Origin of the sequence: Companilactobacillus ginsenosidimutans (genome assembly GCF_001050475.1) — a bacterium.
GTDB lineage: Bacteria > Bacillota > Bacilli > Lactobacillales > Lactobacillaceae > Companilactobacillus > Companilactobacillus ginsenosidimutans.
This window is the reverse complement of record NZ_CP012034.1, coordinates 1,957,360-2,418,732: the sequence shown is the minus strand read 5'-3', so window position 1 is coordinate 2,418,732 and position 461,373 is coordinate 1,957,360. Positions and strand designations below refer to the sequence as shown.

Genomic DNA, 461,373 nt, shown 5'->3' with positions numbered 1-461,373 from the left:
CAGTAAGGAATAAACCACCATCACTGGGTTCCAACACACAATTAATTTGTAAATCACCGTAATTTATCAAGATAGTCTGACGCTGAGGCTTGTCGAACCATTTGTTTACTCGTTGAGCTTTTTTTTAATATTAACCACGTCTAACACGATCTCAACATGAGTCGATTCTTGAGTGCATCTTCAAATCATAAATTTCACTGTTAATACGCCCAAAATTCAATTAAGGGTATGTATTACCCAAAAAATAAATAAACTTTATCAACTAGATAATACACAGAAATCAGAGGGAATCATGAATTTCTTTTCGAGATGGTCAATGATTCTCGTGGGCCATTTCAATACTTTTTTTTTATTGATTTATATCAGATTCAATGTAACACTCGACAAATTTCTGTGAGACAATTAGGAATACACAAATTTGAAAGGTGAGGTCCCATGTTCATAAACAACCTTACGAAACAAGATTGCGATGATATATTCAAATTAATAAGATCAAAAAAGATACTGTCTGGATTAACACATAGAATTCAGGTACTGCAGATCATCTGGTTTCTAGACCTAATGTTTGTAGCATACATTGATATACATAAAATTCTAAAGAATAATGAAAAGTGGGGACAATTTATACTACATGAAATACTCATCTCAGTTATGTTTACCTTTGGAATTTTCTTAATGTTATATTCTTTGCAAAAGAGATTTGTAAAACATCACTCAAATGGAATGAGTGTAATATTCATCGAAGAACCATCAATACTATTGGAACAAATTTTTTCAAAACCTAACTCAACTGATGAAAAGCTATCACAATTCATTTCTTCAATACAAGAACAAATAAAGAACAAATCAAAATACTATTGGTTAAAAAATCCCAAACAGCCAAAGTTCCGATTTATAATTGACTCAAGCAAATACTTTATTATAGTGGGACCATCATCTAATCAAGAACGTTTTTTTTATGAAAAATACCGCATATTAGTAGTTGAAAAAAACGAACATAACACCGGAATTGCCGCGACTGCAATGGAATTAAAGAAACTAATCGGACATGATACAATAATTATAAAAAATGGATAAACTTTCCCTACTGTATATAAATATTATAGATTTCATATATTTCCCGAAAACAATGTATTATTAAACAATCAAATATTAGTACTGAGTTCAGATGAATATTATGACCTAAACCGGCCCTGCGACAAATCGAATTGTAAAATATTTGGCTTCGTCTTTATGTCAATGCGTATTGATGAGACTAATTAGATCATTATCCACATCAGAAATGGTGTGGATTTTTTTCACATTAGTCTTATCCCCATGAAGAAATACTTTGGCCCCCTCTATCTTCTCTAAAGATATAAAACAAATAATAAAAACATATGGGATAATGGGGCCCACAACACTTTGCCAGTATAAATATGTACATGATACTTTTGGATCAGATGGATTAATTCACTTCATAACTTGAAGAGTATGTGTATGATCATAACAACTAATAAAAACAAAAATTGGTCGGAAAGACACCGGGAGAATACCGGAATCTTTTCGACCATCCAGTGCATAAAATTAGCTCCAGTAAGGATTGGTTTAATTTTGAAAACTTATCCCACAAACTTAAGAGTCGAATCACAATAGTGACAATACCTTCAGTCTGGGTTCTTATTAAAATTTACTACTTCTAAATCTTCGCTTTTTCAAGCAAACCCTAGTGTAGTGATTGCTGATGAAATAAAGGTAATCATTGCATCTGCAAATTCCAATACCATACCAGCAAGTCCAGCCAACTCAACTCCAGGAGCAGCTATGATTACTACAGCAACCACTACCAATCCCCCAGCTACTGGCGTCCCATATTTGCCTAAAAAGCTATCATTTAATTCTTGAACAACTTCTTCCAGTAATCCGGGAATTTCCTTGGGTTTAATCGTTGCTTGAAGTGTCAACGAAAATGCATCATCAATCGGCCCCTTCATTAATTCAAAAACAGTGAATGTTAATTCTACAGCATACTCAAAGTTCGATTTTAATGTTGACGAAATTTCAAGTGCCCCATTTTTAATTTTCGAAATAAACTTAACCTTATCAATCTGGTCAAAAACCAGTTTACCAAACGACTCGGATGTTCCGTAATGCCCTGAAAACCAACTACTTAGTGCCGATAATGAAATTTTCCCATTCTTTATAGATATTACACCGTGATTGCCACTGTTCAAATTGATCTGTTTAGTCGCCAAAAACTCCATTGAAAGCCAGCCGTAATCTGCAAGGTGTATTTTCTTTTCCCAACTAAACTTAATATCACCCAATAATTCTTTAACTGCATTGTTAGTTGGTATTGAAATATGTTGAAATTTCCTCACACCGTCATCCCTTCCTGACGATGCTACTTGGTCTATTGGCAAATCACCAATAGAGTATTCAATAAACTGATCAAACGACCACTTATCTGGCATTCTAAATCCAAGATTACCCGAGTATCCGGTGGACATATCAGAAACAAAACATGATTTTGCATATCCTGCCTTCAATACTTGACTGCACACATTTCTAGTCCCGTATATTCCAACCTTAAAATCATACAAATTATTACTAACTGATCTAATATATGGAATTACAGTCCCTTGAATATTTCCTCCTTCAACATCAACATCGACAGCAAAATAAATAGTAGAACCAGTTGGGAAGCCTAACTTTAATGCAGCACTTCTGGCTAGTCTAGCATCTTTAACTCCTTGTTTTGAAGTAAAGTAATCTTGATCCCAGCCACCATCTTGATAAATTGGAAAGATACTAAGTCCTGCCTTATTAATCAAGCTTATTTCTGAATTTGTTAAATGTTTATCTCTCCGTTGTGGTCCAACACCAACAGTTCCTGTCAAATATCTTCCGACAACGTAAAATCCATATTTCTTAAGAAGTTCAATTTGCCTTGAATTCAATTGTGTTGATGTATCGCATGCAATGGAATCTCTATTTGTATTACCGTTACTGGTCAACAACCCCTTTATTACTGTCAGGTCGGCAATATCATTATATGGTGGTAGTTTCATAAACTTACGGAAAGAAATAACTCCACTTGTTACAGAAGCAGAAAACACACCATCAAATGGACCACCGTACTCTTCATTTACTAATAAACCATATTGCAATATTCTAACCGCTGGGCCAGAATCACCACTACGCAAGGTTGGGGTTTTATTGATGGTCCCAGGACCGTAGAACCCATTCGCCGTTGAAGGATCCATTCCCTCAACCGCTTGAAGAGCATATATTAATGCTGTATTTGTATCTCTTTGATAAATACCATCACAAGGTAAAATACCAAAATACTGATTATATGATCCATTTAAATATTGTTGCATAGAACGGATTTTCGATGAACCTCCTGGAACGAGTACAAAAGCACTCATATCAAATAATGCCTTCATCAAATCACCAGTCATAACTCCATTACTAGTAACACCAGCATTCTTCTGCAGAGACTTAATCGCTCTGCATGTGTCTTCAGAAAATTGACCATCAAAGGCGTATGGATTAATACCCTTACACCAAAACGCACCTTGTATTAATTTCACAATATTATTATGATAACCAACTACTAAACTACTTAGGATGGTGGAAACAGCGGCTTCAGTTGTTTTCCCATACCCGGAAGATACTGGTGAGATTCCCAATTCATGTTGCAAACCCTCTCTCAGAGAATAAATGGTACTCCATCCTGTTTTGCCATTTTCAGGGCACTTAGTATACCCTGATACATTAGAATATTTACTATTGACCCATTTTTGAGTTTTAAGAACCCATTCATCCATGATAATGCCTCCGATGTATTTTCAATAAACATAGTCGTCCGAATCAAACAATTCCAGCAATATAACAAGTTATTTGATGATATTAAATATAAAATGATTATTAAACCGATATAGATAAAGTGTTTCAATTCCATTAGTAAAACATCATCCTGTTCAGGCAGATAAAAAAATATCAATTGCTAATTAGTTGAAAGAAAAAAATTACCGAGATATATTTACTTATACTCAACATCTCAGATTCTATGATCTGATTCAGACAATTGATTAGGTTTCATACCCTAGTTAATATATACAGGTTCAATTGAAGAACAGTTAATAATATTGCAACACAGAATTGATTAACTAAATAGTAAATCATTGACTTTGCAACGATTAGTTATTTCATATTAGAAATTGACTTTTATTGAAATGAAAAACCCCCTTGAATTTAATTTACAAATTCAAGGAGGGTATGTCATCATCAGCCCACTCATTTATACATGGTAGAGTCTGAAAATCTTTGTTATTATGCTAGATATCTCATCTCTGATTTACCATGGCTTCTAATTATAAATAAAAACTTATAATATCTGCTTTTGGGAACAATATCAAATTGTAATTTTTGTTTCATAAGTCCTAGGGTTTAACAACATATGCATCGCTAATACGAATAAATTCATTACCTGAAACTTGCCACATATTGATGTCTGGTCTCCAATATGATGCCCATTCACTACCGTATGCTAATCCACGTTGTGTTTTATGTAGTCCATTGTCCCAGCGATAAACTTGAGCATAAGGATGAGCAGAAATTTTAATACCAGTAAGTAGTCTCCTATCTTGAGCAAAATCACCGGTTAAGAATCCATTATTAATTACATTCAGCATCTGACCATTATCATCAGTCAATCCATAATCAATATGGACCGTACTAGAATCTTCGTCATTTGCTGTATTGCCACCACTTATTTGCTGTGTTTGGACCGAGTTTGAACTAATTTGTGCCGCATTGGCGTTATTTGTGCCGAAATACAATGCGCCCAAGAGCACAGCTGAGGCTAAAGAAATATTAATCAGTACATTTTTTTTCATTAATTTAATCTCCTTTTTTTGATAAATCCATTTTCTCAATAAGAAGTATATTTTTTGTCTATTTATTGTAAAAAATATGTCAACTTTTTGTTAATAATTTTACATAGTAAATGCCTGCTTCAATGTCAAATTTAAATTTGGAGAACAATAGTCCGACAAAAAATTTCAGTATTCTTGTATTTACTTTGAGAACTAGTAATTTTATAGAAATTGTCATTTTTATGCACGGCGTCAAGCGTCATAAAAACCAACGACATTCATATCACGCTCACTTTCACAAAAAAAGTGAGCAAATAAATCTTCGACGTGAGATTTATTTGCTCAATATGCCTAGCCTGTTATGTGCTTTTATCAAATATTTTCAAATACGATAAATTAGATGATATTTCATGTGTGTATAATTTTTCAATTTCATCAGTTCGCTGCAATACTCCATTTATTGTGCTAATGGATTCCTTGCTAAGATAAAATTTCCCTGGGACTTGATAAATATGAAATCCAAACATATTAAAAATTGATTTTATCGATACTTGTTCGTTAATTACATAACATTTACCTAAAATCAAAAAGGCGGACAAAATTGTCCGTCTTTTTTTATGATCCAACGAAATATTGTAGGAACATCCCTGCAATACTGAAATAAATTAGTACACTAGTCAAATCACTAAGCGTTGAAATAAAGGGCCCACTGGCAACGGCAGGATCAAATCCCAGCCGCGACATCAGCATTGGAATAAAACTTCCGGCAACGTTTGCGACCGTTATGGCTGCACACATTGCTAATCCAATTACCAATCCCAATACAAAGTTGTGTTTCCAAAATCCAACTAATAAAAAGATTGAAACTCCGGTAACAACTCCAGTAAATAATCCTGTTAACAATTCTTTACCGAGTAACTTAAAGAAGTCACTACGATCAATTTCATCGATTGCTAACCGTCTGACTGCAACAGCCAAACTTTGAGTACCAGCATTACCTGCAGTACCAGTAATAGTAGAAATAAATACCGCCAGAATACTAGCTTGAGCAAGTAATCCTTCATATCTGTTAACTAATGTTGCTGTAATCATACTTAATAATAATAGCGTAATAAGCCAAGGCAAACGCTTTGATGCTGCCTTGAATGGGTTGTCATTAATGCTCTCATCAACGTCAACACCAGCCAAACCAGAATAGTCTTGTTGAGCTTCGTCATCAATAACTTCAATAACATCATCAACCGTGACAATTCCGACTAGTTTATTCGAATGATCAACAACCGGACAAGCTAGAAACTCATAGCTTCTGAACACTTGAGCAACTTCAGCCTGTTCATCGTCAACATTTACAGTAATCAAATCAGTGTTCATAACCGTTTTCAAAACTGTCTGAGACTTTTGCATAATTAAATCACGCAAAGACATGACACCAACTAAATCTTTATTCTCATCCAAAATGTATAAATAATAAATAGTTTCAGCAGTTTCAGCAAATTGACGCAAATTTTTAATTGCCTGGCCTGCAGTAATTTCTTGATCAAATTGAACAAAGTCAGTGGTCATAATACCACCGGCGGTTTCGGTGTCGTAATGTAGCAAGCCACGCAAATTATTAGCATCGCTTGTTGGCATTTCACTCAAGAATTGATCCACATGGGTTTTGTCCATATGTTCCAAAACATCGGCAGCGTTATCATCATACATATAATTCAACATTTTTGAAGCGTACTTTACGTCCATCTCATCTAAAAATTCAGGAATTTCAGGTAATTCGTCTTCAATTGTGTCAAACATATCACCCATTTCATTGGGTCGTAAAATATCATAAAGCTTTAATCTTTCATCCTTCTTTAAGGAGAGATAAAAAGTACTTTGATCGTAAAAATGCATATCCAAATAAGTCTTTCTAAATTTGAAAGTATCCCCATTATCTAAATATGTTTTGAGTTCATCGAACTTCTCAGAATGTTTTCTTTCTGTTTCGTCCATTTGACTCACCCCCTTAATTTTTGACAAAGGTCTGTCATATCTTGTGGCAGTGAAGCAGTTAAATCCAATGTTTCGTTAGTAACTGGATGAACAATTTTTAATTCCGTACAGTGTAATGCTTGACGGTTGATTAATGGTTCAGCATGTTTCGTGTACATAAAATCACCAATAATTGGATGTCCGATAGCTTTCATATGTACTCTAATTTGATGAGTTCGACCCGTCAATAATTTCAGCTTAATCATGCTTGCATCAGAAAAAGTCTCTACTGTGCGGTACAAAGTTTGCGACTGTTTACCTTTTTCATAATCAATCACACGCTTATAAAATTCGTCTGGATCGATTCCAATGGGCAAGTCAACTTTGCCCTCAGATGGTGACACCTGACCATAAACTATTGCTAAATAATATTTTTGAAAATGGTCGCCGTGAAGAATTTGGTCAAGCATTGAATGCGCATATGAATTCTTTGCAAAGACCATCAATCCCGATGTATCACGGTCTAATCGTGTTACTAAATGGATCGTGCCATTTTCACCTTTTTGTTGTAAATAATATTTAACGATATTTGCCATCGTTTTACTCGTGCGAGCTTTTGCTGGCAAGCTAGCAATCCCAGGTGGTTTATTAATAACTAAAAAGTATTTATCCTCAAAAACAACGTCAAGTTGACCTTCCATAGGTTTGATCAAATCAGAAGGTGTTTCCTCACCCATCACAATTAACATTTGGTCGCCAGTTTTCAGCTTGAAATCAAAGTGACGTAATTTATGATTTACGAAAATCATGCCATCATTATTTTTCAAATTGCTCAACTGACTGTTAGAAAACTTTTTCTGAACTAGAAACTTACGCAGAATCTTCTTATCAGATTCCTGGACAGTGAACTTCAGATAGCGTTTAGTCGTCATTTTGACCTAAGAACGCTGTTTCTACACGAGTCCAGAAATGACGATGACGATATTGAGCAAATTGGGCACGTTGCTTGCTCAATTGGATTTTAATACATTCAATATCCTTCAACTCAACGACTTTTCCATCAAAATTGATGACATAATCTTCAGCATCTTGTGGATACAAATGGACTACCTGATTATTTGGAATAATCAATGGAGACGAAATTGTTCTGTAGACCCGGTTGTTAATTGAGGCAATTTCAACCATTTGGAAAACACTAACTTTCGGATGAATCAAGGCACCACCAATAGCCTTAGAATAGGCTGTTGATCCAGTTGGAGTTGAGAAGCAAAGTCCATCTCCACGAAAACTTTCGAAATATTCACTGTCGATATCAACTTGTGTCTTCAAAGTTAAAGCAGACAAACGGCGAACGATTGCTTCATTGATTGCGATTGCTTTCGTAACATCACCATTCTTAGATTCAATTGTGACTTCAATTAATGGATAACTGGTTGCTGGAATATCTTCTTGATGTTGGATGATTCGACTGATCAATTCATCAATTTCATCATCTGTCCAATCTGAATAAAACCCTAAATGTCCAGTATGCAGAGCGACAAACTTCACCTTATCCAATTGTTCGGCATATGAATGGAAAGTACTCAATAATGTTCCATCTCCACCCACACTAATAACTAGTGCAGGATTCATTTGATCCAAAACAAAATCATGTTTTATCAATTCTCGGCGTATTTTGTCGGCTGCATCAACAGACTGTTGTTTACTATTATTGTTTACCCAGAACTTCATTTTTTATGCGACCTCGTAGTATTATTGATATTTCGTTTGTTATCGGTGAAATATTGCTGTGCATCTTGTATTTCTTCTCTGATCTTAGACATTTCCTCATCAAGTAAGAATGACGCCTCAGCTGCACGTTTCAATCTTTCATTAATTTCTTCAGGGAAATCACCTTTATACTTATAGTTTAACGAATGTTCAATGGTTGACCAAAAATTCATTGCTAAAGTTCGAATCTGAATTTCAGCTAAAATATTTTTTTGACCATCAGCCAACTGAATTGGATATTCAACGACGACGTGGTATGAACGATATCCACTCGATTTACTATTGGCAATATAGTCACGTTCCTCAATAACACGCATATCTTCTCTTTGATGTAATAGCTTGGCAACATCATAAATATCTTCCACAAATTGGCATTGAATTCTGATACCAGCAATATCCTGCATATCTTGTTCCAATAAATCTTCGGAGATATAACGACGTTTCATCTTCTCTTTTATACTATCAACAGTCTTAACACGGCCTGTCACAAACTCAATTGGAGAATGAACATTCTTCTCCAAAAATTCTTTTCTGGCATTACGTATTTTAAGTTTTAATTCATCAACTGCTTGAGTATACGGAATTAAAAATTCATTCCACTTAATTTCTGACATTTTGACCCCTCTTTACTATTTAAATATAGACTAATGCTCATTAATATTCATCTAAAATTATTTTTGTATTCCCAAAGCTGTTTATTTTACCTTTTTTCTCATAGCTGTTAGAATGATTTTGCTAAAGAGATGGAGGGAATAGTAATGTGGGAAGTATTTTTATATATTAATCCCTTATGTTCGTACTGCTTAAAAGTTGAAAGGTCGATAATTGACTTCACTAGAAAGAATAATATAGATACCCAATACCACTTCGTGACAACATACAACATGGCGACTATCACTGATTACATGTTGATGAAGGGATTCAATCCCAACAATATTGAAAAAAGAAATGAAGTTACAGAAAATATTTATGAAGCCGCTTGCTTGTATAAGGCAGCTGCCTGCCAAGGCAACAAAAAAGCACGTAGCTTCTTAATGAATATTCAAAATGAGGTTAACATTGAGGAAAAGCCTTTCTGTGAAGACACAATCAAGACTGCAGTCGAAAATAGTGGACTAGATTTCAAAGCTATAATTACTGAGAAAAATAGCGAAGGCGTCAAACGTGCAGTCAAAAAAGATCAAGAACTAACTTGTGAAATGAACATTGAAAAAGCACCAACTGTTGTAATTTTTGATGACGATGATCCTAGAAAACCAGGTTTAATGATCAACAAATTTGGCGGGGATACATCTGAGGACATCATCAGTGAAAACCTCACAGAAATGCTTGAAAAAACTATGCCTCACAAAGCTGCTAACGGCAGTGAAAATAGAATAATTAGAATGGATAATTTCAGAAGATAGTTCGTGAGAACTAGCTTCTTTTTTTGTCCAAAAGTGGCTGCAACAAACGTTTTGGAACCGCCCCACATTCAATTAACCAATGATGAGTACGATAAATAGGCTTCAACATCGCAATCTTTTTCCCCATCAAATAATCTTCAACCTTAATTTCATTCTTCTGAAAAAATTGTAATTTAAAAATATTGGTTTTACCATTGTTAATTTTTCGTATCCGATCAATCTGATATTCAGTAATATCAGTCAGCTTATTAGAATTTAACTGCGGTCTGAATTGAAATAAATATTGTAAATTAGCATAGTTAAAATGCTTTCGTCTAAAACAAATCTTATTGAATGGACCCATAAATCGAATTTCATAAAATAATGTAATCTTCTCAGATTCAGTATCGAGCATAATAATATGAAATCCCCAATTAACATTATAGGAGATAAATTTTAAATGTTGTTTGGAAATACTGTCATCCAAGTAATCTCCACCAAGGATCCAATAATTATCAATACCAGCCCGAAAATAACTAGTCACCCGACCAGCAAGTTTCCGAGCATCAATCTTTGCACATTGGAATTCCACCGCAATTTTGTCAGCAACCAGAATATCTGGTCGCTGACTTATTTTATTCAAATAGACTTCCGTCTTCACGTCGCTATATCCCAGTTTGGAAATTGCTTCAATCAATAAAGCTTTACCCTTTTTATGAATTTCTCGTTCATTAACATCATTATCTCGTTGATTCTCATGTCGGAAAAATGGTGTCGCGGTTGTTGATACTAATTTCACTGGTAGTGTGCATTTAGGACAAAAGTATTCTTCCTGGTTGTCACACTCAATTGCATTGATTAGTTGGCTTTTTTCGTTCAAAGCTGCATACATATCTCATCACCTCAAAATATATTACGCAAGCATTTGTGGATTTTTCTTGATTTGCTACTAAATATTTTGTTGTGGTGGTTCACTGCCACCTTCCGGTTGGGATTATACAACGCTGGAATGAACTTGCGTTGTCAAGTTGACATTTAAACAATTAAAATATTATAAACTACTTTGCAATGGCTTTATTCCAGCATTCTTCTGGAGTAAGGCCATTTTTTGTTGGCAATCTATCAATGTTATTGAAATAATCAATTCCATCTTGTACTAGCTTAATCAGTGCTTCTAAAGTTGCTGGTCTTGGATGACTATCCATCCAGATTCCCTTAAAATTACTCCACCAGCTCTCCATTGGTGAATTATCATATGGGGTGCCTGGTCTTGAAAAACTTCTTATTACTTTGTGTTCATCCAACAATTTATTAAAGCTAACGGCTGTGAATGCAGGTCCACGATCAGTATGTACCATTGGATGAACGTCGCCCATTTCCTCAAAAGTTTCTTTGAACATCGCAATTTCAGCTTCTGCAGTCTCTGATGGACTTATAAAAGATCCAATTATTTTACGACTGCACAAATCTAGTATTCCACTGAGTTTTACTTTGTGTGTTTCTTTGATTCCAAATTCCAATTGGGTTGAATCAGATAGCCAAACCATGTTTGGTTTTTCCACTTCAAAATTCTGGTTTAATACATTGTCTTTTTCATGCTGATCATTGTCATCTTTACGACTTCGCTTTTTTGCTTTTGATTTACAACTAATACCTTCACTTCTCATTACACGCCTAACTTGGTAGTACGTGACCTCAAAATCTAGAAGGTGTTCCTTTGTAATATGAGAAAGAATCTTTCCCGCACCAATTCTTTGAAAATGATCTTTATATGTCTTAAGAACAACTTCAGTCAATAAATCATTTTTGTGTTCCCAATCTGTCTTCCTATGATGTAAGAACTTATTTAACGCTTGTCTAGAAACACCTATATGGTCTAATAGAATAGATTTCCATCCATGATTACCTTCGCTGACCTCCATTATTGCCTGGTAAGACAGCTTTCGTTGTGAATTCACCCCCTGTGCTGAAGTTCGTTTAATTTTTTTTCAAACGCCGCAATGGCTTCTTGTTCATTCAATTTTGCTTTGAGTTCACGGTTTTCAAGTTTCAATTTCTCTAGTTCACTAATCTCTTCTGCTTTATGATGAATCCTATGGCCACGCTCATCTACGAGAGCTTTATAGCCATCACCTTGGACTTTCATAACCCAAAGCCGAGCTTGTTGATAAGAAACATCAAATCGTTCAGATGCTTCTGAATAGGAATGATGTTTATTAAGAATGAATTCTACAACTTCAATTCTTTCATCTATCGTTGTTTTTCTTGGCACAGCAGTGACCTTCTTCCTGACAGGCGTAGCCTTAAGAGTCTTGCCATTATTATACTGTATCAACCACATTCTGAGTTGTTTAGATGATTTCACTCCGAATTTTTCACATACTTGCTTTAGATTACCTTCACCATTCGCATATGCACGAACAGAGTTGATCTTTGTTTCAGCACTATAAAACGTACGTGATTTACTATTCCTTAGTCCTTCATAACCATTCTCTTTGTAGTAATTATTCCAGTCCCTAAACGTTTCGGGACTGATTCCTTTGGTTTTCGCAAATGTCTGTCGAGGTAAATCAGATTTTTCAAATTCCTTGATAAGGTTATATTTTTCTTTTTGAGTATATTTCCACATATTAATACCTCCGAAGTGATCAAAATTATTACATTTCAAATGTCAACCACATCGTAAGTATCTCAGAACGCACTGGACCCATTTCAAGCCTTTCGAAGTTCACGAAAGTCTTGAAACTGGGTCTTTGAGTAAGTCGGGACAATTCCCCGACTAACACAAATTTCAGTGCTGAGCATTGTATAATCCCGCCCTTCAGGTTAGCTTGAATCATCACTTGATATTTAGTGGGCATCCGGAAAATTCACATGCTTGCGTTCTATTTTGATGACTTGATCTATTTATTTCGCAATCTTGGTTCCTGAACACAGCATTACTCTGAAAAAAAAATTGCTAAAATCATATTAATCAATTCTGATTTGCCAAGTTCGTTAAAACTATCATTATTTCATCAACCATTTTATTTGCTGGAACACGGCAATCTGTTGCAATCCAGTTGAATAAGACATTAAGCATTCCACCAAATGAACTCCAACTGTTTTTTCTAATGGAGATTGCCAATTTCTCCAAATTGTTGGATTGGATGATACTTCATCCCGTAAGTTTCGTTACAACAATGCTTGATATCGATAATCTGCAGAAAAAAAGGAATGAAATCAAAACACAATTTCATCCCAAAACACAAATTTTAAATTTAACTCGAAATGACGATTTTGAACTAGATATTTTGAACTGCAGCACAGAATCAAATCATTGTTCAAACCAGCCCGCAGGTCAGGTTCTTGGGGGCCCAAGCCGTGGCGTTTTCCTTTGCTTGCCAAGGGGCAAGCTTAGGAAAAAACCGAGTTTTGAGATTTTCCCGAACTTGGAAAAGCTCAAAATCGTGTTCACAGCGACCACGGCCCCCAAGAACCTGACCGGAGGGCGGCAGTGAACATCAAAGCTTTGAACTCCAGCATGCACATTTCAAAATCCTAGTTCATTGTCATTCCGCCTGTTACATTCAATGCTTGTCCCGTCATGTAATCTGATAAATGACTAGACAAGAACAATACTACATTAGCCACATCCTGGGGTGTACCAGTCCGTCCCAAAGGAACTTGACTGTTATCTTCTTTTTCAATATCGTCCGGATTCAATCCGCGAATCTTGGCACCATCACGTCGTTCACGATGCTTCATTGCTGTCTCGATAATTCCAGGACAGACGGCATTTACATTGATTTGCTTGCTGGCTAATTCAATTGCAAGTGTCTTAGTCAGTCCAAGAACCGCGTGTTTCGATGCTGAATAGGCTGCCATAGCTCTGTAGCCATTCTTTCCAGCTTGTGATGCCATGAAAATTACTTTAGCAGGTTGTTCCTTTGTCAACATCAGATTGACGATGTTCTTAGCAATCAAATATGTGCCTTTCGTATTTACAGCAATAGTTTTATCAAAGTCGCTAGTTTTACTATTGACCAGATAATCCATTGTTGAAATGCCTGCTACATGTGCTAAAACATTTGGCACCAATCCTGCTTTTTCCAATTCAGCAACAACGTTTTGGACGCTTGATTCATCGGCGACATTGACGTGTATTTGATATGAATTGTCACTTACTTTTATTAAATCATTATTATCAAAAGCTAAATCGGCACCGACTACAATTGATCCTTCATTTAAAAAAGTTTTTGCAACAGCTTCGCCAATTCCTTGGCATGCGCCTGTGACAAAGACTACTTTTCCTGTTAATTCTGGAAATGTCATATCTTACACCCCTTTTCTAATCAGTTGTGATTAGATTACGTGACGTTCGAATGGATCGTCACTGATTCCTTCTTCAAGAATCTTCTTTGACCATTCTTTGGCTGAGAACAATGAGTGATCACGATAGTTACCACAACTGTACTTGTCTGTTCCTTGAACATCTTTCCATTCAATCTTGTTTGCGATGTCATCAAGGGCACCTTTCAATGCTTCAGCAACTTCTGTTGTTGAGTGTGTTCCCCATGTAATCAAGTGGAAACCTGTACGACAACCGAATGGTGAACAATCGATAACGCCTGATAATCTATCTCTCAATAAACCGGCAAGTAAATGCTCGATTGTGTGTAGTCCTGCGGTAGGAATAGCATTTTCATTTGGTTGTACTAGACGTAAATCATAGTTTGAAATAACGTCACCTTTTTCACCATTTTCTTCTGTGATCAAACGAACGTATGGTGCTTTAACCTTTGTGTGATCCAATGTAAAACTTTCAACTTTTGCCATAATTAAATATCTCCCTTGTTTTGTATATATCTATCTTAGCCTAATTATCAAAATATGATAATGGTTTATTAACTTCAATTTTTGTTCCGTAATACTTTTTCTTGATATATTTCTGAATATCTTTGTTGTGATATAACTTAACTAATTTTTTATAAGTCTTGTTATCCTTGTTCTTATCGGCTGTTGCCAAGATATTCACATTGTCTCTGGTGCTTTGGTCCAATTTCTCATGATAAATTGAATCTGTTAAAACATGTAATCCACCATCAAGAGCAACTGTATTGGAAATTAAAACGACGTCAACATCGTTTAAAACACGAGGTCCAGTAGTATCGTCAATTTCTTTAAATTTTAAATGCTTAGGATTACTAGCAATATCTTTGACGTTACCTAAGGCTCCAAAGTTTTTCTTCAGTTTGATTAGTCCTGCTGATTGGAGCAGTTCCAATCCTCTTGAAGTATTAGCTGGATTATTTGCTATTGCAATCGTTGAACCATCTTTGATGTCACTAACCTTTTTAAACTTCTTTGAATAAATACCCAATGGTTCAAGATATGTTGTTCCTAAGGCAGCTAATTTACCTTTGGGATTTTCACGATTATACGCCTTGTAGTAAGCCCATGATTGAAATGCATTTACATCAACTTGCCCTTGCGTGGTTGCTTGATTTAATTGAGTACCATCGGTAATTTCTTTAACCTTGATATTCAGTCCCGCATCTTTTGCTTGTTTGCTTTTGGCAATGTGTTCCCAAATTTCAAGATCTGAACCTTGTGATCCAACGGTTACGGTATTCTTTGCTTGGCTATTTCCACAACCAGCTAAAACTAATAACAATACACTGGCTAAAATACCAACTAATATTCCTTTAAATTTTCTCATCGTAATCCTCCCAATTTTTTTAAGACCTGTGATTATAATTATGTTGGCCTTAAATAACTATTATGTTCGTGAATTATTAATATTTTTCTCATAATAGATCCTCCCAAAGCATAAAAAAAATCGTCCCTACAAAACAGACTTTCTCTGTTTGTAGGGACGATTACCGTGGTACCACCCTAATTTATATCTTGCTCACACAAAATACCTCAACGACACTTACATGTCCGGGATGATATCGCATCCTTGCGTATCTTCGGCTTTCACCTAGATAAGACTCCGAGCTCATGTTCGGATTGATGTTCGTTCCGTCCTCTCACTATCTGACGGTCGCTTAAAACTAGTTATCAGCCCTACTCTTCTCTTCTACGTCTAATGAAATTAAATTTGCTTTAATTGATTAGTGATTAAACTACTCCTGTATTTTCACTTTGTCAATGAAAGCACAAAAAAAGTTCACAACTTTTTTAGTCGTGGACTTTTAGTCTTTGAAATAATATCTTGTCAATTCGAGAGCAGTCTTGCTCATAAGCTCTTTTCCGTACTCGGATAATACAGCTGCTGTAACTTTTGTTCTAAAACTATATTCACTCAATAGTGCGAGAACATCGTTATAAGTCATATCGTGCATTTCATCTGTGAATAATACTAGTTGCAAATAATAAGCACCTTTGTATTCCCACAAATTGGAAATTCCACTTTCAAGACGGAGAATCTTAGCCAATTGAATATAATCTTCAAAATTCTTAAACTCAACAATTACAGTTTTAGTTGGTGTGTCGGGGTCGTTCAAGTATGGTGCTGTATCAGCATCGTATTCTTCGTGACCAAGGTCGTTAATACCTAGTGGTGCTAATGCTTCAGCATCTGCTTGTCCACCATCTAATGGCAATGAACCTTCGACATCTTCTTCATCATTTGACTTGCTAATCAATAACTCAAGACCAGCCTTATTAGGCATGATTTGGAATGTTACTGGTTCGTTATTTGAAAAGGTATGATTCTTGTCTACCTCATCTAAAATACTGTAGAAAAATGATTCGATCTGCTTCTTATTTCCAAGCAAGTCTAGTACGGTTACACCACGTTCCTGCAAATCTTGCGTACTAAGAATGACTCTGATCGTATTTTCATTAATATGATCCATTTCCATCATAGTCACCTCAATTCTTGTATCTACATTTTAACAGTCTTAAGAATGTTGTAAAGCAAAGAAGACCGATAAAACAAAATGAAGAGTCTAATTATTAAATTAGACCCTCCATTAATAATCACAGGATTTTAAAGTCCTGCCATAAGTTGTGCTTTTTGAAGCTCCATAGTTCTAACACTTCTTGGTAAGAATCTTCTGATTTCATCTTCGTTGAATCCAACTTGAAGACGCTTGTCATCCATAATAATAGGACGTTTCAAAAGACCAGGATTTTCTTGAACCAAAGTCAAAAGTTGGTAGATCGTTAAATCTTCCAAATTTGTCTTTAAGTGTTGAAAAGCTTTTGAACGTGTAGAAATAATTTCTTCCGTTCCATCCTCTGTCATTTGCAATACTTGTTTGATTTCTTCTTTGTTTAAAGGTTCAGAATAAATATTTCTTTCTTTATAGGGAATGTCGTGCTTTTCTAGCCATGCTTTAGCTTTACGGCAAGAAGTGCAACTTGGAGATGTGTAAATTGTTACCATAAGTAATCTCTCCTTTTTCGCTAAAATGTGCCAAGGTAATTCCTTAACACAATATATTGTAGCTCATTGAATTTATAAAATCTACACTATTTAGAATAAAAATAGCGAATATTCGTTCTCTTGGACATTAATTGTGAAACACTAATTCTGTAATGACACACTTTAACGATATTGTTCACAATCTTTCATAACTAAATATTAATTTTATAGATAAGAAATAATTAATGACAGACAAACCACTATATTACCAGGTCTTGTGCCAACTATATTTCTATTTCTAAGCCGGTAAAAGCATTAATTGTAGGAATACTTCCCGCATAATGCTGTGACTCTTTTAACATAGTTTGAGCATCAATCTTTTGTGGTAAGTGACTGATCATTAATCGTTTTACATCAGCAGATTTAGCTAACTCTCCGGACTGTTTAGTTGTCATATGCCAGATTCTTCCGGCTTTATCTTCTGGGAAATTAGTATCGGTTATTAATAAATCACTATCTTTTGCAAAATCTACTAAACCGTCAAAGTATGCAGTATCTGATGTGTAAACTATGGACTTGGAGCCTTTGGTAATCTTCATAGCATATGCAGGTACTGGGTGAATGGTTCTTAAGAATTCAAATTGTAGTGATTCGATTGAAATAGGTTCATAATCACTGTATGCAATACCTTGGCTCACCCCGTCCATAGTTAATTGGGCGAAGTTGACGAAATCCTGGGTATGACCATATATCGGCAATAAATCGTGTTTACGATTTGTTGGATCTAGCTGCCAATTATATTGCAAGACACCTAAATCTGCTGTATGGTCGTGGTGATAGTGAGAAAGCACTACTGCATCCAACTGCAATGGATCAATGTAGTTTGATAACTCATTGAGTACTCCACTTCCACAGTCGATCAGGATATTCTTACCATCATCTTGCAGTAAGTATCCGGAAGTCCCATGTCCTTTATAGGGATAACCACCATAGTATCCAAGCACTGTAATTAACATATATATCCTCCAAAATTTTTTAGAAAGGATTTCAATAATTATGAACATATCATTAAAGTTAGGCACAGATAATTTTTTAAAAAATCAGCTAACTTCTGCTGATACTTTATTAAAACCCTTATTTGATAGTAACGGAGACCATCTTTTAATAAAAGAATTAACCTCAACTGGCGATTATAAAGGCATAAAAGGTGAATTGGATTTATCAAAAGAGTTCTACTTATTAGTTTACATTAAATTGAACAACGAGCAAATGTCTCTGTTTGAAGACAAGGTTTATAACAAATATCCAGAATTGGTTGAAAAAGACAATGACCCAGCAATCTTCCGCAATCACGAAGACTTCCACGAGTTTCTACTCATCAACTCATTTAAGCGAGAAGACGATTTGGACCGATGGAAAAAATTAATCTATCGTGTCCTCAAAGATGGAATTCAAAAGAGCTCTGCTGAACCATTGGGCTTCTTCACAAAATCATATCAATTAGAAGAACTTTGAATCTTTTGGCGCACTCCACGCCACGACATGATAAAAGTCAAAAAGCCGGTCAATCCATATAAAACAATATAGGCCGTACCTATTAGTAAGAACGGAATAAAAGCTGACTGATTTACGGATAAATTCAATACGCCCACGACCACAAATGATTGTATGAGTGTGAAGATAATCGAGATACCGAATAAAAAGCTGGTTTCTCGCCTAACGATTTGTTTCAATTCATCGTTAGTCACACCAATTTTTTTCAAAGTTTGTAATTGACGCCACTCATAATCATCACGCAACATAACTTTTAGCGTGAGCAGACTGCCTAGTGCAATTAATAATGCAATACTAAAAATAGCAACTATGAATAAGAAAAAGCCTGTTGCCTGCGTTACCAAATGTTTGGTGCTTGCTTGCCGAGCATGTGTGTCCTGAACATAATCATTTGATTGAATATCTTCTCGACCCCAACTGGTAATCTTAGTTAAAGAAGATTTGTCCAAAGACGATCCTACGTTGACTCGAATAACGTAGTGATTGTCTTTTTTTGTGAGTTTTTTCATGAATTTTGATGACAACTTGTCGGAACCTTTGACATCCCAACCATAAAACGTTTCATGAACTTCACCCTTAACATTCTGATAATAGCTATCAGGTACAATCATCAAAAAGCCTGAGAACATTTGCGTTCCATATGGGAAAAACGATCCAACTGAACGTCGTTGAATTTCAGGGGCATCTTTTATCTTGATAGCATGCGTGGTACTACGGTAGTTCGGCGATAACGATGTCAGATTATAGCGGATTTCCAAAAATTCATTTGAGGTAATTGTTGGATTTCGTGAAATAACCTTATTGGGCATATCTGAATACTCCGAATATGGCATTAAAGCAACCAGTCTAGGAATATATTTTTGTTGCGAATAATCCCAAATTTCTGAGACGGTCCATTTAACATTCGAATGATATTTTGCTCTGACATGAGTATGTTTTTTATCTAATTCTTTTTGAATCTGAGGCGCTTTATTTGAAGTCGATGCTAGTTCAAAAGGATATGTTCCTTGGTAGTTTTGATAAATCATTTGATATCCAGCATAACAAAACACCAGCAGAGCCACTGCCATCGCGGAGAGTTCGGTTACAAACCAGATAATAGAAGTGTTTTTAATTAAGCGGCCTCGTAAATACTTAAAGGAAAAGAGATTGGTCCCGTTGTAAGAAAATAGTTTTAGTTTATCTAAAATTTGCAAGCATAATGGCAAAAATCCCTTAAAAATAAAATAGGTTCCAAACAAATAGAGGAACATAACAATAACTGCCATAACTATTGAATTATCAATACTTTGAGTATCCTGGACTGATGAAAATATTTGAACGGTCAGTATAATTCCAATGATAAAGAATATTAACCCAATGACTCCTAACAGAGATTTTGTGAACCAACTTAGTTGAAAACGTTTCTTCTTAACATTGACGCGAGTAATCCAAAATGATCTAAAACCATTTATCACACTTAGGATTAAGGATGAATACAATCCAACGTATACCATCCTGATGAAAGTTGGTAACGAAATAAAAAACACAAAGTCAATCCGCAGTCGCATTAAGTAGACCAATAACATCCCCATAAATTTTTGCAAAATGACGGCAACAACCATACCAATTATCCAGGCTAAAATTTGAATAATGAATGTTTTACAAAATCCTATAATGGCGATGGCAAACCTTGACATCCCTAATTTCCGATAAGTTTTAAACTCCTGCCTTTGCTGGTCAATAAAGAATCCACCAACATAGGCCATGTAAACAAATGTAAAGAATTCAAAAATGAAAACCATAAAATTGAGAACGGTCCCAAACATATCATTCCAGTTCTTTGAGACTTGTAGTGACGGATCATTTACTAGTGTTGCTAGTAAGGTCAAAACTGCCACGGCGAAACTCGAGGATAGAATATAAATTAGATAGCTATCACGTAAATTGTATAGGGTTCGTCTAATTATTTTCAGGTACATTGAAATAACTACCACCCCCTATTGTCCGTTGCATATTAATAATTTGTTCGAAGAAATCATTTCTATTTCCAGAATTAACAATTTCCGAAAATACTGAGCCATCTTTGATGAAAACCACTCTACTGCAATAGCTGGCTGTAAAGGCATCATGGGTAGCCATCAAAATTGTAGTATTTTCTTTTTGATTAATAATTTGCATATAGTTAAGCAAAATTGTGGCAGATTTAGAATCCAAACTTCCAGTCGGCTCGTCAGCGAACAAGATTTCCGGATTATTTATCAATGCTCTAGCTGCAGAAATGATTTGTCGTTGTCCCAGTGACAAGTCATCAATCTGGCGCTCACTTAAATTAGTAATGTTCAATAATTGATTGAGATGTTGAAATCTTTGTTCGATTAGTTTTCGAGATGCATGATTCAAGACCAAAGGTAGAATGATATTCTCCTTGACGTTCAAGGAATCGAGCAATTCAAAACTTTGATAAATAAAGCCCATTTTGCTACGACGATATTTTGCCAAATAACGATCATGCTTTTGAGTCATATCGATACCATCGATAATAATTTGTCCATGATCAGGTCGATCATTGGTTGATATCGCATTAAGAAGTGTGGTTTTACCAGAACCAGAGGGTCCCATGATACCTAAAAATTCGCCAGACTCCACTTCCAGATTAAAATCTTTCAATGCGTGAACAGCGTTTGCCTTTTTTCCAAAATCTTTTGCGATATTCTTTACAATTATTTGCAACACAATTTCTCCATTAATCAATTAATTATTGTTATCATTGAAGTAGTGTATACATTTTATCACGAGGTGCGTATAAACATGGCTAAAATAATGATTATTGAAGATGACCCTTCAATTTCTAAACTTATAAACGAAAATCTTGGCAAGTGGCAAATGGATTCATATGTCGTCAGTGATTTTGAAAATATTATTGACCAATTTAACGACTATGATCCTGACTTGGTATTACTGGATATAAACTTGCCAGTGAGAGACGGGTATTTTTGGAATCAAGAAATCCGTAAAATTTCAAAGACTCCAATTATTATCATTTCCTCTCGAAATTCAAACATGGATCAAATTATGGCAATGAATATGGGCGCGGATGATTTTGTCGAAAAACCATTTTCCATTGATATTTTAATAGCTAAAATAAATGCCCTGCTCAGACGGACTTATGATTTCACTAAATCAACGGCTGACATTATTGAACACAATGGTCTAAAGCTTAACTTATCAGACAGTACGGTCGAAATTGGTGAGAATAAAATTGACCTATCTAAAAACGAATATAAGCTTTTGCAACGTCTATTAAAGGATCAGGGTAAGATTGTCTCACGTGAACAACTTTTGAATTTCATGTGGGATGACGAACGTTTCGTAGATGACAATACTCTGACAGTTAATATTAATCGATTGCGAACAAAGTTTGACCAAAATGGTTTGAAAAACTACATCGTTACTAAAGTTGGTCAAGGATACATTATTCCTTAGGAGGCAAATATGACTTTTTTAAAATTTTTGCGTGACCATATTTTGCTGATGCTTTCAATTATTGCGGGTGTGACGCTGGTTGAATTGGTACTGTTTCTTGATCCTGCAGTTCGATTTAACAATGGAACACTAATTTACAGTTGGTTTCTAGCGGTTTTGATTACTTTTCTATGTATCATTTTCTCGTACATTCGCAAGAAATCTTGGTATAGCAAATTGGATAATTATCAAGAGGACCTATCCAAAGAATTGAGTGGTGCGAAAACTAACGAGCAGCGTTTTATTCAGGAAAAAATTAATAATATTGTGCTTGATTATCGTAAGGAATTAACTGAGTTATACCAAAACCAGACTGACCAGCGTGAATATACTGAATCCTGGGTTCACGACATTAAGGTTCCACTTGCTGCATTGAAACTAGCTCAGGATGATGAGTTGGACCGTGATTTGTTGAGTGAAGAAACTGATCAAATAGATTATTTAGTCGATCAAGCTCTGTATTATGCCCGTCTGAATAATTTTTCAAATGATTATTTGATTCAGGAACAAGATTTATCTGATATCGTTAAATCATCGATTCGTAATAACAAGCGTGGATTCATTAATAAGCGGATTGGCATTAATTTAGATATTACTGATGAAAAAGTTTTGACGGATGAAAAATGGTTGAGTTTCATTCTTAATCAAATTATCGCTAACAGTCTGAAATACACTGACCAAGGCGGGAAAATTGAGATTTTCACTACCTCAAAGAAAAACGATGTTTTCTTACATATCAAAGATAATGGTGTCGGAATTCAACCTCAGGATGTAAGTCGGATTTTCAACAAGGGATTCACTGGTGTAAACGGCCGTTCCAATGGAAGTAAAGCCACTGGTATCGGACTTTACCTGGTCAAAAAAATGATTGATAAACTTGGACATCAAATTTCTGTGAAATCTAAAGTTGGTGAAGGGACGGAAACTATCATTACCTTCATTGATCTGCCTTACTATCAGGAATAGCATTTGAACTCAAAAGGGTTCTCTGAAAATTCAGAGAACCCTTTTATTTACTTAGTTTTGCTTTCAATCATTTCTTCAAACACATCATTTATATCTTCATGGATAACTAAAGATTTATCCTCTATCTTCGGATGTGTCATCGCATCTTGTGGATTAATATTCACGTAAAATGCTTTTTCCAAATTAGCTGTTAAATTCCAAAGGGGTTATATTAATGAAAAAGTCCGCAAAATTAAGTGATAGTGTCCACACTTTAGTTTTAATCACACTTGACCCTTTTAAGAATTTAAGTAGTGAGCGACTGCTACATTTAGATACCGATATAAAACCAGAATGTGGCCCAGGAGTTAATATCCAATTGTCGTTGAAAGATTATTACGGTGAGATACAAAAGAATCTGGAAAATGAATTAAAATCTATAACACTAAAAGATATTATCGATAGCTATGAAAAAAGAATTGAAGATCCTAAATCAGATTATTTAGAATTGATCAAAGAAAAATAGACTCACCAAAATTTAATTTTGATGAGTCTATTTTTTTTGAGTTTTATAAATTTTTACCAGTTAATGTCATAGCATTTAATGCAACGATAACCGTCGACAATGACATCACGATTGCCCCAACTGCAGGGCTCAAAACGAATCCGATCCCTGAAAGAACTCCGGCTGCTAATGGGAGGGCAATAATATTATAGCCAGCTCCCCACCATAAGTTCTCAACTGTCTTTCTATAAGTCTTTCTAGATAATTCAAGGAATTTGATGATATCACTCGGATCACTGTTGTATAAAACAACATCCGCAGAATCAATTGCAACATCAGTACCAGCGCCAATTGCAACTCCAATAGTTGCACTAGCTAGACTAGGTGCATCGTTGATACCATCACCAACCATCATTACGTGATGACCTTCTTTTTCTAATTGTTCAATAATGCTGTGTTTGTCCTCAGGAAGCAACTCAGCCCTATGCTCTGTAATTCCCAACTGTCTTGAAAATGACTCTGCAGAAGCTTCATTATCACCTGTCAGCATGATAGGTGTGATATTTCTCTTCTTCAAATCACTGATAAATTTGGCAGAATTTGCTTTGACTTTATCACCTAAGGCAACAAAACCGATAACTTGATTATTTTCAACCAAGAAACTAACAGTATTACCCTTATCTAGATAATTTTGAACATCTTTAACATCATATTTCAAAGATTTCACGTTTAAATACTTCATATTTACCAGTAGGTATTCTTGGCCATTAGAGTCACCTTTCATTCCGTATCCTTTTAATGCTTGAACATTTGAAAATTCGGCAGGATCAACTTTTTGCTCTTGTGCCTTTTGCATAACACCACTAGCAATAGGATGACTAGATCCATTTTCCAAACCAGCAATAAGTTTCAATACTTCGTTGGTGTTCAAATTACTGTCCAATGATTCTAAACCATTCACTGTGAACTTACCTTCAGTTAAAGTACCTGTCTTGTCCATAGCAACATAGTCAATCTTGCGGCTGCTTTCAACAGCTTGATTATCACGAATAATTAATCCATTTGTGGCAGCAATTGAAGTACTACGTGCCATTACTAATGGAATTGCTAACCCCAGTGCGTGAGGACAGGCAATGACTAATACTGTAACCAATATGCTTAAAGCATTACTCATTGAGCCAACAATTGCCCAATAAATGAATGCAACTATACCGACTGATAAAGCCGCGTAAAACAGCCAGCCTGAAACTCTATCTGCCAACTTTTGTGTCTTAGATTTGCTCAATTGAGCATCTGAAACTAATTTACTGATTTGAGATAAGTATCCCTCTTCAGAAGACTTTTCGACTTTTACTTGGATTGTTCCTTCACCGTTAATGGATCCACCAACGACCTTACTGTCAATTTCCTTCTTAACAGCTTTTGATTCACCGGTTATCAAGGATTCGTTGATATAACTGGAGCCAGAAACAACCATTCCATCTAGCGGAACAGACTCGCCAGCACGAACCTCAACAATATCGCCAGCTTTAACGCTTGTAATATCGCTATCTTTAAAACCATTTCCTGATTGTAGGTGAACTGTATCGGCAACCAATGCAGAAATTTTATCTAATGCATTTCCAGCACTCATTGTTGATTGCATTTCAATCCAGTGACCTAAAAGCATGATGACGATTAATGATGCTAGCTCCCAGAAGAAATCCATTACTGGGGTCTTTGTTTTAACGATGTCATTCATTACGAATGCATACAAACTGTAAATATATGCAACACTGATACCCATTGTAATTAACATCATCATTGCTGGTCGCTTGTCTTTTAATTCATAGAGTGCACCAGTAAAGAATGGTTTTCCACCATAGAAAAATAGGAATGATGACAGGATTAGTACGATCCAATCTGAACCTGGAAACTGGAATTGAAATGGTAAATGTAATCCCATGAATGGTGAAAGTATAAATACTGGAATTGCAAAAATTAACGAGAGCCAAAACCTACGTTTTAAATCACCCATATCCATGTGCATCATTGTACTTCCAACAGACATGTTCATGCCTTCCATGTCATCTGATGAATCCATTTTCATATCTTTCATATTCATATCTTTCATAATTATGCCTCCTTACCTAAGCAATCGCATTCGACCTTATCAGGTGCCGTCTCAGCTTTCTTATTCAGTAGATTTATCATATCTGTAATATCACTTTTAGAAATATCAGAATTATTAATTAAGTCTTCTATCGCTTGACCTTTTTTCATACAACAAAGGCTATTGAACATATGATTTACATTTTCATGAATTGCCTCTGATTCTTCGATCAACGGTTTATAGACGTATGGTCTTGATGATTCGTCTGCTTTTAGAAAGTTTTTCTTCTGGAGCCTGATGATTAGTGTCTTTACTGTTGCTTCTTTCCAGTCAGTTTTTCTTTTTAGATACATGATTGCATCTTTGCTGGTTCCTTGACCTAGAGTCCAGAATATTCTCATTACTGTCCATTCTGCATCGGACATGGTTTCTATTTTTGTAGTGGTTGTCATTATTTTGTCCTTTCTTTTGAAATGGTATATGTGTGTATTGTTTCGTTTACATTTGTAACTTGTTTACGAGGATAGTTTACAACTGTAAACTTGGTTTGTAAAGAGAAACCTCACTAAAAAATATTAGTGAGGTTTTTGATTAACTGATTCCTAGTGTGTTTGAGTTTAAACGACTTTTTGAACATGATTAATTTTTCTTTGTTCACTTTTATCTAGCGGAAACGCTAAAAAAAGCACTAAACACTACACATAAGGCGCCCAAAGCTGCGGGGGTGTTACGCACCCCTCTCCGCTATGGGCGTCTTATGTTCCGTGTTTAAGTGCGTGCTTTTTTTGGCTCTTGTTTTGAAACGCCAAAAACAAAACTGACCCACACATATAAGCTGTCCAGAGCTGCGGGGGTGTTTCGCACCCCTCTCCGCTATGGCCATCTTATATGCATGGGTCAAGATCGTTTTGTTTTTGGCTCTTTTTTATCTAATTGGGCAAGCTCCGCCGGCACAATCTGTTTGATCGACTAAATCTAAATCTTTCTTATCGTGGTTGTCATTTTCTTTGGCGAATTCTTCTGCGACGTCGCCGTGGATTTCTGATAACTTCTTTAGATATGTTTCTTTGCTGATTGGTTCTTTTGGTGCTTGTTCGAAGGCATCTCCACTGTATGGTAGTAGTGATGTTGATTTTATTGTGTGTCTGTATTGACGCATCAATGAGGCTATTTGGTCTCCTTCTTTTGGTTGGAAGGTTACGGTACAACTTACTGCGTTATCTGACCAGTATGTTTGTAGAAAGGCTTGTGTTGCGAATTGTTCTGCGATTGAGACGTTTCCAGCTGAGGCAAAGTTTTCTGATTCGGCGTTTGCTGCTTGGACTGGGAATTCTACACACATTGTGTGCTTTGTGTAGACGTCTGGTTCAATTTTGTATCCACATGCCTTTAATGCTGGTAATAGTGGGTCTGAATCTTGGAATCTGATTCTTTGGATTAAGTAACCTGAATAGTGGAAATGCATTCCTTCTGATACTCCAGCTAATTTAGCAACTGTTCCTGATGGTTTTACGGTTGTGTGTTTAACTGATGTATTGCAATCTAGTGTGTCTGAGTATTCTGCATCGGCATCTACAACTGATTGATACATGCTGTTAACTTTGTTGACGATTTCTGGATCGTAAATTGGCTTCTTGTATGTTTCACCAGTTTCTGAGTCAGTAGCATCTTCAAAGCCTGTAACTACACGGTGACCAAAGTTTGAGAGAATCCAATCTTGAATTCCTGACATTGATACACCAATTCTTCTGTTTTTAGCAATAGCATTACGTGAAACTTCCCAGTCATAACTACTGAATGTAACACGTTTTGTATATCTTGCTGCTAAGGCAAAAGCTTGTTCGAGGTTCCAACCTTGTTCTGTGGCTACTTGTGGGAAAATCTCAAATAAGTTACATGGTTCACCATTACTCAATGAAATTTCACCACATGGATTTGTTCCTTCAACCTCTGGGTCTGCATCGTCGTTATAACCATCTATGATACGACCATAGTTCTGAGATAGGTCAAGGTTGACGATTCCTGGTTCACCATTGTGTTGAATTGAATCTGCGATTGGATCGTATTCATTGAACATTGAATCAACGGCAACACTGTTATTTGATGCCCAACGGTGGTGATATAGTTTTTCTTTATCTTGTTTCATAGTGATGAAGTCTTGATCTTCAGCTCCACCTAAAGCCAATTCAGCTGAACGGCGAACATTTCCGGCAACGACTGTTTTACCAATCATGTTACCCATATCTGTACAGTCAACTGAAGTTAATTTTTTACCAATTTTATCGTTTAATAGTGCGTTAATATCATGAAGCATTTCGATTAGTGGAGCTGGACCTGAGGCGGTACCACCAAAACCTTTGATTTTTTCACCTGAAGCACGAATGTCAGTAATATCTAAAACAACTTGGTGTAAGTGTTCAGGATTTGTATTACCGAAGTGTGCATCGATCATTGTGGCATTACCAACTACCCAGCCTTCACGGGTATCTGGGAGTTTGTATGAGCGTGTTGAATCGATGTCGTTGTTTGCTAACCATTCGTCACGGTCAACAGCACCAGCCTTAATTGATTCGTCGTAAGAAGCGCTTTCTTTACCAATCAAAATAACTAGGTCAGTTTTAACATCAACGGCAGGGATTTGTTCAATGTTTGAAGGAACAACAGAAAATCCAACGCCGCCACCCTTCATTAATTGATCAAACATAAACGAATAAGGCATAGAAACAGCCTTTGTGTCAGCATCTAAATATTCAGGCACAATGTGACTATCACCATATTTTTGTGGTCTAACAGCGATAAACCAACAGTTGTTTAGTGCATCACCATTTCTCTTTTCATAAGCAGTACCAGAAATCCAGAGATTTCTACCGGATGGTGTAGCTGCCAATCCATAAACTAATTTAAACAGACTCTTAGCTTCTTGAACTAATTCATTATAATCACCAACGCTGACAGTCTTATTTTGTAAACGAGGGTCTAAATTGATATTTCCTTCAATAACACGTTTAACAGTTTCATCCCAGTTTTCAGTACGTCCTAATTCTGGAATCCAACGAGCATATGTTCTCTTATAAGTTACCCATCCGAGTTCTCCCCAGTGTGGTTTAATATCTTCTTTGACTTGGTCAATAAACTCTTGACTAAGTTCAATTTTTGTTTTAATACTGTCCATCAAGTTCACCTCATACATAAATTGTTAACACCACATATAGTAGTCTTTTAACTTCTGATTAACAACATATAGTATTAAAAATAATTTTATGAAATGACTGTGAAACAAAATTTATCACTTGACCCACTCCGCTAGCCGTCTATGTGTAACGGTGTCAATGACCAATTTTTTGCAGCGCAAAATAATGACAAAAAAATATAATTGTCAATATCTTGTCTTGCAATTTCCCTGCATAAATGATTTATAAATACATGATATAGACACCATATATAGTGTTCAAACCACATCTTTTATTTGGCAAGAAATGGCTCATTTAAGACGTTATTTCAATCCACTATTAACTAGCAATTTTTATAATGAATCAGCTTAAATCGAACGATATTAACAAATACGTCAGTTTATATTGGAGAGAACAAAAAAAGACTGTTGGATAAATTCCCAACAGTCTAATTAATTTAATTATTTGTTCATGTATTCTTCAACTAACTTCTTATTATCTTCGTTAGTAATTGATTCATTAACTGCGCGGTCAGCTAAATCTTTAAGATCAGCTGTGCTCAATTTCTTCATCAAACTTCTAACACGGAGAACTGAAGTTGCACTCATTGAGTATTCATCAAGACCCATGGCAAGTAGTAGTGGCACCATAATGTTGTCACCAGCTGCTTCACCACACATGCCGGCCCACTTGCCCTCTTTGTGTGCTGATTCAATAACATGTTTAACCAATCTAAGAATAGATGGGTTATATGGTTGATATAGGTATGAAACATGTTCATTACCACGATCAGCAGCCATTGTGTATTGAATTAAGTCATTTGTTCCGATACTAAAGAAGTCAACTTCTTTAGCAAATTGATCAGCAAGGATAGCTGCAGCTGGAACTTCCATCATCATACCTAATTGAATATCATCAGATACTTTAACGTTGTCAGCTACTAACTTAGCTTTTTCTTCTTCGAATACCTTTTTGGCATCACGGAATTCTTGAAGAGTACCAATCATTGGGAACATGATACGTAAGTTACCAAATGCTGAAGCACGTAGTAAAGCACGTAATTGTGTTCTGAAGATATCTTGTTTATCCAATGAAATACGGATAGCACGATATCCCAAGAATGGGTTCATTTCGTCAGGAAGTGGAAGGTATGGCAAATGCTTGTCACCACCGATATCCATAGTACGGACAACGACTGGTTTACCTTTCATTCCTTCAAGAACCTTCTTGTAGGCCTCAAATTGATCGTCTTCTGTTGGCAATTCTTCAGACTGCATGTACAAGAATTCTGTACGATACAAGCCAATACCTTCAGCACCGTTATCAATAACACCTTGTAAATCATCAGGTGTACCAATATTTGCGGCTACGTCAAAATGTTTGCCATCGGCTGTAACAGTTGCTTCATCTTTGAGTTTTTCCCATTCTGCTTTTTCAGCAGCAAAGTCAGAAGCAAGCTTGTTGTAATGTTTGATATCTTCATCAGAAGGATCTAGAATAGCGGCACCATTCAATCCATCAAGGATGATTTTATCTCCATCTTTAGCATCTTTAGTGATTGAATCAGTACCAACAACAGCAGGCAATTCCAAAGAACGTGCCATAATTGCTGAGTGAGCTGTACGACCACCAATATCAGTTACGAAACCTTTAACATATTTTTTGTTAAGTTGTGCAGTATCACTTGGAGTTAAATCGTGAGCTACAATAATAACTTCATGATCAATTAATGAAGGATTTGGTAATTCCACACCAAGCAAGTGTGCCATAACACGTTTTGTAACATCACGTACATCGGCAGCTCTTTCTTGCATGTAGGCATTATCAGTCATACCTTCAAAAATTTGGATAAAGTTATTTGATACATCGTTCAATGCTTGTTCAGCATTAACTTTTTGATCTTTAACTTGTTGTTCAACGGCTCCTGTGAACTCTGGATCAGCTAGAATCATCTTATGAGCATCAAAAACTTGAGCTTCATCATCACCCAATGATACTTTGGCAATATCACGGATTTTGGTGAGCTCATCGTCTGATTTAGCAATAGCGTCTTTCAAGCGACTGATCTCGGCATCAGCGTCTGAAATACTCTTCTTGTCGAAAGATAAATCTGGTTGAACTAAAAGGTAAGCTTCCGCAGTGGCAATTCCATCACTGGCTGCGATTCCCTTGATAGTTTGAACCATTATTCAGCAAGTCCTTCCTTTGTCATTGTGTCTGAAATAGCTGAGATAGCGTCGGCAGCGTCGTCACCGTCAGCAGTGATTTTAACATCTGAACCTTGGCCAACACCAAGTGACATAACACCCATGATTGACTTAAGATTTACTGATTTACCATTGAATTCGATATTGATATCTGAACTGAATTTACTTGCAGTTTGTACCAACATTGTTGCTGGACGTGCGTGGATACCTGTTTCTGCGATAATGTGAAAGTCTTTGTTTTCCATAGTTATAACCTCTTCATATTCTTTAAATTCTGTAGATACTCTACAATCTTCATAATTTAATTTACCATTATATAACAACCTTCACAAGTGTTTTGTGCAATTTTGAACGTGTCTATCCCTTATTATCATTAGTCATACAACGCTTACAGTCATCTAAGTCAAATAAGACTTTTTATCTAACGTTTTTATATATTAATAGGAGAAGAAAAAAATTGTGATTTTCCAAGACTTAGCACTTGCATAGGTGGAGTGCTAATTGTATACTACAATCGTATTCTGAAAATAGAGAGGTGGGGATGCAGAATGCTTTGTCAGAATTGTCAAAAAAATGAAGCGACAATCCACTTATATACAAGCGTCAATGGACAGAGGACTGAAGTTAATCTCTGCCAAGACTGCTATCAGAAACTAAGAAATCAAGCTAGTGAGGGTATGAATAATATGGCAGAAAATCCATACGGTTTTTCAAGTTTTGAAGACTTATTCAACGCCATGAACGGCGGTGCTCAACAACCAAATAATGGTTTTGAACAACAACAAGGTCCCCAAACACAAGCCGGAGCTGGCGGTGGCAACAATCGTGGTCGCCGTGGTGGTAACGGAGTGCTTGACCAATACGGAGTAGATTTAACTGCTCAAGCTAAGAACGGTCAAATTGACCCAGTAATTGGTCGTGATAAAGAAATCAACCGTGTTATCGAAATTTTAAATAGAAGAACTAAAAACAATCCAGTATTAATTGGTGAAGCCGGTGTTGGTAAAACAGCTGTAGTTGAAGGCTTAGCACAAAAGATCGTCGATGGAGACGTTCCTGAAAAACTAAAGAATAAACGCGTCGTTCGTTTGGACGTTGTTTCATTAGTTCAAGGTACTGGTGTTAGAGGTCAATTTGAGCAAAGGATGCAACAATTGATCAAAGAATTGCAAGATAGCCAAGACATTATCTTATTCATCGATGAGATTCATGAAATCGTCGGTGCTGGTAATGCTGAAGGTGGAATGGATGCAGGTAATGTTTTGAAGCCTGCCCTAGCCCGTGGTGATATGCAATTAGTTGGTGCTACTACCTTAAATGAATATCGTACAATTGAAAAGGATTCCGCTCTTGAACGTCGTCTACAACCAGTTCAAGTTAACGAGCCTTCAGTTGACGAGACAATCCAAATTCTAAAAGGTATCCAACCTAAATACGAAGGTTACCATCATGTAAAATATTCAGCTGAAGCCATTAAAGGTGCCGCTGAACTATCTGCAAGATACATTCAAGACAGATTTTTACCTGATAAGGCTATTGATTTGATTGATGAAGCTGGTTCAAAGAAGAACCTTCAAATCAACCACATTGATATGTCGGAAATTGACAATAAGATTTCTGATGCTGAAGTTCAAAAACAAGCAGCATTGAGAAATGAAGACTATGAAAAAGCCGCTTATTATCGTGACCAAGTAACTAAGTATCAAGAAATGAAAGACAATGCAAGTAAAGAACCTGAAAGTAATTCAACAGTTACCGAAAAAGATATTGAAAAAATTGTCGAAGAAAAAACTAACATTCCAGTTGGTGAATTGAAGTCTAACGAACAAGCTCAATTGCGTAATCTTGAACCTGATTTGAAGTCACATTTGATTGGTCAAGATAAGGCTGTTGGCGAAGTTGCTAGAGCAATTCGTCGTAACAGAGTTGGTTTCAATAAATCTGGTCGTCCAATTGGTTCCTTCCTATTTGTAGGGCCTACTGGAGTTGGTAAAACTGAATTAGCTAAACAACTAGCTAAAGAGTTGTTTGGTACTGAAGATTCAATGATCAGATTCGATATGTCTGAGTACATGGAGAAATACTCAGTGTCTAAGTTAATCGGTTCACCTCCAGGGTATGTTGGCTACGAAGAAGCTGGTCAGTTAACTGAACAAGTTCGTCGTAACCCATACAGTTTGATCTTGTTGGATGAAGTTGAGAAAGCTCACCCTGATGTAATGCACATGTTCTTACAAATTCTTGATGATGGTCGTTTGACTGATTCTCAAGGTAGAACTGTTAGTTTCAAGGATACAATCATCATCATGACTTCAAACGCTGCCCAAGGTGCAGAAGCTGAAGCAAACGTTGGTTTTGGTGCTGAAAGTGCCGGTAAGACACATTCCATCATTGATCAACTTTCTGATTACTTTAAACCAGAATTCTTGAACAGATTCGATGGCATCGTTGAGTTCAACGCCTTAACTAAGGAAAACCTTGTTAAGATTGTTGACTTGATGCTTGAAGATACTAACAAGATGATTGCTGACCAAGGTCTCTCAATCCACGTTACAAAGGATGCTAAAGAGAAACTCGTTGATTTAGGCTACAATCCTAAGATGGGTGCTCGTCCACTCAGAAGAGTTATTGAAGAGCAAATCGAAGACAAAGTCGCCGATTACTACTTGAATAATCCTAAAGATAATCAATTAGATGCTAAAGTTGTTAAAGGTGAAATCGTGATTACCAAATCCGAATCAGCACCTGCTACAACAAAAGCTGATACAACTAAATAATTAAATCAAGCCGAAAGAAATTAAAATTTTCTTTCGGCTTTTTTATGTTTCCTTAATGTTCATTACGTTCCCTTAGAAACTTCCTATATATAGCATCACATATGATAAACTAACCCTAATCTAACCACTATAGAAGGGATTATTATGGGAAAACATAGCATACATTGGCCCGGTTCTCATAATAGGAAAAAATCTATGGAAAACAATTTGTTGAAAGACAATGTTAAAAAAATTTCACGTGACGATATTGAAATTGAAGTTCACTATATCGATTCAAATGGTAATAAATTGGCTGATTCAACCACGTTGACAGGTCACTACTTAGACAGCCTAAAGATGCCTTGGAAAACCATTCCAGGATACGTTCTATCCTCGATTCAAAATTTCCAACAAACATTCATTCCAAATTCAGATGGAATTTATCTAATTTACTTTACACAAATGGCTGCTCCAGTAATTGTTTATCATCGAAACACTAAAGGTGAATTGATTTCTGATCCTCAATACTTAACTGGTGACTTGAATAAGAGTTATCAAGCTGAGCCACTACCTGAAGCCAGAAATTTCCTAGTAGATTATCCTAATGACGTAACCGGTCGCTTTTCAGATAAAGTTCAAGAATATGAATTCATTTACGATACTATGCAAATGGATGACTTTGAAATTGAAAAAAATCTGTTCATTCAAACTAAAAACAACGTCCCTGTATATGAGCAACCTGCAGGCAAACAGCCATTAAGTCAGCCGCTCCCATACGACACCACTTGGCGTGTCTTCAAAGCGGTAAAGGAAAATTATAATGAAACTGTTTGGTACAACCTAGGTGGCGATATTTGGGTTTCAGCGAATGAAGATATCAAGTCATTTACCATCAAGCAATTTTCTGAAGAAAAGAAGTTACTTGATAATCCACTAGGCGCTGCTGTAACAAATATCAGTTTCACCTACTCTGTTATTAATAGTATGGATATTAATCGTCAGGTTAGAATTTTGTTCTACGATTACCAAGATATTACTACTTGGGAAACTCCTTACGGAACTATTATTAATACTCGTTATCAAGGTGGCAAATCGGTTTATGTTAAAAAGCTTTTGCAGCTTGATAATAATAGTGTTTGGGCACAGTTAGATAATGGAAATTATATAGAGAGTAAGTATTTGAATCTATAGGTTTTGTGGGCGAAAAAAAACGTAGTATGGTGTGGTGTTGGATTGCCGATTCCGGAAGAAAATCGATTTTATGGCCTGGAACGCTGCCGACGCCATTTGAAGGCTTTTCACAGTACGAAAAGTCTCCAAACTGGGTCTTTTACTAACCGTACTTCGTACGCTAAGTAAAATTTGGCGGCTGAGGCCAAATCGATTTTCTTCCTCCATCTACATGGAGCTTCGTTTCTTTTCTTATTTGTGATAATAAAGATAGTCCTGTAAACATTATGTTTAATGCAGTCATAAATCTATAAAAATGAGTAACTTCTGGTTGCTCATTTTTTGTTCTCAGCTTACATAATCAGGAACCAGGAAGTCAATTTATAGACACAATAATTTGTTATCATTGTAGAATTGTAAATATGCATATCTTTATTAAATCTAATAACAGACTATTTTTTGTTCAACATTGATCACTTTCACGATTGTTGAGTTAATTTCTAAATTACGTATTATCTAAATAATGTAACTTTTATTGCCATATATTCATGGTATAGTTTACATATACAAAATACGGAGGAAATTCACGACAAATAAAAAGCGAGTGTTATTTTTCTTAATTGCGTTAGTGACTTTAACCATGGGGCTCCCTACAAACACTGTTCAAGCTAGTAAATCTCAAACCATTATAATCTCTTTATCTGATACTAGTGATTCTACTTCCCTGCCAATTTACAAAAAGAAAAATTCTAAGATGATCAAGACATCTCATCGCTTAAGTATGTTCAAAAACCGCGATAAAAACTCCAGCGTTCAAAAACGAAAAGCTTCAAAAGTAAAGATTAAGGGGCATCATTACTGGAAGATTGGGAAAAACAAATACGTTAAAGACAGTAAAAGAGTTAATGTTGTAAATCCAAAAACAAATCCCAATTATTAATTCCACATTACGACTAACTAATTGAATGAAATTCGTGCTAAAGCAAAAAAAATAAGAGTCCTCTGGACTCTTATTTTTTTTCATATTCATCTATTAATTTCTGTATTGATTCATTGTCTTCAGCTTTTCCGACTGAGATTCTTAGCCAGCCTGGTCTTAATCCGGTTCTGATTAAGTAGCCGTTGTGTAGTAAGTAATCTGCTAGTTTATCTGAATTTGGATATTCGAAGAAGATGAAGTTTGCTTGGCTTTGATAGTGTTTTATGTTTTTTTCGTCAAAGTATGCTTCAAACTTCGAGCGTTCTTTGGCATTCTTATTTACTACTTCATTTACGAAGTCTGTATCCTTGAAGGCTGCTGTTGCAGCTTCTTGGGCTACTGAATTAACGTTGTATGGTAGGCGTACTTTTTGGACTTGTTCTGCAATTTCTTTAGAGAACACCGCGTAGCCTACTCGGAAATTGGCTAGTCCGTATGCTTTCGAGAATGTTCGCATGACTACTATGTTTGAGTATTTCTTCGTCAAATCCATAGCCGTTGCGTTTGGCTCTGTTACAAAGTCAATGTAAGCCTCGTCTACTAATACCAACGTGTCCTTTGGCACTTGAGAAACGAATTTTTCGATGTCAGCTACTGTTTCAAAAGTTCCGGTTGGGTTGTTGGGATTGCAGATCCAAACTAACTTTGTTTTCTGAGTAATTGCTTTTAACATACCGTCGAAATCGATTCCGCCATTTTCTAAGACTGGAACTTTGTTAATTTTAGCTTCCTCAATTTCAGCGTGTAAGGCGTATTCAGAAAAAGTTGGTGTTGAAACTAACTCTTCATCACCCGGTTCAAGGAATACTCGCGATAACATTACGATAACTTCATCCAGACCAACTCCAAAAACGATTTGTTTGGGATCGAGTTTAAACTTCGCTGAAATGAGTTGTCTTAGTTCAGTTGCATCCCCATCTGGATACAAATTGCTCTGTGTATATGCCCAATTTACGACGGCCTTTTTAACATCAGGCGAAGTTCCGTAGGCATTTTCATTGGCTGATAGGCGGACTAATTTTTTCAAACCAAGTTCGCTTTTCAATTCTTCAAGCGGTTTCTCAGGAATATAGGGTTGGAGTTCTTCGATTACTTTTTTCATACATCCTCCTACAAATCCTTTATTTCAGGACGATCCTTGTATTCACTCATCAAGCCTTCACGTTTTGCCAATTCTTCTTTAATTTGGTCAAATGTAACACCTTGATTAGCCCACAAAACACATAGGTGGTATAACAAATCAGCTGATTCATAAACTAATTCACCATCACCACGAGGCTTGTCGGGATTCTTGGCAGCGACAACGACCTCAGTCGATTCCTCACCGACCTTTTTCAAAATTTTATCCAGACCTTTAGTGAATAAGTAGTCTGTATACGAACCCTTTTTGGGATTATTTTTACGATCCAAAATCATTGCGTATAATTCATCTAAATTTTGCATAATTAATTACTCCTTATTCGTTTCTACTTCAACTGGTTGAAAGAAACAACTTCTGTGCCCAGTGTGGCAGGCTGGGCCATGTGGATTCACGGTAATGAGCAAGGTATCTTCATCACAGTCTAAAGTCATGCTGACGACGTCTTGGAAATTGCCGCTTGTTTCACCTTTATGCCAAAGTTCTTTTCGTGAACGTGACCAGAACCATGTCTGTCCACTATCTAATGTTTTTTGATAACTTTCTTGATTCATCCAGGCAACCATCAAAATATCCTTCGATGCTGCATCTTGGATGACGGTCGTTAAAAGGCCTTTTGAAAAATCAGGTTCGATCATCTAACAACCACTCCTTCTTGTTTCAAATATTTTTTCACATCACTAATAGTTAATTCGCCGAAGTGAAAGACTGATGCGGCAAGAGCTCCATCAACGTTAGCTTTTTGGAAAACCTCGTTAAAATCAGCCAAGTCACCAGCACCACCAGAAGCAATTATTGGGACGTTAACTGCTGCATCCAATTTTTGATATAAATCGATATTGAATCCATCTTTAGTTCCATCTTTATCCATACTTGTGACCAACAACTCGCCAGCTCCTTTAGCGACGACTTCTTTTGCCCAAGAGATTGCCTCAAGCTCGGTCTTTTGTTTGCCACCATGTGTATAAACAAAATATTGATTAGATTCTGGATCAAACTTCACATCAATTGCAACGACGATACATTGGTTACCAAATTTTTGTGCTCCCTCAGTAATCAAATCAGGATTTACAACAGCCGCCGAGTTAATGGCAACTTTGTCAGCGCCAGCTCGTAGCAAGTTTTGAATATCTTCAACAGATGACACTCCACCGCCAATAGTCAAAGGCATGAATATTTGTTTAGAAACTTCTTCTACCACGTCAATCATTGTTTTGCGTTTTTCATTTGTTGCAGTGATGTCGAGAAAAACTAATTCGTCGGCACCTTGTTTTTGGTATTCGGCAGCTATTTGTACCGGGTCACCTACGTCAGTTAAATTGACAAAATTGACACCTTTTTTTACTCGTCCATCATCAACATCGAGACAGGGAATAATTCTTTTAGCTAGCATTGTTCTCCACCTCCGCAATATCTTCTAAGGTAATAGTTTTTTCATATAAAGCCTTACCAATAATCACATCCGTAATGCTTAATGCTTTCAAATTGTGGAGATCTTTCAAATTTCTAATTCCACCACTGGCTACTAAATTTGCTTCAGGTAATTTTTGACTAAGGTGCATCAATAAGTCCAAATTAGGACCTTCCATAGTACCGTCACGTGCAACATCAGTCACGATAAATGATTTTCCACCGAAATCCATCATGGTTTGAATTAAATCTTCCATTAATACATCAGATTGTTCTAGCCAACCATTAACAGCAACCTTTCCATTAGAGCCGTCAACTCCAATGACAATGCGGTCACCACCATACTTTTTCAAGAGGTCTTTTACAAAATCTGGATTTTCCAACGCTGCTGATCCGATAATAATTCGGTCAACACCCAGGTCTAAATACATTCTGGCAATTTTGTCATCACGAATTCCACCGCCTAATTCGAGAAAACCAGAAAAGTTTTTGCGAATGTCAGAAATAATGGTGTAGTTTTCAGGACGACCAGTTTTTGCGCCATCTAAATCTACCAAATGTAATTGTTTAACACCCTTGGCATAGATATCTTTTGCCTGTGCGACGGGATCATTATTAATCAAAGTGACCTTGTTATAGTCGCCTTGATACAATCTAACGCTTTGTCCATTGTGCAAATCAATTGCGGGAAAAATCATTTGTCTTCACCATCTCTTGAAATTTTTGTAATAATTGTAAGCCTACTTCTCCACTCTTTTCAGGGTGAAATTGCATTCCGACGACATTTTCATTTTGAACGATACTTGGAATTTGAACCCCATAATCAACGCTTGCGACAATATAATGGGGATCGCAATTTGCATAATATGAATGAACAAAATAAGTATAGTTACCTTCTGCGAGTGCAAATGGACTATCTTTTTGTTGAACTTCATTTTCGTTCCAGCCCATTTGAGGAACTTTCAAATCGCCATTCTCAGGAATCTGTTCAACTTTGCCAGGAATTAGTCCAAGACCAGGATTCAAACCATATTCAGAACTTGTTTCAAAGAGTAATTGCATCCCCAAACAAATTCCTAACATCGGCGTACCTTTGTCGGCAACTTCTTTGACAACCTGAACCAAACCACGTTTATCCAGTTCGTTCATAGCTGCCTTAAAGGCACCGACTCCGGGTAAAATCACTGCATCTGCAGCCAATATTTCGGCAGAATTTGATGTAAGTTTATTTTCAATATTCAAATAGTTTAAAGCTTTTTTCAAATTAAGTGTGTTACCAGTATCGTAATCAACGATTGCAAACATTAGATCACACCTTTCGTCGAGTTAACTCCTATAATATCAGGATTAATTGTTACAGCATCGCGCATCGCACGGCCAAATGCTTTGAATAAACTTTCTACTTTGTGGTGAGTATTTCTTCCATAAAGAATGCGAGCGTGGAGATTCATTTCAGCAGCAAATGCTACAGCCTGGAAGAAATCCTCAACCGTTTCAGTATCAAGACCACCAAGCCTTGGGTTTACCAAGTCAGCATCAAATACTAAATATGAACGACCACTCAAGTCGACACTTACTTGACCTAAAGTTTCATCCATTGGAACAAATTCGGTGCCATAACGTTCGATTCCAGATTTGTCACCAAGAGCCTTTTTGAAGCATTCACCTAAGACAATTCCAGTATCTTCAGTTGTGTGGTGCGGATCAACATCCAAATCACCGTGAGCTTCAACAATTAGACCGAACCGTCCGTGTTTAGCAAATAAGTTCAACATGTGATTCAAAAAACCGATTCCAGTATCAATTTTAATCCCAGATTGCTCATCCAAATTCAAACTAATTTTAATTTGTGTTTCCTTAGTATTTCTCTCAATAGTAGCTTGTCTCATCGTTATTCTCCCTAGTCGTAGTATGTGTCAAAGCGTGATTCAATTGCTCTGGCGTGGCCTTCCAAACCTTCAACACGTGCCAAAGTTGTGATCTGCTTAGCTTCTCTTTCTAATGCTGGTTTCGTGTATTGAATGAATGAAGTTCTCTTCACGAAGTCATATACACCAAGTGGTGATGAAAATCTTGCAGTTCCGCCAGTTGGCAAAATGTGATTTGGTCCAGCAACGTAATCACCAAGTGGTTCTGAGGCATACTTACCCAAGAACACTGATCCAGCATTTCTAATTTGATTTAAGTATTGTGTTGGATCTTCAAGTTGGATTTCCAAGTGCTCTGGGGCAACGGTGTTCATCAAAGTAAACATATCATCAATTTTTTCAACAACCGCAATAAATCCTTTGTTGTTAACTGATGCAGAGGCAATTTCTTCACGTGGCAGAACTTTTAATTGTGAATCAACGTTTTCACTCACAGCCTTTGCGAGTTTCAAACTATCGGTAACTAGTATAGGACGTGCCAACTTGTCGTGCTCAGCTTGTGACAACAAATCTGCAGCAACTTGTCTGGGATTAGCTGAATCATCAGCGATAATACCAATTTCTGAAGGTCCAGCAACCATATCAATCGCAACTTGTCCGAAAACTTGTTTCTTAGCAGTAGCAACGAAAATATTTCCAGGTCCAACAATTTTATCAACACGAGGAATTGATTCTGTTCCATATGCCAATGCGGCTATAGCTTGGGCACCACCAACTTGATAAATTGCGTCAACGCCAGCAATTTTAGCGGCGGCAAGAACAGCAGGATTGATTCCATCTTTTTGTGGAGGAGTTACGATGACGACTTCATCAACACCGGCAATCTTAGCAGGCATTGCACTCATCATAATTGTTGAAGGATAAGCAGCTGTACCACCCGGTACATATAGTCCAACTCTTTGAAGTGGAACTAACTTTTGACCTCTCAAGACACCTTTCTGTTCACTATCCATGAATCCATCTTCAAGTTCCTTTTTGTGGAAACTAGTGATGTTCTTCTTGGCTAGGAACAATGCGTCCTTAACATCTTTATCCAAATTATCATAAGCATCGTCAATGACCGATTGATCTAATTTGAAATTATCGATATCAACATTATCAAATTTCTTCTCGTAATCTTTTAAAGCTGAGTCACCATTTTCAACGACGTTATTAATAATTTCACTAACAGTTGCGACAACCTTAGGGTCATTCAACTGACGTGTCTTCATCTGTACCATTTTCTCTAATTCTGCTAAATTCTCCTGAACAATTTTCATCCTACTTCTTCCTCTTTTCTCTCATTTACGACCTTTTTAATTCTATCTACGAAATCAAAGATTGCCTCTGGATGTTGTTTCAAAGACATTCGATTGACTACTAATCGAGTTGAAACTTTATCTAGATAATCGAATATCTTCAAGTGATTTTCGCGGATGGTAGTCCCTGTTTCAGTGATGTCAACAATTGCATCAGCTAGACCAGTTAAGGGGGCTAATTCAACTGAACCCTCAATTTTGATAATCTCAACATCTTGACCTAAATTGTCGAAATATCGTTTGGTAATTAGTGGATATTTCGTACCAATAATTTTTCGTTTAGGAGCGTCTGGATCGAATTCTTTGGTTGAAGCTAGAACAAATTGACATTTCCCAATATCTAGATTTAATAATTCATACTGAGAACTTTGATTCTCAGTTAAAATATCGCTTCCGACAATTCCAATATCTGCGGCGCCTCTTTCGAGAAATGTCGTTACATCTGGTCCCTTGGCCAAGATGAATTCATACGGTTGAGTCTCAGAATCAAAAATCAATCGTCTTTCCTTATTTCTAATCTGATCACAATTAATTCCAGCTGCTTCCATTAAAGGAATAACTTGTTTTTCAACTCGTCCCTTTGTTAAAGCAATTTTTATTCTATCTTCACTCAATGAATTCACCTTCTGTCATATCAATTATTGTTGCATTCAATTTCTTAGCTTCTACCTCTGCATCTTCCCTAGTTTCGGATAATGAAAGAATTGCATCAGTTGTTTTGTTTAAAACCTTTTCTGCTTCTTGCCACTGCTCTGGTTTAAAGTAAATTAACTTCTTATTGACTTCTTTTGAGTCACTTACAACTAAATCAGTAATTAGGTCAATATCAATTCCCATTCCGACAGCTGATTCACTGACGTCTTGGAAGTTAGATAACAATTTGTCATAACGACCACCACTGAACAAATATCCTGAACCTGCTTTGGAGAATCCTTTGAAAGTTAATCCTGTGTAATACTTTTGAGGTGCACGACTACTCAAGTCGAGTGATAACGCTTGTTCCGGCATTGTTTGCTTGATCCAGTCGATTACGTTTTTCAATTCAGCAACTCTATTTTGAATACTTTCTGGTAAATTGAAGTCCTTCAGTTGTTCAAAAATTACATCTGGCTTGCCGAATAATCTTGGCCATTTCAGTAAGAATTGATATTCATCGGTAGTGCTGAATCTTTGAATTAGTTGCTCGTATTTAGGAACTTGTTTGTCATACAAAGCAGCAGCAATTTCATCTTGCAAATCTTCATCATCAGTTAAAGTCGATAATACAGCTTTGGTAAAATCAGCAATTCCTAATTCTATTTCAACTGGTTCGTCTAATAATTTTTGACTCAACTGATTGATAAGTACCAAACATTCGAACTCTGCTTTGATTGAGGAATATCCAACCAGTTCGATTCCAGCTTGTGTCAGCTCATTGTATGAACCTGATAAGCGACGGCTAATTCTGAAAATATCTCCGATGTACCAAAATTTTTGTGGTAGCGCTATATTGGTTGAGCTTAAAAATCTGGCAATTGGTAAAGTCATATCCGGTCGAAGAACAATTGTGTCCCCTTCTTGGTCTAATAAACGATACATTTGATAATTCCCTAATTTATAAGGTTCAAACACAGCTTGTTTTTCTAATAATGGCGTTGAAACTTTTGAAAAGCCACGATCAGAAAATGAATCTGCAATCACTGAAATTATATGTTGTTTTTCACTAGCTCGCCGACCAAATTCGTCGCGTGTTCCTAATGGTAATAAGTTATTTTTCATTTCAACGTCCTCCTAAATTCTCTTACTAATCTAAAGATGATAAGTGCATGGAACCGTAAGCGCCAGATTGATATAGCTGATACAAATTCGTATGAGGCGCTTGCGCAACAATCTTGGTGTTGGCTACGCCAACGACCAACCAGGGACGAAAAAAAATCCCCTTAGCAAATAAATTGCTAAGAGGACGAATTATCGTGGTTCCACCTCACCTTTGTTTGATCCTTGCGGTATCAAACCTCATGTTGGCTGTGTCAACTGGGATAACGAACCATTTCGTCAAAGCCTACTGAGTTCAACTTTGAAGTTATTCATAGGTGTGTTTTCGAAAACAGTTTCCATTTCGTTTTCAGCATCCGAAATTCTCTTTGGGATTGACTAATTTCTACTTTCCTATTCATGACCTTTATTAAATTTAGATTAGTAACTTTTTAATTAATTTTTAATTTAGGAATATCATAGGCTGGATAATGTCTTCTGTCAATAGTTAGTTATAGTATTAATCAAATGAATACCATGACCGACTGACTCTATGTCATGTGCATCGGAACCGTAAACGATTGGGATACCAATAGATTCAGCTTGTTTCAATATTTGTTTACCTGGATAAAAATCATTGCAATATGGTTTGTACAAACCAGCTAAATTTAAATCTAATTGACGATGTTGAGCTTTAACATCGAACAGGATATTTTGTGCTAAGCTCATGTTTTCATCGTTCAAATCCTCAGTTAAATGAAAATGATCTTGATATTTTCTAACCAAGCTCATGTGACCAATTCTGATTGGACGATACTTCCCTAAATCCGCTTTAACAGATTTCTGAACGGAAAAATAGTATTCACGGAAAACGTGTTGTGGCGTATCAAGAAAATCTTTGAAACCTTGTTCGAAGTCTTCGAATCCATTATCAATACACCAGAACTTTCCGTCTGTTCCCTTCATAAAATGAACGGACAAGATGCTTTCTTGTGTTTGAGGACCATATTCATCGAGGAAACGCTTCGTAAAATCTTCAAATCCTTGTAAATAGTCGACTTCAAAACCTATCGAAATTTCTATATCTGACTTATATTTTTCCTGAAGTGACTTCATTTGTTTCATGTATGCTGGCATGTCTGACATTTCCATCGATGCTTCGTCGATTCCACTAGAGGACCCCTCGTAACTTTGCTTGAAATCAGGTGGCAGTGGCGCATGTTCGGTGATGCAATACTTTTTCATTCCTAATCCGATTGCTCGCTGAATCATTTTTTCTACTGGCTCTCGACTTCCATGTGGGCAAAATTCTGTGTGTGTATGTCCATCCATCAACATAAAATCACTCCTTTTTTATATTATGACTTATTAATTTATATTCTAAGCATTTGGATTCAGAAAATACATGCCATAGAAAAATACTCCACCAAAAATGATTAATAATGGGACTGCTAGAGGACATAACATCAAAATTGACATGATTAAATTTCGAATAATAATTTGATATCATCCTTTCCACGGAATATTTTTATGAAAATAATCTTACGGATAAAATTGTTGTCCTTATGTATACTGCTAAATCCTCATATTACTTATTGCAAATACGATAGGAATTGTTACCAAGCTTAAGACTGTAGACAAACTCATTAGTGCAATTGCTGGAGCTGGATTTTCTTTGGCTTGGAGAGTGAACAAGACGATCAAACCTGCCACCGGACATGCTGCCATAACAACTGTGGTATAAAAGGCTATTCCAGTAATCCCCATTAATTTGAGTACGAAGATTGCAATCACTGGATAAATTAAATTTCTCAATATTAAGCTGATCCACAAATGTCTCTCTAACATGGATTTATCAAATTTAATACTTGCTAGACTGTTTCCAATAACAATCATCGATAATGGTGTGTTGATCGAGCCGACATATTTAACTACTTGGTCAACAGTGGAAGGTAAGCTTAAAGAAAAAATGAATAGGATTAATCCTATAATTATTGCGATAACATTCGGATTCAAAAATATTTGTTTGAATTTAGAACCCTCTTCTCCTTTGGCTTCGTTAAACAAACTGATTCCGTGTGTCCAATTAAAGACGTTCCAGACTGCTAACGAGACAACACCATAAAATACCCCAGTTGGTCCAAATAATGCACTAATCAAAGGAATTCCCATGAATCCGGCGTTCGAGTAAACACTGCCATAAGTTGAAACTCTTTTTAAATTGGAATTTTTGACTCTAGCGAAGGCAAATTTGGAGATAACTATTTCAATCACATAGGCGATAGCAACTGCAACTGCTGCCAATACAAATAGTTTGATTCTACTTTGTGAGTAATTTTGCTCAAAAGCATTAATAATCAAGCACGGTCCAATTACTTTTATCAAGATATTCGTCAAATCATTTGAGGTTTGCACGCTCATTAATTTGGTCTTGCCAATAATAACTCCGACTAACATTAATCCGAACATTAAAAAGATTTGATTAGTCAGTTGTCCGATATCCATGAGCTCATCCCCTAAATAGTAGTTCTCATAATTATTAGGTTCATCCATTGATTCGTCAACGATTTTCGTCAAAAAAAGACGCATAAGTAATATTTAAATTACCATGCGTCATTATTATTTTATTTATTATACTGTAGGCCTGAAACGACTAATAACATATCCAACAACTAACCCAATCAATGCAGGAACGACCCACCCTAATCCAAGGCTTGCTAATGGAAGTACATCATTAAAATGCATCAATGTTGTAAACCATCCCTGACCCTTAAATACGAAACTTAATGCTTCTAATCCAGCTAAAATTGCAGGTATCAAAGTGAACAAAGTTGTAACTCCGAAAATCCATTTTGATGATCCAATAAATGGTGTCAATATAGCCAAGATAATCAGCGTTATTGCTAATGGATAAATGAACATCAAAGCTGGAGTTGAATATTGAATAAGGTTCGTCAATCCCACATTTGCGAAAATACATGGCAAAATACTAGCAATAGCGATTAATACTTGATATGAAATTTTAGGAAACATTTCATGCATAGCCTCTCCAAATGCTGTAATTAAACCAATTGAAGTTTTCAAACAAGCAACAATAACAATCAAAGCTAACAAGACATTTCCAAAACTACCGAAGTAATAATTGAAAATTTGTGCCAGCGTAATTCCTCCATTGGCAGCCAACTTCAAGTGACCCAAACTCATTGCACCAAGCAAAGCTAACAATGTATAGATGATTCCCATCAAAACAACGCTGATAGCCCCTGCTTTAATCGTATCAGTCGCAATCGCCTTAGGATCAGTGATCCCCAACATCTTGATACCGTCGATAACAACCACGCCAAATGCTAATGAAGCCAAAGCATCCATCGTATTATAACCTTCAGTAAATCCAGCCAAAACTGGACTGTGAACGTATTGCCCTTGAGGCTGCGCAGTAAGAGATCCCATCGGATGAATAAGTGCCACCGCAATCAAAATTCCCAATAAAATAAGAAAAATTGGTGTGAGCCACTTTCCAACATAAGTCATGATCTTGCTAGGCTTACGTGCAAACCACCATGATGCGGCGAAAAATAAGATAGAAAAAATTGCCAGAACTAGCGCTTGCTGCCCATTTGAAACAAATGGCACTATTCCCATTTGGAACGAAGTCGTCGCCAACCTAGGTGTTGCAAACAATGGACCAATAATTAAATAAAGTAAAACCGTAAATATATAAGCATACGAACGATTAACTTTTTTTGCCAAATCAAAGACACTGGCACTTTCAGTGATACCAAGTCCAGCAACACCTAGAAGTGGTAATCCAATACCAGTAATTAACAATCCAATTACAGCAAGCCAGACGTTACTACCTGCTTGTTGGCCAAGAAATACTGGAAAGATTAGGTTTCCGGCACCGAAGAATAGTCCGAAAAGCATTGAGCCGATGAACATTAAATTACGTAATGATAGTCGTTTTTGCATTGAGTTCCCCTTAAAAATCTGTCCTAAAAATAATACCAATTATGTTTGCTTTACACAAAGGTTTTGTGAGGAGTTGGGTGGGAAATGCCGACGGAGGGGGAAAATCGATTTTACGGGCTGGAACGCTGCCGGGATCGTTTGAAGCCATTTCATAGTTCGAAATGTCTCCAAATCGACCCTTTCACTAAGCTGACTTCGTCAGCAAAGTGAAATCTGGCGGCTGAGCCCAAATTGATTTTCCCCCTCCGTCTAGATATCAATAAACTTCAGTTTGCTTTGTTTCATTATGCTGTCAATATTTTATAATGCTGGTTTTCAATTTAAACTCATCCTTTAAGAGTTCTCAAAAAATTAAAAATCATTATATTCCACAACAACAGTCGAAGAATATTTCTCAGCTCTGGAGACGGCATTTTTACCAGATACTAACTCTGTCTTGAGGTGCCAAATACATAGGATCGCCAGGTTTAACATCATAAGTACTATAAAAATCGTCTTGATTTTGAACTGCTACGTTAACTCGAACAGGAGCAGGGGCATGACTATCAAGCATCAACATTTCTTCAGTGAATTTATCAACAGACATTCGTGAAGATCTTGCCCAGTTTTCGAAGAACTCTTTAGCATTGTACGATGGATCTTGTTTTGCCAATTCCAACGCAACACTTAATCCACCATTATCAGCAACATTTTCACTAAGAGTATTCTTCCCATTAACAGTTCCCCAGTCCATCTTAATTCCGTTGTACTCATCATCCATTTTCATACTTAAATCATTGAATTTCTCTTTATCTGCTTCTGTCCACCAATTACTTCTAATTCCATTGGAATCAAATTGTGCTCCGGTTGGGTCAAAGGCATGTGAAATCTCGTGTCCAATTACTATTCCAATTCCACCATAGTTTTGACTGACGGTTTGGCTCTCTGAAAAGAAGGGAGCTGTTAGCATGGCACCATCCACGGCAATACTGTTTGAGCTTGGATCATAGAAGGCATTACGTTCAAAACTGGCGCGTTGAATTCCTGCACGTTCAGATTTTTCTTTTAAACTTAGTAAAGTGACATCTTGACGATACTTGTTAATAGCTTTATTAATATCGTAAATACTTTCATTAGGACTGAAATTTAAACTCGTGTAATCGGTTAATGCAGGTATTCCTTCTTGATAGCCAACGTTAATAATCATTTTCTCTAACTTATTAACTGCTGCTTTTTTTGTCTGAGGGCTTAACCAAGTATTATTATTCAAACGCTGAATATACGCATCCCTGATTTTTTCAGTCATCGTTAAAACATCATTTTTAACTTTTGAACCGACTTGGATTTTTCCATAAAGCGTACTCATATCATCTAAAAAATATTGTTGAGTTGCCATAAAGGATTTTCCTACATTAGTTGTTGTATCAACTGAACCAAGTGTTGAAATTATAAAAGTTTGAGAGTTATCGTCGAATTCTTTAGTTGCGTTAACACCTTGTTGACTAAACAATTCCCGATTGTTAAAAACTTGTAGCAGCATCATCCAGTCTTTTAATGATTCAAAATTACCTAGGGAGAAAATATTATTGTAGGTGTTCAAAGCTTGTGGATTTGTCAATTGAATTTGTTTTAATCCAGGAAACATTGTTTCGACATATTGCTTTAGTTGAAGATTGGATTGTTTATTATAAAATTCATTCACATCCATTGTGCTATACATGCTAGTTGTATAGGGATTAAAGCTAGATAAGTCTTCGGGTGAACTTCCGTTATCACGTTGTTTATCGACCAATCCTGAGGTCAATGAATTTTCGAAAGTAATAGCATTCATGATTATTGGCATAGATTGGTTTTTGTCAATCCCTAACAACCCAAATAAATTCACCATCGAATCAATGAACCCTTTGGCTGCACCTTGATTAAAATCGGCGGCATTGGTTGTAGCAGGTATATTGTTGGAAGATTGACTAAATACATAATTAGTTTTTCGACTATCCTGTAAATCTGGGGTGGCACTAATTGAGAATGGTAATTTAATGCTGTTTTGATCAAAATAAGCTGGTTTCGAATTCAAGTCAGAGTAATATTTTAAATCCTGAATACTTTTAAGATCGCTTTTCAGAGACCCCACATTCAATTGGTCCGAGTTCAACATAGCTAAATAACGATTATAATAATCACCCATTTGTTGAATTTGTGGAACATCGGTGACAATTTAGCCACTGGCAACTTCGGTGACATCCTTTTGAGCATCTTCATAGGCAATGTCTTGATCTGTTTTGGTAGCCGAAGGATCAGTGATCGATGAATCCTCTGTTGATTTCTTATTATCATCTAGCCACTTACTATTGACTGAATAATAAAAATTTGATTGTGGAGTTGCCGTTTTAGGATCAGTAGCCCATTGACCACCAGCACGATCAGAATTATTTAAATTATCCTCATCAACTTCAGTTGGCATAGAATTAGTAATATTCAACTCTTCAGAAGTGGTTTCGTTGTTATCATTTTTTAAACCAGTAATTTCGCTAGTATCGGAACTGTTATTTAATTGATCTGCATCAGCATTTTGCGGAGCCATCCCCAAACCCAACAAGATAGTCAATGCAACAGTGCAAACTAGTACACCACTCTTTTTCATAGTACGTCCCCCAAAATATAAATATCTTTATTTTTCATTATACCCTTGGGAACATTTACTTTCGCATAATTTCCATGAAATCTGATTTATTTTTTGGAAATGCATCTATTTCAATGTTTTGACATGTGTGTGTCCAATACCTATTCTGAGTTTTGATGTACCCTGTCGAACTAATCGTCAGTGATAGTGGAAGAAAATTTTAGATGCACAAAAATTAGAGTGATACATACCCACAGATTCATCTATTTACTAATGCAAACCAGTCGGAAGAGCTGAGAAATATTCGAAGGCAGTGAAAGTGGCGTTAGGGCGGCGAACTATGCCACCCTTACACCACCGGGCGAGTTTGAAGACTTTCGCGAACTTCGAAAGGCTCCAAACCGAGGTCTGAGACCGCACTTAGGCTCAGACCGTCCCGCACAGCCGAAGAATATTTTTCAGCTCTGCAGACGGCATATAAAAAAATCTCTTCAAAATATCACATGAACAGTTTCGTTCACACAACATTCCGAAGAGATTTTATTATAGTTTTGAAGTTAATGTTACATCAGGATACTTGCTAGCAAACCAGTTTTCTGCGAAACGGTTTTCGAACAAGAACAATGGATTGTCGTCCAAATCCTTAACCAGCATATTTCTTGATGACGACATACTTGGATCAAGTTGATCTGGATCAATCCAACGTGCAGTTCTTGAACCAATTGGATTCATGACAACATCACAGTTATATTCGTTCTTCATTCTGAATTGGAATACTTCAAATTGTAGTTGTCCAACAGCACCTAAGATATAGTCGTTTGTTGTATATGTTCTATACAATTGAACAGCACCTTCTTGGACTAGTTGTTGCATTCCTTTATGGAATGATTTTTGTTTCATAACGTTCTTAGCTTGAACTTCCATGAACATTTCTGGAGTAAATTGTGGTAAGTCCTCGAATTGAACTGCCTTTTTACCTGTATAAATTGTGTCACCAATTTCGAAGTTACCTGTATCGTATAATCCTACGATATCTCCAGCAACAGCAGTCTTTACTTGTTCTCTTTGATCAGACATGAATTCTGTCGCATTATTCAAACGCATTGTTTTACCAGTACGATTTAAAGTAACATCCATACCCTTTTCGAATTCACCTGAACAAATTCTGACGAAAGCAATTCTGTCACGGTGATTTGGGTTCATATTTGCCTGAATTTTAAATACAAAGGCTGAAAATTCTGTGTCATCTGGATTAACGATTTCATCACTGTCTTTTTGTTTGTGTGGTGATGGAGCTGGTGCCATATCTAAGAATGTATCCAAGAATACTTGCACACCAAAGTTTGTCAAAGCTGAACCGAAAAATACTGGAGTTTGATTACCTTGCATGATTTTATCTAAATCAAACTTGTTTCCGGCTTCTTTGATCAAATCTACTTCGCCAAGAGCTTGTTCATAAACACCCTCTTCTTCAAGTGGGTTACGTTCTTTCAACTTGCCGTCTTCACCAAGGTCAAGATAACGATCATCACCATCTTTACGGTACAACTCAACACGATTGTTACGAATATCGTACAATCCCTTGAGTTCCTTACCCATACCAATTGGCCAGTTCATTGCACATCCCTCGATGTTCAATAATTCTTCAAGTTCAGCAATCAAATCTAGTGGGTCACGACCATCACGGTCAAGTTTATTCATAAATGTAAAAATAGGAATACCACGTTGTTTAACAACTTTGAATAATTTCTTAGTTTGTGGCTCGATACCTTTGGCAGAGTCGATAACCATGACAGCAGCATCAACAGCCATCAAAGTACGATAAGTATCTTCTGAGAAATCCTCATGTCCTGGTGTATCCAAAATGTTGACATCTTTATCGTGATAATGGAATTGCATAACAGAACTTGTAACTGAGATACCACGTTTCTTTTCAATTTCCATCCAGTCAGATGTGGCAAATTGACCAGATTTTTTTGCTTTAACTGTACCGGCAGAACGAATTACACCACCAAAATAAAGCATTTGTTCAGTAATTGTAGTTTTACCAGCATCAGGGTGAGAGATGATAGCAAATGTTCTTCTTTTGCTTACTTCACTCTCTAATTGTTTTTGATCCATATTTTCTCCTTAACTCATAAAAAAAGAAATACACTAGTATTTCTTTTCAAACATATTAGTCGTAACGACTTTAACTTTGTCTTTAGGAATTGAAACGATAACGGTTTTAAGCCTTGAACCATCAACCTTACCGGAAGTTAATTTCACACCGTCATCTAATGTAATGCTCTTAGGAATATTGGCATCAGGAATCTCACCAACATTCATAATTAAATATCCAGCAATAGTATCGGCGTCATCTTGCTCTTCGTCAATATCTTCATCAAAAAGATCATTGAAATCTTCGATAGAAAATGTACCGACAACTGAATATTCATTTGTAGATAATCGACGATAATTGGTAGTTGTTTGATCATATTCATCATCAATTTCACCAACAATTTCTTCGAGAATATCTTCAATAGTTGCAAGTCCAACCACACCACCATACTCATCCATGATCATGGCAATTTGTGTTTGAGTAGTTTGCATCTTAAGTAGCAACGAATCAATACTTGTTGTTTCAGGAACAAATAATGGTTCAGTCATAATACTTTTCAAATTGATATTATCAAATCCTGATACACGGGCTTTTTTGAATAAAGCTTTGATATGCACAATACCAATGATCGTATCCTTGTCGCCACCATAAACAGGAACACGTGAAAATGGTTGGGACAAAATGGCATCAATATTTTCATCCAGGGAATCATTAATATCGATCATGAATGCATCGGTTCTTGGAACCATGATTTCACGGACATTTTTATCGCTGAATTTGATGATACCTTGTAACATTTGATACTCGTCAGAATTAATAGTTCCACTTTGACGAGACTTTTGAATCGTCGAGAGCATCTCATTTCGAGTAACCTTGTCTTCTTTTTGACTAAAATCTAGTGGAGTAACTTTCATTAATCCATTGATGGAAACTGTCAAAATCCAAACAAACGGTGCCAAGATTTTACTTACGACATTAACGAGTGGCTCGGTAAAAGACACCACTTGATAAGGTCTGTGCAGAGCAATTTGTTTTGGAAATAATTCACCAAATACTAAAGTGAAGTAAGATAAAATAACTGTGATAATCACGATTGAAAGTTCATAACTTCCTGGGAACTTACCAATCACGCCTTCTAATCTTGTACTTAAACTTGTGGCCGCACTAGCAGATGAAAGGAATCCTGCAAGTGTGATAGCTACTTGAATGGTAGATAAAAAATTAGTTGGATGTTCAATTGCATGTAGAATTCTTTCTGCTTTTCGACTCCCGTCCTTAACTTTATCCTCAACGGTAGATTTATTTACAGAAACAATAGCCATTTCACTGGCCGCAAAAAATGCATTCAGGAGCGTTAAAACAACAATTAAGACTATCTGTCCAATTAACGCCGCACCTGTAGGATCATCGCTCATTAATTTTTTCACTCTCTTTCATATTAAAAATAGATGTTACCAATTATAGCAGGTGTCAAACAATTCAACAATATATGAAGCATTAATGATAAAATAAACTTAATACTATATAGGGAGTCATCAAAATTGTCGAATAAAAAAATCGTCGTAATATACTTATTTTTCTTCTTTATACCTTACGTAGTAAGTCTATTAATTGCGGGAATTGCTTATAACGCACTGGTACTCCACGCGCTAACATGGAGAGTAATCGTTGGTGGTATCGTCGGTTCTTTAGGTATCTTTGCAATCAAAGTAATTGCCCAAAGGCCAATATTAATCATGTATCGAAGCTCAACCAAAAAAGGTTTAAAAAAGTTCATCAACTTCTTTATACTTGAGCGAGATAAATTAATTATTGGATTAAACTTAGTAATCGACTTTTTCTTGTGCATTGGTAGTATTTTCTTAGTCGCAAAAATTTTACCAATCGAACATATTTTAGGAAATTCAATCGGATGGTTAGTCTTAATTATGATGGTCTCTCTTACTCTTGCTTCATATCTAGAGTTTGACTCACTCTCAATTTATACTGAGAAAAAGAAAAATTAAATATTAAATGCTTGACTTAAAGAATTTCTAATAATATTCTGTAATCAAAGAAAACAGGAGGCGAATTAGACATGAAGAATCTTAAAAACGTAAAAATGAACGCATGTTGCTGTGTAATGATGAAAAATCATTATACTTTTTCTGCATGCCTAATTCCACTCAATTGATGTACTAGTATTAGATACTATTCAAGGGAGCTGACAATTAGTCAGCTCCCTTTTTTATTTTAGAAAGGAGTCAACTGTGAACGCTGTAAAAATTGGAATTTTAAACTTGATGTATAACAAAGTTGAAACAGACGAAAACTTTTATAAATCACTAACCCACGAACATCGAAATGTTGAATTTACCTACTATTATTCAGCAACTCGCTATGTCGATAGAAAACTCGACCCTGCAGTAACAAACACCATGAAGCCACTGGATCTTGATGACTTGGATAACTTGGACGGATTTATTATTTCTGGAAGTCCTGTTGAACAAATCGATTTTAACGATATAACTTATAAAGATGAGATTGACGAACTATTAGATAAATTAAACGAAATGAGTATTCCCCAGCTGTACGTATGCTGGGGTGCGATGGCGGCCTTACATCATCTGCACGGCATCGACAAACAAATATTGCCACACAAAACATTTGGTATTTTCCAAAATAATATTTTGAAATCATCAAACCTTTTGGACAATATTTCTAATAACTTCCCTGCACCACATGCGCGTTACGCAGAAATGAATCAGCAACAAATTAACGATAACTCGCAGCTGACCATTAACGCTATTAGTGATAAGGGATTGTTGTTTCTGGCATCGTCTAAGACAAAGCCTCAATCATTTCTTTTCTCACACCTTGAATATCAAAAAAATGATTTAAGAAAAGAATATGAGCGTGAGTTTGCTGCACATCCCGAACGCCACCCATTACAGCCAGTGAATTATTACTCTCCTATTAATAACCAACCGATGTTCGCTTGGGAGGAAGTTCAGGCTAAGTTCTTTGGAAATTGGGTCCGTAATGTCATTAACGCTAAGGTTCAGGTGTGTAGCTGACCGGAGTGATATTGGTAACAAAGATTTTTTTAAAGTATTACAATAAATTTGTTTACGAGGAAATTTGGAGGAATAGATATGTCAAAAATTGCTAACAATATTACAGAATTAATTGGTAACACACCAATTGTTAAATTAAATAGAGTTGTACCAGAGGGTGCTGCCAACGTCTTTGTAAAATTAGAATTCTTCAATCCTGGAAGCTCAATCAAGGATAGAATTGCCCTTTCAATGATTGAAGCCGCAGAAAAAGCTGGCAAGTTAAAGCCTGGAGATACTATTGTTGAACCAACATCAGGAAATACTGGTATTGGATTGTCCCTAGTAGCTGCAGCAAAGGGCTATCACTTAATTATCATGATGCCCGACACAATGAGTGTTGAACGTCGTAAAATCATGCAAGGTTACGGAACAGAATTAGTTCTTACACCTGGTTCTGAAGGCATGGGTGGAGCTATTAAACGCGCCAAAGAACTTTCCGATGAAAAAGGATACTTCCTACCAATGCAATTCAGTAATCCAGCTAATCCTGACGTACATGAAAGAACTACTGGTAAAGAAATCATTGAAGCATTCGATGGTCAAACAGTTGATGCCTTTGTTGCTGGTGTTGGTACTGGTGGTACTTTATCTGGTGTTAGTCACGCTTTAACAAAGAAATATCCTGATGTAAAAATTTATGCACTTGAAGCTGCTGAATCACCACTTCTTAAGGAAGGTAAAACTGGTAAGCACAAAATTCAAGGCATTTCAGCTGGTATGATTCCTGATACATTAGATCAAGATTCATATTCAGATATTATTGAAGTTACATCTGATCAAGCTATCCAAATGGCTCAAGAAGTAAGTCGTAAAGAAGGATTTTTACCAGGAATCTCTGCCGGTGCTAATATCTTCGGAGCTATCGAAATTGCTAAAAAACTTGGTGAAGGTAAGAACGTTGTAACAGTCTCACCTGACAACGGTGAAAGATACTTATCTACAGATTTATTTAAATTTTAGAAATATAAATCAAATCTTTTCTCAAAACGCCTAAATTATGAGAAAATAAGACATTAATCTATTGGGGAGATAGTCATATGAAAAAGAGAGTCGCACTGCTGCTTACAATGGTTGCAGCCTTCGTATTAATTCTAACTGGTTGCTCAAACAGTTCAAACGAAACAAAAACTAAAGGTACATTAACAATCGGTTTGGAAGGAACTTATGCTCCATATTCATACCGTGAAAATGGCAAACTAACTGGTTATGAAGTTGAGTTTGGTAAAGCATTAGCAAAAGAAATGGGCTTGAAAGCTAAGTTTGTTCCTACCAAATGGGATTCACTAATTGCTGGATTAAATTCAAAAACATTCGACGTTGTAATCAATAACGTTGGTGAAACAAAGGATCGTCAAAAGCACTATATTTTTGCCAAACCATATGTTGCATCTAAATCAGTTTTAATTACTAAAGATGGCGACTCTAAAGTCAAGTCAGTTGACGATTTAAAGGGCGTCAAGATGGCTGAAGGTACTGGTACCGACAACTATAACAAGGCTAAGAAGTTCGGTGCTAACATCGTGCCTTCTCCAGACTTTGCTACTACCATGTCAATGATCAAACAAGGCCGTGTTCAAGCTACCATCAACTCACATGAAGCATTCCTAACATGGGCGAAAGACAACAAGGATAGTGGTTTAAAGGCCAAAGTTATCCCTACAAACAAAATTCCTAACACTAAGATTGCTCCTATCTTCAACAAAGACAGTACAAAACTTCGTGATAAGGTCAATAAAGCTGAAGACAAGCTTAGAAAAGATGGCACATTAAAGCGTCTATCAATTAAGTACTTCGGTGAAGACATTAGTAAATAACATTTCCATTTTTCGAGAGGGGCGGATTTTATGTGGCATATAATTATTACATCATTGCCTGAAATGATCGTAGCAATGGTGCAATACACCATTCCGTTAGCGATTTTAGCGTTTATATTTGGATTGATACTTGCAGTCCTTACAGCATTAATTAAATTTATTAAACCTAGTGAGAACAAGGCTATCAAGTATCCTTGGATGTTGCTCAAAGCTATTGCCAATTTTTATGTTTGGCTGTTCCGTTCAACTCCATTACTAGTTCAGTTGTTCATCATCTTCTTTGGATTACCAAATATTGGTGTTCAACTAGATCCATTTATCGCTGCAGTTATCGGATTTTCTTTAAACACCGGTGCATATGCCTCAGAAACAATTCGTTCAGCTTTGCTCTCTGTTCCAGATGATCAATGGGATGCAGCGTTTACTCTTGGTTTTTCAACAAGACAAACCTTGATGAAAATCGTTTTACCACAAGCTGTTAGGATTGCTCTACCTCCACTTTCTAACTCATTTATTGGATTAGTTAAGGATACATCTTTAGCCAGTTCAATTACGATTTTGGAAATGTTCCAGGTTAGTCAACAAATCACAGCTAAAAACTTCCAACCATTACTAATGTACTCATTAGCAGCCGCATTATATGCTGTTGTATGTTCATTATTAACTTGGCTACAACATTACCTCGAGCACAGAACATCTCGTTATGTTAAAGGAAGTGAAGCTTAATGATTTCATTGAAAAATATTGTAAAAAAATATGATGGTCAAACAGTGCTTCATGATATTTCAGTCGACTTCCCTGATGGGAAAACAACTGTCATCCTTGGACCTTCTGGTTCTGGTAAATCAACACTTCTCAGATCAATTGACTTGTTAGTTCGACCTGAGTCTGGAACTATTAGCTTCCCAGAATTGACTTATGACTATTCAAAACCACTATCAAAGAAAGATAGCTTTAGCCTTCGTCGAAAAACCAGCATGGTTTTTCAAAACTGGAATCTATTCCCAAATCTTACAGTGACAAAAAATATCACAGAAGCTCCAATAAATGTATTGAAAAAGTCCCCTGCTGACGCCGATGAAAGAGCAGCTAAATTACTCAAACAAGTTGGTTTGGACGGCTATGGAGATCGTTATCCTAGCCAACTATCAGGTGGACAGCAACAAAGAATTTCAATCTGTCGTGCCCTAGCTATGGACCCCGAATACATTTTGTTGGATGAACCAACAAGTGCCTTAGATCCAGAGCTAGAAACACAGGTACTGAGAATTCTTGAAGATCTATGTAAAGCCGGACAATCAATGGTCATAGTTACCCACAACATGGATTTCGCTAGATTAGTTTCAGACAAGATTGTCTTCATTGAAGATGGTAAAAAAGTGTTCGATGGTGAAACCCACGAATTCTTCGATAATCCAACTCCACGTATAAAAGATTTCTTGGCGGGAATTTCGATTGATCCAAATAAAATTGATGAATAAAATAAAAGCCACTCAGTTCAGTTTAAATGCTGAATTGAGTGGCTTTTTTCATCTCGTTAATTAATTGTTTCCAATACATTGGTCATAATATTTGGAATATACTTAAGTATTAAATGAAGCTGATCAACTATAAGTATTGGAGGATTAAATTTTGGAAAAACTAGACGAATATATTGAAAAAAGAGACATAAGAGAACCGGGATTCAAAAAATTGGTTCAAGAAGAAAATGAAAAACTACAGTCAACTTTTAAAAAATCTGATAATGGCAAAAATTAATTCACTATAAATGATAAGATATCAATAATCACAAAAAAGGGGAAATCAATGAAAGTTAATAAAAAAGAGATTATCCGCTACAGCATTCTGATTGCGATATTTTTAATCCTACTTGTTTATCCTGGTCAGGTATTAAACTTATTTAAAGGCATTGGTGCTGTTGCTTTCCCATTAATAATTGGTGCCGCTATGGCATACTGTATCAACATACTCAGTAGTACAATGGAAAAATGGTTTTGGCCTAAAGCTGATAAAACAATACTAGTCAAACTACGTCGACCTACAGCTTTAATTTTGTCATTAATAATAATTATCGCTATTATCGCTTGGGTCATGCGACTTGTAATTCCTCAATTCATTACTGCTATCAGTGGATTTTTCACTAGCTTGCCAGATGTCGTTGATAACATAAACAAATGGCTTGATAATTCTAACAATGCCAATGCAATAATGTCTCAATTAGAAACCACAAAAATTGATTGGACGTCCATTCAAAGCAAATTGATGAAGCTACTTTCGACAGGCCTTTCTGGAGTATTCTCATCTTCACTTTCAATTTTTGGTAGTATCTCCAAAGGTGTATTTAATTTTATTTTGGCGCTAACTTTTGCAATCTATTTGGTAAGTGGCAAAGAACGAATCGCAAATCGCTTAAGTAGAGTTTTTGATGCTTTCTTACCTGCTAAATTTATGGAAAAATCTCGCTACGTTCTACAAGTGGCGGACAAATCATTTTCTAGTTTTATTAAAGGTCAAGTAACTGAAGCCTTTATCTTGGGAACACTTTGTGCCATCGGAATGTTGATTTTCCGCTTTCCAAACGCATTATCAATTGGAGCATTAGTTGGAATGACAGCTTTAATTCCAATGATTGGAGCTTGGATCGGTGGCGGAGTCGGATTTGTACTAATTGCTGTTACATCCCCTCTTCAAGGTGTACTATTCGTAATATTTATTATCGTGCTCCAACAATTAGAAGGTAATTTAATTTACCCATATGTGGTCGGCAGTTCAATTGGTCTGCCTGGAATCTTGGTACTTGTCGCAATCACCGTTGGTGGTGGACTTGCGGGAATAGTTGGAATGCTTGTTGGCGTTCCAATCGTTGCCACCATTTATCAATTAATCCGAACAGCTACATTAAAAAAAGAAGATTTATCTAAAAATAAAATTCCCGAAATATAAAAAGACTGCTGAAAATTTCAGCAGTCTTTTTTAGGATTAAGCAATCCATTAATGGTGAGATAATTCGTTATATCTCTTCATCCAGAGATCAATATAGGCTTGAGAAAATGGACCTTTTCCCTTGTCTATCCAATCAATTAAAACATCAACATTATAATGTAGAATCTTGTCTATCTCTGGCGGGTAATTCCACATCTTACTATGTGCGGCATACTCGTCAACATCTAGCAAACGCTTTTCTCCGTCAGGAAATACCTTTACGTCTAAATCATAATCTATATATTTGATGGCCTCTTTATCTAAAACAAACGGAGTTGCTAAATTACAATAATAAGAAACTCCTGTATCACGAATCATGGCAATAATATTGAACCAATAATGTTTATGGAAATAAACTATTGCGGGCTCTCTAGTCACCCAACGGCGACCGTCTGATTCTGTTACTAAAGTATTATCATTACAACCTATTATTTCGTTCTCGCTCGTCTTTAACACCATTGTTTCACGCCAAGTACGATGTAACTGACCATCATGCTTATAACTCTGGATTGCTACGTAATCCCCTTCTCTGGGTATTTGCATAACGTAACCAGCTTTCAAAATCTTGTTCAAAAAAATTATAACAGAGCTGTGAAACGAATAAAAGAACAATCATCCTAATCGTCATCTTGAAGAGCTTGTTTAATTGCATCATAGGAAAATCCTTTTCCCATTAAATAAGTAATTAGCTTAGATGTGTTAGCGTATCTGTGCGAAACTTTATCAATCATTTTACGAAGATTTTCTTGTTCCTCATCTTCGTCCTTTTCTAAGTCCAAGCTGTCGATAGCCTGACTAACAATATCGCCACTAAATCCTTTAGAATAGAGGCTTTGTCGTAGTTTAATTAGCTGTTGTTTGAAAGAAGCATGATTGGTCTTCCGCATTTGTTTCTCGGCAAACTCAGTTGCATTATCTAGCAAGATATCTTGATCAATCTCAGAAATCTTTTGCTTAATGATGTCATCAGGAACACCCTTTTTGAACATCTTTTGTTCAATTGTCCTTGGTCCATTAGCTGAAAGTCGCAGTTGTGTATTGATAAAACTTTGGGCATAAGCTTCATCATTCAAATAATGAAGCTTCCTCAACTTGTCCATCACATCCATAATAATCGGAGTGTTGTACTCCTTTTTATACAGATAATCTTTCATCTCTTTTTCTGTCCGCAGTTCATAACTCAAGTAATTAACTGCATCCCCATAGGCTTTATTAGTATTCTCTCGATTTTTTATCAGAGTGACTTGGGCATCGTCCAACTCAGTTCCCTTCATCAATCGAAATTCAATCAACGTCGATTCACCAACTGGAAATGCATATTCATCATCCAGAAAGACATTGTATCTACCCTTACGTTTTTGGGCTTGTATTTTTGTAACTTTACTCAAATGTATTACCTCACATGTTATACTTCTAGTAGTTTAGCGCTTATTTCAAAAAAGGAAAAATTATGGAAAACAATATAACTGAAGAATTAAAAGTGGGAGATCGTTTTCCCCTAACAATCAAACGAATCGGTATCAACGGAGAAGGAATCGGCTTTTTCAAGCACGTAATTGTCTTCGTCCCTGGTGCCGTACCTGAAGATGTCATCGTCTGCGAAATCACCGACATACATCCTAGATTTATCAACGGTAAGATTCATAAAATCAGAACTCATAGTCCACATCGTAACGAAGATGTCACCCCATTAGCAAGTGAAGTCGGTGGACTTGAGTTTGCTCACATTAAATATGAAGACCAGCTTGAATATAAAGCTGATATTCTCAGAGAATCACTAAACAAGTATAAGCCTCATGCTTATGAACACTACACAATTAAGCCTACAATCGCCTCACCACAACAAGAAAAATATCGTAATAAGGCACAATTCCCAATTCAAGAAATCGATGGAGAAATTCGTTGTGGGCTGTACAAGGCAGGAACACAAGAATTAGTTGACCTCCCAGAAATGCCAACGCAAATGGACCTAACTATGTCCGCAATCCGTAAGATTGTCGATATCATCAAAGAACTAGGTTTACCTGTTTACAATCCTAAGGAAAAATCAGGTATCATCAGCATGATCGTCGTGCGTCAATCTGTTGAATTCAACAAGCTTCAAGTAACTTTCATCACACGCTCGAAAAAGTTTTTGAAGGAACGTCAATTTGTCGAAGCAATCACGAAAGCAATTCCGGAAGTAAGTTCAATTTCTCAAAATATCAATCCAGTTGATCAAGGTGCTGTCTGGGGCGACGAAACAAAGCTTATCTGGGGTGATGAGTATCTTCAAGAAGATATTAACGGATCAATCTTCAATTTATCACCACGTGCCTTCTTACAATTAAATTCTCTTCAAACTGATAAGTTGTATGATCTAGCGACTGAAGCTTTGCATCCCTCACCAGATGATATTTTATTGGATGCTTACTGTGGCGTTGGTACAATCGGTATCACTATGGCTGACAAAGTTAAACAAATTTACGGAATTGAAATCATTCCTGAAGCTATTGCAGATGCTGAAAAGAACGCTGAACTAAATCATGTTGAAAACGCTGAATACTTTGTCGGTTCCGTTGATCAAGTTTATCCCGAATTACTCGAACGTGATATCCACCCAACAGCTCTAATTGTCGATCCACCTCGCGTTGGTCTCGATAACAATTTGATTGAAACTATTATGGACAATCGTCCAGAAAAATTAGTTTACATTTCATGTAATCCATCGACTTTAGCAAAAGACTTAACTCAGCTCACAAAGAAATATCGTGTTGATTACCTCCAACCACTCGATATGTTCCCTCAAACACCTCATGTTGAAACAATCGTAAAATTCTCAAGAAGATAAAGATTGACGTTACATAAAATTCTTGATAAACTATTATTACTAAATTTTACATCCGAGGAGCCTTCGAACTGAAGACAAAAAGAACAATTCTTAAATTAAAAGTAGATCCTGCTTAGGAGAACTTTGGTAAGCGTTCGAAAGAATGCTAAATCCGATTTCTTGGTCCGAAATTTGTCACTATGATTAAATTCCGCATTTTCCATCAAACCGCGTTTACCAAAGTTCTCTTTTTTTATTTTTTTCAAAAATACTATTTAAAAAGGATATGAAAATGGAATCTACCGACTATCACACTGACCTCTCTGAAATACAGAGGGAACATAATACTACAGACTTTGAACAAGGACTATCAACCGGTGACGCACAAAAGCGTCTTCAAGAAAATGGTCCAAATAAAATTGAATCTCATCAAACTCCCAAATGGAAAATCTTTCTAAGACAATTTAATAATATGGTTATCTATGTCTTGATGGGTGCTGTCGTTCTAACTGTCTTGATGGGTGAATATTCCGACGCCATCATCATTGGTATCGTAATCATTATCAACACTCTAATTGGATATTTCCAAGAAACCAGTGCTTCAAACGCTGTTGAAAAAATTAAACAGATGTTATCCACCGATGCAACAGTTTATCGTGATGGAAAAAGAACTGAAGTCCCTGCTGAACAAATCGTACTTGGCGACTCAGTCTTCCTTGAAGCTGGTGATAATGTACCTGCCGACTTGAGAATTGTCGTATCGGATAACCTAAGTATTCAAGAATCATCACTTACTGGTGAAGCTGAATCAGTTGAAAAAACTGAAGAAGGTATCGAAGGAGACGTGGCGCTTGCCGACAGAACCAATATGGCTTTCGCCTCTACTGCTGTAACTAAAGGTAGTGGTATTGGAATTGTTGTCGCCACTGCTGAAAATACTGAAATCGGTAAAATCTCGACTGCCGTTAACGAAGTAAAACAACGTAAAACACCATTGATGCAAGTTATCGATCACCTTGGTACCGGAGTTTCTTACTTCATCTTAATCGCCGCTGTAATAATCTTTGCAATCGGATTCTGGTTTGATATTTATTCACTACCAGTGTTAGCAATGGCTGTTATCTCAGTTGTTGTTGGTACAATTCCCGAAGGATTACCTGCAACCACTTCAGTTATCTTGGCTAAAGGTGTTAGTGATATGGCGAAAAACCAAAATACTATCATTAAAACTTTGCCATCCGTTGAAACACTTGGATCAGTTGACGTTATCGCCACTGACAAAACTGGTACATTGACTAAAAACGAAATGACTGTGACCGATTTAATTTTCTCTGACAAGAATTATCAAGTTAGTGGAACTGGATATGACCCTGTTGGTAAAATCACTCAAGATGGTAACCCTGTCACAAATGATGAACAGTTAAAAATGTTTTTAGAAGCTGGATATTACGCTAATGATACTGTCCTCTTACACGAAGATGGTAAGTGGGAAATAAATGGTGAACCAACTGATGGTGCCTTTATTTCCTTATATCACAAGGTATTCCCATTCGGTTCTAAAGATCGATACGAAGAAGTTGATATTTTACCATTCGACTCAGACTATCGTTATATTGGACAATTGGTTAAAGACGATAATAATACGCAGACATTGTTCGTCAAAGGTTCACCTGATAAACTTTTTACCATGTTTAAGAAAAATGACCCTAGTTTTGATATTGCTCAATGGACAAAAACTGTTGAGGATTATTCAGCTCAAGGTAAACGTGTTATCGCCGTTGGTTATCGTGATGTGTCCTCTGAAGAAACTGATGCAACACACGAATTAATCAATGCTGGATTAAACTTTCTCGGATTAGCAGCTATCATTGACCCACCACGTGAAGAAGTTATTCAATCACTGAAAGAAATTCGTTCAGCTGGTGTTGATGTAAAAATGATCACTGGTGACTCAGCTGCTACTGCTAAAGCTATCGGTGAAAAACTTGGTCTAGCTGATGAAATTCATGCTATTACCGGTCCCGAATGGGATAATCTTTCTGAAGATGAACAAGTAATTGCTGCTGACAAAAATCAAGTTTTCGCACGTACAACACCTGGAAATAAGATTGAAATCATCAATGCTCTTCAAAAAAACAATAAAGTTACTGCCATGACAGGTGACGGTGTTAATGATGCGCCCGCCTTGAAACGTGCTGATATTGGTGTCGCCATGGGTATTAAAGGTACCGACGTTGCCAAAGACTCAGCCGATATGATATTGACTGACGATAACTTTGCGACGATTTCCAAGGCTATTAAAGAAGGACGTCGTATTTTCGATAATATCAAGAAGAGTATTTTATATCTCTTGCCAATTTCCTTTGCTGAAGGTTTAATTATCGCCTTTGCCATCTTGGCTCAAGATGAAATTCCGCTTCACCCTACTCAACTGCTTTGGATCAACATGGTTTCTGCCATCACTATCCAATTTGCGTTGATTTTCGAGCCAGCTGAAAAAGGGATTATGAAACGGAAACCTCGTAAAACAGATGGTAAATTGATGAATCGGCACGACGTAATTCAAGTAGTTTACATATCTGTCCTGATGGCCGCCATTGGTATGTTTATTGATGAATGGTTCACTCGTATGGGTGCAACCTCTGCAATGACTAGCACTACTATGATCAACGTTTTAATTGTTGGTAAAATTTTCTACCTATTCAACATTAGAACTAACAATTTAGCTATCAAAGAAATGTTCGTTAACAAAAAAGCTTATATCTTTATCGCTTTAATGTTGGTGCTTCAAGTTATTCTTACTTATGTTCCATTTATGCAATCAGTCTTCCACACTACTGCTATTGGTGGATTTGAATGGCTTCTTGCAGTTATTGGTGGGATTATCGTGCTTGTTGTTGCTGAGATTGACAAGCTTATACGTATCGCTGTTTCTAAGAAAAACGCCCAGAATAATTAGTATTCTGAGCGTTTTTTTGGTTTTGCTAAAAATGCAGGGATAGCGGAAGGATGCCGCTTCTGGGGGCGAGAAATTCGGCTGCTGTGGGACCGCCCAGAGCCGAGGTCTCTGGGCTCGGTTTTGAACTTCGCACGGTTCGCGAATTTCAAAACTCGTCCTGTGTAATTAAGGCTTACGCCTTAATTACACTTTCACTGCTGCCGGTATTTCTCGCTCCCAGAAGCTGATGTTTGTCAAAAAAAATCATCCACCAGTATATTCATACGTCGTTTTACAACTGATTTGTTAGTGCTTATTTTTATTTATTTCACTATTCCTAGATCAATCATTGATCGGTCTGTTGCTTTTATTACTTTTTTTCAAAATTCAACGATGAACTCACTAATTAAAAAGTCGTAACCTCCGAATTTGGGAGTTACGAATTTTTGATTATTTAGATAATTCTTGCCAATCTTGTTCCCATAAGATTCCCATGGTTTTTTCACCAGTATGAACACTTATTGCGGGCCCTAACTGACTTCTGCTTACTCTGATTTCTGGAAAGGCTTCATGTATTTCATTTGCCCAATTTTCTGACATTGATTCATTATTGGCATCGATGACAGTGGCATGGATTTTGAAATCAACGCTGTCGGAATATTTTCTTAGTTCAACGAATATAGCTTTTAGGGCACGCTTCATTGTTCTTGCTTTGTCGATGGCTATAATTTTACCCTCTTTATCAAACGTCAATAATGGCTTGATGTTGAGTAGGTTTCCGATGACTGCTGAACGATTGCTTAGTCGGCCAGTTCGCATCAGATGCTTTAAGTCATCTACCGCAAAGTAAACATCTCTCGTGGATCTCATTTTTTCCATCTGGGGAACGATTTCTTCTGGTGTCTTGCCTTCTAGAATCATGGCTCCTGCTAGCATTGCTAAATCTGCTTCGCCAGCACTGGCACATAATGAGTCAAATGGATAAACGGTTGCCTTGTCGTATGATTTACAAAACATACGTAAATTATCCATAAATGAAGTTATACCACTAGATAAATGAATAGAAATAATGTTGTCATATCCTTCTGAAACTAATCGATCATATGCTTCTTCGATTTGACCCATAGACACTTGAGCTGTTGTGGGCAGCTCTTCTTCGTTCTTTAAATAGTCGTAAAAAGTATCTAATCCAAGCTCCTCGGTCTCTTTATACTCTTTACCACCTAGAATTACAGTGACTGGTAAAACAGTAATATGAAACTTTTCAATTTGCTCCGGTGTTAAGTACGCGGCTGTATCAGTCACAACTGCCGTTCGCATAGACATTTCCTCTATTCTTTAAAATAATGGTTAGTGTCTAAATAATACCATAATACAAAGATTTCTTTGGTTTGATTAAGTATTAAGGATTTTATAGTATTGTGAACAAATTTCTTGTGAGTACTATTAGAAAGCGTTATCATAAGTTTAAGTAAATGTTTAGTAAATGGGGAAAATACTAATGATGAATGATATTGAAAAATTTGTTGAATATATAATTGATTCAAATACTAACTTTCAAGATATCGACCGTATTTATTTGATTAATCGAATTAAGGGGCTTGTTGGTGACGATACCACTTCGGATTCGCATACTGTTGATCCTTTGAAGATCCGGGACGCACTTGTTTTAGATGCAGTAAATAATGGAAGAATTCCTGATACTCCTGGTGATCGAGAGCGGACTGGTGATCGAATTATGGATTTTGCCACGCCTATCCCCTCTGCTGTAAATGAATTTTTCTGGAACTTATATTCGAATGATCCAGAAATGGCGACGAATTATTTTTACACACTTTGTTGTAAAAATGACTATGTAAAGACTTCAGCCATTAAGAAAAATATTTCATATACTTCTCCAACTAACTTTGGTGACATTGAAATAACTATCAATTTATCTAAACCTGAAAAGGATCCAAAGGCAATTGCAGCAGCAAAAGATAATGTTTCAAATAACTATCCTAAATGCCAATTGTGTATGGAAAATGAAGGATACCAGGGGCGTCCTGGATATCCTTCAAGAGCCAACCATCGTATTATTCGTTTCCAATTAGGTGGTGAAACCTGGGGATTTCAATATTCTCCTTATGCATATTTCAAAGAACACGCAATTTTCTTATCTGAAAAGCATGAGCCAATGGTTATCAACCAGCATACTTTTGCAAATCTATTAGATATCGTTAAGCTGTTTCCTCAATATTTTGTCGGAAGTAATGCCGACCTACCAATTGTTGGTGGTTCAATGTTATCGCATGAACATTATCAAGGCGGCCGTCACACTTTCCCAATGATGAACGCTCCAATTGAAAAAGTTATCGATGTTGGTGATTCTGGTGTAACGGCTGGTATCGTTAAATGGCCACTTTCAACTATCAGACTACAATCTAAGAACACCGATAAGCTGATTACTGCAGCCACCAAAATTCATGATACATGGAAAGACTATTCAAATGAAAATGTGGATGTCCGCGCATATACCAATAATGTTAGGCATCATACTACTACCCCAATCGCATATAAAAAAGATGATATGTACGTATTAGATATTGTTCTACGTGACAATCAAACTTCGCAGCAATATCCGGACGGAATTTTCCATCCACATCAAGATGTTCAACATATTAAGCAGGAAAACATTGGCTTGATTGAAGTTATGGGGCGCGCAATTTTGCCACCTAGACTTAAGCCTGAATTGCATGAAGTTGAAAAATATTTACTAGATGAACCAAACAATATTGCCAAATATCACCAAGTTTGGGCAGATGAAATAAAACAAAATAACAACATTAAAAAAGATAATGTTGAAGAAATTGTCGATAACCAAGTCGCCAAAGTTTTTGCTCGTGTGCTTGAAGATGCTGGTGTTTTCAAATGGAATGAAGCTGGCCAGGCTGCATTTACAAAATTTACTGATTTGCTCAAGGAGGATTAATTCATGGCCGCAACTTTAAAAGACATAGCTGAAAAAGCCGGGGTCTCAACGGCCACTGTTTCGCGTGTTTTAAATCGTGACAGCACTTTATCTGTCACAAAATATACTCGAGATAAGATTTTTCTAATTGCTAATCAACTAGGATATAAAAAAATCAGTCGTAAAAATACGCCAAGTTTTCAAAAAAGACTGGCCTTAGTTCAGTGGTACTCAGAATCTAAAGAACAAGATGATTTATATTATATGATGATTCGTGAAGGCATCGAAGAACGTAGCCAACAACGTCATTTCGATGTGGTTCGAGTGTTTAACAACGATATTGATAGCATTAGAAACTACATTAACGGAATTGTTGCTGTTGGAAAATTTAGTGACGACCAGGTTGCGGCTTTGTCGAAACTAACAAACAAATTGGTCTTCGTCGACGATGATCAGTTTGAAGCTGGGTTCGACAGTGTAATTACTGACTTCGCTTTAGGTGTTCGTCGCGTGGTCAATTTCTTCTTTGACCAAAAAATTCGTGACATTGGTCTAATTTACGGTGAAGAAAAAACCACTGACAAATTGCGTAGTATTGATGATCCCCGCTATCTAGCTTTTAAAGATATCATGAAACGCAATAATTCATTTAATGAAGCTAATTGTTTTAAGGGGCAATTCACGAAGCAATCAGGTTATACTCAAATGAAACATGCCATCGAAGAGCTGGGTGCTAATTTACCTCACGCATTTTTCATTTCAAATGACCCAATGGCAACTGGTGCTTTGCAGGCTCTGCAAGAAGCAAATATTAAAGTACCTGACCGAGTAAGTATTTTTAGTTTTAACAATTCAACTCTTACTAACTTTGTTAATCCTGAGCTCAGTTCAGTTGCCGTTTCTACTCGCATGATGGGTGGTACTGCAGTCGATCTATTAATTGATCAGTTGGAAAACAAGGATCATGTTACTGGTCGAATTGAACTTGATACTAAGCTAGTTACACGGAAAAGTACTTTGAAAAATAACGTTAATTTGGAATTGGATTAAAATAAGACCTCATGGCGGTTGTGCCTTGGGGTCTTGTTTTTTGTTTTAGAGTTTTTGTGTGTTCTGGATGATTGTTTCGCAAATATTTTTGGACGGTTACGCGTTTCTTTAGTTTGGCGGAAACGCTAAAAATTACACTAAACACTGCACATAAGGCGCCCAGAGCTGCGGGGGTGTTACGCACCCCTCTCCGCTATGGGCGTCTTATGCTCCGTGTTTAAGGGCGTGTGATTTTTGGCTCTACTTTATTACTTTTACTTGTCCCATCATTCCCTCATCTTCATGTTCAAGGTTATGGCAGTGATACATGTATATGCCTGTTTTTTCGAATTTGAAGGTTATTTGGTACTTGTCTCCGGGATTTAGGGTGATTGTGTCTAGATAGCCTCTCTGGGCTATTGGTGGCTTTTTGCCGTTTATGGTTAGGATTCGAAATTGGACTCCGTGTAGATGGAATGGATGGATCATGTTCATCATTTGTTTTTTGTTTTCTATTGTCCAGACTTGTTGTTCACCTTGTTTTGTGTGAATGTCTATTCTGCTTGGATCAAATTTCTTGCCGTTGATGTTGACCATGTTGCCCATTCCACTGAGAACTAATTTCTCTTTGTTTACTTTCCCTGTGGGAGCTTTTACCGCTGACATTTTTTTCAAAACTTTTGGTAGATGTTTGATGTTACCTGTTCGTTCGCCTAGTTTCATGGTTAAAACGTTCATTCCACCGGCTATTAATTTGAGATTCGTTCCATCTTTTAAATCTGATGTGTTCACTACTATTTCAGCACGTTCACCTGGTGAAAGTTGCAGCTTCTTGATGGCTACTGGCTTGGTTAACAAGCTTCCGTCACCGGCAATTTTGTACATGGTTCTGTTTCCGGACAATCTGAAGTTGTAGTTTCTGGCATTTGAACCATCTAATAATCTTAATCTGACAAAATTTGTGCTGACATTAATATATGGATTTAGAGTTCCATTGATCAACAAATTTTTGCCTAAAGTGCCGTCAGCGTTATAGTCCTTTTTGTAATTGAATTGATTGTTGGAATCAAATGTACGATCTTGGACGATTAATGGAAAGTCGTCTACTCCGTAAGTCTTTGGAATTGATAACTTACTGCTTTGTTTGTCGGTGACATACAATAATCCTGCCAAGCCTTCATATACTTGCTTGGCGGTTTCACCATTTGGGTGTGGATGGAACCAAAGCGTTGCTGCTGGTTGTTGAACCTTGAATTTAATGTTCTTAGTGTCGCCTGGCTTTACTGGCTCGTGCGGACCTCCGTCGGCTTTTCCTGAGATTATTGCTCCATGCCAATGGAAAGTGGTGTTCTCATTTAAATCATTCACTTCTTTAATATGAACAGTTTGTCCGCGACTGATTTGAATCACTGGACCTAGGAAACTTCCGTTGTATCCTAAAGTCTTTGTTGCGGGACCATTGTTAAAATTGGATTCACCTTGTTGTGCAGTTATCGTGTAATAAACATCAGTTTTAGTCTGTTTATCTGGTTTTAATATTGGTGGCAAATTTAATTTTTGTTTTGAAATAGTAGGTTCTTTCAATAATACGTTAGGTTCAGATGACATCATGCTTTTCGAATTAGATTTGTTACTTGAGTTATCTCCCATCATGCCGCCATGCATACCCATCCCGGAGGCGTTAGCAACGTGTGGAATGAATACTAACACAAGAGAAAATAAAATTATTGTTCCTATATTAATAATCCATTTTTTATGCATAACAATATCCCCACTATTATTATTTTTCTACATTGTATCGTACTTAGGTTGATTCTTATTGAGATATGCATGATAAAATATAGCTATCTAATATAAGGGAGTATTAAACTATGAAAATATATTTTGCCAATGGATTATTCTCAGAAGCTGATCGTATGTACAATGCCTATATTGTCGACAAAATTCGTAAGATGGATTCGAAGATTGAAGTCTACTTGCCACAAGAAAACGGTGATATCAATGACAAGACAAAATTCGCTGATTCAATCAAAATTGCTGAAGAAGATAACAAAGAACTACTCAGTTCTGATTTAGTTGTGGCAGTTTTAGATGGTGAAATCATCGATATTGGTGTTGCATCTGAAATTGGCTTGGCTTTTGGAAAAGAGATTCCGGTTGTTGGACTTTATACTGACCTTAGACAACACGGCGCATCAAACCCTGAAAAGCTTGATGCTGTTGGCGTTATCGGTGAGAACCCATTCCAATATGTAAATACTTATACTATTGGTTTAATTAAGTTAAATGGAACTGTTGTTAACAACATTGATGCTCTTTTAGACCAAATTAAGCATTATTTATAAAATATTATTGAATAAATTGATTGGTTAACTTTTCATTAAGATTACATATCATTTACAGTTGGATTATATCCAACTTTTTTTTGTATATACGTTATATGATGTTTCTCGTTAGATAATTTCAATTATTTTTAAATATAAAAACAAATCGGATTTACTTAGGGAGAAAACTTATATATGAAAGTTAAACAAATCGTAACTACATTGATTACAGCCTCATCACTTGCATTCGTCGGAATTACTGCTTCAACTGCAGTACAAAACGCTCCAGTACAAGCTGCTGCTACATCAACTGTTGATTTAAATTTAACTATTTACGTTAACAACGCCTCTGGCGCTACAATTTTTGCAACACCTAACGCTGACGGTAAAGTTGGCGCTACATCAAACTCATTACAAAATGGTACCGCATGGAAAACTACTAAGGCTATCAAAGTTGGTAACACAACTTATTACCAAGTTGGTAATGGCCAATGGATCAGTAGCAACGACATCTCATTTGATGCCCCTATTACAAGTTTGAACAAAACTATGTACGTTAGTGCTAACGGTGGTTCAGTTAACTTGTATGACTCACCTAAATCACAAAACTACGTTGGTCATGTAAATGATGGCGAAGGTTATGTGGTTTATGCCCAAACACAAGATAATACTGGTGCTACATGGTACAACTTGGGACAAAATTCATGGGTACGTGCTGACTTCATGTCAGACGAAAAACCTGCTGAAAAGATCTCAATGAGTGCTACTGCATATGATCCAGCTGTTTTAGGTTCAAACATGGGTTATTCAGGTGTTGCTGCTAACCTTTCTAAGTATCCTAAGGGTACTCAACTAAAAATCACTTTAGGTGATGGTACTGTGCTTAACAGAACTGTTAATGATACAGGTACATTCGCATACAGTAATCCTAACCAATTAGATATTGCTATGCCTAACTCACAAGCTCTTCAATTTGGACGTCAAAGTATTTCTGTTCAAGTTGTTGGGTAGATTATATATTGCAAATTAGATGAATGAATACCAAACATTCAGGGAACAGACCTCGTTTAAGACGAGATCTGTTTTTTTAGTTGTTCTTTGCGTCTTTGACGCTTAGAACAACTTATGGGGTCGACCTGGGTGATCGTTTAGTTGTTCTTTGCGTCTTTGACGCTTAGAACAACTTATGGGGTCGCCTCGGGCGACCGTATTCCTTGGCACTGGGTTTCTAACTAAAAAAACTATCATCAGGAGATGGTAGTTTTAGTTGATGATTAAATTTTTATGGAAGTTGCTTTAGGATGTTTAGGTTTAAAATCTTAAGTTCAAAACCTTAAGTTCAAGGGCTCTCTACTCTCTAGTTGATTATCTATGCCATAGGTTGTTCCTTTAATAGGATATGCCTCTCTTTTTGGGGTTCTAGGTGGCATAGCCACCAAGAACCCTTACAATCGACCCATAACTGTGCCTTGGTGGCGGAGCCACTTAGGCACAGTAAAAAACAGCTCCGTCATCTCGACGGGGCTGTCACAAATTCTAAGTGGCAAGATGAAATTACTCTGTAGTTTCATCTAGTGAATCATACTACCGAAAACAAATCTTACTACTTGAAGTATTTGTATTTCTGAAATAAATGGATCCTAACAAATCATGTATTGAGTTTAGGCGACTTTAAAATGGTTATTTTAAAAGTCGATTGTATTTTAACGTTTTATGCTAGTTCCAATATTGCCTTACTGCTGTAGCTCTCTACGATTAACTTGAAATAAGTCTGTCAGTGACGAGGCTTATGACATTTAATTGTGGTCTACATTCTTGGCAATTCATCTTTACCACGTCTTTAATTTACCATTTGTTGAAAGCGATTGCAATAGATAGTTAAGAGAAGGTTAAATCTATTATAGTTTTTGAAATTAGCATATATATCTACATGGGGTTGTTGACAGGATGTTCTTAGGATAATCACCCCAATGAAAATCAGGCTGTTACCCAATCATATCGTTTAAGAAACTTATCTGATTTATTTTGTGGCACAGAATTTTCAGAGGTTTTCTTGGCAAGATGCAACTTAAAATTCACATCTAGGTTTAACAATAACTGACTAGAAATCCCCATCACAGTTTCAATTCTCAAAGCTAGTACCTCATTAATGAATCGTTTGCGATTGAGAATATCTGATATGTTTTTTTTACTAACCCCTAATCGATCAGCTAGATCAGTTTGTGTAATCCGATAAAATTCCATCGTTTCCTTAATGAGGTCAGCAGCCGAGCTGGTATGGTACTGACGAATCTTATTATCTCGATGTAACATGATAGTCAACTCCTTAGTGATAGTCTTCAATCTGTATAATCTGAATGCTCACTACCAAAACTTTTAATTAGTAACTGAGGATCATTTAAAATTTTTGTGAGCTTTCGTCCTCTGCTACGTATTCTACTCTTTTCTTTGTCTCAAAAAGTGATTATACTGTTTCGGTATAGATGGAGAAAACATTTTTCTTTCATTATCTAACGCTTATTTAGCTAAAAAAACTATCATCCTTAGGACGATAGTTTTGATTGAGTATTTTATTTGTACGGAAGTTACTTTAGGCGTCTTAAGATCTTTAAGTTCAAGAGCGTTCGCTTCTCTCTGGTTGATTATCTATGCCTTAGGTTGTTCCTTTAATAGGATATGCCACTCTTTTTGGGTGTCTAAGTGGCATAGCCACTAAGACACCTTACAATCATCCCATAACTTGCCCTTGGTGGCGAAGCCACTTAGGGCAAGTAAAAGACGACTCTACCATCTCGGCAGGGTCGTCACATTTGAAGTGGCAAGATGAAATCACACTGTAGTTTCATCAAGTTGAATCATACTACTGAAAACAAATCTTACTACTCTAAAAATGTTTCTGTTTCTGTATCGTGTTTCTTTTGTTGCTATCAAAATGGGTCCTAGCAAATCATGTATTGAGCTTGCGCGACTAATCTAAATTTAAGTCGATCTTATGTTAACGTTTTGTTGCTAGTTCCAATCGTGCCATTGTACCGTAATACTCTAACTTTAGTTTGATCTAAAATCCTACCATCTCCAAACGAAAAGTAAAACTTTAAAACTTCATAACTGTCATTAAGGTCTACAGCTTTGGCAATTCATCTTTACCACGTCTTTAATATACCATTCGTTGTAAGCGTTTGCAACCAATTATTGTTTAGTTTTGTACAATCTCTCGTTTTCTTTGATCTCACTGAGATAGAACTCCCCTGTAACTACTGATGGATCAACACTTTCTCCATCTCTAACTGATTGAGAAAAAATACTTTCATATTCCGAAATACTTATTTTTTTACGATTATTTAACAAAGATTGAACATTTTTCACATGAATATATTGTTTGAAATTTTCGCAAACTTTAGCACTGTATAATTCGCCCACAGCACCTGATCCATAACTGAATAGTAACAATTCATCGCCGGGTGTTACTGCCGAGTTAATCAAATATGACAACAATCCTAAATATAATGAACCCGTATATAGATTTCCGACTTCTCGTCCATATTGAATACTATATTTGTATTCTGCTTGAAGTTGAGCATATTTTTCGTCAGAGATTTTGCCCTCCAACGTACGCATAGCTTTGGTACCCATCTTCGTGTATGGAATGTGATACAACATCGCTTTGAAATCGTCGGCAGTCACATCAAATTCTTTTTGGTATCTTTTCCAAAGTGTTTCGAAAAATTCAATGTAGATTTGATTTGAGAATTTTCCGCGTGCAAAAGCTGTTTTAGAAAAAGTTGGGCGCCAGAAATCTCCGACATTTCTACTCATATAGGCAGATTTATTTTCTAACTTCAGAATTTGTGGGGTTGAACTAATTAACATAGCTACGGAACCTGCACCTTGCGTAACTTCCCCAGGTGTGTTGATACCATATCTGGCGATGTCACTGGCTACTACTAAGGCTTTTTTACCGGGGTTTGTGGATACAAAATTGTAAGCCATCTGTAACCCAGCTGTTGCACCATAACATGCTTCTTTGATTTCAAAAGCACGTACATTTTCTGGTAAATCTAATAAATCCATCAAAAATAAAGCACTGGCTTTTGATTCGTCGACACTACTTTCAGTTCCGACGATTACTAGACCAATGTCTTTTTTATTGCTGTCGTCTAAAATTTGATCTGCAGATTCGGCTGCCATTGTGACTGCATCTTCATAAATTGCTGGTACAGCCTGTTTATCTTGTCCAATACCAATTGTAAACTTGTCAGGTTCTTGTCCACGAGCTTTTGCTAGTTCAACGATATCGATGTAACTATTAGGTGTATAAAAACCGATTCTTTCAATTCCAATATCCATATTAATTATTCCTCAATTTTTTCAGAAGTTCGGTAGCATTTTCGAGTGTATACTCTTTTGATTCATTTAACTGTTTAGAAATGATACTAATTTCTTCGCCTTTTGCTCCAGCAGAAACAGCCAATGACTTACTTTGTAAACTCATGTGACCAGCTTGAATCCCTGTTGTAACTAAAGCTCTCAAAGCGGAAAGATTATTGGCTAATCCAACTGATCCAATGACAGCCTGAAGTTCTTGGCTACTATTAATATTCATTATCGCTAAACTAATTTGTGCCATTGGCAAAGCTTTAATCGCACCACCAACAGTCCCAATTTCAACTGGCATTTCTAAAGTTCCGACTAACTTGTTGTCAACGGTATTCCAATCGCTAAATGGCTTATATTCTCGTCTGTCAGCAAAATAACTATGAGCAGCAGCCTCTTCAGCTCTGAAATCATTTCCAGTGGCAATCAGAACCGCATCGACACCATTCATAATTCCCTTGTTATGTGTCACTGCACGCATCTTCGACAGTTGTGCAAACTTTGTAAGTTTAACAATCCTTGAAGCGACATCAGCACCAGACATATCCTTAGTCTTTAAATCGTCAAAATTGATTTCAGCCTTAACTTTTACAACTTGATGTTCACCATCATTAGATAAAATGGCGCACAAAATATCTTTACCAGTTAATTCTGAAATCTTCGGAGAAATGGCTTCAAGCATCGAATTAACAATATTTGCACCCATCGCATCCCCAGTAGCAACACCTAAATCAATTTCAACGTTGTCGCCAATAATAGAACTTGATAGTTCATAAATACCGCCACCATGACGTTTCAAACTTGGTCTAGCAGAAATAGCTAAATCCTTGATCAACTTGCTGTTCTCAGTCAAAATATCGAGTTCATCCGACCCGGCATTTTCCAAAACAATTTGACCATACATAATGTGTTGACTCGTCTCGACTGTAAACCCGCCATTACGTTTCACACGTTGAGCACCATTTGATGCCGCAGCAATCACAGATGGCTCCTCGATTGACATTGGAACCGAATATTCTTTGCCATTAACTAAAAAGTCAGTTGCAAAGCCATAAGGCAATCCAAATATGCCAATCTGATTTTCACTCAAACTATTCGCCAAGTCTAAACTCAACGGGTCGCCAGCACGCAAAAAATCAGCTTGCTCAGCATTCAAATTTCCGTGTTCAACTAAATAATCGATTCGTTGATCGTTATTCATCTCGTATAATTTCATGATAATTCGAGTCCTAACGCCATCCCCATTCCTCCACCAATGCAGAGTGAAGCAATACCGGATTTCTTATTTTCTTTTTGCAAAATGTTTATTAGTGAAACTATAAGACGTGCGCCTGTTGCACCTAATGGATGACCGATTGCAATGGCTCCACCAAACACATTCAACTTATCATCAGGTATCTTCAAGTCACGAGCCACTGCTACTGACTGGGCGGCAAAAGCTTCATTGATTTCGAAATAATCAATTTGGTCTTGAGTGATATTGTACTTATCATAATATTTGTTGATGGCATAATATGGAGCATAACCCATGATACTTGGATCAATACCAGCTTCGACGTAGCCTTTCAATTCGGCAATATACGACAAGCCTAATTTTTCAGCAGTCTTCTTACGCATTAAAATCATCGCTGCTGCACCGTCATTTAGAGGTGAGGAATTGCCGGCGGTAACTGTTCCGTTTTCTTCAAAAGCTGGTTTGAGATTTGACATTGTTTCGAGTGTTGATTCGCCACGAATTGATTGGTCGGTGACAACTTGCTTACCATCAACTTCAATTGGCAAGATCTCATCGGCAATTTTGTCAGTCGCTGCGAAGGCTTTCTTCTGAGACTGCAAAGAAAACTCGTCTTGCATTTGGCGAGTTACGTTGTATCGTTTGGCAACATTTTCGGCGGTGATTCCCATTGGATAATTTCCAAAGGCATCAACTAATCCGTCTCGAAATAATGTATCACCTTGTTCATCGGAAACTTCTAACTTGCCGACACGTTTTGAGTAAAAAGGTGCGTTTGACATGCTTTCAACACCACCACAAACGATGATATCGGCATCTTCTAGCAGTAAGGCATTTGTTGCGTCGTGCACAGCTTTCATACCTGAACCACATACTTGATTGACTGTCATGGCGGTTGACTTTGCACTACCACCAACGTTTATACCAATTTGTCTGGCGACATTTTGTCCCATTCCGGATTGATAAACGTTTCCAAAAATGAATTGATCGACATCTTCTGGATTGATTTTGTTATTAGTCAATAACTGCTTTACTAGTTCTGTGCCGAGTTCGACTGATGAGACATTTGCGAACTGACCGCGGAATTTGCCAATAGCAGTTCTCTTGGCATCTATAATAACGACTGAATCCATAAATTCATTACCCTCTTTAATTTGGTAGAATAACCTTAAGTTTAAATAATAATTTATATGACAAATAAATACAACGATGGTGTTTCAATGAGAACGATTGATTTGATTTTATTGCTAAACGACTTTAAGAAAAATAGTCGTGTGATGGTTGAAGAAAAGGACAAACGACTGGCTGTTGTGGACATCGATGTCCATGATGAGGCAGTTTATTTGAAGACCTCTGAAAAATTACGCGGACTACAAAATTGGGAATTTTTATTATTGCTTAACAAAAAGGAATATTATACCTTCCCCGTTTTTTACGAAGGCACAAAAAAACATCAACAACTCTTTGGTTTTAGAGTCGCTGATGATTGTCTGTTACTAGGTTAAATATTATTTAGTAGTTTTCTTATCGTCAGCTTGTAACTTCTTTGCTAAATCAATAATGTAAGATTTCAATTCATCCTTAACTTCTGGGTGAGTCAATCCATATTCAATGTTTGTTTTAACATATCCAAATTTATTACCAACATCAAAACGAGCACCTTTGAATTCATGGGCAAAAACCCTTTGTGTTTTGTTCATGCGATCGATGGCGTCAGTAAGTTGAATTTCTTTACCTGCACCAGGCTTTTGAGTGTCCAATAAGTCAAAAATCTCAGGTGTCAGTAAGTAACGTCCAATAATTGCCAAGTTACTTGGAGCATCTTCAACCTTAGGCTTTTCAACAAATCGTTTAACGTTGTATAGTCCAGGACGTTGTTGACCTTCTGGATCAATTACACCATATTTTGAAACTTCTTTCTTAGGAACTTGCATTACTGCAAGCGTTGAAGCGTGTGTTTCTTCAAAATCTTCGATTAATTGTTTTGTCAGAGGAACCTTATCTGACATTAAATCGTCACCTAGCATAACAACAAATGGTTCGTCAGCAATAAATGAACGTGCTTGGGCAATTGCATCACCTAAGCCATTTGGATGTGACTGACGGCTGTAATACAAGTTAACACCCAAATCAGTAGTATCTTGAACAACCTTCAATAATTCCATTTTGTTTTTCGATGCCAAATTTTGTTCCAATTCTGGCACTGAGTCAAAATGATCTTCAATTGAACGTTTGTTTTTACCAGTAATGATCAGAATATCTTCGATACCTGATGCTTTTGCTTCTTCGACAATGAATTGAATTGTTGGTTTATCAACAATTGGTAACATTTCCTTTGCAAGAGCCTTTGTAGCTGGTAAAAATCTTGTTCCCAAACCTGCTGCAGGGATTATAGCTTTTCTTACTTTCATCGTTATTCTTCTTCCTTTTCACGTGACTTTAAATAATTGGTTAGCTTACTTGTTTTTTTATGTAGGAAAGGTCCTTTACTGGACTCAGCGAAACCTACGTTAACCGCATTCCCAAATATAAAAATTGTTACCGTCATGTTCATCCATAATAGGAAAATAATAATTGCCCCAATGGTTCCATAGTTATTCCAGGCCGTCCCGAAATAATCCAAATAATATGTAAACAATTGTGACAATAGCAAGATTCCTATTGAAGAAATGACTGTACCAAGTAATACATAATGAATTTTCAAACGTACATTAGGTAAAAAATAGAATAAAGTGAAGACGACCAACATCATTATAGCAATTGCAATAGGCCATTTCCACCGTGAGAACTCGTTTAAAAAGCCCGGATCTAACCCAATCGTTGGCAATAACCACCTCATAATTGCTTGACCGAAGGTAAATATGCCCACTACGGCGACTCCGGCGACTAACATAACAAATGTGATCACAAACGCTAGACTTCTTCGAATTATAAAATTAAAGAAAGTCGTATTAGCATACAAACTATCGACATCAAAGCCATAGGCTTGATTCATGGTCATTTGCGTTATATTAATACCTCGAGAAATTGCCCAGACCGCCAAAATAATACCAATTGAAAGTACACCTTTATTTGAGTCAGACAATACTTTGACAATAGTTGGCATCATATAATTATGTAAATCCTTTGGCAAAATGAATTCGATGTATTCAACCACAGTCGGCTTATTCAAATGTAGTAACGGTATCAAATTTCCAATAATAATGACCGTCGGAAATAAGGCCAACAAAATATAGTAGGTAATCGCCTTAGATGCCAGCGAAACATTCGAGTCACCCAGTGCACTTCCTATATTCTTGACCAATCCCATAAATTTTTGCCATTTAGAAATATCTTGTTTGAATAGTGGCGTCTCTTTATGTGTTTGTTCTTTCATATTAATAAACCGTTATTTCAAAAGATATTTAGCATCATATTCTGGGTCTTGTGAAGTCAAAATCTTGGGACCATCTTTAGTAATTGCAATAGTGTGCTCATATTGAGCTGACTTAGTACCATCAGCTGAAACAAAGTACTCCCAACCATCTTCCTTTACAAACTTGTCATTAATTTCCCAAGTTCCTAAATTTACCATTGGTTCAATTGTAATAGTCATACCTTCACGCAACCTTAAACCAGTTCCAGCTTCTCCATAATGTGGAACATTTGGCAATTCGTGCATTGTAGGCTGGATACCGTGACCAATCAAATCACGGACATCCCCCATGTGATTCTCAGTTTCAACATATTCTTGAATTGCATGTCCAATATCACCAATTCTGTTACCAATAACAGCTTGATCGATACCGAGATATAAAGCTTTGTGAGTAACATCCATTAAACGCTGATCCTCATCAGAAAGTTCACCAACAGCATAAGTCCAGCAAGAATCACTTTCATAGCCATCAAGATTAACCGTCATATCAACCTTAACAACGTCACCTTTTCTCAAAATCAAATTTTTACGAGGAATACCATGTGCAACTTCATCGTTAACACAAACGCAAGTAGCAAACTTGTAACCTTCAAAACCCTTTTCCGATGGAGTCCCACCATGATCAGTAATATATTTATCCGCAAATTCTTCAATTTCCCAAGATGAGATTCCAGGTTTGATAATCTTCCTTAAACCGATATGAGTGTTAGCCAAAAGTTCGCCAGATTTTCTCATACCCTCAATTTCACGTGGTGATTTTAATGTAATCATATAAAAATAGACCTCTCAAACAAAAAGTTAACATAAGTATAACATTCAAAATTCAAGAGAGAGTGGAGGAAGCCGTTAAAATGCTGAGCATAGCCTAGAGGAGCGATTGATGCGGTTTGTGCATCCATCGATGCTCGTAGCTAAGCGGAGGCATTTGGCTTCCGGAACTCGTTTCGGCTACAAAAATAGACCGGTTATCAACCGAATCGGTAGTAAAGCAATTTCCCCGGAGCAATCAGCGGAGGTGAAATTACTATCCATCGAACTAAAAACCTACATTCAGATGTAGAAAATATCAAAACAGGGAAAGCCTAAAAATGGTTTTCCCTGTTCATAAACTGTTTAAACAATTTTTACCCTTTTCATAATTTCATCCAAATCCACTGCCACTAAACTAACTATTTTATCCGGATTACTCCTTTGTACGTCACTTAAACTCGTTGGCTCTGGCAATTTGCTAGCATCGTAAAGTGATAGTCCCAATGCTTCTGACGCTCTTAATAAGGCCTGGGCTGTTCCAGTACCATAAGTTAATGCACTCGGCACATCTGGAAATTCAACGCTGTATACCCCTGGATCATTTTCGGCGTCGTCTAGAATTGCTGGATAAGATACTTGTCTGCTCATTTTCTATTCCCCCCCTACTTAGTTTCTTCTCATTCAGTTTACCTTTGTTAATTCAGAATAGATTTAACACGGCTAAAATCGGTCAAATGTTGTCATATTTCAACCTTCCCAAGTAACTCCATCACCTATTTATTACCAATTTAAATGGTGGTACTTCGTTATTTTTGCTATAATATCCCAAGACTTTCAAAATGAGGCGACTATTAATATGACTAAAGTAAAAATCGTTTATGCCAGTATTACCGGTAATGATGAAGACATTGCCTATGTATTGACTGAAAAATTTGAACAACTTAAAGCTGATGTTGAGATGAGTGAAGTTTCTCAGACTGATCCTTCTGATTTCGAGGATGCTGATATTTGTGTTATTGCCAGCTATACTTATGATCAAGGAATCGTACCTGATGAGGCTCTTGATTTTTATGACGACATGCAGGACTTAGATTTAACTGGAAAAGTTTATGGCACTTGTGGCTCTGGTGATACTTTCTATGAGGATTTTTGTAGCGCAGTAGATGAATTTTCTAAAGTATTTGAGGAAGTTGGTGCTACCAAAGGTGCAGAACCTGTTAAAATTGAGTTGGAACCTGAGCAAGATGATATCGATAAACTAGATAAATTTGCTGAAGCACTATACAAAACTGCCAAGGAAATGGACATGTAAAAACATGGACGCAATTAAAAAGCATCGGGATTTTTTGATGTACTGCATTTTTGGATTTCTTGCATCACTGCTGAATATTGCAATCTTCAATATCGGTCACAACAATCTCCATATGCAGCTATGGGTCGCCAATACACTGGCATGGTTCATATCGAACACCTTCTCGTTTTTTGTAACGAAAGTGTACGTCTTTAGAACCGACATGAAAGATTATTCTAAATTATTACACGAGGGAACTTATTTTCTCGTGTCACGCATTTTGTCACTGATCATCGATGACTTATTCATGATTGTGGCGGTATTAATTTTACCTTGGAATAATTTGATAATTAAAGCTATTGACCAAGTTATAGTAGGACTATTCAACTATTTTTCATCGAAATGGATTTTCGACTACAACAATCGTCATTTACTTCAGAAACTTAAAGAAATTAGAGAAAAAAGAAAAGAGATTGAAAAATTATAATTTTTCAATCTCTTTTTGTTTATTCAAATTCATCTGGAGCGGTCTTAGTTTGACCGAAGTAATAACTAATTGAATCAAGAATTCTATCTGATGCTTTACCATCACCATATGGATTTTTCGCATTAGCCATACGGTCATATTCAGCTTTATCCTCAATTAAACGACTCATCTCGCGTTGAACGACTTCAGCGTCTGTTCCGACCAACTTCAAAGTACCAGCATCAACACCCTCTGGTCTTTCAGTTGTGTCACGAAGTACAAGCACAGGTTTTCCAAGTGAAGGAGCTTCTTCTTGAACACCACCGGAGTCAGTCATAATGAAGTAACTCTTTGATGCCAAGTTGTGGAAATCAACAACATCAAGTGGCTCAATCAAGTGAACACGATCAACATCACCCAAAATATCTTGAGCAGTTTGTTGAACAACTGGATTCAAATGAACAGGGTAAATTAGTTCAATGTCATCGTGCTTCTCAACAACATTTCTCATTGCTGTGAAAACTTGACGCATAGGTTCACCCTGATTTTCACGGCGGTGCATTGTAATAAGAATCATCTTCTTATCTGGATCGATAATGTCCAAAATCTTGTGATGATAATTCTTACTTACAGTACTTTGCAAAGCATCAATCGCAGTATTACCAGTGACAAAGATACCCTTTTGATGATGATTTTCCTTAATCAAGTTTGCCTTACTTTTATCAGTTGGGGCAAAATATAAATCTGCTAAATCGTCAGTCATTTGACGGTTCATTTCTTCTGGCCATGGAGAATATTTATTCCATGTTCTCAAACCAGCTTCAACGTGACCAATTGTTGTTTGGTGGTAAAATGCCGAAAGACTAGCACTGAATGTAGTAGTAGTGTCACCATGAACCAAAATGATATCTGGCCCTTCTTTTTCAATGATATCGTCTAACATCTTCAAAACTAAACCAGTGATACCACTTAATGTTTGACGTTCCTTCATAATGTTCATATCGTAATCAGGCTTGATTTTAAAAATCTCAAGAACTGAGTCCAACATTTCACGATGTTGTGCTGTAACCACAGTTACAGTTTCAAATCGATCTGAGTTTTGTTTCAATTTCAAAACTAATGGTGCCATTTTAATAGCTTCGGGACGAGTCCCAAAGACTGTCATAACTTTAATTTTTTTCAAAAATATCACCTCAACTAGTTAAAGAAATTATATCAGAAAAGTAATACCATAAGCTAATATATGTAATATAGAATTTAAGTTTACTTTAATCAAACTTTAGTATGATAAGTTTATATAAATATTTAGGTGAGGATAAAATATGATTAATATATTTTGGCTGATTATTGTTGGATTATTATTGGCACTTACAGCCTTTTTTTTAGTAATGGCAATCTACAATACAGTAATCAAAGCTGAGGGTACGAAATATTGGTGGTACATTTTTGGTTTTCTGATAATATTGGTTGCGTTTTCATTTTGGCCATATTACAACTTTTAATCACAAAGTGGTACGGCCCTATGTGTGAACTAATGCGAACTAGGCTTTTTATTGGAACGTTTTTCACTAATTAATGCATTTCAACGGCTAAATACTTTTAGAAATCATATATTAATTGTGGAGATTTTGCGTTAAACTAATAGATGTATTCTAAAGATGAATTTATTGGAGGACTTTCAATGGCTTTAACAAATGGAAACGAAATATTCAAACAAGCACGTGCTGGAAAATATGCTGTTGGTGCATTTAACATCAACGACTTGGAATGGACACGCTCAATTCTTGAAGCAGCCCAAGAAACAAACACACCTGTACTAGTTCAAACATCAATGGGTGCTGCTAAATATATGGGTGGCTACGAACTTTGCCTACACCTTGTACAAGACACAATCAAATCAATGGGAATTACAGTTCCTGTTGTTATGCACTTGGATCACGGTAACTACGAAGCTGCTAAAGAATGTATCGAAGTTGGTTACAACTCAGTTATGTTTGATGGTCACGACTTACCTTTCGACGAAAACCTTGCAAAGACAAAGGAAATCGTTAAATTAGCTCACGCTAAAGGTATTTCTGTTGAAGCAGAAGTTGGTTCAATCGGTGGTACTGAAGATGGTATCGTTGGTTTAGGTGAATTAGCTGATGTTGAAGAAGCTAAGACACTTAACGCAACTGGTGTTGATTACCTTGCTGTTGGTATTGGTAACATTCATGGTGTTTACCCTGACAACTGGAAAGGCTTAAGCTTCGACCGTCTTGAAGAATTAGCTTCAGTTATTGATACACCACTTGTACTTCACGGTGGTTCAGGTATTCCTAAGGAACAAATCATCAAAGCTGTTTCAATGGGTATCTCAAAAGTTAACGTTAATACTGAATTACAATTATCATTTGCAAAAGCAACACGTGAATACATCGAAGCTAAGAAAGATCTTGACATCGATGAAAAGGGTTATGACCCACGTAAATTGCTTGCACCTGGTGCAAAAGCTATTACAGAAACAACAAAGGAACGTATCGCTTGGTTCGGTACACCTTCAATCAAATAATTGATAATCAATCAATTTTAAAAGACAGTCCCTCAGGGCTGTCTTTTTTTGTTTGTCTTCAAATATACAAAACAAAAAACACATAAGTTTTCCATGCAGTGGTTGTGGTATGCACCCCACTAAGGACATCTTATGTGTTTTTTCAATTTCATTTTGTTTATTGTTATACTTTTTATGTTCCCTCCCGGAATTAACAACATCGGTGCATCGGCATTCCCGGCAAATAAGTGTGCAAAAAGTGTGCAGATTTTCAAAATAATACTCACATCTAAATCATAGATGTAAGTTATAAATTAGTAATATTCATTTAGCAGTTCTTGCCAAAGATCAGAAAAGTCCGAAATTGCAATTGTTAAATCATTAAGTTCATGCGTATTTGCATCATACGAACGACCTATCTTAAACTTAAATTCATTATCCAACAAAAACGTAATTATATTCCATAATTTGTATTCTTCACCTGAAAAAGTGTAAATATATCTATCTTCACAATTGGAAATTCGGTAGCCAGTTACCTTTGGTAAGTATGTATGTTCATCGATATAATTTTTAAATTTTATTAAAGTGTTTTCTCTATCTGACATTTTAAATTCCTTCTAAAAATGGCATAAATTATATTATAATTATGATACCATAACAAAGTATAGTGGGAAAATATAATGAAAAACAATATAAAAACTGTAATGCTGTTTTTGGCGATCCTGTTTGGGGGAATTCAATTTTTTAACTCTTCTCAGGCAAACGCAAGTGTAATTAATAATAATTCTTCGGACCAGACTGTGAGCGTAAATACAAGTAAATCTTCAATAGGAAAAAATCAATATTTTGATTTAACAGCTTTTCCAAATGTTACTAACGACTCGGAAAATGTTACTAATTCTTTAGCAATACAACCGTTAACTCAATCCGCAGAGGCATTAAACTGTAACTTAACCGTACAAGCAATAGAAAGTTCAAAAAGTTCGATTACATTAAGATGGACAATACGATCGGATTGGCCAACAATCGAGGTAACCGGTATGGCTGCGGTAGGTAGTAACAACCGCATATTATCTGGAATGTCGGCCATAGGAGTTGCAACGGGATATATTGACGATATTCCCGCTAAACGAGGCATAAATCAAATTCAAGTTGCAACCACGACTACACCAATCGGTGCTCAAGGAAGATTCTCGCCCGCAAATAATAGAATCTCAGCAAATAAAACTATTTACTAAAAATATAAATAATAACTAAAAATAATGGCTGTTCGTCAAATTAAGTTGATGGCAGTTTCATAGATCACTTAGACCATTATTGGTCTAGGTGATTTTTTTTGTTTAAGCGTTAGCGGGAATCCAAACCATTTGTAGTTTTATGCGAGTAATAAAGTTACCCAGGTTCTTGTATCCATAAGCTGAGTTCTTAATCTTTTTGATTCGTCCTATCATTCCTTCTACAACGCCGTTCGAATAACTATACTTAAGCACGTTCAATACTGGACCTCTATGTTTCTTAAATGTCTTGAATGTTGTGTCCATGGGATTATCTAGCTTCTTATATGAGTCTATAACTTTGTTAAGTTCCATTGCATTGCCTGTTTTAATGGCCTTCAGAGCAGACTGGTAAGTCTCGTATGTTTTCTTGAATGATTCGTCTAAGTCTAGACACATCGTAATTAAATTCAGTTCTGTTTCGTTATATCCAACACTTCTTTGGTAAACAACTTCCTTCTGTTCTATCTTTTCCCATGGTTTTAGGAATAGTTTCCATGCTCGTTTCATGAACCTGTAGGTTCGACTTAGTTTGGGCTGTGTTTTCATCACTTGAATACGCTTTGCATTCAATGATCGACTTATCATCTGAACGATATGGGATCTGTCCGCGACTATCTTTGCCTTTGGGAACAACTTAGGAACTAAGTTGATATGCCCAGCATTCAAATCAAGTGTAACGGTTCTAACACGTCTCCTGACTTTAAGAGGAAAACGTTCAAAGTATTTTTGAATTTGATATGATGTCCTCTTTTCAAGTATTTCACCGAGTCGTTTTGTATCGCTGTCACACCAAATAAAACTCATCTTATTTGTGGATTTGAACTTATCAAAGGCGATGTGTCTTGGTAAAAACTCTGTACTATGATCAAAGTGCTTTTCAGCTTCGATATCAATAACTCTCTGTACAGTTCTGTCAGAGACATTGAATCTACGAGCAATGTCTTTCAAAGAACTGTTGTGTGCAGCCTCTGTAAGTATCATCTGCCTAACTGGCTGTGATATCTGGCAGTATTCCCAAACAAAATCTGTTTGAGCAACAAAAATTGAATGACATGATTTACACAAATATTTTTGTCTCTTTAAGTGGATATAAGTTGGTCGAAGAGTAAGAAATGGTGCCACTATCAGGTTATTGATAAAACCGTTCTTAACAATTAATCCGGTATGGCCACAGTTAATCCAACGCGTTACATCGTAAGTTAGGGTGGCAAAATATATAAGCTTTTGATATTGTTAACGAATCTGATTTCACAGTCCCTATAAAACGATATATTTTCATCTTTAAATTCTAAAGCCAATTGTGTAGACTTATCTGAAGAGGGCATTATTCTAATCCTTTCGATTGTGGAATCTGTGGTGGGTGAAACAAAAAGAGATAGAATAATGTTCTTTTTGTTTCTCGTTATAAATATAAATGGTATACAAAAATAGAGCTGAAGGCAAAGTGCCTACCAACTCTAAATATCGTAAAACCATTAATATAACTGAAGCGTTCACATATGACTATCAGTGCTATGATTGTAAGTAAATATTGAAATTGAAGGTAGAGATTATGAGTAAACTTATTGGAATTACTGCGGATGTTTATTTAGGCACTACCTCAGTGATCAATCAAAAACGAGCCGACTTTGTACCTCATCCATTGGTCGAAGCAGTCTTAGCTGCCGGTGGAATTCCTGTTGGATTGCCCTATTTACCAGCAGATAAAATTGACACATTATTCGACCGCTTGGATGGAATAATTTTCACAGGTGGGCCTGACGTCGATCCCACATTCATGGGAGAAGAACCAATCCCTCAGTTAGCAATTACGGATAGACCTCGTGATATCTTCGAAATCGGTCTAGTTAAGATGGCCGCTGAAAAACATTTCCCAATTTTAGGAATTTGCCGTGGAACTCATGTGATTAATGTGGCGCTGGGTGGAACAATCTATCAAGATTTGAATGTTCAATATGGTGAGCCAAACTTGTTGAAGCATCATCAAGACGCACCGGGAAATCTGCCAACTCACCACGTATCGATTGCCCCTTCTGCTCTTCAAAATACTCTTGGAAATAGCGCGTACGTTAATTCACGCCATCATCAAGCTGTTAAGAAACCTGCAAATGGATTGAAAATTGTGGCGACTGCACCTGATGGTGTAATCGAAGGTATAGAAAACTCCGACGCCAGTATTCAAGCAGTCCAGTGGCACCCTGAGAATATGTGGCAGGACGATGCTAAAGAACTGAATTTATTTAAGGATTATATTAAACGTATCCAATAAAAAATGATGAGAATAATCTCATCATTTTTTTTATTAGTGTAAAATAGATTTATTAATTTTAGGAGCTGAATGTATTGAACAAAATCAAAGTTTCAAATAGCTTAAATTCTAACGTTTATAAGGACGGATTAGAAATCCGAACAACTGTATTCGTTGGTGAGCAAAACGTGCCTCAGGAGCTTGAAATTGCCGATGAAGATAATCGCACGTACACAACACTATATGTAAACGAACAACCTGCAGCAACAGCTCGATATTTTCCAACTGCGGATAACGGATTACATATTCAACGTGTGGCAGTCCTAAAAGAATTTCGTCACAAAGGACTGGCCTCAGAACTGCTCGATAAAATTGCGATTGACGCTAAGATTCAAAAGTTTGATTATCTTGTATTAGGTGCTCAAGATCAAGCAAATGGTTTTTATCAATCACTTGGTTACAAAGTTATTGGCGACCAATATGAAGAAGCTGGAATTTTACATCATGACATGCGCAAAGACTTATAATTAGTCTTTACCCTTTTTATATGTGAATCTAAACGCCCAATTAATTATCAGAAAAATAATTAATGGTGTTAGACTGTATAGCCACACAATTGGGCTGTCCATTCTTCCTTGCGATGCAAACCAACCAATCAAAAACACAACACTACAAAAACATACGAGATTAGCCATTCTGCGTGCTCTTCGTTGATCATTCTTCAAAGCTTTTTGTTGTGGTTGTTCTGATTTTGGTTCTTTCTCATTCATTTTTATTCACCTCATCAGTGTTTATTACCGTTAATTGTAACACCGTTATAAAAGAATAAAAATGACTTTTATAAATTTATTCATGTTAAAAATATAGACCTCACAATAGCATTCTGTGAGGTCTATATTAGTTTTAATTAGTTTTTCCAATTCGTAAATGATGTTTTAACGATGGCACGATTAGCTTATCTGACCATCCAATGATAATTCCTTGAATGAACATCGCCAGGATAGTACCTATTCCAACTGACAAAATATTTCCAGTAATGGCAAAACAGATAATCATAATTACAACTGGTGGCGTGTAACTGAACAATTGCCCCCAACCGGCTGATCCGTGAAGATATTTGAATCTCAATAAATATGCTAATTCATCATTGGGATGTTGGATTAAATTACAACGCTGATATATCGACGTTCCTGCTGAAACTCCAATCAAGCCTAAAATATCTATAATCAGTCTGACTACTATATTCATTTGATCAAACCCTAAAGGCTTATACGCCCAAGTGAAAAAACCAACCAAATAACTAAATGGCAATGAGAATAACAAGTTGGAAATAAAAATATGTGCATCAAATTTTCTCAATAATATCTGATTGGTAATTGAAACTAATACAGCGTACACAAATAACGTCGTTCCATATGGCACATGGATCAAACTAGAAATATTGACTCCAGAAGCCATCCAGACGGCACTTCCCATATTACTCGAAATCATTAGTGCATTTGCGGCGGCATCCAGTACAATGGCAAAACTTAAATAACCTAACCTCTTTTTAAAATGTTCCCCAACTTTTGGCAAAACTATCCCTCACTTCAATACTATGTTGATTATCATACTAGAATTACCAACAAAAAAACCGCACATGGCGGCTTTTTATAAATATTTTATTTTAATTGAAATACTGTAACTTGGCTTTGATCAACATAGTACGCATTTTCGTTACCATATTGAAGAAGAACTGTGCCGTCACTCATTGTTACACGTACTTTAGAATTCCTGATGATTCCATCTGGGTTAATCAACATCAATGGACTGATACCTTCAAGTGTTTGGAATCCGATTGGTTTCGAAATTTCGTAGTAGAAATTACCAGTCTCAATTTGAACAGCATGTGGCAATTGATACTGTGTAGTTGTATCGGTTGTTGCTGCTTGGGCAATTGGAGCTGTGAAACCTAATGTTGAAAACAAGCCTAATCCAACAATACTGCTAGTTAAGATCATCCTTAGCGTTTTTTTCATAAAATCACCTCAACTAGATTATATTATAGATTAATCAATAAATCAGTAGTTACAGATTAATATTTGTAAGCGGTAACTTTCCCGTTGATATACGTTGCTAAGTAAACTTCGGATAGCTTTAAATGATTCTCAGCAAGTTTGTGCTCAACCCATTCTTGGTCTTTTTCTAAAATATCCAGTTCATCTTGATTAACCTTTCCATCAAGCACGATTGGATATTTAATATTAGCTTCATTTCTCATAACTATTGTTAACTGTCCATTTTGCTCGAACACAGCACGCTTAACATCCCTAATATCAGTAACTCCAGATTGACGGAGTTTAAATGACAAATCACTGGCAGATAACCCACTCTTTAAAGCAAGATCGACATTGATATGTCCATTGGTGACGATCTGTTTAGGTGATCCATCGATTATTCTTTTGAAAAAATTATTGTGGTTAGTCAAAAATTTAGCTACGAAAACAATCAATGTCCAAATTAGTAATACCATCGAAAATTGTAGGAGTGATATTTGTTGATTATAGATCATACCACCAACAATTCCACCTAATACATAGTTTTGGACAGCATCCATAGCGTTTGTAGGAGCCAAATTACCCTTACCCAGTAAGTTTATCTGGATAACCATGAAAAAGAAGCCTATGACTAATTTTAGAGCCAAATCAGCGTATGATAGTTCCACTATTTCCCCTCTACTTTTGTAAATTTACGGTCTTAGTATTTAAAATATTAGCATTCGTCAAAGTATAACTATTTTGATTATTATCGAAACTCACGCGATAATAATATTTACCGTTCTTAATCAACATCCCCTCAGCAGGAGTCGATGTATTTGAATAAAGCTTTTTCACCGAAACATTTTTAACCTTAGCAACTGAGCGCATAAGTGTTAAAGTTTGATTGGTTTTGTTACTAATGTCCAATTGTTTTTCATAGTTGTTATAATTAATACCGATAAATAGTGCCGCACCCATGACAAAAATTATGAACAAATCACGATATTTGTTATCAGCTCGATTTCGGATATAACGATATCCAGTGAATAATAGTGCCGCCACTAATATTATCGTCACAGTTATAAAAACCACATTGGGAGTCGAATTTTGTTGTACCAAGTAATCATAAGAATAAAAAGTCATCTGCACCCTCCTGTATATAAGTATTATTTTAAACCAAATTCACCTTTTCTATAAAGGATTAAAAATTTGATTTTAGATGGATGCATCTGATATGTTATTCAAGCTAAATTTTGAGGAAATGAGGGAAACTATATGCCATCACCAATTGAAATGGATGAACAATATTATAATCACATCGTCAGAAACTTAAATCAACGTGGTGTGAAAATGGAAGACATCGCAGAGATAGTCATGTTTTTGGAAAAAGAATACGTCCATGGCCTGGATCAAACATTGGCCATCTACGCTATCAAGAAAGTACTTCACAAACGAGAAGCTCAAAATGCAATCATGACCGGAATCGAATTAGATATTTTAGCTGAGAAAGGTCTCCTTTCCTCGCCAATGCAACGAATCATGAAAACCGATGAATCAACTTATGGTGTCGACGAAAATCTCGCCATCACCTTGTCGAGCTTATACGGATCAGTTTCTGTTACTAACTATGGTTACGTTGATAAACTAAAACACGGAATTTTAGGTAAACTAAATGATAAGTCTACTGGGAAAATAAATGTTTTCCTTGATGACTTAGTTGGTGCAATTGCCGCCGCAGCTTGTGGGTGGTTAGCACATAATGAAACTAAGGTAGCAGATTACTTCGCTACTGGTGAATTGGATTAAAACAAATTAAAAGTCGATGACTCTCAAAGTGAGATGTCATCGACTTTTTTTATGGACCTTCAGTTATGGTCCATTCTAGCTGAGCAGAATATGTACCCGTTGACATTTTATTATCATGCAATAGTAATTTTAATCCCTGCCCTTTCTTCCATTTGAGAGAACTGAGGGGGATATTTGCTTCTGAATGTTCAACTTCCAAATCCCCATCAGTTTCCTGACTTTTAATTTCACCATTATCCCCGAAAAACTTTAATTCCGTATTAAGACTAGTGCTTCCCTTGTGAAATGGTGTTTTTTCCTTAACCATCAGTCTTGTATATGAACGTTTAATCCTTGAGTCAGATATTGAAACTCCCTCAAATATATCCCCACTGTGTTCGCACTCAAGAAGCTGATTTTTCGAATCCGATATAGCACGACCAAAATTAAAGTCTTTGGGACTTATGTTAATCGAATTAGTAATCTCATTATCTTGATTTTTAGAAAAATTAATCATTAATTCTTTTTCGAAAGATCGATCTCGATAAAATTGTACAAACGGCTTAAATTTAGCCAGTGATTTATATATTGGAATGAACTCTAACTCAAAATTTAAATAATGATTTTCTCCAAATTTAATATCGTCTAAACGAACATATGAATATTTTTGATCAACAATATTTCCACTTTTAGGTTTTACTTTTTCCCCATTAATCCTCAATATCACATTTTTGCTCAGCAATGGAATTTTAAAATATAACATTCCTCCGTCTGTGTTTCCTTTTAAAATCGTTCCATTAATTGATAATTTATCTCCTTCTGAAACGTTATTTACTGTTTGTTGTTCGAATTGTCCAGATATTTCCCCTTGCTGAAGATCTCTAATAAACACTTCTAAAGGATTGCGTTGTACAACATGTACTTTTGCTTTATTTGTTGTTATTTGTAGTGCAGGAGTATCTGAATTTGGTTTCGAAAATGTCATTATTGCATAATACTCCGTCCCATCGTCAGAAAGTTGGATATCCGATTGAGAAAAATCAAGATTATCATCATTAGAAATCGGAATTTCCTTTCCATCCTTACTATTTGGAAGTATTTTATACCATTTTATTGAATCAGGTGGATTTTCCGGATTCCAATGGATTCTGAAAGTTACAGGCTGGAACTGTTTTACGGTTTGATCGTCCAACCCACCTCCAACAAAAATATCGTTTTTGCCAATGATTGTATCTCCCGAGTTATTAATATATCTTACTGTGACGGTAGCACGGCCAGTTTGCCCATCATTGTTTGCAGTTATCTCCCCAGTTGACGCATTAATTGTTGCAAGCCTTTCTTTGTCAATCTCCCACGAGACCAGATTTGCCACTGCTCCACTTGGTTGTAACTCAGCAACAGCATGACTAACAGAATGAACATTAGGCTGATTATACAAATAATTACTATCAAATTTTACTTCAGCAGAAGTTGCACTAATTGGCACTGAAGAAGTTCTGACCTTAACAACATTAGTATAAAAAGAAACACTTCGATCTACAATGAACATTACATGATAGTAATTAGTAAGCTCCAGCTGATAATACATTATCCCTGTTGATTTTGGTGTGACTGAAAGGTTAATATCATTCTGACCCATCATAGGTTTCCAATTATATTTATCTTTTGACTCGTACCATTGATACGTAGTTTTTGTATGTCCAGCTCTATCCAAGAAAGTTAAATCAAATTTTGGTTTAATATCCACACTATTATTCAAAAAAGTATTCATGTCATGTGGTTGAGTACTAAATCCAGATAACTGAGAGTATGGTATATACTCAGATGGTTTCTGATAATATGGGTTTGCAGTGGATTCCGGTTGAGAAATTACATCAGCCTTGACCGGTAAAGCTTGTTTTACCAAAACAACGCCAAAAATGACTAGATTCGATATGAGTAATGTAATGAATAATTTATTAACGATAATCATTTTTCCATCCCCTCATAGAAAATATATTGATATCAGTATCAACATATTACATCACACTCTTTTCTAATTGAACTAATATATATAAACTTATACATAGTGGATTGCATATCACATTGTTCATTAATATGTATTAACATCGAACTAATACGGATTCATTTGTACAATAAGGATTCTTACTTCAATATTTTTTCTGATATGTTCACATATTTGATTTACCTATTAAAATTTAAATTCATAAAAATAAATTTCAACAAAAAAATACCTTCACTGACTTTTCAGTCAATGAAGGTATTTTGCATTTCTATGGTGCTGAAGTAATCGTCCAATCGAGTGTAGTTGTATAATTACCAACTTGAATTGCAGCGTTTGATAATTGTAATTTTAATGTTTGAGAATTATTTGGACCAATGGAAGGAACTGATACATCATCTTGTGTGCTTGAAATTTGTTGATCAGCTGTATTCAATTGTGTCATTTCGCCGTTGTTATCAAAGCTCAATATTGCGGCTAAATCATGACTACCATTATTGAATGGAGCATTTTGTCTTAACGTAATAACTTGCGCATTCTTATCACGTCTATTGTCTGTCACGTTAAGTAAGTAGTTACCGTCAATTGTTCCGTTAACTTGGTCACCAACATCGCCGTACGTCAGAGTTCCAAAATTAACATTATTTGCGTCAGCATGAAGTAATCCATCAATGAAATCAAGAGTTAATCCTTCACCATTGTACGTATCCAATGCATTGCCACTAGAGTCTTTTCCAGATAATTGAGCAGTGGTTGTAAATTGCTTATTTGTTGCAGTGTTTGATGTGAAATCTAGTTCAAATGTATGTTGTTTTTGTGATGTAAAATCGATATTTTTAGCAGTAATTGCTGCATTTCCATTTCCATCAGGAACCGGCATACCATAGTTATATTCTTTACCGTCAATGTACAAAGTGGTATTGGAAATATCACCTGGCATAGTTAGTGAAAATGTACCATTAGCTAGATTGGAATCAGCATTCTCATCATTTATTGTTCCGGAAATTTTAGCTTGATCTCCTGCCATAACGTTGGTTAATTCATGGTCTGTGTTTCCGTCGTTATTCGTAAGATTTTCCATCTTGCTTGAAATTATGACTTTCGGAGTTCTATCAACGTTCACATTTAAATTAGCTTTATTTGTTGTAATAGTATTTAAGTGACCATCAACCGTTGCTTTAATCACCGCGTAATATTTCGTACCTGAATCAGCGACTGTTGTTGCAGGAGTTGTATATGAGCTACTTGTTCCGCTTGAGATAACAGTATCCTTGTTATTTGTGTCCACTTTATGCCAAACAATTGAATCTGGAGTGGCACCGAAATTACCTTTGATGTTAAACGTTGCAGTCTTACCTTGATCAACAGTTTGATCATTTAATCCACCACCGATTTCAACATTAGTGGAAGCAGTAACTGGATCAGCTTTGTAATTTATCATAGTACCTGTAACTTTAACAGTACCAGATAAGCCTTTAGTATTTGCTGTGATTTCACCGGTCGTTGGGTCAATTGTTGCTAAATTATTGTTATCAATTGACCATTGCAATGTACCTGTTGAATTTGCAGGAGTTGGTGTTGCGTGAGCATGGGTCGTCGCAGAAGTTGACTGATTATTATATAGATAATTATCATCAGTAGTTACATTTAATGCTGTTGCGTTAATTGGATCGGGCAGTGTTTGAACTGCAACAACATTAGAATAATAATATGAGTGTAAAAAGACAGGCGGAATCAAATAGTACTCAAATGATTGTTGGTAATATACAGTTCCAGTCTGGGTTGGGGTTACTGTTAAATTTGCAGTCTTTCCATTTGTAACTGGTGTCCAAGTAACACCATTATTTGTAGATTGATACCACTGAAAATGGTCATTGCCTAAAACATTGAGGATATCCAAAACTGAATGAGCTGTCGCTGTGGTTAACGTTTTAGGGTTATCAACATAAGTATACTGATCCGTCGGTTGCAAACTGAATCCAGTATTCATATAAATACCAAATAATCCAATTGGTGTTGCACTCGGACTACCCTTACCTGGAACCTTAGTTGCAGCATCCGCAACGTTTTGAGATGTAGGTGCATCATCATGTTTACCTGAAATACCGAACACTAATAGAACTGTCAATAGTGCTGCTAGTATGTATTTTAGTTTTTTATTATTCATCACAACACACCCCTCCCTTTAATACTTTATTTTACCACATGACACTGATTTGTTAATATTTGTAAAATTAAATTTTAATGTATTAAGTCAATTTTTGCAATAAATAATCATTTTTGTATCAAAAAAAACGTTGGATACTGTTCCAACGGCTTTTATTTGCTTATGCTGGTGCGTCTTTCACTGTCCATAGCAATGTTGTTTTGTAGTCTGTGTACTTGATACTTCCGTGATAGATAAACAATCTCAATCCGACATTATAATCATTTATTAGTGATCCCACTGTATCACCTTGGTTAGATTTGTGGATTATTGCTGCTTGATCACTCATTAGCTGATAAGTTCCGTCAGGATTGTAATATCTCAATTCTGATGCCAATTCGCCTTCATCGGATGTGAATGGATTGTCCTGAGACAAAAGAATTTGTTTTGGATCTTTATTTCGGCGGTTATCTGTAACACTTAGTATATCGGCACTATCCTGTCCATCAATTGTACCTTTCACTGGTGTTCCAACGTTGGAATATTTCAGAGTTCCGTAGTCCACGTCATGTGCGTCCAGTTGTAAATCATCGTCCGTAAAATTGATAGTCAATGTGTTTCCTTGATATATATTTGGTAAATCATCTCCCGCAGCGTTAGCGCCAACTACGGTCGGAGCTGTAGTTAAAACTAGGTTGTCGTTATCTTCAGCTGGAACTGTGATTTCAAATGTGTGTGAATTATTTTTTTGCATATCGATTTCAATGAAAGTTAAATAATTCATATTTGAATCATCTGGGTCACGCGTGGTTGTATATTGATCAGTTTCCTCACCATCAAGCTTGGCACTCGTTGGATTCATATTTGCTGGCAACTTAATTTTTAGCCCTGCGTGAGTCATCTCAGTATTAACATTTTCATCGGAAAAGCTTCCCTTGATTACTAATTCATCACCGGAAATCACACTGAATACCTCTGTATCATCTGCATTGTGGTTGTCATAACTATTGTTGTAGACGTTACTTTTGATAATAACTTTCGGTATCACATTTGGGATAACCTTTAAATTAGCTTGATTTGTGGTAATTGTATTGGTTTGTGGTGAACCATTTTGATCATTTTCAGTTACCTTGATGACTGCGTAAAACTTAGTTCCGTCATCTGTGTAGACTGTTTCGGGAGTTGTGTAGCTGAGACCAGATGCTCCAGAAATTACCGAATCCTTACCATTGACAACTTTGTGCCATGTAACTGAATCCGGTGCTTTGTCAAACGTACCTCGCACTTCAAAGTCTGCCGTCTTACCTTCATCAACTTCTTGATCATCTAATCCACCACCGATATCAACAGTTGTTGTTCCTTGAATTTTTCCACCATCACTATTGGTTAATGTACCAACGACTGTCAGTTTTCCCGAGACTCCGTTGGTGTTGGCGGTGATGAGTCCAGTCGTGCTGTCAATTGTTGCTAAATCAGTATTATCTATTGACCAACTGAGTTTAGCTGTGGAATCAAAAGGATCAGGCACTGCATGCGCATATGTTTCACTGGCATTTTCTTGGTTATTAAATAAGTAATTATCTTCAGTTGAAACCGTCACATCAATGGCATCCTTAGGTTCTGGGAAGGTTGTGACGAAAGCTAATTTGGAATAATAACCACTTCTTCCGCCCCAGAGTAATCTTCCACGGGTATATGATTGTTGGAAATATTCTGTTCCAACTTCGGTCGGATCAACCGTCACATTTTTGTTAGTCATACTCGATGGTTGGTCCCACGTTGAACCATCAGTTGAGTGGTACCACTGATATTTATATGAGTACACGGAAGAAATTGCATCCAACAACGTAATGTGAGTATCAGTTGATAATGTAATTGGTTGACCGATATAAGTATATTGATTAACTGGTTGTAGTGTAAATCCTGAAGTCCAGTACACAAACAAGAATTTTATAGGATCTGAACTGGGTTTATTTGGCGGTGTGATAGTTGTATCATCCGCCTGGACAATATCAGGAGAATTGCTGTTGGAAAGATTTGTAGAACTAGAAATACTAACGAACGTTAAAAAAGATAATAATGCTATGAAAAATAGTTTTGTCTTCTTCAGCTTCATAATATTTCCTCCTAATATATTTTGTATAATATGACGAGAATATCACTCGTATAACATTATTTTATTATATATCTCATAAGTTATCAATAATTATAAGCATTCAAAAACGCCTACAAATCAACGTTTGTAGGCGTTTTCAAAAATTTCATATTAATTATAATTATTGATCTATAAGCTGTTTATTTTAATTTAGAAACGGCTTCTTCAATTGTCTTACCGTTTGCGCTTGAATTGATATTATTCTTGTCGATTACGGTAAACAATTGAGTATCAGTATTTAGTAATACACGATATTTCATATCATTTACCTCCTTTATATTTGTAACTTGATTGATATTCTAATCGGTTTTGATAAATAGTCAATCAAATTGTCTTATGAAGAATAATTACTGTCAGTAATTTAAAAATATTAGGCGTTAAACTTGATTATTTTGTCGTAAATATGAATAGATTGGTAACGTGTGGATAAAATTACTTATTATAATTTTCTTCTTGATCTAGTTTTTTGTTGATTTGCTTTTGGCGTAGATTGATTGGAATGAATATTGCTGCCATGATAATGGCTGATAGAATTGCTGAGCTAATAAACATTATTACTAAAGTTGCTACAAAATATCCAATTCCAACGTTTTGATAGTACCTACCATAATTATAAAAATTTGTTACACCACCCACAATTGTGATGATTCCAGCAACGGAAAATAATGAGATTACTATACTTATTTTGGATATATGACCAATACTGTTACCAGATGCTATGTATCTAAAAATCATATATATTGGAATTGCACCTAAAATGTATAATTCCGTTGAATAATTTTGAAAAGAAACATGTGATATGTCTGATTTATAAATGATATCTAATATAAGAAATGGCACTAAGATATTGATAATCTCTTTTGATATCTTTCCCTGAAATTTTTGTAAACGTTCATCTACAATTTTTTTAGCCATGGTTTTCTCCCCAGAATATGTCATTTAATGTTTTGTCTAGTGTCTTACAAATTGCTATACATAGGTTTAGTGATGGATTGTAGTTTCCTGATTCTATTAAACCTATGGTTTGGCGAGTTACTCCAACTTTTTCTGCCAGTTGTGCTTGATTTAGGTCTTTTTCTATTCGGGCTATTTTTAGCTTTTTGTTTTTCATTGAAGCAATCCTTTCTCGAGACTAATGTAATATATATGTGTCTTTAAGCTTATTAAAGTTGGCATTTTGTTTGTGTCAAGTTGCAAATGGTTTTTTTAGACAAAAAAAGAACTCTTCCGAAGAAGAGCTCTTTTTTGAATTTAAGTGAATAATCAAGCCTAGTAAACACGCTCCACTTGATTATAGTGGAAACGCGCAAAAAACACTGAAACCTGCACATAAGTCGCCCAGAGCTGCGGGGGTGTTACACAATGCTTTCAAGTTTTTGAGGTTTACTATTTTGCAGATTGTTGGAGTTTAAAAGAATTTTTGAACATGATGGGGTCTTGGTAGTTCACTTTTGCGTAGCGGAAACGCTAAAAACAAAACTGACCCACACATATAAGCTGCCCAGAGCTGCGGGGGTGTTACGCACCCCTCTCCGCTATGGTCATCTTATATGCATGGGTCAAGTTCGTTTTGTTTTTGGCTCTTTGTTTTCATGATCCCTCCCGGAATCGAACCGGGGACCTACTGCTTAGGAGGCAGTTGCTCTATCCTGCTGAGCCAAGGGACCGTTTTTGGTGGCTCTTTTTATCGTGCCACCAATGAATTTTATTGTAAAGGTTTTTTGGGCTTGTGTTTTCCTTTGTTCTTTTGATCGCGTAGTCGTTTCTTTTGTTTTGGCTTTGGTTTGCTTTGTGCTGCCACTGCTTTTTTTCTCTTTTGATATGTGTTCTTGTCTGAGAATGTTCCGTCGTGATTTAGGAATACTTTTTTGATTTCCAAATCGTTGAAATCTTGTAAGTTACGGAAGTCATGGCTATTTCCGAAGGTTACTACGTCACCAGATTTACCCATTCGTCCAGTTCTACCTGCACGATGTAAGTATTCGCTATTGTTTCTTGGAATCATGTAGTTGACTATTGTCGAAATATCATCGATATCCATACCACGAGCAGCTACATCAGTCGTTAACATCAAAGTAACTTTTCCGCTACTAAATAATTGCAAAGCTTGTTTTCTTTGTTGTGATGACATCTTACTGTCGAGCACCACGAAATTAGTTTTCGCGTGTTCCAAATCAGATGAAACTTTGTGCAAAGAACGAGAATTGTTGAAAAATACGATTCCCAAGAACTTCTTGTTGTGCGCCATCTCACGAATCAGAATGTTCTTCATCCCGTCGCTACCAGTGTTAATGAAATAGTGTTTGATTCCGGCAGTATACGAGCGGTCATAACGTTGGTCAATCATCATGAAATCTTGACCAAACCATTTTTTCATATCCTTGAAAATTTCGTTGCCAGTTGCTGAGAAGAATGTTAATTGAACGTCTGCAGGCATAAGGTCAATTGTTTCTCGTACTGGTTCAAGTTTAGTGTCATTTAACATTTCATCTGCTTCATCAACAATTACAGTCTGGATGTTGCCTAATTTAATCTTCTTTGAATCAGTTAGTTCCTTTAAACGTCCTAAAGTAGCAACTAAAATCTCAGGTTTTTCCTTCAACTTTTTCAATTGGCGAGTGGGGTTTGCCCCACCGGTAACAGCTTGAACAGAACAACCAACTAATTTAGCTAGTGGTTGAATAACTGTTCTTACTTGAATCGCTAATTCCTGTGAAGGCTCAAGAATCAAGACTTGTAGGCCGTCACCTGGAACCAAGGTTTCAATCATTGGCATAGTGAATGCTAATGTTTTACCTGATCCAGTTGGTGCCATGGCAATTAAATCCTCACCTTCCTTAAATGGAAGATAGACGGATTCTTGAATCTTTGTCAGGTTTTCAAAACCTTTTTCTTCAAAATACTTTTTATAAAGTGTTGGTATGTCCAATTTATTTATCCTTATCTGCTTCAAACACAATTCCGGCTGAAGCGCGCGCGTGTTCTAGAATGCGATTAACAATTCTAGCATATCTTGTCAGTTCAGCATACTTTGTTTGATTGTTTTCGTTGATAATTCTAGCAAATTCGACCGCTTCTGAATCCATTGGGTTGTCACTCTTAGTGGTAGGAATTGGTGAAAGACGCTTGTCCTCGTCACTTTGTTGAAGCTTAGTAATGTCACCAGCGCTATTCATCAACAAAGTTTTCTTACCAAAATAAATTTCAGATGGCATAAATGAATTCTTAGTCTTGCCGACGATAATGTTAACATCGAAATCATCGTATTTCAGAGTCAAACTACCACTGCCATCAACTCCTGATGATAAAATTTCTGCATCATATTCAACATGATTAGGTTCACCGAATAGGACAACAGCATCATAGACACAGTAAACCCCTAAATCGTAAAGCGCCCCGCCAGAAAAATCAGGTGAGAAAACGTTGGGATTTTGTGCGTCCAAATAAGCATCATACTTACTTGAGTATTTCATATACGACAGCGTAGCACCACTCAATGCAGCCTTATTTTGTTCCAAATACCACTGAACCTTCTTGAAAATAGGTTCATGAATTTGTCTTGCCGCCTCAAAGAAGAATACGCCCTTTTGTTTAGCAACCTCTTGTAAAGTGGCCAGTTGATAAACATTAGATGTAACAGGCTTCTCAGAAATAACTTGCTTACCGTGCTCAATTGCCATCTTCGATTGAGCGTAGTGCAAACTGTTTGGTGATGCAATGTAGACAACATCAAAATCATCATTGCTGAAAAATTCTTCTAGATCTGTACTAGTTTGAATGTCGTCAGCCTTGAATTTATCAGCAAAATTACGAGCTTTCTCCTCAGTTCTCGAATAAACTCGTGTCAGCTTAAATGATTTAGTTTCCTCAGCAGCTTCAACAAATTGTTGAGTAATCCAATTGGTTCCTATGATTCCTAATTTCAACATAAAAATCACCTCATAGTTTAATTTTACTGATTACAAACTCCAATTACCACAAAAAACATTACTCTCTGAATAAAATTTGTTATATACTTTTAGGAACACATTTTTTTAGGGGATTTATATATATGAAAGAAGAATCAGAGAAATTCAGTCTGAAAAGAGACTTAGGCCTCTTTCCTGCACTATCAACTGTCATAGGATTAGTAATTGGTGGTGGAGTTTTCTTCAAAATTTCGAGCGTAACTGCAGCAACTGGATCAGCCAGTCTTACTGTTTTGGTATGGTTACTAGCTGGATTCATCACAATCAACGCCGGATTAACAATTGCCGAGCTTGCAGCAGCCTTGCCCGTTGCAGGTGGAATCTATAAATATATCGAGTACATTTATGGAAAAGTTCCAGCCTTCCTATTGGCGTGGGCTCAGTCGGTTATCTATTATCCTGCTGCAATTTCAGCCCTCTCGATAGTCTTCGCAACCCAAGTAATCAACCTTTGGGGACTAGCTACCACTCTTCAAATTCCCATAGCCATTGGAATTGCCGTCTTTTTATTTGTTGCCAATTTATTCGGGGCAAAAGTCGGAGGTGGAATTCAATCCGTTGCGTTCATCGCCAAACTGATTCCAATTGTAGTAATCATCGCTGTCGGACTATTCACCCCATCAACAAATGCAGTTTCACTTTTTCCAGTCACATCTGGAAGTCATCCTGATTTCTGGACATCCCTCGGAGCCGGATTCGTTGCAACCATGTTTGCCTTTGATGGCTGGATGAACGTCGGAAATATGGCTGGTGAAATGAAGCATCCAGAAAAAGATTTGGCTCGTTCAATAATCTGGGGACTGCTCGCAATTACCCTAATCTACGTCCTAATCAGTTTCGTATTTGTCAAAGAACTTCCATTCAACACAATTCCTGGAAATCAAAACGCCGCATCACAAGCAGCCATCAAGATTTTCGGTAATATCGGTGGAAAAATTGTTACCATCGGAATCCTCGTATCAGTTTTTGGATCAATCAATGGTTACACAATGACCGGAACACGTGTCAGCTACGTACTTGGAGCTGATGATAATATCGTTTTTGCCAAATTCTTCGCTAAACTTACTAAAAATACTCGTGTTCCCTTAAACGCCGGAATCGTTCAAACAGTCATCGCAATTATCATGATATTCCTCGGAACATTCGATTATCTCACCGACATGTTAGTCTTCGTCATGTGGATCTTCTCAGTCATGATGTTCGTCGGTGTCTTCATCTTACGTAAAACTCAACCTGAATTACCACGTCCGTACAAAATTAATTTCTACCCAATTCCACCAATCATTGCCATTATCGGTGGTGGATATATTGTAGTCTCAACATTAATTCGTCAACCAGGTCTAGCGTTCATGGGAATCATCATCACCCTTATCGGACTACCTATATACTGGATTCATGAACATTATAAAAATTTAAATGAGTAGCTTATATGGCTACTCATTTTTGTTTAGCCTATAATCAAAGTGAAATTCTATGTACAAAACATTGGGGGTGTCGCCTTTGGAACAGTTATACAAGAATTCATTTGATAAAAGGTTAGTCCAATTAGCCTTACGAATTCAGAAAGTATTCATTTACCGTGTAATTCAACGAACGGTTTTGACAATTTTTCCATTCGTCTTAATCGGAAGTTTCGCCCAAACGTTTAGAGTATTATTTTTAAGTAACGATGGATTCTTAGGACGATTAATGCCAGATATCAACGATAATTTATTTGATCAAATTGACGATATATTCTCGGCAATCTCCAATCTGACTATTGGCTGGGTCTCTGTCATCGCAGTCTTTGCGGCTGCTAAATATACCGCTAAACATTATCACCGTGACGACCAACTGGCTGGAATCTCAGGAAGCTTGGCATTATTGATTATTTCCTACGTCTATTCCAAACGTAGTCCACTATCATTCCACAGTTCCGTATTAGGAGTTAGAGGTCTACTTTTTGCTATATTCCTCGGGATTTTCGTCGGCTATATTTTCAAGCTAACTAGTAAAGAAGCTAAAAACTCCAAATTCAAGACTATGTCGACCAGTGTACTGAATCGAACTTTCATTTCAATTAAATCAATCTTTCTCGTAATCGTACTTGCAGTAATCGTCAGTGATGTCGTCAACATCACCTTTTACTCAAATTTACCAGAATCAGTTTTAGCATCGATTAGTAGCACCAACCCCAGTACGAAGGCAATAACCCAAATATTGCACACCTTTGGATTCGGCGCTTACACAATTATAATGTCATTTTTAGGATGGTCAGGTCCCTATTCCGCCATCGAATCTAGTTATTCAGATCCCTCATCGATTGCTAATTTAAATTATGCATTAAATAACCATACAGCTTGGGGTGCACCCGATTTATTCAACGCCAACACACTTTATCACGCCTTCGCAACTTTTGGTGGTACCGGCGCAACCTTAGCTTTACTAATCGCAATTCTTTGGACATCCAAGGATAATGACATGTTGACAGTTTCACGATGGTCACTAATCCCTAGCATCTTTAACATTAATGCTGGAATGATGTCAGGAATTCCAATTTTATTCAACATCGTCTTCCTAATCCCATTCATGCTCGCACCACTCGTCAACATGATCATCGCAGCAATCGCATTACAACTTCGCCTAATGCCACCGTCAGTCTACTCAATTCCAGCCGGAACACCAGGTCCACTAATCGCCTTTCTCGGCACAAACGGAAGCTGGCAAGCATTACTATTCTCATTAATAACCCTCACAGTCTCAGTCTTCATCTACCTACCCTTCGTCCGAATCGCCCAACACGTCAAGACAATCGACAACTTGGCCAATGATGAAAGGGGGACAAACTAATGCTCAAAAAAACTCTTACCACAAAAAAAGGATTACACGCGTTAACTTTTTTATTTGTCGCATTAATCCTTCTAGCAATTCCTTCATATTTCTGGACTAAAAAGGATGTCTCCACCTTAGCCGGGCGATACAATTCCCCACTTTCACCAATTATCATGATTCCTGGATCAAGTGCTAGTGCCGACAGATTCGATGGACTGGTTGGTAAAATCAATAAAAAATATGATGAACATCACAGTGTTCTTGAATTGACTGTCCACACTAATGACACCATTACCTACAAGGGTTCCATTAGAAATGGCGACACACGTCCATTCATAGTCGTCGGTTTCGAAAACAATCAAGATGGATACGACAACATCAAGAAACAAGCTCGTTGGTTTGATATTGCCTTTGAAGCTTTAAAGAAACGCTACAAGTTCAATAATTTCGACGCGTTCGGTCATTCAAATGGTGGACTAATTTGGACTTACTATCTCGAAAATTATTTTGACGACAATTCGATTCATCTCCACAAGATGTTAACTGTTGGTACTCCTTATAATTTCGAAGAAGTTAATAGTTCTAAACGTACTGAAATGCTCAACAACTTCATTAAAAACCGTGACAAACTACCTTCCAATCTGACATACTATTCAGTTGCAGGTACAAAAGTTTATACTGATGACGGAATTGTCCCAATTGGTAGTGTCGATGCCGGAAAATATATTTTCGAAGGCGTCGCTAAACACTACACCCTAATCACTCTAACTGGTGATAATGCTCAACATTCAGATATGTTGGACAACCAACAATTCATCTCATTATTTCATCAGTACATTATTAACGACGGTGTTAATCCACCAAATAGTGCTCATAAACCAAGTAAACAAACAACAAGATAGGAGATTTTTATGACAAAAGAATACAAATTTGATGCCACAATTAAAGCATCTGATATCGGTTCAGGCGGTGCTTATGTAATTTTCCCCCTAGATATTCGCGAGGTTTTCAACAAAGGACGTGTTAAAGTCCACGCCACTTTTGACAAAACACCTTATGACGGTAGCATCGTGAATATGGGTCTGAAAAATGAAGATGGCTCAATTTGCTACATTCTTGGAATCAGACAAGATATTCGCGAAAAAATCGGCAAAGATATTGGTGATACAGTTTCTGTAACCGTCCGTGAACAAAACTTTAAAACTCCATTCAAACTTAAAAAAGAAGACTAAATAAAAAGTGCATCCCTGAGATTTTTCCCGAGATGCACTTTTTGTTTGCCAAAAATAACGAGTAATATATTTATGCCCTTGCGGCTGAATATCTCATCGTTTATGATTAGTAAAACGCATTCAAAGAAAGAAGGACTACCATGAAAGCTATTATTACAGTTATTGGCCATGATCAAATCGGTATTGTTGCAAAGGTTTCAAACAAATTAGCAGATTTAAAAGTTAATATTATCGATGTCTCACAAACTTTAATGCACGGCAACTTCACCATGATGATGATGGTTGAGTGGCAAGAAACAGTTAAATTTGAAAACGTAAAATCAGAATTGGAATCTTTAGGTCAGTCAGCTGGATTAGACATCCACATCCAAAGAGAAGAAATTTTTGATGCTATTCAAAAACTTTAGGGGGCAACTATGGAAACTAATTCTATTTTAGAAACTATACAAATGATCTCTGAAGAAAAGCTAGATATCCGTACAATTACAATGGGTATCTCACTGCTCGACTGTATTGACAGTGATGGAAAAAAGGCTCGTCAAAAGATTTATGATAAATTGACAACTAAGGCTAAGGATTTAGTTAAAGTTGCTGATCAAATTGAATCTGAATATGGCATTCCTATCGTCAACAAGCGTATTTCTGTTACACCTATTTCCATCGTTGCAGCTGCTTCAGACGATAAGGATTACGTCGCTTATGCTAAAACTATGGATAAAGCTGCTTCAGAACTAGGCGTCGACTTAATTGGTGGATTTACCGCTCTAGTTCAAAAGGGCTCACAAACTGGGGACGATGTACTCATCAACTCCATTCCACAAGCTTTAAGTGAAACAACACGTGTCTGTGGATCCGTTAATGTAGGTTCGACGAAATCTGGAATCAATCTAGATGCTGTTCAAAAAATGGGTCACGTTATCAAAGATTTGGCCGCTATCGACCCTGTTAACTGTATGAGTTTGGTAGTCTTCGCTAATGCTGTGGAAGATAATCCATTCATGGCTGGTGCCTTTCACGGAGTCGGCGAAGCTGATTGTGTTATTAACGTCGGAATTAGTGGACCTGGTGTTGTTAAACGTGCTTTGGAGCAAGTTAAAGGTCAACCTATCGACATTGTTTCCGAAACAATCAAAAAGACCGCATTCAAAGTTACTAGAATGGGCCAATTTGTCGGAAATATCGCTTCTAAGGCACTTAACGTTCCGTTTGGTATAGTTGACTTGTCATTAGCGCCAACACCTAATGAGGGCGATTCTGTTGCCGAAATTCTTGAAGAAATCGGTTTGGACAGTGTCGGTGCACCCGGAACAACTGCTGCTTTAGCATTATTGAACGATGCAGTTAAAAAAGGTGGAGTTATGGCTTGCGAACACGTTGGTGGTTTATCAGGTGCTTTCATCCCCGTATCCGAAGATGCTGAAATGATCCGTGCTGTCGAAGGTGGAAATCTTAACATTGAAAAACTCGAAGCTATGACAGCTGTATGTTCAGTTGGACTAGACATGATCGCAATCCCTGGCGATACAACCGCTGAAACTATCAGTGGAATGATTGCCGACGAATCAGCTATTGGTGTCATCAACAATAAGACAACTGCAGTAAGAATCATCCCAGCAACTGGTAAAAAAGTCGGTGATACAGTTGAATTTGGAGGAATCTTCGGTCACGCTCCGGTAATGCCAGTGAATACAAATTCACCTGCCGACTTTATTCACCGTGGTGGTCACATCCCTTCACCAATTCACTCATTTAAAAACTAGATTTATTGACAAATATATGCCACTAATATAATCTCAAATTAACTAGGATACAGGCTAAATTAGCCTGTATCTTTTATTTTCCTGAGGGGGAAAATTTATGAACATTTATATCTCATCAGTGGCAGTGTTTATCACCGTCGCAATCGCAAATTTAGTTGCCAAATTTATTAAAGTTATCCCAAAAACCTATATTAATTTGTTGTTGGGAATCATCATTGCCTGCATACCAGTTGCGAACTCATTGATCGTCCAATTCGATTCCGAGACTTTCATGGTATTTATAATCGCCCCACTACTTTTCTTGGATGGTCAAAAGACTAGAAGTATTATGGTCAGAAGACAATTCAAGGACATTCTTGGAACGGCAATATTGTTAGCATTGATTTCAGCAGTAGTAAGTTTGTTCACCGTAACTTCGATGTTTTCTTTAACGTTGCCACTTGCCTTAATACTAATCTCGATTAGCACTCCAACTGATGCCACTGCGTTGGACACCGTCCGTGAAGGCAGAAAATTACCAAAGAGAACTGAAATCGTTTTGAAAATGGAATCTCTTTTTAACGATGCTTCAGGTATCATCTTGCTACAAGCGGCGGTCCTATGGTACAAAACAGGACATCTTTCATACGCCCAGAACATTAGAGCATTCCTGATCTCAGCAGTTGGTGGCGTTGCATTAGGCATGGCCGTCGCATTCATCATCATGGTACTTCGTCAAAAAATCATGCGGAGCCGATGGAATGTCAATTATTCCAACATAGTAATTTACTTCGCCACTCCTATTTTGATTTACTTAATGGCTGAAAAGCTTGAACTATCGGGGATTATTGCCGTAGTCACTGCAGGTTTAGTCTTCAACGGTGAAGTCAGTCGGACACGTTTTTCAACTCCACGTTTTCAAAGTTTCTTCAACACCGCTACTGATTTCATTGGTGACTTGTTGAATAGCTCAGTATTTGTAATATTAGGACTATCGATTTCACGAATTGTTGTCGAACACAAACATGATTTAGCAGCTGATTTATCTTGGCTCTACATCGGTATTATTTTGTACGTATTAAGTTTGGCAATTCGATATTTATATGCAAAACTTATTGCCCAGAACTCTCAAATGGAGTCTATCACCTTTACACTCGGAGGCGTCCATGGTGCAGTTACGCTGGCATTGGCTTTCTCCTTGGTGGGTCAAGGCTTCACAGGTCACATATTTGACCTGATTCTGCTAGTTGAGACTGTTGTAATTATCCTGAGCATGGTGGTGCCAACAATTGCCTTCAAATTCTTCCTTGATCCTGAGCTCGATGAGGATGATATTCGTATGAAGTCGCGAAAAATTCGTGAGGAAATGGTTCGAGTTGGAATTGCCTATGTGGAAAGCTTACAAATCTCTCCTGCTGTTAAGGAAAGTGTGATTTTCGACTTGAACGACCAAATTCAGCAAACTACAATTAAGGATTTTCTTTCTCAATGGTGGGGAATCAATAATAAACGTTATATTTTCACCGGATTCCAAGCCGTTGAAGAGCGTCAAATTTTAATGAGTGCTTTTGAAGAAGAACGGAATTTCCTTTACGACCAGCTTGATGGTGTTGCTTTGGAAGATTCCAAACACATTTATGAAGTTTACAGTGAGGTATTGGTTTCTGAATCAATGGCCGTTAGCGATAATGATTAGCAAAAAGGACAATCACCTAAATTGGCGATTGTCCTTTTAATTTACTAAACTTGCAACAACAGACTGCAACCTCCGCTTAGCTACGGAACACAAACGATTGACAGTGTCATTCATTCGCGCTCCTAGGCTATGCTCGGTGGCAGAACACCTTTTGTTCCACTCTGATTTACTTTAAATTAAGCTGTGTGACTGACTCAATGTGATTTGTCATTGGGAACATGTCAACTGGTGTTGTATCTGTAATATCGTATTTATCGCTTAGTGCTTTCAGGTCACGTGTTAATGTGGCTGGATTACAACTGATGTAGACGATACGTCTTGGTTTGATGTTATTAATACTATCGATCAATGATGCTGCCAATCCTTTACGAGGAGGATCGACCATCAACACATCAACTTTGCGTTTATCTTTTGCCCAATCATTCAAGACAAATTCAGTTTTACCAACGATGAAGTCTGTGTTTTTAATGCCATTGATCTCAGCGTTTTGTTGAGCATCTTTAACTGCATCCTCAATAACTTCAATACCAGTAACTTTTTTAGCTTTATCTGCCAATGAAAGTCCAATTGTTCCAATACCTGAATAAGCATCAACAACGGTCTCGTTACCCTTCAAATCAGCCTTATCGATTGCTAATTGATACAATCTTTGAGTTTGAGTTGGGTTAACTTGGTAGAACGAACGTGGTGAAATCCTGTATGTATGTCCAAGAAGTGTATCATCGATATACTTTGAACCACCTAGTAACATCATTTGTTTACCCAAGATAACATTAGTCTGTTTTTCATTAATGTTTAAGAAAACTGATTTAACGTCAGGATTTGCCAAAATTTCTCTAGTGATGTCTTTGTAATGAGAAATGTCACGGACACGAGATACCAAGACAATCATGATTTCACCGGTGTAATAAGCACGTCTAACCATGATAGTTCTGATTTGGCCCTTATGATTTTCTTCATCATAGCCCTTAACTTTGTACTTACATAAAATATCACGTACACGCAAAATCTCAGCATCAATCTTAGGATCTTGAATCAAGAAATCTTCCATCGGAATCAACTCGTGTGAGTGACGACGATAAAATCCGGTTGTAAGTTTGCCGTCAATTTGGCGAACCGGAACTTGAGCCTTGTTTCGATAGTGGAATGGATCTTCCATACCGAGTGTTTCGTTAACTTTTACATCCAAATGAGCTTTTGAAAAACCAGTAGCAATTTGGTTTTGTTTGAAAAGTAATTGTTGTGAATAAGCCAAGTGACTTAATGGTGCGATACCTGTTCTAACATAAACATTATCGATGTCTTCAACACGGTAAGGTGATTTCTTGATGATGTCTAGAGCTTTGGCGAAACCATAACTCTTTCCAACTTTAGTAACCACAGCGTTGACAGTTTCATCTGGCAAAGCGTTATCAACGAAAAGTGTGAAGTCATCAACCTTTGCAACACCCTTTCCTTCATATGAAAGGTCGCTGATTGTTAATTCTAACTTATCATTTTTTTTGATATTAGGTTTGTCCATAAATTCTCCTCTAACATAGAAAAAACAGTCCATCGGACTGTTAATCTAGTTTCTTTTCTTCTTCTATTATTTTTTCACCGACGTCTTTTTCTTCTTGAGTACTATCAAGTGACTTGAGTGGAATAGAATCGACATTCGCATACATTCTAACATGATTATGCAAATTCTTGAACACCATCGGTGCATCCCCACCGTATTCACCATCTAAATTAATCATGATACGGTTGTCATCATTAGCTTTAACAGTAATTTCTTTTGTCTTAGTATAAATGATTTTAGGATTGTCCACATGACGTCCACCGTTTAACACTAAGGTAATTAAATGAACTAAATCTCGTAAGTTAGTTTCCTTAACGATAATCAACGAGAATGTTCCATCACCAATTACTGAGTTTGGAGCAATTTGTTCCATTCCACCAATTGAGTTGGTTAAACCAATTAGGAACATGGTAGCTTTACCGTCAAAAACGCCATCATCATATTCAATATGCATGTCGATTGGGCTAATCCGAGGCAACATTTCAGCACCCTTAACTAGATAAGCAAGGTATCCCAAAATAGACTTGTATGCTGAAGGAACTTCATAAGTAAGTTCAGTCATTGAGCCACCACCGGCAATATTAATAAAATAATTATCTCCGGCTTGACCAATATCCACATCAAGCTTTTGTTTTTTCAAAACGACTTTAGCAGCTTCAACCACATCATCACGTGGAATCTTTAATGCACGAGCATAATCATTTGTTGTTCCTGCAGGAATGATGGCCATTTCTGGACGCTTGTCCAAATCTGCAATACCATTAACAACTTCGTTAATAGTTCCATCACCACCGGCAGCAACGACTAAGTCAAATCCCTCTTGAGCTACTCGTCTTGCCTCTTTTAGTGCTGATCTTTTTTTAGCAGTGGTTCTATAGGCACTTGCCTCATAACCAGCTTGCTCCAGCACATTTAAAATGTCACCCACATTATTTGGCAATGATTCATGACCAGATGTGGGATTGTAAATCAATCTAGCACGCATACGTACACCTCATTAACGGCTATTTAGTTCTTGCATCAATATTTTATTAACAACTTTAGGGTTAGCTTGTCCATGTGTTTGCTTCATAATTTGTCCAATTAAGAAACCGACAGCACGATCTTTACCATTCTTAAAGTCATCAATTGATTGTTGGTTATTATCCAAAATTTCTACGATCATTGGAGTCAATACAGCTGGATCAGACTCTTGAACGAGTCCCTTCTCTTTAACCCAGCCTTCAGGCTCTGTACCGTTACTAATAGTTTCTTGGAAAACTTTTTTGGCAATCTTAGATGAGATTGTTCCATCAGAAATCAAGTTGATCATCTTAGCCAAATGCTCAGGTGTCAAACTTGTTTCTAACAAGCCAACTTTCTTTTCATTCAAGTAAGCATTAACTTCACCCATCAACCAGTTGGAAACTAATTTTGGATTAGCGTCATACTTAACAGTTTCATCAAAGAAGTCAGACATTTCCTTTGTATCTGTCAAAACACCAGCATCATATTCAGGAATTCCTAATTCATTAATATATCTAGCACGACGTTTTTCAGCAGGTTCAGGTAATGAATCTTGAATCTCTTTAATCCATGAAGGATCAATATTGAATGCAGGTAGATCTGGTTCTGGGAAATAACGGTAGTCATCAGCACCGGATTTAACACGCATTAAGAAAGTTTCGCCAGTCTTTTCATCAAAACGACGAGTTTCTTGACCAATTGTTCCACCATTCTTCAAAATAGCAGCTTGACGTTTTTCTTCATAAGCAAGACCAAGTTTAACATAGTTAAACGAGTTCAAGTTCTTCAATTCGACTTTTGTACCTAACTTATCAGATCCAACTGGTGTGATTGAAATATTTGTATCAACACGCATTGAACCTTCTTCCATCTTAACGTCAGATGCACCAGTAAATTGGACAATTTGACGTAATTTTTCTAGGTATGCATATGCTTCTTCTGGAGAATGCATATCAGCCTTAGAAACAATTTCAATAAGTGGTGTACCTTGACGGTTTAAATCAACGAATGAGTTTCCGCCAACGTGAGTATTCTTACCGGCATCTTCTTCAACGTGAAGTTCTTCAACACCGATTTTCTTCTTCTTGCCACCGACTTCAACTTCAATCCAACCATCATGTCCAAGTGGACGTTCGTGTTGTGTAAGTTGGTAAGCCTTTGGGTTATCTGGGTAGAAGTAGTTTTTACGATCAAAGTGTGTGTGTTGTTCAATGCTTGCGTTCAATGCAAGAGCAACCATAACACCAAGACGATATCCACCTTTATTTACTGATGGAAGTACACCAGGAAAACCAAAGTCGATAACATTAGTATTACTGTTAGGTTCAGCACCATATGCTACTGGTGAAGGACTAAACATTTTTGATTTAGTCTTTAATTCAACGTGGACTTCTAGACCGATAGTAGTTTCAAAATTCATTAGTCTTCCCCCTTCAATGCTGTTGGAATTTGTTCATAAAATTTATTTTCTTCTTGTAATGCATATGCGGCATTAAAGATTGATTGTTCATCAAATTTATTTGCCATCAATTGCAAACCAACTGGCATGCCGTCAGCAAGTCCAGCAGGAACTGAAGCTGCAGGTAATCCAGCAAGGTTAGCAGGAATAGTCAAAATATCATTCATGTACATAGCAACCGGATCATCAATTTTTTCATTGATTCCAAAGGCTGTTGTTGTAGTTACAGGTCCTGCAATCAAGTTATATTTGCTTAAGACATCAGACAATTCATTGATAAAGATTGTTCTAACTTCAGCTGCCTTCTTGAAGTAGGCATCATATGCACCAGCTGATAAAGCAAATGTTCCAAGCATGATACGACGTTTAACTTCATCACCGAATCCTTCGGAACGTGAGTTAACGAATAATTCTTTGATGTTCTTAACATCTTTGGCACGGAATCCATAACGAACACCATCATATCTTTGTAAGTTTGATGATGCTTCTGAAGATGCAATTACATAGTAAACTTCAACCGCATGCTTCAAAGTTGGTAAACTAACTTGTTCAACAGTTGCACCCAACTTTTTATATACATCTAATGCAGCATCGATTTGTTCAAGAACTTTAGGATCAGTACCTTCATCCCAGAATTCCTTTGGAACAGCAATTTTTACTCCGTGCATATCTTTGTTCAAGTTAGCACGATAATCAGGAACTTCTTTTTCAGATGAAGTTGAATCATGAACATCATGTCCAGAAATTGTTGAAAGAACCTCAGCAGAATCTTCAACACGTTTTGACATAACACCAACTTGGTCAAGACTTGATGCGAAAGCAATAACTCCCCAACGAGAAACACGACCATAAGTAGGTTTGATTCCGAAAATCCCATTAAATGATGCAGGTTGACGGATTGAACCACCAGTATCTGTACCTAAAGCAGCAATGGCGTCACCTGAAGCAACTGCAGCTGCAGATCCACCTGAAGAACCACCAGGAACTTTAGTGTAATCCCAAGCATTGTGAGAAGTTCCATAGTATGAAGTTTCTGTTGATGACCCCATGGCAAATTCATCCAAGTTTGTTTTACCAACATTAATAGCACCAGCAGCATTAAGCTTTTCAGTAACTGTGGCATTGTATACAGGCATGAAGTTAGACAAAATTTTACTTGAAGCAGTGGTCAAAAGACCTTCTGTCAAAATATTATCTTTAATAGCGATTGGAATTCCTGACAAGTTACCTTTAATACCGTCAGCGTCAACTTTAGCAGCGTCTTTAACTGCATCATCATTAACAGTTACATATGCATTTAAGTTAGTTTCTTTATCATGAATCTTTTGCAAAGTATCCTTAGTTAACTCTTCGGCAGTAATGTCCTTGTTAACTAGTTTTGTGTGCAATGAATCGATTGTTTCGTTGAAGTAATCCACTATTCATCGTCCTCCTTGTCAACAATTGTTGGAACTTTAATCAAGTTATCCTGAACTTCGGGAACATTTTCTAGCATTTGCTCTCTAGTTTGAGTATGTACACCCTCATCAGCACGGAAAACAGTACTTGTGTCACCCATGTGATAAGTTGGTTCAATTCCATCAGTGTCAACTGTTGAAAGGTTACTTGCCATACTTACAATTTTATCTAATTGATCAACGAAGCTATCAACTTCATCATCTTTAAACTTTAGATTTGCTAGTTCAGCAACGTGTAAAATCTCGTCTTTTGAAATCATTTGTTTCTCCTTTGTTTAGTCTGCATTGTATACGTGAGAATTAAATTTACCGTTAGTACGTGTAATCACAGATTGTTGATTATCAACTGTTTGAATAGAAATATCAAGATCAGCACCTGATGGCAAGTACTTACCAGCACTATCTTGGACAAATTGCGTAAAACTCGAAACTTGAGCAAGACCATCAAATTGAGTATTGATTGTGACATCTAAGGACTTCAAACTCTTTCCATCATAATGTGCTTGAGCTGTTACACCAGACAAATTAGGGAAATAATCTTGGATATGTGATTTAAAGTTTGAAAAGGCATCATTGTCACTACTACTAATTGGTTTTTCATTGTTAACTGTTGGTAGCATTTGACTCTTGTAATCCAATGACTTCCAATTACCAAGTGCTCCACTCTTACTTACTGAATAAGCAAAGTAGTTACCACCAATCAAAGTATCTTGGGTTGCGACTGAGTACAAGCCAACTGTAATTGGCATGTCTTTACCAACCTTCTTGTCTTGACGCAATCTCTTAACTACTTGTGCAGCAACCTTTTCGCCTTGCGCCTTTTGTTCAGCTCTAGAAATCTTAGTTTGGAAAGTTGGACCGTATTGCTTCTTTTGATAGTAGTCAACTTCGTTCATGGCAATACCAATTGACATCCCTGCCAACTTGTATTTACCATCTTGCTTTTGAAGATAATCTTCTTCAAGCATTTGTTGGAAATACATTGGAGCACGTTTGTTTTCATCAGTCGAACCATTTGAAGCCGGATTCAATCCAGTTGGGTTCTTCTTGGATTTACGATCAAGCCACTTATTAACTACACTTGCAGAAAGAACTTGTCCTTCTTGGAAAACATAGTTGTTCGTTGCATATTGATCTTGTGACAATTTCATAAGGCCACTCTCAAAACTACGAGTGTTGAATTGATTTGAATTGTCCGCAGCAGTCAAACCACTGATTGGACTAGTTTTGTATTTCCCATTACTCATTAAAACATCATAAGTTCCGGAATCACTTGAATTAGTCGTCTGGATAGAAGTCTTTCCACTATCACTTCCACCAGAAGATAAACTAGAGTTTTGTAAATTCCCACACGCAGATAGCAAAACCATAGATGCCATCAGCAAAGCAGTGGTTTTTATGAATTTTTTCAAAAGTTCTCTCCTTTATTCCTCTGTATCATTCAGAAAATCTGACAAGGTGTTTTCATCAATTATTTCAGTACCTAACTGTTGAGCCTTTGTCAGTTTACTACCAGCTTTTTCACCGGCAATTAAAATATCAGTCTTTTTAGTTACAGAGCCAGTTACTTTTGACCCCATATCTTCCAAGAGACTAGTTAATTCTGAACGTTTGTATTTCGTCAGAGTACCAGTTATAACAATTATTTTATCAGTAAAGTGTTCATTTGTTTCATTATTATTGGAACTACCAATAAATTTCGTGTTAACTCCTACTGATTTTAATTCATTAATTAACTTTTGAACATCATTATTATCAAAATAAGTAATAATACTATCGGCAATTATTTCTCCCATTGTGTTCACTTCAAGAATTTCTTCTTTCGAAGCAGACATCAAACTGTCTAAGTCACCAAAATTTTCACTGAGGATTCTGGCAGCCTTAGCACCGACGTGTCTAATTCCGAGACCAAATAATAATCTCTCAACTGAATTAGCTTTTGAGTTATCAATTGCTGTTAATAGATTATTAATCGATTTGTCTTTGAAACCATCTAATTCAGAAAGATCATCAGCTGTTAACTTGAATAAATCAGCAACATCTTCGATCAATTTTTTCGTATACAATTGCTCGATAATCTTTGGTCCTAAGCCATCGATATTCATCGCATTTCTTGAGGCAAAATGAGTTAGTTGTTCTTTAACTTGAGCGGGACACTTGGGATTGATACAACGAAGTGCCACTTCGTCTTCAAGTCTAATAAGTTCTGAATCACAATATGGACAGTGGGTTGGAATTTCAGCTGGTACAGAATCAGCAGGACGTTTCTTCAAAACTACTTGAGAAACTTCAGGAATAATATCCCCTGCTTTGTGCAGCAAAACAGTATCTCCAACTCGAATATCTTTTGATTTAATCATATCAATGTTATGTAGTGTAGCACGAGCTACTGTTGTTCCAGCTAAACTTACTGGATCCATCACAGCAGTTGGAGTTAAAACTCCTGTTCTACCAATTGTCCATTCAATATCACGAACAATAGTTTCAGCTTGTTCAGGTGGGAACTTATAGGCGATTTCCCAACGAGGAACTTTAACGGTATTTCCTAAACTTCTTTGAGTTGCTAAATCATTAACTTTCAAAACAACTCCATCAATTCCATAATCTAGTCCATCACGCAATTCTCCGTAATGTTCAATGTAATCTTTTACACCAGCAAGTCCGGTTGTAACTTTAGCAGTTGGATTAACGTGGAATCCAAGTTCTTCCATTGTTTGCAGAGCCTCATGCTGGGTCTCAACATTCAAATCATCAAAAGTAACGATAGTGTACATGAATGTATCAAGCTTTCTGTGGGCAGTAACTTCTGGATTCAACTGACGCAAACTTCCGGCGGCAGCGTTTCTTGGATTTGCAAATACTTGTTCACCATTAGCTTCACGCTCGTTGTTCAAACGTAAAAATTCATGTTTATCCATGAAGCATTCGCCACGGACCTCAAAGCTTAACGGACGTGGTAATTTTTGTGGAATAGATTCGATGGTTTTAAGGTTCTCAGTTACGTTTTCACCGATTGTTCCATTTCCACGTGTTGATCCTTGAACTAAAATTCCATTTTCATATACTAACGAAATGGCTAGGCCGTCAATTTTTAATTCGACGTTGTAATCAACTTCTTCACCGACATTTTTCTCGATTCGATTACTCCAATCGGCTAATTCATCTTCGGAAAAGACATCCCCCATTGAGAGCATGGGAATTTCATGTGTTACTTTATTGAATTCAGGATTGACTGAATCACCAACTAATTGTGATGGTGAATCTGCAGTTACAAGGTCTGGAAATTGCTGTTCCAAATCCAGCAATCGATTATATTGCTTGTCATACTCACTATCTTCAACTAATGGCGCATCTTTGGTGTAATAGGCATCACGGTATTCATTTAGCGTTTCACGCAATTGTGCAAGCTCATCGTTGGCAGCTTGTTTTGTAATGTTTTCATCAGCCATAATTGCTCTCCTTAATCAGTAACTTTTTTAATTGGTGCAAATTCTGCTAATAATCGTTTAATTCCTTCATTGTCAAAAGCAACATCAAGTTCAGCATTCTTACCATTACCAGTTACTTTAACAACTGTACCTTGACCCCACTTCTTATGGTCAACCTTGTCACCAATAGTCCAACTAACATTCTCTGCACCCTGTGCGCCAGCTGCAGCATGAGCTGTTGAGACTTTGTAACTTGAATGAAGTGCTGATTCACGGCGACGACGCGCAAATGGAAATTCACCATCATCTTTTTTCTTGAATGGCATTGCTCCAGCATTTGCGTTAACTAGATTCAAGTTTTCATCACCAATTTCATCAACGAAACGTGACATTTGATTGCTCTGAACTCGACCGTACAACATACGACTGTAAGCATTGGTTACGAACAATCTCTTTTCGGCACGTGTGATACCAACGTAAGCTAATCGACGTTCCTCTTCCATGTCTTCTTCTTTCATCATTGAACGTGATGATGGGAAAATCCCTTCTTCCAGTCCAACTAAGAATACAACTGGGAATTCCAAACCTTTGGCAGCATGTAATGTCATCAAGGTAACTTCTTTTTGATTTTCTTCCAAATCATCTTGATCACTAGTTAGTGACAAATCAGTCAAGAAGGCAGAAAGTCTTGTTTGGTCGATAGTTTCATCTGGCTCATAAGTTTGATCAAACTGTGTTGTAACAGTTTGAAGTTCTTGGATATTCTCAATTCTAGTTTCAGATTCAAGATTATTTTGCTTGTGTAGATCATCCAAGTAACCTGAATCATCTAACAAACTAGTCATCAAATCATTCATTGATGACGTCTCGCTTTGTTTTGCCAGAGCAGTAATTTTTTGGGCAAAATCACCGATGGTCTTGTTTTGCTTGCCACCGATTGGCGATAGGTCGACATTTTGTGCTGCTTCAAGTAATGACCAATCGTGTTCGTTAGCGAATGTTTGTAGTTTTTCAATTGTTCCAGGACCAATTCCACGTTTTGGTGAATTGATCACTCGTTGAAAACTCATTGAATCATCTGGATTGGCTATCAATCGAAGATAAGCCAAGATATCTTTGATTTCCTTACGATCGTAGAACTTATGCCCTCCAACAATCTTGTATGGAATGTTTGACTGCATAAGTTTCTCTTCGAATACACGAGATTGTGCGTTAGTACGATACAAAATCGCATAATCACCGTAGTTGAATCCTTTAAGTAAAAGATTCTTAATTTGTTCGATAACAAAAAGTGCTTCATCAGACTCATTTTGCGCACGATACAAATCGATGTCTTCACCCTTTTTATTGTCAGTCCACAATTCCTTGGGCTTTCTGTTGCCATTGTGGTTGATTACCTTATTGGCTGCATTCAGAATTGTTTGAGTCGAACGATAATTTTGTTCCAGCTTAATTGAAGTAGCTTCGGGATAATCATCTTCGAAGTCCATAATGTTCTTGATATTGGCGCCACGCCAACCGTAAATACTCTGGTCGGCATCCCCAACAACGCAGACATTACGATATTTTGCGCCGAGATGTTTAACCAACTTGTATTGAGCTTCATTGGTATCCTGGTATTCATCGACGTGAATATAAGTAAATTTATCTTGATATTTTTCCAAAACGTCTGGATTTTTATCAAACAAAATATTGGTCTTCATGATCAAGTCATCAAAATCCATGGATTGATTTCGTTCCATTTCTTTATCGTAATGGTCATAGGCCATAGCAACTGTTTGTTCAAAAGGTGATTTAGCGGTCTTTGCGTATTCACGTGGACCAATCAAATCATTCTTAGCATTGCTAATTTCTCCTAGGATTGCCTTTGGATCATAACGTTTGGGATCCAAATTCATTCTAACAACGATTTGCTTCATCAAAGTACGAGTTTCAGCAGGATCTGCAATTGTAAATGATTTTGAATAACCAATCTTATCAATGTCACTTCGCAAAATTCGTACACAAAGGGAGTGGAATGTTGAGACCCAAACATCCGCACCGTCTTCTTGCAATAAATTACCAATACGTTCTTTCATTTCTTTTGCAGCTTTATTGGTAAATGTGATTGCCAAAATATGCCAAGGCATAATATTTTTTTCTTTAATTAAATAAGCGACACGATGTGTCAAAACTCGTGTTTTACCACTTCCGGCACCGGCCATTATTAGTAGTGGGCCTTCGGTTGCCTTTACTGCTTCTTGTTGTTCTGGATTTAATCCTTTTAATAAGCTTTCTTCAGACATCAATTACTCTCCAAATCATTGTTAAATCAACATTTTCATAAAAAACATTCGTCTTATATTGTAGCAAATTTTTGGGGTTATTCATACTGGTACGAACGTTTGTTTACTGGCTTAAACTGCAATGGGTGGTGGAGTACTGCCGATTCCGGAATGAAATCGATTTTTTGGGCTGGAACATGGCTGGGACACTTGGAGCCTTTTCACAGTTCGAAAAGTCTTCAAGCTGCCCCTTTTACTAAGTCGAGTAGTTCGCTCGACTAAGTAAAATTTAGCCATTTAGCCCAAAATCGATTTCATTCCTCCATCTGGTGCTTCACTTCGCTTGCAGTTTGTCACTAACTTCGTTGTACCGGCGGGAATACCCCAAATATTTGGAATATAAACATTGGTTACTTTATTTCCATTTCATGGTTATCGTTGCTTCATTAGTTGTGAAATTCTCAAAAAAATATATACTCAAAAACTTCACTTAAAAAACAAAAATATGGTCGAAAACTGTTTTTCTCTTGGTTTTCGACCATATCTCTTTTTGCTGAATTCACAGCGTTTATTTAATTTATTCTAGACCTACTCGTCTGAAGATGTCGTCGACGTGTTTGATGTGCCAGTGATAGTCGAAGGCATCGTCTAGTTGTTCTTTTGTTAGGTTGTCTGTTACTCGGTTGTCGGCTTCTAGTAGTGTTCTGAAGTCTTTTCCTTCGTCCCAAACTTTGGCTGTTAATGGTTGTACTATGTCGTAGGCTGCTTCTCTACTTAGTCCTGATTCTACTAGTTTTAGTAGAACTCTTTGTGAGTAGATTAGGCCGTGTGTTATGTTCATGTTTTCTTTCATCTTGTCTGGGAATACTGTTAGATCTTTTGTGATCTTTGTAAATCTTGTCAAGATGTAGTCTAGTAGTTCTGTTGTATCTGGAATTATGATTCTTTCTGCGGAACTGTGTGAGATATCACGTTCATGCCATAATGGAATATCTTCCATGGCTGTTAGTGCGTGTCCTCTGATTACTCTTGCTAATCCAGTTACGTTTTCTGAACCGATTGGATTTCTTTTATGTGGCATTGCTGATGAACCTTTTTGTCCGGCTGCGAAATATTCCTCGGCTTCACGAACTTCGGTTCTTTGCATATGTCTTACTTCAAGGGCAAATCTTTCTACTGAGGTAGCGATGATTGCCATTGTTGTGATGTATTCAGCGTGTAGATCTCTTGGAAGTACTTGTGTTGATACTTCTTGAGCTCTGATGCCTAATTTGTCACAAACGAATGCTTCTACTTCTGGTGGTACGTTGGCAAAACTACCTACAGCACCACTAATTTTTCCTGCTTCAACGCCTTTTGCGGCATGATCAAAGCGTTCGATGTCTCGTTTGATTTCTGAATACCAGTTTGCTAGGACCAAACCAAATGTTGTTGGTTCAGCGTGAACACCGTGAGTACGACCTATCATTACTGTATCTTTGTACTCTAGGGCCTTGTTCTTTACTACTTCAAGGAAAGTGTCTAAATCTTCGCGGATAATATCATTGGCTTGCTTCATTAAGTAGCCATATGCTGTATCAACAACGTCTGTTGATGTTAAACCAAAATGAACCCATTTCTTTTCGTCGCCTAGTGACTTTGAAACGTCACGTGTAAAGGCAACTACATCATGCTTAGTATCTTTTTCAATCTCAGCTATCTCAGAAACGTCAAATTTTGCGTTCTTAGCAATTTTTTCAACGTCTTCAGCTGGAATCTCACCAAGCTTACTCCAGGCTTCAACGGAAGCTATTTCAACTTCTAGCCATGCTTGAAATTTGTTTTGATCAGTCCAAATGGGCTTCATCTTTTGGGTCACATATCTGTCAATCATATATTTACTCTACTCTCCAAATTTTAGTTGATTGAATATCTTGCTTGAGACTTTCGACGCTATCTCCGACTAAAGAGATATAGCCAACATCTCGTGCAGGTTCATTCTTCGCTTTGAAACCAGTGTAGTAGTTAAATTTCCATTGTGCTTTTTCTTGTAACAGATCCAAACTTTGTGGCAGTATTCCTTCAACAATTTTCAGGATAGCAGTATCAACTAATGGATAAATTTCGGGGATTGGCCAATCACAAATCGCTCTAATATGGAGTTCAAATTGTGAAATACCTGTCGCTTCTTGATATACATTAGCTGCATAATTGATACCCGGAAAAATGCTTTTAACATAGAGGACATCGGTCTGGGACAATATAAATCCTATACCAAAAATTCCCACATAGTCAATATTTTGAGCCACCTGTAAAGCAACTCTTTGCATTTCAGCTTCAATTGCTGGGTCATTTTTCCTTGAAATGTAGGCACTCATCAAATGAGTCCCGTCATACACCTCATGAATCATTGGGAAAGTATGAATTTTTCCATTCTTACTTTTGCTGACCATTATCGAATATTCAGCTTTTGTATCAATCCATGCTTCAAGAATATAAGTCCCATTCTTAAGCAAATCTTGAACATGTTTTACGTCATCTTCGTTGTACATAATGTGACGCTTCAACAAGTCTTGATTTTTCTGAATTGGTTTAATCATGCATGGAAAACCAATCTCCTGGACAGCTTTTTTTATATCATCAACAGTCACAATTGAGAAAAATGGTGGCACGTTGATATTCAATTCATTCAAAAATGTTCGTTCAATATATCTATCTTGAGATATAGCAAGCAAATTAGAGCCTTGGGCTACGTTAAATTTTTCGCCAAGGCTCTCTAAAAGGTGGCTGTCAAAGTTATCATCCATGTATAACAGAAGGTCACTTCTATGCCCCAATTCGTTTAAATTATCAAGATTTTCCAATTCACCGACAAGAAAATTATCGGCTGCTTGAGTAGCAATGTCGTCTTGCTTGTCAGTTAAGAGAATGGTACGAAAGCCCATTCTTTTAGCTTCTAATTCACAAAGATATGTCTCACTACCACTACCGATAATCCCTAAAGTCTTACCGGGTGCAATAAAAGTCATAAATCCACCTTCCTAATGCTTACTCGTTCTCTGGTTCAAAGACAACTTGGCCGTTTTCAAACGCCTTGATACGTGCTAAAGAATATACCGGAATTCCGGCTTTATCAATCAATTGTCTTCCCTTTTGGAAGGACTTTTCAATCACGATACCGATACCAGCTAAACTTGCATCGGCTGCTTTAATAATATCATTCAACCCGTTGACAGCCTGACCATTTGCCAAGAAATCATCGATGATTAAAACATTATCGTCTGAAGAAAGATATTTTTTAGAAATACTAATGTGGTTGGATGTCTTCTTAGTAAATGAGTAAACCTCAGATGTGAAAAGATCATCTTGAAGTGTAACTGACTTGTGCTTTCTAGCAAAGACAACCGGCACATTAAACTGCAAACCAGTCATAACAGCAGGTGCAATACCTGAAGATTCAACTGTCAAAATTTTTGTAACACCAGCATCTTTGAAATGCTTGTAAAATTCTTCACCCATTTTTTCCATTAAAACAGGATCAATTTGATGATTTAAAAAGCTATCAACTTTCAAAACATCTTTGCCGATTACTCGTCCGTCTTTGTTAATTCTTTCTTCTAATTCCTTCACAATCTATCTCCCATCATTTTTAATATAAATTTTATCATAAATAACGGCGTGGTTACTTGATTCCTTCATCATATTTCATTAAATCGTATTTTTGTATAACATGGATTATTTTTGATGTGTATCCAGGGTCAGTCGCGTATCCATCCGTTTGCAATGAAACAGCAGCTTCAATGTAATCCTTCGAACTAATTACTTGTTGATATTGCGAAGAATTCCAAGTCGTACCATTGACCAACAATAAAGCATGATCCTTCATCGATTCACGAAAATCAGTGTAAGACCTGAATCGGCCATTTATCGTAACCCATTGACCATTAGTATATTCCTTCGTTTCTAAAACAACCGTATTATCCGGATTCGTACCTTTAATACCAAAATAATTATTATATTTACTTGCGAGAGTACTATTACCCCAATCACTTTCCAAAATAGCTTGTCCAATAGTGATACTAGGCAATACGCCATATTGTTGTCCAAGTTTAATAGCTTCCGGAGCGACCTGCTTGATAAAAGCGTTTTTCTCCTCTTGGACTTGTTCAGTCGCGTTGTCTTGTTGTTTTTGTTGATATTTATGATATCCGAAAAATCCAACTAAGATGAGCAACACGACTGCGATAATGATATAAATAGGCTCGTTTTGATTCTTTCTACGCCGTTTACGACGATGAGACGTTCTACGTTTTTGGGCCAACTAAGGTTCTTCCTTTTGTGTGTTTAGGGTTTATTATAACTTAAGTTTAGTTTTAATGATATTTACTTGGTGGAGGGTTCACTTCCGCCTTCCGGTCAGGTTCCGCGAGGGCCGTGGTCGCTGTGAACACGATTTTGAGCTTTTCCAAGCCCGGGAAAATCTCAAAACTCGGTTTTTTCCTAAGCTTGCCCTGTGGCAAGCAAAGGAAAACGCCACGGCTTGGGCCCCCGCGGAACCTGACCTCCAGGCTAAACTAGCTTTGACATAAATATTATTAACGCTGAATAAAATGGGCATTTTGGGACACACTCTCCTTCGTTTTGAGAGTGGTATTATTCAGTTACTTTCGAAACTTGCAGATATTGTAAATAAAAGCTCCTCAACATTCATTCCTGATTTGATGTCTGGTTTTGAATTCGATTTTTTAGAATTAGAGTGAACACACCAAAAAAGGCCAGTAAACGAAGTATCAAATAATCTGAAGTGAACAACAGGAGCTGCAGCACTCCACGACCCCCACCCGTTAAGTAGTTTAAGCTTTTGACCTAGCCTTTCGGGGGTTGATTATTTTGGGCTCAGCCGGCAAATTCTACTTAGTCGAGTGATTTTCTCGGCTTAGTAGAAGACCCAGTTTGGAGACTTTTCGGGCTTTGAAAAGCCTTCAAATGGCGTCGCCAGCGTTCCAGCCCGAAAAAATAATCAACCCCCGAAAGGCGGCAGTGAACCTCTACAAGCTGCAGTTTTATTACCACACTACAAAAATACAAAAAAAGAAGCATAAGCTATAAAAGCCTACACTTCTTCAACGGGACTATTAATCCGATTTTATTTATAATTAGTTTTTAACAACGTTTGAAGCTTGTGGTCCACGATCACTATCTTCGATGTCAAATGTTACTGCTTGACCTTCTTCTAGTGTCTTGTAACCGTCACCTTGGATGGCTGAGAAATGTACGAATACATCACTACCATCTTCGCGTGTAATAAAACCATAGCCTTTTTCGGCGTTAAACCATTTAACTGTTCCTTGTTCCATCAGACTATTCCTCCTGATAACTAATATTTGTGCATTTTTTCGTGATACGTTATGGAAGCATAGTCTTCTAAAACCATTCGACCCATTGCCCATTCAAAAATACAACTATTATACTAACATTCTTACAAATTTATTACAATCAAAAAACAGGATAAACATTTAATTTTATCCTGTTTTTTCATATAATTTTAATTATTTAATGCTACAAATTTTAATAATATATTTGAAGGAGAATTGCTTGATATTACAATTTGAATAAGTCATATGTGATTGATTCAAATTAATTTTAAAGTTCAACTTGTTTTTCGTAAGGAATTGAATTTTGAGCACCTTTTGTTTGAACTGTAATTGATGAAGATTTGTTGGCATATGTCATTGCTTCTTCAATGTTGCTCATATCTGTATTCAATTTAGCCATTAAAGCACCTACGAATGTGTCTCCGGCTGCTGTTGTGTCAATTGCATTTACTTTAAATGCCTTAACAAATCCAGTCTTACCTGACGCAAATGAATAAAATGAACCTTTTGATCCTACGGTGATTAATACTGTTTGAATTCCCATGTCGTGCATAGCTTTGGCAGCTGCTTGCATTGATTCATCACTGTCGACATGCACGCCTGTAATGATTTCGGCTTCAGTCTCATTAGGTGCAATAATATCTGTTAAGCCTAATAATTCATCAGGAATGTCTCTGCGACTTGGTGCTGGAGCAGGGTTTAAGAATGTTAGAACTCCATTTTCTTTGGCAATCTTGAAAGCCTCAGTAATTGCTGGAATTGGAACTTCAAATTGCGCGATGATGCAATCAGCGTCTTTGATTACATCCTTTGCTGCATCTACATCTTCAACGGTAACGTCGGCATTAGCACCACCGTAAACAAGAATACTGTTTTGTCCACCATCTTGAAGTAAAATGTAGGCCTTTCCTGTTCCTTCAGTCTCAGAAAATGTTACGTGATCTAAATTCAACCCGTCTTCTTCGAAAGTTTTCATCATGAAATCGGCAGCGTGATCTTTACCAATTTTTGAAATGAAGGCTGTGTCTGCTCCGGCACGAACTGCTGCTAGAGCTTGGTTAGCTCCCTTTCCACCACCGGCAGTTGAACGATCTTGCATGTGCATTGTTTCTCCTGGTTGTGGTAAATGTGAAATATTTAGAATGGTATCAACATTAATTGAACCTAATACTACAATCTTTTTCATAAAAAAATATCCTCAACTAATTAACTTTTTTAAAATACAACGCCGCTTTCAAGCAGAATGTTTGAATAAGGTGTTTCTTCACCTGTACGAATAAATGCCTTAGTGTCATTAAGGTCTTTTTTCATATCTTCATGTGGAATAAATTCGATTGGAGTGTCACCCACAACCTTTTTGACTGCAGCTAATTGTTCTGGATTTTGAACTTTCATTTCTTCAGCAAGATAAACTTTTTGAACTTGAAGTTCGCTCAAAACATTTTCTAAAACTTGCATGAAACTTGGAATACCAGCTTCAAGAGCTAAATCAATTTTTTCAGTACCAGCTGGAACTGGCATACCAGCGTCACCAATACCAAGTGTATCGAAATGTCCCATTGTTGAAATTACTCGTGAAATGTCAGAATTAATAACTCTAGTTTTTTTCATAATATCCATCCTTTGTGAAATCGTTTGCATTTAATATTTTAACATCAGCAAACTCATTAGTAAATATCATTTAGTAAATTGGTGCGGTCCAATTTTTAAAATGGTAAAACTTTTAATTTGAATCATCCAAAACATTGAATTGATATTCATCACTATAAAAGCTCATGCGATAAGCTCGATAGGCATAAGCTTTAGAAGCTGAGTTTTCGACAGTAACATTGAAAACTTCCTTACCCTTCTTATCGACTTCAATAATATTGCTTTCCTTACCATCGTTTTTGAATCCAAAATCAATCAAGGTGTTGTCGTTAGAAAGCCGCTGTGCATTGCCGATAATATACGTGAAGTTCTTCTTTCCAATCCTTTTACCATAAGCCCAAGTTTCATCAATGGTCATTTTTTTCGTATTGATGTGGTACTGAACCGCCTGTGAATACTTACCCGACGCATCTTTGTCACCATTCGTAACATTTTGATTGTTGTCATAAAGTAGAATATCCTCACTGTCAGGATTACCATCTTGATCACTCAAACGCGTCAAAGCGTGTTGCCCACCAGTAATTGACGTTCCTTTTGTTGGAGTCAAAATTTTATCACGATACTCCTTAGGCCAAGTGGACTTCTTCTTGCCGCTGTATATCCAGATAATTTTATTTGTCGCGAAATCAATCTTCAAAATCATATCCTGATTGCGACCTGAAATTAAAATTGAATCATCATTTGTGTCATATTCAAGCGAATTTTGGTGGAACCAATCATTTTTCCCATCACTGCCCTTTTTGAAATGTTTATAGAGTGAATTTGGTAATAGTTGCTTCAAATCAATAACTTTAACAACCTTACCGGTTTTGTGGGAAATCTGAACCATAACATCTTCTTTATATTCAGATCCATCACTAACAGTTGCCAACAAGTCATGATTTGGCAACTCCAAAATGTCATGGTGAATTAACGTGGTTTCATCGTTTTCTCCGTTATTAGCACTATCGGATGATTTAGTCTTATTTTTAAAATTATATTCTTTATAAACCCGACCTAAATAGTCGGTCTCAATCAAGTCATTATAGGCCGGTGAATTAATGTCTTTTTTAGTTAAAATCAAGATATGCCCGTTGGATAATTCTTCAAATGTATGTTGTGAATAATTTTTTGTATACCAGCGAACATCCCCATTGGCATCAATTGCGAAGGGCTCTTTCGTCGTTCGATCAATTAAGGTCAATTTATTATCGCCAATATCCATTTGAGATTTATCATTTTTAGAAACTGTAATCTTTGCCCCCTTAACGTATTTAGAAAGCTTATTAGTTTTAATGTGAATCGTTTTTGAATCAGAAGTTCCATCTTCATAACTAATATTCAACGTCACATCATTATTCTTATTTGCATAGAGTCCAACAATTGGGACTTGATGGGTCATCGTCGCATCACCATTTACAGTATTAGTAATACTAGTATCCGATGATTTTCCTTGAACCGTGTATGATACTTTGGCTTCTTGAGCTGTTGTAAAAATAGCCAATGCGGTTAAGGGAGAGGTTCCATAGGGATCGACCTTGACATACGGATCATCAAGAGAATAATCACCTTCCTCAACTACTTGTTGATAATCTTCAGTGGTCTTCTTTTGAACATCTTGCCTAGTCGTAACTATTTTTGAACCGACATTCTTTTTAATTTGGGCTGTGGACCGCAGTTTGGTACTACTTGTATCCTGTTCCTCCTTATTCGAGCAAGATGAAAGTAGTAAAAATACTGAGCACAAAAGTAATGCCATTACAGAAAGTTTTTTCCTCAACATTATTTCCTCCGTGTTTAAAATTCCCCCATGCTTGAAACCTTAACAAAGATGAACATATCTAGCATTTAAAAACAGCTGGACTTAATATTTTTCTAAAAACACCTTGGGTTAACTTCAATATAACGTTATGAGAATCTCGTTGCAATACATCATGATATATTTATTTTTTTATATCGAATCGTAATGAATGCTTTTAATTTTACTTAACTACCAATCGGTTTATAATCCATTTTAGGAAGTACCATTTCTTCCCAATTTGATACTTTCGGGATTAAATAATTCACCTCCGGGTGATCCAAAAAGTGGGAACGCAATATGAAAAGATTTAATAAAGACGATTTTAAGAAAAAACGTGATCAATATCCAATGTTTGATCGTTTAATTTTAGCAATCATTATCGCTTGTGCTATCGGATTAGCCTTGGCAACAAATGACGTCTCATTTGCGGCCACAAATAGTTCTCCCACAGAATCAACTTTAGTTAGAAAGACTGAAAAATCTTCAGAATATAAATCAGGTATGATTGCACCTGACTTTTTACCATCGGGGAATTCTATTCATAAATCTACCGCAAAAATTGGCATGAGTGTAAAAATCATTGGGACTATCTTTGCATTATTAGCAATTGGCGTCTCATTGTTCAATTTTAAAACAGTAAAAAATTCGACAAAAAAAGACTGACCTGATTAGGTCAGCCTTTTTACTATCTAAATTTATGCGGGTAAGAAGATTCGAACTTCCACGGAGATAATTCTCCACAAGATCCTTAGTCTTGCGCGTCTGCCAATTCCGCCATACCCGCAACAAACAAGATATATTTTACACATACTAAAATAAATTATCAAGAAGATAATTCAATATCATTGAGAAATTTGAGTTTTCCTCGACATTTTCCACAGACATATCGCTTTGTATCAAGTTTTCTGACTCTTCGATAAATAGTTCCACATTTTGTACATTCGTATACATGAATTCTGCGATGACGTGAAATTTGCTTTACGCTTGGAGCAAATCGTAACCCGCCAACTTGTTGCAGAAGTACTTTAAACTCTCGATCACGATGTTGTGAAGGCAATCCAGCATTATATAAATGATAATGACACAGTTCATGCTTAATAATCCCGACTAAAACGTCTTGCCCGTATATTTGATACATTTTCGGATTGATATCGATATGTCGATCCCTCAAGTGAAAACGGCCACCAGTCGTCTGCAAGCGAGAATTAAAATTTGCTTTATGAATAAAAGGTTTCCCAAAATTTTCTTGGGAAACCTTTTTTACTAACTCTGTTAATTCTTGATCAGTCATTATTGACCCATTGCTGCCATTTTTTGCATCAATTTAGAGAATTTATCCATATTCTCATCTTGGATCTTCTCTGCATCATCAAATTTTTGACGGTCGATTGTTTGGTCATCATTGATACTTTCACTCATCATTTCGCATCCCTCAACATATTTGTTGAATGACGAAACTAGTGACAAATGGATTCCCATCAATCTTGCAGGAGCTTTGCCCTTTTTCAATTGATCAGCTAACTTCTTGTAGTCAACTGCTCCCTTTTCAAAATCATGTTGGTAACGTTTGTATCTGACTGGATCGACTTTATCAACTTGGTCACGATCTAAAGCTTTACGTAAAATTTCAAATTCAGGATTCAACAAATCTTGGTTTTCTTGAATTGTTGACACTAATCGGTTAATTAAACCTGAATATTGAACAGCTCGTTTTTGTGCTGGATTCATAAAATTACCTCTATTTTTCTTCTTTTAAAGTTTTTTCAGTATAAATATCACGTTCGATAGTAAATCTTGGACGTTGTTTGACTTCGCTGAAAATTTTACCGACATACTCGCCGATAACACTAATACAAATTAATTGTACACCGCCAAGTGCCCAAATAGAAATCATCATCGATGCCCAACCACTTACAACATTACCGTGAGCTTTTTGAACGATTGTATAAATTAACAGGCCAATACTGATTAAGACGATTAAAAATCCTAGTCCCATAATCATTTTGATTGGTACGATTGAAAATGATGTAATTCCATCGATCGCAAACTTCAGCATTTTACGCAATGGATACTTGGATGTTCCAGCAAATCTTTCTTTTCGTGCATAATAAACTTTCGCAGACTTAAAACCAACTAAAGGAACAATTCCTCGTAAGAACAAGTTAGTCTCCTTGTAACTCAGCAGAACTTCACAGGCACGCTTACTCATTAATCTAAAGTCTGCAGAATCAGGCACCAATTTGACACCTAGCCAACCCATGAATTTGTAAAAAGCTTCAGCAGTTCCACGTTTAAATGAGCTGTCAGTATCACGATTGTTTCTAACACCATAGACAACTTCACTGCCTGCAATAAATTCATCAACCATTTTTGGAATAGCATTTACATCATCTTGTAAATCAGCGTCAATCGTAACCACAGCATCACAACTTGCGGATGCGCTAGTAACTCCAGCCAATAGTGCACCTTGGTGACCGAAATTACGACTTAATTTGACCCCTGAGACAAAATCATTTTGTTGCGAGAAATCATCAATCATCGACCAAGTTTTATCTTTACTTCCATCGTCAACGAAAACAATTTTACTATCAGAAGTAATTTTGTGATCATTAACTAAATTACTAATAATATGAGTTAGTTCCTTGGTAGTTTCGGGAAGAACTTCTTCTTCGTTATAACAAGGAACTACAATACCTAACTTAAATGCTTCTGCCATGTCTCCCACTCCAACTCGTTTTGATCCAATCGAAAATTGTGTACAATCCAGTCCCACCTAACACTGCTAAAACCGGAATAAATTCGATTCGATATCTACCTTGTACTTCAATTAACAATTGTACTATTACAAACGCCATAAGTGGTAATAACAATAGGAAAAGTCCATTTTTATAGTTAAATTTAAACAATTTTAATGAACCAATCCACGAGAAAATTATCGTCAAAATTGATCCAACATAGCCGACAAACTGCACAACATTAACGGTCACAGGTGAATGGTTAACTTCTATTCCAGTGAAATCGATACCGGTTGCACGCTTCGACCAAAGTGTTGCTAATTTTGCCTGAAAAAGATTGAACCAGCCATGAGTTTTGTTTAGCTGTTCCACGTGTTCATGCACAACTTCCTTTTCTTGTTTCAACACTTTAGCTCGACTTTGATTCATATCAAATGAATTAACTAGTGCCGTATCATAGACACCTTTAGAATTTTCATCGAGACCAATAACAAATTTCCATTCTGTATCTCGGTTTGAAAGTCCATACTCATTGAGTCCAGAGGATTTAATTAACATCCCTGCACCACTAAAAATAACGAAATAAACAGCTAAAACAACTAACAATTTATAGATCCCGCTTAACTGAAACTTGTTGTTGCGCATAAACATGTAAACCAACGCAAAAACAACAATACCTGCAATAATTACCGGTCCAATTGGTCTGATGATCGAGCCAAGTGCGAGTGTTAATCCAGCTAATATATAAGTCCAATACTTGTCTTGTAAAATCAAATAAAATGTCGTTAAAAATAATAGTGAACCTAAGTATTGGTTGTCTGCTTGACTGTTTAAAGCAAACCAGTCCAAGTTGATCATCAATAAAAGTACTGATAATCTGGCCATTTTTATATTATCGAAAATTTTTACTACTAATTCATATACAACCCACAAGATTAGAACTTGGTATAACACATTCAAATATTGAATTGCTGCAATGTGATATCCGAAGATTTTCGTTGCTCCAACAACGTAAGCTAAATATCCAGTTTGATAAGCCCATTTAGCAAAATAATCATTGTCAAAATGATATATTTTTTTACCGTCTAGAACATCTTTTGCGTGGCTCCAAAATCCTCCAAAGTCACTTAACTGCGTATTCGGTACAAAGTTTATCCACATTATCCCAACAACAGCGAATATCGCAAGCAAAACTAAAAGGATGACACGGTTTGTGACCCGATTGTCATCCTTCAATTTGTAAAGGATAAATCCTACAACTAATACGAGTATTAATCCGACAATTAATAAGCCCGCATATCTTCCAGGATTAAATGGAAAATAATTTTTGAATAAATTGTGCCACATTTGAACGAACACGACAGTTGTAAATAAGGCTACACAAACTAGTGTTATCCAACTTATGGTCTTTTGGAATTTATTGATCATTTTTCCCCCTATAAAAACTTGATGATACTTAAATTTGTTCCTTGCTACTTGCGTAGTTTGTTACATAATCCCTTAATTTTACCAAAGCGTTTTGGATACTTTCCATACTTGCGGCATAACTCAGTCGTAGGTGACCGGATCCGCCTTCACCGAAGAAACTTCCTGGCAAGATTGCTAAGCCTTCTTTCTTCAATAAATCCTTAGCAAATGTGACATCATCTTGATTTAATCCTTCGGGAATTTTTGCAAATAAGTAAAATGCTCCATCTGGAATTGGACAATAGAAATCTAATTTTTCTAGTCCAGACAACAAAACGTCACGTCGTTGTTTATATTCGTCACGCATTTTCATTGGATCATCGAATCCATTTGTATAAGCTTCAGTTGCTGCTGCTTGAGAAATTGTTGAAACAGCAGTTGTTGCCAACTCATGAATTTTATTGATTTGACTAATGATTTCTTTTGGTGCGCAAGCAATCCCAATTCTCCAACCGGTCATGGCATGTGACTTAGAAACGCCATTCAATAAAATTGTTTGTTTTGGCAAAATTTTAGCGAATGAATAGTGTTTTGAATTATAAGTTAACTCACTATAAATTTCGTCACTAATTACAAAGACATCATATTTTGAAAGGACTGCAGCAAGATTTTCTAGCTCTTGCTTGTTATATGTGACGCCTGTTGGATTATTTGGATAGTTGAATAGAAACACCTTGATTCTTGGATGAGTACTTAGAAGCTCATCTAATTGTTCTGGCATCACTTTAAATTCTGTCTTGGAAGTGTCCAAATAAACTGGTTTTGAATGGTCAAAATTCGTATCTGGTCCATAAATTGTATAGCAAGGTGCAGGAATTAATACCTCATCACCTTCATCCAAAAGAGCATTTAATGTTGAGAACACACCCTCAGTAACACCCAGTGTGGTAATCATTTCGGACTCTGGGTCGTAATTCAATCCGTATTTTTCATGCAAATAATTTGAGGCTGCACGAAGTAAATCGTGATCTCCTTCAGGAACTGTATATTTTGTGTCGTCGTTCATGATTGCACGAATTGCGGCCAATTTAATATGGTCAGGTGTTGGGAAGTTTGGTTCACCAACGGTCATATTGACTACGCCTGAATTTGCTTTAGCTAACGCATTGAATTTAAAAATTTCTTGTTGCTTGATTGCAACGACTTCGGGGTTCATTAATTCAACTGGATTTTTCATGTAGAACACCTCTTTCTTACGAAGTATTCTATCACGGAAATTTAATTATAAAAAAAGAACATTCGAAAAAATGAATGTCCTATTTTGGATAAATTTAATTATATATTGTTTGGGGTTGGAGGCTAAGGATGCCGCCTGCAGGAGCAAGAAATTCAGGTTGCGGTGGGACCGATTGAAGCCGAAGTGCGGTCTTCAATCTCGGTTTTGAACTTCGCACGGTTCGCGAATTTCAAAACTCGTCCTGTGGAATTAAGGCTCTCGCCTTAATTCCACTTTCACTGCTACCTGTATTTCTTGCTCCTTCCGGCTCGATTTTCCTCTCACTTCAATGAAACTACGTGATAACTTGAGTGTCATCGTGAATGCTTTGCCGCTTCGCATCCAAAATTACGTGGAGTACCAAATATTAAAACCGATTCTTTTGGTTCAACCCCTTAGTCATTTAATCAAATACTGTATAAGGTGATCTTCTCTTGTGAGCTGTTTTCTTGTACCATGCTTCGATTTTCTCTGCTGCTTCTTCTGGTACATCTTTTCCTTCTAGATAATCATCGATGTTTGTGTATGTTACGCCTAGGGCTTTCTCATCAGGTAAGCTTGGACGGTCTTCTTCCAAGTCAGCGGTAGGTGTTTTTTCGTATAAATTGGTTGGTGCGTTTAATTTCTTTAGTAATTTCTTACCTTGGCGCTTGTCTAATCTGAATAGTGGCGTTACGTCTGCTGCTCCGTCACCAAATTTGGTGTAAAAACCGGTTATGTTTTCAGCTGCATGATCTGTTCCTACAACGACACCGGCGTTTTCGCCGGCTACTCCGTATTGAGCAATCATTCTGGTACGTGCTTTGATATTGCCTTTGTTGAAGTCAGAAATTCCTACTCCGTTGGCTTCCAAAGCGTTGACCATTTCGTCAACGCTTTTTTTGATGTTTACGCGGACTACTTGGTCGGCTTCCATCCATTCAATTGCTTGCATGGCGTCTGATTCATCTGCTTGTTCACCATATGGTAGACGAACGGCGACGAATTGATATTCATTGTCACCTGTTTCTTGGCGAAGCTCAGTCATAGCAATTTCAGATAACTTTCCGGCTAAAGTGGAGTCTTGTCCACCAGAAATACCTAATACTAAGGTCTTAAGTCCTTTATTCTTGAGTAGATAATTTTTTAAAAAATCTACTGAACGGCGGATTTCTTTTTCAGCATCAATTTCTGGTAGTGTTTTTTCGAATTCAATAATTTCCTTTTGTAATGGTCGCATTCCTAATCACCAACTTTAATATTGTTTACGTCGTTACGTACTTTTTCAATATATTTCATACGGTGGCTGTAAAGTTTTGAAGATAGATCTACTGGATAAATTTGTGGGTTCAAGAGACGTTTGTATTCATCCCATAATGAATCCAAATTATCTGCACAATACTGATGAATTTCTTGAACTGATGGAAAATCGTAAACTAATTTACCATCTTTGTAGATATCTTGAAGCAATGGTTTTGCATCAAAGTTTTCAACAGTCTTATTGATGTAAGTGTATTGTGGATGGAACATGTAGAGTGAATTGTGTTGACGAGGATCTTCGTTAAATAGTGAAACGTAATCTCCCTCAGACTTATCGTTCTTGTCTTTATTAGTAATCCTCCAAACTTGTTTTTTGCCTGGAGTTGAAATTTTGGCAGCATTACTAGACAACTTCAAAGTATCAAGCATGTTACCTTTTTCATCTTCAATACTTACTAACTTGTAAACTGCACCAAGTGCTGGCTGATCGAAAGCAGTAATATTCTTAGTTCCGATTCCCCAGACATCAATCTTGGCATCTTGCATCTTTAAGTTTAAAACAGTTTTTTCGTCTAAATCATTTGATGCATAAATCTTAGCGTCAGTAAATCCAGCTTCATCCAATTGCTCACGGACTCGCTTAGAAATATAAGCCATATCACCAGAATCAATTCTGACACCTTGGAAATTAATTTTGTCGCCAAATTCTTTGGCAACACGAATAGCACTAGGAACACCACTCTTTAATGTGTCATATGTATCAACTAAAAAGACACAATTTTTGTGTGTTTCAGCATAGGCTTTAAATGCTAAATATTCATTTTGGTAAGCTTGAACTAATGCATGTGCATGTGTTCCCGAAATAGGAATGCCAAACATTTTTCCGGCAAGAACGTTACTTGTGGCATCAAAACCACCGATGTAAGAAGCACGACTACCCCAAATGGCAGCATCAACTTCTTGAGCACGTCTTGAACCAAATTCTAAGACGGGATTGTCACCACAGACAGTCTTAATACGTGCTGCTTTAGTAGCAATCAAAGTTTGAAAATTAATGATGTTTAAAATTGCTGTTTCAATAAGAGTTGCTTGTGCCAAAGGACCTTCAACTTGGAAAATTGGTTCTTCGTTGAAAACCAAATCTCCTTCTTTAGCTGAACGAATTGTACAACTAAAAGTTAAATCCTTTAACCAGCGTAAGAATTCTTCATCGAATTCTCCGTACTCTCTCAAGTAATCAATGTCATCATCTGAGAATGACAAAGTTTTTAGATAATCAACAGCATGTTCTAGACCTGCAAAAATTGCGTATCCATTATCAAATGGCAACTTTCTAAAGTAGCATTCAAAAACGGAACGACGATTGTGAATTCCCTTCTTCCAATATGTATACATCATATTTAATTCGTAATAATCTGTATGTAAAGTAAGATCACGATTCAAATTTTGAGTCATCATTTCTCCCTTATTTTTTGGTAATATTGTTACCATTTTAACATGACTATGCGTGCAGGGCAGCTTTGTAGCCTAGTTTTACTGCTTCGGCTAATTTTTCAATTGAATAGCTACTCTTGGTTTCTGAATAGAGTTCCATACCTTTTGAGTCTAAATTATCATTTTCCCATTCTTTATGGGCGTCATTCAATGCTTCTGCTAATTCGGAGACGCTACCAGGTTGAATTAACCAGCCAGTTTTATCATTAATAACCTTGCTAGTTGCACCAACATTTGTGGCGATAACTGGACGGCCATGAAGTGCTGATTCCAAGTATACCGTTGGCAAACTTTCAGAGTTAGAAGTAAGCATTGATACGTCACATTCATCGTAATAATCTCCGGTATTCTCGTGGAAACCGACGAACTGAACTTTTTTATCTAAGCCTAATTGATGAGTCTGTTGCTTGAGCTCACCCATCAATGGCCCATCCCCGACAAAAATCATTTTGAAGTCAAAGTCTAATTTTGATAAGGCTTGAAGCGTCATCGCATGATTCTTTACTTCGACTAGTCGAGCAATCATTAACAAGCTAAAGTGTTTTTGACGCTGAGGTTCTGGAATTGCTTGCTTAAAATCAATGGCGTTGAATACTTCATCGGTTTTGTTTTTTGAAATGTGCAATGAATTGAAATAAGCAACCAAATCTGGATTCATGTAAAAAATATAATCAGCTTGTTTCAATGCTCTGACGTTTAACTTCAAAAAGATTTTTCCCTTTAGTCCTGAAAAATCGATTCGAGGATCAGAGTGAACAGTCGTCACCCAAGTTGCCTTGATACGATTTTTTACTAAAGACATAATAAAATTGGCACGAGGTCCATGTGTATGAACCACGTCTATATGATGATCATTTATGTAAGTAACTAATGGTGTCAAAATCGATAAATCAATTTGACGTTTTTGTGGCATAACAACTACGTGAAGCCCATTATCACGAGCCATTCTCGCAACTGGACCTTCTTCGAATGTCATTAAAGTGGCATCGACATCAGTGGATTCTTGGCCTTTCATCAGATTAATGATGTAAGTTCTTGCGCCACCATCCTCGTTACCTGCATTTATATGTAAGACCCGCATGTAGCACCTCTCAATTTTTCGTTCTCGTGTATAATAATACAGTAAAGGAGATACGTATGCACAAAAATAGAATAGATATTTTGGGAACTGAATTCGATAATTTCACGGAAAAACAGTTTCATGAATTAATTAGTACAGACTTGGATAATAAAGCCAACAAATTTATTGTTACTCCAAATCCAGAAATTGTTCTGTCTGCTAGAAATAACAATCGTTTTTCAAATATTGTCAATAATGCCGACTACGTGATCCCTGACGGAATTGGTATTATCAAAGGCGCAAATATGCTTGGTACTCCAATGCATGAACGAATTACCGGTTTTGACACATTGATGTTCTTAATTGAACAAGCTAATAAAAAGCATTTAAAAGTATATTTATTAGGGGCTAAACCAGAAGTAATCAAGGCAAGCGCCGATAGAATCAAGCGAGAATTCACTGGGATTGATTTAGTCGGTTACCATGACGGTTATTTCAATGATAATGGCATGGTTGCTGCTGATATTGAGGAGAAACAACCTGATATTGTTTTGGTTGCTCTTGGTTCACCTAAGCAAGAATACTTCATCAATAAATATCGAGACCGTTGTACTGCTGTTTGGATTGGTGTCGGTGGAAGTTTTGATGTCTTTTCTGGAACTAAGAAACGTGCACCTGAAATAATCCAAAAGTTGAGCTTAGAATGGTTCTACCGTTTAGTTAAGGAGCCTACACGTATTGGACGTATGTTCGCCATTCCTAAGTATTTGATGTTAATTCAAAAAGAAAAACGTAATAAATAATTTAAGACATGAAAAAATGATCATCTTCGCTGGGAGATGATCATTTTTTATTTGAGGTTTACCTAAGAGTTTTGAGAATTTTGAGGGTTGAGAATTTTGTTGGAAATTCCCTGAGGATTTCTTTGAGGTTGAGAATTCATTTGATAGTTCGTGGTAGTTGTGGTGCTTTTGTTGGGTTTGAGAATTTTGAGGGTGGTGCGCTTGTTGAGTTGTGAATTTTGAAGGTGGTTATTTTTTTGTTGGTGTTGAGTGATGCGTTTTGGTGCTGGTGCTATGGTTGAGAAATTGCCCTCTGCTGTTTGCTCCGGGGAATTTCTTTGCTATCGACTTGGGTTGTTAACCGTTCTGACGATATGGTGGAAACGAGTTTCGAAAGCCAAAAGTCACCGCTTAGCTTCGAACATCGATGGATGCATAAACCGCATCAATCGCTCCTCTTCGCTATGCTCAACTTTTCCCGGCTTTCTCCACTCTCTATTTTTATCACTCTCTATTTCAATGTCACTCCTGTTCCTTGCATAATCCACTCATTAGTAGAAACTCTGTAATATACGTTTCCATTTGAGTCTTTTGCTTGTTTATCTGCTAACCAAGCTGAGTCACCTGCTAGGCCTCTTGAAGCAGTCTTACCGTCTGATCCATATAGTGAGTATACGAATCCTGCTGGTCCATCTAATGTTACTGTTGAATTTGCTGGTAGGTTTGTGATGTCTGTTAAACCTGCTGTGTCGCCTGTGTCTGTATCTGTGTCTTTGTCGGCGTATGAGATGTCAGCCGCTTTTACCCATTCATTTGTTGATACACGGTACATTACTTCACCTGTGTTGTTGTTTAGGCGTTTTGTATCTGTATACCAGTCTGTACCTTGTGCTAAGGCACGGCCTGAAATTCTGTTTCCTTTGCCGTCATACATGTGTGTCACGATTGAGCTGTCACCCATGTTTACTATTGGTGTTGTAACTACTCCCTTGATGTCTTTATCTGTGTAATTGTCTAGCGTTACATCGATTTGACGTGTCAATGTTACGGAGTTGTTTACTTTGTCCCAAACTTTTGATAGGAGTCCGCCACTGTATTCTTCGCCGTTGATCGTAATTTGATCTAAGTCGTTGAACAGTGCGTTGTATTCGTTACGGTTGAACTTAACTGTCATCTTTTGAACAACTTTTCCAGCTTTTGGAAGTGTTGTTCCGTTAATAATCGTTGCTAAGTCTAAACCGTTAAAGAATGTTGATGTTACGTCTTGCGGGTCAACTTTGTTTCCTAAATTATCTTGAATAGTTATAGGATATTTGCCTGTTGTGCTGAAATCTGATTTAGATTGCCCTACATAGCCGTCTACTGGTGTTTCAAAGTTGATGTTCATTGCGTGAACTTCTTGTTGTGTTACTGAAGTCTTGGCATAAACTGTCTTATCTAATGCTTTACCATTCAATTTAACTGGTTCGAAGTATTTAACTAATTGCTGGTTTGACCATAATGCATGGTCCGCAACGTCTGACATTGCCAATCCAACGATACGATAGTTAACTTGTCCACCGTGTTGTCCGGCTGCTCTCATAGCTGTTTGCCATTCTGATGTTGTTTGTCCATCAGCTGGAACTACTACGAAAACGATTTGATTTAGTAATGCTACAACACTCAAGTCGTTAAGTGATGATTGATATTGTGGATGTAGTGGTCTTAAGATACCATTTACCATTTCTGCTGAATATGGTAGTCGATTTTGTGATTGTAATAGTGCGAATGTTGCACCATGTACGAAATCAAGTTGTGTTGCACTGTTGTAGTTTTTAAATGTTGAATCGAAGGTGTTGTATGCATCCTCCTGTGTTGATGTACCAAATGATGCCTTTGCTGTGTTTTCAGTATTTGGTGCCATTGATGTAGCATTTAAAATAGGTGCTGCAACTGGTGCGGCAGCTATTAGGGTTGCGGCAGCAAATCCAGCGTATTTTATAGATTTTTTCATGTCGTTTCCTCCTCTAGTTGCTTGCTCATTAATTTTGTTTACGTAAATAACTTATCATGCGGAAATATGATTATCAAGTATTTTATTAATGCATATCATTAGTTTTTTATTATGAGTATGCTATAAATATTAATATACCGGTGAAAGCGCCTACTTAAAATATTTTTAAAAAAGTTCAAAATAGCACAAAAAAAGTTCAACTTTCGGATTGAAAGTTGAACTTTTTAGTTATTCCATTACGTCTAATTCGACAGGATCTTTTTTATTTTTATTAAATAGTTTTGCATTATAGATAGCAAATGCTAGTGATGTCACGAAATAAATACTTACTGATGGAGCTTCGATAACGTGACCGGTTAACAACGCCATACCAAATCCTAATAGAACACTGGCAACCAACATTGCCCACTTGAATGACCACATTGAACCAAAGTGTCTGAAGAATAAGATCAACAAGTAAATGAAACTATAGATAAGTGGCAACATGTAGACAATTGCTCCTAAGAATCCAAATTGGAAGAGAATATCGATATAATCCATCTCAACTAACTTGGCATGCTTAACCTTCTTGAAACTAGTAGCATATCCCATCCCAAAAATCTTTTGAGCTGGAGTTGCTTTACTGAAATTGTGTTGAGCATTCTCAAAGTAAATTGTTCTACCACTAAGAAGATAAGAAACATATTTGTTAGTTTCAACATATTTCTTTTGGTCTTTATTAAGGCCCTTCTTCGTTTTGGCACGTTTTTTCTTATCCTTGATCATTTCTTCATGTAGCTCTGAAGTCTTGGCTACAGCCATCATAGGATAGGCTACACCGATACCTATTAAGGTTGCGACCATCAGAACTATCATTCCATTGAGATGCTTTACATCCCCTTGGTGATGGATTCTTTGGATAAAGGCTGCTAGTAGTCCCATGATTGTACCGAAGATGATTGCAATAAATGCACCCTTTGTACCAATGAGTAAAGCGGAATAGATAGCCATTACAACAGTTATCCAGTAATACCACCTTTTTGCATTAGTGAGCTTATCGGTTGCGTACCATACTAAAATTGGGAATGAGATTGAGACGATTGCACTCAATTCGTTGGCGGCGAAGAACCAGCCACTTTCCCCGAGTTTATAGTACGAATAAGAGCTAAATCCAGAATTGGTAAAGTGAGCCGCAATCATGACGATGGAAATTATATTTACAGCATAGAAAACCACTTTTGGAAAGTATTTGGATAAAATACCATCTCGGTGTAGTTCTTCAAATGCGAAATAATAAGCAAATAGCATGACTGGGTAGTAAAGACTTTTGGCCAAAGCTGTTAGCTCTAACCCTGGAACAAATAGTTGTTTTTGTTTGTAATTTACAAATAAACTTATTGCTGACATTAATGCTAGAAGTACGAAGTAACCTATTATTGCGAAACCTTTTTTGGTGTTTCTATTTAATAGAACGTACATTAACAAAAAGACAACAGTGACTGCCATGACTATAACTCTGACAAAAATTCCAAGTGTAGCGCTTAGATGAGCTTTGGTCATTACGCCGGTAATGGCATCTAATACGGGTTGAAAAATAATATACAGCATTAAGAAAATGCTGTATCGTCTAATAAAACTTTGCATATAATACTCCCAATGAATAATTTGAATGGACAGTTAAATATATATTAACTCATATATGAACTGAACAACATAAATATATTATCTTTCTAGGTAAAACTCAAAACGTTCCCCAACGTATTGAGAGCGGACATATTCGAATGGTAGACCGTCATCTAACATAGTAACTTGACGCAGTCTAAGAATTGCTGAACCGCGTTTAACATTCAATAAAGTTGCAATTTTTTCTGAGGCAAGCATTGCTGAAACAGTCTGGTTTGCTTTTCCAAGCTTCAAACCAGCCTTTTCCTCAAGTGCTTTATATAATGAAGATGTGATGTCTTGTTTATCAAGATTTTCAACGATGCTGCTGGGAATTGTAGCAACTTCAAAACAGATTGGTTGATTATCAGCAAAACGGATACGTTCCATCCGCAATACTTCATCACCTTCATGTAGTTGCAATTTTTCCATCTCGCTTAAAGATGGATCAGCTAAATGATAGGAAACTGTTCTACTGGATGGACGCTTCCCTTGATTCTCGGTAATTTCTGTAAAACTAGTAGTTCCAGACATCTTTTCCTGGACTTTGCTACTAGCAACATAAGTACCTGAACCAACTTGGCGTTGTAGAATTCCTTCATCAACTAGAGTTTGAATGGCTTGTCGAAGAGTCATCCTACTTACGTCAAATTCATCAGCAAGTTTACGCTCAGACGGAATACGCGCGCCGACGGCCCACTTACCTTCTTCGATTTCTTTTTTGATTCGATTATGAATTTGAATATAAACAGGGACCTTCATCTTAAACCCTCCCCCTCAAGTTTAAAAAGCTGTACTGCAGTTTGATTATACAGTAAATTAACAAATTTAGAAAAAAAAGGACCGATAAATATCGGTCCTTTTTTAATATATTGGGTTAGCTGGATTCGAACCAGCGCATGACAGGATCAAAACCTGTTGCCTTACCGCTTGGCTATAACCCAATAAATGGAGGGGAGTGGATTCGAACCACCGAACCCGAAGGAGCGGATTTACAGTCCGCCGCGTTTAGCCAGACTTCGCTACCCCTCCGAAATATCATCTTTCGACTTAAAATATATTACCGAAGATATTGGTAAATTTCAAGTGTTATTTGCTATTTTTGTTAGTTGGATTGGGGAAAAATTTAGTTTTGAGGATTATTTCCGATTCCGGAAGGAAATCGATTTTGACGGGCTGGAACGCTGCCGACACCATTTGAAGGCTTTTCAAAGACCGAAAAGTCTCCAAACTGGGTCTTTTACTAAGGCGACTTCGTCGACTAAGTAAAATTTGGCTGCTGAGCCCAAATCGATTTTCTTCCTACATCTAATGACAGTTAAATAAAATTCTTTTTTTGTTTGTGAGCAGTTTTATTTGCGTACTAAATTTTTGTCTGTATGGCATGTTTTATTTGTAGAAAAACAAATTCAAATGATGATGATTCAAAAAAAGATGATTGAAGGTGTATTTCCCTTCTATCATCTTTGATTTTAATACTATTTAAATGTTATTAATTAACACCCTTCATTAATGGCTTGATCTTAGGTACTAAGATTGCCAATAGTATACCTGTAATTAATACGACTATGGCTGTTATTCCGAAGAAGGCCATTTCGTTACTTGGTACTCCTGGTTTGAAGAGTTTAACTAGCTGGGCATTTATTGATTGTCCGGCTGAGTCGGCTAGGAACCACATACTCATCATTTGTGACGAGAATGCTTTTGGCGCTAATTTTGTGGTTGCTGATAGTCCAACTGGAGATATCAGCATTTCACCTACTTCAATTAGGGCCCATTGTCCTACTAACCAGAGTGGACTAATTTTATCACCTGCTGAAATGTTCATTAATGGTAGAACTAGTAAGAAGTATGAAGCTGCTGTAAATACTAATCCCATCCAGAACTTGCTTGGTGATGATGGTTGTCTCTTACCTAATTTTATCCAGAACCAGGCGAAGAATGGTGTATAAATAATGATGAAGAATGGGTTAAGTGACTGGAATGAACCTGGTTGCAAGTTAAATCCTGCAAAGTGTAATTGTGTTTGTTCAGCCACTAATAGAGCCATGATAACTGATCCTTGTTCTTCAATTGCCCAGAAAACAACGGCAGCGATGAACAAAGGAATATAAGCTATAACTCTAGATCTTTCAATCTTGGTTACTTTTTTACTTCTAAGCATTACTACAAAGTAAATAATAGGCAAAATTATACCCAATGCACTAATAATGTTAATGGCATTTTCAATTGTTAGAGTATGTGTAAAGAACATTACAATAACGATGACTGCCACGGCAACTAAACCATAAACTAAGCGTGAAATTGCTTTTGAACGCTCATCAGTGTTGATTGGATCAGGAGCATGTAATCCATCTTCGGGAAGATACTTTCTTCCGTCAATCCAGTAAACAATCAAACCAATGAACATACCAATTGCGGCTAATGAGAAACCTGCGTGGTAATTAAATTTAGCTGCTGTCCATTGTACGACCATTGGTGCAAACAATGAACCTAAGTTGATACCCATGACGTAAATACTGAATCCAGAATCACGTCTTGGATCTTTTTCTGTATACAAACTACCAACCATATCAGATACATTTGGTTTCAATAAACCAGTACCTAATGTGATTAAGACGATTGAACCGAACAATCCGCCCTCTCCAATTGGAAGAGAGAGCACAATGTGTCCGAACATGATGAGAACACCACCCCAGAATACGGTTCTTCTAGGTCCCAGAATTCTATCACTAATCCAACCACCGACAACACCTGTCATATAAACCATGGCACCATAGATAGCCATGATTGAGGCGGCGGTAGTTTGGTCCATGCCTAATCCACCTTTTTCTACAGCAAAATACATGTAGAAAAGCAAGATGGCACGCATACCATAGTAACTGAATCTTTCCCAGAATTCAGTTAGAAATAAAGTTCTTAAACCTAAAGGTTGTCCTAAGAAACCTCGGTCTTTTTTCGCATCCATTTATAATTCTCCTAACATATCACAACGATAAATAAATATTAAACTCTTCCATTTCCGATGTCAAAGCAATTTTAATTATTAACTGGAAAATCCAGTGATATAAGCAAAAAAAAATAAGAATCCTTTAATTTGGATTCTTATTAATTTGTTATTTAGTGTGCTTGAAGGCCATTGTTGCTGTAACGGCTTCCTTCCATCCTGAATATAAATTATTACGAATTTTATCATCCATCTTAGGTTCAAATGTATCTCCGGCATGATAATTTTCTTTAATTTGATCGATATCTTTCCAGAAGCCTGAACCGATACCTGCTAGGAATGCAACACCTAAAGCTGTTGTTTCAAGTTCTGATGAACGTTGCAATGGGATATTCAAGATATCTGATTGGAATTGCATCAAATAATCGTTGGCAGAAGCACCACCATCGACTTTTAACACGTCAATTGGAATATCTGAATCTGAACTCATTGTATCGATAACATCTTTTGTTTGATAAGCGATTGATTGTAGTGTTGCCTTAATAAAGTCATCTTGATTTGATCCACGTGTTAGTCCAAAGACAGTACCACGGGCCTCATCATCCCAATAAGGAGCACCTAAACCAGAGAATGCAGGTACAACGTATACTTCATCCATATCTGTTGATCTCTTCGCAGCAACTTCTGAGTCAGGAGTTGCTTTAATCATTCTCAAACCATCACGTAACCATTGCAAAGCTGCTCCGGCAACGAAAATACTACCTTCCAACGCATAATTAACTTTTCCATTAACACCGTAGGCAATAGTTGTTAACAAATTATTATCTGACAAAGCAGGCTCTTCACCTGTATTCATAACAGCGAAGGCACCAGTACCGTAAGTATTCTTAACGTTACCTTTGTCAAAAGCCATTTGTCCGAACAATGAAGCTTGTTGTGAACCTGTCATACCTGTGATAGGGACTTTTGATCCATAGAAATGGTAGTTCTTAGTTGAACCAAAGTTTTCAGCGTTTGAACGAACTTCTGGAAGCATTTTTCTAGGAATGTTCAACATCTTAAGTAAGTCGTCATCCCAGTCAAGTGTGTTGATATTGAACAACATTGTACGACTAGCATTGGCGTAATCCGTTAAGAAGCTTTCGCCACCAGTAAGTTTCCAAAGTAGCCAAGTATTAATTGTTCCAAATAATAAATCACCTTTTTCAGCACGTTCTTGGGCGCCTTTGACGTGGTCTAAAATCCAGCGAACTTTTGTAGCTGAGAAATATGGACTAATAATTAATCCAGTTTTCTTGTGGATTTCTTCTTTGTGACCAGCTTTAATCAAATCATTTGCTAATTGGGCTGTTTGACGTGATTGCCAAACGACAGCGTTGTAAATTGGTAGTCCAGTTGTTTTATCCCAGATTACTGTAGTTTCACGCTGATTAGCTATACCGATTGACTCGATTTCGTCAGGTTTAACACCTGATTCGATAAAGGCAGTGGCGATTGATGATTGAACAGCGTTCCAAATTTCGTTAGCATCATGTTCGACCCAACCTGGATTAGGCAAAATTTGACGAATGTGATGACGTGCAGTAACAATCTTTCTACCACTGTGGTCAAAAATAATTGCCCTGGCAGTAGTAGTACCCTCATCGATTGCTAAAATGTATTTCTTCTCCATTATTTAACACTCCTGAAAATTAAAAAGAAAAGGCGTTTCCACCCTTTCTTAGTTTTTTAAAACTTATGATTAAGGAATCAAAACGAATAATGCAGCACCAAGTGCTCCACCTAGCATAGGTCCAAGAATAGGAACCCAACTATATGCCCAATCTGATGTTCCTTTGTTTGGAACTGGCATAATAGCGTGAGCAATTCTTGGTCCAAGATCTCTGGCTGGGTTGATAGCATAACCTGTTGTCCCACCAAGTGAGAAACCGATTGATGTGATCAATAAACCAACAGCGATTGGATTTAGACCTTCTGTAAAGTTACCTCTTGTAAATGCAAGTAAAGCAAACATAAGTACACATGTACCAATAAATTCTGATAGGAAGTTCATTCCATATCTTCTGATAGCAGGTGCAGTTGCGAAAATAGTCAAGATTGCATCTGAATCATCTGTCTCTTTAAATTGGTCATAGTAGAATGCCCATACGATGATACCACCAAGGACACCACCAAGAATTTGAGCAATACTATAAGGAATAACATATGCCCAACTAAATTTACCAGCAATGGCCATACCGAGTGATACGGCAGGATTCAAGTGAGCTGGACTTAAGAATGCGGCACAGTATACCGCAATTGTGATTGCAAGACCCCAGCCAAGGGCAATTGCGACCCAGCCGGCACCTTTAGCTTTTGACTTGTTCAAAGTAACAGCGGCAACAACGCCATCACCAAGGATAATAAGTACGGCAGTACCTATGAACTCCCCAACAAGTTGTAACATTAAACTATCATGCATGATTTAATCCCCCTGTTATTTAGCTGCCTTGTGTTTGAATGATCTAGTAGCAGCAACTGCTTCTGTCCAACCTTCATATAGATAATCTGAACGTTTCTTATCCATCTTAGGTTGAGTAATTTCACCTTCAGAGTAGTCTTTCTTAATTTCATCAACATCTTTCCAGTAACCAACAGCTAAACCAGCCAAGAAAGCTGCACCTAAAGCAGTAGTTTCAAGGTCTTTAGCACGTTGAACTGGTGTATCTAAGATATCTGCTTGGAATTGAAGAAGGAACTTGTTCTTAGCAGCTCCACCATCGACTTTAAGTGTAGGAATATCAATACCAGTATCTTTCTTCATAGTATCGATAACGTCACGTGATTGATAAGCCAATGATTGAAGTGTTGCTTTGATGAAGTCCTCACGTGTTGTACCACGTGTAAGGCCAAAGACAGCACCACGAGCATCTGAATCCCAGTATGGTGCACCTAAACCAGTAAAGGCAGGCACAACATAAACTTCATCATCATTCTTTGAAGCCAATGCGGCAGCTTCTGAATCAGGAGCTGAATCAACTAATTTCATTGCATCACGGAGCCATTGAATAGCTGAACCGGCAACGAAAATTGATCCTTCCAAAGCATAATAAACTTTTCCATTAATACCATAACCAATAGTAGTTAATAAGTTGTTTTCTGATAATTGAGGTGTTTCACCAGTATTCATAACGATGAAGGCACCAGTACCATAAGTGTTCTTAACCATTCCTGGTTCAAAAGCCATTTGTCCGAATAAGGCAGCTTGTTGGTCACCGACCATACCTGAAACAGGTACTTCAGAACCATAGAAGTGATAATCCTTAGTCTTACCATAAACTTCTGAGTTAGGACGAGCTTCTGGAAGCATTGCCTTTGGAATATTCAAAAGTTTGAGAATATCGTCATCCCAGTCAAGCTTCTTAATGTTGAATAACATAGTACGTGAAGCATTTGAGTAGTCAGTTACGTGAACTGCACCACCTGTTAACTTCCATAATAGCCATGTGTCAATTGTTCCGAAAAGTAATTCACCCTTTTCAGCACGTTCTTGAGCTCCATCAACATGGTCCAAAATCCAGCGAATCTTAGTTGCTGAGAAATATGGATCAATAAGAAGTCCGGTCTTTTCATGAATCATGTCATTATAGCCGTCTTCTCTAAGCTTGTTTGCAATGTCGGTAGTTTGACGTGATTGCCAAACAATGGCGTTGTAAATAGGTAAACCAGTCACCTTGTCCCAAACAACAGTAGTTTCACGTTGGTTAGTGATACCAATACCAGAAATTTGATCTGGTTTGATACCTGATTCAATGAAAACATTGGCAATTGTTGATTGAACAGCGTTCCAAATTTCATTGGCATCGTGTTCTACCCAACCTGGCTCTGGAAAATGCTGAGTAAACTCACGTTGAGCATCAGCTATCTTATGTCCTTTCTTGTCAAAAATGATTGCTCTAGTACTTGTTGTACCTTCATCAATCGACATAATGTATTTTTCTGTCATTACGTACACCTCAATCCCTTAATATGTAAGCGCTTTTTCAAATATAAGATTACAGCAACGTAGTTATTTTGTAAACACAATTTTGGTTATTTTCACAAAACAATTATTTTTCCCAATTCACAAAATCAGCTAAACCTAGGGAGTTGCAAGAGCTAGCGATTGATATTTTTTAAGATTGTGAAACTGATAACGTTAACAAAAATTAATTTTTTTCAAGAAATTTTACATAAATTTGGAAAATTACAAAAAGTAAGACAGAGATTGCCGAGATTATCCATCCCATTTTCAATCCTGGAACGACATATTTAAGTTGAATTTTGTGATGACCCTGTTTCAAATCAACAGCCATCAAATTACCAACGACCTTATTAATTCTTACTTCTTTACCATTGTCAAATGCTTGCCATCCCTTGTCATAAGGCACACTGACTAATAACGGACTCGCAGTTTTTACATTTATTTTTCCAACAATCGTATCGTGCTTCAAATCTGATGAAATTTTCAAAGAATTCTGTTTGAAAACTTTTTTAGATTGTAAGAAAGTTTCTGCATTCAAAGTCCGGAAATATTCAGGATTCAAACTTAAAGGACTTCTAGTACGGATTTTCACATTAACATTTTCACCTTCATTAAACTTACCAAGCTCCATAACCGCTTGATTCTCAATCATGACTTGCGAAGTTTTAAGTTTCTTGCTATTCACATAAATAGTAGATTGATCATAATTCATTGGCGAAACGTAGAAATACAAAACACCAGAGGCAGTAGTAGTTAATTTGTAGTTAAAAGTCTTCTTCTGATGATGTCTAGTTTTCTGCATTGAATTGATTTGTGCCGCCGGCATGAATTCCGTATTAGTACCAGTCAAAGCCTGCCATAATCTATCTTGATTATCCAAGGCTCTCATAGGTAACATTTGGAAGTCATAAACATCAGGGCTAACCATGAAGGCCATCGTTGGTGCATCATAATTATCGATAATATGATACTTATTGTTTTCTTGACGAATATTGTAATTAATTCCAAATAACGCATTAGTCAGTTCCGTCCCACCAGCATGACTGATTCGACGAACATTCTTACTGAAATAACCTAAATTATTTAAAGTCATCAAAGTTTGCTGATTCAAAGTCGAACTGTACAAACTCAATCCATTAATATCAAACAGCATTGGATCATTATAGTTGTTGTATTGTTCAGGAAAGGCTTTATTAATACCAGACTTTGAAACAACCATTCGATGTCCAGGAGCACTCAAATTTTTAGCATTGGTGAGAGCTTCACTTTCAGCATTATAAGCGTGGCTATAAGCACGTTGACTACCAAAATCAGCCGTAGCTATAACTGAATTAAAGTTAGCACCAACTTCTAAAGCGACCACAATTAAAATCAGAATTGAGTATCGACTATTTTTCCCATAGAGGTAAAGCAACAATCCTGAAAGTAGAATGAAGAAAATTGAAATCCAGAAATAATAACCATTAGTAGTATTATCAGGAGTTTCAAAGTTCATCTTCTCAATCAATTTAGGAATCAACCAAAGAGTTGTATAACCAATACAAATCAAAATCCCAGCGGTAGACGTAGCTCTAATTAGAGCCATCCGTTCCTTGAATACACCACCATCGAAAGCTTTATAGGCAATAAAAATACAAACAAAAGTGAAAATGAAACTATTTCTAAATGGAAATCCAGCCGGATTTTGAAACATGTGCCAAATAGTGTTGAAAGTAGTGACCATCATGCTAAGAACTAAGATTCCAATAAAAATAGCCGAGTGATTCTTATCCTTTTGAGAAATCTTGGCACTAAAGAAATAACTCAATAGCAAAATAAGAACAGTTGAAGTCATGAAGACTGAAGGACCATGATGCAGCCTTTGAAGGAAAGTATTTCCACCAACCCCCAGTTGAGTAAAAGCTTCAAAGCCGAATCTCAATGATGGTAAATAATTAGATAAGTCAAACGAACTTTTCCCAGTATTAAGCATCCCTGCAAAAGTAGGCATCAAAACAACCGCGGAACTCATACCAGCAAGTAAGGAACTCACACCATACTTAGTAATAACCATCCAGCGATTATCCTTTTGGAATAAATTTCTTTCCATAGCAAGATAAATGAAAAAAGCCAAAGCGAAGAAACAAGTCATGTAACCAAGATAATAATTGAAAATAATTGCAAACAGCAACGAAAAATAATAAGGCCAAACCTTACCTTCATCAATAATCTTAATAATCCCAATAGCAACCAATGGCAGCATAATCAACGCATCAAGCCACATCAGATCATAAAAATAAGAAGCAACAAATCCGCAAAAACTATAAGAAATAGTAAAAACATAATTAAATAGCGAAATCTTTTTGAAGTATTTGCTGATAAACAAAGCCATAGTCACACCCATAGCCGAAATCTTCAACATAATCAAAATATCAGCAGCAATCGGAATCTGACTACTCTTAAAAAGCACCAACAAAAGATTAAAAGGCGAAAGCAGATAATAACTTATTATAGGAAAGAAATTATCTCCCAACGACTGACTAAATAAATATAAATGAAGATTATTATTAACCAGCTGACGACGAAGCTCCGTCAAAAAATCAAGATACTGAGTACCAAGATCACTACTCAAAAAGTTGTTATCCCCAAAAGGCACCAAATGAGCGCTCCAGAAAATAGCAGCAATAATAACCAAGTTAATAGCAAAAGCCCCAAGATAATATAAACTCCGATGTTTACGCATTGGATATTAATCCTCCAAAATTGATAATTGTAATATTATTGTAAACCAAACCAACTCAAAAGACTTCAACACTTAAATTTAAAGTCCATTGCACAATTATGAAAACGTTTTAAGAGAAGAAAACAACAAATAAATTCCCAGATTCTGGAACTCAAAACAACACCCAAGAACATAAATTGCGAAACACAAATCAAAATCATCACCAGAACTTGAACTGCGTAATTCGAAGAATAAGCCCGCACTTGATCTTGAACTAGATTTTGAACTAGATTCAGATCTTGAACCGCGACATTCGAAGAATAAGCACAGCACTTGAACTTGAACTTGAACTTGACCTTGAACTTGAACTTGAACTTGATCCAGATCTTGAACCGCGACATTCGAAGAATAAGCAAGCACTTGATTTTGATTTTGCCTTTAATTTTAATGTCGGTTTAAACCGCAGGAAACCACAGCAAAAGTTGTATTAAACAGACGAAAAAAGCCAGCACCAATCGGAACGCCCACAAAAATCGAAACCAGCGCACGAAAAACAAACAGAGCGCCACCCCAGATTCCGGGAGAAAATCGATTTGGGCTCAGCGGTGGGGTTATTCTTAGTGCGCGAAGCACACTTAGAATAAAATCGAGCTTGGAGATGATTGCGCCCCTTGCAATTAGCTTCAAGTCGATTCACCGCGTTCCAGCCCAAAAATCGATTTTCTCCCGGAATCGGCACCCTCCCACTATCAAATCTTTTAACCACACGCAAAAAAAAAGGACTCGATCTTTACGACCGAATCCCATTAAAGCTGCTGTTGAGACCAAATCCTGGCAACAGCTAAACCGACTCTTTTGAATCAGCTTTCTCAACAGCTGCCCCTGCCAAGGCACTTACATAATTAACCGGTTTATCAAAATTAGGTTGGAACAAGAAGTCAACCATAGATAACTCGTCAATAGTCATTTTCTTTTGAATAGCCACAGAAATCAAGTTAGCGGATTGAGCAATATCGTACATACTTGTCAAAGCACCACCCATAATTTCTCTAGTTTCAGGATCCCATACCAAATTCATAAGTACAGGCGTAGTAGTCAACATAAATTCAGGACGATAGTTGTCTTCAAATGTTACAGATTCAACATTTTTACCAAGAACCTTTGCGTGTCCGACAGTCAAACCACTTGATGCATAAGATCTACCAAATAATTCAACGGCAGAACTTGATTGTGTTCCCATATATTTCATTGTATCTTTTTCAATATTTTTTGCCACTAAAATTCCTTGTCTTACGGCATTTGTTGCTAAAGGAATGTATTGGTTATCTTGTGTTGGATTGTAGAAAACAGATGCGGCATCACCGGCAGAAAAGACGTCAGGTTTGCTTGTGTGCATATACTTGTCAACAATCAAAGCACCATTTGGCAATGTTTCAAATTCATCTTTGTATAAATCAGTGTTAGGACGGAATCCAATACATGCGACAGCAATGTCAGCAGTGTATGAATTTTTGTCAGTATTTACGGTAACTGTACCATCAGCATTGTCTTCAAATGACTCAACTTTTTCACCGAGACCAAGTGTAACTCCGTTGTCGAGGTAATCCTTCTCAGCAACTTTTGACATGTTAACATCAAAGTTCTTTGACAAAACATCTGGTAAAGCATCAATTAAAGTAGTTTCTTTGCCAAGATGTGAGTATCCTTCGGCCAATTCAGCACCGATATATCCGGCACCAATAACGATGGCACTCTTGATTTTATCAGAATTTTCTCTTAATTCATTGGCATTAGTCCAGTTTTTACACAAGGCAACACGGTCAGAATGAATTCCGGGGATGTTAGGTACTATAGGTGCAGAGCCTGTTGTAAGAACTAATTTATCGTAACTTTGTGAAAAAGTTTCACCGGTTTCAAGGTTCTTAGCTGTAACATTTTTATTATCAAAATCAATATTTGTTACATCATGTTTCATATACATTGTGGCACCCATTTTTGCTAAATCATCAGGGCTTGCGTAAAACATCTTGTTTGGATCAGATACTCTATCACTTACCCAGAGCGCGATTCCACATGATAAGAAAGATAGATTATCATTACGTTCGAAAACATCTACTTCCCAATCAGGATGTTGCTTCAAAATATTCATAGCTGTAAATGTTCCTGCGTGTGTACATCCAATAATACTTACTTTCATAGTATACCTTCCAATCTTTGTGATAACTTTAACTATTAATATATATGAAATATTATACCCATTTTATAAAGAATGCAATACATTTTGGGAATATTTTCACATATAATATATGTATATAAATATTCTTATCTAAATTGAATAAAGTTTTGCATAATTTGGTCATATACTATGAATTGTGATAAGGAAACGGAATGATATTTGAAGACTCCCCTATTATTTAATCTAAAAAACCTACGTGGTATCCATCCTCTTTACCACTTGGTGAATAATATCCCCCCTCAATCGCTGATCTGGTACCAGCTCATTCCTATAATATATCTTAAAAAAATACAAGCTCTGTTTGATGAATTGGGCTGATTCGAACAGAACTTCATAATAAAATCCCTCTTTTTGACAAGCTATGGCTCTTCAAAATCCGCTGCCTTATCATTCTACTGATATTTCATTAGCGATCGATATTATTCACATCAATGAAATGAGTTTGCTTTCCTCGGGCAAACTTATTTTTTTGCACAAAATTATAAAAAATATGAAGTTTTCCTATAAAACACGTCATATTTGATAGCGTTTTCAGCAGAAATAGACTACTATTAAGTAAATAAAGAGATGAGGTGAGCTGGTATGAAGAAAAAATTTGAATTGATTTTACTTCTCCAAATGATTACTACAGTTCTGGGATTTGTTTTACAAATTCGTATTCTTACAAAACTGTTCAAGATTGAAATAAATCATCAAGAACACAAAACCTGTCATCACCGCCATCATGGATTGCATCACTTTAAAGTAGCCGAAGAATAAATGGATTTTCTAAAATGAGTTCCCCCAACCGGTTTGTTGCGAGCTCATTTTTTGGTATTTAGGCAAAATAAAAAAGCCACACGAATATGACTTCTTCTCTGCCAGTTGCAGGATTTGAACCTGTGACCGCCGGTTTACGATACCGATGCTCTACCAACTGAGCTAAACTGGCATATTAATAGCTCCAAGCGGAACTATTAAATTCTATCAATCTAATTTGATTAATTCAAGTTAGATGGCATTCTCTTTAGTGATTTTTGTTACTCCACCCATGTATGGCACAAGAACGTCAGGAATTGTAACTGAACCATCTTCATTTTGATAGTTTTCAAGAATAGCTGCAACAATTCTACCACATGCTAAACCTGATCCATTCAAAGTGTGAGCTAGTTGTGTCTTACCGTTTTCATCGCGATAACGAATGTGAGCACGACGAGCTTGGAAATCTAGACAGTTTGAACAACTTGAAACTTCACGATACTTCTCTTGTCCTGGAAGCCAAACTTCAAGGTCATAAGTCTTAGTTGATGAGAAACTTGCATCCCCACTTGATAAGACGATAACGTGGTAAGCCAAGTTCAACTTTTGCAAAATGTTTTCTGCGTTAGCTGTTAATTTTTCCAATTCATCAAATGAATCCTCAGGCTTAGTAACTTTAACCATTTCAACCTTATTGAATTGGTGCATACGAATCAATCCACGAGTATCACGGCCGGCACTACCAGCTTCTGAACGGAAACAAGGAGTTAGAGCTGTAACGTATTTAGGAAGGTCCTTTTCATCAAGAATCTTACCTGCAAAGTAGTTAGTCAATGGAACTTCAGCTGTAGGAATCAAAGTTAATGGGTTTTCATCAACCATTACTGTATAAACATCTTCAGTAAACTTAGGGAATTGACTTGTTCCAAACATAGCTTCGTTATTTACCAAGTATGGAGGAATAACTTCGGTGTAACCATCTTTTTGATGTTCATCAAGCATAAAGTTATAGACAGCACGTTCAAGACGGGCACCCATACCCAAGTAATATACGAAACGACTACCAGCAACCTTAGTTGCTTGATCAAAGTCAAGAATACCTAATTCTTCACCAATATCCCAGTGGTGCTTTGGTTTGAATCCTTCTGTAGGAATATCTCCCCACTTACGGATTTCTTTGTTAGTACTTTCATCAGGACCAACCGGAACTGAATCATCAGGCCAGTTAGGTAGACGAACTAAGATGTAATTCATCTTCCCTTCAGTCTCTTCAAGCTTGGCATCAAGTTCCTTGATGTCAGTACCAACTTGTTTCATGTCAGCAATTTCTTGATCAGCATTTTCCTTGTTACGTTTCTTAGTAGAAATTTCTTGGGAAACTTTGTTTCTCTTTTCCTTAAGAGTTTCTGTTTGAACTAGCAACTCACGACGATCTTTGTCATAACCCAACAATTCGTCGATTTGTTCAGCTTTGACTCCTCTAGCGGCTAATTTTGTTTTAGCCCAATCAGGATCTTTTCTGATCAACTTAATATCTAACATATTTTTCTCCTTCTCTATAAACGTTGTAAACGGCAACACAAGTGCAAAGCCCTCCGCTTAGCTACGGTAGTGAAATCACTGACTCCGTCAGCAATTCCCCTACCTAGGCTATGCTCAGGCTTTTAACGCACTTGCTTATGCCTCTGGTATAAAAAGCCAATAAAAAAGACCGAAACATCCCTAAAAAGGGACGAATCGGTCATTCGCGGTACCACCCAGTTTCAGCATACAATTGCACACTGCTCTTGAGGGATTTTATCGAATCCAACCGAACGGAATTACCCGTCAGCCAAGATACTGGAATAGAATTTTCACGATTCTCACCAACCATCGCTTCTCTGAAAAATTCATTAGTAGGTAACTTATTAGCTTTTATATTTACCTATATCTTAAATTAAATGAACCTAATTTTCAATATTTTAATACTTATGTTTCTTAGCAGCTTCAATGTCAATATCTTTCAAGTCTAGGAACTTAGTCTTGTATCTAACTTTGTAGTAGATCCAGCAAAGGAACAACAAGATCAAGCCTGAGTAACTAACAAGCAATTTGATCACATTGAAGTCGACCAATGAACGAACATCTTGTCCGATGATAATGATGATACCAAGGACAATTGCTAAGATAGGCCCAAATGGGAACCACTTAGCTTTATATTTCAGATCATCAAGGCTGTAGCCGTGGAATAAATAAGCTTTTCTGAAACGATAATGTGAGAAAGCTATTCCCAGCCAGGCAATAAATCCAGTTAAACCACTGGCAGCAACTAACAATTGATAAAATTGGTTACCATACAAACTTGTGAATAACGCAATTCCACCAACAACAGCAGTCAAAATCAATGAGAACAATGGCACACCACGGTTATTAGTTCTTTGGAAAGCCTTAGGAGCCATTTCTTGCTTACTCATTGACCAAAGCATACGACTAGCTGCATATAGTCCGGAATTAGCAGCTGAAATAACTGAGGTTAAAATAACCGCATTCATAACTCCGGCAGCCAATGGAATACCAACTTTATTAAATACAATCGTGAAGGGACTGATTGCGATGTCAGTAGCACCTGATCCTAACAAGTTTGGACTTGTATAAGGGATCAATGCACCAATAACAGCAATTGATAAAATGTAGAACAAAAGAATTCTCCAAAAGACTTGTTTGATAGCCTTAGGAATACTCTTTTCTGGAGTTGCTGATTCACCAGCTGTGATACCAATTAACTCGGTACCTTGGAAGGAGAACCCAGCAACAACGAATACACTTAGAATAGCGGGAACCCCACCTACAAATGGTGCTTTTTTATAGGTAAAGTTTGTTAGACCAACAAAGTGTTGATTACCTAGAATACCTAAAATACTTAGAATACCGACAATCAGGAAGACAATAACGGCAGTAACCTTGATGGAAGCTAGCCAATACTCAGTTTCACCGAACGAGCCGACTGAAACAATATTAATTACAAATAATACGACTAAGAAAGTTAAACTGATCTTCCAGGAATCCCATGATGGGAACCAATATTTAATAACGATTGAAATCGTTGATAAATCGACAGCCAAGGTAATCGCCCAGTTGAACCAATAGTTCCAACCTAATGCGAAACCTAACGCAGGATCAATAAACTTTGTTGCATATGTTGCGAATGAACCAGTAACAGGCATGTAAGTTGCCATCTCTCCCAAACTGGTCATTAAAAAGTAAACCATGATACCAATTGCAACATAGGCAATTAAAGCACCACCTGGTCCGGCTGTTGAAATCGACGAACCACTTGCAACAAAAAGTCCAGTTCCGATTGAGCCACCAAGCGCAATCATGGACAAATGGCGAGTCTTCAGCGACCGGTTTACATCTGTATTTTCCATTTTCTTTCCCCTATCTGCTTTGAATACAAAAAAACCTTATTATCAGAAAAAAACCACTGACAATAAGGATTGTATTGTTATCCAAATGATCAATAGCTCAACGCACCAACGTGCGACAGTCCGTTACTTGTTGAGTAACGACCCAGCTCTTTTGTTGTAGGGACAAAAGTAGCTTCGGCATTAATTCCTTTCATGATTTATCAAAGCACCTACTGCTCTAAATCATTACTGATGATTAACGCGCCTCTATCTGCATGTACAACATTATAAAGAAAAGTAATGGTTGTCGCAAGTACTGGCACTAATTAAATGTTACAATAATTTTTATAAGAAAGCGCATCCGGGGGTGATTATTTATGCTCGAGACGGTTTTTTTAGGCAAACAGGATGTCGAAAAATATCAAATGTTGACGGTTATAAAATCTTTACCAAAGATTCAATTGAACCTTAGTACGATAGGAAACAGACTACATTTCACCTATCAAAAAACTTACAACATTTTTCAAGCCTTATTAGACGATATTTTCGATTTTAATCCGGCCTTGCAAAAAAAATCAGCAAAAATCGAATCAATTGAATTTGATAAAATCTCTATTGATAGGTATCGGCTGTTTCTATTTAAAAATTCTATAGTTTTCCAAGCTTTTGACTATGGATTCACAAACGCAAACCCGACATTTGAAAACTTCAGTAACTCACATTTCACAAGTAAATCAACACTAAATCGTCGTATGTCGAACTTCAGAAAGTTACTTAAAAACTTTGGCATCAAAATTTCTAATACAACCTTAGAGCTTAAGGGTGACGAGAAAAACATCAGATGGCTGGCATACTTTATCTACTGGTATACCTTCCATGTCCTAGAATGGCCTTTCAGAATTGTTCAACAAGACGCTGTAGACAAAATTGTTAGTCGAGACGATAATCCCCCATACAACCCAGTAATGAAACTTCAAATGGAAATTCTTGTTGCTATTTCTAGAATCAGACTCATCAAACATCGGTACCTCGACACGATGTCTGGTTACAATGAAGTTTTTGGTAACAAAACAATTGGAAAAGAATTAATCACACGTGAAGATTATTCTATCGTACCAATGGATAAATTGGATAACGAAAATAAACTATTAAACACTCTAAAAGACTTTACGTTCTTACCATCAAGATTTCTTTTCCCAAAAATACCATCAGCTCAAGATATTGCTGATCAAAGGTTCGTTTACTTAGCTTACAAATTTATCGACTTCTTGAAAGATAAATATGGTGATAACTTCAGAATCACTAACGATCCTGAAGCATTGGGTAAATTAGCCGATGACATCATTCACGACATTACCTTCTATCATATTTTTGCACATGAAGCTCCCATTAAACTTGGTTCTTACACTAGAAGCCCCGCAGATTTCAAAACTTTGACTTCAATTTATGTGAATATCTATGACTTCTTCGATGGGTTAACCGACCCTGAATTCCAAGCTATTAGTAACAGTGCTGAAAGTATCGCACATGACTTGTATAAGGTTTTAATTAACCACATTATGGCCGTAAGTGATGACGATATGCTACACGTTAAAGTTATCGTTGACTCAGGAAATCCAGTTTCCGGATTGATTTTGCACAACTTGATGTCAATGGAATTCATCAAGATCGTAACAAACGCTGAGTATGATGATGTCGATATTTTGATAACTACACTCGATATTTTCCCTGACTATGAAGGTCGAGATAAATATCCAGATGACCTAATCGTAATCCCATGGAACTCAACCGCCGTTCGTACAGATTACATCTACCTATTGGTTCGTCTTTATCAAATTTACACAGACAAATTACAAAGAAACTTCGAAAAAAACAACCGTCAATTGCATCTTTAGACGGTTGTTTTTTTTATTTTTTACGGAAGCCAATACGCTTCCCTGTCGTGTACATGAAGAACCAGAGTCCAACTATCAATACTACAAACAGGCCAATGATTGTATAAATCAAGCCACTGTGTGAAGTTGTCACCTGCTTAGTTTCATCGAGTGCTTCAATTGAACCTTGTGTAACTTTCAATTTATTATTAAAAGTTTTCGAGTAGCCAGCTTTACTAGTTACCGTCAACTTAGTTGAATAAATCCCAGGTTTCAAATGTTTAACTGGAATAAAATAGTCAAATTTTGAATTAGGCGCAATTTGTAAATCTTTTTGCGAGTATTCAATATTTTTCATGCTCTTATGACTAATCGTTGCTTTGATTTTTACATCATTAATATTGATTGGCGCAGTATTGTCCATCAAATAGCCAATTCCAACCACATCATTAAATGCCTTTGGTGCCGCACTTTGTAAGTGCATCTCTGGATCGACCACTTCGTCCTTTGAGTGCAGAACAACTCCTTTGACGTAGCGAATCTGATTAGAGACTCCCACTTTTTTATTAGTGGATGAACTCACCATTGCTGTAGTTGTGACACCACCCAAAATAATTCCGCGGAATTCATTTTTTGGAGAGTTAACTGTGAAATCAATTTGTTTTGATTGACCTGCATCTAATGTGACTGACTTCTTCCGTTTTCCATCAATTAGGGAACTTAATGATGGTGTTTCACTCTTATAAATCTTGGCTGAATATTTATCGTAGCCTATCATAGCCGCATCGGTTGTATAGGCATTGTTAATTTCAGCTTGGACGGTTATTTTTTCGGATCCGGTATTACTAATTACTACTCCAAGTTTTGAAGGCTGGTTCGGCTTCACCTGAAGATCGTAATAAGACACATTTTTATTTAATTGGTTATCAGGCAATACGGCCTGAATCGAGTATGATTTGTTGTTTTGGTCATCATCCGCTTGCACAGTCTGGGTGGTCATTGCGACTGTCCCAAATCCTACAAGAATGGATAATAGTAGAAAAAATTTATTCAAATTCTATCTCCTTTGATAAGCAATTCCCCAAAATACTAAAATAATAACTCCTGTCAAAATTCCAATAATCGTTACGTAAAAACCAGTCTTATCGTATATAAGATTCTTGGATTGTTTGTTGACCAATTGGGCAGCAAGCCCATCAACATGATAATTTTGCTTAAAATTCCAAGTTTGCTTGCCATTTTTGGCAACTCCCTCTACCAAGTAATTTCCAGATTGGATTGGAGTTTGTTTCTGATTAAATTCAATCGGAATTTTGGAATTCGGAGCAATTTTAGCAAAATGGACATCTTGGACATCAACGTTATTATTAATGCCTAGTTTGTTGTACCAATTGTTCTTCTTTATTTTGACTTGGAATGTAGTATTTTCCAAAGTTTTAGCCTCATAATTGGCTAAATTAACTGATAAAAATGGTTGTGAGTTATGTACTTCGGGTGTAATTCCCTGCAATTTAATTGAATGCTTATTGGAAGTTTCTTGAGCGCCAAAATACACTCCAACTCCCGAATGACCAGCATTCGGATGCTTCTCGTCAAAAATACTGAAGCCACCAATTACAGTTCCATTAAGTTGTTGGTCTGGCAATTTCACTTTAAAAGTCACATTTCTTGTCTGATTCTTTTTCAACCGAATCATTTGTGGCTGAGTCATTTCCGCAAAGGAAGTTCTCAATCCATAATCTCCCGCAACCACGCTTTCTCCAATATCTATGTCACCATTTGGACTAGTAGTTGCGTTTGTCGGTTGTATTTTAATATCGAGTGTTTCAATACCAAAATTAGTAATTGATAATTTTAAAGTGTGCTCTGATCCTGGTTCGCCGGAAATTTCAAAACGATCTGGTTCTTGTGTGTTTTCAACTAAAGGAGTGACCGATACGCTGTGAATATCGGCCTTAACAACTTTAGTATTAAGCAAAAGTGCCATAATGACGGCTATGAAAGCAGTTAGGATAAATATACCTTTTTGCGAAATCATTTTTTAACGTCGTCTGCGAGAACGTCTATTCATGCTGTTGTTCTCTGTACCTTTGCTATTCTTTTTACCTAGGAAGATGCCCAGTCCGAGAATGAGGGCTAGTAATAGCACCCCGAGTAGAATGTATAGCCACAAGTAATTTGGCTTGTGACCGGCTAAATTGTTATATTTAGCAGCTTGTGCATCAGTGATTACGAAATCTTTATCGAGTACCCAAGTTCTAACTGAGCTTCCAGAATATGTCATTTTGATGTGATATTTTCCGGCACGCAAAGGAGTCTTGCCCCAGCTAACTGTGTAATTGTAGTTAGAAGTTGGCGCCATTGACTGGCCATCCTTCTTTTCAGTCATTTTGAACTTAGAATCACCATACTTTGTGATAACTGCTTTTGAAGATAAATCTGGTAAGAAAGCATTCTTAGTGTTGGCGACATTTGCAGCCACACCAACTTCTTTACCGACACTAGTATTTACAATTTTAGGAACAACGCGATTAATTTTATAATTAACATCATCGTTTTGTGATCCAAGCTGTGCCATCTGAATTGGCAATGAATAGCTAAATTTGTTCTTAATCAACGTACCATTTTCGGTAACAGTACCCTTAGCTTTTTCATGATAAGGTTGAACGTTCAATCCACCCATCAAAAAGCCTGTATAGTGTTGATCAGGAATCTTCACTTTTAAAATTGCTTGTGTTGACTTATTTCCAGCGACAGCCACAATCTGACCATTATTTTGAACCAAGTTATGCATTTGAATCTTCAAATTAGGGTCAGAAACCTTGCTAGAATCATAAGCAGGCTGACCATCATCACTAGTGTATGCAGTATTAATCGAAACAATAAATTGTCTTTCAGTATCACTAGTATTGAAAACATCTACCTTAACATCGACCGTCTCACCAGGATTTCCCTTAATCAAGTAAAATCCACCGTCAATATTAACCTTAGATCCATTATCAGTCGCAGGCTTCAAAGTATAATCACCAGACGTCCCAGCCTGAGCAATTTCGGTAAAATTCATAGCGCCCACAATACTGAAAATAAGTGCTAATCCAAGGAATATTTTTCTAAAAAGTCGTGTCATCGGTACCCTCCATAGGTTAAAATATAGAAAATTTCAATTCGAACCAAAAGCCACTACAAATAGTAGTGGCTTTTTTTGATGCTTTGGTTTGAGTTTTGTTACATAAAAATTTAATTTTTAATTATGCTTATGCTGTGCCTGATGCCTTAGCATTTAGTGTCCATGTAATTACACCTTTATATTTTGAAATACCATCTTTGCCATCTTTACCTGCAGTTGCAGCATCTGGAACTTTCAACGTAGCAGCATTTGCTGAATTAAATACAGCTTGATAACTACCCTTAACCTCATCAGTATCTTTAACGTTCAAAATACTACCTGTTGCTGTTGAGTCATTATCTGGATTCAAAGTAAGTGCTTTTGTTGACAAACCGCTTGGTTTCCCATCAGTATTGTTAAATGATTGAGGAGCCAAGTTTAAAATGAATCCATCAACTGGTTTATTGTCATCTCCAGTAAATTTACCAATGGTCGCTGTGACTTCGAAACCCTGATTTGTTGCTTTGGAGCTTGAAGTATCGCTTGATGTTTTCTTATCTCGAGATTCAACAACTCGGAGAATACCGTCTGAATTACCGTCTTCAGATGGAATGGCGTGTTCTTCACCTTGATCTAGTTTGGCAATTGAACCTGAAATAGCTCTCCCAAAGCTAAAATCGGGAACAGCTTCCAATGAAAGGAAACCTGAAATTACTGTTACATTCGCTGTTGAAGTAGCCTTAGCACCTTGTGTTGGATCAGAATAAGCACCATCAGCGATGTTAACTGATTGTCCACCTGTTACCAATTTGCCTTCATTATCATATGCTGAAGTTGCGGCTGAAACTGTTTGTGGAGCGATTCCACTAATTACCATACCTGCTGCTGCGATTGTGCTTAATAATGCTGTTTTTGAATATTTCATTTTAAAAATTCCTCCCTAGAATTTTTCAAAAATTTATTTTGTATTGCTTTTTTTACTACAAATCGATGTTATCAGAATAAATTTAAAATTTAAACCATTATTTTCGAATATTTTTATATAATTTTGAACCTTATTTTGATATTAAGATAATTGTATTAGCTTTTTGACTGCGAGTAATAGTGCGGGTGCCCCTAGCATCACCGCTCCTATCAGGCTTAGATTATCTTTTTCGGCTCCGGTTTGTGGAAATTCGTTATTCCCATATTCGTCGACGATCACTGCTGGTGTCTCGTCGTTTCCATCCACGTTATTGCCAGATCTTGCTCCATTATTTGAACTTGAATCACCACCGTGGCCAACATTTGATCCACTACCATGATTCCCACCAGGCTTTAGTCCGGGTTTTGAACCCGGATGGGTGGTTGTCCCATTTCCTCCATTGCCTTTTTTGTCGACAACTTCTACGGAAACGTTGGAGTTCTTATACATAGAACCCGACTGCTCAATGAATTGAGGGTTTTTGCCCGTATCGGATTGGGCCATATTGATACTCAACCCACCAACCATTCCCACAATGATTGATGAACAGACAAACATTAAAGCAACCTTGCCTCGATTATTGGTTCTTCGCCGTGATCCCTTTCGCAATATAGCATCCTCTCCTTCCTTATAAATTTTCATTTATCAATTGATAAATAAATTGATAAAAAAACAGGTGAATTATTCATTCACGCCCCCGTTTTCGTTCTTAAGCAAATAATACTTCAACATCTTGTCTTCAGATTCCAAATGTAATGGATCCTGACTGACTTGATAAATGTATTTAAACCCTAACTTTGAAAGTAGAGCTTGCGGCACAGGGTTAGTTGTCTTCACCGAAGCCCATACTTCCGTAAGATGCAGCGTATTGAATGAATGACTTAGCATGAGCTTAATAGCCTCACTAGCATATCCGTGGTTTCGTTGATCTGAAGAAATCACAAATCCAATCTCTCTAGTCTTGTCTAAACCATCAGATACTCCCCGTTCATTCAGTTCAATAATGCCGAGCATCTTGTGACTCGATTTTAAAGCAATAACATAAGTGTTGGCAAGAACTAAATATTTATTAAAAATATCTCTCGAATTGTTTTTATTTAATGAATATTCTAATCCTGCTGTTTCGTGATTACTTTGATCTTGGACTAATTGTGAGAAGACTTCAAAGTCCGATTCTTCAAAGTTTCTTATGATAATTTTTTCACCAGTCAATTCCATGCTGATTCTCTTTTCTGATAATTTATTATATAAAAATTTATAAATCATTTGATTGAAAAAGTAAACTAAATAATGAATATAAGCGGTTTCACAATTTCACAAAATACTATCATAGTGATATCATTATGATATGGCAGATAAAAAATTTCTATTAAGACTTGATCAAGCTTTGTACGATCAAATTGCTGCTCGAGCAAAAACCGAAAGTCGCAGTGTTAACAATTACATAGTGCACCTTCTTGAAAAAAGCACCAAGAACGAATCATTAGAAGGCCGACAGTTTGTTGGACGCACTATCCAAGGGAGTGACATTTTAACTGATAGTGGTCTCGTTTCAGTCAACGGAATCTATTACCGTTATATCTTGGCAAACACGAAGTCGATTAATGAAGATAGTTTATACACTATTATAGAGGCAAACGGAAACATACTTACATTAGAAGAACTTAAATAAGGAGATTAATATGTTTGGTATAAAAATAGTACATCAAAATCATAAAGGACTTGTTGAACTTTTAGGTAAATATCACCACAGTGTTGATGCAGGATTACATTTTTACGTTCCGTTCATTCAAAAAATTTATGCAGTCAGTTTAGCCATGAATCCACTCAAACTGCCTGATTACTCCATTATTACAAAAGATAACGCCGATGTCCGCGCTAGTGTAACATTGAACTATCATGTGACAGATGCCGTTAAATATCGTTACGAAAATACTGATTCAGTTGAGTCAATGTCACAATTAGTTCGTGGTCATTTACGTGATATCATCGGTCGTATGGACTTAAATGAAGCTCTTGGATCAACTTCAAAAATTAACCAGGAACTCGCAACTGCTATTGGGGACTTAACAAATACTTATGGCATCAACGTTGATCGTATTAATATTGACGAGTTGAAGCCAACCGCCTCAATTCAAGATTCAATGGATAAGCAGTTAAAAGCCGATCGTGAAAGAATTGCCGCAATTGCTAAGGCTGAAGGCGAAGCTAAGAGTATTGAACTTACTACTAAAGCTAAAAATGATGCCTTGATTGCTACTGCTGAGGCTCAAGCTAAAGCTACTAGAACAAGAGCTGATGCAGAAAGTTATCGTATTGGTCAAATGAACGAAAGTTTGAACCAAGCTAAAGAAGGTTATTTCCAAAATCAAACAATCAATGCCTTCTCCCAATTAGCTAATTCTCCAGCAAATACCGTCGTAGTCTCTGGAGACCAGATTAGTGATTTAGGCAAGGTTCCAATAATGAAGAAAATGTTAGAAAATTAATGGATAAACATTTTTGCAAACGTAATCATATTTCTGTTTTTTAAAATTGATTTCCACTATACTTAATAGGTAAAAGAAAGGTGTGAATTTTATGGATTTAACATTTAAAGGCGAGGCAGTTACTACATCAGGCGAGGCTCCTTACGTTGGTGACATTTTCCCAGACTTCACGGTCAAGGATAAGGATGATAACAAGGTTAAGCTCACTGACCTTTTGGACAAGCCGCTTCTAATTAGTGTCGTTCCAAATATTAATACCAGTGTTTGCAGCATTCAAACTAAGAAATTTAACAGCGAAGTTGACGGCCACGAGGAAATCAATTTTGTTACTATTTCGACTAATACTATAGAAGAACAAAGTAATTGGTGTGCAGCTGAAGGCGTTAAGAACATGAAGATGCTTTCTGATGTTAGCCAAAACTTTGGTAAGAGTACTAATCTTTTGATTAACGATATGGGTATTCTTGCTCGTTCGGTGTGGGTTGTTGATACTAACAAGCAGGTTATTTACTCTGAGGTGTTGTCAGAAGAAACAAACGAGCCAAGTTATGACAAGGTTCTCGATCAACTAAACGAAATGAACTAGAGTTTGGTCGTCGTTGATTGCAGCTGTTGATGTTCACTGTCGCCCTCCGGTTAGTTTCGGCGGGGGATGGGAACGCTGTGAGGCGATTTTGAGCTTTTTCAAAGCCCGAAAAATCTCAAAACTCACCTTTGTTGTAAACGCGCCCCATGGCACGTCAACAACAACTCCACGGCTGCACCCCCGGCGAAACGAACCTACGGGCTAGATAACATTTACATCTCAATTCAACTGAGAAACTCCAGTACATTTGGTGTTTCTCTTTTTTTATTGGACTGATTTCATGGATGTTCTATATTCGAACCAGTCTAATTCAAATCCGTTCCTTAGGTTAGGACTCAACTAGCTTACAAATATATTTCATAATCAAATTATAATATGTCTTCCCCAGCAACTAACAGTATTCAGAAACATTGAAGTGAACATCCCACCCCACCCAAACAAGCAATACATCTGAGTCCCTAGTCCGCAGGTCAGGTTTTTGGGGGCCAAAGCCGTGATATTCTTGTTTGCATGCCAAAGGGCATGCTTACAAGAAGGCCGCTTCGGGATACCGCACTGTGGATTCCGAACGTGCCCACAGCGTCCACGGCCCCCAAAAACCTGACCGGAGGACGGCAGTGAACCCACAAAAATAGCAATACCCCACAAGAAGTATTGCCATAAACCCGTTTATCGAAATTACACTTGTACTCAAACTAAAAACATACAAAAAAATCTTAACGTCTACGATGCTTAACAAATGTTACGTAATGCAGAATTGCACCGAGTAGAACGAAGAATATTACGGTGAAACTGGCGTAGTTGATCCAGAAATTATCCATTGGCATGATTGCTTTTAATGGTACTTGGATTCCCATGGTTACTAGGGCCATGACTGCAATCATGAAGAATAGTTGAATATATCTTTTCATGGTTAAATCATCCTTTTCTTGTTTTTGTGAAATCTTGTGACCGTACTTTGCACACAAATCTTTCTTCTTCTGTGGAATTTCTTTCATTCCAAATGTGTTTGGTAGGACGATTTCGCCGGTTTTGATTACTCCGGCTGCTGACATTACTCGATCAATTGTCTTGAATGTCTCGTCTGTGATCCCGGTTAGGAAGTTTTCGGTCGTACTCATATAACAAGATGAGAGACTCAAGTAGTGTTTATCTTTGAATGGTCCAGGGATCGTATCACCATTTTCTTTGAAGTATACGAATTTTGGTCGCATACAATCGAAGAAATTCTTCAATAACCCTGGTGCCTCTCGCCAATATGTTGGTGCACTGAAAACCCAAACGTCAGCATCCATGAGTTTCTGAGATAATTCATCCAATACTTCGTTCTCTTGGTGATATTTATGAGGTGTAATGTCATAATTTTCCAAATAAATTGTTTCTGTTTCAACACCCTCATCGACGTTGTCTAAAACATTGTCTAGCAATTCTGCGTTGAGACCGTGTTCTTTGTGCGATGCTAATATACCTAATATTTTCATGGGCATCCTCCTCTCTTACAATTATAACGATATTGTTTATACTAGCAAAATTTATTTTTTGTTGGTACAGTTAAGGTAAATGGGAGGTCTTGCATATGAAAGTACTTATTATTGGTGCACACGGTAAAGTAGGTCATTTATTAATTGGTGAATTACAATCACACAACATTGATTTCGTTGCTGGTTTACGTAGTCAAAAGCAAATTGATGCTTATCAAGCTAACAATATTCCAACACAATTTATTGATTTGACAGCTTCACTTGATTCAATTCACGATTCAATTGTTGCTTCAGGCGCTGATGTTCTTGTATTCACGGCAGGTGCCGGTGGCGCTGGTTACGATTTAACAATGGAAATCGATCTCGATGGTGCAATTAAAACTATGATGGTTGCTGAAGCCGTCGGTATCAAGCGTTATATCATGGTCAGTGCAATGTTCAGTGAAAATCGTAGTAAGTGGGAAGCCTCTGGTATCAGACCTTACTACATCGCAAAGCATTATGCTGATGAACACTTGCGTGGTACAAATTTGGATTACACAATCCTTCACCCAGGTGGGTTGACTGATGAAGAATCAGTTGGAAAAATCAAACTCACTGGTAAAAACGAAGCTGGATCCGTACCTCGTATAGATGTTGCAAAAGCCATCATGCAAGTAATCGAGACACCTTCAACAATTAAAAAAGAATATGAATTCGCAACCGGTGACGAACCTATTACCGATGCAATTAAATAATTTCCAACAAAAAATCCAAGACAAATGTCTTGGATTTTTTAGTTGTCGCTGAATTTACCCATTATTCCAATTGTTGGTTGGATGTTAATAAACGCATTTGGATCGATTTTTTGAACTGTTTGTTTAATGAAGAAAAGTTGGAACTTCGTGACTACCATTGTCATTGAGCCAATTTGTTCTCCTGAATATGCTCCGGTCAAATTGTAATCCATGGTAATTCCACGGTTAAGTGTCTTCAACAACTCTTTAGAAATTTCATCGATGCTATGTGAATATATAACCACGGTAATTTTTTGTTGTTGAATGTACATTCTGTCGATAACAATATTCGTAATAAAAATTGAAACCATACTGTATAAAGCTAATTCCCAGCCGAATACCATTCCGGCGATGACGATGATAATTGCATTAACTGTGAATCCCACTTGGCCAACTGTACCGCCACGACTCTTTTGGATAATTAAAGCGATAATATCTGTTCCACCGGTTGAAAATCCGTAGCGGAAACAAACACCGGAACCAACTCCGACCATTGCTCCACCAAAAATTGAAGCTAACATTGGATCGTTTGTAATTGGGTGCAAAGGAATGAATAATATAAATACGGAAGCTGACACAATTGAAATCAGTGATAGGACAGTAAACTTTTTCCCTAACTTCTTCCATGACAAGATTATTAATGGTACGTTGAGTAAGAAATACCAGAAATAAACTTCGGTGCTTAGGTGCACGAATTTATCGAGCAAGTTGACGAGCAGTTGTGACGCACCCATGACGCCACTGGTATAGATTTTTGACGGTTGCAGCAATAACTGAATTCCCATAGCTGAGGTAATTCCGTAGAAAACAGCTGCTAAAATTTGTTTTGGATAACCTTTAAAAATGGCCAATGCAGCCACCCCCATATTATGTATTCTTAAAATTATATTACATGTTAATATGATTTCACAAGACGGCTTTATGCAGTTTTACAAATTTACATGTTAAACTGATGTTAATTTTATAATCAGTCATTTCGGAGGTAATTTCAATGGAAAAAATTGGATTTGTTGGAACTGGTGTCATGGGCAGTGGAATCATTAACAATTTATTGAAAGCTAACTATGACGTTTCAGTTTATACAAGAACTGAATCAAAGGCCGAGCCACTTTTAAAAGCCGGAGCCAAATGGTTCAAGAACCCTAAAGAACTAACCGAAAACGTCGATATCATCTTTACTATGGTCGGTTTTCCTCAAGATGTCAAAGATGTATACCTAGACGAATCAACCGGAATATTTGCCAGTCTAAAATCCGGCCAAACCATAGTAGACATGACAACAAGCACCCCCACCCTAGCTAAAGAATTAGGTAAAAAAGCTGAATCAATGGGAGTAGAATGTTTAGATGCTCCCGTTTCCGGCGGTGATGTAGGCGCTAGAGACGGTAAACTAACAATCATGGTCGGTGGATCAAAAAAATCCTACCAAGAACTAAAACCAATCTGGGAAATAATAGGCCAATCCAACCACTACTTCGGAAGTTACGGAGCAGGACAAAATACAAAAATGGCCAACCAAATAATGATAGCAGGAACGATGACCGGCCTAACCGAAATGTTAGTATACGCAAAAGCAGCCAACCTAAACCTCCAAGACGTCCTAACCACCCTAGAAGGCGGAGGAGCCGACAACTGGAGCATGGAAAACTACGTCCCAAGAATACTATCCGGAGACTTCAAACCAGGATTTTATTCAAAACACTTCCTAAAAGATCTGAGAATAGCATTAGATGAAAGTAAAAAAATGGGACTAAACCTACCCGCAACCAAACAAGCAGAAAAACTTTATGAAGAATTAGTCGATGATAAAGGACTTGGAGATTTAGGAACACAAGCACTTGTTAAACTTTGGTGGTAAAAAAGCGAAGCCCAAAAGCACACGCCCTTGAGGCCGGGTCCTAAAGAAGCCCATAGCGGAGAGGCGGTGCGTAACACCCCGCAGCCTGGATGACTTAGGACCTCGGACTCAGTGTGCTTTTGGGCGTTTCTACTATAAAAGAGGCAAACGTAACACAAATAAAAATAAAACCCTCCAAAAAAGAGCGTAGAGAAGAAAAATTCTCCACGCTCTTTAAGTTTTTAACTTCAATTCTTCCTTAAATGTCTTAGGGCCTAAGGTTTCACCCCAAACAGAGCACGCATACAAACAATAAACTCAAAAATCCAAAACAGATATGAGCCCAAATAAATTCCAGCTCAACCCCAGATGGAGGAAGAAAATCGATTTGGCCTCAGCCGCCAAATTTTACTTAGCCGACGAAGTCGGGTTAGTAAAAGACCAGTTTGGAGACTTTTCGCACTTTGAAAAGCCTTCAAATGGCGTCGGCAGCGTTCCAGGCCGTAAAATCGATTTTCTTCCGGAATCGGAAGTGAACATCAACCAACTAATACTTAGGCTTCATTCAAAACCATATCATGCCTGTTACCCTCAACACGCTGCTCCAAACTGCACAAAACCAACAAGACCAAATACCCAACACCAGGCAATAGCAGCAACAACATCCACCAAGCAGACAAATTAACATCATGCAAACGGCGAATTCCAGCATTATAAATAGCAATCAAATAATATCCAAATGAAATAGCAGCAGCGACACCTAAAATAGCGCTCCAATAATAATCACTGATTGGCATTAAAGTAACCGTCCAAACAAACAACGCAATTAATACTGCAAAAAAGATGGTCGTTCCAAGATAGCCCCACCAGAAATCAGCACGACTAATTCTTTTAGCGCCAACGAATAAATCTTTAAAAAATAACTTAGTAGATGAAACCAATCCTGGCTTTCCACTTTCATTCCAAATTTCTTTTTCCATAATTACCTCTTAAAATTGCATTCCAATTATATATCCTAATATTCCAAATACATATGCGGCAATGAAATATACAAAACAGCTCACGTACCGCTTTTGGAACCACAACTGACTTAATTCAAAATTGAATGTACCAAATGTTGTGAATCCACCGCAAATTCCTGTACCTAAAAACAACAACATAGCTTTGTTATTAATTTTAGCAGTTACGAGCCCTAAAATGAACGAACCTGCAATATTAATCAATAAAGTCATCCATGGAAAATCTATTTTAGTCTTTCGAGATGCAACAGTAAGCTCATTTCTAAAACATGCGCCGACTGTTGATCCAAGCGCTACTAACAATACGTTCATATTTTCCTCCATGAGTACTTTTAAGTACCTATCCCACTTTTAAGTGCGTAATTGTTTAAAATTTTTTCACCCTTATAATTAATTTTTGTCGTTTAGATATTAAACATAGGGAGTGAAAAACATGCAAAATAAAAAAATTTCTCCAACATGGACTTTAGCAGCTTTGGCAATTAGTGCCTTCGCCATCGGAAGTGCCGAGTTCATCAGTGTTGGAATTATGCCACTAATTATCAAATCTTTTGATGTAACAATTGCCCAAGCAGGCTTGACTGTTTCTTTGTACGCCATGGGAGTCATGCTTGGAGCACCGATTTTAACTACTTTGACTACAAAATTTAATCGTAAAAATTTGCTAATTGGCATCATGATAAGTTTCATCATCGGAAACACGATTGCCGCATTGGCACCTACTTTTATCATCTTACTAATAGGTAGAATTATATCCGCTTTAGCACACGGCTTATTTATGACGATTGCTTCAGTTGTTGCTGCAGATGTGGTTGCACCTAACAAACGAGCATCAGCAATTGCGGTAATGTTCACTGGATTAACAGTTGCAACGGTTACCGGTGTTCCACTAGGAACTTACATTGGTCAAATTTTAAACTGGCGTAGCTCATTTATTTTCTTGATCCTCTTAGGATTAATTGGAATGATTGGCAGCATTATCCTCGTTCCAAAGAATTTACCAAAGGCTCAACCTAGTAATGCCAGTGGTTTCTGGCGTATTTTGAAACAACCAAAATTGTTGTTGATCATCTTGATAACTGCTTTAGGCTATGGTGCAACTTACCCAGTTTATACTTACATTTCTTCAATTTTAAAAAACCAAATGGGCTGGTCTGACAGTGCTATCGTCATCATCCTAGTTGTTTATGGACTAGCGGTCGCCATAGGAAATACTCTTGGTGGTCGACTTGCCAATGTCAAACCACTAAATGCTTTGTTAAAAATGTTTGTTGGTTTGGGAGTCGCTCTATTCCTCGTTTGGATTAGTCTAAATACGCACTACTTTGGGCTTGTTGCGGTACTTCTAATGGGATTGTTCGCCTTCATGAACGTTCCAGGATTACAGCTTTACATGTTGCAGTTGGCAGAGGAACTAACACCTTCTGAAGTTAATCTAGCATCATCATTAAATATCTCAGCTTTCAACATTGGAATTATCATCGGCTCAACTGTCGGTGGATTCGCAGCTTCAAACGATATGATTGCGATGACACCTTGGATGGGAATCGCAATGTTAGTAATCGGAATCTTACTGATTTTCTATCTAATGCGCAGCGTTTCCGCTGAAAAACAATAATTCTGTAATTTCTCTTATTAACATGTTAATATGAAATTCAATCATACCAACATGTAAAGGGGAAATTCACTTGAAACAATGCGTTTATAACATTGGAGTTGAAGCAACAATTGATGTCATTGGTGGAAAATGGAAGCCACTCATTCTCTGTCATCTTAAACGTGGAACGATGCGAACCGGCGAATTACGTCGTGTCATCCCCAATATCACTCAGAAAGTTCTAACCGAGCAACTTCGCGAGCTGGAAAATAGTGGTATCATCAATCGAAAAGTTTATGAACAAGTCCCACCCAAAGTGGAATATTCATTGACTGATTACGGTAAAACTTTGAATGACCTTCTATTTCAACTATGTAAATGGGGTGAAGAAGATATTTGTCGTCGTCGAAAAAATGGCGAATCAATAGTTTTACTTGATGATGATCCAGAAACTGACATCGAAGAAAAAGCTAATTAGAAAGCAGGATAAAAATCCTAGCTTTCTTTTTTTTCGCGCAAATATTCTTTTGTGGCCAAATTGGCAGCCAAGTAGTTACCAAAAATAGCGCATAGGAATCCACCTAACAATGTGGCAATCAAATATCCGGACAACATCATGTAATTTGATGTCTGAAACAACTTATAAGTATCAGCCGTAAATGTTGAAAATGTCGTGTACGCCCCAAGTAAACCTGTTGTTAACGATAAAACTGTGTCAACTTGCAAGTGAAATTTATCATGCAAATAGTGGATCAATAGTGGCAATACGAATGCTCCTGTCAAATTCACGAAGAGTGTTCCCCACGGAAAGCCTGAACTAACAGTGAACATTAGACCGATTAAATAGCGCAAGCTACCACCAATTGAAGCGCCAATAAAAATAATCAAAAACGTGTAAAACTTTTTCATAAGGAACATCCCTTGAATTTAATATCTTTTAAGCATACCAAAAAAGAGGCCATCTTTCGACGACCTCTTGGTGTTTACAATACGAGACTTAGTAATAGGACTCCGATTATTCCGACTACGGAAATGATGGTTTCCAAAACTGTCCATGTAAGTAATGTTTCTTTGATTGTTAAATCAAAATATTCTCTAAACATCCAGAATCCGGCATCGTTAACGTGTGATGCGGCAAGTGATCCTGCTCCGACTGCTAATACCATCAAGGCTGGATTTACTCCAGCTGACTGCATTAGTGGAAGAACTAATCCGGCTGCTGTTAGTGATGCGACTGTGGCTGATCCTAAGGCGATTCTTAGGACTACGGCGATTAACCAACCTAGAATTAGTGGTGACATGTTTGTTCCTGAGAACAAGTTCATTACGGCATCACCGACTCCACCGTCAATTAAGACTTGTTTGAAGGCTCCACCACCACCGATTACTAGTAGCAACATGGCGATTGATTTAACAGCTTCTTCAACTGTGTGCATGATTTGTGGTGTTTTGAAACGACGTGCCCAACCCATTGTGTACATGGCAATTAATAGTGAGATTGTCATTGAAATTGCTGGTGTACCAATAAAAGCAATGATGGAATCCAACATTGTTGGGTTCTTTGGCAAATGTCCGCCGTTAAATACTAGTTGATAAATAGTTGTGATGGCCATCAAGATAACTGGGAATAATGATGTTAGAACTGAAATACCAAATCCTGGTGTCTCATCAAGTTTAAATTCTTTTTGAGGACCTAATGCTGACAAATTACCTGTTCTATCAAAGGCATCTGGAACAATTTTCCTAGCAACTTTGGTGTACAAAGGTCCAGCGATAATAACTGCTGGAATGGCAACGATAATTCCGTAAAGTAAGACGTGTCCTGCACTGGCACCAAGCACTGCACTAATAGCTGTTGGTGCTGGATGTGGTGGCAAGAATCCGTGAGTTACCGAAAGTGCAGCTGCCATAGGAATTCCCAAGTACATAATTGAAACTCCAGCTTCAATGGCGATTGCGAAGACGATTGGAACTAACAGAACCATACCAACTTCGAAGAACAAAGCAATACCGATAATAAATGAAGCTAAAACAATAGCTAATTGTAATCTCTTTTTACCGAATTTTTGAATTAATGTGTGGGCAATTCGATAGGCACCACCGGCGTCAGCAACCAGCCTACCGAGCATGGCTCCGAAACCGAAGACAATTGACAATTCACCTAATTGACTACCAATACCATCTTGGATACTGGTGGCTATTTTGGTCATGGGAATACCAAGACCAATACCTACAGCGATTGACGTAACAACCAAGGATACAAAAGTATTTAACTTAACCTTGATAATTAAGAATAGTAACAAAGCAATTCCTAATACTAAGACAAGAAATGGCATAAGAAAATCCTCCCTAATTTAAGTAACCGTTTACATTCCGATTATTATTAAAACTCGTCGTTAGACGAGTTATTTTTCTTGGTGCTCTTTCATATGTTTCTTCTGGAATTCAGCAATACTCTTGTATTCTGGTGACAATGTCTTTGATAGACGAATCCAGATTGGTAGTAATTCACGATATACTTCAAAATTCTTTTCTTCAGGGTGATGAACATTTGTAACACCAACCATGTTTTTAACTTCTGAAAGATCATCAATGTAGCCTAATGAATACATCCCTAGAACAGCTGCTCCAAGACATGAACTTTCAAAACTTTCTGGAATAGTAACATCTTGTTCGAAAATATCAGCCAGCATTTGTCTCCAAAGTGCTGAACGTGCGAATCCACCTGTAGCTTGAATGCTCTTAGGCTTGCCAGCAACTCCTTCAATCATCAACATAACCATGTACAAGTTGTAGACGATACCTTCAAGAGCTGAACGGACCATATGAGCACGTGTATGTTGACGCGTTAATCCGAAGAATGAACCACGTGCGTAGGCATTCCAAATTGGAGCACGTTCTCCACCCAGATAGGGATGGAATAATAATCCATCTGAACCAGCTGGAATCTTTTCAGCAATTTGAGTCAAAATATCATATGAAGAAACTTGCATTTGTTCAGCTGTAATCTTTTCTGGTCCAAATAACTGATCACGAACCCAACGGAAGACAATTCCACCGTTATTAACTGGTCCACCAACGACCCACTTGTCCTTAGTTAAGGCATAACAGAATAATCTACCATTTGGATCAACAACTGGTTTATCGACAACTACACGAACGGCACCTGAAGTACCGATTGTGACTGCTACGACACCAGGGCCGATCGCGTTAACACCAAGGTTTGATAAGACACCATCACTAGCACCAAAGACAAATGGTACGTCTTCTGAAATATTTAATAGGTTTCCATAACTTGGATTGATTCCTTTGATTGAGTCAGTTGGTTCAACTAATTCTGGCAAACGGTCTTCAGTCAATCCGAGTAATTCGAGTGCTTGTGGTTCCCACTTCAAGTCGAAGATGTTGAACATACCAGTTGCTGAAGCAATTGAGTATTCCATCTTGTAAACTCCGAATAAACGGAAAAACACATAAGTTTTCAAATCAATAAATTTCTTAGCTTGATTGAATAAATCTGGTTTCTCATTTTTCAACCAAAGAATTTTTGACAATGGTGCCATTGGATGAATCGGAGTACCGGTCTTCGCATAAATTTCTGCACCTTGACCGTTATCTTTCAATTCTTCACTATACTTAGCAGCACGGTTGTCAGCCCAAGTAATAGCGCGTGTTAAAGGTTGATCGTCTTTATCCATCAAAATCAAACTGTGCATGGCTGATGAGAACGAAACGCCCTTCAATTCACCTGGTTTAACTTTTCCCTTACGAATAACTTGACCAAGGACTTCGACAATCGCATCAAAAATATCTTCTGGATCTTCTTCAGCCATATCGGGTGTATCTTGATATAATTGATAACCCTTGTTGGCATAGGCGATAACTTTACCCTTCATGTCATACAAAACTGCTTTTGTGCTAGTTGTACCGATATCGGCACCAATCATATAATCCATTAGTATTTCCTCCTGCTTCTACTTCTTGTCGACGTCGTGTCCGCCAAATTCATTTCTTAATGCTGCAACGACTTTCCCAGTAAATGTATCGTCTTCCATTGAACGATATCTCATCATCAATGAAAGGGCGATAACAGGTGTTGGAACTTGAAGCTTCAAGGCTTCGTCCAATGTCCATTTACCTTCACCAGATGAGTGCATGACACCTTTTAGTTCATCTAATTGAGGGTCCTTTGAGAAAGCTGATTCTGCTAATTCCATCAACCAGCCGCGAATAACTGAGCCATTTGACCAAACTTTTGCGACTGCTTCGTTGTCATAGTTGAAATCACTGTGTTCCAAAACATCGAATCCTTCAGCGATTGATTGCATCATTCCATATTCGATACCGTTGTGGACCATCTTTAAGTAGTGACCTGAACCAGCTTTTCCGGTATATAGGTAACCATCTTTTTGAGCGATTCCTTCAAAAATTGGTTCAATTGTCTTGAATACTTCAGCGTTGTCGCCACCAATCATGAAGTTTCCGTCATGATTTGCGCCACTCATACCACCAGAAGTTCCGGCATCGAAAAAGTTAATTCCATTAGCTTTCAAAATTTCGTTATGACGAAGTGAGTCTTCGTAAAATGTATTTCCACCATCAATAACAATGTCATCCTTATTTAGCAATTGACTAAGTTGGTCGATGGTACTGTTAGTTGGTTTACCGGCTGGCAACATTACCCAAACAATTTTTTGTTGATCTAATTTTACGACTGCATCTTCTAAACTGTCGGCAACCTCTGCCCCTAATTTAGCTGCATCTTTCTTTGAGTCTTCGTTTAAATCAAAGGCCACAACCGAATTGTTGTTCCTAATTAAGTTTTCTGTTAGGTTGATTCCCATCTTACCTAAACCAATCATTGCTAATTTCATATGTACATCTCCCATGTAATTGCTTTCAACAGAATTCATTATACGAAAATATTTTTCAACAATCAACTAATATCATGAAAAATATTTTCTTTATATAAATTATGTGGTACTTTATAATCACGGAGAAAATACTATGGCAAATAATATAAATTACGTTATACAAAGCTACTATCATAATCTCAAGGGAACATATAAAGAAATTGCAGATTACATTTTAGAAAACAACACGTTTGATTCTGGGCTGACGATTAATGACTTGGCTGAAGATGCTAATGTTTCTATATCTTCAATTTCTCGATTTGCAAAGATGTTAGGTTATCAAAGTTTTCAAGACTTCAAATTAAGCTTGCTAACATCTGGTGAACAAAACAACGGCACACTTTTTCAAGATATAACTGCTAACGATTCATACTTAGCTATGACTCAGAAAATATTCAATGGTAATATATCTACCTTGACTGCGACTGAACAGGTTTTGACTGAGGATCAATTAAAAGCAGCAACCGATATCATTGATAGCTGCCAATCCATTGGATTCTTCGGAATTGGCGCTTCTGGTATTGTGGCACAAGATGGATTTCATAAATTTTTGCGTTCTGATAAGAAGCCTTATTTTACGATGGATTTTCATATGCAACTGATGATGGCTACTAAGATGACTGATCAAGATTGTGCAGTCGTTATTTCTCACAGTGGAGAAAATCAGGATACTTTGCAGATTGTTTCTGAGCTTAGAAAAAATCATGTGAAGATTATTGGTATTACTAGTTACGGGAATTCTACTTTGACTAACTTAGTTGATGTTTGCTTGTTGTCTATTTCCGATGAGACTAAATATCAGAATGAGGCTTTGCATGCTATTATCGCTCAGATTAGTTTGGTGGATACTTTGTTTATGATTACTGCTGTGCATGATGAAAAGCAGACTAGCTCTGTGTTTAAGGAGATTCGGGATACTATTAATCAGACGAGAGTTGGTAAGGGGTAGATTGGTATTCAAGTTTTAGGGCTAAGGAAAAGGCCACATCCATTTGGATGTGGCCTTTCTTTATTTTGGTTAGGTTCTTGGATCAAGTTCTTGGTTCACTGTTTGTTACAGATTGATTTAATTTTGTGTGTTTGTGGTGAACGAACTTTTTTTAGGATGATTTGTTTTCTCCTTTGTTCACTTTTATGTTGCGGAAACGCTAAAAAAAACACTAAACACTACACATAAGGCGCTCAGAGCTGCGGGGGTGTTACGCACCCCTCTCCGCTATGGGCGTCTTATGTTCCGTGTTTAAGTGCGTGTTTTTTTTGGCTCTAGTTTTGAAACGCTAAAAACAAAACTGACCCACACATATAAGCTGTCCAGAGCTGCGGGGGTGTTACGCACCCCTCTCCGCTATGGCCATCTTATATGCATGGGTCAAGTTCGTTTTGTTTTTGGCTCTTTTATTTCATGAATCTATCCCACCAATGTTTGCCTTTTTTCTGTTCACCGACTTGCATGTTAACTAGTGTTTGTAGTTTTGAATTTTCTCCATCTTTTGAACTGCTTGATGTTTTTACACTATCTGCTTTGTCTTTTTTGGCTTTGGCGTCTCGGACTTTTGCTAGATACTCTGAATATTTGGTGTCTTTTTCAGATTTTGTATTGTCGTCTGCTTTGCCTTCTTGGAGTTTTATTACTTTTTTGCTTAAGTTTTGGATTACTCTGTCTTGTTGCTCGATGTTTGCTCGCAACTCTTTGATAGTGTTTTCCAAATTTGCCACTTGAGCATTATGTGTTGTGCCGTTATTGTCCCCATTTGTTGCTTTGGCTGCATCTGATACTGGATATATTTGTGCTGCTGCAGTCTGTAGTGTCATTTTTGGTCCGTGTCCTAATTCAACCATCTTGTTAAAGTCATCAAGATTTTTCTGTGTGTACAGACGGTTATTTTGTTTGTTACGTTCGAAATAACCTCCGTCATTTGTTGAATGTTCGACAATTAATGAATATTTACGCAGTGTGGCAACACTGATCCCCAATATATCGGCTGCCTGAGCCGGCGTTAAAAATTTATTCGTTTTAGTATTTGTCAAAATGCCATTCCCCCAAGCTAATCTCTCCATTTAATTATAAAAATTATAATTCATTATATCAACTAATAAAAACAAATATTCCAATAAAATGAAAATATTTATAACGATATGCACCTAATGTACAATTCTACCGAAAAATTCGTTATAATATAAGAGTAAAAATACATTTTTAGAGGATAAAATATGAAGAGGAATCGATTGTTTGTTGGAGCCGTTATAGCATTACTACTTGCTACTTCCGTTTCAACACCCATCCAAACTATCGACGCGGCTGATAATAGTGCAACTGTCACAGCCACTAATCAAACTAATACTAACTATATAACTTCTGAAAAAGAAACTGTTATGGCTTATCAAAAACAATACGCTGATCTCACGGCTGGTGACACTGAAACTCCAGATTATACTGAGACACCTGTTTTTGCTGATACCTTTAACCCTGGTGTTTTGGCACCTTCAACGATAAATCAATCTGTCGCTTGGATTAATTATTATCGTTCATTATCTGGACTACCAGCAATTACATCATATGGCGATTCAAATACTTTGGCTCAGATTTCATCTGCCGTTATGGCTGATGCGGAATCTGATCCGTATAAAGATCAGCATGGACTTACTAATACTACTAAACCTATTGGTCTACCCGATTTATATTGGAATCGTGCTATTTTTGGAACTGCTTCTAGTAATCTGTACTTTGGATTTCCTAAATCAATTAGCTCACCTATCCGTGAATTGATGATTGATAACACTAATATTTCTGGAATGGATGCTGGACACCGTGCCTGGTTCTTGTCACCATTCTTATCAACTGTTGGTGTGGGAATTGCTAAGGCTACTGCTGGACGTACATATGAAAGTGTCTTAGTGAAAAATGGTGCTGATCAATATAGGGCCCCAGCTGCTGCAACTGTAAATTATCCAGGTGATGGACTTTTCCCAGTTGAAGAATTAACTGCAGACAGCGGTACAACTCAAATTCCTTGGTCGATCACATTTTCTCAACTAAAAGATATCGTGACAGATTCATCTACTATTACTGTAACTAATTTAACTGATGGAACTACTGGTACAGTTTCTCCTAGTTCCTTTGGTAGTGCAGCATACGCAAGCACTGTTCTCAGTTTCTTACCACCTGCTAATGTCACAATTAACGATCACTCGCAATATCAAGTCGCTGTGAGTGGACTAAATAGTGATAATATGCCAAGCTATACTTATACGTTCAAAACTTTCTCAGAAAAAGGCAACGGTGTTCCTGGAAATACTTCTGATGAGGTTGCAACTGAACAATCTACCACAAATAGTAATTAAATTGATTAAGCCGACGCACGTCGGCTTTTCTTTAGTGTATAATCCTTCTTAACTAGAAAAGAGGTTTCTGTATTGTCAAGTTCAGAGATAACCGGTAATTTTATAATTATTCTAATTACCTTTATATTTGCTTTCTTCTGTGTCGCGGCTGAGTTCGCTTTGGTGCAGACCAGACCAAGTCAGCTTGAAGACGCCATTGAAAAAGGGAATGGCAATATAGCTAAGCTTAAGCGTTCCCTTAATATGGTCAATAATTTAAACGAATACTTATCAACCACTCAAGTTGGTACAAGTATCGCTGGTATTATTTTAGGTTGGATTGGTGAATCTACGATTGAATATTTGCTTGTCGATTTATTCGGACTAGTTCACCTATCCAACAACGGTAACGGAATGCACATCATTGGTTCAATCATTGGTGTTCTCTTACTAACATACTTTGAGGTTGTCTTGACTGAAATTGTTCCAAAAAACATTTCAATCGATAAGCCTATGCAAATGCTAATGTTAGTCGTTACCCCATTAAAAGCTTTCCACACAATAGCCTATCCATTCGTTTGGTTATTAAACTCATCATCAAACGGTATTGTTCGTTTAATCGGACTACAACCAGCTGATTCAGAAAATGAAGTTTTCTCACAATCAGAAATTTTGAGCTTATCCAAATCATCCATTCAAGGTGGCGACATGGATCAAAACGATGTTGCCTTAATGGAACGTGCTTTCGAATTAAACGATAAAGTTGCCAAAGATATCATGGTCGATAGAACTAGTTTATACGTCGTCGACATCACTGATAAAGTAAGTGACGTTATCAAAGACTACTTACAACAAGGTTTCTCAAGATTCCCAGTTGTTGCAGACAATGATAAAGATAAAGTTTTAGGATACGTTTATGCGTATGACATCGTCCGCCAAAACCAAGTAGATGGCAGCGTTGGAATTAGCAGAATTTTAAGATCAGTAAATACCGTTCCCGAAACAATGCCAATTCAAGATATTCTATCTAAGATGATCAAGAAACAAACCCCAATCGTAATCGTAGTCGATGAATACGGTGGGACAAGTGGTATCGTCACAGATAAGGATATTTACGAAGAATTATTTGGTACCGTTAAAGATGAAATTGACGTCGTTTCCGATGAATACATCGTTCAAAATGACGATAAATCATTCAACGTTTCAGGTAAAACAACCTTATATGATTTCGAAAGATATTTCAGAACCGACATCAAAGCCTTCCAAGAATCAGACATCATCACAGTAGGTGGCTACATCTTGGATAAACTACCAAATATCGGACAAGATTCCGAGTTTGATTTAGATAACTTCCACTTCCGAGTAGCAGAATTCGATCACGGATTCGCCGACTGGTTCAAAGTAACCATCAACAACAAAGAAGTAGCAAGACAAGACAACCTAGCCTCACTAACAACAATAGATGACCTAGACGAAGACAAAGATAAGTCAGACAACAATAAAAACGAAGAAAATAAATAAAGACCTGAAAATTCAGGTCTTTTTTATTTTGACGTAGCACAACATAAAATCGTAAGCAATAAGAAACTTCCTAAGTAAAAAAATAAAAAAACAAAGCAGAAAAACGCAAAAAAAAAGAACATATCCATAAAAATGGAATATGTCCCACGTTTTAACAAAATTAAAATAAATCGCAAATGCTAGAGTATAATCATACCCCACCAAAGCGGAAAGTTTGAGGATAACTAGCCCGCAGGTCAGGTTCCGCGGGGGCCCAAGCCGTGACTTTATTGTTGACGAGCCAAGGGGCTCGTTTACAATAAGCTCGTTTCGGGATACCGCACTATGGATTCCGAACGAGCCACAGCGTCCACGGCCCCCGCGGAACCTGACCGGAGGGCGGCAGTGAACCGCCGACTATCCGCGAACCACATCAAAGTCTATAATATTGACACTATTATCAATAGTCTCAAAATCATTCTTAAATACAAGAAGCTGAGTCTTAGGGTTAACCTCAAGCTTAATTCCAGGCTTCAAAAACTCCTCAGCACTTTCCTTAAACCAAATAGTACCAATGTCAGAATCCAACTTAATAGAATAATCAGATAAGTTTTCATCCTTATCAACAACAATTACACGGAATTTAGTAATCAAAGCACAATCACCTTCACCTGAGAAACGACCCAAGCCGTCATCCAAGTCTAAAACAATATTTTTGTCACCAAATTTTTGTAGTTTTTCTTGTGCTTCTGGAGTAATTTCAATTTTCATAGGTAGTCTCCTTCATCAGTTGTATTTGTATTTTCCGGTACTTCCCCAATCAATGATACTTAAGATAAATACCATAAAGACGATGGAAATGTAACTTGTGAAAATACCGTTAAGTATATTATACAAAACATCCCTGACATTGTATTCTACATTGCTTGTGATGTAGCTAGCAATCGGATAATAAATGAGCACTAACATGATGGCTAACAGTATCGCCGTAATGATTCCAACCGTACCCATATGATGGAAAAACATCATATTAGACTTGGTTTTTCGACGCAACCTAATGGCCAGCAAGACAAACAAAACACTGGCAACACCAATAATTACTTTCACAATTCGTTGCACTTGTTTAATATCTTGAAGCGACTGATCTATTGGACCAATATCGTTATTCACGATTTGATCCATAATCCCCTTGTTACTTGAAACTGTCTGATCAATTTCAGAATCAATATTTAAACCGTTAGTTTTGGCAGCCTTTTTTAAATTATCGCCAATGGTTGATAAAATCACTGATCCGATAGTCAAATTATTGTCTCCGTCGTAAAGTTCATCGACAGATGAATCAATAATCGTTCTAACCTGGTCCGTACTCAATTGTGTTGCTTCCAAATCATTGATAGCTGCATAGCTATCGACAATACTGCCCAATTTTTGATTAGTATAGTTTTTGATTAAAGAAACATTACTTTCACTGCTAACAACCCGTTTGACGTAATTTCCGTTCAAAACAGTTGAGAGAGTGATCCCCATAAACACAATAACCATTAAACATAGTGATAATAAAATTAGCGTGAATCCGTGACGATTGTATACCGATTTACTCATTGACTACTTCTCCAAAGCAATTTTTGCGATTTCTAAAGGTTTATTGACGATCCAGTCAGATTTAGCGTGACTGAGTTCATCTTTATCCCCAAAACCGTAAGTAACTCCGATTGCCTTTAGATTATTTTTATGAGCCCCTATAATGTCACTGCTACGGTCCCCTACCATAACAAGATTATCTGAATTCAAATCAACAGAAGTTTTGTCCATACCATAGGAAATAACATCTTCTTTGAGTGAACGCGTAACTTCATCATCACTGGCACCAAAAACATGTCTGATGTATGGTTTCATACCAAAATATTCAACAATATTCTTAGCATGAATTTCTGGTTTAGATGTTGCAACAAAAATTTCTTTGCCCTCATGCTTCAATTCTTCAAGCATGTCATAAACACCATCAATAACAGTTAATTCTTTCCAACCTTCAACGTCGTAATACTCACGGAAAGATTTCATTCGTTCTTTAGCAATTGGATCATCAACCTCAATACCATCAAACTTCTTGAATGAATAACTAAATGTTGGACCAATAAATTTTCTTAGAGTGTCATCATCATGTGGAACGTAGCCTAAAGTGTTGTTATACATGTACTTCAAGCCCTTCATAATACCCTTTTCAGAATTTACTAAGGTTCCATCTAAATCGAAAAATAAATTATTCAAAAATAAGTCATCCTTTTATGTTAGATTTTAAGTAGTAGTAGTTAGAGTATAAAGCATTTAGGATAAAAATGCTCAATCAAATTACCGTAGGTAAACATATGATAAAAGTTAAAAAACCAGAAAAGTATACAAACATTGATTCTGGTCTGACCAATCAAGAGTTTAATGAAAAAGTTTCGCAAGGATTAACGAATATTCAGATAAAAAAATTATCTCGTTCAATCCCACAAATTTTGGCTGACAATATTTTCACTCTATTCAACTTTTTAAACTTAGTCATTGCTATTTTGATTGCTTGGACCGGTTCATACCGGAACTTATTCTTCTTAGGACCCGTTTTAGCAAATATCATTATCGGATCTTTCCAACAAATTCGTTCAAAATTGACCATTGATAAAATTAATCTGGTTAATGAACAAGAATTTTCGACAATTCGTAATAATGAGGAAGTAAAAGTACCTATTGAAGAACTAGTTGAAGACGATATCGTCATTCTAAAGCGAGGAAACACCATCCCCGCTGACGGTATTGTGCGGTCTAGTAACGGTCTGCAAACTAACGAATCCAGTATAACTGGTGAATCTGACACGATTGAAAAGTTTGAAGACGACTCAGTCTATTCAGGAAGCTTCGCAATTGCTGGTCAAGCGCGGGTACAACTGACTCAAGTTGGTATGAATAGTTTCGTCTCAAAGCTTTCTAACGCCGTTAGCCGTGAAAAGGGTTCTGACAGTGTCTTGATGAAGATTATTAATAATATTATCAAGATTTTAACCTATACAATCGTACCAATCGGTCTTATTTTATTCTTCCGTTCCTTCCTGAAAAATGGCGACGTTTCTCAATCAATTCTCGGAACATCTGCCTCTGTCATCGGTATGATTCCTGAGGGATTGGTCCTCTTAACCGCCGTGGCTTTAGCAACTGGTGCCTACAATTTGTCCAAAAAGAAAATCCTGGTTCGTTCACTAAATGCCATCGAGACATTGGCCCGTGTTGACACCTTGTGCCTAGACAAAACTGGGACAATCACCACCGGCAAACTAAACGTCAAAAAGATTTCTCCAGAAAAAGGTTTTTCGGAGGAATTTGTTAAACAAGTTGCATCAACTATTGTTGAGGAAACTGAAGAAACAAACGCTACTGCACAAGCAATTAAGGACTTAAAGTCAGCAGCATTCAAAGACAAAGTCAAAGAAGTATTGCCATTCTCATCTGAGACAAAATATTCTGGTTACATTGCAGAATCTGGTACTAAATATAAGATGGGAGCACCAGAATTCATTATCGACGATCCATCTGAAGAAACAAATAAGCGAGTTCAAGAGGCTGCCGAAAAAGGATTCAGAGTTATTGCTGTGTTACGTGAGGTTGACGAAAAGCAGGATTTACTCGGATTAATTTTCATTTCTGATCAAGTCAGAAAGCAAGCTAAATCAACTTTCTCATATTTAAAGAATCAAGGTATCGACTTGAAAATAATTTCTGGTGATAATCCGGTTACTGTTTCAAACGTTGCCTCACAAGCTGGTATCGACAAAACTGACAATTATATTGATATGAGCACGTTGCCTGCAGACACAGACTATTCTGAATTAGTTAAGAAATATCGGGTCTTTGGCCGTGTCCGTCCGAATGAGAAATCTGACCTCATTGAAGCTATGCAAAAAAATGGACTAACAGTTGGTATGACTGGTGATGGTGTCAACGATGTTTTGGCGATGCGCAAGTCTGATTGTAGTATTGCCATTGCGGGTGAAAGTGATGCTGCTGAAGCAAGTGCCGACTTTGTTCTATTAAATAGGAATTTTGATTCAATGATTTTCATGCTGAATGAAGGACGTCGAGTAATTAACAACGTCGAGAGAGTTGCATCCCTCTATTTAATCAAAACCATTTATTCAGTAGTTTTATCGATTGTCTTTATTTTCCTAGGCTCTGGATATCCATTCCAGCCTTCACAGTTGACGCCCGTCAATGCACTAACAGTTGGTATCCCTACCTTCATCTTGGCCTTAGAACCTAATTATCGCCCACCAGCAGGTCGATTTATGCGAAACGTTATGGAAATTGCCTTACCAGCGGCCATTTGTAACATAATTCTGTTGCTGACGATTCAAGGAGTTGGAAATTGGGCTAACTTAACTTACAAGTCAACATCGACCATGTCTGTTTTTGCAATTGGATTGATTGGTTATTGTGCGTTAGTTTCTATTAGTAATCCGCTGATCATACGAAAGAAAGTTATGATTGGAGTCTCTATGCTGTTGTTTGTTATTGCATTTACTTATTCTGATAAGTTGTTTGGACTGCAAAGTATTTTTGATCTTCATTTTACTTTTATTTATATTTCTATTGCTTTGTTGTCCTGGCCGTTGTTTATGTTTATGCGTGAGGTTCTCGGTCGTCGAGTCTTCTCTAGAATTAATTGGAAGTAAGGGGGCCGATTCCGGAATGAAATCGATTTTTGGGCTGGAACATAGCTGGGACACTTGGAGCCTTTTCAAAGTTCGAAAAGTCTTCAAGCTGCCCCTTTTACTAACCCGAGAAGTACACTCGGCTAAGTAAAATTTAGCTATTTAGCCCAAATCGATTTCATTCCTCCATCTAATCTTGCTTTCAACTAATTTCGTTTATTAATATTATTTAGCTTTATTGAGGTTGCTACTTTGTTTAGTAGTTCCATGTTTTTTAGTTCAAAAACTAAGTCATAAAACATAAATTAAAAAAACGTTTGTACTTAAAAAGATGAGTTTGGAATTTTATTCCTGGCTCATCTTTTTTGTCTCCAATTGTATTTATTTGCTCTTAACTTGAATCTCGTCGCAAATAATCCCCTAATGCTATACGTAAATTACTTTTTCACTTACTTTTGTTATACGTGGTTTGTTTTATGTAACTTCTTATGTTTGTCCATTAGGTCGATTAATTTGAAGTAGAGGTAAATTGCTGCTACTGCTAATGCTGACATTAGTGAGATTATTAGGTCTACCCTGCTTTTTTTACTGAAACTCAAAATTATTGTTGATACGAGCAAGAATCCGAAGGCTATTTTGAAGGATGTATATTTTTTGTGGTCATCCATGTTGCTACCTCGTATCCACATTTCTCTCTCGTAGCTATTATCTATTGTTTTTTAAAAATGTACAAACAAAAAGATAGATGCTGGATGGTAGCATCTAGCATCTATCTTTTTTAAGACTGACACGAGTATCAAGATTTCTGGATGATTTATTCTTGGGAGGAATTACGTAATCAATGGTCTTAATTGATACTGTAAGTATGTTGCGTGTCATAATCTCTGCCAATAACTGCGTTTACAGTTCCATTGGACTTGTTGTAAATCATGGACCAGCGGGTCCATGACTTGGTTGATGCTTTTCCGTATTGGGCAACTTCGTGTAATAAGTTCATTGCTTGAACGTCGGTCATTGTATCATTGGATTTCGTGAGTTCGTTCGAAAGGGTTTCGTAACGATCTTGCCCGTGGCCTGTTCCAAATACGGAAGGTGTAACCATAAAGTTAGTTGCGTGGTTGGTGTCGATGACACTCATCTTGTTGTCGACATACTCGAGAACAACTGACTTACCTGTGGCATCAGTGATTTGATAATGGAATTCACCCATGCTTGGGTCATGCATGTTGTACTTACTCAACAATGCAAGAGCTGAATCAACAGAATCGGCCTTATCTAGAACCATTCTGATAGCACTTGTTGTCGTGATATCGTTTTTCGCGCTATCAGTTTGATTGGTTGGAGATCCGTCCAATTGGAGAACAGCCATTGTAACACCTTTTTCATTCAAACCATCAAGAGGAGTGTATGGCACTGCTAGTGTTTTCAGGCTGTTCAGTTTGTTAGTTGGCAAATTAGAATTATCGTATTTCAAAAATCCTAAATCAACCATTGAGATGGAAGCATACCCATTGGTCGGATGAGTCCTAACTAACATGGCCGGTGAATCACTGTTTTCATCAAAATTACGACCGAATAGTTGTTGACCATCGGGTGTTGCCGCAGAGAAAGTGCTACATCCAAATGCTGGGACGTTCAATTTTAATGTTCGCCCTATATTTGGAAAACCAGTAACGTAACTACCAACAAATGATATGAGTTGCGTATTATTGGCAGCTCCTTGCTGCATGAACTTATCCAACTTGTAATCCGCTGTATAGTTCATGGTTAAAAATGGTGCATTTGGATCCGTTGACACATTCTTGATGCTGTTTAAAGAATTAAGTTCTGCATCATATTGAGAGAAAATTCCTGACTGTGTCTTTGCTGTCGTGGCTGAACTGTTAGATGCTGCATCAACAGTTGTCGCCTGAGCAACCCCCGAAACGCCGGGGCTTAATAAAAGCACTGCAGAGAAAGCTAAGTTTCCCCAAAAACCGAACTTATTCTTCTTCATATATTAACCCCCTTTATGTAACCTTACTTGTTTATGGATACAATATTACTGGTTAATATATTAAATGTAAATTAAAATTTATCTAATTTTTAATTTCACAATATTTTACTAATTGTATAGATGCTGTTATACAGGCTGGTACAATCGGTTGCATACAATTTAAAATTAGACATAATTATTAGACTTTTACTAATAAATCACTAAATATGACATCTAGATAATGATTTTAACAAATTGTCATATAATATTGGAATATTTTAGTAAAATGATACAAATAGCAATAATTAATTATTAAAATAACGCACAAAAAAAGGCCATGCTGTTTCCAACATGGTCAATTATTGATTAATGTAATTTTTTATAGCCTTCGCGTTCATTGAACAATGAACTAATTGATTCGTCACTTTCAATCATTTCGATAGCGTCACCAACAAGACCTGTTACTGATAAGATTGTTAACTTATCAAATAAACATTCTTCTGGAACAACGATTGAATCCGTAACAACTACTTCTTCTAAGTCAGATTCTTGTAATCTTTCAGTAGCTTTATCTGAGAAAATTGGATGTGTCGCTGCTCCAATAACTCTAGTAGCTCCAGCAACTTTTAATGCGTGGGCACTATTAATCATTCTTGTACCTGTATCGATCAAATCATCAACGATAACACAAATCTTACCATCAACTTCACCGATAATATCTGGAACAACATTTTCGTCTTCAGTTGAACGTTGATCAACTATCGCAATTTGTGAGCCAAACATTTCTGCTAATGATCTAGCACGTTTTGTTGAATTGTGATCAGGTGCAACGAAAACTACGTCGTCACTTGATGCTTTGATTGTATCTCTAAAGTAACTTGCGAAGATTGGCATTGCACGCAAGTGATCGACTGGAATATCGAAGAAACCTTGAATTTGTTCAGCGTGCATATCCAGTGCAATAACACGGTCAACCTTACCCATTTCCAACATGTTAGCAAAAAGCTTAGCGGAAATTGGTTCTCTTGAACGTGACTTGCGATCAGAACGTGTATATGCAAAGTAAGGTAGCACACAAGTAATTTGATGGGTACTTGCTCTTCTCAATGCATCAACGGCAATCATCAATTCCATGAAGTTGTCGTTAACAGGATCTGAAACAGAATGAATAATATAAACATCTTTACCACGAATACTTTCGTTAATTTGGATGTTTATTTCTCCATCACTAAAGTGTGAAACTGAAGCATCTAAAATTGGAATACCCATATATTTAGAAATTCTTTCAGCAACTGGCATGTTTCCATTTAATGCAAGTAATGCGATTTTATCTAATGGTTTATTAGACATATTTTCCTCCAAAAATTTACAGAATGACAGGCGAACTTATTGGCTTACTTTCATCGGCTATTACTAAACCCATGTCCTCATCAGTAACTTTATTCTTACCATTTCTAACTGGTGATTGCATGACGATGGTAAAATTATAGTTCAATTTTACACTTAATTTGAGATATTCGTCCATTAAATAACTATCAATTTTACCATTTAAATACAAATGATAGTCTGGATACTTTTTCATAACCTTTTCAACCGTCTGAATGTTATCCAAATTCTTAATTTGGGCCACTGTTAAAGCAATTCCGACACGTTCCGCAAAATTGCCAAGAAATTTATTTTTCTCATCCGGCTTAACTTGTGGCTTACCAAAAATATTCTTTTTGATATAATCTTCAACGCTACTCATGTGGTACCCCTTTCAAAATTTCGTAAATAACTACCCCAAAGTTAGTATTAATTGTATAATAGTAGTTAACAACTAAGGTGCGTTGTCGTTTGACTGCACTTTAGACACTCTCCTTTAGTGTGAATAAACATTTAGTCGTATGCGTCAAAGGTCCACTGGACCTTCGACGTGAGTTACCCTAAATGTCGAAGACATTAAGGGTAACTAAAAGGATGTGTTAACAATGGACGAAATGGTATTTTTCAACCCAGGAGACGCAATTGCAAACTCACGTGACTTTGGGGAAGCTGTTCGTGGCGCTCAAATATATAAAGCAAAAGATCCTTATGAATCATCCTTAATTATCGCTGAAGATGCGACAAATAAAAAGAGCTTTGCAGTATATTTTGCTACCGACGAAAAAAGTAGTGTTAAAGATACTGATAAGAGCGTAGTTCCTTATCATATTAAAAAGAAAATTTAATCAAAAAAGCTTCAGACAATTTATACGAAAGCAAATGTATAAATACAGTCTGAAGCTTTTTTTGTAAACTTTTTCATAACTAAAAAAAGGACGAAATTGAGAAACTCAATTTCGTCCTTTACCTATTTAGTCTTCAACAACAAATCCAATGAATGTTGCAAATTCTCGATATCGTCATCCCCGATATCCTCAACGCTTTGTCGAATATTTTGAGCAATGACAAGCTTCATTGCTTTATCAATACTGGACTTTACAGCTGATAGTTGGACTAAAACGTCCTCACAAGGTCGCCCATCATCCATCATTTTCATGATGCCATCAAGTTGCCCATATGATTTCTTTAGTCTTAATTTTATTTTGTCACTATTTATTTGTTCTGACTCTTTATTCATTCATATACCCCCTGAGGTAAGAAGAGTCAGTTTGATTAATTGAGATGTTTCTCAATTTCGGCTCTAAATGCGTCTTTTGGCCTGGCTCCAACCATTGTACTTACTATTTTACCATCTTTTTTAATTAAGAATGTTGGAATTCCTTGAACGCCTAATTGAGCGGCGGTTTGTGGATCATTATCAACGTTGATTGACGTAAACTTAACTTTATCACCCAACTGATCATTAGCGGATAATGCTTTCAGAATGGGATCCATCATCTTACATGGTGGACACCAGTCTGCTCTAAAGTCGACTACTGTCACACCAGTACTTGTTTCTTGTTCATAATTTGAATCGTGGATTTCTTTAACATTTGTTTCCATATTCATACCTCCTGCAAACTATATTCATACTATACCCCCTATGGTATTATCAGACAATTAAATTGCTCACACTTAATAAAACCGCTTACTTTTATCAAAAATTTGATAAAATAGAGGCTGGAGACAAAAAAATAAGACCTTCACGGTCTTATTAGTTGATACTTTTAAGTTTCTTCCTGTTGACGTTCTTCCTTGGTGCCCTGATGAATTGTCTTGTAGACCTTCATTGTGGCTACACCGACATCCCTAACATTTTCCATATCGAACTTTTTAGTGATACTGTCCTTACGAGAAACGTAGTGATATAGAGGTTTGTCGTTTAAATAAAAGTTTTCAGCAACAGTTGCGTATTGAACATTGAACAATTGATCTTCCATCAAAGTTAAATCAGTTGGAAATTTCAACTCATTTTCTTCAATAATTGAACGACGGTAGGCTTTATTCCAAGCATAACCCATTACCGAACCATTCATCTTTATAATCTGTTTGATGGCTTCATCACGACTAACTTGGCCAAGTTCTTTTTTCTCCAACTGTGGCTTACTCTTACCATTTTTGGAATCAATGAAAAATCCACAACTTACTAAGTCGACATTCGGCATCTCAGAAAACTTGTCTAAAAAGTATTCGACGTAACTAGGCTCAACCCAATCGTCACCATCGATAAATGTAACCAATTCGCTAGTAGTCAATTTCAGCCCAGTATTTCTGGCAGCTGAAGCACCAGCATTTTGCGCGTGACAAACAACCCGCAGCCAGTCGTATTTTTCCTCATAATCTTGTAGGATTTTTACAGTATCATCAGTTGAACAATCATCAACGGCGATTACCTCAAAATTATTAGACGTCTGATTTGCGAGTGAATCAATAGTTTTGGAAATATAATTTTCAACATTATAAGCTGACAGAATAATTGACAGTTTTTTATTTATCATTGAATCACCTTAACATTATTTTACTTCTAACAACATCAAATACGCAATATAAGGAGGCAAACATGAAAAGACTTTTAGACCTCGAGGGTGCAATAAATTTAAGAGAACTTGGTGGTTACCCTACTACCACTGGGAAAAAAGTTAAATATCAAAAACTTCTTCGTTCAGGTGACATTAGTAATTTAACTCCAAAAACATTAAAGTTTCTGAAGAAATATGGCTTGAAATATGTCGTTGATTTCCGATCCATGAATGAACAAGAAATGTGGCCAGATGTTCAATCAGATTTTTACAAAGTCTATCCTGACCCAGTTTATCCGCTCAAGGGAAACGGTGAAAAACTAACTAATGTATTAAAACAAAATTCTGACTCATATTTAGGCATGATTTATCAAAGCGTTGTTTTGGATCAGCATGCTCAACAATCTTATGCACTACTTTTCCAACTATTGTTGGAGAATACTGAGCCCGATAAATCTGTTCTCTTCCATTGTGCTGCCGGTAAGGACCGCACAGGCGTTGGAGCAATTCTCATACTTAAAGCCCTGCAAGTTGATACTGAGACAATTGTCCAGGATTATTTGCTAACCAATTTGATGTACGAAAATTCTTCAGACGTAGAGAAAATTTTAAATGACGATTCTAAAGGAAATAAAATCCGCAACAAAATGAATATGACCAAAGCAGACGTTGAAAGTATCACTTCTGTTTTTGAGGCTATAGAACATTATTACGGTACTTTTGATAATTATTTAAATAGTGCCTTGGGAGTAGACGCGAAGGCACTACAAGCCTTGCGTTCCATTTACTTGGAGTAATAAAACCTTTATAATCACTATATTCAAAAACATATTTTCAGGAATGGGGAGAAATGTATGAGTTTTTTGGAGCTTAAGAATGTCCAAAAATCCTTTTATCTCGGAAAGAAAAAATTTCCAGTCTTAAAGGGTATTAATTTAAGCTTGGATCGTGGCGAATTCGTTTCGATTCTAGGTGAATCTGGTGGTGGTAAAACTACCCTACTGAATACCATTGGTGGACTAGACTCACAATTTGAGGGTGACATTCTAGTTGATGGTAAATCTCTCAAGAAAGGTTCCAACAAAGCTCTAGATAACTATCGTAGCCACACAGTGGGATTTGTTTTCCAAAGCTTCCACTTAATTAGTCATTTAACTGTATTGGAAAATGTTCTAGTTCCACTTGAGATGTCGACGCTCGGCCGTCACCAAAGAACTGAACGTGCTAAAGAATTGTTAACCAAAGTTGGCTTATCTGATCAAATGGATAAACATCCAAATCAGCTTTCCGGTGGACAAAAGCAGCGTGTTGCCATTGCCCGTGCGTTGGCAAACGATCCTGAAATTATTATCGCCGACGAACCTACTGGTGCCTTGGATGGTCAAAATACTACTGAAGTCTTACGTATTTTGGACGAAATTGCTCAGGAAGGTAAATTAGTTATCGCTGTTACTCACTCACAAACAGTGGCTAACTATGGTACAAGAATCGTTCACTTAGCCAATGGTGTCATCGATTCTGACACAAGTATTAGACAAAAATACCTTGCATCAAATTTCCGCCGCGAAAAGAAAATTACTCATTTAAGCTTTGGAGACACCTTCCGACTAGCTTGGGAACACATGCTTTACACCAAAGGACGGAACATCTTAATCATTCTCGGTGCTGCAATTGGTATTTTCTCAGTAATCTTCATGCTGGGGTTAGGTTCTGGTATTACTGGATACATCAACAAGCAAATGTCGAATCAAGTTAATCCGAACGCAATTCAAGTTACCAAAAACGTTGCCAGCAGTCAGGTGAATAGTTCAACCGATTCTTCAGACATCACCATGTCAGATACAGATATGCAAAAATTTGCCAAGATTGATCATGTTAAGAAGATTGAGAAAGCTTATTTTGCTCAAGCACCTAAGGTTCGTTATGAAAAGAAAACTATTGCAGTTCCATATTTCCAGACTTGGAATGCCACTGAAAAAACGGGTGACATTATCGCCGGAAGTAAACCTGGTAAAAATGAAATTATCTTGCTTAAATCCGATGCAAATCGTATTAATAAGAAACATTACAAGAGTCTAGTTGGCAAGAAGTTAACTATTTACATCCCTTCTCAAGATAAGGACAAGAAACCGGTTCAAGTTCAAACTAAGCTAACTATTTCAGGTATCATCAAATCTGGTTCAACTGCCATTTCATATGATACGTTGAAGAGTGCTTCATCAAATTACAATGTCAGTATAAAACCTAACTTTGTGACTTTGACGGCTGATAATACACTAAATGTCAAAGCTATTCAGGACAAAATTAAGGGGTACAAAACTACTAACGCCAAGGGAAAGAAAGTTCCTGCTTATACAATTACTGGTGTCGGTGCAATTATCGATTCTCTTAATACATACTTGAAACTCGCCTTTGATGTCCTTGCAGCAATCGCCGGAATTTCTCTAGTAGTTTCAGCAATTATGATCATCGTAGTTCTATACATCAGTGTTTCTGAAAGAACTCACGAAATTGGTATCTTACGTGCCATTGGTGCCAGAAAGAAAGATATTCGAAACATGTTTATTTCCGAATCATTCTTGATTGGGTTAGTGTCAGGTACATTTGCGGTCATCATCGCCTATCTCGTTCAGTTTGCTGCCAATTCAGCCACCCAGAACGCCTTTAAAGCAACAATCGTAAATATCTCACCAGGAAATGCCATCTTTGGTATTGTGGTAAGTATCGTAATTAGTTTAATTGCTGCACTAGCTCCTTCACATCGTGCTGCAAAACTTGATCCACGTGATTCACTTACAGATGAATAATCAATCAATATTGACTAAGCTTGGGCGTTTGCTCAAGCTTTTTTATGTGTTCAAATTTAAAAATATATAAATAATGTTATATACGCCTTTTTATTAATAAATAATTTCTATATAATTGAATTTATATTTAATTACAAGGGGAAAATATATATGAAATGTCCAAACTGCGGGGCAGATATCGTTGCAGGACAAAAGTTCTGTAACAAATGCGGTTTTCCAATCGAAAAATACGCTAACAAATCTGCATCTAAAAATAATTCAGAAACTCAAACAACAAATAACGCTCAAGCAACACAACCAGTTTCACCAGTTCAACCACAACCTACTCAACCAGCACAGCCACAGCAACCAGTTAATGCTGGCTCAGTAAACAGCAGTGTGAAATTGGATCCAACTGTAAATGCAAATCAAGCACAACAACCAGTTCAACCTCAACAAAATCAACAACCGGTTCAACCTCAACAGCCTGTTAATCCTAATCAAGTTAACAACGGAGCTCAAAATTTTGGAGTTAACAATAATTACAATGCTCAACCTCAAAATCAACAACCTAATAACTTCCAAAATAATCAGGCTAATCAACAAAATAATTTTAATCAGGCTCAAAACCAGCCTAATCAATTTAATCAAAATCAATTTGCACCCGGTCAAAATCCTGGTCAGAACCAGAATAATTTTAACCAAAATTTTAATCAACAAAATATGAACGGGCAACCTCAACAGCCTAGCAATTTCCAAAAGACTTTGTCTTTGATGATGCCTTTTGCTCGCGCTAATGCTGCAATTTCAATTGGTGCAATTATTCTTCTAATTATTGTGGCTATATTCAGTTACACATTTGGTGCTATCGTGCTTATTGCTGAGCTTGTTGGCTGGTACTTCCTCGCCGACAAGAATAAAGGAAATACTACTCAACTTAATCAACAAATTAGTGCTAAGTTCAGCAAAAAATCTAGCAATAATAACGGTGCTCCTATGATGGCTGCCGACAATGGTCAAACTAAGAAAGTTAGAATGACTGTTATTATCGCAGCTGCTGTCAGTTTATTATTCTTGTTTGTAGGAACTTTCTCTTCTGTTAGCTTAGGTAACTCCGATAACGACGCTGCCTCAACCTTAAAAGAAGGATTAGACGATGCTGGCTTTTCTACAAGCGGTACAGCAATGTCATTTACTGAAACAATTACTCATATCGGTCAGGGACTTGACGTCGCTGAGGATGGAAGTAGCATGATGGGTGCAAACTCAACTTCTGATGATATTAGTGGATACTCAATTGGTCTACGTATTCTCGAATGGGTAACCATTTTACTTCCAATCGTCACATTAGCTTTCTCATTCCTAAAGAGAAAATCTAGTGGAATTGTCAGAATTATTAGTACCGCACTTTCAACCCTTATCCTAGTTGGTCTTGGAGTTACATTGATTGGTGCAAAATCAGACGGCGATTCTATGGCTTCATTTGGAGCATCGTTTGTAGGATTTGGTTATAGTTACTACATTACTCTGATTGCTTCAATCGTTGCTTTAGTTGCTTCAATTATGTGGGTCAGACGAGCACATCGTCCTGCTCAAATGAATACAGCTCAGGCACAAGGTAACTTCCAAAGCCAAAATATGAATCAAAACATGGGACAAAATCAAACAGTTAATCCTGGTATGAATCAATCTACTAATCAACAACCTAACAATAATAATATGAATGATTTCTAAGAATGCTTCGGCATTCTTTTTTTTCAATCAAATTACCTAGTTGTGACCTTTCTGTGAATTTTGGGCGGATTGTTTTTATTAAGAATTTTGTCTAGTATAATTGTCTTGTATAGATTTAATGGAGGAATTTAAATGGTATGTCCAAATTGTGGGCATGAAATCAGTTCTAATCAGAATTTCTGTGAGAACTGTGGATTGCCTTTGAAAAAAAATATCAATGTTAATAACAACAAACCAGCTCCTAAACCCGAAAAGGAAGATGCTGTTAAATCATTATCTGACATTGAACATGAACTAGACGCACAAGAAAAGCAACAAACTCACACTGCTGGTGAACAACAAGCAAAAAATAAACCAGAAGTTGACGATAGAACTCGAGTTTATGATGTAAGGGATTTGTCAGGAAAGAGTTCTCAAGAACCCAAACAGGAACTTGATCCAAGAATGCAAATGGCTCCAGCTCAAAAAGCTGAATTTGAAAAAAATGCAGACTTGAATAACCATCCAACTCCACCACCAGATTTGAAATTGGATAGTCCAGTTCACTTGGATCCTGTCACCCATTTACCCGTTTATCCCGATGACGACGATTCAATCAAGAGTGCGCTTGATTCACAACAAACTAACGAGGATGAAAACGATGGACTGTTTACTAATATGGTTCGTTTTCTCAAAAACAATATTTATTTAGATATCATTGCTGTTGTATTAGTAGTAATCCTGTTTTTTATTAAACAAAATTATTCATGGATTTTGTTGGCAATCTTTCTAGTTGCTTGGTTCCTGACTTCTCAAATCGTTCACGGTAATGAAGTTAAATTGAACAAGATGATTCATCATAAGCCAGAAGATAAGGTTGATGATCAGACTACTCAAAATACTCAACAACCTCAAAATCCTGCTTCAAATCAAAGTTATCAACAAACTAATTACCAGAACCCAAATTATAATCAGCAATACAACCAAGCACCTCAACAGTCACAACAACAACCCGTTGAAGAAATTCCACGTAGTAAAAAGCATCATAAAGATGAAAATGTGTCCAACCACAAGCGTAACTGGGCTCAAAAACTAATTATTTTTTCTGCCATAGTAGGATTTATCGCTTCAGTCACCGGACCATTTATCAACGGAGTTTCGCTTTCTAGTACAATTTCTTCGGCCGCAAACTACACTGCAAACCTAGGTGCTCAAACAGCCTTGATCATGAATGTATCTTCAGCAATTAGATTCATTTGCTTTATCGCACCAATTATCATGTTGATTGCTGCCAATTTCAGAAACAAAGGTAGCATTAGAATAGTTAAAGTGTTCGCGCTTCTATCATCAATTATTTACGTTGTTTCCTTCGCACTTTTCCAATCAAACGTAATTAGTGCCTCAGTTTTAACTGGTGTCGGAGTCACAGGACCAGTTCAAATCGGTACAAGCTTTTATATTTTAATCGTTACCTCATTACTTTCATTACTACTTTCTTATACACTGCGTCCCCACATCAAAAAATAATTTGTAACGCCTAAAGTCGCTCAGAATATTATCTGGGTGGCTTTTTTTGCATCTTGAATTTGGCTCAGCGTAACGTTCCATCGGCAAAAATTATTATTCAAATATATTGCTACCATTTACTGGACTATACCAAATTAATTTAATCATAATTTTTAGAAAATTTTAGTATATACGTTTTTGTTTACTAGCTAACAGTTCTGGCTATAATTACCCCTAGAAAGTGAAAAACGTGACACAGCTCGACATTATTTTTTTACTTTCGCTCTTTATTATTATTTCTTAATTTAAAAAATTAAACTTTACATAATTGTTTTATATAACGAATTTCTTGAAAGTGAGATATACAACATGAAAAAATACAACACAAAAGAATTTACAGTTGGCGCCACCACCTCGCCCTTGAACAACAGTGCGACCAAGGTCTTATTAGCTCTTATCGCAGCCGGATCATTGGCAATTTCAGTGGGTGCACACGAAGTACACGCTGCAACAACTGATGATACAACAACTACTACTACAGCTGCACCTACTACAACCACTGCAGCTCCAACAACAACTGCCACAACCACAGATGCTACTGCACCTGCTTCAACAACTGATACCACTGCACCTGCTACAAGTACAACTACTACTGCTCCAGCCTCAACAACTGACACTACTGCACCTGCTACAAGTACAACTACTGCTCCAGCCTCAACGACTGACACTACTGCACCTGCTACAAGTACAACTACTGCTCCAGCCTCAACGACTGACACTACTGCACCTGCTACAAGTACAACTACTGCTCCAGCCTCAACGACTGATACTACTGCACCTGCTACAAGCACAACTACCGCTCCAGCTTCAACAACTGATGCTACTGCACCTGCAACAAGCACAACTACCGCTCCAGCTTCAACAACTGATGCTACTGCACCCGCTACAAGTACAACTACTACTGCTCCAGCTTCAGGTACTGATGCTACAGCAACAACTCCAGCAACCGGCACAGATACAACTGCCCCAGCAACTTCAAGTACTGATGCAACATCTACTACAGCACCAACAGACACTGCTACAACCACTGCGCCTGCCACAACAACTCCAGGAACAACTGGCACCGCAGCAACATCACCTACTGACACGGGTGCCGCAACATCACCTACAGGTGACGTAACCGACGGGACTGGTGCTGCCGGCTCTGGATCTGGAACTGATGCAACATCTACTACAGCACCTGCAACAAGTACAACTTCAACTACCGATACAACCGCTCCTGCTGCTGGAAGCTCAACGGCAGCTTCATCTACTGATACCGCTGCTCCAACAGACGGGGCTGGTAGTCCTGATTCCGGTGCTGCCGGTGGTGGTACTACATCAACTACTCCTCCTGCAACTGGTGGTACTGATTCTGGCGCTGCCGGTGGTGGTACTTCAACAACTACTCCTCCTGCTGGTGGTGGATCAACATCTACTGATACTGAGAAACCATCAACTGATAGTGGAGCACAAGCGGACACTGGCGCTTCGTCTGGAGCTTCTGAAGGCGCTACTGGCGGTTCAACTGCCGGTGGAGCATCAGGAGCAGGCAGTGCTACAACCGCTAAACCAGCTCCTGCACCTGCAGTAACTTCACCAGCTAAAAAAGCTGCTGCTATGGCAAGTGTAGGTGCCAAATTCCCTCAAACAGGCAATGCTAACCAACGTTCATTGACTGTTGTCGGAGCTATTATGGCTGCTTTTGCCAGCGTATTAGCATTCTTCGGAATCGATCGTAAGAAACATATCTAATTTTTCGAATGGGATTAATTTGTTATCGAAGCGACTCAATTAGAGTTGTATGGGCAACCAACCTTTGAAGCAAAATATCTCTCTCGAAATAATAATGAGAGCAAAAATATTATAGTGCGAACTATATAATTGCTATTTATGTCCTTCGAGACACGCTTTAAAAGGTTTAAATTCTGATGAATTTAAATTGATTACTCAACGAATCCAGGTGATTGTTTGTTTGATAATCACTTATAAACTGTATTTACCTTTAAAAAATTTAATCCGGAGTTCTTTTTGATCTTTGGGTTGTAAGGTGGGAGCTGGCGGTTGGTCAGCTTCCACTTTTTGTGTGAAAAAAACTGCCGTCCTCCGGTAAGGTTCGGCGGGGGATGGGAACGCTGCGAGGCAATTTTGAGCTTTTTCAAAGACCGAAAAATCTCAAAACTTGCCTATAATCTAAGCCTCCCCCATGGGAGGCAAAGATTATTTCCGCGGCTGCACCCCCGGCGAACCTGACCTGCGGACTAGTATTTCTTACAAAACTTTCTTTTATTTATATTTTATGCGGCCATTTGCGCTTTGTTTCCCTTTTTGTAAAATCTAGTTTTTAGTGATAATTCTTGAGTAACTTCTCGTATTGAATGAAGTTATTTTATTAAAACAAAAAGACCTCTCGGTAGATGAAAATGTTATTCATCTTCCTCAGAGGTCCTTTTATATTTTCTACACTAGGTCTTTCATTTGGTCGGCTTTATTTGTGAAGATGCCGTCTACTCCCCAGTCTAGTAATTGTTTTGCTCTTTCTTTATTGTCTACTGTCCAGACGTTTATTTGATAATTGTATTTCTTTATCATGTCAATTTTTTCTTTCGTTAAGTCTGTGTCGTCGGGGTGGATTATCTTTGCATGGCTAGCTTGCATGATTAAGTTCCAGTCGTCTTGAATTGCTGTGTGTTCGAATAGTACTGCATATTTTAATTCTGGATTTAATTTATACATTTTTGCTAACATTATTGGATTGAAGCTGGAAATTATTAAGTCAATTTCTGGGTCTAGTTTTTCTAGTGCTTTTGAAAATTTTAGAACTAACTTGTCAGCTAAGTAGTCGGCGTCATCCCCTACTACTCCTTTTAATTCAATGTTTGCATTGATTTTGTTTTTGTTTAGAAAGTTAATTAGTTGGGATAATGTTGGGATTTTTTCACCTTTGAATTTTGCATCATACCATGAACCGGCATCGGCTGATCCTACTGTTTCTGTGTCGACTGTCTCGATTGAGCCAGTCTGATCAGTTGTTCGATCTAGTTTGTCATCGTGAATAATGAAGACATCTTCATCTTTTGTGATGCTCAAATCTGTTTCGATCCATTTCAATCCATTGGCTACTACTGCATTAAACGCAGGCATAGTATTCTCCGGTGCTAATGTGGGAATTCCTCGATGTGCAAAAATTTTTTTAGACATAATTACCCTCCGTAGATTTATTATAAAACTTGCGTAACAAAAAGAGCAATCCAACGAAGAATTGCTCTAGTAAATTTTTAAATTAAGCTTGATATCTTGAAACACCATCAAGGTAAGTTTCTGATAAAGTCATGTCGTCATCAAGCACGATGAAGTCAGCATCGCGACCTTCAGCAATCATTCCACACTTATCAAGAACTTTAGAACTCTTAGCAGCAGTATAACTAGCCATTTCAATTGCTTCCTCTTCAGTAGCAACGTTCCAGTCAACAACATTCTTAATAGCGTCTTTAAGAAGAAGAATTGAACCAGCAAGGTTGTGGGTTTCATCCTTCAAACGGGCAGTACCATTTTCAACAACAACAGGTAATTCGCCCAAAACATAGTCACCATCAGGCATCAAACCAGCACGCATACAGTCAGTAATAAGAGCAACATGTTCAGCACCCTTCTTTTCAATGACAATACGAGCAGCAAATGGATTAACGTGATAACCATCACAAATCAATTCATCATCAACTAAGTGCATTGAAAGAGCAGCACCAACCATACCAGGCTGACGGTGGTTCAAACCACTCATTCCGTTATAAGTATGAGTAAAACCAGAAGCACCAGCTTCAACACAAGCCTTAGCTTGTTCAAAAGTAGCATCAGAATGACCCAAAGTAACGGCAACCTTGTCAGAAGCAACTGCTTGCGTAAATTCAACAGAACCTTTTCTTTCAGGAGCGATAGAAATTTTAGTGATCATACCATGAGCAGCTTCTTGCCAGTCTTTAAATTCTTCAGCATCAGGGTCACGCATGTATTTAGGATTTTGAGCACCCTTATGTTTTTCCGTGTAAAAAGGACCCTCAAAGTGAATACCTTGAATCTTAGCACCAGTAGCCTTTTGGTAGTTATCACCAATAGTAGAACAAATATGTCTAAGTTGTTCATGAGAGGCAGTTAAAGTAGTAGGCAACCAAGAAGTAACCCCCGCCTTCAAAAGACCTTCTGACATCTCGTTTAACTTGTCAAAGTCGTCGTCCATAACATCGTGGCCACAAAGACCATGAATATGAGTATCAACCAGACCAGGAGCAATAAACTTGTCAGAATAATCTACAATCTTACCTTCAGGCTCGTTATCTTCAGTGAAGAAACTACCGAATTTGTTATCATCAGTAACTTCAAGATAACCCCCATTTTCAGTCGTGTTAGGCAAAAAGAATTTTTTAGCATGAATGTAATATGTCATTTTCAATCCTCCAATTAGATATTTTCATTATAACAATAATTAGTGGTCTATACCATATATGAGCACAAAAAAAGTCGCCATTAGGCGACTTAATTTTAATCTATTTTTCTAATTCATCATAGTAACGCATCTTGCTCTTAATGATTTTATCGCAAAGATCTGGGTAACTGATACCTACAGCTTCTGCTTCACGAGGCATCAATGAACGAGGTGTCATTCCTGGAAGTGTATTTGCTTCCATTACATAGATATCACGATCACGAACTAAGAAGTCAACACGACCATAACTAGTCATACTTAAAGCTTCAAAAGTTTGTAGAGCAACTTCTTGCATTTCCAAATGAATATCTTCATCAAGATTTTCTGGTGGAGTCATGAAATGTGTCGTAGTGTTTTCTGTAAATTTATGTTGGAAATCATACCAACCAGTATCAACAACAACTTCAATGGCTGGTAACACTTGTCCATCAACAACAGCAACAGAAAATTCACGACCATCAATATATTCTTCAATCAAGGCTTCCTTGTCGAATTTCAAAGCGTCAGCAACCATCGCTTGTAATTCTGATTCATCGTTGATGATATGTGTACCAACACTTGAACCACCGTTTGATGGTTTAACCACCATTGGGAAACGGAATGGAATTTCATCTTTAGTAATCTTGCTTGTTTTTGTGGCAATAAACTTAGCAGTCTTAATTTTGTTTTGAACGAAAACTTCTTTAGAGAATTTCTTGTCCATAGTAACAGCAGATGATAATGTTCCACTACCAGTGTAGCGAATACCAAATACATCAAGAACAGCTTGCATTTTACCGTTTTCGCCATCTTCGCCGTGTAGACCTAAGTAAACCATGTCAGCATGTTGGCAAACTTTCAAAACATTTTTACCTAACAAACCACGAGTTCCGTCTGTACGCAATGCCTCGATTTTTTCATCTGTTAAAACTTCGTCGTCGATGATCAATTTTGTTTCATCTTCTGCTTCAGTTTTAAATAAAGAATCTATTTGGTCTTCTTCAATATCAATTCCTAAGAATGAATCAATATTGGCAACTTCATATCCCTTGCTGCGAAGGGCGTTTGAGATTTTGACACCTGAAGACAAAGAAACGTTTCTTTCAGTACTTTTACCACCTGAGAGAACAACAATTTTCATAGTTGTGTACCTATGCTTTCTGTTAATTTATTTGTGTTTCAAATTTAAGGGTATTCCTAGAACCTACAGGATATCACATTTGGCCTAAAAGCTCTATACTGAAGAGGTGATAATAAAGAGAAATTATTAATATTCTCGAATTTTTCACAATTATCTGGTTTAATTAAGTCGTGGAACAAGGACGTCATTTGACGTTTCCATACGGAGGATATTAAATTGAAAAAGCTAAAAGTAATTTTATTAAGTATCGTATCTTTAGTTGCTGTGGGAATCTTTACTTCTTCACTAAATACCGCTAAAGCTGACGACACGCTCGATCAACCTGTGATGACTTTGGGAACTTCATTAACAGCTGATCAGAAACAAGGAACTATCAGTGCTTTGCCATCTCAACTAAATAATAGTAGTTCTAACTACAATACAATCACCGTTACAGGTGACACTTTGGTTAAATATTTGAATCCAAGTGGTAGCAACTTTACTAGTGGTTCAGGCGTTTGGTCATCTGCACTTATCGAACCAACATCAAGTGGTTCTGGTATTAATGTAAACATCGTTAACTATGATGGGAAAAATAATATTACAACTATCACTGCTGACCAATATAGAAATGCCGCTTTAACAGCTGGTATTTCTGACGCAAATATTTACGTAACGTCAGCAACTCCTATTGATGGATCCGGTGCCCTTGCAGGTATCTACGCTGCTTATTCAAAAAATGGTAGTTCATTAAATCAAAACCAAGTTAATGCCGCGCAAAACGAAATGGGTGTCCTAAGTGGAATTACTCAAGACCACAACGGCACAAATGGCTACACTGATCAACAACTTAACAACGCGGTTGCCGGTATGAAAGCTGATCTTGCTAAACAAGGTACAGGCGCTTCAAAAACTGAAATTACTAACATCGTAAACAACAACCTACAACAAAATAACTTACAAAATATTATTACTAACAATGAAAAGAACCAAATCATTAATTTGATGGTTGAAATTAGAGATTCCGGCGCTTTAAAAAACGGTAATTTCCAACAACAAGCTCAAAAATTGAGTAGTGATATTACTAGTAAAGCTAAAAATATTTTTAATAAACTAAACACACAAGAAAATAGAAACCTCGTTCAAAAGATTTGGGACAGCATCGTCTCATTCTTCCAAGGACTATTTAAATAAGGATTCAAAAAAAATAATTTGAAATTCAAATAAGCTTAGAAGAAATATTCAATCCATTTCTTCTAAGCTTATTTTCTTGTTAACACAAAAGAACAATAAATCATTTGGAGATTGAAAATCAGTCGGAAGTCGAAAACATAAAAAAGTCAGCTGTGATATTTCTGTTAGGACGAGCGATTTACTCGTTCTTACAGAAAAGGACGTATTTTGAAATTCGCGGTCCATGCGAAGTTCAAAATCGAGCTTGGAAACCTTGGTTCCAAGCGGTCCTCACAGCAGATTTTTTTGTTTTTGACTGGAGACGGCATCTTTGTCTACGAATCTTGACGTGTAGCAGCGATATCTACCTCTCGGATGTTAACCTCTTGTGGCATGTCATACATAAACTTAACCGTGCGAGCGACTTGTTCTGGATCAAGCACAACTCCACCCATACTTTCTTCCCAAGCACGATAATCATCTAACGCTGACTTGCTTGTTACATGATTCAAAAGTTCAGTTTCAGCTGCACCAGGTGCAATCATCATCACACGGACATTTTTACCAGAATTTTCTTCACGAATAGTTTCTGACAATCCGTGAACGCCAAACTTAGACGCCACATATGCTGCGTGGTTTACGAATGTCTTGCGACCAGCAATTGATGAAACATTCAAGATAGTTCCATGTTCACGGTCACGCATGTCGTTGAGCACAATTTGTGTTCCATTCAAGACACCTATAACATTGGTATCAAGCATGGTCTGCCATTCTTGAGGATTCTGATTTTGAACATTGCCGAGTAACATCAAGCCGGCATTGTTTACTAACAAATCTGTTTTACCATATTTGGCTTCAGCCTTTCGAACAGCATTCTCAAACTGCTCATAGTTTGTAACATCAACAGATTCAACCATGACATTGTCCATATCTTTGGCAACTTCTTCCAATTTATCAGTCCGACGTCCCAACAACAGCGTTGGATAGCCATCAGCATTAAAAGTTTTAGCAATCTCAGCGCCAAAGCCTGAACTTGCTCCTGTAATTACAACTAATTTTTTCATAATATATACCTCTTATGTATAAAGATTTTTTCAACGTTTTAAAGTATAATTGCAGATATTATCAACAACAAGTACGCACCTTTAGGTAACTACTTCTCCATATGAAAGAGGCACAAGAATTTTGGCAAAATATTTAAATGAATTTGATGCAACGATGCAAATGATTCAAGGTAAGTGGAAAATTATGATTATGTTCAAATTGAATGAACCTGGTCAACACCGCTTTGGTGAATTAGAGCGCCATATCCAAGACGTTTCTCACAAAACTTTGACCAATCAATTGAGGCAATTGGAAGATGATGGACTAATTGCCCGCCATGACTTCCAGACCGCAGAGCCACATGTAGAATATGAATTGACCGACAACGGAAAATCTATAATGCCGGTTTTAGATGCCATTTGTGACTGGGGCGACACACACGTTGACCCTAAATTAATCGACCGTTCACTTTGTGATGAATAGAAAAAAAGTATTCCTTTGGTTAACACCTTTGGAATACTCTTTTAATTTATTCAAATTTACATTTTATCCATAGTTTCATTCAGCAATGCATCAACCCGGTTATTACCCTCATCTTGCGCATGTCCTTTGGTCCAACTGAATGATTTATTCTTAATAGTTGGCAACAAACCATCGAGTTCACGCCAAAGTTCAACGTTGACTGGTGTTGATCCATCAGCCTTCTTGTATCCACGACGTTTCCAACCGTTGAGCCACCCTTTTGTGATGGCGTTCAGGACGTATTGAGAATCTAGCACAAAAATGATTTTCTTATCATTAATCCCAAGGTCATTCAATCGCTTGATACTTTCCAGTAAAGCCATGATTTCCATGCGATTATTGGTTGCACCAAATTCCCCATCTGTACCTTCAGTAACTTCACCTTGATTATTAATATGGTAAGCCCAGGCAGCAGTATCAGTTGATTTAACGTGTCCACCTTTAACATTACCGTGATTTCGTGATCCACCATCGGTGTAAACGACAACATCGTAATCATCTAAGTTCTCTGACACTTTTTTGGAAGACTTTGCTCTAGGTTTAAATGAATCCTTACCTTTCAAAAATTCTTCTGCTTCCGCTTCAGTAGTGAAACTTTTATAACGCGCATTTTCAAACCCGTTAACTTGCTTTTGGCAATCTGGCCAAGAACGATATATACCAGGCTTACGTCCACGACGAACTGCATAATATTTTTGCAAATGAAATACCTCATTTCGATATTTTTTTGATTATGTAATCTAGATTATCTATATTATAATGGAATATTGATAGGGTGAAAAAATTATGACAAAAATTCAGCGACCTGTATTGTACGTCCACGGATTTCGTGGTGGTGACTATACAACTAAGAAAATGGTCGAATCAGGGTTAAAGTATACTGGAAAAAAAGATTTTCTCAAAGCATTGATTGATTGGCGAGGACGAATTTCATACGAGGGAACGTGGACTGACGACGAACAACCAATCATTCAAGTAGTATTCAAAAATAAAATTATTAGTGAGAATCAAATTGCGTATCGGTTAACCCGGCTCTTATTTGACTTGCGCAAAAAATATAAATTCAATCGTTATGACGCAGTTGGACATTCACTAGCATCAGTCTCTCTTGTCCTAGCAAACCTCTACGAAAAACGTCACCAATACATTCCAAAACTGGACCATTTAGTAACTATCGCTGCCCCATTCAACGGGGTTTTAGGTTTGAGCGATCTTCCCAATATTAATCGCATTAATAAGACTGGAAGACCCGCATTCATGAGCCCCACCTACTTCAGAATCTACCTAAATCGAAATAACATTTCCACAAATTTAAAAGTATTAAATATTTACGGAAATGTTGAAGACTATTCAAATAGCGATAAATATATATCGGTCACATCAGCTAAATCAATCGAATATATTTTAAAACCAAGAGTAAAAGAATACATCGATTGTCCTGTTACAGGTTCCAAAGCTGAACACTCATTAATGCATGATGATTCAGATATATTGCAAAAAATTAACTTGTTTATTTACGCACCCCATTCTGCATAATTATTTATATGCAGATTTGTTTGTCTTAAGCTAATCAATTGTCATTGTTTAGCATTTTGTCCTAAACTTCTCTATACTTGGATTGTGAAGAAAAAATAAAAAATAAGAAGTGAATTCGTTTTATGATAAAAGTGAAATCTTATCGTCCATTGGTTACCGAAAATTTAATTTGGGATTTTCCATCCCATTTTAAACTAAAAGAAGTTAGTGAATTCATGCAAGAAGATATCGCGCATACCACAGACTTCATTAGTGAAACGGCTAAAGAAACTATGAGAAACCAAAGTGTCTACTGGTTTATTGAAGACAAAAAGTTACAAAAGATTCACGCATTGATTTCCATAAAATCTATTGACTTTGATAACAGTTCAGCTAAACTTTTCACTAAATTTGACGATGATATTTCTGATGAATTTGAACATGAAATCATTGAGAGATTATACATGTTTGTAAATGAACAAATTTCTTTAAGTGAACTAGAAATTGAAGAAAATCCGACAAAAGTTACCAATTTCTTCACATCCAACGGGTATAATTTAGCAAATATTAAATTGAAGAGGAAGTAGAAAATGACCGGATACGGACTTTATTGGGATCCCACAATCATACTGATTTTCATCGGTTTAGCCATCAGTATGTGGGCATCTTGGTACGTTAATCACAGTTTTAAAAAATACGACCAATTCGCAAGCCGCAGAGGGATTAGTGGTGCAAAAGCTGCTCGTTTCATTCTCGACACAGCAGGACTTCAGAATGTTGAGATTAAACAAATTGCCGGTAAATTAACCGACAATTATAATCCTGGTGATAAAACATTAAACCTATCAGAATCAACCTTTGGCTCAACATCAGTTGCAGCCATTGGTGTTGCGGCCCATGAATGTGGACATGCCATTCAAGATAAAAAGAACTACATGCCAATGAGAGTAAGATCAGCAATCGTACCCGCAGTAAACTTAGGATCAAACCTATCATTTCCAGTAATCATTGCTGGTGTAATCTTTGGAATGAGCCACACACTAATCATGATTGGTATTTGGCTTTTTGCTCTAGTAGTGTTGTTCCAAGTAGTCACATTGCCAGTTGAGTTTAATGCCTCAAGCAGAGCTGTTAGCATCCTAGCTTCCGGTGATTTGCTTGATAATGACGAAGTTCCGATGGTTAAGCATGTTCTAACTGCAGCCGCTTTAACATATGTTGCAGCAGCACTTACATCGGCGTTACAACTACTAAGATTGATTCTGATTTTTGGCAACAATCGTGATTAAGAGGGTTTGAATTTTGGCCTTTACTATCAATAGCCTCGTGTACACACAGTTTTAAACATCTAAAATACAAATAATAAATTTAAAAGAGAAAATCTGTTTTAAGGTTTTCTCTTTTCTTTTGCGATAAACACCTATCATTTTCATATCCTATTCGCAATTAACTGGGTTTTGATTTTAACCCTTTGACATACGAACTAATGCCAAAGGGTTTTTGAATAAAGATACATAACACCAAAACTGCAGTGAACCTAATAAAAACAAAAAAGGGAGATTGGTTTACTACCCGAGCCCGCAGGTAAGTTTTGCAGGGGGCTCAGCCGTGGAGTTTTTGTTTGTGAGCCACAGGGCTCACTTACAAAAAATGCGAGTTTTGAGATTTTGCCGAACTTGCAAAAGCTCAAAATCGCATCACAGCGTTCCAGCCCCCTGCGAAACTTACCGGAGGGCGGCAGTCTTCCAGCAACAAAACTAAAATGCTGTTGACAAAATCTTCTCAACAGCCTATCCTAAATCTCAATTAAACTAATCGCCCAAAACCAATGAGGTGGAGATCAAAACTGTCGTGCACGCAAAGAGAGTTGTTATTGCTGAGAATACAACCGAACGCAAGCAGTTAAATGGACCACCGAGGGTTCTCCTGAAATCTAGTACGGAGAAACGTGCAGACACACGTCAGTTGTCAGAGGAGTGTTAGCTCCTTGCTAAGAGTGATGGTTCAGATGTCTATTTGTCAGACTCTCTTCCGTCAAATTAAGGTGGCACCGCGGTAAATCCGTCCTTAACTTCATTTGAAGTTTTGGGCGGATTTTTTTGTTGGAGGAAAAAGTATGGAACAACGATGGCAATCTTTCCAGATTTAATTTATAAATTAAAAATTTGGATGGTGAAAAATTATGAACTTGAATGAACTTAAAAAAATTAGTGTGAACTACCCTGCTGTACCGGTTACGATCAACTTTAAACTGGATGATTTTGACCCAATTGATCTGACGAAAAATTTGAACGACGCAGTTGGACCTTGTTTCTTATTCACTGGAAAGCCCAAACCAGATGAAGATGGATTCAGTTTTATCGGCATCAATCCTGAAGAGACGATAACTTATAAAGATGGCATCCTTGCTGTTGAAAAAAATGGTCTTGTTAATGAATCTGAAACTGCGTTGAAGCCTTATCTTGAAAAGATTTTGACTCAATACCGCATTCCCAAAATCGATAGTCTGCCTCCATTCATGGGGGGATTGGCTGGATATTTGAGTTATGACTATGCTCGTTTTGCAAATCCAACTCTTCCCCAACATTTGAATAACCCACACAATTTGAATGATGCAGATTTTCTGCTCATCAAAAAAGTGATTGCCTATAACCACAAAACACACATAGTCACACTATCAAAAATTGTTTCTTCGGATAAACTCACTGAACATTATGAAAACACAATTGTCGAACTGGAAGAATTACAAGACTTGATTCTGTCTGAGAACCATCCTGCAGAACTTCCTAAATTCAAAATGCTTTCGAAATTGCAATTACATTTTAACCGTGATGAATTTGCTGAAAAAGTTGATCAGACAAAACGGCATATCGTTGACGGTGATATTTTCCAATTGATCTTATCCAATCCACAGAATGCGAAAATGTCTGGAAGTTTATTCTCAGTTACAAAGACCCTCTTCCATGACAGTCCTGCTCCATATCAATTTTTCTACAAACATGGTGACTTTGAAACTGTTGGCTCATCCCCTGAAACGCTAATTTCCAAACATGATGACAGGTTATTCACTTATCCTCTTGCTGGTACTCGTCGTCGTGGCAAAACTGCTGAAGAAGATGAAAAGTTGGCCTATGAATTGACTCACAGCACCAAGGAACTTTCAGAGCACAATATGCTGATTGATTTGGGGCGTAATGATCTTGGTCGGGTTAGCCAATTTGGATCAGTAAAAGTTACACGTACTCGCAAGTTGCTTTACTTCAGCAATGTCATGCACATGGGTTCAACCGTCGAAAGTCTTGCTGACCCAGACAAATCTAGTGTTGATATTGTTGAATCGCTTATGCCTGCGGGAACTTTATCTGGAGCACCCAAAATTAGTGCTATGAAGATTATTTCTGAACTTGAAGGCCAGAAACGTGGTATTTATGGTGGATGCCTTGGATACTTTGACTTTTCTGGTGACCTGGACTTTTGTATCGGCATTCGTCTTGCTTATCGTCAAAATGACAACTTAGTTGTCCACTCTGGAGCGGGAATTGTTGCCGATAGTATTGCTAAAAATGAATATCAAGAATTCAATAATAAAGCACGTAACGTGGTTGACGCGTTGAATAAAACAAATCAAACGGAGGTTTTATCATGATTTATTTAATCGATAATTATGACAGTTTCACTTATAACTTATATCAATTGATTGGTACTTTAAGTGATGAGCCAATTACAGTCGTCAAAAACGATCAAATCTCTGTTGAAGAATTAGAAGCACTCAAACCAAGTGGACTAGTCTTTTCTCCTGGACCTGGTCGTCCTGAAGATGCTGGAAATATGATGGAATTGTTAACTTATTTTGCCGGCAAAGTTCCAATATTGGGTGTTTGTCTAGGTCATCAAGCAATTGGTGAACTGTACGGCGCAAAAGTTGTTCATGCTCCAGTATTAATGCACGGACGTCCTTCAGAAGTCACAGTATCCGCGCCAACTCAACTGTTTAACAACTGTCCTGATAATTTTGAGGCTGCCAGATATCATTCACTTATTGTCGATCCAGAGACAGTTCCTGATAATTTGGCTGTCACAGCAAAGACAGCCGACGGTGAAATAATGGCGCTATCGGATGATAAAAATAAAATTTATGGTGTTCAATTTCATCCTGAGTCAATCATGACTGACACCAGTGTTGGCAAGCAAATTGTCAAAAACTTTTTGGCAATAATTTAATTAAATTAGAATTTTATTTAATATCTTTGTTGACAAAAAACCATTTTAGACTTAATCTCTTAACAACAAATAAATTCGTCCATAAACCAATGAGATGGAAGTCAAGATTATTGTGCACGCCCAGAGAGTTGCCGGTGCTGAGAATGGCAATCGAACGCAGATAATTAAATGGACCATCGAGGGTCTCTCCGAAAATGATTGAGTACGGGAGAACGTTAGGCATACGTAAGTTGTCGGGAGGATGTTTGTCCTTCGCTAAGAGTAATGGAACGATTGATATTTGGTTATTGTATTTTTTGTAATACTCTAACTCTATTAATCTATCCGTTAAAATAAGGTGGCACCGCGGTATATTATCCGTCCTTAAACGCAATGCGTTTATGGACGGATTTTTTTTATACTCAGGAGGATCACTAATATGACAGTAAATACACGATGGCAGTTCTTCAATTAATTTAAAACAACAACAAAATTAATTTGGAGGATTCAATTATGATTGAAAATGCAATTAAGAAATTAACAGAAGGTTCAGATTTAACATTTGACGAAACAAACGAAGTAATCGACGAAATAATGACAGGAAACACAACACCAATTCAAATTTCAAGTTTCCTAACAGCCTTGAGTGTAAAGAAAGAAACTGTTGAAGAGATTGCCGGAGCAGCTGACGCCATGAGAGCTCACGCTTTGGAATTTCATCCTGACGAACCAGTTCTTGAAATTGTCGGTACTGGTGGTGATCACTCAAACTCATTCAACATTTCAACGACATCTGCTTTAGTAGTTGCAGCAACTGGAATTCCGGTCGCAAAGCACGGCAATCGCGCAGCCTCATCAAAGAGTGGTGCCGCTGATGTTCTTGAATCATTAGGTGTTCAAATTAACTTGGATCCTAAACGTAGTGAAGAAATCCTTAACGAAATCGGAATTTGTTTCTTATTCGCGCAGGAATATCACAAGGCAATGAAATACGTTGCTCCAGTAAGAAAAGAACTTGGTATCAGAACTTTGTTCAATGTGCTCGGGCCTCTTGCTAATCCAGCTCATGCTTCTAGCCAAGTCTTAGGTGTTTATGATGAAAGTTTAGTTGAACCAATGGCAAAAGTTTTGGACCAATTGGGGATTAAGAACGCCATGGTAATTCATGGACAAGATGGATTTGACGAGGCTTCTATCTCAGCACCAACAACCGTTATGGAAGTTCACAATGGTGAATTTACTAAATATGAAATCACTCCTGAACAATTTGGTTTTGAACGTGCTAACAAAGCTGACATCATTGGTGGAACTCCTGATGAAAATGCCCAAATCACATTAGATGTTTTGAACGGTAAAAAAGATGCTAGACGTAATGTCATCCTATTGAATTCCGCACTTGCAATTCACACAGCTAAACCTGAAATCAGTTTAGACGATGCAATCAAGTTGGCAGCTAAAGTAATTGACGATGGCACAGCAATCAAAGAATTAAACGACTTCGTAAGATTGACTGAAGAAGGAGTTGCGGCTTGATTTTAGATGATTTAGTTGCTGCCACAACTAAACGTATTAACGCTGAAAAAGCTGAAACACCACTAGTTCAATTACAAGCTCAAGCTGATAAATTACCCAACAAAAACCCGCAAGAAATTGTTGATAAATTTTTACAACCAGGGCTACACTTCATTGCAGAAATTAAGCGTTCATCCCCTTCCAAAGGGACAATCGTCACCGACTTTCCTTACTTACAAATAGCTAAGGATTATCAGGATGCGAAAATCGATGCAATTTCAGTTTTAACTGAGCCCGACTACTTCCACGGAAATTTGCAGTATCTAAACGAAATTTCAAACACTGTTCAAACTCCACTATTGAGAAAGGATTTTACAATTGATCCTTACATGCTCTATCAAGCAAAAATTAACGGGGCCAGTTTAGTTCTTTTAATAGTAGCAATTCTCACCGATGAACAACTAAATGACTATCTCAAACTTGCTGATGAGTTGGGGTTGGCAGCTTTAGTAGAAGTTCACAATGAAGATGAATTGAATCGTGCTTTAAAAGCTAACGCCAAAATCATTGGTGTCAATAATCGTAACTTGAAAGACTTTACAGTCGACTTAAATAACAGCATTAACCTTCGACCACTAGTTCCTGAAGGTATCCCCTTCATCACAGAAAGTGGTATCAAAACAACCGCAGATATCAAACGTTTAAAGGACGCCCGCGTCAATGGCGTTCTGATTGGTGAAACTTTTATGAGAGCAGACAACAAAGAAAAAATAATTAACGAATTCAAAAGTGTATAAACTATGACAAAAATTAAAATTTGTGGACTGATGACACTTGATGACATTAGAGCCGTCAATACAGCAAAACCAGATTTAGCCGGATTCATTTTTGCAGGTGGTAGACATCATCTTGAACTTGATCAAGCGTTGAAAATGAGACAAGCACTCGACCCCGCAATTCCGAGTGTTGGTGTTTTCGTCAACGCACCAATAAATGAAATGTTGAAAACCTATAGGAGTGGAGCAATTTCAATGATTCAACTCCATGGTAGTGAAGAAGAGGGAACAGTTACCACACTTCAAAAAAACAATATCCCGATAATTAACGTTTTCAAACCGAATCAATTAAATCCCGATACCAAAGCTGATTACATCATGCTCGACAGTGGCACTGGAAATGGAAAGCCAGTCGACTGGACCAAACTACAAATTACTACCGATAAACCTTTAATCATCGCCGGTGCACTTGATATTAACAACATTAAACAGGCTATCAAAACGACAAAACCTACTATAGTAGATCTTTCTCGTGGCGTTGAAACTGAAGGGATTAAAGATCCACAAAAAATAATTGATATCGTAAAACTCGTTCACAGTATTTAAATTCAGGAGGAACTACTAATGAAAGAAATGCAAGAAGAAACTAATGATACACGCCACTATGGTCAATTTGGTGGTCAATACATCCCCGAAACATTGATGGCAGAGCTTGACCGTGTCGCTGCCGCATATGACAAGTACAAAAACGACCCAGACTTCTTGAAGGAATTACATGATCTACTTAACAACTATGCTAATCGTCCTTCATTACTATATTACGCAAAGCAAATGACCGAAGACCTCGGCGGCGCAAAAATTTATCTCAAGCGTGAAGACCTAAACCATACTGGTGCTCACAAAATTAACAACGTTATTGGACAAGCTTTATTAGCTAAGCGAATGGGTAAAACTCGTTTAATTGCTGAAACTGGCGCCGGTCAACACGGTGTTGCCACTGCCACGATTGCTGCTTTATTCAATATGGACTGTGAAATCTTCATGGGTAAAGAAGATACTGAGCGTCAAAAATTGAACGTTTATCGTATGGAATTACTTGGTGCTAAAGTTCATCCAGTTACTAGCGGTTCAATGGTTCTAAAGGATGCTGTTAATGCAACTCTTCAAGAGTGGACTACACGAATCGACGACACTTTCTATGTAATGGGTTCTGCCGTTGGTCCCTATCCATTTCCTGAAATGGTACACGATTTCCAAAGCGTCATCAGTAAAGAATCCAAACAACAAATTCTTGAAGCTGAAGGAAAATTACCAGATATGGTAGTTGCCTGTGTTGGTGGTGGTAGTAATGCCATTGGAAGTTTCGCCAACTATATCGACGACGATGGAGTTCAATTAGTTGGCTGTGAAGCCGCTGGTAAAGGTGTTGACACTGATCAAACTGCCGCAACTATCGAACGCGGTTCTGTCGGCATTTTCCACGGTATGAAATCAATGTTCCTCCAAAATAATGATGGACAAATCGATAAAGTTTACTCAATCTCAGCTGGACTAGATTATCCTGGTGTTGGTCCAGAACACGCTCACTTGGCTGAATTAAAACGCGCCCAATATGTTGGTATCACCGACGATGAAGCCGTTGACGCATTTGAGTATATTGCTAAAACTGAAGGTATCGTTGCTGCTATTGAAAGTTGTCACGCAGTAGCCTACGTTGAAAAAATTGCTCCAACAATGAACAAAGACCAAATCATCATCTGCACCCTTTCAGGTCGTGGTGATAAAGATGTAGCTTCAATCGCTAAATATAGAGGAGTAGATATTGATGACTAATTTAAAACAAGTATTCGAAAATAAAAAAGCATTCATTCCATTCGTAGTTTCAGACGATCCAGATTTTCAAACAACCGTCGATAGTATCGTCACTCTTGCTGAAAATGGGGCTGATATCGTCGAATTAGGAATCCCCTTCTCCGATCCCGTTGCCGATGGTCCTGTTATCCAAGCTGCCGACCTTAGAGCGTTTGACGCCGGAGTTAATACTAACGTAGTCTTCGATATCGTCACTAAGGCACGTGAGAAAACTGACGTCCCAATCATATTCTTAACTTATTTAAACATTGCTTTTAAATATGGTTATGAAGCTTTCTGTCAAAGATGTCAAAGTCTTAACATCACGGGTCTCGTAATTCCTGACTTACCTTATGAAGAATCTGACGAGCTACAACCTATTGCAGAAAAATATGGTATCGACTTGATTCCATTAATTGCTCCAACTTCTGGCGACCGAATCGAGAAGATTGCTAAAAAGGCTACTGGTTTCATCTACATGGTTTCTTCATTGGGTGTAACTGGTGTTCGTAACGATTTCTCAAAACAGTTACAAGACACCATCGAACGAATCAAAAAGGTTACTGATGTTCCAGTCGCAATTGGATTTGGAATTCACTCCCCTGAACAAGCTGCCGAATTATCACGCATATCTGACGGAATCATTATTGGATCTGCGGTAGTCAAAATAATTGCTAACAGTGATGGTAACACTCAAAAAGATTTGGCTGATTATGCTCAAAGTATAAAAGAAGCCATTTCAGTTACCGTAAAATAAAAATAAGTGTACGATAATCATTATCTATTCGATAGATTTTATAAATGATTTGTCGTACACTTTTTTTATGTAAAGACATAAACATGGGGGATATTTATGATAATTATTGATCATTGGTTAATTTGGACGATAGTAACCATTTTAGTATTGAACACCGTCTCCGCCTTGATCACAGTGTTCCATAGACCACGTAATATCGTAACAACGTGGGCCTGGATTTTAGTCCTCTTACTGTTGCCAGTAGTAGGATTCTTAATTTATGCCTTCTTCGGTCGTGGAATTGCTCAGGAAAAAATATTTAGTATTGGGAATCAAGAACATGTGGGGTTAAAACAGCTAAATAAAATTGCAGCTGACGATCGAAACAATGATCGCAAAAGTTCGCGGTCTGATGAGACGTATTACGCCCGCCACGTAATCAGTTTTTTCAATCGAACTGAAGAAACTCCCTTAACTAGACATAATGAAATCGAACTTTTTTATGATGGCAAAAAGAAATTCGAGCGCCTGTTTGAGGATATGAAAAAGGCTAAAGAAACCATTCACGTGGAATACTACGCCTTTATTAAAAGTGAAATTGGCCAAGAATTTTTGGATATCCTAACGGAAAAAGCTAAACAAGGATTAGAAGTTAGGCTACTTTATGATCCATGGGGTTCTGGCGGACAGAATAAAAAATGGCTCAAGCAATTATCAGATGCCGGTGGCCAAGTTCTTCCATTTATCACTTCCAAAAATGTTATCTATAAAACACGTTTAAACTATCACTTGCACAGAAAGCTAACTATCATCGATGGAACAGCTGGTTGGATCGGTGGCTTCAATGTTGGCGATCAATATGTCGGCGAATCCAAGAAATTCGGCTATTGGCGTGACTCCCACATTCGTGTAAAGGGAACAGCCACACTACTTATGCAAGAAAGATTTTTCCAAGATTGGAACGCTTCTATTGATCGTAAAACGAAGCCTCTAGTATTTGAGAACAAATATTTCCCGGCTGACCGTTTCAACGAAAATACCAATCTACCTATACAAATCGTCACTGACGGTCCCGATTCGAGACAAGAAATTTTAAAAGACGGCTTCATCGATATGATTATAAATGCCAAGAAGAGCATCTGGATTCAAACGCCATACTTAATTCCCGACGATCCAATGTTCACTGCCCTAACCATCGCGTCACGTTCAGGTGTCGACGTTAGAATCATGGTACCCTGCATGCCAGACCATCCCTTCATCTTCCGTGCAACTCAATATTATTCCAACCTATTAACTCAATTTGGAATTAAGATTTACACCTATGACAAGGGATTCTTACATGCCAAAACATCAATTATCGATGACAAAATTTGTTCAGTAGGCTCAATGAATCATGATTTCAGAAGTTACTCATTAAACTTCGAAGCCAATGCATTTATTTACGATTCAAAAATTGCCAGAAAAGTGCGCAGATCATTTGAGCATGATATGGAAGATTCCACCTTGTTGACGCAAGATATTATTGACCATCAAGGAGTTTGGATGCATTTTAAGCAACGGTTCTCTCGTTTGCTTTCACCTATTCTGTAAAGAGTAAAATTGGTTGCTTGAGGTTCAATTCCGATTCCGAAGGGAAATCGATTTCCCTTCTCCATCTAAACAGAAGATACGTAATTCTTTAGTAATAGTTTCTCTGTTCGTTATTTTAGATTTATTTATTAATAGTATTAACCACAAAAGGTCGAGAACAGTTTTTGTTCTCGACCTTATTTTTGGTTTCATAAATTTGAAAGTAACCTCTAACTTGTTTTAATTTTTGGCTTTGATCCCGCACTTTCATTTACTAACATAGCAATAATGTGCGGATAGACGAACCCCACCAAAACTATAGTCAGATGTTAACTAGCCCGCAGGTCAGGTTCTTGGGGGCCCAAGCCGTGGCGTTGTCCTTAGCTTGGCATCGGCCAAGGTTAGGACAAAACCGAGTTTTGAGATTTTCCCGAACTTGGAAAAGCTCAAAATCGTGTTCACAGCGACCACGGCCCCCAAGAACCTGACCGGAGAGCGGCAGTGAACATCCACCTCACTCTAGTTTCGGACTACTAAAACCGAGATGGGGGCATGCTTAACCATGTAGCTTGCCTGGCTTCCAAACAAAGACCGAACTCCAGGCTCCGACTTAGACCCAACAACCAACAAATCCGGCTTAATAACAGGAATCAAATTCTTGCAAATAATCTCGCCAGCTTCATCGTCGCCTTCCGTTATAAACGTATTAACTTCTTTGACTCCATCATCTTCCGCAATCCTTTTATAGGATTGAATCGTTTGCTCGATACTTAAACGTTTTTCTGACATATATTGTTTCGACAAAATTTCATAAGCGTTGAAATCATTGTCTTCTACAACAGATGCAATATCTAATATGCAGTCATCTAAACTCGCTCGATATACGGCGTAATCAAATGCCACCTTGGAGTCATAAGAGTTATCAACTGCTACTAAAATTCTTTTATAAACTTCTATCATTTTGATCACTCTCGAAAAGTCATTCTTTTTCTTCCTTCAATTGTGCGACTCGTTTGTTACCACGATACAATTCTATGATTGTCCAAATCAACATTGCGACGACGATTGCGATTAATACATAGGCAATTCCGTCTGCTAATGCGGTTTGACTTTTGGTTGGATTACTGCCAAAGAATCCTTCTATTTGAGCTGGAAGTCCCATCATATTCAAGTAAGTTAAACCAATGACGGAAATCCATCCAAAAATTTTTACCAAGAAAGAATTCTTGAATTCCTTACCCATTTCGACTTCACTATCAGTCATTAATAATAATGGCAGCATTGAAAATGGTAAGGCGAACGCTAGAAACACTTGTGAATTATTCATTAAATCGTTCAAAGCGATATGCTCATCGATTGGACTCTTATTGCTAGTTAATGATACACAAATTAATACAGGAATAACTGATAGTAGTCTGGTTACCAAACGACGCAACCACAGTGGCATTCTTAAATGAACGAATCCTTCCATGATTACTTGACCAGTTAAAGTTCCGGTGATAGTTGAATTTTGACCTGATGCTAATAAAGCAACTGCGAATAAGGTTGAAAGAATACCAGTTTTTGCGACGCTAGCTAAAACTCCGTTACTCATAGTTTTAGTATCTGATAATGCTTGGAATAAGCCGAAGAATGAAGGGTCTTTAACTGCTCCACTCTTGAATACGGCAACACCCATAATTAGCAACAAAGCATTTACGAAGAAAGCAAATGTTAACTGAATATTTGAATCCCAAGCGGTAAATTTAACTGACATGGCAACTTGTTTTTTATCGTTATGGTCAATTTGTCTCGTTTGAGAAATTGCTGAATGCAAGTACAAATTATGAGGCATAACAGTGGCACCAATAATACCTAGTGCACCAGTCAATGGTGTCATACCAGCAACAGTAGGACTTTCAGAAAAAGTTTTTCCATTAGGAACTAAGCCTTTTACTACCCCACCCCAATCAGGATTTGATAGTGCAACTTGGTAACCGAAAACTACAATAATAACTAAAATCAAACATACAACTAATGCTTCAATTTTTCTAAAACCAATTTTTGTCAAAAGTAATAATAGTAAAACATCGAATACGGTAATGAACACCGCAATTACTAGCGGAATATGGAACAGCAAGTATAGAGCGATAGCTGCTCCGATTACTTCCGCGATATCAGTGGCCATGATGGCAAATTCTGTCATGATCCACAATACAATTCCGAGGGACTTACTTGTCCGTGCACGGATTGCTTGTGCTAAATCCATTTGTGTTACAATTCCTAGTTTAGCAGCCATATATTGTAACAACATGGCTACTAAACTAGAAAGAAGTATCACAGACATTAATAAATATTCAAAGTTTTGACCACCGGTAATTGATGTGCTCCAATTACCAGGATCCATATAACCCACCGCGACTAATGTGCCCGGGCCTGAATAAACAAATAATGTTTTCCAGAAGCCTTTATCCTTTGGTACTTCAACAGTACTGTTGATCTCTTCCAATGATGGTCCATTGGCGTATGCAAGCAACTTGCCTTTGCGTGGTTGACCTTCGTCTTTCATTGTTCAGATCTCCTTTTTGAATCGAGGAAATACTAACACCGGATAAATATTTGGAAATATCGATTTTAGATAAAGTGATTGGTATTTAATGATAATTGTTATACTCCGTATCAAAATCATTAAACGTTTTCACGAAATTTTTGATAAAAAAAGAGAGCTAAGATTTAGCCCTCTGAAATATTTATATTCAATTATTTATGCTTTGCGAACACGACGCATGTTTTTACGTTTCTGGTAAAGTCCGATTCCTTGACTCCAAAAAATGAAGTTAAAGAAGACGAATAATGCACCAATGATTAAATCTGTAATACCCCAAACCATTCGAGCACTAACAAGTAGCCATGTAACTATAATGATGGATAAGACCGGTATAATAGCGCCAATCCATGCATGTCTGTTGTTTGCAAATATATACTTCTCAAGAAGTAGAGCAAACACAGAACCAATTAAAAATAATACTATTTGCATTGTTTCTCCCCACACATTTCTCATTTCAATACAGGCTATCTTACCACATAAACCCAAACATATGTACGATAAATAAGCTTTTGTAATATTTAATTTTGAAGTTATTATATGAAGAAAAATAATTTTCAGATTAATGCAATTTTCAAGATTATCAATTATTTAAATTCCACTTTGCTATATTTTGAATCAATTCTACTGGAAAATCATCGACATCTTTTTTAAAATGAAGTGTAGTTTTCCCATGTAAATACGGCTGAATTTCCTCACGAAAGTGATCAATTGGTTTATCTGTTGGATAAAACCCAACATGAGCTTTGTTGATGCCAAAGAAACAAACTTGTTTAGGTTGATAATAACCTAGTAACCCATAAGAAATACGAGTTTGAGCATCAGGCAAAGCTTCAGAGATAATTTCATTCATCCGCTTTGCGAGTGCTTTGTCATCATCGTTATCCAAAGTTGATATATAATCATTTAATGCAGTCATATTAGAATCCCACCTTTTTAACTATATTTTAACTTATATTTAGGAGAATTAGTTTGTCCAAAAAGATTAGTATCAGAGAATTATTTGAAATTTTACAAAAACAATTAGGGCGTCAAAATTGGTGGCCAGCACAAAGTACTGAAGAAATGTTAACCGGAATGGTTTTAATTCAAAACACTAACTGGAAAAATGTTGATCGTTCGCTGGCAAACTTACGAGATGAAACTAATTTTGATTTAGACAAACTGCTTTCCCTAGATATTGATAAATTGAAAGAACTAATCCAACCTTCAGGATTCTTTAACGGTAAAGCTGAATACTTACGTTCCCTGTTAACCGCCTATCGAGATAACTTCTCTGCTTGGTCAAAACTTTCTACTCCTGACTTACGAAAAAAATTATTAGGATTAAAAGGAATTGGCAATGAAACCGCAGATGTATTATTGCTATATTATTTTGATAGATCAACCTTTGTGGCCGACCACTATACGATGCGTCTGTTCAAAAAAATGAAGGCCTTCGACAACAAACCGACATATATGCAGCTCAAAAAAGCTGTCGAGTTCGATTTCAAGTTCACTCCCGACGAAGCCAGCGAGTTCCATGCTTTACTGGATGAGTTTGGCAAACTTAAAAGTGATTTCTTTGATGACTATACCTTGGTATTACCAACTACAATTTAACAAAAAAAGATTCCCTCAAATTTTGAGAGAATCTTTTTTTTATTCAGTAGACTTCAATGCACCAATCATATCGATGTGTTTCAGTCGTTGATGAGTAATTGACATGACAATAATCGTGAAAACTATCATCAAAATTGTCGCTGTAATATATCCCATTAAACTAATTGTCAGTGGGAATACCACCAGTTCCGTCGAGGCTTGATGAAGAATGTAGGTGGTAAGAAGGTTTCCAACACCATATCCTACGGCAATTCCGAGAATCGTCAAAATAATATTTTCCCTGACAATATACATCGTGACTTCATTATTGTAGAACCCAAGAACTTTGATTGTTGAAAGTTCTCTAATCCGTTCAGATACATTAATATTAGTTAAGTTGTAAAGAACAACGAATGACAACACACCTGATAACAGAATGAAGATCCACACAATTGGGTTCAACGCTGTCGTCATTTTTGAAATCATCGACTGCTGATCATAGGTGTAACTAGTTCCCATCACACCACCGCTCTTCAGCAACTTATTAGCTAAATGGTTACGATGTTTAGTTGTTTGCGACTTCAAATTAACCAGCAAAGTATTAGTCTTTGGCGCATCTCCAAATATCTTGGTATAAGTATACTTATTCAAATACATATAGTGGCCAACATAATTTTGAGTCACTCCAGCAACTTTAATATCACCACCGTCACCATTCGATTTAGCGACTTTAATCGTGTCACCCTTTTCGACACCAAGAATCGACGCCATTTTTTTAGTGACAATAACTCCGTCATTAGACAAGTTAAGCCTTTTACCAGATAAATCTTTCAGTTCAACATATTTAGAAAAAGTTTTATCTTCCGGAGTATAAAAATTGACGTCATCAACCTTTTCTCCGTTAGCAGACACATTTCCAGTTGTGGCATTAATTTGTACGTTGCGGTTATATTGCTTGTCAGATTCCAACACTTTTAATGCCCTATCGGGATTATTGCCAGAAAGCCTGACAACAGCTTGATAGTCAAAAATCTTATCGTATTGTTGAGTACCACTGGCTCCAATCGAATTTTGAATTCCAAATCCAGTCAAAATTAGCGCCGTACCACCAGCAATACCTATGATAGTCATCAACATCCTTGACTTAAATCTGAATAGATTACGATAACTAACTTTCTGATTAAAACTAAGATGATTCCAAAGAGGTTTAATTCGTTCCATCAAAATTTTCTTAGCTGATTTGGGAGCCTTTGGACGCATCAATGCGGCAGGTCCTTCCGACAATTCTTGGCGCACAACAAACATAGCCGCACCAACAGTCGATATTAAAGCGAACAATAGGGATAGTAAAATAATTCCCCATTGGAATTTAACATCCCAATTAAGCGGAATGTACTGCTTGTATAACGCCAAAACTATTCGAGGTAAACTCTCGTTTCCAATCACAGCACCAAGGATTGTCCCGATAAGTCCAGCCGTCAAAGCATAGTAGAAATAATTCTTAGCAATTTCCCACTTTGTATAGCCTAAAGCCTTGAAGGTACCAATCTGTCCACGGGCTTCTTCAATCATTCGAGTAATTGTCGTGAAAGTAATCAGAGCGGCAATCAAGAAGAAGAACACTGGAAAGACGTTGGCAATCGCAGCAATTCTGTCTGAGCTTTCACCAAACGCTGAAAATCCGGGCAAGTCGTCGCGAGTTTGCCAAGTATAGCTTGATGTTGCCTGTTTAGATAACTTGTCTGAAGCATCAGTCAATTGTTGCTGTTGTTCTTTGAGAGTTGCCTCTTGTGCAGAAACATCCGCTCCAGCAAATTTAGCTGCCTCTAATTGGGCCTTTGCTTGATCTAACTGAGCTTGTTGAGATTGAACCTGTTTCAAACTTGCACCAAACACTTCATTACTTCTAACTTTTGCCCGACCCTTAAAGGCTTTTTTCAAAGCTGACAATTTGTCATCCACAGCATCCTTATAACTGTCGTTAAAAGTATTTTTACTTTGCAAACTATTAAATCGCACATTCATTTGAGTCGCAAAAGGCATCTTCATTTGTTCCGGATACAGATAAGCAAACATCCTGACCGTGCCATCACCCACATTACTCGAACCACGCGCCTGGCTATCGATATATTGTGGGGAACTAACGAATCCAACTATTTTATATGAAGCTGATTTCAAATTAGCCGACTTCGCAAATGAAAAATTTTGTCCCAGCTTGTAGTGGTAATTGAGCTTGGCGGCCTGATCCAAGACGATTTCATTCTGGTGTCTGGGCAGACGTCCACTTCGTATGATTAACTGATTCTGTTTGGAACTCTTGTCGTATCCATAAAGTGAGACTGCGACCTGGTCCTTTCCACCGACGACTTGCTTGTAATAGGCTGTCTCAGCTTTAGCACCACTGACACTTTCCGCAAGTTTAATATCTTTTTGAGTGAATCCAGACGAGGAAATCATTTGTACATCTGATAAATGCTTCCCTGTCACGGTTTTATTGAGTGAATCATTCAAACTTGGGCCAGCTGCTTTAACTCCGACGAAGATTAAAACACCCAACATAATAATCAAAATAATGGCGATAAAACGGCCTTTTGACTGCTTAATTTCTCGAAACATGTTTTTAGTCAATGGTTTCATTGTTTTCACCTACCACTCTATATCTTGAACTGGAGTTGGAGTTGGATTATCTTTTACAGATCTCACTTTTGCATCATTTATCTTAATGATTCGGTCAGCCATGGCAGCTAATGCGGAGTTATGAGTAATAATGACAACCGTTTTATTATTTTTGTGGGAGGCATCTTGCAACAAGGTCAAAACTTGTTTACCAGTTTCATAATCCAAGGCACCGGTCGGTTCATCACACAATAATAGCTTGGGATTTTTAGCCAAAGCACGAGCGATGGCTACACGTTGTTGCTCCCCACCAGATAATTGCGAAGGAAAGTTTTCAATTCTTCCACTCAAGCCCACTTGGTTTAAAACTTCAGTTGCATCGAGTGCATCCTTAACAATCGCCGAGGCAAGCTCAACATTTTCTTTAGTGGTTAAATTGGGAATCAAATTATAAAACTGGAAAACAAATCCAACATCATTACGACGATATTCAGTCAGTTGACGTTCAGAAAATGTTGCAATATCAGTTCCATCAACGATAACCTGACCGTCACTAGGAGTATCCATCCCTCCCAAAATATTCAAAACTGTCGACTTTCCGGCACCACTAGGTCCAAGAATAACCGTCAACTTTCCTTGTTCTATATCAAAAGTCAGATCATTGTTTGCAATAATCTCAGTTTCACCCATTTGATACCGTTTGAACTCATTTTTAACCTCAATATATGCCATACAATCACCTTCACTATTAAAAAGAGACTGGACATCTTTGTCGCAGCCTCTATTTTTTGTATTTTCTTATAATTATTATAGCATTTTTTAACGATTTTTTACCAAATATGAACTCTAGAACTTGGTGACAACCACATTGAGTCGCCCTCTTTAATGTTATAAGTCGTATAGAAATCGTCAAGATTTTGTAGCGCAACACTAGCACGTAATGGCTGTGGAGCATGTACATCAACGGCTAACAAATATTTCTCATAAGCAGGAGTCCCCTTGAATTTCCAACTCTTAGCCCAGGTTTCGAAAAATTCTTCAGCGTTAAAGTTTGGTTCGGCTTTAGCCGCTTGTAAGGCAGTATTCAAACCACCATTATCAGCCATATTTTCACCAACAGTCGAATCACCATCAACCGTACCACCTGCATATGGAATACCATTCCATTCAGCAGCCATCTCTTTGGTAAGAGCTTGGAACTTGTCATAATCAGCAGGGGTCCACCAGTTATCCAAGTTGCCGTACTTATCAAATTGAGCACCAGAATTATCGAAGGCATGAGAAATTTCATGTCCAATTGTGGCACCTATACCACCATAATTTTGGCTATCCGTTTGATCAGTTGAATAAAATGGTGCTTGCAAAATGGCAGCAGGAATTGTGAGGTCATTACTTTGTGGGTCATATTGAGCATTAACCAAATAACTTGGCATACTCCAAATAGACTTATCAACTTTTTTATCAAAGTTATTTAGAGCAGTTTGAAATTCAGCCGCGTTCAAATCTTTCACAGTATCGTATAGACTCTCAGTTTTAGAAATAGTTATACCTTTATAATCATTAGGAACTGTCTCAGGATAAGCAACTTTCAAGGTAATCCTAGCCAATTTATCAAGAGCATTTTGCTTAGTTGTATCACTTAACCAGGTATTATTGGATATTCTATCGTGATAAACACTTAAAATATTATCAATAAGACGAGTAGCATCTTTTTTAGCTGCTTCGCCAAAATAAGTTTTTCCATAGTATTCGCTTAAAATTTGTTCAAAATTATTCCCAGTCAAAGTGTAAGCACGTTTTTGATCATTTGGGAGTTGCGATATACCCTTATATTTCTCAACATATGGTGCGGTAGCAGCTGTAGCATCTTTACCCAATAATTGAGCATTATCAGTTAATAGTCTGACGACCATCCAAGATTTAATCATCTCGAAATTATTCTTATTAACCAAATTGTTGAATGAGCCAAAATATTTTTTATCATAAATATCTAAATCGGCAGTGTTAGTTGGGAAAAGAGCTTGGACATAATCTCCAAGTTTTAATGATTTAAATGATTTAGCAAACTTAATTGCATCCATTGGTTTGTAGAATGCATCTGGGTCGTCGATTGCATTACTTGGATCCGACGTATTCTTGGCAATTAACCGGTCGAAAGCTAATGCCTGCTCAACTGTTTTGTTAATGTCAGATTCGTTGTATCCAACTAATTCCAACATTTTAGAAGCTGATTCTGAGTAAGCTGACAACATTGCAGTTCCGTCATCATCATTGTCGTAATAAGACCGGTCAGGCAAAATTGTACCAGGGGCGTTGAAATACAAAATATGCTTTGTTGAATCTTTCAATCCAGGTTCAACTCCAATATCGAAAGGAAGAGCGAAGCCTTCTTTGCTAAATTCCACCAAATTTTGATTGAAATCATCGTAATCTTTCATAGATGAAATAGACTTAATATCCTTATTAATATCGGCATATCCGGCTTGTTTTTGTTTATATGTATCCTTAGCCTTTTGATAGAAGTCAACAGCTTGTTGCAATTGAGTAGAACCAGCTTGTTTCTGACCACTGGCAAATGCATTTAAATCATTAGTCATCTTTGTTGTGACCGTATTTTGCATGTCATCAGTCACCCCAACCGCTTGTTTATCAGCTGGAATCTTAGTTGATTCTTGCCATTTACCATTAACATAGTAGTAATAATTTTCCTGAGCAGTTGCTGTAGTTGGATCAACACTCCAATCTCCACCAGGATATTGCTTATCATTTTGTTGACTAGTATTCGACTTGGCGGTGTCGGTAGTTGTGGTACTTGTATCAGCTTGAGTTGAAACAACATTTTCAGTTGTGCCATTAGTCTGGTCTGATGTTATATCAGCCTGTGCAGTTTGAACCGATGTTATCCCCAATAAAATGGCCAAAGCTGCTCCACATATAAATATACTTCCCCTATGTTTCATATACGTATCCCCTTCTACAAAATTATTTATACTTACATTCTCATTCAAGTAGTAGTTAAATACAACCAATTTATGTAACACGGTTACACTAACAAATGAACGGCAAGAAAAAAAACACACACATTTTAAATGTGTGTGCTTGAATTGAATATTAAAATATGGAACGTACACGCTGTGGCGTGTGCGCAACAGTTTTGGTGTTGGCTACGCCAACGAACGACTAAGGATGTTATGAAAATACTCTTGCATAACCGGCAATATTACCTTTTCCTGAATAAATTGATGATGTTCCAACTGTTCCAGGCCATGAATCAATCATTGTGTTAGCGTCTAACAAGATACCAACATGCCAAATGATTCCTGTTGATGGATCGGTGAAGAATACTAAATCACCACGTTGTCTTTGTGAAGCGGCAATGTGTGGCATTCTCCAGTCGGCCCACATGTCACGACTATTCCATTCGTGACCAGGTTGAGCGTGTTGAATTGAACCAACTGGTGATGGGTCAATTCCAGCTGCGTACATTGCTTGCGTAACTAATCCAGAACAATCAACACCATAGTCTGGTGAACTTGCAGCACCTGAAACCCAAGGTTGACCAATATACTTCTTGGCTTGAGTAATCATTGCTTCAATGTGATCTGAACGTGAGCTGTTTTCATTTGTCAAAAGTGGTGCGATGTATGAATCAATTCCGTACCATGAATCTTCGGAATAACCCATAGCTTTCCAAGTAGCCAAATCAGTAACACCAGTTACAGGTAGACCAGCTTTAGCTTGGAAACTTCTAACAGAGTTGATAACATTTCCATCATAAATAGTGTGGCTGTTTGAATAACCAAATAGCTTTCTAACAAGGTAAACCTTGATACCTTCAACGCCATTGTACAAATCGTAACCTACAGTACCTTCGGGTTGAATTTGAGTATTGTGAATTTGAAGCCAACCAGCAGGATTTGAATAAGCAGGAGCATCAGTAGCATCGTTTGAATTAATCCAAAGATTTGTTCCAACTTGGTAATAAGTAATACCATTCAAATCGTTAGTTTTGTTGAATTGCCAGCTAGTATTAGCAGCTAAATTACCGTTACTTGCATCAGAGAATCCTGAATCATTACGATTGTAAGTTTTGGCACCCCAACCTTTAACACGAACAACACCACTCTTATTGTTACCAAAAGTTAGTGTAACGTCATTCCCATTTGCGTAGGCGTCAGTACTTACACGATAATAAGTATCACCAGCTTGTGTAGAAAGCTTTTGATCAGTGATCCATCCAGAATTTGGAGCAATACTTACAGATAGCTTGTTTCCATTTCCATCATATAATGATGCTTGTTGGTTACCAACCGTAACAACACCACCGTCAATCTTTGTAGCAATAGGTTGATCAGTTGGCTGTTCACCAGCTTGTGTGTTGGCATCAGTTGCAGCCTGCACATTTGCTTGTGGAGCTTGAACTTGTGTAGCAGTTAACTCATCTGATGAACTTGTTTGTGTATCTGCAGCATTAGCAGAAACAGTTGCAGTAGATTCTGTTGCAGTAGCAGCTTGAACTTGAGCAACTTGAGCAGTTTGATTGTCGCTTGTGGCAGTATCTGCCTTAGCGTTATTTTGCATAATTCCAACTGATACTCCAGCAAGAACCAAGTTACTAAAAATAATTACTTTATGACTAATTTTCATATTTTCCCCTTAAATATTAATAACTAATAGCACGTCTATTTTGCGTGTTCCAATTTGTGATAAATGAATTGATATCCATTTGAGTTGTCTGGTCAGTCCAACAATCATTGTAATAAACATAATTTTCATCGTAACCAGTAACAGTTAATGCGTGATAAGGAAAGCCGTGAAGCGTATTCCAAGTCACAACAGGATGCCCAATATCGATTTGATATTTAATCGCATTGAATCCTTGACCAGTTAAGTCTTTAGCAGAACCAGCATACTTTTCAACCAAGTTCATTAATGCATTTGGAAAAATTGTTATCCCAGTTGAATCCCAAGGTTGACCGATATAACCATAATTGGGGTCACTGCTGCGTGGCATTTCACGTGCCAATTGCATCTTGTCGACATTTGCGCCGGCGTATTGCAACATCATTGTCACAGCGGTAATTTCACAACCATTTGGCAATTCCGGATTTTGTGCAATCATCGGAACACCTGATAACCAAGCAGCAGACTTCATGTCCGGTGCATTATTAACGACCACGTAATCTTGTGGAATCCAAACATTATTACCAACTTGATACCAGAACTTTCCGTTCTTGTTGGCACGTTTTGAAATCTTCCAATCCGTTCCTGTCGACAAATCACTACCAGTATAACTAGCGTTGTCGCCGTATCCATTGTAAGAATGTACAGCGGCACCCGACTTATAAGTTACCGTGGCTGTTGCGTCGTAGTCAGTTACGTTGCTAACAAAAGTACCAGCTGTTGAATTGATATACTCCAACGTTGATACTCGATAATAATTTTGCCCAGTTGACGAAGTTGCTAGTTTATCGGTGTACCAAGCACTGTCGGCGGCGACACTACGACTTGCAGTTTGCGTGCCAGTCTGGTCGGTCAATAGTGCATTCTGATTTCCAACTGTGAAAACTCCATCAACGTCCTGAACAGAAGGCGTGGTAGCTTTCTGCGTTGGTGTTAAAGTATGTTGCGCGTCAGTATCCGATGGATCATTGACGACCGTGGATGCTGCCGGCGTGGCAGTCTCAGTTGTTGCCGCGTGAGATATTACTGGAAAAGCTAAAATACTCATTGAAGCAATAAAGCTTACGCAGAGTGAATATTTGACGCTTCTTTTCATAAAGTCCCCCTTTTTATAAAGCTCCCTATAGCTTTAAAAAACATGAACATACTTAAAATGTAATAGTCTAATACAATTACGTCAATATAATTATGGCGTATATAGCCAAAAATATAATAATTTTTGTAAAACTGTTTATTTGTGTTTTCGTAATTTGAGAGCATAAAAATAGCCCTGATACTTGAAAAAGCGTATCAGAGCAATGAATTTGGTTTTGCGACGTCTTTATCTCAGATAAAGGAATTAAAAAAGTAGACCCTCAATAACTTTGGGAAGTTAAGTCTACCTGTATTAACCGACCACCGTTTTCCGAACGGCTGTGTAAGGGGCAAGCTAGCAACTGTAGCTTGTTCCTTTTTGTTTACAGCTGGATTATAGCACGTTGAGCATATTTATTGAGTGTTATTACGAAATTAAAAAAATCACGTCAGTTCTAACGTAATTTGCATTAATGTATCGCCCCTTATATTCAAGACTAAATAAACTCTATTTCAAAATATTCACACAAACACTGTATTTCTTCATTAAATACTTTGCCTTCTTCTTTGTATTCCTTTTCAAAAAAGTCGGTATGAACCTTTTTCCAATACTTGAGAGTTTTATCACCCTCACCTTCAAGATAAGCATGTTCAGCAGTCACATGATCAAAAGTCACTACCTCAGAGACTTTTGTTTGAGTTATACATCCTGGATTATTATCACCATCCAAAATAATATTGTAGTCTCCTACCTTTGGCACATAATCTCCAGGTTCATACAATTCCCATGCGGACGTAGTCGCACGTTTATCTCCCTTTTTCACCAATTCCAATAAATCATTGGCGACTTCCTTTGTATATCCAAATGCCCACTCAACATGAGTCTTATTTACATCAGTTCCAGTTTTCTCACAAAACTTCTTCCAATATTCTTCTGTTGTCAAAATTTTCTCCTTATAAAAAAAGCCCGAATTCTAATTTGAATTCAAGCTCTTACTTTAGTCACCACGTGTATACGAAGCTACATATTTTTCTCGTTTTTCTTCATCAAATTCATGTTCACTCTTAGCAATAATAACTGTGGCCAATGAATTACCCACAACGTTAACTGCTGTACGTCCCATATCAACTAATCTATCGATACCGGCAATGAAAGTTAATCCTTGCATTGGAACACCGATTGTCGAAACGGTTGCTAGTAGAACAACGAATGATGCACCAGGAACACCAGCCATACCTTTTGACGTTAACATCAGAACAACTACTAGTGTTATCTGTTGTCCGATTGATAAGTTGATGTTATAAGCTTGTGCCAAGAACAGCGCTGCTAATGACTGATAAATAGCTGATCCATCAAGGTTGAATGTGTATCCAGTTGGGATAACAAATGAAACGATACCTTTAGTTGAACCATATTTTTGCATTTTATCCATCATTTTTGGCAAGGCTGCTTCTGAACTGGCAGTTGTAAATGCTAAAACAACTTCATTTTCAATAATTCTGAATAATTCATAAAATTTAACATGGAAAATTCTTCCGACTAGCGCCATTACGACGAATACGAAGAATGCCATTGTCCCGTATGCAATTACGATAAATAATCCCAGCGGTTTCAAGGCTTCAAATCCCATTTCACCAACCGTTACACCAATCAACGCACAGACACCAATTGGAGCAACTCTCATAACCCAGTTGGTAACCTTGAACATAACATTTGCTGTAGCATCAAGAACTTTGGTAAGAATCTGTCCTTGTTCACCAATAGCTGCAATACCTAGTCCAAAGAATACAGAGAAGAAGATAACCGGCAACATATCACCTTTACCCATAGCGGCAAAAATATTTGTCGGGATAATACTCATTAGAATCGTCCAAATCCCACCATGCTCAGCCGTTTTCGCCGAAGATGTATATTGGGAAATATCTGAACTTTGTAAATCATGAATATTTATATATGTACCGGGATGTGTAACATTGGCAACGATAATACCAATGATAATGGCAAGAGTCGTCATTACTTCAAAATAAATTAAAGTCTTTAATCCGATTCTACCTAGCTTCTTAATGTCACCCATGTTGGCAATACCTACTGTCAAACACGAGATAACAATAGGAAGAACAATCATTTGAATCAAGCTAATAAACATTGTTCCAATGTTCTGCATAACTTGAATAACAGCTTTATTATGGTAAAAAATCTGTCCCAAAATAATACCAAGGACTAATCCAATGATAATTTGCCATCCTAAACTAACACGAAAATAACGCCGTTTTTGCACTGTAAACATCCCCTTAGAAAAACTTGCTTTATCAATTATAGCAAAAACGAACCTCAATAGGTTAACAAAATTTAATAAGTTTAAAGAGGTTTTAATTTAGAAAAAAATAAGTTAGTTCGCACAAATAAAAGATAAGAAGCTTTATCAATTTCAAGATGTTATGATTCAAACAAAGGGGAGGGAAATTAATGACTAAAACGAATATTACTTTAAAAATTGATTCTAAACTAGTCAGTGATTCCGAAAAGCTGTACAGCAATCTTGGAATAAGTCTGGAAGCAGCAATTCAGATTTTTTTGGAGCAATCAGTTTATGAAAATAATTTACCTTTCAAAACTGATCACACAGAAATCGAAAATGAAATAGCAAGAAGAGAGTTCAATAATCCCCAAAATAAAACTTTTAATTCAATACAGAAATTAATGGATGATTTAAATGATGACAACTAAATATTTAAAAATAGCAGTGAACTTTTTGTTCACTGCCATTTTCATTTAATCTATTCGCTAATACGAGCTTTAGGATGCAAGACCGATTTCTTCGTCGGAATTGTCTGATCTTTTCCTAGATACATTTGATAGTAAGGTGGAACGTCGTTGATTGTCTTCAACAACATTTGTTTCAACTCTGGAAGTTTTGTCAAATCGATTGCTGGTAGATCGGCTTCTGTAACCTTGCCAGAAATACCATTGAATCTCTTGATTCTTTCGAGTAGATAACGGATGTCGTAACGAGCTGGATTTACTTCTAGAACTGATTTATCCAATCCTAGTAATTCGTAAACTCCTTCCATACCTGTTCTAACTGATGTTTCAACCGTGAAGACAACATCGTCATCAACTTCAACGAATTGTCCTAAGAATGCCAAGTTTGTGCAACCTTCTGGAACAACTTTTGGACGGTCGCCGAGTTTTCTAGGCATAAATTGACTTGTACAGTAAGGCATCATAGCTGTTGACATGTATGTGTGTTTCAACACTTCATCTTTAATATCGAGCATACCTAAGTGATAAAGAAGTTCTGTCATGATTTCATCACCAGTACAGTCCCACATTCTCTTCTTAATATAGTTACCTTCATTTTCACCGTACAATCCATATCCCCAGCCAACTTCTTCGTCGTCAGCTTGATATGGGAAGAATGGTTTGTGGTGAATTTCGAATGATAGATCCCAATTTGAATCTTTGAATGTCATCAAACCACCAGTACCGGCAGGACTACCTGACATCTCTTCGATACGTTTGAAGAATTCTGGATAATCTTTAACAGTTGGGAAGAATGAGATCCATTTAGTCTTATCAATTTGTCCCAAGAATTTCTCAGGGTGACCAAATTTCTCATCCTTCTTAGCCAAGTTTTGCCAAATCGTAAATGTTCCCATGTCACTTGTATCGGTGTTTGTGATGGCAACTGTATCGTTATCACCGAATGTACTATTTTCACTGATTGAACCACTTGTGACGAAAACTAAGTCTTGTGCAGCAACAGGAATAGCTGTTTTTTCACCATGATAGTTGGCAAGAATTTCTTGAACAGTATTATTATTTCCATCTAAGTTCAAGTCATAAACTGAGAAATCATTTACGAAATTAACACCTTTATCAATCAAATATCTTTCGATAGGAAGAATAATTGCGTCATATTCGTTATATTTTGTGTGAATGAATCCTTCAAGATATTCGTGACGGTTGATAAATGTGAATCTTTGCCAATAACGACGGCATTCGATAACACTGTGATAGTGTTTGAATGCTAGTTGACTGTGGAAACATGTCCAGAAGTTTGTCTTGAAAAAGCTTGGGTCAAAGAAATCATCTAATGATTTGTCAGCCAATTCTTCTTCAGTTGAACCAATAATTTTACTCATTGCAGCAAAGTGTTCTGCTGATAATTTATATTCGTGATAGTGAGCATCAATTTCACCTTGGTTAATAATAACTCGAGCCTCTGAGTGAATTGGTTCTTCACGGTTGAAGTCTACAACATCATCTAAGACAGTTCTGCCTTCGTTTTCCAATGATGGAATCTTACTACAAAGATACCAAAGACATTCCATGTATGGTTCTAGCTCACGTTCAGCCCTACAAAGATATCCTTCATTAGATTTAGTTCCATCCATTGAACCACCCATTACAGGTTTTTTCTCATAGATTGTGATATTTTTTGCAGGCATTTTTGCATCATCGATTAGAAAAGTTGCTGTTGCTAATCCAGCAATTCCTCCACCAACGATATTTGCTTTACGGTCATCAACACCAGCGGGTTTATTAGCATGATACATAGTTTTATAAATGTTCATAATCTTGCCTTCTTCCAATTGTTAAAAACTAATTGAGTACATTTCTAAAATAATGGAAAAAAGATTGTTAAACAATTTACAAATTTCTGAGAATGTAAAAAAATTTACAAATCCGCAGATTTGTAAATTTTAGGTTTAATCTTGATTATCGTATTTTTGAAGAGCCTTTTTAAAGTCTCCTTCTACTAATACAGACGTCTGATCGATAAGTGTTTGAGGATCTTCTTTCATCCCTTTGTGAGCCCACTCAAAAATCAAAGCAATAAATGCCAAAGTATAAAAATGAGCAATGAAGTGTTTATATTTGTCTTCAACATTCATACCCTCGGCTTGAAGTTCAACCACTTTTGCGACATATTTGAATACTACTCGATAAAAATAATCTTCAAGCACATCACGATATCGAGATTCATAAATATTATGAACGATAGTTTCATGCTGTTTTAAGTCAACCATTATGTTGTAGAATCCTTGTTGCCAACTGTCGTAATCTGATGAAGAAACGAGTGCCCTGTCGGCTGCCCTTTTCGATATCCACTCCACCAATTCATAAATGTCAGAAAAATGGTTATAAAATGTCTGACGTGTTACATCGCATTCTGTCACGATGTCTTTGATTGTAATATGATCTATTGGCTTCGAACATAATAAGGTCAATAATGATTCTGCTAAAAGTTTTTTTGTATCTTTAGTCACAGCGTGTTCCTCACTACTATTGAATATAGATATTATGATATACAGTTATTACTTTTTCAATTAAATATTGATGTTAAAAATGCCCCGAACGATTATGTTCAGGGCATTTTTTTGAAAAAACTCATTCAGCTTGAGTTATTGCATCTTGAACTGCTTCTTTAATAGCACGACTAGATGCAGATGCACCAGCGACCACATCAACATCAGTTGAGTTAGCGGCGACGATTTCTTTTGGCATTTCGTCAACAGCAACTAAACCAACATCTTCACTTTCGTGATGTTGCATAACTTCGACATCTTCAATTTTATTTTTTTGATAAGTAACACGAACCGTGATTTTGCCACCAAGTCCACTATTTGAACTACCCAAATATTGGTTATCTCCAAGTGTAACCTTTGCAGCACTTTCAGTATCAACGATATCGTTAATACCATTGGCGTCAGTGGCATTAACTTCATCAGCATCCTCTTTAGCTGTAGCAGCACTTTCCCCTGCAAGTTTACCAAAGACAAGACATTCAGTTAAATTACCGCCACCTTGATAGTTGTTAGCAATAACGCCACCGAGTTCACCAGCTCCATAAAGATGAGGAATTGGATTGCTATTAGTATCTAGAATTTCAGCTTTTTCATTACGTTGAGGACCACCCTGTGTATTCAAGACATCATTAGCCATTGCAATTGCGTAATATGGTCCATCATCAAAGCTACGCATGCTTTCAGGATGACGTCCAAAGGCATAGTCTTCTCCCGCTTCTTTAAATTGATTAAAGTTTGCGATTGTTTTTTCAAGATTGCCAGCAGGCACATCCATTTGTCCAGCTAATTCAGCAAGTGTTTTAGCCGAAATCAATTTTTCCATAAATTCAGGATATGGTAATTGACCGTTGTCTGTCAGTTGCTTCTCGAATTCGTCATATTGCGCTTGATCGAAAACTAGATAAGGATGGAGATTCTTCTGTGGAATCAGCCATGATCCATGAGTTTGAATGTGGCCATGTCTGTGTGGCGAATCTTCTGGGAAGTAACGAGTTCCGTCATCAGCGGTAACCAAAATACTACCTTTCTTGAGTAGTGGCCAATTTAGTTGACGACCACGTTCATCTTCTGCCTCTTTGAAAGTCAATCCTGGCAAGACACCATGTGATTCATAAGTAGACATGTGCCACATTTTTGCGCCAACTTCTTGAGCCATTTTAATACCATCACCACGGTTATATAGTGTCCCGAGTGGAGTTAAGCGTTTGCTGTGAAGGTATGTTTGAACTAATTCAGGATTATTTTCGAAACCACCCATAGCAAGTACAACACCATTTTTAGCATGAATATTTAAAAGTTTATCTTCACGATTAATTTGAACACCACGGACTACGCCAGTTACAGGTTCTTGAATAAGTTTGGCAGCACGTGAGTTTAACCAAATATCAATCATGTCGGTACGATCCATGACTTGTTGGCGAAGAATCTTCCATAATCCTGCATCAGCATCACGTCTGTGAACCAAGGCAAAATCAACTGTATCTGAACCAGGTAGTTCAGGATATTCAGCCATAGTTTTCTTATTAGCAACAGGATCACTAGGTTTAATATCATATTTCCAGCTAACGGCTTTGATTCCTAAATATTTTTCAAAGTACATTGGAATATGACTCATACCTTTAATGTAGGCTTCCAAAGTTTTTTCTGGATAAGTATATGGATAGCCCAAAGCCTTGTAGTATTCAGTCAATTCGTTTGAGTCTTTACCCATAACAACGTGTTGAGCTGAATAACGTGTGTTTCCACCTTCACGTCCATAAGGTGCAGCCTCAACGACTAACACATGAGCGCCTTGGTCAGCGGCAAATCTGGCTGCAGAAGCTCCAGCTCCACCAAATCCAAGTACGATTACATCATAATTTCCATCCCATTTTACGTTTAGTGCGGGAGTCTCACTATTGTTATTAATAAATTTAAGATAATTATCAAAACTACTATCTAAAGCATTAACTGTTGGAGCATCAATTAAATTGCCTTGACCATCAAATGCATTATCAACGAAACTTAACAAAAATTCATTCCCTGGTAGGACATTTGCTTCAACACCAGGGGCAATGAGAGCTTCTCGTAATTTGTCTTGCACACTGTTCGACTCTTTTACTCCTAATGATGTTCCGACAATCATTATTTTTTTACCGATTAGTGGATGAATAGTTGATGACAACCATTCAATAGTGTCTTTTAAAGCAACTGGGACGACTTTCTCATCTTCTGGAACACTAATTACGACACCATCTGCGGCTTCAATCTTTGTTGCCAAACGTTTAACAGCGGTTGGTAATTCATCCTTTTCATGTGGTGCATTAAATTGTGGCACTTGATTAATTTCAGCGACCGTCATTGTGACGCTCTTACTAAAGTGTCGTTGCATGTAATGTAGCAATTCTCGATCATAAGACGTTTCTGCATTTGTTCCAACGATTGCGACTAACTTCATAGTTAACAGTCCTCTTATTTTTAAAAGTAAAATTCAAAATTATCTGTGTGTGGTTGTTCACAAGGTGGAGTATAAGGGTAAATTTTAAAAAGACAATGTGAAATTTTGGTCAAGTGGTTGTAAGCCTTGTCATAACAGTAAAATTATTTTTATTTTCGGTGTATATTAAGCTCATTTAATCACATAAACCACTTATTGTACCCAAAAATTAGTTTGGAAATCATAAAATGTATTTATGCTTTAAAGAAAATATTTGTTTGGAAGCATCCTAATTCCTTAATAGAAGAAACTACTGAACGCACACATATAAATCAGTGAATTGTTGAAATACTAGCATCTAACAAATTAAATTTTTTCATAAGATAAAAATAAATTTATAACTTTCATTGCACATCATCAAAATAAAAGTTATGATACAAAGTGAAAATTCAAAACTGTGTGGGATTAATCGTTCATGTGAATTTGTTATCAATTTTTCCGTCAACGCTGGTTACGTTGTCAGACTAATTGGAAATACCAAAATATCAATGAGTCACATAGAGGGGTCCACACCATGATTAATAAAATAAATTGGAAAGCTTTCATACTACCCTTAGTTTTGGGTATTGGTATCTGGCTTTTAACACCGTTTAAACCGGGAGAGATCAGTCCAGTTGCCTGGCATCTATTTGCTATTTTCATTGCAACTATCGTTGCCTGTGTCACAAAACCTATTCCTATGATGGGAACAACTTTAATTGGAATCACTATCGCAACAATGACTGGTATTTTTTCAATGGACGAAGTTGCTTCAGGATTTGGTAATTCAACATCTTGGTTAATTGCCATGTGTATGTTTATGGCTGCAGGTTTTATCAAATCAGGTTTGGGAAAACGTATTGCTTACATTTTCGTCAAATTATTTGGTAAACATACTTTAGGATTAGCGTATGCACTTACTGCTGTAGAAACGGTTCTGGCAATTGGAATTCCAAGCAATAATGCCAGAGCAAACGGTATTATGTATCCTATTATCGATAACCTATCACGTGAGATGGGTTCCGATCCTAAAAAAGGAACTCAAAGTAAATTGGGTTCATTCTTAATTTTTAACGAATACGAAATTGATAACATTACTTCTGGTTTATTCTTAACAGGTTTAGCTGGAAATATGATTGCTCTAGGATTTGCCAAGACACAAGGGATTACAATTTCTTGGCTACAATGGTTTGCTGCATCATGTGTACCAGGTTTTCTTTCATTATTAATAATTCCATTCGTAATATATAAAATCTATCCTCCCGAAATTAAATCAACTCCAAACGCTCACGCATGGGCCGAAGATCAATTAAAACAAATCGGTAAAATGAGCATGAGTGAAAAAATTATGGGAGCAACATTTATTCTTGCAATTATTTTATGGCTTGTTGGTCCACACTTTGGAATCGACGCCACTGAAGTCAGTTTTATTGCCGTATCAATCCTATTAATTTTTGGGGTCATATCAACTAAAGATATGTTGAACGAAAGCTTTGCTTGGAATATTTTGATTTGGCTATCCGTCATCATGCTAATGTCTAAAAAACTCATGACACTCGGTTTCTTCCCATGGTTCTCACAAGTTTTAGGACACGCATTGCACGGAATGCCTTGGATCTGGGTTCTAGTGATCTTATTCATAGTTTATTTCTATGTTCACTACATGTTCCCAAGTATTGCCACACAAATTTCAGCTTTGTATGCTGGATTCCTTTCAGTCGCAATCGGTACAGGAGTTCCACCAACATTGGCAGCATTATTGTTAGCATTCTGTAGTTCAATTTTCTTATCAACTTCCCCATATTCATCTGGTACCGCAGCCTTCTTCTCAAGTACTGGTTATGTGGAAAATAAAGATTGGTGGAAATTAAACGCCATAATTGGTGTCATTTTCATCGTGATCTGGCTTGGCGGCGGTCTGTTATGGACTAAAGTCATAGGCCTTTGGTAAAAAATAGTAACCCATTGGTACTAAAATTTATTTTCATGAACAAAAAATAGGTTGTAACCACACGATAACCTTCATGTTGTTACAACCTATTTTTATAAACAGTTATTAAAATTAGGATATACTTGAATTAATTTATTAGGGGGAATTTTGATGAATGAGCGAGATTTAAAATATTTTTGCGACTTAGTTGAAACCGGAAGCTACACCGCAACTGCTAAAAAGTTTCAAGTGACACAACCAGCGATTTCTGTGGCACTAAAAAGATTGGAGTCTGAATACAATACACAACTAATGAACCATCCTGCACATAGTTCAGGCTTAATCACTACATCTGCTGGTGAAGTTCTCTACATCAAGGCTCGAAGATTAATCAAAGAATTCTCCCAGCTAGAATCAGAAGTTAAACATGCCGATGATCAAAAAGTTCGACTCGGATTTTCCCATGTAGCCGGCGGAATCTGGTTGCCAAGAGTAGTCCAAACTTTTGCCCATCACAAATTGTTGCCCGCTGTCACAACCGAAGTAGACATCTCCGAACACTTACTCGACCACTTGAGAAATCGCAAATTAGACGCCGCAATTTTTTCATCCCTAGAGCCATTAATATCAGATGATCTCCAGGTATATCCCCTTGAAACACATCCCCTATGCGTCCTAGCAAATATTCATCACCCACTAAGTCATCTACACATGATTGAAGCTAAAGACTTGCAGCAATTTCAAATCATCGCTCGTCAACCACAATCACTCCCCCGTAATGCGTTGGAAAGATACTGCGAAAACAGCAACGTAAAACCAAAAATTATTTACGAAGCTCCAAGTAGTCAGTTAGTCGAAAAATTAGTAGCACGCAATCTTGGAATAGGATTCGTAATCGATGGCTCAGTCACGTTAAGTCATGACGTCGTAAAAATCCCATTAAAACCAAGCAAATCAATCGATTGCTATATGCAAATGGCAGTTAGAAAATCATTCATTCCCAATAAACATCAAGAGGAATGTATTGAACTTCTCAAAAATATCAAAGACCAAAACTAAACAAAACGGCATTGAAGATAATTCATCAATGCCGTTTTTGTTTACCAAATATTTACACGTTTAGCTGGATCTAACCACATTGGGTCTCCAGGTTTGACGTCGTATGTTTTGTAGAAATCGTCTAGGTTTTGGACACCAATATTTGCTCTTAAAGCATCGGGACTATGACTTTCTTTAAACGCATCTTCCGAATAATACGATGCATCTACGGGAGCAGCCAAAGTTTGAGCATATGCAGTGAAGAATTCATTTGCATTGAAATCTGGTAAGGATTTTGCAACTTCTAATGCAACATTCAAACCACCGTTATCGGCAATGTTTTCAGCCAAAGTATTTTCACCATTAATTGAATGTCCAAATAATGGAACGCCATTATATTCTTTAACCATTTTATCCGTTAAATTAGTAAAGTTTTGTCTATCTTCTCTTGTCCATATATCGGAATAATTTCCATCCTTGTCATAGTGACTACCATCACTGTCGAAAGCATGCGATATTTCATGACCAATGACTACGCCTAATCCACCATAATTTTGAGAATCAGAATAATCATCCGAAATATATTGAGTTGTTAATATACCGTCATAAATCGTAAATGAATTATCAACTGACATATACTCAGCATTTTGATACCAGCTTGGAGTTTGCCATGCTGTATACGGAGCATACTGGCTAAACTCTTTTGTGTGCAGATCAAATGTATAATTATTAATTTCCCGTTCCATGTCTCTAATTGATTCACCTTGAGATAAGTTTAGAGATGAAAAATCACCTTTTTCTGGAACTTTCGATGGATAACCAACATAGACTTTCATATTATTCAACTTATCTAAAACACTGGCTTTTCCAGAATCACTTAGCCAATTGTTCTTCTCAATTCGTTGTTTATATGCTGCAATAATATTGTCGATCATAGTAGTTACTTTTTGAACAGCAGAGTTTGGAAGTGTTTGTTGACCATAATAATTACTGAGAATATCACTAAAATAACCCTGAATTGCATCGTAAGCATCCGATTCTAAATCAGGTTGCCCACCAGTAAGAATATTATTTGCTTGTTGACCTGGTTTACCAAAATAATAATAATTTAGTTGAATATTTGTTGTTAGAATCCAATCTTTCATCATCTCAAAATTACTCTGATTAAAGATACTCGAAGCTTTTGTCAAAAACGGACTGTCCGCAATCAATATTTTCGATGCATCCGGATATGCATTCTTCACATATGTTTTAAAATCTAAATTTCCCGTCTGGTTATAGAAACTGTCAATAGGAATAATGCTAGATTTATCCGTTAGCGCCTTGATAAAAGCAGGGTCAGTATCACTTCTGATACTTTCGTTCAGTAATGAATTGAAATTAATTGCATTTGTTAGTATCTTTTCAGTATCTGTCTGATTGAATCCAAGCATACTAAACAATTTGGAATTACTCTCATAATATTCAGATTTACTAGTAGTTTCATCCTCACCTAGCCCAGTAGATGGAATATTACCAGTATTAGGATGACTGTATATTAAAACGTTCTGTCCTTGGGCAAGATATCCTGGCATCCAATCTAATTGAAATGGTAATTCAAATCCATTCCTAGCTAATTCAGGTAACCGGTTAGACAGTTCTTGATAGTTATTGATATCAGCAATGCTCTGAATATCTGATTTAAAGGCATCATAATTTATATTATTTGAGTTCATTTGATCAATGTAATTTTGATAATAGTTAACCGCTTTTTGAACATTTTCGTTTGGGACTTGTTCATCTCCTGCAGTAATTTCGTCAAACTTCTGAGTAATCACTTGTTGGTCAGGACTACTTTGATCGGTAGAATTTTGTTCAGTTAGTTCAGAGGAAAATGCATTTGCTGCCTGCAAATAATCCCTTTCTGAAGCGACGTAAAAATTATTTTTTGGAGTAGCCTCATCCGGAGTTATGTTAAAATCTCCACCCGGATAATGACTATTATATGGATGACTATCCAATATCTCATTGGGTTGGACAACCAAATCATTCCCAGTTGCATCTCCGGAGTCCGTTATAACGGCACTGGAATGTTCCACATGTTCGTTTGAATCTATTGAACTAGTATCAGAAGCTTGAACTGTTTGTGTTTCAATCCCCATCCCCAATATCAGCGTTAATACAGCAGTGCATATTAATGTAGTCCCCTTAAATTTCATAGGTCCCCTCCTATTTCATGCTATTAGTATGCTTGTAGAATAGAATTAACACAATAATATTTATGCAATTTTACGAAGTGCAACCAGTAGGTTCTATCATTTTTATGACACGTCACTTAATATTGAAAGTGAAGAGAGGGAGAATATCATGAAAATTAGTCAACAATTGAAAAACCAACGCGAACAACATCACATGTCTCAACAAGAATTAGCGGATGAACTTCATATTTCTCGACAGTCAATTTCAAAATGGGAAAATGAAACTTCTCTACCTAGTTTCGCCAACGTTGTAGCAATTAGTGACTTGTTCGGAATATCCCTTGATGAACTCATTAAAAAGGATGATGACCTGAAGATGAAACTAGAAAAAGAAAAATCTACCAGCACATTATTAGGTGTGTTCCTTGCTTTGATACCAGTGGCAATTATTATTTATATCGCATTACTATTGATTGGCGTAGATCGAAATGTTTTCGTCAACATTATTCAAATCGTAGGTATTATTTCATTCGTATGGTTATTATTCACAATTGACTGGAATAAATTAAACCAAGCTCTTTCTAAAAAATCTTCTATCTTATTAGTTATTTTCGTCGCAGCACTCATGATTGGTGCGTTACCTAGTTTCTTTGATGAAATGGTAAATGGCTTTAATACTTACAAACCATTCACTGGTTTGATTTTGTTAATTCACTAGTTTTGCATAAAGCAAAAGACGACCTTATGGTCGTCTTTTTTTAGTAGAACGTAAATTTATTTAGCGGAAGATATCTTAGCGACACTCGCCCCACTATTTTACTTCGATCAATAAACCCAATCTCTCGGCTATCTTTAGAAACTGTTCGGTGATCACCCATTACAAAATAACTATCCTTAGGGATTCGATTTGTTTTCTGCAATTTTTTCAAATATGACTTGCTATAAAACTTTTCCCAATTTGGAGTCTCAGCAAGTGAACTAATACTGAACGAATAGGTGTAGGAATAAGCCATATCGGCATAAATAGAATTCAATGGTTCGGTCATCAAGTTACCCTTTTTCAAAAATGGTTCTTTATACAATTTTCCATTAATATAAAGTGTTCCATTCTTTGAAGTAAGTGTGTCTCCTGGTAATCCAATAACGCGCTTAACATACAGAGCGTTTTTCTCATCCGGAGCTTGCAAAATAATTACATCCCCACGATTAACTTTTGCATGGCGAACTGAGATCACGTGATTGCCCGTGTAAAAATTTGGCTGCATCGATGGACCGGTGATGTAATTTTTGGAAAAGATATATTGAAAGCTGAAATATATTGAGCAAAAAATCAGAATTACGATTAACAACGTTCGAATGAAATACTTCCACTGAAACATCGCTAGGAATTTATCTTTTAAGTTGTGCATATCCTCGACCTCAATTGACCCTCATCATTTGATATATCGCACTTATATGATACCGCACAAAATAAAAAATCTTTCAAAATATCGAAAGATTTTTTGTATAAATTAAATTATATCTACACTACTTACATATTCATTGGTTGATACTCGATAGAAGACTTCACCAGTTTTTGGATTCTCAATCTTTTTATCTGTGTACCAATATGAATCAGCGCCTAGTGCTTGATATTCGATAATATTTCCATCTTGATCATATAAAGGTATACCAATCAAATCTTTAGTATGAACGATTGTATCTAGCGGTGTTGTTTTCCACTGAATAGGTGTTTCAGAGTTCAAAGCTTGTTCGACATCGGTCGATTTAACGTATTGATTAAAATCATTAATAGGATATAAATATGTTCCATCATCTAATTTGATAATGTCTTTAGTTGAAACTTCATAATTTTTATTACTAATTGGTGCTAACATCTTCAAATCCATGCCAGTTGGAGAATAAACTGGAGCATTTCCCGTAATCATGAAAGCAATGTAATTATCGGCTGGTTCTTCGTTGTTCTGTGCAACTTCAACCTCAGTCGATTTAACATATTGGTTATCGTTGTTGATTGGATAAAGAACTGTTCCATCCTTTAACGTAACGATATCCTTAGTTGAAACTTGATACGACTTGTTGCTAATAGGTGCTGGCATCTTCAAATCCATTCCGTTTGGTCCGTAAACTGAAGCATTCCCCGTAATCATAAATACAACGTAGTTTTCACTTGGAGATTGTTCTGTGGCTGTGGCACTTGAATCAGCTGAAGCAGTTGATACGTCTAGAGTACTGGCAGTTCCAAGCAGTAATAATCCTGCAAATAAACTAACTACAATTTTTTCCATAATATTCACCTCGAATAAAGATTAACGTATAAAACTTGGTTATACAACCAATAAAAAAAACTGAGAGATTAGTCTCAGTTAGTTTTGGCTTGTCAGCCAATTACTTGCCAATTATCCCGTAGAAAAACATGTGTACCAATTCTTTCTCATGCTTCTTCATTTCAACCGCGTTCTTATAAGAGACTCCACCCGGACGCATAACATATTGGACATACATATCTAAATATATCATTGCACCATAATCAGATATTTCATCACTAACCACATGTTCTGCACGACCTTGATTCAATAACTTCCGCCAAAATCCAAATTTAAGCATGTCATACTTTTTCATAACATGGTCGTCGCCGTTGCGCCCTTGGAATTCATCAATCATAAATTTGAAAAAATCGTTATTGATGTTATCTGAAATATTGACACTGCTGACCATCATATCTTGCATTTTATCCATGAATGATTTGCTGGTATCATCCAGTTGCTTGTCGTACTCATCATAACCGTCAACAATCAAAGACATGACAATTGCACGCCCGAGATCGACTTTACTGGGAAAATATTTATACAGCGTTACTTGAGAACATCCGGCTAATTTTGCTACTTGCGCAATTGATGTTTTCTTGAATCCATAAGTCATGAACATCTTGTATGCGGCATTCTTAATATCTTCTTTTTTCTTGTTTTTACGTAATTGATTCCCATCCATCATCATCGCCTCCAAAATTATTTTGCTAAAATATTTCAGTTATTTACTTGTAGTAATAACGTTTCATAAAAATGGCTATAAAATAGTTCAGTTTCCTGGTATATCAGGATTGACAGCCCTTATAACTGGCTATACTATACGAGTAAATAGTGAACTATTCAAGAAGCATAGTTCACTTTCTCGGGGGTGTAATATGAACTATTCAAATCAACCAATTTTACATATTGATAATTTGCAAAAACAATTTGGAAAATTTAAAGCTTTAAAAAACGTAACTTTCGATGTTTATCCTGGTGAAGTTTTCGGATTCATCGGGCCTAATGGTGCTGGTAAATCAACTACCATCAGAACTCTATTAGGAATTCTGCGTGCTAGCGGTGGAACAGCAACAATTTTCGGCAAGGATGTTTTCAAGGATGCAGTTTCAATCCACAAACGAATTGCCTACGTACCTGGCGATGTCTACTTGTGGCCAAATTTGACTGGTGGCGAAATCATTGACTTGTTCTTAAAACTTGGTGGCAGCAAGCATTCCTCCAAAACTGATGAAATGATCAAACGATTCCAGCTTGACCCTACTAAGAAAGCTCGGACATACTCGAAAGGTAATCGTCAAAAAGTGGCATTAATAGCTGCTTTTTCAACTGATGCTGATTTCTACATTTTCGATGAACCAACTTCTGGCCTTGATCCTTTAAATGAGGAATATTTCCAACAATCCGTTGAAGAATTGAAGAAAAACGGTAAAGCCGTGCTTCTTTCCAGCCACATTTTGTCAGAAGTAGAAAAAATGTGTGACCGCATCGGAATTATTCGTAAAGGTGAAGTCGTTGAAACTGGTACTTTGGCTGAGATGCGTCACCTAACTAGAACAGTGGTTGAATTCAAAACTATTGAGGATACACCAGAACTTTCTTCGATGGAAGGCGTTCACAATGTCATAACTCAGGAAAATGGACTTCAACAATTCTCAGTCGATACTGAACACATTGGAAAAATCATGGCATATTTGTCTGGAAAACAAATTGTCAGCTTACAATCAACTCCACCTACTTTGGAAGATTTATTCATGAGATATTATGATTCCGACTCCGAAGAAAAAGGTGGTGCTAACAATGGATAGCCGCAATTTTGCCAGAACTGGATTTTTAACCAGATTAAGTCTTCGAAAAGACTGGTTGAAATTAGTTATCTGGCTTGTCGCAATGGGTGGCCTCTTCGCCGCAGTTGCTGCTAAATTCACTTCACTTTATGGAACGAAAGCTTCAATTGCATCAATCGTTTCTACTTTAAAGTCACCAGCGATGACATCCCTTTTCGGAAAAATGCCAGCTGGTCCTTACACAACTGCTGATATCTTTGCAGCTGAAATGACCGTATTCATGGCAATTATGGCCGCAATTATGAATTACTCAATTGTCATTAAGAATACTCGTGGTGATGAAGACTCAGGAATTCTCGAAATGATTCGTTCTCACGCTGTTGGAAAAATTTCTAACTTAACTGCAACTTTAATTGAAGTTGTCATTTTGAATTTAGGAATTGGACTATTTTATTCACTAGGACTAATTGCCGCAAACTTGGATGGAACTGATATCAATGGTGACTTCCTATTGGGAATCGGTTTAGGCTTTTCTGGATTAATGTTTGCCAGCATCGCTGCTTTCGTTGCACAACTTGTTGACAATTCACGTTCCGCTTCAATCCTGGCATACTTGATTTTCGGAATTATGTACATCGCCAGAATGATGACTGATGTTTCAAATCCTAAAATAACTTGGTGGGTGCCTTTCGGCTGGGTCGAAAAATTCTCAACTTATAAAAATAACGACTGGACCCCAGTTTGGCTTATGCTAGCTTTCTCAATTATCGTCGCTATTCTAGCAATGATAATTAATCAAAAACGCGATATGGGAGCCGGCGTTATCGCAACTCGGGCCGGACGTGCTCGGGCCTCCGTGTTTTTAAACGGACCTCTAGGACTATTTTGGAGATTACACAGAACAACTATTATTGTCTGGGCAATCGGTATGATGATTCTCGGATTTACTTATGGATCCATCTTCAATTCAATTGGAGATATCTTGAAAACAAATCCTACAATTGGTACATTGCTGGGTCCAAACGCAGTGCATGAAGCTAACATATTGATTATCAAAGAGTTCACCAGTGTTTTGATGATAGTCTTCGGAGTGTTATCAACCATACCCGGAGTACAACTTATCAACTATCTAAAAACTGGTGAAAGCAAAGGATTTTTGGAAATGATTCATGCTAAACCTGTTGGTAGAGCAAGATTATTTACTGACACATTAACTTTAGCTTTATTCACAACTTATTTAGTTCTCTTCATGACACTTTGGGGCTTACAATTAGGTGGAGTTTATTCAATGACACACCCAATCGGCTTGCACATTTTCATGCGTGGTTTCTATGGATATATCTCACCAATGTTAATTATGCTAGGTATTTCGGCCGCCTTAATCGGCTGGACTCCAAAACTAGCTAACTTAGGATATGGATATTTAATCGTGGCACTTTTCATTCAATACTTTGGAAAATTAATTAAATTACCTGAATGGTGGTCAAAATTAACACCTTTTGGATATGTACCAAAGGTTCCAGTTCACACACTTGATCCTGGAACTTTCTGGTGGCAAATTGCCATCGGAGTTGTTCTAATAGCCATTGGATATATCGGTTACATCAACCGCGACATCAATGGCGCCAATTAAAAAAAGTCCAGTAATATCAAATTTGATATTGCTGGACTTTTTAGATTCAACTTAAACTTGCCCAATCTCAACTTGGACATCTTTTGAAAGTTTATCTTGTAAAAATTTTTCAATTTCCTTGTATGATCTCTTAAAATTGAGCTCAATTTGTTGGGGACGCTTAGTGTTGAAAATAACTGCAACTCGCTCACCTTGTCCAGGTATCTCAATTGGAATCAAGGTAACATGAACGATTTGTGAATAATCCAACACTCCAGAATAAAAACCACTCAAAATGATTTTCTTATTACCGATGCCGCCAACACCATTCATGACTGTAATCGTAACGAATTCAGCAACCATGAAGATGTATGCAAGGCGATTGACCGGCGAAACCATTAGCCAGGCACCAACAAATACAGCAAAAATCAGAGTTGAGAACTTATAGGTTGCTCTGATTTCAATTTGTGATTGCCAATAAATACTAAAGATAGCTCCTACTAAGAATACAACGTCGATAAAAATTATTATTCCATACATAATCTTCACCGTTCCTTTCTTGTATCTGTATTGTAAGTTACCTCTATTAGTATTTCAAACACTTGCTCAGTTTTTCTCAAAAAATAATATTCTTTTTTAAACTATATAAATATATTTAAGCATGCCTAAATTATTTCTTATACCGGTTTAATACTTATTCATTGAGTGTTATTATAATTTGAGAAACAAAAGGGGGAAATAAGCTTGAGTGATAAAAAAGACAAACACGAAGGCCTAATCCATTATGCCAACGGTCCATCTCTAGAAGAGATTAATAATACCGTTGAAGTCCCAACTAATGCAGGATTTTTCAAAACCCTTCTTGCATATAGTGGCCCAGGAGCACTTGTTGCTGTTGGATACATGGATCCAGGTAATTGGGTAACATCAATCGCCGGTGGTGCTCAATTCAAATATAAACTGCTAACAGTTATTTTGATTTCCAGTTTAATTGCTATGTTGTTACAATATATGTCCGCAAAATTGGGGATTGTTACAGGAAAAGATTTAGCACAATTAACGCGAGAAAATACAAGTAAAGCCGGGGGAATCTTCCTTTGGATAATCACTGAGCTTGCGATTATGGCGACGGATATCGCCGAAATCATTGGTTCAGCCATTGCCTTAAAGCTATTATTCAATATTCCAGTATTATTGGGTATTATAATTACCGCATTCGATGTTTTACTACTACTCGTTTTAATGAAATTAGGTTTCAGAAAAATCGAAGCCATCGTTGCCGCATTAATCTTGGTTATCTTGGTAGTCTTCCTTTACGAAGTTATCTTAGCTCAACCAAATCTTGGAGAAATGGTTGTTGGTTTCATTCCAGACCCAGTTATTCTTCAAAATCAAAGTATGCTCTACCTGTCATTAGGTATTGTTGGTGCTACAGTTATGCCTCATAACTTGTATCTACATTCTTCTATTTCGCAGGCAAGAAAATACGACAAAAATGATCCAAAGAGTATTCACCAAGCTGTTAGATTCTCAACTTGGGATTCAAATATTCAACTGACATTAGCTTTCATCGTTAACACATTGTTACTTCTTCTAGGTGCCGCTTTATTCTACGGTACAAAGAGTGACTTAGGTCGATTCGTTGATTTGTACAATGCTTTACAAGATCCAAAAGTTGCCGGTGCTGTTGCTAGTCCAGTCTTGAGTACATTATTCGCCGTTGCCCTATTGGCATCAGGTCAAAATTCAACAATCACTGGTACCCTATCTGGTCAAATCGTTATGGAAGGTTTCATCCACATGAAGATGAAGCTTTGGGCAAGACGTGTTATTACACGTTTGCTTTCAATCATTCCAGTTATCGCCTTCGCGGTAATCTATCACGGTAACGAAGCGAAAATTGAACAGTTGTTAACACTTTCACAGGTATTCTTGAGTATTGCCTTACCATTTTCAATCTTCCCACTAATTAAGTATTCTAGTGATAAAGGATTGATGGGTGAATTTAAGAATAACAAAATTATAAAATATCTAGGTTACTTTATTGCCGTAATTTTAACAATCTTAAACCTATGGTTGATTTATACAACTTTCAACCCAACTGCATAGTCAAATAATTCAAAATAGATGTCTAGAAAACATCTATTTTTTTTGTTCAAATTTATTATTTGAAAATTTGTTATAAAATTATGTCCAATTTGTTAATGATGTAACAAAGTTATTGAAAAGCCTTTCATTAATATATAAAATTGATTTTGTAAAAGAGGAGGAACTCTTATGAAAGAAAATTTTGATTTCTTAATGCCTAGTGTCAACTTCTTCGGTGCTGGTGTTATTGAAAAAATTGGTGATCGTGCCAAGATGCTAAATATGACAAACCCATTAATTGTCACAGATAAATTTTTGGAAAGTGTCGACAACGGCCCAGTTGCCCAAACACTTGATTCACTTACAAAGGCTGGCGTAAAATACACTATTTATAATGGTGTTGAACCAAACCCTAAAGTACATAACATTCAAGCTGCTAAAAAAGTTTACTTAGACAATGATTGTGACGGTATCATCACTGTTGGTGGTGGTTCTGCCCACGATACTGGTAAAGGTACTGGTATTATTTTGACAAACGGTGACGATATCACAAAACTTGCTGGTATCGAAACACTTGAAAATGCCTTACCACCATTGATGGCTGTTAATACAACTGCCGGAACTGGTTCAGAACTTACAAGACACTGTGTTATCACAAATACTGAAACACACCTTAAGTTCGTTGTTGTTTCATGGAGAAATATTCCACTTGTATCATTCAACGATCCAATGTTGATGTTGGATGTTCCTAAGAAACTTACAGCCGCAACTGGTATGGACACATTTGTTCAATTAATAGAACCTTATGTTTCAACTAACCGTAACGAAATCACAGATGCTCAATGTCTTGAAGGTATCAAATTAGTTGAACACTCACTTCGTGAAGCTTACTCAAATGGTCACGATGTTGAAGCTCGTACTAAGATGGTTGAAGCTGAAATGCTTGGTGGTATGGCATTCAACAATGCTGACCTTGGTTATGTTCACGCAATGGCTCACCAACTTGGTGGTCAATATGATGCTCCACATGGTGTATGTTGTGCTATCTTACTACCTATCGTTGAGGAATATAACATTGTTTCTAACCCAGAAAGATTCGCTGAATTAGCTGTTGCAATGGGTGAAGATATCAGTGGCCTTTCAACACGTGATGCCGCTCAACTAGCTGTTAAAGCTATGAGACAAATGGCTGATGATGTTGGTATTCCACGTAGTATCAAAGCTATCGGTGCAAAACCAGAAGACTTCGAACTTATGGCTGAAAATGCATTGAAAGATGGAAATGCCTTCTCAAACCCTCGTAAGGGTAACAAAGACGAAATCGTTCAATTATTCCAAAAAGCATATGATGCTGAATAATTTATAACAAAAAAAAATACAAGTCCCCCCGGGCTTGTATTTTTTTGTGCATATTTACTTGTATCCGTTAGCTTTATTACTTGTTTGAAGGCTTTCGTTGATTGCTTTATCCGCTTCAGCTAGAGCTTTCTTGATATCGCCACCATTATAAACAGTTTCCATAGCGATCTCTTCCTTTTGACGAGCAAGTTGCATCCCCTCCATCAAAATACCTGAGTTGAAATAGTTAGGAGTTGCAGCCGCTAGCTGTTGACCAGGAACTTTAGCAACTGGATTTTTAGCATATAAATCTTGGAGAATCTTAGTTTTTTGTGAATCCTTGTTCAAAGCTAAGTATCCTGTATCTTTTTGCCATTGCGCTTGAACTTCTGGTTTAAGAGCATACTTGATAAATTCATATGCACCTTGTTGAACATCTTTAGGTTTATCATTACCAATCCAAAGAGCTGCCCCACCAATAGCAACACCATTAGCTTTTTGCCCATCTGGATGTGGGAAATATGTAATACCTAATTCATTCTTATTACCAGTTTGTAATTGGCTCATGCTTGCTGATGATTGAATGAAGATTCCAACTTTATCAGCCAAGAAACCTGCAGTTTGGTTGGCTGCGGCACTGGCACCAGAACCGTAATCAATAAAGTCACCAGATTTGATGTTTTCACGAATCCATTCTAAGAATTTAACAGAAGCTTCATTATTCAATTTAACCTCAGTCGGATTACCAGTGTGACCGTCATTGTTATTAGCTATTGATGCACCAGAGTTAGCTAATGCTTGTTCCATCAACCAACCATAAACTTGAACAGTCATACCTTTCACTTTGTGATCTGACTTTTCATATAGTTGTTTGGCAACACGAGTAATGTCGCTATATGTTGGTGAAACTGGTGGTGGTGTAATGCCATACTTCTTCAACAATGAGGCATTATAGTATAAAACTGGTTGAGAAGTATTGAATGGCATACCTTGTTGCTTACCACCATTTGCATAAAATGCACGTGCAGTTGGTGAAATTTTACTTACATCATAGTTATCTTGATCGATAAAATTTTGCACTGGAGCAATATATCCACTGTGAATCATTTGAGCTGTTGAAATATCAAAAGCTTGGAACACAGCTGGAGATGTGCTTGAACCATGTGTTTGCAAGATTTTTTGAATAGCTTCATCGTAAGTACCTTGGTACTTAGGAATTACTTTATATTTTGTTTGAGACTTATTGAAACCATCGACAACTTTTTCCAAAGCATCTTCAGTTGGTCCACCTAACTCATGCCAAAATACAACTGGTGTTCGATTATCGCTAGCTGAAGTTTTGGAAACATCCGGATTACTGAAGACAGCAACCAAGATAGCACCGACAACTAAAAGTAGCGGAAGAATGATTTTTTTAGTATTTTTCATTATTTCACTGCTCCCTCGTTTAGACCTGACTTGAAGTAATGTTGTCCAATGAACAAGACGATGATTGTTGGAATAACAATGATTGCAGCACTTGCTTGAATCATTCCCCAGTCATTAAATGTTTCTTCAGATTGTAATTGCTTCAAACCATTTTGAATTACACGAGAGTTATTACTAAATGTAGTCAACATTGGCCATAAGTATTGGTTCCATGAACCTAAGAAACTGTATGCACCCAATGTGATCAAACTGATTTTGTTATATGGTAAAACAACATTCCAATAAAATTGGAAATGGTTCAACCCCTCAATATCTGATGCTTCTTTCAATTCCGCAGGTGTTTGCTTAAAGGATTGTCGAAGCATGAAAGTACCAAAGGCTGAGGTTAAAAATGGAACGATCATTACTGAGTAATTATCTAGCATTCCTAAAACTTTAACAGTTTGGAAGTTAGGAATAATTTGAGCTTCGAATGGAAGCATCATTGTGATTAAAAATAGAGCGAAGAAGAAGTTACGGAATCTAAAGCGTAGAAATACAAAAGCATAGGCACTCATTGAACAAAAAATTAGTTGTGCAATCATTGTTAAAGTTGAGATTACGAAACTGTTTGCTAAATATCTTAAAATTGGAGTTTTTGTAAATGCTGCAACATAATTATCAAGGGAAATATTCATACTGAATAAATCACCTTTGGCAATATTCATCGTTGGCAAGAAACTAGTCCACAAACCAATTAGAACTGGAGCAAGAATAACTAATCCGAGCGCAATTAATAATACATATGTCAAAATACGTTTGATTACAGCCTTCTCATTAATTTCTGTCATTAGTAATTTACCTTTCTTTCTAAGAATTTAAATTGAACCAAGGTAACTAATGCAATAATGACCGTTAAGATGATTGCTTCAGTACTTGATTTGGCGTAGTTACCACTATAGAAAGCATCCTTATAAATTCGGTAAACTAACATGTTTGTCGCGTTTGTGGGACCACCTTTAGTAATAAGGTCGATCAATCCAAAACTTTTGAATGCATCAATAATAGTAATTGTTGATACGAAGAAAAGTGTTGGTGAAATCATTGGTAAAGTAATTTTGAAAAATTGGAAACTGGGTGAAGCACCTTCAACATCAGCAGCTTCATAAAGTGTACGAGGAACTGATTCAATTGCACCAAGAAGAATTAAGAAAGTGAAGCCTAAATTCATCCATACAGTTGTTATGATAACTGCAAGCATGGCAAACTTAGGATCCGTTAACCAATTGATTGGTGTCATGCTCAAAGCATTACTGATGAGCGCAAAGAATCCTGTTGAAGGGTTAAACATGAATAACCAGAAAATTGCAGCAACTGCAACGGACACACCCATCGTTAGTGAATAGAGCGTTCTAAAAATTCCGATACTAGGCAATTTCTTGCTGGCTAAATTAGCCAAGAGTAATCCGATACCAAGAGTTAATGCTGTCACAGCAACAACATATGTCACGGTAACAGTCAAACTGTTAATAAAATCTGGCGAGGTGATTAATTTTGCATAATTACTGAAACCAGCAAATACAGTTGTATGTCCCAAAGTATTAGTTAAAAACAAACTGATATAGAGTGTTTTAAACATTGGATAGAATACAAATAAGCCTAATAAGAATAGTGATGGTCCTAAGAAAATGGAGGCAAAATACTTATCGTTAGCGTTTAATCTAAAAATTTTTCTCTTGCTAGCTTCAGCTTTTTTACCTGCAACCATATCAGAAGAAGCTGGATTTTTAAGCATTTGCTACAGCCTCCGTCTTCTTAGCTTCGATACTCTTTCCATTTAGATCAAAGAGCAGAACATTATTGGATGATGACACCTCAATATTTTCATAAGGTTCAAAATCAGTCTCACTTGAAACAATTATTGAGATGTTTCCACCATGACTGAGTTTTGCATGAACAATTTTTTCGTCACCAAGGAATTCAACAGCCTTGATAGTTGCGTTAGCATGTAATTCATCAGACTTAGCAACGGTCATTTCGTTTGGTCGAACACCAATACGGAAATCTGATTGAGCAATTTCTTGATCCAACTCGATTTCAAAATCATTGTTAACTTGAACAGTGTTACCTGAAAGTTTCTTGGCAGGCAAAATGTTAATTGGTGGGACACCGAAGAAACTAGCAACGAACTCATTTGCAGGATTGTTATAAATTTCTTCGGGAGTTCCTACTTGTTGGATTTTTGACTCATTTAGAACCATGATGTGGTCAGCCATAGTCATTGCTTCAACTTGATCATGAGTTACATAAATCAAAGTGAGGCCTAATTTTCTTTGTAAAGCGTAAATTTCTTGGCGCATCTTAATTCTTAATTGAGCATCTAAGTTTGATAATGGTTCGTCCATTAAACAAATCTTTGCATCACTTGCAACAGCACGTGCTAAAGCAACACGTTGACGTTGACCACCTGAAAGTTCACGTGGCTTTCTGTCGCGGAATTCATCCAAATTAACCATACGTAAAGCATCGTCAACACGTTGGTTAACTTCAGCAGCATCATTTTTACGAGCCTTTAATCCAAAAGCGACATTATCCCAAACACTTAAAAACGGGAACAATGCGTAACTTTGGAATACCATTGTTAGATTACGATCCTTTGGTGGAAGGTCGTTTACAACACGATCTTCAATTTTGATAGTTCCATCTGAAATTTCAGTTAAACCAGCAATCATACGTAGTAAAGTACTTTTACCACAACCTGAAGGTCCAACGATTACAAAAAACTCCCCAGTTTTTATTTCAGCTGAAATGTTATCAATAACTTTCCCGCCCTCGTCGTATTGCTTACTAACATTTTTTAAAATTGTTGACATATTTAATCCTCCAATAAATATCAATGTTTCAAGTATGGAGGGTAAATGTATATATCTAATCTATTTAATGTAAATTTTGTGTAAATTAATTGTGTACTTTCAGTATACTTTTCCTGCAGATGCTGCCAATAAAGGGCTGGCCTGGATGAAAGTAATGAAAAGCATTTGAATCAAGTTATTATTGCCGCAACTCATACCGAGAAAAATATTATATAAATTTATATTAATTTCCCCAAAACAGCTGATAAATTTAGTATCATGTACTCATAAAGAAGTTGTCAGATTTTGGCAACAAATAAAATAAAGTGAGGAATTATTCTGATTGAATGCACTAATTAATATGTATGCACCATTTTTTGACCTACATAACTGGGAAACAGTTATTGAGTCAGGTAGCGACTGGATGATTATTTTATCCTTGGTAGTTATGGAATGTATTTTGTCCGTAGATAACGCCGTTGTTTTAGCCGCCCAAACTCAAACTTTGCCCGACAAGGTTCAAAGAGAAAAGTCATTGTTCTATGGACTTATCGGTGCCTATATTTTCCGATTCATCGTAATTGGTCTTGGTGTCTATCTAATTAATTTCTGGTTGATCAAAGCTCTTGGTGCTGTTTACTTATTCTACTTAGCTGTCAAATTCTTCTTCTTCGATAAGAAAAAAGACTCTAAAGTCGAAGTGCCGAAAGAGAAGCCAGAACCAAAGGGTTGGCGTAAACACATTAAAATTTCTGCCTTCTGGCAAGTTGTTATTTCAATTGAGTTAATGGATATTGTATTCTCAATTGATTCCGTGTTGGCATCGCTGGCCATTTCAGAAAATCCTGTTATCGTTCTAATCGGTGGTATGATAGGTATTCTCGCAATGAGAGGTATAGCTGAAGTAATCATGGGATTCATGAACAAAATTCCAGAACTTCAAGACATGGCCTACTTCTTGATTTTATTCATTGCAATCAAACTATTCTTATCAATACCAGCCATTGATATTCACGTTCCAAATGTACTTTTCGTATTCGTTTTAATTGGTGCAATTATCGTAACTTTGATAGTTCACCACTTCAACGTCAAGAAAGCAGAACGTGCTAAACAAAAATAATAAAAAAACTCAGCAGACAAAATTGTTTGCTGAGTTTTTTTATTGTTTGTGAGCAATCAATCTGTTATTGTTGCGTAAAACGGAGGAGTTAACAATTACAACACATAAGATAGGTGACACCATAATTGTGAATTCTCCAGAAGAAAAAAATAGAATTGTGCGTAATATTACTAAGAACAACTGTTCAAATGAAAAAAGAAAGGAAATTCAGAAGCAACATAAGAATTTAAAATACACAATTCATGACAACTTACGATGATTTAAACGCTATAAGAATATCAAGTTTAGTAAATCAAACTTTAGTGAAGTCATTTAACTGTGGAGATTCCAGGTTAGATGATTTTTTGATTTACGAGAGTATTAACCTTGAAGAAGAGAATTGCTTTGCAGCAATAAAAATCCAATATTTTGCTGTTGATCTTAAATTTCAAAATGATGGATTGGGTGCTGCCATGATGCACAGATTACTCTCAAATCTACTTAAATCAGATTTAAAATTTAACATCGGATTTAAACTAATTTATCTTGAGGCACTTTCTGAAGCTACTGATTTTTATCAAACATTAGGATTTGAATACTTAAATCCTTGGGAAGAGACAGATCCAACCAAGAAAAGTTCCTATATGTTTTTGCCATACGAAAGTTTAATTAATTACTATGATTTTTAGTTCAACTCAGAAGATGAATTATTTTCCAAGTTTTTTTAAAAAAGCAGCTGAAATTATTTTTCAGCTGCTTTTGCTATATAGTCATAAATTTTAAAATCATGAAAATAAACGAAAACTCCTCTAATTCCCCGCTTGAGTAACACGTTCATCGAATTCAAGATGATTTCTTTTTTCACTTCATCAATATTTTTCAAATCATCGTCGTGTCGTTTTTTGAAGGCCTCTTGATCCTCATATTTATTAATATCAATCTCAATTTTTCCCTTACCTGCATATTTGACAGAGGGTCCCATTATTACTGCAACGTAATTCAAATCAAATCCTTGCACCGTATAGATTGAACCAATTTCATTAATCGTATTGTCCTTTTGTGCCCAAGTCACTTTCGAATAATTATATTGATCCCAAGGTAAATGAAAATTTCCTTCATCGACAAAATGTTTTTTGCCATCCAAAATTGATGGATAGTCAGCAGTCGCAACGATTCTTGCTTGCCCATAAGTATTATTTTTCTCACGTAACTTCTGATACATTTTCTCAGCATCTTGATAAATTCTAAAATCGTAATCATTTTTCATTCCGCCAAGATAATCCGGATCTTTTTGCGTAATTTCTTTTGTATTGATTTGTAAGTCACTGGTCAAATCATCAATCCAGTTGATTACTGAGTCTGGTGCTTGCATGCGCATCTGAACTTTCAGAGTGCTAGATTCATAGCTCAAATCATACTTACTCTTCAATTCCTCGATAATATTCTGTGACCAGTAACTTTTGATTTTCAAAACTTGCCGTTCATCGTAAACAAAAATAACAACTTTGCTTAACTTGATAACTTCTTCCAGTTGATTCTTCTGGGTGAAATTATTGTAACTGTCACTTTCACTCAACAACAAATGAGCTTCATCAATTACTACAATATCAGCAGTCTTGTTTCGCTTATGCATTTGGTTGATAAAAGTAGTCGGACGTAAAAATCTATTCTTGCGCAAATCATCAAATTCGCCGGCATTATCTTGATATACCTTCAATAATTCCGGATGATTGACGAGAAAATAATTGTTCATCCCCTGCAAATCAGGAATATTTCTCTTAGAATCCTGCTCCAGCGTCAAAAACAATTTAGTTAAGATAACACTTTTTCCCGTACCAGCATCCCCATTTAGCTGGAAAATCCCCTTATTATTATTCTGCAGATTAGTTTGGCAAAACTTCAAAATTTTATCGAAAACTTTCTGCTGTAGCTCAGTTAAATTTTTGTTGGGTAAAATTGAATCTAACATATTTCCTCCACTAAAAAAACGACTATCCCTCGACAGTCGTTTGACAAGTTATATTTCTAAATAATCCTCATTCCTAAATTCGGATGGTGTGTAACCAGTATATTTCTTAAATGTTTGACTAAAGTAACTAATTCTAGTGAATCCAAGCTCATCGGAAACTTCACTAATGCTGTGACTAGTTTGTTTCAAGATTATCATGGCTTTCTGAATCTTACGGGCGTTTAAATATACAGAAAAACTCAGCTTGGTCTCACGTTTAAAGAGCTTACTGAAGTAATAATCCGATAAGAATACCTTGCTGGAAACTTGATCAAGCGTTAAATGCTTGTCCAGATTTTCATCAATATATTCGATAGCTGAAATAATCGCCTCATTAGATGTTGAAAGTTTCTTCAATTGTTGTAACGCCTTGTTGTCGTCATCATTTAATTCGTCAATAATATCGTCGACTTCAACCGGATACTTAATCATGTAAGTCCCAATCCCATGATTATCAATCAACAGACGACTGATACTCTCAATCAGACGTTTCAAATATTCACAGTGCTCATGAAGCTGTCTTTCTAACAACCCCGGAGTATCGTTGAGTGGCGAATCCAGCGACTTCACACAACAAACCCTACCAATGATTTGACCAATCGAAGAAATCCGAATCGATTTATCAGCGTATCCCAAATTGTAATCCACATGTTTATCGGTGATTTCGTTCATATTTTTAGATTCAACCAGCTCGGAAAAAATTTGATTTCCATGAGTATTTCCATAGATATCAGATTTTAAATCACCGGAATTATCCAAAACATATGTTACAACGTGGTTAGTAGTCGCATAATTTTCTAGAAGGCGTATCAAGGTTTTTTCATTGCTTGATAATAAAGCTTGAATATCAAATTCTTCCATTTTTTGTCTTCCCAACTTTGTGCTTAATAGTATTATTATAATAACTAAAAATTGGTAATTCAAATAGAAAAATATTTAGTTTTGCATTATTTTGGTGTTTAAGCTATTTGATTTTATCGTTCAAATAGGGAACTAGTACGGCTGCATTGTTATATGTCTGCTCTTTTGAACCATATAATATAAGAACATCTTGTTCATTTAATGCAGATTTGACCGATTTTAAAAACTCCGGTGTATATTCATTAGCATCAAGTTCAGCTAAATATTTTTCTTTAAACTCTGGAAACTTTTCTGGATCGTGCGAAAACCACTTTCTCAGATCAGCTGATGGAGCAATTTGTTTAGCCCACAAATCCAGTTGTGCTCTAACTTTAGACATTCCTCGTGGCCATACACGGTCAATTAAAATTCTGTATCCTTCCGGCAAGTCCTTGTCGTATATACGTTTAACAATTAATTTATTCATAATATACCTCTGCCTCTTTTGAATTAATGACAACATAATTGTATCATAGCAAACGTCAATACAATTATAGGAGGATTTATGGCTACTGCTAAAGAAATCGTCTCTTTTAGGGATGTAGCAAAGATTTATCATGGTCGTGCTGTTGCCGTTTCTGACGTTAACATCACAATCAAAGAGGGAGAGTTCGTCTGTTTCATTGGTACTTCCGGGTCCGGAAAGACTACTACGATGCGTATGATCAATCGTATGCTCGAACCTAGTAAAGGAAGTATTGTATTTAAAGGCAAGAACATCCGTAAATATGATCCAGTTAAATTAAGAAGAACCATCGGTTATGTTATCCAGAATAATGGTCTAATGCCCCACATGACCATTCGCGACAATATAACTTTAGTACCAAAATTATTGAAATGGTCTCAAGAACGTATGGACAAGAAGGCCACCGAATTGATTAATTTAGCCGAACTACCAGAAAGTTACTTGGATAGATACCCAGCTGAACTTTCAGGTGGCCAGCAACAAAGAATTGGTGTTGTTAGAGCTCTAGCTGCCGATCAAGATATCATTCTAATGGATGAACCTTTCGGAGCACTTGACCCTATCACACGTGATAATTTACAAGATTTGGTTAAACATCTACAAGAAAAACTCGGAAAGACTATCGTTTTCGTAACTCACGATATGGATGAAGCACTTAAATTGGCCACTCATATCGTAATTATGGATAGTGGAAAAGTTATTCAAGATGATACTCCAGATAATATTTTGCAACATCCAGCAAACGACTTCGTTAAAAATTTACTTGGTGAAGAAAGACTTTTACAAGCTCAACAAAACACTTTGTCAGTTGGTGACATCATGTCGAAAAATCCAGCTCACATTACACTTGGTAAGTCATTGTCAGAGGCAATTTGGGAAATGAGTCGTAAACATGTCGATTCGTTACTCGTTACTGATGATTCAAACAAGTTAAAAGGTTACATCGATCTAGAAACAATCAATGATCACTACTCGAAAGATTTTAGTGTTAGTGATATTTATGCTAATAACTTAATCAAAGTTCGCGAGGATTCCTATTTAAGAGATACAAGTGAGCGTATTTTGAAACAAGGTTATAAGTACGTCCCTGTCGTTGACTCGGAGAATACCCTAATCGGTATAGTTACACGTGCATCCCTAGTTAACGTCGTCTACGACGCTATATGGGGTAAAGAAGAGCTAGAAAACCCTGAAGATGCTAAACTACCCGCTTCAATTTCAAAAGGAAGTGAAAATGCATGATTGACTTCCTCAATCAGCACGGTTCTGAGCTTATCATCAAAACTTGGGAACAAATTTACATTTCTGGACTCTCAATTTTGTTAGGTATTATCGTTGCTGTCCCACTAGGCGTACTTTTAACTCGTTTTCCAAAAACAGCTAAATATGTAATGTCATTTACAAGTATGCTTCAGACAATACCATCGCTAGCTTTGCTGGCATTAATGATTCCAATTTTTGGTATCGGTAAATTGCCATCAATTGTCGCATTATTTATTTATTCATTATTACCTATTTTAAGAAATACTTATATCGGCATGTCTAAGGTTAATCACAACTTAAAAGATGCCGCAAAAGGAATGGGAATGACAACTATGCAGTCAATCATGCACGTTGAAATCCCCATGGCTATGCCAATTATCATGTCCGGAGTAAGACTTTCAACAGTCTACGTAATTTCATGGTCAACATTAGCATCATATATTGGTGCCGGTGGACTAGGTGATTTCATCTTTAATGGACTAAATCTATATGATCCAAGCCTAATTATCGGTGGTACCATCCCCGTCACAATTTTGGCAATTCTAGCCGACTACTTATTAGGAAAACTAGAAAAACGTATTACACCAGTAACTAAACGAAGCGAGGTGTAATCATGAAAAAATTTAAAAAAGTTTTCACATTATTATGTCTCACACTTTTAGTCTTCGTATCAGGCTGTGGTTGGCCAGGACTAGGAAGTTCTTCGAAAGACACGATTAAAGTTGCCAGTTTAACAACCACTGAATCAATGATTATGTCCGAAATGATTATGGAATTGATCTCGCACGAAACTAGTTATCATACTGAGATTGTTAACAACTTAGGATCTGGACAATTAGTCCATCAGGCATTGGTGAATGGTGATGCAGATATTGCTGCCGAGAACTTTTCCGGTAACGAATTAATTACTACTTTGCACCATGCACCGATCAAAAGTCGTGCCAAAGTTAATCATGTAGTCAAAACACTTTATAAATCACGATTCGATGAAACTTGGTTCCCAACATACGGTTTCGCAAATACTTACAATATGTTGGTCACACAAGAAACAGCCAAGAAATACCATTTGAACACAATTAGTGACATGAAGAAAATCGGTCCAAAAATGGATATCGGTGCCGACAACATTTGGATCAATCGTCCAGATGACGGTTATCCTGCATTCGCACAAGCTTATGGATTCAAATTTAAGCGTGTCTATCCAATGCAAATTGGGCTGGTTTATTCCGCCGTTGCTGCTGGAAAAATGCAGGCTGTCCTAGGATATTCAACTGATGGAAGAATCAAGAGTTACAACTTAAAGGTCCTTCCAGATGATAAAAACTTTTTCCCACCATATGATACAAGTATGGTCGTCAATAATTCTTTGATGAGAAAACATCCTGAATTAAAACCAATACTTCACAGATTAGATGGAAAAATTTCAGTCTCAGAAATGCAAACAATGAATTATGAGGTCGACAATAACCTTCGTGAACCAGCAGATGTCGCTCATGAATTCCTACAAAAACACAATTATTTTCGAGGTGATATATAATGGCTAACCAGCCGTTGTGGAACCAATTAGTTTTTTACTTTACCCATAATGGAATGTACCTTTTACAACAATTTGGTCGCCATTTTCTAATTTCATTTTACGGAGTGCTTTTGGCAGCAGCTGTAGGTATACCGTTAGGAATCTACATGGCAAATCACTTTCATTTAGGTGATTTTGTCATCAGTGTTGCCAACGTAATTCAAACTATTCCCTCACTAGCCATGCTATCAATCATCATGTTGTGGTTAGGACTGGGAGTAAATACAGTTATTGTGACAATATTCTTATATTCCTTACTACCTATTTTGAAAAATACATACACAGGTATGAAAAATGTTGATCCCAACACAATTGATTCGGCTCGGGGGATGGGAATGACCACTTTCCAACTGTTATACATGGTCAAACTACCTTTAGCAATGTCAGTCATCATGTCTGGTATAAGAACCGCCATGGTTGTCGCCATTGGTAATACAGCTATTGGTGCCTTTGTTGGTGCTGGTGGACTCGGTGACTTAATCATCCGAGGAACCAACGCAACCGATGGAGCACCACTGATCTTAGCCGGTGCCCTACCAACCGCAGTAATGGCCATCGTTACCGACTTGATAATCGGATTACTTCAAAAACATTTTGAACCAACAGGCTACTACAAAGAGGAAGAAGAAGAATAACTTTTAGCACTCGGATATTTCGAGTGCTATTTGTTTGCATTTATCAAACGAGGAACTATAATGTATTTGTAAAGTGAAAAAGGGAAAGGAAGAATCAAGTATGACAAATGAAATTATGGACCGTCGTAATGACATTAGAGATTGGATGAATGCTGATCCTTGGATGAATGGCTTCTCATCAATATTTGGAGATAATTTCCCAACAAATGATACATTAAAGACAGACATCAAAGAATCAGACACCGACTACGCAGTAAGAGTTGATATGCCCGACTTCGACAAGAAGAACATCGACATCAGTTACAGCAATAACACCTTAACAGTTAGTGGACACCGCGATAATTTTGCAGACCACAACGATAACAAAGGTGACGTAATAATGAGTGAACGTTCAACTGGCCGTTTTGCAAGACAATATCACTTACCAGCAGTCGACGAAAACAATATCGAAGCTAATTACAACAATGGTGTCTTGGACATCAAGTTACCAAAGATGACAGAAACAAAAGACAACAGTCACCATATCGAAATTAACTAATACAAATAAAAACAAAAGAACGAATACCAATTAGTTCTAAACAAAATATGACCGAAAACTCAAGAGAGATAGTTTTCGATCATATTTTTTTGTGATTAGATTCGCCGTTATAACGTCCGCCGGAAAAGTTCATAAAAAAGTCACATTTTTGGAATAGTTATTTCACACTCTACCAGTAACATATAACTTGTAGATGAGGGAACAAAGTTCCTTCCTCTCGCCCCTATAACATATATATTTAATCCCCTATAAACATAAGAAATTAAAAATAACACGCTTCCCCGGCGTGTTATTTTTTTGGACTTTTTCAAACTTCACATTTAATTCACAGATTCCAAATAATTCATTCACAGTATTCCTGTACTATAGAACTTGTAGATGAGAGGAAAGCAATTTCCTCGTATCTCCCCCCTATAACATAATATACGTAATATATTTAATCCCCTTAAATATACGAAATCAAAAATAACACTCTTCCCCAGAGTGTTATTTTTTTAGCTAATTTAAATGTACCAGCAAATAAACTGAGATATCTGTATCGTTAGGACTGTCTTTTAAAAATTGGTTATTCGAAATTTGATAGTACTGATTGTCTTGAGTCGAAACTGATAATCCTGTTGCCCATTTTGTACCAGCTTGTGCAATTTGCCCAGTTGGGACCAAAGTGCCATCCTTAATTTCATAAACCGGAACTGGATTCTTCACATTAACAATTGATCCTGTAGTTGAATTACCATTATCGTAATTTGTCGTAGAACCACCATTAATATATTCAATTGTTTCTTTATTACTTGAAGTATCAGCAGCTTGTGACAACCCGGCAGGAACAGAAATACCTACAAGGATAACTGCTGTAATTATTGAGATAAATTTTTTCATATAAATATCCTCCTAAAGTAAGTATATAACTATTTTAACAAATAAAAACAATTATTTAGTCTAATAAATGGTTAAATAAATCTATGAAGCCAAAAAAATAACATCCCGCATAGGATGTTATCATTCTAATCTATTTGTTTGTTTGCATATAAATTGTCATAGGAATAATAATCGACATATCACTCAAATTACTTTGAATAAATCGATTATTAGCAATTTGATAATACATGGCACCACTATTAGTAATAATGGTATTTTGAATAGTCCAAGTCGATCCGTTAATAACAGAGACATTATTCTTAACAAAAGCACCATTCACTAATTTATAAATTGGTAAATTTTTATTAACCTTAAAAGAACTATTGGATCCTTGACCCGTTGGATACTCAGGCTTGATAGTTTTAATATAATCAGGAGCAGTTGAATTCGTAGCAGCTTGAATCGATCCAACCGGTAGAATGAAACTAAATAGAGCAATTGCAGTAACAAACGCTAATATTTTTTTCATGGTAATTCCCCCTTATACCAAATAGACTACAAGTATAACAATAAAAATACAAGTATATTTAAAGTCAAGTTTAAGCGTATAAATTTTAACTATCGTACACTTCATATTTATTTCATAATTACAAAATAATTTGTTCAATATTTTCGATTAATATAGTACTTGTAGATGAGGAGGAACAGAGATTCCTCTTACTACATCCCCCCTATAACATAACGATATATTTAATCCCCTAAATATATAAAAATACATATAATCCCTAGAATGAAAAAATAACACTCCTCCCCAGAGTGTTATTTTTTTGCAAAAAAAGGCCGCTCAATAATAAATATTGAACGGTATACCTTAGGCATTAAATCTAGTATTAAAAATTACCAGCTTAGAGAAAATATAATTCCCAATAATAGCAATAGCCTGTCCTATGATCTGAGTAATAGTGGCATTACCCTTCAAAAGAGAAACCCCAATCCAAAGCGTAACAACTTCAATCAAATAGGTAACAGCACGAGTACCGTAGCACTCAGCCATTTCACGAAGAATATGATGAGATTTGTGATGAAAGACAAGAATACGGCAAATCCAATATCCAACTTGAACAGCGACTACCATTGCAATGAAATTAGCAATTTGATAATTAACATGAAAAGCATTGTTAAAAATCCAAAAAGTTCCAATATCAGCAACAACAGAAACAGAGCCCCATAATACATATCGAATACCCTCTTTCAGGTTGTTATCATTATCAACCTTCTTAGACATATTTGGTGATTGGTCGACTAAGCTATCAGTAACCAAGGGATGATCATCCGCATGAATTCGATCGTTCATAATTAGGGCCCCTTTCAAATTATTAAGTTGTGTAAATATTAGTCTTTTTTTAATCAAATTAAAAGCAATATGTATAAAAAATAACAAGCAACTTCACACAACATTCACATTTACAAAATAAATAATTCATTATTAACAGTTAATATAGTAATTGTAGATAAGAGATAAACAATTTCTTACCTCATCCCCCCTATAACATATGAATATATTTAATCCCCTAAATATATAAAGCAAATAAATAATCCCCATAAAAAAAATAACACTCTTCCCCAGAGTGTTATTTTTTTGCATACATACAATCCATAATGTTTTAAATAAAAATACTTTCCATAGCACTGGCACTATACGACTGGCAAAGCCAGGAGCGCACTTGAACCAGGTTGTAAATTTTGGCTTGGTTAATGTTTTGATCCAAGAAAAAGAAATGCAAACCACAAAAATTAAATCAGCGACAAGATTCGCCAATACCATAAAAACCCGGAAATCAGCTGCCATTGATGACTCTGAATAAACGCAGGATCTAGCCAGAGGGGTGGAGTACGACGGGCGAGCCAGCCGTGATATTTCACTTAGCTCGGCCATAAGCCGAGGTTTAGTGAAAGGTTGTAAAAAAAGACCGCACTTCGGCTTTTTTTCAACCCATGGCGTTCCGCCGCCCGTCGTACGGAACCCCCCTGGCGGCAATAACCCTCTATCTACCAGCCTTCATCCCATAATGAATAGCTGCAGATTTCATCATAAACCCACGGACGTGAATATTGATAAACCCTGCATCCCGATACATCCGAACCAACTCACGAATACTAACAAACTTATTAACCGAGTCATCCAAATACTGATATTCAGACTTATGAGAAGCAAACACCTTACCCATCGCAGGCATAATTTCATTGAAATAAAGTCTCCAACCCCATTTAACAACCGGAGTTTCAACCTTAAATGCTTCAAGACAAATAAGTTGCCCGTTAGGCTTCAGGATTCGATAAATTTCTCTCAACACTTGATTAGCGTCTGGAACATTACGTAATCCGAAGCCAATCGTAACTACGTCAAAAGTATTATCCGGATAATCCAAATTCATGGCGTCACCCTGCTTTAATTGGATGTTACCAAATTCAGATTTGTTAATTTTCTCTTGGCCAATCTTGAGCATTTCACTACTGAAATCTAATCCAATAATATGTGAATTAGGATATTTGTTGGCGAGAACCAAGCTCCAGTCCGCTGTACCACAACAAAGATCAAGAATATCTCTAGGGCTTCCCTTGATCATATTAGTTGCTTCCATTCGCCATTTATTGTGCGTACCAAGACTCATAATTGAATTCAATTTGTCATAGTTCCCGGCAATAGAATCAAAAACGTTTTGAACATCTTTTTCTGGGACTTTATTTGTTAATTTTGACATCTATCTTCTCCCTAACATCCAATAAAATACTTATATACAATTATAAGTTACTTTGCACATATGGCGTTAATTATTTAACCGATATATTTTTTTCTAGCATAAAATCTAACATAACGATGCGTTCTTAAAAGTTGATATTTGGAAACCCCAGCGTTGGCAGATTGAACAACGGCCGAGATATCAGGGATTCCAGTCACTTGTTTAAAAATTGCACGGCTAATAAATCCGTGACAAACTGCCATAACTTTCTTATCACCAAGTTCAGTTATTTCGGCTAAAAAACTTTCTACACGTTTATAAACTGATTCGTAAGGTTCAGCATTTTCCGCATAATCCATAAAGTTAGGTAGTAAGAATCCATTATCATCAAACGTTTGTGGATACTTTGCGTACAATTCTGACTCTTTAACACCATCCCATGAGCCATAATCAGCTTCATATAGTCGTTCATCCTGAATTAGTTCGTCGTCAACACCTTGATTCAAAATCTTTGCAGTTTGAAGGGCACGCTTCATTGGACTAGTGTAAATATAATCAAATTTGGAAATATCAATTTCTTCAGCTAACTCATGAGCCTGCTTAATGCCAGTTTCATTTAATGGCATATCTGTTGATCGACCATTAATACGTACCTCTTTGTTAGTATCAGTTTCTCCGTGACGAATTACATACAATTCAACCATTATGAACCCCTTAAATTTTATTTTTCATGATATATATACTGTAGTTTCAATTGTAGTAAAGTTGTTGAACTAATCGCAAGTTATTTGCGAATAATAATTTATTCAGTTTCCAGAACGGCCCTATTTTGTAGTATTATATTAAGTAACGAAGTTATCTAACATTAAAATATGCCTTTAATCTTAGTCCCGCGAGGCTAATAAGGAACGCTTAAGTCTTTTATTTCGAAAATCACGGGATAGAGGACTATTTTTTTGTAAATTTATAGGGGGAATTATTTTGGATGCAAATGATAAGAACTATCGAAATCCCGAAGCGGTTCTAGACTTGTATGAAAAGCCACCATTACTCACATGGCCACTTCTTTCACTGCAGCACTTATTCTCAATGTTTGGGGCAACAGTTTTAGTTCCCCTTTTAGTTGGATTAGATCCAAGTATCGCGTTATTTAGTTCAGGTATCGGAACCATTCTCCACATTTTAATTACAAAGGGTAGAATTCCGGCATACATGAGTTCAAGTTTCTCATTCATTGTGCCTAGTATTGCCTTAATGAAAACCGCCGGTTATGCTGGTGTCGCGCAAGGTACTATCGCCGTCGGCCTAGTTTATCTAATCGTTGCCACAATCGTCGGCTTTGCCGGATCAGACTGGATTGATCGAGCACTTCCACCAATCGTTGTTGGTCCTATCGTTATCGTTATTGGACTTTCAGTTGCAGGTTCAGCTGCTGATAATGCCATGCTAAACGGAACCCACTACGATTTGAAATACTTTGGAATCGCAATTTTCACATTATTAGTAACAGTTTTATTCAACATGTACCTCAAAGGATTCTGGAGCAACATCGCCATTTTACTAGGAATCATCTGTGGTTACGTCCTCTCAGTAATGTTGGGAATCGTCGACTTCTCAAAAGTTATCTCCACACCATGGTTCAAATTACCAGCTTTCGAATTTCCATATGTAAGTTATCAGCCTAAGCAAATTTATTGGGACGCAATATTAAGTTTTGCTCCAATCGCGTTCGTTACAATGGCTGAGCACTTAGGCCACATCATGGTACTTGATGAATTAACTCACCGTAATTTCTTCAAAAATCCTGGCTTGCACAGAACTTTAGCTGGTGACGGTACAGCCTCAATCTTCGCCGGACTAGTTGGTGGTCCACCAATTACCTCATATGGTGAAAACATCGGTGTTATGGCCGTAAACAAAATTTTTAGTGTATACGTAATCATCGGAGCTGCCGTTTTTGCAACCCTATTCGGATTTGTGGGTAAGCTAAGTGCCCTAATCCAAACCATCCCCGGACCAGTAATCGGGGGAATCAGTTTCATCTTGTTTGGGGTTATCGCATCAAGTGGCCTACGGATCCTAGTTGACAACAAAGTCGACTTCAACCGAAAACGTAACTTGATGATTGCCTCAGTCATTCTAGTTATTGGAATCGGAAATGCCTATCTAAAAATTGGAACTTTTCAATTTACTGGTATCGGTGTCGCAACTGTCATGGGAATTTTGTTAAATTTAATTTTGCCAAGAGAAGCACTTTCAGAAGAGTAAATAATAATCGCCATCCTGTTATTAATGACAGAATAGCGATTTTTTTGTGGTATCATACGAAAATAACATTTATCCAATAGACATATCATGCTATATTTTAACTATTAAATCGATGTTAAATAGAGAGGGATTCACATGGAGATTAGGAAGAGGTCCTTTAAAGTGGCAATCGCACTAATAGCGCTTGGATTCGGACTACCTGTAACAAATGTTTCTGCGGAATCATCCGAAAAACAACCTATAAAGTTAATTGTAATTTCATTATCAGATAATAATGATTCAACCACCGTTCCGCTCTACGTAAAAAAGGAAATAAGATAGTTAAAACTTCTAAAAAGGTAAGCATGTTTAAGGAAGTTGGAAAAAATTCACGACTAGCTGAGCGAAAAGCAACTAAAGAAATTCACGACAATAAAATTTTCTGGAAATTTGCTGAAAACAAATATTTAGAAGATACCAAAAGAATACATACAATGAAAAAGTCATCAAATAAAAACATAGCCGAAAGAGATTCAAACACTATCTAAAAAACCGCGATATCCTTTGAGATACCGCGGTTTTTGTTTAATGTATTTGTTGATGATGTGCTTCTTTGTTTTTGAAAATGAAAAGTTTTGAGAAAATATAATTGCCGATAATAGCCAATAATTGACCAATAATTTTGGAAACATTACTATTACCACTCAATAGTGAAACACCAACCCAGAGAGTTGCAGTTTCAACCAAGTAGGTCAAAATACGAGTACTGTAAAAAGCCACCATTTCTTGGATAGGTGAATTAGATTTGTGACGGAAAACAATCACACGATCAATCCAGAAAGCCACTTGAACACCAATAACCCAAGCAATAATATTGGCAACTTGATAATTAATATGTACAACACTATTTAATAAATAAAAAGTACCAAGGTTAACAACAACAGAAATTAACCCCCACAGCACATAACGAACGGCTTGCTTAGGAGTACTCTCATGGACCGGATCCTCAACAATAGGAAAAGTATTCCCAGCGTCATTAATTCCTTCAGCAATAGCATCCACAGTCTTTGAAACACCATCTTTATTTAAATCAGATTGATTATTCATTGCGTTAACCCCTTCCAAATGCTTATACATATATGTTAAACCCAATTTATTATTATTAAAATATAAATTTGAGAGAAAATTTCAAAACCAGACAACTCAAAATCTGTTCTGAAAGAAGTATACAAGCTTTCTCAGTATTTAACTCTGTTTTAGCTCGGCTATTTATTTTAAAAAAAACATCCCCCAAACTGTTATCAGTTTAGAGGATATTTCAAATCTTAATAATAAATATAGTCTATCTATTTCGCTCTAGTCTTGCCTGTAGTTCGGCAATCTGATTACGAATCTTAACACCAACATCAGTATCGCCAACAGTCTTACGTTTAGCCGACTGCTCAATAACACGTTTAGTAGAAACAACATCAGTCATATCAGCAATAGCTTTGGCACGGGTAGTAAATGGCTCATGCGTAACTAATTGGAATCCAAACGAGTTCGATAACAAAGTGTAACCGCCGATACCAGTGGTCTTATGATAAGGTTTCGACATCCCACCATCAATAACAAAAATCTTGCGATTTGCCATAATAGGATTGTGTCCACGTTTAACCGGAGTGTGTCCGTTAACAATATGACCATCATCAGGATCCAGGCCAAACTCCTTCAATAATTCATCTGCGAACCATTCTTCTTTCCGCAATGAATAATAAGGGTTAGTTAATTCCTTGTGTAAAGCTTTGTCCTCGATAAAGTAACGTTCAAAAGTGGTCATCGCTGCTTTACCAAATAATGGAGACATTTTTCCAGTCCACAAGTACCAAATAACATCATTATCCAAGCTTTCTTCAACAGATGGATTTTGAAATCCCTCCTTCAAAGTTTTTTCAAAAAAGTCGAACAATGATTTACCCGAATAAGTTTCACCATCAACTGTCCACTCTTGCATACTGCCGTCTTCATTGACCGGAACACAACCATGCAGTAACAAGTTACCATTATATTTGAGATACATTGAACCGTTATTCATCATAAATGACATGTGATATTTCAACTTAGGTGAGTCGATAAATTGACGAATTAAATCATCAATCAAATTCTGTTCCTTCTTCGTCAACTTGTATGGATCATCTGGGTCAACTAATTGGAAACAACCATTTGTAATAGGATAAGTCTCACCGTTAATCTCAATACTCTTACGGTCAGGGCTCAATTGGTGAAGTAACATCCTATTTTCCATTTCAAAATCAGGATGACGTTTAATAGTCTGACCCTCAAGCTTAAATTGCATAATCGCCATGGCTTGTTGAACCGTATTGTCATATACAGAATCAGAGTTTTCAATCGGATCACCTGTATCAGAACGCGGTGTAAAGACAGGAAGTGGCGTATAATTTTCGGCAGCAAATTCCTTTAAATCGCTCAAATCAATATCATAGGCATTCGTCAACAATTTCAAATTATTATAACGAGCACTAATTCTAATCAAGTTTGCCATGCAAAGTTTTGATCCAGCAGTACTACCAATCCAGAGAATATCGTGATTTCCCCATTGAAAATCAAGGCTCCCCCAGCGATTCATCAAGTGATCCATGATAAGTTCAGGGTGCGGACCACGATCATAAACATCACCAATAATATGCAAGTGGTCAACCACCAAATGTTGAATCGTGTGGCAAGTAGAAATGACAAAAGAGTCTGCCATATCAAGCTTAATAATGTTATCCATTACTTCGCGATAGTAGCTACGTTTCGTTGAATCATTTTGATCAGCGTAAAGCAATTCCTCAGTAATATAAACAAAATCACTCTTAATAGCCTTTCTAACTTTTGAACGGGTGTATTTAATGGAAGTATATCTGAGCATATCAATAAGTTCATTGAAAACATCGAAATACCACTGATTAAGGTCAGCCTCTTTAGAAAATTGTTGTTTGATCTGACCCAAGATTTCCGATGGATAATAAATTAAGAAAGCCAGCTTCTTTTGTCTGTCTTCAGTCAATTTTCCAGTAAATAATTCCGAAATTTTTTGGCGAGTATTACCTGATCCATTCCTCAAAATATGTGCAAATTCATCATATTCACCGTGGATATCACTGACATAAGCTTCAGTACCCTTTGGTAAATCGAGAATCGCCGAAAGATTAATAATTTCCGATTTGATTTCATTATCGTTTGTGAAATTTTTCTTCATAAATTGAACCTAGACCTTTCCGTTGAGAAATAATGTAAGCGCTGTAAATATTGTACCACGGAGGCTTATACCAGTGGCATGCTAATTTTTTCTTATCACAATATTAATTGTTATAATGATGTTTGGAGGTGTTGATATGGATTATTCACTAGATTCAACTATTACTCTTAATAACGGCGTAAAGATGCCAAGATTGGGCATGGGTGTATGGAAAATTAACAACGCTGGTGCTTCTCAATCTGTTCAATGGGCCATCAAACACGGATACCGTGCAATTGATACTGCCAAACAATACGGCAATGAGGCCGGAGTCGGTCAAGGACTAACAAAAGGTCTAGCTGACAACAACATGAAACGTGAAGATATATTTTTAACAACGAAAATTTTTAATGGTGACCAAGGATACGAATCGACCCTTGAAGCCTTTGAAGATCAATTAAAGAGACTACAAACGGATTACGTAGATTTATTACTAATCCACTGGCCAGTTGATGGCAAATATTTAGATACATGGCGCGCACTCGAAAAAATTTATCATGAAGGAAAAGCGCGAGCCATCGGAGTTTCAAACTTCAATATCACTAGACTAAAAACAATTTTAAAAAATGGATCAGTTAAACCAACAATAAATCAAATGGAATTCCATCCCCTTTGCCAAGAAGAAGATATTAGAAATTATTGTGAACAACGCAACATCCAATTTGAAGCCTGGTCACCACTAGGTGGTGGCAAAGTACTAAACGATGAACGTTTAAAGAAAATTGCTGCTAAGTACAACAAGTCCGTAGCGCAAATAATATTACGCTGGGACTTGCAGCAAAATGTCATCACAATTCCAAAATCCGTCCACGAAGAAAGATTAATTCAAAACACCCAAATTTTTGATTTTGAATTAAGTAATGAAGATGTTCAAGAAATCAATACATACGATAATGAAGCTCGTGATCTCTGGTACAGTGGCTTTTATTGGCACGGAAACCCTACTGGCATGAAGGATTCAGTCAAACAATGGAATGACTAAATAATAGTTTTGAATAAAATTATCTCTAAATATAATTTAGGGATATTTTTTTGTATCTTGGTGATTTATGATTGTATCCGAGGAGGGTCAAGTTTGGGTTTAAGTTTATTTTAAGTTTAAAGGATTACTAATATAGTATAAACCGAGGAGAGAGAGAACTTTATTATGAAGAAAAAGAAAACGTTATTACTATTCGTCTTATTGGCGATGTTTGCAATTATAGGAACAGCTTGTTCATCAAGTAGTTCATCTTCAGATTCAAAGGATTCCAGTTCTTTTAAGAAAACTGATACAAATGATCCAAAAGCAGACCCATCATTATCAAAGGTAACCAAAGAGGTTAAGTCAGAATTCAAACAATTATCATACAAAGATAAGAAAACTGGCGTAACACTCCGTTACAATTTATACGTCCCAAAAAATTATGATAAAAACAAATCATATCCAATGATGACTTTTATTCCTGACGATTCAGTCACAGGACAAAGCACAATCAAGGGTGTTACTCAAGGATATGGTGGTAGCATCTGGGCAACAAAAGCAGAACAAAAGAAACACGCAAGTTTCGTCTTAATTCCAGTCTTTGATTCATCAACAGTTTCAGGTGGAATGGGAGAATATGGTTCCGCAGTAGTTAAGAAAAACGTTCAAACATATTTAGATCTATTAAATAAAATTGAAGGTCAATACAGTATCAACAAAGACAGATTATATGGTACCGGACAATCAATGGGTGGTATGACAATGTTCTACCTCAACTCACATTATCCAAAACTATTTGCCGCAACACTTTACACATCATCACAATGGGAAGTATCACAACTAGAAAAACTCAAGAATCAGAAATTCTTCTACTTTGCCGGTGGTGGCGATTCAAATGCATCTAAAGGACAAAAAGATTTGAAGAAAATGTTGAAGAAAGATGGCAAATCCTACTCTTCAACAACACTAGATGCCAAAATTTCAGCAAAGGCTAAGAATACAGCAGCTAACAAGCTGATTGATAAGAACAATAATGCCAACTTCATTACTTGGAAAACTGGAACTGTCCTCGACGATTCTGGTCAAGGTATGGAACACATGGCTTCATTCGATTACGGTTACACAGTACCCGCAGTGCGTGACTGGGTTTACAACCAGTCTAAGTAGTTTGGTAGTACGTTCACTTCCGTCTGGAGGTTCCGTACTGCGGGGGCGGAACGCCATGGGTTGAAAAGTAGCCACAGTGCGGTCTACTTTTACAACCTTTCACTAAACCTCGGCTTATGGCCGACCTAAGTGAAATCTCACGGCTGGCTCCCCGCAGTACTCCACCTCCAGACTAGTTAACGGTAGTATTTTGTTTCAATAAATTAAAACTACTTTCATAGGTATCCTCTTCTTAAACGGAGAGGATACCTTTTTTGTTTAAAATAACAACACAAAAAAACGACTAAACCATTGAATATGAATTAGTCGTGTTGTATTTAAAATTTATTAAATCAAAAGATAGAGAAACTTAAAGTGAACAACCTTTCAACCACCAAATCGAAAAGTTTGAGAAACACTAGTCCGCAGGTCAGCTTCTTGGGGGCCCAAGCCGTGAATTTATTGTTGACGAGCCAAAGGGCTCGTTTACAATAAGCTTGCTTCGGGATACCGCTCTTCGGATTCCGAACAAGCCACAGCGTCCACGGCCCCCAAGAACCTGACCGGAGGGCGGCAGTGAACCTCTAATCTTTCCGCAAGCTCTTAGGATTCAATACCATATTTAGAATAATTGCTGAGAAACTTCCCACAACCAAACCATTATTAAGAATAGTTTGTAACGTTGATGGAAGGAAATGCAATAAATGAGGTTGAACCGTAACACCAAGACCCAGTCCAATAGCAACAGCCATAATCAATAAGTTGCTATTAGTCATTTCAACTTTCGAAAGCATCTTGATACCTTGGGCACCAACCATCCCAAACATGATTAGCATTGCTCCACCTAAAACTGAGTTAGGAATTAACGTGGCAATTGCACCAACCTTGGGAATTAAACCTAGTAAAATAAGCAAGAATGCTGAGAAATATACTGGCTTATTTTTCTTGATTCCTGACAATTGAACGATGGCAACATTTTGTGAGAATGTTGAATATGGGAATGTATTAAAAATACCACCAAGAATAGCAGCAATACCTTCTGAGGCATATCCTCTTTGCATATCATTTTTACTCAAGTCACGTTTAGTAACTTCAGCTAATGCGTAATAAACACCAGTCGATTCGATCATACAGGTTAATGCTGCTAATAGCATGATGACGATTGATGACCATTCGAATTTTGGCGTAGCAAAATAAAATGGAATTGGAACTTGGAACCAGTGAGCTGAATTTACACTGGCGAAACCAATTTGTCCCATGAAGAAGGCAATTACATAACCAGCTACAATTCCGATTAATACTGCAATTTGTTGGATAAATCCACGTCCCCAAATAGTGAAGACGATAATTATTAAGGCAGTAACGAATCCAAGAATTAAATCTTGAGGACTACCAAAATTTTTAGCAGTGGCATCCCCGCCACCGATATTTTGAAAAGCAACTGGAATCAAAGTGAATCCAATTAATGTAATCAATGAACCAGTAACTACTGGTGGGAAAAATCTTTGTAGATTGGCAAACAATTTAGCAATCAACAATATGAAAATCCCGGCAGCGATAATTGCACCATACATGTAGGCAACACCAAAGTGATGTCCAACATTTTGTAACGGCGTTACATACTCGACGGCAGAGCCTAAAACGACCGGCAAACCAATACCTGTCAAAGGTGTCCGCTTAATTTGAAGCAGTGTAGCAACCCCACACATAAAAATATCGACAGAGATTAAATATGTCATCTGTGTAGGTGTAAAGCCTAATGCTGTACCTATTAAAATTGGAACTAAAATATCCCCCGAATACATGGCTAATAAATGTTGCAAACCTAATACAAGGTTTTTGAAGAAGCCACCTTCATTTTTATCCATTTTTAAATCCATGATTGCCCCCTACTTATTCAAGAAATTATATCATCAATTTCGGAAAATATAAAAGTCGATATCCATAAATATAGTTATAGCTATGCTAGAATTAAAGTATCTTACTTAGGAGGGTTCCAATTATAATGAATAAAAATCATTTAGAGGACGCCTGTACTTCTATCCTTGTTGGTAAAAATGCCAGTATCGATGGTTCTACAATGATTGCTAGAAACGACGATACTTTCGATCCAATCAATCCTCAAAATTTTGTTATGCATCCAGCTGTTGAAGGCGAAACTGGACGTAAAGTTAAATCTTATTTGAACAAATTTGAGTGTGAATTACCTGCTGATAATTACAAATGGCCTGCAGTTCCTAATGTTGATTACAAAACACTTGGATATTACGACGAGAGTGGTATCAATGGTGCCAATGTTGCTATGTCAGCTACTGAAAGTACTTATGGTAACGAACGTGCACTTGCTTATGATCCACTAGTAAAAGATGGTATGGATGAGGATGTTATTGTCCGTATGGTCTTACCATTCGTGGACTCAGCTAAAGGCGCAGTTCAACGCACTGCCGGATTGATTCAACAATTTGGCTCACCAGCTGGAAACTCACTTTTGTTCAGTGATAAAGACGATATTTGGTATATGGAAATCGTTACTGGTCATCACTGGGTTGCCCAACGTATTCCTGATGATAGTTATGCTGTTGCTGCCAACCGTGTTTCAATTCAACAAGTTGACTTCAATGATCCAGATCAATTCATGTGGTCAGATGGAATCCAAGAGTTCGTTGAAAAATATCATTTGAATACTGACAAAACTGGTTTTGATTTCAGACATATTTTTGGAACAACAAACTTGAAAGATCGTCACTACAACACATCACGTGTTTGGTATGGTCACAAATACTTCAATCCAGAAATTGAAGAAGATCCAGAAGACGGTGATTTACCATTCATCATGAAAACTGATCACAAAATCAATGTTGAAGATATCGAATATGTTTTGGGTTCTCACTACAATGAGACACCATATGATCCATATAGTCCTGATGCATCTGATGCAGATAAGTATCGTTATCGTCCAATTGGTTTGAACCGTACTCAAAACTCACATGTGCTTCAAATCAGAAACGATGTTCCTGAAGAAGTTGCTGCAATCATGTGGCTATGTGTTGGATTCCCTAGTTTCACACCTTATGTTCCTTTCTATACAAATATGGATGAAACTCCTGAATCATATCGTGAAGTTGCTCCAAAATTTGAATTTAAGGATGCATATTGGATGTACAATGCCTTATCAATGCTTGTTGAATCACATTATTCTGAATTCATTCAAGCTGACACTGATTATCTTACTGAATGCAAACAAGATTTCCGTACTGCAATCGCTGAAACAGATGAACTTGCTAAAGACTATACAGGCAATGAACTTACAGCATTCTTAACTGAACGCAATAAGAAAGTTGTTACTCATATGGAAGAAAAAGCTCATCAACTATTTGGTGATTTGTACACACAAGGTGTTAGATTATCAAAACTTACTTTTGACATGGATAAAAACCTTTAGAACGAAAAAAGCTGAGAAATTTTCTCAGCTTTTTTTTGTATCCAATTAATCTACGTCTATTTCCAATTCTTCATCATCTACAATTTCCATAGATTGACTCGCATCAACATGTCGTACCGAATAAAGCATGTACATCATTAAACCTATTATTAACCATCCGGCGTAATTCAAATATGCACTTAGGGGTAAATTGAATAGAAGGAACGCACAGACAATCATTGATAAAATTGGAATGGTGTAACCAAAGGGAACCTTAAATGGTCTTGTTAAATTCGGATGCTGTTTGCGAAGCAAAATAACCATTAATGAAATAAGGAAGAATACACATAGCGAACCAACGTTGGCAAAGGTTGCTAAGTTTTTTATATCTAAAAGTCCGGCACAAATTGCTGCAATCAAGCCAATCAACCACAATGATTTGTTGGGACTACCTGTTTTTTTATTGAGAATCGACAATTTCTTAGGAAGGAATCCACCACGACTCATGGACATCATAATATTGGCAGAAGCATATATGAACGCTAGAACCACCGCAATGATACCCAAAATTGCTCCGGCGGAGATTACTTGTGCCGCTACGTTATGACCTTTCTGAAGGAGGACAAAGGACATTGCTTCTGGAACATTGAGTCGATCGTATTTAATGATACCCGTCATTACTAAACTAACCACGACATACATTAATGTTGAAACAACCAGGGAGATAATGATAGCACGTGGTAGGTTTTTCTGGACGTTTTTTACTTCTTCCGCCGATGTCGCTAAAGCATCAAACCCAAGGAAGGCAAAAAATACAGTTGATGCACCTGCAAAGACTCCCGAAATACCAAATGGCAGAAATGGTTTCCAGTTACCTCGGTTGACGTCGGAGAATCCTACGATAACAAATAGTAGAATAATAGCAATTTTTACAACTACCAAGAAGTTATTAAGTCGTTTACTTTCACTTGTACCTTTTGTAAGAACAAATGTTACTAGAAAAATCATTAACACAGCAGGTAAATTGATAATACCTCCATTAAATGGAGACGTTATTAATGCTCTTGGAATATCTATTCCAAATTCTGAGAAAAACGAATGGACATATCCCGACCAACCATTCGCAACAGTTGCAGTAGTAGTAATATAAACGCCTAGCAAAGTCCATCCGGCAAAGAACGCCACCGTTTGGCCGATTGAAGCCCATGCATAAACGTAAGCACTCCCAGAATTAGGAATACTAGTTGTTAATTCTGAGTAACATAAACCAATTAGACCACTTGCAAGAGCGGCAATCAGAAACGAGTAAACCACTCCGGGACCTGAATCAGTTGCGGCAACTATACCCGTTAGTACCAAAATACCAGTACCAATAATTGCCCCAATACCTAAAATTGATAGGTCAAACAATCCTAAAGTTTTCTTCCGATCACCCTTATTAGCATTAGCTAATAATACGTCTATATCTATTTTCCTATTCATGACATTGCATGATTAGCGTTAGCAGGAAATGCGTCATAATTCATATTGAGACTTTCCGCTACAGCCTTTTCCGTAAGTTTTCCGTCAAATGTATTAATACCAGTAAGTATTGTATTATTTTTAGCAGCTTCTGCTAAACCTTTGTTAGCAATTTGAATTGCATAAGGAATCGTTGCACTTGAAAGTGCTTCAGTAGCAGTCTTGGGAACTGCGCCAGGAATATTTGCAACTGTATAATGAAGAACATCGTGTGACACAAAGACAGGATCATCATGAGTTGTAGCTTTGGTACTTGTTTCGAAAATTCCACCTTGATCGATTGGAATATCAACGACAACCGAACCAGGTTCCATGCTTGAAATCATTTCTTCTGTAACTAGTTTTGGAGCAACGGCACCAGGAATTAATACAGCACCAATTACTAAGTCTGATTTCTTAACACACTCAGCAATGTTGTGGTTATTAGAAATCAATGTTTGAACTTTTCCATCAAAAATATTTTCTACTTCAGCCAATCTTTGCGCATTGATATCAAGAATTGTAACGTTAGCTCCCAATCCAACAGCTATTTTAGCTGCATTAAATCCAACAGTCCCAGCACCAATAACTGTTACTTCACCACGTTTAACACCGGGAACACCAGCTAGAAGTAGGCCTTTGCCACCATTAACTTGTTCTAAGAAATGAGCTCCAACTTGAACTGACATACGTCCAGCAATTTCACTCATTGGGACTAGTAATGGAAGTCCACCACGAGGGCCAACCATTGTCTCGTATCCAATTCCGGTTGTTTTACTCTTCAATAATGCTTCAGTTAACTGTTTGTCAGCAGCCAAGTGTAAGTATGTATATATAATTAAGTCTTCTCTAAAATATTTATATTCTGATTCCAGCGGTTCTTTAACTTTAATAACCATGTCGCAAGCCCAAGCATCTTCGGCAGTTCCAATAATTGCACCCATTGCTTGATATTGTGAATCATTATAACCGGAGCCAAGACCAGCGTCAGTCTCAATTATTACTTTGTGACCGGCATTGACCATATTTGTGACACCTGCTGGTGTAATACCAACACGTTCCTCGTGATTCTTAATTTCTCTAGGTATACCAATTTTCATGATGATGCCTCCTTAAAATTTTGAAATCGCTTTCATGTCGCAAATGCAGTATTGCAAGATTTTGTAAATTTCACAATATAAATTTTTATTATATTATTAGACCAGCTTTAATAATTAACGTTATATCAGTATTTTTGTATGCAAATCAGCAAATTTTTATAGCAACAACATATTACGAACTTCACAATCTTTGTATATGACCGGTTATCATTGCAAGAATACATATACCAATCTATTTTTTTATTAATTTTCTCCCTATTCTAGTGATGAAAATGTATAATAGGCGTAATAGTTTTTTTATTCGGAGGGGCGTCTCATGCAAGACAATAAAGATATCAAGAAGACCTTGAACAAAGGGTTCTTACTAGCACTATCCGCTTCAATTACCTGGGGTGTTTCTGGAGCAGTACAACAACTAGTTGCAAAGAATGGTGCCATTCCTGCAATGTGGTTTGTTGGAACTCGTACAACCGTAGCAGGAATTATCCTATTAGTAGCTGCAGCTTTCGTTGTACCTCGTAAAGAGTTTTTCTCAGTATTCAAAAACTGGAAGGAACTACTTACCCTACTAGCATTTGCAATATTTGGTCTATGGATGAATATGTACACATTCTTCTATGCAATAAAACTTGGAAATAGTTCAACAGCAACAATTCTGCAGTACTTATCACCACTTTTCATCATGGTAGGATCAGTTCTTTTCTTCCATAAAAAGATATTACGTATCGATATCATTTCATTCATTCTCGCCTTAGTCGGTGTTGTATTGTTGATAACACACGGTGATTTTAGTCATCTCTCAATCCCAATGTCCGCACTATTTTGGGGTATCGGTAGTGGTGTTACCGCCGCTTTATATATCGTTATTCCACAACAAATAATTTCTAAACACAACGGGTTATTGGTAACCGGCTGGGGAATGTTATTTGCCGGTATTTTTTCAAACTTTTTCCACCCCATTTGGCAAAATGTACCAAAACTTAATACTCAAGGCTGGTTAGGTGTTGCAGCAGTTATCTTGCTAAGTAACGTTATCGCCTTTCTTCTTATGGTATTCAGTACTAAATATGCCACAGCAGCAACCATCAGTATCACTGATGCTGTGCAACCTTTCACAACTTTGATTTTAAGCATACTTTTCCTTTCCTATGCTGCTAATTTTATCGAAATTATTGGTGGTATTATTGTAGTAGTAGCAGTTTACTTGCTAAGTCGATATGACACGAATACAAAGTAACTGAAGGAGAAAATATACTTAATATGAAAATATTTGCTTACGGAATTCGCGAAGATGAAAAAACATCACTAGAAAACTGGGAACAAGCAAATCCAAATGTTGAAGTTGGATACACTGATAAAACTTTGACACCTGAAACAGCTGATTTAGCTAATGGTGCCAGCGGTGTAGTCACACTTCAAACAACACCATATGATCGTGAATCACTTGAAAAATTAAATAACTTAGGCATCAAAAATATTTCTATCAGAAACGTCGGATATGATAATTTCGACTTCAATGATCTTAAAGATTTCGATATGAAATTGTCCAATGTTCCAGTATACTCACCAAACGCGATTGCCGAACATGCTGTATTAATGGTCGGTCGTTTACTCAGACGCATTCCAGAAGTCGATAAAAAATTCGACAACGGTGACTTCACTTGGGCACCAACAATTGGAAAAGAATATCGTGAACAAACAGTTGGTGTAATCGGAACCGGACACATTGGCCGAGTCGCCATTCAAATGTTACAAGGATTTGGCGCGAAAGTAATTGCGTATGATGTTTATCATAATGACAGCATTGAGAAACAAGGATTATACGTTGATACTCTCGATGAACTCTATGCACAATCAGATGTAATCACATTACACGTACCATTAACTTCTGATAATGCATATATGATCGACGACAACGCAATTGCCAAAATGAAAGACGGAGTTTACTTAATCAACTGTGCCCGTGGTGAGTTAATCAGTAACGATGCCTTAATTCGAGGCTTGGACAGTGGCAAAATAGCCGGTGCAGGACTTGATGTTTTGGATCACGAAAACAACGTTTTTGGTAAAAATTGGGGTAGCATTGAAAAGCTTCCAGATCCAATCATTAAAAACATTGCCGAACGTGAAAATGTTATTCTGACTCCACACAACGCATTTTATACTGAAACCGCCGTACGTAATATGATTGAAGTATCCTTTGATTCAAATAAAGATTTGATTGAAGGAAAGATTCCAGATACATTAGTTTTCTCTAAAAAATAAAATTTAATAGTAATTAAATCGCATAGATCTTTTGTGATTGTTTTCATTTTTAGATTATTATTATACAAATTTACTAATAGAAATTTGAATAACGAGGTCAGCCTGCTTAATAGCTAGCTGGTCTTTTTTATTTGCTTTATCAATTTTATTATCATAAGCTTATCTTGCTTTTAAATAATATTGGGAGGTTTTGATTATGGTCGAAAAGTATATTGCTTCAATCGTTCCACTAAACGCAGATAAAATCGGTACAAAAGCTCACGGCTCCGCTTCATTTACTGTGGACGGAAATAATCTTGATATTAAAATTGAAATGAATGATACACCTAAAAACACCCAGCACTGGGAACACTTCCACGGTTTTCCGGATGGGAAAGATGCAAAAATTGCCACAATCGCTCAAGATACTAACGAAGACGGCTTCGTTGATCTACCAGAAACCGAACCAGTCTCTGGCACAACAATGGTTCCTTTTAATGATGCACCAGAAGAGATGAACATCCCCAATGATGGATATCCTGTATCTGATGATAACGGTCATTTTGAATACGAACGTGTCGTTCCATTAGACATTTTAGAAAAGAAATTTAAAGAAGCATTCGATGACACCGAACTGAATTTAGATAAACGAGTAATATACATTCACGGTGTACCAGATAGTTTAGAATTACCAAATACAATCGGCGGATCCGTCGGAGATTACGACGCTCACGTCACATTACCAATTGCTGTTGGTAAAATCGAAAAAGTAAATTAACATAATAAAATAGATAGCCAGTCATTAAATTGACTGGCTACTTTTTGATTTCTATTTATTTTACATCGTTCAGTGTGGAACTAACCTATGTATCCAACAAACATCATATAAACAATATTAGTGGTCACAAGAAAAAAAGTTTGAGTAGAACTAGCCTGGAGGTGGAGTACGACGGGCGAGCCAGCCGTCTTCATTGGTTGTTCGTTGGCGTAGCCAACACCAAAGCTGTTGCGCACGAGCTGTTGCTCGTACGTTCACTTTGTTCTTATTCGGCCATAAAGCCGGCCTTACAACAAGGCAATCCATAAGACCGCACTTTGGCTTATGGATTCGCCCATGGCGTTCCGCCGCCCGTCGTACGGAACCTCCAGGCGGCAGCCAACTCCCCAAAAAAATAGGATGAACAAATTACTGTCCATCCCATCTAATTAATTACATTGTCGCAAATTTTTCTTTAATAGTATCAGCGGAGTTTTTCAATTTTGCTTCTTCATCAGGAGGCAATTCGATCTGGTTAACATACTCGATACCGTTTTTCCCGACAACTGCCGGTTGACCAATATAAGTATCGTACTTCTCATTATAAGAAGAAACTGGACATTCAAGTTGAGCGTCAGAGATTACTGATTGTGCCAACTTAACTGCGCAAGTTGCAATTCCAAAACTAGTATAACCTTTTCCAGAAAAGACTGCCCAGCCTCCCATTCTGATTTCTTCTTCCAAAGCATCGTAGTCAAAATCTTTTCCGTTTGCTTTAGCATATTCCATCAATGGGTGTCCATTAACCTTAACTGTTGACCAAGCTACAAATTGTGATGCGCCATGTTCGCCCATTACGTAACCAGTAACATTTTTATAATTGGTATCAAATTGTTCGGCAACGACCCTTTGCATACGTGCCGTATCCAAAAATGTTCCGGTTGCCATGCATTGAGCTGTTGTGAAACCAGCTTCCCTTTGCAAATAGTGAGCAATTGCATCGCAAGGATTCATTGTGTCGACCAAGACACCGTTGAATCCCGAATCAGCAATTTTGGGTGCGATATTCTTAACGATTTCACGTGTATATTCAAATTCTGCCCAACGATTTCCGTCGTGATGTTGAAGTGAAGCAACGTTTCCAGCAGTTACGAACAAGACGTCAGCATCTGATAATTCAGAATAATCCTGTACTTTAATTTTAGTAGTCGTATCTAATCTCGCTTGGCAATCTTCCAAATCGAGTTGCTCTGCGACTGCTTTTTTCTCATTTGAATCAATTAATACTAATTCGTCAGCAATTCCTTTGGTTACCAAAGTATATGCGACTGTTACGCCTACGTGTCCGACACCGATTATTCCAAATTTTCTCATTAGTCTTCCCTCATTTCGATTATTCTACTGTTTGTACCCATCCTTCTGGAGCTTCAACTGTACCGAATTGGATACCTGTTAATGTGTCATACAATTTCTTTGTGACAGGTCCAACTTCTGTTTCACTATAAAATGTGTGAAGGTTACCGTCGTGTTCCAAACCGCCGATTGGTGAAATAACAGCAGCGGTACCACATGCCCCAGCTTCAGCAAATTGATCAAGGTCATGAACATCAATTTTTTCTTCAGATACACCAAGACCTAAGTTGTGTTCTGCCAAATATAGTAGAGAGTACTTTGTGATACTTGGTAAAATTGAAGGTGACTTTGGAGTCTTGAATACGTTATCTTTTGTGATTCCGAAGAAGTTAGCTGATCCAACTTCTTCAATATAACGGTGTTCAACTGGGTCTAAGTAAACACAGTCAGCATATCCGTTGTCATGTGCTTTTTCACCAGGTAACAAACTGGCAGCGTAATTACCACCAACTTTAGCTTGACCAGTACCCTTATGAGCAGCACGGTCATATTGTGATGTTGTAAAGTTGACTGGTGTTAAACCACCCTTGAAGTAGTTACCAACTGGCATTGCGAAAATTGTGAAAATATATTCTGGTGCTGCGTGGACGCCAATTACGCCACCAGTACCGATAATCAATGGTCTGAGATACATTGTTGCACCATTTCCATATGGAGGAACAAAGTCTGCGTTTGCTTTAACAACTTCCTTGACTGCATCCACAAATTTATCTTCTGGGAATACAGGCATCAATAGTCTTTCACAAGAATTTCTAAGTCTGGCAGCATTTCTGTCAGGTCTGAATAATTGAATATGATTGTCAGGTGTACGGTATGCTTTCATACCTTCGAAAGCTGCTTGACCATAATGAAGAACTGGTGATGCTTCACTGATATGTAAAGTTGCGTCTTCAGTCAATCCAGCGTCTTGCCATTTACCATCTTTCCAATGGGCTGTAAAACGATAAGGTAAGTCCATATATTCAAATCCAAGATTATTCCAATCTAATTTTGATGCATCTGCTTTTGCCATGTGATTATCTCCTCTTACACTATATATTTTCACTCATTCTAAAAAACAAAAAAAAGACGGCCACGTTGAATAATCAACTTGGCCATCTTTATTAGTTACCTTCTCGAGCCTCTAAGCATCGATTCCCGAAAGTTCCAACAAAGTCCAAGTTGTTCTGCAAAATAATCACGACAATAATAATTAATGAAATTAAACTGAGCATTGTTGTTACCTCCTTGAAATTTTTAACTTAAATTAGAGAATAATTAGAATTAAGTTGATTTCATCATATGACCAGGTCTTTAGATTGTCAACATTTTTTTAATATTTATATCATTTAAGTTTGAACTAAGAGCATGTTACTGCACATTGAAGCTATTAAAATAAAAAAGTTAATTTATTTTTTGATCCAAAATGTACTACTTTATTCAAAATTAAACTAGATTAAATTTATGAGGATTCTCCTGCAAAACACTTGACATTTTATAATTAAAATTTAATAATTCTGGCAACTTATTAGGAGGCGTATATTATGAAATATACAGTACTAGGTGCAGGAGCAATGGGCCTGCGATACGGTGTTTTACTACAAGAAGCAGGATTCGACGTTGATTTCGTTGAAATTTGGGATCCACAAATTAACAAGATTCGTGAACAAAACGGAGTCTTCGTATCACGTGATCATGAGAACAAACATCTAGTGCCCGTCAACATATATACTCCCGAAGAATACAAAGGAAACCCCGATGTTTGGATCGTATTCACTAAACAAATGCAACTTGAAGATGCTTTGAAACGCACTGCTCACGCATTTAATGATAACCAATATGTTGTTTCACCTATGAATGGAATGGGACATATCGATAAGCTTAATCAATACTTTGATAAATCTAAAGTTATCGGTGCCACGGCTTTGATTGGTACCGTTTTGAATGGACCTGGAGATGTTGATTTCATTGGTGCTGCCGGTGCTGGAAGTATGCATATGGCAAATGAAACTGAAAAACCAGATGATGTAACTAATCAAATTGTCGAAGAGTTTACCAAAGCGAATCTAAACCCCACTTTGACAACAAATTTCTTAGGAACACTTATGGCAAAGGTTATTTTCAACTCTGTTGTTAACACTCTTTGTACAATGTTTGAAATCCAAATGGGTGAATTCATTCAATCACCTGTTGCTGAAAAACTAGGCCGCCAATTGATCAACGAAGCCTTTGATGTCTGCGAGCGAGCAAATATTACCTTGCTCAATACACGTGAAGAAGAGTGGCAAACTGTCAAATTCGTAAGTAGCACAACAAACCCTCTACACTACCCTTCCATGTATCAAGATATGTCAAAAGGTCGTAATACAGAAGTGGATTATATCAACGGTTACATCTATGAACTCGGTCTAAAATATCATTACGAAGCAACAACTCACGATTATTTGAGGAATCTCGTTCATTTGGCAGAATTCTCACGTGATTTTGATCCAGCAACGCTTACTAAAGAAACAGCCGATGCATAATATTTAGTTCAATCCATTTATAAATCCTTCAAAAATAAGACATACCGTCATTAGTCAGCGGTATGCCTTTTTGCGTTCTCATTAATTTCACTTACAATTGGGGAAAAATGCGTTAAACTTAAAATAATTAAATTATTAGAAAACATTAATTTATCTAATGTTTTTAAAAATCGAAAGAGGGATTGACATGAAGATTTACCTATACGGAATTAGAGAAGACGAAAAAGGTTACCTCAAGGAATGGGATAAAGCTCATCCAGATGTCGAAATTGACTATACTCACGAAATTTTTACACCAGAGACTGCTGAATTAGCTGAGGGGTCCGATGGTGTAGTTATGGTTCAGACTCAACCATATCAACGTGCAGCTTTGAAGAAATTACAAGACTTTGGTATCAGTAAAATATCAGTTCGTAACGTCGGCTTGGATGGATTTAATTTTCAAGATTTGCGTGACTTCGGACTCTCTTTAACATACGTACCAGTATATTCACCAAACGCAATTGCTGAACACACAACTAGTTTAATTTTGCGTTTGCTTCGTCGAGTACCTGAATTTGATAAAAAATTTGCCAATGCTGACTTCAGATGGTTCCCAACCATTGGTGAAGAAATTAACGGTAAAACAGTTGGTATCATTGGGACTGGTCATATCGGTTCAGTTGTCGGACGGATCATGATGGCCATGGGCGCAAAAGTAATTGCTTACGATATCGCCCCTAATCCAGCTCTAGAAAACTTGGGAATATACAAGGAAACCCTAGATGAAGTCTTGGAACAATCAGATATCATTACTATTCACACTCCTCTAGCTAAAAAAGATATTCATATGATCGATAAAGATGCCTTCGACAAAATGAAGGATGGGGCTATCTTTATTAATGCAGCTCGTGGTGGCTTAGTTGATACAGATGCCTTAATTGCTGCTCTTGATAGTGGCAAACTTGGTGGTGCCGGATTAGATGTTTTAGAAAGTGAAAATGATGTCTTCCAAAAGAAATTTGATAGCATCGCGGACGTGAAGGATCCTCAATTCCAAGCTTTAATTAATCGTGATAATGTAATCATCACACCACATACAGCCTTTTATACGACAACTGCCGTTCACAATATGATTTTTGATTCATTGAACGACAATTTGAAGATGCTCCAAGGTAAAGCACCAAAATATCCTGTTGATATTACTGAATAATAAAAAAATTCATCAAGGTTGTTGACAAACATTTTTTTCAGAAGTATATTATTCCACAATCAATTAAAACTTATTTAACTTTATTAGACGTTGAAGAGAAGAGTAGAATTTTTAAGTAGTTTTCTAGCGACCGTCAGATAGTGCAAGGACGGAACGAACAAAAATTTGAACATGAGCTCGGAGTCTTACCTAGGTGAAAGCCAAAGGTACGCAAGGATGCGATATCATCCCGGACATGTTAGTGTCGTTGAGGTATTTTGTACAAGCAAAATACGAATTAGGGTGGTATCACGGGAAATCGTCCCTACAAGCAGAGAAAATCTGTATTGTAGGGACGATTTTTTTTACAGTAAATAAGCAATTTAATAAATTTCAGGAGGAATTAACATGACAATTACAAAACAAAAGATTGGATTTCAACACGTAGGTAGCTTTTTAAGACCAGCAGCTTTGAAAGAAGCAAGAAATGATTTTGAAAACAATAATATTTCACACGATCAACTTCGTGCAGTCGAAGATGAAGCCATCACAAAACTTGTTGAACAACAAAAAGAAGTTGGCCTAGATTTCGCTACTGACGGTGAATTCCGTCGTTCATATTGGCATCTTGATTTCTTCTGGGGATTCGAAGGCGTTAGACATACTCATATCGGCGAAGGTTACGATTTCGCACACGGCCGTTCAAGAGATGACACTGCAATCTTAACTGACAAAATTAGTTTTAATCCAGAAACTCACCCATTCATTAAAGATTTCAAATTTTTCAAATCAGTTACTGATGACATTGGCGGAATTCTTCCAAAACAAACTATTCCAGCACCCGCTCAACTTTATCGAGAATTAACACGTGGTGAAAACTTGGATGCATTAAATAAAATTTATCCCGATAAACAAGATTTTTATAATGACGTCGAAAAAGCTTACCATGATGCAATCTTAGCTTTCTACAACGAGGGTGCTAGATATATTCAACTTGACGATTGTTCATGGGGCCGCCTGCTTGATAAAAAGTTCTTAGCATCTGATGAGGGTAAAAAATTGGTTGCTGAAAATGTCCAAGATATTTATCTCGAACTAAACAACGGTGCTATTAAAGATCTTCCCGACGATTTAACAATTTATACTCACGTTTGTCGTGGTAACTTCCATTCAGACTACTTATTCTCAGGTGGTTATGACAATGTGGCTGACAACTTATTCGGTAAAGAAAACGTTGATACGTATTTCTTGGAATATGATTCAGATCGAGCTGGAAGCTTTGCTCCACTTGCAAAAGTTTCTGGGGACAAGCGTGTTGTACTGGGCTTAATTACTTCAAAACAAGGTGAATTGGAAGACAGAAATGTCATTATCGACCGTATCAAAGAGGCCAGCCAATACCTTCCACTCGATCGCCTGTGGTTATCAACTCAATGTGGATTTGCATCAACTGAAGAAGGTAACAAAATTACCGAAGAACAACAATGGCAAAAATTAGAACTAGTTAAATCAATTCAAAAAGAAGTTTGGGGATAACTTAGGAGGAATTAATTATGACTTTAACAAAACAAAAAATTGGATTTCAACATGTAGGAAGTTTTCTAAGACCAAAAGGGTTAAAACTGGCTCGTCAACAATATGAAGCTGGAAAATTCTCAATTGACGATTTGCGTGAAATTGAAGATGAAGCCATCAAAGATTTGATCATCAAGGAAAAAGAAGCTGGATTGGATTATGTAACAGATGGCGAGTTTCGTCGTTCATATTGGCACCTCGACTTTTTCTGGGGATTCGAAGGTGTAGAACACATTCATTATGGTGAAGGCTATCACTTTGCCCACGAGGAAACTCGTGACGACACTGCCCGCCTTTCTGGAAAAATCAGTTTTAATCCTATTACTCACCCATTTATTCAAGATTTTGATTTTGTTAAGTCAGTCACTGATGACATCGGGGGCGTTCAACCAAAACAAACTATTCCTGCCCCTTCACAACTTTATATTGAATTGATCCGTGGTGAAAATGCCGATAAGATCAAAGAATTTTATCCAAATGAACAAGATTTATTTGATGACATTGAACAAGCTTATCATGATGCAATTATTGCATTTTACGATGAAGGTGCACGTGTAATTCAACTCGACGACTGTTCATGGGGACTATTCCTCGATGAAAACTTTCTTTCAACTTCTGATGGAAAAGCATATGCAGATTCTGGCATTCAAGATATCCTCCTAAACCTAAATAATGGAGCACTTAAAGATTTGCCAGACGACTTGACCATCAATACTCACGTCTGCCGTGGGAATTATCACTCTGATTTTGCTTTCTCCGGTGGTTACGGACCAGTTGCTGACACACTGTTTGCTAAAGAAAATGTTGATACATATTTCTTGGAATACGATTCAAACCGTTCTGGTGGTTTTGAACCTTTGGCAAAAGTTTCTGGAGATAAAAATGTAGTTTTAGGATTGCTTACTACTAAATCCGGTAAACTTGAAAATCGGCAAGATATCATTGATAGAATTAACGAAGCAAGTCAATATCTACCGCTAGACCGTCTTTGGTTATCAACTCAATGTGGTTTTGCATCAACCGAAGAAGGAAACGTTCTGACTGAAGAACAACAATGGGATAAACTAAAACTGGTTAAATCCGTTATTGATGAAGTTTGGGGTTAAAAAAGATTGAAAACGTTTTCACAATGTGCTATAAAGGACATAGGGACAGAATATATTATCTATGTTTGGAGGCGTCAATTATGTGGAACGTAGTAGCAGATATTTTTAACGGAATTGTTGACTATACATTAAAGTTTGACTGGGGGTTCCACGACGACGAAGACAAAAAGTAACTTACAATTCCGTAAGACAAATGTAAGCAGAACAAATTTCGATTTAAACTAAAAAGCTTTAGTATTTTTTTCAGGAGGAAGTTATCAAATGAAAAATCTACTAAAGTTTTTATTTATTTCTATATTAATTGTTGGGGGCTCCTACGTTGGCGCATGTCTCTACACTAAAGATCGAACTGACCAGTTCTCACAAGCATTAGGCCAATACAACTTTTTAGTTAAACGAGATTCTTGGTATGTCAAAATTGACAACAGCAAGGGTGCTGATGAAGATGGCTATGGCAATTATGAGTATGATTTGAAGAGTTATGACTCTGAGGGTGAGCCTCACCAGGTGAAGTTTACTGGGATGGGAAAGCTGAAGCAAGGACACTACTTGAAGTTGGATACTAAGGGTGCATATGTTTATTCATATGAAGAGGCATTCAAAAATAACATGCCGCGTGCGGCATACGATAAACTGGCAGCTGAATAAGTTGCTTGCTTGATATCTGGTGGATAGAGGTGAATTGCCGTCTGGAGGTGGAGTACGACGGGCGGCGGAACGCCATGGGTTGAAAAAAAGCCGAAGTGCGGTCTTTTTTTACAACCTTTCACTAAACCTCGGCTTATGGCCGAGCTAAGTGAAATATCACGGCTGGCTCGCCCGTCGTACTCCACCTCCAGACTAAATCCAGCTCTATTCAGATATTTAAGCAGAATTTATTAATTCGACAACTATCGATTCCTTCTTGGAATCGATTTTTTATTATTTGGTATTTCCGATTAATCACGTATTTCCCCATGAGCATATTTTTTAAATCAATCTCAATCTAATTCACAATTCGCTTATTAAAAAAAAACGCCTTCCGGCGTTTAATGTTTTTATCTCTGTAGTCCTGGCAATTGCCATACTCCATTTATTCTGAGAACGTCATCCATGATGGCGTTCTTTTCTGGTGTCTTTACTTTATGAAGGATTGACTTGTCATCTACTGCTGCTACTTGTGTTAATGCTGGTTGTTTTGCTTTTGTTGTGGCTGAATTTTGTACGATTCCTTCAGCCATGTTGAATAATAGGAATGCTCTTCTCATGTGACTTGAACTTGTTATTAGTGTGGCACTTGTTGCTTTTTTCGTGTTCAAATCTCTGATTGAGAATAACGCATTTTCGACTGTATTAGTTGATAAGTCTTCTTTGACGATTCTGTTCTTATTGATTCCTTTTTTAACTAACCATTTTTTCATTGCAGATGCTTCTGTGACCCCGTCCTGAGGTACTCCTCCTGAAACCATGATCTTTGATTTAGGATATTTTTTGGCTGCTTTCAATATTAAATTCAATCTGTCTAACATTGTTTTTTCCATTTTACCGTTCTTGCCTAGTGCATATCCCAGCACTACAAAATAATGATTGCTGTCTTTTGGTAAATCACTAGCAACTTTAGTATTTATATCCAATTTATCAATATCATCAGCTTGTTGAATTGCATTTGTAAATGTTTCTGTTTTTGTTGGGTTTTGAGTTTGAAGCTGGGTGATATTAGTATTGTAAGTTTCATCGTCCCCTGATGCGTGGGCAAAAGCTGCCAACTTCAAGCGAGCGTTATAATTTGTAGGTTTCTCATTTAAAATATTTTTCCAAATATCATTAGCCTTAGAATTTTTATCTTCCATTCTGTAAGTCGAAGCCAAATCCATTTGTAAATTTGTATCTTGAGGATCAATCTTGATAGCTTGTTTGAACAAGTGCTCCATAATTCCGAAGTTACTCTTAATCGTAACGCCCTTAAAGATTTTCTTTTCGTTCTTCTTAAGCTGTCCACCATTCCAATAATAATAAATAGCAGTATCCTTCAACTCAGACAAACGCTGCTTAGTAGGCATAGTAGATTGAACGTTTTGCTCAACCTTCTCAGCCTGCTTTTGAGTAGTAACAGCAGCTTGAACCGGTGCTGGCACGATGAAGCTTAATATTATTGCTGAAAAAAGAATTTTCTTAGAAATTGTCATAATAATTCCCCCAATTATTTTATTTCCAAAATCAAATTAACAGATTGTGCAAGCGGTAACAATCTTTAAAGCTGAACTTTAATTAAACTTAATTTTAGATGGGGTTGGTGGGATAGAGGTGAACTGCCGTCTGAAGGTTCCGTACGACGGGCGGCGGAACGCCATGGGTTGAAAAAAAGCCAAAGTGCGGTCTTTTTTTACAACCTTTCACTAAATCTCGGCTTATGGCCGAGCCGAGTGAAATCTCACGGCTGGCTCGCCCGTCGTACTCCACCTTCAGACTAAATTCAGCACTATTTGAATTTTGAATAAATGTATATATACACATATATTGATTTGTATTTACTGTGTAGAAGAAAACATCAATATGAGTTGAGCACAAATAACTTTTGATCAATTTTTAATTATCAACGATGATAGAGATACCTCTTACTTAAAAATGAGGTCATCCCGCGTATAGCAGTGAAACTCCGGGCCCACCAAAAAAATTTATTGTTTGCATCAAACCTAGTTCGCAGGGTAGTTTCGCCGGGGGCTCAGCCGTGGAATTTTCGTTAGCTTGCCATGGGGCAAGGTTAGGAAAAATGCGAGTTTTGACAACCTTGATTGTTCGTTGGCATAGCCAACTTTATAACTGTTGCGCATGAGCTTCAGCTCATACGTTCCATTAAATCGCATCACAGCGTTCCAGCCCCCGCCGAAACTACCCGGAGGACGGAAGTGAACCAACCACCAATCAAAAAAAACTGCAAAAAAAAAGCATAACCGATTAAGAATAATCAATCATGCAAATAATAAATTATTTAGCTGCTTTTTCGTCGCGACTCTTTAAAAACTCGATAACTTTTTGTGTGTCTGAAAGACGTGCTTCAGAGTTCTTAGCATTTACGGGACGGCGGTGACCTGTGTAGCCTTTATGTGTATTTTGTGACATCTAAAATCCCTCCTCCCTTTCTTTTAATTTCTTAATATCAACCATACCATTATAAATGGATAGGAAGAATTATTCAACAACTATTTTACTTGCTTATTGTACCAAATCATTTTTCAATGTCTTGATTTTCTTCTAATCCTTTAACAACACTTAATTTTCCAGGTGTTATTTTGAATAACTTGTTTTTATTGTAAAACAAATTATTGGGCTTTTACTAGTTTAATTTCTCTGATGTTTGGAATGACAATCGAAGTTTCGTCGAAAGTCACCCGCCCTTTTTCAGAATCGATTTTTTCAAAAGTCCCTTTGACATGTTCGTAATAACCTGAATATTCATTGAAGTAATTAACATCCACTACGGTTTCAGTATGGGCTTGTAAATATTTTATTTGACGGTTAATTTTTTGTTCTTGAGTTTCATCTGAATATTTTTTCTTTGAGTACATTTCCGTCTTGTTTTTGATCAAATCATTAAATCCTTCAAGGGCACCAAATGGAGCAAATTGGAAGGCTCTATCACGTTGATTCATTGGCAAATGTCGTTTAGATGGTTGATATGGTAAATCCATAATATCTGCGTACGATGAAGTGTCATTGAATATCTTTTTCTCGATTAATTTCTTCTCATCCATTATGCGTGATGACCTCCAATCTGGTTGTTCCGCTCTTTAGTGGTCGAACCTTCTTCCAAATCGGAAGCCTTTAAAATGACATTGCGATTACCGAATCGTTTTTGTAAATCCAAAATAGTCTCCTGAATCTTGTGATCGCGGGCACGTTTTTCTTCGGCAACTTTATCTTTTACTATTTCTTCTTCAGGATTTCCAAATAAATTAGTTTGAGTAAATTTAGGCGCGTGTTTAACCTTGTTTTCATCAACCAAATGATTTGCAGTTACGGTCACACGGCGGATAAGCATCTTGTTATCGACGATATTTTCATACATTGAAATAAATATGTGCCGCAATTCAGTTTGAGAAGATGTTGGAACTGTTAGCTTAGTGGCTGTGTGAGCAGGCTTTGGCGTTTTTCTTCCATACCAGTCTTCCACCAACTTGCCACTAAAACTTGTATTTACCTGCAGACTAGTTATGTCATAATCGATTATCAAACCAATTCGATTGGATAAAACTTTTTTCTGAACTAAATCTAGCGCTAGAGTGTCACTCATTCCTCTCACAATTTTCAAACCGTCATCATAAGAAGTTGGCTTCATCAATACTTGACTGGAATACAATCCATGATCATCTGAACGATACTTCTTAATGTCCTCAAGTGTTGCCGTCTCGTGACCCCAGGCGTGATCGATTAACAATTCAGCATTTTTACCGAATTCGTGATACAAAATCTCTTCATTATATTCATCTGATAAACTTCCTAACGAACATCGTGCAATATCACCCATCGTGTTCAAGCCTAGCTTCTCTAACCTTGCAGCATAGCCTCTTCCAACTCGCCAAAAATCCGTTAATGGTTGATGTGCCCACAATAATTTGCGGTATTGTTGCTCATTCATTTGAGCGATTCTTACCCCATCTGTATCAGCGGGAATATGCTTTGCCACGATATCCATCGCAACTTTTGCTAAAAACAAATTTGTGCCAATTCCTGCTGTGGCTGTAATACCGGTCTCAGATTGAATTTGTTGAATAATAGTTTTCGCCAATGTATGTGGTGTGACATCATGTTGTTTTAAGTAGTCAGTTACGTCCATCAACACTTCATCAATGGAATAAACGTGAATATTCTTGGCCTCGATAAATCGCAAATAAATTCCGTAAATCTCGGTACTCTTATGCATGTAAAAATTCATTCTTGGTTTAACTACTTTGTATCCGATTCTCAGTGATTGTGAGTTTAATAAATGCTGACGGTTAATTGAAGAATATTTTGTCAAATGAGTGGATACTTTATCAGCTCGTTCACGGTTTAATTTTCTAACGATTTGTTCAACTTGAAAAAGCCTAGGACGGCCTGGTATACCAAATTGCTTCAACGCTGGAGACACTGCCAGACAGATAGTTTTGTCAGTTCTGGAATTATCCGCCACGACTAAATTTGCGTTCAGAGGGTCCAAATCATGGTCAATACATTCAACGGATGCGTAAAAAGATTTTAGATCAATTGCCATGTACGTTCTTTTGTTCTCAATCATCCGTGGACCCTCCCATCATTAACGTCAAAAAAGGTGCAATCAGCTGCGCCCGTATATTTAAGAACTTATGTTCGATAAAAATATTATACCATGCAGACAAATTATTTTGTCTCCAAAAGTTTCAATTTTTACCAAATTTACCCGTACATTTTCACAAAGTTTCTGCTATATTGGAAACAGAGCCAATTTGGCAATTCTTTGGGGATTAGAGGGGTTCAATCTTGACCGCAAAACATTCACGCCTGCGAGCCATAACATTCATTCTCGTAGCATTTATGCTCGGATGTAACGAATTCATGGTCGTTGGTATACTTTCAAACATCGCACAAAGCTATCACGTAACACTTTCATCGATTGGTATCCTAGTTACCGTCTTTGCACTGGTTTACGCCATCAGCACACCAGTTTTAACCACCATGACCAGCCACTGGAATCGGCGAAAATTATTATTGGTATTAATTGCAATTTTCTTCGTCAGCAACACGATGACAGCAATGGCTCCGACTCTTGGTTGGTTATTTGCAGCCAGAATTATGACCGCCTTAGTCGCAGGAACTATTATTACCCTAGTAAACCTTTTTGCCAGCATTGTGACGCCAATGGATAAACGTCCAATGGTCATGGCTTGGGTTGGTGCTGGATTTAGTATTGCCTCTGTTGTTGGTGTTCCAATTGGATCTGCAATCGCAGCTTGGATCAGTTGGCACGCCAGTTTCTGGATGGTGTCTGGGCTGACACTAGTCGTCTTCGCAATGTTGGTTTGGTTGTTGCCAGATGAAAAACCAGAAGTAACCGGCAGCATCGTCGAACAATTATCACTATTAAAGGACCATAAGGTTCTTTTAGGGATTGGAATTACAATCGCTGTAATGGCTGTCCAATACACCTTCTATACTTACATTCGTTCAATCATAACGTCTGTGCTTGGCTATAATATCACCACACTTAACTGGTTGTTGTTGATGCTTGGAGTTATGAGTATTATTGGTAATCAAATTGCTGGAATGGTTGCGAAAAATAATGGATTCAAAAAACTTCCATACGTCTTCTCGCTCTTGATTATTTTCTGTCTACTATTAGGAGTTGCTCTCAAGAGTTCAATCTTAGGCATCGTCGTTCTGGCAATTTTATGTACTTTAGTAATCATTTACGGAACTACTATTCAGCTGGGATTCATGGATGAAGCCCTAAAGAATTATCCACAATCACTTGCACTCGCAACATCGTTAATATCAATTTTTGCCAATGTCGGAATTTCTCTAGGATCTTTATCAGCTTCAACAACCGTTCGATTCTTAAGTTTAAATTCAGTTGGTTACATCGCCGCAATCTATGCGGTTGTCGCCTTACTTCTCTCTCTTAAATTACGTCAAAAAACTAAAAATGACTTCAATTAAAAAACGCACTGTAGAATTTTTTCTACAATGCGTTATTTTTTTACTTTTCTGTAACGTCAGCACCCTTGTCTTTAACTCTGAAGGCAATAATGAAGCCTAGAACAGCTAAAACAAATGTAAAGATGAATCCGTAATGTGCACCTTGTGTAAAGGCTTGCGCGGCTGAATGACCACCATTTGAGAAATAACTGTTTTGACCAGTACTCAATAACATTGTGGCGATACCAGTTGCAACGGCACCAATAACTTGTTGGAAAGTATTAATAATAGCTGAACCATCAGCAGATTGGAATGCATCAAGTGAGTTCAATCCATAAGTTTGTGATGGAGCCATTGCCATTGGAACACCAATCATAATAATGATGTGGGCTGCAATAATGTATCCAAGTGAGCTGTGAACGCCACTGAAAATAAACATTAATGCACCAATAGCAGAAAATATAAATCCTAATCTAGTTAAAATTTTTGCACCCATTTTATCGTAGGCACGGCCTGCTAAGAATGATACTAAAGCGTTAACTAAACCACCGGGTAGAAGAACTACCCCAGTTAAAGCAACAGCTACTCCGAGTCCATTTTGAATGTACATTGGAAGTATGTACATAGCTGAAAGTGTAATACCAAAATCAATCATAACTAGTAATGATCCAGTTACAAATCTAGGTGTTTTCAACACTTTGAAATCGAGTGTTGGAGTTTTAGCGTGTAATTGTTGTCTGATATAAACGACTAGTAAAACTAATCCAACAACTAAAGCAATCAAAGCTAAGGTCATATTCTTGGATAGGAAACTAATTCCGAAAACGATTAATCCAAAACTGACAGTTGATAAACAGATTGCCAACCAATCAACTTTTGGCTTAGTGACTTCGAAAACGTTTGTCAGATTCTTTTCCATAAATGCTAATGCAATTAATAGGAAGATGATGAATGACCAGAATATCCATCTCCATGAAAGTACACCGAGAATAATTCCGACAAGTGTAGGTCCGATAGCTGGTGCAAACATGATAACCAATGCTGCTACACCAAGTGCGGCACCAAGTTTGTTAGGTGGGAAAATTCTCATGGCAATTGAGAACATTAGTGGCAGGATAATTCCGGTTCCGATACCCTGAATCATACGACCAGTAAGTAGGATTGGGAAATCAGGTGCTAATGCAGCAACAATTGATCCGATGATGAAAATTATTAATGCGGATCTAACTAATCCCCTGGTTGAAAAATGTTTTGTCAATAAACTTGAAAGTGGCAACACGATGGCGATTACTAGCATGTATCCAGTAACCAACCATTGTACGGTTCCAGTTTCAATTGAGAAAGCCTTCATAATTGATGGCAATGCGATGTTTAGTGATGTTTCACTTAACATTCCGACAAATCCACCAATCAGAACGCCCATTAATGCTAGAAATGGGTGTTCTAATTTTGTATTTATTTTATTTTTTGTGGTAGTGCTCATAAAATACCTCCGTTTTTGTGGCAACGGTAGATTAATATACCAGATTTTTGGTTTTCTCGTAAGGATTATTTTTATTTAAACGTTTTCAATTGATTTTAGTTTAAATTCTATATGGTGGTAAAGTTCCGGTTCCGGAAGAAAATCGATTTTTGGTCTGGAATGTAGCTGGGACACTTGGAGCCTTTTCAAAGTACGAAAAGTCTTCAAGCTGCCCCTTTCACTAAGCCGATAGGTTCACTCGACTAAGTGAAATTTAGCTACTGAGACCAAATCGATTTCCTTCCTCCACCTGTATTTGTGCTCTATTTGGAGTTACTAATAATTCTTACTATTTTTGTGTGGATTGGTGCTTTCCTGTTTTGTTGGTGATTCTTGCAAGGTCAAAATCAATACCTTAAGAGACAAAAACACGGACTCTGCCCTTTGGGCTTGTCCATGTTTTTCTTATTTGACATTGTAATTTTTTCTTTCGTTTTTCTACTTGACTGTCACGTTAAGGTACAGTTTATAGTTAAACTATGCTGAACTTAAGCAAACTAAATGTTGAAGAGGTTATTATAAATGCCACATACTAATAAAAAATTTAATAACGTTAAAGAATGGCTTGGGGTTCCTTATGGTACTGCTGATCGATTCCAAAAAGCCCAAATTGTTCCGTTTGATTCTAACTCTGAATATAGCCAAAGTGGTCCTGCTTCTATGCAATTGACGGATCCTGCTTTTTTAAGTTCTGATAAGGGTGAGAGTGAAGATTGCTTGAATCTTAATATTTGGGCTCCTGATAATGTTACTGAGAAACTACCTGTTGTTGTTTACATTCACGGTGGTGGTTGGACTTATGGTGCTAATTCTCAAGACACTTCTGACTTATCTGGGTTAGTTGCTAGTGGTAAAGTTATTGGTGTTTCGCTTAATTATCGTCTTGGACCTCTTGGCTGGCTTGAGTTATCTCAATATGGTGGAAAATTTAAAGACGCTAGTAACTTGGGACTGCAAGATATGGTTCTTGCTTTAAAATGGATTCACCAATATATTGAATTTTTTGGTGGTGACCCTAACCAAGTTACACTTACAGGTCATAGTGCTGGTTCATTTTCACTTTTAACACTTTTAGCTGTACCAGAAGCTGATGGATTATATAATCGTTTGGCAGCATTTTCGGGATATGCCGCACGTTACATTCCAGCTTGGTGGGCCGAAGAATTAGCCGATAAAGTTTTGAAAAATCTAGACTTATCTTCACCTGAGCAATTACTAACTGTTGATCCTAAATCATTAATGGATGCGACTAACAAAGCTTTGCCAACCGATGTTTTGAAACGCGGTAATATTGATACACTTTCAATTGGTATTGTTGAAGATGAATTTTTACCAAATGGCGTGCTGAAAGCTAATCCGGCTGATGTTATTAAAAGTGGAGAACATAAAGATATTGACTTGATAATAACTTCAACAACAGCGGAAGCCAGCTGGTATGCTGCTAACTTGCCAGATAATATTGATCCAAAAACAATCGAAGCTGTGATTGATGAAATGGTCTATGATTGCCACATTCCACGTAAGCAAGCTGAAGCTATTGCCGTACATTGTGGAGCTGGCAAAGATTCACCAATGATTGTCAGAACTCGTTTCTTTACAGATTATAACTTCACCATACCAGCTATACGTGAAGCTCATGATCATGCTCAAGCTGGCGGACGAGTTTATCAACTAAGCGTTGGCCCAGTTGAAGGTTCTCCTGCTTATCATGGTACAGATATGTACGGTATCGTCGGCCAAACTGCACCTGATGCTAGCCAAGAACAACTTGATCGTGATGGATTTATTAGTCAAACATTACTCAATTTTTCTACTGATCAACATGAAAAGTTATGGTCACCAGTGAAACCAGACCAATTTAACATCAAAGATATTGGTCAGAGACCTTATAACGGAGTTGAACATGCCAAAACTGTGCTAGAGCTATTTGACGTTGTTCCTCGTCCATAGTTAATTTTTAATATAAAGGTGGTTATAGCCGCCTTTTTTATTTGGTTTTAAACAGATTTTAAAGGAGCAAAATAAGTTTTGACAAAGAAATTTTCGTTTTTTTCAAAAGATATTATTTGCGTCATGTTAGCAACTTTCTTCTATCAATTTAGTATTCAAGCAGTTAATCCACTAATGAACGGATATGCTCGGAATTTAGGAATTAGCAGTACTTTTGCGGGTATTATCGTTGGGGTTATGAGTATCACTTCAATGATATTAAGACCATTTGCCGGAAATTTAACTGATCGAGTTTCTAAATATCGTCTTTCATTAATCGGGGGAATTCTATGCGCTGTTGGCGATTTCGGATACCTTTTTTCTGCTAATGCATCCTCGCTATTATTTTTTAGAATCATAAATGGTGCGGGTTTCGTACTATGTACCGTTTGTCTAGCAACTTGGATGGCATATTTAGTACCTCGACAACATCTTGGAGCAGCAATGGGATATTACGGATTATTAAATGCTCTTGCAATGGCAATTGCTCCTGCTTTAGCAATCAGTATTTATCAACTTCTTGGATATAAATTCATTATCACTTTGGCTGGTGTGAGTGCTGTCGCCATGGTTGTTGTTATACAATTAATCGATAATCATGCAAAGCCTTCAGTTAAGTTGGAAGACCAGCACTTCAAGATTATTCAGCGTGATGCGTTACCAGTAGCGATAATATTTTCACTTCTATCTATTCCATACTTCGTTACCCAAGCTGATATTGTCATGTACGTTCAGGAACGGCATTTGAATATCACTGTAAGTTTATTTTTCATATGTTATTCAATTGCTTTGATTATTATCCGTATTCTATTAAAAAATTATTTTGATACTATATCATTCGGAACTTGGTTTTTTCTCTGCATAATTGCGACAATTGGTTACATCATCTTATTAACAATTATGCAAAACAACTTTGAAATGATCTTGGCAGCTGTGCTAATGGCAGTCGGTTTTGGAATTATGGTTTCTGTATCCCAATCAACATCCCTCTTATTAGCCCCCTTAGAAGAACAGGGCCTTGCTAATGCAACTTATTATTTGGGGAGTGATATTGGAATGTCAGTTGGACCTATCATTGGCGGAATCTTACCAACTATTTTTCCACTAAAATTCTTTTACCCGGCAATGTTACTTCTCATTCCATTAACAGCAATTATCTACTTATTCAATAGAAATAAGCTTAATGCAGCAGTACAGTATAACTAAAACTGCACTATTCTAAAATTAATTACATTGGTACTACTAAAATCCTCTACTAAATAGATTTTGAATCTAATAGTAGAGGATTTTTATTTATCAAAAAAGGCATGCTTCCTTAAAGTTTGGAAAGCATGCCTTATTATTAACTGCTAATATTCATTTCATTTAATCTGCGTCCTAAAAGGAACCGTACAAGTTAAGATACTTAAACTCGTATCTAAACGTTTGAGCCAACTAGTCTGGAGGTGGAGTACTGCGGGGAGCCAGCCGTGCAATTGTTGTTTGGTCGGCCATAAGCCGGCCTTACAACAAGGAAATCTAGTGAGACCGCACTTTGGCTCACTCGTTTCCCATGGCGTTCCGCCCCCGCAGTACGGAACCTCCAGACGGCAGTGAACCTCAAACCATTCTAATACCAGCTAGGTTTGTCTCCGTCTGTGTTTGGTTTGTTAACACCAATTGATGCTTTGCTAAACTGCGAAGGATCTTGTGCAATATCAACAACAACTTGGGCAATTGATTTTCTAGAAACTTCAGTACCCTTAAATGCTTCACCCTTCTGTGTAACTTCATAATCAACTTCGTCTTTATTAGTCAACCAGGCTGGTCTGATAATTGTGTAATCTAAGTCTGAATCCTCAAGTACTTTGGCTGCTGCAGCGTAGTTTGTGATGTAGCTGCCTAAAGTACTGTTGTTCCATTGACCAAATTTGCCAGGGACTTCGTCATAAATACCTAATGTTGAAATCCATACTAGTCTTGTTTTGCCGGCCTTGTGCATTGCCTCAACAACTGACTCAGCTTGGTCCTTGATGTTACCACCTGCTAAGTTAGCGTATACCATGTCTACGTCTTTCATTGAATCAACTAATTTATCGACGTCTGTTGTATCCCCATCAATTAGTTCGATTCTGTCTTCATATTGTGCGGCCTTGTCGCGTAGTCGATCTGCACGTCTTAGATACAACTTCATGTTGTCACCTGTTGAATCCAAGAAAATGTTTTCGCTCAATTGTGCGATTTGTCCGTTTGCACCTAATATTAAAATGTTTGCCATATTCAGAATCTCCCGTCTTTTTTAACTACTTTCAATATAAATTAGCATATATCTAATTACAAAATATGTTTCTCATAAATACCAAGATACACATATAATTATAAACTTTATGAATACGGTAACAACATTTTAAAAACTTATTGATCTTTCTAATGAGTTTTCTAGACTTGCACCGTATCCTTCACCAAACAGATTAAGATGTGCTAATAAATAGTAGCTTTGATACCAGGAAACTCGATCTTCCCATCCCTCATCTAGTGGGTAAACACTTTGATAGCCATCATAAAAGTCTTTGCTAAATCCGCCAAAAAGCAGTGTCATAGCAATATCCATTTCTCGATTACCAAAAAATACATCAGGGTCGAAAAGAATTGGTTGATGGTCGCTTTGAAATCCAGCGTTACCATTCCACAAATCACCGTGCATCAAACTTGGCTTAACTGGATGATTGGAATAATACTCATAAACTTTTGCTTTCAATCTATCTAATAAGTTCTCTCGATAACCATTCCAGAGTCCCTTTTGTTTAACTTGAATTTCCAATACTTCCAGCCGTTGTTTGACATAAAAGTCACCCCAGTTATCCTGCCACGTATTGATTTTAGGATTTTTAGCATTCTTAATATTGTGATCCAAACCGAACTGGTCGTTGTGCTTTTGATGCATTTTAGCAACCAGTTTACCCAAGGCATATTCAGAATCAGTTCCAAATTCAACATATTCTAAAATTAGATAGCCGTTGCCTTTGAACGTGCCAGATCTAATAGCCTTTGGAGCGTTAGCAACTGAATTAATTAAATTCAAGCCTTCTACTTCATGATCAAAGAAACTTGCATTATTATTCGGTTGTACCTTTAAAAAATATTTTCCTGTAGAAGATGTGACTTTGAAAGCCAAGTTAATGTCCCCGCCAGAAACTGGTTCAATATTTTCGATATTACCGAGTTTTAATTCACTATACCAATCTTTATCAACAAGCATTTCTATCTTCCTTTCGCATATTTCAATACTATCATGATATAATTTTAGAAGGAACAATAATGGGGCTTCAAGGAGGATACGTATGTCGGGTAATATCGCTCATTTGATTAAGGTGGCGTCGAACGAGATTTCTCGCAGTGTTAATGATTTTGCATCAACCTATGATTTAACAGGTACACAAGTTCAAATAATTGATTTTTTAACTAGTGTTCCTAACAACGAGGACGTTTTTCAAAAGGATATTGAAGCAGAATTTAATATCCGTCGATCGACTGCAACTAATATTCTCAAAATTATGGAGAAAAAAGAGTTAATTAAGCGTGAGGCTGTCGAATCAGATTCAAGATTAAAGAAAATCACCGTCTTGGAAAAGGCACTTAAGATTCAAACTAACATTGATGATTTCATGAAACAAAATGACCAACGAATCCTTTCAAGCCTTGGTGCTTTTGAACGACGAGGATTTATGCACGCTTTACAAAAATTGCCCGAAAAGTTGCAAAATACAGAGCAAAGTGAGGTCAAGAAACAATGAAAAAAGTAATTATGGACTGTGATCCTGGTATTGATGATGCCATCGCAATCACCGTATTGCTGGCACATCCAGAGATTGCCGATGTAATCGGTGTAACAACAGTTGGTGGAAACGTGGCCTTGAATTACGTCACACAAAATGCAAAGAAGTTGCTAACATTTTTAGGCTCACACACCGAACTCGCATCCGGACAAGCAGAACCATTAGTCAAGGAAATTGAGACTGCCGGTGAAATCCATGGTAAAACTGGTATGGAAGGATATGACTTTCCTAAAGAAAGTTTGGATTATCCTTTAGCTAGTGAAAATGCGGTTACTTTTATTTATAACAAACTTGCCGAAAGTGACGAACCTGTAGACATTATCGCCACTGCACCTTTGACTAACATCGCATTACTACTCAAAACTTTCCCAGAAATTCACGAAAAGATTGACCACATTTACGTTATGGGTGGCTCAACTTTACAAGGGAACATAACTTTAGCTTCTGAATTCAATGCCTATGTTGACCCTGAAGCCGCTAAAATTGTCTTTGACTCAGGTGTACCCGTTACACTTTCAGGTTTGAATTTAACCGAGAACAAAGCATATATGACAATGGATGAAATCAAATCTATTAAAGATTTAGGCGAAGTTGGTGTCATGGCCAGTTCAATCCTTGATTTTTATGCTGGAGCCGAACTTGAAAAAGGTATGACTAAAATCCCAATTCACGATGCCTGTGCTGTTATTAGCATGTTGAAACCAGAATTATTTACTAAGAGTGAAAATTACTCAATCGATGTTGGTTTAACAAATGACCAATTCAGAGGTATGACCTACCCTGACAGACGTGTCTATGCTGAAGAACACAACAATGTCAAGGTTCTCGAAGACGTTGATCGTGAGGCATTCGTAAAATACTTATTAGACTCAATTAAGAGTTATGACAAATAAGACCTGCGGGTCTTATTTTTTTATTTATGGAAAAAATATGAATATGTACTATAATTAGGCTAGGTATTACAGGGGGATTGCTATTTATGAAAAACATCAAAAAGATTGCATTACTAGCTACTGCCACACTTTTACTAACACCAGTAATTTCTGTTAGTCAAATTCAAGACGCAAAAGCCGACTCAACTGGAAACTCACTAGTTGTTTCAAAAACTACACAAACAAAAACTCAAACATTAGGTAATACAGCAACTTCAAACACATCTGATATTACTCAAAATGAACATTTCGACACAAACACAATTGCTTACTACATCACACCTGGAACAGCCAAGGGTGTTCAACAAGATATCCGTGCCGCTGCACTTCAATGGAACATGCAAACTAAAGTAAACTTGTACGAATCAAAAGATAAGAACAGTTCATCAATCGTTTTCACCAATAGTGGAACAAGCAGCGCTGAAAATGGTTTGACTACTAATACAATTAATAAATCTAAAGGTTACACCGAAGTAATTTCCTCAAAAATTGACCTCTCAAAAACAACAATTCCACAAGCTACCCTTTCAACAATGGGCAGACGTGTTGTCGAACATGAATTAGGCCACGCTTTGGGTTTGAAAGATACACACACTGATTCAGACGGATCAATTATGTGGTACAAGACACCAAATACTGACATCACAGCTAAAGATGTTGCCGCAATTAATTTGTATTATAAATAATGTAAAAAATGAAACAGGCATCCAAGACGATTAAGTCTTGAGTGCCTGTTTTTTTAGTCCATCCCTAAAAGGAAAAATCTAGCTTTCGGTATTTTACTGACAGCATATGTAAATACTAAACAAATTACTGAGGTTAATAAAAATACTAAGAAGAAGTTATCAATATGAAATGCTTCTTCGATAATTTGAATTACCATTCCGTGTGTTAAATACACTCCATAACTCATTGTCGAAAGTAATGTTACCCTTCTACGTCGAGATCTGGTTAGTGGATGATAGTAATCCCATTTTTTAACCATTAAGAAAATTTCCATGGCTAATATTACAGCAAAAATTGATGGTGCATAACCGATAACCGGAATATGCCAGTGATACAGCAAATTTTCATAGTTCAATATAATTGTGATTGCTAAAAGTAAAAGTGTCGCGACGACATTTGACTGGAATGTGTGTGGTTTAATTGGAGTCTTGTCTAATCTGTACCCAAGCAAGAAATAACCAATCGTCTGACCTAAAATGATCAAATTTGAATTTGGAATATATGTAAAATAAATTCCGAATTTCTTTGGCAACAATTGCGCGATAAACGGCAGGCAGATGTTCGTCACGAACCACAAGATGATTGCATAATCTAATGTTCTCATACTTGCTTTGTCGACAAACGCCTTTAAAATTGGCGATAACAAGTAAAAACCAATTAGTGGATATAAGAACCAGAAAGGAATAATTGGAAATCTGTTGTACAGCAACAGCATCCTGTGAAGCCACATCCCCCACGAAACATTTCCGTCCAATTGCATCATGACCAGAATTGATATTCCTGACCAGATCAAGAATGGAACCATAATTTTTACTAGTCGATGTTTAAATAAATATCCAATGTTGTCTGTTTTTGTACTCGATAATATTAATGCCCCACTAACCATGAAGAAAATCCCGACTGCTGGTGATACTGTACCAAGAAAGATATTTTTCACATGCCAGTCGAATGAGAAACGATTTTGGTTTAATGTTTCTGCTAGCGAATGCGACATTATCACCCCAAACATGGCGGTGATTTTTAAGTAGTCGATGTAGCTAAGTCTTTTTCTTACCATAAAATCCCCTACATTTAAGATTAATAACACAAGTTATTTTACAGAAATTAGTTCCATAATGGACTAAATTACTCGGATTGTAACAATTATTTAATCAGCGGAAAAATAAAAAAACGTAACATCCAGAATGAACATTACGCCAATTTATTTTTTATGCCGTATGTGTTGATGAATCATTTCCACCTTTTAAGTTCAAATCCTTAGGGATTTCATTTTCTGGCAAGTTGTCAGCTAATACTTGATCATGAGCTTTCATACCTGCGTATACGTCGTCTTTAAGTGCGTTCCTACGGAATTTAGTAACTCTAACAATGTGAAGAATCAATACTCCAACGTTAGCTAATAATGCGATGAAACTAACTGTAAACAGTGCTGCGTTTGAATGTGTACTCTGTACTGCGAATTGAGAATTGGTTACAAATGCTGGCACACTCATCGTGAACATCATCCAAAATGCTAGAGTCTGAGCACGAGCTTGTAGCCATGAACCCTTCTTGATGAAGAATGCGGCAAATGTACATGAAAGTAACAATGCGGCACCTGCGTAGAATGAGTGGTCACCTACACAGTTGTATACATAAGCAAAGTTCCATAGATCGTAAGCGATAATCCATGGCCAAATTTGGTCAGGCCAAATCATATCTTTTTGCTTGTCACGGCTGATGATAATTCCCATCCAACCAGTGATTGTAATGATATTGATAATACCAGCGACACCATTCATGATGTTCCAAACTCCACCATTCATGAACACTCCGTCAACCATTCCGTGCATTCCATAAACTTGGAAGTCACGTGTGACAGCTTCAAGAATGTTAACTGCCAAAATGATAGGTGGAAATAATAGTGCCCACTTGTTCCTGCTTAGTTTTGGAATGAAACGTAGTGCCATAAAGCCAAGACATCCAGCTAATGCCGAATAAACTTTTACCCAGTGGAACCATGTTCCGGTACTGCTTCCTGCGCCTGCCGTAGTTGGCCAGACGAAAATCGTTAGTAGAATTGGAACGGCAATGAAAAGTGTCAATCCAATCCATTTATTAGCACGGGCAGCTTCGTTGAGTAGCATAAGTGCTGCAATAATTGCGACCCACATTAACCAATCTGCCCCTGAAATGTTTTGAAATAAGAACATTAGAAACACCTCCAGAAAGGTTTTTATTTTTATTTACAGCTTAAGTGTAAACGCTTTCTAGAGTTATTAATATGGACAATCAGACCAGATTAACCAAATTATTTATTATGCGCTACAACATTATCAATAGAACCACATAACATCCGGTTCATCCTTTGGCAAAATTCTTCTTTCGATTCATCCATATTAGATGTCAGCCACTGAATAAGTTGACTACTCAAAGCTAGTCCATAAAAATTCCCAATCTCATCTCTCAATTTAAATGAGGCGTTGGGATGTAGATCGTGAACAACACCAGTGACCATGTCAAAGGCAACGCTATATAAAAAGTGTTCCAATAAACTACGATTAACCGACTTGAAGGTATTCAGACAAAACTTGCGGTTTTCATCAATGTAATCAACTAAAACTTTCAGCCCGTCAGTCCAGTTCTGTTGCTTCTTATATGCATCGAGTTGATAAACAATTTCTTCAGCATAAATATATTCCAGCAATCCATTAATATCATCGAAATGATAATAAAAAGTATTTCGAGCCACATTGGCTTCACTTGTTAACAAGTTGATTGTAATTTTATCCACAGGTACAGTTTGCATAACTCTCTTCAAGGTACGTGCCAAATGTTGTTTAGTATCCATATTGCCTCCTACTTGTGATAAGTACGGTGGTTATTAATCATGAACGAACGATATATTTGCTCTGTAAGGACTAAACGCATTAATTGGTGAGGTAATGTGAACTTTCCAAAACAAATGCTGTAATCAGCTCTTTGTTTCACCTCAGGGCTAACTCCGAGTGAACCTCCGATAACAAAAGTAATGTCGCTCGTTCCATATGTGGATAAGTCATCCACTTTTTTGGCTAACTCTTCAGAAGTAAGCTCTTTACCCTTTAAATCAAGCAAAATCACGTACTCTTTATCCTTGATCTTACCAAGGATACGTTCACCTTCTACTTCTTTAACTTGTTTATCCTGTGCATCACTCAAATTCTCAGGTGCTTTTTCGTCCGCACATTCAACGATTTCAAACTTGCAAAACGCACTCAAACGCTTGGCGTACTCAGCAATGCCGGCTTTTAAATACTTCTCTTTTAACTTACCAACGGTAATAAATTTTATGTTCATGATGATCTCCTTGTTCCTATCATAATAAACAATCCACAACATGCCAAATACAAATTAAAATCCGAAAAATATATTAACTGGAGTTATCCACACCTCACAAAAAGTTTGTGTACAACTGTGGAACAACTAAAACACTGACATATAGGCGTATACCCAACTTTTTTAATTAATCCACAAAAGTTATCAACAGTCGTCTTGTGGATTGTGGATAACTTTTTCTACAGCACGATAACAATATTTTTTCCACTTATCCACAAGTTATACACAGGTGTGGAAATCAGAAAAATATTCAGCTTTTGAAAATCCGAAGTTTAACGTCATATTTTTAAGTTATTGTTCAAAAAAAAGCGTGAAACTGTTATGCAACAGTTTCACGCTATTAATTTAATCGGTCGTTTTTTGTGTTAAATGAATTTTTACTGTATTTAATTTTCCACTGCGATAATACTGCAACGTTGCCGTATCGCCAACAGAATGATCGTACAATGCGTTATGCAAGTCAGCAACCGAACTTACTTTGTTTTTATCAAGTTTAACGATGACATCATTTTTCTTCAATCCAGCTTTTTTAGCAACAGAATCATTTTCTGCACTGTATACAACTACACCTTGTGTAACTGAATCTGGAAGTTTGAGAGAACTTTGTGAGTCATCTGAAATTTGATTCAAGTCAACTACACGAATACCAAGTGATGGTCTTGAAACTTTACCGTTCTTAACAAGTTGGTTAATAATTTTAACAACTTCGTTACTTGGAATGGCAAATCCCATACCTTCAACAGAAGAACCATCTGTGTTTGATGCTAATTTCATTGAGTTAATACCAATTACTTGTCCAGCGGAATCAACTAATGGACCACCTGAATTTCCTGGGTTAATTGCAGCATCCGTTTGAAGAACTGTTGCTTCTCCAGTAGTTTGACCAGTTGTTTGGTCTTGAGTATCAACTGTTCTGTTAGTTGCTGAAATAATACCTTGTGTAACTGAAGTTGCGTATTGACTACCAAGTGGTGAACCAATTGCAATCACGGTGTCACCAGGTGTTAAGTTATCTGAGTTACCAAATGTTGCTGTGGCAGGTACTTTACTACCATCAATTTCAATAACAGCTAAATCTGTTGTCTTATCGGAACCAATTAATTTACCAGTTAATTTCGTACCATCTTTCAAAATGATTTCCAATGAATCTGAGCCAGAAACAACGTGGTTGTTAGTTACAATGTAACCTTTACCATCATTTTTAGCATAAATCACACCAGAACCTTCGCTGTATTCTTGCAACTTATTACTGTCAGAATTTGATGAAGATGATCCAGATGAACTCGAACCGTTTTCACCTGAGCCATCAGTTGAGCCGTTAGCTCCGTTTGTACCATTTGAGTTATCTGAAGAACCATTGTCACCAGAACCTGAACTTTCACCACTATCTCCGAACAAATCTCCGAAGATTGATGAAAAGTCATCAGATGAAGCGTTTTGTTTTTGCTTTTGTAAATTAACAACGGACACAACGGAATTGTCTACCTTCTTGTAAGCCTTCGACATCGTGCTTGAAGTATTTACCTTTGATTGGCTCACTTCAGTCGTACCTGGTCCGTTTGATGTTGCAGTATTAGGAACTGATCCACCCATGTGGGTAAAACCTGCGTATGCAATACCGACACCAAGAATTGCTGAAGCAAATGCAACTATTGCTGTCTTCCATAGTGATTTCTTGGTACTTTTTTTAGCACCTTGATCGTCTTGTCTATTCTTATTATTATTCTCATCCATAAACCAATGCTCACTTCCCATTAGTGTTGTAAGTACACTATACAATTTAATTTTGAAAAAAGTGTGAAACTTGTTTGACAAAATAGTTACAAAAAAAGGCAATAATTGCATTGCAAAAATTACCTTTTCTAACTATATTCAAATTTTACAACGATATTAAAGGATCCGCAATTTTAGGATCAGTATCGTGAATCAAAAAATCACTACCAACTCCAAAATCATGGTCTTCCATAATATGCTCGACTGCTTCGTGAGCCACAGCCTTAGTATTGTTCTCAGGACTCAAGTGACCCAAATAGATTTGTTTAGTTCGATTACCCAAGACACTCATCAACGCATTAGCGCCATCATCATTTGAAAGATGACCTTTTTCACTCAAAATACGTTGTTTCAGTGGCCAAGTATAAAAACCATTTCTCAACATTTCAACATCATGGTTACACTCAAACAAATATCCGTCAGCGTTTTTGATGGTTTGTTCAACTCGATCAGAAACGTAACCTGTGTCTGTCAAAATAACAAAGTCCTTGCCATTATGATGGAATTTGTAAAATTGAGGGTCAGCTGCATCGTGTGATACCGCAAAACTTTCAACGTCCAAATCATCTAACGTCATAACTTTATTGTGTTGAAAAACATTGATTTGGTCTTCTGGAACCTTACCAATTTTGGGCAACATGGCATCCCATGTTTTCTCATTGGCATAAACATTCAAATTGTAACGACGCGCCAAAACTCCAACACCTTTAATATGATCAGAATGTTCATGCGTCACAAAGAGTGAATCAATGGTATTGATATCTTTTCCAATACTTTCAAGTGACTCTTTGATTTTCTTACCTGACATCCCTGCATCAACTAAAACATGGTGCTCGGGGGTTTCGATGTATGTGACGTTACCTGAACTGCTACTTGCTAGTACACTAACTTTTAAACTATCTTCACTCATTACTATAATCTTCTCCATTAGACGAGGTCTTAAGTATGTTACCAGTGAAGGCATTGACCTTTTTAACTGTATCTACCTTGCTATCTTTATTGTGAATACTAATAAACCAAACCGGTATATAAATTGTACTACCTTTTGCTTCCAAAAGTTTAGTGTACGCCATATTTGTATAGGTTATCTTCGAATTGTTAGGAATCTCCGAACTCGAATACAAGTTAGTGACGACATCTTGCTCACTCTTAGTAGCTTGTTTTTCCTGCAAAATATCAAGTGTCTTCATGTAAGTTTGCGTATAACTAACAACTTTACCATTTACGACTGAGAAAATTAATTGTCCAGTCTTATCGTACATTACTCCAAGAGGTCCAGTCTCAGCATAAACTAGTTGAGTACTTGATGATAATTGTGGTGAGTATGTATACTCCGAACCAAATAAGATATTAGATTCTTTCTTCATAAAACTATCCAATTTAGATTTACGATTATCAGAATTGATACTAATTGGTTCTTCAAGTGTACTCATCAATTTGTAAGAAGTTTGATTGTATTCAATTTCTTGATTACGCAATTTAGACGTATTGTCAGCCAGGTCATTAGATTGTTGAGCACCTAAGTAATAAGCTTGACCAGCTTTTTTATCTAATTTACCAAAAGTAATATTTCGCTTTCTCATATCAGTCAAAGTGGAAGTTACTCCAGTTGTTGAATTAGAAATAACTTGCTGACTATTATGAAATGAAACTAATAGGAATACATCCAATGACAGAAATACTACTAGGAAGATAATTTCAATTCTTCTAAAGTCCATGGATTATTCCCCCTCTGAAGTATTACTTTGCGTATTTGCACTGGTATTAACTCTAGTGTTTGAAGAATTATACGACGAGACAGTTTGAGCAGAAATACCTGTCCAGTCGTCAAAAGACTTCCAGTGATTATTTATTTTAATGTAATAAGTAGGCTCGAGGTCAACAACTGAATTATTGTCCTCCTCGTTAGTCCACTGATAGCCAACTTCTAGTTTTTGAATATCACTAGGTGAATACCCTGCATTGTTAAGTTCCTTCATAATCTCAGTTGTAGGTTTCAATGTGACATTACGTAGGTCTGATGGAACAGGTACCTCCAAAACTTTATTCAAGAATTGTTCAGTCGATCCATTACGACTAAAGACAATCTTAATTGAACCAAATTCACTCTTCTTGAAAATTGGAAATCCCTCAACATACTCACGATAGATCAAAGTCTTATTTTTCCAACTAGCATCATACAAACGCAAGTTAGAAACTGAATTCTGAATGTTGGTAGCTTTCTTGTATCCACGTTGGAAGAACGTCAATAAATCTTTTGGTACAGACGTATCTGTGTAATCTGAGAAGGTTAACTCATTTTTATCGTGGTCAGAAACTAATCGTTTAGATTCACCAACACTATAAGTATAAGTATTACCTTCTGCAGAATTGTTAATATCATCCGTATTGGTATCAAACAAATTAGTTGTATATTCTGAATCAGCCTTAGAGCTCATAACATATGAGTATCTCTTCAAGGTAATTGGGTCAGAATAGAACGTCACAACCCCATGTTTCATCAAATTAAGTTTAACCTTCAAATCAATATTTGCTTTCCTAGCTAATTTGATAATTGGATCAGCAGAAGCACCCTTAACTGATGCTTTATAAACTGTGTAATTCTCATCGTTAGCTAAATAAATTTCATCGGTATCCTTGTCATCAGTCGACAACAAAATACGATTGAAGGGATGATCTTTAGCTTTTTGTAATTGATTATTACCCAATAAATATCCCAAAGTTCTAATCGAAATATCAGTTGGATAAATTAATTGAATCATATCTTTCCTTTGAATTAGTTTCTGATACTTAGCACCATCTTTAGTGAATTCTTCTTTGAACTCACCAACTTTCCAGTTTTTGATGGTCTTTTGCATGTTAAAAGAAATATTATCTTTATTGTTATAAAGCAGGCGTTGATCTTTACCGTCTTGCCAAATAATTTGTGTGGGACTAATTATTTGATCAATTGGTGTTTTGTTTTTATCTACGTCACTGGTCGAAACATCGATATTTCGACCTCTTTGGTAGCGGGCAGTATTTGTCCAGATGAAGAAAGACAAAATGAAACTAGTAACAACTGCTACCACGAGCAAAATTTGTACAACTAGTCGACTAAATTTCATCCCATTCTCCTCCTGTCTCATTTGGATCAAATGGTAATGAAATGTAGAAGGTTGAACCTCTACCTTCAGCACTATTTACCCAAATTCTACCTTTATGTTGTTCGATGATTTCTTTAGAAATAGATAGTCCTAATCCAGTACCACCTTGTTTTCTAGAACGTGCTTTATCAACACGATAAAATCTATCGAAGACTTTCTTGATATCTTTACGTGGAATACCAAGACCCTCATCAGAAATACTAATGATGATATGTTTATTGGTTTCCAGCAAACGACAAGTGATAACACCACCATCTGGCGAGTACTTAATAGCATTATTCATAATGTTATCAACCACTTGAGTCATCTTATCAGTATCAATTTCTACCCATAAATCTTTCTGAGTGAAAATACGCTTGATTCGATAATCCTTGACCACCTTAGTGTCATCCTCTTTAGCATCAGCTTTTTCCTTCTTCAACATCATGTCGAATCGATCGAGAATGTATGAGAAGAACTCATTAAAGTTAACCAATTCTTTGTTTAGCTTAGAACGTCCTTGGTCCATTCTTGATAAGTTCAAGAGGTCTTGAATCATTCTGATCATACGGTCAGTTTCTTCAGCGGTAACATTCAAGAATTGTGGAGCCAACTTCTGGTCCTTCCAAGCACCATTATTCAAAGCATCAATATAACTACTGATACTTGTCAATGGAGTTCTCAACTCATGGGAAACGTTGGAAACGAATTGACGACGTTCACTATCAATCTTCTGTTGTTCAGTGACATCATGTAGGACACAAACCATACCACTGATAAAGCCGCTATTTCTCTGAATCAGTGAGAAATCAGCATTCAGAATTAGTGAACCATCGTCGCCTTCTTCAATATCATCATCGTCCATAAAGTCAGTAGTTTCGATAATCATAGGCTCAGGACTTTCAAGCAGCTCATCAAAACTAGTGTCGTCAGAAATACCTAGTACATCAACTAATTGGGCACCATTGGCTTCCTCCTCGGTCTTATTTAAGAACTCACGAGCCATTTCATTAATGACGGTAATATTGCCCAATCTATTCGTGGCAATAACACCATCCGACATTTGCGTTAGCACGCTATCAAGTCGCCGTCGCTCAGACTCCGAGTTCTCAGTCGCTTCTTCAACTTTAACTGATAAATCATTAACAGCCATAGCCAATTGCCCCAATTCATCAGGGGAATAAACACGTACCTGACCAGAGTAATCCCCTTCGGCCATTCGAACAGCCTGCTGCTTCATTTCATCAATAGGTCGCGTAATCGCTCGAGCAATGAAAATGGCAATTAACGCACTCAGGAGCCCGGCAACTAACGAGGCGGTTAGGAAGATAACAATGATGTTGTTAATCCCCGTGTACACCGATTCCATGCTAGCTCGTACGTAAATAGCACCGACAACATTCGTGTTATCAGGTGACGAGACCGGAGTTATCGATTCGTACGAACTTCCCAGCGATTTATCATAATAAATCTGGGTGATTTTTTTATTATTATTAATACTTCGTCGAACTTGATCCTTCAAGGTTCTACGTCCGATTAAAGATGCCTTGTCCGCATCTTTGGTCCCCACGACAATACCATTTCGGTCAATAACTTGAATATCAGTGATATCCGAGTTGTTTCGGGCAAAATCTTGGATTGTATTGTTAATATTAGCTCGTGTATGCGAGTCGTTATCGGTCAAATTTTCAGAAATTTGATTGAGCACATATACTTTAACGCTGACAGAATCCTCAAATTGAGAAACATTTTGTTGTTCCAACTGTCTAACGAAGTACGCCCCAATAATTTCAATTGTAAAAATCAGAATCAGGATGAAGGACAAACCAATTTTGAAATTAATTGAATGTAAGAAAGCTAGTCGTTTTTTCAATTACTTATCTCCTATTAGCTGGCCAAACATTTTTGATGTGTAGACCGGCTTATGGGGATGTCATTTCGACATCCGTATTCCTATAATCACTAATAGTCCTATTATACTTTGAATAGACCAATTGTACCAAAAAAGCCGTGACAAATGTCACAGCTTCATACCTATATCTATTGTTTTGAATTACAAATTACTCTCTGAGTCAGGGTTTCTAAGATAATAACCAACTCCACGTCTAGTCATCAACCATTCTGGTTGACTAGGATTGTTTTCAATTTTTTCACGAAGACGTCTAACTGTAACATCTACAGTTCTAACATCACCGAAATAATCATATCCCCAGACAGTTTGGAGTAAGTGTTCACGTTTCATAACTTGACCAATGTGTTGTGCCAAGTAATATAGAAGTTCGAATTCACGGTGTGTCAATTCGATACCCTTACCATTTTTAGTTACCGTATAAGCTTCTGGTAAAATCGTTAAATCACCAATTTGAATTTCACTATTGTTTGTATCTTCGGATGGGGTTTCTCTTTGTGTTCTTAAACGAGCCTTAACACGGGCTACTAATTCACGATTAGAGAAAGGTTTTGTAACATAGTCGTCGGCACCAAGTTCCAAACCGATAACTTTATCGATTTCAGTGTCCTTGGCAGTCAACATAATAATTGGTGTGTCTTTAGTTTTTCTAACTGTACGAGCAACTTCAAGACCATCGATCACTGGTAACATCAAATCGAGTAGGATTAAATCAGGGTTCTCAGAATCTACTTTTTCAAGAGCCTCTTGGCCGTCAAAAGCTGTGATTACTTCATATCCTTCATTTTCCAAATTGTATTTAACAATATCTGAAATAGGTTTTTCATCGTCTACTACTAGAATCTTTTTAGCCATATTTATCTCTCCTTGACCTAAGTCATTATACTAGTTCTGAAATATTAAAACAAAAACAACTAAATTTAATCTTAAAAACTTTCAATTTGCGTAAAAAAAGTCTTGCTCACGATTTGCTTTCTATGCTATTATATAACTCGTTGATTGAGAAATCATTTTTGGGTGGTTAGCTCAGCTGGCAGAGCAACGGACTCTTAATCCGTGGGTCCAGGGTTCGATCCCCTGACCACCCATAACATAACCAGTAAGCAGTTAAGTCATAGACTTAACTGCTTTTTTTGTGCGCTAATTGGCTTTTGAATTAAGTAAATCATTTTTGTGCGTAATACATTCTATTTGTTTTACAGAGTTAATACAAATTTAAAGATTGTTGGGATGGGATTTCAAACAAATTGCGTTCAAAGAATATTGTTGTATAGCAATTTCTCCACAATCCATCATATCGTTATTTCAGAATAATAATTATGAATTAACATTAAAGAAACAATATCGTGATGATAATGAAATAATCGAAACTCAACCAAATCTTTTGTATGTTCTATTGCAGGTCTTCTGCAGGTCTACTGTTAATTTTATTATTAATCAATCAGAATTGACTTAATTAATAAAATCCTTTCACAAAACTCAATTTCGTTTCTTATGAGTCTACAATATGACATATAAACTAACGAGGTGGATGCCATGGATGCAGAATCATTCTCCAATTTCAAACGAGATCCTAAGAAATATATGAAACAAGTTAATGATAATTGTGAGCCGTTGATTGTTACTAGTCACTATATAGATGATACTGTCGTTGTAATTGGAAAATCTGAATACGACTCTCTTATTTCAACAGTAGAAATTCAATCCAATCCTTATCTTATGGACAAGATACATTCTGGTGAGATGGAATTTATGAACAACGAAGGACAAACTCACGATATATTTATTGATGAAAAATAGTACAAAACCAAATAAAAAGCTGCTGACCATTTTAAATTTTGGTCAGCAGTTTTTTTGACATAAATTTAATTTAACTTCTATCCATCTAAATCAGATGCTTTTCTTTGGGGACTGACCCAAATTCCAGATCCACCACCGAATACTGATTTAAGTGCAGCGAAGAATGTGTGTACTACCGTGATTGGCCCAACAATCCAATAAAATAATATGTACAATGGTGCAAATCCGAAGTACCTCATCTTTTGAATTCGGTCATCGATAATTACCGCAGCTAACAATTGGATAACTCCAGCAATTAATTCGAATGAAATTAATACTAAAGCTTGGAACAAATATGTATTTGCTAAGGCGTGATTCCCAGTTATCATTGCGACCACAAATGTTAACCAGAATAAAATTGTCGTGATAACGAAAAAGAATGACCAGATGATTGAGAAAGTTGCGTCTGCTAAAAGTGGAAGCAGTGTATATCTTTTGAAGGGATGCATAATAATTTTCTTAAAATTAGCCAACCAGACTTCAGTTCCACCTTGCGCCCAGCGTTTACGTTGTTTGTACAAGTCATTGAAATTATTAGGAACAATCAAATGGGAAATGATATTTGGTGCGAAAGTCGGAATGCCGCCGACCGCATTGTGATCCCAAGCAATACTAATATCTTCGGTAATTCTGTCTTGTCTAAATCCACCAACAGCAATTAAGAAACTCTTTTTGTACATGGTGTTGGCACCACTATAAGCATAGAGAGAATCATAAATAGCGGCTTGACTACGTTTGATAATACCGATGATACTTGAAAATTCTAGTGTTTGAGATTTTCCAAGAAGTGAACTACGATTCCTAACATCTGAGTTTGCAGTAACGGCACAAATGTTAGGGTTCTTATCCTTGAAGAAATTCATGTACTTCATAAGTGCATTCGGTTCTGGAATCGTATCCGCATCATTACTTAAAACATAATCCCCTTTGGCAAAATTGATTCCTACGTTGAACGCATGGGCTTTCCCACTATTTTTTGTAATGTTGATTACTCTTAATTTGTCATAAGTCATCTGCAAACGTTCCAAAATCTCTTGCGAGCGGTCCGTCGATCCGTCATTAATCGCCAAAATTTCAAATTTGGAATAATTTACTTTTTCACAAAGATAACGAATTGTACGTTCCAGAACCAACTCTTCATTGTGAACTGGAATCATAATTGTGATAAATGGTTGGTCTTGTTCTGGAATAGTAATCCAGTTATCGTCACGTAGATTCTTTTTCAGAAATCTATAGCAAAGTGAACCCGATAGCCAGAAAAAAGATCCGAGAATCGGGTAAATACTTAAGGTAAACATTGTTAAATCGAAAACTGATCTTAACAGTTTGATCCATAAATCAATATTCAATAAATTGTTCATCATGTCCCCCAATCCCCTAGTCCACATCATTTACATGATATTTATTGTAAAGCTTTTGATAAGTGTTCTTTTCCAGACATTGTTCCGGACTAACTTCATAGGCACGGACATTGTGTCGGAAATTTCGATTACCAAATCTTTCTGTGACATAATCTTCAAACAATTGTTCACGTTTCTTTTCACGTTTCATGTCCAAGATGCTGACAGAGTTGTAAAAACTCTTATTTCGGTAGTTATTCATGATAGTTAAGAATATTGAAATTAAGAACGAAATAATTGAAAGCGTGAATAAAATAAACGCCATATGGTTAATTTCATAAAAGCTACTATCGTGCGGAATCAATTTTGGCAGACGTGAGTCGATATTTGCCATTGATGAAATAAGTACTAACGTCATCAATCCCATAACAAAAGCCCAACCCACAAGCGTAATGAATCCTTCCTTGATTTTTAATGATTTATTACCCGGCTTAAAATATTTATCCTCATAAAATCCTGTCATTCTGGATTTCTCTCGCATTGTTATCCCCCATAATGCTTTATTTGTTGAGCTTCCAAAATATTTTTAATTAGGGCACGGCGTGATACTGATTTTTAAAAATAGCCATGTCATATATTTCATGTTACATCTTGAACAATATAGAATTCAAGAATAAATACCATTAGTTTTTAGTTATGTTTAAACTTTATTTTTATTATTTTTTATAAATTCCATTGAGTCTATAGTATCTGTTTTCTTAGATAAATCTATCTAGTAATCACTTGCAATCGCATGTATGAATTGATCTGAAACTTAAATTAATACCCAAACTTTTCTAATTTGAAGAATTTCTTTCAGAACACGATATATAACTGTTACGAGAGTGGTATGGAAGCAAAAGTAACAATGAAATCTATTATTCTTACGGATTTATACAAAAAATCATTTGTTTATAGTCCTCTCTTGAATTCCAACATTTATTCCGAATTAAGTCTCAGATGTATTATTAAATCCAACAGAAAACTAGTCATTTTGAGACAATAAATTTTTGGAGAGATCATGAAAGAGATAGAAAATATCAGCAAATATTTAGAAAAATCTGAATTAAGTAAAACAATATACAGGAAATCTTCAACAGGTAAGTCTTCCAATGAAAATTGAACTGTAGTGAATTATATGTGTGAAATATCGAAGTGAACTAATTTTGATAATAAGAATATTCAATCCAGCGACTGGGCAATAAGATGTTACCAGAAGAAAAAAGTATGTCTAACCGCATTTCTGCAATTAGGCACACTCAATATAAACCGTTTTGATTTTTTTGGAATTATCTGTGACCCTAGGTGTTCTCTCAAACACGTCTCAGTCAAAAACCAGTTGAATGAAATAATCGTGTATTGCACCCCTATCGAAGCCAAAATAAATGTAACCTATAAACAATACACTAAGTATCCACGAAAAATTTCGATTCCATTCATTTATTGTAAAATTAACTTATTTTAAGACTCATATCACTTCTTCAAAAGATGATTATTGAATATTAATGGTTTTTCACAAAGATTGTTAACTAAATTATTTGCTATCTAAATCTTCGCAATCGGTATATCTTACCCATTCATTTGTTGAAACTTGCCACCAATTACCGGAATATCCTAACTTAGCTTTCCATTTTGTTCCTGAGGCAAGCCCCCTCTTAGTTGGAACAAGATTTCCGGATGAATTATATGCATAAACTGGAGCATACGGATATGCACGGATAATTATCGTGTGATATGCCGCCGTCGTTTGTGGACCATCAAATACCGGCTGATAAGTCGCTGGTGTTAATATGGTAACCCCCTGATCCGTTTGAGAATCGACAGGAGATAAATTCCCTGTAGTGGATGATCCACTTATTGAATCTGCCAAAGCTCCAACTGGAGACAACGAGCTAGCAGCAACTGCTAATAGAGCAGCGATGGAAAAGAAAATTGATTTCATATTTTTTCTTTCAATCATTTTTACATCTTCTTTCTTAAATTCGATTGCAACTTAATACCTGCTTGTCCTTACTTCAAACAAAACATCAATCGATTTTAGAATAAATTGTATGGGATATTTAATAAAATTAAATATTTTTAACTTGAAATCATTCATACTGTTTTTTCTAAAAAAAGTTAAATATCATAATTGCTAGACAGTGTGTTATACTTTCCAAACAAACTCAAAGGAGAAAAATTATGAAAACCAAAAGTATTACCTTATCGATACTCTTGATTGGTATCTCAATTGGCTCCATCACTTCTATCGGTAGTTCACCCACATCTGTGTCTGCATATACTTCATCCACTTCAAATGAGTTACCAAAAAAAATAATGATCTCTCGAGAAGATATAAGCTTGCCTCTTTCAATTCCAACTTACGAACTAAATTCGAACAAAATTCAAAAAACTAGCAAGAAATTAAATATCTTAAATAAAGAAAAAACTCAATTAAAAACTTTTTATGCGAAAAAAATCTCTGTGCATAATAGGGTTTATTGGAAACTAGCAAATAATAAGATTATAGATGATAAAAGAGTAGTCATTATCAAATAGGGTTATGCTTTAAACATATTTAGTAGAAAAATTATCAGTACCTAATAAAGGGCCGCTTACCACTGAAAAAAATCCAGTGATAAGTGACCTTTTACTTTTCAATATAGTCATTAATTAATAATTGTTTTTCTATTTTTAATCTTATACATCGCATTTCATATATAGTCTTCTAAGTAAATAAAATCTAATTTAGTATTGGTAATTAAACACATCATCTCGTTAGTTTAATCATTCATCGTCAACCTTCTTACACTTTGTCGACTATGTATTTCTATTGGTGTGATTGATTGCTCGGTTCGTGTTTCCTTATTCAGTAACCAATTTACACCTGATACTCCCATTTCGTAGAAACTTTGGGTGACGCTGGTTAGTTGAGGTTGGACTATTTTGCATAGTTCTGTTCCATCGATTGCTACTATTGATATGTTCTCGGGGACTGAAAGCCCTAGGCTTCTTGCCTCGTTCATTACCCCGATTGCTGCCCAGTCACTTCCACAGACTACTGCTGTTAGATTAGTTTTTGCAGTGTATTTAGACATGGTATTTTTACCTGCTTCGTAACTGTAATCGCCCTCAGATAACCAATCCTCGTCAAATTTGATTTTTGCATCGGAAAGAGCTTTTTTGTAGCCATTTAGTCTTAGTGTTCCAGTAATTGTGTGTTGATAATCTAGTCCGGCCAGTCCAATTTTTGTGTGCCCTTGATCGATTAAATATTTAGTCGCTTGATAGCCTATTTGGAAATCATCAGAACTGATAAATGGCAAGTTTCGTTCATCTAAGGAAATTGATAGGAAACAAAATGGTATGTTTGCTGACTGCAAAATTTCCAAATTCTCTGGTGCTAAATCAACTGATAACAATAAAACTCCCATTACTGAGCGCTCAACCACTGTGTTGATGGCTCTTTTTTGTCGTTCAGAATCTTCATCCCCGGCATATAAAATGATGACGTTCAAATTTTCAGGGAAGGCGGTTTCTTGAATTCCGTCAATGATTGAATTGGAGAAATTTGTCTTAGTGGCGTTGACGATAACTGCTAGATCATTACTTTTTTTGGTTACTAATTCCATTGCCGACGTGTTTTTCCGATAGCCTAACTCTTTGGCAGCGTCCCGCACTTTCTTGGCAGTCTTATCACCAAAAAAGCCCTCTTTGTTAGTGAGAACTCGTGAAACTGTTGCAGCCGATACTCCGGCTTTTAGAGCGATATCTTTAATAGTTGCAGCCAAGGCAAATTCCTCCTCTTATATTTGTTAATCTCTATTCTACTCTATTAGCGTCTTGAAATGTATATTTCTACGCAAACGTTTGTGTTTTTGATACAAAGCCATTGTAAACGTTTGTGTAAAATGTTACTATCATCAATGAAACCGGTTGCAATACATTTTCAAAAATACAAATAAGTTTTTAGGGGGACTACTTATGGTCGATAATAAAGCACTCGAAACTGATATACCTACCAAAAAAGCTTCGGTCAAAAACTCAGTTTCAAAAAACTCACTACCAAATTTATCAATGGGAACAATTTTCGCAATGACTTTCGGATTTTTTGGAGTCAACATGGCGTTCTCGTTGCAATCATCACAGATGGGAAGAATTTTCCAAACCATCGGTGCTGATCCAACGAAACTAGGATTCTTCTTCATTCTGCCACCACTTGCCGGAATGATTGTCCAGCCTTTAATCGGTAAATATTCCGATCGAACTTGGAATAAGTTCGGACGTCGGATGCCTTACTTGTTAATTGGTGCTCCAATCGCCGCTCTAGTAATGATTCTCTTACCAAATGGTGGAAACTTTGGACTCGGATTTGCTTCAGTTGCAGCCCTTTGGTTCGGTGCAATATCAGTCTTATTTATGGACTTGTCTTCTAATGTTTGTATGCAACCATTCAAAATGATCATTGGTGACATGGTTAACGAAGATCAAAAAGACTTAGCATGGTCATGGCAACAATCATTTTCAAACCTAGGTGGAGTTTTAGCAACAATTCTCCCCTTCGCATTAACATGGTTTGGTGTTTCAAACGTTGCCGCCAAAGGAACAGTTCCACTATCACTTCGATTAGCATTTTATATCGGAGCAGGAATTCTTTTAATCACAGCTTTCTACACAATCTTCTCCGTCCACGAATATGATCCAGCAACTTATGCCGGCTATCATCACATCGACGTCAACGCACACAAGAAATCCGTCAGCCTCTGGAAATTAGTTAAGACAGCTCCAAAATCTTTTTGGGAAATTTTTGTAGTGCAGATTTTCAACTGGTTCGCGTTCCAATATTTGTGCACATACGGAACTGGTGCGATTGCGCAGAATGTTTGGCACACTTCTAATGCATCTTCAGCTGGCTATCAAGCTGCCGGTAATTGGTTTGGAATCATGACTTGTGTTCAATCAATCGCCGCTGTTGTTTGGGGGTTTGCAGTTCTATCCCACACAAAACCAACCCAACGTAAATTCTGGTTAAGAGTAAGTTTGATCCTTGGTGGATTAGGATTTGTATCAATTTTCTTCATCCACAATCAACTTCTATTAATCGTTCCATTCGTACTAATTGGAATTTGGTATCTAACAATGCAAACGCAACCACTTTCACTTTTCACAGAATCATTGAACGGTGAAAACGAAGGTGCTTATCTCGGATTATTCAATTGTGGAATTTGTTTACCACAAATTATTGCTTCATTACTAAGCTTTGTGATTTTCCCAATGGTCGGAAAATCAATGCCCGGAATGATTGCTGTTGCCGGAGGAGCACTCTTAATTGGCTCTTTAGCAGTCAGCGTTATTCATCCATCTTTATCAAATAAAACTGAGGAGGAAATGTAGTTATGACAAAAAATTGGTGGCAAGGTTCAGTCGTTTATCAAGTTTATACACGTAGTTATCAAGATAGTAATGGTGACGGAGTCGGTGACCTACCTGGACTAACACAACGTTTGCCATATATTAAAAAGTTAGGTGCTGATGTAATTTGGCTTAATCCAATTTACAAATCACCTGACAAAGATAATGGCTACGATATTAGTGATTATCGCTCAATCCAAGATGTTTATGGCAGCATGGATGACTTCGACAAAATGCTTGATACCGCACATAAAGATGATTTAAAAATTGTTATGGATTTAGTTGTTAACCACACTTCTGACAAACACGAATGGTTTGAACAAAGCCGTCAGTCAAAAGATAATTCTTACTCAGATTATTATATTTGGCGTGATCCCGTTGATGGACATGCACCAAACAATTGGGGTTCTTACTTCTCAGGCCCAGCTTGGACTTACGAACCAAAACGTGGTCAATATTACCTCCACTTGTTTGCTCCAGGACAGCCTGATTTGAATTGGGAAAATCCTAAAGTCAGACAAGAAGTGTACAGCTTGATGAAATTCTGGCTTGATAAAGGTATTGACGGTTTCAGAATGGATGTTATCAACTTAATATCCAAGCCTGCTGGATTGCCTGATGCTCCCCAAGCTGCAGGTTCCTCCTATGGAAATGTTGAACCACTAGTATCTGACGGTCCACGTTTGAATGAATTTTTACATGAAATGAATGACGAAGTTCTTTCGAAATACGATATTATGACCGTTGGCGAAATGCCTGGTTCAACGCCTGAGGACGCTATTGAATACACCGGATTGAAGTCCAATGAATTGAACATGGTTTTCCAATTCGAACATGTTGATTTAGCAGCTAATCCTGACAAACGTTTGGGTAAGTGGAACGACCAGCCTATCAAATTGGTCGACCTGAAAAAAGCTTTATCCCGTTGGGAAACTGAGCTTGATGGTAAGGGCTGGAACAGTCTTTACTGGAATAATCACGACCAACCACGTGCTGTTTCTCGGTTTGCAACAGATAATCCAAAATATCGTGTTACAGCAGCCAAAATGCTTGGGACAACTCTTCACATGATGCAAGGAACACCTTACGTCTATGAAGGTGAAGAATTGGGCGAGACCAACGTTCACTACAAATCTCTCGACCAATATGAAGACATCGAAAGTATCAATGCTTACCATCAATTGGTCGAAAAAGATAAGGCTGTCGATGGTCCAACCATGCTGAAATATTTGGAAAATATGTCACGTGACAACGCCAGAACACCTATGCAATGGGACGATTCTGATAACGCTGGATTTACAACTGGAAGACCTTGGTTTGCACTGAATCCTAATTACAAGGAAATCAACGCCAAGAGCCAAGTTGACGATCCAGACTCAATTTATAATTACTATCGTCAGTTAATCAGCTTACGTCATAATAGTGATTTAATTACTTACGGAAATTATGAAGAAATCGATCCTGAGGACAATGAAGTATTTGCTTATCGTCGCCACTATGAAGGTAAAACTTTGTTAGTTATCAGTAACTTTACCGATAAATCAGTTGAACGAGACTATCAACAAGCAGACGGCAAACGTTTGATTGGTAACTATTCAGAGAATCAAGGTACGGCACTTAGACCATATGAAACTAATGTTTATTTATTTGACTAACTCAAAAAGGTATCCTATCGGATACCTTTTTTTATACAAATTTCCAATCACGTTGATAATAAGCTTGATCCCAAAAATGCCATTCGAGTTCACAGCTTTTCAGAAATCTATCTTCAACTTCTTTTAGTTTTTCATCACTATATTTACTTGCTTCCAAATCCAAAATATCAAACAACTGAACACTCAACATTTTATCTTCACTGTTAACACCAGCATAAAAATCAATCCACGATTTAAATGGATTGGATTCTGTCGAGGATCCCTGCTCAATCAAAGTTTCCCCAATAACTGAATATGTCCAAGGACATGGCAACATAGATGCAACAACGTCTATCAAGTCTCCTGTTCTTGCCGCATTATACATGTGCTCGTTGTATAGGTATGTCATTGGCGCTTGCTTATCATTCTGGACTGTCGAGTACTCAATACCTGCGACCTTACAAAAATCGATGTGTGGTTGGATTTCACTGTTCAAAGTAAATTCGATTTGATTAGTAAAAAGTTGAATTTGATCACGACTATTGGATTTCTGTATTGCTGCAGCATAAACTTTCATAAATGCATTTAGATAATTAAAATCTTGCCCAACATAAAAAGCCAACGCATCTTTTGAAACATCTCCCTGACCTATTCCTTCAACGAAAGGATGTTTCAATATTTGTTTCAAAATCGGCTGGCCTTTTTTAATTAGTCTTTCAGAAAATTCCATTTTATATTCCACCTTGCTTGATATTTCAAATATCAATCTGCAAGGATTATCACTTTCCTACGTTGGTTTTGACCAAATCAGGTTCAAAGGGATTGGCATTTACAATCTCAGCATTTTTAATGCACCCCTAGCGATTAATATTTGATTGGAGTAATCATATCATGTTTTCATATTTTATACTGAAAAATATTGATTTAACGATTATTCGTTTAATTGCTATAAATATAACTAGCTTTACACGTCATGAGCTACATGATAAGCTTGCAATTGTTATAACATTCTTCGAAAAATATATCTGGGGTGCCGCAAGGCTGAGATTAAACCCATTGAACCTGATCTAATTAATATTAGTGTAGGAAGATATTGGATAATTTAGGGGCCAACTATTTTTTGCACACGCAGATAAATGGTTGGTCTTTTTTCGCCTCGTGAATATATTCTTTCAAGGAGCTTTTAACAAAACTTTTTTGAGGGGACAGATTTACTATGAACAGACAAAGTTCAAGAACCAAATCTTCAATTTTTAATTACTCGTTGAGAGACGTTGCCTTTATCGCATTAACAGGTGTTTTCTGTGGTGCAATCTTTTTTGCAACTAGTCTTTCATACAACTTCCTATTGGCTGGGTTATCAGCAGTAGGGTTAGCACCCGTAGCTAATGACCTATTATTGGGATTATGGATGATTGCCGGTCCATTAGCAGCGATGTTAACTAGAAAAGTACTTGCCTGTACAATCGGTGAAATTCTAGGTAGTTTTGTCGAAATGATTTTAGGTGGTCAATGGGGAGCCGCAACCTTGATTTCTGGATTAATTCAAGGTGTAGGTAGTGGACTTGGATTCACAATGACCGGTTACAGAAGATTCGACAAATTTGGTTTACTCCTATCAGCAATCACAGGTACAGTTGTATCCTTCGGCTGGAGTTTGATCAGTGAAGGATACCTAAAATATAATTTTGGATTCTTAATTATTTTATTCATCGTTCGTTTCATCTCAATCGGATTCTTTGCCGGCATCTTGGTTTACTGGATCAACAAATTAGTTGAAAAATCAGGTATCTTGAACCGAGATTAGGTGACGGTATGGATAAACTAGCAATAAAAAATTTAACATTTAGATATAAGAATGACGAACCTGATATCATCAAGAATCTGGATTTCACTTTAAAAACTGGAACTTTCAACATTTTGTATGGGGCTTCAGGATGTGGTAAATCAACTTTAATGAAAATTATTGCTGGTTTATATCCAGAATATTCGGGACATTTGTCTAGTGGTGAAATGTTTCTGGATGGCAAAGATACTAGTGATTGGGATATTCAAAAAGTATCACGGCACGTAGCAATATTATTTCAAAATCCAATTGATCAATTCTCAATGACAACCGTCAAAAATGAATTTATTTTTACATTGGAAAACATTGGAATACCAAGCTCTGATATCGATAACATTATTGATAGTTCACTTAAAAGAGTTGGTATATCTGGTTTCAAAGAACGTAAAATCGATACATTATCTGGTGGAGAATTGCAAAAAGTTTCCATTGCCATCACATTAGCAATGGATGCTGATTTCATTATGCTGGATGAACCTTTTGCATCAATTGACATGAAATCTCGAGGGCAATTGCTTTCACTACTTAAAGACCTCCAAGTTAACGATGGTAAAACCATCTTAATTACTGATCATGATTTAAACGGTTACCAGGAATTGATAGATAATTTGTACCACTTTCAAGACGGAACACTTGAACATATTACTAATCAGAGCAATGTGTTCAGTCGTTACCAGTCAAACAGTTGTAAGCTTACTTTTGATCTCCCTATCGAAAAAAATGAAGGCAATATTATAAATATCCAAAACCTTCATTTACAAAACGGTTCAAAGACTTTACTCGCCGATACCTCCTTTTCGATTTTCAAAAATAAGATGATATTACTGACCGGTGAAAATGGTACTGGAAAATCTACCTTCTTCTCTGCACTTACCCGTCTACATGATTTTAAGGGCCAAATAAATTATCAAGATAAAAACATCTTGAAATACAATCAAAGAAAATTTGCGAGACAAATTGGTTTTGTTTTCCAAGATTCGCAGATGCAATATCTTAAACTAACAGTCCAAGAAGAGATTGATTTGAGTCTAAAATATACTGATTTCAAAGACTTTTGGACTTCAAAAGCGGTCGATAATTATTTACTAAAACTAAAATTAGATCAATTAAAAGATCATGTTGTTTATCAACTATCTGGTGGTCAAAAAAAGAAACTTCAAATCTTTGAGATGTTGATTTTGGGTACACCAGTATTATTATTGGATGAACCTCTGGCCGGATTAGATATAGATTCAGCCCTTGTTGTTATGACAATGATAAAAGAAATATCTGAAAGACAAAATCAAACCATTTTACTGATTAGTCATCAATTAAGTGGTTTAAATAATTTCTTCGACTATCATTTAGAACTACGCAATCAGACTCTTGAATATTCGGAGGTGGCTAACTTTGAATCCATCTCTTAAATTAGCATTAGTCTTAATCGCCAGTTTCGAACTTGCATTCATGCAAAGTTATTTAGCAAATATCATAATCGCGTTACTCGGTCTAATTTACCTGTTGATCAAGCGGATAAATCCTAAAAGATTATTATGGCTGTTAATTGTACCAATCATCCCCGTAATGGGAACTTGGTTTTCATTTTATTTGCATGGTTCAGGTGATTCACTTCACAGTGCTTGGCTTCTTTCAACCAGAATTTATGCCTATATCGCACTTGGAGGGGTTCTGACTTTCACAGTTACAGTTGATGATTTATTGGGTTCTCTGGAGCAAAATGCCCATATCCCTTCTAAATTTGTTTACGGAACATTGGGCGCATTTAACTTCGCACCACGTGTTGTTCAAACTGTTAAGCAGATGAAAATTGCGGCGATGATGCGAGGCGAAGTCTTGCACGTTTGGTCACCAGAAATATTTTTCAAATCAATTCTGGTTTCAATTAGATGGTCAGATAATTTAGCACAAGCAATGCAGTCACACGGATTCAGTGAGCTCACCCCAAGAACTCACTACAAAAAATATCCAATCCCCGCCTGGAATTGGATATTAGCAATAATTTTATTAATAGCATTACAACTCTTAGCTTTTAGCCGTTTGGAGTAAGTAGCCTGGATGGCTAAAATAGTCAGCAAGAGTTCACATTCCTTCCTAAAGAAATAGCGTCCTGTCATCCTCTGACAAGACGCTATTTTTACATAATCATTAATTAGTTTAACTTCAAGTCATCCAGTTCCTGACGCAAATTAGTTAACGGGATTTGACCAGGTGCTGAAGCAGCACCTACTGTTGCAAAGGTTACTGTAGAACCAAATACCTCACCTGATAATCTGGTAACTTTGCCTAAATCACCCATCGACATTGTAATGACCGGTGTGGAAAGCGTATTTTGAGCTTGATTAGTCGCACTCATTAATTTCAATACGTCATCAGTTGAATGTGGCATAACAGCGATCTTAGCGACATCTGCTCCCAACTTTTCCATTTGAACAAGTCGATCAACCATATCATCTTGTTCAGGTGTTTTATCGAAATCGTGATTACTCATTATTGTAACCACACCAGCCTCCGAAGCTTCAGAAACAATTGATTTCACCGATTCTGTATCGTGATAAAGTTCAACATCTAAAGCATCAGTCTGATTAAATTCTAGAATATTTCTACAAATATCAAAATATTCTTGATCACTCAATAAAGTTTCTCCACCCTCACCTTTTGTTCTAAAAGTCGTCAAGATGGGGATATCCTTTAACGCTGTACGAAGTGATACTGCAGCATTTTTTAATAATCCCTTAGATGTCACGTCATCAAAAAAATCGATTCTCCATTCGACTATATCAGGTTGCTCAGGATAAATTTTTTCTGCTTGAGCAATTATATCTTCCTGTGTATGCCCGGTTATTGGCACCGCAATTTTGGGACGTCCAACTCCCAATTCAGTTCTTCCGAGTTTAACAGCTTTCGTGGTCAAAATTTATCCCTCTTTCTACTTTTCGTCAGCGAATAAAATATCGTGAATGTATTCAACTGGCATTTCTTTACCTGTCCAAAGTTTGAACGCAGCAGCACCCTGTTCCAACATCATTCCTAATCCATTAAAAACATGTTTAACACCAGCTTGTTCAGCCACTTTCATCAACTTAGTTGTTCTTGGTGCATAAACGGTATCAAAAACGACCATATCAGGTCTAAACCATGATGGATCTTCAACCAAAGTCATATCTTCAAGGGGCTTCATTCCGACACCTGTTGAATCACAATAAATAAATGAGTCAGCAATCTCATTTTTGAAATCTTCTTTGTCTTCAATAGAATGCAATGTTGCCTTGCAGTCAGTTTTTTCATTAATAATATCAACATTACGTTTAGCATTTTCCCATGACTGATCTTTGGCGTTAAAAATCGAAATATCCTTAACACCATCAAGGGCAGCTTGAATTGCAATCGCAGTTCCGGCGCCACCAGCACCGGCCAAAGTCATCTTTTGTCCACGAATATTCACGTCTTCATCATCCAATGACTTCATAAATCCAATTCCGTCAGTTGTGTAACCAGTCAAAATGCCATTGTCATTGACGATAGTATTTACAGCACCAACCATTTTTGCAGCTGGATCTAATTTATCCAACAAAGGAATAACTTTTTGTTTATTAGGCATCGATATATTTGACCCACGCATGTCTAATGTTCTGATTGCATCAATTGCCTTAGGAAGCCTGTCGCTAGTTACGTCAAAAGCTAAATATGCGTAATTCAAGCCAAGTTTTGCGAAAGCGTTATTGTGCATAGTTGGTGACATTGAATGGCGAATAGGATAAGCCATCAAGCCAATTAAAGTAGTGTGTCCATCAATACGTTCTGTCATTTTATAAGACTCCTTGTTATTTCATACAATTTTGATGTTAGTACAATACCCAAATAATGCAATGTTGATTAATCAATAGAAGTTATCTATGATTTACATAGAGGATTTTATTATGAATTTAAATCATTTAGTTTATTTTCGTGAACTAGCACATACACAGCACATGTCTAAGGCTGCCCATAATTTGGGGATCTCTCAACCAACCTTAAGTTATGCAATCGATAATTTGGAAAAACAGCTTGGTGTTCCTTTATTCGAGCATGAAGGAAGAAACATCAAGCTATCCCGTTTTGGACAAATATATTTGAAATTCATCAGCAGTGGAATTGACAATATCCAACGTGGAAATGCAATCCTTGAACAGCTGCTAAACGTTAACGAAGGCAACATACAAATGGCCTTCCCAAGTGTTTTAGGTGAAAAACTCGTTCCTGAATTAATCTCATCATTCAAACATACCGAAGATACCGAGAATATCACCTTTGATCTCTATGAAGGTGAACCAAAAGAAATCCTCACTAATTTACTAAATGAAAAATATGATTTTGCCTTAGCGCCAAAAGTAGACATCCCTCGCGATAAAGACTCAAAAGAGAAACTCGACTTTTTACCAATCATTCAGCAAGAAATTATGCTTGCAGTTCCAGTCAATCATCCTTTGGCAAAATTAGATTCTGTTGAAGTATCCCAAATTAGCGGTCAACCGTTTATTGGATATACCGATGAGTGTGTTTTGTTCCCTTTGATTAACAAAATCCTGGAAAATGGCAATGTGGTATCTCAAATTAAATACAAGATGCGTGATACAGATAGCATTCTTGGCTTCGTTACATTTGGGGCGGGAATTGCACTCGTACCACACATTACCCAATATAATCGAAATAAAATAAAGCTAATTCATTTATCTGATAACAAATTGATTCATCAAATATATTTAGCCATCAAGGATAATCGTTTCTCAACCCCATCAGTTTCGAGATTCCAAAATTTCTTAACTCGTTACTGCAAGGAAAACTACAAGCATCAAGGTAAGCTTCTTTAAACTTGAACCTGTTTACGATTTAGGAAAATCACCACCGCACAAACTACACCGACCACGGCAATAAAAACATCAAAAATCATAATGCTATGAACGCCAAATTTATATAAGTATCCGGTAATCACTGGAATCGTGAAGGAAGAAATTGCACCAGCTGTGTAATAAATCCCCGTAACGGTTCCTTTTTTGTTTGGAAAAAGTTGACTCATAATTACCAATCCAACCTGCATAACACCACCTGCAGCGGACATTCCAATAACAAATGATGAGATAAATATAACTGTTGAGTTCAAAATAAATGTCATTGACAACAAAGCTAGTAACGAAATAATTGTACTTACTAGCATTACGTAAACTGACTTCACACGACGACTAGTTAAAATAGTTATTAAAACGACTCCCGTCAAAGAACCAATACTGTATACACTAACTAAATATCGAGCACTAGGAAGATCCATCTTCAAAACTTCTTGACCATATTTCGTCAACCACTGACTAACTAAGTAGAAAGTCGACATAGAAATATACCCATAGATAGTTAATGTAACAGCATTAATTCGTTGTAGAAAACTCATGGTGTGTTTTACTTCGTTTTCAACAGTTACCTTTACCTTGGTCATTTCTGGGAATTTCGCACGGGCAATGAAAAAATAATTAATAAATAATATTACGGCTGCAAAAATAAATGTGGCTCCGTACCAAATTTTGAAATTCTCCACTACAGTAACTAATATCGGCAATAATAATTCTCCAGCTGATACGAAAGCTTTTATCAAAACATTCGCTGTGGTTGCTGTTCTTGGAAATAACTCCATTAGTGCTGGATATGTTCCAGAGTCTAAGAATGAATTTGCCATCCCGGCAAGGATTCCACATATATATGCGATATATACATTTGGGCTAAGTATTATTCCAATAAAAAATGGAATATATGCTAATATTCCCAATTTGACGAATATTTGTCGGCCAAATTTATCAGATAGTCTCCCCGAAAAGTACAAAACTACAAGTCGGCCAATTCCTAATGATGAAATGACCATGGCAACTTTTGACACGGACACTCCCCATTGTTGTCCAAGAGGTACCATGTTCTGAGCCAGGATCACGATGGCCATTCCGTGAACAAAATAATTCAAATACAGATGAAAGCCTAGATTCAACCTTGCTCGTTTATTCATGAAAATCCCCCCTTGAAAATAGTTCCCAAATTAGAACTGTCTTATAAAATTAACGCACTTTTAAGAATTAATCAATGGTTATCCTGTAGTAATAATATTTTTTAAATAAATATATTCATAATTAAAAATATCAAGAAACAATGGAATATCAGCACTTATCCTTGGTCTCAGGAACTTGTATCACTTATACTTTCTGTACATTGCTAAGGAGACTAAATTTATATGAAAAAAGTCATTTCATTGATTATTATAATTTTATTAATTTTTCCTCTAGCCGCTTGTGGGAATAATTCCAAAAAAGTGTCCGCGAACGATTCTTACAAAAAATCAATTACTAAACTCAACACTTCTAAGATGGATGAAAATGAACAAGCTTGGAATGAAAAAATTAAAACTGCAAAAATCGAGACCATCAGCACTTCTAATAATGGTGCTTACACCAGGATTCCAACTTCAATGTCGGAACTCAAAAAATATAACCCTACTTTAATCAAAGGGACGGTTTATAACCTGCAAACTATGACTGGGGAAAAAAATGAAGCTCAGACTAAGGTTGCTGTTTACGTCGACAAGGTTATCAATGGCGACAAACGACTCCAGAATAGCTTCATCTATTTCAACTTGAATAGTGGTTTTATTTATAAGCCTGATCAAAAAGACTTTAATTATCTCAAACGTGCAGAAACTCCCATGCCAGCAATCGGTTCACAAATTATTACCGGAATTACTCTACGGGATATTAATCCGAAGAAAAAAGATCCGGTGACTACTTTCTTCCTATCAAATGGCGCTACTGGAAATAATTTTTACATTGTTGATGACCCCTACTATGCGTTTTGGATAAAGAAGCCAGGTGCAGATGAATTTAAACTTAACAATCCATTTCTAACTAGAAAATTGAAAGATGACTGGTATGCTGACAAGTTACTTAACCTGACAGATAAATTAAATCAGGCAGAAAACAAGTAACATCAGCCGCTGTATAAATTGAAAAGATTATAACGTATAATATCCCCAGATGTATTTCTTAATTGCTGGGGGTATTTTTTTGTTAAAGAGATTCAAGCATATGCTCAATACAAGACTGGGATTCATGTTCTTCCTTGTCTTCATACTTTGGACCAAGTCAGTTTTCGCGTATTATGCTGACTTTTCTTTGGGTTTGGCTGACCCGCTTCAGCATTTCATTGCAATAATTAATCCAATCGGATTCACCATTGTCTTGCTAAGTCTTACCCTCTACATAAACCGACCCAAGCTTTCATATACACTAATGATTATTTTGTATTTCATATCCACCCTACTTGTATACTCAAATGTTTTATATTTTAGAGAATTCTCAAATTTCATCTCAATTACAACGATTACTGGCGTATTTAGCGTTTCTAAAGGATTGGGTGGAAGTGCAGTTCAATCCATGTTGCCACATGATTTTTTATATTGGATAGACTTTGTCATTTTGCTAGTTCTATTTATAACTAAATTTATCACGTTAGACTCACGTCCATTTCGAAAACTGAATGCGTTCGCAACGACGTCATTCGGATTAATGTTCTTTTCACTCAATTTGATGTTAGCTGATTGCAATCGCCCACAGCTAATCTCTAGAACTTTTGACCAAACCTATACCGTTAAGTACCTCGGATTACCAGCATTTACAACATTGGATGCAATCAACACGGTCCAATCTAATCAAGTTCGTTCAACCGCAACAGGAACTGATATTGACCCGGATCTAAACTATATTCAGAATCATTACGCATCACCAGATCCCGAATATTTTGGTAAAGCTAATCGGAAAAATATAATCATTATCCATCTTGAAAGTTTTCAACAATTTTTAATTAACCTAAAAATTAACGATCAAGAAGTAACACCATTTTTGAATAGTCTATATGCAGATAACAACACAATATCGTTTGATAATTTCTTCAACCAGGTTGGTTTTGGTAAAACTAGTGATGCTGAAACTATGCTTGAAACTGGACTTTTTGGAACTCCGACAGGCTCATTTTTCACGCATCAAGAAAAGACCAATACCTCTCAAGGGGCACCGGCAATTTTAAAACAAAAGAAAGGCTATACTGGTGCGGTATTCCATGGTAACGTTATGAGTTTCTATGATAGGGACACTGTCTACAAAAATTTAGGTTATGATTATTTCTTCGACCAAAGTTATTTCAACAAATTAGATGCCCCACCTATGGAATTTGGATTACAAGATAAACTAATGTTGTCTCAAAGTGCCAAATATTTAGAGCAACTTCAGCAACCTTTCTACACAAAATTTATTACTGTTACAAATCATTATCCATTCAAATTGCCTGACATGGATAAAGAAGATTTCTCAGGTCAAGGTGTGACTCCTTCAGAAACAGTAAACGACTATTTTGAATCTGCTCATTACCTCGATAGTTCTCTCAAAGAATTCTTTGATTACTTAAAGACTAGCGGTTTGTACAAAAACTCTATGATCGTACTATATGGAGACCATTACGGTATCTCCGAACGACGTGCTGCTCCGCTATCACAATTCATTGGACACAATCCACCTGAATGGAACGACTTCGACAATGCACAATCCCAGCGTGTTCCGTTTATGATTCATATGAATGGATTAAAAGGTGGAGTCAAGCATGAATATGGTGGTGAGATTGATGTCTTACCAACCATACTTCACCTTGCCGGTGTGAATACGCAAAATTACACACACGTCGGAACAGACTTGCTTTCTAAAAATCATAAACAGATTGTTGCCTTCAGAAACGGTAATTTCGTGACTCCGCAATATACAGTGCTGAAAAATCCATTTACTGTATTCGACAATAAAACTGGTGAATCAATTGATTTAAAACAAAATCCGATTCTGATGAAGAAAATTATCAATTGGACTAAACAAGTAAATCAACAATTACAAGTATCAGACGATATAAATAATTTGAATTTACTAAGATTTTACACACCAGCAGGATTCACTCCTGTTGATCCAAGCAAATACAGTTATCTAAACCAAGTTCAACAAATGATTAAAATTCGAGATAATCTCGGCAGTGCTTCAACAAGCATGTATTCCAAGAACGACGATACTTCGACGACAAGTCTGTACAACACAGATGCACCCGAAGTTAAAGATAGTGGAAGAGATTCCATTGATAATCTATATTCAGTATTACCAAAAAAATAATGCAAAAAGAAGACCAACAATTCCATTTGGAGTTGTTGGTCTCTTTGTTCATGTTCAGTACCTATAGGGAGGTAGTAAATTTCATAGTAATATTAAAACGTGCTTTTTATTCGTAGATGAATGTGTGTGTTGGCATTTTATTAAGGTCCGATACATTCATGTCTCCAGATACATATCCAGATACAAGAATCACATAAATTCCACCCTTAGTATCTTTACCAACTCTGATTGAAGCATTTGTTGGTTGTCGTGACATATTAAACAGATGACCATGTTCCTTGACTGCTGGATTTATTTCATTGTACCAGCTACTGAAGAGCCAATAAGCAGTTTCTTGATCAGAATTACTTGCGTCAGAAACCCAGCCTAAAGATTCTAGTATTTTGGGCTTGTTATTATCTGCATAAAATCCTGCATGACCATCCATACCGTCATTAGCTTCTAACTGTCCCATTCTTTTAGTAGTGTAATTTAATGTGGCAGTATCTTGATCCCAGTTAAAATCTTGTAATCCGTTATTCTCACGATACTCATCAATATATTGTTCCATATATTTTTGAATATTATCCGTATTTGCTACGTAATCTGTATCATAAGGCAATACAGTTTGAACCTCGTCACCATTATTAAATTTGCTGTATGACGAAACCTTCTTCGCATTATCCGTAGCTGCTTGCACCTGTGTTGATTGTGCATTATTGGTATTGTCTGTTGCAGCATTTGCAACAGTCGGTGCAAGTGTCGGCAAGACAATTGCTGATACGGCAACAAAGCTTAATACTCTCTTGCTGATTTTCATAATAAATCTCCTCCTAATATCCAATGGATAATTTGTAAATTCATTTAATTTACAAACTAATTCTATGTTCAAAAAGTAGGTGTCTCAAGAATCAAAGGTGGTACATTGGGCCAAATACCGTTATAACGGCATCATTTTTAAAATACAACTATCAATTTCTGTCTTCAAAATTCTTTTCTACTTGCTTAATCATAATTCTAATCAGGTTAAACAGCTGGTATGGATATCAAGGTTTTGGTAATATATTCATAAATATAATTATTACATGTGGGGATATACAAATGAAACAAATTAAAATAACCCTTTGCGGAATGTTTACAATAGCTATTACACTTTTAACATTTATAATGTTTGAAAATACTGCCAATGCCGTTGAAATAAAAAGTGATCAAGGCCCATATGTCTATATTCCGGAGAATTACTTTTCACACAAGGTTAATGATGCTGACATACAGCATTATCAAGCTATTTGTGACCATGTTCAGTATTATCTACAACATCCAGATGAAGTCATAACTGATCCTGCGACCCGAAACGAACTGGGAGCGACCACAATGTCACAACATATTGAAAGTTTATACAAAGGACGTTCAGCATACGGATTTGCAACAGACGGTAGCGTTGAGGTAACACATAGCAAGTCAAAAGCAGATATCGTCAAGTTTATTCAAGATCGATATTCTGACGCCTATTCACTTACTATGATTAGGATGAACGGCGGTCTGAATATAAATGGATTTAATCCTGACGGATCAAGTACTGGACCAATTCATTTTACAAATGTAACCATGAACAGTATGGTTAAGCCTTCAGATATCACGGTATACGATGGCACCAATAGCCCAAGTGCACACAAAGCAATAACCATAGCATTTACGCATTGGTCACGAATACCATATTTTAATTTTAGATTCGTAGATAATCCAGCTGAAGCTCGAATTATTATTTCTGGATTTGACAAAGATACGAAACCAGAACAAGGAACAGAGGGATTATTTGTACCATTAACTTATTGTTATACAGAAATTCAAGGGCATATATATATCAAACCCGAATTATTACATCGTGACTGGAGATATGCTTCATTAGATCATGTGATTATGCACGAAATGGGACATGCTTTAGGACGGGTGGATTTATACAATTAATAATTGTAGTGTCCTGCTCGCATTGCTTGGTTAAAATAAGTTGTCTCATTTAGTTCATCTGGTGAAAGATCTCGAACACCATTATTTTCCCAAAACATTACTTTATTGACATTACTTGGATTTCTGAATACATCATATACATCCGTATTGGTATTAAACGTATTTATTTTATCTCCATAATAATCACGGTCATAAAAGTTAACAAAATCTCCATTACCAATACGAACATAATTTGCTTTTGCCACCAAATACGTCGGATTTTGTCCATCATTTGAAGGATCCGATAAACGTGAAACATCGTTAATAACTGCATATTTTGCTCCAGGGGCAACAAATCCGTTATATTTTGCTTTTGCTGTTGTCGAACTTGGTGTTGAACTATTTTCTTGATTTTTAGATTGTTGAGAGCTTGTATTTATTTCCTGATATTTACGTTTTGAATTCGTTTCTACATAATTTCCACTTTTATCTGTCTTAAAATTAAATGATTCACTCTGATTTTTTGCATTCGGATTTACAAAGAGATTTCCATTCGAATATTTTGCATCTCCGTTGAAAAATTTAAATTCCGGATAAATTGTTCCATTAGCTTGCTTACGATATTGATAAATTCCTTTTGAACCATTTGGATGAATAGCAATTATTCTGTCAGGAGAATTTGTATCCTGTAAGAATATACTGTTATCATCTTTTTTTTGTGCTTTTTTCTTATTGTTGGCTTTAACATTTTGAACAGGTTTAGCTTTCTTTGATACAGAAGGTTCTGAATCCTTAACACTGATATGTGTATAACTTTGATACGAAAAAAATGCCACTAATAATACTGCAACTGTAGTTATCAATGTGATTATCTTTGCACGTCTACTCATTTGTTCTCCCCTATATGCTGAACTTTTTTAATCCCCATCAAATCTGTTCAGCTATTATTAATTTCATTATTCATGATTACAATTATATTGTTAGTATATTTAAAAAACATCAAGTTGAGTAGTACTTCAATATTTCATTAACCTAAATTTTTTCCAAAACACGAAAAAAGCCTCGTATCTACAATGTAAATACAAGGCTTCATTATTCTAATTATTTAAGTGTTGCGTATGTGTCCATTACCCATTCGTTTGTTGAAACACGGTAATATGTGTGTCCGTTGTAACTCTTTGTTTGATCAGTTGCCCAACCTGTTCCGTTTGAAAGTCCACGGTTAGAGTTCTTCATTGAACCATCAGCATTGAATGCAACTAATGGTGTTGCATAACTGCTCTTGTTATTAACAACGATTGTTCTTGTACTATCTGAAGGTGCTTGGGTAGCATTTTCAGTTGAACCTGAGTCGTATTGAGTCAAGTTGTATGTTTGGATAACGCTGTTCAATGATGAAGCGTAGTTAGGTGCAGTGGCATATCTACCTTGCAACCATGCTGTAGCATCTTGATATGAACCTGTGTTTTCTTTCCATGTACCACTGTAATATGATGAATCCCAATCTACACCGTTGCGTAGCTTGTTACCATTATCTTTGAATGATTCATAGAAGCTTGGGTATTTTCTAAAGTTAGCATAAATTGAATACCAGCCTTGGCTAGCACTCCATTCACTTGTTGGCATTGATACATAGGCACCATTGTAGTCACCCTTGATACCAAACAAGTTGTTTCCTTGTGTTGCTAGGTCTGATTGACCCCAAGCACTTTCAAGGATAGCTTGTGCAAGCATAACTGATGCATACAAACCATATTCAGCAGCAGCTTTTTGTGCCATTGGTGCAGCCATTGCTAGAAAAGCTTGTTGTTGATCACTTGTAGCAGCAGTTGCTGATGATTGAACAACGGCTTTAAGTGCATTATTTGCTGAAGGAGCCTCTGAGGCAGCTTGAACACTTGCTGATGTTGTTGAATGAGCAACAGAAGTATCGGCTTTCTTTACGCTTGATCCAGCGATAACATTTGATTTGTTTCCAGAATTTGAGTTAGCGACTGCTGATGCGTCTGTTGATGTTGTTTGAACTTGTTGAGCGTTATCCGCAGCTGATACGACAGTAGGTGCGGCAACTGATGCAAGTGTACTTAGTACGACTGTACTAGTTAAAAGTAACCTCTTATAAGACATTTGGTTTCCCCCTAAGGATTTATCTACTAGAACTAGACTACTATTTCGGTCTAGGGTATTCAATGCAACTCAGTCAATTGTAATAAGAATTAAACATTTCTGTAATCAATCTTAATTATTATATCGTTAGCTATATAACAATTACGAAAAATCATATTTTTTTAAAATATTTTGGCATTATTTACAAACAGTATTAAACTTTTTATATATTATTACGTATGGCGCTAGCTATTAAGATTTCCGATTAATTTTTTATAGTAATTCAAATAATTTTTAGAGCTAGAAATACTGATTTTTTCAAAAATTGTATAATCGATTGATTGAACAGAACCAGTCGGAAGAGCTGAGAAATATTCGAAGGCAGTGAAAGTGGCGTTAGGGCGGCGAACCACGCCACCCTTACACCACCGGGCGAGTTTGGAGACTTACCGATTTATGGTAAGTCTTCAAACCGAGGGTCGAGACCTTGGCTCGGGCCGTCCCGCACAGCCGAAGAATATTTCTCAGCTCTGCAGACGGCAACGTAACACAACCACAAGGGGATAAAATGGCAAGTTTACGACTTTTTAAAGAACAGAATAACAACTTCTGGCATCGATGGTGGACCTACTCACAAATCCTAATCATCGTCGATATTTTAATTAACTTAATATTCATTCCAATACTAAATTTCTTAATAGATACAATCCTAGAAACTAATCACATTGGATACATTTCATATACAAATATACCCAATTTATTAACCCACAAATCATTGGCAATGTTCGAACTAGTGTTGCTACTGCTGTTCATAATGATATTAGTCTTTGCACAATTTGCAGCAGTCTTTATCAGTTTCCGAGCAATCCGCTCTGATTTAAGCCTCCGATGGATCGATTATTTACACGAATTATGGCATCAAATTTGGCCAATTCCCTATAAAACGTTCGGATTCTTCCTATTATATTTCTTACTAATAATTCCATTCGGAGGAATTGGACTATATACACCGCTCTTAAATAAAGTCCAAATTCCAACTTTCATAACCGACTGGTTATTCCAAGAACATCTCCCATTTGGAATTTTACTGACAATTATCTACCTAATTATTTTCTATATTGGTATACGTTGGATTTTTGTCTTGCCTACAATGATTTTTGAAAAAATTGGTGCACGGCAAGCAATTAAGAAAAGTAATGCCGCAACCAAAGGCAAACTTCTACATTACCTAATTTACTTAGCAATATTATCGGTAATCGTCGTTGTAGCAACTTGGATTATTTTTGGGATAATTCTCGGTATTCAATGGGCATTCGACCAACTACAAATCATGGCAAAATCAGCAGCCGTTGTAAATTTAACGATAGTACAAATTATTAATGCAGCCGCCGGCTACTATTTCTCAGCTATGATTGCCTTATTGATGATTTCTAATTCTTCTGCACTTGTTGCAGCACCAAATGCTCAAAGACGGAAAGCCCGTCGTTGGCCATGGTTCTTTATTATGGCTGTCGTGGTTTCAGGTTTTGCCACATATGGTGTCCTTTACTTTAACGATTTGCTTCTTTCAAAACCACTCGCAATTTCACATCGTGGTGTTGACGATGGCAATGGCGTTCAAAATACAATTTCTTCACTCAAAACCACCAGCAAAGAAAAGCCTGATTACATCGAAATGGACGTACAGGAAACCAAGGATCATAAGTTCATTGTGTTGCACGATAACACTCTGAAAACTTTGGCAGGCATCGATAAGGGACCAAAAGATATGACTCTAGCAGAACTCCAACAAGTCACTGTTCATGAAAATGGCAAGTCAGACCATCTTGCAAGTTTCGACGATTATCAAAATGAGGCGACAAAGTTACATCAGAAATTGCTAGTTGAATTCAAACGAACTCCTTCCACCAAATCTGATTTTGTCCAAAAGTTTTCTAACCGCTATGAAACTAAATTACGCAAAAATCACGATATGATACACTCACTTGATTATAATTTTATTCAACAAAGTAAATCGAACATGCCCAGAGTCCCCGCTGACTATATTTTGTCGTTTAATTTATCTGGCGTCCCACGTTCAAAAGCAAACGGATTTACCATGGAGTACACGACTTTGAATGATACATTCATCGATGATGCCCACTTCGAGAAAAAGAAAGTTTACGCATGGACGGTAAACGGCACAAATGATATGGATAAAATGATTTTCCTAGGTGCCGACGGAATTATCACCGATAATCTATCTGATTTACAAAATGAAATCGATGCAAACTTTAATACTAAAGATTATGCACTCAGAATTTATAACTATATTGTCACAATGCAAGATCCAACAAGATAGTTAAAGAGGAATCGACATTAATGTTGATTCCTTTTTTTGCGTTTAAGATCCATTAAACTAACTCTCAAATATCATTGATTATGATACCGTTTTCTTAGATAATCAAAGTGTTAATAAATTCGTATTTATGGGAGGAATAACATGAAACAACTCAGTCTTGGAGAGACAAATTGGCAAGTATCCGAAATTGCCTTTGGTGCATGGAGAATGGACGCATTGTCTGTTGACAAAGCAGTTAAAGCAATCGAAACTGCGTATGATTGCGGTATCAATTTCGTGGATAACGCCGATATGTATGGAAAAGGTGAATCCGAGCAACGCTTTGGCGATGCACTTAAACAAAGCAGCGTTAAACGTGAAGATTTATACATCCAAACTAAAGCTGCCATCGTTCCAGGTAAGAAATACGATTTTTCTAGAGAACATATTATGAATGCAATTGATGGTAGCATGAAACGTCTTGGCGTCGACTACTTAGATTCATTCCTACTCCATCGTCCAGATCCACTAATGGAGCCAGAAGAAGTAGCCGATATTTTCGACGACTTACAACAAAGTGGAAAAGTTAGACACTTCGGAGTTTCAAACTTTAATCCACAACAATTTTTACTTGTACAAGAATCACTCAATCAAAAATTATTAGTCAACCAAGTGCAATTCAGTTTGATGCACACAGGAATGATTGACCACGGAATTCACAGTAACATGGCTGACGACCGTTCAATCAACCACGACGGAGAACTAATCGAATTTTCTCGTCGCATGGGTGTAACTCTACAAGCTTGGTCACCATTCCAATATGGAATGTTCGAAGGAGTTTTCATCGACAACCCAGACTTCCCTGAATTGAATGCTGAGCTACAAAAGCTTGGCGAGAAATACGGTGTGTCGAAAAATGCGATTGCTGCAGCTTGGATTTTGCGTCACCCTGCTAAGATGCAGGTTATTATTGGTACAATGAACCCTAAACACATTATTGATAGTTGTCAGGCTGCTGATATCGAGCTGACACATCAAGAGTGGTATGATCTCTATTTTGCCGCCGGGAATGATTTGCCTTAAATTTTGGGTTTGTGGTTCACTGCCGCCTGGAGGTTCCGTACTGCGGGGGCGGAACGCCATGGGTTGAAAAGTTGCCATAGAGCGGTCAACTTTTACAACCTTTCACTAACCTCGGCTTTATGGCCGAGCTAAGTGAAATCTCACGGCTGGCTCCCCGCAGTACTCCACCTCCATGCCAGATAGTGCAATCTAAGGCAAGTTTGCTATTTTATGTTTTTCTTGTCGTTGATGTCTACACAGAGGTTCTCGGTTCAAGTGATAAGATCAAAAAACTAAATAAATAAGGGTAGATGAAAATTTGATTTTTCATCTACCCTTTTTATATTATTAATTGATTAGACCAACTTACAAATACATAATTGTGAAAAGAACAAAGGCATGTCTCACTAACTGCCCGTTACTTTTCGGCAAGTAAGAAAACAGATGCTCTATTTAGATGGAGAGAGAAAATCGATTTGGCCTCAGTGGTGAAGTTTGTGTTGGTTGGGGAACTATCCCAACCTACTCAAAGGCCGAGTTTGAAGACATTTCGAACTGTGAAATGGTTTCAAATCGTGCCCACCACGTTCCAGGCCACAAAATCGATTTTCTCTCGGAATCGGAATCCACACCCCTACTTCTCCTTATCCTCTGTTTTAGCACTTTCAACAATAGCAGACCGCGAAGTTCGGGAGACTTGCCATGCGGTGATTGGAACTGTCAAGATAACACCAATCGTACATACAACAGTGGTCAACACTTCTGCTCCAAAAATCTTATCATTAACAATATCACCAAAGTTAAACCGTAAAGTATTCATCAAGAAAAACAATGGAAAAGTCGTAGCAAAAAAATTGAACAGCAAAGTATTAGTCTGTGTGCTCAAAATTTTGTTTCCGACAGAAAAACCGTCATCGAACACTTCCTTATTAGTTAGCGTTGGTTTACTCAAAACAATCTCATTCAATCCACTAGTAATTGCCACGCTTGTTTCAGAAATAACTCCCAAACTGTTAACAATAATCGTCGCAATCGCTAATTGTGGGAATGATACTCCTGCCGCAAGTGAGAATCCTTCTAACTCTTCTTGATCCTCTACACCCATCCCTTGTGTGCTTGACCAATATAAGATTGGAATGGTGATTAGCAGGATTACTGCTGTAATAATGATTGACGTCTTAAATGAAATATTAGCGGTGACAGAATTTTCCACATTCATATAAATTGCGACAATTAAAATTATGACAGAAACAATGGCGGTGGTGATTATGACGTTGAAACCGTCTGCTATCAAAATCAATAATGCGATGATAGCTATTATGTTGATGCCCAATCCGAGCAACAATGACAGACCACGGGTTCCGGTTACTATTAACAATAAAATTATAAAAGCTATTAATAAGTACATCATCAGTTTGCCCTCCTTGCTACCATGTGGCTGGCGATGAAACTAGTTGTCGGAACAGTTAAGACAATTCCGATGGCACTGATAATTAATTGTGTCACACCTAGGCTCAAGGTCATGTCTAGCGTATATCCGACTGAGTTTCCGTTAGTTAGATACAACATTACCAAGTTCAAGTTTTCGGCAAAAACGATGAACAGTAGGATATTGATCAGTGGTCCAACTAGCTCGCGTCCGATTGACATACCGGCTTTGAACAAGGCAGTCTGTTTAACATCTGGAACTTCTTGTTTCATCTCGATTAACGAGGATGAAATATCCATTGTTTCATCAAGAATGACACCTAACACACTGAAAATAACTTGCGAAATGAACACCGCAAAATACGGCTGTAAATCGTATTCTGTCATTTCAAAATGGATGTTGCTATTATTGGAAAGATTTAGCAAAAATACACTCAGCAATAAGGCTGCGGTCGTTGCCATCAACGTACTCAAGAATGCCATCAAGGCGTCTTGCGTTGGTCCCAAAATTATTATTAACGCAACTGCAGCAATGAGAATAGCTGTTATGATGGTCAAAACTACCAACAGACTATCCTTAGATTTAATCAAAAACTGCATGAACCCGTAAAAAATTACGATATTTATTGCCACACTTGAAAATAGTTTAGCCCTCGTAAATTTCATGCAGAATAGAAGAATCACGACTAGTCCAATCGCAAATACTAAAACTGCATCCCTTTTAGTACTTTGAATGGAGTAAACATTTTTCGAAGTCTTAGCAACGAAAACTTGTTGTCCAACTTTATATTTTTCATCAGTCAACTGCGACTGTGTGTAACTATTGGTGATTTTAACTGACTTACCTTTTTGACTTCCATTAGCAAAGTGGCCCTTCACAATTTGGTCAATCTGATAATCAGTGTTTTTGTATTCATCAGTATTTTTAGTCTTACTCTTTTGAGTAACTTGTTCAATTTGAACGATTGGTTTCTTATATAACGGCGCATCAAAATATGTTGCAGCGGTTGCCACAAACACTAATATGACGGCTATTAGTATTTGAAATCGACGTGTTTTCCACATAATCTCTAGTCACCTTTCGATATCCTTACTATAATATCATTTATCATATTAGTGGATTAATTTTTCGTTATCAGTAATTACCTAATCGGGAATAACCATTTTGGGAGTTGACAATTAAGCGTTTTTGAAATAAAGTTTTTTTATCAAGAAGTTTGGAGATTGTACATTATGAAAAATAATTCTCTTAACATTTTAGCTGGTTGGCAAAGCCGATAACTCAGGTTAATCCGATAAGGATATGACCTGAATAGGATCATATCCATGTCGGCTTATTAAATATTCGTTAATTAAAAGCCCACATGGATTCAAAAAGCCATGTGGGTTTTGTCATCTAAAGGCAGCCCTGTGCAAGGACTGTCTTTTTATATAGGGGGAACATCATGAAACATACCAAGAGATTGTACGGAACACTCGTATTCTTATTTGCATTCCTAGTATTCGCATTTTTCTACGTCGGACATGCACAAAATAACAATAAAAATAAAATTCCTAAAGTTGGAGTCTTACAGCTCTTATCACATCCAGCCTTGGATGAAATCAACCGGGGACTTGATGATACTTTGAAGAAGAACGGCTACGAAAATGGTAAGAACATCCACATCATTTTCCAAAATGCCCAAGGGGATCAAAGTAACCTTCGAACAATCAGTAAACAATTTGTCGAAGATAATGTCGACGTTGCCGTTGGTATCGCAACACCTTCAGTCCAATCACTGAAAAATGCCACATCAACAATCCCAATCGTCATGGGCGCCGTAACTGACCCCAAAGGCTTCGGAATCGTGCCAAGTAACAGCCATCCAGGTGGCAACATCACCGGAATTTCCGACCAAGCACCACTCGCTGATCAATTCAAACTAATGAAGCAAATCATGCCAAACATGAAACGCCTCGGAATAATTTACACATCCAGTGATATGTCAGCCACCACTGAGACTAAAAAAATGAAGAAACTCGCATCAGCTCAGGGCATAGACGTCACAGTTTCCAGCATCAGCAACATTAATGATTTGGAACAAGTTTCAACTAATCTTTCTCAAAACGTCGACGCCATCTTCGTCCCAACTGACAACACAATTGCGAGTGGTATGAAATTATTATCAAGCGTCGCCGCAAAACAAAATGTTCCTATCTTCCCTGCCGCCGATACGATGGTAAAAGATGGAGGTCTTGCCACCCTCGGATTGAGTCAATATGAACTCGGTCAAAAAGCTGGTGAGGATGTTGTTAAAATTTTGCGTCACAAAGCAAAAGTCGGCGACATTCCTGTTACCTTCATTAAGAAAGGCCACTTAATCATCAATGAAAAAATGGCCAAGAAACTTAACATCACATTCCCAGATTCAGTAATTCAAAAAGCTCAAAAAGAAGGAAGGATAATCAAATGAATCTAATCGTCTCAACAATTAGCCAAGGTTTAATCTGGTCAATTATGGCCATCGGATTGTTTATTACCTTCCGAATTCTCGATTTTCCTGATATGACCGTTGAAGGCGCTTTCCCACTCGGTGCCGTCACAACTGTAATGTTCATACAACGCGGAATGAACCCCGAATTAGCAATGTTAATTGCCTTTATCTTCGGATGTTTAGCTGGTTTCATGACTGCATTCATGTATGCCAAAATGAATATTCCGAGTTTGCTAGCAGGTATCTTAACAATGACAGGACTTTACTCAGTCAATTTAAGGATTTTGGGAAAAGCTAATATGTCATTAACTAAGCCAACCAACGTCTTCAACCAATTTGGTTTAGACAAATTACCCACAAACTTCAACGGAATTTTCGTTGGAATAATTTTGTTAGCAGTAATTATCTTCCTATTAACACTCTTCTTGAACACAGAAAAAGGACAGGCCCTCATCTCAACTGGTGACAACGAAACAATGGCTGCATCCCTTGGTATCAATACAACTTCAATGAAGTTCATCGGTATCATGATTTCAAACGGAATCGTAGCCTTAACAGGTGGATTAATTGCTCAACAAAACGGATTCGCCGACGTCAACATGGGTATCGGATCCATTGTTATCGGACTTTCAGCCATCATCATTGGTGAAGTGATTTATCCAAACGTTCCATTAAGTATTCGTATTATTACTATAGTAATAGGTAGTATCGTGTACCGCCTAATCCTAATGATCGTGCTCCAACTAGGATTCAACACCAACGACTTGAAACTAATTTCAGCCATCATCTTGGCACTATGCCTTGCCCTACCAACAATTCGTGAGCAATTCTTCCGTGCCTTTAGAAATGGGGTAAAAACCAAATGAAACCAATCATGGAAATAGATAACGCCGTTAAGACAATTTATAACGACAATCAAAATTTAAATATTTTAGATGGTATCAACTTAAAAATTTATCCCAAAGACTTCATCGTAGTCCTAGGAACAAACGGTGCCGGCAAGTCCACACTGCTTGACGCAATAACCGGCGCCAATTCCATCACTTCTGGAAAAATTTTATTGAACGATGATGACATCACTGGAAAAAATTTAGCTAAACGAAGTAAATTTATTTCACGTGTCTACCAGGATCCCAAATTAGGAACATCTCCAAGGATGACAGTAGCTGAGAATTTGCTCTTAGCAAAACGCCGCGGACTCCCTCGCAGGTTACGTTTACGTCATCTAAAAGACAACATGGAATCATTCGAAAAATTAACCGCAGACCTACCCACATTGGATAATCGTCTAAACACATTTACCGACAATCTATCAGGTGGTCAACGCCAAACTTTGAGTTTTCTAATGGCAATCATTCAAAAACCAGAGTTGCTGCTATTGGATGAACATACTGCTGCGCTTGACCCTCAAACTAGTCAGGAACTTATGGAGTTAACTGACAAAACTGTTAAGGATAAAGAGCTTACTTGTTTGATGGTTACGCATAACTTGAGCGAAGCTGTTAAGTATGGCAATCGATTGATTGTTTTGAAAAAAGGTAAGATTATTTTGGATCTTGATACTGAGGCTAAGGCTAAGTTGAAAGAAGAAGATTTACTCGAGTATTTCTAAATATGCCGTCTCCGTTCAGGACCGGGGAAAATCCTGCTGTGTGGGACACTTTGAGCCTAAGTGCGGTCTCAAAGTTCGATATGAAGCCTTGCAAAGTTCATGCAAGTCTCCATATCGCCCTGTACTGTAAGTGCTAAAGCACTAACAGTACTTTCACTGCTGGATTTCCCCGGTCCTGAACTCCGACTTATCTATCAATCTCACTGTTATATACATTAATAAATCCAACACAAGGAATCACAATTATGATATTGTGGTTCCTTTTTTATTGGAGTTAGTATGTATTTGGATGATTCAACGTTCCAGAAATACTCTCATACATTTGAATTTTATTACTGCAATCTAAATCAAATTTGTAGATATAACCATTATTTCCGAAGCTATTTATTTTGCCCAGAACATAAAATGAGAAAATCGCAGGTACAGAAAGATTTCACTAAGACCATCACCAATGCTAATTAAAATTATCAACACTGCATTATTGGCAAAACCCAGCCGGAGGTCGAAAACGTTGAGGCCAGCAGTGAAAGTAGTGTTGGCGATTTATCGAATACAGTACTGGACGACTTTTAAGACTTGCGAACCATGCAAGGCTTAAAATCGAGCCCCGAGACCTCGGCTCGGGTCGGTCCCACAGCGGCCTCAACGTTTTCGACCGCAGGCGGCATATCCCCACCGTATATATTTATTTTCAACAAATTAATATATAATAAAAGTTAACTTGTTTGGAAGGTATACAAAATGAACTCAACTGAAAATTTGACTGTTAACATCGTGAATATCATCTGGAGCTTTGACTCTAACTCAGAAAAAGTCATGGTCTTATTAATCAAAAACTCCCGAGCTCCATATACCGATAAATGGGGCCTTCCAACGACCCTATTACGAGTCAACGAAAACGCTGAAGAGGCCTCTCTTCGTTTAATCCGGGAAAAAATTGGCATCGATCTCCCCAATTTTTATACTGAACAATTGGAAACTTTCAGTAATGTTCATCGCAGTTTAGACAAACGTGAGATTGCTTTGACTTATATGACCTACTTACCTTCCATGCCCGACTTAACACCTGGATACGGTGCTAAGGATGCAGCATGGTTTGCTGTCGATTATGATCAAACTTCTTATGTTTTGAAATATCAAAACTTCGTATTTCACACTTTGGCCGATACAGTCTCCGAAAATGATTTTTATCAAAAAGTTGATCAACTTGACGCATCAAAAAATTTAATCTCTGACCATTCCCTTATTTTGCGAGAAGCATTTAAACGTGTTACTAATCGTCTAGATTATCTTCCAACTATCCTTTTGATTTTAGGGGATAGTTTTACTCTGAAAAAAGCACGTGAAGTATACGCAACTTTTAATAAAAGATCTGTCAATGAAATCGACAATTCCAATTTCCGAAAAACGCATGGGCATTTGTTTTCTGAAGTTGGATTTGAGCATGGAAAAAGCGGCCGTCCTGCTAAACTTTACAAATTAGCTCAAATTCTTGACCCTCGATAAGACTAATGGTAGTCTTTTTTTATGTTAATAAAGGTAAAAAGTACCTTTAATAATTAAATAAATATAAAATATAATTTTTTGGGGGTAAAGATTTGGAAACAGTACGAAAAAACACTGGTCTCAAATTGTTAATGGTTCTTGGAACTGCTTGGCTATTTGACGCTGCTGATGTGGGATTACTATCTTTCATCATGCCATTGATCAAAAAAGAATGGGCACTAACACCGGGACAACTTGGTTCAGTCGGTGCCATCACAACTGTTGGTATGATGATTGGGGCAATTTTGTTCGGTTATCTAGCTGATCGTTTTGGTAAAAAGAACATCATTATTATTACATTATTGGTTTTTTCAATTAGTAACTTAGGTTTAGCATTAACTCAAAACGTTTATCAATTCATGATTATTCGTTTTATTACTGGTATCGGATTAGGTGGGGAGCTACCAGTTGCAGCAACAATTATCGCTGATTCATTCTCCGGTGATAAACGTTCGAAGATGCTAATTTTAGTAGATAGCTTCTGGGCTATTGGTTGGATTTTCGCATCATTACTAGCATTCTTGTTCATGCCAATTTATGGATGGCGTCCAACTGTAATCATCACTTCATTAATGGCACTTTATACTTTAGTATTGCGCCGTCATTTATCTGATGAGCATAATGTTAAGAACAATAAATTAAATTTAAAAGTATCATTAGCACAAATATGGTCACCAGAATTCCGTCGTGCGACAATTTGTTTAAGTATTTTATGGTTCATAATTATGTTCGTATATTACGGACTATTCCTATGGCTACCTAGTGTATTAATTGCTCGTGGTTTTTCAATGATCCACAGTTTTGGATACACTTTAATTACTAGTTTTGCCCAATTACCTGGATATTTCTTAGCTGCCTTTTTGATGGATAAGATTAGTCGTAAAAAAGTTCTCTTCATTTATTTATTAGGAACATTGATAGGATCATTCTTATTCGCCACAGCCAATTCATCAGGTATGGTAATCTTCAGTAGTATTCTCCTCTCCTTCTTCACCTTAGGTGCATGGGGAATTATGATTGCAATGACTCCGACACAATATCCAATCACTCACCGTGGAACCGGAATTGGTTTCACTCAAGCCATCGGTAGAATCGGTGCAACAATTGGACCTTATTTAATCGGTGTATCATTAGGATTAAAAGTAAGCATTACAACAATCTTCTTCTACTTCGTAATTGCTCTAATTATCGGATTGTTAATTACAACTTTCGGATTAAAAGACAACGACCAAGTCGATCAAGCTAGATAAACAACAACCAGCTAGATATTCGAAGACAGTGCACTCCGACTTTTCGAATTGTTAACTCTAATTAACAGAATATTAACTGGAAGACGAAAAGAATCACAATTTCATTATTGTGGTTCTTTTTTGTTCTCACCTATTCTGACCCCAGAACGAAATGAAAGAATTGACATGCTGCAATATTCAGCAAAACCAGCCGGAGGTCGAAAACGTTGAGGCAAGCAGTGAAAGTACTGTTGGCGATTTATCGCTTACAGTACTGGACGACTTTTAAGACTTGCGAGAACCATGCAAGGCTTAAAATCGAGCCCTGAGACCTCGGCTCAGGGCGGTCCCACAGCAGCCTCACCGTTTTCGACCGCAGGCGGCATATCCCCACTCTCATAATACTTATCCCAATTATTAGAAAACTAAACTAATTTTCTGAAAATGAATCCTTAAAACCCCGACATGGCACTATTCCTAAAATGATAAAAATTAGAATTATCATTAAAAAAAGCTTGTCATTTGCCACATAAGAGTGTACTGTGGTTATTAATTCTCGTACTAATAAAAATTTTAGTACAGAGTTATAAATCAGATATCAAAGAAAGGATGATCCTAATGAATGTTGGTCTAGTCGGAGTTACCGGATATAGCGGTAGCGTTCTTTTTGAATTATTGTTACGACACCCTAACGTTGATCAAGTCAACTTATACGGACACGCACAAACTGAAGCACAATCTCTAGAAACGGTAATGCCTCAACTGCGACGACGCGATAACATTTTGCCTTATAATCCTGCTGATATCATGAAAAATAACCAAATGGTCTTTTTCGCAACATCTGCCGGTGTAACTACTGAGTTAGCTAAGCCTTTTATCGATGCTAACTTCCCAGTAATTGATTTAGCCGGTGACTATCGGTTGAAGTCACGTGACGTTTACAAGAAATGGTACAAGAAAGAAGCTCCAAGTACTGAATACTTGAACAAGTCACATTATGGATTAACAGATTTTACTAGTTCTAAGGGAGAAACTTATGTTTCAAACCCTGGCTGCTATGCCACTTCAACAATTTTGGCCTTAGCTCCACTAGTACAAAATCATTTAATTGACCCTACTTCAATCGTGGTGGATGCCAAATCTGGTACTTCCGGTGCGGGAAAGAAATTGACTCAATTAACTCATTTCAGTCAAACAAATGAAAATCTGCAACTGTATAAGGTAAATCAACATCAACATATTCCAGAAATTGTTCAACAATTACAAGAATGGGACGAGAACGTACCTTATATTCAGTTCACAACAACCTTATTACCACTAACTCGTGGAATAATGGCCAGTTGCTACGCAAAGGCAAAATCTGACGTAACTGAAAAAGATGTACGGGATGCTTTCGTCCGAACATACTCAGATGACACCTTTGTAAATGCTACTGAAGGAGTTTTCCCAGCTTTGAAACAAGTTGTCGGAACTAACTTCTGTGACATCGGTTATCAATTAAACCCTGTTACCCATCAAATCGTAATAGTTAGTGTTATTGATAACCTCCTAAAAGGTGCCGCTGGACAAGCAATCCAAAACTTTAATCAAATGTTTGGTTTTGAACCAGAGACAGGATTGAACCTAATCCCTGTACTACCAATTTAGGAGGAATTTTTTTATGAAGACATCTTCAGAAGACGCAATTGCCTACAATGTTGTGCCCTTTGCTTGGCCAAAGGGCTATCAATCAGATGGGATCCACGCAGGTTTGCGTGAGGGCAAAGACATGGGCTGGATTTATTCCGAGGTACCAGCTCAAGCTGCAGGAACTTATACAACTAACCAATTTCAAGCTGCACCAACGAAACTAACAAAACAAACAATTAACATCAAACATGAACTTCAAGCAGTCGTAATGAATTCAGCTAATGCGAACTCAGTTACCGGCGACCAAGGCATGATTGACGCTAAAAAAGTTCAACAACTCGTTGCTAACAAGCTTAATATTGAACAACAACTCGTCGGAGTTGCTTCCACAGGTATCATCGGCGTACCATTGCCAATGGATATCATGGAACATGGTATTTCAGAACTAGAATTAAAAGACAATACAGATGTCACTAAAGCAATTTTGACTACTGATAAGCATGCCAAAACTGTGTCAGTTCAATTGACAGTGGAAAATAAACCTGTAACTATCTCAGGTTTTTGCAAAGGTTCAGGAATGATTCATCCAAAAATGGCTACCATGCTAGGATTCGTCGTTACTGATGCAAAAATTTCTGATGGATTATTACAACCCATGTTGAGTCACGAAGTTGATTCGACATTTAACCAAATCACCGTTGATGGTGACACTTCAACCAATGACATGGTGGTAACTTTGGCAAATGGTGCAGCGGGTAACACTGAAATCACAGAGCAAAGTGCTGATTATCCCGCATTTGTCAGTGCCTTCAATAAAGTACTCAGTGAACTAGCTAAGGACATCGCCAAAGATGGAGAGGGTTCAACTAAATTAGTCGAAGTAAATGTTAAAAATGCTGCTAACCATGATGACGCACAAAAAGTTTCCAAAGCCATCGTTGGTTCAAACTTAGTCAAAGCTGCTATCTTTGGTGAAGATGCTAACTGGGGCAGAATTATTGCCGCAATTGGTCAAACTAACGCCAAAGTTGATATCAACCACACATCAGTCTGGTTGAACGGGCTAGCCCTTGTTGATAACAGTGCTAGTGCCAACTTTGATGAAGCAGAAATGAAAAAAACACTGGAGAGCAATACAATCACAATTTTAGTAGATTTGAATTCCGGAACTGCTACAGGCCAAGCTTGGGGCTGTGACCTCACTTATAATTACGTCCGAATTAACGCTTCATACAGGAGCTAATCAACTTTCGAACAAAAATTTAAGTATGAGGTGAAATATTATGAAGGAAACAATTGTTATTAAAATAGGTGGAAACGCGAGTGATCAATTGCCAGAAACTTTCTTTACTCAATTGAAAGATTGGTGGAAGCAAGGTAAGCAAATTTTAATTATTCATGGTGGAGGTCCACAAATTTCACAATGGAGTGAAAAGATGCACCTCTCAGTCAAAAAAATTGATGGTATTAGAGTTACAAATTCCGATACATTGGATATTACAAAAGCTGTTCTTCTCGGAATGGTTCAACCAAAACTTTGTCAATTTGTAAATAATGCCGGATTACCTGTCATCGGCATGAACGCAAGTGACAATCACTTACTCCAAGGTAAATATTTAAACCAAGAAGAATACGGTGAAGTCGGACAAGTAACTAACATCAATAAAACTTGGCTCAATGAACAATTACAAGATCAAATCGGTATTTTGGCACCTCTAGCACAAACTGCAGATGGGCATTGGCTAAACGTCAACGCTGACATGGCTGCAGCCACGATTGCCATTCAATTAGGCGCAGAATCATTGGTTCTGTTGACCGATGTACCAGGAGTTTTGAACTCCGGCAAAGTAGTTCCCCAACTAACAGAAACAGACGCAAACAAGCTGTATCAAAAAGATATTATTAAGTCAGGTATGATGCCAAAAATTCAAGCTTCATTCAAAGCTTTGAAAAACGGTGTCAACCAGACATTTATCACTAACGACTTAGGCCGTCCGGGAACACAATTTCAATACAACACAACAGTATAAAAAAATTCTGGAGGCTCACTATGGAAAATGTATTCCCAACATATTCACGTTTCCCCTTCGATTTAGTTGAAGGACACGACGTATTTTTAACAGATAATAATGGAAAAACTTATTTAGATTTTACAAGTGGAATTGGTGTTTGTAGCTTTGGTTACAGCAACGAGCTCATTCAAAAGAACGTTGAAGACCAAGCTAAGAAAATTTGGCACACTTCAAACTTGTACGAAAGTGCTATTCAAGACAAAGTTGCTGGCCAACTAACAAACGATGACCAATTAGCTTTCTTCTGTAACTCAGGTACTGAAGCTAACGAAGCAGCCTTCAAATTAGCACGTAAATACAGTGGCAAAACAACCGTCTTAGCTTTTAACAATGGATTCCATGGACGTACCTACGGATCAATGTCGCTAACCGGCAATCCTGATATTCGAGTAGGATTCACCCCACTAGTACCAGACGTTAAATTTGCTGATTATAATGACGAAAAAGCTATTTCGAAAATCACTTCCGATTTAGCTGCCGTAATCCTGGAAGTTATTCAAGGTGAAGGTGGAGTCGTTGTAGCTGACAAATCATGGTTAGCAGACGTTCAAAAAGCATGTAAAGAAAACGATGTACTCTTAATTATCGACGAAGTCCAAACTGGAATTGGTCGTACAGGTACAAAATTCGCTTATGAACAATTCGATTTAGATCCAGACATAGTTACTTCAGCTAAGGCTTTAGGGAACGGAACACCAATCGGAGCAATGATTGGTAACAAGAAATTAGCGAGCGCTTTTGGACCAGGAACTCATGGCACGACTTTCGGTGGTAATAAACTATCAATGGCAGCCGCAAGTGGAGTTCTGGAACAACTCACTCCTGATTTCTTGAAAGAAGTACAAGCAAAGTCCAAGCTACTTTGGGAAAAATTGAATACTGAGATCAAACCTTTACCAGTGGTTACAAGTATTACTGGATTAGGATTTATGGTCGGAATTCATTTGGACGAAAAAGTACCTGTTGGCGATGTAATTGGTCAACTCCAAGATGCTGGATTGCTTACTATTTCGGCTAAACACAATACGTTGAGATTGTTACCTCCTTTGATAATGGATGAGTCTAATATTACAAAAGGTATTGGGTTAATTAAGTCAGTTTTAGATAATTAGTGATCTTTGATTCCGACTACGAAGAAAAATAGATTTTAGGCCTGGAACGTACTGGGCACGATTTGAAACCATCTCAAAGTACGAGATGTTTCCAAACTCGGCCTTTGAGGTAAGTTGGGACAATTCCCCAACTAACTCAAATCTCAGTACTGAGGCCAAATCTATTTTTCTTCTCCGTCTAGATAGAATCTTCTTATCTAAAATAGGTATAATTTTATTGTTAAGCATAGTTTTACTGTTAAATATAATTTCATAGGCTGGAACATTAATTTGTTCCAGCCTATTTTTCTCCAAAATTTTGGATTTTACAAAACTCTTGACGTTTTATACATATAAAAGCGTTTTCAAAACTGTATAATTAAAGTACTTAGTATTTTATGCTTGTTACTCTTGGGCTCTTTTGACATGCTTCAAACTTGGAACATCAATGAATTGGATGTTGTTACATTCGAATAAGATTGAGTATCAGTCGGAAGAGCTGGAAAATATTTTTTGGCAGTGAAAGTGTAATAAGCACGGACGATTCTTCCGTGCTTATTACACCGGGCGAGTTTGGAGACTTGTCGAACTATACAAGGCTTCAAACCTAGGGCCGAGGCCGCACTTTGGCTCGGGCCGTCCCGCACAGCCAAAAAAATATTTTCCAGCTCTGGAGACGGCATGTTTAGCAAATACAACACAATATATACACGGGGATTTTATTATGATTGCTGTTTTAGTTGGTTTGATAATCGGTATTTGGCAACCTATTCAAACTAGTATAAATTCTAGATTGAAAGTTTCCATAGGCTCGCCTTATCTAGCTTCACTCTTTTCCTTTGGAACAGGGACAATTTTGCTCGCATTGTTTAACTTTTCCATTTATCACACAATGGCACTGTTTCCGAGTGAATTATTCCATACACAACCAATCTGGTTTTGGATTGGTGGAGCTTTTGGGGTTATTTATTTAACCTCAAATATTTTGTTGTTCCCAAATCTAGGTAGTGTTCAGACTGCCATTATGCCCATTTTGGGACAAATAATGATGGGATTATTGATTGATAATTTTGCTCTATTCGGCTCCATGCATCAGCCATTCACTTGGATAAGAGCTATCGGTGCTTTGCTAGTTGTTGCGGGTGTCTTTGGTGCAGTTGCGCTAAATACTTACCTGACCGAAAGAAAATTAAAAAAGAAACAGCACCATGCTAAAGGTTTGATGTTGTGGCGTTTACTTGGTATCGTTGCTGGTATGTTTAGTGCCACTCAAACTGCTATTAATGGACACGTTGGTACGGTCGTTGAATCAAGTTTGAAATCTGCTTTCTTATCATTTTTTGGAGGGACAATCACTTTATTCATAATTGTATTAATCTTGCATCCCCCATTGAAGTTAGAAAAAGCTGCTGGTGGAAATCCTTGGTGGATGTGGACTGGTGGAATCATTGGAGCATTTTGCGTCCTTGGTAATGCCTACATCGTTCCCATTGTCGGAACAGGATTAGCTGTAGTTATCATCTTAGTTGGTGTTACAACCGGAAGTTTGATAATCGACCAATTTGGAATTTTGGAATCCAAGAAAAATCCAATTACAATTATTCAAATATTAAGTTTGCTCGTCATGATACTTGGTGTTGTGATGATAAGACTTTACTAAGAAAAAGAGTTCGGATCATTAATTTGATCCGAACTCTTTTATTTGTGCATTGCTGTATAGCAAGCGAAATCTTTGTGGCGTATCACGCATTTTCTTAGTAAATACCGTTGAAAAATAGTGAATTGAATTGAATCCAACCTTCCTAGAAATGTCCGTAACCGACATGGTTGAATCACTTAGTAAATTAGCGGCGTATTCAATTCTTGTTTGCTGAATAAAATCATTACAAGTATATGGTTCAAATTGTTTAAATAGTCGAAAAATTTGACGTCGAGAAGTAAAAAATTCTTCAGCAATCTTATCAATCGATAATTGTTCTGAAATATTTTCCCTAATATATTTTTTGATATTGCGTAATAATTCAGTCTGATTTGTCACGGCCACTAACTTATCAGAAATTCGTTGCCCATTGTTCTCACGATCAATTACCAGCTGACATACCGAGTCAGATAACGTTTGCATAGATACAGCACTCATATCGTCATTCTCGTCGTACACCAAGGTCAAATTTAGCAATGCTTCCCAAGTCAAGGTTATTGGGTCTGTATCAGATAGATTAATCACTGGCGTTTGGCAATTTAATGAATACAAATCCCAGCCATTTATTATCTTTGGAACAAATGAAAAATAAACCAAACTCATCCCCGACTCACTATCCATTCTGTGGACAGTCTTTGGATGAGTGAAAATCAAAGAATTTTTGTGAAGTGGATACTCCTTATCATGTTCATAATAAGTTCCGTCTCCGTTAGTTATCAAAGTGACTTCAAAAAAATAATGGGTATGATTCTGGGTACCAAAATGGTGCTCCAATGCTCCCCAATAAGGAATATCAAGTTTAGCTTCTTGAAAGTTGATATTCTTAATAATCTTATTCAATACAACTTTTGAAAAACAAACATTACTATATTCCATATTTGTCACCTATTTTAGAAACACATTTTCTTGAATTTACTTGGCGTCATACCAATCTCAGATTTAAAAATCTTTGTTAGATGTGATGTGTCATTGAATCCACATGTTGCCGCAATTTCGGCAACACTCATATCTGGTTGTGTGGTCAGTAGCCGTTGACTATGAATAACTCTGACGGAAATTATGTATTGGTGAATACTATTATTCGTATACGTTCTAAAATCTTTTGCCAGTAAAGACGAACTAACGCCTAAATATCGACAAATATCTGCAGTCGTAAGCTTCTCATCAAAATGATCATCAATATAATGAAGTGCGTCCTCTACAAGTTTGGGAGTTTGGTGCAAGGTCGACTTATCAATTTGAACCACACTAGAAGTATTACTCAAATTAATTAAAAACTTGTATATCAAATCCGAATACGTTTCCTCACGATCAGAAATTATTTGTGATCTGAAAACTTCAAAAATTTCATAAATATTATTCTCAATATCTTTATTAGCTGTGAAGATATTGGATCCATCTGAGGTTATGTAATCATATAGGAACTGAGCTTGATTCCCATTAAAGTGGAAAAACGTGAAGTGGCAATTAGTACTAGTAAAATATCTATTTCTTTCTTTACAGTCTAAAATAACGACCGAGCCTTTTTTGGCGATTCTCGTTTCATCGTTAGGAAATTTGACTGACAGCTCGCCGTCCTGAATATACATAACCAAAAAAGAATTCATATAATTTCTGTCGATACTATAAGGATATGAAACTTTATATTCGGCACCCCAAAGAGGATAGTAATATATTTTTTTGGCCTTATTAGAAGGATTATTGAAATAAATACCGCGTAAGCACTCTTTTCCTTGCTCATTTACAGGAAAATATTGCGAAAAATCATCCATCATATTTGCTCACCTCATATGTTCATTATATATCAATCTTAAGAAAACGTTAGATTTTTTGGCAAAATAAGTAGATATATTTTCCTACCCGATTTTACAATTGAAAACGCTATTATATCAGTATATTGCCATTTATACAGTAACTTAAGCAATTCTATTTTATGGTCAAATATACAATTTTTAAATCGAATTGTACATTGAACCATTTTCACATAGGCAGTATTCTCAGTCATGTAATCAAGTTATCCAAACAAAACAGGAGGTTTCATTATGACTTTAAATATCGGTATTATCGGACTCGGATTTATGGGTTCTGACCACGTAAAGAGAGTTGCTCAAAGAATTAACGGAGCAAAACTAGCAGGTGTTTGTGACCTTAAAAAGGATCTTGCAGAAAAATATGCTAAGGAATATGGAGCAAAAGTTTTCGACAATGGTATCGACTTAATTGATTCACCAGATATTGATGCAATCATGGTTGTTACTCGTCCTCACGAAACACACGAACAATTTGTTATTCACGCAATTGAAGTTGGAAAGTTTGTATTCTGTGAAAAGCCATTAACATTAACAGCCGCTGGATGTCAAAAGATTATTGACGCCGAAGTTAAAGGTGGAAAGAGATTAGTTCAAGTTGGATTCATGCGTCGTTACGACCCAGGCTACATGGAAATGAAGAAAGAAATTGACGCTAACGAATATGGTGAGCCATTACTAATCCATGCTACACATAGAAATGTTTCTGTTGATGAAACATATGACACATCAATGTCAATCATTGAAACAGCCATCCACGAAGCTGATGTATTGCACTGGTTACTTGGTGAGGATTACGAATCAGGTACAACATTCCTTCCTAAGAAACAAACTAAATACACACACTCCAAGTTACACGATCCACAAATTATCACTTTGGATACTAAATCAGGTGTTCACATCGATTTGGAAGTCTTCGTTAACGATCAAATTGGTTACGATATCAACTGTGAGGTTGTTTGTGAAGACGGAATCGTTCGTTTAGGAACACCTTCAGTAACATCAGTTAAAACAAATACATTAAAGAATCAAACAAAGATTCCAGTCGACTGTACAGAACGTTTCAAGACAGCTTATGACAACGAATTACAACACTGGGTAAATGACGTACAACAAAACAAAGTTACTGGTCCTTCATCATGGGATGGCTTAGTAGCAATGGTTACATGTGATGCCTTAGCTAAATCACGTGATAACAATGCTGAAAGAGTTGCCATCAAGTTACCTGATAACAAACCAGCAATTTATGAAGATAAAGTTACACAAAATGCTTAATTGAGGAGGTAGATTTTTTATGAAATTAGCTTATGATCCATCCATGTTTCGTGATAATACTTCATTTCACGACATGATTGAAAAAACCGCTCGCTTAGGATACAAATACATCGAATTGTCTCCTCGCTCAGACTTTATCTGGTTCTATCAGTATCCTAAAGTAAATTCAGAAATGATTAAAAATGTTAAGAAATGGCTATCTGATGCTGGTGTAGAACTTTCGTCAGTCTTGCCTGTTCAACAATGGTCATCACCAGATGAACAAGAAAGACAAGCAGCCGTTCGCAATATGCGTCGGACAATCGAAATTACCTCTGAGCTTGGTGTTGATACACTCAACACTGAATTCTCAGGCGACAAGCAAAACCCAGTGGCCTCAGAAGGTCAATGGTACAAGTCAATGGAAGAATTAATTCCTGACTTTGAAAAGAACCATATCAAACTAGAAATTCAAGCACACCCTAACGACTTTATTGAATCAAGCAACGAAGCTGCCAAATTGATTCGCTCATTGGATAAAGATTGGGTTTCTCAAGTATGGTGTTCAGCCCACGCCTTCTACTCAGATGGAGGAATTGGTGACGTAACTAAACAAATCCACGACAGTGCAGACGTCTTAACACACATCCTAATTGCCGACACTCTTAACTTTAAGAGCAACTTTGGATTACGTTATATCATCAACCCACCCGGGGCACCAGTAACAATTCACCAACACTTAAATCCTGGTGAAGGTGAAGTTGACTTCCCTGCAATGTATAAAGCTTTGAAGGACATTAATTTTGACGGAATCGTGACGAATAATGTTTTCGCATGGCCTGACAAAGTTGATTGGTCAAACGAAAAGACATTACCATCAATCAAAAAAGGTTTAGGACTCTAGAATAATTTCCTTGTGTACAACTTAAAAAAATTTAAGGAGGATTTTACATGATTTCAACCGAAAGATTTTGTTTAAACAGAAAAGCCGCTCCCGGAATTAAGCTTGATAAAACTTTAGACTTAATTAGTTCATTGGGTGTTAAAAACATTGAACTCCGTAATGACTTGTATGGCGCTCCTGACAATAGTTCGATCATGGACAACATGAGTAATGCTGATGTCAAAGCTGGTCTACAAAAAAATAATGTAAGTATCGAAACTATTAATGCTATCGGTAACATGGACAAACGAAGCATGGTTGATGAAAATATTAAGAGCCTAACTGAAATGCTTGAAATGACCAAGGACTTGGGCCTTAAGAACTTTGTCTTCTGCCCTGTCAGATCAACTGACGACACAAGAAGTGCCGAAGAAAAGAAATCAGAGGCAATTGCTAACGTCAAAGAATATTCAAAAGTTTTGAAGAAGTATAACGTTAACGGACTCATTGAACCATTAGGCTTTACCGACAGTTCACTCAGAACTCCTTGGGAAGGCCAAGCTGTTATTGACGGCGCAGGTGTTGATAATTTCAAGCTTGTCGCTGATAGTTTCCACTACTATCTTGCCAATGTAACTGACCAACAATTCAAGGAAAAAGTTAATATCGACTATATTGGTTTGGTACATCTTAGCTCCGTATTCGCCAACAAGAAACGTGACGATTTGGATGACCAAGATAGATACATGCTTGGTGAAGACGATGTTATGCAGTCAGCCGAGCATGCACAAAAGATCGAAGCTAGTGGATATAAAGGAATTTATGCATTCGAACCATTCTCAGATGACCTCAAAGAGTGGAACGAAGCAAAAGTTAAGAACGAACTAGAAAACAGCATCAAATTAGTCAGAGATGCCGAAAACACTCTAGTATAGAATTTTCAGCCATAATGAACTCCCAATTAGATTCTCAGATGATGATAAAATCTGAGAATCTTTTTTGTCCAAAATTAATGTCACTATTTTGTAAATAATGGTCGTTTTGTTCTAAAGATTAATAGTCATAATCATGGTAAATTGAACTTGTGAATTAATTAATAATCATTTATGGAGGTTAATACTAATGGAGTTATCATACATTTCAGATAGTTTGGGCTATTTATCTTTTACAGGCATGTTAGATAAAGTTAAGTCCATGGGTGTCACAAATTTAGAAATGACAACTGGTGGATGGTCACCAGCACCACATCTAGATCTCGATGGATTGTTAGCAAGTGAAACCGCTCGCGACAAGTTTAAAAATGAATTAGATAAACGTGGTATGAAACTAATTGCTTTGAATTGTTCAGGAAATCCACTTGATCCCGGACCAATGGGAGCAGAGCACAGAGCTGTCACCGAAAAAACTTTCAAATTAGCAAAAATATTTGGAATAAAGAAGATCATCATGATGAGCGGCCTTCCAGCAGCAAGCCCAGAGGATAAGGTTCCTAATTGGATTACTTATACAGTTAGCTGGCCAGAGTCACTCAAAAAGAATTTAGACTATCAGTGGAATGACGTAGCCATACCTTACTGGAAAGGGTTAGTAAAACTCGCTGAGCAATCAGGTATTGAAAAAATTGCTCTTGAGAACTTCAGTTCTCAACTAGTTTACAATCCTGATACACTCTTCAGACTACGTGACGCTGTCGGCCCAATGGTCGGATTAAACTTAGACCCTAGTCATTTGATTTGGATGGGTGCCGACCCTATTGCTGCAGCACGTGAACTAGGACCAGCGATTTATCACGTCCACGGAAAAGACGTCCGCTTAGAACGTGGCAAAGTCGATGTAAATGGAGTCCTCGAAACTAAACCTATAGATGAAATAGCCGATCGCGCTTGGAATTATGTAGCAGTTGGATGTGGCCAAGCTCTTCAATGGTGGAAGGAATTCTTCTCAGTTATCAGAATGACTGGATACAACGATTACGTTTCCCTAGAAATGGAAGATTTGACTATGAGTCCAGAAGCTGGAGTTAGAACTTCTATAGATGCAATGCAACAAACACTAAGTAAATAAAATAATATGCAAATTAGGAAAGGATGTATAAAGATGGTTGTAAATGTTGGATTAATTGGTGTTGGAGCTATTGGAAAAGTTCATATTGAAAGAATGCAAAACAGAATCAGTGGCGCACAAGTTGTCGCTGTTTGTGATCTCCCAAAGAAGGAAGCAGAGACTAAACAAATCGCTAAAGAAATTGGTGCAGAATATTTTTCTGATGGCTTTGAGCTAATAAAAAGCGACAAAGTCGATGCGGTTGTAATTACAACTAATGACCCTGCACATCCTCAATACACTTTGGCTGCAATTGAGGCTAATAAACACGTCTTTTGTGAAAAACCAATGGCCGTTGACCCCGCTGACTGTATCAAAGTTATGGATGCAGAAATGAAACACGGTAAACGACTGGTCCAAGTTGGATTCATGCGTGCCTTTGATCGCGGATATGATGAAGTAAAGGCAGAACTCGAGAGTCACAAATACGGTGACCCACTTCTACTCCACTGCACACACAGAAACCCTTCTGTCGGAACAGAATATGACACTCCTATGGCAGTTGAAAACACTGCTGTTCACGAAATGTTTACCTTACCTTGGCTACTTGGGGAAAACTTCATTAGTGCCAAAGTAACACTACCAAGAAAGCAAACTAGAAACACTCACAGCAACTTACACGATCCACAAATGATTTATCTCGAAACCGAATCTGGTGTTTTAGTTGACCTCGAAGTCTTCGTTAATTGCCAATGGGGCTATGATATCAACTGTAAAGTTGTCTGCGAAACTGGTGAAATCAGCTTATTAGATCCCCATTATCACGAAGTCAAAACCGCAAACCAAGATTCAGTTCCTATTTCTGAAGACTGGAGTGACCGTTTTATCCAAGCTTATGACTCAGAGTTCCAATCATGGACAAACTCAGTAATTGCCGATAAAACAAGTGGTCCATCAGCTTGGGATGGATATTGTGCCTCAGTATCAACCGCTGCAGCTTCAAAATCTCGTGAAACTGGAAAGACCGAATCAATCAATTTAATCGATTGCCCCGATCCTGAATTTTACGGCGTAACAAAAATTAAGAAAACCGTTTAGAACCAGCTTCAAAGATCTTAAGTAAGAACTACCCTAGTCATAATTAAGTAAACTCCCAGAAACCTGTGACATATGCCACAGGCTCCTTTTTGCTTCCATTCATTTACAATTAAATCAGTATTATCATCGTCTAATCGCACTTCAAATATGAAGCATCTCATGCACATATGGAAGCCTAAATACAATTCCCTCAACGATTACCTATTGCTCAAGGAAAACCTCATACATCAATCAACAGGCGATTTAACAGGCCACCTAATTATTATATAAGACAAAAAAATCCTCCCAAGCTATAAACTTAGGAGGATTTTCTTTAGACTCAACAATGAATCTATTAAAACTACAAAATCAAAGAGTTGAACTATTTGTCATACTTATTTCTAAAGTATTTTTCAATTTCTTCAAGAGGTACACCCTTTGTTTCTGGAACTCTGGCTGCGACGAAAATAATTCCGAATACACAGCATGCAGCAAAGATATAGAAGGTATAAGCCATATTCCATTGAAGAAGAACTGGTGAAAGTAATCCAACGAAGAAGTTACCTAACCAGAGAACGAAAATTGTAACACCTGTACCGATTCCACGATATCTTTGTGGGAAAATTTCAGAATTGATCAACCAAGTAACAGGACCTAATGTTCCTTGGAAGAAGATAATATAAACATAAACTAGGATAACAATTGTAATTCCGGCCCAGCTTGCGCTAGCAAATGCAGTGTGAATAACACCAGCAGCAACTAAGGCAAGTCCACAAATTGTAAGTCCAGCAAATTCAAGTTTCTTTCTACCTAGCCAATCAATGGTGAACATTCCTAACACAGCACCAACGATTGAGAACAAACCATTACCAGTGTTTAAAAGAGCGGCAGTAGTTGTGCTAAATCCTGAGTCAGAAATGATTTGACCACCATAATACATGATTGAATTAATACCAGCAAACTGTTGGATTAATCCTAAGACTGAACCAGTAATAAGAATTTGAAGAATCCATTTTGTGCTAACAAGTTCTTTAAATGTAGCTTGTTCTGCAGATTCTGCTTTATCTTGAGCATCTTTGTCCTTGATTTCCTTCATTTCAGGATCAACGACAGCAGCAGCTCTGATACGTCTTAATACGTTTAAAGCTTTATCAATTTTACCTTGTGATACTAACCATCTTGGTGATTCTGGAACAAGATACATACCTAACCATAAAACAATGGCAGGAATCGTACCTAAACCTAACATCCAACGCCAGATGGCAGCATTTCCTGAGCCAAGTGGAGTTAAGGCAGCGTTGACACCAAAGGCAACGAACTGACCTGTAACAATCATAACTTGAGCAGTGGTAACCATCTTACCACGTAGTTCTGAAGGAGCAATTTCAGCGATATAAACTGGAACGTTAGCTGAAGCTGAACCAACGGCTAAACCTAGTAAAAATCTAAATACGATTAAAATTGCGATGTTAGTAGAGAATGCACATCCAAGTGCACCAATAGAAAAAACGATACCAAGAATAGTAAGGATTTTCTTTCTACCAATTTTATCAGCAAGTGGACCACCAAAGATGGCACCAAATGCAGCACCTAAAGTTAATCCTGAAGAAACAATACCTTGTTGAAAGGCATTTAAGTCTAATTGACTCTTATCAGCGATAAACACAAGAGAACCGTTAACGATACCTGTGTCATAACCGAATAGTAATGAACCCATGGCAGCAATAAATGTGGCAGCCCACAAAAATCCACTGTGGTTTGATTCTGATTTTTTAGTAGTAGTACTAGTATCCATTGTTAAGCCTTCTTTCGTTAAGAGATTGGATCATTCTACTAATTTATAATTTGATATTTACCAATTGGCCTTCATTTGCAGACTCTTGGCATGCCTTAGCAATCTTGAGTGCTTTAATTCCATCTTCAACCGTTACTTCTGGTTGAGTACCTTGTTCAACATTATGAACAAAGTCTTGAACCTCATCAGTAAAGGCATTATCAAATCTCTCTCCGAAACTTTGAAGTGATGGTTTAGTGACCCCATTTTCACTAAAGACTGTAACTCGGTTCAAATCTGGATGTTCACCGACTCTTAACCATCCATCTGAACCCATAATTTCTAATTCAACTTGATTACCATGTGCCGCATGTCTTCCGCCAATGAGGGTAGCAATTACGCCACCGTCCATTTTAAGTTGTGCAACACCAGTCTCAAATTCACCAATTTTTTCAAGCTCTGGAGCAGCAATGTTACTTGTTATTCCATATGCCTGAACTGGTTCTTGGTGTGTAAACCAGCGGATTAAGTCGACATCATGAATATTCATATCAACGAAGATACCACCTGAATCAGCTTCAGTTGCGAACTTTGTAAAACTTTCCATGCCTGAAATAGGATCAATTCCGTATCCACGCATGTAAATGATTTTCCCAATTTTACCTTCGTCAACTAGCTTCTTCGCATAACGATATGATTCGTCATATCTACGCATAAATCCGCTTTGGAACACTTGTTTTGGATGCCGGTTAATTACTTCTGCCATCTTGTTTACTTCATTAAGATCAAGTCCCAATGGTTTCTCACAAAAGACATTTAATCCCGCATTCATAGCATAAATTGTCATTTCAGGATGAAATGGTGTTGGTGCAACAATAAATACTGCATCGATGTCTTCTTTATCGATCATCTCTTTGTAGTCTTTATATGTGTTAGCAACTCCCAAATCATCGTGAGCCCATTTCAATTGTTCATCGTCCAGGGCACAAGCTGCGATTAAGTCAATTCCCTGAATCTTTTCAACTAAGTGACGAGCATGTCTCGAACCTAATCTACCTAAACCTATGATTCCTGCTTTTACTACAGTGGCTTGTTTTGACATAGTGTTTCTCCCCTAAAATTTTATAGATCTCTATACAGATTTAACTGCACTGTTTTCTTGATAAAATTCTGGTGTGTCTGGGAAGTCTAAGTCTTGTGTTGCGCCATCTTCATTCAATGACTTGATAGCTGCATCAGCTGTAACAGCGGCGATGTATCCATCCCATGATGAAGGTCCAACTGGTGATTGGTCTTGTGATACATGGTTGATAAAGTCTCTGAATTCAATATCATAAGCACTTTCAAATCTTGCTTTCCAGTCTGTCAAAATAGCTGTGCTGTATTCAGCATTTAATCTTGTTGCTACTTGTGGAACTGTTGGTAATTCAAGAACTCCTTCTTCACCGATAACATCACATTTAATGTCATAACCGTATTGGCAACGAACGAAGACTTCATTAATAATGTTGATTCCCGTCTTTGTTGTAATCATAACGATTTGTGGATCTTGGATATTCTTGTTTTGAACATATTTAGTTTGTTTTGGACTGAACACACGAATGTTAGCGTATGAGTCGTTTACCAACCAGTGGTCAATATCAATTTCGTGAATAGCAGTTTCAATAATTGAACGTGTTGAATCATATTCCTCTGGTTGTGTTTGGTTGTAGTGACGTTGGTCCATCATAAGTGGTTTACCAATAACACCGTCATCAATCATTTTCTTCATTTGTACATATTCTGGTGCATAGTGACGCATGAATCCAACTTGCAACATTCTACGGCCAAGCTTTTCTTCAGCGTTGATAATGTCCATACATTGTTTAGCATCCAAAGCCAATGGTTTTTCACAGAATGTGAACTTGCCAGCTTTAAGAGCTGCCATAACGATTTCATAGTGAGCTTCGTTGTTTGCTGTACATACAACAACTTCAACATTAGGATCATTAATCAAATCGTGATAGTCACTATAGTCTTTTGCTTCAAGTCCTTGCTTGTCTAATTGTTTTTGAGCTTTTCCAGGAACAATATCACAGACAGCAGTTACATCAACGTTAGCAACAGTCTTTGTTAAACGGTGCAAATGATCAGATCCAATAAAACCAATTCCGACGATACCTACTTTTGTTACGTGTGTTTCAGCCATAATTACATTCTCCTATTTGTTAAAAAATTTTTTGTATAGTAAACTCCCAAATTTATATACTTACGAATAAATCCTATTGAACAGTTTGTTTGAGCAATTCATCTTCAATATACTTGTGTGCTTTTTGTGCATATTCCAATGGGTTTGCTTTGTCTGGATCTTGTTCAGCTTCAACTACAATCCAGCCTTTGTAGTTGTGATCAACTAATTCTTTGAATACTGGTTTGAAGTCTAAGTCTCCGTCGCCAGGAACAGTGAACATACCATTTAAGAATGATTGTTGGAAAGTCATACCTTTTTCACGGCATTCCTTCTCTTTTGCTAAACGAACATCCTTGAAGTGAACGTGGACAACACGGTCAATGTGATCTTTTAGAAGTGACATGTAGTCGCCATCTGAAACTGCAATGTGACCTGTGTCATATAGAAGTCCAACTAGTTTTGGATCTGTGTTAGCCATCAAACGGTCTGTTTCTTCCTTTGTTTGGATAACAGTTCCCATGTGGTGGTGATATGCGACCTTGATACCATACTTAGCAGCAATCTCACCATAGTGGTTCAAGCCTTTACATACTTCATCCCATTGAGCATCTGTCATATGAGCTTTGTCAGTAAAGATGTTCTTTGAGTCTGATTGTTGAATTGTATAAGTTTGTTCTGAAACAACAGCGATTGGTGCATTAACTGCCTTCAAGTATTGACAGTGCTTTTCAAAAGCTTCACTAGCTTTTTCAATACCATCACGAAGGATGAAACTACTGAACCATTGTCCAGCAATTTGTAGATTTCTTAGTTTTAATTCGTAATTCAATTTGTCCGGTCCAGGGAAGAAGCCACCTATTTCTGTTCCTTGGAATCCAGCAACAACGATGTCACTTAGTAGTTGTTGTAAGTTGTTGTCTGCACCGATTGAAGGAATATCATCATTTCTCCAACCAATTGGAGCAATTCCCCATTTAATATCATTCTTAATATCTGAAGCCATTATCTATACCTCCTCAAAATTTTGAACTGAATTAACCTTTTCAGGCTTTCCACTATTCAATGATTTCTTAGCTGCTTGAGCTAATCTAATTGCTTTGATTCCGTCCTCGAATGAACATTCAACTTCGTGATTTCCACGAACTGCATCAAGGAATGATTCAAGTTCTGTCTTATAAGCATCAATATATCTTTGTAAGAAGAAGAACGTTGGCTTGTCAGCGCTTACATCATCCTTACCAGAAAATGTTGTTGTGCTATCCAAAACATTGTCTGCTTTAGACATCCCTTTTGAACCAAATAACTCAATTCTTTGATCATATCCATAAACAGCTTGACGACTGTTATCAATAACACCCATCATGCCGTTCTTGAATTGCAAGGTAATAATTGCGGTATCAATATCGCCTGCCTCACCAATCTTTGGATCAACCATTACGTTCCCAGCTACATAAACCTGATCAACTTCTGCATCAGTAATAAATCTAGCCATATCGAAATCATGAATTGTCATATCCATGAAAATACCGCCGGAACGTTTTACGTAATCCATTGATGGTGGTTCAGGGTCTCTTGATGTAATCTTTAAAATTTGTTCATCCCCGATATCACCGTTCTCACGATGATCAACGATGCGCTTGAAGTTTTTATCAAATCTTCTATTGAATCCAACCTCAAACTTAACGTTGCATTTCTTTACAGTTTCAAAAGCTTCCATAATATCTTTGTCATTGAACCCAACTGGTTTTTCACAGAAGATATCTTTTCCGGCCTTTGCAGCTGCAATTGTCATTTCTGGATGAAGATCAGTTGGTGTACAAATCATTACGGCTTGTACTTCTGGATCATTCAGAATTTCATGGTAGTCAGTCACAATTTTTTCGGCCTCACTATATTTAGCTGGCCATTCATCAGTAGCAACAATATCGGCAATGTACTTAATAGTAACGTTAGAAATACGTTTTAAGTTCTTATAATGTACGTTTCCGATACGTCCCATACCGATAATACCGATTGTGACGTTCTCATTTGTGAAACTTGTGCTTTTCTCCACGATAATACCCCTTTCATCAACATTTCGGTGCTGAACAATCGCTTGTGAAATAAACTTTCTATTTATCGATTACTAAATATCGATTACCACGCTTCATCCCTGTGTACGATACCAGAATATCCGCTAACTCAACCTTTGTCAAGGGTATTTGTGATAAAAATAACAAAATTAACCGCTTTCAGAGAAAGTGTTGACATTCACAATCTATCGTGAAATAATAACTGTCGTAGTACATGGACACTTTGTGTAATGGATAATTTGATTCAAAATTTACTATTAAAAGTTATTTCGAAGCCGTTACTCACTGTATCTAATGCAGTTGTTCCATTAATTAGTAGTATTCGGGGTGAGTATGATGGCCGATAAAATTGGGGTGAATGTAATGACCGAAAAAGATTTCGTTCAGGTTGTTAAGCCACGAGATGTTGGCAAGCAAGGAAGTGAGAAAAAGAAAAAAACTAAAGCGGAGAAGCATTTAAGAATGATCGCTACTATCTCTACTTTAGGTGGTTTGTTGTTTGGTGTTGATACGGGTGTTATTAATGGTGCTATTGGATATATCGCATCACCACAGGAATTAAACCTGTCACCAAGTAATGAAGGATTAGTCACCAGCGGTATCACTTTAGGTGCAGCCTTTGGTGCAGTAATTGCTGGTAGGTTATCCGATAAAATTGGTAGAAAAAGACTTCTCTGGTATCTATCAATTCTCTTCTTTATTTTTACGATTCTATGTGCAACCGCCAGAACCGCGACCGCACTTATCATTTTTAGAGCACTGTTAGGTTTAGCAGTTGGTGGCGCTTCAGTAATAGTTCCTACCTATCTAGCAGAAATTTCTACACCAGATATTAGAGGCCGTGTCGTTACTCAAAATGAGTTAATGATCGTTACCGGGCAGCTTCTTGCTTTTATCGTTAACGCAGGATTAGGAAACTATTTCGGACATATCTCAAGTATTTGGAGATACATGATTGCTTTCGGAACTATTCCTGCAGCCGCCTTGTTCCTTGGAATGTTTTTAATTCCCGAGTCTCCAAGATGGCTTGTAATGGTTGGAAAGAATAATAAAGCTCTCGAAGCACTCAGTGGAATTAGAAATACCAAAAAAGACTGTGAAAGTGAGATTAGCCAGATTCAAGATGCACTAGAACAAGAATCTGAAATCAAACAAGCCACAGTCAAAGATTTAGCAACACCTTGGATTCGTAGATTAGTCTTAATCGGAATCGGCCTAGGTGTTATGCAACAATTTATTGGAATCAACATAATGATGTATTATGGAACGACGATTCTTCAACAATCAGGTTTTTCACACAACGCAGCCTTGATTGCTAATATCTTCAACGGTATTGTTTCGACAGTCGCAACCATTATTGGTATGTCATTTATGAACCGGGTCAACCGAAGAAAAATGCTAATGACAGGTATCATTGGTACAACAATTTCATTAGCACTGATTTCAATCGTTTCAGCAACATTATCAAATAGTAGCTTCTTACCAATCGCCGTGATTCTTTGTACCATGCTATTCTTGGGATTCTTCCAAGGATTCATTTCACCACTCGTTTGGTTGCTACTATCAGAGATCTTCCCTCAAAACCTTCGTGGCTTAGGAATGGGAATCTCATCGTTCTTCCTATGGTTCTCTAATTTCTTAGTTGGATACTTCTTCCCTGTACTATTAAGTGCAGTCGGAATGACATTTACTTTCTTGATTTTCGTAGGATTTAATATTCTATCTTTCTGGTTTGCATATAAATATGCACCAGAAACAAGAGGTAAATCGCTTGAACGTATCCAGATGGAATTTCAGTACGGTTCTTCTTCAGGTGTTAACCCCGAAGATAAATAAAATATGTTAATTAAAATGAAAAGGATGAGTATATATTATGATGAAACACGTTAATGCAGGTATTATCGGTTTAGGTCGTGCAGGACAAATGCACTTAAGAAATTTGATGACAATTCCAGAAATAAACATTATTCAAGTTGCTGATGTTTTCATCGACAAGATTTCAGACAAATTAAATGATCTTGGTGTTACTAACCAAACAACTGACTATCATGAAATTTTGAACAACCCTGATATTGATACAGTTTTCGTATTTACTTCTACTGATACACACGAACAAATTGTTACAGATGCAGCTAATGCAGGAAAGAATATTTTCTGTGAAAAACCATTAAGTATGAGTCACGATGAGGAAGCTAGTTTGGATGTTCTTAGAGCTGTTAAGAAGAACAACGTTAAACTACAAATTGGTTTCAACCGTCGTATGGATCCACAATTCAGAACAATTTTTGAAAACGTCCGTGAAGGTAAAATTGGTACTCCACAAATGGTTAAAATCACATCACGTGACCCTGATTTATTGCCACATGATTTGATTCAAAGAATTGGTGGACTTCTACAAGACTTTACAATGCATGACTTTGATATGGCTCGTTACATGATGGGAAGCAATATTAGTGAAGTTTACGCTAAGGGTGGTACATTAATCGATCCAACTCTTAAAGATATCGATGATGTAGATACACTTGCATTAGTTCTACAATTTGAAAATGGTGCCTTTGGTGTCATCGATAATAGTAGACGTGCTGTTTATGGCTATGACCAACGTGTTGAAGTATTTGGTTCAGAAGGTATGCTCAAAGCTGAAAACGTTAATAATAGTACTGTCGAACTTTATAACGACAAACGTGAAGAGTTGAAGAAACCACTTCCAATGTTCCAAAAACGTTATAAGGAAGCTTACACCGAAGAAATGAAAGCCTTCGTTGACTCAATTTTGAATGACACTCCATTAGTTGCTCAAGGTTCTGACGTTATCATGGCTCAACGTGTTGCAAACGCTGCTAAGAAGTCATTAGATACAGGACTTCCACAAAAGGTAGATACAACTTTCTCATTAGATGAAACTAAAACTAACGCCTAATCAGATTCAGTGATAAGGATTCAGGAGGATAAAATGGTCACAGTAGATGATGTTTTAACACAAGAAAAAGAGACCGAACTACCCCATTTCAATTTGGATGACGTAGATGGTCTCGTAGAATCACTAAAAAAAATTGGTAAAGATGATTTTAACAAGGTTTGTGTATTAATTAAAATCAATCAACGTGTTGTCTATTTCCACGCTGGTAACCAAACAACACATGAAAACAACCTTTGGATCAAGAAAAAGGAAAATGTTGTTGACGCCTTTGATCACAGTTCTTTGTTTAAGAAATTGGCTTATCAAGATAATCCAGACGATTTCTATAAAGAAACTGGTTTAAGTCCTAAAGACTATGCTATTGTTGGTGGTGGATACCCCATTGCTATAACTGGCACTGGAGTAATTGGTAGTGTAGTTGTTTCAGGTTTAACTGATACTGGTGATCACGAATTAGCATACAATGCATTATTAGATTTAAAATCATCACTAAATTAATATTTCGAGGAGGTAATTAATTGTGAAAGCATATGGATTTAATCAGTATGGCAATTCCAGCGTCATGTCTGAGTTTGAATTGCCACAACCCAAAATTGGAACTAACGATGTTTTAGTTAAGACATCAGCGTTCGCAATCAATGCTTTTGACATTGCCGTTCGAAATGGTCAATTTAGAAATAATGTTACGATGCTCTTTCCACTGATCCTAGGTAGTGATGCCGTTGGACGTATTGTCAAAGTTGGCTCAAATGTTGATACTTTTAAGGTTGGGGATGATGTTTTAGCTCACCCTGGTATCGGCACTTACGCAGAATACTTCAAAGTAGGTTCAGACAGAATAGGTTTAGTACCAAGAAATTATGATTCATACGAAGCTGCAGGATTACCTTTATCAGGTATAACTGCATACAACACTTTGGTCCACGTAGCTCATGTTGGAGCTGGCCAAACGATTGCAATATTAGGATCCGGGGGCGGTGTTGGAGCCATGTTAGTACAAATGGCAAAGGCACTTGGACTATATGTAATCGGAACTGACCTTTCTTCAGCTAAGGAACAAGTATTGAGTTTAGGTGCCTCAGAATTTGGTGCCTTTGATACTGAAAGTGTCAGAGAAAAATTTGCTAACATTGCTGACGTCTTAATCGACGCTACAAACAATGGAGATGGTGGCAAAGCCGGTATCGATATTGTTAAGGATAATGGTACTTATGTTTCTCTAACTACTCTTCCCTATGATCAACACAAAAAACCAGGTGTTAACTTCAAACAAATGATAGCTAAACGTGAATATCGCGATAGTGATGCATTTGCTGCAATATCTTTAATGATCAGTAACAACCAATTACACGTGCCAATCGACAAACTAGAAGCATTTTCATTAAAGGGCATTAGATCTGCTCAAGATGCTGTTGAAAACGGCAATACTAACGGTAAGGTCATCATTAAGCTTTAATGTTAATGAACAAAGGAATGAGTTGCATTGGAAAACATAATTTTAGACTGTGACCCTGGTCATGATGACGCTATTGCCATGATTATGGCTGTTGCCTCATCGAAAATAAACGTACTAGCTGTTACAACGTCAGCCGGAAATCAAAAACACGGGCAGACGTTGAGAAACGCGATGTCACTACTTACTTTAATGAAAAAGCGTGACATCCCTGTTGCCTCAGGAAATTACAAGCCTTTAGTCAGAGATTTAGTTCCAGGAATTACGATGCATGGTATTACCGGTTTAGACGGGACAGAATTACCAAATCCAAATTTCTCTCCTCAAAAAACAAATGCGATTGAACTCATGAATTCAATCATTTCTGAGTACCCTCAGAATGTAACTCTTGTCGTAACCGGACCTTGCACCAACGTTGCTTTACTCTTCTCCGTTCATCCTGAAATTAAAACTTTAGTTAAACAGATTGTAATTTTAGGTGGTGGTATGGGTGTTGGTAACATTGGACCTACCGAAGAATTCAATGTTGCCGTTGATCCTGAAGCTGCTAAGATTGTCATGGAATCGGGCGTTCCTATCGTCTTAGCACCATTAAATGTAGGTTTTGAGGCCCAACTAATGGACAGTGACATCAAAACTATTTCCAAAATTAAGAATAATGACGTGGCAGAAGCAGTGACAGGCTTAGTCAGCACCTACCGTTTCTCATTTGATTTACTAAGTAGAGATTTCGCAGGAGTTCCCCTTTATGATCCATGTACGATCGCATGGCTAATAGATCCCGAAAAGTTTTCAAGTAGATTCTGTAATGTAGAAATAGAAACCCAAGGTGAACTTACAACTGGCGAGACTATCATTGACTACTATAATGTAAGTAAACGTAAACCTAACGCGGAAGTACTCTTCCACGTTGATCAAAAATGGTTTGCTAATCTAATTATTGAAAGTGTAAAAACATTTCAATTATAAAAAAAGTATTTAAGTCATAATTGGCTTAAATACTTTTTTAGTTGACCTGATTAAACAAAAATATTAATATGGATTATACTCTATATGTAAGCGCTTAGAGTGGATATCATGGTTATATCGGTAAAAATATTTGTATTGTTTTTTGAGTAAAACTGATATAAATTACTTAATGAAACTGTTTTACGAGAGGGAGTCTTAGTATGGCTGAAAAATTAAAGTGGGATCACACTATCATTGATGTTAATGATATCGATGCTGCCGTAAAATGGTTTGATGATCTTGGTATTACTTTCCATCAAGGTGGAAAGCATGAGCAATGGGGTACAGAAAATGCCGTTGGTTATTTTGGGCTTAATTATATTGAGTTAATGGGCGTTTACAACCCAGAATTGGCAAGTCACGTTGTCCGTGATGGTGCTACTTCAATTTACGATTGTATTCACGACCTTCCAAATCAACATATTAATACCATCGGTTTCAGAACTAACGATATTAACTCTGTTCATGAACGATTATTATCGCAAAACTTCCCTGTTGAAGACATTCAAACCGGACAAAGAAGAGATCCACGAGGAAATATGATTACTTGGAAAATCTTTTTTGTCAGAAACAAGTTCTTCGATGTCGCCTATCCTTATGTTGTTCAATGGAATGATCCTGACTACATTAGAAAAGAAAACTTGATTAAGAAACAATTGCTGGTCGAGCATAAACAAAAGGGCATTTTTGTTAAGCAAGCAATTTATACCGTTACTAACCCTGAGATGGTTGCTATCAAATGGGGTCAATTCGTTGGTGTTAGTCCTATTCGTAAGGGTAATGATTACGAGATTGACTTTGGTTTGAAGCAGATTGTGTTTAGGTCTGGTACGGATAATTATATTACTGATTTGGTTTTTGGTTCTTCTGGTGAGTTGGCTGGTAAGTCGGCCCAATTGGGTGACGCTAAGCTTCACTTTGAATAAAATGTTTGGTTAGATGTATACCTGCTGCCCTGCGGACTAGTATCCATCTGAACTCAAAATTTGTAATTCAAAATCTTCTTTTGCTGAGTTGTAATCTATTGTATAGATTGCAGCTTCTTTTATTTGTTTAAGATGTACATTTGTTCGAACTTTGGTGTTTTATTGCTTTTGAACTCACTACTGCCAATGTAAAAATTACAATCAAAAAAAATAACTTTTCTCAACTTCTTTCTTGCATTCTCCATTTAAGGTGTTACTATGTAAATAACAAGTTACTAATAAAGTAACAGCTGTTAAAGGAGATTTTTAAATATGAAATATGCTATTACAGGTTCTACTGGTAAATTTGGTCGTAAGGCTGTTGAGGATTTATTGAAGTTGGTTGATGCTTCTGATGTTATTGCTTTGGCTCGTAATGAAGAAAAGGCTCATGAATTGCTGCCTGCTGGGATTGAGGTTCGTCCTGGTTCTTATGAAGACGTGGATGCTTTGACTGCTTCTCTTGATGGGGTTGATCGTTTGCTCTTTATTTCTTCTCAACCTGGTGCTGCCACTCCCCGTTTGGTGCAGCACACTAATGTTATAAATGCTGCTAAGGCTGCTGGAGTTAAGTATATTGCTTACACTAGTTTCCCTTCGGCCGACACTTCTACTGCCCCACTTGCAGCAGATCATCAAGGAACTGAGAAACTTATTAAAGCTTCTGGTCTGGATTATTCGTTCTTGAGAAATAACTGGTATGTGGAAAATGATTTGGGAGCTCTTGCTGCTGGTGCTGCTGGCAAACCATTTGTTTATTCAGCCGGTTCAGGACGTGCAGGTTGGACTTTGGAAAGATTTTATGCTGAAGCTGCCGCTAAAGTTTTGACACTTGAATCACCCAAATCCGTCTATGAATTTGGTGGCAAAATGATTACTTACGCTGACCTAGCACAAGCCGTTAAAGATGCTACTGGAAAAGTTTTCGATGTGGAATCTATTGATGATGCCGCTTATAGCAAAGTTCTACAAGGATCTGGAATGGATTCAGACACAGCCGACTTTATTGCCAGCATGCAAACCTTTATTCGAGATGGTAATCTAGATGTACCATCTACTGACTTACCAGACGTACTAGGAACTGCTTTACCAAGTATTGCTGATCAAGTTAAAGAGGCTCTTGCTGAGTAAAAACGAATCGTGGTGTAAAAATTGAAATACTCTCATAAATTAAGTGATGCCGTTCATATTTTGTCGTACATAGACATTTTTTCTAACGGTGAAGACTTGTCTAGCAAAGCTATCGCTGGAAGTCTTGAGTCAAATCCTAGCTTAGTCAGACGACTAATGTCTGCTCTTTCAAAGGCAGGATTGCTTGACACACAGTCTGGTACGGTTGCACCAAAATTAGCTCGTCCTGCAAGTGAAATTTCATTATTAGATATCTACAAAGCAATCGATGATGACCACAATTTACTTCATATTGACGAAAAAACTAATATCGATTGTCCGGTTGGTAGAAACATTCAGGACACCTTAGACAGCGCTTATGCACAAGTTCAAACTGCTGCAGAAAATAGTATGCGTGATATTTCATTGCAAAGTCTGATTAAAGATATTTTGGTTCGTGAATCCGAACGTAATTGATAATTAAATCTAAAACAGAGTTCATCCCTTTAAGAATGAACTCTGTTTTTTTCTATTCAAACGCATGATTAATGGCTTGATCCAAGTCAGCAATTAAATCATCTGAATCTTCCAATCCAATTGAAAGACGCAGTAATTGATTAGTTAAATGGTTGGCTGCACGCTTATCTTCTTGAACTTCACGATGTGTGACCTGCACTGGATTAACAATCAATGATCGACTGTCCCCAACATTAGGCAGGTAAAGGAACACTTTAACCGAATCCAACAACTTCCTAACGTTATCCAAGTCACCATCCAAATCGAATGAGAAGGTCGAACCAATTCCTTTTGGAAAATATTTCTCAGCTAAATTATATTGAGCAGAATCCGGCAATCCAGAGTAATAAACATTTTTAACATGTGGATTCTGCTTCAGAAACTTAGCTATTTTAAGACCCGTGCTGACTTCTTTATCTAGTCTTTCAGAAATAGTTTCGAGACCTATCAGTTCTAAATATGCAGCGAATGGATCGAGTACCGCACCAAATAATCGTAAATATTTCAGACGAATTCTTTGAATAAATGCTTCCACACCAAAGACGTTCGCAAAACTGTAGTTTTCCGGAAATTGCTCACTCTTGATAGTGAATTCATTTTCTTCAAACTGAGGAAACTTACCGTTTGACCAATCAAAATGCCCACCATCAACAACTAAACCTGAGACAACATTCCCATGACCATTAATGCCCTTTGTGGACGAATAAACTACTATGTCGGCACCAAAATCGATGGGATTAAACAGATATGGCGTACAAAATGTATTGTCGATTATTAGCGGAATCCCAGCTTCATGGGCAACTTCAGCGATTGCCTCAACATCAGAAATTGCCGTTGACGGATTAGCGACACTTTCAGCAAAAATTGCTTTAGTATCTGGTTTGATAGTTCGTTTCAACTCGTCGACGTCATTGATATCATCAACAAAATCGGTATGTATATTATATTTAGGCAAGAACGTTTCGAATTCATCGAGTGATGCTCCATAAATGTCCTTAGGTGCAATTAGTCGACCGCCACCTTCGAGAGTGTTCAAGATAGTGTATGTAATTGCCGCCATACCGGAGCCTACAGCTACCGCACCAACCGCATTACTTATTGCCGCAATTCTTTTTTCAAAAACCTCAACGGTTGGATTAGCAACTCTCGAATAACTATAAGTATCTGGTAAAGTTCCTGCAGCGACAGCCTCACCACGACGTGCATCCCCCAAAGCAAATGCGACATTTTGATATATAGGAATTGAACTAGCATAGTTGTGTTTTGCTGGATCATAACCAGCGTGAATACGTTTTGTATCAAATTTATTTTCAGTCATATTTGCACCCCGATAAAATTTTTTGTATAAAAAAAATCGTCCCTAAACTTATACATTCCTGTACAAATTTAAGGACGACAAAATCGCGTTACCACCTTAATTTATCTAGTAATCCAAAATAGGCACGCTTACTAGACCTCATCAGCTCGTGTTCAAGCTCGGGATTGTAACGCATCCTTGCGACCCAACAGCCTTTCAACCGTCGAATAAAAATCTGGGCTCATGTTCACTACGCTATATCATGTCTATTCTCAGCAACATAGACTTTCTGTATCGACAAACACGTGGCTACTCTTCCCTTTTTTTAAAAAAGTATTGCAATAAATTTATTGAAACTAATCTTAAACTGATGGATGTAAATTGTCAACGTTTCAATATAATTAAATACTCTTCTCCAAGTTAATCATTTCAAGCACTCCAGAGGCACAATCAGCACCTTTGTTACCCGCTTTGCCTCCGGCACGATTCATTGCTTGATCCATTGTATTGGTTGTTAATACTCCGTACATTACGGGTACATCTCCATGCAATGAAACTTCAGCAATCCCATTGGCTGATTCTGCACAAACATAATCGAAATGGGCCGTTTCACCACGAACGACTGCCCCAAGGGTAATAATTCCGTCTACTTCTCCACTGTCAGAGAGCTTTTTGACTATTCTCGGAATTTCAACTGCACCTGGTACCCACAATGTCGTGATATCGTCTGCTGCAACGTTGTACTTCTCCAGCTCATTGACAGCTCCACATAATAATTTGCTAGTAACAATTTCATTGAATTGAGCAACGACGATTCCAATTTTTAAACCTTTGCCGTCAATTTTTCCACGGATTTCTGCCATCTTAATTTACCTCGCTTAATAAATGATGAAATTTGATTTTCTTAGTTTCCAAATATCTAATATTTTCCTTGATAGGCTTCGTTTCAATAGGAATACGGCGGTCAACTTTGATTCCTAGTTGTTCCAACTTTTCGATTTTATCCGGATTATTAGTCATCAACTGAACATGATCGATATTTTCCATTTTAAGAATCGAGGCGGCTAGACCATACTCACGTTCGTCTGGTTTAAAACCTAATTTTATGTTGGCTTCAACTGTGTCGTAGCCTTGTTCTTGAAGCTCATAAGCTTTAAGTTTATTGGCAAGCCCAATTCCACGTCCTTCTTGACGCAAATATAAGACTGCTCCAGAACCATTTTTCTCAATCGCACGCAGTGCAGTTTCTAGTTGTTGACCGCAGTCACACCGTTTTGAGCCAAGAATATCACCTGTCAAGCACTCGGAATGCATTCTGAATAATAGTGGGTCGGCACCGTTGATTTCACCATTATAAATCAGCAAAGTTGGCTCGTCAGTTTCATTAACTTTGAAAGCTTTCATCTTGAAATCGCCGTACTTTGATGGCAAATTTACATCAGCGATTTCTTCAATGTAACTTGTATCCTTCATTCGACGATATTCGATAATGTCCTCGATCGTGATGAGCTCAAGATTATTTTTCTCAGCAATCACACGAAGATCCTTGAGCCGAGCCATCGTTCCGCTTTCCTTAACGCATTCGCAAATATAGGCAACCGGTGAGCCGCCAGCAAGTTTGGCTAAATCAACGGCAGCTTCAGTGTGACCTGTTCTTTCGAATATTCCATTTCCGGCAGCAACTAGTGGGAAGATATGCCCAGGATGATAGAAGTCATCATAACTGCTGCTTGGATCGGCGAGTGCGTTGATGGTCTTTGCTCGGTCGAAAGCTGATATTCCAGTAGTAGTCGTTTTGGCGTCAGTACTAATCGTAAAGGCCGTTCCATAGGCATCCTCTCCGTCAGGGACCATTGGTTTCAACTTCAAGCGTTGTGCATATTCAGGTGACATTGGCACACATAAAAGTCCACGAGCATGCTTAATCATTGTGTTAACATTTTCGCCAGTAGCAAAGTCAGCCAAGCCAATCATGTCACCTTCAGATTCACGATCAGGTGAATCAGCAACAATAATCAAATTACCTTTCTTTAATTCAGTTAGAGCATTTTCAACTTTTTCAATAATTTCTGTGCTAGTCATTTTGGTAAGCCTCCACTTTCGAATCTAAAATATATTTGCCTAAAATATCTGTTTCCAAATTAATTGAGTCTTCAACGTTTAATTCACCGAGTATGGTATGTGACAGTGTGTATGGAATGAGTGAAACTTGGAAAATATCTTTCTCAACACCCGAAACCGTTAAGCTAACTCCATCGATGGCTACTGAACCTTTTTCGACGATATATTTACGATACTCAGGTGAGACTCTGAAACTCAGAACAGTTGAATTCTGATCATCAGTTTTGTTGACCAATTCAGCGGTTGTATCCACGTGGCCCAATACAAAGTGGCCATCTAACTTGTCGCTAGCGCCAAGAGCCGGTTCAATATTTACGTGATTGCCAATTTCTAACTGTCCCAAATTTGTCCTTCGGAAAGTTTCCGGCATTGCTTCAACTGCAAAGCCACTGTCTAACAAATCAGTGACCGTCAGACAAGTTCCATTGACAGCAATACTGTCACCGAGTGAAATTTCAGCATTCTTCAACTGATTTAATTTGATAGCTAACTTAAAGGTTTCACCATGTTTTTCAATAGCTGAAACTGTTCCCACATCCTTAATTATTCCAGTAAACATCACTTCGACCTCCTCAATTCGATTTTCAAATCTGAACCCAATTTGGTGATTTCGGTTTCTTCAAAATCAATTTCAGACGATCGATAATCTCCTTGAACAGCTGGCAAACTTGCTCCACCAAACAATTTTGGAGCGATATACGTGACAACCTTGTCGACTAAACCCGCATGAACAAACTCTGCTTGGAGCTTGCTGCCACCTTCAACTAGGAGTGATTCGATATTTCGTTGAGCTAATTCTTCAACAATCTTGTCAGGAGTCCAGTCGTCTCGAACTGCGACCTCAACATTTTCTGGTAGTCGACGTCTTGACTTTGTTTGACTGAATATCAACGTCTTAATCCCATCATTTTGAAAAATTTTATATCCGAATTCCACAGTATTGACGTCACGAACTACAACCACCCGAATCGGGGGGAAATCCATTTCTCTATTTCTAACTGTAAGCTGAGGATTATCAATAATTACTGTGTGCTCGCCAATCAAAATTGCCTGGTTTTCTGAACGCAATTTTTGGGCATCCTCATAAGCCTCTTCACCAGTAATAATTGTTCGATGATGTCCTGTCTTGTTAATTTTTCCATCAACAGACATTGCATATTTGACCGTAATCAATGGTCGCTTATTTTGATAATAAAAAATATATGCTTCGTTTATGTCTCCGGTGTCATTGCAAACTTCAACCTCAATATTGTGGTCTTTGAGATACTTAATTCCATTGCCACTGACAATCGGGTTAGGATCTTGCATGCCAATGAACACACGTTTAATTCCAACTTCAGTTACTCGCTGCACACAAGGTGGTGTTTTACCAAAATGTGAACAAGGTTCCAGAGTCACATACATGTCGGCACCTTTTGCATCGGAAATATACTCCAACTTATTTAACGTATTAACTTCAGCATGCGGACCACCAAATTTTTCATGATGACCTTGAGCTAGGATTTTCCCGTCTTTAACTATGACCGCTCCTACTTGCGGATTAGTCCAAGTTGACTTCCCTTTTTTCGCTTCTTGAAAAGCGATATTCATAAATTCTTTTTCTTCCAAATCCTATCCACCTCACAAAAAAAGACCCCGCATAGGAATGCGGGGCCACATTTAATAAGCCAAATAAGATCTCATACGAGATTATGCGTAGCACAAAAAGTGCCACTAATGGTATGAAATGTTACTATTTCTTCTTCTCCCATCCAGACTTTACTGTCGGTCCCAGAATCTCACTGGGTCAACCGCTTACGCGGGTCACGGACTTCAACTTATGTTGTTACCGTCGGTCGGGAATTTCACCCTGCCCCGAAGAAATCTATTTAGTTGTTACATGAATAATATCACTCATAAAAAATTATGACAATATCATTTTATTAAATTTTAGAAAACGCTTGCTCCAAATCAGCTATCAAATCAGTGTCATCTTCAACTCCGACAGAGAGTCTAATTAATTCATCTTTGATACCATTTTTTAATCTAATCTCACGAGGAATTGCGGCATGTGTCATAACAGCTGGTACTTCAATTAAGCTTTCAATTCCACCCAAACTTTCGGCTAAATCAATCAAGTTTAAACTTTCAACAAACTTTTTAGCATCTAAGCCTTCGTTTAATTCAAATGAAATCATCGCACCGAAACCATGCATTTGTTTCTTGGCAATTTCATATCCTTCGCTTTCAGGATCTCCAGGATAGTACACGTTGGCGACTTTATCGTTGTTCTTCAAGTAGTCATAGATTATTTGAGTATTTTCTTGGTGAACTCTCATTCTTACGCCGAGTGTCTTAATACCTCGCATGAGTAACCAACTATCATCAGGTCCAAGTGTTGAACCAATCGAATTTTGCAAAAAGGCTAAATCTTCAGCAATTTTAGGATCGTTAGTAACTGCCAATCCAGCAACGACATCTGAATGGCCACCTAAATATTTAGTGGCTGAGTGAACTACAATATTAGCACCTAAATCTAATGGATTTTGGTTATAAGGTGTGGCAAATGTATTGTCGACAATTGTTTTCAAATCATGCTTTTTAGCAATTTCAGCAATCGCGTGAATATCTGACACATGAAGTAAAGGATTAGTTGGTGTTTCCAAATAAATTGCGACTGTATTATCTTGGATAGCTTTTTCAACTGCATCAAGATCACGTGTATCAACAACTGTGAATTCAAGACCAAAGCGTTTCAAGACTTTGTTTACCAAACGGAAAGTTCCACCATAGACATCATTTCCAATGACAATGTGGTCACCTGCTGAAAATAGTGAAAAAGTAGTGTGAATTGCGGCTGATCCGGAAGCAAATGCGAATGCTGCAGTTCCGTCTTCAATGTCTGCTACTAAGGCTTCTAGTGCAGCACGAGTTGGGTTACCAGTACGTGCGTACTCCCATTTTGGTTCGCCACCTAGTACGTGTTGGTGGAAAGTTGATGAACGATAAACTGGAATTGAAACTGCTCCTGTTGCCTTGTCTTCGCTAATGCCACCGTGAATAAGTTTAGTATTAAATTTCATAATTATTTCTCCTCGTCTCCGTAAATGTTTTTGCTCAAGTAACGCTCACTTGAATCTGGGAAAATTGTAACGATAGTTGAATTTTCAGGTAAATTTTCAGCAACTTGTAATGCTGCCGCAAGAGCTGCACCACTAGAACTACCAGCGAATACGCCTTCATTATCAGCCAACCATCTAACGTATGAAAATGCGTCATCATCGCTAATAGTTTTCACTGAATCAACTGTGATAGATTTGAAAAATGGCGGAACGAATTCGACTCCAATTCCCTCGGTACGATGTGAATGTTCCTTACCACCATTCAAAATTGATCCTTCTGGTTCGACTGTGATTGCTTTCATATCAGGATATTTGTCTTGCAAAGCTTGAGTTACACCAACAAAAGTTCCACCACTACCAGAGCCAGCTACGAATGCATCAATTTTTTGATTGGGCAAATCTTTGATGATTTCTGGGCCTAACGTTTTGTAGTAAGCTTCTGGATTGGCTGGATTTTCAAACTGAAGTGGGACGTATGAATTATCTGTTTCAGCAGCTAATTCCTTCGCCTTGGCGATTGCTCCGACGATGCCATCTTCAGACGGTGTATGAATAATTTCTGCACCCAAAGCTTTCATCAATATCTGTTTTTCCTGACTAAATTTTTCTGGTACAACTAGCTTGACTGGCAGGTGGTATTGTTGAGCTGCCAACGCTACTCCGATGCCAGTATTACCAGCCGTCGGCTCAATTATCGTAGTGCCGTTTTTAATTTTACCGCTCTTCAACCCATTTTCAATTAAGTTCACTCCTAGGCGATCCTTGACCGAACCACCGGGATTAAACATCTCGAGTTTGGCATAGATCTTGGCGTTGTTAGGTGCTTCGATATCAAGTTTTAACAGCGGTGTGTTGCCGATTGTCTGATATATATTCTCTACTAACATTTTCCCTCCCCCACTCAATTAGATACAAAAAAGGTGCAGATTTCTAATTAAAATCTGCACCTTATACGATTGATCTGATTTATGTTTTACCCAAAGAAAGACAATTTAGGCACGCAAACCAGTGAATCGCATAAGATGCGATTCACAACAACAACTTGTTGATGTAACAAAGTTTGCATTAGTCATCATTGAATTCCTCCGATTAATTTATGTACTGAGATTATATTACTTTATTTGTTTTGTCAAATTAATTTTGTTGATTAATTGGATCTAGCACTAATGATTCTGCTAGGAGTACTTCGCTGTGTAAGGTATATAAATAACTGCTATAAAAACGATGCTCTAGTGAAACATCATGTAAATAGTCTCGTTCAACATCGAACGCATACATCAAAGCTCTTCTTTCATCCAGCCGTTGTTTCTCGTCAAAATCAAAGCGGTTTTTATTGGCAGCACGCCATTGATGTAAAAATGAAAACATATCATTTTTCTTGTTTTGGTCCCGTAAATCATAAATGACGGATTTGCGAACACTCTTATCGAGATGCATTTCATTTACTTGAGCAATTCCACGTTTAACCATCTCGTCACGAATATCTGCAACTTGAGCCAAAATGTCGGTATCATCGGGGGTAGCCGTCAAAGTAAATTTGAACAAAATAGTTGGCACAACCATGCTTAATATAATTACGACTGTCTCAATTAATATCAATAAATCAAAATTTTTCTGACCAACGATTTGTCTGCTAACACTGAATACCATAGCTAACGTAACGGCGCCATGGATACCTCCAAATGAGAAGGTGACGGCATCCGTTGCAGTATCGTGCATGATAAATTTTGCATAAAGATATCTTACGATAAGCGATACTAAGTAGATCATGATTCCAATCCATAGCCAGCTAAATGACAAGGTTATTTCTTGGAAATTATCGCGAATTATACGGACTAATGTGATTCCGAGTGTAACGAAAACGAAGCTATTGAGGACTTCTGATATGAATAACATCAATTGTGTTCCAAGGTGAAATTGGTGTGAAGATGAAAATCTGCTTCGACTGGCTTCGGAGTTACTGACCAGTCCTGCACAGACTACAGCGATGATTCCGGAGACGTGAATCTCTTCGGCTAAATAGTAAATTACAAATGGAGTTATGAGAAAAATTATTGTTTGAGATGAAATAACATTAACTTTTGAACGGACTAATATTTGTCTAAAGATCATTACTAGATAGGCAAACACGGCACCGAAGATTACACCACCAACAGCTGAAACTAAGAAACTTGAAATATTTGCAGTGAATGATAAGTGTCCTGTTTGGAGCCACGTTAATCCAGCAGCCAACAAAATAATTCCGGTTGCGTCATTGAATAATGATTCCATCTTCAGGTTATTTCCAACCGCATCAGGAATCTCACGACCCTCAACAACTGAGTCAAAAGCCGTCGCATCAGTCGGTGTACTAATTGCTGCCATAATCAATGTGAATGGGAAAAACATTCCAAACACTAAGTTGATTGACCAGCCAACTAAAATTGCTGTGATTATTGCAAGTATCACTGACATTCCAATGATTCTGCTAGCTTGATTTCTTACCACAAAGTTCCGAGTACCTTGACCTTCGAAGAATAATAAAGGTGCAATAATGGCGAACATAAAAATTTCGTTATTGAAACCAAGTATTAATTTATCGGTAAGTGGAATTAATCCAAAAACTATCCCCATCGCCAAATTAACATAGGTATTAGAAATACCAGGTACGAATTTAGCCAATATATTTGCGATTGCAATGGCAATTACAATCAGTCCACTTGATATTAGTATTGCCATATCAATCCCCCACCTTGTTGCTTAATCTGAAAATACATTCGAGATGCTTTTCAATCCTGTTTTCACGGCTGAAATGTTTTCAGCACCGATTGCATTTGCAATAATTATCTCATTCTTGGAAAAATAATCATTAATTGATTTTGATAATTTTCTTGCTTTGGGAGTCAATATTATCCGTTTTAATCTCGCATCATTCTCCATAGGGACACGGACTAACAAGTCTCTTTTCTCCATTAATTTTAATGCACTAGTGGCACTTGGACGTCGAATATTAAATTCATTTTCAATATTTTTCTGAAAAATATTTGAATCATTTTCATGATTTGAAATGTAATCAATAATACTCATTTGCATTCCTGTTAAATCCATAGTTTGTGCGTATTTATCAGCGTCGCGAGCCATTACATTACCTGCTTGCTTAATTAAAATGCCAAAATTTCTGTCCATATTTAGCCTCATTGTTTGATTTCTAACATGAATTTATACTAGCACACTTATACCTATTTATGATATAACAAATAACGTTAGTTAGAATTCTAACAAATAGGAGGAATACATGAATCGTCAACTAAACACTAAATTAATTTTATCTATCATCGCTACTGGACTACTGTCCTTCTCCGGAGTTGTTGTTGAAACTGCCACAAACGTGACTTTTCCAACACTAATGAAGGAATTCAGCGTCAATACTTCAGCTGTTCAGTGGATGACAACTGGATATTTATTAGTCGCATCAATCATGATGCCACTGTCTGCATATTTAAAAACTAATTTCACTTCAAAAAAATTATTTATTACGGCAGCTAGTTCGTTCATCATCGGACTAGCACTTGATGCACTTGCACCAGCTTTTTCACTGCTAGTCCTTGGTCGAGTCATTCAAGGAATCGGAGCCGGAATTGCCTTACCACTAATGTTCAACATCATTCTTGAACAAGCTCCAGCTTCAAAAATCGGACTATTAATGGGAGTCGGAACCTTGATCACTGCAATTGCACCAGCAATTGGACCAACTTTCGGTGGACTAATCGTCAACTCACTCGGCTGGAGAAGTATTTTCATTATTCTCATACCACTAGTTGTCATCGCACTATTTATAGGTGCTTTTGCAATTCAGCAAATCACCCCTCCTGAAAAAACCAAGTTAAACATTATCGATATTTTACTTGTGTCAGTCGCCTTTATCGGACTTATCATTGGATTCTCTAACTTGTCGGCTGTTGCCCAAAATCCCGTCGGCTTCTGGATTCCACTAGTTGTTGGGGTAATCGCCTTAATTTTATTTATCTATAAATCAACACATAGCAACAGTCCATTGATTGATTTAAAGATTTTGAAAAACCACAAATATTCTGAACATCTTGGAGCATTTTTCCTTGTCCAATTAGGTGCACTTGGAATGTCTTTTGTACTTCCAAATTATGTTCAACTTGTTAATATGAAAACCGCCTTGGTTGCCGGTTTACTTGTCCTTCCTGGAGCACTTTTAGGTGCAGCATTTGCTCCACTTGGAGGCGCTATTCTAGACAAATTTGGTGCACGAAAACCTATTCTTATTGGAATCATCATCGAAATAATCGCGATGGTGCTCTATGTCGGATTTGGACGCCAGCTTTCAAATGGATTGATTCTTACCTTCTATCTATTATTCATGCTCGGAATGGGATTGGTGATGGGTAATACTATGACCAACGGTCTAAAACAGTTACCGCAAGAAAAAAGTGCTGACGGCAATGGCTTATTCAATACTGTACAACAATTTGCCGGCGCGGTAGGAACTTCGATTGTGTCTACTATTATGGCGCTTGCTCAGAGTGCTAGCATGCCAAAAAGTTATGCGGCGAGAACGGCAATTGGTTCACAAAATTCGTTCATTTTGCTGTTAGTATTTTTGGTAATTGCTGGTATTATGTTGAATTCAGCTACAAAACTATCAAAGAATTCATAAAAAAAATTTCACAACCTGCCAGGATTGACTGTGTCATGTGCTATAATCATTAGAGTTGCGGTCTGATTGAGACCTTAGAAGACTAATTAAGCCAAGCTAAGCAAAGATTCGACTGGGCAAATATATATTTATGGGGTACAGAAATTATGCACTACACACTATTTATTCGCTGCGTTGCCGAGTTTATCGGTACTGCCTTGATGGTGGCGCTGGGTAACGGATCTGTTGCAAACGTTGAGCTAAAGGGTACAAAGGGTTTCCACGGGGGGTGGATTCTTATAGGTTTTGGTTATGGTATCGGTGTTATGATCCCCGTAATGATGTTCGCTGGTATTTCTGGCGGTGCATTCAACCCTGCTATGACACTAGGAATGGCCACTAACGGATTATTCCCTTGGTCAGAAGTTTTACCATATTTAGCAGCTCAATTCTTGGGCGCAATTTTTGGTCAAGCTTTGATCGTGGCAGCATACAAACCATACTATGATCACACAACCAACGCTGATTCAATTTTGGGAACATTCTCAACAATTGATAATGCACATAGTAAATTAAATGGATTCATCAACGAATTCCTCGGAACATTCGTCCTTGTCCTTGGTGCTGTGGCACTTACAAGTGACAAAGTTGATTCACGTGCCGACTTCATCGGACTAGGATTTCTAGTTATGGCCTTAGTTATTTCACTTGGTGGAGCAACTGGACCAGCACTTAATCCCGCTCGTGACTTGGGACCAAGAATTCTACACGCAATCCTTCCACTACAACACAAAGGTTCATCACAATGGGAATACAGCTGGGTTCCAGTCGTAGCACCAATCGTCGGTGCCATTTGTGCAGTTAAAGTTTGGACAACATTCTTTTAGAAATTAATAAGAGCACCACTTCTTAGTTGAAGTGGTGCTCTTTTTTAATTGAATTAATAAACCTTAACGGCATCCCCGTATACTACCACATCATAATCACCTTCAACTGAATTCGAAATGACTTTTAAATTGAAAAGAGCATCATATTCACGATTGTCAATCGATTCCTTGATACCATTTATACATGCTTGAAAAGCAACTTGGTATCCTGAACTCGGATTAGCATAGTTGGATAGTCCCATTCTTTTCGTATAAGAAAGCATAACTGGTCTTTCATAGGTAAAACCATTTGGAATTGGATTTGCACTGATGATATACGGTGTTTTTTTGAATGAAAATTCAGGCGGGATATTTGAATTCTGAATTTTTTTCTCTCTGTATTCTTTCTTAGCCTCATAGTTCTCAACAACTAATTTCTTACGTTCATTAATAATACTTTTGATATTATTGTATAAATCATTGGGTGTTATGCCATTGCCTTCTATCTTTATGCCATATTGCACATAATCTGAAGCATCCAGAATCTCAACACCATCATTTTTTAATGATACATTAGCATTGGTTAACATTAAAAGATTCCACCCAGAGTTTTCAGTTGGAGGGTTAGACGTAAATGAAAGAATATATACGTTATTGATTAGTAATAATCCATGCCTCTCAGCCTTAAACATTCCGATGGGTGCCGGCTCTGCAAAAACTGCACCCTTCCATACTATTACTTCAACGTCAGCAGCCTTTTTTTCAATAATTCTTCTGGCCTCATCGCTCATTGTTTCATCCCAAAGATTTATTGCATTCTGAACTTGTAACATATGTTCACTGTCGTGGTAATTTGTAAAAAAATTAGGATCAATCATATTTTGTACTCCCTCATATTAATAACCAAATTATACAGAAAACAAAAAAGAAATAGCATAGCTATTTCTTTTTTAGGTTCTAGAAGTCACAACATCTTTACCATCCACCCAAGTTGTGGTGGTGACACGATAATATGTCGAACTTCCAATATTCATTTTTCTGTCAGTGTACCAAGTGGTTCCGGGAGTTAATTGTCTCCGTGCAACAACGTTGCCTCGAAAATCATGTAGTCTTGCGTATACATCTTGCTTGATCGTAATCTGCGTATAAATTGGCTGATACTCGTACATGTCAGTGATGTTAACCCAAGCCGAATCAGCTATTTGGCAAAATGTTTGTCCAGCATGATTAGCCATTTGTCGTACGTGGAAATCGTAGTTATTGGTTAAATAATAAATAGTTTTACCAGAATTATTTATAACCGGAATTTGAGTGTTAGTGGAGAAAGTTGTGAAATAGCCCGAATATTGCCAAGTATCTTGGAAAACCATCAGTTCTTCAACTGGCTTTGCGGAAGGTCTAGTAATTGTTGATCCATTAGACTTCACATACATTTTCTGATTAACATTGGTCGATGAAATAACGACAAAATTCCACATTGGTGACGCAAATTTGTACCCTCTCGGTGGCATAACTTTAACCTTCGACTTGTCAGCACCTTGAACCGTGGTACGACTGACTTCTTTGTCGGTATTAGTGAGAAAGTGAATTGTGTTTTTGACCAAATTATTTTCCGGACGAGTTGAATCAGGCTTTTTATCTTTAAGTTCTACCATTTTGATATACACCCCTTCAGACATAGTTGAATTGATGACAAAACACGACTGTTCCGTCTCAATCAACTGATAACCCTCAGGAACCTGACTGCGGATGTCGACAATTAAACCTTCCTCGCCAGTTATCAAGCTTGAAGACACAACTTTATCGCCAATTTCGAAGTTCAATTTCATCGTAATTAAATTACGTTTTTTGTTCAATTCATCTTTCATTTTAACGCCTCGAACCAAAAACAGACCGAATAATTCAATATTTTTCGAAAAAACTTAATTACTAATAATATACGAAATCAAGCTAGATTAAGCTATAAAAACGCTTGAAAATTTAGATTAAATCGTCAATACAAACCCACTCGTTAGTAGATACGCGATAGTGAATTTTACCATTAATAGTTGCCGTCTTATCAGTCTTCCAAGCAGAATCACCGGCCAAATTACGAACACTGACATTACCCTGACTATCAACAAGGCGCGCAACCTTTCCAGGACGAGTAGTAACCACCCCTGTCGTATATTCAAAGACAAGACTATGATCAGCCTTAACCCAACCATCAGTTGAAACACGATAATATTTTTCACCATTGATAGTAGCAACCTTATCAATCAACCAGTCAGTCTGAGGAAGCAAGTTGTATTCAATCGACTCACCTTTGGTGTTAACCAGTTGAGTATGTGTGCGGTCACCGTGGATTGTTACTTTTCCGGTGATGTCTTGGATGTTTGGTCCTGGGTTTGGTGTTGGTTCTGGTGTTGGTTCTGGGTTTGGAGCTGGCGTCGGTGTTGGTTCTGGGTCCGGAATTGGAGCTGAAGGTTCTGGATCTGGTGCTGGTTCCGGCTCTGGGACAGGCTCAGGGTCAGGAACAGGTTCTGGGTCCGGGTCCGGTGTGGGCTCTGGATCCGGAATAGGTTCCGGATCAGGAGTTGGTTCTGGATCTGGCGTTGGTTCTGGATTTGGTGCTGGTTCAGGATCTGGATTTGGTTCTGGGTCTGGCGCTGGTTCTGGTTCCGGTGTTGGTTCTGGACTAGGAACAGGATCAGGATCTGGAACAGGTTCTGGATCCGGTGTTGGTTCAGGGTCTGGTGTAGGCTCTGGTTCTGGAGTTGGTTCTGGATCTGGAATTGGCTCTGGTTCTGGTTCAGGATTTGGGGCAGCTGGTTCGGGCACTGGCTCGACCGGAACAGGAATTGGCTCTGGCATTGGTGTTAGATTTGGAACTTCAACCAAGTTATTTTCATTTGAACCGTCATTATCTTTATCTGGCAATACTGAAGGAAGTTCCGGTGTAACTGGCGTTTGAACAGGTTTCTCAACAATTCCACTGGAAATTATATTCTTATCTGAAGTTTGCACAGGTTCAACAGGATTACTGACAATTTCAGTTTTGTCTAATTCAGCAGTATTCATGACAATAACTTTTTGAACAAGAGTACCTTTGTAAACATTGAAAATCTTGAATGAGCTATCTAGAAACTCATAACCTTTAGGCGGATTAACGATGACTTCACTGCCACTCTGTCCTTTAATATCAGTCGTGCCAACGACTTCCCCATGTGGTGTCACAAATTGAACAGTATTCTTGTGAGTCTTGAACACTTTGATAATGATAATTTTCTTCCCATCATCCGTAACACTCAAGTATCCCAACTTAACCTCATATCCGGATGGAATCTTACTTGGATCAATCTTAATTTGACCACGAATATCGAATTTACCTTTGTATTCAGCAACTTTTACGCCGTCTTCGTCAACAAAACGGATTTCCTTTTCAACTTGAGTTGACTCAACTTGAATACTAACTGAAGCCGCACTTGGATTAATAGTCACGATTCGGTCGCCCTTAATCTTGAACTTGTCCGACTCCTTAACCTTAACTTTTTCACCCTCGTATCCAGTGACAGTCTGAGTATCAACAACGTTACCGTGCTTATCAACACAGTTAACCGTGCAAGTAACCGCAGGAAGTTTCGTTAAATAAATAATAAAGTTTTGACCAAACGTACCCGAAACAAATTCGTGAGGTTTCGTCATATCAACCTTGTAACCCTTAGGAATTAAGTGTTTGTACTTCTCAAAAGTAATTTTTTCGCCAGTCTTCATTTTGATACTACTGAAGTTCGCTGTGCCGAAAAATTGTATAGAATCATAATGTGAATCAGCTGTCAGCTTCACGATAGTTGTAGAATTATCTTTCCCCAACTTAACTAATCCGGATTGGTCTTTAGCAAGACTGTATCCAGCTGGAATTTTGTCAGCAATATTCACAAAACTATGGACTATACCACTCATTGAAATCGACGATATCTCTTCAGAATCTGACACAAATTTAACAGTATTTTTCACGGTAACTTTTTCTGCAACTTTGTTCAAATAAACATGAAAAGTTTGTCCCCAAACGTCGTTTCCAGAAACAAAATTAGTATTGCGTGTCGTATCAATTTCATATCCATCCGGCACGAATTTCTGATAATCCTTGATAGTTATCTTCTCACCCGTATGCTTCTCAATAGCTCTAGTCATAACTCCACGCCAACCCATGAATTGAATCGTATCCCAACGTGTAGTTGCAACAAGTTTAACCGTCACATCTGTGTCATCTTTATCTAATTTAATATGTGCAGATTCTCCTTCAGCAAGGATATATCCCTTAGGAATCTTCTTTGAAATATCAATCTTTCCACCACGCTTAACATCAACCTCAATGCTACTAGGTGAACCATAATCGGTAGAAAACTTAATCTTAACTTTCTTCTTCTTTTCAGACTCTTCACTCATTAACTCGGCAGCACTAACAGCACTCGGTGCAATAACTGATCCAAGCATCAAAGTACTCAAAATAGTACCCACTAAAAAACTACGTTTCATAAATCAATTCCCCTTAATCTCTCTTAACCTTTTTCAAATATATTTCAAAATATACTAGTCAGAGGTAGACCAATTCAATAGAAATTCGAGATTTATAACCACCTATACCAAATTTGTTAGCAAGCTTCATTTGTATATAAATGGAAAATATAAACGGCACAAAAAAATCCCCATCATTTCTGATGAGGATCAATTGAAATTATCTATTTATTAATATCAGTTGCAGCAACCCACTCATCTGTTGAAACCCGATAATAAGTTTTACCATCAACAACACGAGATTTATCAGTATGCCAACTAGTATCACCAGCAAGACTTCTATTAGAAAGTTTGAATTTGCTGTTATACAGTTCTGCAGTCTTACCTGCTTTTGTAGTTATATTTTGATTAATAACACTGTACTCAAACACATGAGCAGCTTTCACCCATTCGTTAGTAGATACTCGATAGAATGTTTCTCCATTGATGGTTGCCTTCCTATCAATCTTCCAGTCCGTGTTTGCAGATAAGCTTCGATTTGATTGTTTGCCCTTCATACTAAACAACGGAATTAATCTAGATCCTGAATGAGTTGAAATTACACCTAAATATTTTTGCTCATTACTAAACACCTCATTAATGTTTGGAGCTTCACCATTTGCAGTTTTATCAATTTGAGAATTTGGAGATGGTTTCCCATCTGTTTCATTTTGGCTTTGACTAACATCTGGTTTGGTTACATGAGAGTTAGAATTATTCCCCACATGTGTTCCACTATTAATACCATCAGAATTGTTCTTTTTATAAACGAATATCGTTTTTGTTCCCCATCTCGGATCATTAATTGTTCCCTCAATTTTTTTCTCACCACTATTTAACTTATACCCTAAAGGAATTTCTACTGAATACGATTCATCCCTTACACCTTTGACTACCTTCTCATCAATTACTTTACCCGAGCCATTGTCAATAAATCTAATTGTGTTCTTTACTACCTTCATGAAACTAATTGTTTCAATTTTACTTGAGTAATTCATTTGCGTATAGTTACGGCTACTTAATTTATATCCAGGAATTAGATCAGGCGGGAATACAGGCGTATGTCCAAACAATCCCTTAATAAGTACTTCATTCATTAATACATCTTCTTCATTATCATAATCAACAATTTTGAACATGTTAAAAACGGTATTCGGAATCACTACAATAACAACTTCAGAAGGGCTACTTTGGGCTGTAAAGGTATCAGAAGTGTTTTTTATTTTATATCCAGCAGGAGCTAAACCTTGCTGTGCTTCAAATGTATGACCAATTTTCATAATGAGTGACGTACGACCCGACAGGTGTCCGTGTTCGTCAACAAATTTAATTTTTTGCTCGACGTATTCTCGCTTTACATTTTTAATAGTTGCTTCCGTTCCATCTTTTGATATTTTATATTGGTAATCATCTCCAAAGTCATAGACTGGAAATAGTTTTCCCAAGTCAACCGTCTTACCTTCATTTTCAGTTAATATTTTTGTTTCTAACAGTTTCCCAGATTTATCAATAAAATGGACAAAATTTCTAACACGTGAATCTTCTTGATCTCGCCTTACATCGACATATCTCGTTTTTTCAGAGGAAGTAATCGTTATAACACTTGAATAATTACCCAAATTAGAATATTGAAAAAAGTATCCAGTTGGAAGATTACTAATGTCTAAAATCTTTGGACGATTCAATTTGCCGGAAATCAAAAACGGTTTCCCTACAGATTTTTGTGTATCATAATCGCGAAACTGAATGGTATTTGTATATAAATCATTCTCCACTCTTTTGACTTTAATTGTATATGTTTTTTCATTAGTATCTCGTATGTTGATGGGCTTATCAGACTCTTCAGTAAGGATAAATCCTTTTGGCAAGCGTTCCATAATATTTTTTTCTGAAATTGACCTGTCCAATATCGGCACCGAGAGTTTGACATCAGCAACTGCTTTTTCAGCTCCATTTGTCACATCAACGTATCTGAGAGTGACAATTCTTTTAACTTTAACAACCTTGATTTTAAACGGTTCAGATTCATTATCAGTTAACTTAACATCTTTTGGATTATCAGTGTCCAATTTGTATCCATTTGGCAATTTAATTTTTGACAGCTCATATGTATCGCCTTCATTACCAAAAATAGATTGAGAACCAATTCTCTCATCATTGTCGTAAAAATAAAAACGCATGTATACAGAATTCTTAATTTGGTCTTCGTCCCGCGCAACTCCTTGTAACATTTCGGCACCCACAATTACTGGTTCCGAGATACTGCTCAACAACATTCCACACACTAAAGCACCTACAACCATATTTCTTTTCTTCATTGCTAATCCCCTAATTTCCTATTATCGAATATATTTTATAACTTAATTCTAATATATAGGATTACTTTTAGATTATCTATTGGGGACGCGTTTTCATTCAAATTTTGTTGTTTTGAATATTTCTATTTAAATATTTCCACAAAAAAAGCCTCACTGATCTCAGTGAGGCTCAAACTTTATCTATTTATTTAATATCAGCAGCAGATAAGAACTCTGTTGTTGAAACACGGTAATACTTTTGACCGTTGATTGTGATTGTTCTGTCGGTGTACCAAGCAGAACTTGCGGCTACGGCTCTAGTTGTTAATTTTTTACCATTGAAATCGTACAATGGTGCGATTCCAGCAGCTTTTGTTGTTACTGTATCAGGATTTGATGTGTATACGTACACGTCTGATGCTTTAACCCACTCGGATGTTGACACACGATAGTATGCTTCTCCATTGAGTGTAAGCTTTTTATCAGTAGCCCAATCGCTTGATGCACCTAATGCACGGCCATCGACTTTCTTGCCATCAACTGTGTAAAGTGGAGTTACCTTGTCCAAAGTTGCGACTGTACCTTTTGAATCTTCAGTTGTTGATTGTTTAACGACTGTGATTTGTTTTTGAGTACCGTCTGGTTGCATGGTGAATGTTGCATCGGCAGAATTCTTAAATGAATAGCCTTCAGGAAGTTGCTTAGCATCAACAGTGACCTTGTCGCCAGCTTTTTCGCCATAAACGATACCAGTGCCGACTTGAGTTTTGGCTGTATCATCTTTTACAAATGAAATCGTATTACTGATATCTTTATTTACATCAAGATAGACGTCAGATGATCCAGATCCAAGAATTACAGTACCCTGGTTCTTGTTAGCTAGATAATAACCAGCAGGAACACTCTTAACATCAACTGAACTACCAGCTAGGCCAGTCAAAGTTTCTGTACCAATAACACCACTATTGTAAACGTAGTGGACAGTCGCAGTCACGTCGCCAGCCTTAGTCAATTGAACAGTTTGACTTGTACCATTGTCCTTCAATGACAAAACATTGCTACCACTGGCAACTTGATAACCAGCTGGAATCAACTTAGTGATATCAACAGATTGACCCACCTTGTCGCCTTGGAGCATAGTTCCGTTACCAATTTCAGCTCCACCACTTGTAAAGATAATAGGATTGGTAATTTTAGTTGTTGCCTTCTCAGTAGTAGTTGTCGCAGCTTCAATACCAGCGTCAGTTGCAGCATTGACGATAGTTGATTGAAGTCCAATAGTTCCAAGCACTACTCCTGAAAAAATTAAACCTTTCAAAACATTCGATTTAGTATTTTTCATATTTATCCTCTTCATAAAACTATATTAATAATTTCATGTTAGTACGAATAAATATTTCATAAAGGATAACGAATATTTTCTTATACAAAACATAATATCCGTCAGAACCACCGAAAATAATTTCTCACATTCTAACTTTTTTGCATAGAAATAACAATTTTACCCTTAGCATGCATGCCTTCACTGACAGCCTGGGCGTCTTTAACACCATCCTCAGTAAATGGATGTACACTGTCCGTGACCACCTTGACGACCCCGCGACTCACCAAATCAACCAACTCAGTCAATTGCTTGCCATTAGGGTGAAGCCACATGCCAGAAGCGTTGATGTGATTAGCTTTAGCCAAATCCTCGTCAGCCGCACCAGCAGTCGTAACCAGACTACCCTCAGGCTTAATGATGCCATAACTTTTTGACAAAATGTCTCCACCAATAGTGTCGAAAACGGCGTCAATATTGCTTAATACCTGGCTAAAGTCCTCAGTGTGGTAATCAATTATCTGATCAGCACCTAAGTCTTTTAACAGATCAAAATTGGCTGGACTAGCAGTCGTGATAACCTTGGCGCCAATGTGTTTCAAGATTTGAATAGCAAACAAACCAACACCACCGGCTCCACCTTGAACTAAAACAGTTTGACCAGGTTGAACCTTAAGATAGTCGTAAATACATTGCCAAGCAGTCAAACCAGCAAGTGGCAAGGCTGCAGCATCCTCATAAGAAACATTTTCAGGAAGCAAGGCGAGCTTGTCTTCTTTGACAGCAGTATATTCAGCGTAAGTTCCACGGTCGGTCAAATCTGGACGAGCCAAAATTTTGTCACCAGCGTGGAAATCTTTGACTGCTGAACCGGTACGAGTGATTTTACCCGCAACATCCCAACCAAGAACAATTGGAAACTTCAATGGAATTGCTTCAGCAAGATATCCTTCGCGCAACTTCCAATCGATAGGATTAACTGAAGTAGCTTTAACCTCAACTAATACCTCGTCGTCAGCGATTTCAGGAATCGCCAAATTGGTCATATGTAACTCGTTACGATCTCCATATTCATTAATTACAACAGCTTTCATACAATCTCCTCTTTCACAAAAAGTTAACTTTAACTAACCATAAATTTTTCTAAACTATATTAATTTTTCCCAATAATTATTGTATACACTAATAAAAAAGATTATAAATGAACTGTTACAAAATTAGGGGGCATCATCATGAAAATTACTACTAAAAGACCAGCCCGAGTTTGGGCAGCAGTCTTTGCAGGTATTATTGGTGGTATTATTTCAGGGATTGTTAAATTAGGTTGGGAAGTTTTACTTCCACCAAGAACAATCGCCAGAAACTTAACAAATCCACCACAAGAATTGTTACAACAATTCGGTATTCCAAAGGCAATCACACATTTAACTTACACATATTCAGGCCAACAAATGCCTTGGGTAAGTTTCATCATGCACTTTGGATTCTCAATTACTTTCGCCATCATTTATTGTGTACTCGCAGAGTATTTCCCACAAGTTAAACTAGGCCAAGGTACCATTTACGGACTAGTAATCTGGGTATTGTTCCATCTACTAATCATGCCACTAATGGGCACAGTTCCAGCAGTTTGGAACCAACCATTCGAAGAACACTTCTCCGAAGCACTAGGCCACATGGTATGGGCATGGGCAATTGAAATCTGCAGACGTGACTTCAGAAGTCGAATAACACATGAACCAGATCGAGAATTTACCACAACAATCTAATTACGAATAAAAAACTTGCTGACCACATCGGTTAGCAAGTTTTTATTTATGTCTATAATTATAGTTCATTAACAAAATTCAAACAATAATAAGAATTTCGAAAAAAAGTTTGATTTATATTTCACGTAGCCAAGTCGGTATAATGTGAATGGAATTTCAAATTATAGTGAATCACTAGATAAATAAACGAACCAAATAATGCGAAAGTAACCAGCGCTAACATCCCACCAAAAGTGAATGTTAGCGCTTTTATTTTAACTTATTTTTGAAATCATATGAAAATAATCATTATCTAAAAATCACAAAATACAACTATTTAAATTATAAGTTTTGTCTTAACAAATGATAAGATTTCTGTGAAAAAATAAATGATAAAGGATGATATTATGACTTCAAAAAAGAGTTCAAGTAATATGCATCATCAGAAAATGGCCCACCGCACAACAAAAATCGCCGCAATCGCCGGATTAACCATGACATGTGGAATGATCTTGTCTGAGATTAGCCCCGTTGTTTTTGGGGAACAGAGAGTTAGTGCAGCTGAGGGTACCCCAGTTACACATACACAGAAGCCAACAAGCACTGTCCCCGCTCCCAGTGGAGAAAAAGGTCCCACTCCGGAAACACCTGCCACCCCTGAAACTCCAGATACCAACGATTTAAAACCTGACGGGACAACATTATCAATAACTAGTGCTGATCAATTTAACGATTTCAAAAATATAGATACCTCTACAGATCATTCATTCGACAACATTGAGACAATTACCTTTTCTGGAGATTCCGATTACCAAGTTTCAGATGATCAAGCAATGGCAACACTTTTCAACAGATTTAAAAAACTAACGACAGTCAATGGCATCGACAAATTAGATATCCGTGCATTGACCACCCTTAACAATGCCTTTAATAAAACCCAAATTAAGGAACTTGATTTTTCTAATCTGAACATATCCGATAAGACAATTGATAGTTTATTGGCTATACCCACTCTTGAAAAAATAACACTTCCTGGTAACACCAACCTAAAGGATTCAATTTCAAAAACTACAGCCGCTGGAGACACTTGGATTAAGATGGATTCAAAACATCCAGACATGCCAGCATACGGTCAAAAAATCGATGACAACTTCTCAATGCCATCAAATTCAATTACCATTAACAAATTTCCTGGAAATTATTGGAAAACGGATTTAAAATTAGCTATTTCTGTCGACGGAAGCGATTCGCCATTAAATATCACAGTCTATAATATTTTGGTTAAAAATGGAGTGCCAAACACCATAATGCTCCCAGAAAGTCCCGATCCAAAATATTCACGTACTTCTGAAAGCACAAAAATTAATATTCCTAATGACTACACAACTGGCAAATCTGTTTCAATTGACAGGACAGACCTCTACCAGTTGAATAATCAACCTGTTGAACCTGCAAACCCTCTTAAATTGACTAATGGTGACACATTGCGCATCACACCAGAAAACTATTCAAAAGAAAATGTCACGAGCTTTAAAGAAAAGTCAGAAGTAAAACACCTCATTTTTGATAATGATATCGAATTGACTGGAAATATAAGCCGTTTATTCAGTGGATTTAATAATCTCATCGATTTTAACGGAAGTTCTGACGTACTTAATGTAAAGACCTCAAACATTACTAACATGGATAACCTGTTTGCTGGAACTAAAATAAGTTCTTTAGACATGTCTTCCTGGGACTTAAGTAAACTTGAATCAGCAAATAATATGTTTTCAAATACCGGGCTTGTTAAGTTAGTAGTGTCTTCAACCCAGCCACTTTCGAAATTGAGTCTTCCATCCTCAGATAAATCAACCTGGTTCAAATATAACAAAGAAATGAATACAACTGATGATTTTACTAATGCTGATATCATTAGCGACACCGATCTTACTTCACTAACTCCTGCAAAGTCTGCCAGTGACAAAACATATTTCCAAATGAAAAGCGGAAAATATGCTAATTCTCCTGTAACTTTGAATGTGACTAAAGATGGTCAAGGAAATTCATCCATTTCACTTGGAAGAATTTTAAGACAAAGTGGAGACACTAAAAAGAGTTTTGATCTATCAAAACTAGATGTTAACTATATTTTTACACCCAATAATGTTAATTTAACATTTAATGATTTAACATCTAATCCAGTGACTGATCAACCGGTTAGCTGCATCTCAAAAGATAAATTAATAGTCCTATCCGACGGAACACTACATGTGACATCCAGCAACTTCAAGGAATTTAGTAAAAACCAACTGGATGCTAGTCAAAAAAGCAAGGTCCAGACAATCGTAATGGATAAAGACATTAAACTTAGTGAAAATCTGTCAAGATTGTTTCATGGATATACTAATTTAACAAAAATTGAAGGACTATCTGATCTTGATACTTCTAACGTTACAAATATGGATTACATGTTCCAAGGTGATGTATCTTTGGAAAACCTTGATGTTTCTCATTTTGACGTAAGAAATGTAATAACCTTTCAACAAATGTTCGAAGGTACTTCAATTAAAGAGCTAAACTTGGAAAATTGGAAATTTAAAGAAAACTCGAACACAAATGTAAATTTATTCCTTGCTGATAATGCACTGGAAAAACTTACCCTACCTGGAAATAAGAATTTGTTAAACGGCGAATTAACCAGAACTGGTTTGCCAGACATCTTGGACGGGAAAAAGATTTCCTTCATCCAAGATGCAATTCCCGGAACACAAAACTACCAAGGAAAACTAGCTCTAGAGAATACACTTCTCAAAAGTAAAGAAACAGCCACAACCTTCTATAGAGTGCCTGGAGAATTCCACACTAGAGCACTGAACGTTTTAATAAAAGTAAAGGGTAGAAATGATTCTGTACAGGCATCAACGCAAGACATGTATACCGTTAGTCCTAATCAGTCAATCACTGTCCCAGCACCAAAAATTAAGGGATATCACGCTATGGATAATCTCAACACAGTTCTTAATGTCGGGAGTAATTTGGATAGTGAAATAAGCTTAACTTCGCCAATTTATACAAAGGATTCAAACAACTCAAATGATTTAGTTGTTGTTAACGGCAATCTAAGTCTGACCCCTGATAATTTTAATGTTGATAATATCAAGAAATTTTCTCAATCCACAGACGTCCACACTATCAGTATTGACCCTGAAATAAAACTTTCAGATATCTCCAATGATCTGACAGATTTATTCAGTTCATATAACAAATTAGAGAAAATCACCGGACTAAACAAATTAGATGTTTCAAATGTACAACATATGGATAGAATGTTTAAAAATACAAAAGTAAAATCTTTGGATATACAAGATTGGTTATTCAACGAAAATGTAACCACCGATAACATGTTTCAAAATTCATCCATCAATGATTTGAAATTAAAGAAAGGAACAAAATTATCCAATGTCAATTTGCCCACCGGGGAGTCAACTGATTCTGAAAAATCAACATGGTTTGAGGGCAAAGATAATAAACCGGAAAATAATAAGATTCTAGGATCAGATACTCTTATTAATATTGTACCCACTCAAACTGACAATTCTGATAACTTTGACGAGTACCAACTCGTTCCAGGTGAATTCAAAAACAATGACATCACTGTGAATATTGTTAAAGACGGAAAGTCTGATACTATTGCTGTTAAATCAATATTCAGAAAAATTGGAGATTCATTTGAAATCAAGGTACCCGACAAGCCCGATTTTGTAGCTAATCAGCAGACGATAACACTAACGGATGATGGATCAAATAAAGCGCTGACTCCTAAAAATGAATTAGTGTATACACCTGAAGCAAAAGTCTTGATTAACAAAGGCAACAAAACCGATATAACAGCTAAAAACTTTAACTCACAATCAATAATTAATTTTAGTAAGGGTAACGGTCAAACAGTTGAGGAAATTCACATTAAAGGACCAGAGAAAATAACAGTATCTGGAACTGATTTAGCCAACTTATTTTCTGGATTTACACATCTAAAGGTTATTGACGGCCTTCAGTACTTGGATACTTCAAAAGCCACTGATATGAGTAATATGTTTGCTGGTACTGCTTTAGAAAGTATTGACCTCTCAAACCTTGATACTTCCAATGTGACTTCAACTGCAAACATGTTCAAAGACACCCCAGAATTGACAAATATTATTTTCGCCCCTGCTCCAATCACAACGAATGACAAAGAAAAAGAACAAACTAACCCGGTAGCTAATAAAGTAGCTTGGAATCTCAATAAGGTAACATCTGTCCAAGGAATGTTTGAAAATTCAGGAATTAAAGATCTAGATTTATCTTCCTGGACTCTTCCTGTTAATCAACCTACTGCAGACGGCATGTTTTTAAAAACAGCACTAACCAGATTAACTTTGCCCAAAAATGTAAAACTAAGTAAAACAGGATTGACTCCCACCGAGGGACACACATGGTTATTAGACGACGCACAAAAAGGAGGCAATGATGCTTATTCTACGATTGTCGCAGATGGTAATTTGGATTCAACCACAGGAACAACACTAAATTTGAAAAAAGGAGTTTACGAATCACATAAACTTGATTTAATAGCTGCGTTCGACGGGAATTCTAAACCTTTTACAACAGGATTAAGCTACACATTTGTTCCCGGAAATACAATCACAGTCGATAAACCACATGTCGATGGGTATTATCAACCCAAAGGGGAAATTGAAATACCAACAAACAAAACTGGAATTCCAGCTGCTGTTGATGTTCACGACAAATTATCATATGAGAGCATCCCTGTACCAGAACAACCAGATACAGGCAATCAGGGTAACAACAATTCAGGTTCAAGTTCAACCTCAACTGGATCAACTACAACTGATAACTCAAATCACAACTGGTTAAACTTACCAGACTTCCCTGATTTCCACTTCAATACACATCACGAATTTAAGCCTGTAACAACAATTGTGAAAGCTATTAGAAAGATATCCACACACGTCAGAAAAACGGCTATTAAGCTTTACAATTCAGCTCTAAAACTTATTAAGAATCGTAGTCTATCTCCAAACACACCTTGGTTCAGTGACAAGGAAATGACGAAGGATGGTATTAAATACTTCCGAGTTTCAACTAATGAATGGGTTCGTGCCAATGATGTTTACGAATACGCAGAACATCTAGTAACCATCACGACTAAAGGTGGCACACCTAAGCAACTCGTCAACTCATTAGGTAAAACAATTGTTAACCGTTCACTATCAAAGAATTCCGCATGGAGATCCGACCGAACAATCACACTTAATGGGAAACTTTATCACCGAGTTTCAACCGACGAATTCGTCGCAGATGATGATGTAACCATTAAATAAGAAACTAAAAATTAAAGCATCTTGCCAACCTCCCATTGGTAAGATGCTTTTTTGTGTATATTTTTGTATTTTTTAAGTTAAATTAATACTAAAAATAAGGAATTTTGAAAAAGTTTCATTTATAAAATCACATACAGAATTTTGTGTTCAAAACTAATAGTTCATTATTCAGACAAAAAATGATTCTTGTTTTGAATTCATGGTTTAGGCACCACTCACCAAGATAGTTTTAACTATTCAATATTATCAACACATGAAACCGCTTGTAATTAATAACAATTGTAATCAATATAATCGTATTTATTAAATATAAATCTCAGATAATTACAATTTAAATTTCACATTTTGATAACCATCATGATATGCTTTTTCGTGCAATACCAAAAATAAAACCATATTCTAAACAGAAAAGGACCAAATTATGAACAAAAACAAAAGAACACGTAATAACGATCCAAAGAAGATGGCTTCAAAGACAACAAAAATCGCAGCAATCGCAGGATTAACACTAACATGTGGAATGATTTTATCAGAAATCAGCCCTGCAGTTGCCAATGCCACTACTCTTCCAAATAATACTACTAATGTTCAAGTTGGTAAGCCAGGTGATTTTGACGGAACCGATACACACGATAAGGATCCAGAACCAACACCACCAGATTACAACAAGGATCATCAAATTCATATTGACTCTACTGACTCCACAGATCAAGCAGGACACCACCACATCAACGTTCAAATTGACAACTCGCATGTTGAGCAGACTTCCCAACCAACTTACAATTGGTATGTAACAAAAACTAATGAATTACATATCTCAGGTAGCAAACTTGAGTCTGATTCATTTAGTAAGTTATCAAAAAAATCAACTGAAAAAATAACTAAGATTATTTTCGACACAAAAATAGCAGCTCCTGAAAATGCATCAGGTCTATTTTCACAATTTATTAACCTAGAGGATTTAGTTAATATCAACAATTTGGATATTTCACAAGCAAAATCCCTAAGCAAAATGTTTAAAAACACTTCACTAGTTTCCTTAGACTTATCAAGTTGGAAAATTGCTGATTCAACAGATGTTTCAGGCATGTTTGAAAACACATTTTTGACATCTCTAAAAGTAAACTCACAATTCAAATTAGGAGACACTTCATTAGTAAATGATTCATTGATTGGTAACGATCCATATAAATGGGTATTTAATGATAAAAATAGAGATATTAATGTTTTAAGCACTTCTGAGATTCTCAAAGAATCACCAAACCTTAAAAATGACGAACCAACTCTTTTTACAAGAATAATTCGATCAAATAAAACATTAACAAGAGATGTTGAACTATTCACGAATTTAAAAAGTAAAGTTTATTCAGAAAAATCAGTTACTGGATTCATTGGAACAATCATTCAGATAAATGTTCCAAAAATCAAAGGTTTCACTGCAAATAAAAAAGTTGTAAACGCACTCGTGACTGAATATGACATTAAAGTTATCGATCCTCAAAACACCGGAAAAGTAGTTTATAAATCTGACTCTACAAATCCAACTGTTCCTTCGACTCCATCTACAGGTGGAGCAGTTGGCTCCTCTTCATCATCAGCACAAAAGCCTGACAAAGACAAAACACCAAAACCAACAGAAAAACCAACAATCAAAAAAGCAATCCGTAAAATCACAGTTCACGCAACAACAAAATCAGGTTCATTATTCAGCAAGTCACTTCACCGTTCAAACCGTAGCATCGGTACAAACACTTCTTGGTACAGTGATCAAGAAATGACTATTGGTGGCAAGACTTACTTCCGTGTATCTACTAACGAATGGGTTTCTGCTGACGATGTTTATGAATATTCAGAACAAAAACACACTGTTGTTACTAAGGATGATACATCAAGTAAAGACTTGGTTAACTCACGTGATAAGAGAGTTGCTAACCGTGGTTTAGCTAAGAATACTGCTTGGGCTTCTGATCGTATTGTTACAATTAACGGTAAGACTTATCACCGTGTATCAACTAACGAATTTGTTGCTGCATCTGATGTTATCGTTAAATAATTTTCCTGCACTCCCTTATCCTTCCCTTTCTAATCCAAAACCAATAAAAAAACTTGTTGCCATTATTTGGCAGCAAGTTTTTTTGTCTCGATATTTGTTTTATCTGGATCAATCTCTGGGTCGTCGAAGATTATGTTATTGACTGAGGCTACTTTGATTGTTCCGCTGATTGGGTTTTTAATGCTCATTACGTTTGTTGTGATTTCAGCATCGATGTTTGAACAATATTCGAATGCTAAATCTGTTCTTAAGGCTTTGCAGTTTACCATCTTTAGATTGTCGATGTAACAAAGTCCTTGGTCACTTTCGATTGTACAGTTTACTAGGGTGATGTTCTTTGTGTTCCATGCTAAATATTCACCACTGATTTTTGAATCGTAAATTGTAACGTTCTCACAGTTCCAGAAGGCATCTTTTGATACGAAGGTTGAGTTGTGAACTTCGACGTTTTTAGCACCGTCAAAGACGTAGTTTCCTACAACGTTGATGTTGTCGGCATAGATGTTTTCGCTGTTCATTCCAAAGTAATTTCCGTTTACTTGGACGTTCTTTAAGTTAATATCTTTGCAGCTCCACATTGTTTCTTCGGCATCTGCGAAGTGGACGTTTTCTAGTTTAATTTGGCTAGCACGTCTAAATAATTTTGGTGCTTGAAGTGCGGAATTTTTGATTTCGATATTATCTGTATACCAAATTCCTGAACGTGACATTGTTTCAAAGATTGAATCTTCAACTTTAACGTTCTTTGCGTACCACAATGGGTATTTCCATTTGAATACAACATCAGTTAAGTCTATGTCACGGGCTTCTTTTAGTGGCGATTCACCTTCACCAAAGGTTGTGTCTGTAATTGCAGCGTCGTGTTCTTTGAATAAAGGACGTTCGCCTTCAAAATATTGTTCATTAATAGTTTTTTTCATTTATTTCACCTGTTTGTAAATTTTTTGTGTAATTTAGTCCATGGACTGCAATTCATATAGTTCTGAATAAAGTCCACCGGCTTTTAATAATTCATCATGTGTTCCGCGTTCAGCAATTCGTCCGTGGCTCAAAACTAGAATTTGATCAGCATCTTGGACCGTCGATAATCTGTGGGCGATGGCGATGGTTGTTCTGTCATCCCTCATCTTCGACAATCCTCGAGTAATGCTCTGTTCAGTTTGTGGATCGATATTAGCGGTTGCTTCGTCCAAAATCAATACTTTTGGATTACGTACAATTGTTCTGGCAAACGAAATTAGTTGTCGTTGACCAGTAGAAAAACTGCTTCCACGTTCGATAACCTTGGCATGATATTTATTAGGTAGCTTTTCAACAAATCCATCCGCGTCAACGAACTTAGCGGCTTGTTCAACTTGTTCATCAGTAATACTGTCGTCGTACATACGAATGTTTTTGGCAATATCACCGTAGAACAAGTATGGCTCTTGGATAACCAGACCAAGCTTTTCACGGAGTTCCCTGGTTGAGTAATCACGAATATCATGGTCGTCAATCAAAATTTGACCCTTGCCAAACTCATAAAACCTCAACAAGATATTTATAATCGAACTCTTACCACTACCAGTGTGACCGACTAAAGCCACAGTTTGACCAGGTTCAGCCGTGAAGGAAATATCCTTCAAAATTGGTTCACCTGGCACATAACCAAAAGTAACGTGACGGAATTCAATTTTTCCAATCTCAATCTTGGCATCACTGTCCTCATTTTGCTCAGGACTCGTCGTGTCATTATCGAACAGCCTCATAATCCGATAACCGGCGACCATCCCGTCCTGAAAGTATGACATGTAATTCATAACGTTAGACAATGGATTGAAAAAGTTTTGTTGGTAGGAAATGAACGCATAGATGACACCGGCTGCCACGATGGTGTGAGTACTTTCCAGTCCGAACCCACCTAACGAAATTACTTCTGCCAATGTGAACATCAAGGTTATCGTTGGATATAGCAAGAATGAGTTCACGTTGATCATTTTGTTTCGTTGCGTGAAGTACTGATGGTTCTTTTGCTCAAATTCAGAGATCATCCGTTTTTGTTGACCAAATTGTTGAATGATGCTGATACCCATCAGTGACTCGTTTAATTTAGTATTGATTTGACTCAAATATTCACGTAAACGCTGATAAATTTTTGAGCTCAATCGTTGATACAACCAAATCAATAAGTACAAAACGATTACGAATAATGCGGTCGCAATTGCCAATGTGACGTTGACTGACATCATCGCCACGAAAGCTGAAACCATTGAGAATGCGGCTACTAAGATCATCAAGAATAGTGTCCAGAAATCGTAAAGTGTCTTGGTATCGTTAGTAACTCTTGAAACAATTGATCCGGCGGGTGTCTTGTCGAAATAATCCATTCCCAATGTATGTAGTTTTCTGAATAATTGACTACGAATTTTCTCCAGTGTCCGCTCTGCCCCCATTGAGAAAGCAAAGTTTTGAATAAACTGGACGATTGCTTTGATTATTGTTCCGATGAAGTAGACAATCGCAAATCCGACGATAATTTGAATTCCGGTGTCTTGATGCACCAGATAGTGGTCCATGTAGTATTGCAGCAATCTTGGCAAGATTACATTGATAATGCTCAACACAATCGCGAATATTATTGCTGTGATAAATTGACGCTTGAATGCCCAAGCGAAGCTGAATAACCTTTTTAAAATATTGCGTTGTTGCTTACGAGATAGAGCTTGAATGTCGCTAATTGTTTCTGCTTCTTTTTTATCCACGGTTATTCAACCTCCCTTCGAGTTCGGCGTTCTTGGCTTGCAAGTTGAAGGTGTCGTAATACCAACCGTGCGCTGCGAGTAACTCTTCATGCGTTCCGTGTTCGATGATGGTTCCGTCGTCGACGACTAAAATCTGGTCGGCATGTTCAACGGAACTCAGGCGACTGGCGGCAATAATCGTCGTCCCATTGCATCTGTTTTCAGCAATCCGCTCCTCGATATTTCGCTCAGTCTTGGAGTCGACAGCTGACAATGAATCATCCAAAATCAACAGTTCAGGATTACTCAAAACAGCACGGGCAATTGCCAATCGCTGCTTTTGCCCACCGGATAACGAAACTCCGAGCTCACCAACTTGGGTGTCATACCCTTTTGGCATGTCGTGAATATCATCATCAAGGTCGGCAACATGCGCAGCTTCCTCAACTTGTTGGTCAGTAGCATCAATATTAGCGAATCGAATATTGTCGCGAATATCAGTTGAGAATAAAAAGTTAGTTTGTGGAACATAGCCGATGGTATCGAGATAATCATCTAACTTGAAGTCACGAATATCATGATCACCAACAGTAATCTGACCGTTGTAATGGTCAAAGTCACGCATCAGCAAGCCAATGATAGTCGACTTTCCGCCACCAGTTGGGCCAACAATTCCCATCGTCTGACCCTCTTTGAGTTCAAAGCTGACGTTGTTTAAAGCAATCGCCTTGTCATCAGGATAATGGAACTTCTTCATTTCAAAATCTAACGTCCCATTCGGAGCCGTTTTCACCTCATGCCGTGGTGTAACCAATGAAGATTTTTCACCAAGAAGTTCGGTTATACGGTCATAACTAGCCGACCCACGTTCCAAAATATTGAACAGACTACCAATCGCAAACATTGGCCAAGTTAATTCCGCCATGTATGTGATGAACGAAACGAGTTCACCAATGGTAATTTGTGAGTGGATAACCGCCAAACCACCAAGAATAATAGTGATGACGTAAGAAATACCCATGATAATCGAAGTCAGCGGATCAAACATTGCATCCAATCGATAAGACTTTTTATTAGCCTTAATATTTTGATTAACATACGTATCGAAATCTTCTTCGTCCTGTTTCTCTTGACCAAGCGCCTTCAAAACTTTGATACCAACAACACTTTCTTGCGTCTTATTGTTGATACTAGAAAAAGCCGCCTGTGACTTCATGAAGGCGTCGTGAATCTTGTTACCTAGAACATTAGCCATAACAGCCAACAAAATCAGTGGCAAGATAGCATAAAGTGTCAGCTTCCAGTCAACGAACATTCCCATCGCAAAAATCATCGATAGTCCAGTAATCAAAGAATCTGCCAGCGTCAAAACACCAGGTCCAGCAACTTCACGGACAGCGTCAATATCATTAGTAGCGTGCGCCATCAAATCACCAGTCCGCCACTTCTGATAAAAAGTAGTATCCATTTTCATAAAGTGTCGGAACAAACGATCACGCAAATCACGCTCAAGAACATAAGAGCTACCGAAAATCATCTTTTGCCAAACAAATCTCAAAAAATATCCAAGAATGGCAACGACAATTAATAATCCTAAATTCATCATTAAAAAGTTGATGGTCATAGTTTTCTTACTGACAGCATCAACCACTACACCAACAATTCGTGGTGGTATTACGTTACAAGCAGCGACCAGGAGCAGGGCTAAAACTCCAAACGAGTACTGCTTCCAGCGGTGTTTAAAAAACCAACTCAACCGAGAAAAAATCCCCATATTATTTCACCTATTTTATTTTATTATGGTTTTTATTCTATACCTTAGAGTGTGGTGGAAGGCAAGGGTTTGTATTGTTTTTGTTTTGGATTTTTTTTTGGATGTTCACTGCTGCACTCCGGTCGGGATTATTTTTTGGCTGGAACATAGCTGGCCCACTTAGAGCCTTTTCAAAGCCCGAAAAGTCTCTAAGCTGGACCTTTTACTAATCCGAGAAAACCACTCGAATAAGTAAAATTTAGCTATTGAGCCAAAAATAATCCCAACCTCCGTGCGAGGGGGACAACCATCTTTTTGTTTTGTGTCTTTGGTTGAGGTTCACTCAAATACTACAATCTCCTGTTTAGGGTTCTGGGGATTTAATACAAGACTAATGTACTTAGTTGTGACTCTAGTTAAAACACGAGAGAAGTCCAAAAACTTGGCTCTAGGACAAAAAATAGACTTACTCCCCATTTGGAAATAAGTCTAATAGTTATATATTTATTTTTCTTAGAATTTGAAAATTCAAATTTGGAATAAACCCACTATTCAAAATTTCTTTAATATCTGAGGCACTGAGATCCACTACAAAACAGTGAACATCCACTCCACACCAAAGAAAGAATGTTAGTGATTCCCTAGTCCGCAGGTCAGGTTCTTGGGGGCCCGAGCCGTGGCGTTGTCGTTAGCCTGCCATCGGGCAGGGTTAGGACAAAACCGAGATTCGAGATTTTCCCGAACTTGGAAAAGCTCGAATTCGTGTTCACAGCGACCACGGCCCCCAAGAACCTGACCTGCGGACGGCAGTGAACCACCAACAAAACAACCTAAAGCAAACGCTTTTCGCCTTCCAAACTACGAATATGAGTAACATCCTGCGAAACCTCAAGACAACCCAAATACTCACCATCATCATCACGCAAAGCATAATAACGAATATAAACAAAAGTTTCGCCATGCAAATTGATCCAGAACTCGTTTTGATCAGACTTACCTTCGTGGAAGTCTTTCAAAATAGCCATAACCTTGTCCACACTCTTAGGTGGGTGACAGTTGATAACTGCACGACCGATTACAGCCTTGGTTCTTGGGAAAACACGTTCTGGTGAATTTGAGAACCATTTTACTCGATCATTTGCGTCAACAAATGTCATGTCGACTGGCATTATTTCGAAAATGGCCGTCAATTCGTCCAAGTTCAATTTACCAGTATTGAAACTGATGTTGACTTCGTCACTTGGCATTTCCAATCCGGTTTTAACATGCTTAGCACGATTACGAATTTCGTCATGCTTCGACATTTTTCCTTCATGTTTTTCTGGAACGTCTTCTTCATGAAAACTTGGCGTAACGTCAACAATTGGAATTTGTTTCTTCTTATTTTTCTTGTCAGCAGGTTTCAATCCTTCTGAGTCAGCTAATCCTTGAGCCATTTTATTCAACTCCTTAGCAACTTTAGAATTATCCTTTTTCTGACCTTCGGCAATCTCTTTATCAGTTGGTTTCCAAGGCAGTGGTTCAGCAATTAAAGTATAGCCAATATCATTTTCATCCTGCTCAACCATGTACCAATCCTCAGGGGTGGCAACTTCATCGAGCATCGGAATCATGATTTCTTCTTCCTTGAAAATCATCTCCATGACTTCCTTGCAAGCTTTCTCAACCGCCGCTTCAACCTTGTACTTGTCCGGAACCGGAACGCTTGTAACCATATCATAAGCGTCCTTGATCCAGCCGCGGATTTCGTCATCTACTCCCCACATAACTTTTGGCGGAGCAGTAATGCCGTACTTGTCCATTAATGGAAAAATATTATTTTCCTTGCGACTGTAGTGTTTGTCGATGGTCATCAAATCTTTCAACGCATTCTGCATACGTTCAAGATACTTCGCATTCTGCCCATCCTGTTGCCACTTTTTCAAGCAAGGCAACAACTCATCATTGATCAAAGAAGAAATAACCATGTTTTCCAGCTTCATAGTAGCAACCGGATGACCTGGTTTTTCAAAAGCTGGAGTACTGGAATTTCCAGTAATCGAGCCCTTAAAAACAGCAGCGTGAACATTACACAAATTTTGAATTTCCATCGGATTTAATCCGCTAGCAATCAATTCACGCTCGGCAGAAGTAATTTCCGAAACATCAACACTAGAAAAAGAGTCATCAAACATCTTCTTAGCAACGTCAAAATCCCCACCCTCATGCAGAAAGTTAAGGATTTCAACAATTTTCTTCTGTCTTTGTACACTATTCAAAGTATCATTCGTCATAATTTTTCAGCTCATAGCCCCTTTCCTGAAAGGCTCGAGCAATAGAATCCAAAGGGATTCCCATAGCTCTTGAACCCTTTTTAAGATTAATAATTTTCCCAACTGTATTTAACATTCCGGGCACTTTTATTTTGGTGAACCCGATTGAATACATTATATCTACGAAGTCGGGGTAATCCTCGGCCAAAGAATGAATCGGCACTTCAAAATCGATTACCTTATCACTCATATTTACACTCCTTGTTGATGCCGTCTGCAGAGCTGAGGAATATTCTTCGGCAGTGCGGGACGTTCCGAGCCTGAAGTGCGGTCTCGAAACTCGGTTTGAAGCCTTACCAAAGTACGGTAAGTCTCCAAACTCGCCCGGTGGTGTAATGGCTAAAGCCATAACGCCACTTTCACTGCCTTCGAATATTTCTCAGCTCTTCCGACTGGTTTCCGGTCTTACCTCAACCTTTGAACCAGATTAAATCTATATAATATTTCTTAAGTAAAAAAATCATTTGTTAGTATCAATGGATACCAATGGGTTAAAAGCCATCAACGACATATCTAAAGTGGAACAAAAGCTCAAACACTACAGACAAAACAGATAACTAGTCCAACGACCACACCCACCAAAAAAATAAGATTGCGATAGTACTAGCCCGCAGGTCAGGTTCCGCGGGGGCCCAAGCCGTGGCGTTTATGTTTGCCTGCCAAAGGGCAGGCTTACATAAAAACCGAGTTTTGAGATTTTCCCGAACTTGGAAAAGCTCAAAATCGTGTTCACAGCGACCACGGCCCCCGCGGAACCTGACCGGAGGGCGGCAGTGAACCACCACAATCCAAAATTACTCTCTATCCATGAATACCAAGAGCAATCTTTGCAAACCTACTCATCTTACTCATATCCCAAATCGGATACCAAACCAAATTAATATCACAGCTGTCAATTCCTTCAACCGACTCAACAGCCTGATGAATATCATTGTTGATCATGTCACTCAATGGGCAGCCCATGGTAGTTAAAGTCATGGTAACGGTACACTTTGAACCTTCAATCTCAAGACCGTAAATCAAGCCAAGGTTGACGATATCGATTCCTAATTCGGGATCGATGACGTTTTCTAGAGCTTCCATGATTTCATCATTTTTTTGTTTGTTTTCAGTTTCTTCCATAATAAAACCTCATTCCTACTTTACAATCTTGTGAGCGCCGGTAATATATTCTTTTTGTAATAGTACTAAACAAATTATGGCAACTACGGCGATTAAATACAATCCGATTGAGTAGCCACCGGTAGATTGTTTGATAATTCCTAAAACGATTGGTGGGAAATATCCACCCAGACCACCCATGGCACCAACGAATCCAGTAACTGCACCGGTATTTCCTGATGATACGAATGGGACCATTTTGAAAATGATACCATTTCCGACCCCAACTAAAATTCCCATTAAGACGATCATTGTTGAGAATACTCCTTGTGATTGAAGGAAAATTCCTAGCACAATTGCGACAACAATTAATCCGATGAAATCATATTTTAGCAAAGTCATTGGACGGACTTTATCAGAGATATAGCCACCAACTGGACGTAACAATGTTCCGATAACAGCGAATACTGCGGCCCAAATTCCGGCGTCAACTAGTGATTGACTGTATAATCCTGACATAAATGTTGGAAGTAAGTTACTCCATGACATGAATAGTCCGAATGTTAAGAAATAAAATAGTGCTAAGAACCAAGTATCCTTTTCTTTGGCAACGGATAAAGATTTGCCCAAGGTTGAGTCTTTGTTTGGCTTGGATTCAGGACAAATTAGCATCAGCAGCGTGAATAATACTAGCAATGCTACTAATAAATAGAAGATTCCGTTCAAGCTCATAACTTTAATTAAACGTGGTAGGAAAAATACTGAAAATGCGGTACCGATATTACCAACAGCAACGATACCTAACACCAAACCTTGTTTTTCTGGTGGGAAAAATCCTGTGACATACGAAACACCGATGGCAAATGATGTTCCGGCCATTCCTAGTAATAAGGCTGTGAAAATTAGCATGCCGTAAGAATGAACTCTTGGCATCATCAAAACTGGGATGATCAAGAATATCATCAAGGCGATATAAGTTTTTTTACCACCCCATCTATCTGAAACGATTCCCATTGGGATACGCATAATTGATCCCAATAAAATTGGTGTAGCTAACAAGAATGTACGTTGAAATTCGGAGACTTGAACTCCGGCATTCTTCAAAATAACATCAAGCAATGGTGATAAACAAAGCCAGACCATGAAGCAGACCATCATAGCTAATGTTCCCATAGTTAAAGCAAGATACGATTTCCCTTTACTTTCCATCTTAAATACCCCCAATTATTTAACGAAAAATCATTTAATTCTAGCCACCACTTACCGGTGGAATTATTGCTATTTCATCAACTGACTCAAGTGAAATTTTCTCATCATTAGTGTATTCCTCGTTAACTGCGACTAATGACTGGTCAAGCACATCCTCATAATCAGGATGAAGTGACTTAATTCTTTCCAAAATATTTTGAGCAGTAAACGTCTCTGGTAAATCTAATTCGATTGTTGGACCAATTTTCTCGGCTAAAACTGAAAATAATTTGATTCTCATTCTTCAAGACCTCCCCAGCGAATTTTGTCTTTGTCATACTCTTTCTTCCAAATCGGCACAGTGTGTTTCAACTGATCGATCAGCATCTGACAATTTTCAAATGCTTCCGCTCGATGTGGCGCCGACACTCCGATAAATACTGCAACGTCACCTAACTGTAATTCTCCAACACGATGAACCATAACCACGTCCATCCCTTTTGCCAAAACAATATCGGCCAATTTTTGCATTTCCTTTTCAGCCATTGATTTGTAAGTCGTGTACTCGATTTTTTCAGTTTCGATGTCGTCAGTGTATTGTCGAATATTGCCTAAGAAAATATCAACACCGCCAAATTCATTATGAATCAAACTTTTCGTCAGCGTATCAACATCAATCGGTTTATCTACAATTTTGACGAGGCTCATTTAAGCACCTCCCCGTTCAAAATTTGTTTAATCTGTTTCTTGCTAAATTTGTGATTAAAGTAAGCTTGGTAAAATGCTGCAGTCTTCTGCTCAACACTGAAATCTTTCATCTCAGATGGGTGAATCTTACTTGCGGCCCACCAGAGTTGAAGGTCAGATTCCACACTGTATCTATCCCATTGGAAAATACAAGTTGGGTTACCATAAACTTTGTTGTGCTTAACAGCTTTAAGCGACTTGAAACGAGAATCCTTCTTCAACGCCTTTAAAGCTTTTTTACTAGTAGTATTACCGACGATAATGATGTCAGGATTTGATTTGATAATCTCTTCTGCAGAAACTGAGATCATATTACCCTTACTCTTGATGGCATTTTTACCACCAGCAGTCTTGATCCATTGATCAACAATCGTTTTACGACCGTCGACTTTGGTCAAATCTGACTTATTTACAATGTGCAATACACTCGGTGTACCGGCGCCACGAGTTAAGTTACCAACTTCTTCAATATCATCAGTCAGTTGTTGGTTATAAATCTTGGCATTTTTAACAGCCTTGCCACCTAATATATTACCAGTTAATGTAACCGTTTTCTTCATTCCTTTATAATCTTGGAACATAGAATTAACAGCCGGGATACCCGCTTTTCTGATAGTTTCAATTTGAGCTGGGTCTGAACCAATTACCACATCAGGCTTTTGAGCAATCAATTCTTCCGTATTAATACTGTCACCATTGAATGGTACAGCTTGTTTCTTAACTGAAGGATAAAGCTTGGTCAAAAGCTTGTTGTCGTGAATCAATTGCGTAGTAGCAACCAAGTCTTTTTCCCCACCCAACATTAATAAAATTGGGTTGTTAGCATGCCACAAATCAGCGACACGCTTAACTTTTTTAGGAATAGTAACTTTCTTTCCTTTGTTATCTTTAACCACTCGAGTGTTCGACGCGGCAGAAGTATTAGCTTGAATACTACCTACGCCCACACCAACAAATAACAATACTGCTAATAGCGCAATAATAATTGATTTTTTATTCCTCATAATTAATCCATCCTCGTCCCAAATATATTTCGGTCTAATTCTTCGTTAAACGTCGAAACAATCGGAGTCTTGTATAGTTCAGTCAAATATTTTTCGGTCAAGATTTCCTCAGTCTTACCTTGAATATAAGTCTGGTTATCAACTAACAAGCCCACTGAATCACCAATCATCATTGCCTGATTTGGATCATGTGTACTTATTATAATTGAAATATCGATAACTGAAAGGGCTTTTATAAGTTTTAAAACTAAAATTTGATTTTTATAATCTAATGCTGAAGTTGGTTCATCCATAATTAGCAATTTTGGTTCTTGCACCAAAGCCCGGCCAATCTGGGCTAACTGCCTCTGACCACCAGACATATCCTGCAAACTAACATCTCGATATTCAGCTAAGCCAATTTGCGATAAAACATGCTCAACTTGTTGCCGATCACGTTCATCAGGCTGACTGAAGATAGAATGAAACGCACTACGTCCGAGCAACAAGTAGTCATACAAATTCAGACCACTCTTAACGTTTACACCTTGACTGACCAATGCCAACCGATGAGAAAGTTCCCGGTTCGGAATTTGCTTCAATTCTTGATCTTCAAGCTTTATCTGACCTGAATAATCATCATGCAAGCCACTTAAACAAGCTAAAAGAGTACTCTTACCGATACCGTTCGGTCCTAAAATCACCAAAACTTGACCATCGTCTACTTTCAAGTCGACATTATCAATAATTTTTTCAGTGTCATAGGCAAAACTAAGATTCTTTGTATAGATTTCAGACAACGGTATCTTTCCTCCTTATTAAGATGAATATGAAAATTGGCACACCGATAAATCCAGTCACAATACTCAAAGGAATATCGTTGACTGAAATACTTCGGGCAATCGTGTCGCAAATCAATAACAGAGCAGCGCCTGTTAAACCTGTCATTGGAAGTGAAACTCGATTGTCACCTCCAACAATACTGCGACTAATGTGTGGAACGACTAAACCAATCCAGCCGATAACACCACAGATACAAACTGCTGCGGCTGTTAGCAGAGTTGCCACCAAAATCATCAAATTGCGATTTATCTTTGGATTAACGCCAATAGTCTTAATCGTCGCTTCGTCCAAAGACAAAACATTCAACCTCCAGCGTGCGAAAAATAAGAATAAAATTCCTACCAATAAAACTGGTCCGACTGACATCAATGAACTCAAATCAACCTTCATAAAACTACCGAGCTCCCAGTAAACAATGCTCTGCAACTGGACTTCCGGGTCAGCCATGTATTTGATTGATCCCAAAACAGATTGCATCAATCCAGCCATAATAATTCCGGCCAAAATCAACGTAATACTCGAATTGCTGTGTAAAAATTTATCAATCAACAATGTCAGAAACATCGTCAAAACACCCGTAACAAAGGCGCTGATCTCAATAATATATATTGGCATCCCGTATAAAATAGCAAAGGCGGCCCCAACACTTGCTCCGGTCGCCACTCCTAAAATATTTGGTGATGCTAAACCATTATTGAAGACAGATTGAAAAGTGGCGCCGGCCATCGATATACCCGCGCCAACTAATACAACCGCTATAATTCGAATAAATCTTAATCTGAGAATCAATTTTGTCGAGCTATCTGCCCGATTGAAAAAGTAATTTATCACATCATGCAGCGATAGACTGTAGCGACCCATTCCCATTGAAACTACCAATAGAATTAGTAATAAAACTGCTGCAGATATCATTGCAATTTTGTTTTTGTGACGATTAGCCACGATATTGGTCCCCTCTAATACTTGGTTTTCTACGATATACTTCAGGACTTCTGAAGAGATATTGCCAAGGCAATGTCAAAGCGTGGATAAGTCTAGTATAAGGGAAGAAGGCGAAAATCAAAAATCCACAAATGACGTGAATTTGGAAAACTGGTGGAACTTGTTGCATCAGATGGAAATCTGGTTTAAGCATGAATATTTGTCGTGCCCAAACTGACAAGTTCAAACGATAATTGAATTCAGGATGGAAGAAAGGTCCTTCAATAAGCGAAGCACTTAATCCTAAAACAATCATGATCAAAAGTGACAAGTCAACGACCAAGTCGCTGAATGAACTAGTGATGAAAACACGTTTATTGTTGAATCTACGGTAAGTAAGAATTATCATCCCTGCTAATGCCATAAATCCGGCCAATCCACCCATAACTAAAGCACCGATATGGTACATTTCGTTCGGAATTCCCAGCCAATCAGTAAAAGCTTTAGGAATTAAAACTCCGACAACGTGTCCGAAGAAGACGAAAATAATACCAACGTGGAAGAGAATACTTCCGACCATTAATTGTTTTTTCTCAAGTAATTCACTTGATTTAGCCGTAATTGAAAAACGGTTTCGTGCAAAACGAACAATGATCCCTATGAAAAATGAGGCTAACGCAATGTACGGGAATATGTCCCATAAAAAGAAAGCTCCGATATCATTCATCTTTATTCTCCCCCTGTTTGTGTCATCTTCGGTTGTTTAACTTCTGGCTGTTCCACGCATGATCTAAGTTCAGCTCTAATTATACTAATAGTTCTGAAGTATAAATCATCAGATTCCTCTTCTGACTTTTCCAATAAGTTAAACGTTCCATCCTCAATAACTGAAAATAGTAACTTCAAATCTTGTTGACGGTAATCATCTTTCCAATCGCTGAAAGTTAAGAATTCCAACATCAATGGTAGATAATCAGATAATTCTGTTCCTTCAATTTGGACGCCAAACATCTCATAAAGCATCTTCAGTTTGGCTAAAACTTGTCCACGTTCGCGGGAATCAGTCATCTTGTAATACGTCATATATAAAGTGTAACGATTGTTCAATTCAAAAAGTGAAACATAGTGAGTCTTAATATCTTCAAGTGTGTAAGCTTGCATCGCAGTGATAATCTCAGTCAATTCATCTTTATGCGGAGTATTTGGGTAATTTTTTTTGAAATCGTCCAAAAAATCTGGATTCAAAATGTCTTGAGTTGGGTAGTCAATCATTTTTGAAAGGTAAATGAAACCACCTTTTAAGCTGTTAAGCTTCTCAATATTAATCACGCCAAATTCCTCCATAGAAACTTTCTGCATAGACATCCTTTGATGACATTCCTGCTTTAGCTTTACGTAACATGCTGCCGTGTTCTGGAGCTAAGGCACAGCCGTTACATTCTTCGTAGCCTAATCCACCTTGTTCGTCTTCAACATGCTCGATTTTTTCCTTTTTAGCTTTAGGAATAACGAATCTGTCATCGTATTTAGCAATAGCCAATAGACGATATAGTGAAGTTGCTGATTCTTCAGTCAAATCAACACGATCAAGTTTTTCAGCATCGAAATCTTTACCACTTGTTTTTGCACGCATATATAATCTCATCATTGCTAATTTGTATAATGCATTCTTAATTACTTCAGTGTTTCCACCAGCCAAAAGATTTGCTAAATATTCAACAGGAATACGCATTTCTTCAATAGCTGGGAAGATAAGTTCAGGATACTTGATTGAGTTCTTACCTTCAAAGTAATTCATGATTGGTGATAGCGGTGGCACATACCAAACCATTGGCATTGTACGGTATTCAGGGTGCAATGGGAAAGCAATCTTTTGTTCAACAGCCATCTTGTAAATAGGTGAACGTTGAGCACATTTGATAGTTTCCATATCCACACCGTCATCCAAAGCTTGTTCGATAACTTCTGGATCATTAGGGTCTAAGAACAATCCCAATTGTGCTTCATAAAGTTTTGTATCATCAGGTTCTTCACAGGCTTCTTGTACACGGTCAGCATCATATAAAATAACCCCGATGTAACGAATACGACCAACACAAGTTTCAGAACAAACTGTTGGCAAACCTTCTTCAATTCTTGGATAACAGAAAGTACATTTTTCAGCTTTATTAGTTTTCCAGTTGAAGTAAACCTTTTTGTAAGGACATCCTGTCATACAGAATCTCCATCCACGACAACGTTCTTGGTCGACTAATACGATACCGTCTTCGTCACGTTTGTACATCGCACCACTAGGGCAAGATGCAACACAGGCAGCGTTTAGACAGTGTTCACATAAACGAGGCAAGTACATCATGAAAGTTTTTTCAAAGTTACCTTTGATGTCAGCTTCGATATTTTGCATATTAGGATCTTCGCCGAAACTACGGTCTGATCCAGCCAAATCATCGTCCCAGTTAGGACCATTGTTTAGCTTCATGTATTCACCAGTAATTTGTGATTTTGCACGAGCAACTGGTTGGTGCTTAGTTTCTTTACCGAATAATGTTTGATAATCGTATGTCCATGGTTCGTAATAATCATCAAGATTAGGCATATCAGGATTGTAGAAAATTTTTGCTAGTGAAACCTTGTTTAACTTGCTGCCGGCACGTAATTCTAGCTTACCTTTACGGTTAAGTTTCCAGCCACCCTTGTAGTGACTTTCATCTTCCCATTTTTTGGGATAGCCGACACCAGGTCTAGTTTCAACGTTGTTAAACCACATGTATTCAGCACCGGGACGGTTAGTCCAAGTTTGTTTACATGTAACAGAACAAGTATGACATCCGATACACTTATCCAAGTTTAGAACCATGGAAATTTGTGCTTTAACCTTCATTCCACTTGACCTCCTTTAGTTTTCTAACATTAACGTATAAGTCTCTTTGGTTACCGATTGGTCCGTAGTAGTTAAATCCATAACTTAATTGTCCGTAGCCACCAACCATTTGAGTTGGTTTAACGTGAATTTGAGTTGGGGCATTGTGACTACCACCACGGTTACCAGTAATTGTTGATAATGGTTCTTCAATTTCCATATCTTGAGCGTGGTACATGTACATCGTTCCATCAGGCATTCTTTGTGATACAACAGCTCTGGCAGTAACAACACCATTCTTGTTGTAAAGTTCTACCCAATCGTTATCTTCAACATCAATCTTCTTAGCGTCGTCCAAACTTAACCAAACGGTTGGACCACCTCTAAATAGAGTCAACATGTAAAGATTATCTTGATAAGTAGTATGAATATTCCACTTACCATGTGGTGTTAAGTACCGTAAAGTTACTTCTTTATCAGCTTTTTCAACATGGGTATCAGTTGGTGCCATAACAAATGGTGGAAGTGTTGGTTTGTAAGTTGCTAACTCTTCACCATATTCTTGGAAAATTTCGTGATCCAAGTAGTATGACTGTCTACCAGTAATAGTTCTAAATGGAACATTACGTTCGATGTTAACTGAGAATGGTGAATATCTGTCACCATCATGTTTTGAACTAGTAAAGATTGGTGTAGGAATACCTTCACGAGGTTGAACCGTAATGCTTTGGAAAGTCATTTGCTTTTCAGTTTGTCCGGCAGAAATATCAGTTAATTTCTCACCAGTAACTTCTTCAGCATTCTTCCAAGCTTTAGCAGCAACGTGTCCATTTGAAGCACTTGATAGATGAAGAATAGCCTCAGCAACATTCTTATCTTCATCAATCTTTGGACATCCCTTTTCGATACCTTCGTCATAAGTACCAAGCATGTCTTTCAACTCGTTATATTCATCGGCAACACTGTAACTGAATCCATTGCCACCAACTTTTCCACCAGCGTTAGGTCCGAGAGAAATAAATTTGTCATAAATCTTCGTGTAATCACGTTCAACTAATGAAAGACTAGGCATTGTCTTACCAGGAATGGCTTCGATTTCACCCTTCTTCCAGTCTTTGATGACACCAAGTGGTTGTGAAATTTCCCCCTTGGAATCATGGCCAAGTGGCTGAGTCTTCAAGTCATATCTGACACCGTTAAGGTATTTAGAAGCCATTGTTGAAAATTCTTTGGCGATACCCTTGAATGCTTGCCAGTCACTCTTTGATTCCCAAAGTGGATCGACTGCTTTGTTGAATGGGTGAATGAATGGATGCATATCAGTACTTGATAAGTCTTCTTTTTCGTACCAAGTTGCGGCTGGTAAAACGATATCTGAGTAAAGTGGTGTAGTTACCATTCTGAAATCAAATGTTGTAACTAAGTCCAATTTACCGTCGATTGAATGGTCATCCCACTCCATATCCTCAGGTTTGAAATTACCGTTAGTTTTAGCTAACAAGCCATTTTCAGCACCAAGCATGTGACGCATGAAGTATTCTTGACCCTTACCAGATGATGCAAACAAGTTTGAACGCCAGATGAACATACCCTTAGGTTGGTTCTGGTCTTCATCAGGAGCTTCAGCAGCGAATTTCAAACTGCCGTCTAGTAATTCTTTAACAACTTTTTTAGAAATTTCTTCTATGTTGCGTGTATTGTATTTGTCCACGAAATCCAAACTGTTGCGGTTGAATTGTGGATATGATGGCATCCATCCAAGTCTGATAGCCATTTGGTTGTAATCAGCTGGATGCTTGTAACCATGTTTAATGTGTTTTGTAGGTGATTTTTGTGCGGCGTTGTCTAACTCGTCGTACTTCCATTGATCACTTGCGAAGTAGAAGAATGAAGTACCTTGTTGTTGACGTGCGCCACCAGGTTGCCAGTCATTTGCGAAAGCAATATTTGCCCAACCTTCAGCAGGACGAAGTTTTTCTTGTCCAACATAGTGAGCCCAACCTCCACCTTGTACACCTACACAACCGGTAAGTAGCAACATATTGATAGCTGAACGATAAGTCATATCTGAGTTGAACCAGTGGTTGACACCAGCACCAATAATAATCATTGACTTACCTTTTGTTTCAGCAGCGTTTTGAGCAAACTCATTAGCAATTTGAACAATCAAATCTTGTCTAACACCAGTAATTTTTTCTGACCAAGCTGGTGTGAACAAACTGTCGAGATCGTCATAGCCTTTGGCAGCATATGGATCTGCTTCAACACGAGCAATACCATATTGAGCCATTAATAAGTCGAATACAGTAGCGACTTTCTTTGTGCTACCGTCTTTTAATGTAATTTCACGATATGGAATTGTTCTTTGATAAATGGAATTTCCAGTAGCGTCGAAGCTTGGCATATCGATTGTGGCAGTCTTGCCATCATCAATAAATGACAATTGAGGGTCAATTTCATGACCATCATCAGCTGTTAAATCAAGATTCCATTTCTTGCCACTTTCCCAACGTTGACCAAGAGTTCCGTTTGGAACTGTTAATTGGTCGTTAGTCTCATCAACAAGAACTGGTTTCCATTCAGCGTTTTCAACTTTTTCATCTGAAATATCTGAAATTCTAACGAAACGACCAGATGTAACATTTTCTGGATTAGTTTCACTCTCGTCCAACATGATAACGAATGGTAAGTCAGTGAAGCGTTTCGAATAATCGATGAAGTAAGGAACTTGTTTCTTATTATAAAATTCATTCAAGATTACATGTGTGAAACCTTGTGCCAAAGCTGCATCAGAACCAGGATGTGGTGCTAACCAGTTGTCGGCAAATTTAACATTTTCAGCATAGTCTGGAGAAATTGAAACGACTTTTGTTCCTTTATAACGTGCTTCAACCATGAAGTGAGCGTCGGGAGTTCTAGTCAATGGAACGTTTGAACCCCACATCATCAAGTATTGTGAGTTGTACCAATCACTTGATTCAGGGACATCAGTTTGTTCACCCCAAACTTGTGGGGATGCTGGTGGAAGATCCGCATACCAATCGTAGAAACTGAGCATTTCTCCACCAAGCATTGAGATAAATCTTGCACCTGATGCATAACTCAACATTGACATAGCTGGGATTGGTGAGAATCCAGCAATACGGTCAGGACCATATTTTTTAATTGTGTAAATGAGCATAGCTGAAATCAATTCAGTTGCATCTGACCATTTAACACGAATCAAGCCACCATGACCACGGGCTGATTTATATTCTTTTGTCTTCTCTGGATCTGTGACGATACTTTCCCAAGCGTCGATAGGACTGTCATTTTGCTTCTTAGCTTCGTCCCACATTCTCCAAAGACGTTCACGGATATAAGGATATTTAATTCTTAAAGGACTGTACTCATACCATGAGAAACTAGCACCACGAGGACACCCACGTGGTTCGTATTCAGGCATATTTGGTCCACAAGATGGATAGTCGGTTGATTGATGTTCCCAAGTTACGACACCTTGTTTAACATAAACATTCCAACTACATGAACCGGTACAGTTAACACCGTGAGTTGTACGGACTACCTTGTCGTGAGCCCAACGTTGTTTATATAATTTTTCCCAACGACGAGAGTTTTCCTCTAGTTGAGTGAAATTACCATTAAACTTTTCGACTTTTTTAAAGAATTTTGATTTTAGCATAAGCAATTCCCCTACCAATATCCTAATTTATCGATACTTTATTCCTTATATTAAAGTTAGCACGTTTACCAATTGACTTCGATTAGGAATTTCCCTAACCTTTTGAGTAAACGTACATTTGGAGGGATTGGAAATGGTTACTAGTAGATATGATCGACAGTTAAAAATTGAGCAAATTGGACCAAGAGGTCAGAAAAAATTTGGTGAATCAAGCGTCTTAGTCATTGGTGTTGGTGGACTAGGAAGTTTTGTCGCATCTGAATTAGTTAAAGCGGGAATCGGCACAATAACACTCGTAGATTTTGACAAAGTTGAATTGACGAATTTGCACCGTCAAAATCTTTATACTGAGTCTGATGTAAATGAAGGTTTGGAAAAATTAACCGCCATGAAAAATCATTTACAAGCTGCAAATAGTAACGTTAAAATAATCGTGAAAAGCCAAAAATATTCATCAGACTTAATTACTGACAAATATAATTTAGTTATCGATTGTACCGACAATTTTCCTATTAAGTATCAGATCAACCAAGACTGTTTTGACCACAACATGCCTCATATCTTTGCAACTTGTGCTGGTAACCAAGGGCAAGTAATGTTCATGAAATCTCAAAAAGATGCTTGTCTTGAGTGCCTGTACCCTCATCAAAATATCGCCAAATTAGGACTAAGTGCCAATATCGGTACCAATCCTATGATTGTCGCAATCACCGGGAGTTTAGAAGCTTCCATGGCACTGAAATTTTTAACCCGTCCCGAAACAGTTAAGCCGGGCAACTTGATGGTAATTGATAATTGGAATTTTGATTTCAGAAAGATTCACGTTAAAAAACAAGCCAACTGCCCAATTTGTGGAGGAAATAATTAATGATAGATTTTGGAATAATTACTGTTAGTGACACTAGAACGGAAGAAACTGATAAGTCTGGATCATACCTTCAAGATAAGTTAACTTCTGAAGGTCATAATTTTATTCAGAAATATATTGTTAAAGACGACTCAAAACAAATTATGGAAGCGTACAATAAATTGGTAGGCACCAATTGCAAATTAATCCTCGTAAATGGTGGTACTGGTATCGCTGTTCGCGATGTGACAATTGAGACTTTGGAGCCAAAATTTGTAAAACTCATCCCCGGATTTGGAGAATATTTCCGTAGAATAAGTTTTGACGAAATAGGAACTAAGGCCTTAGCTTCGGGAGCAACTGCCGGAATTACTTCCAGCGACCAGCTATGCTATTTACTACCAGGTTCGACAAACGCTTGTAAGACAGCTTTGGAACAAGTAATCCTTCCAGACTTAACTCATTTGATTAAGGAGATAACAAAATAATGTACACACCAGTTGATAAAAGAAATGCCATTTCAATCGATGCTGCCCGAAAATTAATCGTTGAAAACGTCTCGAAATTGACGCTCGATACTGAAGAAATCAACGTCAGTGACGCCTCACATCGAATCATCGCTGAAGACGTTTTGGCCAGTCACGACCTGCCAACATTTAGACGATCCGGCTACGACGGATATGCAATGTTAGAAGAGGACTTGCACGACTTCCCTGTAACATTAAAGGTAGTCGGAAACATCCCCGCTGGGGCAAATTTTGACCGTCCATTAGTTTCCGGTGAAGCTGTCAGAATCATGACTGGTGGATACGTGCCAGATGGTGCTGATGTCGTCGTAATGTTGGAAACCACAAAAATGTTAGACGATGATACGTTGGAAGTTTCCGAACGTCAGAAACGTGACAATATCACCCAAATTGGTTCGTTCTTCAAACAAGGCGATACATTGTTAGCTAAGGACACCGAAATCAATCCTGGTGGAATGAGTTTGTTAGCTTCATTCGATATCCAAAAAATCAAAGTTTACAAGAAACCTACTATTGGAATTATCACTACTGGATCAGAATTGCTCCAACCAGGTGACGAAATCGTTAACGGTAAAATTTTCAACAGTAATGGTCCTTTGATTAAAGGATTGTGTGAGGAAAACGGTGCAGAAGTCGTTGGCTATACACAGATCAAAGATGATCCACAACTTCTCAAGGACGCCATCAAAGATTTGCAAGGCAAATGTGACGTAATTATTACTGACGGTGGTGTTTCAGTCGGGGACTACGACATCATTGCAGACCTTGCCAAAGCATCCGATAAGCTCTTGTTCAACAAACTTGAGATGCGTCCCGGAAGTGTGACAACTTCATTCATCGATAAAGGAATAATTTATTTCGGCTTGTCCGGAAATCCTGGCGCTTGTTTCACTGGTTTCTACCTATATGTAGAATATGCACTGCGTTTATTGCAAAAACAGCAGTCACGTTTACTTGAATGCCAAGGTACTTTAAATGAAGAATATAAGAAAACTAATATGTATGATCGAATTCTTCGTGGTAAATTCAAAATTGACGCAGACCATATCGAAATCGGCCGTGTCGGTGGAGATGCTTCAGACAATTTGAACAACTTGCAACTTGCCACTGCCCTATTCGAAATTCCACGCGGTGATTCAATCACTCCAAAAGGGAGCGTGTTGCGGACATGGTTGTTACCTTTCAAATAGTCGGACACAAAAAAAGTGGCAAGACGACACTCACCAATGATTTTCTAAAAATCGGTCGCAGATTAGGGCTTGAAATCGCGGTCGTGAAGCATACTCACGGCCCAGTCGACATTCCCAATAACACTGACACTGGCAAATTTTATGAAAACTCAGATGATGTCTTGCTACTAAATGATACACAGACGATTCACTACCAAAGAAATATCGAACAAACTACTTTAGAACAAATTAAGCAGCTTCAACAAACGACTCAAGCGGATTTTTTAATTATTGAGGGATTAAAAGAACTAAGCTATGAAAAAATCGTTTTGCTAAAAAAAGACGAAACTGTTGCTGGATTTGGGGAAATCAGCAACGTTAAAAATTTCGCATCTATTCAAAAATCTACTACCACCGACGATGTTTTGTCGCTAATGGATTTAGATTCCAGAACAAAATTCATTAAAAAGTTTTTGAGGGATATACAAGATGACTGACGGTTTAATCTTAGCAGGTGGGAAATCTAAACGATACCAAAGTGATAAGGCTTTGGCCCACTTCAACACACGGGTTTTAACTAACGTGGAATACACAGCGGAACAGCTTCTTCCGTTTGTAAGCCAATGTTATATTTCGACGAATTCCAACAATAATCGTGAAATTCGCCAACTTTTTTACGACGTTACACGAGCAACTGTAATTCAAGATCAAGAGCCATTGATCGATCACGGACCAATTTCAGCCCTCTGGTCATACTTTCAAATGACTGGAAATACCCACGCAGACCTGATAGTTCTAGCGACTGACTATAAGAATATCAACAAAACTGTGCTAGAATTAATTAGCAACAAAAACGCTTATATACAATGTAGTGGTGAAGACTTATTTACCTTTTGCCATATTAATATTTCTCAAGCTGACTTCAGGCATCAGTTGAGATTACGTCACTTTAGATGGCAAGACATTTTGCAAGCAGCGCAGTGTGAAACGATTCCGATTGCTAACTACAAAATTAAAAACATCAACTATCAGGAGGATTTACAATGAAAAATAAATCAGACATGTCTGATGGAGACTTTCAAAAATTAATTCGTATTTGTATGAACGATTTATCGATACAACGCACTCTCTTAGAAAATGATATGCAAGAACAGCGTGATGACTTACGTACTCTTGAACAAGATCAAAATATCGACAAGCTTGAACGTCGCATTATGTTGATCAAAAAAGATTACGACCATTACGCTGACTACTTGGATCCAGCATTTTCAAAAGAAGAAATAAATTATTAGAGATGATAAACCATGGAAAATAGCGATACCTTATGGATTCAAAAAAACTTTTTGGACTCACCCGACGCTACTTTGATCGTACGAGGTGACAAAGTTGTAATCGTGAATAATGCCGCCCAAGAATTAATTCATGGATTAGATTTAGATGTTAATTATTTAATTCAACTTGTTCAAACTGATATGGCAGAAAATAATTCTGCTACTAACAACTGTTTTAATTGTGTCGTCAAGGAAACCATGCACCACAAATCCGTTCCCATCGACGTTATGGATAAAAAACAATTGCAGAAATTAACTTTCTCACTCGATTATTATTTGATTGACGACGACAATGACGTCTACTCGATCGTGATTAGAAACAATGCTTCCAAAGATAGATTGCGCAAAATGGAAGATAGTCATGATATAGTTAGGAAGATAAACCGAACTCAAGAAAATGAGCGAAAACGTATTTCTGAAGATTTACATGACAGTGTTGCCCAATCTGTCTACTCTTCAATTATGACGTTGAATCGAATGAAAACTGGTGATTCTGAAAAAGACAAAATGATATCACAAGTACAAGAACAGCTTCGAGGGACGCTGAGTGATATTAAGAGTCTTGCGGTTGATGTCAGACCAGCCGTGCTCGACAATTTTGGTCTAACTGCTGCTATTCACGCCTTAATCAAACGAATGCAGCCTAGCACTGATATCGAGTTAGATTTTATCGATAAAAGTGATGACCTGTCGATACTTTCAGATGACGTTCAAACTACCTTATACCGAATCGTTCAAGAAGCTATGACTAATGCCATCAAGCATTCAAACGGTACAACTATCGTTGTTATGCTGGTGTCTCACAAGAATAAAATCAGTCTTGAAGTCATGGATGACGGCGAGGGATTCAATATGTACACAAAGAAATCCTACAATGGATCTTCTCTTGGAATGATCAATATGAACGAACGTGTTAAATCGCTCAATGGTTATTTCTTGGTTGATACAAAAATTGGTGAGGGAACCACAATCACTGCAGAATTTCCTTACGAAAGTAGCACGGAGCCAACTAAAAACGAGGAATGATTAAAACATGAAAAATGTATTAATTGCTGACGATTACAAGATTTTGCGAAAAGGCCTCACTTACACGATTAATACTACTAACACATTTCGTGTGACGGCCGAAGCTTCTGACGGGAATGAAGCTTATTCCATTATCGAAAATCAAGATATTGATGTCGCGATTATGGATATTTCTATGCCACCAGGGGAAAGTGGTTTAGTTACTATCAAGAGGATTCACGACTATCATCCAGAAGTTAAACAAATTGTCCTGTCCATGCATGAAGAACCTGAATATATCAACACTGCCCTAGCAAATGGAGCTCTGTCATATATTTTAAAAAGTTCTCCTGAACAGGAACTTTTGAATGCGCTCGATCGTGCAGACATTGATAAGTCATACATTGATAGCAATATTATTATGACTGAAAATGATTACGAAAGTATCCAGAAACAGCAAGATGAACCCGACGACAAAAAAAGCCTGGACGAGTTGAATTTTGTCAACTTATCCAGACGTGAACGCGAGGTATTACCTCTAATTTGTCTCGGCTTCTCGAATCAAGAAATTGCCGAAAAATTATTTGTTACTAGAAAAACGATTGAAGCTCATAAAACTAACATCATGAAAAAATTGGGTTTTAATTCACGACGCGAATTACTACACTTTGCTATGCAGCATCACTTGATTGACTTTTAGTCATAGTTACAATTGTTGTTGAAACAATTAATAAAATTGCTCCGATGATAATACTTGCTGTGATGTGGATTGGGAAGAAAAAGTAGGAATAAACAATGACTACTAAAGGTCCCAGTGCACGGACAATATTAGCTTTTCCAGCGGTAATGAATTTCAAACTAGTGTAGAACAACAATAGTGATAGGAATCCATTGAAGAAAGCACCGAAGAAGTTAAAGGTAACGGCTCTGGCTTGAATGCCGGCAAAAGTTCCAGGAATCAATACTCCAGTAATGAGAAGTAATGCAGCTGAAACCAAGTGGTTGTAGAACAAAACGTTACCAGGGTTGTGATCCTTAACTAAGTATTTCGCAATAATATTGTTGGCAGCGTACATTAGTGGATAGATGAAGGCACAAACTATTCCCCAGAAACTGTCCACTTTCATACGACCAGAAGAAACGAAGACTGATCCAGCAATACAAAGTACAACGGCTAGATAATCCCAACGTGTTAGCTTTTCTTTTAAGAAAATGTATGACAGTACAAAGACGTAAACTAGATAAACTCTAGCAATCAGTGTAACTGTGACAGGGCTTAAAAGTGATAAAGCTACATACTGTAAGATAACCCCCACACCGTTTGTTAGTCCTAAAAAGATAACCCATTTGTCCTTGATAACTGAAAAATCGTGATACATCACGAAAATTAATATCAAGTTAAAAATGGCAGCGAAGACACTAGTGAGAAGTGCTCCAAGAATGGGGTTTAAACTGACCAGTGAAAACTTGTTCAAAACAGGACTAATACTACTAAATAATAGTGAAACTAAATTCAGCTCAACACCTAAACGTTGAGCTTTTTTTGTGTTCTCAGACATTAATCGACCGCCTCAATTTTAAATGGTGTACTACTTAAGGCTGTACGTACTTCATCAATGTCAGCATCCCCAATGATTGTAGCTGTCATATCATCCATATTTTTTTCAATTTTCTCAACGCCGGCAACGTCACTAAGTTTTTGAGCAATGTGAACTGGACACTTTTCACATCTTAATCCTTCAACTAAAATTTTCTTTGCCATGATAATTTCCCCCTCGGAATTTAATATATCTATTCTAGCAAAAAATCATGTTATATGAACTTAGTAAAACTACCAATTTCAAAATATAACTAAAAACTATAAAATAGAGTTAATTAATATTGGGGGATTTCAGATTATGGCTAAAAATGTATCACTAGAAGAATCAGTCTATCAACTATTAAAAGATATCGATCGTAATTACTTCACTTCCAACCGCCAAGTGAATACGAAATCAATGCTGTATCAAACGGTTGAATCCGTTCAAGATACTGGTTGGGTTGATAACCTCAAATTAGAAGAAATTGAGAATTACCCATTAGCTACTGCGACTTTAAAACAAGCCGAACTAACTGATGCAGGTAAGAAGCATTTAGAAGAATTAAAAGAACAATTTGATACAGACAAGGAGAAATAGAATGGATATTAATGACCTAAAGAACCAGATCAATGACCGTTTTGAAAATTCACCAATCCAATCGTCAGCTTTCTACGCTGACCCTGAGGATCACTTGGACAACCAAAAGAAACTTCGTCTAACTTTGAAGTCATTTATTGAGACACAAAATCCCGACACTCCTTTTGCCTTGCAACTGATGTGTACCCATGCAGAAATCACAATCATGCCACTTGGATTACTCGACTTGAATGAGTTAAAGGAATGGGAAAATAAGAAGCGTTCCGAAAGCGGTAAAACTTACGCTACTGAAGACGAAAAAACTGGTTTTCCGATTGTTGTCCAATTTGAACCACACGTTAAGGACTTCAAGCCAGAAAAAGATATTCTTGATATTTATACTGATGACTTATTCGACCACTTCAATGACACTTTCAACGACAAATTGTGGCCAGCTGTTATGAAATATTTGAACGAGAACCAGACTATCTTACGTGATGTTGAGAAAAAATTAGTTGATGAACGTGACGAAGTTCGCGAAACAAATTTGACTCAATTGAAGGATATGTCAGACGATCAAATGATCAAGAAAATTGGTTACTCATTAAATGAGAACCAATTTGAACACTATGCAACTTACATCGCTGATTTGAGTCAAGTAAACGCAATCTTGGTATCATCTGGGACTTTCGTCAAAGACCAAATTCTTAAAGACATGCCATTCGGTCAGATGATGAATTTAGCAGAAATGCGCAATACTTTCTTCTGGGTACTGGATAATACTTTTAACGAAATTATTTATTTCTATATTCAAGGTTTTGGGACGACTAATCCTAACTTGAAGAAGCATTTGAATACTATTCGTAAGAATCTTGCTACTTTGATGCGTACTGATGCTTGGAAGAAATGTAACGATATTATTGAAAAAAATGAGAAATTCAATATCCAAAAATTCTTCACTGATGTATTTATGCCTATCGCTGAAAATTTGGAAGTTGAAGTAGACAAATTTAATTAGGGGAAAATTATGCCAGCAGTATCACCTTTTGAACAATTCAAAAAATTAAATGTCAGACTTGTTGGTCTCGAGGATTACATTCGTCACTTGGTGGAGTTACACAATGACGATATTATTTCTGAGGCTGGCGGATACTTACACTCACAACATTTCTTACACGCTGCCTTTTTCTATTTATTCTCTGAATTCGGTGACGCAGATGCTGAGGAGTTACGAGATAATTCTTTGCAATCAGCAGCTGCAGCTATGCAGATGTTTTACATTAGAAATGAAATGATGCGCAAACATCAAGCTGGTCCGGACTCTATTAAGCTGAACTTCATGGTGGAATACTTTTCAGATTTGATTGATGTCGAATTCAGAAAATGTTCTGCTGATGATGATGACTTACAAGGTAAGATTGACGCTGTTCAGGAAATTACTACTAATCAGCTTTTAGCTGACGAACAGATGGTTAAACCGGTCGAAGATGTCGGTGAATACATCAAACGGATTGAAGCCCGTTCTGCGGTTATGTTTGAATTTGCCTGCAGATTTGGAGCACAAGCTACTCACGCTGACGATGTATTGATTGACTCAGCTGGACAAATTGGCCGTACGATTGGTCTTGCTTACCAAATCAAGAGTGAGATTCTTGACTTGATTGGTATCAACACTACTGAAGAACAATTTGGACCATTATTTATGCTACAAAGTGGCGAGTTTACTTTGCCAACTATTTTTGCTGTTGCTAAGGCTGGTCCTGACTTTATGAACAAAGTTGCTGAGGCTGGTCGAACTGGTGAAGATGAGCTGGTTAAAACTGCCGAGTATATTATTGACAATGGTGTTGATGCTGCTCAGGTTATGGTTAAGGAGTATAAGGATCAAGCTATTTTTGATATTGATATGTTGCCTAATATTCCTGAGAAGCAGTCTTTGAAGAAATTGGTTGATATGTTACTTTAGTTCAGTTCAGTTTGGTGCAAAGGAAAACTAAACATGTCGTCTCCGGTTGGAAAGTGAAAAAGCCTACAGTGGGACCGCCCTGAGCCGAGGTCTCAGGGCTCGATTTTGAACTTCGCACGGTTCGCGAATTTCAAAAGTCGTCCTGTGCTGTAAGAACGAGTAGTTCTCTCGTTCTAACACCACTTTCACTGTTGGCTTTTTCATAAGAATCTCAACGTAATTCCTCCCAGTATATAAATGCTGGGGGGAATTATGTTTTAAGAGATATCCTTTCTTAATCGTAGTTTGTGTCACTCTTTTTAACATTTTTCTTGAACATATGTTCGTATATTGATATGATAATTATATCGAATGGTACATATTTGAAATTACTTATCGAAAGGTGGGCAACAAGTTGCGTAAATCAATGAATGATTACCAGTACCATTACGGTTTGAAAGTTAGATGTTATCCTTCAGATAAACAGAAACAAATCATTGAGCACAATCTTAATGGTTCTAGATTTGCCTATAATGAAATGGTTGCCATTGATAGAGAGTTGTACAATCTACGTAAGTGCAAGTTATACATCAAACAAGTCCAAAATCGAATCGATTATTTAATTGAACGCAAGGAAAGCACTAAGTATCTTTTCGGACTTCGTTCTTGGTTAAATGAATTCAATGTCGGTACCGATGTAACCAGTATGGCAATTCGAAACTATAAGGCAGCTTGGAATATGTTTATAAAAGTCCATACTACTGGCATTCCAAAATTCCATAAGAAACAACATTCGGGAAGTTTTCAATTACCAAACAGGTACTCTTCAAAAATTACAACTCCATCATTATTTAATGGAAATATCAAATTCATTGATAATAAGCATATGAATGTTTCTTTGATTGGACATATAAGAGTATCCGGTAGTCACAAAAGGATTATGGTTGAACATTCAAATATTCGGATCGGAACATTAACAGTATCCAAGGATGCCATTGGCGACTACTACATCTCACTTCAATTGGCATCTGATTCTCCTTTTGTTCAGACAGGGAAGAGTACGGGAGATTCAATTGGAATTGATCTTAATACGGAAAATTTCCTAACAACTTCTAATGGAGATGTTGTAGAAAATCCAAGATATTACAGAAAGAATAAGAAACGACTTGCTAAGCAACAACGAATTCTTTCAAGAAGACACCTCAGAGCTAAGAAAGAACATCGACGATTACTTGACTCAAAGAATTATCAAAAACAAAGAATAATTGTTGCCAAGTTACATAATAAAGTCTGTAATCGGCGGACTAACTTCTTACATGAAACTTCTACTGCACTCATCAAGAACCACGATCTGGTAGTAGCTGAAGAGTTAAGAAGTAAAAACTTATTAAAAAATCATGCATTAGCAATGAGTATCAGTGATGTTGGTTGGGGGACATTCCTACAAATGCTTGAGTACAAAGCAGAAATGTATGGAAAGGCCTTTATTAAAGTTGATCCAAAGTACACCACTCAAACATGTTCAAATTGTGGTTACGTAATGAGAGGTGAAGAAAAATTAACTATCTCAGATAGAACTTGGAGTTGTCCCAACTGTAATCAATATCACACCCGTGACCACAATGCCGCTCAAAATATACTAGCTAAAGCTATGTAGACTATTATTAAGTCCGTTTGGCAACTTGCGGACTATAAAGGCCTTGGTAATTACTATGTAAGACCCAGAATACTGCGGTATAAATGGGCAACGGTGTATCTAGGCAAATTGTGATGCTAATGTAATAAGTTACATTAGTTCCTGCAAGCTCCTACTTCATTTGGGAGTAGTTGACTTCCAACCTGCGACTTGTTTTATGCATTGCAAGCGATTAGTCAACATACTTATTTAATCAATTACGTAAAAAAGTGGGGATGATCAAATTAATCTTCCCGTTTCGAGTCTTTGAAAAATTATTCATGGTGAAAACACCATAAAAGTTGCATTCAGCAACCTACATCATTAATATAAAAACTACACAAAAAAGTCAGGCTCATGCCTGACTTTTTAATTTTGGAGGTTCCATTATCAATAAATATTTAAAACGTTTAAAAGATTTTGGTATACCGTATACCAAAATAAAACATAAACCAGTTTGGAATATGGGAGATATTAGTGAGGTAAATCCTTACTGTACACCCGTCAAAAACTTATTATTATTTGATAAGAAACGTGAATTCTATTATTTAGTTTTAGAACCAGCAAATGTAAAATTGGATTTCAAAAAGTTAGCTGAACAAATGAATACTAGCCGTAGCAGTCTCGGTTTTGCCAGTGACGAACAGCTAGCATCCCTTCTTGATACCGAAACAGGATTCGTGAGTCCGTTGATTTTGAAATCTGATTTAGAATTGAAAGTCTTGGTTAATCCCGATTTACTGTCTGAACTTCAATTAGGATTTCATGCTGGCAGTAATACCGAAACTGCTGTAATTAATTCTTGGGACTTGGGATTGTTCTTAGGAAAAATTGGATATTATCCGATTCTGTTGAAAATTTAGCTTATTCCATTCATCAAATAAGGCCTAACATTCAGTTAATGTTAGGCCTTTTATATCATTGATTATAGTTGTGTCCGTTATAAACCCAACCTGATGAACTGTGAGTCGGACCTACTAGTTGAGAAAATGGTGTAACTTCCCCATTATCATCTATTTCATCACCAGCAAAACTAATAACTGAACTTGATCCTGGCCAAAGTGAAATTCTATATCCATTACTTACTTCCTGAACATCAGCATCAGCGTATGCATCTGGATCCACCGCCATCGCGTGAAGATACAAACTTAACGCCATATCTGAGCTAGTTATAATATGACTGCTATCTTGCGTTGTCTGTGATGTAGAATCATCTGCAGCTTTGTTACTGTTGCTATCGGTATTCGATTTAGAACTTGTCGTAGAAGTTGAATCTGACTTTTTATTGGCGAAGTTTGCTGTACCAATTTTATTACTATCATTCAAATATACAAAAATACTATCATCACTGACTAAGGCTTGTTCACCAACATTTTCAATCAATTGATTTACTGTTGTTTGTTTACCAGGTTTCAATGTCAATGTTCCGGTTTTTGCAGAAGTGAATTTAGTTGTCTTTGATGCGATAAGAATAAACTTAGATTGATCAAATTTAATCGTCTTGTTTGAATTGTTCTTAACTTTCATCGAAACAACATACACAGGATCCGCAATTTCATCCGCAGTTTGATCTTCATCTTCTGAAAAAGTAAACCTGACATTCTTCTTGTCTTGCTTGTTTAAATTTTGGTAGAAAACTGAAGCTGTGTTAGTAGATTTAGTTTGACTATCATTCGTACTTTTAGTTGAGTTATTGCTACATCCGACAATAGTCAATAACGCCATTACTGTAAAAATCCATCCTAATTTTTTCATCTTTTACTCCCAAATTTCAATTTTGAAGAATTAATCATCTTCATCCATACCGTAGTAATTATTGTAGTCATCTATAGAATATCCATCTGTTTCTTTGGCATTACTATCATCATATTTTTTGGCATCTAATTTTTTCACGTATAGTTTGCCATCATCGTCTTTTTTAATCCCAGTTACAAAATACATATACGAGTATGAACCATCTGAGTAAAAGTCAGTGATTTCTCTAATTAGATATACATAGTGATTCTTGTACTTAAATACATAGCGTCCAGTCTCCTTATTCTTCATAACAAAAATTACTGGATCATTTTGTAATTGTTCTTGGACATCACTACCCTTATCTTGATTCATTTGAGCCATCGCCGATTCCAAAGATATTTGCTCATTACTTTTTTCATGATTACCTATGTAAGACATTATTTCATCCGTACTTGAAAGTCCTTGTGGCAAAGCAGGTGCAGCAGCCTGGTCATTTGAAGAATTGCTCATATAAGATTTAACTCCAAAAAATATTAATACAATCACAATTGTCCAAATAGCTTTCCCCCATCCAGAACTTTTTTTCTCTTGTTGCTTATTTTCTTGCTTATCCATTTTTTCCCCCAGAAATATATATGACTTAATAATTGGCATCCAAATACTGGACTACCATTACGTTTCCTCCCCCTAGATTTAACGTAGAGTTTCATGTTATCACATAAGTTAATACTCAAATATAAATATTATGTTACAAAGCCATTCCCATCAAAAAAGACCTGATATCGAAAAATATCAGGTCTTTACTTATCTATAATTTAATTTTGAGGAGTCGCTCCTGATGGATCAAACTGTGGCAAACTAGCGGTTGGTTTTGCTAATTGGTCATATGTGGCAATTACATTTCCGTTGGCATCTAGCTCATCACCGGCGAAATTAAAGTATGTATAAAATGGTTTGTCAGGACCTAGGATATCGTCAGTAACTTTATAGCCATATGCTGTTTCAGATACTGTAATACCTTCATCGCCTCTGGTACCGGGATAATTCATTGAGTGTGCATAAAGTGCACGTGCCATTTCAGCACTTGTCAAAATTTTTGCGGGTGCTGCTGGATTCTTAGAATTCGAAGAATTTGCGGCATCAGGTGCTGTGGCGTTGGTTGTTGGCTTATATGTGTTACTTGTTTCCATCTCGTTAGCTTGCTTCGTTGCTGTTCCAGTTGCGATGGCAAAGTTGAATTTGCTGAGCTTGTTATCTGGTGACTTGTAAATGAAGTAGTTAGTTGACTCATTTAATTCGTCAGCTGAGATTCCAGTGAATAATTTCTTTACTTTGCATGAGGAGTGACCCTTGATTACAACGGTGCCATCCCTTGATGAATCAATCTTTGAGCTATCAGCGTTAAAAATTTCAATATCAGCTAACTTAAATTTAACTGACTTCTTTGATTCATTTTTAATGGTAGCCGAAATATCATACTTCGAACCAACTTTGTCAGCCTTGAATGAGAACTTAATATCTTTCTTGGCAGCCTTACTTAGTTTTGCATAATCAGTTGCCTCACTCTTTACAGTACTTGTCTGCGAAGAGCTAGCAGTCTTTGATGAAGAACTATTCCCATTGCTGCAGCCACTCAAAACGAGCGCACTGAGCAGTCCGACAATAATTACACCTTTTTTCATTGTAAAAATCTCCTTAGGTATTCCATAAGAAAGCGCCTAAGATCCCATATAATCTATACAGGTGCATTTTACAACCAAACTCATCAGGATTGTACTAATTACGCTTTAATTAATTTACCAATATTCCACATAACTTGTTGAATATTTTTATCAGTATTTTTTATGGCAGTCGACAAATCTTCAACACCAGGCATGCAGCTGAAAATGGCATCGATTCCAAGTGGATATAACTCTTCAATTTTTTCTCCCACCGTGCCGGCTACCGCAATTACCGTCGCATCAGGGTTAACTTCTTTAACAGCTTTCGCCACACCAATGGGTGTCTTGCCAAATTTAGTTTGAAAGTCAATTTTTCCTTCACCAGTAAAAACAACGTCAGCGTCCTTAACACGTTCTTTGAAATCAGTGTATTCCAAAACAATTTCAACACCAGATTCCAATTTCGCATTGGTAAAAGCCAGCAATCCTGCTCCCAGTCCGCCAGCAGCACCGGCTCCAGGAGTATGTTCCAAATCCTTGTCCAAGTCACGTTTGATAATATCCGCATAATGAGACAACGCCTTGTCCAATGACTTAACCATCCGTGGAGTGGCACCCTTCTGAGGTCCAAAAACGTATGATGCTCCGTCTTTTCCCGTCAATGGATTAGTAACGTCCGACGCAATGACAATTTTTACATCCTTTAATTCAGAATCCATGTCACTAATATCGATACGAGCAAGATTAATTAATTCCGCTCCACCAAAACTTAATTCTTTACCAGATTTGTCGAGTAGGTTTGCCCCCAAGGCTTGTGCCATACCGGCTCCTCCGTCATTAGTAGCTGAACCTCCGAGTCCAATGATAATGGTTTTTGCGCCTTTATTTACAGCAGCGTTAATCAACTGACCAGTACCATAAGTGGTTGCCACATAAGGATTCCCAGTTTGATCATCTATATATTGAATACCACTAGCTTCGGCCATTTCGATAACGGCAACTTGCCCATTATCAATCATTCCATAATGCGCCGTAACAAGATTTCCCAGTGGATCAATAACTTTTTCAGAAAGTATTTCTCCGTCTTTGGCATCGACAAGCGACTGGACTGTTCCTTCTCCACCATCTGCCATAGGAATCTGGATATAGTTGGCATCGGGAATTGCTTTCTCTAGGCCCCGTTGCATGGAAAGTGCGACTTCCTTAGCTGTCAATGAATTTTTATATGAATCTGGTGCTAAAACAATCTTCATATCTTCACCTCAAAAATATCCTCTTAATGTCTTTATTTTAGTCGAAATTGGTCGAATTTATTTGGAAAAATATAAATTTCGTGATACTTTTTAAATAACGCTTACATTTGGAGGTAGGATTTTGAAAGAAATCACATTTAATCACCGGAAAAGTTCAATTATCGGTATGGGTACTTGGCGTGTCGGTGAAGGCGACTTATTGAGAACTCAAAAAGAAGTCGAAATTTTGAAATACGGCTTGCAAAATGGCATCAACGTCATTGATACAGCCGAAATGTATGGTGAAGGAAAAGCTGAAACAGTAGTTGGTCGAGCTATCAAGAATTTTGACCGTGACAGTTTCCAACTGATTTCCAAGTTTTATCCTTATCACGCGACTCCTAAACTAATCAAAGATAGTTTGGAAAAAAGTTTGAAACGTCTAAATACTGACTATCTGGATGTCTACCTATTACACTGGCGTGGCGATACTCCGTTGGCAGAAACTGTCCAGGGACTTGAAGCTGTTAAAAAAGAAGGTTTGATCAAGAGCTGGGGAGTCTCGAACTTTTCAACTTCTGACTTGGAAGAACTTGCTAGTGTACCTGATGGTGAAAATTGCCAGGTTAACCAGGACTTGTACAATTTGACTAGTCGTGGTGTTGAATACTCAATCCTTCCTTATCAAAAGAAGCACAATATCGACTTCATGGGTTATTCTCCATTTGGATCAGACGGTAATGAATACCTTAATTTAAAAGATGAGGTAGGAGAAGTTGCAGCTCAAAAGCATATTTCAATCTTTGAACTATTACTCGCCTGGGTAATTAGAAATAATAATGTCTTGAGTATTCCTAAGACTAGTTCAGTTGACCACTTTGCAATGAACTTGCATGCTGCTGATATCGAATTCACTCCAGATGAACTAGAATTGCTGGATAAAATTTATCCTAAACCTACTGAAGAAACTCCACTAGATACGATTTAAAAACATAAAAAGGGTTCCTGATCATGATACGAAATCACGATCAGGAACCCTTTATTTATTATTCTAGATTATCTGCCGTCAGAAAATCGAACAGGTCATCGGATGATTCTGTCAACGCATTAATCTCACCATCAGTCAGCGACAAGTCCCCCTGGAAGCTTAGATAAGTCTCGCCATTTACGAAGCCTTTGAAGTCTATCGTTCCCATGGAATTATGCATTATCGTATCGTAATTTAGGTCGATATCCTTGATTTTCCGTTGCTTGTCTTTCAACAATAAGTCGCTGTCGATCTTATTCTCGTTGTCTTTAACAATTCTAACCATCTCTGATTGGAATTCCAGACTCTTTTCATGGTAGAAAACCCCGACTGCAATAATCATTGTGAAGAACAGTAAAAATAATATCATTGCATCCATCTTTTTTCGTTCAAAAATTTGTTACCCCTCATTTGAGTACTACACATAATAGCAGGTAGAAGTATTCATAACAATGCTCTGAACTATAAAAGTTAGATAATATGCATCTTTTTAGTACCCGTGCCAACCTGACTCGGGACGATTCTTGTCATTCGGCGCTGCCATTTCGTCAAAAGTCCGAAGTAGCTTACCTTCTAAACTGTATGCATTACCGTCATAGCTAATAAATGTTTGACTATGACCGTATGCAGACTCCTTCGGAGTTATTATAAACCCACCCTTAGTTGGTTGTGCAGAATATGCACTTCCACCATCAGACATTCCAAAAGAATGGACAAATAGTGATACCGCATCATCTGGAGTATTCACGATTCGATCAATTGGAGCCGGAGTTTGTCCGTTGTTATTTGACTGGGTTGGTTGTTGAGTTGCAGCGTTGTTGTTAGCCCCAGTTTGAGTTTGAGGTTTCTTTTTCTCATCTGTCTCAATCAAACCTTTATTAGAAGACTTCTTCTTTTTAGTCGTGGCCTTCTTCTTAGTATCTTTGTGCTTTACTTGTTCTTTTGGTTCAGAGTCACTTGCCTTTTTGTCGCTGTGATTATTGCCACATGCAGCCACAGCAAATACAGCAAGAATAGCTAAGACACCTAAACTTAATTGTTTGATCAATCTCATAATAAATTGGTCCTTTCCTATTGGTAGACCTAAATATATCATGTGAATTCAAACGATTATATAGCAAAAACAGTATAAGAAATTAGCATTTTATTTCTAAAAATATAAATGAGAAACAAAATAATCCCCTTGTTCATAAGTTGTGAACACTAATATTTTTAACAAATGAATTAATACCTGGATTACTAGCATAAACACATTCAAAAACCCCTAACAGGAATCCACACGTCACAACAAATTCATTTTAATAACTATATTTATCCTTTTATACCAGTCATCCAATATAAATTATTAATTTTTCATATCATTCTAGTTTGAATTGTTTTCTCAGAAGTGTAATATAGAACACAGTTATTAAACAAGTGTTCACGATTCGTGAACATATCGAGGGGAATTTTTTTTATGGCTAAGGAAACATTGAGAAGAAGTTTATCTTCTCGCCAAATGCAGATGATTGCGCTTGGTGGAACAATCGGGGTTGGACTATTCATGGGATCAGCATCAACTATTAAGTGGACAGGCCCATCAGTACTACTTGCATATGGTCTAGCTGGACTAATTTTGTACATGGTTATGCGTGCCTTGGGGGAAATGCTTTACGTCGATCCATCCACTGGATCGTTCGCCAAATATGGACGAGAATATATTCATCCAGTCGTCGGTTATTTGACAGCTTGGAGTAACGTTTTCCAGTACCTAGTCGTTGGTATCAGTGAAGTTATCGCCGTCGGAACTTACTTGCATTTCTGGTGGCCAAACATGCCAGAATGGATTGCCGGAGTCGTCGTTGTCGTAACTCTTTGTATCGCCAATTTAACCTCTGTAAAAGCCTACGGGGAGTTAGAATTTTGGTTTGCGCTTATCAAAGTTGTCACAATTATCATGATGATCATATTTGGATTATTAGTAATCATCTTCGGTGTCGGGAATCACGGACATCCAATCGGTATTAGTAACCTTTGGACAAACGGAGGCTTCTTCACAGGTGGTGTGAAAGGGTTTATCTTTGCGCTATCGATAGTCGTCGCGTCCTATCAAGGAATCGAAGTAATCGGTATTACCGCCGGTGAAGCTGAAGATCCGCAAAGAAATATTGTCCGCGCCATACGTTCAATCGTTGGTAGAATTCTAATTTTTTACATAGGAGCAATTTTCGTTATTGTTTCAATTTACCCTTGGAACAAGCTTGGTACGATGGGCAGTCCCTTCGTTGAAACGTTCGCTAAGGTTGGTATCACTGCCGCCGCAATGATCATTAATTTCGTTATGCTAACGGCTGCAATGTCCGGATGTAACTCCGGTATTTTCAGTTCAAGTCGTATGTTATACACACTTGGTCTCGAACACCATTTGCCAAAGTCATTCGTCAAACTATCGAGAAATGGCGTACCAGTAGTTCCCGTTCTAACCATTTCAATCGGAATCCTACTCGGACTAATTTTAAACTACTCACTACCCGTCTTATTGCACACCTCAGGCGACGTTTTCGTCATCGTCTACAGTTCCAGCGTCTTGCCCGGAATGGTGCCCTGGTTCGTAATATTGTTCAGTGAGCTCAAATTCCGCCGCATCAACAAAGATAAAATGGCCGACCATCCCTTCAAAATGCCATGGTTCCCCATCAGTAATTATCTATCCATCGCCGCCCTACTAGTTATCCTAGTGTTCATGTTCCTCAATCCAGAAACAACAGTTAGCTTGCTAGTCGGCGTCGTATTCCTAATCGTAATGACAATAATTTACTTCTTCAACAACCGTCCTTCAAAAAATATTGACAGTGAAAGTAGTAATGTAGTGTCAGATTTGAATGAAGATTAATCCCACTGTGTAGTCACTTGGCTGCACAGTTTTTATTTACCTTAGTGGACGACCTATCGCAACTCCTATATAATTACTTTCATGTTGAAAAAACATTGGGGGATATATTTATGCGTTCATTTTTAGATAAAAATAGCAACAACAAAGTTACCGTATTCAGTTATGTAGCACTATCATTCATGATTGTTTACGTACTAGGAATCATCTCAACAATAGCGTCAGTATCAGGTGTAGTTCAAATTTTAGGATGGGCCCGCATCTTTTCAATCGCAATCAAACCACTAATCATTTCTTACATCGTAACCTACGTGATCTACTGGCTACCAACAATAAAAAGCGATTTCTCACAACAAGGCACAGTCCTACTCAACGTATCAATGACAATGGTATTTTCCGCGTTACTGACAGTAATAGTATCCATCGCCACATCAAACCTACCAACAACAGTAGTCAAAATAGTAATTTTCTCCGCAGTATACGGCCTACTAGGCTGGTTAAATTGGAAGTATGTCGACATCCAAAAGAACATGAGATACGTCCTATTAGCAATCTCAGTCGCATTCTTCTTGTATGAAGTAATCAAACTTTTCGTTAAATAATTTTTTGAGAAATGCTACAAAGAAAATAGATATGCCATTGAAAATTCTGATAAAAATTAACGTAATTTATCTGTGTAGTCGAATGACTACGCAGATTTTTTATTTTAGGAGGATATTTTAATGGAAAAAGTAATTACATGGTGTTACCATATTTACACAAGGAGATGGAATATCATGAAAACTAGAAAGCAAGGAAATGCACTAGTAATTAGTATACCGTCTAAGTTTAATATTCCTGAGGGAATAGAATATATTGCAATGAAGCAGGATGATGGCAGCTTAATTTTCACTCCAAAATCCGAGAATATATTCAAAAGTAATAAGCCTGAATTCCAAGATTTACGACCCGATAAAGATTATGTGGCAGGAACACGTACAATTCGGGAGGATATCTGACTGTGGCGTATAATTTCAAAGGATATATACCGCAACAAGGAGATCTAGTTTATATAAATTTTGATCCGTCCGTTGGCCGCGAAATAAGAAAACGACGTCCGGGGCTTGTAATTAGTTCAACTGAATTCAATGCAAAAACCGGTTACATAGTAATTTGTCCAATAACAAGTAAGATCCGAGAAAATTCACTTTATCAATCTTTACATGCAAAGAAATTATACGGTCAAATAAATACAATCCAATATAGAACCATGGATTTTTTATCGACTGAACGAAACATAGAGTTCATTGAAAAGAGTAATCCTTTAGACTTTATGAAAACCGCTGAGTCAGTCTCAAATGGGTTAAATTTCAATTCATTGATTGATAATTTATAAGGAAAATAGCTTCAAAACCACCTTGATTTGTTGGTTTTGAAGCTATTTTTGATTAAAAGCAAACATAATATATACTTTCAAGTATTAATTAACTATCTATTGAGTTGCATCTTCAAACTCATCTTCATCATGATCAATTATGATACTTGTCTGGCCTGCATAAGTAACGCCGTATCTCGTATAAGTTGTTGCATCGTCTACAACCCAACCCATATTTGCACGACCAGGCTCTAAATTAGAAAGTGAAACTCCAAATGTTTGTGACGTAAGTTGTGCTGCCTGTGATGAAGAATGTACTGTCGCATTATCATCTGCGGAATAAACACCTAGTTTGGGAGTAACTCCATCAGATTCATAATCACTTGAATCATCTGAATCACTCGACGAACTCTTATTTGTTGCTGAATCATCTGAACTTGTTTTATCAGATTTATTTGAAGTGGATTTTGAGCTACTACCCACTCCTTGAACCTTCGATGTATCAGCCAATTTATTATCCAAATTCAAGTAGATAAAGTAGCTTCCACCACCGACTAATGATTGTTCACCGACGCCTTCAAAGAGTTGATTTACTTCTTTCTTCCGACCAGGTTTCAAAGTTAATGTACCACTCTTTGCTGATGTAGTTTTGTGAGTCTCGTCAGCATAAACAATAAATTTACTCAAATCAAACTTGATAGATTTATCTGTCTTATTGTTAACCGTCATAGAAACGATAAATACAGGATCAGCAATATTATCCGAAGTCTCATCTTGAGCTTGTTTGAATGTAAATTTAACATTCTTTTTATCAGCTTTACTCAAGTTTTGATAATACTTAGTTGAAGCTGATTTTGTTGTCGTGCTTTTGTTTGAACTGTTGTTGCTGGAATTAGAATTATCAGCACTACACCCTGAAAGTACCAATAGAACTACTAATCCAACGAACCAAATTATTTTTTTCATATAAAACTTGTCCTCCCCCTAATTTAAAGACAAGTTTAACGATATCACGTAGAAATAATCGTGTATAGAATTATTTGTTGAAAGTCCATTACTAAAATATATACACATAAATGTAGTTCAACTTCTAATATATTATTTAATTCATGGGACATATATCGCAAAATGGGAGATGAAGTCGAATAGCCCTGACTAATCAGTCTCCGTTTTCGATTCGGATTCAGAATCACTTTTATCTTCCAAATAAGATTCCAAATCATACTCTTTTCTATACTTGTTCAGATAATAATACGATAAAAACATATTATAAAAACCGTATGAAAATCCAAAGTAAGCACTAAGACCACCACCGACAGGCAGTAACACTATAGCCCCTAATTTTTCAATTTGATAAATAAAATCACCCGATGAATTAAAAAGCGAAAAAATCCACTTGATTACCATCATAAGTAAAATAACTGGGCCTGAATATTGTGCCAAACGTTTGGTAAAATCATCCGCAATTCTATGAAATTCTTGAGATTTATACAAAATTTGACGAGTTTTCTGATGTCGATTATATACAAAAATAACCAGAAAGATCGTTATCAACAATACATACAAAATTGGAATTAAAGATTCCATATTAAATTTGTTGTATAGCATAAATGACTCTACAACTAGTCCTATTCCTCCTACAATAAAATTTAGAACGTGCATAAAATAAAAAAACATCATAAATATTCTCATTCTCCAACACAGAATAATCGTTCCAATCACAATAATTGCAACCAAGAATAATAAAGTATAACGGCCTGAATTCACTAATAAATGGAAACCATTCTGTGAAAAAGTCAAATTAAAGAAATGCGTCGTCTTTCTATTTTCGTCTATTGCAATCATTAAGAATAAGAAAAACAATGGCATAGTTAGCATCCCTAACATTTTATTGAATCTATTAGGCTTACGGTAATTTTTTAATACCTCATCCTTAATGAACTTGTCTGTAACTAAGTTCCTACTCTGTTCAAAAGATGCGTCAAAAATTCCGTTCTTCTTTTCAGTCTTCATAATTCAATCCCCAATTTTCCTAAGCACTATCTTTTAATATCTTAAACAATCTCATCCAAACTGAAATCAGCCACTGAGAGTTATCATTATCGTCACAACAATATTTATTCTTCTGTTTCTGATTCAACACTCTCATCATCTTCCAAATACGATTCCAAATCATATTCTTTCCTATACTTATTCAAATAATAATAAGAAAGAAACATATTATAAAAACCATACGAGAATATAAAATATGTACCTCCAACGGCAAAAAGTGGCAATCCGATTGCATAAGCTAATCTTTGAGCTTGTACAACAAAGTCCCCAGAGGAATTAATAAATGAGAAAATCCACTTAATTACCATTATTATCAACAAAATCGGACCAGCATACTGGGCCAATTGCTTTGTTAAATCATTTGCAACCCGATGAAAGTTTTTTGCTTGATAGAGAACTTGACGTGTATTTTGATGTTTATTATATAAAAAGATTGCCAAAAAGATGGCAGTAAAAAGTATATACAAAATTGGCACAATAGCTCCCCACTCTAATCCTGAGAATAAAGTGAAAGTCAATCCAATAAGACCTAAGGCGAGGAAAATAAACTCTGGAATAAATACCATGTTAAAAAACATCATAAATATTCTCATTTTGAATCCCAGTATCAGGGTTCCGATAATGATAATAACCGCAAAGACAAGAAGAAAATAACAAATAATGTTTCCTAATGATTGAACTTTATCAAAAGGAGTATTCGGTACAAATATTTTAACTGAATCTCTGTTTCCGCTTAAGATCCAAGTAAAGAAAGCTATAAACAATGGTGTAAATAGCATCCCTAACATTTTGTTGAATCTGTTAGGTTTCCGATAATTCTTCAACACCTCATCATTAATGAACTTGTCTGTAACCAAATTCCGACTCTGTTCAAAAGATGCGTCAAAAATTCCGTTCTTCTTTTCAGTTGCCATAATCCAATCCCCTACTTTCAAAAATGAATACCGCGTGATGAACACTAGGCCAATCATTTAGGTGATAACCGTGTCTACCTTCATGTAACCCGTG

Annotated in this window: 418 protein-coding genes, 6 tRNA genes, 4 riboswitches and 1 other annotated feature (1 of these 429 only partly in view); of the genes, 170 read left to right on the top strand and 254 right to left on the bottom strand. The window is 37.1% G+C overall.

Going from position 1 to position 461,373, the window contains the following annotated elements; translation table 11 throughout:
• Window positions 1-13, top strand: the 3' end of a protein-coding gene (locus ABM34_RS12005; protein ID WP_048706043.1) for a hypothetical protein. Its footprint begins 602 nt before the window's first position; only the last 13 of its 615 coding nucleotides appear in the window; its start codon lies beyond the left edge, outside the window; its stop codon occupies window positions 11-13.
• A 422-nt stretch (window positions 14-435) separates the two neighbouring features.
• Window positions 436-1,077, top strand: a complete 642-nt coding sequence (locus ABM34_RS12000; RefSeq protein ID WP_048706041.1) for a hypothetical protein — start codon at window positions 436-438, stop codon at window positions 1,075-1,077.
• A 617-nt stretch (window positions 1,078-1,694) separates the two neighbouring features.
• Here ABM34_RS12000 and ABM34_RS11995 read toward each other — a convergent pair.
• From ABM34_RS11995 to yjbM, 6 genes are all read right to left on the bottom strand, one after another.
• The gene (locus tag ABM34_RS11995) at window positions 1,695-3,812 is read right to left on the bottom strand and encodes a glycoside hydrolase domain-containing protein (protein ID WP_064505421.1); all 2,118 of its coding nucleotides are present in this window, start codon (window positions 3,810-3,812) and stop codon (window positions 1,695-1,697) included.
• A gap of 615 nt (window positions 3,813-4,427) precedes the next feature.
• The gene (locus ABM34_RS11990; RefSeq protein WP_048706039.1) at window positions 4,428-4,883 is read right to left on the bottom strand and encodes a hypothetical protein; all 456 of its coding nucleotides are present in this window, start codon (window positions 4,881-4,883) and stop codon (window positions 4,428-4,430) included.
• A gap of 594 nt (window positions 4,884-5,477) precedes the next feature.
• On the bottom strand, window positions 5,478-6,851 hold the full coding sequence (gene mgtE, locus ABM34_RS11985; RefSeq protein WP_048706037.1) for a magnesium transporter: 1,374 nt from the start codon (window positions 6,849-6,851) through the stop codon (window positions 5,478-5,480).
• A gap of 5 nt (window positions 6,852-6,856) precedes the next feature.
• Window positions 6,857-7,762 (bottom strand): RluA family pseudouridine synthase, encoded by a 906-nt coding sequence (locus tag ABM34_RS11980; RefSeq protein WP_083988318.1) that lies wholly within the window; start codon window positions 7,760-7,762, stop codon window positions 6,857-6,859.
• Window positions 7,752-8,561 carry an NAD kinase gene (locus ABM34_RS11975; protein WP_048706035.1) on the bottom strand — a complete coding sequence of 270 codons (810 nt, stop codon included), beginning with the start codon at window positions 8,559-8,561 and terminating at the stop codon, window positions 7,752-7,754. Before ABM34_RS11975 ends, ABM34_RS11980 begins: the two co-directional genes overlap by 11 nt.
• Window positions 8,558-9,214, bottom strand: a complete 657-nt coding sequence (gene yjbM, locus ABM34_RS11970; RefSeq protein WP_048706033.1) for a GTP diphosphokinase — start codon at window positions 9,212-9,214, stop codon at window positions 8,558-8,560. The genes ABM34_RS11975 and yjbM overlap by 4 nt, the downstream gene beginning before the upstream one ends.
• Before the next feature lie 144 nt (window positions 9,215-9,358).
• Between yjbM and ABM34_RS11965 the strand changes: the two genes are divergently transcribed.
• The gene (locus ABM34_RS11965; protein WP_048706031.1) at window positions 9,359-10,006 is read left to right on the top strand and encodes a DsbA family protein; all 648 of its coding nucleotides are present in this window, start codon (window positions 9,359-9,361) and stop codon (window positions 10,004-10,006) included.
• 10 nt (window positions 10,007-10,016) lie between these two features.
• On the opposite strand, the gene ABM34_RS11960 is transcribed toward ABM34_RS11965, so the two are convergent.
• The 10 genes from ABM34_RS11960 to ABM34_RS11910 form a co-directional block, all read right to left on the bottom strand.
• The gene (locus ABM34_RS11960; protein ID WP_048706030.1) at window positions 10,017-10,877 is read right to left on the bottom strand and encodes a competence protein CoiA; all 861 of its coding nucleotides are present in this window, start codon (window positions 10,875-10,877) and stop codon (window positions 10,017-10,019) included.
• Window positions 10,878-11,043: 166 nt separating this feature from the next.
• Window positions 11,044-11,943 carry an IS3 family transposase gene (locus tag ABM34_RS11955; protein WP_048702931.1) on the bottom strand — a complete coding sequence of 300 codons (900 nt, stop codon included), beginning with the start codon at window positions 11,941-11,943 and terminating at the stop codon, window positions 11,044-11,046.
• Complete coding sequence (locus tag ABM34_RS11950; RefSeq protein ID WP_157023198.1) at window positions 11,940-12,614, bottom strand: helix-turn-helix domain-containing protein; 675 nt, start codon at window positions 12,612-12,614, stop codon at window positions 11,940-11,942. The genes ABM34_RS11955 and ABM34_RS11950 overlap by 4 nt, the downstream gene beginning before the upstream one ends.
• A gap of 345 nt (window positions 12,615-12,959) precedes the next feature.
• Window positions 12,960-13,112 carry a hypothetical protein gene (locus ABM34_RS13300; RefSeq protein ID WP_157023339.1) on the bottom strand — a complete coding sequence of 51 codons (153 nt, stop codon included), beginning with the start codon at window positions 13,110-13,112 and terminating at the stop codon, window positions 12,960-12,962.
• Window positions 13,113-13,525: 413 nt separating this feature from the next.
• Window positions 13,526-14,299, bottom strand: a complete 774-nt coding sequence (locus ABM34_RS11935; RefSeq protein WP_048706025.1) for an SDR family NAD(P)-dependent oxidoreductase — start codon at window positions 14,297-14,299, stop codon at window positions 13,526-13,528.
• A gap of 30 nt (window positions 14,300-14,329) precedes the next feature.
• Window positions 14,330-14,803, bottom strand: coding sequence for an S-ribosylhomocysteine lyase (locus tag ABM34_RS11930; RefSeq protein ID WP_048706023.1), 474 nt, complete (start codon window positions 14,801-14,803; stop codon window positions 14,330-14,332).
• A gap of 40 nt (window positions 14,804-14,843) precedes the next feature.
• Window positions 14,844-15,686: a MetQ/NlpA family ABC transporter substrate-binding protein gene (locus tag ABM34_RS11925; protein ID WP_048706021.1), complete on the bottom strand. Its 843-nt coding sequence runs from the start codon at window positions 15,684-15,686 to the stop codon at window positions 14,844-14,846.
• 478 nt (window positions 15,687-16,164) lie between these two features.
• The gene (locus ABM34_RS11920; RefSeq protein WP_048706020.1) at window positions 16,165-16,836 is read right to left on the bottom strand and encodes an adaptor protein MecA; all 672 of its coding nucleotides are present in this window, start codon (window positions 16,834-16,836) and stop codon (window positions 16,165-16,167) included.
• 128 nt (window positions 16,837-16,964) lie between these two features.
• The gene (spxA, locus tag ABM34_RS11915; RefSeq protein WP_048706019.1) at window positions 16,965-17,363 is read right to left on the bottom strand and encodes a transcriptional regulator SpxA; all 399 of its coding nucleotides are present in this window, start codon (window positions 17,361-17,363) and stop codon (window positions 16,965-16,967) included.
• A 263-nt stretch (window positions 17,364-17,626) separates the two neighbouring features.
• A complete protein-coding gene (locus tag ABM34_RS11910; protein ID WP_048706017.1) occupies window positions 17,627-18,358 on the bottom strand; it encodes an MBL fold metallo-hydrolase in 732 nt (243 codons plus the stop codon).
• A gap of 40 nt (window positions 18,359-18,398) precedes the next feature.
• Between ABM34_RS11910 and ABM34_RS11905 the strand changes: the two genes are divergently transcribed.
• Complete coding sequence (locus tag ABM34_RS11905) at window positions 18,399-18,857, top strand: hypothetical protein (protein ID WP_048706015.1); 459 nt, start codon at window positions 18,399-18,401, stop codon at window positions 18,855-18,857.
• Here the strand turns inward: ABM34_RS11905 and ABM34_RS11900 are convergent.
• Window positions 18,839-20,776, bottom strand: a complete 1,938-nt coding sequence (locus ABM34_RS11900; protein ID WP_157023337.1) for an ABC transporter permease — start codon at window positions 20,774-20,776, stop codon at window positions 18,839-18,841. The two genes, ABM34_RS11905 and ABM34_RS11900, sit on opposite strands and share 19 nt — an antisense overlap.
• Before the next feature lie 61 nt (window positions 20,777-20,837).
• Window positions 20,838-21,608, bottom strand: coding sequence for an ABC transporter ATP-binding protein (locus ABM34_RS11895; protein WP_048706010.1), 771 nt, complete (start codon window positions 21,606-21,608; stop codon window positions 20,838-20,840).
• Between the two features lie 78 nt (window positions 21,609-21,686).
• Between ABM34_RS11895 and ABM34_RS11890 the strand changes: the two genes are divergently transcribed.
• The 3 genes from ABM34_RS11890 to ABM34_RS11880 all read left to right on the top strand — a co-directional run bounded on the left by ABM34_RS11890 (window position 21,687) and on the right by ABM34_RS11880 (window position 23,871).
• The gene (locus ABM34_RS11890; protein WP_048706009.1) at window positions 21,687-22,361 is read left to right on the top strand and encodes a response regulator transcription factor; all 675 of its coding nucleotides are present in this window, start codon (window positions 21,687-21,689) and stop codon (window positions 22,359-22,361) included.
• A gap of 9 nt (window positions 22,362-22,370) precedes the next feature.
• The gene (locus ABM34_RS11885) at window positions 22,371-23,366 is read left to right on the top strand and encodes a sensor histidine kinase (RefSeq protein WP_048706007.1); all 996 of its coding nucleotides are present in this window, start codon (window positions 22,371-22,373) and stop codon (window positions 23,364-23,366) included.
• A gap of 214 nt (window positions 23,367-23,580) precedes the next feature.
• Entirely contained in the window at window positions 23,581-23,871 is a 291-nt protein-coding gene (locus ABM34_RS11880; RefSeq protein ID WP_048706006.1) for a helix-turn-helix domain-containing protein, read from the top strand.
• Window positions 23,872-23,914: 43 nt separating this feature from the next.
• Here ABM34_RS11880 and ABM34_RS11875 read toward each other — a convergent pair whose 3' ends face one another.
• The 5 genes from ABM34_RS11875 to ABM34_RS11855 all read right to left on the bottom strand — a co-directional run bounded on the left by ABM34_RS11875 (window position 23,915) and on the right by ABM34_RS11855 (window position 31,564).
• Window positions 23,915-25,963 (bottom strand): heavy metal translocating P-type ATPase, encoded by a 2,049-nt coding sequence (locus ABM34_RS11875; protein WP_048706003.1) that lies wholly within the window; start codon window positions 25,961-25,963, stop codon window positions 23,915-23,917.
• 2 nt (window positions 25,964-25,965) lie between these two features.
• Window positions 25,966-26,394 (bottom strand): CopY/TcrY family copper transport repressor, encoded by a 429-nt coding sequence (locus tag ABM34_RS11870; protein WP_048706001.1) that lies wholly within the window; start codon window positions 26,392-26,394, stop codon window positions 25,966-25,968.
• Between the two features lie 473 nt (window positions 26,395-26,867).
• Entirely contained in the window at window positions 26,868-29,114 is a 2,247-nt protein-coding gene (nrdJ, locus tag ABM34_RS11865) for a ribonucleoside-triphosphate reductase, adenosylcobalamin-dependent (protein ID WP_048705999.1), read from the bottom strand.
• 459 nt (window positions 29,115-29,573) lie between these two features.
• Entirely contained in the window at window positions 29,574-31,298 is a 1,725-nt protein-coding gene (gene ptsP, locus ABM34_RS11860; protein ID WP_048705997.1) for a phosphoenolpyruvate--protein phosphotransferase, read from the bottom strand.
• Entirely contained in the window at window positions 31,298-31,564 is a 267-nt protein-coding gene (locus ABM34_RS11855; protein ID WP_048705995.1) for a phosphocarrier protein HPr, read from the bottom strand. Before ABM34_RS11855 ends, ptsP begins: the two co-directional genes overlap by 1 nt.
• Before the next feature lie 303 nt (window positions 31,565-31,867).
• On the opposite strand from ABM34_RS11855, the gene ABM34_RS11850 reads away from it, so the two are divergent.
• Window positions 31,868-34,096, top strand: a complete 2,229-nt coding sequence (locus ABM34_RS11850; RefSeq protein WP_048705993.1) for an ATP-dependent Clp protease ATP-binding subunit — start codon at window positions 31,868-31,870, stop codon at window positions 34,094-34,096.
• A gap of 195 nt (window positions 34,097-34,291) precedes the next feature.
• Window positions 34,292-35,266, top strand: a complete 975-nt coding sequence (locus ABM34_RS11845; protein ID WP_048705992.1) for a MucBP domain-containing protein — start codon at window positions 34,292-34,294, stop codon at window positions 35,264-35,266.
• 989 nt (window positions 35,267-36,255) lie between these two features.
• Here the strand turns inward: ABM34_RS11845 and hisC are convergent.
• The 17 genes from hisC to ABM34_RS11755 all read right to left on the bottom strand — a co-directional run bounded on the left by hisC (window position 36,256) and on the right by ABM34_RS11755 (window position 53,816).
• Complete coding sequence (gene hisC / locus ABM34_RS11835; protein ID WP_048705989.1) at window positions 36,256-37,326, bottom strand: histidinol-phosphate transaminase; 1,071 nt, start codon at window positions 37,324-37,326, stop codon at window positions 36,256-36,258.
• A gap of 8 nt (window positions 37,327-37,334) precedes the next feature.
• The gene (gene hisE / locus ABM34_RS11830; protein ID WP_048705987.1) at window positions 37,335-37,667 is read right to left on the bottom strand and encodes a phosphoribosyl-ATP diphosphatase; all 333 of its coding nucleotides are present in this window, start codon (window positions 37,665-37,667) and stop codon (window positions 37,335-37,337) included.
• A 6-nt stretch (window positions 37,668-37,673) separates the two neighbouring features.
• Window positions 37,674-37,997, bottom strand: coding sequence for a phosphoribosyl-AMP cyclohydrolase (gene hisI, locus ABM34_RS11825; protein ID WP_048706577.1), 324 nt, complete (start codon window positions 37,995-37,997; stop codon window positions 37,674-37,676).
• A complete protein-coding gene (gene hisF / locus ABM34_RS11820; protein WP_048705985.1) occupies window positions 37,997-38,755 on the bottom strand; it encodes an imidazole glycerol phosphate synthase subunit HisF in 759 nt (252 codons plus the stop codon). Before hisF ends, hisI begins: the two co-directional genes overlap by 1 nt.
• Window positions 38,745-39,470 carry a 1-(5-phosphoribosyl)-5-[(5-phosphoribosylamino)methylideneamino]imidazole-4-carboxamide isomerase gene (gene hisA / locus ABM34_RS11815; RefSeq protein ID WP_048705983.1) on the bottom strand — a complete coding sequence of 242 codons (726 nt, stop codon included), beginning with the start codon at window positions 39,468-39,470 and terminating at the stop codon, window positions 38,745-38,747. Before hisA ends, hisF begins: the two co-directional genes overlap by 11 nt.
• Complete coding sequence (hisH, locus tag ABM34_RS11810; protein ID WP_048705982.1) at window positions 39,451-40,077, bottom strand: imidazole glycerol phosphate synthase subunit HisH; 627 nt, start codon at window positions 40,075-40,077, stop codon at window positions 39,451-39,453. The genes hisA and hisH overlap by 20 nt, the downstream gene beginning before the upstream one ends.
• Window positions 40,077-40,661 carry an imidazoleglycerol-phosphate dehydratase HisB gene (gene hisB / locus ABM34_RS11805; RefSeq protein ID WP_048705980.1) on the bottom strand — a complete coding sequence of 195 codons (585 nt, stop codon included), beginning with the start codon at window positions 40,659-40,661 and terminating at the stop codon, window positions 40,077-40,079. Before hisB ends, hisH begins: the two co-directional genes overlap by 1 nt.
• Window positions 40,662-40,672: 11 nt before the next feature.
• A complete protein-coding gene (gene hisD / locus ABM34_RS11800; RefSeq protein ID WP_048705978.1) occupies window positions 40,673-41,959 on the bottom strand; it encodes a histidinol dehydrogenase in 1,287 nt (428 codons plus the stop codon).
• Window positions 41,956-42,612, bottom strand: a complete 657-nt coding sequence (gene hisG / locus ABM34_RS11795) for an ATP phosphoribosyltransferase (RefSeq protein ID WP_083988317.1) — start codon at window positions 42,610-42,612, stop codon at window positions 41,956-41,958. Before hisG ends, hisD begins: the two co-directional genes overlap by 4 nt.
• A complete protein-coding gene (locus tag ABM34_RS11790) occupies window positions 42,605-43,756 on the bottom strand; it encodes an ATP phosphoribosyltransferase regulatory subunit (RefSeq protein WP_048705976.1) in 1,152 nt (383 codons plus the stop codon). The genes hisG and ABM34_RS11790 overlap by 8 nt, the downstream gene beginning before the upstream one ends.
• A 177-nt stretch (window positions 43,757-43,933) precedes the next feature.
• Window positions 43,934-44,163, bottom strand: a binding site (T-box leader).
• A gap of 70 nt (window positions 44,164-44,233) precedes the next feature.
• The gene (gene hisJ / locus ABM34_RS11785; protein WP_048705975.1) at window positions 44,234-45,070 is read right to left on the bottom strand and encodes a histidinol-phosphatase HisJ; all 837 of its coding nucleotides are present in this window, start codon (window positions 45,068-45,070) and stop codon (window positions 44,234-44,236) included.
• Between the two features lie 237 nt (window positions 45,071-45,307).
• A complete protein-coding gene (locus ABM34_RS11780) occupies window positions 45,308-46,237 on the bottom strand; it encodes an AEC family transporter (RefSeq protein ID WP_048705973.1) in 930 nt (309 codons plus the stop codon).
• 126 nt (window positions 46,238-46,363) lie between these two features.
• Window positions 46,364-47,701, bottom strand: a complete 1,338-nt coding sequence (gene brnQ / locus ABM34_RS11775; protein ID WP_048705971.1) for a branched-chain amino acid transport system II carrier protein — start codon at window positions 47,699-47,701, stop codon at window positions 46,364-46,366.
• A 415-nt stretch (window positions 47,702-48,116) separates the two neighbouring features.
• Window positions 48,117-49,865: a M13 family metallopeptidase gene (locus ABM34_RS11770; RefSeq protein WP_048705969.1), complete on the bottom strand. Its 1,749-nt coding sequence runs from the start codon at window positions 49,863-49,865 to the stop codon at window positions 48,117-48,119.
• Between the two features lie 30 nt (window positions 49,866-49,895).
• The gene (locus ABM34_RS11765; protein ID WP_048705967.1) at window positions 49,896-50,321 is read right to left on the bottom strand and encodes a hypothetical protein; all 426 of its coding nucleotides are present in this window, start codon (window positions 50,319-50,321) and stop codon (window positions 49,896-49,898) included.
• Between the two features lie 522 nt (window positions 50,322-50,843).
• Window positions 50,844-52,421: a peptide chain release factor 3 gene (locus ABM34_RS11760; protein WP_048705965.1), complete on the bottom strand. Its 1,578-nt coding sequence runs from the start codon at window positions 52,419-52,421 to the stop codon at window positions 50,844-50,846.
• Between the two features lie 33 nt (window positions 52,422-52,454).
• The gene (locus tag ABM34_RS11755) at window positions 52,455-53,816 is read right to left on the bottom strand and encodes a hemolysin family protein (RefSeq protein WP_048705963.1); all 1,362 of its coding nucleotides are present in this window, start codon (window positions 53,814-53,816) and stop codon (window positions 52,455-52,457) included.
• A 126-nt stretch (window positions 53,817-53,942) separates the two neighbouring features.
• Here ABM34_RS11755 and ABM34_RS11750 point away from each other — a divergent pair, with 126 nt between their 5' ends.
• From ABM34_RS11750 to ABM34_RS11720, 8 genes are all read left to right on the top strand, one after another.
• Window positions 53,943-54,407 (top strand): hypothetical protein, encoded by a 465-nt coding sequence (locus ABM34_RS11750; RefSeq protein WP_048705961.1) that lies wholly within the window; start codon window positions 53,943-53,945, stop codon window positions 54,405-54,407.
• A gap of 243 nt (window positions 54,408-54,650) precedes the next feature.
• The gene (locus ABM34_RS11745) at window positions 54,651-55,457 is read left to right on the top strand and encodes a homoserine O-acetyltransferase/O-succinyltransferase family protein (RefSeq protein WP_157023333.1); all 807 of its coding nucleotides are present in this window, start codon (window positions 54,651-54,653) and stop codon (window positions 55,455-55,457) included.
• 78 nt (window positions 55,458-55,535) lie between these two features.
• Complete coding sequence (cysK, locus tag ABM34_RS11740; RefSeq protein ID WP_048705959.1) at window positions 55,536-56,459, top strand: cysteine synthase A; 924 nt, start codon at window positions 55,536-55,538, stop codon at window positions 56,457-56,459.
• 77 nt (window positions 56,460-56,536) lie between these two features.
• A complete protein-coding gene (locus tag ABM34_RS11735) occupies window positions 56,537-57,313 on the top strand; it encodes a transporter substrate-binding domain-containing protein (RefSeq protein ID WP_048705957.1) in 777 nt (258 codons plus the stop codon).
• A gap of 30 nt (window positions 57,314-57,343) precedes the next feature.
• On the top strand, window positions 57,344-58,039 hold the full coding sequence (locus tag ABM34_RS11730) for an amino acid ABC transporter permease (protein ID WP_048705955.1): 696 nt from the start codon (window positions 57,344-57,346) through the stop codon (window positions 58,037-58,039).
• Complete coding sequence (locus ABM34_RS11725) at window positions 58,039-58,794, top strand: amino acid ABC transporter ATP-binding protein (protein WP_048705953.1); 756 nt, start codon at window positions 58,039-58,041, stop codon at window positions 58,792-58,794. Before ABM34_RS11730 ends, ABM34_RS11725 begins: the two co-directional genes overlap by 1 nt.
• 151 nt (window positions 58,795-58,945) lie before the next feature.
• Entirely contained in the window at window positions 58,946-59,071 is a 126-nt protein-coding gene (locus ABM34_RS13500; protein WP_257719936.1) for a hypothetical protein, read from the top strand.
• Between the two features lie 48 nt (window positions 59,072-59,119).
• Window positions 59,120-60,256 (top strand): AI-2E family transporter, encoded by a 1,137-nt coding sequence (locus ABM34_RS11720; protein ID WP_048705951.1) that lies wholly within the window; start codon window positions 59,120-59,122, stop codon window positions 60,254-60,256.
• A gap of 48 nt (window positions 60,257-60,304) precedes the next feature.
• Here the strand turns inward: ABM34_RS11720 and ntdP are convergent, their stop codons facing one another.
• Together ntdP and recX are read right to left on the bottom strand one after the other, a co-directional pair.
• Window positions 60,305-60,838, bottom strand: a complete 534-nt coding sequence (gene ntdP / locus ABM34_RS11715; protein ID WP_048705949.1) for a nucleoside tri-diphosphate phosphatase — start codon at window positions 60,836-60,838, stop codon at window positions 60,305-60,307.
• A gap of 74 nt (window positions 60,839-60,912) precedes the next feature.
• Window positions 60,913-61,683, bottom strand: coding sequence for a recombination regulator RecX (gene recX / locus ABM34_RS11710; protein WP_048705948.1), 771 nt, complete (start codon window positions 61,681-61,683; stop codon window positions 60,913-60,915).
• 62 nt (window positions 61,684-61,745) lie between these two features.
• Between recX and rlmD (ABM34_RS11705) the strand changes: the two genes are divergently transcribed.
• Window positions 61,746-63,125 (top strand): 23S rRNA (uracil(1939)-C(5))-methyltransferase RlmD, encoded by a 1,380-nt coding sequence (gene rlmD, locus ABM34_RS11705; protein ID WP_048705946.1) that lies wholly within the window; start codon window positions 61,746-61,748, stop codon window positions 63,123-63,125.
• 265 nt (window positions 63,126-63,390) lie between these two features.
• Window positions 63,391-66,063 (top strand): HAD-IC family P-type ATPase, encoded by a 2,673-nt coding sequence (locus tag ABM34_RS11700; RefSeq protein ID WP_048705945.1) that lies wholly within the window; start codon window positions 63,391-63,393, stop codon window positions 66,061-66,063.
• A gap of 429 nt (window positions 66,064-66,492) precedes the next feature.
• Here the strand turns inward: ABM34_RS11700 and ABM34_RS11695 are convergent, their stop codons facing one another.
• Window positions 66,493-67,362 (bottom strand): DegV family protein, encoded by an 870-nt coding sequence (locus ABM34_RS11695; RefSeq protein ID WP_048705943.1) that lies wholly within the window; start codon window positions 67,360-67,362, stop codon window positions 66,493-66,495.
• 184 nt (window positions 67,363-67,546) lie between these two features.
• Between ABM34_RS11695 and ABM34_RS11690 the strand changes: the two genes are divergently transcribed.
• Together ABM34_RS11690 and ABM34_RS11685 are read left to right on the top strand one after the other, a co-directional pair.
• Entirely contained in the window at window positions 67,547-69,013 is a 1,467-nt protein-coding gene (locus ABM34_RS11690) for a UDP-glucose--hexose-1-phosphate uridylyltransferase (protein ID WP_048706571.1), read from the top strand.
• Window positions 69,014-69,016: 3 nt separating this feature from the next.
• Window positions 69,017-70,042, top strand: a complete 1,026-nt coding sequence (locus ABM34_RS11685) for a LacI family DNA-binding transcriptional regulator (RefSeq protein ID WP_048705941.1) — start codon at window positions 69,017-69,019, stop codon at window positions 70,040-70,042.
• A gap of 240 nt (window positions 70,043-70,282) precedes the next feature.
• Here the strand turns inward: ABM34_RS11685 and ABM34_RS11680 are convergent, their stop codons facing one another.
• Window positions 70,283-71,782 carry a multicopper oxidase family protein gene (locus ABM34_RS11680; protein WP_048705939.1) on the bottom strand — a complete coding sequence of 500 codons (1,500 nt, stop codon included), beginning with the start codon at window positions 71,780-71,782 and terminating at the stop codon, window positions 70,283-70,285.
• A 110-nt stretch (window positions 71,783-71,892) separates the two neighbouring features.
• On the opposite strand from ABM34_RS11680, the gene ABM34_RS11675 reads away from it, so the two are divergent.
• Entirely contained in the window at window positions 71,893-72,366 is a 474-nt protein-coding gene (locus tag ABM34_RS11675) for a nucleoside 2-deoxyribosyltransferase (protein WP_048705937.1), read from the top strand.
• Between the two features lie 174 nt (window positions 72,367-72,540).
• Entirely contained in the window at window positions 72,541-73,356 is an 816-nt protein-coding gene (locus tag ABM34_RS11670; protein WP_048705935.1) for an SLAP domain-containing protein, read from the top strand.
• Between the two features lie 966 nt (window positions 73,357-74,322).
• On the opposite strand, the gene ABM34_RS11665 is transcribed toward ABM34_RS11670, so the two are convergent.
• From ABM34_RS11665 to ABM34_RS11650, 4 genes are all read right to left on the bottom strand, one after another.
• Entirely contained in the window at window positions 74,323-74,658 is a 336-nt protein-coding gene (locus ABM34_RS11665; RefSeq protein WP_048705934.1) for a helix-turn-helix transcriptional regulator, read from the bottom strand.
• Between the two features lie 876 nt (window positions 74,659-75,534).
• Window positions 75,535-76,692, bottom strand: coding sequence for a hydroxymethylglutaryl-CoA synthase (locus ABM34_RS11660; protein ID WP_048705932.1), 1,158 nt, complete (start codon window positions 76,690-76,692; stop codon window positions 75,535-75,537).
• 1 nt (window position 76,693) lies between these two features.
• Entirely contained in the window at window positions 76,694-77,935 is a 1,242-nt protein-coding gene (locus tag ABM34_RS11655; protein WP_048705931.1) for a hydroxymethylglutaryl-CoA reductase, degradative, read from the bottom strand.
• Window positions 77,932-79,086, bottom strand: a complete 1,155-nt coding sequence (locus ABM34_RS11650; RefSeq protein ID WP_048705929.1) for a thiolase family protein — start codon at window positions 79,084-79,086, stop codon at window positions 77,932-77,934. Before ABM34_RS11650 ends, ABM34_RS11655 begins: the two co-directional genes overlap by 4 nt.
• Window positions 79,087-79,143: 57 nt before the next feature.
• On the opposite strand from ABM34_RS11650, the gene ABM34_RS11645 reads away from it, so the two are divergent.
• On the top strand, window positions 79,144-79,458 hold the full coding sequence (locus tag ABM34_RS11645) for a hypothetical protein (protein ID WP_048705927.1): 315 nt from the start codon (window positions 79,144-79,146) through the stop codon (window positions 79,456-79,458).
• 3 nt (window positions 79,459-79,461) lie between these two features.
• Here ABM34_RS11645 and galU read toward each other — a convergent pair whose 3' ends face one another.
• The 4 genes from galU to ABM34_RS11620 all read right to left on the bottom strand — a co-directional run bounded on the left by galU (window position 79,462) and on the right by ABM34_RS11620 (window position 82,766).
• A complete protein-coding gene (gene galU / locus ABM34_RS11640; protein ID WP_048705926.1) occupies window positions 79,462-80,364 on the bottom strand; it encodes a UTP--glucose-1-phosphate uridylyltransferase GalU in 903 nt (300 codons plus the stop codon).
• 2 nt (window positions 80,365-80,366) lie between these two features.
• Window positions 80,367-81,329: a YihY/virulence factor BrkB family protein gene (locus ABM34_RS11635; RefSeq protein ID WP_048705924.1), complete on the bottom strand. Its 963-nt coding sequence runs from the start codon at window positions 81,327-81,329 to the stop codon at window positions 80,367-80,369.
• A gap of 12 nt (window positions 81,330-81,341) precedes the next feature.
• Window positions 81,342-82,139: a type I methionyl aminopeptidase gene (gene map / locus ABM34_RS11630; RefSeq protein ID WP_048705922.1), complete on the bottom strand. Its 798-nt coding sequence runs from the start codon at window positions 82,137-82,139 to the stop codon at window positions 81,342-81,344.
• Window positions 82,140-82,481: 342 nt separating this feature from the next.
• Window positions 82,482-82,766 (bottom strand): type II toxin-antitoxin system HicB family antitoxin, encoded by a 285-nt coding sequence (locus tag ABM34_RS11620; RefSeq protein WP_053084473.1) that lies wholly within the window; start codon window positions 82,764-82,766, stop codon window positions 82,482-82,484.
• 208 nt (window positions 82,767-82,974) lie between these two features.
• Here ABM34_RS11620 and ABM34_RS11615 point away from each other — a divergent pair, with 208 nt between their 5' ends.
• Both ABM34_RS11615 and ABM34_RS11610 read left to right on the top strand, forming a co-directional pair.
• A complete protein-coding gene (locus ABM34_RS11615) occupies window positions 82,975-83,430 on the top strand; it encodes a flavodoxin (RefSeq protein ID WP_048705919.1) in 456 nt (151 codons plus the stop codon).
• A gap of 37 nt (window positions 83,431-83,467) precedes the next feature.
• Window positions 83,468-83,896: a GtrA family protein gene (locus tag ABM34_RS11610; RefSeq protein ID WP_232298596.1), complete on the top strand. Its 429-nt coding sequence runs from the start codon at window positions 83,468-83,470 to the stop codon at window positions 83,894-83,896.
• Window positions 83,897-83,915: 19 nt separating this feature from the next.
• Here the strand turns inward: ABM34_RS11610 and wecB are convergent, their stop codons facing one another.
• Window positions 83,916-85,058, bottom strand: a complete 1,143-nt coding sequence (gene wecB, locus ABM34_RS11605) for a non-hydrolyzing UDP-N-acetylglucosamine 2-epimerase (RefSeq protein WP_048705916.1) — start codon at window positions 85,056-85,058, stop codon at window positions 83,916-83,918.
• A 139-nt stretch (window positions 85,059-85,197) separates the two neighbouring features.
• Between wecB and ABM34_RS11600 the strand changes: the two genes are divergently transcribed.
• Window positions 85,198-85,377: a hypothetical protein gene (locus ABM34_RS11600; RefSeq protein WP_048705914.1), complete on the top strand. Its 180-nt coding sequence runs from the start codon at window positions 85,198-85,200 to the stop codon at window positions 85,375-85,377.
• A 179-nt stretch (window positions 85,378-85,556) separates the two neighbouring features.
• Entirely contained in the window at window positions 85,557-86,426 is an 870-nt protein-coding gene (fba, locus tag ABM34_RS11595; RefSeq protein ID WP_048705912.1) for a class II fructose-1,6-bisphosphate aldolase, read from the top strand.
• A gap of 293 nt (window positions 86,427-86,719) precedes the next feature.
• On the opposite strand, the gene ABM34_RS11590 is transcribed toward fba, so the two are convergent.
• Window positions 86,720-87,010, bottom strand: a complete 291-nt coding sequence (locus tag ABM34_RS11590; protein ID WP_048705910.1) for a hypothetical protein — start codon at window positions 87,008-87,010, stop codon at window positions 86,720-86,722.
• 75 nt (window positions 87,011-87,085) lie between these two features.
• Between ABM34_RS11590 and ABM34_RS11585 the strand changes: the two genes are divergently transcribed.
• Window positions 87,086-87,643: a hypothetical protein gene (locus tag ABM34_RS11585; protein ID WP_048705909.1), complete on the top strand. Its 558-nt coding sequence runs from the start codon at window positions 87,086-87,088 to the stop codon at window positions 87,641-87,643.
• A gap of 102 nt (window positions 87,644-87,745) precedes the next feature.
• On the opposite strand, the gene ABM34_RS11580 is transcribed toward ABM34_RS11585, so the two are convergent.
• A complete protein-coding gene (locus ABM34_RS11580; protein ID WP_232298641.1) occupies window positions 87,746-88,837 on the bottom strand; it encodes an ISL3 family transposase in 1,092 nt (363 codons plus the stop codon).
• 397 nt (window positions 88,838-89,234) lie between these two features.
• Here ABM34_RS11580 and ABM34_RS11575 point away from each other — a divergent pair, with 397 nt between their 5' ends.
• Both ABM34_RS11575 and ABM34_RS11570 read left to right on the top strand, forming a co-directional pair.
• A complete protein-coding gene (locus ABM34_RS11575; RefSeq protein WP_048705907.1) occupies window positions 89,235-89,951 on the top strand; it encodes a gamma-glutamyl-gamma-aminobutyrate hydrolase family protein in 717 nt (238 codons plus the stop codon).
• Window positions 89,952-90,025: 74 nt separating this feature from the next.
• A complete protein-coding gene (locus ABM34_RS11570) occupies window positions 90,026-90,457 on the top strand; it encodes a GNAT family N-acetyltransferase (RefSeq protein ID WP_048705905.1) in 432 nt (143 codons plus the stop codon).
• On the opposite strand, the gene ABM34_RS11565 is transcribed toward ABM34_RS11570, so the two are convergent.
• From ABM34_RS11565 to ABM34_RS11545, 5 genes are all read right to left on the bottom strand, one after another.
• A complete protein-coding gene (locus ABM34_RS11565) occupies window positions 90,458-90,700 on the bottom strand; it encodes a hypothetical protein (RefSeq protein ID WP_048705904.1) in 243 nt (80 codons plus the stop codon).
• A gap of 133 nt (window positions 90,701-90,833) precedes the next feature.
• Entirely contained in the window at window positions 90,834-91,505 is a 672-nt protein-coding gene (locus ABM34_RS11560) for a DUF6198 family protein (protein WP_048705902.1), read from the bottom strand.
• Between the two features lie 86 nt (window positions 91,506-91,591).
• Entirely contained in the window at window positions 91,592-91,948 is a 357-nt protein-coding gene (locus tag ABM34_RS11555) for a hypothetical protein (protein ID WP_048705899.1), read from the bottom strand.
• Window positions 91,949-92,004: 56 nt separating this feature from the next.
• Entirely contained in the window at window positions 92,005-92,634 is a 630-nt protein-coding gene (locus ABM34_RS11550; protein ID WP_048705898.1) for a DUF421 domain-containing protein, read from the bottom strand.
• A gap of 10 nt (window positions 92,635-92,644) precedes the next feature.
• The gene (locus ABM34_RS11545; protein ID WP_048705896.1) at window positions 92,645-93,091 is read right to left on the bottom strand and encodes a DUF3290 family protein; all 447 of its coding nucleotides are present in this window, start codon (window positions 93,089-93,091) and stop codon (window positions 92,645-92,647) included.
• Window positions 93,092-93,223: 132 nt separating this feature from the next.
• Between ABM34_RS11545 and ABM34_RS11540 the strand changes: the two genes are divergently transcribed.
• The gene (locus tag ABM34_RS11540) at window positions 93,224-93,754 is read left to right on the top strand and encodes a phosphatidylglycerophosphatase A family protein (protein ID WP_083988316.1); all 531 of its coding nucleotides are present in this window, start codon (window positions 93,224-93,226) and stop codon (window positions 93,752-93,754) included.
• Window positions 93,755-93,803: 49 nt separating this feature from the next.
• On the opposite strand, the gene ABM34_RS11535 is transcribed toward ABM34_RS11540, so the two are convergent.
• The 8 genes from ABM34_RS11535 to ABM34_RS11500 form a co-directional block, all read right to left on the bottom strand.
• Window positions 93,804-95,705 carry an Ig-like domain-containing protein gene (locus ABM34_RS11535; protein WP_048705894.1) on the bottom strand — a complete coding sequence of 634 codons (1,902 nt, stop codon included), beginning with the start codon at window positions 95,703-95,705 and terminating at the stop codon, window positions 93,804-93,806.
• 301 nt (window positions 95,706-96,006) lie between these two features.
• On the bottom strand, window positions 96,007-97,905 hold the full coding sequence (locus ABM34_RS11530; protein ID WP_157023331.1) for an autotransporter outer membrane beta-barrel domain-containing protein: 1,899 nt from the start codon (window positions 97,903-97,905) through the stop codon (window positions 96,007-96,009).
• 157 nt (window positions 97,906-98,062) lie between these two features.
• Window positions 98,063-99,997 (bottom strand): protein-tyrosine phosphatase family protein, encoded by a 1,935-nt coding sequence (locus tag ABM34_RS11525; protein WP_048705891.1) that lies wholly within the window; start codon window positions 99,995-99,997, stop codon window positions 98,063-98,065.
• A gap of 471 nt (window positions 99,998-100,468) precedes the next feature.
• Window positions 100,469-100,951 (bottom strand): DUF6773 family protein, encoded by a 483-nt coding sequence (locus tag ABM34_RS11520; protein WP_048705889.1) that lies wholly within the window; start codon window positions 100,949-100,951, stop codon window positions 100,469-100,471.
• Window positions 100,944-101,147, bottom strand: a complete 204-nt coding sequence (locus tag ABM34_RS11515; RefSeq protein WP_048705888.1) for a helix-turn-helix transcriptional regulator — start codon at window positions 101,145-101,147, stop codon at window positions 100,944-100,946. The genes ABM34_RS11520 and ABM34_RS11515 overlap by 8 nt, the downstream gene beginning before the upstream one ends.
• A 482-nt stretch (window positions 101,148-101,629) precedes the next feature.
• Window positions 101,630-101,703 (bottom strand) — tRNA-Arg (locus ABM34_RS11510).
• A 38-nt stretch (window positions 101,704-101,741) separates the two neighbouring features.
• Window positions 101,742-102,965 (bottom strand): DEAD/DEAH box helicase, encoded by a 1,224-nt coding sequence (locus ABM34_RS11505; RefSeq protein ID WP_064505420.1) that lies wholly within the window; start codon window positions 102,963-102,965, stop codon window positions 101,742-101,744.
• A 1-nt stretch (window position 102,966) separates the two neighbouring features.
• Window positions 102,967-103,965: a Gfo/Idh/MocA family protein gene (locus ABM34_RS11500; protein ID WP_048705886.1), complete on the bottom strand. Its 999-nt coding sequence runs from the start codon at window positions 103,963-103,965 to the stop codon at window positions 102,967-102,969.
• A gap of 122 nt (window positions 103,966-104,087) precedes the next feature.
• Here ABM34_RS11500 and ABM34_RS11495 point away from each other — a divergent pair, with 122 nt between their 5' ends.
• The 7 genes from ABM34_RS11495 (at window position 104,088) to ABM34_RS11465 (ending at window position 111,482) form a co-directional block, all read left to right on the top strand.
• Complete coding sequence (locus tag ABM34_RS11495; RefSeq protein ID WP_048705884.1) at window positions 104,088-105,428, top strand: APC family permease; 1,341 nt, start codon at window positions 104,088-104,090, stop codon at window positions 105,426-105,428.
• Between the two features lie 76 nt (window positions 105,429-105,504).
• Window positions 105,505-106,833, top strand: a complete 1,329-nt coding sequence (locus tag ABM34_RS11490; protein WP_048705883.1) for a PTS transporter subunit EIIC — start codon at window positions 105,505-105,507, stop codon at window positions 106,831-106,833.
• On the top strand, window positions 106,833-107,717 hold the full coding sequence (locus tag ABM34_RS11485) for an alpha/beta hydrolase (protein ID WP_048705881.1): 885 nt from the start codon (window positions 106,833-106,835) through the stop codon (window positions 107,715-107,717). Before ABM34_RS11490 ends, ABM34_RS11485 begins: the two co-directional genes overlap by 1 nt.
• A 9-nt stretch (window positions 107,718-107,726) precedes the next feature.
• Window positions 107,727-108,047: a DUF1905 domain-containing protein gene (locus ABM34_RS13295; RefSeq protein WP_048705879.1), complete on the top strand. Its 321-nt coding sequence runs from the start codon at window positions 107,727-107,729 to the stop codon at window positions 108,045-108,047.
• Between the two features lie 140 nt (window positions 108,048-108,187).
• Window positions 108,188-108,454, top strand: a complete 267-nt coding sequence (locus tag ABM34_RS11475) for an ACT domain-containing protein (protein ID WP_048705877.1) — start codon at window positions 108,188-108,190, stop codon at window positions 108,452-108,454.
• A gap of 9 nt (window positions 108,455-108,463) precedes the next feature.
• Window positions 108,464-109,807 (top strand): PFL family protein, encoded by a 1,344-nt coding sequence (locus ABM34_RS11470; protein ID WP_048705876.1) that lies wholly within the window; start codon window positions 108,464-108,466, stop codon window positions 109,805-109,807.
• A gap of 97 nt (window positions 109,808-109,904) precedes the next feature.
• On the top strand, window positions 109,905-111,482 hold the full coding sequence (locus tag ABM34_RS11465) for a cation:proton antiporter (protein WP_048705874.1): 1,578 nt from the start codon (window positions 109,905-109,907) through the stop codon (window positions 111,480-111,482).
• Between the two features lie 166 nt (window positions 111,483-111,648).
• On the opposite strand, the gene rlmD (ABM34_RS11460) is transcribed toward ABM34_RS11465, so the two are convergent.
• The 16 genes from rlmD (ABM34_RS11460) to ABM34_RS11380 all read right to left on the bottom strand — a co-directional run bounded on the left by rlmD (ABM34_RS11460) (window position 111,649) and on the right by ABM34_RS11380 (window position 131,422).
• Window positions 111,649-113,004 carry a 23S rRNA (uracil(1939)-C(5))-methyltransferase RlmD gene (gene rlmD, locus ABM34_RS11460; RefSeq protein ID WP_048705873.1) on the bottom strand — a complete coding sequence of 452 codons (1,356 nt, stop codon included), beginning with the start codon at window positions 113,002-113,004 and terminating at the stop codon, window positions 111,649-111,651.
• Between the two features lie 40 nt (window positions 113,005-113,044).
• The gene (locus tag ABM34_RS11455; protein WP_048705871.1) at window positions 113,045-114,028 is read right to left on the bottom strand and encodes a diacylglycerol kinase; all 984 of its coding nucleotides are present in this window, start codon (window positions 114,026-114,028) and stop codon (window positions 113,045-113,047) included.
• 12 nt (window positions 114,029-114,040) lie between these two features.
• The gene (gene gatB, locus ABM34_RS11450) at window positions 114,041-115,468 is read right to left on the bottom strand and encodes an Asp-tRNA(Asn)/Glu-tRNA(Gln) amidotransferase subunit GatB (RefSeq protein WP_048705869.1); all 1,428 of its coding nucleotides are present in this window, start codon (window positions 115,466-115,468) and stop codon (window positions 114,041-114,043) included.
• Window positions 115,468-116,925, bottom strand: a complete 1,458-nt coding sequence (gatA, locus tag ABM34_RS11445) for an Asp-tRNA(Asn)/Glu-tRNA(Gln) amidotransferase subunit GatA (RefSeq protein WP_048705867.1) — start codon at window positions 116,923-116,925, stop codon at window positions 115,468-115,470. The genes gatB and gatA overlap by 1 nt, the downstream gene beginning before the upstream one ends.
• Window positions 116,925-117,224: an Asp-tRNA(Asn)/Glu-tRNA(Gln) amidotransferase subunit GatC gene (gene gatC, locus ABM34_RS11440; protein WP_048705865.1), complete on the bottom strand. Its 300-nt coding sequence runs from the start codon at window positions 117,222-117,224 to the stop codon at window positions 116,925-116,927. Before gatC ends, gatA begins: the two co-directional genes overlap by 1 nt.
• Window positions 117,225-117,239: 15 nt before the next feature.
• Window positions 117,240-118,376 (bottom strand): CamS family sex pheromone protein, encoded by a 1,137-nt coding sequence (locus ABM34_RS11435; RefSeq protein ID WP_083988315.1) that lies wholly within the window; start codon window positions 118,374-118,376, stop codon window positions 117,240-117,242.
• Between the two features lie 12 nt (window positions 118,377-118,388).
• On the bottom strand, window positions 118,389-120,413 hold the full coding sequence (gene ligA, locus ABM34_RS11430; RefSeq protein WP_048705864.1) for an NAD-dependent DNA ligase LigA: 2,025 nt from the start codon (window positions 120,411-120,413) through the stop codon (window positions 118,389-118,391).
• 11 nt (window positions 120,414-120,424) lie between these two features.
• The gene (gene pcrA / locus ABM34_RS11425; protein WP_048705863.1) at window positions 120,425-122,677 is read right to left on the bottom strand and encodes a DNA helicase PcrA; all 2,253 of its coding nucleotides are present in this window, start codon (window positions 122,675-122,677) and stop codon (window positions 120,425-120,427) included.
• A gap of 556 nt (window positions 122,678-123,233) precedes the next feature.
• Entirely contained in the window at window positions 123,234-124,529 is a 1,296-nt protein-coding gene (purB, locus tag ABM34_RS11420) for an adenylosuccinate lyase (protein ID WP_048705862.1), read from the bottom strand.
• A 4-nt stretch (window positions 124,530-124,533) separates the two neighbouring features.
• Window positions 124,534-125,664 (bottom strand): ATP-grasp domain-containing protein, encoded by a 1,131-nt coding sequence (locus tag ABM34_RS11415; protein WP_048705861.1) that lies wholly within the window; start codon window positions 125,662-125,664, stop codon window positions 124,534-124,536.
• A gap of 19 nt (window positions 125,665-125,683) precedes the next feature.
• Window positions 125,684-126,265: a xanthine phosphoribosyltransferase gene (locus ABM34_RS11410; protein ID WP_048705859.1), complete on the bottom strand. Its 582-nt coding sequence runs from the start codon at window positions 126,263-126,265 to the stop codon at window positions 125,684-125,686.
• A 52-nt stretch (window positions 126,266-126,317) separates the two neighbouring features.
• A complete protein-coding gene (locus ABM34_RS11405) occupies window positions 126,318-126,956 on the bottom strand; it encodes a glycoside hydrolase family 73 protein (protein WP_048705857.1) in 639 nt (212 codons plus the stop codon).
• A gap of 835 nt (window positions 126,957-127,791) precedes the next feature.
• The gene (locus ABM34_RS11395; RefSeq protein WP_048705854.1) at window positions 127,792-127,992 is read right to left on the bottom strand and encodes a cold-shock protein; all 201 of its coding nucleotides are present in this window, start codon (window positions 127,990-127,992) and stop codon (window positions 127,792-127,794) included.
• A 286-nt stretch (window positions 127,993-128,278) separates the two neighbouring features.
• Window positions 128,279-129,196 carry a ribokinase gene (rbsK, locus tag ABM34_RS11390; protein ID WP_048705852.1) on the bottom strand — a complete coding sequence of 306 codons (918 nt, stop codon included), beginning with the start codon at window positions 129,194-129,196 and terminating at the stop codon, window positions 128,279-128,281.
• A 29-nt stretch (window positions 129,197-129,225) separates the two neighbouring features.
• Entirely contained in the window at window positions 129,226-129,621 is a 396-nt protein-coding gene (gene rbsD / locus ABM34_RS11385) for a D-ribose pyranase (protein WP_048705851.1), read from the bottom strand.
• A gap of 112 nt (window positions 129,622-129,733) precedes the next feature.
• Complete coding sequence (locus ABM34_RS11380; RefSeq protein WP_064505418.1) at window positions 129,734-131,422, bottom strand: aryl-sulfate sulfotransferase; 1,689 nt, start codon at window positions 131,420-131,422, stop codon at window positions 129,734-129,736.
• Between the two features lie 315 nt (window positions 131,423-131,737).
• Between ABM34_RS11380 and ABM34_RS11375 the strand changes: the two genes are divergently transcribed.
• Window positions 131,738-132,103, top strand: coding sequence for a hypothetical protein (locus ABM34_RS11375; RefSeq protein ID WP_048705849.1), 366 nt, complete (start codon window positions 131,738-131,740; stop codon window positions 132,101-132,103).
• A gap of 35 nt (window positions 132,104-132,138) precedes the next feature.
• Here the strand turns inward: ABM34_RS11375 and ABM34_RS11370 are convergent.
• The 9 genes from ABM34_RS11370 to ABM34_RS11330 all read right to left on the bottom strand — a co-directional run bounded on the left by ABM34_RS11370 (window position 132,139) and on the right by ABM34_RS11330 (window position 140,672).
• Window positions 132,139-132,224 (bottom strand) — tRNA-Leu (locus ABM34_RS11370).
• Between the two features lie 39 nt (window positions 132,225-132,263).
• Window positions 132,264-132,731 carry a SprT family protein gene (locus tag ABM34_RS11365; protein ID WP_048705847.1) on the bottom strand — a complete coding sequence of 156 codons (468 nt, stop codon included), beginning with the start codon at window positions 132,729-132,731 and terminating at the stop codon, window positions 132,264-132,266.
• Complete coding sequence (locus ABM34_RS11360; protein ID WP_048705846.1) at window positions 132,731-133,168, bottom strand: hypothetical protein; 438 nt, start codon at window positions 133,166-133,168, stop codon at window positions 132,731-132,733. Before ABM34_RS11360 ends, ABM34_RS11365 begins: the two co-directional genes overlap by 1 nt.
• Window positions 133,169-133,178: 10 nt before the next feature.
• Window positions 133,179-134,156: a glycosyltransferase family 2 protein gene (locus ABM34_RS11355; RefSeq protein WP_048705844.1), complete on the bottom strand. Its 978-nt coding sequence runs from the start codon at window positions 134,154-134,156 to the stop codon at window positions 133,179-133,181.
• On the bottom strand, window positions 134,140-135,603 hold the full coding sequence (locus ABM34_RS11350; protein ID WP_048705843.1) for a hypothetical protein: 1,464 nt from the start codon (window positions 135,601-135,603) through the stop codon (window positions 134,140-134,142). The genes ABM34_RS11355 and ABM34_RS11350 overlap by 17 nt, the downstream gene beginning before the upstream one ends.
• Window positions 135,604-135,631: 28 nt before the next feature.
• Window positions 135,632-136,819 (bottom strand): aminotransferase class I/II-fold pyridoxal phosphate-dependent enzyme, encoded by a 1,188-nt coding sequence (locus ABM34_RS11345; protein WP_048705841.1) that lies wholly within the window; start codon window positions 136,817-136,819, stop codon window positions 135,632-135,634.
• A gap of 442 nt (window positions 136,820-137,261) precedes the next feature.
• A complete protein-coding gene (nadE, locus tag ABM34_RS11340) occupies window positions 137,262-138,077 on the bottom strand; it encodes an ammonia-dependent NAD(+) synthetase (protein ID WP_048705840.1) in 816 nt (271 codons plus the stop codon).
• Between the two features lie 2 nt (window positions 138,078-138,079).
• Window positions 138,080-139,552 carry a nicotinate phosphoribosyltransferase gene (locus ABM34_RS11335; protein WP_048705838.1) on the bottom strand — a complete coding sequence of 491 codons (1,473 nt, stop codon included), beginning with the start codon at window positions 139,550-139,552 and terminating at the stop codon, window positions 138,080-138,082.
• A 46-nt stretch (window positions 139,553-139,598) separates the two neighbouring features.
• A complete protein-coding gene (locus ABM34_RS11330; RefSeq protein WP_048705836.1) occupies window positions 139,599-140,672 on the bottom strand; it encodes a glycosyltransferase in 1,074 nt (357 codons plus the stop codon).
• Window positions 140,673-140,728: 56 nt separating this feature from the next.
• Here ABM34_RS11330 and ABM34_RS11325 point away from each other — a divergent pair, with 56 nt between their 5' ends.
• A complete protein-coding gene (locus ABM34_RS11325) occupies window positions 140,729-141,454 on the top strand; it encodes a WecB/TagA/CpsF family glycosyltransferase (protein ID WP_048705835.1) in 726 nt (241 codons plus the stop codon).
• A 490-nt stretch (window positions 141,455-141,944) separates the two neighbouring features.
• On the opposite strand, the gene ABM34_RS11320 is transcribed toward ABM34_RS11325, so the two are convergent.
• The 10 genes from ABM34_RS11320 to ABM34_RS11275 form a co-directional block, all read right to left on the bottom strand.
• Window positions 141,945-143,426: an SLAP domain-containing protein gene (locus ABM34_RS11320; RefSeq protein WP_048705832.1), complete on the bottom strand. Its 1,482-nt coding sequence runs from the start codon at window positions 143,424-143,426 to the stop codon at window positions 141,945-141,947.
• A gap of 228 nt (window positions 143,427-143,654) precedes the next feature.
• The gene (locus tag ABM34_RS11315) at window positions 143,655-145,049 is read right to left on the bottom strand and encodes an O-antigen ligase family protein (RefSeq protein WP_048705831.1); all 1,395 of its coding nucleotides are present in this window, start codon (window positions 145,047-145,049) and stop codon (window positions 143,655-143,657) included.
• A gap of 78 nt (window positions 145,050-145,127) precedes the next feature.
• Window positions 145,128-145,829: a GntR family transcriptional regulator gene (locus tag ABM34_RS11310; protein ID WP_048705828.1), complete on the bottom strand. Its 702-nt coding sequence runs from the start codon at window positions 145,827-145,829 to the stop codon at window positions 145,128-145,130.
• A gap of 110 nt (window positions 145,830-145,939) precedes the next feature.
• A tRNA-Gln gene (locus tag ABM34_RS11305) sits at window positions 145,940-146,011 on the bottom strand.
• A gap of 5 nt (window positions 146,012-146,016) precedes the next feature.
• Window positions 146,017-146,099 (bottom strand) — tRNA-Tyr (locus ABM34_RS11300).
• Window positions 146,100-146,559: 460 nt separating this feature from the next.
• Window positions 146,560-148,035 carry a peptide MFS transporter gene (locus tag ABM34_RS11295; protein ID WP_048705827.1) on the bottom strand — a complete coding sequence of 492 codons (1,476 nt, stop codon included), beginning with the start codon at window positions 148,033-148,035 and terminating at the stop codon, window positions 146,560-146,562.
• A 148-nt stretch (window positions 148,036-148,183) separates the two neighbouring features.
• Window positions 148,184-149,686 carry a glycerol kinase GlpK gene (glpK, locus tag ABM34_RS11290; RefSeq protein WP_157023329.1) on the bottom strand — a complete coding sequence of 501 codons (1,503 nt, stop codon included), beginning with the start codon at window positions 149,684-149,686 and terminating at the stop codon, window positions 148,184-148,186.
• Window positions 149,687-149,755: 69 nt separating this feature from the next.
• Entirely contained in the window at window positions 149,756-150,475 is a 720-nt protein-coding gene (locus tag ABM34_RS11285) for an MIP/aquaporin family protein (RefSeq protein WP_048705823.1), read from the bottom strand.
• A 15-nt stretch (window positions 150,476-150,490) separates the two neighbouring features.
• A complete protein-coding gene (gene glpK, locus ABM34_RS11280; RefSeq protein WP_048705821.1) occupies window positions 150,491-151,999 on the bottom strand; it encodes a glycerol kinase GlpK in 1,509 nt (502 codons plus the stop codon).
• Between the two features lie 202 nt (window positions 152,000-152,201).
• Window positions 152,202-154,739, bottom strand: coding sequence for a YfhO family protein (locus tag ABM34_RS11275; RefSeq protein ID WP_048705820.1), 2,538 nt, complete (start codon window positions 154,737-154,739; stop codon window positions 152,202-152,204).
• A gap of 278 nt (window positions 154,740-155,017) precedes the next feature.
• Between ABM34_RS11275 and ABM34_RS13290 the strand changes: the two genes are divergently transcribed.
• Complete coding sequence (locus ABM34_RS13290; RefSeq protein WP_157023327.1) at window positions 155,018-155,209, top strand: hypothetical protein; 192 nt, start codon at window positions 155,018-155,020, stop codon at window positions 155,207-155,209.
• Between the two features lie 350 nt (window positions 155,210-155,559).
• Here ABM34_RS13290 and ABM34_RS11270 read toward each other — a convergent pair whose 3' ends face one another.
• Entirely contained in the window at window positions 155,560-156,915 is a 1,356-nt protein-coding gene (locus tag ABM34_RS11270) for an FAD-dependent oxidoreductase (RefSeq protein WP_048705818.1), read from the bottom strand.
• A 621-nt stretch (window positions 156,916-157,536) separates the two neighbouring features.
• Between ABM34_RS11270 and ABM34_RS13285 the strand changes: the two genes are divergently transcribed.
• Entirely contained in the window at window positions 157,537-157,713 is a 177-nt protein-coding gene (locus tag ABM34_RS13285) for a hypothetical protein (protein WP_157023325.1), read from the top strand.
• A gap of 99 nt (window positions 157,714-157,812) precedes the next feature.
• On the opposite strand, the gene ABM34_RS11265 is transcribed toward ABM34_RS13285, so the two are convergent.
• The 3 genes from ABM34_RS11265 to ABM34_RS11255 form a co-directional block, all read right to left on the bottom strand.
• A tRNA-Thr gene (locus ABM34_RS11265) sits at window positions 157,813-157,885 on the bottom strand.
• Between the two features lie 59 nt (window positions 157,886-157,944).
• Window positions 157,945-159,234 carry a serine--tRNA ligase gene (gene serS / locus ABM34_RS11260; RefSeq protein WP_048705817.1) on the bottom strand — a complete coding sequence of 430 codons (1,290 nt, stop codon included), beginning with the start codon at window positions 159,232-159,234 and terminating at the stop codon, window positions 157,945-157,947.
• A 419-nt stretch (window positions 159,235-159,653) separates the two neighbouring features.
• Window positions 159,654-161,099 (bottom strand): amino acid permease, encoded by a 1,446-nt coding sequence (locus ABM34_RS11255; RefSeq protein ID WP_048705816.1) that lies wholly within the window; start codon window positions 161,097-161,099, stop codon window positions 159,654-159,656.
• 85 nt (window positions 161,100-161,184) lie between these two features.
• A riboswitch (Lysine riboswitch) is annotated at window positions 161,185-161,356 on the bottom strand.
• Window positions 161,357-161,455: 99 nt separating this feature from the next.
• Here ABM34_RS11255 and ABM34_RS11250 point away from each other — a divergent pair.
• Window positions 161,456-162,973, top strand: a complete 1,518-nt coding sequence (locus ABM34_RS11250) for a helix-turn-helix domain-containing protein (RefSeq protein WP_048705814.1) — start codon at window positions 161,456-161,458, stop codon at window positions 162,971-162,973.
• Window positions 162,974-162,986: 13 nt separating this feature from the next.
• Here ABM34_RS11250 and ABM34_RS11245 read toward each other — a convergent pair whose 3' ends face one another.
• The 6 genes from ABM34_RS11245 to ABM34_RS11220 form a co-directional block, all read right to left on the bottom strand.
• Window positions 162,987-164,006 (bottom strand): DUF916 domain-containing protein, encoded by a 1,020-nt coding sequence (locus tag ABM34_RS11245; protein WP_048705813.1) that lies wholly within the window; start codon window positions 164,004-164,006, stop codon window positions 162,987-162,989.
• Between the two features lie 3 nt (window positions 164,007-164,009).
• Window positions 164,010-164,990: a WxL protein peptidoglycan domain-containing protein gene (locus tag ABM34_RS11240; protein ID WP_048705811.1), complete on the bottom strand. Its 981-nt coding sequence runs from the start codon at window positions 164,988-164,990 to the stop codon at window positions 164,010-164,012.
• Window positions 164,991-164,993: 3 nt separating this feature from the next.
• The gene (locus tag ABM34_RS11235; protein ID WP_048705810.1) at window positions 164,994-166,079 is read right to left on the bottom strand and encodes a DUF3324 domain-containing protein; all 1,086 of its coding nucleotides are present in this window, start codon (window positions 166,077-166,079) and stop codon (window positions 164,994-164,996) included.
• Window positions 166,080-166,206: 127 nt separating this feature from the next.
• Window positions 166,207-166,983 (bottom strand): WxL domain-containing protein, encoded by a 777-nt coding sequence (locus ABM34_RS11230; protein ID WP_048705808.1) that lies wholly within the window; start codon window positions 166,981-166,983, stop codon window positions 166,207-166,209.
• Window positions 166,984-167,124: 141 nt separating this feature from the next.
• Entirely contained in the window at window positions 167,125-167,631 is a 507-nt protein-coding gene (locus ABM34_RS11225) for an LPXTG cell wall anchor domain-containing protein (protein ID WP_048705806.1), read from the bottom strand.
• A gap of 72 nt (window positions 167,632-167,703) precedes the next feature.
• Window positions 167,704-168,240, bottom strand: a complete 537-nt coding sequence (locus ABM34_RS11220; RefSeq protein ID WP_048705804.1) for a GNAT family N-acetyltransferase — start codon at window positions 168,238-168,240, stop codon at window positions 167,704-167,706.
• Window positions 168,241-168,370: 130 nt separating this feature from the next.
• Between ABM34_RS11220 and ABM34_RS11215 the strand changes: the two genes are divergently transcribed.
• The 3 genes from ABM34_RS11215 to tpx all read left to right on the top strand — a co-directional run bounded on the left by ABM34_RS11215 (window position 168,371) and on the right by tpx (window position 170,097).
• The gene (locus ABM34_RS11215) at window positions 168,371-168,694 is read left to right on the top strand and encodes a type II toxin-antitoxin system antitoxin (protein ID WP_048705803.1); all 324 of its coding nucleotides are present in this window, start codon (window positions 168,371-168,373) and stop codon (window positions 168,692-168,694) included.
• Between the two features lie 10 nt (window positions 168,695-168,704).
• Window positions 168,705-169,511, top strand: coding sequence for an SPFH domain-containing protein (locus tag ABM34_RS11210; protein WP_048705802.1), 807 nt, complete (start codon window positions 168,705-168,707; stop codon window positions 169,509-169,511).
• A 91-nt stretch (window positions 169,512-169,602) separates the two neighbouring features.
• On the top strand, window positions 169,603-170,097 hold the full coding sequence (tpx, locus tag ABM34_RS11205; RefSeq protein ID WP_048705800.1) for a thiol peroxidase: 495 nt from the start codon (window positions 169,603-169,605) through the stop codon (window positions 170,095-170,097).
• Window positions 170,098-170,813: 716 nt separating this feature from the next.
• Here tpx and ABM34_RS11200 read toward each other — a convergent pair.
• Complete coding sequence (locus ABM34_RS11200; protein WP_048705799.1) at window positions 170,814-171,578, bottom strand: NAD(P)H-dependent oxidoreductase; 765 nt, start codon at window positions 171,576-171,578, stop codon at window positions 170,814-170,816.
• Window positions 171,579-171,673: 95 nt separating this feature from the next.
• Here ABM34_RS11200 and ABM34_RS11195 point away from each other — a divergent pair, with 95 nt between their 5' ends.
• Entirely contained in the window at window positions 171,674-172,315 is a 642-nt protein-coding gene (locus tag ABM34_RS11195; RefSeq protein ID WP_048705797.1) for an SDR family oxidoreductase, read from the top strand.
• Between the two features lie 38 nt (window positions 172,316-172,353).
• Here ABM34_RS11195 and ABM34_RS11190 read toward each other — a convergent pair whose 3' ends face one another.
• Entirely contained in the window at window positions 172,354-173,214 is an 861-nt protein-coding gene (locus ABM34_RS11190) for a YitT family protein (RefSeq protein ID WP_232298595.1), read from the bottom strand.
• 131 nt (window positions 173,215-173,345) lie between these two features.
• On the opposite strand from ABM34_RS11190, the gene ABM34_RS11185 reads away from it, so the two are divergent.
• The gene (locus ABM34_RS11185; protein ID WP_048705794.1) at window positions 173,346-174,212 is read left to right on the top strand and encodes an NAD(P)-dependent oxidoreductase; all 867 of its coding nucleotides are present in this window, start codon (window positions 173,346-173,348) and stop codon (window positions 174,210-174,212) included.
• A gap of 533 nt (window positions 174,213-174,745) precedes the next feature.
• On the opposite strand, the gene ABM34_RS11180 is transcribed toward ABM34_RS11185, so the two are convergent.
• Both ABM34_RS11180 and ABM34_RS11175 read right to left on the bottom strand, forming a co-directional pair.
• Window positions 174,746-175,171, bottom strand: coding sequence for a DUF805 domain-containing protein (locus ABM34_RS11180; protein WP_048705792.1), 426 nt, complete (start codon window positions 175,169-175,171; stop codon window positions 174,746-174,748).
• Between the two features lie 9 nt (window positions 175,172-175,180).
• Window positions 175,181-175,522 (bottom strand): fluoride efflux transporter FluC, encoded by a 342-nt coding sequence (locus tag ABM34_RS11175; RefSeq protein WP_048705791.1) that lies wholly within the window; start codon window positions 175,520-175,522, stop codon window positions 175,181-175,183.
• A 121-nt stretch (window positions 175,523-175,643) separates the two neighbouring features.
• Here ABM34_RS11175 and ABM34_RS11170 point away from each other — a divergent pair, with 121 nt between their 5' ends.
• Window positions 175,644-176,828: an MFS transporter gene (locus ABM34_RS11170; RefSeq protein WP_048705790.1), complete on the top strand. Its 1,185-nt coding sequence runs from the start codon at window positions 175,644-175,646 to the stop codon at window positions 176,826-176,828.
• A 70-nt stretch (window positions 176,829-176,898) separates the two neighbouring features.
• Window positions 176,899-177,285, top strand: coding sequence for a winged helix-turn-helix transcriptional regulator (locus tag ABM34_RS11165; RefSeq protein ID WP_048705789.1), 387 nt, complete (start codon window positions 176,899-176,901; stop codon window positions 177,283-177,285).
• 17 nt (window positions 177,286-177,302) lie between these two features.
• On the opposite strand, the gene ABM34_RS11160 is transcribed toward ABM34_RS11165, so the two are convergent.
• From ABM34_RS11160 to gnd, 4 genes are all read right to left on the bottom strand, one after another.
• Window positions 177,303-177,716 (bottom strand): fluoride efflux transporter FluC, encoded by a 414-nt coding sequence (locus ABM34_RS11160; RefSeq protein WP_048705788.1) that lies wholly within the window; start codon window positions 177,714-177,716, stop codon window positions 177,303-177,305.
• Window positions 177,717-177,790: 74 nt separating this feature from the next.
• On the bottom strand, window positions 177,791-179,143 hold the full coding sequence (locus ABM34_RS11155) for a gluconate:H+ symporter (RefSeq protein WP_048705787.1): 1,353 nt from the start codon (window positions 179,141-179,143) through the stop codon (window positions 177,791-177,793).
• Window positions 179,144-179,212: 69 nt separating this feature from the next.
• A complete protein-coding gene (gntK, locus tag ABM34_RS11150; protein ID WP_048705786.1) occupies window positions 179,213-180,763 on the bottom strand; it encodes a gluconokinase in 1,551 nt (516 codons plus the stop codon).
• A gap of 18 nt (window positions 180,764-180,781) precedes the next feature.
• Complete coding sequence (gene gnd, locus ABM34_RS11145) at window positions 180,782-181,681, bottom strand: phosphogluconate dehydrogenase (NAD(+)-dependent, decarboxylating) (RefSeq protein WP_048705785.1); 900 nt, start codon at window positions 181,679-181,681, stop codon at window positions 180,782-180,784.
• A 133-nt stretch (window positions 181,682-181,814) separates the two neighbouring features.
• Between gnd and ABM34_RS11140 the strand changes: the two genes are divergently transcribed.
• Window positions 181,815-182,669 (top strand): MurR/RpiR family transcriptional regulator, encoded by an 855-nt coding sequence (locus ABM34_RS11140; protein WP_048705784.1) that lies wholly within the window; start codon window positions 181,815-181,817, stop codon window positions 182,667-182,669.
• Between the two features lie 446 nt (window positions 182,670-183,115).
• Here the strand turns inward: ABM34_RS11140 and ABM34_RS11135 are convergent, their stop codons facing one another.
• Complete coding sequence (locus tag ABM34_RS11135; RefSeq protein ID WP_048705782.1) at window positions 183,116-183,748, bottom strand: MerR family transcriptional regulator; 633 nt, start codon at window positions 183,746-183,748, stop codon at window positions 183,116-183,118.
• A 183-nt stretch (window positions 183,749-183,931) separates the two neighbouring features.
• On the opposite strand from ABM34_RS11135, the gene ABM34_RS11130 reads away from it, so the two are divergent.
• Both ABM34_RS11130 and ABM34_RS11125 read left to right on the top strand, forming a co-directional pair.
• The gene (locus tag ABM34_RS11130; protein ID WP_048705780.1) at window positions 183,932-185,062 is read left to right on the top strand and encodes a CAP domain-containing protein; all 1,131 of its coding nucleotides are present in this window, start codon (window positions 183,932-183,934) and stop codon (window positions 185,060-185,062) included.
• A 72-nt stretch (window positions 185,063-185,134) separates the two neighbouring features.
• Window positions 185,135-186,562 carry a hemolysin family protein gene (locus tag ABM34_RS11125; protein ID WP_048705778.1) on the top strand — a complete coding sequence of 476 codons (1,428 nt, stop codon included), beginning with the start codon at window positions 185,135-185,137 and terminating at the stop codon, window positions 186,560-186,562.
• A 396-nt stretch (window positions 186,563-186,958) separates the two neighbouring features.
• On the opposite strand, the gene ABM34_RS11120 is transcribed toward ABM34_RS11125, so the two are convergent.
• The 3 genes from ABM34_RS11120 to ABM34_RS11110 are packed head-to-tail and all read right to left on the bottom strand — an operon-like array spanning window position 186,959 to window position 188,809.
• Window positions 186,959-187,312, bottom strand: a complete 354-nt coding sequence (locus tag ABM34_RS11120) for an iron-sulfur cluster biosynthesis family protein (protein WP_048705777.1) — start codon at window positions 187,310-187,312, stop codon at window positions 186,959-186,961.
• 15 nt (window positions 187,313-187,327) lie between these two features.
• A complete protein-coding gene (locus tag ABM34_RS11115; protein WP_048705775.1) occupies window positions 187,328-188,143 on the bottom strand; it encodes a hypothetical protein in 816 nt (271 codons plus the stop codon).
• Between the two features lie 3 nt (window positions 188,144-188,146).
• Window positions 188,147-188,809 (bottom strand): HAD hydrolase-like protein, encoded by a 663-nt coding sequence (locus tag ABM34_RS11110; RefSeq protein ID WP_048705773.1) that lies wholly within the window; start codon window positions 188,807-188,809, stop codon window positions 188,147-188,149.
• A gap of 98 nt (window positions 188,810-188,907) precedes the next feature.
• Here ABM34_RS11110 and ABM34_RS11105 point away from each other — a divergent pair, with 98 nt between their 5' ends.
• Window positions 188,908-191,247, top strand: coding sequence for an HAD-IC family P-type ATPase (locus ABM34_RS11105; protein ID WP_048705772.1), 2,340 nt, complete (start codon window positions 188,908-188,910; stop codon window positions 191,245-191,247).
• A gap of 437 nt (window positions 191,248-191,684) precedes the next feature.
• On the opposite strand, the gene ABM34_RS11100 is transcribed toward ABM34_RS11105, so the two are convergent.
• The 4 genes from ABM34_RS11100 to ABM34_RS11085 all read right to left on the bottom strand — a co-directional run bounded on the left by ABM34_RS11100 (window position 191,685) and on the right by ABM34_RS11085 (window position 194,948).
• The gene (locus ABM34_RS11100; RefSeq protein ID WP_048705769.1) at window positions 191,685-191,894 is read right to left on the bottom strand and encodes a hypothetical protein; all 210 of its coding nucleotides are present in this window, start codon (window positions 191,892-191,894) and stop codon (window positions 191,685-191,687) included.
• 179 nt (window positions 191,895-192,073) lie between these two features.
• The gene (locus ABM34_RS11095) at window positions 192,074-193,222 is read right to left on the bottom strand and encodes a linear amide C-N hydrolase (protein WP_048705768.1); all 1,149 of its coding nucleotides are present in this window, start codon (window positions 193,220-193,222) and stop codon (window positions 192,074-192,076) included.
• Between the two features lie 345 nt (window positions 193,223-193,567).
• Complete coding sequence (locus ABM34_RS11090; RefSeq protein WP_048705766.1) at window positions 193,568-194,551, bottom strand: ribose-phosphate diphosphokinase; 984 nt, start codon at window positions 194,549-194,551, stop codon at window positions 193,568-193,570.
• Window positions 194,552-194,567: 16 nt separating this feature from the next.
• The gene (locus ABM34_RS11085) at window positions 194,568-194,948 is read right to left on the bottom strand and encodes a YueI family protein (protein ID WP_048705765.1); all 381 of its coding nucleotides are present in this window, start codon (window positions 194,946-194,948) and stop codon (window positions 194,568-194,570) included.
• Window positions 194,949-195,171: 223 nt separating this feature from the next.
• On the opposite strand from ABM34_RS11085, the gene ABM34_RS11080 reads away from it, so the two are divergent.
• On the top strand, window positions 195,172-195,411 hold the full coding sequence (locus ABM34_RS11080; protein ID WP_048705764.1) for a hypothetical protein: 240 nt from the start codon (window positions 195,172-195,174) through the stop codon (window positions 195,409-195,411).
• Window positions 195,412-195,533: 122 nt separating this feature from the next.
• Here ABM34_RS11080 and ABM34_RS11075 read toward each other — a convergent pair whose 3' ends face one another.
• The 3 genes from ABM34_RS11075 to ABM34_RS11065 all read right to left on the bottom strand — a co-directional run bounded on the left by ABM34_RS11075 (window position 195,534) and on the right by ABM34_RS11065 (window position 197,103).
• The gene (locus tag ABM34_RS11075) at window positions 195,534-195,803 is read right to left on the bottom strand and encodes a metal-sensing transcriptional repressor (protein WP_048705762.1); all 270 of its coding nucleotides are present in this window, start codon (window positions 195,801-195,803) and stop codon (window positions 195,534-195,536) included.
• Window positions 195,804-195,838: 35 nt separating this feature from the next.
• Window positions 195,839-196,168 (bottom strand): thioredoxin family protein, encoded by a 330-nt coding sequence (locus tag ABM34_RS11070; RefSeq protein WP_048705761.1) that lies wholly within the window; start codon window positions 196,166-196,168, stop codon window positions 195,839-195,841.
• 164 nt (window positions 196,169-196,332) lie between these two features.
• Entirely contained in the window at window positions 196,333-197,103 is a 771-nt protein-coding gene (locus tag ABM34_RS11065; protein ID WP_048705759.1) for a glycosyltransferase family 2 protein, read from the bottom strand.
• A 62-nt stretch (window positions 197,104-197,165) separates the two neighbouring features.
• On the opposite strand from ABM34_RS11065, the gene ABM34_RS11060 reads away from it, so the two are divergent.
• From ABM34_RS11060 to ABM34_RS11040, 5 genes are all read left to right on the top strand, one after another.
• Window positions 197,166-197,921 carry a tyrosine-protein phosphatase gene (locus ABM34_RS11060; protein WP_048705757.1) on the top strand — a complete coding sequence of 252 codons (756 nt, stop codon included), beginning with the start codon at window positions 197,166-197,168 and terminating at the stop codon, window positions 197,919-197,921.
• Between the two features lie 57 nt (window positions 197,922-197,978).
• Window positions 197,979-199,931 (top strand): ABC transporter ATP-binding protein/permease, encoded by a 1,953-nt coding sequence (locus tag ABM34_RS11055; protein ID WP_048705756.1) that lies wholly within the window; start codon window positions 197,979-197,981, stop codon window positions 199,929-199,931.
• Between the two features lie 150 nt (window positions 199,932-200,081).
• On the top strand, window positions 200,082-201,644 hold the full coding sequence (locus ABM34_RS11050; RefSeq protein ID WP_048705754.1) for a zinc ribbon domain-containing protein: 1,563 nt from the start codon (window positions 200,082-200,084) through the stop codon (window positions 201,642-201,644).
• A 132-nt stretch (window positions 201,645-201,776) separates the two neighbouring features.
• Entirely contained in the window at window positions 201,777-203,150 is a 1,374-nt protein-coding gene (locus ABM34_RS11045; RefSeq protein WP_048705752.1) for a zinc ribbon domain-containing protein, read from the top strand.
• A gap of 348 nt (window positions 203,151-203,498) precedes the next feature.
• Window positions 203,499-204,923, top strand: coding sequence for an LPXTG cell wall anchor domain-containing protein (locus ABM34_RS11040; RefSeq protein ID WP_048705751.1), 1,425 nt, complete (start codon window positions 203,499-203,501; stop codon window positions 204,921-204,923).
• A gap of 705 nt (window positions 204,924-205,628) precedes the next feature.
• Here ABM34_RS11040 and ABM34_RS11035 read toward each other — a convergent pair.
• The 3 genes from ABM34_RS11035 to ABM34_RS11025 form a co-directional block, all read right to left on the bottom strand.
• Window positions 205,629-206,369, bottom strand: coding sequence for a glycerophosphodiester phosphodiesterase family protein (locus ABM34_RS11035; protein ID WP_048705749.1), 741 nt, complete (start codon window positions 206,367-206,369; stop codon window positions 205,629-205,631).
• An 82-nt stretch (window positions 206,370-206,451) separates the two neighbouring features.
• Entirely contained in the window at window positions 206,452-207,609 is a 1,158-nt protein-coding gene (nagA, locus tag ABM34_RS11030) for an N-acetylglucosamine-6-phosphate deacetylase (RefSeq protein WP_048705747.1), read from the bottom strand.
• A gap of 100 nt (window positions 207,610-207,709) precedes the next feature.
• Complete coding sequence (locus ABM34_RS11025; RefSeq protein ID WP_048705745.1) at window positions 207,710-208,768, bottom strand: D-alanine--D-alanine ligase family protein; 1,059 nt, start codon at window positions 208,766-208,768, stop codon at window positions 207,710-207,712.
• A 216-nt stretch (window positions 208,769-208,984) separates the two neighbouring features.
• Here ABM34_RS11025 and ABM34_RS11020 point away from each other — a divergent pair, with 216 nt between their 5' ends.
• Window positions 208,985-209,941 carry a DUF1002 domain-containing protein gene (locus tag ABM34_RS11020; protein WP_048705744.1) on the top strand — a complete coding sequence of 319 codons (957 nt, stop codon included), beginning with the start codon at window positions 208,985-208,987 and terminating at the stop codon, window positions 209,939-209,941.
• Between the two features lie 314 nt (window positions 209,942-210,255).
• Here ABM34_RS11020 and ABM34_RS11015 read toward each other — a convergent pair whose 3' ends face one another.
• Window positions 210,256-210,984: an SDR family oxidoreductase gene (locus ABM34_RS11015; RefSeq protein ID WP_048705742.1), complete on the bottom strand. Its 729-nt coding sequence runs from the start codon at window positions 210,982-210,984 to the stop codon at window positions 210,256-210,258.
• Window positions 210,985-211,138: 154 nt separating this feature from the next.
• Here ABM34_RS11015 and ABM34_RS11010 point away from each other — a divergent pair, with 154 nt between their 5' ends.
• The gene (locus ABM34_RS11010) at window positions 211,139-211,447 is read left to right on the top strand and encodes a winged helix-turn-helix transcriptional regulator (protein ID WP_048706557.1); all 309 of its coding nucleotides are present in this window, start codon (window positions 211,139-211,141) and stop codon (window positions 211,445-211,447) included.
• A gap of 56 nt (window positions 211,448-211,503) precedes the next feature.
• Here ABM34_RS11010 and ABM34_RS11005 read toward each other — a convergent pair whose 3' ends face one another.
• Window positions 211,504-212,187 (bottom strand): ribonuclease H family protein, encoded by a 684-nt coding sequence (locus ABM34_RS11005; RefSeq protein ID WP_048705740.1) that lies wholly within the window; start codon window positions 212,185-212,187, stop codon window positions 211,504-211,506.
• A gap of 85 nt (window positions 212,188-212,272) precedes the next feature.
• Between ABM34_RS11005 and ABM34_RS11000 the strand changes: the two genes are divergently transcribed.
• The 11 genes from ABM34_RS11000 to cls all read left to right on the top strand — a co-directional run bounded on the left by ABM34_RS11000 (window position 212,273) and on the right by cls (window position 223,666).
• Window positions 212,273-213,022, top strand: a complete 750-nt coding sequence (locus ABM34_RS11000) for an alpha/beta hydrolase (RefSeq protein WP_048705738.1) — start codon at window positions 212,273-212,275, stop codon at window positions 213,020-213,022.
• 122 nt (window positions 213,023-213,144) lie between these two features.
• Complete coding sequence (locus ABM34_RS10995) at window positions 213,145-213,588, top strand: hypothetical protein (RefSeq protein ID WP_048705736.1); 444 nt, start codon at window positions 213,145-213,147, stop codon at window positions 213,586-213,588.
• Between the two features lie 3 nt (window positions 213,589-213,591).
• Window positions 213,592-214,290, top strand: coding sequence for a zinc metallopeptidase (locus ABM34_RS10990; RefSeq protein ID WP_048705735.1), 699 nt, complete (start codon window positions 213,592-213,594; stop codon window positions 214,288-214,290).
• Window positions 214,291-215,183: 893 nt separating this feature from the next.
• Window positions 215,184-216,647: an anthranilate synthase component I family protein gene (locus tag ABM34_RS10985; protein ID WP_048705733.1), complete on the top strand. Its 1,464-nt coding sequence runs from the start codon at window positions 215,184-215,186 to the stop codon at window positions 216,645-216,647.
• Window positions 216,644-217,222: an anthranilate synthase component II gene (locus ABM34_RS10980; RefSeq protein WP_048705732.1), complete on the top strand. Its 579-nt coding sequence runs from the start codon at window positions 216,644-216,646 to the stop codon at window positions 217,220-217,222. The genes ABM34_RS10985 and ABM34_RS10980 overlap by 4 nt, the downstream gene beginning before the upstream one ends.
• 492 nt (window positions 217,223-217,714) lie before the next feature.
• Window positions 217,715-218,734 (top strand): anthranilate phosphoribosyltransferase, encoded by a 1,020-nt coding sequence (gene trpD / locus ABM34_RS10975; RefSeq protein WP_048705729.1) that lies wholly within the window; start codon window positions 217,715-217,717, stop codon window positions 218,732-218,734.
• On the top strand, window positions 218,731-219,510 hold the full coding sequence (gene trpC / locus ABM34_RS10970) for an indole-3-glycerol phosphate synthase TrpC (protein WP_048705728.1): 780 nt from the start codon (window positions 218,731-218,733) through the stop codon (window positions 219,508-219,510). The genes trpD and trpC overlap by 4 nt, the downstream gene beginning before the upstream one ends.
• Before the next feature lie 3 nt (window positions 219,511-219,513).
• On the top strand, window positions 219,514-220,095 hold the full coding sequence (locus tag ABM34_RS10965; protein ID WP_048705727.1) for a phosphoribosylanthranilate isomerase: 582 nt from the start codon (window positions 219,514-219,516) through the stop codon (window positions 220,093-220,095).
• Window positions 220,096-220,113: 18 nt separating this feature from the next.
• Window positions 220,114-221,322 carry a tryptophan synthase subunit beta gene (trpB, locus tag ABM34_RS10960; protein ID WP_048705725.1) on the top strand — a complete coding sequence of 403 codons (1,209 nt, stop codon included), beginning with the start codon at window positions 220,114-220,116 and terminating at the stop codon, window positions 221,320-221,322.
• Entirely contained in the window at window positions 221,315-222,097 is a 783-nt protein-coding gene (trpA, locus tag ABM34_RS10955; protein WP_048705723.1) for a tryptophan synthase subunit alpha, read from the top strand. The genes trpB and trpA overlap by 8 nt, the downstream gene beginning before the upstream one ends.
• Before the next feature lie 96 nt (window positions 222,098-222,193).
• A complete protein-coding gene (gene cls / locus ABM34_RS10950) occupies window positions 222,194-223,666 on the top strand; it encodes a cardiolipin synthase (RefSeq protein WP_048705722.1) in 1,473 nt (490 codons plus the stop codon).
• Between the two features lie 498 nt (window positions 223,667-224,164).
• On the opposite strand, the gene ABM34_RS10945 is transcribed toward cls, so the two are convergent.
• From ABM34_RS10945 to ABM34_RS10930, 4 genes are all read right to left on the bottom strand, one after another.
• Complete coding sequence (locus ABM34_RS10945) at window positions 224,165-224,605, bottom strand: universal stress protein (RefSeq protein WP_048705720.1); 441 nt, start codon at window positions 224,603-224,605, stop codon at window positions 224,165-224,167.
• 19 nt (window positions 224,606-224,624) lie between these two features.
• A complete protein-coding gene (locus ABM34_RS10940; RefSeq protein ID WP_048705718.1) occupies window positions 224,625-226,193 on the bottom strand; it encodes an Nramp family divalent metal transporter in 1,569 nt (522 codons plus the stop codon).
• A 195-nt stretch (window positions 226,194-226,388) separates the two neighbouring features.
• The gene (locus ABM34_RS10935) at window positions 226,389-226,661 is read right to left on the bottom strand and encodes a hypothetical protein (RefSeq protein ID WP_048705717.1); all 273 of its coding nucleotides are present in this window, start codon (window positions 226,659-226,661) and stop codon (window positions 226,389-226,391) included.
• A gap of 151 nt (window positions 226,662-226,812) precedes the next feature.
• Entirely contained in the window at window positions 226,813-227,148 is a 336-nt protein-coding gene (locus ABM34_RS10930; RefSeq protein ID WP_048705715.1) for an iron chaperone, read from the bottom strand.
• A 53-nt stretch (window positions 227,149-227,201) separates the two neighbouring features.
• Here ABM34_RS10930 and ABM34_RS10925 point away from each other — a divergent pair, with 53 nt between their 5' ends.
• Window positions 227,202-227,831: an endonuclease III domain-containing protein gene (locus tag ABM34_RS10925; protein ID WP_048705713.1), complete on the top strand. Its 630-nt coding sequence runs from the start codon at window positions 227,202-227,204 to the stop codon at window positions 227,829-227,831.
• Window positions 227,832-227,870: 39 nt separating this feature from the next.
• On the opposite strand, the gene ABM34_RS10920 is transcribed toward ABM34_RS10925, so the two are convergent.
• The 7 genes from ABM34_RS10920 to ABM34_RS10890 form a co-directional block, all read right to left on the bottom strand.
• On the bottom strand, window positions 227,871-230,447 hold the full coding sequence (locus ABM34_RS10920) for an ABC transporter permease (RefSeq protein WP_048705712.1): 2,577 nt from the start codon (window positions 230,445-230,447) through the stop codon (window positions 227,871-227,873).
• A 9-nt stretch (window positions 230,448-230,456) separates the two neighbouring features.
• Entirely contained in the window at window positions 230,457-231,158 is a 702-nt protein-coding gene (locus ABM34_RS10915) for an ABC transporter ATP-binding protein (RefSeq protein ID WP_048705710.1), read from the bottom strand.
• Between the two features lie 98 nt (window positions 231,159-231,256).
• Window positions 231,257-233,386 (bottom strand): M13-type metalloendopeptidase, encoded by a 2,130-nt coding sequence (locus ABM34_RS10910; protein WP_048705708.1) that lies wholly within the window; start codon window positions 233,384-233,386, stop codon window positions 231,257-231,259.
• A 229-nt stretch (window positions 233,387-233,615) separates the two neighbouring features.
• The gene (locus ABM34_RS12960) at window positions 233,616-235,073 is read right to left on the bottom strand and encodes an NlpC/P60 family protein (RefSeq protein ID WP_053084472.1); all 1,458 of its coding nucleotides are present in this window, start codon (window positions 235,071-235,073) and stop codon (window positions 233,616-233,618) included.
• A 16-nt stretch (window positions 235,074-235,089) separates the two neighbouring features.
• Entirely contained in the window at window positions 235,090-236,205 is a 1,116-nt protein-coding gene (locus ABM34_RS10900) for a C39 family peptidase (RefSeq protein WP_048705707.1), read from the bottom strand.
• A 475-nt stretch (window positions 236,206-236,680) separates the two neighbouring features.
• Window positions 236,681-237,127: an ASCH domain-containing protein gene (locus ABM34_RS10895; RefSeq protein ID WP_048705705.1), complete on the bottom strand. Its 447-nt coding sequence runs from the start codon at window positions 237,125-237,127 to the stop codon at window positions 236,681-236,683.
• Window positions 237,128-237,181: 54 nt separating this feature from the next.
• The gene (locus ABM34_RS10890) at window positions 237,182-238,471 is read right to left on the bottom strand and encodes a cation:dicarboxylate symporter family transporter (protein ID WP_198141150.1); all 1,290 of its coding nucleotides are present in this window, start codon (window positions 238,469-238,471) and stop codon (window positions 237,182-237,184) included.
• Between the two features lie 179 nt (window positions 238,472-238,650).
• Here ABM34_RS10890 and ABM34_RS10885 point away from each other — a divergent pair, with 179 nt between their 5' ends.
• Window positions 238,651-238,911: a type II toxin-antitoxin system RelB/DinJ family antitoxin gene (locus tag ABM34_RS10885; RefSeq protein WP_048705702.1), complete on the top strand. Its 261-nt coding sequence runs from the start codon at window positions 238,651-238,653 to the stop codon at window positions 238,909-238,911.
• 50 nt (window positions 238,912-238,961) lie between these two features.
• Here the strand turns inward: ABM34_RS10885 and ABM34_RS10880 are convergent, their stop codons facing one another.
• The 3 genes from ABM34_RS10880 to ABM34_RS10870 all read right to left on the bottom strand — a co-directional run bounded on the left by ABM34_RS10880 (window position 238,962) and on the right by ABM34_RS10870 (window position 243,933).
• A complete protein-coding gene (locus tag ABM34_RS10880) occupies window positions 238,962-240,761 on the bottom strand; it encodes an oleate hydratase (RefSeq protein WP_048705700.1) in 1,800 nt (599 codons plus the stop codon).
• 135 nt (window positions 240,762-240,896) lie between these two features.
• Window positions 240,897-241,457 carry a TetR-like C-terminal domain-containing protein gene (locus ABM34_RS10875; RefSeq protein ID WP_048705699.1) on the bottom strand — a complete coding sequence of 187 codons (561 nt, stop codon included), beginning with the start codon at window positions 241,455-241,457 and terminating at the stop codon, window positions 240,897-240,899.
• Window positions 241,458-241,578: 121 nt separating this feature from the next.
• Window positions 241,579-243,933: an FAD-binding protein gene (locus ABM34_RS10870; protein WP_048705698.1), complete on the bottom strand. Its 2,355-nt coding sequence runs from the start codon at window positions 243,931-243,933 to the stop codon at window positions 241,579-241,581.
• Between the two features lie 553 nt (window positions 243,934-244,486).
• Here ABM34_RS10870 and ABM34_RS10865 point away from each other — a divergent pair.
• Window positions 244,487-245,902, top strand: a complete 1,416-nt coding sequence (locus tag ABM34_RS10865; RefSeq protein WP_048705696.1) for a DASS family sodium-coupled anion symporter — start codon at window positions 244,487-244,489, stop codon at window positions 245,900-245,902.
• 150 nt (window positions 245,903-246,052) lie between these two features.
• The gene (locus ABM34_RS10860) at window positions 246,053-246,940 is read left to right on the top strand and encodes a LysR family transcriptional regulator (RefSeq protein WP_048705694.1); all 888 of its coding nucleotides are present in this window, start codon (window positions 246,053-246,055) and stop codon (window positions 246,938-246,940) included.
• 41 nt (window positions 246,941-246,981) lie between these two features.
• Here ABM34_RS10860 and ABM34_RS10855 read toward each other — a convergent pair whose 3' ends face one another.
• On the bottom strand, window positions 246,982-249,117 hold the full coding sequence (locus tag ABM34_RS10855) for a M13 family metallopeptidase (RefSeq protein ID WP_048705690.1): 2,136 nt from the start codon (window positions 249,115-249,117) through the stop codon (window positions 246,982-246,984).
• A gap of 148 nt (window positions 249,118-249,265) precedes the next feature.
• Here ABM34_RS10855 and ABM34_RS10850 point away from each other — a divergent pair, with 148 nt between their 5' ends.
• Window positions 249,266-249,814 (top strand): helix-turn-helix domain-containing protein, encoded by a 549-nt coding sequence (locus tag ABM34_RS10850; RefSeq protein ID WP_048705689.1) that lies wholly within the window; start codon window positions 249,266-249,268, stop codon window positions 249,812-249,814.
• 40 nt (window positions 249,815-249,854) lie between these two features.
• On the opposite strand, the gene lepB is transcribed toward ABM34_RS10850, so the two are convergent.
• From lepB to ABM34_RS10835, 3 genes are all read right to left on the bottom strand, one after another.
• Window positions 249,855-250,505: a signal peptidase I gene (lepB, locus tag ABM34_RS10845; protein WP_053084471.1), complete on the bottom strand. Its 651-nt coding sequence runs from the start codon at window positions 250,503-250,505 to the stop codon at window positions 249,855-249,857.
• A 102-nt stretch (window positions 250,506-250,607) separates the two neighbouring features.
• Window positions 250,608-251,384: an SLAP domain-containing protein gene (locus ABM34_RS10840; RefSeq protein WP_048705688.1), complete on the bottom strand. Its 777-nt coding sequence runs from the start codon at window positions 251,382-251,384 to the stop codon at window positions 250,608-250,610.
• Window positions 251,385-251,484: 100 nt separating this feature from the next.
• The gene (locus ABM34_RS10835; protein WP_048705687.1) at window positions 251,485-252,087 is read right to left on the bottom strand and encodes a TetR/AcrR family transcriptional regulator; all 603 of its coding nucleotides are present in this window, start codon (window positions 252,085-252,087) and stop codon (window positions 251,485-251,487) included.
• 193 nt (window positions 252,088-252,280) lie between these two features.
• On the opposite strand from ABM34_RS10835, the gene ABM34_RS10830 reads away from it, so the two are divergent.
• A complete protein-coding gene (locus tag ABM34_RS10830; protein WP_048705686.1) occupies window positions 252,281-253,210 on the top strand; it encodes an ABC transporter ATP-binding protein in 930 nt (309 codons plus the stop codon).
• Window positions 253,203-254,822 carry an ABC transporter permease gene (locus tag ABM34_RS10825; RefSeq protein ID WP_048705685.1) on the top strand — a complete coding sequence of 540 codons (1,620 nt, stop codon included), beginning with the start codon at window positions 253,203-253,205 and terminating at the stop codon, window positions 254,820-254,822. Before ABM34_RS10830 ends, ABM34_RS10825 begins: the two co-directional genes overlap by 8 nt.
• Before the next feature lie 51 nt (window positions 254,823-254,873).
• On the opposite strand, the gene ABM34_RS10820 is transcribed toward ABM34_RS10825, so the two are convergent.
• Complete coding sequence (locus ABM34_RS10820) at window positions 254,874-255,341, bottom strand: hypothetical protein (RefSeq protein WP_048705683.1); 468 nt, start codon at window positions 255,339-255,341, stop codon at window positions 254,874-254,876.
• Window positions 255,342-255,545: 204 nt separating this feature from the next.
• Here ABM34_RS10820 and ABM34_RS10815 point away from each other — a divergent pair, with 204 nt between their 5' ends.
• Both ABM34_RS10815 and ABM34_RS10810 read left to right on the top strand, forming a co-directional pair.
• Complete coding sequence (locus ABM34_RS10815; RefSeq protein WP_048705681.1) at window positions 255,546-256,910, top strand: Nramp family divalent metal transporter; 1,365 nt, start codon at window positions 255,546-255,548, stop codon at window positions 256,908-256,910.
• A 168-nt stretch (window positions 256,911-257,078) separates the two neighbouring features.
• On the top strand, window positions 257,079-258,248 hold the full coding sequence (locus ABM34_RS10810) for an iron-containing alcohol dehydrogenase (protein ID WP_048705679.1): 1,170 nt from the start codon (window positions 257,079-257,081) through the stop codon (window positions 258,246-258,248).
• Between the two features lie 54 nt (window positions 258,249-258,302).
• Here the strand turns inward: ABM34_RS10810 and ABM34_RS10805 are convergent, their stop codons facing one another.
• Genes ABM34_RS10805 through ABM34_RS10790 form a run of 4 tightly spaced genes read right to left on the bottom strand, consistent with a single transcriptional unit; the run spans window position 258,303 to window position 262,507 of the window.
• Window positions 258,303-259,655: an ABC transporter substrate-binding protein gene (locus tag ABM34_RS10805; protein ID WP_048705678.1), complete on the bottom strand. Its 1,353-nt coding sequence runs from the start codon at window positions 259,653-259,655 to the stop codon at window positions 258,303-258,305.
• Entirely contained in the window at window positions 259,655-260,485 is an 831-nt protein-coding gene (locus ABM34_RS10800) for a carbohydrate ABC transporter permease (RefSeq protein ID WP_048705677.1), read from the bottom strand. The genes ABM34_RS10805 and ABM34_RS10800 overlap by 1 nt, the downstream gene beginning before the upstream one ends.
• Entirely contained in the window at window positions 260,485-261,429 is a 945-nt protein-coding gene (locus ABM34_RS10795) for a carbohydrate ABC transporter permease (RefSeq protein ID WP_048705675.1), read from the bottom strand. Before ABM34_RS10795 ends, ABM34_RS10800 begins: the two co-directional genes overlap by 1 nt.
• Window positions 261,422-262,507, bottom strand: coding sequence for an ABC transporter ATP-binding protein (locus ABM34_RS10790; RefSeq protein ID WP_048705674.1), 1,086 nt, complete (start codon window positions 262,505-262,507; stop codon window positions 261,422-261,424). Before ABM34_RS10790 ends, ABM34_RS10795 begins: the two co-directional genes overlap by 8 nt.
• 322 nt (window positions 262,508-262,829) lie before the next feature.
• Between ABM34_RS10790 and ABM34_RS10785 the strand changes: the two genes are divergently transcribed.
• Both ABM34_RS10785 and ABM34_RS10780 read left to right on the top strand, forming a co-directional pair.
• The gene (locus ABM34_RS10785; protein ID WP_048705673.1) at window positions 262,830-263,606 is read left to right on the top strand and encodes a TerC family protein; all 777 of its coding nucleotides are present in this window, start codon (window positions 262,830-262,832) and stop codon (window positions 263,604-263,606) included.
• A 242-nt stretch (window positions 263,607-263,848) separates the two neighbouring features.
• Window positions 263,849-264,274 (top strand): GNAT family N-acetyltransferase, encoded by a 426-nt coding sequence (locus ABM34_RS10780; RefSeq protein WP_157023323.1) that lies wholly within the window; start codon window positions 263,849-263,851, stop codon window positions 264,272-264,274.
• Between the two features lie 53 nt (window positions 264,275-264,327).
• On the opposite strand, the gene ABM34_RS10775 is transcribed toward ABM34_RS10780, so the two are convergent.
• The 3 genes from ABM34_RS10775 to ABM34_RS10765 all read right to left on the bottom strand — a co-directional run bounded on the left by ABM34_RS10775 (window position 264,328) and on the right by ABM34_RS10765 (window position 266,920).
• Entirely contained in the window at window positions 264,328-265,554 is a 1,227-nt protein-coding gene (locus tag ABM34_RS10775) for a DUF2075 domain-containing protein (RefSeq protein WP_048705670.1), read from the bottom strand.
• A gap of 48 nt (window positions 265,555-265,602) precedes the next feature.
• Complete coding sequence (locus ABM34_RS10770) at window positions 265,603-266,454, bottom strand: helix-turn-helix domain-containing protein (protein WP_048705668.1); 852 nt, start codon at window positions 266,452-266,454, stop codon at window positions 265,603-265,605.
• 103 nt (window positions 266,455-266,557) lie between these two features.
• Window positions 266,558-266,920: a DUF488 domain-containing protein gene (locus ABM34_RS10765; RefSeq protein ID WP_048705667.1), complete on the bottom strand. Its 363-nt coding sequence runs from the start codon at window positions 266,918-266,920 to the stop codon at window positions 266,558-266,560.
• A gap of 78 nt (window positions 266,921-266,998) precedes the next feature.
• Here ABM34_RS10765 and ABM34_RS10760 point away from each other — a divergent pair, with 78 nt between their 5' ends.
• The 5 genes from ABM34_RS10760 (at window position 266,999) to ABM34_RS10740 (ending at window position 270,971) form a co-directional block, all read left to right on the top strand.
• Window positions 266,999-268,201 carry a betaine/proline/choline family ABC transporter ATP-binding protein gene (locus ABM34_RS10760; RefSeq protein WP_048705665.1) on the top strand — a complete coding sequence of 401 codons (1,203 nt, stop codon included), beginning with the start codon at window positions 266,999-267,001 and terminating at the stop codon, window positions 268,199-268,201.
• The gene (locus ABM34_RS10755) at window positions 268,198-268,833 is read left to right on the top strand and encodes an ABC transporter permease (RefSeq protein ID WP_048705663.1); all 636 of its coding nucleotides are present in this window, start codon (window positions 268,198-268,200) and stop codon (window positions 268,831-268,833) included. The genes ABM34_RS10760 and ABM34_RS10755 overlap by 4 nt, the downstream gene beginning before the upstream one ends.
• 2 nt (window positions 268,834-268,835) lie before the next feature.
• The gene (locus tag ABM34_RS10750; RefSeq protein WP_048705662.1) at window positions 268,836-269,759 is read left to right on the top strand and encodes an osmoprotectant ABC transporter substrate-binding protein; all 924 of its coding nucleotides are present in this window, start codon (window positions 268,836-268,838) and stop codon (window positions 269,757-269,759) included.
• Window positions 269,759-270,433 carry an ABC transporter permease gene (locus ABM34_RS10745; protein ID WP_048705660.1) on the top strand — a complete coding sequence of 225 codons (675 nt, stop codon included), beginning with the start codon at window positions 269,759-269,761 and terminating at the stop codon, window positions 270,431-270,433. Before ABM34_RS10750 ends, ABM34_RS10745 begins: the two co-directional genes overlap by 1 nt.
• Window positions 270,434-270,533: 100 nt before the next feature.
• Window positions 270,534-270,971: an Hsp20/alpha crystallin family protein gene (locus ABM34_RS10740; RefSeq protein ID WP_048705659.1), complete on the top strand. Its 438-nt coding sequence runs from the start codon at window positions 270,534-270,536 to the stop codon at window positions 270,969-270,971.
• Window positions 270,972-271,469: 498 nt separating this feature from the next.
• Here the strand turns inward: ABM34_RS10740 and ABM34_RS10735 are convergent, their stop codons facing one another.
• The 5 genes from ABM34_RS10735 to ABM34_RS10710 all read right to left on the bottom strand — a co-directional run bounded on the left by ABM34_RS10735 (window position 271,470) and on the right by ABM34_RS10710 (window position 275,274).
• Window positions 271,470-271,850: a hypothetical protein gene (locus ABM34_RS10735; protein WP_048705657.1), complete on the bottom strand. Its 381-nt coding sequence runs from the start codon at window positions 271,848-271,850 to the stop codon at window positions 271,470-271,472.
• Window positions 271,851-271,980: 130 nt separating this feature from the next.
• Entirely contained in the window at window positions 271,981-272,358 is a 378-nt protein-coding gene (locus tag ABM34_RS10730; protein ID WP_048705656.1) for a hypothetical protein, read from the bottom strand.
• Between the two features lie 342 nt (window positions 272,359-272,700).
• A complete protein-coding gene (locus ABM34_RS10725; RefSeq protein WP_053084470.1) occupies window positions 272,701-273,183 on the bottom strand; it encodes a GtrA family protein in 483 nt (160 codons plus the stop codon).
• Between the two features lie 691 nt (window positions 273,184-273,874).
• Window positions 273,875-274,591 carry a demethylmenaquinone methyltransferase gene (locus ABM34_RS10715; RefSeq protein ID WP_048705653.1) on the bottom strand — a complete coding sequence of 239 codons (717 nt, stop codon included), beginning with the start codon at window positions 274,589-274,591 and terminating at the stop codon, window positions 273,875-273,877.
• Window positions 274,592-274,665: 74 nt separating this feature from the next.
• Entirely contained in the window at window positions 274,666-275,274 is a 609-nt protein-coding gene (locus tag ABM34_RS10710; RefSeq protein WP_048705651.1) for a histidine phosphatase family protein, read from the bottom strand.
• A gap of 277 nt (window positions 275,275-275,551) precedes the next feature.
• On the opposite strand from ABM34_RS10710, the gene ABM34_RS10705 reads away from it, so the two are divergent.
• The 3 genes from ABM34_RS10705 to ABM34_RS10695 all read left to right on the top strand — a co-directional run bounded on the left by ABM34_RS10705 (window position 275,552) and on the right by ABM34_RS10695 (window position 277,365).
• On the top strand, window positions 275,552-276,838 hold the full coding sequence (locus ABM34_RS10705) for a solute carrier family 23 protein (RefSeq protein ID WP_048705650.1): 1,287 nt from the start codon (window positions 275,552-275,554) through the stop codon (window positions 276,836-276,838).
• Between the two features lie 135 nt (window positions 276,839-276,973).
• Window positions 276,974-277,159, top strand: coding sequence for a hypothetical protein (locus ABM34_RS10700; RefSeq protein WP_048705648.1), 186 nt, complete (start codon window positions 276,974-276,976; stop codon window positions 277,157-277,159).
• A gap of 23 nt (window positions 277,160-277,182) precedes the next feature.
• Window positions 277,183-277,365 carry a hypothetical protein gene (locus ABM34_RS10695; RefSeq protein WP_048705647.1) on the top strand — a complete coding sequence of 61 codons (183 nt, stop codon included), beginning with the start codon at window positions 277,183-277,185 and terminating at the stop codon, window positions 277,363-277,365.
• A gap of 37 nt (window positions 277,366-277,402) precedes the next feature.
• Here ABM34_RS10695 and ABM34_RS10690 read toward each other — a convergent pair whose 3' ends face one another.
• Window positions 277,403-277,924, bottom strand: a complete 522-nt coding sequence (locus tag ABM34_RS10690; RefSeq protein WP_053084469.1) for a GtrA family protein — start codon at window positions 277,922-277,924, stop codon at window positions 277,403-277,405.
• Between the two features lie 235 nt (window positions 277,925-278,159).
• The gene (locus tag ABM34_RS10685) at window positions 278,160-280,058 is read right to left on the bottom strand and encodes a fructose-bisphosphatase class III (protein WP_048705646.1); all 1,899 of its coding nucleotides are present in this window, start codon (window positions 280,056-280,058) and stop codon (window positions 278,160-278,162) included.
• A gap of 136 nt (window positions 280,059-280,194) precedes the next feature.
• On the opposite strand from ABM34_RS10685, the gene ABM34_RS10680 reads away from it, so the two are divergent.
• The gene (locus ABM34_RS10680) at window positions 280,195-281,079 is read left to right on the top strand and encodes an aldo/keto reductase (protein WP_048705645.1); all 885 of its coding nucleotides are present in this window, start codon (window positions 280,195-280,197) and stop codon (window positions 281,077-281,079) included.
• Window positions 281,080-281,244: 165 nt separating this feature from the next.
• Window positions 281,245-282,228, top strand: coding sequence for a carboxylesterase family protein (locus ABM34_RS10675; protein WP_048705644.1), 984 nt, complete (start codon window positions 281,245-281,247; stop codon window positions 282,226-282,228).
• Window positions 282,229-282,791: 563 nt separating this feature from the next.
• On the opposite strand, the gene ABM34_RS10670 is transcribed toward ABM34_RS10675, so the two are convergent.
• Entirely contained in the window at window positions 282,792-284,087 is a 1,296-nt protein-coding gene (locus tag ABM34_RS10670) for a nucleobase:cation symporter-2 family protein (RefSeq protein ID WP_048705642.1), read from the bottom strand.
• 125 nt (window positions 284,088-284,212) lie between these two features.
• Here ABM34_RS10670 and ABM34_RS10665 point away from each other — a divergent pair, with 125 nt between their 5' ends.
• Window positions 284,213-285,649, top strand: coding sequence for a C69 family dipeptidase (locus ABM34_RS10665; RefSeq protein WP_048705641.1), 1,437 nt, complete (start codon window positions 284,213-284,215; stop codon window positions 285,647-285,649).
• A 45-nt stretch (window positions 285,650-285,694) separates the two neighbouring features.
• Here the strand turns inward: ABM34_RS10665 and ABM34_RS10660 are convergent, their stop codons facing one another.
• Window positions 285,695-287,110, bottom strand: a complete 1,416-nt coding sequence (locus tag ABM34_RS10660; RefSeq protein WP_048705639.1) for an APC family permease — start codon at window positions 287,108-287,110, stop codon at window positions 285,695-285,697.
• Window positions 287,107-288,228: an alanine dehydrogenase gene (ald, locus tag ABM34_RS10655; RefSeq protein WP_048705638.1), complete on the bottom strand. Its 1,122-nt coding sequence runs from the start codon at window positions 288,226-288,228 to the stop codon at window positions 287,107-287,109. The genes ABM34_RS10660 and ald overlap by 4 nt, the downstream gene beginning before the upstream one ends.
• A 316-nt stretch (window positions 288,229-288,544) precedes the next feature.
• Between ald and ABM34_RS10650 the strand changes: the two genes are divergently transcribed.
• From ABM34_RS10650 to ABM34_RS10640, 3 genes are all read left to right on the top strand, one after another.
• Entirely contained in the window at window positions 288,545-289,465 is a 921-nt protein-coding gene (locus ABM34_RS10650; RefSeq protein WP_048705636.1) for a DMT family transporter, read from the top strand.
• A 23-nt stretch (window positions 289,466-289,488) separates the two neighbouring features.
• Entirely contained in the window at window positions 289,489-290,493 is a 1,005-nt protein-coding gene (locus ABM34_RS10645) for a D-2-hydroxyacid dehydrogenase (RefSeq protein WP_048705635.1), read from the top strand.
• A 196-nt stretch (window positions 290,494-290,689) separates the two neighbouring features.
• Window positions 290,690-291,250: a hypothetical protein gene (locus ABM34_RS10640; RefSeq protein ID WP_048705634.1), complete on the top strand. Its 561-nt coding sequence runs from the start codon at window positions 290,690-290,692 to the stop codon at window positions 291,248-291,250.
• A gap of 432 nt (window positions 291,251-291,682) precedes the next feature.
• Here ABM34_RS10640 and ABM34_RS10635 read toward each other — a convergent pair whose 3' ends face one another.
• Together ABM34_RS10635 and ABM34_RS10630 are read right to left on the bottom strand one after the other, a co-directional pair.
• Window positions 291,683-292,603, bottom strand: coding sequence for an L-lactate dehydrogenase (locus ABM34_RS10635; RefSeq protein WP_048705632.1), 921 nt, complete (start codon window positions 292,601-292,603; stop codon window positions 291,683-291,685).
• A 19-nt stretch (window positions 292,604-292,622) separates the two neighbouring features.
• Complete coding sequence (locus tag ABM34_RS10630; protein ID WP_048705631.1) at window positions 292,623-293,654, bottom strand: branched-chain amino acid aminotransferase; 1,032 nt, start codon at window positions 293,652-293,654, stop codon at window positions 292,623-292,625.
• Window positions 293,655-294,165: 511 nt separating this feature from the next.
• On the opposite strand from ABM34_RS10630, the gene ABM34_RS10625 reads away from it, so the two are divergent.
• The 5 genes from ABM34_RS10625 (at window position 294,166) to ABM34_RS10600 (ending at window position 299,646) form a co-directional block, all read left to right on the top strand.
• Window positions 294,166-295,146 (top strand): ketopantoate reductase family protein, encoded by a 981-nt coding sequence (locus ABM34_RS10625; RefSeq protein ID WP_048705629.1) that lies wholly within the window; start codon window positions 294,166-294,168, stop codon window positions 295,144-295,146.
• A gap of 187 nt (window positions 295,147-295,333) precedes the next feature.
• Entirely contained in the window at window positions 295,334-296,338 is a 1,005-nt protein-coding gene (locus tag ABM34_RS10620; protein WP_048705627.1) for a D-2-hydroxyacid dehydrogenase, read from the top strand.
• A gap of 387 nt (window positions 296,339-296,725) precedes the next feature.
• Window positions 296,726-297,853 carry a 5-methyltetrahydropteroyltriglutamate--homocysteine S-methyltransferase gene (locus ABM34_RS10610; RefSeq protein WP_048705623.1) on the top strand — a complete coding sequence of 376 codons (1,128 nt, stop codon included), beginning with the start codon at window positions 296,726-296,728 and terminating at the stop codon, window positions 297,851-297,853.
• 17 nt (window positions 297,854-297,870) lie between these two features.
• Window positions 297,871-298,998, top strand: coding sequence for a 5-methyltetrahydropteroyltriglutamate--homocysteine S-methyltransferase (locus tag ABM34_RS10605; RefSeq protein ID WP_048705621.1), 1,128 nt, complete (start codon window positions 297,871-297,873; stop codon window positions 298,996-298,998).
• Between the two features lie 261 nt (window positions 298,999-299,259).
• Window positions 299,260-299,646, top strand: a complete 387-nt coding sequence (locus ABM34_RS10600; protein ID WP_048705620.1) for a YxeA family protein — start codon at window positions 299,260-299,262, stop codon at window positions 299,644-299,646.
• Between the two features lie 389 nt (window positions 299,647-300,035).
• Here the strand turns inward: ABM34_RS10600 and ABM34_RS10595 are convergent, their stop codons facing one another.
• The 4 genes from ABM34_RS10595 to ABM34_RS10585 all read right to left on the bottom strand — a co-directional run bounded on the left by ABM34_RS10595 (window position 300,036) and on the right by ABM34_RS10585 (window position 304,252).
• On the bottom strand, window positions 300,036-301,163 hold the full coding sequence (locus ABM34_RS10595; RefSeq protein WP_083988311.1) for a YdcF family protein: 1,128 nt from the start codon (window positions 301,161-301,163) through the stop codon (window positions 300,036-300,038).
• A 799-nt stretch (window positions 301,164-301,962) separates the two neighbouring features.
• Window positions 301,963-302,097 (bottom strand): hypothetical protein, encoded by a 135-nt coding sequence (locus tag ABM34_RS13495; protein ID WP_257719935.1) that lies wholly within the window; start codon window positions 302,095-302,097, stop codon window positions 301,963-301,965.
• Between the two features lie 200 nt (window positions 302,098-302,297).
• Complete coding sequence (locus tag ABM34_RS10590; RefSeq protein ID WP_048705617.1) at window positions 302,298-302,729, bottom strand: hypothetical protein; 432 nt, start codon at window positions 302,727-302,729, stop codon at window positions 302,298-302,300.
• Window positions 302,729-304,252 carry a Y-family DNA polymerase gene (locus tag ABM34_RS10585; protein ID WP_048705615.1) on the bottom strand — a complete coding sequence of 508 codons (1,524 nt, stop codon included), beginning with the start codon at window positions 304,250-304,252 and terminating at the stop codon, window positions 302,729-302,731. Before ABM34_RS10585 ends, ABM34_RS10590 begins: the two co-directional genes overlap by 1 nt.
• A 221-nt stretch (window positions 304,253-304,473) precedes the next feature.
• On the opposite strand from ABM34_RS10585, the gene ABM34_RS10580 reads away from it, so the two are divergent.
• Complete coding sequence (locus tag ABM34_RS10580; RefSeq protein ID WP_232298594.1) at window positions 304,474-305,649, top strand: MFS transporter; 1,176 nt, start codon at window positions 304,474-304,476, stop codon at window positions 305,647-305,649.
• Between the two features lie 40 nt (window positions 305,650-305,689).
• On the opposite strand, the gene ABM34_RS10575 is transcribed toward ABM34_RS10580, so the two are convergent.
• Window positions 305,690-307,111, bottom strand: a complete 1,422-nt coding sequence (locus tag ABM34_RS10575) for a DHA2 family efflux MFS transporter permease subunit (RefSeq protein WP_048705613.1) — start codon at window positions 307,109-307,111, stop codon at window positions 305,690-305,692.
• A gap of 561 nt (window positions 307,112-307,672) precedes the next feature.
• Between ABM34_RS10575 and ABM34_RS10570 the strand changes: the two genes are divergently transcribed.
• Both ABM34_RS10570 and ABM34_RS10565 read left to right on the top strand, forming a co-directional pair.
• Window positions 307,673-309,100 carry a carboxylesterase family protein gene (locus tag ABM34_RS10570; RefSeq protein ID WP_048705611.1) on the top strand — a complete coding sequence of 476 codons (1,428 nt, stop codon included), beginning with the start codon at window positions 307,673-307,675 and terminating at the stop codon, window positions 309,098-309,100.
• A 78-nt stretch (window positions 309,101-309,178) separates the two neighbouring features.
• On the top strand, window positions 309,179-310,345 hold the full coding sequence (locus ABM34_RS10565; RefSeq protein ID WP_048705609.1) for an MFS transporter: 1,167 nt from the start codon (window positions 309,179-309,181) through the stop codon (window positions 310,343-310,345).
• A gap of 403 nt (window positions 310,346-310,748) precedes the next feature.
• On the opposite strand, the gene ABM34_RS10560 is transcribed toward ABM34_RS10565, so the two are convergent.
• Both ABM34_RS10560 and ABM34_RS10555 read right to left on the bottom strand, forming a co-directional pair.
• Window positions 310,749-311,396, bottom strand: coding sequence for an SDR family oxidoreductase (locus tag ABM34_RS10560; RefSeq protein WP_048705607.1), 648 nt, complete (start codon window positions 311,394-311,396; stop codon window positions 310,749-310,751).
• 129 nt (window positions 311,397-311,525) lie between these two features.
• Complete coding sequence (locus ABM34_RS10555) at window positions 311,526-312,377, bottom strand: fructosamine kinase family protein (protein ID WP_048705605.1); 852 nt, start codon at window positions 312,375-312,377, stop codon at window positions 311,526-311,528.
• A gap of 82 nt (window positions 312,378-312,459) precedes the next feature.
• On the opposite strand from ABM34_RS10555, the gene ABM34_RS10550 reads away from it, so the two are divergent.
• The 3 genes from ABM34_RS10550 to ABM34_RS10540 all read left to right on the top strand — a co-directional run bounded on the left by ABM34_RS10550 (window position 312,460) and on the right by ABM34_RS10540 (window position 314,572).
• Window positions 312,460-312,912 carry a MarR family winged helix-turn-helix transcriptional regulator gene (locus ABM34_RS10550; protein ID WP_048705604.1) on the top strand — a complete coding sequence of 151 codons (453 nt, stop codon included), beginning with the start codon at window positions 312,460-312,462 and terminating at the stop codon, window positions 312,910-312,912.
• Window positions 312,909-313,847 carry a nucleoside hydrolase gene (locus ABM34_RS10545; protein WP_048705602.1) on the top strand — a complete coding sequence of 313 codons (939 nt, stop codon included), beginning with the start codon at window positions 312,909-312,911 and terminating at the stop codon, window positions 313,845-313,847. The genes ABM34_RS10550 and ABM34_RS10545 overlap by 4 nt, the downstream gene beginning before the upstream one ends.
• A gap of 86 nt (window positions 313,848-313,933) precedes the next feature.
• Window positions 313,934-314,572: a matrixin family metalloprotease gene (locus ABM34_RS10540; protein ID WP_048705601.1), complete on the top strand. Its 639-nt coding sequence runs from the start codon at window positions 313,934-313,936 to the stop codon at window positions 314,570-314,572.
• A gap of 53 nt (window positions 314,573-314,625) precedes the next feature.
• Here ABM34_RS10540 and ABM34_RS10535 read toward each other — a convergent pair whose 3' ends face one another.
• The 10 genes from ABM34_RS10535 to yycF form a co-directional block, all read right to left on the bottom strand.
• A complete protein-coding gene (locus ABM34_RS10535; RefSeq protein ID WP_083988310.1) occupies window positions 314,626-315,669 on the bottom strand; it encodes an acyltransferase in 1,044 nt (347 codons plus the stop codon).
• Window positions 315,670-315,820: 151 nt separating this feature from the next.
• The gene (locus tag ABM34_RS10530; RefSeq protein WP_048705598.1) at window positions 315,821-316,804 is read right to left on the bottom strand and encodes a DUF5692 family protein; all 984 of its coding nucleotides are present in this window, start codon (window positions 316,802-316,804) and stop codon (window positions 315,821-315,823) included.
• Window positions 316,805-316,902: 98 nt separating this feature from the next.
• On the bottom strand, window positions 316,903-317,442 hold the full coding sequence (locus ABM34_RS10525; protein ID WP_048705596.1) for a TetR/AcrR family transcriptional regulator: 540 nt from the start codon (window positions 317,440-317,442) through the stop codon (window positions 316,903-316,905).
• Between the two features lie 8 nt (window positions 317,443-317,450).
• Window positions 317,451-317,930 carry a 23S rRNA (pseudouridine(1915)-N(3))-methyltransferase RlmH gene (gene rlmH, locus ABM34_RS10520; protein ID WP_048705595.1) on the bottom strand — a complete coding sequence of 160 codons (480 nt, stop codon included), beginning with the start codon at window positions 317,928-317,930 and terminating at the stop codon, window positions 317,451-317,453.
• Between the two features lie 384 nt (window positions 317,931-318,314).
• On the bottom strand, window positions 318,315-319,703 hold the full coding sequence (locus ABM34_RS10515; RefSeq protein ID WP_048706543.1) for a S1C family serine protease: 1,389 nt from the start codon (window positions 319,701-319,703) through the stop codon (window positions 318,315-318,317).
• 145 nt (window positions 319,704-319,848) lie between these two features.
• Window positions 319,849-320,652 carry an MBL fold metallo-hydrolase gene (locus ABM34_RS10510; protein ID WP_048705593.1) on the bottom strand — a complete coding sequence of 268 codons (804 nt, stop codon included), beginning with the start codon at window positions 320,650-320,652 and terminating at the stop codon, window positions 319,849-319,851.
• Window positions 320,645-321,460, bottom strand: coding sequence for a two-component system regulatory protein YycI (locus ABM34_RS10505; RefSeq protein WP_048705592.1), 816 nt, complete (start codon window positions 321,458-321,460; stop codon window positions 320,645-320,647). The genes ABM34_RS10510 and ABM34_RS10505 overlap by 8 nt, the downstream gene beginning before the upstream one ends.
• A gap of 3 nt (window positions 321,461-321,463) precedes the next feature.
• Entirely contained in the window at window positions 321,464-322,849 is a 1,386-nt protein-coding gene (locus ABM34_RS10500) for a YycH family regulatory protein (protein WP_048705591.1), read from the bottom strand.
• Window positions 322,839-324,740, bottom strand: a complete 1,902-nt coding sequence (gene walK / locus ABM34_RS10495) for a cell wall metabolism sensor histidine kinase WalK (RefSeq protein ID WP_048705589.1) — start codon at window positions 324,738-324,740, stop codon at window positions 322,839-322,841. Before walK ends, ABM34_RS10500 begins: the two co-directional genes overlap by 11 nt.
• 180 nt (window positions 324,741-324,920) lie before the next feature.
• Complete coding sequence (gene yycF / locus ABM34_RS10490; RefSeq protein WP_048705588.1) at window positions 324,921-325,631, bottom strand: response regulator YycF; 711 nt, start codon at window positions 325,629-325,631, stop codon at window positions 324,921-324,923.
• Between the two features lie 160 nt (window positions 325,632-325,791).
• On the opposite strand from yycF, the gene ABM34_RS10485 reads away from it, so the two are divergent.
• Together ABM34_RS10485 and ABM34_RS10480 are read left to right on the top strand one after the other, a co-directional pair.
• A tRNA-Lys gene (locus ABM34_RS10485) sits at window positions 325,792-325,864 on the top strand.
• 448 nt (window positions 325,865-326,312) lie between these two features.
• On the top strand, window positions 326,313-326,576 hold the full coding sequence (locus ABM34_RS10480; protein ID WP_048705586.1) for a type II toxin-antitoxin system Phd/YefM family antitoxin: 264 nt from the start codon (window positions 326,313-326,315) through the stop codon (window positions 326,574-326,576).
• 77 nt (window positions 326,577-326,653) lie between these two features.
• Here ABM34_RS10480 and ABM34_RS10475 read toward each other — a convergent pair whose 3' ends face one another.
• The 3 genes from ABM34_RS10475 to ABM34_RS10465 all read right to left on the bottom strand — a co-directional run bounded on the left by ABM34_RS10475 (window position 326,654) and on the right by ABM34_RS10465 (window position 329,954).
• The gene (locus tag ABM34_RS10475; RefSeq protein ID WP_157023367.1) at window positions 326,654-327,976 is read right to left on the bottom strand and encodes a glycosyltransferase family 2 protein; all 1,323 of its coding nucleotides are present in this window, start codon (window positions 327,974-327,976) and stop codon (window positions 326,654-326,656) included.
• 16 nt (window positions 327,977-327,992) lie between these two features.
• Window positions 327,993-328,496: a hypothetical protein gene (locus ABM34_RS10470; protein WP_048705584.1), complete on the bottom strand. Its 504-nt coding sequence runs from the start codon at window positions 328,494-328,496 to the stop codon at window positions 327,993-327,995.
• A 1,032-nt stretch (window positions 328,497-329,528) separates the two neighbouring features.
• Complete coding sequence (locus tag ABM34_RS10465) at window positions 329,529-329,954, bottom strand: hypothetical protein (RefSeq protein WP_048705583.1); 426 nt, start codon at window positions 329,952-329,954, stop codon at window positions 329,529-329,531.
• Window positions 329,955-330,175: 221 nt separating this feature from the next.
• Here ABM34_RS10465 and ABM34_RS10460 point away from each other — a divergent pair, with 221 nt between their 5' ends.
• The gene (locus ABM34_RS10460) at window positions 330,176-330,532 is read left to right on the top strand and encodes a hypothetical protein (RefSeq protein ID WP_048705581.1); all 357 of its coding nucleotides are present in this window, start codon (window positions 330,176-330,178) and stop codon (window positions 330,530-330,532) included.
• Between the two features lie 224 nt (window positions 330,533-330,756).
• Here the strand turns inward: ABM34_RS10460 and ABM34_RS10455 are convergent, their stop codons facing one another.
• The gene (locus ABM34_RS10455) at window positions 330,757-331,764 is read right to left on the bottom strand and encodes a LacI family DNA-binding transcriptional regulator (RefSeq protein ID WP_048705579.1); all 1,008 of its coding nucleotides are present in this window, start codon (window positions 331,762-331,764) and stop codon (window positions 330,757-330,759) included.
• 193 nt (window positions 331,765-331,957) lie between these two features.
• Here ABM34_RS10455 and ABM34_RS10450 point away from each other — a divergent pair, with 193 nt between their 5' ends.
• On the top strand, window positions 331,958-333,367 hold the full coding sequence (locus ABM34_RS10450) for an SLC45 family MFS transporter (RefSeq protein WP_083988309.1): 1,410 nt from the start codon (window positions 331,958-331,960) through the stop codon (window positions 333,365-333,367).
• A 2-nt stretch (window positions 333,368-333,369) separates the two neighbouring features.
• The gene (locus tag ABM34_RS10445; protein ID WP_048705577.1) at window positions 333,370-335,040 is read left to right on the top strand and encodes a glycoside hydrolase family 13 protein; all 1,671 of its coding nucleotides are present in this window, start codon (window positions 333,370-333,372) and stop codon (window positions 335,038-335,040) included.
• Window positions 335,041-335,071: 31 nt separating this feature from the next.
• On the opposite strand, the gene tenA is transcribed toward ABM34_RS10445, so the two are convergent.
• On the bottom strand, window positions 335,072-335,749 hold the full coding sequence (tenA, locus tag ABM34_RS10440) for a thiaminase II (protein WP_048705576.1): 678 nt from the start codon (window positions 335,747-335,749) through the stop codon (window positions 335,072-335,074).
• A gap of 37 nt (window positions 335,750-335,786) precedes the next feature.
• Window positions 335,787-335,888, bottom strand: a riboswitch (TPP riboswitch).
• A 147-nt stretch (window positions 335,889-336,035) separates the two neighbouring features.
• A riboswitch (TPP riboswitch) is annotated at window positions 336,036-336,125 on the top strand.
• 110 nt (window positions 336,126-336,235) lie between these two features.
• Here tenA and ABM34_RS10430 point away from each other — a divergent pair.
• The 3 genes from ABM34_RS10430 to ABM34_RS10420 are packed head-to-tail and all read left to right on the top strand — an operon-like array spanning window position 336,236 to window position 338,911.
• Window positions 336,236-336,826, top strand: a complete 591-nt coding sequence (locus ABM34_RS10430) for an ECF transporter S component (RefSeq protein WP_048705572.1) — start codon at window positions 336,236-336,238, stop codon at window positions 336,824-336,826.
• Between the two features lie 8 nt (window positions 336,827-336,834).
• The gene (locus ABM34_RS10425) at window positions 336,835-338,271 is read left to right on the top strand and encodes an ABC transporter ATP-binding protein (RefSeq protein WP_048705570.1); all 1,437 of its coding nucleotides are present in this window, start codon (window positions 336,835-336,837) and stop codon (window positions 338,269-338,271) included.
• Window positions 338,255-338,911, top strand: a complete 657-nt coding sequence (locus ABM34_RS10420; protein WP_048705568.1) for an energy-coupling factor transporter transmembrane component T family protein — start codon at window positions 338,255-338,257, stop codon at window positions 338,909-338,911. The genes ABM34_RS10425 and ABM34_RS10420 overlap by 17 nt, the downstream gene beginning before the upstream one ends.
• 103 nt (window positions 338,912-339,014) lie before the next feature.
• Here ABM34_RS10420 and aroD read toward each other — a convergent pair whose 3' ends face one another.
• Together aroD and ABM34_RS10410 are read right to left on the bottom strand one after the other, a co-directional pair.
• Complete coding sequence (gene aroD / locus ABM34_RS10415; RefSeq protein ID WP_048705566.1) at window positions 339,015-339,776, bottom strand: type I 3-dehydroquinate dehydratase; 762 nt, start codon at window positions 339,774-339,776, stop codon at window positions 339,015-339,017.
• A 15-nt stretch (window positions 339,777-339,791) separates the two neighbouring features.
• Complete coding sequence (locus ABM34_RS10410) at window positions 339,792-340,670, bottom strand: shikimate dehydrogenase (RefSeq protein ID WP_048705564.1); 879 nt, start codon at window positions 340,668-340,670, stop codon at window positions 339,792-339,794.
• Between the two features lie 112 nt (window positions 340,671-340,782).
• Between ABM34_RS10410 and ABM34_RS10405 the strand changes: the two genes are divergently transcribed.
• The gene (locus ABM34_RS10405; RefSeq protein ID WP_048705562.1) at window positions 340,783-341,712 is read left to right on the top strand and encodes a LysR family transcriptional regulator; all 930 of its coding nucleotides are present in this window, start codon (window positions 340,783-340,785) and stop codon (window positions 341,710-341,712) included.
• On the opposite strand, the gene ABM34_RS10400 is transcribed toward ABM34_RS10405, so the two are convergent.
• A complete protein-coding gene (locus ABM34_RS10400) occupies window positions 341,709-342,887 on the bottom strand; it encodes an MFS transporter (protein ID WP_048705560.1) in 1,179 nt (392 codons plus the stop codon). The genes ABM34_RS10405 and ABM34_RS10400 overlap by 4 nt on opposite strands.
• Before the next feature lie 222 nt (window positions 342,888-343,109).
• Between ABM34_RS10400 and ABM34_RS10395 the strand changes: the two genes are divergently transcribed.
• Both ABM34_RS10395 and ABM34_RS10390 read left to right on the top strand, forming a co-directional pair.
• Window positions 343,110-343,856, top strand: a complete 747-nt coding sequence (locus ABM34_RS10395) for a hypothetical protein (RefSeq protein ID WP_048705559.1) — start codon at window positions 343,110-343,112, stop codon at window positions 343,854-343,856.
• Window positions 343,857-343,935: 79 nt separating this feature from the next.
• Window positions 343,936-346,071 carry an LTA synthase family protein gene (locus ABM34_RS10390; protein ID WP_232298593.1) on the top strand — a complete coding sequence of 712 codons (2,136 nt, stop codon included), beginning with the start codon at window positions 343,936-343,938 and terminating at the stop codon, window positions 346,069-346,071.
• Window positions 346,072-346,177: 106 nt separating this feature from the next.
• Here the strand turns inward: ABM34_RS10390 and ABM34_RS10385 are convergent, their stop codons facing one another.
• On the bottom strand, window positions 346,178-346,870 hold the full coding sequence (locus tag ABM34_RS10385; RefSeq protein WP_048705558.1) for a hypothetical protein: 693 nt from the start codon (window positions 346,868-346,870) through the stop codon (window positions 346,178-346,180).
• 281 nt (window positions 346,871-347,151) lie between these two features.
• Here ABM34_RS10385 and ABM34_RS10380 point away from each other — a divergent pair, with 281 nt between their 5' ends.
• Entirely contained in the window at window positions 347,152-348,018 is an 867-nt protein-coding gene (locus ABM34_RS10380) for a zinc metalloprotease (protein ID WP_048705556.1), read from the top strand.
• Here ABM34_RS10380 and ABM34_RS10375 read toward each other — a convergent pair.
• Together ABM34_RS10375 and ABM34_RS13520 are read right to left on the bottom strand one after the other, a co-directional pair.
• Complete coding sequence (locus ABM34_RS10375) at window positions 348,015-348,887, bottom strand: hypothetical protein (RefSeq protein ID WP_048705554.1); 873 nt, start codon at window positions 348,885-348,887, stop codon at window positions 348,015-348,017. The genes ABM34_RS10380 and ABM34_RS10375 overlap by 4 nt on opposite strands.
• A 211-nt stretch (window positions 348,888-349,098) precedes the next feature.
• Entirely contained in the window at window positions 349,099-350,124 is a 1,026-nt protein-coding gene (locus tag ABM34_RS13520) for a glycoside hydrolase family 73 protein (RefSeq protein WP_048705552.1), read from the bottom strand.
• Between the two features lie 547 nt (window positions 350,125-350,671).
• Here ABM34_RS13520 and ABM34_RS10365 point away from each other — a divergent pair.
• Together ABM34_RS10365 and ABM34_RS10360 are read left to right on the top strand one after the other, a co-directional pair.
• Window positions 350,672-352,444: a glycerophosphoryl diester phosphodiesterase membrane domain-containing protein gene (locus ABM34_RS10365; protein WP_048705550.1), complete on the top strand. Its 1,773-nt coding sequence runs from the start codon at window positions 350,672-350,674 to the stop codon at window positions 352,442-352,444.
• A 141-nt stretch (window positions 352,445-352,585) separates the two neighbouring features.
• Window positions 352,586-353,506, top strand: coding sequence for an aldo/keto reductase (locus ABM34_RS10360; protein WP_048705549.1), 921 nt, complete (start codon window positions 352,586-352,588; stop codon window positions 353,504-353,506).
• A 613-nt stretch (window positions 353,507-354,119) separates the two neighbouring features.
• On the opposite strand, the gene ABM34_RS10355 is transcribed toward ABM34_RS10360, so the two are convergent.
• On the bottom strand, window positions 354,120-354,896 hold the full coding sequence (locus ABM34_RS10355; RefSeq protein ID WP_048705547.1) for a YibE/F family protein: 777 nt from the start codon (window positions 354,894-354,896) through the stop codon (window positions 354,120-354,122).
• Window positions 354,896-355,978, bottom strand: a complete 1,083-nt coding sequence (locus tag ABM34_RS10350) for a YibE/F family protein (RefSeq protein WP_048705545.1) — start codon at window positions 355,976-355,978, stop codon at window positions 354,896-354,898. Before ABM34_RS10350 ends, ABM34_RS10355 begins: the two co-directional genes overlap by 1 nt.
• A 380-nt stretch (window positions 355,979-356,358) precedes the next feature.
• Here ABM34_RS10350 and trpX point away from each other — a divergent pair, with 380 nt between their 5' ends.
• The 10 genes from trpX to ABM34_RS10295 all read left to right on the top strand — a co-directional run bounded on the left by trpX (window position 356,359) and on the right by ABM34_RS10295 (window position 368,225).
• On the top strand, window positions 356,359-357,366 hold the full coding sequence (gene trpX, locus ABM34_RS10345) for a tryptophan ABC transporter substrate-binding protein (RefSeq protein ID WP_048705544.1): 1,008 nt from the start codon (window positions 356,359-356,361) through the stop codon (window positions 357,364-357,366).
• Window positions 357,363-358,253, top strand: coding sequence for an ABC transporter permease (locus ABM34_RS10340; protein WP_048705542.1), 891 nt, complete (start codon window positions 357,363-357,365; stop codon window positions 358,251-358,253). The genes trpX and ABM34_RS10340 overlap by 4 nt, the downstream gene beginning before the upstream one ends.
• A complete protein-coding gene (locus ABM34_RS10335; RefSeq protein ID WP_048705541.1) occupies window positions 358,250-358,999 on the top strand; it encodes an ABC transporter ATP-binding protein in 750 nt (249 codons plus the stop codon). Before ABM34_RS10340 ends, ABM34_RS10335 begins: the two co-directional genes overlap by 4 nt.
• A 741-nt stretch (window positions 359,000-359,740) precedes the next feature.
• On the top strand, window positions 359,741-360,505 hold the full coding sequence (locus tag ABM34_RS10330) for an NrtR DNA-binding winged helix domain-containing protein (RefSeq protein WP_048705539.1): 765 nt from the start codon (window positions 359,741-359,743) through the stop codon (window positions 360,503-360,505).
• A gap of 131 nt (window positions 360,506-360,636) precedes the next feature.
• Window positions 360,637-361,794, top strand: a complete 1,158-nt coding sequence (locus ABM34_RS10325) for an MFS transporter (protein ID WP_048706537.1) — start codon at window positions 360,637-360,639, stop codon at window positions 361,792-361,794.
• A 597-nt stretch (window positions 361,795-362,391) separates the two neighbouring features.
• Window positions 362,392-363,420 (top strand): N-acetyl-gamma-glutamyl-phosphate reductase, encoded by a 1,029-nt coding sequence (gene argC / locus ABM34_RS10320; RefSeq protein WP_048705537.1) that lies wholly within the window; start codon window positions 362,392-362,394, stop codon window positions 363,418-363,420.
• A 13-nt stretch (window positions 363,421-363,433) separates the two neighbouring features.
• Window positions 363,434-364,645 (top strand): bifunctional glutamate N-acetyltransferase/amino-acid acetyltransferase ArgJ, encoded by a 1,212-nt coding sequence (gene argJ / locus ABM34_RS10315; protein WP_048705536.1) that lies wholly within the window; start codon window positions 363,434-363,436, stop codon window positions 364,643-364,645.
• Between the two features lie 40 nt (window positions 364,646-364,685).
• A complete protein-coding gene (gene argB, locus ABM34_RS10310) occupies window positions 364,686-365,432 on the top strand; it encodes an acetylglutamate kinase (RefSeq protein WP_048705534.1) in 747 nt (248 codons plus the stop codon).
• Between the two features lie 20 nt (window positions 365,433-365,452).
• Window positions 365,453-366,586, top strand: a complete 1,134-nt coding sequence (locus ABM34_RS10305) for an acetylornithine transaminase (protein WP_048705533.1) — start codon at window positions 365,453-365,455, stop codon at window positions 366,584-366,586.
• Window positions 366,587-367,289: 703 nt separating this feature from the next.
• On the top strand, window positions 367,290-368,225 hold the full coding sequence (locus tag ABM34_RS10295) for a DMT family transporter (RefSeq protein ID WP_048705530.1): 936 nt from the start codon (window positions 367,290-367,292) through the stop codon (window positions 368,223-368,225).
• Window positions 368,226-368,243: 18 nt separating this feature from the next.
• Here ABM34_RS10295 and ABM34_RS10290 read toward each other — a convergent pair whose 3' ends face one another.
• Together ABM34_RS10290 and ABM34_RS10285 are read right to left on the bottom strand one after the other, a co-directional pair.
• A complete protein-coding gene (locus ABM34_RS10290) occupies window positions 368,244-369,140 on the bottom strand; it encodes a helix-turn-helix domain-containing protein (RefSeq protein ID WP_048705529.1) in 897 nt (298 codons plus the stop codon).
• Between the two features lie 14 nt (window positions 369,141-369,154).
• Window positions 369,155-370,039 (bottom strand): helix-turn-helix domain-containing protein, encoded by an 885-nt coding sequence (locus tag ABM34_RS10285; protein ID WP_048705527.1) that lies wholly within the window; start codon window positions 370,037-370,039, stop codon window positions 369,155-369,157.
• Window positions 370,040-370,306: 267 nt separating this feature from the next.
• Here ABM34_RS10285 and ABM34_RS10280 point away from each other — a divergent pair, with 267 nt between their 5' ends.
• From ABM34_RS10280 to ABM34_RS10260, 5 genes are all read left to right on the top strand, one after another.
• A complete protein-coding gene (locus ABM34_RS10280; RefSeq protein ID WP_048705526.1) occupies window positions 370,307-371,347 on the top strand; it encodes a Gfo/Idh/MocA family protein in 1,041 nt (346 codons plus the stop codon).
• A gap of 19 nt (window positions 371,348-371,366) precedes the next feature.
• Entirely contained in the window at window positions 371,367-372,230 is an 864-nt protein-coding gene (locus tag ABM34_RS10275) for a sugar phosphate isomerase/epimerase family protein (RefSeq protein WP_048705524.1), read from the top strand.
• 47 nt (window positions 372,231-372,277) lie between these two features.
• The gene (locus ABM34_RS10270) at window positions 372,278-373,144 is read left to right on the top strand and encodes a sugar phosphate isomerase/epimerase family protein (protein WP_048705522.1); all 867 of its coding nucleotides are present in this window, start codon (window positions 372,278-372,280) and stop codon (window positions 373,142-373,144) included.
• A 187-nt stretch (window positions 373,145-373,331) separates the two neighbouring features.
• Window positions 373,332-374,273 carry a sugar phosphate isomerase/epimerase family protein gene (locus tag ABM34_RS10265; protein ID WP_048705520.1) on the top strand — a complete coding sequence of 314 codons (942 nt, stop codon included), beginning with the start codon at window positions 373,332-373,334 and terminating at the stop codon, window positions 374,271-374,273.
• Window positions 374,274-374,306: 33 nt separating this feature from the next.
• Window positions 374,307-375,350, top strand: coding sequence for a Gfo/Idh/MocA family oxidoreductase (locus ABM34_RS10260; protein ID WP_048705518.1), 1,044 nt, complete (start codon window positions 374,307-374,309; stop codon window positions 375,348-375,350).
• A gap of 361 nt (window positions 375,351-375,711) precedes the next feature.
• On the opposite strand, the gene ABM34_RS10255 is transcribed toward ABM34_RS10260, so the two are convergent.
• The 5 genes from ABM34_RS10255 to iolG (ABM34_RS10235) form a co-directional block, all read right to left on the bottom strand.
• Window positions 375,712-377,124: a sugar porter family MFS transporter gene (locus tag ABM34_RS10255; protein WP_048705516.1), complete on the bottom strand. Its 1,413-nt coding sequence runs from the start codon at window positions 377,122-377,124 to the stop codon at window positions 375,712-375,714.
• A gap of 43 nt (window positions 377,125-377,167) precedes the next feature.
• A complete protein-coding gene (locus ABM34_RS10250) occupies window positions 377,168-378,205 on the bottom strand; it encodes a Gfo/Idh/MocA family oxidoreductase (RefSeq protein ID WP_048705514.1) in 1,038 nt (345 codons plus the stop codon).
• Between the two features lie 30 nt (window positions 378,206-378,235).
• A complete protein-coding gene (locus tag ABM34_RS10245) occupies window positions 378,236-379,291 on the bottom strand; it encodes a Gfo/Idh/MocA family protein (protein WP_048705513.1) in 1,056 nt (351 codons plus the stop codon).
• Window positions 379,292-379,364: 73 nt separating this feature from the next.
• Complete coding sequence (gene iolE, locus ABM34_RS10240; RefSeq protein ID WP_048705512.1) at window positions 379,365-380,276, bottom strand: myo-inosose-2 dehydratase; 912 nt, start codon at window positions 380,274-380,276, stop codon at window positions 379,365-379,367.
• Between the two features lie 3 nt (window positions 380,277-380,279).
• Entirely contained in the window at window positions 380,280-381,326 is a 1,047-nt protein-coding gene (gene iolG, locus ABM34_RS10235) for an inositol 2-dehydrogenase (protein WP_083988308.1), read from the bottom strand.
• 382 nt (window positions 381,327-381,708) lie between these two features.
• Here iolG (ABM34_RS10235) and ABM34_RS10230 point away from each other — a divergent pair, with 382 nt between their 5' ends.
• The 8 genes from ABM34_RS10230 (at window position 381,709) to ABM34_RS10195 (ending at window position 389,278) form a co-directional block, all read left to right on the top strand.
• Window positions 381,709-383,181: a sugar porter family MFS transporter gene (locus ABM34_RS10230; protein ID WP_048706534.1), complete on the top strand. Its 1,473-nt coding sequence runs from the start codon at window positions 381,709-381,711 to the stop codon at window positions 383,179-383,181.
• A gap of 37 nt (window positions 383,182-383,218) precedes the next feature.
• Window positions 383,219-384,265, top strand: coding sequence for an inositol 2-dehydrogenase (gene iolG, locus ABM34_RS10225; RefSeq protein ID WP_269464892.1), 1,047 nt, complete (start codon window positions 383,219-383,221; stop codon window positions 384,263-384,265).
• Window positions 384,266-384,298: 33 nt separating this feature from the next.
• Complete coding sequence (locus ABM34_RS10220) at window positions 384,299-384,763, top strand: heme-degrading domain-containing protein (RefSeq protein ID WP_048705511.1); 465 nt, start codon at window positions 384,299-384,301, stop codon at window positions 384,761-384,763.
• Between the two features lie 22 nt (window positions 384,764-384,785).
• Entirely contained in the window at window positions 384,786-385,721 is a 936-nt protein-coding gene (locus ABM34_RS10215) for an NADP-dependent oxidoreductase (RefSeq protein ID WP_048705510.1), read from the top strand.
• A gap of 27 nt (window positions 385,722-385,748) precedes the next feature.
• Window positions 385,749-386,687 (top strand): nucleoside hydrolase, encoded by a 939-nt coding sequence (locus tag ABM34_RS10210; RefSeq protein WP_083988307.1) that lies wholly within the window; start codon window positions 385,749-385,751, stop codon window positions 386,685-386,687.
• Between the two features lie 200 nt (window positions 386,688-386,887).
• Window positions 386,888-387,652 (top strand): VOC family protein, encoded by a 765-nt coding sequence (locus ABM34_RS10205; RefSeq protein WP_048705509.1) that lies wholly within the window; start codon window positions 386,888-386,890, stop codon window positions 387,650-387,652.
• 312 nt (window positions 387,653-387,964) lie between these two features.
• Window positions 387,965-388,822, top strand: coding sequence for an NAD(P)H-binding protein (locus ABM34_RS10200; RefSeq protein ID WP_048705508.1), 858 nt, complete (start codon window positions 387,965-387,967; stop codon window positions 388,820-388,822).
• 21 nt (window positions 388,823-388,843) lie between these two features.
• Window positions 388,844-389,278, top strand: coding sequence for an Rrf2 family transcriptional regulator (locus ABM34_RS10195; RefSeq protein ID WP_048705506.1), 435 nt, complete (start codon window positions 388,844-388,846; stop codon window positions 389,276-389,278).
• A 52-nt stretch (window positions 389,279-389,330) separates the two neighbouring features.
• Here ABM34_RS10195 and ABM34_RS10190 read toward each other — a convergent pair whose 3' ends face one another.
• The 9 genes from ABM34_RS10190 to ABM34_RS10150 all read right to left on the bottom strand — a co-directional run bounded on the left by ABM34_RS10190 (window position 389,331) and on the right by ABM34_RS10150 (window position 399,001).
• Window positions 389,331-390,635 carry an O-acetylhomoserine aminocarboxypropyltransferase/cysteine synthase family protein gene (locus ABM34_RS10190; RefSeq protein ID WP_048705505.1) on the bottom strand — a complete coding sequence of 435 codons (1,305 nt, stop codon included), beginning with the start codon at window positions 390,633-390,635 and terminating at the stop codon, window positions 389,331-389,333.
• A gap of 380 nt (window positions 390,636-391,015) precedes the next feature.
• Complete coding sequence (gene ribH, locus ABM34_RS10185; RefSeq protein WP_048705503.1) at window positions 391,016-391,477, bottom strand: 6,7-dimethyl-8-ribityllumazine synthase; 462 nt, start codon at window positions 391,475-391,477, stop codon at window positions 391,016-391,018.
• A 1-nt stretch (window position 391,478) separates the two neighbouring features.
• Entirely contained in the window at window positions 391,479-392,696 is a 1,218-nt protein-coding gene (locus tag ABM34_RS10180) for a bifunctional 3,4-dihydroxy-2-butanone-4-phosphate synthase/GTP cyclohydrolase II (protein WP_048705502.1), read from the bottom strand.
• On the bottom strand, window positions 392,689-393,294 hold the full coding sequence (locus ABM34_RS10175) for a riboflavin synthase (RefSeq protein ID WP_048705500.1): 606 nt from the start codon (window positions 393,292-393,294) through the stop codon (window positions 392,689-392,691). The genes ABM34_RS10180 and ABM34_RS10175 overlap by 8 nt, the downstream gene beginning before the upstream one ends.
• Window positions 393,294-394,343, bottom strand: coding sequence for a bifunctional diaminohydroxyphosphoribosylaminopyrimidine deaminase/5-amino-6-(5-phosphoribosylamino)uracil reductase RibD (gene ribD / locus ABM34_RS10170; RefSeq protein ID WP_157023318.1), 1,050 nt, complete (start codon window positions 394,341-394,343; stop codon window positions 393,294-393,296). Before ribD ends, ABM34_RS10175 begins: the two co-directional genes overlap by 1 nt.
• Window positions 394,344-394,470: 127 nt before the next feature.
• A riboswitch (FMN riboswitch) is annotated at window positions 394,471-394,601 on the bottom strand.
• A gap of 56 nt (window positions 394,602-394,657) precedes the next feature.
• Window positions 394,658-395,797 (bottom strand): trans-sulfuration enzyme family protein, encoded by a 1,140-nt coding sequence (locus ABM34_RS10165; RefSeq protein ID WP_048705498.1) that lies wholly within the window; start codon window positions 395,795-395,797, stop codon window positions 394,658-394,660.
• 2 nt (window positions 395,798-395,799) lie between these two features.
• The gene (locus ABM34_RS10160) at window positions 395,800-396,723 is read right to left on the bottom strand and encodes a PLP-dependent cysteine synthase family protein (RefSeq protein WP_048705497.1); all 924 of its coding nucleotides are present in this window, start codon (window positions 396,721-396,723) and stop codon (window positions 395,800-395,802) included.
• A 247-nt stretch (window positions 396,724-396,970) separates the two neighbouring features.
• Window positions 396,971-398,554, bottom strand: coding sequence for a cation:proton antiporter (locus tag ABM34_RS10155; RefSeq protein WP_048705495.1), 1,584 nt, complete (start codon window positions 398,552-398,554; stop codon window positions 396,971-396,973).
• A gap of 21 nt (window positions 398,555-398,575) precedes the next feature.
• Window positions 398,576-399,001 (bottom strand): MarR family winged helix-turn-helix transcriptional regulator, encoded by a 426-nt coding sequence (locus ABM34_RS10150; protein ID WP_048705494.1) that lies wholly within the window; start codon window positions 398,999-399,001, stop codon window positions 398,576-398,578.
• Between the two features lie 109 nt (window positions 399,002-399,110).
• On the opposite strand from ABM34_RS10150, the gene ABM34_RS10145 reads away from it, so the two are divergent.
• Complete coding sequence (locus ABM34_RS10145) at window positions 399,111-400,502, top strand: DHA2 family efflux MFS transporter permease subunit (protein ID WP_048705492.1); 1,392 nt, start codon at window positions 399,111-399,113, stop codon at window positions 400,500-400,502.
• Between the two features lie 146 nt (window positions 400,503-400,648).
• Window positions 400,649-401,368 carry an MIP/aquaporin family protein gene (locus ABM34_RS10140; protein WP_048705491.1) on the top strand — a complete coding sequence of 240 codons (720 nt, stop codon included), beginning with the start codon at window positions 400,649-400,651 and terminating at the stop codon, window positions 401,366-401,368.
• Window positions 401,369-401,421: 53 nt separating this feature from the next.
• Here the strand turns inward: ABM34_RS10140 and ABM34_RS10135 are convergent, their stop codons facing one another.
• From ABM34_RS10135 to ABM34_RS10110, 6 genes are all read right to left on the bottom strand, one after another.
• Window positions 401,422-402,225, bottom strand: coding sequence for a hypothetical protein (locus ABM34_RS10135; protein ID WP_048705489.1), 804 nt, complete (start codon window positions 402,223-402,225; stop codon window positions 401,422-401,424).
• 72 nt (window positions 402,226-402,297) lie between these two features.
• On the bottom strand, window positions 402,298-403,215 hold the full coding sequence (locus ABM34_RS10130; protein WP_048705488.1) for a hypothetical protein: 918 nt from the start codon (window positions 403,213-403,215) through the stop codon (window positions 402,298-402,300).
• Between the two features lie 112 nt (window positions 403,216-403,327).
• Window positions 403,328-405,865, bottom strand: coding sequence for an SLAP domain-containing protein (locus tag ABM34_RS13375; protein WP_053084468.1), 2,538 nt, complete (start codon window positions 405,863-405,865; stop codon window positions 403,328-403,330).
• 203 nt (window positions 405,866-406,068) lie between these two features.
• On the bottom strand, window positions 406,069-408,201 hold the full coding sequence (locus tag ABM34_RS10120) for an SLAP domain-containing protein (RefSeq protein ID WP_048705486.1): 2,133 nt from the start codon (window positions 408,199-408,201) through the stop codon (window positions 406,069-406,071).
• 184 nt (window positions 408,202-408,385) lie between these two features.
• Window positions 408,386-409,522, bottom strand: a complete 1,137-nt coding sequence (locus ABM34_RS10115; protein WP_048705484.1) for an SLAP domain-containing protein — start codon at window positions 409,520-409,522, stop codon at window positions 408,386-408,388.
• A 131-nt stretch (window positions 409,523-409,653) separates the two neighbouring features.
• Complete coding sequence (locus ABM34_RS10110) at window positions 409,654-410,595, bottom strand: NADP-dependent oxidoreductase (protein WP_048705482.1); 942 nt, start codon at window positions 410,593-410,595, stop codon at window positions 409,654-409,656.
• A 138-nt stretch (window positions 410,596-410,733) separates the two neighbouring features.
• Here ABM34_RS10110 and ABM34_RS10105 point away from each other — a divergent pair, with 138 nt between their 5' ends.
• The 3 genes from ABM34_RS10105 (at window position 410,734) to ABM34_RS10095 (ending at window position 418,668) form a co-directional block, all read left to right on the top strand.
• On the top strand, window positions 410,734-411,270 hold the full coding sequence (locus tag ABM34_RS10105) for a YagU family protein (RefSeq protein ID WP_048705480.1): 537 nt from the start codon (window positions 410,734-410,736) through the stop codon (window positions 411,268-411,270).
• A 386-nt stretch (window positions 411,271-411,656) separates the two neighbouring features.
• Window positions 411,657-416,615, top strand: coding sequence for a BspA family leucine-rich repeat surface protein (locus ABM34_RS10100; RefSeq protein ID WP_048705479.1), 4,959 nt, complete (start codon window positions 411,657-411,659; stop codon window positions 416,613-416,615).
• 421 nt (window positions 416,616-417,036) lie between these two features.
• Window positions 417,037-418,668 carry an SLAP domain-containing protein gene (locus tag ABM34_RS10095; protein ID WP_048705477.1) on the top strand — a complete coding sequence of 544 codons (1,632 nt, stop codon included), beginning with the start codon at window positions 417,037-417,039 and terminating at the stop codon, window positions 418,666-418,668.
• A gap of 62 nt (window positions 418,669-418,730) precedes the next feature.
• Here the strand turns inward: ABM34_RS10095 and ABM34_RS10090 are convergent, their stop codons facing one another.
• The 16 genes from ABM34_RS10090 to ABM34_RS10015 form a co-directional block, all read right to left on the bottom strand.
• Window positions 418,731-419,588 (bottom strand): DUF3737 family protein, encoded by an 858-nt coding sequence (locus ABM34_RS10090; protein ID WP_048705476.1) that lies wholly within the window; start codon window positions 419,586-419,588, stop codon window positions 418,731-418,733.
• A 33-nt stretch (window positions 419,589-419,621) separates the two neighbouring features.
• On the bottom strand, window positions 419,622-421,409 hold the full coding sequence (locus tag ABM34_RS10085; protein WP_048705474.1) for an ABC transporter ATP-binding protein: 1,788 nt from the start codon (window positions 421,407-421,409) through the stop codon (window positions 419,622-419,624).
• Complete coding sequence (locus tag ABM34_RS10080) at window positions 421,402-423,162, bottom strand: ABC transporter ATP-binding protein (RefSeq protein ID WP_048705473.1); 1,761 nt, start codon at window positions 423,160-423,162, stop codon at window positions 421,402-421,404. Before ABM34_RS10080 ends, ABM34_RS10085 begins: the two co-directional genes overlap by 8 nt.
• 809 nt (window positions 423,163-423,971) lie before the next feature.
• Window positions 423,972-425,414, bottom strand: a complete 1,443-nt coding sequence (locus ABM34_RS10075) for a DUF438 domain-containing protein (protein ID WP_048705471.1) — start codon at window positions 425,412-425,414, stop codon at window positions 423,972-423,974.
• Entirely contained in the window at window positions 425,404-425,643 is a 240-nt protein-coding gene (locus tag ABM34_RS10070) for a DUF1858 domain-containing protein (RefSeq protein WP_048706524.1), read from the bottom strand. The genes ABM34_RS10075 and ABM34_RS10070 overlap by 11 nt, the downstream gene beginning before the upstream one ends.
• Window positions 425,644-426,254: 611 nt before the next feature.
• Window positions 426,255-426,575: a metal-sulfur cluster assembly factor gene (locus tag ABM34_RS10065; RefSeq protein WP_048705469.1), complete on the bottom strand. Its 321-nt coding sequence runs from the start codon at window positions 426,573-426,575 to the stop codon at window positions 426,255-426,257.
• A 15-nt stretch (window positions 426,576-426,590) separates the two neighbouring features.
• Window positions 426,591-427,763, bottom strand: coding sequence for a nitrate/nitrite transporter (locus tag ABM34_RS10060; RefSeq protein WP_048705467.1), 1,173 nt, complete (start codon window positions 427,761-427,763; stop codon window positions 426,591-426,593).
• A gap of 40 nt (window positions 427,764-427,803) precedes the next feature.
• A complete protein-coding gene (locus ABM34_RS10055; protein WP_048705466.1) occupies window positions 427,804-428,043 on the bottom strand; it encodes a MoaD/ThiS family protein in 240 nt (79 codons plus the stop codon).
• A complete protein-coding gene (locus ABM34_RS10050; RefSeq protein WP_048705465.1) occupies window positions 428,040-428,450 on the bottom strand; it encodes a molybdenum cofactor biosynthesis protein MoaE in 411 nt (136 codons plus the stop codon). Before ABM34_RS10050 ends, ABM34_RS10055 begins: the two co-directional genes overlap by 4 nt.
• The gene (locus ABM34_RS10045; protein ID WP_048705464.1) at window positions 428,447-429,493 is read right to left on the bottom strand and encodes an ABC transporter substrate-binding protein; all 1,047 of its coding nucleotides are present in this window, start codon (window positions 429,491-429,493) and stop codon (window positions 428,447-428,449) included. The genes ABM34_RS10050 and ABM34_RS10045 overlap by 4 nt, the downstream gene beginning before the upstream one ends.
• A 2-nt stretch (window positions 429,494-429,495) precedes the next feature.
• A complete protein-coding gene (locus ABM34_RS10040) occupies window positions 429,496-430,272 on the bottom strand; it encodes an ABC transporter ATP-binding protein (RefSeq protein WP_048705462.1) in 777 nt (258 codons plus the stop codon).
• Window positions 430,265-431,257, bottom strand: a complete 993-nt coding sequence (locus ABM34_RS10035) for a FecCD family ABC transporter permease (RefSeq protein WP_048705460.1) — start codon at window positions 431,255-431,257, stop codon at window positions 430,265-430,267. The genes ABM34_RS10040 and ABM34_RS10035 overlap by 8 nt, the downstream gene beginning before the upstream one ends.
• Complete coding sequence (gene narI, locus ABM34_RS10030; RefSeq protein WP_048705459.1) at window positions 431,250-431,963, bottom strand: respiratory nitrate reductase subunit gamma; 714 nt, start codon at window positions 431,961-431,963, stop codon at window positions 431,250-431,252. Before narI ends, ABM34_RS10035 begins: the two co-directional genes overlap by 8 nt.
• Before the next feature lie 2 nt (window positions 431,964-431,965).
• Window positions 431,966-432,565 (bottom strand): nitrate reductase molybdenum cofactor assembly chaperone, encoded by a 600-nt coding sequence (narJ, locus tag ABM34_RS10025; RefSeq protein ID WP_048705457.1) that lies wholly within the window; start codon window positions 432,563-432,565, stop codon window positions 431,966-431,968.
• Entirely contained in the window at window positions 432,558-434,117 is a 1,560-nt protein-coding gene (narH, locus tag ABM34_RS10020; protein ID WP_048705455.1) for a nitrate reductase subunit beta, read from the bottom strand. Before narH ends, narJ begins: the two co-directional genes overlap by 8 nt.
• On the bottom strand, window positions 434,107-437,778 hold the full coding sequence (locus ABM34_RS10015) for a nitrate reductase subunit alpha (protein WP_048705453.1): 3,672 nt from the start codon (window positions 437,776-437,778) through the stop codon (window positions 434,107-434,109). The genes narH and ABM34_RS10015 overlap by 11 nt, the downstream gene beginning before the upstream one ends.
• A gap of 133 nt (window positions 437,779-437,911) precedes the next feature.
• Here ABM34_RS10015 and ABM34_RS10010 point away from each other — a divergent pair, with 133 nt between their 5' ends.
• The 8 genes from ABM34_RS10010 to ABM34_RS09975 are packed head-to-tail and all read left to right on the top strand — an operon-like array spanning window position 437,912 to window position 443,357.
• Complete coding sequence (locus ABM34_RS10010; protein ID WP_048705451.1) at window positions 437,912-438,646, top strand: HesA/MoeB/ThiF family protein; 735 nt, start codon at window positions 437,912-437,914, stop codon at window positions 438,644-438,646.
• A complete protein-coding gene (locus ABM34_RS10005; protein WP_048705449.1) occupies window positions 438,646-439,113 on the top strand; it encodes a MogA/MoaB family molybdenum cofactor biosynthesis protein in 468 nt (155 codons plus the stop codon). The genes ABM34_RS10010 and ABM34_RS10005 overlap by 1 nt, the downstream gene beginning before the upstream one ends.
• Window positions 439,113-440,342 carry a molybdopterin molybdotransferase MoeA gene (locus ABM34_RS10000; protein WP_048705448.1) on the top strand — a complete coding sequence of 410 codons (1,230 nt, stop codon included), beginning with the start codon at window positions 439,113-439,115 and terminating at the stop codon, window positions 440,340-440,342. The genes ABM34_RS10005 and ABM34_RS10000 overlap by 1 nt, the downstream gene beginning before the upstream one ends.
• Window positions 440,321-440,818: a molybdopterin-guanine dinucleotide biosynthesis protein B gene (gene mobB / locus ABM34_RS09995; RefSeq protein ID WP_048705446.1), complete on the top strand. Its 498-nt coding sequence runs from the start codon at window positions 440,321-440,323 to the stop codon at window positions 440,816-440,818. Before ABM34_RS10000 ends, mobB begins: the two co-directional genes overlap by 22 nt.
• The gene (locus ABM34_RS09990; protein ID WP_048705444.1) at window positions 440,811-441,368 is read left to right on the top strand and encodes an NTP transferase domain-containing protein; all 558 of its coding nucleotides are present in this window, start codon (window positions 440,811-440,813) and stop codon (window positions 441,366-441,368) included. Before mobB ends, ABM34_RS09990 begins: the two co-directional genes overlap by 8 nt.
• A complete protein-coding gene (locus ABM34_RS09985) occupies window positions 441,365-441,613 on the top strand; it encodes a hypothetical protein (RefSeq protein ID WP_048705442.1) in 249 nt (82 codons plus the stop codon). Before ABM34_RS09990 ends, ABM34_RS09985 begins: the two co-directional genes overlap by 4 nt.
• 12 nt (window positions 441,614-441,625) lie before the next feature.
• Entirely contained in the window at window positions 441,626-442,678 is a 1,053-nt protein-coding gene (locus ABM34_RS09980) for a sensor histidine kinase (RefSeq protein WP_048705441.1), read from the top strand.
• Between the two features lie 7 nt (window positions 442,679-442,685).
• Window positions 442,686-443,357 (top strand): response regulator, encoded by a 672-nt coding sequence (locus ABM34_RS09975; RefSeq protein ID WP_048705439.1) that lies wholly within the window; start codon window positions 442,686-442,688, stop codon window positions 443,355-443,357.
• On the opposite strand, the gene ABM34_RS09970 is transcribed toward ABM34_RS09975, so the two are convergent.
• Together ABM34_RS09970 and ABM34_RS09965 are read right to left on the bottom strand one after the other, a co-directional pair.
• Window positions 443,329-444,216: a DMT family transporter gene (locus ABM34_RS09970; RefSeq protein ID WP_048705437.1), complete on the bottom strand. Its 888-nt coding sequence runs from the start codon at window positions 444,214-444,216 to the stop codon at window positions 443,329-443,331. The genes ABM34_RS09975 and ABM34_RS09970 overlap by 29 nt on opposite strands.
• Complete coding sequence (locus tag ABM34_RS09965; RefSeq protein WP_048705436.1) at window positions 444,216-444,419, bottom strand: heavy-metal-associated domain-containing protein; 204 nt, start codon at window positions 444,417-444,419, stop codon at window positions 444,216-444,218. The genes ABM34_RS09970 and ABM34_RS09965 overlap by 1 nt, the downstream gene beginning before the upstream one ends.
• 136 nt (window positions 444,420-444,555) lie before the next feature.
• Here ABM34_RS09965 and ABM34_RS09960 point away from each other — a divergent pair, with 136 nt between their 5' ends.
• From ABM34_RS09960 to ABM34_RS09940, 5 genes are all read left to right on the top strand, one after another.
• A complete protein-coding gene (locus ABM34_RS09960; protein WP_048705434.1) occupies window positions 444,556-444,834 on the top strand; it encodes a hypothetical protein in 279 nt (92 codons plus the stop codon).
• Window position 444,835: 1 nt separating this feature from the next.
• Window positions 444,836-445,831, top strand: a complete 996-nt coding sequence (locus tag ABM34_RS09955; protein ID WP_048705432.1) for a hypothetical protein — start codon at window positions 444,836-444,838, stop codon at window positions 445,829-445,831.
• 9 nt (window positions 445,832-445,840) lie between these two features.
• Window positions 445,841-446,779: a polyprenyl synthetase family protein gene (locus ABM34_RS09950; RefSeq protein ID WP_048705431.1), complete on the top strand. Its 939-nt coding sequence runs from the start codon at window positions 445,841-445,843 to the stop codon at window positions 446,777-446,779.
• A 406-nt stretch (window positions 446,780-447,185) separates the two neighbouring features.
• Window positions 447,186-448,415: an RNA-guided endonuclease InsQ/TnpB family protein gene (locus ABM34_RS09945; protein WP_048706522.1), complete on the top strand. Its 1,230-nt coding sequence runs from the start codon at window positions 447,186-447,188 to the stop codon at window positions 448,413-448,415.
• Between the two features lie 482 nt (window positions 448,416-448,897).
• Window positions 448,898-449,296, top strand: a complete 399-nt coding sequence (locus ABM34_RS09940; protein ID WP_048705429.1) for a YbaK/EbsC family protein — start codon at window positions 448,898-448,900, stop codon at window positions 449,294-449,296.
• A 55-nt stretch (window positions 449,297-449,351) separates the two neighbouring features.
• Here the strand turns inward: ABM34_RS09940 and ABM34_RS09935 are convergent, their stop codons facing one another.
• From ABM34_RS09935 to ABM34_RS09920, 4 genes are all read right to left on the bottom strand, one after another.
• Complete coding sequence (locus tag ABM34_RS09935) at window positions 449,352-450,188, bottom strand: hypothetical protein (RefSeq protein WP_048705428.1); 837 nt, start codon at window positions 450,186-450,188, stop codon at window positions 449,352-449,354.
• A gap of 30 nt (window positions 450,189-450,218) precedes the next feature.
• On the bottom strand, window positions 450,219-450,785 hold the full coding sequence (locus ABM34_RS09930; protein ID WP_048705427.1) for a hypothetical protein: 567 nt from the start codon (window positions 450,783-450,785) through the stop codon (window positions 450,219-450,221).
• Window positions 450,786-450,985: 200 nt separating this feature from the next.
• Window positions 450,986-451,852: a hypothetical protein gene (locus ABM34_RS09925; RefSeq protein WP_048705425.1), complete on the bottom strand. Its 867-nt coding sequence runs from the start codon at window positions 451,850-451,852 to the stop codon at window positions 450,986-450,988.
• A 98-nt stretch (window positions 451,853-451,950) separates the two neighbouring features.
• Window positions 451,951-453,084 carry a glycerate kinase family protein gene (locus tag ABM34_RS09920; RefSeq protein ID WP_048705424.1) on the bottom strand — a complete coding sequence of 378 codons (1,134 nt, stop codon included), beginning with the start codon at window positions 453,082-453,084 and terminating at the stop codon, window positions 451,951-451,953.
• A 166-nt stretch (window positions 453,085-453,250) separates the two neighbouring features.
• Here ABM34_RS09920 and ABM34_RS09915 point away from each other — a divergent pair, with 166 nt between their 5' ends.
• Window positions 453,251-454,051, top strand: a complete 801-nt coding sequence (locus ABM34_RS09915; RefSeq protein WP_048706521.1) for an aldo/keto reductase — start codon at window positions 453,251-453,253, stop codon at window positions 454,049-454,051.
• A gap of 58 nt (window positions 454,052-454,109) precedes the next feature.
• On the opposite strand, the gene ABM34_RS09910 is transcribed toward ABM34_RS09915, so the two are convergent.
• Window positions 454,110-454,460, bottom strand: a complete 351-nt coding sequence (locus ABM34_RS09910) for a DUF1310 family protein (RefSeq protein WP_198141149.1) — start codon at window positions 454,458-454,460, stop codon at window positions 454,110-454,112.
• A 120-nt stretch (window positions 454,461-454,580) separates the two neighbouring features.
• Window positions 454,581-455,144, bottom strand: a complete 564-nt coding sequence (locus tag ABM34_RS09905) for a hypothetical protein (RefSeq protein ID WP_048705421.1) — start codon at window positions 455,142-455,144, stop codon at window positions 454,581-454,583.
• A 402-nt stretch (window positions 455,145-455,546) separates the two neighbouring features.
• Here ABM34_RS09905 and ABM34_RS09900 point away from each other — a divergent pair, with 402 nt between their 5' ends.
• The 4 genes from ABM34_RS09900 to ABM34_RS09885 all read left to right on the top strand — a co-directional run bounded on the left by ABM34_RS09900 (window position 455,547) and on the right by ABM34_RS09885 (window position 458,334).
• Window positions 455,547-456,962: an amino acid permease gene (locus ABM34_RS09900; protein WP_048705418.1), complete on the top strand. Its 1,416-nt coding sequence runs from the start codon at window positions 455,547-455,549 to the stop codon at window positions 456,960-456,962.
• A gap of 110 nt (window positions 456,963-457,072) precedes the next feature.
• A complete protein-coding gene (locus ABM34_RS09895; RefSeq protein WP_048705417.1) occupies window positions 457,073-457,561 on the top strand; it encodes a hypothetical protein in 489 nt (162 codons plus the stop codon).
• A 120-nt stretch (window positions 457,562-457,681) separates the two neighbouring features.
• Window positions 457,682-457,957 (top strand): type II toxin-antitoxin system PemI/MazE family antitoxin, encoded by a 276-nt coding sequence (gene mazE, locus ABM34_RS09890; RefSeq protein WP_157023314.1) that lies wholly within the window; start codon window positions 457,682-457,684, stop codon window positions 457,955-457,957.
• 2 nt (window positions 457,958-457,959) lie between these two features.
• Complete coding sequence (locus tag ABM34_RS09885) at window positions 457,960-458,334, top strand: type II toxin-antitoxin system PemK/MazF family toxin (RefSeq protein ID WP_064505416.1); 375 nt, start codon at window positions 457,960-457,962, stop codon at window positions 458,332-458,334.
• Between the two features lie 96 nt (window positions 458,335-458,430).
• Here ABM34_RS09885 and ABM34_RS09880 read toward each other — a convergent pair whose 3' ends face one another.
• The 3 genes from ABM34_RS09880 to ABM34_RS09870 all read right to left on the bottom strand — a co-directional run bounded on the left by ABM34_RS09880 (window position 458,431) and on the right by ABM34_RS09870 (window position 461,279).
• Window positions 458,431-459,279, bottom strand: coding sequence for a hypothetical protein (locus ABM34_RS09880; protein WP_048705414.1), 849 nt, complete (start codon window positions 459,277-459,279; stop codon window positions 458,431-458,433).
• Window positions 459,280-459,468: 189 nt separating this feature from the next.
• Complete coding sequence (locus ABM34_RS09875) at window positions 459,469-460,326, bottom strand: hypothetical protein (RefSeq protein ID WP_048705413.1); 858 nt, start codon at window positions 460,324-460,326, stop codon at window positions 459,469-459,471.
• Between the two features lie 104 nt (window positions 460,327-460,430).
• Entirely contained in the window at window positions 460,431-461,279 is an 849-nt protein-coding gene (locus ABM34_RS09870) for a hypothetical protein (protein ID WP_048705412.1), read from the bottom strand.
• Window positions 461,280-461,373: the final 94 nt, after the last annotated feature.

Coding starts and splice junctions, on each gene's coding strand:
- ABM34_RS11685 (WP_048705941.1), top strand. CDS start 69,017: ATGGCCGCAACTTTAAAAGACATAGCTGAAAAAGCCGGGGTCTCAACG.
- ABM34_RS11925 (WP_048706021.1), bottom strand. CDS start 15,686: ATGAGAAAATTTAAAGGAATATTAGTTGGTATTTTAGCCAGTGTATTG.
- ABM34_RS11665 (WP_048705934.1), bottom strand. CDS start 74,658: ATGTTACATCGAGATAATAAGATTCGTCAGTACCATACCAGCTCGGCT.
- ABM34_RS11655 (WP_048705931.1), bottom strand. CDS start 77,935: ATGAAATTATACGAGATGAATAACGATCAACGAATCGATTATTTAGTT.
- rlmH (WP_048705595.1), bottom strand. CDS start 317,930: ATGAACATAAAATTTATTACCGTTGGTAAGTTAAAAGAGAAGTATTTA.
- ABM34_RS10890 (WP_198141150.1), bottom strand. CDS start 238,471: ATGTTTACAGTGCAAAAACGGCGTTATTTTCGTGTTAGTTTAGGATGG.
- ABM34_RS11950 (WP_157023198.1), bottom strand. CDS start 12,614: ATGTGGAAATATACTCAAAAAGAAAAATATAACCTTATCAAGGAATTT.
- gnd (WP_048705785.1), bottom strand. CDS start 181,681: ATGAAATTAGCAATGATTGGTTTAGGTAAGATGGGAATCAACCTAACA.
- ABM34_RS11040 (WP_048705751.1), top strand. CDS start 203,499: ATGAAAAAATACAACACAAAAGAATTTACAGTTGGCGCCACCACCTCG.
- hisC (WP_048705989.1), bottom strand. CDS start 37,326: ATGAAAAAAGTAATCGAAGAACTCCAACCCTATATTCCTGAGAAACCG.
- ABM34_RS11055 (WP_048705756.1), top strand. CDS start 197,979: ATGAGTTTTTTGGAGCTTAAGAATGTCCAAAAATCCTTTTATCTCGGA.
- ABM34_RS11615 (WP_048705919.1), top strand. CDS start 82,975: ATGACTAAAGTAAAAATCGTTTATGCCAGTATTACCGGTAATGATGAA.
- ABM34_RS11180 (WP_048705792.1), bottom strand. CDS start 175,171: ATGGAAAAAGAAATTTGGAATGAAAGTGGAAAGCCAGGATTGGTTTCA.
- ABM34_RS11525 (WP_048705891.1), bottom strand. CDS start 99,997: ATGAAGCTGAAGAAGACAAAACTATTTTTCATAGCATTATTATCTTTT.
- ABM34_RS09965 (WP_048705436.1), bottom strand. CDS start 444,419: ATGGCAAAGAAAATTTTAGTTGAAGGATTAAGATGTGAAAAGTGTCCA.
- ABM34_RS10275 (WP_048705524.1), top strand. CDS start 371,367: ATGAAATTAGCTTATGATCCATCCATGTTTCGTGATAATACTTCATTT.
- ABM34_RS10010 (WP_048705451.1), top strand. CDS start 437,912: ATGGTTACTAGTAGATATGATCGACAGTTAAAAATTGAGCAAATTGGA.
- ABM34_RS10220 (WP_048705511.1), top strand. CDS start 384,299: ATGGTCACAGTAGATGATGTTTTAACACAAGAAAAAGAGACCGAACTA.
- ABM34_RS11695 (WP_048705943.1), bottom strand. CDS start 67,362: ATGCGAACGGCAGTTGTGACTGATACAGCCGCGTACTTAACACCGGAG.
- ABM34_RS10460 (WP_048705581.1), top strand. CDS start 330,176: ATGAAAACCAAAAGTATTACCTTATCGATACTCTTGATTGGTATCTCA.
- nadE (WP_048705840.1), bottom strand. CDS start 138,077: ATGCGACCATTACAAAAGGAAATTATTGAATTCGAAAAAACACTACCA.
- ABM34_RS11520 (WP_048705889.1), bottom strand. CDS start 100,951: ATGGCTAAAAAAATTGTAGATGAACGTTTACAAAAATTTCAGGGAAAG.
- ABM34_RS10930 (WP_048705715.1), bottom strand. CDS start 227,148: ATGACTGCATTAAATGATTATATATCAACTTTGGATAACGATGATGAC.
- ABM34_RS10270 (WP_048705522.1), top strand. CDS start 372,278: ATGATTTCAACCGAAAGATTTTGTTTAAACAGAAAAGCCGCTCCCGGA.
- ABM34_RS11515 (WP_048705888.1), bottom strand. CDS start 101,147: ATGAAAAACAAAAAGCTAAAAATAGCCCGAATAGAAAAAGACCTAAAT.
- trpX (WP_048705544.1), top strand. CDS start 356,359: ATGAAACATACCAAGAGATTGTACGGAACACTCGTATTCTTATTTGCA.
- ABM34_RS10175 (WP_048705500.1), bottom strand. CDS start 393,294: ATGTTTACTGGAATAATTAAGGATGTGGGAACAGTTTCAGCTATTGAA.
- ABM34_RS11765 (WP_048705967.1), bottom strand. CDS start 50,321: ATGAAAAAGAGTGGTGTACTAGTTTGCACTGTTGCATTGACTATCTTG.
- ABM34_RS11215 (WP_048705803.1), top strand. CDS start 168,371: ATGGCAGATAAAAAATTTCTATTAAGACTTGATCAAGCTTTGTACGAT.
- ABM34_RS10965 (WP_048705727.1), top strand. CDS start 219,514: ATGACAAAAATTAAAATTTGTGGACTGATGACACTTGATGACATTAGA.
- hisA (WP_048705983.1), bottom strand. CDS start 39,470: ATGATTTTTCCCGCAATTGATTTGCACAATGGACAAAGCGTTAGATTG.
- ABM34_RS11935 (WP_048706025.1), bottom strand. CDS start 14,299: ATGACATTTCCAGAATTAACAGGAAAAGTAGTCTTTGTCACAGGCGCA.
- ABM34_RS10575 (WP_048705613.1), bottom strand. CDS start 307,111: ATGAGCACTACCACAAAAAATAAAATAAATACAAAATTAGAACACCCA.
- trpA (WP_048705723.1), top strand. CDS start 221,315: ATGACTAATTTAAAACAAGTATTCGAAAATAAAAAAGCATTCATTCCA.
- ABM34_RS10000 (WP_048705448.1), top strand. CDS start 439,113: ATGTACACACCAGTTGATAAAAGAAATGCCATTTCAATCGATGCTGCC.
- ABM34_RS11270 (WP_048705818.1), bottom strand. CDS start 156,915: ATGAAAGTAAGTATTATTGGATGTACACACGCAGGAACATTTACAGCT.
- ABM34_RS11635 (WP_048705924.1), bottom strand. CDS start 81,329: ATGAAAGAACAAACACATAAAGAGACGCCACTATTCAAACAAGATATT.
- ABM34_RS10855 (WP_048705690.1), bottom strand. CDS start 249,117: ATGAAATTTAAGGGGACTACATTAATATGCACTGCTGTATTAACGCTG.
- ABM34_RS10755 (WP_048705663.1), top strand. CDS start 268,198: ATGATTGACTTCCTCAATCAGCACGGTTCTGAGCTTATCATCAAAACT.
- ABM34_RS10340 (WP_048705542.1), top strand. CDS start 357,363: ATGAATCTAATCGTCTCAACAATTAGCCAAGGTTTAATCTGGTCAATT.
- ABM34_RS10295 (WP_048705530.1), top strand. CDS start 367,290: ATGATTGCTGTTTTAGTTGGTTTGATAATCGGTATTTGGCAACCTATT.
- rlmD (WP_048705946.1), top strand. CDS start 61,746: ATGGAAAACAATATAACTGAAGAATTAAAAGTGGGAGATCGTTTTCCC.
- ABM34_RS11010 (WP_048706557.1), top strand. CDS start 211,139: ATGCAAATGATTCAAGGTAAGTGGAAAATTATGATTATGTTCAAATTG.
- ABM34_RS10330 (WP_048705539.1), top strand. CDS start 359,741: ATGAACTCAACTGAAAATTTGACTGTTAACATCGTGAATATCATCTGG.
- ABM34_RS10015 (WP_048705453.1), bottom strand. CDS start 437,778: ATGCTAAAATCAAAATTCTTTAAAAAAGTCGAAAAGTTTAATGGTAAT.
- mazE (WP_157023314.1), top strand. CDS start 457,682: ATGGAAAAAGTAATTACATGGTGTTACCATATTTACACAAGGAGATGG.
- ABM34_RS10645 (WP_048705635.1), top strand. CDS start 289,489: ATGAAAATATTTGCTTACGGAATTCGCGAAGATGAAAAAACATCACTA.
- ABM34_RS11065 (WP_048705759.1), bottom strand. CDS start 197,103: ATGATAAATAAAAAACTGTCAATTATTCTGTCAGCTTATAATGTTGAA.
- ABM34_RS09940 (WP_048705429.1), top strand. CDS start 448,898: ATGGGAGATATTAGTGAGGTAAATCCTTACTGTACACCCGTCAAAAAC.
- ABM34_RS10595 (WP_083988311.1), bottom strand. CDS start 301,163: ATGACAATTTCTAAGAAAATTCTTTTTTCAGCAATAATATTAAGCTTC.
- ABM34_RS11650 (WP_048705929.1), bottom strand. CDS start 79,086: ATGGATTCAGTCGTTATTATAGATGCCAAGAGAACTGCTATTGGCAAA.
- ABM34_RS10835 (WP_048705687.1), bottom strand. CDS start 252,087: ATGGATGGGAATCAATTACGTAAAAACAAGAAAAAAGAAGATATTAAG.
- ABM34_RS10860 (WP_048705694.1), top strand. CDS start 246,053: ATGAATGAGCGAGATTTAAAATATTTTTGCGACTTAGTTGAAACCGGA.
- ABM34_RS10635 (WP_048705632.1), bottom strand. CDS start 292,603: ATGAGAAAATTTGGAATAATCGGTGTCGGACACGTAGGCGTAACAGTC.
- ABM34_RS11995 (WP_064505421.1), bottom strand. CDS start 3,812: ATGGATGAATGGGTTCTTAAAACTCAAAAATGGGTCAATAGTAAATAT.
- ABM34_RS10355 (WP_048705547.1), bottom strand. CDS start 354,896: ATGATGTACTTATTAATAGCTTTTATAATTTTATTGTTAATAGTAACC.
- ABM34_RS10885 (WP_048705702.1), top strand. CDS start 238,651: ATGACTAAAACGAATATTACTTTAAAAATTGATTCTAAACTAGTCAGT.
- ABM34_RS11610 (WP_232298596.1), top strand. CDS start 83,468: ATGTACTGCATTTTTGGATTTCTTGCATCACTGCTGAATATTGCAATC.
- ABM34_RS11660 (WP_048705932.1), bottom strand. CDS start 76,692: ATGGATATTGGAATTGAAAGAATCGGTTTTTATACACCTAATAGTTAC.
- ABM34_RS11755 (WP_048705963.1), bottom strand. CDS start 53,816: ATGAGCGATGATCCTACAGGTGCGGCGTTAATTGGACAGATAGTCTTA.
- ABM34_RS11780 (WP_048705973.1), bottom strand. CDS start 46,237: ATGGATATCGGACAACTGACTAATCAAATCTTTTTAATGTTCGGATTA.
- narH (WP_048705455.1), bottom strand. CDS start 434,117: ATGAAGGTTAAAGCACAAATTTCCATGGTTCTAAACTTGGATAAGTGT.
- ABM34_RS11590 (WP_048705910.1), bottom strand. CDS start 87,010: ATGTCAGATAGAGAAAACACTTTAATAAAATTTAAAAATTATATCGAT.
- ABM34_RS10135 (WP_048705489.1), bottom strand. CDS start 402,225: ATGATTGATCCTAATTTTTTTACAAATTACCACGACAGTGAACATATG.
- ABM34_RS10105 (WP_048705480.1), top strand. CDS start 410,734: ATGAAAATTACTACTAAAAGACCAGCCCGAGTTTGGGCAGCAGTCTTT.
- ABM34_RS10160 (WP_048705497.1), bottom strand. CDS start 396,723: ATGTTAGTAGAGAATATATATCAGACAATCGGCAACACACCGCTGTTA.
- ABM34_RS10285 (WP_048705527.1), bottom strand. CDS start 370,039: ATGATGGATGATTTTTCGCAATATTTTCCTGTAAATGAGCAAGGAAAA.
- narI (WP_048705459.1), bottom strand. CDS start 431,963: ATGAATGATATCGGAGCTTTCTTTTTATGGGACATATTCCCGTACATT.
- map (WP_048705922.1), bottom strand. CDS start 82,139: ATGATTACATTAAAATCACCACGTGAAATTGAGGGTATGAGAAAATCT.
- glpK (WP_048705821.1), bottom strand. CDS start 151,999: ATGACAGAAAAATACATTATGTCGATTGATGAAGGTACAACAAGTACT.
- ABM34_RS10120 (WP_048705486.1), bottom strand. CDS start 408,201: ATGAAGAAAAGAAATATGGTTGTAGGTGCTTTAGTGTGTGGAATGTTG.
- ABM34_RS10530 (WP_048705598.1), bottom strand. CDS start 316,804: ATGTTCTTATTTCAAAACATTTCAGGGGCAGATTGGTTAATGTGGGTC.
- ABM34_RS11495 (WP_048705884.1), top strand. CDS start 104,088: ATGAAAGAAGAATCAGAGAAATTCAGTCTGAAAAGAGACTTAGGCCTC.
- ABM34_RS11210 (WP_048705802.1), top strand. CDS start 168,705: ATGTTTGGTATAAAAATAGTACATCAAAATCATAAAGGACTTGTTGAA.
- ABM34_RS11310 (WP_048705828.1), bottom strand. CDS start 145,829: ATGAAGGTCCCTGTTTATATTCAAATTCATAATCGAATCAAAAAAGAA.
- ABM34_RS10915 (WP_048705710.1), bottom strand. CDS start 231,158: ATGGCATATATTGAGGTTAAAAATGAGTTCAAACGGTATCAAATGGGT.
- ABM34_RS11845 (WP_048705992.1), top strand. CDS start 34,292: ATGGAAAACAATTTGTTGAAAGACAATGTTAAAAAAATTTCACGTGAC.
- iolE (WP_048705512.1), bottom strand. CDS start 380,276: ATGGCTTCAGATATTAAGAATGATATTAAATGGGGAATTGCTCCAATT.
- spxA (WP_048706019.1), bottom strand. CDS start 17,363: ATGGTAACAATTTACACATCTCCAAGTTGCACTTCTTGCCGTAAAGCT.
- ABM34_RS10735 (WP_048705657.1), bottom strand. CDS start 271,850: ATGAAAAAATTTATCTCAATAATTACAGCAGTTATCCTTGTAGGTATT.
- ABM34_RS10675 (WP_048705644.1), top strand. CDS start 281,245: ATGAAGAAAAAGAAAACGTTATTACTATTCGTCTTATTGGCGATGTTT.
- ABM34_RS10055 (WP_048705466.1), bottom strand. CDS start 428,043: ATGAGAATCAAATTATTTTCAGTTTTAGCCGAGAAAATTGGTCCAACA.
- ABM34_RS09960 (WP_048705434.1), top strand. CDS start 444,556: ATGGCTAAAAATGTATCACTAGAAGAATCAGTCTATCAACTATTAAAA.
- ABM34_RS10730 (WP_048705656.1), bottom strand. CDS start 272,358: ATGAAAAAAATATTAGCGTTTGTTACTGCAATTGCTCTATTTAGTTTC.
- ABM34_RS09910 (WP_198141149.1), bottom strand. CDS start 454,460: ATGATATTATTTTTACTGTTCTTCACAATGATTATTGCAGTCGGGGTT.
- ntdP (WP_048705949.1), bottom strand. CDS start 60,838: ATGCAAATACCCAGAGAAGGGGATTACGTAGCAATCCAGAGTTATAAG.
- ABM34_RS11140 (WP_048705784.1), top strand. CDS start 181,815: ATGGCAAATAATATAAATTACGTTATACAAAGCTACTATCATAATCTC.
- ABM34_RS13520 (WP_048705552.1), bottom strand. CDS start 350,124: ATGTCTTATAAGAGGTTACTTTTAACTAGTACAGTCGTACTAAGTACA.
- nagA (WP_048705747.1), bottom strand. CDS start 207,609: ATGACATATTACATTCATGCTAAAAAATTCTTTTTGCCTAACACGACT.
- ABM34_RS10665 (WP_048705641.1), top strand. CDS start 284,213: ATGAATAAAAATCATTTAGAGGACGCCTGTACTTCTATCCTTGTTGGT.
- ABM34_RS10880 (WP_048705700.1), bottom strand. CDS start 240,761: ATGAACATTTATAAAACTATGTATCATGCTAATAAACCCGCTGGTGTT.
- ABM34_RS10810 (WP_048705679.1), top strand. CDS start 257,079: ATGAAAGAAAATTTTGATTTCTTAATGCCTAGTGTCAACTTCTTCGGT.
- ABM34_RS11075 (WP_048705762.1), bottom strand. CDS start 195,803: ATGAATAAAGAGTCAGAACAAATAAATAGTGACAAAATAAAATTAAGA.
- ABM34_RS11575 (WP_048705907.1), top strand. CDS start 89,235: ATGAGTAAACTTATTGGAATTACTGCGGATGTTTATTTAGGCACTACC.
- ABM34_RS11335 (WP_048705838.1), bottom strand. CDS start 139,552: ATGACTCAAAATTTGAATCGTGATCTTACTTTACATACAGATTATTAC.
- ABM34_RS10535 (WP_083988310.1), bottom strand. CDS start 315,669: ATGGTAAGAAAAAGACTTAGCTACATCGACTACTTAAAAATCACCGCC.
- ABM34_RS11770 (WP_048705969.1), bottom strand. CDS start 49,865: ATGGGTGATTATTATAATCGTTATTTAGCTATGTTGAACTCGGACCAA.
- rbsD (WP_048705851.1), bottom strand. CDS start 129,621: ATGAAAAAAACTAGAGTTATTAATTCTGACATTTCACGAGTAATTTCA.
- ABM34_RS11680 (WP_048705939.1), bottom strand. CDS start 71,782: ATGCATAAAAAATGGATTATTAATATAGGAACAATAATTTTATTTTCT.
- ABM34_RS10410 (WP_048705564.1), bottom strand. CDS start 340,670: ATGACAGAACGTATTGATGGACACACTACTTTAATTGGCTTGATGGCT.
- argB (WP_048705534.1), top strand. CDS start 364,686: ATGAAGGAAACAATTGTTATTAAAATAGGTGGAAACGCGAGTGATCAA.
- ABM34_RS11855 (WP_048705995.1), bottom strand. CDS start 31,564: ATGGAAAACAAAGACTTTCACATTATCGCAGAAACAGGTATCCACGCA.
- ABM34_RS11555 (WP_048705899.1), bottom strand. CDS start 91,948: ATGAAAAAAACGCTAAGGATGATCTTAACTAGCAGTATTGTTGGATTA.
- ABM34_RS10230 (WP_048706534.1), top strand. CDS start 381,709: ATGACCGAAAAAGATTTCGTTCAGGTTGTTAAGCCACGAGATGTTGGC.
- ABM34_RS10770 (WP_048705668.1), bottom strand. CDS start 266,454: ATGGAAGAATTTGATATTCAAGCTTTATTATCAAGCAATGAAAAAACC.
- ABM34_RS10920 (WP_048705712.1), bottom strand. CDS start 230,447: ATGAAACCATTGACTAAAAACATGTTTCGAGAAATTAAGCAGTCAAAA.
- ABM34_RS11850 (WP_048705993.1), top strand. CDS start 31,868: ATGCTTTGTCAGAATTGTCAAAAAAATGAAGCGACAATCCACTTATAT.
- ABM34_RS11585 (WP_048705909.1), top strand. CDS start 87,086: ATGAAAAACAATATAAAAACTGTAATGCTGTTTTTGGCGATCCTGTTT.
- hisB (WP_048705980.1), bottom strand. CDS start 40,661: ATGAGACAAGCTACTATTGAGAGAAATACTAAGGAAACACAAATTAAA.
- ABM34_RS10760 (WP_048705665.1), top strand. CDS start 266,999: ATGGCTACTGCTAAAGAAATCGTCTCTTTTAGGGATGTAGCAAAGATT.
- ABM34_RS10540 (WP_048705601.1), top strand. CDS start 313,934: ATGAAAAACATCAAAAAGATTGCATTACTAGCTACTGCCACACTTTTA.
- rlmD (WP_048705873.1), bottom strand. CDS start 113,004: ATGGACAAACCTAATATCAAAAAAAATGATAAGTTAGAATTAACAATC.
- ABM34_RS10620 (WP_048705627.1), top strand. CDS start 295,334: ATGAAGATTTACCTATACGGAATTAGAGAAGACGAAAAAGGTTACCTC.
- ABM34_RS11185 (WP_048705794.1), top strand. CDS start 173,346: ATGGAAAAAATTGGATTTGTTGGAACTGGTGTCATGGGCAGTGGAATC.
- ABM34_RS09925 (WP_048705425.1), bottom strand. CDS start 451,852: ATGAAAAAAGGTGTAATTATTGTCGGACTGCTCAGTGCGCTCGTTTTG.
- ABM34_RS10980 (WP_048705732.1), top strand. CDS start 216,644: ATGATTTATTTAATCGATAATTATGACAGTTTCACTTATAACTTATAT.
- ABM34_RS10710 (WP_048705651.1), bottom strand. CDS start 275,274: ATGGTTGAATTGTATGTAATTCGTCACGGAGAAACTGATACTAACAAA.
- ABM34_RS10280 (WP_048705526.1), top strand. CDS start 370,307: ATGACTTTAAATATCGGTATTATCGGACTCGGATTTATGGGTTCTGAC.
- ABM34_RS10245 (WP_048705513.1), bottom strand. CDS start 379,291: ATGGCTGAAACACACGTAACAAAAGTAGGTATCGTCGGAATTGGTTTT.
- ABM34_RS09930 (WP_048705427.1), bottom strand. CDS start 450,785: ATGGATAAGCAAGAAAATAAGCAACAAGAGAAAAAAAGTTCTGGATGG.
- ABM34_RS10190 (WP_048705505.1), bottom strand. CDS start 390,635: ATGACTGAAAATAAATTTGATACAAAACGTATTCACGCTGGTTATGAT.
- ABM34_RS10095 (WP_048705477.1), top strand. CDS start 417,037: ATGAACAAAAACAAAAGAACACGTAATAACGATCCAAAGAAGATGGCT.
- ABM34_RS11350 (WP_048705843.1), bottom strand. CDS start 135,603: ATGATCAATAAATTCCAAAAGACCATAAGTTGGATAACACTAGTTTGT.
- ABM34_RS10430 (WP_048705572.1), top strand. CDS start 336,236: ATGAACAGACAAAGTTCAAGAACCAAATCTTCAATTTTTAATTACTCG.
- gatB (WP_048705869.1), bottom strand. CDS start 115,468: ATGAATTTTGAAACTACTATCGGTCTAGAAGTCCACGTTGAATTAAAG.
- ABM34_RS10200 (WP_048705508.1), top strand. CDS start 387,965: ATGAAATATGCTATTACAGGTTCTACTGGTAAATTTGGTCGTAAGGCT.
- ABM34_RS10110 (WP_048705482.1), bottom strand. CDS start 410,595: ATGAAAGCTGTTGTAATTAATGAATATGGAGATCGTAACGAGTTACAT.
- ABM34_RS10825 (WP_048705685.1), top strand. CDS start 253,203: ATGGATAGCCGCAATTTTGCCAGAACTGGATTTTTAACCAGATTAAGT.
- ABM34_RS12000 (WP_048706041.1), top strand. CDS start 436: ATGTTCATAAACAACCTTACGAAACAAGATTGCGATGATATATTCAAA.
- ABM34_RS11975 (WP_048706035.1), bottom strand. CDS start 8,561: ATGAAGTTCTGGGTAAACAATAATAGTAAACAACAGTCTGTTGATGCA.
- ABM34_RS11500 (WP_048705886.1), bottom strand. CDS start 103,965: ATGTTGAAATTAGGAATCATAGGAACCAATTGGATTACTCAACAATTT.
- ABM34_RS09985 (WP_048705442.1), top strand. CDS start 441,365: ATGAAAAATAAATCAGACATGTCTGATGGAGACTTTCAAAAATTAATT.
- ABM34_RS13495 (WP_257719935.1), bottom strand. CDS start 302,097: ATGTCACAAAATACACATAAAGGCTACACAGGTCACCGCCGTCCCGTA.
- ABM34_RS10935 (WP_048705717.1), bottom strand. CDS start 226,661: ATGCAAATAGTATTATTTTTAATTGGTTCTGTGTTTGCTCTACTTCTT.
- ABM34_RS11760 (WP_048705965.1), bottom strand. CDS start 52,421: ATGGATCAAAAACAATTAGAGAGTGAAGTAAGCAAAAGAAGAACATTT.
- ABM34_RS11540 (WP_083988316.1), top strand. CDS start 93,224: ATGCCATCACCAATTGAAATGGATGAACAATATTATAATCACATCGTC.
- hisH (WP_048705982.1), bottom strand. CDS start 40,077: ATGTTTGCAATCGTTGATTACGATACTGGTAACACACTTAATTTGAAA.
- ABM34_RS11175 (WP_048705791.1), bottom strand. CDS start 175,522: ATGAACGTATTGTTAGTAGCGCTTGGATCAACAGTCGGCGCATGTTTT.
- ABM34_RS10740 (WP_048705659.1), top strand. CDS start 270,534: ATGACAAATGAAATTATGGACCGTCGTAATGACATTAGAGATTGGATG.
- ABM34_RS10685 (WP_048705646.1), bottom strand. CDS start 280,058: ATGAAGAAAAATTTCACAAACGATAATGAAATCAAATCGGAAATTATT.
- ABM34_RS11235 (WP_048705810.1), bottom strand. CDS start 166,079: ATGACACGACTTTTTAGAAAAATATTCCTTGGATTAGCACTTATTTTC.
- ABM34_RS09900 (WP_048705418.1), top strand. CDS start 455,547: ATGGCTAAGGAAACATTGAGAAGAAGTTTATCTTCTCGCCAAATGCAG.
- ABM34_RS11085 (WP_048705765.1), bottom strand. CDS start 194,948: ATGAGTAGCGTTGAAGATTATATCAAAAAGAATATTTTTGGTAAGCCA.
- ABM34_RS10050 (WP_048705465.1), bottom strand. CDS start 428,450: ATGAGCCTCGTCAAAATTGTAGATAAACCGATTGATGTTGATACGCTG.
- ABM34_RS10395 (WP_048705559.1), top strand. CDS start 343,110: ATGAAAAAAGTCATTTCATTGATTATTATAATTTTATTAATTTTTCCT.
- ABM34_RS10515 (WP_048706543.1), bottom strand. CDS start 319,703: ATGGATGAGAATAATAATAAGAATAGACAAGACGATCAAGGTGCTAAA.
- gntK (WP_048705786.1), bottom strand. CDS start 180,763: ATGGATTATATGATTGGTGCCGATATCGGTACAACTAGCACAAAAGCA.
- ABM34_RS09975 (WP_048705439.1), top strand. CDS start 442,686: ATGAAAAATGTATTAATTGCTGACGATTACAAGATTTTGCGAAAAGGC.
- tpx (WP_048705800.1), top strand. CDS start 169,603: ATGGATTTAACATTTAAAGGCGAGGCAGTTACTACATCAGGCGAGGCT.
- ABM34_RS10150 (WP_048705494.1), bottom strand. CDS start 399,001: ATGGACAGAAATTTTGGCATTTTAATTAAGCAAGCAGGTAATGTAATG.
- ABM34_RS09955 (WP_048705432.1), top strand. CDS start 444,836: ATGGATATTAATGACCTAAAGAACCAGATCAATGACCGTTTTGAAAAT.
- ABM34_RS09935 (WP_048705428.1), bottom strand. CDS start 450,188: ATGAAAAAATTAGGATGGATTTTTACAGTAATGGCGTTATTGACTATT.
- ABM34_RS10600 (WP_048705620.1), top strand. CDS start 299,260: ATGAAAAATCTACTAAAGTTTTTATTTATTTCTATATTAATTGTTGGG.
- ABM34_RS10550 (WP_048705604.1), top strand. CDS start 312,460: ATGTCGGGTAATATCGCTCATTTGATTAAGGTGGCGTCGAACGAGATT.
- ABM34_RS11035 (WP_048705749.1), bottom strand. CDS start 206,369: ATGTCTAAAAAAATTTTTGCACATCGAGGAATTCCCACATTAGCACCG.
- ABM34_RS10865 (WP_048705696.1), top strand. CDS start 244,487: ATGATTAATAAAATAAATTGGAAAGCTTTCATACTACCCTTAGTTTTG.
- ABM34_RS11230 (WP_048705808.1), bottom strand. CDS start 166,983: ATGAAATATTCAAAAACAGCATTATTAAGCACAATCGCAGCAGCAGGT.
- ABM34_RS10260 (WP_048705518.1), top strand. CDS start 374,307: ATGGTTGTAAATGTTGGATTAATTGGTGTTGGAGCTATTGGAAAAGTT.
- ABM34_RS11355 (WP_048705844.1), bottom strand. CDS start 134,156: ATGGCAGAAGCATTTAAGTTAGGTATTGTAGTTCCTTGTTATAACGAA.
- ABM34_RS10400 (WP_048705560.1), bottom strand. CDS start 342,887: ATGAATAAACGAGCAAGGTTGAATCTAGGCTTTCATCTGTATTTGAAT.
- ABM34_RS10945 (WP_048705720.1), bottom strand. CDS start 224,605: ATGATAGAAGTTTATAAAAGAATTTTAGTAGCAGTTGATAACTCTTAT.
- ABM34_RS11365 (WP_048705847.1), bottom strand. CDS start 132,731: ATGACTGATCAAGAATTAACAGAGTTAGTAAAAAAGGTTTCCCAAGAA.
- ABM34_RS11690 (WP_048706571.1), top strand. CDS start 67,547: ATGAATGATATTGAAAAATTTGTTGAATATATAATTGATTCAAATACT.
- ABM34_RS10130 (WP_048705488.1), bottom strand. CDS start 403,215: ATGAAAGATGAATTGAACAAAAAACGTAATTTAATTACGATGAAATTG.
- ABM34_RS11720 (WP_048705951.1), top strand. CDS start 59,120: ATGAAAGTTAATAAAAAAGAGATTATCCGCTACAGCATTCTGATTGCG.
- ABM34_RS09895 (WP_048705417.1), top strand. CDS start 457,073: ATGCGTTCATTTTTAGATAAAAATAGCAACAACAAAGTTACCGTATTC.
- ABM34_RS10100 (WP_048705479.1), top strand. CDS start 411,657: ATGACTTCAAAAAAGAGTTCAAGTAATATGCATCATCAGAAAATGGCC.
- ABM34_RS11050 (WP_048705754.1), top strand. CDS start 200,082: ATGAAATGTCCAAACTGCGGGGCAGATATCGTTGCAGGACAAAAGTTC.
- ABM34_RS11890 (WP_048706009.1), top strand. CDS start 21,687: ATGGCTAAAATAATGATTATTGAAGATGACCCTTCAATTTCTAAACTT.
- ABM34_RS10335 (WP_048705541.1), top strand. CDS start 358,250: ATGAAACCAATCATGGAAATAGATAACGCCGTTAAGACAATTTATAAC.
- ABM34_RS11465 (WP_048705874.1), top strand. CDS start 109,905: ATGAACATTTATATCTCATCAGTGGCAGTGTTTATCACCGTCGCAATC.
- ABM34_RS11285 (WP_048705823.1), bottom strand. CDS start 150,475: ATGCATGATAGTTTAATGTTACAACTTGTTGGGGAGTTCATAGGTACT.
- ABM34_RS09920 (WP_048705424.1), bottom strand. CDS start 453,084: ATGAAGATTGTTTTAGCACCAGATTCATATAAAAATTCATTGACAGCT.
- ABM34_RS10650 (WP_048705636.1), top strand. CDS start 288,545: ATGCAAGACAATAAAGATATCAAGAAGACCTTGAACAAAGGGTTCTTA.
- ABM34_RS10690 (WP_053084469.1), bottom strand. CDS start 277,924: ATGAATAATCAATCTGATTTAAATAAAGATGGTGTTTCAAAGACTGTG.
- ABM34_RS11380 (WP_064505418.1), bottom strand. CDS start 131,422: ATGTTGAGGAAAAAACTTTCTGTAATGGCATTACTTTTGTGCTCAGTA.
- ABM34_RS10560 (WP_048705607.1), bottom strand. CDS start 311,396: ATGGCAAACATTTTAATATTAGGTGCAAACGGACAAATCGCACAATTG.
- ABM34_RS11415 (WP_048705861.1), bottom strand. CDS start 125,664: ATGACTTTTATTGCACCCGGTAAGACTTTAGGGATTATCGGTAGTGGT.
- ABM34_RS11320 (WP_048705832.1), bottom strand. CDS start 143,426: ATGAAAAAATCTATAAAATACGCTGGATTTGCTGCCGCAACCCTAATA.
- ABM34_RS10365 (WP_048705550.1), top strand. CDS start 350,672: ATGGCAAGTTTACGACTTTTTAAAGAACAGAATAACAACTTCTGGCAT.
- ABM34_RS10250 (WP_048705514.1), bottom strand. CDS start 378,205: ATGTCAAAACAAGCCACTGTAGTAAAAGCAGGAATCATAGGTTTAGGT.
- gatC (WP_048705865.1), bottom strand. CDS start 117,224: ATGATTTCAAAAGACGAGATTTTACACGTTGCTGAACTAGCAAATCTA.
- ABM34_RS10870 (WP_048705698.1), bottom strand. CDS start 243,933: ATGAAGTTAGTCGCAATCGTTGGAACAAATGCAGAAACGTCTTATGAT.
- ABM34_RS10445 (WP_048705577.1), top strand. CDS start 333,370: ATGACAAAAAATTGGTGGCAAGGTTCAGTCGTTTATCAAGTTTATACA.
- ABM34_RS13285 (WP_157023325.1), top strand. CDS start 157,537: ATGAAGAAAAAATTTGAATTGATTTTACTTCTCCAAATGATTACTACA.
- ABM34_RS10465 (WP_048705583.1), bottom strand. CDS start 329,954: ATGATTGAAAGAAAAAATATGAAATCAATTTTCTTTTCCATCGCTGCT.
- ABM34_RS10940 (WP_048705718.1), bottom strand. CDS start 226,193: ATGAAAGACGAAGGTCAACCACGCAAAGGCAAGTTGCTTGCATACGCC.
- trpB (WP_048705725.1), top strand. CDS start 220,114: ATGAAAGAAATGCAAGAAGAAACTAATGATACACGCCACTATGGTCAA.
- mgtE (WP_048706037.1), bottom strand. CDS start 6,851: ATGGACGAAACAGAAAGAAAACATTCTGAGAAGTTCGATGAACTCAAA.
- ABM34_RS11200 (WP_048705799.1), bottom strand. CDS start 171,578: ATGAAAATATTAGGTATATTAGCATCGCACAAAGAACACGGTCTCAAC.
- ABM34_RS11910 (WP_048706017.1), bottom strand. CDS start 18,358: ATGTTAATTACAGTGCTTGGATACTATGGTGGTTATCCCTATAAAGGA.
- hisE (WP_048705987.1), bottom strand. CDS start 37,667: ATGCAAAATTTAGATGAATTATACGCAATGATTTTGGATCGTAAAAAT.
- ABM34_RS11475 (WP_048705877.1), top strand. CDS start 108,188: ATGAAAGCTATTATTACAGTTATTGGCCATGATCAAATCGGTATTGTT.
- ABM34_RS11000 (WP_048705738.1), top strand. CDS start 212,273: ATGACAAAAATTCAGCGACCTGTATTGTACGTCCACGGATTTCGTGGT.
- ABM34_RS11045 (WP_048705752.1), top strand. CDS start 201,777: ATGGTATGTCCAAATTGTGGGCATGAAATCAGTTCTAATCAGAATTTC.
- ABM34_RS10995 (WP_048705736.1), top strand. CDS start 213,145: ATGATAAAAGTGAAATCTTATCGTCCATTGGTTACCGAAAATTTAATT.
- ABM34_RS11375 (WP_048705849.1), top strand. CDS start 131,738: ATGAAAAGATTTAATAAAGACGATTTTAAGAAAAAACGTGATCAATAT.
- ABM34_RS11545 (WP_048705896.1), bottom strand. CDS start 93,091: ATGACTTTTTATTCTTATGATTACTTGGTACAACAAAATTCGACTCCC.
- ABM34_RS10510 (WP_048705593.1), bottom strand. CDS start 320,652: ATGAGTGAAGATAGTTTAAAAGTTAGTGTACTAGCAAGTAGCAGTTCA.
- rbsK (WP_048705852.1), bottom strand. CDS start 129,196: ATGAAAAAGATTGTAGTATTAGGTTCAATTAATGTTGATACCATTCTA.
- ABM34_RS11965 (WP_048706031.1), top strand. CDS start 9,359: ATGTGGGAAGTATTTTTATATATTAATCCCTTATGTTCGTACTGCTTA.
- ABM34_RS11700 (WP_048705945.1), top strand. CDS start 63,391: ATGAAAATGGAATCTACCGACTATCACACTGACCTCTCTGAAATACAG.
- ABM34_RS10505 (WP_048705592.1), bottom strand. CDS start 321,460: ATGGACTTTAGAAGAATTGAAATTATCTTCCTAGTAGTATTTCTGTCA.
- ABM34_RS10625 (WP_048705629.1), top strand. CDS start 294,166: ATGAAATATACAGTACTAGGTGCAGGAGCAATGGGCCTGCGATACGGT.
- ribH (WP_048705503.1), bottom strand. CDS start 391,477: ATGGCAGAAATCCGTGGAAAAATTGACGGCAAAGGTTTAAAAATTGGA.
- fba (WP_048705912.1), top strand. CDS start 85,557: ATGGCTTTAACAAATGGAAACGAAATATTCAAACAAGCACGTGCTGGA.
- ABM34_RS10830 (WP_048705686.1), top strand. CDS start 252,281: ATGAACTATTCAAATCAACCAATTTTACATATTGATAATTTGCAAAAA.
- ABM34_RS11565 (WP_048705904.1), bottom strand. CDS start 90,700: ATGAATGAGAAAGAACCAAAATCAGAACAACCACAACAAAAAGCTTTG.
- ABM34_RS13375 (WP_053084468.1), bottom strand. CDS start 405,865: ATGAAACGTAGTTTTTTAGTGGGTACTATTTTGAGTACTTTGATGCTT.
- ABM34_RS09980 (WP_048705441.1), top strand. CDS start 441,626: ATGGAAAATAGCGATACCTTATGGATTCAAAAAAACTTTTTGGACTCA.
- ptsP (WP_048705997.1), bottom strand. CDS start 31,298: ATGGTTCAAACTATCAAGGGAATCGCAGCCAGTGATGGAATTGCCACT.
- ABM34_RS11880 (WP_048706006.1), top strand. CDS start 23,581: ATGAAAAAGTCCGCAAAATTAAGTGATAGTGTCCACACTTTAGTTTTA.
- ABM34_RS11155 (WP_048705787.1), bottom strand. CDS start 179,143: ATGCCATTTCTTGTCTTAGTATTAGGAATTGCTTTGTTACTATTCTTA.
- ABM34_RS10060 (WP_048705467.1), bottom strand. CDS start 427,763: ATGGAAAGTAAAGGGAAATCGTATCTTGCTTTAACTATGGGAACATTA.
- ABM34_RS11060 (WP_048705757.1), top strand. CDS start 197,166: ATGAAAAGACTTTTAGACCTCGAGGGTGCAATAAATTTAAGAGAACTT.
- ABM34_RS10045 (WP_048705464.1), bottom strand. CDS start 429,493: ATGAGGAATAAAAAATCAATTATTATTGCGCTATTAGCAGTATTGTTA.
- ABM34_RS11015 (WP_048705742.1), bottom strand. CDS start 210,984: ATGAAAAAATTAGTTGTAATTACAGGAGCAAGTTCAGGCTTTGGCGCT.
- ABM34_RS10375 (WP_048705554.1), bottom strand. CDS start 348,887: ATGAGTAGACGTGCAAAGATAATCACATTGATAACTACAGTTGCAGTA.
- ABM34_RS11360 (WP_048705846.1), bottom strand. CDS start 133,168: ATGAATCCAGCACAAAAACGAGCTGTTCAATATTCAGGTTTAATTAAC.
- ABM34_RS11160 (WP_048705788.1), bottom strand. CDS start 177,716: ATGAAAAAGTTTTACACGTTTTTGATTATTTTTATTGGCGCTTCAATT.
- ABM34_RS10840 (WP_048705688.1), bottom strand. CDS start 251,384: ATGGAAAAAATTGTAGTTAGTTTATTTGCAGGATTATTACTGCTTGGA.
- ABM34_RS10140 (WP_048705491.1), top strand. CDS start 400,649: ATGCACTACACACTATTTATTCGCTGCGTTGCCGAGTTTATCGGTACT.
- ABM34_RS11535 (WP_048705894.1), bottom strand. CDS start 95,705: ATGATTATCGTTAATAAATTATTCATTACATTACTCATATCGAATCTA.
- serS (WP_048705817.1), bottom strand. CDS start 159,234: ATGTTAGATATTAAGTTGATCAGAAAAGATCCTGATTGGGCTAAAACA.
- ABM34_RS11875 (WP_048706003.1), bottom strand. CDS start 25,963: ATGAAAGATATGAATATGAAAGATATGAAAATGGATTCATCAGATGAC.
- hisD (WP_048705978.1), bottom strand. CDS start 41,959: ATGAAAATTGTTCAGGAGAATTTAGCAGAATTAGAGAAAATGGTACAG.
- iolG (WP_269464892.1), top strand. CDS start 383,219: ATGATGAAACACGTTAATGCAGGTATTATCGGTTTAGGTCGTGCAGGA.
- ABM34_RS10900 (WP_048705707.1), bottom strand. CDS start 236,205: ATGAAAAGAAGCGTCAAATATTCACTCTGCGTAAGCTTTATTGCTTCA.
- ABM34_RS11980 (WP_083988318.1), bottom strand. CDS start 7,762: ATGACGACTAAACGCTATCTGAAGTTCACTGTCCAGGAATCTGATAAG.
- ABM34_RS11885 (WP_048706007.1), top strand. CDS start 22,371: ATGACTTTTTTAAAATTTTTGCGTGACCATATTTTGCTGATGCTTTCA.
- ABM34_RS10630 (WP_048705631.1), bottom strand. CDS start 293,654: ATGGCAAAAGCAGATGCATCAAAATTAGATTGGAATAATCTTGGATTT.
- ABM34_RS10805 (WP_048705678.1), bottom strand. CDS start 259,655: ATGAAAAATACTAAAAAAATCATTCTTCCGCTACTTTTAGTTGTCGGT.
- ABM34_RS10070 (WP_048706524.1), bottom strand. CDS start 425,643: ATGAGTGATAAGGTAATCGATTTTGAAGTGCCGATTCATTCTTTGGCC.
- cysK (WP_048705959.1), top strand. CDS start 55,536: ATGTCAAAAATTGCTAACAATATTACAGAATTAATTGGTAACACACCA.
- ABM34_RS10610 (WP_048705623.1), top strand. CDS start 296,726: ATGACAATTACAAAACAAAAGATTGGATTTCAACACGTAGGTAGCTTT.
- ABM34_RS10985 (WP_048705733.1), top strand. CDS start 215,184: ATGAACTTGAATGAACTTAAAAAAATTAGTGTGAACTACCCTGCTGTA.
- purB (WP_048705862.1), bottom strand. CDS start 124,529: ATGATTGACAGATATGTGACCCAAAAGATGAAGCCCATTTGGACTGAT.
- ABM34_RS10790 (WP_048705674.1), bottom strand. CDS start 262,507: ATGTCAACAATTTTAAAAAATGTTAGTAAGCAATACGACGAGGGCGGG.
- ABM34_RS11645 (WP_048705927.1), top strand. CDS start 79,144: ATGACAAATAAATACAACGATGGTGTTTCAATGAGAACGATTGATTTG.
- ABM34_RS10145 (WP_048705492.1), top strand. CDS start 399,111: ATGAATCGTCAACTAAACACTAAATTAATTTTATCTATCATCGCTACT.
- ABM34_RS11255 (WP_048705816.1), bottom strand. CDS start 161,099: ATGGAAAATACAGATGTAAACCGGTCGCTGAAGACTCGCCATTTGTCC.
- ABM34_RS10305 (WP_048705533.1), top strand. CDS start 365,453: ATGGAAAATGTATTCCCAACATATTCACGTTTCCCCTTCGATTTAGTT.
- yycF (WP_048705588.1), bottom strand. CDS start 325,631: ATGGCTAAAAAGATTCTAGTAGTAGACGATGAAAAACCTATTTCAGAT.
- ABM34_RS10450 (WP_083988309.1), top strand. CDS start 331,958: ATGGTCGATAATAAAGCACTCGAAACTGATATACCTACCAAAAAAGCT.
- ABM34_RS09875 (WP_048705413.1), bottom strand. CDS start 460,326: ATGAAGACTGAAAAGAAGAACGGAATTTTTGACGCATCTTTTGAACAG.
- ABM34_RS11960 (WP_048706030.1), bottom strand. CDS start 10,877: ATGTATGCAGCTTTGAACGAAAAAAGCCAACTAATCAATGCAATTGAG.
- ABM34_RS11905 (WP_048706015.1), top strand. CDS start 18,399: ATGAACATATCATTAAAGTTAGGCACAGATAATTTTTTAAAAAATCAG.
- ABM34_RS10725 (WP_053084470.1), bottom strand. CDS start 273,183: ATGAACGATCGAATTCATGCGGATGATCATCCCTTGGTTACTGATAGC.
- ABM34_RS10500 (WP_048705591.1), bottom strand. CDS start 322,849: ATGAAATTTAGTCGACTAGTTGTACAAATTTTGCTCGTGGTAGCAGTT.
- ABM34_RS10205 (WP_048705509.1), top strand. CDS start 386,888: ATGGCTGAAAAATTAAAGTGGGATCACACTATCATTGATGTTAATGAT.
- ABM34_RS11170 (WP_048705790.1), top strand. CDS start 175,644: ATGCAAAATAAAAAAATTTCTCCAACATGGACTTTAGCAGCTTTGGCA.
- ABM34_RS11920 (WP_048706020.1), bottom strand. CDS start 16,836: ATGGAAATGGATCATATTAATGAAAATACGATCAGAGTCATTCTTAGT.
- ABM34_RS11670 (WP_048705935.1), top strand. CDS start 72,541: ATGAAAGTTAAACAAATCGTAACTACATTGATTACAGCCTCATCACTT.
- ABM34_RS10695 (WP_048705647.1), top strand. CDS start 277,183: ATGTTTAAGGAAGTTGGAAAAAATTCACGACTAGCTGAGCGAAAAGCA.
- ABM34_RS10005 (WP_048705449.1), top strand. CDS start 438,646: ATGATAGATTTTGGAATAATTACTGTTAGTGACACTAGAACGGAAGAA.
- ABM34_RS11620 (WP_053084473.1), bottom strand. CDS start 82,766: ATGAGCAGACAAGTATCTTATCCAGCAATTCTAGACGACGCCGAAAAT.
- ABM34_RS11395 (WP_048705854.1), bottom strand. CDS start 127,992: ATGGAACAAGGAACAGTTAAATGGTTTAACGCCGAAAAAGGCTATGGT.
- ABM34_RS11250 (WP_048705814.1), top strand. CDS start 161,456: ATGCTCGAGACGGTTTTTTTAGGCAAACAGGATGTCGAAAAATATCAA.
- ABM34_RS11080 (WP_048705764.1), top strand. CDS start 195,172: ATGGACGAAATGGTATTTTTCAACCCAGGAGACGCAATTGCAAACTCA.
- argJ (WP_048705536.1), top strand. CDS start 363,434: ATGAAGACATCTTCAGAAGACGCAATTGCCTACAATGTTGTGCCCTTT.
- ABM34_RS10165 (WP_048705498.1), bottom strand. CDS start 395,797: ATGAAATTTAATACTAAACTTATTCACGGTGGCATTAGCGAAGACAAG.
- ABM34_RS10555 (WP_048705605.1), bottom strand. CDS start 312,377: ATGCTTGTTGATAAAGATTGGTATAGTGAATTAAAACTCGGTAATATC.
- ABM34_RS10585 (WP_048705615.1), bottom strand. CDS start 304,252: ATGATTGAGAACAAAAGAACGTACATGGCAATTGATCTAAAATCTTTT.
- ABM34_RS11090 (WP_048705766.1), bottom strand. CDS start 194,551: ATGTCTAATAAACCATTAGATAAAATCGCATTACTTGCATTAAATGGA.
- ABM34_RS10380 (WP_048705556.1), top strand. CDS start 347,152: ATGAAACAAATTAAAATAACCCTTTGCGGAATGTTTACAATAGCTATT.
- ABM34_RS11115 (WP_048705775.1), bottom strand. CDS start 188,143: ATGAGTAAATCGGTATACAATCGTCACGGATTCACGCTAATTTTATTA.
- brnQ (WP_048705971.1), bottom strand. CDS start 47,701: ATGCAAAAACGACTATCATTACGTAATTTAATGTTCATCGGCTCAATG.
- ABM34_RS10850 (WP_048705689.1), top strand. CDS start 249,266: ATGAAAATTAGTCAACAATTGAAAAACCAACGCGAACAACATCACATG.
- ABM34_RS10325 (WP_048706537.1), top strand. CDS start 360,637: ATGGTTCTTGGAACTGCTTGGCTATTTGACGCTGCTGATGTGGGATTA.
- ABM34_RS09880 (WP_048705414.1), bottom strand. CDS start 459,279: ATGAAAAAAATAATTTGGTTCGTTGGATTAGTAGTTCTATTGGTACTT.
- ABM34_RS10700 (WP_048705648.1), top strand. CDS start 276,974: ATGGAGATTAGGAAGAGGTCCTTTAAAGTGGCAATCGCACTAATAGCG.
- ABM34_RS11315 (WP_048705831.1), bottom strand. CDS start 145,049: ATGCAAAGTTTTATTAGACGATACAGCATTTTCTTAATGCTGTATATT.
- ABM34_RS10990 (WP_048705735.1), top strand. CDS start 213,592: ATGACCGGATACGGACTTTATTGGGATCCCACAATCATACTGATTTTC.
- ABM34_RS10480 (WP_048705586.1), top strand. CDS start 326,313: ATGGATGCAGAATCATTCTCCAATTTCAAACGAGATCCTAAGAAATAT.
- ABM34_RS10680 (WP_048705645.1), top strand. CDS start 280,195: ATGGATTATTCACTAGATTCAACTATTACTCTTAATAACGGCGTAAAG.
- ABM34_RS11070 (WP_048705761.1), bottom strand. CDS start 196,168: ATGGAAACAAATGTTAAAGAAATCCACGATTCAAATTATGAACAAGAA.
- ABM34_RS11325 (WP_048705835.1), top strand. CDS start 140,729: ATGCACAAAAATAGAATAGATATTTTGGGAACTGAATTCGATAATTTC.
- ABM34_RS10750 (WP_048705662.1), top strand. CDS start 268,836: ATGAAAAAATTTAAAAAAGTTTTCACATTATTATGTCTCACACTTTTA.
- ABM34_RS11195 (WP_048705797.1), top strand. CDS start 171,674: ATGAAAGTACTTATTATTGGTGCACACGGTAAAGTAGGTCATTTATTA.
- ABM34_RS10065 (WP_048705469.1), bottom strand. CDS start 426,575: ATGGAAGAAACTGAAAACAAACAAAAAAATGATGAAATCATGGAAGCT.
- ABM34_RS11675 (WP_048705937.1), top strand. CDS start 71,893: ATGAAAATATATTTTGCCAATGGATTATTCTCAGAAGCTGATCGTATG.
- ABM34_RS10425 (WP_048705570.1), top strand. CDS start 336,835: ATGGATAAACTAGCAATAAAAAATTTAACATTTAGATATAAGAATGAC.
- ABM34_RS13295 (WP_048705879.1), top strand. CDS start 107,727: ATGACAAAAGAATACAAATTTGATGCCACAATTAAAGCATCTGATATC.
- ABM34_RS11295 (WP_048705827.1), bottom strand. CDS start 148,035: ATGGATGCGAAAAAAGACCGAGGTTTCTTAGGACAACCTTTAGGTTTA.
- ABM34_RS10080 (WP_048705473.1), bottom strand. CDS start 423,162: ATGGGGATTTTTTCTCGGTTGAGTTGGTTTTTTAAACACCGCTGGAAG.
- ABM34_RS11105 (WP_048705772.1), top strand. CDS start 188,908: ATGATAAAAGTTAAAAAACCAGAAAAGTATACAAACATTGATTCTGGT.
- ABM34_RS10800 (WP_048705677.1), bottom strand. CDS start 260,485: ATGACAGAAATTAATGAGAAGGCTGTAATCAAACGTATTTTGACATAT.
- pcrA (WP_048705863.1), bottom strand. CDS start 122,677: ATGTCTGAAGAAAGCTTATTAAAAGGATTAAATCCAGAACAACAAGAA.
- yjbM (WP_048706033.1), bottom strand. CDS start 9,214: ATGTCAGAAATTAAGTGGAATGAATTTTTAATTCCGTATACTCAAGCA.
- ABM34_RS11730 (WP_048705955.1), top strand. CDS start 57,344: ATGTGGCATATAATTATTACATCATTGCCTGAAATGATCGTAGCAATG.
- ABM34_RS11345 (WP_048705841.1), bottom strand. CDS start 136,819: ATGAAAAATCCAGTTGAATTAATGAACCCCGAAGTCGTTGCAATCAAG.
- ABM34_RS10780 (WP_157023323.1), top strand. CDS start 263,849: ATGACAACTTACGATGATTTAAACGCTATAAGAATATCAAGTTTAGTA.
- ABM34_RS10290 (WP_048705529.1), bottom strand. CDS start 369,140: ATGGAATATAGTAATGTTTGTTTTTCAAAAGTTGTATTGAATAAGATT.
- ABM34_RS10115 (WP_048705484.1), bottom strand. CDS start 409,522: ATGAAAAATACTAAATCGAATGTTTTGAAAGGTTTAATTTTTTCAGGA.
- ABM34_RS09915 (WP_048706521.1), top strand. CDS start 453,251: ATGGGTACTTGGCGTGTCGGTGAAGGCGACTTATTGAGAACTCAAAAA.
- hisF (WP_048705985.1), bottom strand. CDS start 38,755: ATGCTAGCTAAAAGAATTATTCCCTGTCTCGATGTTGATGATGGACGA.
- ABM34_RS10910 (WP_048705708.1), bottom strand. CDS start 233,386: ATGAAACATAGGGGAAGTATATTTATATGTGGAGCAGCTTTGGCCATT.
- ABM34_RS10715 (WP_048705653.1), bottom strand. CDS start 274,591: ATGTCAAAATTAACAAATAAAGTCCCAGAAAAAGATGTTCAAAACGTT.
- glpK (WP_157023329.1), bottom strand. CDS start 149,686: ATGGAGAAGAAATACATTTTAGCAATCGATGAGGGTACTACTACTGCC.
- ABM34_RS10385 (WP_048705558.1), bottom strand. CDS start 346,870: ATGAAAATCAGCAAGAGAGTATTAAGCTTTGTTGCCGTATCAGCAATT.
- ABM34_RS10255 (WP_048705516.1), bottom strand. CDS start 377,124: ATGGATACTAGTACTACTACTAAAAAATCAGAATCAAACCACAGTGGA.
- galU (WP_048705926.1), bottom strand. CDS start 80,364: ATGAAAGTAAGAAAAGCTATAATCCCTGCAGCAGGTTTGGGAACAAGA.
- cls (WP_048705722.1), top strand. CDS start 222,194: ATGATAATTATTGATCATTGGTTAATTTGGACGATAGTAACCATTTTA.
- ABM34_RS09870 (WP_048705412.1), bottom strand. CDS start 461,279: ATGGCAACTGAAAAGAAGAACGGAATTTTTGACGCATCTTTTGAACAG.
- ABM34_RS11930 (WP_048706023.1), bottom strand. CDS start 14,803: ATGGCAAAAGTTGAAAGTTTTACATTGGATCACACAAAGGTTAAAGCA.
- ABM34_RS11455 (WP_048705871.1), bottom strand. CDS start 114,028: ATGCGTGCTAGATTGATTTACAATCCCACATCTGGTCATGAATCATTG.
- ABM34_RS10180 (WP_048705502.1), bottom strand. CDS start 392,696: ATGACTAGCACAGAAATTATTGAAAAAGTTGAAAATGCTCTAACTGAA.
- ABM34_RS10660 (WP_048705639.1), bottom strand. CDS start 287,110: ATGAATAGGAAAATAGATATAGACGTATTATTAGCTAATGCTAATAAG.
- hisJ (WP_048705975.1), bottom strand. CDS start 45,070: ATGTTGATGGATGGACATACACACACAGAATTTTGCCCACATGGAAGT.
- ABM34_RS11330 (WP_048705836.1), bottom strand. CDS start 140,672: ATGCGGGTCTTACATATAAATGCAGGTAACGAGGATGGTGGCGCAAGA.
- ABM34_RS10745 (WP_048705660.1), top strand. CDS start 269,759: ATGGCTAACCAGCCGTTGTGGAACCAATTAGTTTTTTACTTTACCCAT.
- ABM34_RS10350 (WP_048705545.1), bottom strand. CDS start 355,978: ATGTGGAAAACACGTCGATTTCAAATACTAATAGCCGTCATATTAGTG.
- mobB (WP_048705446.1), top strand. CDS start 440,321: ATGGTTGTTACCTTTCAAATAGTCGGACACAAAAAAAGTGGCAAGACG.
- ABM34_RS10360 (WP_048705549.1), top strand. CDS start 352,586: ATGAAACAACTCAGTCTTGGAGAGACAAATTGGCAAGTATCCGAAATT.
- ABM34_RS11725 (WP_048705953.1), top strand. CDS start 58,039: ATGATTTCATTGAAAAATATTGTAAAAAAATATGATGGTCAAACAGTG.
- ABM34_RS10775 (WP_048705670.1), bottom strand. CDS start 265,554: ATGTTAGATTCAATTTTACCCAACAAAAATTTAACTGAGCTACAGCAG.
- ABM34_RS10470 (WP_048705584.1), bottom strand. CDS start 328,496: ATGCGAGAGAAATCCAGAATGACAGGATTTTATGAGGATAAATATTTT.
- lepB (WP_053084471.1), bottom strand. CDS start 250,505: ATGCACAACTTAAAAGATAAATTCCTAGCGATGTTTCAGTGGAAGTAT.
- ABM34_RS10075 (WP_048705471.1), bottom strand. CDS start 425,414: ATGACGAATGATACTTTGAATAGTGTACAAAGACAGAAGAAAATTGTT.
- ABM34_RS09950 (WP_048705431.1), top strand. CDS start 445,841: ATGCCAGCAGTATCACCTTTTGAACAATTCAAAAAATTAAATGTCAGA.
- ABM34_RS11790 (WP_048705976.1), bottom strand. CDS start 43,756: ATGAAAAATAACTTATTACCATTAGGAACACGCGACGAATTTGGTCGG.
- ABM34_RS10525 (WP_048705596.1), bottom strand. CDS start 317,442: ATGGATACTAAACAACATTTGGCACGTACCTTGAAGAGAGTTATGCAA.
- ABM34_RS11240 (WP_048705811.1), bottom strand. CDS start 164,990: ATGATTTCGCAAAAAGGTATATTTATCCTAACTGCTTTCATAGCCGTC.
- trpD (WP_048705729.1), top strand. CDS start 217,715: ATGATTGAAAATGCAATTAAGAAATTAACAGAAGGTTCAGATTTAACA.
- ligA (WP_048705864.1), bottom strand. CDS start 120,413: ATGGCTGATGAAAACATTACAAAACAAGCTGCCAACGATGAGCTTGCA.
- ABM34_RS11220 (WP_048705804.1), bottom strand. CDS start 168,240: ATGGAATTGACTGGTGAAAAAATTATCATAAGAAACTTTGAAGAATCG.
- ald (WP_048705638.1), bottom strand. CDS start 288,228: ATGAAAATTGGTATACCTAGAGAAATTAAGAATCACGAGGAACGTGTT.
- ABM34_RS11735 (WP_048705957.1), top strand. CDS start 56,537: ATGAAAAAGAGAGTCGCACTGCTGCTTACAATGGTTGCAGCCTTCGTA.
- ABM34_RS10405 (WP_048705562.1), top strand. CDS start 340,783: ATGAATTTAAATCATTTAGTTTATTTTCGTGAACTAGCACATACACAG.
- argC (WP_048705537.1), top strand. CDS start 362,392: ATGAATGTTGGTCTAGTCGGAGTTACCGGATATAGCGGTAGCGTTCTT.
- ABM34_RS10265 (WP_048705520.1), top strand. CDS start 373,332: ATGGAGTTATCATACATTTCAGATAGTTTGGGCTATTTATCTTTTACA.
- ABM34_RS11120 (WP_048705777.1), bottom strand. CDS start 187,312: ATGAAAATTGAAATTACTCCAGAAGCACAAGAAAAACTACAAAAATTT.
- ABM34_RS10605 (WP_048705621.1), top strand. CDS start 297,871: ATGACTTTAACAAAACAAAAAATTGGATTTCAACATGTAGGAAGTTTT.
- ABM34_RS11130 (WP_048705780.1), top strand. CDS start 183,932: ATGAAGAGGAATCGATTGTTTGTTGGAGCCGTTATAGCATTACTACTT.
- ABM34_RS11485 (WP_048705881.1), top strand. CDS start 106,833: ATGCTCAAAAAAACTCTTACCACAAAAAAAGGATTACACGCGTTAACT.
- ABM34_RS10475 (WP_157023367.1), bottom strand. CDS start 327,976: ATGAACAATTTATTGAATATTGATTTATGGATCAAACTGTTAAGATCA.
- ABM34_RS10640 (WP_048705634.1), top strand. CDS start 290,690: ATGGTCGAAAAGTATATTGCTTCAATCGTTCCACTAAACGCAGATAAA.
- ABM34_RS10590 (WP_048705617.1), bottom strand. CDS start 302,729: ATGGATGAGAAGAAATTAATCGAGAAAAAGATATTCAATGACACTTCA.
- ABM34_RS10820 (WP_048705683.1), bottom strand. CDS start 255,341: ATGTATGGAATAATAATTTTTATCGACGTTGTATTCTTAGTAGGAGCT.
- ABM34_RS10765 (WP_048705667.1), bottom strand. CDS start 266,920: ATGAATAAATTAATTGTTAAACGTATATACGACAAGGACTTGCCGGAA.
- ABM34_RS12960 (WP_053084472.1), bottom strand. CDS start 235,073: ATGAAAATTAGTCATAAAGTAATTATTTTTAGTAACTTGGTTCTTGCT.
- ABM34_RS09970 (WP_048705437.1), bottom strand. CDS start 444,216: ATGTCTGAGAACACAAAAAAAGCTCAACGTTTAGGTGTTGAGCTGAAT.
- ABM34_RS11275 (WP_048705820.1), bottom strand. CDS start 154,739: ATGCGTAAACATCGGAGTTTATATTATCTTGGGGCTTTTGCTATTAAC.
- tenA (WP_048705576.1), bottom strand. CDS start 335,749: ATGGAATTTTCTGAAAGACTAATTAAAAAAGGCCAGCCGATTTTGAAA.
- ABM34_RS09905 (WP_048705421.1), bottom strand. CDS start 455,144: ATGAGATTGATCAAACAATTAAGTTTAGGTGTCTTAGCTATTCTTGCT.
- ABM34_RS09990 (WP_048705444.1), top strand. CDS start 440,811: ATGACTGACGGTTTAATCTTAGCAGGTGGGAAATCTAAACGATACCAA.
- ABM34_RS11100 (WP_048705769.1), bottom strand. CDS start 191,894: ATGGATGACCACAAAAAATATACATCCTTCAAAATAGCCTTCGGATTC.
- ABM34_RS10795 (WP_048705675.1), bottom strand. CDS start 261,429: ATGCTTAAAAATCCAGCTTCTTCTGATATGGTTGCAGGTAAAAAAGCT.
- ABM34_RS10570 (WP_048705611.1), top strand. CDS start 307,673: ATGCCACATACTAATAAAAAATTTAATAACGTTAAAGAATGGCTTGGG.
- ABM34_RS11990 (WP_048706039.1), bottom strand. CDS start 4,883: ATGAAAAAAAATGTACTGATTAATATTTCTTTAGCCTCAGCTGTGCTC.
- nrdJ (WP_048705999.1), bottom strand. CDS start 29,114: ATGGACAGTATTAAAACAAAAATTGAACTTAGTCAAGAGTTTATTGAC.
- ABM34_RS10090 (WP_048705476.1), bottom strand. CDS start 419,588: ATGAAAAAAACTATTAATGAACAATATTTTGAAGGCGAACGTCCTTTA.
- ABM34_RS10155 (WP_048705495.1), bottom strand. CDS start 398,554: ATGGCAATACTAATATCAAGTGGACTGATTGTAATTGCCATTGCAATC.
- ABM34_RS11025 (WP_048705745.1), bottom strand. CDS start 208,768: ATGAAAATTGTTGTTCTCTCAGGTGGTAAAAGTACTGAAAGAAACGTT.
- ABM34_RS09945 (WP_048706522.1), top strand. CDS start 447,186: ATGAATGATTACCAGTACCATTACGGTTTGAAAGTTAGATGTTATCCT.
- ABM34_RS11600 (WP_048705914.1), top strand. CDS start 85,198: ATGATTAATATATTTTGGCTGATTATTGTTGGATTATTATTGGCACTT.
- ABM34_RS11470 (WP_048705876.1), top strand. CDS start 108,464: ATGGAAACTAATTCTATTTTAGAAACTATACAAATGATCTCTGAAGAA.
- ABM34_RS11095 (WP_048705768.1), bottom strand. CDS start 193,222: ATGAAGAAGAATAAGTTCGGTTTTTGGGGAAACTTAGCTTTCTCTGCA.
- ABM34_RS10545 (WP_048705602.1), top strand. CDS start 312,909: ATGAAAAAAGTAATTATGGACTGTGATCCTGGTATTGATGATGCCATC.
- ABM34_RS10670 (WP_048705642.1), bottom strand. CDS start 284,087: ATGGATTTAAAAATGGATAAAAATGAAGGTGGCTTCTTCAAAAACCTT.
- ABM34_RS11870 (WP_048706001.1), bottom strand. CDS start 26,394: ATGACAACCACTACAAAAATAGAAACCATGTCCGATGCAGAATGGACA.